This window comes from Achromobacter spanius, assembly GCF_003994415.1.
In the GTDB taxonomy this organism is placed as follows: domain Bacteria; phylum Pseudomonadota; class Gammaproteobacteria; order Burkholderiales; family Burkholderiaceae_B; genus Achromobacter; species Achromobacter spanius_C.
The window spans coordinates 4,148,346-4,600,011 of the sequence record NZ_CP034689.1; the positions used below are offsets into that span (position 1 = coordinate 4,148,346).

Annotated in this window: 420 protein-coding genes, 4 tRNA genes, 7 pseudogenes and 1 riboswitch (2 of these 432 only partly in view); of the genes and pseudogenes, 191 read left to right on the forward strand and 240 right to left on the reverse strand. The window is 64.5% G+C overall.

The window, feature by feature from the left end:
• The 5 genes from garL to ELS24_RS18895 form a co-directional block, all read right to left on the reverse strand.
• A protein-coding gene (gene garL / locus ELS24_RS18875; protein ID WP_127185020.1) for a 2-dehydro-3-deoxyglucarate aldolase crosses the window boundary here: on the reverse strand, window positions 1-123 show its 5' end (the start). Its footprint begins 645 nt before the window's first position; 123 of the gene's 768 nt are visible here — the first part of the coding sequence; its start codon is at window positions 121-123; its stop codon lies beyond the left edge, outside the window.
• A gap of 76 nt (window positions 124-199) precedes the next feature.
• Window positions 200-1,201: a Bug family tripartite tricarboxylate transporter substrate binding protein gene (locus ELS24_RS18880; protein WP_164741272.1), complete on the reverse strand. Its 1,002-nt coding sequence runs from the start codon at window positions 1,199-1,201 to the stop codon at window positions 200-202.
• A 109-nt stretch (window positions 1,202-1,310) separates the two neighbouring features.
• Window positions 1,311-2,339 (reverse strand): Ldh family oxidoreductase, encoded by a 1,029-nt coding sequence (locus ELS24_RS18885; protein ID WP_230695251.1) that lies wholly within the window; start codon window positions 2,337-2,339, stop codon window positions 1,311-1,313.
• Between the two features lie 139 nt (window positions 2,340-2,478).
• Complete coding sequence (locus ELS24_RS18890; RefSeq protein WP_050445183.1) at window positions 2,479-3,180, reverse strand: FadR/GntR family transcriptional regulator; 702 nt, start codon at window positions 3,178-3,180, stop codon at window positions 2,479-2,481.
• 176 nt (window positions 3,181-3,356) lie between these two features.
• Window positions 3,357-4,286 carry a dihydrodipicolinate synthase family protein gene (locus ELS24_RS18895; protein WP_127185021.1) on the reverse strand — a complete coding sequence of 310 codons (930 nt, stop codon included), beginning with the start codon at window positions 4,284-4,286 and terminating at the stop codon, window positions 3,357-3,359.
• A gap of 189 nt (window positions 4,287-4,475) precedes the next feature.
• Between ELS24_RS18895 and ELS24_RS18900 the strand changes: the two genes are divergently transcribed.
• From ELS24_RS18900 to ELS24_RS18910, 3 genes are all read left to right on the forward strand, one after another.
• Window positions 4,476-5,477, forward strand: coding sequence for a Bug family tripartite tricarboxylate transporter substrate binding protein (locus ELS24_RS18900; protein ID WP_127185022.1), 1,002 nt, complete (start codon window positions 4,476-4,478; stop codon window positions 5,475-5,477).
• 73 nt (window positions 5,478-5,550) lie between these two features.
• Entirely contained in the window at window positions 5,551-6,522 is a 972-nt protein-coding gene (locus tag ELS24_RS18905) for a Bug family tripartite tricarboxylate transporter substrate binding protein (protein ID WP_127185023.1), read from the forward strand.
• A gap of 130 nt (window positions 6,523-6,652) precedes the next feature.
• Window positions 6,653-7,609: a 2-hydroxyacid dehydrogenase gene (locus ELS24_RS18910; protein WP_127186394.1), complete on the forward strand. Its 957-nt coding sequence runs from the start codon at window positions 6,653-6,655 to the stop codon at window positions 7,607-7,609.
• Between the two features lie 146 nt (window positions 7,610-7,755).
• On the opposite strand, the gene ELS24_RS18915 is transcribed toward ELS24_RS18910, so the two are convergent.
• The 3 genes from ELS24_RS18915 to radA form a co-directional block, all read right to left on the reverse strand.
• The gene (locus tag ELS24_RS18915) at window positions 7,756-7,992 is read right to left on the reverse strand and encodes a hypothetical protein (RefSeq protein WP_050445177.1); all 237 of its coding nucleotides are present in this window, start codon (window positions 7,990-7,992) and stop codon (window positions 7,756-7,758) included.
• A 241-nt stretch (window positions 7,993-8,233) separates the two neighbouring features.
• Window positions 8,234-9,073, reverse strand: a complete 840-nt coding sequence (locus tag ELS24_RS18920) for a sulfite exporter TauE/SafE family protein (RefSeq protein WP_127185024.1) — start codon at window positions 9,071-9,073, stop codon at window positions 8,234-8,236.
• Between the two features lie 51 nt (window positions 9,074-9,124).
• Window positions 9,125-10,486 carry a DNA repair protein RadA gene (gene radA / locus ELS24_RS18925; protein ID WP_127185025.1) on the reverse strand — a complete coding sequence of 454 codons (1,362 nt, stop codon included), beginning with the start codon at window positions 10,484-10,486 and terminating at the stop codon, window positions 9,125-9,127.
• 182 nt (window positions 10,487-10,668) lie between these two features.
• On the opposite strand from radA, the gene ELS24_RS18930 reads away from it, so the two are divergent.
• Both ELS24_RS18930 and hpaR read left to right on the forward strand, forming a co-directional pair.
• Window positions 10,669-11,301, forward strand: a complete 633-nt coding sequence (locus ELS24_RS18930) for a hypothetical protein (protein WP_127185026.1) — start codon at window positions 10,669-10,671, stop codon at window positions 11,299-11,301.
• A 121-nt stretch (window positions 11,302-11,422) separates the two neighbouring features.
• A complete protein-coding gene (gene hpaR, locus ELS24_RS18935; protein WP_050445172.1) occupies window positions 11,423-11,899 on the forward strand; it encodes a homoprotocatechuate degradation operon regulator HpaR in 477 nt (158 codons plus the stop codon).
• A gap of 7 nt (window positions 11,900-11,906) precedes the next feature.
• Here the strand turns inward: hpaR and hpaD are convergent, their stop codons facing one another.
• On the reverse strand, window positions 11,907-12,758 hold the full coding sequence (gene hpaD / locus ELS24_RS18940) for a 3,4-dihydroxyphenylacetate 2,3-dioxygenase (protein ID WP_050445171.1): 852 nt from the start codon (window positions 12,756-12,758) through the stop codon (window positions 11,907-11,909).
• Between the two features lie 22 nt (window positions 12,759-12,780).
• Entirely contained in the window at window positions 12,781-14,247 is a 1,467-nt protein-coding gene (gene hpaE, locus ELS24_RS18945) for a 5-carboxymethyl-2-hydroxymuconate semialdehyde dehydrogenase (RefSeq protein WP_127185027.1), read from the reverse strand.
• Between the two features lie 194 nt (window positions 14,248-14,441).
• Here hpaE and ELS24_RS18950 point away from each other — a divergent pair, with 194 nt between their 5' ends.
• The 4 genes from ELS24_RS18950 to hpaI are packed head-to-tail and all read left to right on the forward strand — an operon-like array spanning window position 14,442 to window position 17,915.
• A complete protein-coding gene (locus ELS24_RS18950) occupies window positions 14,442-15,494 on the forward strand; it encodes a fumarylacetoacetate hydrolase family protein (RefSeq protein WP_050445169.1) in 1,053 nt (350 codons plus the stop codon).
• Between the two features lie 25 nt (window positions 15,495-15,519).
• The gene (locus tag ELS24_RS18955; RefSeq protein WP_050445382.1) at window positions 15,520-16,275 is read left to right on the forward strand and encodes a fumarylacetoacetate hydrolase family protein; all 756 of its coding nucleotides are present in this window, start codon (window positions 15,520-15,522) and stop codon (window positions 16,273-16,275) included.
• A gap of 20 nt (window positions 16,276-16,295) precedes the next feature.
• Window positions 16,296-17,099, forward strand: a complete 804-nt coding sequence (gene hpaH / locus ELS24_RS18960) for a 2-oxo-hept-4-ene-1,7-dioate hydratase (protein ID WP_127185028.1) — start codon at window positions 16,296-16,298, stop codon at window positions 17,097-17,099.
• A 15-nt stretch (window positions 17,100-17,114) separates the two neighbouring features.
• A complete protein-coding gene (gene hpaI, locus ELS24_RS18965) occupies window positions 17,115-17,915 on the forward strand; it encodes a 4-hydroxy-2-oxoheptanedioate aldolase (RefSeq protein WP_050445166.1) in 801 nt (266 codons plus the stop codon).
• A gap of 96 nt (window positions 17,916-18,011) precedes the next feature.
• On the opposite strand, the gene ELS24_RS18970 is transcribed toward hpaI, so the two are convergent.
• Complete coding sequence (locus ELS24_RS18970) at window positions 18,012-18,731, reverse strand: SDR family oxidoreductase (RefSeq protein ID WP_050445164.1); 720 nt, start codon at window positions 18,729-18,731, stop codon at window positions 18,012-18,014.
• 175 nt (window positions 18,732-18,906) lie between these two features.
• Entirely contained in the window at window positions 18,907-20,034 is a 1,128-nt protein-coding gene (alr, locus tag ELS24_RS18975; RefSeq protein WP_050445162.1) for an alanine racemase, read from the reverse strand.
• A 128-nt stretch (window positions 20,035-20,162) separates the two neighbouring features.
• Here alr and hpnC point away from each other — a divergent pair, with 128 nt between their 5' ends.
• Genes hpnC through hpnE form a run of 3 tightly spaced genes read left to right on the forward strand, consistent with a single transcriptional unit; the run spans window position 20,163 to window position 23,192 of the window.
• Window positions 20,163-20,993, forward strand: a complete 831-nt coding sequence (gene hpnC / locus ELS24_RS18980; RefSeq protein WP_127185029.1) for a squalene synthase HpnC — start codon at window positions 20,163-20,165, stop codon at window positions 20,991-20,993.
• A gap of 16 nt (window positions 20,994-21,009) precedes the next feature.
• Window positions 21,010-21,873 (forward strand): presqualene diphosphate synthase HpnD, encoded by an 864-nt coding sequence (gene hpnD, locus ELS24_RS18985; RefSeq protein WP_050445159.1) that lies wholly within the window; start codon window positions 21,010-21,012, stop codon window positions 21,871-21,873.
• On the forward strand, window positions 21,870-23,192 hold the full coding sequence (hpnE, locus tag ELS24_RS18990) for a hydroxysqualene dehydroxylase HpnE (protein WP_050445158.1): 1,323 nt from the start codon (window positions 21,870-21,872) through the stop codon (window positions 23,190-23,192). The genes hpnD and hpnE overlap by 4 nt, the downstream gene beginning before the upstream one ends.
• 87 nt (window positions 23,193-23,279) lie before the next feature.
• On the opposite strand, the gene crcB is transcribed toward hpnE, so the two are convergent.
• Entirely contained in the window at window positions 23,280-23,672 is a 393-nt protein-coding gene (crcB, locus tag ELS24_RS18995; protein WP_050445157.1) for a fluoride efflux transporter CrcB, read from the reverse strand.
• A gap of 245 nt (window positions 23,673-23,917) precedes the next feature.
• Between crcB and ELS24_RS19000 the strand changes: the two genes are divergently transcribed.
• Genes ELS24_RS19000 through ELS24_RS19020 form a run of 5 tightly spaced genes read left to right on the forward strand, consistent with a single transcriptional unit; the run spans window position 23,918 to window position 28,380 of the window.
• Window positions 23,918-24,544 carry a PepSY-associated TM helix domain-containing protein gene (locus tag ELS24_RS19000; protein WP_050445155.1) on the forward strand — a complete coding sequence of 209 codons (627 nt, stop codon included), beginning with the start codon at window positions 23,918-23,920 and terminating at the stop codon, window positions 24,542-24,544.
• A gap of 28 nt (window positions 24,545-24,572) precedes the next feature.
• Window positions 24,573-25,088: a DUF2271 domain-containing protein gene (locus tag ELS24_RS19005; protein WP_050445154.1), complete on the forward strand. Its 516-nt coding sequence runs from the start codon at window positions 24,573-24,575 to the stop codon at window positions 25,086-25,088.
• A gap of 31 nt (window positions 25,089-25,119) precedes the next feature.
• Window positions 25,120-25,920 (forward strand): DUF4198 domain-containing protein, encoded by an 801-nt coding sequence (locus ELS24_RS19010; protein ID WP_050445153.1) that lies wholly within the window; start codon window positions 25,120-25,122, stop codon window positions 25,918-25,920.
• A gap of 47 nt (window positions 25,921-25,967) precedes the next feature.
• The gene (locus tag ELS24_RS19015) at window positions 25,968-27,002 is read left to right on the forward strand and encodes an FAD:protein FMN transferase (RefSeq protein ID WP_083447220.1); all 1,035 of its coding nucleotides are present in this window, start codon (window positions 25,968-25,970) and stop codon (window positions 27,000-27,002) included.
• Between the two features lie 4 nt (window positions 27,003-27,006).
• Window positions 27,007-28,380, forward strand: a complete 1,374-nt coding sequence (locus ELS24_RS19020; RefSeq protein WP_127185030.1) for a sulfite reductase subunit alpha — start codon at window positions 27,007-27,009, stop codon at window positions 28,378-28,380.
• Between the two features lie 34 nt (window positions 28,381-28,414).
• On the opposite strand, the pseudogene ELS24_RS19025 reads toward ELS24_RS19020, so the two are convergent.
• Together ELS24_RS19025 and ELS24_RS19030 are read right to left on the reverse strand one after the other, a co-directional pair.
• A pseudogene (locus tag ELS24_RS19025) lies at window positions 28,415-29,373 on the reverse strand (tripartite tricarboxylate transporter substrate binding protein BugE).
• A complete protein-coding gene (locus ELS24_RS19030; RefSeq protein ID WP_050445149.1) occupies window positions 29,370-30,845 on the reverse strand; it encodes an N-acyl-D-amino-acid deacylase family protein in 1,476 nt (491 codons plus the stop codon). Before ELS24_RS19030 ends, ELS24_RS19025 begins: the two are co-directional and overlap by 4 nt.
• Before the next feature lie 89 nt (window positions 30,846-30,934).
• Here ELS24_RS19030 and ELS24_RS19035 point away from each other — a divergent pair, with 89 nt between their 5' ends.
• Window positions 30,935-31,906, forward strand: a complete 972-nt coding sequence (locus ELS24_RS19035; RefSeq protein WP_127185032.1) for a LysR family transcriptional regulator — start codon at window positions 30,935-30,937, stop codon at window positions 31,904-31,906.
• A gap of 13 nt (window positions 31,907-31,919) precedes the next feature.
• Here the strand turns inward: ELS24_RS19035 and ELS24_RS19040 are convergent, their stop codons facing one another.
• Window positions 31,920-32,750: a phosphoenolpyruvate hydrolase family protein gene (locus tag ELS24_RS19040; protein WP_050445147.1), complete on the reverse strand. Its 831-nt coding sequence runs from the start codon at window positions 32,748-32,750 to the stop codon at window positions 31,920-31,922.
• Window positions 32,751-32,761: 11 nt separating this feature from the next.
• Entirely contained in the window at window positions 32,762-33,982 is a 1,221-nt protein-coding gene (locus tag ELS24_RS19045; RefSeq protein ID WP_050445146.1) for a Tm-1-like ATP-binding domain-containing protein, read from the reverse strand.
• A 165-nt stretch (window positions 33,983-34,147) separates the two neighbouring features.
• Here ELS24_RS19045 and ELS24_RS19050 point away from each other — a divergent pair, with 165 nt between their 5' ends.
• Together ELS24_RS19050 and ELS24_RS19055 are read left to right on the forward strand one after the other, a co-directional pair.
• Window positions 34,148-34,795, forward strand: a complete 648-nt coding sequence (locus ELS24_RS19050; RefSeq protein ID WP_050445379.1) for a TetR/AcrR family transcriptional regulator — start codon at window positions 34,148-34,150, stop codon at window positions 34,793-34,795.
• A 104-nt stretch (window positions 34,796-34,899) separates the two neighbouring features.
• Window positions 34,900-36,543, forward strand: a complete 1,644-nt coding sequence (locus ELS24_RS19055) for an S-layer protein (protein WP_127185033.1) — start codon at window positions 34,900-34,902, stop codon at window positions 36,541-36,543.
• A gap of 96 nt (window positions 36,544-36,639) precedes the next feature.
• On the opposite strand, the gene clpB is transcribed toward ELS24_RS19055, so the two are convergent.
• Window positions 36,640-39,246 carry an ATP-dependent chaperone ClpB gene (clpB, locus tag ELS24_RS19060; RefSeq protein WP_050445141.1) on the reverse strand — a complete coding sequence of 869 codons (2,607 nt, stop codon included), beginning with the start codon at window positions 39,244-39,246 and terminating at the stop codon, window positions 36,640-36,642.
• A gap of 149 nt (window positions 39,247-39,395) precedes the next feature.
• On the opposite strand from clpB, the gene ELS24_RS19065 reads away from it, so the two are divergent.
• The 7 genes from ELS24_RS19065 (at window position 39,396) to ELS24_RS19095 (ending at window position 43,990) form a co-directional block, all read left to right on the forward strand.
• Window positions 39,396-39,845 (forward strand): gamma-glutamylcyclotransferase family protein, encoded by a 450-nt coding sequence (locus ELS24_RS19065; protein WP_050445378.1) that lies wholly within the window; start codon window positions 39,396-39,398, stop codon window positions 39,843-39,845.
• A 98-nt stretch (window positions 39,846-39,943) separates the two neighbouring features.
• Window positions 39,944-40,672 carry a helix-turn-helix domain-containing protein gene (locus tag ELS24_RS19070; RefSeq protein WP_050445140.1) on the forward strand — a complete coding sequence of 243 codons (729 nt, stop codon included), beginning with the start codon at window positions 39,944-39,946 and terminating at the stop codon, window positions 40,670-40,672.
• 14 nt (window positions 40,673-40,686) lie between these two features.
• A complete protein-coding gene (locus ELS24_RS19075; RefSeq protein WP_127185034.1) occupies window positions 40,687-41,889 on the forward strand; it encodes a hypothetical protein in 1,203 nt (400 codons plus the stop codon).
• 65 nt (window positions 41,890-41,954) lie between these two features.
• Window positions 41,955-42,428: an ArsR/SmtB family transcription factor gene (locus tag ELS24_RS19080; protein ID WP_127185035.1), complete on the forward strand. Its 474-nt coding sequence runs from the start codon at window positions 41,955-41,957 to the stop codon at window positions 42,426-42,428.
• The gene (locus tag ELS24_RS19085) at window positions 42,350-42,778 is read left to right on the forward strand and encodes an SRPBCC family protein (protein WP_127186395.1); all 429 of its coding nucleotides are present in this window, start codon (window positions 42,350-42,352) and stop codon (window positions 42,776-42,778) included. Before ELS24_RS19080 ends, ELS24_RS19085 begins: the two co-directional genes overlap by 79 nt.
• A 77-nt stretch (window positions 42,779-42,855) precedes the next feature.
• Complete coding sequence (locus ELS24_RS19090; RefSeq protein WP_127185036.1) at window positions 42,856-43,557, forward strand: DUF899 domain-containing protein; 702 nt, start codon at window positions 42,856-42,858, stop codon at window positions 43,555-43,557.
• 46 nt (window positions 43,558-43,603) lie between these two features.
• Entirely contained in the window at window positions 43,604-43,990 is a 387-nt protein-coding gene (locus ELS24_RS19095; RefSeq protein ID WP_127186396.1) for a hypothetical protein, read from the forward strand.
• 68 nt (window positions 43,991-44,058) lie between these two features.
• On the opposite strand, the gene ELS24_RS19100 is transcribed toward ELS24_RS19095, so the two are convergent.
• The 13 genes from ELS24_RS19100 to tssB form a co-directional block, all read right to left on the reverse strand.
• Window positions 44,059-44,391: a 2Fe-2S iron-sulfur cluster-binding protein gene (locus ELS24_RS19100; protein WP_127185037.1), complete on the reverse strand. Its 333-nt coding sequence runs from the start codon at window positions 44,389-44,391 to the stop codon at window positions 44,059-44,061.
• A gap of 25 nt (window positions 44,392-44,416) precedes the next feature.
• On the reverse strand, window positions 44,417-45,013 hold the full coding sequence (locus ELS24_RS19105; protein WP_127185038.1) for an NUDIX domain-containing protein: 597 nt from the start codon (window positions 45,011-45,013) through the stop codon (window positions 44,417-44,419).
• 163 nt (window positions 45,014-45,176) lie between these two features.
• On the reverse strand, window positions 45,177-46,430 hold the full coding sequence (locus ELS24_RS19110; protein WP_127185039.1) for an Hsp70 family protein: 1,254 nt from the start codon (window positions 46,428-46,430) through the stop codon (window positions 45,177-45,179).
• Window positions 46,431-46,612: 182 nt separating this feature from the next.
• Entirely contained in the window at window positions 46,613-46,870 is a 258-nt protein-coding gene (locus ELS24_RS19115; protein WP_127185040.1) for a PAAR domain-containing protein, read from the reverse strand.
• A gap of 47 nt (window positions 46,871-46,917) precedes the next feature.
• Window positions 46,918-47,745: a type IVB secretion system protein IcmH/DotU gene (gene icmH / locus ELS24_RS19120; RefSeq protein WP_083447218.1), complete on the reverse strand. Its 828-nt coding sequence runs from the start codon at window positions 47,743-47,745 to the stop codon at window positions 46,918-46,920.
• A 1-nt stretch (window position 47,746) separates the two neighbouring features.
• The gene (gene tssK / locus ELS24_RS19125; RefSeq protein WP_127185041.1) at window positions 47,747-49,084 is read right to left on the reverse strand and encodes a type VI secretion system baseplate subunit TssK; all 1,338 of its coding nucleotides are present in this window, start codon (window positions 49,082-49,084) and stop codon (window positions 47,747-47,749) included.
• Window positions 49,081-50,151 carry a type VI secretion system lipoprotein TssJ gene (gene tssJ / locus ELS24_RS19130; protein ID WP_127185042.1) on the reverse strand — a complete coding sequence of 357 codons (1,071 nt, stop codon included), beginning with the start codon at window positions 50,149-50,151 and terminating at the stop codon, window positions 49,081-49,083. Before tssJ ends, tssK begins: the two co-directional genes overlap by 4 nt.
• The gene (gene tagH, locus ELS24_RS19135; RefSeq protein WP_127185043.1) at window positions 50,148-51,560 is read right to left on the reverse strand and encodes a type VI secretion system-associated FHA domain protein TagH; all 1,413 of its coding nucleotides are present in this window, start codon (window positions 51,558-51,560) and stop codon (window positions 50,148-50,150) included. Before tagH ends, tssJ begins: the two co-directional genes overlap by 4 nt.
• Window positions 51,557-52,576 carry a type VI secretion system baseplate subunit TssG gene (gene tssG, locus ELS24_RS19140; RefSeq protein ID WP_127185044.1) on the reverse strand — a complete coding sequence of 340 codons (1,020 nt, stop codon included), beginning with the start codon at window positions 52,574-52,576 and terminating at the stop codon, window positions 51,557-51,559. The genes tagH and tssG overlap by 4 nt, the downstream gene beginning before the upstream one ends.
• Window positions 52,540-54,306, reverse strand: coding sequence for a type VI secretion system baseplate subunit TssF (tssF, locus tag ELS24_RS19145; RefSeq protein ID WP_127185045.1), 1,767 nt, complete (start codon window positions 54,304-54,306; stop codon window positions 52,540-52,542). Before tssF ends, tssG begins: the two co-directional genes overlap by 37 nt.
• Window positions 54,307-54,332: 26 nt before the next feature.
• Window positions 54,333-54,761 carry a type VI secretion system baseplate subunit TssE gene (tssE, locus tag ELS24_RS19150; protein ID WP_050445120.1) on the reverse strand — a complete coding sequence of 143 codons (429 nt, stop codon included), beginning with the start codon at window positions 54,759-54,761 and terminating at the stop codon, window positions 54,333-54,335.
• 12 nt (window positions 54,762-54,773) lie between these two features.
• Window positions 54,774-56,246, reverse strand: coding sequence for a type VI secretion system contractile sheath large subunit (tssC, locus tag ELS24_RS19155; protein WP_127185046.1), 1,473 nt, complete (start codon window positions 56,244-56,246; stop codon window positions 54,774-54,776).
• 47 nt (window positions 56,247-56,293) lie between these two features.
• A complete protein-coding gene (gene tssB, locus ELS24_RS19160) occupies window positions 56,294-56,803 on the reverse strand; it encodes a type VI secretion system contractile sheath small subunit (RefSeq protein ID WP_127185047.1) in 510 nt (169 codons plus the stop codon).
• A 247-nt stretch (window positions 56,804-57,050) separates the two neighbouring features.
• On the opposite strand from tssB, the gene tssH reads away from it, so the two are divergent.
• The 5 genes from tssH to tssM are packed head-to-tail and all read left to right on the forward strand — an operon-like array spanning window position 57,051 to window position 67,369.
• Window positions 57,051-59,702 (forward strand): type VI secretion system ATPase TssH, encoded by a 2,652-nt coding sequence (tssH, locus tag ELS24_RS19165; protein WP_127185048.1) that lies wholly within the window; start codon window positions 57,051-57,053, stop codon window positions 59,700-59,702.
• Between the two features lie 8 nt (window positions 59,703-59,710).
• Entirely contained in the window at window positions 59,711-61,288 is a 1,578-nt protein-coding gene (locus ELS24_RS19170) for a sigma 54-interacting transcriptional regulator (protein WP_205736919.1), read from the forward strand.
• Window positions 61,285-62,019: a type VI secretion system-associated protein TagO gene (locus tag ELS24_RS19175; RefSeq protein WP_205736920.1), complete on the forward strand. Its 735-nt coding sequence runs from the start codon at window positions 61,285-61,287 to the stop codon at window positions 62,017-62,019. The genes ELS24_RS19170 and ELS24_RS19175 overlap by 4 nt, the downstream gene beginning before the upstream one ends.
• Window positions 62,016-63,500 carry a type VI secretion system protein TssA gene (gene tssA, locus ELS24_RS19180; protein ID WP_205736921.1) on the forward strand — a complete coding sequence of 495 codons (1,485 nt, stop codon included), beginning with the start codon at window positions 62,016-62,018 and terminating at the stop codon, window positions 63,498-63,500. Before ELS24_RS19175 ends, tssA begins: the two co-directional genes overlap by 4 nt.
• Before the next feature lie 11 nt (window positions 63,501-63,511).
• Window positions 63,512-67,369: a type VI secretion system membrane subunit TssM gene (gene tssM, locus ELS24_RS19185; RefSeq protein WP_127185050.1), complete on the forward strand. Its 3,858-nt coding sequence runs from the start codon at window positions 63,512-63,514 to the stop codon at window positions 67,367-67,369.
• A 66-nt stretch (window positions 67,370-67,435) separates the two neighbouring features.
• On the opposite strand, the gene ELS24_RS19190 is transcribed toward tssM, so the two are convergent.
• Together ELS24_RS19190 and ELS24_RS19195 are read right to left on the reverse strand one after the other, a co-directional pair.
• Window positions 67,436-67,774: a hypothetical protein gene (locus tag ELS24_RS19190; RefSeq protein WP_127185051.1), complete on the reverse strand. Its 339-nt coding sequence runs from the start codon at window positions 67,772-67,774 to the stop codon at window positions 67,436-67,438.
• 188 nt (window positions 67,775-67,962) lie between these two features.
• On the reverse strand, window positions 67,963-68,199 hold the full coding sequence (locus ELS24_RS19195) for a DUF3820 family protein (protein ID WP_050445110.1): 237 nt from the start codon (window positions 68,197-68,199) through the stop codon (window positions 67,963-67,965).
• A 134-nt stretch (window positions 68,200-68,333) separates the two neighbouring features.
• Between ELS24_RS19195 and ELS24_RS19200 the strand changes: the two genes are divergently transcribed.
• Entirely contained in the window at window positions 68,334-68,759 is a 426-nt protein-coding gene (locus ELS24_RS19200; protein WP_050445108.1) for a copper resistance protein NlpE, read from the forward strand.
• A 132-nt stretch (window positions 68,760-68,891) separates the two neighbouring features.
• Window positions 68,892-69,629, forward strand: coding sequence for a transporter substrate-binding domain-containing protein (locus ELS24_RS19205; RefSeq protein ID WP_050445107.1), 738 nt, complete (start codon window positions 68,892-68,894; stop codon window positions 69,627-69,629).
• 75 nt (window positions 69,630-69,704) lie between these two features.
• Here the strand turns inward: ELS24_RS19205 and ELS24_RS19210 are convergent, their stop codons facing one another.
• Window positions 69,705-70,037, reverse strand: a complete 333-nt coding sequence (locus ELS24_RS19210) for an FmdB family zinc ribbon protein (RefSeq protein ID WP_127185052.1) — start codon at window positions 70,035-70,037, stop codon at window positions 69,705-69,707.
• Between the two features lie 11 nt (window positions 70,038-70,048).
• Window positions 70,049-71,278, reverse strand: a complete 1,230-nt coding sequence (gene fmdA / locus ELS24_RS19215; RefSeq protein ID WP_050445105.1) for a formamidase — start codon at window positions 71,276-71,278, stop codon at window positions 70,049-70,051.
• A 236-nt stretch (window positions 71,279-71,514) separates the two neighbouring features.
• On the opposite strand from fmdA, the gene ELS24_RS19220 reads away from it, so the two are divergent.
• Window positions 71,515-71,883: a hypothetical protein gene (locus ELS24_RS19220; protein ID WP_127185053.1), complete on the forward strand. Its 369-nt coding sequence runs from the start codon at window positions 71,515-71,517 to the stop codon at window positions 71,881-71,883.
• 69 nt (window positions 71,884-71,952) lie between these two features.
• On the opposite strand, the gene ELS24_RS19225 is transcribed toward ELS24_RS19220, so the two are convergent.
• Complete coding sequence (locus tag ELS24_RS19225; RefSeq protein WP_050445371.1) at window positions 71,953-73,440, reverse strand: aminotransferase class V-fold PLP-dependent enzyme; 1,488 nt, start codon at window positions 73,438-73,440, stop codon at window positions 71,953-71,955.
• A 92-nt stretch (window positions 73,441-73,532) separates the two neighbouring features.
• On the opposite strand from ELS24_RS19225, the gene ELS24_RS19230 reads away from it, so the two are divergent.
• Both ELS24_RS19230 and ELS24_RS19235 read left to right on the forward strand, forming a co-directional pair.
• On the forward strand, window positions 73,533-74,018 hold the full coding sequence (locus ELS24_RS19230) for an Lrp/AsnC family transcriptional regulator (protein ID WP_127185054.1): 486 nt from the start codon (window positions 73,533-73,535) through the stop codon (window positions 74,016-74,018).
• Between the two features lie 247 nt (window positions 74,019-74,265).
• A complete protein-coding gene (locus ELS24_RS19235) occupies window positions 74,266-75,954 on the forward strand; it encodes an ABC-F family ATP-binding cassette domain-containing protein (RefSeq protein WP_127185055.1) in 1,689 nt (562 codons plus the stop codon).
• Here ELS24_RS19235 and ELS24_RS19240 read toward each other — a convergent pair.
• Window positions 75,943-76,611 (reverse strand): methyltransferase domain-containing protein, encoded by a 669-nt coding sequence (locus tag ELS24_RS19240; RefSeq protein WP_230695197.1) that lies wholly within the window; start codon window positions 76,609-76,611, stop codon window positions 75,943-75,945. The two genes, ELS24_RS19235 and ELS24_RS19240, sit on opposite strands and share 12 nt — an antisense overlap.
• Before the next feature lie 227 nt (window positions 76,612-76,838).
• On the opposite strand from ELS24_RS19240, the gene ELS24_RS19245 reads away from it, so the two are divergent.
• The 7 genes from ELS24_RS19245 to ELS24_RS19275 all read left to right on the forward strand — a co-directional run bounded on the left by ELS24_RS19245 (window position 76,839) and on the right by ELS24_RS19275 (window position 85,007).
• Window positions 76,839-77,351: a winged helix DNA-binding protein gene (locus ELS24_RS19245; RefSeq protein ID WP_050445098.1), complete on the forward strand. Its 513-nt coding sequence runs from the start codon at window positions 76,839-76,841 to the stop codon at window positions 77,349-77,351.
• 9 nt (window positions 77,352-77,360) lie between these two features.
• Window positions 77,361-79,214: a dipeptide ABC transporter ATP-binding protein gene (locus tag ELS24_RS19250; protein ID WP_050445096.1), complete on the forward strand. Its 1,854-nt coding sequence runs from the start codon at window positions 77,361-77,363 to the stop codon at window positions 79,212-79,214.
• A 55-nt stretch (window positions 79,215-79,269) separates the two neighbouring features.
• Window positions 79,270-80,802: an ABC transporter substrate-binding protein gene (locus ELS24_RS19255; RefSeq protein ID WP_127185056.1), complete on the forward strand. Its 1,533-nt coding sequence runs from the start codon at window positions 79,270-79,272 to the stop codon at window positions 80,800-80,802.
• A gap of 143 nt (window positions 80,803-80,945) precedes the next feature.
• On the forward strand, window positions 80,946-81,869 hold the full coding sequence (locus ELS24_RS19260; RefSeq protein WP_050445093.1) for an ABC transporter permease: 924 nt from the start codon (window positions 80,946-80,948) through the stop codon (window positions 81,867-81,869).
• On the forward strand, window positions 81,829-82,743 hold the full coding sequence (locus tag ELS24_RS19265) for an ABC transporter permease (RefSeq protein ID WP_127185057.1): 915 nt from the start codon (window positions 81,829-81,831) through the stop codon (window positions 82,741-82,743). Before ELS24_RS19260 ends, ELS24_RS19265 begins: the two co-directional genes overlap by 41 nt.
• A gap of 72 nt (window positions 82,744-82,815) precedes the next feature.
• Window positions 82,816-84,555 (forward strand): peptidase M14, encoded by a 1,740-nt coding sequence (locus ELS24_RS19270; RefSeq protein ID WP_127185058.1) that lies wholly within the window; start codon window positions 82,816-82,818, stop codon window positions 84,553-84,555.
• 14 nt (window positions 84,556-84,569) lie between these two features.
• The gene (locus tag ELS24_RS19275) at window positions 84,570-85,007 is read left to right on the forward strand and encodes an acetyltransferase (protein ID WP_050445090.1); all 438 of its coding nucleotides are present in this window, start codon (window positions 84,570-84,572) and stop codon (window positions 85,005-85,007) included.
• Window positions 85,008-85,684: 677 nt separating this feature from the next.
• Here the strand turns inward: ELS24_RS19275 and ELS24_RS19280 are convergent.
• The 5 genes from ELS24_RS19280 to ELS24_RS19300 all read right to left on the reverse strand — a co-directional run bounded on the left by ELS24_RS19280 (window position 85,685) and on the right by ELS24_RS19300 (window position 89,493).
• Window positions 85,685-85,930 carry an oxidoreductase-like domain-containing protein gene (locus ELS24_RS19280; protein ID WP_164741273.1) on the reverse strand — a complete coding sequence of 82 codons (246 nt, stop codon included), beginning with the start codon at window positions 85,928-85,930 and terminating at the stop codon, window positions 85,685-85,687.
• Window positions 85,876-86,454: a GNAT family N-acetyltransferase gene (locus ELS24_RS19285; RefSeq protein WP_127185059.1), complete on the reverse strand. Its 579-nt coding sequence runs from the start codon at window positions 86,452-86,454 to the stop codon at window positions 85,876-85,878. The genes ELS24_RS19280 and ELS24_RS19285 overlap by 55 nt, the downstream gene beginning before the upstream one ends.
• A gap of 143 nt (window positions 86,455-86,597) precedes the next feature.
• Window positions 86,598-88,067 (reverse strand): lytic murein transglycosylase, encoded by a 1,470-nt coding sequence (locus ELS24_RS19290; protein ID WP_240669336.1) that lies wholly within the window; start codon window positions 88,065-88,067, stop codon window positions 86,598-86,600.
• A 287-nt stretch (window positions 88,068-88,354) separates the two neighbouring features.
• Window positions 88,355-88,717 carry a sel1 repeat family protein gene (locus tag ELS24_RS19295; protein ID WP_050445086.1) on the reverse strand — a complete coding sequence of 121 codons (363 nt, stop codon included), beginning with the start codon at window positions 88,715-88,717 and terminating at the stop codon, window positions 88,355-88,357.
• Between the two features lie 56 nt (window positions 88,718-88,773).
• Window positions 88,774-89,493, reverse strand: coding sequence for a hypothetical protein (locus tag ELS24_RS19300; protein ID WP_232311922.1), 720 nt, complete (start codon window positions 89,491-89,493; stop codon window positions 88,774-88,776).
• A 158-nt stretch (window positions 89,494-89,651) separates the two neighbouring features.
• On the opposite strand from ELS24_RS19300, the gene ELS24_RS19305 reads away from it, so the two are divergent.
• Window positions 89,652-90,587: a LysR family transcriptional regulator gene (locus tag ELS24_RS19305; RefSeq protein ID WP_127185061.1), complete on the forward strand. Its 936-nt coding sequence runs from the start codon at window positions 89,652-89,654 to the stop codon at window positions 90,585-90,587.
• Window positions 90,588-90,663: 76 nt separating this feature from the next.
• Window positions 90,664-91,614: an adenosine deaminase gene (locus ELS24_RS19310; protein WP_127185062.1), complete on the forward strand. Its 951-nt coding sequence runs from the start codon at window positions 90,664-90,666 to the stop codon at window positions 91,612-91,614.
• Window positions 91,615-91,661: 47 nt separating this feature from the next.
• Here the strand turns inward: ELS24_RS19310 and ELS24_RS31345 are convergent, their stop codons facing one another.
• From ELS24_RS31345 to ELS24_RS19335, 5 genes are all read right to left on the reverse strand, one after another.
• The gene (locus ELS24_RS31345; RefSeq protein ID WP_230695189.1) at window positions 91,662-92,387 is read right to left on the reverse strand and encodes a DUF6708 domain-containing protein; all 726 of its coding nucleotides are present in this window, start codon (window positions 92,385-92,387) and stop codon (window positions 91,662-91,664) included.
• Between the two features lie 277 nt (window positions 92,388-92,664).
• Window positions 92,665-93,399: a DUF6708 domain-containing protein gene (locus tag ELS24_RS19320; RefSeq protein WP_240669337.1), complete on the reverse strand. Its 735-nt coding sequence runs from the start codon at window positions 93,397-93,399 to the stop codon at window positions 92,665-92,667.
• A 65-nt stretch (window positions 93,400-93,464) separates the two neighbouring features.
• Entirely contained in the window at window positions 93,465-96,758 is a 3,294-nt protein-coding gene (locus tag ELS24_RS19325; protein WP_127185063.1) for a T6SS effector BTH_I2691 family protein, read from the reverse strand.
• On the reverse strand, window positions 96,755-97,717 hold the full coding sequence (locus ELS24_RS19330) for a hypothetical protein (protein ID WP_127185064.1): 963 nt from the start codon (window positions 97,715-97,717) through the stop codon (window positions 96,755-96,757). The genes ELS24_RS19325 and ELS24_RS19330 overlap by 4 nt, the downstream gene beginning before the upstream one ends.
• Complete coding sequence (locus ELS24_RS19335) at window positions 97,714-99,786, reverse strand: type VI secretion system Vgr family protein (RefSeq protein WP_127185065.1); 2,073 nt, start codon at window positions 99,784-99,786, stop codon at window positions 97,714-97,716. Before ELS24_RS19335 ends, ELS24_RS19330 begins: the two co-directional genes overlap by 4 nt.
• A 461-nt stretch (window positions 99,787-100,247) precedes the next feature.
• On the opposite strand from ELS24_RS19335, the gene ELS24_RS19340 reads away from it, so the two are divergent.
• From ELS24_RS19340 to ELS24_RS19350, 3 genes are all read left to right on the forward strand, one after another.
• Window positions 100,248-101,519 (forward strand): carboxylesterase/lipase family protein, encoded by a 1,272-nt coding sequence (locus ELS24_RS19340; RefSeq protein WP_127185066.1) that lies wholly within the window; start codon window positions 100,248-100,250, stop codon window positions 101,517-101,519.
• Window positions 101,520-101,546: 27 nt separating this feature from the next.
• Complete coding sequence (locus tag ELS24_RS19345; RefSeq protein WP_127185067.1) at window positions 101,547-102,506, forward strand: Bug family tripartite tricarboxylate transporter substrate binding protein; 960 nt, start codon at window positions 101,547-101,549, stop codon at window positions 102,504-102,506.
• Window positions 102,507-102,718: 212 nt separating this feature from the next.
• Window positions 102,719-103,522 carry an aspartate dehydrogenase gene (locus ELS24_RS19350; RefSeq protein WP_127185068.1) on the forward strand — a complete coding sequence of 268 codons (804 nt, stop codon included), beginning with the start codon at window positions 102,719-102,721 and terminating at the stop codon, window positions 103,520-103,522.
• 6 nt (window positions 103,523-103,528) lie between these two features.
• On the opposite strand, the gene ELS24_RS19355 is transcribed toward ELS24_RS19350, so the two are convergent.
• On the reverse strand, window positions 103,529-105,361 hold the full coding sequence (locus ELS24_RS19355) for an ABC transporter ATP-binding protein/permease (RefSeq protein WP_127185069.1): 1,833 nt from the start codon (window positions 105,359-105,361) through the stop codon (window positions 103,529-103,531).
• A 132-nt stretch (window positions 105,362-105,493) separates the two neighbouring features.
• Window positions 105,494-106,381 carry a LysR family transcriptional regulator gene (locus ELS24_RS19360; protein WP_127185070.1) on the reverse strand — a complete coding sequence of 296 codons (888 nt, stop codon included), beginning with the start codon at window positions 106,379-106,381 and terminating at the stop codon, window positions 105,494-105,496.
• Window positions 106,382-106,498: 117 nt separating this feature from the next.
• Here ELS24_RS19360 and ELS24_RS19365 point away from each other — a divergent pair, with 117 nt between their 5' ends.
• The 5 genes from ELS24_RS19365 (at window position 106,499) to ELS24_RS19385 (ending at window position 109,588) form a co-directional block, all read left to right on the forward strand.
• On the forward strand, window positions 106,499-107,335 hold the full coding sequence (locus tag ELS24_RS19365) for an amidohydrolase family protein (RefSeq protein WP_127185071.1): 837 nt from the start codon (window positions 106,499-106,501) through the stop codon (window positions 107,333-107,335).
• Window positions 107,332-108,321: a tripartite tricarboxylate transporter substrate binding protein gene (locus tag ELS24_RS19370; RefSeq protein WP_127185072.1), complete on the forward strand. Its 990-nt coding sequence runs from the start codon at window positions 107,332-107,334 to the stop codon at window positions 108,319-108,321. Before ELS24_RS19365 ends, ELS24_RS19370 begins: the two co-directional genes overlap by 4 nt.
• A 148-nt stretch (window positions 108,322-108,469) precedes the next feature.
• Window positions 108,470-108,850, forward strand: a complete 381-nt coding sequence (locus ELS24_RS19375; protein ID WP_127185073.1) for an RNA-binding S4 domain-containing protein — start codon at window positions 108,470-108,472, stop codon at window positions 108,848-108,850.
• 5 nt (window positions 108,851-108,855) lie between these two features.
• Window positions 108,856-109,218, forward strand: coding sequence for a translation initiation factor Sui1 (locus ELS24_RS19380; protein ID WP_050445072.1), 363 nt, complete (start codon window positions 108,856-108,858; stop codon window positions 109,216-109,218).
• A gap of 16 nt (window positions 109,219-109,234) precedes the next feature.
• Window positions 109,235-109,588 (forward strand): DOPA 4,5-dioxygenase family protein, encoded by a 354-nt coding sequence (locus ELS24_RS19385; protein WP_050445071.1) that lies wholly within the window; start codon window positions 109,235-109,237, stop codon window positions 109,586-109,588.
• Window positions 109,589-109,616: 28 nt separating this feature from the next.
• Here the strand turns inward: ELS24_RS19385 and ppk2 are convergent, their stop codons facing one another.
• Window positions 109,617-110,843 (reverse strand): polyphosphate kinase 2, encoded by a 1,227-nt coding sequence (gene ppk2, locus ELS24_RS19390; RefSeq protein WP_127185074.1) that lies wholly within the window; start codon window positions 110,841-110,843, stop codon window positions 109,617-109,619.
• 188 nt (window positions 110,844-111,031) lie between these two features.
• Between ppk2 and ELS24_RS19395 the strand changes: the two genes are divergently transcribed.
• Window positions 111,032-111,478 carry a hypothetical protein gene (locus ELS24_RS19395; protein WP_127185075.1) on the forward strand — a complete coding sequence of 149 codons (447 nt, stop codon included), beginning with the start codon at window positions 111,032-111,034 and terminating at the stop codon, window positions 111,476-111,478.
• 132 nt (window positions 111,479-111,610) lie between these two features.
• On the forward strand, window positions 111,611-112,426 hold the full coding sequence (locus tag ELS24_RS19400; protein WP_127185076.1) for a hypothetical protein: 816 nt from the start codon (window positions 111,611-111,613) through the stop codon (window positions 112,424-112,426).
• 21 nt (window positions 112,427-112,447) lie between these two features.
• On the opposite strand, the gene ELS24_RS19405 is transcribed toward ELS24_RS19400, so the two are convergent.
• The 9 genes from ELS24_RS19405 to ELS24_RS19445 form a co-directional block, all read right to left on the reverse strand.
• A complete protein-coding gene (locus tag ELS24_RS19405; RefSeq protein WP_050445067.1) occupies window positions 112,448-112,873 on the reverse strand; it encodes a CopD family protein in 426 nt (141 codons plus the stop codon).
• Complete coding sequence (locus tag ELS24_RS19410; RefSeq protein ID WP_230694877.1) at window positions 112,870-113,697, reverse strand: DUF2242 domain-containing protein; 828 nt, start codon at window positions 113,695-113,697, stop codon at window positions 112,870-112,872. The genes ELS24_RS19405 and ELS24_RS19410 overlap by 4 nt, the downstream gene beginning before the upstream one ends.
• 104 nt (window positions 113,698-113,801) lie before the next feature.
• Window positions 113,802-114,779 (reverse strand): ABC transporter ATP-binding protein, encoded by a 978-nt coding sequence (locus ELS24_RS19415; RefSeq protein WP_127185077.1) that lies wholly within the window; start codon window positions 114,777-114,779, stop codon window positions 113,802-113,804.
• Window positions 114,776-115,831: an ABC transporter ATP-binding protein gene (locus ELS24_RS19420; RefSeq protein ID WP_127185078.1), complete on the reverse strand. Its 1,056-nt coding sequence runs from the start codon at window positions 115,829-115,831 to the stop codon at window positions 114,776-114,778. Before ELS24_RS19420 ends, ELS24_RS19415 begins: the two co-directional genes overlap by 4 nt.
• Window positions 115,828-116,724 (reverse strand): ABC transporter permease, encoded by an 897-nt coding sequence (locus ELS24_RS19425; RefSeq protein ID WP_127185079.1) that lies wholly within the window; start codon window positions 116,722-116,724, stop codon window positions 115,828-115,830. The genes ELS24_RS19420 and ELS24_RS19425 overlap by 4 nt, the downstream gene beginning before the upstream one ends.
• Before the next feature lies 1 nt (window position 116,725).
• Window positions 116,726-117,679, reverse strand: a complete 954-nt coding sequence (locus tag ELS24_RS19430; protein ID WP_050445063.1) for an ABC transporter permease — start codon at window positions 117,677-117,679, stop codon at window positions 116,726-116,728.
• Window positions 117,680-117,737: 58 nt separating this feature from the next.
• Window positions 117,738-119,405, reverse strand: a complete 1,668-nt coding sequence (locus ELS24_RS19435; protein ID WP_127185080.1) for an ABC transporter substrate-binding protein — start codon at window positions 119,403-119,405, stop codon at window positions 117,738-117,740.
• Between the two features lie 356 nt (window positions 119,406-119,761).
• On the reverse strand, window positions 119,762-121,051 hold the full coding sequence (locus ELS24_RS19440) for a Zn-dependent hydrolase (protein WP_127185081.1): 1,290 nt from the start codon (window positions 121,049-121,051) through the stop codon (window positions 119,762-119,764).
• A 102-nt stretch (window positions 121,052-121,153) separates the two neighbouring features.
• Window positions 121,154-122,509: a spinster family MFS transporter gene (locus ELS24_RS19445; RefSeq protein WP_127185082.1), complete on the reverse strand. Its 1,356-nt coding sequence runs from the start codon at window positions 122,507-122,509 to the stop codon at window positions 121,154-121,156.
• A gap of 105 nt (window positions 122,510-122,614) precedes the next feature.
• On the opposite strand from ELS24_RS19445, the gene ELS24_RS19450 reads away from it, so the two are divergent.
• The 3 genes from ELS24_RS19450 (at window position 122,615) to ELS24_RS19460 (ending at window position 125,991) form a co-directional block, all read left to right on the forward strand.
• Window positions 122,615-123,649 carry a helix-turn-helix domain-containing protein gene (locus ELS24_RS19450; RefSeq protein ID WP_127185083.1) on the forward strand — a complete coding sequence of 345 codons (1,035 nt, stop codon included), beginning with the start codon at window positions 122,615-122,617 and terminating at the stop codon, window positions 123,647-123,649.
• Window positions 123,650-123,898: 249 nt separating this feature from the next.
• A complete protein-coding gene (locus tag ELS24_RS19455) occupies window positions 123,899-124,996 on the forward strand; it encodes an NAD/NADP-dependent octopine/nopaline dehydrogenase family protein (protein WP_127185084.1) in 1,098 nt (365 codons plus the stop codon).
• Window positions 124,997-124,998: 2 nt separating this feature from the next.
• Complete coding sequence (locus ELS24_RS19460; protein ID WP_127185085.1) at window positions 124,999-125,991, forward strand: 3-hydroxybutyryl-CoA dehydrogenase; 993 nt, start codon at window positions 124,999-125,001, stop codon at window positions 125,989-125,991.
• Between the two features lie 38 nt (window positions 125,992-126,029).
• Here ELS24_RS19460 and ampC read toward each other — a convergent pair whose 3' ends face one another.
• Complete coding sequence (gene ampC, locus ELS24_RS19465) at window positions 126,030-127,250, reverse strand: class C beta-lactamase (RefSeq protein WP_164741367.1); 1,221 nt, start codon at window positions 127,248-127,250, stop codon at window positions 126,030-126,032.
• A gap of 188 nt (window positions 127,251-127,438) precedes the next feature.
• A riboswitch (glycine riboswitch) is annotated at window positions 127,439-127,529 on the forward strand.
• Between the two features lie 138 nt (window positions 127,530-127,667).
• Here ampC and ELS24_RS19470 point away from each other — a divergent pair.
• Window positions 127,668-128,915: a D-amino acid dehydrogenase gene (locus tag ELS24_RS19470; RefSeq protein ID WP_127185086.1), complete on the forward strand. Its 1,248-nt coding sequence runs from the start codon at window positions 127,668-127,670 to the stop codon at window positions 128,913-128,915.
• On the opposite strand, the gene ELS24_RS19475 is transcribed toward ELS24_RS19470, so the two are convergent.
• From ELS24_RS19475 to ELS24_RS19490, 4 genes are all read right to left on the reverse strand, one after another.
• Window positions 128,872-129,426, reverse strand: a complete 555-nt coding sequence (locus tag ELS24_RS19475) for a M23 family metallopeptidase (RefSeq protein ID WP_127185087.1) — start codon at window positions 129,424-129,426, stop codon at window positions 128,872-128,874. The two genes, ELS24_RS19470 and ELS24_RS19475, sit on opposite strands and share 44 nt — an antisense overlap.
• 67 nt (window positions 129,427-129,493) lie before the next feature.
• Complete coding sequence (locus tag ELS24_RS19480; protein ID WP_127185088.1) at window positions 129,494-130,711, reverse strand: lactonase family protein; 1,218 nt, start codon at window positions 130,709-130,711, stop codon at window positions 129,494-129,496.
• A gap of 31 nt (window positions 130,712-130,742) precedes the next feature.
• Complete coding sequence (locus tag ELS24_RS19485) at window positions 130,743-132,269, reverse strand: BBE domain-containing protein (RefSeq protein WP_127185089.1); 1,527 nt, start codon at window positions 132,267-132,269, stop codon at window positions 130,743-130,745.
• A gap of 92 nt (window positions 132,270-132,361) precedes the next feature.
• Window positions 132,362-133,336 (reverse strand): GlxA family transcriptional regulator, encoded by a 975-nt coding sequence (locus ELS24_RS19490; protein WP_050445053.1) that lies wholly within the window; start codon window positions 133,334-133,336, stop codon window positions 132,362-132,364.
• Window positions 133,337-133,502: 166 nt separating this feature from the next.
• On the opposite strand from ELS24_RS19490, the gene ELS24_RS19495 reads away from it, so the two are divergent.
• Window positions 133,503-133,862: a DUF1428 domain-containing protein gene (locus ELS24_RS19495; RefSeq protein ID WP_050445052.1), complete on the forward strand. Its 360-nt coding sequence runs from the start codon at window positions 133,503-133,505 to the stop codon at window positions 133,860-133,862.
• A gap of 124 nt (window positions 133,863-133,986) precedes the next feature.
• Window positions 133,987-134,484, forward strand: a complete 498-nt coding sequence (locus ELS24_RS19500) for a VOC family protein (RefSeq protein ID WP_127185090.1) — start codon at window positions 133,987-133,989, stop codon at window positions 134,482-134,484.
• A gap of 67 nt (window positions 134,485-134,551) precedes the next feature.
• Here ELS24_RS19500 and ELS24_RS19505 read toward each other — a convergent pair whose 3' ends face one another.
• The gene (locus ELS24_RS19505) at window positions 134,552-135,064 is read right to left on the reverse strand and encodes a DUF1993 domain-containing protein (RefSeq protein ID WP_127185091.1); all 513 of its coding nucleotides are present in this window, start codon (window positions 135,062-135,064) and stop codon (window positions 134,552-134,554) included.
• 145 nt (window positions 135,065-135,209) lie between these two features.
• Window positions 135,210-136,301 carry an extracellular catalytic domain type 1 short-chain-length polyhydroxyalkanoate depolymerase gene (locus ELS24_RS19510; RefSeq protein ID WP_127185092.1) on the reverse strand — a complete coding sequence of 364 codons (1,092 nt, stop codon included), beginning with the start codon at window positions 136,299-136,301 and terminating at the stop codon, window positions 135,210-135,212.
• A gap of 376 nt (window positions 136,302-136,677) precedes the next feature.
• Between ELS24_RS19510 and trhA the strand changes: the two genes are divergently transcribed.
• The gene (trhA, locus tag ELS24_RS19515) at window positions 136,678-137,322 is read left to right on the forward strand and encodes a PAQR family membrane homeostasis protein TrhA (protein WP_127185093.1); all 645 of its coding nucleotides are present in this window, start codon (window positions 136,678-136,680) and stop codon (window positions 137,320-137,322) included.
• Between the two features lie 34 nt (window positions 137,323-137,356).
• Here trhA and ELS24_RS19520 read toward each other — a convergent pair whose 3' ends face one another.
• A complete protein-coding gene (locus ELS24_RS19520; RefSeq protein WP_240669338.1) occupies window positions 137,357-137,614 on the reverse strand; it encodes a helix-turn-helix domain-containing protein in 258 nt (85 codons plus the stop codon).
• 424 nt (window positions 137,615-138,038) lie between these two features.
• On the opposite strand from ELS24_RS19520, the gene ELS24_RS19525 reads away from it, so the two are divergent.
• Both ELS24_RS19525 and ELS24_RS19530 read left to right on the forward strand, forming a co-directional pair.
• Entirely contained in the window at window positions 138,039-138,431 is a 393-nt protein-coding gene (locus ELS24_RS19525) for a DUF4168 domain-containing protein (RefSeq protein ID WP_050445044.1), read from the forward strand.
• Between the two features lie 192 nt (window positions 138,432-138,623).
• Window positions 138,624-139,322, forward strand: a complete 699-nt coding sequence (locus tag ELS24_RS19530) for a glutathione S-transferase family protein (protein ID WP_127185094.1) — start codon at window positions 138,624-138,626, stop codon at window positions 139,320-139,322.
• A 79-nt stretch (window positions 139,323-139,401) separates the two neighbouring features.
• Here the strand turns inward: ELS24_RS19530 and ELS24_RS19535 are convergent, their stop codons facing one another.
• The 6 genes from ELS24_RS19535 to ELS24_RS19560 all read right to left on the reverse strand — a co-directional run bounded on the left by ELS24_RS19535 (window position 139,402) and on the right by ELS24_RS19560 (window position 145,347).
• A complete protein-coding gene (locus ELS24_RS19535; protein WP_050445042.1) occupies window positions 139,402-140,163 on the reverse strand; it encodes an ABC transporter permease in 762 nt (253 codons plus the stop codon).
• Window positions 140,160-141,083, reverse strand: a complete 924-nt coding sequence (locus ELS24_RS19540) for an ABC transporter ATP-binding protein (protein WP_127185095.1) — start codon at window positions 141,081-141,083, stop codon at window positions 140,160-140,162. Before ELS24_RS19540 ends, ELS24_RS19535 begins: the two co-directional genes overlap by 4 nt.
• 95 nt (window positions 141,084-141,178) lie before the next feature.
• Window positions 141,179-142,111: a dihydrodipicolinate synthase family protein gene (locus tag ELS24_RS19545; protein WP_127186402.1), complete on the reverse strand. Its 933-nt coding sequence runs from the start codon at window positions 142,109-142,111 to the stop codon at window positions 141,179-141,181.
• A gap of 24 nt (window positions 142,112-142,135) precedes the next feature.
• The gene (locus tag ELS24_RS19550; RefSeq protein ID WP_127185096.1) at window positions 142,136-143,308 is read right to left on the reverse strand and encodes an L-rhamnonate dehydratase; all 1,173 of its coding nucleotides are present in this window, start codon (window positions 143,306-143,308) and stop codon (window positions 142,136-142,138) included.
• A gap of 14 nt (window positions 143,309-143,322) precedes the next feature.
• Window positions 143,323-144,348: a 4-hydroxythreonine-4-phosphate dehydrogenase PdxA gene (locus ELS24_RS19555; protein ID WP_127185097.1), complete on the reverse strand. Its 1,026-nt coding sequence runs from the start codon at window positions 144,346-144,348 to the stop codon at window positions 143,323-143,325.
• Window positions 144,349-144,354: 6 nt separating this feature from the next.
• The gene (locus tag ELS24_RS19560) at window positions 144,355-145,347 is read right to left on the reverse strand and encodes a Bug family tripartite tricarboxylate transporter substrate binding protein (protein ID WP_127185098.1); all 993 of its coding nucleotides are present in this window, start codon (window positions 145,345-145,347) and stop codon (window positions 144,355-144,357) included.
• Between the two features lie 120 nt (window positions 145,348-145,467).
• Here ELS24_RS19560 and ELS24_RS19565 point away from each other — a divergent pair, with 120 nt between their 5' ends.
• A complete protein-coding gene (locus tag ELS24_RS19565; RefSeq protein ID WP_050445037.1) occupies window positions 145,468-146,409 on the forward strand; it encodes a LysR family transcriptional regulator in 942 nt (313 codons plus the stop codon).
• Between the two features lie 84 nt (window positions 146,410-146,493).
• Window positions 146,494-146,835, forward strand: a complete 342-nt coding sequence (locus ELS24_RS19570; RefSeq protein WP_050445036.1) for a zinc ribbon domain-containing protein YjdM — start codon at window positions 146,494-146,496, stop codon at window positions 146,833-146,835.
• Between the two features lie 129 nt (window positions 146,836-146,964).
• Here ELS24_RS19570 and ELS24_RS19575 read toward each other — a convergent pair whose 3' ends face one another.
• The 10 genes from ELS24_RS19575 to ELS24_RS19620 form a co-directional block, all read right to left on the reverse strand.
• Entirely contained in the window at window positions 146,965-147,201 is a 237-nt protein-coding gene (locus tag ELS24_RS19575) for a hypothetical protein (RefSeq protein WP_050445035.1), read from the reverse strand.
• A 15-nt stretch (window positions 147,202-147,216) separates the two neighbouring features.
• Window positions 147,217-147,453, reverse strand: a complete 237-nt coding sequence (locus ELS24_RS19580; protein WP_127185099.1) for a FixH family protein — start codon at window positions 147,451-147,453, stop codon at window positions 147,217-147,219.
• A gap of 18 nt (window positions 147,454-147,471) precedes the next feature.
• Window positions 147,472-148,962 carry a cytochrome c oxidase accessory protein CcoG gene (gene ccoG / locus ELS24_RS19585; RefSeq protein WP_127185100.1) on the reverse strand — a complete coding sequence of 497 codons (1,491 nt, stop codon included), beginning with the start codon at window positions 148,960-148,962 and terminating at the stop codon, window positions 147,472-147,474.
• A 78-nt stretch (window positions 148,963-149,040) separates the two neighbouring features.
• The gene (gene ccoP, locus ELS24_RS19590; protein WP_127185101.1) at window positions 149,041-150,030 is read right to left on the reverse strand and encodes a cytochrome-c oxidase, cbb3-type subunit III; all 990 of its coding nucleotides are present in this window, start codon (window positions 150,028-150,030) and stop codon (window positions 149,041-149,043) included.
• Window positions 150,027-150,203, reverse strand: coding sequence for a cbb3-type cytochrome oxidase subunit 3 (locus ELS24_RS19595; RefSeq protein ID WP_050445031.1), 177 nt, complete (start codon window positions 150,201-150,203; stop codon window positions 150,027-150,029). Before ELS24_RS19595 ends, ccoP begins: the two co-directional genes overlap by 4 nt.
• A 2-nt stretch (window positions 150,204-150,205) precedes the next feature.
• Window positions 150,206-150,970, reverse strand: coding sequence for a cytochrome-c oxidase, cbb3-type subunit II (gene ccoO, locus ELS24_RS19600; protein ID WP_127185102.1), 765 nt, complete (start codon window positions 150,968-150,970; stop codon window positions 150,206-150,208).
• A 10-nt stretch (window positions 150,971-150,980) separates the two neighbouring features.
• The gene (gene ccoN, locus ELS24_RS19605; RefSeq protein ID WP_127185103.1) at window positions 150,981-152,486 is read right to left on the reverse strand and encodes a cytochrome-c oxidase, cbb3-type subunit I; all 1,506 of its coding nucleotides are present in this window, start codon (window positions 152,484-152,486) and stop codon (window positions 150,981-150,983) included.
• A 137-nt stretch (window positions 152,487-152,623) separates the two neighbouring features.
• Entirely contained in the window at window positions 152,624-152,794 is a 171-nt protein-coding gene (ccoS, locus tag ELS24_RS19610) for a cbb3-type cytochrome oxidase assembly protein CcoS (protein ID WP_083447214.1), read from the reverse strand.
• Window positions 152,791-153,780, reverse strand: a complete 990-nt coding sequence (locus ELS24_RS19615; RefSeq protein WP_127185104.1) for a hypothetical protein — start codon at window positions 153,778-153,780, stop codon at window positions 152,791-152,793. Before ELS24_RS19615 ends, ccoS begins: the two co-directional genes overlap by 4 nt.
• Window positions 153,781-153,880: 100 nt before the next feature.
• A complete protein-coding gene (locus ELS24_RS19620; protein ID WP_127185105.1) occupies window positions 153,881-155,149 on the reverse strand; it encodes an adenosylmethionine--8-amino-7-oxononanoate transaminase in 1,269 nt (422 codons plus the stop codon).
• A 149-nt stretch (window positions 155,150-155,298) separates the two neighbouring features.
• Here ELS24_RS19620 and ELS24_RS19625 point away from each other — a divergent pair, with 149 nt between their 5' ends.
• Genes ELS24_RS19625 through ELS24_RS19640 form a run of 4 tightly spaced genes read left to right on the forward strand, consistent with a single transcriptional unit; the run spans window position 155,299 to window position 158,877 of the window.
• The gene (locus tag ELS24_RS19625) at window positions 155,299-156,486 is read left to right on the forward strand and encodes an aminotransferase class I/II-fold pyridoxal phosphate-dependent enzyme (protein WP_127185106.1); all 1,188 of its coding nucleotides are present in this window, start codon (window positions 155,299-155,301) and stop codon (window positions 156,484-156,486) included.
• A complete protein-coding gene (locus ELS24_RS19630; RefSeq protein WP_127185107.1) occupies window positions 156,483-157,148 on the forward strand; it encodes an alpha/beta fold hydrolase in 666 nt (221 codons plus the stop codon). The genes ELS24_RS19625 and ELS24_RS19630 overlap by 4 nt, the downstream gene beginning before the upstream one ends.
• On the forward strand, window positions 157,148-158,584 hold the full coding sequence (gene bioD / locus ELS24_RS19635; RefSeq protein WP_127185108.1) for a dethiobiotin synthase: 1,437 nt from the start codon (window positions 157,148-157,150) through the stop codon (window positions 158,582-158,584). The genes ELS24_RS19630 and bioD overlap by 1 nt, the downstream gene beginning before the upstream one ends.
• A gap of 53 nt (window positions 158,585-158,637) precedes the next feature.
• Window positions 158,638-158,877 carry a ribbon-helix-helix domain-containing protein gene (locus tag ELS24_RS19640; RefSeq protein WP_127185109.1) on the forward strand — a complete coding sequence of 80 codons (240 nt, stop codon included), beginning with the start codon at window positions 158,638-158,640 and terminating at the stop codon, window positions 158,875-158,877.
• Window positions 158,878-159,135: 258 nt separating this feature from the next.
• On the opposite strand, the gene aceA is transcribed toward ELS24_RS19640, so the two are convergent.
• The gene (gene aceA, locus ELS24_RS19645; protein WP_050448443.1) at window positions 159,136-160,455 is read right to left on the reverse strand and encodes an isocitrate lyase; all 1,320 of its coding nucleotides are present in this window, start codon (window positions 160,453-160,455) and stop codon (window positions 159,136-159,138) included.
• Between the two features lie 321 nt (window positions 160,456-160,776).
• Between aceA and queF the strand changes: the two genes are divergently transcribed.
• The 3 genes from queF (at window position 160,777) to ELS24_RS19660 (ending at window position 164,391) form a co-directional block, all read left to right on the forward strand.
• Entirely contained in the window at window positions 160,777-161,601 is an 825-nt protein-coding gene (queF, locus tag ELS24_RS19650) for an NADPH-dependent 7-cyano-7-deazaguanine reductase QueF (protein ID WP_127185110.1), read from the forward strand.
• Window positions 161,602-161,752: 151 nt separating this feature from the next.
• Window positions 161,753-162,907, forward strand: a complete 1,155-nt coding sequence (locus ELS24_RS19655; RefSeq protein ID WP_127185111.1) for a M20 aminoacylase family protein — start codon at window positions 161,753-161,755, stop codon at window positions 162,905-162,907.
• A 95-nt stretch (window positions 162,908-163,002) separates the two neighbouring features.
• Window positions 163,003-164,391 (forward strand): MFS transporter, encoded by a 1,389-nt coding sequence (locus tag ELS24_RS19660; protein WP_205736922.1) that lies wholly within the window; start codon window positions 163,003-163,005, stop codon window positions 164,389-164,391.
• Here the strand turns inward: ELS24_RS19660 and ELS24_RS19665 are convergent.
• From ELS24_RS19665 to ELS24_RS19720, 12 genes are all read right to left on the reverse strand, one after another.
• On the reverse strand, window positions 164,317-165,627 hold the full coding sequence (locus ELS24_RS19665) for an MFS transporter (RefSeq protein WP_050448446.1): 1,311 nt from the start codon (window positions 165,625-165,627) through the stop codon (window positions 164,317-164,319). The two genes, ELS24_RS19660 and ELS24_RS19665, sit on opposite strands and share 75 nt — an antisense overlap.
• 64 nt (window positions 165,628-165,691) lie before the next feature.
• Entirely contained in the window at window positions 165,692-166,264 is a 573-nt protein-coding gene (gene pgsA / locus ELS24_RS19670; RefSeq protein ID WP_006225674.1) for a CDP-diacylglycerol--glycerol-3-phosphate 3-phosphatidyltransferase, read from the reverse strand.
• Between the two features lie 80 nt (window positions 166,265-166,344).
• Window positions 166,345-168,174, reverse strand: a complete 1,830-nt coding sequence (gene uvrC / locus ELS24_RS19675; RefSeq protein WP_050448447.1) for an excinuclease ABC subunit UvrC — start codon at window positions 168,172-168,174, stop codon at window positions 166,345-166,347.
• Window positions 168,137-169,195: a beta-N-acetylhexosaminidase gene (nagZ, locus tag ELS24_RS19680; protein ID WP_127185112.1), complete on the reverse strand. Its 1,059-nt coding sequence runs from the start codon at window positions 169,193-169,195 to the stop codon at window positions 168,137-168,139. Before nagZ ends, uvrC begins: the two co-directional genes overlap by 38 nt.
• Before the next feature lie 14 nt (window positions 169,196-169,209).
• A complete protein-coding gene (gene acpS / locus ELS24_RS19685) occupies window positions 169,210-169,587 on the reverse strand; it encodes a holo-ACP synthase (protein ID WP_230694956.1) in 378 nt (125 codons plus the stop codon).
• A 175-nt stretch (window positions 169,588-169,762) separates the two neighbouring features.
• The gene (locus tag ELS24_RS19690) at window positions 169,763-170,503 is read right to left on the reverse strand and encodes a pyridoxine 5'-phosphate synthase (protein ID WP_050448450.1); all 741 of its coding nucleotides are present in this window, start codon (window positions 170,501-170,503) and stop codon (window positions 169,763-169,765) included.
• Complete coding sequence (locus tag ELS24_RS19695) at window positions 170,500-172,017, reverse strand: efflux transporter outer membrane subunit (RefSeq protein WP_050448451.1); 1,518 nt, start codon at window positions 172,015-172,017, stop codon at window positions 170,500-170,502. Before ELS24_RS19695 ends, ELS24_RS19690 begins: the two co-directional genes overlap by 4 nt.
• Window positions 172,014-175,244, reverse strand: coding sequence for an efflux RND transporter permease subunit (locus ELS24_RS19700; protein ID WP_050448452.1), 3,231 nt, complete (start codon window positions 175,242-175,244; stop codon window positions 172,014-172,016). The genes ELS24_RS19695 and ELS24_RS19700 overlap by 4 nt, the downstream gene beginning before the upstream one ends.
• A gap of 65 nt (window positions 175,245-175,309) precedes the next feature.
• Entirely contained in the window at window positions 175,310-176,596 is a 1,287-nt protein-coding gene (locus ELS24_RS19705; RefSeq protein ID WP_050448453.1) for an efflux RND transporter periplasmic adaptor subunit, read from the reverse strand.
• Window positions 176,597-176,901: 305 nt separating this feature from the next.
• Window positions 176,902-177,303, reverse strand: a complete 402-nt coding sequence (locus tag ELS24_RS19710; protein WP_050448454.1) for a helix-turn-helix domain-containing protein — start codon at window positions 177,301-177,303, stop codon at window positions 176,902-176,904.
• 159 nt (window positions 177,304-177,462) lie between these two features.
• Window positions 177,463-178,656 carry a patatin-like phospholipase family protein gene (locus ELS24_RS19715; RefSeq protein WP_050448455.1) on the reverse strand — a complete coding sequence of 398 codons (1,194 nt, stop codon included), beginning with the start codon at window positions 178,654-178,656 and terminating at the stop codon, window positions 177,463-177,465.
• Between the two features lie 14 nt (window positions 178,657-178,670).
• Complete coding sequence (locus tag ELS24_RS19720; RefSeq protein WP_050448502.1) at window positions 178,671-179,267, reverse strand: DUF4136 domain-containing protein; 597 nt, start codon at window positions 179,265-179,267, stop codon at window positions 178,671-178,673.
• A gap of 175 nt (window positions 179,268-179,442) precedes the next feature.
• Here ELS24_RS19720 and ELS24_RS19725 point away from each other — a divergent pair.
• Window positions 179,443-180,236, forward strand: a pseudogene (locus ELS24_RS19725) (TOBE domain-containing protein).
• Between the two features lie 27 nt (window positions 180,237-180,263).
• Here the strand turns inward: ELS24_RS19725 and ELS24_RS19730 are convergent.
• The 8 genes from ELS24_RS19730 to ELS24_RS19760 form a co-directional block, all read right to left on the reverse strand.
• A complete protein-coding gene (locus ELS24_RS19730) occupies window positions 180,264-180,950 on the reverse strand; it encodes an ATP-binding cassette domain-containing protein (RefSeq protein ID WP_127185113.1) in 687 nt (228 codons plus the stop codon).
• A complete protein-coding gene (modB, locus tag ELS24_RS19735; protein WP_127185114.1) occupies window positions 180,947-181,633 on the reverse strand; it encodes a molybdate ABC transporter permease subunit in 687 nt (228 codons plus the stop codon). The genes ELS24_RS19730 and modB overlap by 4 nt, the downstream gene beginning before the upstream one ends.
• A gap of 24 nt (window positions 181,634-181,657) precedes the next feature.
• Window positions 181,658-182,416, reverse strand: coding sequence for a molybdate ABC transporter substrate-binding protein (gene modA / locus ELS24_RS19740; RefSeq protein WP_127185115.1), 759 nt, complete (start codon window positions 182,414-182,416; stop codon window positions 181,658-181,660).
• 115 nt (window positions 182,417-182,531) lie between these two features.
• Window positions 182,532-182,882: an adenosylmethionine decarboxylase gene (gene speD, locus ELS24_RS19745; protein WP_127185116.1), complete on the reverse strand. Its 351-nt coding sequence runs from the start codon at window positions 182,880-182,882 to the stop codon at window positions 182,532-182,534.
• Window positions 182,879-183,052, reverse strand: coding sequence for a hypothetical protein (locus ELS24_RS30960; RefSeq protein WP_164741274.1), 174 nt, complete (start codon window positions 183,050-183,052; stop codon window positions 182,879-182,881). The genes speD and ELS24_RS30960 overlap by 4 nt, the downstream gene beginning before the upstream one ends.
• Window positions 183,053-183,056: 4 nt before the next feature.
• On the reverse strand, window positions 183,057-184,526 hold the full coding sequence (locus ELS24_RS19750) for a DUF4178 domain-containing protein (protein ID WP_050448460.1): 1,470 nt from the start codon (window positions 184,524-184,526) through the stop codon (window positions 183,057-183,059).
• Window positions 184,527-184,532: 6 nt separating this feature from the next.
• Window positions 184,533-185,558, reverse strand: a complete 1,026-nt coding sequence (locus ELS24_RS19755) for an SPFH domain-containing protein (protein ID WP_127185117.1) — start codon at window positions 185,556-185,558, stop codon at window positions 184,533-184,535.
• A gap of 43 nt (window positions 185,559-185,601) precedes the next feature.
• Window positions 185,602-185,988, reverse strand: a complete 387-nt coding sequence (locus ELS24_RS19760) for a DUF350 domain-containing protein (RefSeq protein WP_127186405.1) — start codon at window positions 185,986-185,988, stop codon at window positions 185,602-185,604.
• Window positions 185,989-186,077: 89 nt separating this feature from the next.
• On the opposite strand from ELS24_RS19760, the gene ELS24_RS19765 reads away from it, so the two are divergent.
• The 3 genes from ELS24_RS19765 to ELS24_RS19775 are packed head-to-tail and all read left to right on the forward strand — an operon-like array spanning window position 186,078 to window position 190,493.
• A complete protein-coding gene (locus ELS24_RS19765) occupies window positions 186,078-187,589 on the forward strand; it encodes a polyamine aminopropyltransferase (protein WP_127185118.1) in 1,512 nt (503 codons plus the stop codon).
• Window positions 187,589-189,253: an NAD(P)/FAD-dependent oxidoreductase gene (locus tag ELS24_RS19770; protein WP_127185119.1), complete on the forward strand. Its 1,665-nt coding sequence runs from the start codon at window positions 187,589-187,591 to the stop codon at window positions 189,251-189,253. The genes ELS24_RS19765 and ELS24_RS19770 overlap by 1 nt, the downstream gene beginning before the upstream one ends.
• Window positions 189,246-190,493 carry an NAD(P)/FAD-dependent oxidoreductase gene (locus ELS24_RS19775; RefSeq protein WP_127185120.1) on the forward strand — a complete coding sequence of 416 codons (1,248 nt, stop codon included), beginning with the start codon at window positions 189,246-189,248 and terminating at the stop codon, window positions 190,491-190,493. The genes ELS24_RS19770 and ELS24_RS19775 overlap by 8 nt, the downstream gene beginning before the upstream one ends.
• A 172-nt stretch (window positions 190,494-190,665) precedes the next feature.
• On the opposite strand, the gene ELS24_RS19780 is transcribed toward ELS24_RS19775, so the two are convergent.
• From ELS24_RS19780 to ELS24_RS19790, 3 genes are all read right to left on the reverse strand, one after another.
• Window positions 190,666-191,460 carry an ABC transporter ATP-binding protein gene (locus tag ELS24_RS19780; RefSeq protein WP_127185121.1) on the reverse strand — a complete coding sequence of 265 codons (795 nt, stop codon included), beginning with the start codon at window positions 191,458-191,460 and terminating at the stop codon, window positions 190,666-190,668.
• 1 nt (window position 191,461) lies between these two features.
• Window positions 191,462-192,352, reverse strand: a complete 891-nt coding sequence (locus tag ELS24_RS19785) for an ABC transporter permease (protein ID WP_127185122.1) — start codon at window positions 192,350-192,352, stop codon at window positions 191,462-191,464.
• Between the two features lie 295 nt (window positions 192,353-192,647).
• The gene (locus tag ELS24_RS19790; protein ID WP_050448467.1) at window positions 192,648-193,619 is read right to left on the reverse strand and encodes an ABC transporter substrate-binding protein; all 972 of its coding nucleotides are present in this window, start codon (window positions 193,617-193,619) and stop codon (window positions 192,648-192,650) included.
• Window positions 193,620-193,888: 269 nt separating this feature from the next.
• On the opposite strand from ELS24_RS19790, the gene ELS24_RS19795 reads away from it, so the two are divergent.
• Complete coding sequence (locus tag ELS24_RS19795; protein WP_050448468.1) at window positions 193,889-194,845, forward strand: aldo/keto reductase; 957 nt, start codon at window positions 193,889-193,891, stop codon at window positions 194,843-194,845.
• Between the two features lie 43 nt (window positions 194,846-194,888).
• Here ELS24_RS19795 and ELS24_RS19800 read toward each other — a convergent pair whose 3' ends face one another.
• From ELS24_RS19800 to ELS24_RS19850, 11 genes are all read right to left on the reverse strand, one after another.
• Window positions 194,889-195,860, reverse strand: a complete 972-nt coding sequence (locus ELS24_RS19800) for a Bug family tripartite tricarboxylate transporter substrate binding protein (RefSeq protein WP_127185123.1) — start codon at window positions 195,858-195,860, stop codon at window positions 194,889-194,891.
• 167 nt (window positions 195,861-196,027) lie between these two features.
• A complete protein-coding gene (locus ELS24_RS19805; RefSeq protein ID WP_127185124.1) occupies window positions 196,028-197,569 on the reverse strand; it encodes a malonate--CoA ligase in 1,542 nt (513 codons plus the stop codon).
• Window positions 197,570-197,574: 5 nt separating this feature from the next.
• A complete protein-coding gene (locus tag ELS24_RS19810) occupies window positions 197,575-198,366 on the reverse strand; it encodes an enoyl-CoA hydratase/isomerase family protein (RefSeq protein ID WP_127185125.1) in 792 nt (263 codons plus the stop codon).
• A gap of 54 nt (window positions 198,367-198,420) precedes the next feature.
• Window positions 198,421-199,737: a malonyl-CoA decarboxylase domain-containing protein gene (locus ELS24_RS19815; protein ID WP_164741275.1), complete on the reverse strand. Its 1,317-nt coding sequence runs from the start codon at window positions 199,735-199,737 to the stop codon at window positions 198,421-198,423.
• Window positions 199,688-200,440, reverse strand: a complete 753-nt coding sequence (locus ELS24_RS19820) for a GntR family transcriptional regulator (RefSeq protein WP_050448473.1) — start codon at window positions 200,438-200,440, stop codon at window positions 199,688-199,690. The genes ELS24_RS19815 and ELS24_RS19820 overlap by 50 nt, the downstream gene beginning before the upstream one ends.
• Window positions 200,441-200,630: 190 nt before the next feature.
• Window positions 200,631-201,401, reverse strand: a complete 771-nt coding sequence (locus ELS24_RS19825; RefSeq protein ID WP_127185126.1) for a spermidine synthase — start codon at window positions 201,399-201,401, stop codon at window positions 200,631-200,633.
• A gap of 66 nt (window positions 201,402-201,467) precedes the next feature.
• Window positions 201,468-202,571: an acyl-CoA dehydrogenase family protein gene (locus tag ELS24_RS19830; RefSeq protein WP_240669339.1), complete on the reverse strand. Its 1,104-nt coding sequence runs from the start codon at window positions 202,569-202,571 to the stop codon at window positions 201,468-201,470.
• A gap of 35 nt (window positions 202,572-202,606) precedes the next feature.
• Complete coding sequence (locus ELS24_RS19835; protein WP_205736923.1) at window positions 202,607-203,893, reverse strand: acyl-CoA dehydrogenase family protein; 1,287 nt, start codon at window positions 203,891-203,893, stop codon at window positions 202,607-202,609.
• Between the two features lie 5 nt (window positions 203,894-203,898).
• Window positions 203,899-204,867: a Bug family tripartite tricarboxylate transporter substrate binding protein gene (locus ELS24_RS19840; protein ID WP_050448476.1), complete on the reverse strand. Its 969-nt coding sequence runs from the start codon at window positions 204,865-204,867 to the stop codon at window positions 203,899-203,901.
• Window positions 204,868-204,914: 47 nt separating this feature from the next.
• The gene (locus ELS24_RS19845) at window positions 204,915-206,999 is read right to left on the reverse strand and encodes an acetate--CoA ligase family protein (protein ID WP_127185127.1); all 2,085 of its coding nucleotides are present in this window, start codon (window positions 206,997-206,999) and stop codon (window positions 204,915-204,917) included.
• Window positions 206,996-207,799: an enoyl-CoA hydratase gene (locus tag ELS24_RS19850; RefSeq protein ID WP_050448478.1), complete on the reverse strand. Its 804-nt coding sequence runs from the start codon at window positions 207,797-207,799 to the stop codon at window positions 206,996-206,998. The genes ELS24_RS19845 and ELS24_RS19850 overlap by 4 nt, the downstream gene beginning before the upstream one ends.
• A gap of 139 nt (window positions 207,800-207,938) precedes the next feature.
• On the opposite strand from ELS24_RS19850, the gene ELS24_RS19855 reads away from it, so the two are divergent.
• Window positions 207,939-208,712 carry an IclR family transcriptional regulator gene (locus ELS24_RS19855; protein WP_050448479.1) on the forward strand — a complete coding sequence of 258 codons (774 nt, stop codon included), beginning with the start codon at window positions 207,939-207,941 and terminating at the stop codon, window positions 208,710-208,712.
• A gap of 45 nt (window positions 208,713-208,757) precedes the next feature.
• On the opposite strand, the gene bktB is transcribed toward ELS24_RS19855, so the two are convergent.
• Both bktB and ELS24_RS19865 read right to left on the reverse strand, forming a co-directional pair.
• A complete protein-coding gene (gene bktB / locus ELS24_RS19860) occupies window positions 208,758-209,939 on the reverse strand; it encodes a beta-ketothiolase BktB (RefSeq protein ID WP_050448480.1) in 1,182 nt (393 codons plus the stop codon).
• A 53-nt stretch (window positions 209,940-209,992) separates the two neighbouring features.
• Window positions 209,993-210,778 (reverse strand): crotonase/enoyl-CoA hydratase family protein, encoded by a 786-nt coding sequence (locus tag ELS24_RS19865; protein ID WP_050448506.1) that lies wholly within the window; start codon window positions 210,776-210,778, stop codon window positions 209,993-209,995.
• Window positions 210,779-211,001: 223 nt separating this feature from the next.
• Between ELS24_RS19865 and ELS24_RS19870 the strand changes: the two genes are divergently transcribed.
• The 4 genes from ELS24_RS19870 to ELS24_RS19885 all read left to right on the forward strand — a co-directional run bounded on the left by ELS24_RS19870 (window position 211,002) and on the right by ELS24_RS19885 (window position 214,753).
• Window positions 211,002-212,159: an acyl-CoA dehydrogenase family protein gene (locus ELS24_RS19870; RefSeq protein ID WP_127185128.1), complete on the forward strand. Its 1,158-nt coding sequence runs from the start codon at window positions 211,002-211,004 to the stop codon at window positions 212,157-212,159.
• Window positions 212,160-212,176: 17 nt separating this feature from the next.
• On the forward strand, window positions 212,177-213,184 hold the full coding sequence (locus ELS24_RS19875; protein WP_127185129.1) for an acyl-CoA dehydrogenase family protein: 1,008 nt from the start codon (window positions 212,177-212,179) through the stop codon (window positions 213,182-213,184).
• Window positions 213,185-213,273: 89 nt separating this feature from the next.
• On the forward strand, window positions 213,274-214,179 hold the full coding sequence (locus ELS24_RS19880) for a LysR family transcriptional regulator (protein WP_050448483.1): 906 nt from the start codon (window positions 213,274-213,276) through the stop codon (window positions 214,177-214,179).
• 133 nt (window positions 214,180-214,312) lie between these two features.
• On the forward strand, window positions 214,313-214,753 hold the full coding sequence (locus tag ELS24_RS19885; RefSeq protein ID WP_050448484.1) for a CBS domain-containing protein: 441 nt from the start codon (window positions 214,313-214,315) through the stop codon (window positions 214,751-214,753).
• 31 nt (window positions 214,754-214,784) lie between these two features.
• Here ELS24_RS19885 and ELS24_RS19890 read toward each other — a convergent pair whose 3' ends face one another.
• Window positions 214,785-215,549 carry a sulfite exporter TauE/SafE family protein gene (locus ELS24_RS19890; RefSeq protein ID WP_050448485.1) on the reverse strand — a complete coding sequence of 255 codons (765 nt, stop codon included), beginning with the start codon at window positions 215,547-215,549 and terminating at the stop codon, window positions 214,785-214,787.
• A gap of 221 nt (window positions 215,550-215,770) precedes the next feature.
• On the opposite strand from ELS24_RS19890, the gene ELS24_RS19895 reads away from it, so the two are divergent.
• The 5 genes from ELS24_RS19895 (at window position 215,771) to ELS24_RS19915 (ending at window position 221,430) form a co-directional block, all read left to right on the forward strand.
• Window positions 215,771-216,658 carry an FxLYD domain-containing protein gene (locus ELS24_RS19895; RefSeq protein ID WP_127185130.1) on the forward strand — a complete coding sequence of 296 codons (888 nt, stop codon included), beginning with the start codon at window positions 215,771-215,773 and terminating at the stop codon, window positions 216,656-216,658.
• Window positions 216,648-217,484 (forward strand): FxLYD domain-containing protein, encoded by an 837-nt coding sequence (locus ELS24_RS19900; protein WP_127185131.1) that lies wholly within the window; start codon window positions 216,648-216,650, stop codon window positions 217,482-217,484. The genes ELS24_RS19895 and ELS24_RS19900 overlap by 11 nt, the downstream gene beginning before the upstream one ends.
• A gap of 190 nt (window positions 217,485-217,674) precedes the next feature.
• Window positions 217,675-220,266, forward strand: coding sequence for a bifunctional aconitate hydratase 2/2-methylisocitrate dehydratase (acnB, locus tag ELS24_RS19905; protein WP_050448488.1), 2,592 nt, complete (start codon window positions 217,675-217,677; stop codon window positions 220,264-220,266).
• Window positions 220,267-220,498: 232 nt separating this feature from the next.
• Window positions 220,499-221,098: a hypothetical protein gene (locus ELS24_RS19910; RefSeq protein ID WP_050448489.1), complete on the forward strand. Its 600-nt coding sequence runs from the start codon at window positions 220,499-220,501 to the stop codon at window positions 221,096-221,098.
• Between the two features lie 50 nt (window positions 221,099-221,148).
• Entirely contained in the window at window positions 221,149-221,430 is a 282-nt protein-coding gene (locus ELS24_RS19915) for a helix-turn-helix domain-containing protein (RefSeq protein ID WP_127185132.1), read from the forward strand.
• Between the two features lie 90 nt (window positions 221,431-221,520).
• Here ELS24_RS19915 and ELS24_RS19920 read toward each other — a convergent pair.
• Both ELS24_RS19920 and ELS24_RS19925 read right to left on the reverse strand, forming a co-directional pair.
• Window positions 221,521-223,745: pseudogene (locus tag ELS24_RS19920) on the reverse strand (TonB-dependent receptor).
• A 262-nt stretch (window positions 223,746-224,007) separates the two neighbouring features.
• A complete protein-coding gene (locus ELS24_RS19925) occupies window positions 224,008-224,844 on the reverse strand; it encodes a pirin family protein (protein ID WP_127185133.1) in 837 nt (278 codons plus the stop codon).
• Here ELS24_RS19925 and ELS24_RS30965 point away from each other — a divergent pair.
• Together ELS24_RS30965 and ELS24_RS19930 are read left to right on the forward strand one after the other, a co-directional pair.
• Window positions 224,843-224,980: a hypothetical protein gene (locus ELS24_RS30965; RefSeq protein ID WP_157055454.1), complete on the forward strand. Its 138-nt coding sequence runs from the start codon at window positions 224,843-224,845 to the stop codon at window positions 224,978-224,980. The genes ELS24_RS19925 and ELS24_RS30965 overlap by 2 nt on opposite strands.
• A 151-nt stretch (window positions 224,981-225,131) precedes the next feature.
• Window positions 225,132-226,046 (forward strand): LysR substrate-binding domain-containing protein, encoded by a 915-nt coding sequence (locus ELS24_RS19930; RefSeq protein ID WP_050448493.1) that lies wholly within the window; start codon window positions 225,132-225,134, stop codon window positions 226,044-226,046.
• A gap of 31 nt (window positions 226,047-226,077) precedes the next feature.
• Here ELS24_RS19930 and ELS24_RS19935 read toward each other — a convergent pair whose 3' ends face one another.
• The 3 genes from ELS24_RS19935 to ELS24_RS19945 form a co-directional block, all read right to left on the reverse strand.
• The gene (locus ELS24_RS19935) at window positions 226,078-227,061 is read right to left on the reverse strand and encodes a Bug family tripartite tricarboxylate transporter substrate binding protein (RefSeq protein ID WP_127185134.1); all 984 of its coding nucleotides are present in this window, start codon (window positions 227,059-227,061) and stop codon (window positions 226,078-226,080) included.
• Between the two features lie 91 nt (window positions 227,062-227,152).
• Complete coding sequence (locus tag ELS24_RS19940) at window positions 227,153-228,703, reverse strand: AMP-binding protein (RefSeq protein WP_127185135.1); 1,551 nt, start codon at window positions 228,701-228,703, stop codon at window positions 227,153-227,155.
• Window positions 228,700-229,587 carry an SDR family oxidoreductase gene (locus ELS24_RS19945; RefSeq protein WP_050448507.1) on the reverse strand — a complete coding sequence of 296 codons (888 nt, stop codon included), beginning with the start codon at window positions 229,585-229,587 and terminating at the stop codon, window positions 228,700-228,702. Before ELS24_RS19945 ends, ELS24_RS19940 begins: the two co-directional genes overlap by 4 nt.
• A gap of 136 nt (window positions 229,588-229,723) precedes the next feature.
• Between ELS24_RS19945 and ELS24_RS19950 the strand changes: the two genes are divergently transcribed.
• On the forward strand, window positions 229,724-230,653 hold the full coding sequence (locus ELS24_RS19950) for a LysR family transcriptional regulator (protein ID WP_127185136.1): 930 nt from the start codon (window positions 229,724-229,726) through the stop codon (window positions 230,651-230,653).
• A 299-nt stretch (window positions 230,654-230,952) separates the two neighbouring features.
• Window positions 230,953-233,658, forward strand: a complete 2,706-nt coding sequence (gene acnA, locus ELS24_RS19955) for an aconitate hydratase AcnA (RefSeq protein WP_127185137.1) — start codon at window positions 230,953-230,955, stop codon at window positions 233,656-233,658.
• A gap of 97 nt (window positions 233,659-233,755) precedes the next feature.
• Here acnA and ELS24_RS19960 read toward each other — a convergent pair whose 3' ends face one another.
• A complete protein-coding gene (locus ELS24_RS19960; protein WP_127185138.1) occupies window positions 233,756-234,532 on the reverse strand; it encodes a DODA-type extradiol aromatic ring-opening family dioxygenase in 777 nt (258 codons plus the stop codon).
• 229 nt (window positions 234,533-234,761) lie between these two features.
• Between ELS24_RS19960 and ELS24_RS19965 the strand changes: the two genes are divergently transcribed.
• The 3 genes from ELS24_RS19965 (at window position 234,762) to efp (ending at window position 237,817) form a co-directional block, all read left to right on the forward strand.
• Window positions 234,762-235,964 (forward strand): DUF2863 family protein, encoded by a 1,203-nt coding sequence (locus ELS24_RS19965; protein WP_127185139.1) that lies wholly within the window; start codon window positions 234,762-234,764, stop codon window positions 235,962-235,964.
• A gap of 6 nt (window positions 235,965-235,970) precedes the next feature.
• Entirely contained in the window at window positions 235,971-237,083 is a 1,113-nt protein-coding gene (gene earP, locus ELS24_RS19970) for an elongation factor P maturation arginine rhamnosyltransferase EarP (RefSeq protein WP_127185140.1), read from the forward strand.
• A 173-nt stretch (window positions 237,084-237,256) separates the two neighbouring features.
• On the forward strand, window positions 237,257-237,817 hold the full coding sequence (gene efp / locus ELS24_RS19975; protein WP_006220534.1) for an elongation factor P: 561 nt from the start codon (window positions 237,257-237,259) through the stop codon (window positions 237,815-237,817).
• A gap of 100 nt (window positions 237,818-237,917) precedes the next feature.
• Here efp and ELS24_RS19980 read toward each other — a convergent pair whose 3' ends face one another.
• From ELS24_RS19980 to ELS24_RS20060, 17 genes are all read right to left on the reverse strand, one after another.
• Entirely contained in the window at window positions 237,918-238,376 is a 459-nt protein-coding gene (locus tag ELS24_RS19980; protein ID WP_050448509.1) for a DUF1178 family protein, read from the reverse strand.
• A gap of 139 nt (window positions 238,377-238,515) precedes the next feature.
• Window positions 238,516-239,223 carry a DUF2968 domain-containing protein gene (locus ELS24_RS19985; protein WP_050448500.1) on the reverse strand — a complete coding sequence of 236 codons (708 nt, stop codon included), beginning with the start codon at window positions 239,221-239,223 and terminating at the stop codon, window positions 238,516-238,518.
• A gap of 116 nt (window positions 239,224-239,339) precedes the next feature.
• Window positions 239,340-240,740 carry a sigma 54-interacting transcriptional regulator gene (locus tag ELS24_RS19990; protein WP_127185141.1) on the reverse strand — a complete coding sequence of 467 codons (1,401 nt, stop codon included), beginning with the start codon at window positions 240,738-240,740 and terminating at the stop codon, window positions 239,340-239,342.
• Window positions 240,741-240,789: 49 nt separating this feature from the next.
• Window positions 240,790-242,886: a TadG family pilus assembly protein gene (locus ELS24_RS19995; protein ID WP_127185142.1), complete on the reverse strand. Its 2,097-nt coding sequence runs from the start codon at window positions 242,884-242,886 to the stop codon at window positions 240,790-240,792.
• A 45-nt stretch (window positions 242,887-242,931) separates the two neighbouring features.
• Window positions 242,932-243,411 carry a DUF3613 domain-containing protein gene (locus tag ELS24_RS20000; protein ID WP_127185143.1) on the reverse strand — a complete coding sequence of 160 codons (480 nt, stop codon included), beginning with the start codon at window positions 243,409-243,411 and terminating at the stop codon, window positions 242,932-242,934.
• A 21-nt stretch (window positions 243,412-243,432) separates the two neighbouring features.
• Window positions 243,433-244,308, reverse strand: coding sequence for a tetratricopeptide repeat protein (locus ELS24_RS20005; protein WP_083447592.1), 876 nt, complete (start codon window positions 244,306-244,308; stop codon window positions 243,433-243,435).
• A complete protein-coding gene (locus ELS24_RS20010; protein ID WP_127185144.1) occupies window positions 244,308-245,306 on the reverse strand; it encodes a type II secretion system F family protein in 999 nt (332 codons plus the stop codon). The genes ELS24_RS20005 and ELS24_RS20010 overlap by 1 nt, the downstream gene beginning before the upstream one ends.
• A gap of 12 nt (window positions 245,307-245,318) precedes the next feature.
• Window positions 245,319-246,242: a type II secretion system F family protein gene (locus ELS24_RS20015; RefSeq protein ID WP_127185145.1), complete on the reverse strand. Its 924-nt coding sequence runs from the start codon at window positions 246,240-246,242 to the stop codon at window positions 245,319-245,321.
• Window positions 246,242-247,603 (reverse strand): CpaF family protein, encoded by a 1,362-nt coding sequence (locus tag ELS24_RS20020; RefSeq protein ID WP_127185146.1) that lies wholly within the window; start codon window positions 247,601-247,603, stop codon window positions 246,242-246,244. Before ELS24_RS20020 ends, ELS24_RS20015 begins: the two co-directional genes overlap by 1 nt.
• Before the next feature lie 34 nt (window positions 247,604-247,637).
• Window positions 247,638-248,978 (reverse strand): MinD/ParA family protein, encoded by a 1,341-nt coding sequence (locus tag ELS24_RS20025; protein ID WP_050450331.1) that lies wholly within the window; start codon window positions 248,976-248,978, stop codon window positions 247,638-247,640.
• Window positions 248,975-250,357 (reverse strand): type II and III secretion system protein family protein, encoded by a 1,383-nt coding sequence (locus ELS24_RS20030; protein WP_127185148.1) that lies wholly within the window; start codon window positions 250,355-250,357, stop codon window positions 248,975-248,977. Before ELS24_RS20030 ends, ELS24_RS20025 begins: the two co-directional genes overlap by 4 nt.
• Window positions 250,358-250,422: 65 nt before the next feature.
• Entirely contained in the window at window positions 250,423-251,379 is a 957-nt protein-coding gene (gene cpaB, locus ELS24_RS20035) for a Flp pilus assembly protein CpaB (protein ID WP_127185149.1), read from the reverse strand.
• Window positions 251,376-251,888 carry a TadE/TadG family type IV pilus assembly protein gene (locus ELS24_RS20040; RefSeq protein ID WP_050450329.1) on the reverse strand — a complete coding sequence of 171 codons (513 nt, stop codon included), beginning with the start codon at window positions 251,886-251,888 and terminating at the stop codon, window positions 251,376-251,378. The genes cpaB and ELS24_RS20040 overlap by 4 nt, the downstream gene beginning before the upstream one ends.
• Window position 251,889: 1 nt before the next feature.
• Window positions 251,890-252,327 (reverse strand): TadE/TadG family type IV pilus assembly protein, encoded by a 438-nt coding sequence (locus ELS24_RS20045; RefSeq protein WP_370641248.1) that lies wholly within the window; start codon window positions 252,325-252,327, stop codon window positions 251,890-251,892.
• A complete protein-coding gene (locus ELS24_RS20050) occupies window positions 252,297-252,818 on the reverse strand; it encodes a prepilin peptidase (RefSeq protein ID WP_230694937.1) in 522 nt (173 codons plus the stop codon). The genes ELS24_RS20045 and ELS24_RS20050 overlap by 31 nt, the downstream gene beginning before the upstream one ends.
• A gap of 144 nt (window positions 252,819-252,962) precedes the next feature.
• On the reverse strand, window positions 252,963-253,151 hold the full coding sequence (locus ELS24_RS20055) for a Flp family type IVb pilin (RefSeq protein WP_127185151.1): 189 nt from the start codon (window positions 253,149-253,151) through the stop codon (window positions 252,963-252,965).
• A 116-nt stretch (window positions 253,152-253,267) separates the two neighbouring features.
• Window positions 253,268-254,098, reverse strand: coding sequence for an MHYT domain-containing protein (locus tag ELS24_RS20060; protein ID WP_050450324.1), 831 nt, complete (start codon window positions 254,096-254,098; stop codon window positions 253,268-253,270).
• A 488-nt stretch (window positions 254,099-254,586) separates the two neighbouring features.
• On the opposite strand from ELS24_RS20060, the gene ELS24_RS20065 reads away from it, so the two are divergent.
• The 3 genes from ELS24_RS20065 (at window position 254,587) to ELS24_RS20075 (ending at window position 258,895) form a co-directional block, all read left to right on the forward strand.
• Window positions 254,587-256,296 carry a ShlB/FhaC/HecB family hemolysin secretion/activation protein gene (locus ELS24_RS20065; RefSeq protein WP_050450323.1) on the forward strand — a complete coding sequence of 570 codons (1,710 nt, stop codon included), beginning with the start codon at window positions 254,587-254,589 and terminating at the stop codon, window positions 256,294-256,296.
• 385 nt (window positions 256,297-256,681) lie between these two features.
• On the forward strand, window positions 256,682-258,319 hold the full coding sequence (locus ELS24_RS20070) for a collagen-like triple helix repeat-containing protein (RefSeq protein WP_127185152.1): 1,638 nt from the start codon (window positions 256,682-256,684) through the stop codon (window positions 258,317-258,319).
• 27 nt (window positions 258,320-258,346) lie between these two features.
• Window positions 258,347-258,895, forward strand: a complete 549-nt coding sequence (locus tag ELS24_RS20075; RefSeq protein ID WP_050449982.1) for a MarR family winged helix-turn-helix transcriptional regulator — start codon at window positions 258,347-258,349, stop codon at window positions 258,893-258,895.
• Window positions 258,896-259,011: 116 nt separating this feature from the next.
• Here ELS24_RS20075 and ELS24_RS20080 read toward each other — a convergent pair whose 3' ends face one another.
• The 7 genes from ELS24_RS20080 to ELS24_RS20110 form a co-directional block, all read right to left on the reverse strand.
• On the reverse strand, window positions 259,012-260,727 hold the full coding sequence (locus ELS24_RS20080) for an ABC transporter ATP-binding protein (RefSeq protein ID WP_127185153.1): 1,716 nt from the start codon (window positions 260,725-260,727) through the stop codon (window positions 259,012-259,014).
• Between the two features lie 8 nt (window positions 260,728-260,735).
• Window positions 260,736-262,244 (reverse strand): ABC transporter permease, encoded by a 1,509-nt coding sequence (locus ELS24_RS20085; protein WP_127185154.1) that lies wholly within the window; start codon window positions 262,242-262,244, stop codon window positions 260,736-260,738.
• Between the two features lie 5 nt (window positions 262,245-262,249).
• Complete coding sequence (locus tag ELS24_RS20090; protein WP_050449985.1) at window positions 262,250-263,227, reverse strand: ABC transporter permease; 978 nt, start codon at window positions 263,225-263,227, stop codon at window positions 262,250-262,252.
• Complete coding sequence (locus ELS24_RS20095; protein ID WP_127185155.1) at window positions 263,224-265,458, reverse strand: ABC transporter substrate-binding protein; 2,235 nt, start codon at window positions 265,456-265,458, stop codon at window positions 263,224-263,226. Before ELS24_RS20095 ends, ELS24_RS20090 begins: the two co-directional genes overlap by 4 nt.
• 123 nt (window positions 265,459-265,581) lie before the next feature.
• Window positions 265,582-266,268 carry a thermonuclease family protein gene (locus tag ELS24_RS20100; protein WP_127185156.1) on the reverse strand — a complete coding sequence of 229 codons (687 nt, stop codon included), beginning with the start codon at window positions 266,266-266,268 and terminating at the stop codon, window positions 265,582-265,584.
• A 181-nt stretch (window positions 266,269-266,449) separates the two neighbouring features.
• Window positions 266,450-267,502 carry a magnesium and cobalt transport protein CorA gene (locus tag ELS24_RS20105; protein WP_127185157.1) on the reverse strand — a complete coding sequence of 351 codons (1,053 nt, stop codon included), beginning with the start codon at window positions 267,500-267,502 and terminating at the stop codon, window positions 266,450-266,452.
• 64 nt (window positions 267,503-267,566) lie between these two features.
• Entirely contained in the window at window positions 267,567-269,684 is a 2,118-nt protein-coding gene (locus tag ELS24_RS20110; protein ID WP_050450002.1) for an ATP-dependent helicase, read from the reverse strand.
• Between the two features lie 92 nt (window positions 269,685-269,776).
• Between ELS24_RS20110 and ELS24_RS20115 the strand changes: the two genes are divergently transcribed.
• Window positions 269,777-270,673, forward strand: coding sequence for a DUF72 domain-containing protein (locus ELS24_RS20115; RefSeq protein ID WP_127185158.1), 897 nt, complete (start codon window positions 269,777-269,779; stop codon window positions 270,671-270,673).
• 57 nt (window positions 270,674-270,730) lie between these two features.
• On the opposite strand, the gene ELS24_RS20120 is transcribed toward ELS24_RS20115, so the two are convergent.
• Entirely contained in the window at window positions 270,731-272,224 is a 1,494-nt protein-coding gene (locus ELS24_RS20120) for a PLP-dependent aminotransferase family protein (protein WP_428839652.1), read from the reverse strand.
• 96 nt (window positions 272,225-272,320) lie between these two features.
• On the opposite strand from ELS24_RS20120, the gene ELS24_RS20125 reads away from it, so the two are divergent.
• The 3 genes from ELS24_RS20125 to ELS24_RS20135 all read left to right on the forward strand — a co-directional run bounded on the left by ELS24_RS20125 (window position 272,321) and on the right by ELS24_RS20135 (window position 276,243).
• Entirely contained in the window at window positions 272,321-273,583 is a 1,263-nt protein-coding gene (locus tag ELS24_RS20125) for a 4-aminobutyrate--2-oxoglutarate transaminase (RefSeq protein ID WP_127185159.1), read from the forward strand.
• Between the two features lie 126 nt (window positions 273,584-273,709).
• Window positions 273,710-275,179 carry an NAD-dependent succinate-semialdehyde dehydrogenase gene (locus ELS24_RS20130; RefSeq protein WP_050449991.1) on the forward strand — a complete coding sequence of 490 codons (1,470 nt, stop codon included), beginning with the start codon at window positions 273,710-273,712 and terminating at the stop codon, window positions 275,177-275,179.
• 209 nt (window positions 275,180-275,388) lie between these two features.
• Entirely contained in the window at window positions 275,389-276,243 is an 855-nt protein-coding gene (locus ELS24_RS20135; RefSeq protein ID WP_127185160.1) for an inositol monophosphatase family protein, read from the forward strand.
• A gap of 138 nt (window positions 276,244-276,381) precedes the next feature.
• On the opposite strand, the gene ELS24_RS20140 is transcribed toward ELS24_RS20135, so the two are convergent.
• The 7 genes from ELS24_RS20140 to ELS24_RS20170 all read right to left on the reverse strand — a co-directional run bounded on the left by ELS24_RS20140 (window position 276,382) and on the right by ELS24_RS20170 (window position 286,066).
• Window positions 276,382-277,200 (reverse strand): NAD-dependent protein deacetylase, encoded by an 819-nt coding sequence (locus ELS24_RS20140; RefSeq protein WP_127185161.1) that lies wholly within the window; start codon window positions 277,198-277,200, stop codon window positions 276,382-276,384.
• A 73-nt stretch (window positions 277,201-277,273) separates the two neighbouring features.
• Window positions 277,274-278,221, reverse strand: a complete 948-nt coding sequence (gene epsC / locus ELS24_RS20145) for a serine O-acetyltransferase EpsC (RefSeq protein ID WP_050449994.1) — start codon at window positions 278,219-278,221, stop codon at window positions 277,274-277,276.
• Window positions 278,222-278,369: 148 nt separating this feature from the next.
• Window positions 278,370-279,467 (reverse strand): UDP-glucose 4-epimerase GalE, encoded by a 1,098-nt coding sequence (gene galE, locus ELS24_RS20150; RefSeq protein WP_127185162.1) that lies wholly within the window; start codon window positions 279,465-279,467, stop codon window positions 278,370-278,372.
• 11 nt (window positions 279,468-279,478) lie between these two features.
• A complete protein-coding gene (gene pgi, locus ELS24_RS20155; RefSeq protein WP_050449995.1) occupies window positions 279,479-281,146 on the reverse strand; it encodes a glucose-6-phosphate isomerase in 1,668 nt (555 codons plus the stop codon).
• A 13-nt stretch (window positions 281,147-281,159) separates the two neighbouring features.
• Window positions 281,160-282,563, reverse strand: coding sequence for a phosphomannomutase/phosphoglucomutase (locus ELS24_RS20160; protein WP_050449996.1), 1,404 nt, complete (start codon window positions 282,561-282,563; stop codon window positions 281,160-281,162).
• Window positions 282,564-282,584: 21 nt separating this feature from the next.
• On the reverse strand, window positions 282,585-284,846 hold the full coding sequence (locus ELS24_RS20165) for a GNVR domain-containing protein (protein ID WP_050449997.1): 2,262 nt from the start codon (window positions 284,844-284,846) through the stop codon (window positions 282,585-282,587).
• Window positions 284,847-284,929: 83 nt separating this feature from the next.
• Window positions 284,930-286,066, reverse strand: coding sequence for a polysaccharide biosynthesis/export family protein (locus ELS24_RS20170; RefSeq protein ID WP_050449998.1), 1,137 nt, complete (start codon window positions 286,064-286,066; stop codon window positions 284,930-284,932).
• Window positions 286,067-286,310: 244 nt separating this feature from the next.
• On the opposite strand from ELS24_RS20170, the gene ELS24_RS20175 reads away from it, so the two are divergent.
• The 13 genes from ELS24_RS20175 (at window position 286,311) to ELS24_RS20235 (ending at window position 299,578) form a co-directional block, all read left to right on the forward strand.
• Window positions 286,311-287,720 (forward strand): undecaprenyl-phosphate glucose phosphotransferase, encoded by a 1,410-nt coding sequence (locus ELS24_RS20175; protein ID WP_127185163.1) that lies wholly within the window; start codon window positions 286,311-286,313, stop codon window positions 287,718-287,720.
• 100 nt (window positions 287,721-287,820) lie between these two features.
• Entirely contained in the window at window positions 287,821-288,237 is a 417-nt protein-coding gene (locus ELS24_RS20180; RefSeq protein ID WP_050450000.1) for a GDP-mannose mannosyl hydrolase, read from the forward strand.
• Between the two features lie 5 nt (window positions 288,238-288,242).
• Complete coding sequence (locus tag ELS24_RS20185; RefSeq protein ID WP_127185164.1) at window positions 288,243-289,673, forward strand: mannose-1-phosphate guanylyltransferase/mannose-6-phosphate isomerase; 1,431 nt, start codon at window positions 288,243-288,245, stop codon at window positions 289,671-289,673.
• A complete protein-coding gene (locus tag ELS24_RS20190) occupies window positions 289,660-290,070 on the forward strand; it encodes a VanZ family protein (RefSeq protein WP_127185165.1) in 411 nt (136 codons plus the stop codon). Before ELS24_RS20185 ends, ELS24_RS20190 begins: the two co-directional genes overlap by 14 nt.
• Window positions 290,071-290,080: 10 nt before the next feature.
• Complete coding sequence (gene gmd, locus ELS24_RS20195) at window positions 290,081-291,190, forward strand: GDP-mannose 4,6-dehydratase (RefSeq protein ID WP_046804114.1); 1,110 nt, start codon at window positions 290,081-290,083, stop codon at window positions 291,188-291,190.
• A gap of 6 nt (window positions 291,191-291,196) precedes the next feature.
• Window positions 291,197-292,159 carry a GDP-L-fucose synthase family protein gene (locus tag ELS24_RS20200; protein ID WP_127185166.1) on the forward strand — a complete coding sequence of 321 codons (963 nt, stop codon included), beginning with the start codon at window positions 291,197-291,199 and terminating at the stop codon, window positions 292,157-292,159.
• Between the two features lie 32 nt (window positions 292,160-292,191).
• Window positions 292,192-293,508, forward strand: a complete 1,317-nt coding sequence (locus ELS24_RS20205) for an oligosaccharide flippase family protein (protein ID WP_127185167.1) — start codon at window positions 292,192-292,194, stop codon at window positions 293,506-293,508.
• A 22-nt stretch (window positions 293,509-293,530) separates the two neighbouring features.
• On the forward strand, window positions 293,531-294,433 hold the full coding sequence (locus ELS24_RS20210) for a glycosyltransferase family 2 protein (protein WP_050450385.1): 903 nt from the start codon (window positions 293,531-293,533) through the stop codon (window positions 294,431-294,433).
• Between the two features lie 12 nt (window positions 294,434-294,445).
• Window positions 294,446-295,750: an O-antigen ligase family protein gene (locus ELS24_RS20215; RefSeq protein ID WP_050450386.1), complete on the forward strand. Its 1,305-nt coding sequence runs from the start codon at window positions 294,446-294,448 to the stop codon at window positions 295,748-295,750.
• Entirely contained in the window at window positions 295,743-296,870 is a 1,128-nt protein-coding gene (locus ELS24_RS20220) for a glycosyltransferase (protein WP_050450387.1), read from the forward strand. Before ELS24_RS20215 ends, ELS24_RS20220 begins: the two co-directional genes overlap by 8 nt.
• Before the next feature lie 13 nt (window positions 296,871-296,883).
• Window positions 296,884-297,777, forward strand: coding sequence for a glycosyltransferase family 2 protein (locus tag ELS24_RS20225; RefSeq protein ID WP_050450388.1), 894 nt, complete (start codon window positions 296,884-296,886; stop codon window positions 297,775-297,777).
• The gene (locus tag ELS24_RS20230) at window positions 297,774-298,334 is read left to right on the forward strand and encodes a putative colanic acid biosynthesis acetyltransferase (RefSeq protein ID WP_050450389.1); all 561 of its coding nucleotides are present in this window, start codon (window positions 297,774-297,776) and stop codon (window positions 298,332-298,334) included. The genes ELS24_RS20225 and ELS24_RS20230 overlap by 4 nt, the downstream gene beginning before the upstream one ends.
• The gene (locus ELS24_RS20235; protein WP_127185168.1) at window positions 298,331-299,578 is read left to right on the forward strand and encodes a glycosyltransferase WbuB; all 1,248 of its coding nucleotides are present in this window, start codon (window positions 298,331-298,333) and stop codon (window positions 299,576-299,578) included. The genes ELS24_RS20230 and ELS24_RS20235 overlap by 4 nt, the downstream gene beginning before the upstream one ends.
• 148 nt (window positions 299,579-299,726) lie before the next feature.
• Here ELS24_RS20235 and ELS24_RS20240 read toward each other — a convergent pair whose 3' ends face one another.
• The 4 genes from ELS24_RS20240 to ELS24_RS20255 form a co-directional block, all read right to left on the reverse strand.
• The gene (locus ELS24_RS20240) at window positions 299,727-301,010 is read right to left on the reverse strand and encodes an IS256 family transposase (protein ID WP_050448696.1); all 1,284 of its coding nucleotides are present in this window, start codon (window positions 301,008-301,010) and stop codon (window positions 299,727-299,729) included.
• Window positions 301,011-301,255: 245 nt separating this feature from the next.
• Window positions 301,256-301,921, reverse strand: coding sequence for a response regulator transcription factor (locus ELS24_RS20245; protein ID WP_050448695.1), 666 nt, complete (start codon window positions 301,919-301,921; stop codon window positions 301,256-301,258).
• 353 nt (window positions 301,922-302,274) lie between these two features.
• Entirely contained in the window at window positions 302,275-303,027 is a 753-nt protein-coding gene (locus ELS24_RS20250) for a response regulator transcription factor (protein WP_050448694.1), read from the reverse strand.
• 561 nt (window positions 303,028-303,588) lie between these two features.
• Entirely contained in the window at window positions 303,589-305,193 is a 1,605-nt protein-coding gene (locus tag ELS24_RS20255; RefSeq protein ID WP_127185169.1) for a glucosamine inositolphosphorylceramide transferase family protein, read from the reverse strand.
• A 388-nt stretch (window positions 305,194-305,581) separates the two neighbouring features.
• Here ELS24_RS20255 and ELS24_RS20260 point away from each other — a divergent pair, with 388 nt between their 5' ends.
• From ELS24_RS20260 to ELS24_RS20305, 10 genes are all read left to right on the forward strand, one after another.
• The gene (locus tag ELS24_RS20260; protein WP_050448705.1) at window positions 305,582-306,253 is read left to right on the forward strand and encodes a TetR/AcrR family transcriptional regulator; all 672 of its coding nucleotides are present in this window, start codon (window positions 305,582-305,584) and stop codon (window positions 306,251-306,253) included.
• 93 nt (window positions 306,254-306,346) lie between these two features.
• Complete coding sequence (locus ELS24_RS20265; protein ID WP_127185170.1) at window positions 306,347-308,695, forward strand: acyl-CoA dehydrogenase; 2,349 nt, start codon at window positions 306,347-306,349, stop codon at window positions 308,693-308,695.
• 12 nt (window positions 308,696-308,707) lie between these two features.
• Entirely contained in the window at window positions 308,708-310,003 is a 1,296-nt protein-coding gene (locus tag ELS24_RS20270; protein WP_127185171.1) for an acetyl-CoA C-acetyltransferase, read from the forward strand.
• Window positions 310,000-312,000 (forward strand): 3-hydroxyacyl-CoA dehydrogenase NAD-binding domain-containing protein, encoded by a 2,001-nt coding sequence (locus ELS24_RS20275; RefSeq protein WP_127185172.1) that lies wholly within the window; start codon window positions 310,000-310,002, stop codon window positions 311,998-312,000. The genes ELS24_RS20270 and ELS24_RS20275 overlap by 4 nt, the downstream gene beginning before the upstream one ends.
• A 64-nt stretch (window positions 312,001-312,064) precedes the next feature.
• Window positions 312,065-313,387, forward strand: coding sequence for an OmpP1/FadL family transporter (locus tag ELS24_RS20280; protein ID WP_050448689.1), 1,323 nt, complete (start codon window positions 312,065-312,067; stop codon window positions 313,385-313,387).
• A 55-nt stretch (window positions 313,388-313,442) separates the two neighbouring features.
• Entirely contained in the window at window positions 313,443-315,833 is a 2,391-nt protein-coding gene (locus ELS24_RS20285) for a 3-hydroxyacyl-CoA dehydrogenase/enoyl-CoA hydratase family protein (RefSeq protein ID WP_127185173.1), read from the forward strand.
• Window positions 315,834-315,843: 10 nt separating this feature from the next.
• A complete protein-coding gene (locus ELS24_RS20290) occupies window positions 315,844-317,043 on the forward strand; it encodes an acetyl-CoA C-acyltransferase (protein WP_127185174.1) in 1,200 nt (399 codons plus the stop codon).
• 53 nt (window positions 317,044-317,096) lie between these two features.
• Window positions 317,097-317,642 (forward strand): DUF4442 domain-containing protein, encoded by a 546-nt coding sequence (locus ELS24_RS20295; RefSeq protein WP_050448704.1) that lies wholly within the window; start codon window positions 317,097-317,099, stop codon window positions 317,640-317,642.
• The gene (locus ELS24_RS20300) at window positions 317,606-318,196 is read left to right on the forward strand and encodes a chalcone isomerase family protein (protein WP_127185175.1); all 591 of its coding nucleotides are present in this window, start codon (window positions 317,606-317,608) and stop codon (window positions 318,194-318,196) included. Before ELS24_RS20295 ends, ELS24_RS20300 begins: the two co-directional genes overlap by 37 nt.
• A gap of 15 nt (window positions 318,197-318,211) precedes the next feature.
• Window positions 318,212-319,921: an AMP-binding protein gene (locus ELS24_RS20305; RefSeq protein WP_127185176.1), complete on the forward strand. Its 1,710-nt coding sequence runs from the start codon at window positions 318,212-318,214 to the stop codon at window positions 319,919-319,921.
• Window positions 319,922-320,584: 663 nt separating this feature from the next.
• Here the strand turns inward: ELS24_RS20305 and ELS24_RS20310 are convergent.
• Together ELS24_RS20310 and ELS24_RS20315 are read right to left on the reverse strand one after the other, a co-directional pair.
• Complete coding sequence (locus tag ELS24_RS20310) at window positions 320,585-322,165, reverse strand: sulfatase-like hydrolase/transferase (RefSeq protein WP_050448680.1); 1,581 nt, start codon at window positions 322,163-322,165, stop codon at window positions 320,585-320,587.
• Between the two features lie 8 nt (window positions 322,166-322,173).
• The gene (locus tag ELS24_RS20315; protein WP_050448679.1) at window positions 322,174-323,136 is read right to left on the reverse strand and encodes a Bug family tripartite tricarboxylate transporter substrate binding protein; all 963 of its coding nucleotides are present in this window, start codon (window positions 323,134-323,136) and stop codon (window positions 322,174-322,176) included.
• Between the two features lie 310 nt (window positions 323,137-323,446).
• Between ELS24_RS20315 and ELS24_RS20320 the strand changes: the two genes are divergently transcribed.
• From ELS24_RS20320 to ELS24_RS20345, 6 genes are all read left to right on the forward strand, one after another.
• The gene (locus ELS24_RS20320) at window positions 323,447-323,929 is read left to right on the forward strand and encodes a MarR family winged helix-turn-helix transcriptional regulator (protein ID WP_164741371.1); all 483 of its coding nucleotides are present in this window, start codon (window positions 323,447-323,449) and stop codon (window positions 323,927-323,929) included.
• A 241-nt stretch (window positions 323,930-324,170) separates the two neighbouring features.
• The gene (locus ELS24_RS20325; protein WP_428839653.1) at window positions 324,171-326,300 is read left to right on the forward strand and encodes a TonB-dependent siderophore receptor; all 2,130 of its coding nucleotides are present in this window, start codon (window positions 324,171-324,173) and stop codon (window positions 326,298-326,300) included.
• A gap of 219 nt (window positions 326,301-326,519) precedes the next feature.
• Entirely contained in the window at window positions 326,520-327,488 is a 969-nt protein-coding gene (locus ELS24_RS20330) for a 2-keto-3-deoxygluconate permease (RefSeq protein ID WP_240669341.1), read from the forward strand.
• Window positions 327,485-328,702, forward strand: coding sequence for a D-threonate kinase (gene dtnK / locus ELS24_RS20335; RefSeq protein WP_127185179.1), 1,218 nt, complete (start codon window positions 327,485-327,487; stop codon window positions 328,700-328,702). Before ELS24_RS20330 ends, dtnK begins: the two co-directional genes overlap by 4 nt.
• On the forward strand, window positions 328,699-329,751 hold the full coding sequence (gene pdxA, locus ELS24_RS20340; protein WP_127185180.1) for a 4-hydroxythreonine-4-phosphate dehydrogenase PdxA: 1,053 nt from the start codon (window positions 328,699-328,701) through the stop codon (window positions 329,749-329,751). The genes dtnK and pdxA overlap by 4 nt, the downstream gene beginning before the upstream one ends.
• 5 nt (window positions 329,752-329,756) lie before the next feature.
• Complete coding sequence (locus ELS24_RS20345; protein ID WP_127185181.1) at window positions 329,757-330,662, forward strand: GntR family transcriptional regulator; 906 nt, start codon at window positions 329,757-329,759, stop codon at window positions 330,660-330,662.
• A 9-nt stretch (window positions 330,663-330,671) separates the two neighbouring features.
• Here ELS24_RS20345 and ELS24_RS20350 read toward each other — a convergent pair whose 3' ends face one another.
• Window positions 330,672-331,274 (reverse strand): TetR/AcrR family transcriptional regulator, encoded by a 603-nt coding sequence (locus ELS24_RS20350; protein WP_050448672.1) that lies wholly within the window; start codon window positions 331,272-331,274, stop codon window positions 330,672-330,674.
• A gap of 199 nt (window positions 331,275-331,473) precedes the next feature.
• On the opposite strand from ELS24_RS20350, the gene adeC reads away from it, so the two are divergent.
• The 4 genes from adeC to ELS24_RS20370 are packed head-to-tail and all read left to right on the forward strand — an operon-like array spanning window position 331,474 to window position 337,988.
• Window positions 331,474-332,955 carry an AdeC/AdeK/OprM family multidrug efflux complex outer membrane factor gene (gene adeC / locus ELS24_RS20355; protein ID WP_127185182.1) on the forward strand — a complete coding sequence of 494 codons (1,482 nt, stop codon included), beginning with the start codon at window positions 331,474-331,476 and terminating at the stop codon, window positions 332,953-332,955.
• Window positions 332,956-332,971: 16 nt separating this feature from the next.
• The gene (locus ELS24_RS20360) at window positions 332,972-334,039 is read left to right on the forward strand and encodes an HlyD family secretion protein (RefSeq protein ID WP_050448670.1); all 1,068 of its coding nucleotides are present in this window, start codon (window positions 332,972-332,974) and stop codon (window positions 334,037-334,039) included.
• Window positions 334,039-336,855 (forward strand): ribosome-associated ATPase/putative transporter RbbA, encoded by a 2,817-nt coding sequence (gene rbbA / locus ELS24_RS20365; protein WP_127185183.1) that lies wholly within the window; start codon window positions 334,039-334,041, stop codon window positions 336,853-336,855. The genes ELS24_RS20360 and rbbA overlap by 1 nt, the downstream gene beginning before the upstream one ends.
• 5 nt (window positions 336,856-336,860) lie before the next feature.
• Window positions 336,861-337,988, forward strand: a complete 1,128-nt coding sequence (locus ELS24_RS20370) for an ABC transporter permease (protein ID WP_127186412.1) — start codon at window positions 336,861-336,863, stop codon at window positions 337,986-337,988.
• A gap of 77 nt (window positions 337,989-338,065) precedes the next feature.
• Here the strand turns inward: ELS24_RS20370 and ELS24_RS20375 are convergent, their stop codons facing one another.
• From ELS24_RS20375 to ELS24_RS20395, 5 genes are read right to left on the reverse strand one after another with little or no spacing between them, the layout of a single operon-like run.
• Entirely contained in the window at window positions 338,066-339,613 is a 1,548-nt protein-coding gene (locus ELS24_RS20375; protein ID WP_127185184.1) for a class I adenylate-forming enzyme family protein, read from the reverse strand.
• Between the two features lie 10 nt (window positions 339,614-339,623).
• Window positions 339,624-340,358, reverse strand: coding sequence for a CoA-transferase subunit beta (locus ELS24_RS20380; RefSeq protein ID WP_127185185.1), 735 nt, complete (start codon window positions 340,356-340,358; stop codon window positions 339,624-339,626).
• Window positions 340,351-341,184: a CoA transferase subunit A gene (locus ELS24_RS20385; protein WP_127185186.1), complete on the reverse strand. Its 834-nt coding sequence runs from the start codon at window positions 341,182-341,184 to the stop codon at window positions 340,351-340,353. Before ELS24_RS20385 ends, ELS24_RS20380 begins: the two co-directional genes overlap by 8 nt.
• Window positions 341,185-341,209: 25 nt before the next feature.
• Window positions 341,210-341,929, reverse strand: coding sequence for an enoyl-CoA hydratase/isomerase family protein (locus ELS24_RS20390; RefSeq protein WP_127185187.1), 720 nt, complete (start codon window positions 341,927-341,929; stop codon window positions 341,210-341,212).
• On the reverse strand, window positions 341,926-343,095 hold the full coding sequence (locus tag ELS24_RS20395; protein ID WP_127185188.1) for a CaiB/BaiF CoA transferase family protein: 1,170 nt from the start codon (window positions 343,093-343,095) through the stop codon (window positions 341,926-341,928). The genes ELS24_RS20390 and ELS24_RS20395 overlap by 4 nt, the downstream gene beginning before the upstream one ends.
• A 276-nt stretch (window positions 343,096-343,371) precedes the next feature.
• Here ELS24_RS20395 and ELS24_RS20400 point away from each other — a divergent pair, with 276 nt between their 5' ends.
• Window positions 343,372-344,337 (forward strand): Bug family tripartite tricarboxylate transporter substrate binding protein, encoded by a 966-nt coding sequence (locus tag ELS24_RS20400; protein WP_050448664.1) that lies wholly within the window; start codon window positions 343,372-343,374, stop codon window positions 344,335-344,337.
• Window positions 344,334-346,001: an FAD/NAD(P)-binding protein gene (locus tag ELS24_RS20405; RefSeq protein ID WP_127185189.1), complete on the forward strand. Its 1,668-nt coding sequence runs from the start codon at window positions 344,334-344,336 to the stop codon at window positions 345,999-346,001. Before ELS24_RS20400 ends, ELS24_RS20405 begins: the two co-directional genes overlap by 4 nt.
• On the opposite strand, the gene ELS24_RS20410 is transcribed toward ELS24_RS20405, so the two are convergent.
• Window positions 345,910-346,674: an IclR family transcriptional regulator gene (locus ELS24_RS20410; RefSeq protein WP_050448662.1), complete on the reverse strand. Its 765-nt coding sequence runs from the start codon at window positions 346,672-346,674 to the stop codon at window positions 345,910-345,912. The genes ELS24_RS20405 and ELS24_RS20410 overlap by 92 nt on opposite strands.
• 71 nt (window positions 346,675-346,745) lie before the next feature.
• The gene (locus ELS24_RS20415; protein WP_050448661.1) at window positions 346,746-347,372 is read right to left on the reverse strand and encodes a cysteine dioxygenase; all 627 of its coding nucleotides are present in this window, start codon (window positions 347,370-347,372) and stop codon (window positions 346,746-346,748) included.
• 177 nt (window positions 347,373-347,549) lie between these two features.
• Between ELS24_RS20415 and ELS24_RS20420 the strand changes: the two genes are divergently transcribed.
• The 3 genes from ELS24_RS20420 (at window position 347,550) to ELS24_RS20430 (ending at window position 349,409) form a co-directional block, all read left to right on the forward strand.
• Window positions 347,550-348,323, forward strand: a complete 774-nt coding sequence (locus ELS24_RS20420; RefSeq protein ID WP_050448660.1) for an SIR2 family NAD-dependent protein deacylase — start codon at window positions 347,550-347,552, stop codon at window positions 348,321-348,323.
• Between the two features lie 146 nt (window positions 348,324-348,469).
• Window positions 348,470-349,069 carry a helix-turn-helix domain-containing protein gene (locus ELS24_RS20425; RefSeq protein WP_050448701.1) on the forward strand — a complete coding sequence of 200 codons (600 nt, stop codon included), beginning with the start codon at window positions 348,470-348,472 and terminating at the stop codon, window positions 349,067-349,069.
• A gap of 88 nt (window positions 349,070-349,157) precedes the next feature.
• Window positions 349,158-349,409 (forward strand): hypothetical protein, encoded by a 252-nt coding sequence (locus ELS24_RS20430; RefSeq protein WP_198158201.1) that lies wholly within the window; start codon window positions 349,158-349,160, stop codon window positions 349,407-349,409.
• A gap of 159 nt (window positions 349,410-349,568) precedes the next feature.
• On the opposite strand, the gene ELS24_RS20435 is transcribed toward ELS24_RS20430, so the two are convergent.
• The 3 genes from ELS24_RS20435 to ELS24_RS20445 form a co-directional block, all read right to left on the reverse strand.
• Window positions 349,569-349,645: transfer RNA gene (locus tag ELS24_RS20435), tRNA-Arg, on the reverse strand.
• Window positions 349,646-349,808: 163 nt separating this feature from the next.
• Window positions 349,809-349,885 (reverse strand) — tRNA-Arg (locus ELS24_RS20440).
• Between the two features lie 160 nt (window positions 349,886-350,045).
• Window positions 350,046-350,122 (reverse strand) — tRNA-Arg (locus ELS24_RS20445).
• 107 nt (window positions 350,123-350,229) lie between these two features.
• On the opposite strand from ELS24_RS20445, the gene mnmH reads away from it, so the two are divergent.
• A complete protein-coding gene (mnmH, locus tag ELS24_RS20450; RefSeq protein WP_127185190.1) occupies window positions 350,230-351,279 on the forward strand; it encodes a tRNA 2-selenouridine(34) synthase MnmH in 1,050 nt (349 codons plus the stop codon).
• 116 nt (window positions 351,280-351,395) lie between these two features.
• Here the strand turns inward: mnmH and ELS24_RS20455 are convergent.
• The 6 genes from ELS24_RS20455 to cysS form a co-directional block, all read right to left on the reverse strand.
• Window positions 351,396-351,488 (reverse strand) — tRNA-Ser (locus tag ELS24_RS20455).
• Between the two features lie 89 nt (window positions 351,489-351,577).
• Window positions 351,578-352,843, reverse strand: a complete 1,266-nt coding sequence (locus ELS24_RS20460) for an aspartate kinase (protein ID WP_050448658.1) — start codon at window positions 352,841-352,843, stop codon at window positions 351,578-351,580.
• A gap of 156 nt (window positions 352,844-352,999) precedes the next feature.
• Window positions 353,000-353,974 (reverse strand): tRNA lysidine(34) synthetase TilS, encoded by a 975-nt coding sequence (tilS, locus tag ELS24_RS20465; RefSeq protein WP_342672815.1) that lies wholly within the window; start codon window positions 353,972-353,974, stop codon window positions 353,000-353,002.
• Between the two features lie 163 nt (window positions 353,975-354,137).
• The gene (locus ELS24_RS20470) at window positions 354,138-355,103 is read right to left on the reverse strand and encodes an acetyl-CoA carboxylase carboxyltransferase subunit alpha (RefSeq protein WP_050448656.1); all 966 of its coding nucleotides are present in this window, start codon (window positions 355,101-355,103) and stop codon (window positions 354,138-354,140) included.
• Window positions 355,104-355,139: 36 nt separating this feature from the next.
• Window positions 355,140-355,784, reverse strand: a complete 645-nt coding sequence (locus ELS24_RS20475; RefSeq protein WP_127185192.1) for a DNA-3-methyladenine glycosylase family protein — start codon at window positions 355,782-355,784, stop codon at window positions 355,140-355,142.
• A 20-nt stretch (window positions 355,785-355,804) separates the two neighbouring features.
• Window positions 355,805-357,259, reverse strand: a complete 1,455-nt coding sequence (gene cysS, locus ELS24_RS20480; RefSeq protein ID WP_050448655.1) for a cysteine--tRNA ligase — start codon at window positions 357,257-357,259, stop codon at window positions 355,805-355,807.
• A 223-nt stretch (window positions 357,260-357,482) separates the two neighbouring features.
• Here cysS and ELS24_RS20485 point away from each other — a divergent pair, with 223 nt between their 5' ends.
• From ELS24_RS20485 to ELS24_RS20495, 3 genes are all read left to right on the forward strand, one after another.
• Window positions 357,483-358,166, forward strand: a complete 684-nt coding sequence (locus ELS24_RS20485) for a tetratricopeptide repeat protein (protein ID WP_050448654.1) — start codon at window positions 357,483-357,485, stop codon at window positions 358,164-358,166.
• A gap of 134 nt (window positions 358,167-358,300) precedes the next feature.
• Entirely contained in the window at window positions 358,301-358,810 is a 510-nt protein-coding gene (locus ELS24_RS20490; protein WP_006225507.1) for a peptidylprolyl isomerase, read from the forward strand.
• The gene (locus tag ELS24_RS20495) at window positions 358,803-359,570 is read left to right on the forward strand and encodes a UDP-2,3-diacylglucosamine diphosphatase (protein WP_127185193.1); all 768 of its coding nucleotides are present in this window, start codon (window positions 358,803-358,805) and stop codon (window positions 359,568-359,570) included. The genes ELS24_RS20490 and ELS24_RS20495 overlap by 8 nt, the downstream gene beginning before the upstream one ends.
• Window positions 359,571-359,975: 405 nt before the next feature.
• Here ELS24_RS20495 and ELS24_RS20500 read toward each other — a convergent pair whose 3' ends face one another.
• The 4 genes and pseudogenes from ELS24_RS20500 to ELS24_RS20510 form a co-directional block, all read right to left on the reverse strand.
• Entirely contained in the window at window positions 359,976-360,839 is an 864-nt protein-coding gene (locus tag ELS24_RS20500; protein ID WP_050448652.1) for an undecaprenyl-diphosphate phosphatase, read from the reverse strand.
• Between the two features lie 17 nt (window positions 360,840-360,856).
• Window positions 360,857-361,858 carry a transporter associated domain-containing protein gene (locus ELS24_RS31745; RefSeq protein WP_428839705.1) on the reverse strand — a complete coding sequence of 334 codons (1,002 nt, stop codon included), beginning with the start codon at window positions 361,856-361,858 and terminating at the stop codon, window positions 360,857-360,859.
• Window positions 361,859-361,891: 33 nt separating this feature from the next.
• Window positions 361,892-362,442 (reverse strand): annotated as a pseudogene (locus ELS24_RS31750) (TerC family protein); the annotation flags it as partial.
• Window positions 362,443-362,630: 188 nt separating this feature from the next.
• Window positions 362,631-363,416: an inositol monophosphatase family protein gene (locus ELS24_RS20510; RefSeq protein WP_050448650.1), complete on the reverse strand. Its 786-nt coding sequence runs from the start codon at window positions 363,414-363,416 to the stop codon at window positions 362,631-362,633.
• Between the two features lie 130 nt (window positions 363,417-363,546).
• On the opposite strand from ELS24_RS20510, the gene ELS24_RS20515 reads away from it, so the two are divergent.
• The gene (locus ELS24_RS20515; protein WP_127185194.1) at window positions 363,547-364,335 is read left to right on the forward strand and encodes an RNA methyltransferase; all 789 of its coding nucleotides are present in this window, start codon (window positions 363,547-363,549) and stop codon (window positions 364,333-364,335) included.
• A gap of 69 nt (window positions 364,336-364,404) precedes the next feature.
• On the opposite strand, the gene ELS24_RS20520 is transcribed toward ELS24_RS20515, so the two are convergent.
• Window positions 364,405-365,394: a Bug family tripartite tricarboxylate transporter substrate binding protein gene (locus tag ELS24_RS20520; RefSeq protein ID WP_050448648.1), complete on the reverse strand. Its 990-nt coding sequence runs from the start codon at window positions 365,392-365,394 to the stop codon at window positions 364,405-364,407.
• 160 nt (window positions 365,395-365,554) lie between these two features.
• On the opposite strand from ELS24_RS20520, the gene ELS24_RS20525 reads away from it, so the two are divergent.
• Window positions 365,555-366,316 (forward strand): IclR family transcriptional regulator, encoded by a 762-nt coding sequence (locus tag ELS24_RS20525; protein WP_050448647.1) that lies wholly within the window; start codon window positions 365,555-365,557, stop codon window positions 366,314-366,316.
• Between the two features lie 108 nt (window positions 366,317-366,424).
• Here ELS24_RS20525 and ELS24_RS20530 read toward each other — a convergent pair whose 3' ends face one another.
• The 5 genes from ELS24_RS20530 to ELS24_RS20550 form a co-directional block, all read right to left on the reverse strand.
• The gene (locus tag ELS24_RS20530) at window positions 366,425-367,270 is read right to left on the reverse strand and encodes a mechanosensitive ion channel family protein (RefSeq protein WP_050448646.1); all 846 of its coding nucleotides are present in this window, start codon (window positions 367,268-367,270) and stop codon (window positions 366,425-366,427) included.
• A gap of 158 nt (window positions 367,271-367,428) precedes the next feature.
• Window positions 367,429-368,541 carry a DUF1513 domain-containing protein gene (locus ELS24_RS20535; protein WP_050448698.1) on the reverse strand — a complete coding sequence of 371 codons (1,113 nt, stop codon included), beginning with the start codon at window positions 368,539-368,541 and terminating at the stop codon, window positions 367,429-367,431.
• On the reverse strand, window positions 368,531-369,544 hold the full coding sequence (locus ELS24_RS20540) for an imelysin family protein (protein ID WP_420042492.1): 1,014 nt from the start codon (window positions 369,542-369,544) through the stop codon (window positions 368,531-368,533). The genes ELS24_RS20535 and ELS24_RS20540 overlap by 11 nt, the downstream gene beginning before the upstream one ends.
• Before the next feature lie 171 nt (window positions 369,545-369,715).
• Entirely contained in the window at window positions 369,716-371,230 is a 1,515-nt protein-coding gene (locus ELS24_RS20545; RefSeq protein ID WP_127185195.1) for a di-heme oxidoredictase family protein, read from the reverse strand.
• Window positions 371,227-372,525, reverse strand: coding sequence for an imelysin family protein (locus tag ELS24_RS20550; protein ID WP_127185196.1), 1,299 nt, complete (start codon window positions 372,523-372,525; stop codon window positions 371,227-371,229). Before ELS24_RS20550 ends, ELS24_RS20545 begins: the two co-directional genes overlap by 4 nt.
• A gap of 127 nt (window positions 372,526-372,652) precedes the next feature.
• Between ELS24_RS20550 and ELS24_RS31755 the strand changes: the two genes are divergently transcribed.
• The 7 genes from ELS24_RS31755 (at window position 372,653) to ELS24_RS20585 (ending at window position 378,347) form a co-directional block, all read left to right on the forward strand.
• Complete coding sequence (locus ELS24_RS31755; RefSeq protein WP_428839654.1) at window positions 372,653-372,982, forward strand: NAD(P)-dependent oxidoreductase; 330 nt, start codon at window positions 372,653-372,655, stop codon at window positions 372,980-372,982.
• Window positions 372,983-373,275: 293 nt separating this feature from the next.
• Complete coding sequence (locus ELS24_RS20560; RefSeq protein ID WP_054426592.1) at window positions 373,276-374,283, forward strand: ABC transporter substrate-binding protein; 1,008 nt, start codon at window positions 373,276-373,278, stop codon at window positions 374,281-374,283.
• Window positions 374,284-374,286: 3 nt separating this feature from the next.
• Entirely contained in the window at window positions 374,287-375,120 is an 834-nt protein-coding gene (locus ELS24_RS20565) for an ABC transporter permease (protein WP_205736924.1), read from the forward strand.
• A complete protein-coding gene (locus ELS24_RS20570) occupies window positions 375,121-375,942 on the forward strand; it encodes an ABC transporter ATP-binding protein (RefSeq protein ID WP_127185197.1) in 822 nt (273 codons plus the stop codon).
• Window positions 375,943-375,973: 31 nt separating this feature from the next.
• Window positions 375,974-376,156 (forward strand): DUF4089 domain-containing protein, encoded by a 183-nt coding sequence (locus ELS24_RS20575; protein ID WP_050448639.1) that lies wholly within the window; start codon window positions 375,974-375,976, stop codon window positions 376,154-376,156.
• On the forward strand, window positions 376,153-377,541 hold the full coding sequence (locus tag ELS24_RS20580; RefSeq protein ID WP_127185198.1) for an AtzE family amidohydrolase: 1,389 nt from the start codon (window positions 376,153-376,155) through the stop codon (window positions 377,539-377,541). Before ELS24_RS20575 ends, ELS24_RS20580 begins: the two co-directional genes overlap by 4 nt.
• Before the next feature lie 98 nt (window positions 377,542-377,639).
• Window positions 377,640-378,347 carry a GntR family transcriptional regulator gene (locus ELS24_RS20585; RefSeq protein ID WP_127185199.1) on the forward strand — a complete coding sequence of 236 codons (708 nt, stop codon included), beginning with the start codon at window positions 377,640-377,642 and terminating at the stop codon, window positions 378,345-378,347.
• 79 nt (window positions 378,348-378,426) lie between these two features.
• Here the strand turns inward: ELS24_RS20585 and ELS24_RS20590 are convergent, their stop codons facing one another.
• Window positions 378,427-378,969, reverse strand: a complete 543-nt coding sequence (locus ELS24_RS20590; protein WP_050449261.1) for an antibiotic biosynthesis monooxygenase — start codon at window positions 378,967-378,969, stop codon at window positions 378,427-378,429.
• 198 nt (window positions 378,970-379,167) lie between these two features.
• On the opposite strand from ELS24_RS20590, the gene hpxZ reads away from it, so the two are divergent.
• The 4 genes from hpxZ (at window position 379,168) to ELS24_RS20610 (ending at window position 384,697) form a co-directional block, all read left to right on the forward strand.
• Window positions 379,168-379,542, forward strand: a complete 375-nt coding sequence (gene hpxZ, locus ELS24_RS20595) for an oxalurate catabolism protein HpxZ (protein ID WP_127185200.1) — start codon at window positions 379,168-379,170, stop codon at window positions 379,540-379,542.
• 110 nt (window positions 379,543-379,652) lie between these two features.
• Window positions 379,653-380,207 (forward strand): NADPH-dependent FMN reductase, encoded by a 555-nt coding sequence (locus ELS24_RS20600; RefSeq protein ID WP_050449268.1) that lies wholly within the window; start codon window positions 379,653-379,655, stop codon window positions 380,205-380,207.
• Between the two features lie 503 nt (window positions 380,208-380,710).
• The gene (locus ELS24_RS20605; protein ID WP_127185201.1) at window positions 380,711-383,893 is read left to right on the forward strand and encodes a T6SS effector BTH_I2691 family protein; all 3,183 of its coding nucleotides are present in this window, start codon (window positions 380,711-380,713) and stop codon (window positions 383,891-383,893) included.
• Window positions 383,894-383,905: 12 nt separating this feature from the next.
• Window positions 383,906-384,697, forward strand: a complete 792-nt coding sequence (locus ELS24_RS20610; protein WP_240669343.1) for a DUF6708 domain-containing protein — start codon at window positions 383,906-383,908, stop codon at window positions 384,695-384,697.
• Window positions 384,698-385,341: 644 nt separating this feature from the next.
• Here the strand turns inward: ELS24_RS20610 and ELS24_RS20615 are convergent.
• Window positions 385,342-385,557 (reverse strand): dodecin, encoded by a 216-nt coding sequence (locus ELS24_RS20615; protein WP_050449258.1) that lies wholly within the window; start codon window positions 385,555-385,557, stop codon window positions 385,342-385,344.
• A 186-nt stretch (window positions 385,558-385,743) separates the two neighbouring features.
• Here ELS24_RS20615 and ELS24_RS20620 point away from each other — a divergent pair, with 186 nt between their 5' ends.
• Window positions 385,744-386,262 carry a DUF6496 domain-containing protein gene (locus tag ELS24_RS20620; RefSeq protein WP_127185202.1) on the forward strand — a complete coding sequence of 173 codons (519 nt, stop codon included), beginning with the start codon at window positions 385,744-385,746 and terminating at the stop codon, window positions 386,260-386,262.
• 15 nt (window positions 386,263-386,277) lie between these two features.
• Here the strand turns inward: ELS24_RS20620 and ELS24_RS20625 are convergent, their stop codons facing one another.
• Window positions 386,278-387,180, reverse strand: coding sequence for a LysR family transcriptional regulator (locus ELS24_RS20625; RefSeq protein WP_050449256.1), 903 nt, complete (start codon window positions 387,178-387,180; stop codon window positions 386,278-386,280).
• 122 nt (window positions 387,181-387,302) lie between these two features.
• Here ELS24_RS20625 and ELS24_RS20630 point away from each other — a divergent pair, with 122 nt between their 5' ends.
• The 3 genes from ELS24_RS20630 to ELS24_RS20640 all read left to right on the forward strand — a co-directional run bounded on the left by ELS24_RS20630 (window position 387,303) and on the right by ELS24_RS20640 (window position 390,293).
• On the forward strand, window positions 387,303-388,097 hold the full coding sequence (locus tag ELS24_RS20630) for an SDR family NAD(P)-dependent oxidoreductase (RefSeq protein ID WP_127185203.1): 795 nt from the start codon (window positions 387,303-387,305) through the stop codon (window positions 388,095-388,097).
• 27 nt (window positions 388,098-388,124) lie between these two features.
• The gene (locus ELS24_RS20635) at window positions 388,125-389,138 is read left to right on the forward strand and encodes a zinc-binding alcohol dehydrogenase family protein (protein WP_127185204.1); all 1,014 of its coding nucleotides are present in this window, start codon (window positions 388,125-388,127) and stop codon (window positions 389,136-389,138) included.
• A gap of 192 nt (window positions 389,139-389,330) precedes the next feature.
• Complete coding sequence (locus tag ELS24_RS20640) at window positions 389,331-390,293, forward strand: tripartite tricarboxylate transporter substrate binding protein (protein ID WP_050449254.1); 963 nt, start codon at window positions 389,331-389,333, stop codon at window positions 390,291-390,293.
• 53 nt (window positions 390,294-390,346) lie between these two features.
• Here the strand turns inward: ELS24_RS20640 and ELS24_RS20645 are convergent, their stop codons facing one another.
• Both ELS24_RS20645 and ELS24_RS20650 read right to left on the reverse strand, forming a co-directional pair.
• A complete protein-coding gene (locus ELS24_RS20645) occupies window positions 390,347-391,144 on the reverse strand; it encodes a flavin reductase family protein (protein WP_127185205.1) in 798 nt (265 codons plus the stop codon).
• A 12-nt stretch (window positions 391,145-391,156) separates the two neighbouring features.
• Window positions 391,157-392,221 carry an LLM class flavin-dependent oxidoreductase gene (locus tag ELS24_RS20650; protein ID WP_050449252.1) on the reverse strand — a complete coding sequence of 355 codons (1,065 nt, stop codon included), beginning with the start codon at window positions 392,219-392,221 and terminating at the stop codon, window positions 391,157-391,159.
• 108 nt (window positions 392,222-392,329) lie between these two features.
• Here ELS24_RS20650 and ELS24_RS20655 point away from each other — a divergent pair, with 108 nt between their 5' ends.
• The gene (locus tag ELS24_RS20655) at window positions 392,330-393,277 is read left to right on the forward strand and encodes a LysR family transcriptional regulator (RefSeq protein WP_127186416.1); all 948 of its coding nucleotides are present in this window, start codon (window positions 392,330-392,332) and stop codon (window positions 393,275-393,277) included.
• 13 nt (window positions 393,278-393,290) lie between these two features.
• Here ELS24_RS20655 and ELS24_RS20660 read toward each other — a convergent pair whose 3' ends face one another.
• Entirely contained in the window at window positions 393,291-394,169 is an 879-nt protein-coding gene (locus ELS24_RS20660; protein ID WP_127185206.1) for an SMP-30/gluconolactonase/LRE family protein, read from the reverse strand.
• Between the two features lie 277 nt (window positions 394,170-394,446).
• On the opposite strand from ELS24_RS20660, the gene ELS24_RS20665 reads away from it, so the two are divergent.
• From ELS24_RS20665 to ELS24_RS20695, 8 genes are read left to right on the forward strand one after another with little or no spacing between them, the layout of a single operon-like run.
• Window positions 394,447-395,217: an enoyl-CoA hydratase/isomerase family protein gene (locus ELS24_RS20665; RefSeq protein ID WP_050449249.1), complete on the forward strand. Its 771-nt coding sequence runs from the start codon at window positions 394,447-394,449 to the stop codon at window positions 395,215-395,217.
• A gap of 2 nt (window positions 395,218-395,219) precedes the next feature.
• On the forward strand, window positions 395,220-397,385 hold the full coding sequence (locus ELS24_RS20670; protein WP_127185207.1) for an acetate--CoA ligase family protein: 2,166 nt from the start codon (window positions 395,220-395,222) through the stop codon (window positions 397,383-397,385).
• Window positions 397,382-398,587: an acyl-CoA dehydrogenase family protein gene (locus ELS24_RS20675; RefSeq protein WP_127185208.1), complete on the forward strand. Its 1,206-nt coding sequence runs from the start codon at window positions 397,382-397,384 to the stop codon at window positions 398,585-398,587. The genes ELS24_RS20670 and ELS24_RS20675 overlap by 4 nt, the downstream gene beginning before the upstream one ends.
• Window positions 398,584-399,528 carry an acyl-CoA dehydrogenase family protein gene (locus ELS24_RS20680; protein WP_127185209.1) on the forward strand — a complete coding sequence of 315 codons (945 nt, stop codon included), beginning with the start codon at window positions 398,584-398,586 and terminating at the stop codon, window positions 399,526-399,528. Before ELS24_RS20675 ends, ELS24_RS20680 begins: the two co-directional genes overlap by 4 nt.
• Before the next feature lie 9 nt (window positions 399,529-399,537).
• A complete protein-coding gene (locus ELS24_RS20685; protein ID WP_050449245.1) occupies window positions 399,538-400,296 on the forward strand; it encodes an SDR family NAD(P)-dependent oxidoreductase in 759 nt (252 codons plus the stop codon).
• Complete coding sequence (locus tag ELS24_RS20690) at window positions 400,296-401,087, forward strand: SDR family NAD(P)-dependent oxidoreductase (RefSeq protein ID WP_240669345.1); 792 nt, start codon at window positions 400,296-400,298, stop codon at window positions 401,085-401,087. Before ELS24_RS20685 ends, ELS24_RS20690 begins: the two co-directional genes overlap by 1 nt.
• Window positions 401,078-401,479 carry a hypothetical protein gene (locus ELS24_RS31350; RefSeq protein ID WP_240669346.1) on the forward strand — a complete coding sequence of 134 codons (402 nt, stop codon included), beginning with the start codon at window positions 401,078-401,080 and terminating at the stop codon, window positions 401,477-401,479. The genes ELS24_RS20690 and ELS24_RS31350 overlap by 10 nt, the downstream gene beginning before the upstream one ends.
• Window positions 401,467-402,219 (forward strand): carboxymuconolactone decarboxylase family protein, encoded by a 753-nt coding sequence (locus ELS24_RS20695; protein ID WP_050449242.1) that lies wholly within the window; start codon window positions 401,467-401,469, stop codon window positions 402,217-402,219. The genes ELS24_RS31350 and ELS24_RS20695 overlap by 13 nt, the downstream gene beginning before the upstream one ends.
• Before the next feature lie 22 nt (window positions 402,220-402,241).
• Here the strand turns inward: ELS24_RS20695 and ELS24_RS20700 are convergent, their stop codons facing one another.
• Together ELS24_RS20700 and ELS24_RS20705 are read right to left on the reverse strand one after the other, a co-directional pair.
• Complete coding sequence (locus ELS24_RS20700; protein ID WP_050449241.1) at window positions 402,242-402,598, reverse strand: hypothetical protein; 357 nt, start codon at window positions 402,596-402,598, stop codon at window positions 402,242-402,244.
• 66 nt (window positions 402,599-402,664) lie between these two features.
• Window positions 402,665-403,570, reverse strand: coding sequence for an aldose epimerase (locus ELS24_RS20705; protein WP_050449240.1), 906 nt, complete (start codon window positions 403,568-403,570; stop codon window positions 402,665-402,667).
• Window positions 403,571-404,053: 483 nt separating this feature from the next.
• On the opposite strand from ELS24_RS20705, the gene ELS24_RS20710 reads away from it, so the two are divergent.
• The 5 genes from ELS24_RS20710 (at window position 404,054) to ELS24_RS20730 (ending at window position 406,908) form a co-directional block, all read left to right on the forward strand.
• Entirely contained in the window at window positions 404,054-405,214 is a 1,161-nt protein-coding gene (locus ELS24_RS20710) for a hypothetical protein (RefSeq protein WP_127185210.1), read from the forward strand.
• A 324-nt stretch (window positions 405,215-405,538) separates the two neighbouring features.
• On the forward strand, window positions 405,539-405,658 hold the full coding sequence (locus ELS24_RS31355; RefSeq protein WP_234818302.1) for an SOS response-associated peptidase: 120 nt from the start codon (window positions 405,539-405,541) through the stop codon (window positions 405,656-405,658).
• Window positions 405,659-405,706: 48 nt separating this feature from the next.
• On the forward strand, window positions 405,707-406,000 hold the full coding sequence (locus ELS24_RS20720; RefSeq protein ID WP_127186417.1) for a hypothetical protein: 294 nt from the start codon (window positions 405,707-405,709) through the stop codon (window positions 405,998-406,000).
• An 88-nt stretch (window positions 406,001-406,088) separates the two neighbouring features.
• Window positions 406,089-406,496, forward strand: a complete 408-nt coding sequence (locus ELS24_RS20725) for a hypothetical protein (RefSeq protein ID WP_127185211.1) — start codon at window positions 406,089-406,091, stop codon at window positions 406,494-406,496.
• On the forward strand, window positions 406,477-406,908 hold the full coding sequence (locus ELS24_RS20730) for a helix-turn-helix domain-containing protein (RefSeq protein WP_164741276.1): 432 nt from the start codon (window positions 406,477-406,479) through the stop codon (window positions 406,906-406,908). Before ELS24_RS20725 ends, ELS24_RS20730 begins: the two co-directional genes overlap by 20 nt.
• Before the next feature lie 149 nt (window positions 406,909-407,057).
• Here ELS24_RS20730 and ELS24_RS20740 read toward each other — a convergent pair whose 3' ends face one another.
• The 23 genes from ELS24_RS20740 to ELS24_RS20845 all read right to left on the reverse strand — a co-directional run bounded on the left by ELS24_RS20740 (window position 407,058) and on the right by ELS24_RS20845 (window position 426,852).
• Window positions 407,058-407,324, reverse strand: a complete 267-nt coding sequence (locus tag ELS24_RS20740) for a hypothetical protein (protein WP_127185213.1) — start codon at window positions 407,322-407,324, stop codon at window positions 407,058-407,060.
• Complete coding sequence (locus tag ELS24_RS20745) at window positions 407,308-407,802, reverse strand: hypothetical protein (RefSeq protein ID WP_127185214.1); 495 nt, start codon at window positions 407,800-407,802, stop codon at window positions 407,308-407,310. The genes ELS24_RS20740 and ELS24_RS20745 overlap by 17 nt, the downstream gene beginning before the upstream one ends.
• 2 nt (window positions 407,803-407,804) lie before the next feature.
• On the reverse strand, window positions 407,805-408,248 hold the full coding sequence (locus tag ELS24_RS20750) for a hypothetical protein (protein ID WP_127186419.1): 444 nt from the start codon (window positions 408,246-408,248) through the stop codon (window positions 407,805-407,807).
• Between the two features lie 157 nt (window positions 408,249-408,405).
• The gene (locus tag ELS24_RS20755) at window positions 408,406-408,732 is read right to left on the reverse strand and encodes a hypothetical protein (RefSeq protein WP_240669347.1); all 327 of its coding nucleotides are present in this window, start codon (window positions 408,730-408,732) and stop codon (window positions 408,406-408,408) included.
• A 68-nt stretch (window positions 408,733-408,800) separates the two neighbouring features.
• A complete protein-coding gene (locus ELS24_RS20760) occupies window positions 408,801-410,321 on the reverse strand; it encodes a phage tail protein (protein ID WP_127183913.1) in 1,521 nt (506 codons plus the stop codon).
• Window position 410,322: 1 nt separating this feature from the next.
• Entirely contained in the window at window positions 410,323-411,213 is an 891-nt protein-coding gene (locus tag ELS24_RS20765) for a hypothetical protein (protein WP_050449232.1), read from the reverse strand.
• Complete coding sequence (locus ELS24_RS20770) at window positions 411,210-416,813, reverse strand: phage tail length tape measure family protein (protein ID WP_127185215.1); 5,604 nt, start codon at window positions 416,811-416,813, stop codon at window positions 411,210-411,212. Before ELS24_RS20770 ends, ELS24_RS20765 begins: the two co-directional genes overlap by 4 nt.
• 36 nt (window positions 416,814-416,849) lie before the next feature.
• The gene (locus ELS24_RS31615) at window positions 416,850-417,266 is read right to left on the reverse strand and encodes a DUF1799 domain-containing protein (RefSeq protein ID WP_342672816.1); all 417 of its coding nucleotides are present in this window, start codon (window positions 417,264-417,266) and stop codon (window positions 416,850-416,852) included.
• Window positions 417,158-417,475, reverse strand: coding sequence for a phage tail assembly chaperone (locus ELS24_RS20780; RefSeq protein ID WP_127185217.1), 318 nt, complete (start codon window positions 417,473-417,475; stop codon window positions 417,158-417,160). Before ELS24_RS20780 ends, ELS24_RS31615 begins: the two co-directional genes overlap by 109 nt.
• Window positions 417,476-417,548: 73 nt before the next feature.
• A complete protein-coding gene (locus tag ELS24_RS20785) occupies window positions 417,549-418,199 on the reverse strand; it encodes a phage tail protein (RefSeq protein WP_050449229.1) in 651 nt (216 codons plus the stop codon).
• A 104-nt stretch (window positions 418,200-418,303) separates the two neighbouring features.
• Window positions 418,304-418,744, reverse strand: coding sequence for a hypothetical protein (locus tag ELS24_RS20790; RefSeq protein ID WP_127185218.1), 441 nt, complete (start codon window positions 418,742-418,744; stop codon window positions 418,304-418,306).
• Window positions 418,741-419,094, reverse strand: coding sequence for a DUF3168 domain-containing protein (locus ELS24_RS20795; protein ID WP_127185219.1), 354 nt, complete (start codon window positions 419,092-419,094; stop codon window positions 418,741-418,743). The genes ELS24_RS20790 and ELS24_RS20795 overlap by 4 nt, the downstream gene beginning before the upstream one ends.
• The gene (locus tag ELS24_RS20800) at window positions 419,087-419,581 is read right to left on the reverse strand and encodes an HK97 gp10 family phage protein (RefSeq protein WP_127185220.1); all 495 of its coding nucleotides are present in this window, start codon (window positions 419,579-419,581) and stop codon (window positions 419,087-419,089) included. Before ELS24_RS20800 ends, ELS24_RS20795 begins: the two co-directional genes overlap by 8 nt.
• Window positions 419,578-419,916, reverse strand: a complete 339-nt coding sequence (locus tag ELS24_RS20805) for a phage head closure protein (RefSeq protein WP_127185221.1) — start codon at window positions 419,914-419,916, stop codon at window positions 419,578-419,580. The genes ELS24_RS20800 and ELS24_RS20805 overlap by 4 nt, the downstream gene beginning before the upstream one ends.
• Window positions 419,913-420,332, reverse strand: coding sequence for a head-tail connector protein (locus ELS24_RS20810; protein WP_127185222.1), 420 nt, complete (start codon window positions 420,330-420,332; stop codon window positions 419,913-419,915). Before ELS24_RS20810 ends, ELS24_RS20805 begins: the two co-directional genes overlap by 4 nt.
• Before the next feature lie 2 nt (window positions 420,333-420,334).
• Window positions 420,335-420,682, reverse strand: coding sequence for a hypothetical protein (locus tag ELS24_RS20815; protein ID WP_127185223.1), 348 nt, complete (start codon window positions 420,680-420,682; stop codon window positions 420,335-420,337).
• 63 nt (window positions 420,683-420,745) lie between these two features.
• A complete protein-coding gene (locus ELS24_RS20820; protein ID WP_127185224.1) occupies window positions 420,746-421,984 on the reverse strand; it encodes a phage major capsid protein in 1,239 nt (412 codons plus the stop codon).
• Window positions 421,985-422,052: 68 nt separating this feature from the next.
• Window positions 422,053-422,793, reverse strand: a complete 741-nt coding sequence (locus ELS24_RS20825; RefSeq protein ID WP_127185225.1) for a head maturation protease, ClpP-related — start codon at window positions 422,791-422,793, stop codon at window positions 422,053-422,055.
• On the reverse strand, window positions 422,759-424,099 hold the full coding sequence (locus ELS24_RS20830) for a phage portal protein (RefSeq protein WP_127185226.1): 1,341 nt from the start codon (window positions 424,097-424,099) through the stop codon (window positions 422,759-422,761). The genes ELS24_RS20825 and ELS24_RS20830 overlap by 35 nt, the downstream gene beginning before the upstream one ends.
• A complete protein-coding gene (locus ELS24_RS20835) occupies window positions 424,099-425,799 on the reverse strand; it encodes a terminase large subunit (RefSeq protein ID WP_127185227.1) in 1,701 nt (566 codons plus the stop codon). Before ELS24_RS20835 ends, ELS24_RS20830 begins: the two co-directional genes overlap by 1 nt.
• Before the next feature lie 46 nt (window positions 425,800-425,845).
• Window positions 425,846-426,166: a hypothetical protein gene (locus ELS24_RS20840; protein WP_127185228.1), complete on the reverse strand. Its 321-nt coding sequence runs from the start codon at window positions 426,164-426,166 to the stop codon at window positions 425,846-425,848.
• 186 nt (window positions 426,167-426,352) lie between these two features.
• Window positions 426,353-426,520 (reverse strand): hypothetical protein, encoded by a 168-nt coding sequence (locus tag ELS24_RS30970; RefSeq protein WP_164741277.1) that lies wholly within the window; start codon window positions 426,518-426,520, stop codon window positions 426,353-426,355.
• A complete protein-coding gene (locus tag ELS24_RS20845) occupies window positions 426,520-426,852 on the reverse strand; it encodes an HNH endonuclease (RefSeq protein ID WP_127185229.1) in 333 nt (110 codons plus the stop codon). Before ELS24_RS20845 ends, ELS24_RS30970 begins: the two co-directional genes overlap by 1 nt.
• A gap of 193 nt (window positions 426,853-427,045) precedes the next feature.
• Between ELS24_RS20845 and ELS24_RS20850 the strand changes: the two genes are divergently transcribed.
• The 3 genes from ELS24_RS20850 to ELS24_RS20860 all read left to right on the forward strand — a co-directional run bounded on the left by ELS24_RS20850 (window position 427,046) and on the right by ELS24_RS20860 (window position 428,090).
• Entirely contained in the window at window positions 427,046-427,231 is a 186-nt protein-coding gene (locus tag ELS24_RS20850) for a type II toxin-antitoxin system HicA family toxin (RefSeq protein WP_127185230.1), read from the forward strand.
• Window positions 427,232-427,300: 69 nt separating this feature from the next.
• A complete protein-coding gene (locus ELS24_RS20855; RefSeq protein WP_127185231.1) occupies window positions 427,301-427,714 on the forward strand; it encodes a type II toxin-antitoxin system HicB family antitoxin in 414 nt (137 codons plus the stop codon).
• 13 nt (window positions 427,715-427,727) lie between these two features.
• A complete protein-coding gene (locus ELS24_RS20860; protein WP_127185232.1) occupies window positions 427,728-428,090 on the forward strand; it encodes a response regulator in 363 nt (120 codons plus the stop codon).
• A gap of 33 nt (window positions 428,091-428,123) precedes the next feature.
• On the opposite strand, the gene ELS24_RS20865 is transcribed toward ELS24_RS20860, so the two are convergent.
• From ELS24_RS20865 to ELS24_RS20910, 11 genes are all read right to left on the reverse strand, one after another.
• Window positions 428,124-428,894 carry a DNA adenine methylase gene (locus ELS24_RS20865; protein ID WP_127185233.1) on the reverse strand — a complete coding sequence of 257 codons (771 nt, stop codon included), beginning with the start codon at window positions 428,892-428,894 and terminating at the stop codon, window positions 428,124-428,126.
• A gap of 234 nt (window positions 428,895-429,128) precedes the next feature.
• Window positions 429,129-430,220, reverse strand: coding sequence for a RelA/SpoT domain-containing protein (locus ELS24_RS20870; protein ID WP_127185234.1), 1,092 nt, complete (start codon window positions 430,218-430,220; stop codon window positions 429,129-429,131).
• A 138-nt stretch (window positions 430,221-430,358) separates the two neighbouring features.
• On the reverse strand, window positions 430,359-430,952 hold the full coding sequence (locus tag ELS24_RS20875; RefSeq protein ID WP_127185235.1) for a hypothetical protein: 594 nt from the start codon (window positions 430,950-430,952) through the stop codon (window positions 430,359-430,361).
• Window positions 430,949-431,320 (reverse strand): hypothetical protein, encoded by a 372-nt coding sequence (locus ELS24_RS20880; protein WP_127185236.1) that lies wholly within the window; start codon window positions 431,318-431,320, stop codon window positions 430,949-430,951. Before ELS24_RS20880 ends, ELS24_RS20875 begins: the two co-directional genes overlap by 4 nt.
• A gap of 10 nt (window positions 431,321-431,330) precedes the next feature.
• Window positions 431,331-431,693 (reverse strand): hypothetical protein, encoded by a 363-nt coding sequence (locus tag ELS24_RS20885; protein ID WP_127185237.1) that lies wholly within the window; start codon window positions 431,691-431,693, stop codon window positions 431,331-431,333.
• Between the two features lie 35 nt (window positions 431,694-431,728).
• Entirely contained in the window at window positions 431,729-431,923 is a 195-nt protein-coding gene (locus ELS24_RS20890) for a hypothetical protein (protein WP_127185238.1), read from the reverse strand.
• 238 nt (window positions 431,924-432,161) lie between these two features.
• On the reverse strand, window positions 432,162-432,623 hold the full coding sequence (locus tag ELS24_RS31760) for a toprim domain-containing protein (RefSeq protein WP_428839655.1): 462 nt from the start codon (window positions 432,621-432,623) through the stop codon (window positions 432,162-432,164).
• A gap of 388 nt (window positions 432,624-433,011) precedes the next feature.
• Window positions 433,012-433,584, reverse strand: coding sequence for a hypothetical protein (locus ELS24_RS31360; RefSeq protein WP_240669348.1), 573 nt, complete (start codon window positions 433,582-433,584; stop codon window positions 433,012-433,014).
• Window positions 433,494-434,561: a DEAD/DEAH box helicase gene (locus tag ELS24_RS31365; protein WP_240669349.1), complete on the reverse strand. Its 1,068-nt coding sequence runs from the start codon at window positions 434,559-434,561 to the stop codon at window positions 433,494-433,496. The genes ELS24_RS31360 and ELS24_RS31365 overlap by 91 nt, the downstream gene beginning before the upstream one ends.
• Window positions 434,558-435,478 (reverse strand): ParB N-terminal domain-containing protein, encoded by a 921-nt coding sequence (locus ELS24_RS20905; protein ID WP_127185240.1) that lies wholly within the window; start codon window positions 435,476-435,478, stop codon window positions 434,558-434,560. The genes ELS24_RS31365 and ELS24_RS20905 overlap by 4 nt, the downstream gene beginning before the upstream one ends.
• 210 nt (window positions 435,479-435,688) lie before the next feature.
• Window positions 435,689-435,895: a helix-turn-helix domain-containing protein gene (locus ELS24_RS20910; protein WP_127185241.1), complete on the reverse strand. Its 207-nt coding sequence runs from the start codon at window positions 435,893-435,895 to the stop codon at window positions 435,689-435,691.
• A gap of 73 nt (window positions 435,896-435,968) precedes the next feature.
• Here ELS24_RS20910 and ELS24_RS20915 point away from each other — a divergent pair, with 73 nt between their 5' ends.
• From ELS24_RS20915 to ELS24_RS20925, 3 genes are all read left to right on the forward strand, one after another.
• Window positions 435,969-437,030, forward strand: a complete 1,062-nt coding sequence (locus tag ELS24_RS20915) for an XRE family transcriptional regulator (RefSeq protein WP_127185242.1) — start codon at window positions 435,969-435,971, stop codon at window positions 437,028-437,030.
• A 216-nt stretch (window positions 437,031-437,246) separates the two neighbouring features.
• Window positions 437,247-437,588, forward strand: coding sequence for a hypothetical protein (locus ELS24_RS20920; protein ID WP_127185243.1), 342 nt, complete (start codon window positions 437,247-437,249; stop codon window positions 437,586-437,588).
• Window positions 437,585-438,361, forward strand: coding sequence for a hypothetical protein (locus tag ELS24_RS20925; protein WP_127185244.1), 777 nt, complete (start codon window positions 437,585-437,587; stop codon window positions 438,359-438,361). Before ELS24_RS20920 ends, ELS24_RS20925 begins: the two co-directional genes overlap by 4 nt.
• Before the next feature lie 47 nt (window positions 438,362-438,408).
• Here ELS24_RS20925 and ELS24_RS20930 read toward each other — a convergent pair whose 3' ends face one another.
• Window positions 438,409-438,615 carry a hypothetical protein gene (locus ELS24_RS20930; protein WP_127185245.1) on the reverse strand — a complete coding sequence of 69 codons (207 nt, stop codon included), beginning with the start codon at window positions 438,613-438,615 and terminating at the stop codon, window positions 438,409-438,411.
• On the opposite strand from ELS24_RS20930, the gene ELS24_RS20935 reads away from it, so the two are divergent.
• The 5 genes and pseudogenes from ELS24_RS20935 to ELS24_RS30975 all read left to right on the forward strand — a co-directional run bounded on the left by ELS24_RS20935 (window position 438,614) and on the right by ELS24_RS30975 (window position 441,187).
• On the forward strand, window positions 438,614-438,892 hold the full coding sequence (locus tag ELS24_RS20935) for a hypothetical protein (RefSeq protein ID WP_127185246.1): 279 nt from the start codon (window positions 438,614-438,616) through the stop codon (window positions 438,890-438,892). The genes ELS24_RS20930 and ELS24_RS20935 overlap by 2 nt on opposite strands.
• Entirely contained in the window at window positions 438,889-439,383 is a 495-nt protein-coding gene (locus ELS24_RS20940; protein ID WP_127185247.1) for a hypothetical protein, read from the forward strand. The genes ELS24_RS20935 and ELS24_RS20940 overlap by 4 nt, the downstream gene beginning before the upstream one ends.
• Window positions 439,380-440,543 (forward strand): hypothetical protein, encoded by a 1,164-nt coding sequence (locus ELS24_RS20945; RefSeq protein WP_127185248.1) that lies wholly within the window; start codon window positions 439,380-439,382, stop codon window positions 440,541-440,543. The genes ELS24_RS20940 and ELS24_RS20945 overlap by 4 nt, the downstream gene beginning before the upstream one ends.
• A 57-nt stretch (window positions 440,544-440,600) precedes the next feature.
• Window positions 440,601-440,765: pseudogene (locus ELS24_RS31370) on the forward strand (ClpX C4-type zinc finger protein); the annotation flags it as partial.
• A 194-nt stretch (window positions 440,766-440,959) separates the two neighbouring features.
• Window positions 440,960-441,187: a DUF4884 domain-containing protein gene (locus ELS24_RS30975; protein ID WP_164741278.1), complete on the forward strand. Its 228-nt coding sequence runs from the start codon at window positions 440,960-440,962 to the stop codon at window positions 441,185-441,187.
• Between the two features lie 251 nt (window positions 441,188-441,438).
• Here ELS24_RS30975 and ELS24_RS20965 read toward each other — a convergent pair.
• Window positions 441,439-442,729: pseudogene (locus ELS24_RS20965) on the reverse strand (tyrosine-type recombinase/integrase).
• Window positions 442,730-442,898: 169 nt separating this feature from the next.
• Between ELS24_RS20965 and mutS the strand changes: the two are divergent.
• The 3 genes from mutS (at window position 442,899) to ELS24_RS20980 (ending at window position 447,192) form a co-directional block, all read left to right on the forward strand.
• Window positions 442,899-445,571, forward strand: a complete 2,673-nt coding sequence (gene mutS, locus ELS24_RS20970; RefSeq protein WP_428839656.1) for a DNA mismatch repair protein MutS — start codon at window positions 442,899-442,901, stop codon at window positions 445,569-445,571.
• Entirely contained in the window at window positions 445,568-446,761 is a 1,194-nt protein-coding gene (locus ELS24_RS20975; RefSeq protein ID WP_127185251.1) for a cupin domain-containing protein, read from the forward strand. The genes mutS and ELS24_RS20975 overlap by 4 nt, the downstream gene beginning before the upstream one ends.
• 218 nt (window positions 446,762-446,979) lie before the next feature.
• Window positions 446,980-447,192: an endopeptidase gene (locus ELS24_RS20980; RefSeq protein ID WP_083447553.1), complete on the forward strand. Its 213-nt coding sequence runs from the start codon at window positions 446,980-446,982 to the stop codon at window positions 447,190-447,192.
• Between the two features lie 171 nt (window positions 447,193-447,363).
• Here ELS24_RS20980 and bamC read toward each other — a convergent pair whose 3' ends face one another.
• The 4 genes and pseudogenes from bamC to ELS24_RS21000 all read right to left on the reverse strand — a co-directional run bounded on the left by bamC (window position 447,364) and on the right by ELS24_RS21000 (window position 450,843).
• Entirely contained in the window at window positions 447,364-448,488 is a 1,125-nt protein-coding gene (bamC, locus tag ELS24_RS20985) for an outer membrane protein assembly factor BamC (RefSeq protein WP_050449862.1), read from the reverse strand.
• Window positions 448,489-448,505: 17 nt separating this feature from the next.
• Window positions 448,506-449,409, reverse strand: a pseudogene (dapA, locus tag ELS24_RS20990) (4-hydroxy-tetrahydrodipicolinate synthase).
• Window positions 449,410-449,496: 87 nt separating this feature from the next.
• A complete protein-coding gene (locus tag ELS24_RS20995) occupies window positions 449,497-450,144 on the reverse strand; it encodes a site-2 protease family protein (protein ID WP_050449860.1) in 648 nt (215 codons plus the stop codon).
• Between the two features lie 72 nt (window positions 450,145-450,216).
• The gene (locus ELS24_RS21000; protein ID WP_050449859.1) at window positions 450,217-450,843 is read right to left on the reverse strand and encodes an L-threonylcarbamoyladenylate synthase; all 627 of its coding nucleotides are present in this window, start codon (window positions 450,841-450,843) and stop codon (window positions 450,217-450,219) included.
• A gap of 86 nt (window positions 450,844-450,929) precedes the next feature.
• On the opposite strand from ELS24_RS21000, the gene ypfJ reads away from it, so the two are divergent.
• Window positions 450,930-451,666: the 5' portion of a KPN_02809 family neutral zinc metallopeptidase gene (gene ypfJ / locus ELS24_RS21005; RefSeq protein WP_127185252.1), read on the forward strand. Its footprint extends 115 nt past the window's final position; 737 of the gene's 852 nt are visible here — the first part of the coding sequence; the start codon lies at window positions 450,930-450,932; its stop codon lies off the right edge, out of view.

The following is a 451,666-nucleotide window of genomic DNA, read 5'->3' on the forward strand; positions in this document are numbered from 1 at the left end:
GTCGAAGTCCGCCAGCCCGACCAGCTCGGCCGTGATGTGGCTGGACATGCACATCCAGAATCCGATGAGCCTTTCTCGGGCAAGGATGCGCTGCCGGAAGCGGTTGGGTAAGGGAGAGTTCATTGCCACCTTCGTCTATGCAAGATAAAAATCCGAAAACGGGAAAGCACAAACCGAGCCAACGCCCGGCCGCCCCGCGTCAATCCATGCGCGCGCCCGATGCCTTGGCCGCCTTGCCCCACTTGCTGATCTCGTTATCGACGAACGCCGAGAACGACTTCGGGTCGTCGCCCACCACGACAAAGCCCACGCTTTCCAGTTTTTTCCGGATGTCGGGCGCCGACAGCGCCTTGACCGTGGCCTGGTTCAGGCGCTGGATCACGGCTGGCGGCGTCTTGGCGGGCGCCGACAAGCCAAACCAGGATTCCGCCGAGAAGCCCGGATAGCCCGATTCCGCCACCGTGGGCGTATCGGGATAGGCCGGGTTGCGTTTGGCGCTGGCCACGGCCAAGGCGCGCAATTTGCCGGATGTCACCTGCGGCAGCAGCGTGTCCTGATTCAGAAACATGACCGAGACGCGCCCGCCGATCATGTCGGTAATGGCGGCGGCGCCACCCTTGTACGGCACGTGCACCAGGTCGATCTTGGCGTCCTGCTTCAGCATTTCCATGGCCAGATGGCCTGACGAGCCGCTGCCCGAGCTGGCGTGCGTGTACTTGCCCGGGTTCTCGCGCGCCAGTTTGATGAAATCGGCGAAGGTCTTGCCGGGAAACTCCATGTTGGCGACCAGCACATTCGGGCCGGTGGCCAGTAGCGAGATATGCGCGAAGTCGCTGTTGCGATACGGCATGTTCTGGTAGATGGCATAGCTGATGGCGTTGGAGCCCACCCCGGACAGCAGCAAGGTGTAGCCGTCCGGCTCGGCCTTGGCCACCACATCGGACCCGATGTTGCCGTTGGCCCCACCCTTGTTTTCGACGACGACGCTCTGGCCCAACTCCTTGGACAATTCGGCCGCCAACAGGCGGCCCACGGAGTCGGTGCTGCCGCCGGCCGGGAACGGCACGACGAGCTTGATCGGCTTGCTTGGCCAGGCGTCAGACTGCGCCATCGCCGCCGTGGGCAGCAGCGCCACGGCGCCAATCGTGGCCGCGGCCAGCATGGCAAGGCGTCTGCGCGCCGAAGGTTTGGGTTGTTGCATGGTTGTCTCTTCCGTATGGTTTTTTAGGAGGTAAGCCCGGTGACCGGGTCTGGTGTTATGGGTAAAACAATTCGGGCAAAACAAAGTCAGCGCAACCAAGCGCTTGCGATCAGATATCGTCCAGCAGATAGGGCGTGCCCGCGCGTTCGCAGATGCCGCGCAGGCGCTCGGCCAATGCAGCCGAAATGGGAATCCCGGCACGCAACCGCCGCGCGCGCTCGGCCGCTTCAGGTTCACCCGCCACCAGCACGGGCTCATCGGGGTTGGCGGGCGGCGTGTCGTGCAGCGAATCGATCATGTCGTCCATATCGGATTCGAACGAGCCTGCCGCGCGGAACGCATCGGGGTTCAGGGCCAGGAAGAAATGGCCCACGTCGTCGGGTTCGCCCGGCTTGCGCGTCGGTGCGCGGCGCGCCGCGAACGCGCTGCCGCTAAGCGTGCCGCCAAGAATCTGCGCCATCATCGCCAGGCCGTAGCCCTTGTGGCTGCTCATGGCGGGCGTGCCGCCCAAGGGCGTCAGCCCGCCTTCGGGATGCTTGAAAATGAATTGCATCGCGGCATCCGCGTCGGTCACGGCCCCGCCCTGCCCATCCACCGCCCAGCCCGGCGGCAGCGGTTTACCCAGGAAGTCATACACCTTGACCTTGTTCGCGGCGACGGTGGTGGTGGCCATGTCCAGCACAAACGGTTCGTTGTGCGCGGCCGGTGCGCCGAACGCGATGGGGTTGGTGCCCAGCATGGGCATCGCGCCGCGCGTGGGCACCATGATGATGCCGTTGGCGCTGCTCGTGACCAGCCCCACCACGCCCCGCTGCACGGCGATACGCGCATAGACCCCGGCCGCGCCAAAGTGATGCGAGTTGCACACCGACACCGCGCCCACCCCGTGTTCCAAGGCCTTGTCCACGGCCAGGTGCATGGCTTGCGCCGCCACCGGATAACCCAGCCCGCCCATGCCGTCGATCAGCGCGCTGGCGCCGCCGTCGCGCACCACCTTCGCACGCGCGTCCAGCCGCAACGAGCCGGCGCGCCATTTTTCCTCGTACGAAGGCAGCATCGAAATGCCATGGGAATCAATGCCCAGCAAATCCGTCTGCGCCATCAGGCTGGCCGTGGTGTGCGCCAGATCTTCTTCCATGCCCCATGCTTGCAGCACCTGCAAGATTTGTTCAAGAACCTGCTCCACCGGCACGTCCCTGGCTGTTGCTCCGTTGCCTTGCACTGGTTTGTCTCCGTTTGATGTTGTGGGGGGCTGGCCCACCCCGGCGGGCAAGCGATCAATCTCGGTCGCGGTCCACCAGCCGGTGGCGCGCCTGCCCCAGATGAAACTGCATGGCCACGCGGGCGCGCTCGCTGTCCTGTTCGCGGATGGCGTCCAGGATGGTGGCGTGTTCGTCCACCACACGCTGCGCGCGCTGGCGCGAACCGGTGCGCGTCAGGCTCAAGGTCAGCCGCATGAAACCGTTGATGGATTCGTGGATGCTTTCCAGCACGCCCAGATAAAAGTCGTTGCCGCTGGCCTCGGCGATGCTGGCATGAAAAGCCAGGTCGGCTTCGGGCGACACCTGGCCCTGCGCCAGGCTGTCGGCAAAGGCGGCGTGCGCATCGGTGATTTTCTTGAGCTGCTCGTCGGTGCGGCGCAGTGCCGCCAGCCGCGCGGCATCGCCTTCCAATGCCACGCGCACCTCTTGCGCCCGCAGATAGGCACTGACGTTTTGCACGTCGTTGAACGTCTTCAGGCGCGGCGCGGGTTGATGGCTGACAAAGGTGCCCAGGCCCTGATGCGCGGTGATGAGGCCATCTGCCCGCAAGCGCAGCAGCGCTTCACGCACCACCGGCCGCGACACCCCGAAGCGCTCCGAGATCTCGTTCTCGGACGGCAGCTTGTCGCCCACGTTCAATCCGCCCGACACGATCTGTTCAAAGATCTGCCCGTAAACCTGGTCCGCCAGCCGCACCCGATGGCCGCGTTCCAGCACATGGGAGCCGGGCGCGTCGGCCGGCTCTGGTGCTTGCGGTTCGGCTGACGTTGTTGTTTTGGATCGGGCCACGAAACCTCCTGAATGCGTAAGGCCTGTCCGCCTTTACGCGGACAGCGCCCATCGTACCGCCAACACGCGAAACGATGAGCGAAGCGCGGCCATGCCGTTCACGCTCAGGCCGCCACGGCTTCCTTGTCCCAGGCCGCCAGGGCGCGCGCCACCGGCGCCACGCGCTCGCGCTCGGCGCTGGAAATGCCGGTCAGCAGCGGCAGCATGGGGCCCATATCGGCCACGCCGGACAAGGTCACTGCGTCGTGCAGCACGCGAATGGGGCTGATGCCATCGCGGCAGTCTTCCAGGCCCAGATAGTGTTGGCGCACGGCCTCGGCCTCGTCGTAGCGGCCTTCGCGCAGCAACTGCAACAGACGCATTGACCCGCGCGGCGCCACGCAAACGGAGCCAGACGTGAAGCTCTTCAAGCCGAAGTCGCGATAGTGCACGATGGCCGGACGTTCGCCGATGCCGCTGACGATCCAGCGCGCATCCACCGATTTCAGCAGCGACGACAGATACGCATCCTTTGCCGGGTTGTCGCGCACGACGGCGTACTTGAACGCCACGATGCGGCCTTCCTCGATCAGGCGGGCAGCGGTTTCCGGCGCCAGGTAGTCGGCCGACTTGATGTACATGACGGCGGGCTTGCCCAGCGCGTCGGTGAAATGGCGCACCCCATCGGCCAGGCCCGCGTCCGTATACGGGAACGACATCGGCAGCAGCATCGCGGTGGGAAACGCACGCGATCGCAGGATTGCCGCCTGGTCCATCATCTTGCCGTAGTCGGGCCCCACGGACGGCAGGATCCAGGTGTCCGAACCGGCCAGGCCCGCCAGCATGTCCACGATGCGCGCGTATTCGCTGACCCCCACGTTGTAGAAATTGGCGTTGCCGCCGTACATCACGTTGCGCACGCCGCCCGCTTCCAGATGGCCCAGCAGCGCCTTGTTGGCGGCCTCGTTCAAGGAAAGATCGGCATGGCGGGCCAAGGGCGGCACGGCAATGACCGAACGCTGCAAATCCTGCGCGGTGACCGGGGAAGTTTTCATGGGCGGGGCTCCTGGCTGATCCACTTGTCAGATAAGTAAGGTGAAAAAAGTATACTTGGTTGACAAGCATATTCTCAATACCTATATTTGTTTGACAAGTGAAACGGCATCACAAAGCGGGGTGCGTTGCGGCACCTTGCGGTTGAAAAAAGAAAGCGCGGTCACGCGCACAACCAAGGAGACAAGACCATGCACGCCCCCCTCGCGCGACGTCGGCTGCTCGCGGCCGCCACCTTGACGGCCATCGCCTTGACGCTACCCGCCGCCCAGGCCCAGGCCGACTACCCCGAACGCGACGTGAAGATCATCGTGCCCTTTCCCGCCGGCGGCACAACAGACATCGCCGCGCGCGTCGTGGCCGCCGAGCTGGGCAAGACGTGGAACAAGCCGGTGGTGGTGGATAACAAGGCGGGCGCGGGAGGCAACGTCGGCACGGCGGAAGCCGCGCGCGCCACCGCCGACGGCTATACCTTGTTGATGGGCACTGTCAGCACGCATGCCATCAACCAATCCGTGTACAGCAAGCTGCCCTATGACCCGGTGAAGGACTTCGTGCCCGTGACGCTGGTGATACCCGTGCCGAACATTCTTGAAGTGAATCCCAAGTTCGCGGACAAGCACGGCATCCGCACGGTGGCCGACCTGATCAAATACCTGAAGGCGAACCCGGACAGCGTCAACATGGCCTCAACCGGCAACGGCACGTCCACGCACCTGTCGGGTGAACTGTTCCAGACCATGACGGGCACGCGCATGACGCATGTGCCGTACAAGGGCAGCAGCCCCGCGCTGACCGACGTGATGGGGGGCTCTGCCGACCTGATCTTCGACAACCTGCCCTCGTCCATGGGCTATATCAAGGGCGGCAAGCTGCGTCCGCTGGCCGTGACCACCGCCGCGCGCTCGCCCGCCCTGCCCGACGTGCCGACCATGGCCGAAGCCGGCGTGAAGGGCTACGAGGCATCCAGCTGGTTTGGTTTGCTGGCGCCGGCGGGCACGCCGCCCGCCATCGTCGAAAAGATCCAGCGCGATGTGGCCGCCGCCTTGCAGCAAGCGCCGGTGCGCGCGCAATTGCAGGCGCAGGGCGCCACGCCGTCGGGCAACACGCCCGCGCAGTTCAAACAATTCATGGCGCAAGAAACCGCCAAGTGGGCCAAGGTAGTGCAAGCCTCGGGCGCCAAAGTCGACTGACCCCACGTAGATTCGGCCCGTGCGCAACGCGTGAGCGCCGGGCTTTTCATCACCACGCGAACCAGGAGACAACATGAATAAACTGTTCTGCGCGGCCGCTGCGGCGGGCGCTGTGCTACTGGCCGGGCCGCTGGCCCAGGCCGCCGGTTACCCCGAAAAGCCGGTCACCATGATTGTGCCGTTCGTGCCGGGCGGCTCGTCCGACATCACGGCGCGCTCGGTCACGCCGATGCTGTCCCAGACCCTGGGCCAGACCTTCGTGGTCGAGAACAAACCCGGCGCCAACAGCGCCATCGGCGCGCAGGCCTTGGCCCGCAGCACGCCGGATGGCTACACGATGATGGTCGGCTCCATCGGCACCTTCGCCATCAACGAGGCGCTTTACAAGAACCTGGCCTACAACCCCAGTAAGGACTTCACTTACCTGACGCAGGCGGTGCGCAACCCGAACGTGCTGGTAGCAGCTACCAAATTTCCCGCCAGCACCGTTGCCGAACTGGTGGCCTATGCGAAGAAAAATCCGGGCAGCGTGTCTTACGCCTCGTCCGGCACGGGATCGTCGGACCACCTGTCCGCCGTGCTGTTTCGCCAGCGCACCGGCAGCACCGGCGTAGACGTGCCCTACAAGGGCGGCGGCGCCGCCATTGCCGACCTGCTTGGCGGACAGGTCAACGTGTCGTTCCAGAATCTGGGCGCGGTGCAAAACCACATCAAGGCCGGCAAGCTCAAGGCCCTGGCCATCACCGGGGATACGCGCGCAACCGATCTGCCCAACGTGCCGACGCTGGCCGAAGCCGGTATCAAGGACATGGTGGTGTATTCGTGGCAGGGGTTCGCCGTGCCCAAGGCCACGCCGCCCGACGTCGTGGAAAAACTGTCCAAGGCCTTGCAGGACGCGCTGCGCGACCCGAAGACCAAGCAGACGCTGCAAGGGCTGGGCTTTGAAGTCGTGGCCAACACGCCGCAGCAGTTCGCCGCGTTCCAGCAGGCCGAAGTGAAGCGGTGGAAGGACGTCATCCAGAAGGCCAACATCCAACTGGAGTAAGCGCCGGGCCGCCGGTCCGCCGAGCTCTCGGGCCGTCACGCGAGGGGGGTGCCTTGGGGCATCCCCTTAAGCGGCGTTCAAGCCTGAATCAAGTAGCATGACCGTTTTCGCCACCCACACGTACGACAACATGACCACCAAGCATCGCATCATCCAGGTCGGCTCGCTGGCCGGCTCCCCCTCCGCCAACCAGAACCTTGCCGACGGCTATGACGTCGTCGAACTGTGGAAATTTCCCGACCGCAAGGCGGCGTTGGCCGAACACGGCAAGGGCATCACCGCCGTCGTTACGTCGGCCAATTTCGGCGCCGATGCCGAACTGATCAATGCGCTGCCTGACCTCAAAGCCATTTGCAGTTGGGGCGTGGGCTACGAAACGATTGATGTAGAGGCCGCCAAGAAGCGCGGCGTACAGGTCAGCAACACGCCCGACGTGCTGACGGATTGCGTGGCTGATCTGGCTTGGGGCCTGCTGATCGCGGGCGCGCGCCGCATGGGCCAGGGCGAACGCTTCGTGCGCGCCGGCCAATGGGGCCAGGTGCATGGCAGCATTCCGCTGGGCCAGCGTGTCAGCGGCAAGAAGCTGGGCATTGTGGGCCTGGGTCGCATCGGCGAAGCCATCGCCAAGCGCGGCGCGGGTTTCGACATGGACGTGCGCTATCACAACCGCAGAAAGCGCGACGACATCGCTTATGGCTACGAGGCATCGCTGGTAGACCTGGCCGCCTGGGCCGACTTCCTGGTGGTTGCGACCGTGGGCGGACCCACCACGCGCCATCTGGTGAATCAGCCCGTGCTGGAAGCGTTGGGCCCCAAGGGCATCATCGTCAACATCGCGCGCGGCCCGGTGATTGACGAAGCCGCGCTGGTGGCGGCGCTGGAAGCCGGCAAGCTGGGCTGCGCCGCACTGGACGTGTTCGAACACGAACCCAAGGTGCCGCAAGCGCTGATCGATACCGACAACGCCGTGCTGCTGCCGCACATCGGCAGCGCCACGCTGGAGACACGCCTGGACATGGAAAACCTGATGCTGGACAACCTGAAGTCCTACTTCGACACCGGGCGCGTGATCACGCCGGTGGAGTAAGCATCACGCGGATTGCGCGCATAGACCGCTTATCGCGCGCAAATGAAAAAGCCTCTCGGCGCCCATACCGAGAGGCTTTCGACTTTCCGGCCCAAGGGTCGGCAGTCTTCCTGCAAAGGAACCAGCAGGGCTTTACCTTCCCTGCCTTACTTCGCCGGCGTGGTGCCGGATTGGCCCATACTTGAAGCCGCGCCTGATTTCGCGCCCGCGTGTTTGGCGGATGCCTTGTCAGACTTGTGATGCTTGTGCTGCGCGTGGGTCTTGGAATCACCCGTCTTGGCTTGCGCATCAGCGCCCGCCGCGAACGCAGAAGGCGCAGCAGCAAGACCGAGGCACAAGGCCGAAGTGGATAAGAACGCAGCGATACGGGAGTGTGTCGTCATTGCATGAACTCCTGGATAAACAAGGCCGAAGCCCGTGCGGCAGTGGGCGGCAACATCGCCGCTTATGCCGTACTCCGTTTGAAGAGCGCGCATGCGGAAGGTTCAATGCGGAACCAGAAAATTTCGGCTGCTAACGCCTGGAAATATCGCTGTCGATACGCTGTCAGCGCACTATCAGGGGGCTGTCGATGCGTTGGCAATGCGTTGTCGACGCGTTGTCGACGTCCGATCGACATCAGCGCTACGACTCGAATACCAACAAAGCGACAGTGGCGAACAGCAGCAGCGCGAAGCAGACTCTAAGTTTGCGTTCGGGCAGCTTGTACGCCAAGCGCACGCCCACAGGCACGAACAGCAAACTGCCGATGGCCATTGGCAGGCCCACCATCCAATTCGCCTGCCCGGCCCAGGCGTAGGTGATCAGCGCAATGGTTGAACCAGGAATCACCATGCACAGCGCCAAGGCCTGCGCCGTGGTCTGCGACAAGCGAAACACCGTCGTGATGATAGGCACGGCCAGCACCGCGCCGCCCACGCCAAAGAAGCCGCCCAAGGTGCCGCACAGCATGCCCAGCACGCTGGCGCGCCGTGGCGTAAGGATCGGGACCGGGCGCGGCGGCGCGTGCTTGTTCGAAGGATGTTCCGACCGCGCTTCCGACCGCGCTTCCGACGCCTGCTCCGGCCGCTGACGGCGCGCTGCCAAACGGCCGGCGCGCCAGGTCTGCCAGACGTAGAACAACGCAACAAAGAACAGGAACACGGCGAAGCTTTGGCGCAGCACGCTGGAATCAATGCCCAGCGCCAAGCGCGCCCCCACCCAGGTGAACACCACCGCACCCGCGGCGCCCGCCGCGGCCACGCGCCTGTCGATGCGCGCTTGCTGGTTGTACTTGCGCACCGCCACGGTGATGGCGGGCAGCACCATGATCAGCGCGGTGCCCTGCGCCAACTGCTGCGACATGCCCATCAACAACACCAGCGCGGGAATGGCGATGAGCCCGCCACCGATGCCCAGCGCGCCGCCCATGAAACCGATCAAACTACCCGCGGCCAGGCAGACGGCAATAATCAACAGACTCACGTCTTGCTTGCTCCAGCAGTCCTTGTCTTCACGACCAGGAGAATCAGCGCGTCAGCGCAACTTGTCCAACGCGGCGTCCAGGCGGTCCACCGCCCAGATCTCCAGCCCTTCGATGGGCTGGCGCGGGGCGTTAGCCTTCGGGATGAGCGCAATGGAGAAGCCCAGCTTGGCCGCTTCACGCAAGCGCTCCTGGCCGCGCGGCGCGGGGCGGATCTCGCCAGCCAGGCCGACTTCGCCAAAGGCGATCAGGCCGCGCGGCAGCGGCTTGTCGCGCAGCGATGACATGATGGCCAGCAGCACCGGCAAGTCCGCCGCGGGCTCGGTGATGCGCACGCCGCCCACCGCGTTGACGAACACGTCCTGGTCAAACGTGGTGACCCCGGCGTGCCGGTGCAACACCGCCAGCAGCATGGCCAGCCGGTTGCCTTCCAGCCCCACCGTCAGCCGGCGCGGGTTGGGCGCGTGCGAGCTGTCGACCAGCGCCTGGATCTCGACCAGCAGCGGGCGCGTGCCTTCCTGCGTAGCCATCACGCAGGAACCCGCCACCTGTTGTTCGTGCTGCGAAAGGAACAGCGCGGACGGGTTGGCCACGCCGCGCAGGCCGCGGTCGGTCATGGCGAAGACGCCCAATTCGTTGACCGCGCCAAAGCGGTTCTTGAACGCGCGCACCAAGCGGAACGAGGAATGCGTATCGCCCTCGAAATACAGCACGGTGTCAACGATGTGTTCCAGCACGCGAGGGCCGGCCAACGCGCCGTCTTTCGTGACGTGGCCGATCATGACGATAGCGATGCCGGTCTGCTTGGCCAGGCGCGTGAGTTGCGCCGCGCATTCGCGCACCTGCGATACCGATCCCGGGGCGGCGCTCAGTTCGCCGCTGTACAGGGTCTGGATGGAGTCGATGACGGCCACGGTGGGCTTCTGTTCCGACACCGCCGCCTGGATGGCTTCCAGCCGAATTTCGGCCAGCAAGTTGACGTTGCCGGTTTGCAAGTCCAGCCGGCGGGCGCGCAAGGCCACCTGTTCGGCGGATTCCTCGCCGGTGACATACAGCACACTGGTGGTCTCCGACAAGGAAGCAAGCGCTTGCAGCAGCAGCGTGGACTTGCCGATACCCGGATCACCGCCAATCAGCACGACCGCGCCAGCCACCAGGCCACCGCCCAGCACCCGGTCAAATTCATCCAGCCCGGTGGGCTGGCGCGGCGTTTCGCGGGCTTCGATTTCGGACAGGCTGCGAACCGGGCTGGCCGAGGCCAGCGGCGCGTAGCGGTGCGCGGCAGCGGCGGGGGTGGATGATTCCACCGTCTCTTCCAGCGTGTTCCAGGCATTGCAGTGGGGACACTTGCCCTGCCACTTGGGGGTGGTGCCGCCGCAGTCGGCGCACACATATACGGTTCGGGATTTAGCCATGCGCGAAAGTGTACTGGCAACCCACTTTTCCCGGGGCCGGGGCCGAACGTTACATCATGGCAATCGGCGAAATTTACCTGCCGGAAATGCCGCGAATCGCGCATAATCGTCGAGTACAGCGCCCGCCAAAGGTCAAACGCGTAGGCGTCTTGCCCCCGGACGCCACCGTTAGGAGCACGCGCATGAGCATTACCTATCGCCCCCCTTTCGACGAAGACGATGCACGGGAACTGCGCGCCCTGTACCGCAAGCACGGGCCCGGCAGCAGCCCTGAACTGGACGCCGCGGTGCGTCGCAGTTGGCACCCCGGACATAGTTGGCACCCTGGCTGGGCCGCCGCCGCCTGCGCCACGCTGGTGGCCGGCCTGTTCGTCTGGACCAACATGCGCGAAGCCGTCCCCCAGAACGAGGCCGAACCGCAGACGATGACGCAGGCCATGACCCATCCTGCCTCCCAGACTGCCGGTAAGGCGATGACGCAGGCAATGACTCAGGCACTGAGCCAGGCAATGGCCCCGGCTGCGCTGCCCGCTACAACCCCGGCTTCGGCTCTGGCTACGGCCCCGCTGACTCCGCTGACCCCAGCCGTGGAAGCCGTCCCCACCGTGGCCGCTCAGGAAGGCGAGCCCGCGGCCGTGGAAGTGGCGGCGTTCAGCGAACAGGACATCGAGGCCCGCGTGGCGCATATCCGGCAACTGGTGCAGGACGACCAGCAAGACGCCGCTGTGCTTGCGCTGCGCGAACTGCAACAGGGTGCCTCGGACCTGGTCTTGCCGGATGATCTACAGGAACTGGCTCAGCAAAATCCCGCCTGACGGTGCTTACCCAGCCCAGCGCTATGGCCGCCTGCATGGCAGTGCCCAGCGTGCTGTTGCGCGCATGACGCACTGAAATTTGTGGTCAAAAAATGGGCGGCTTCTTGCTAACATAGCCGCCATGAGTCCCAGCTTCCACCACCGCAATCTTCCCCACCTGCTGCTATACGCGCGCGAAACCCTGATGGCGCATTTCCGTCCCGTTTTGCACGCGGCCGGCGTCACCGAACAACAATGGCGGGTATTGCGCACCCTGAGCGAAACGGGCGCGATGGAACCCAACCAGATCGCGCGCAGTTGCCAGATCCTCAGCCCCAGCCTGACCCGCATGCTGGCCGGCATGGAAGAACAAGGGCTGATCAAGCGCGTGCGCTCCAGCGCCGACCAGCGCCGCCAGGAAATATCCCTGACCCCCAAAAGCCACAAGCTGATCGACCGCATGCGCCCGCATGTGGATGCGAAATACCAGGAAATCGAAGCGAAGATCGGCAAGGAATTGCTGGACCGCCTGTACCACGACGTCGACACCATGGTGGCGCTGATCAAGCGCGATGCACCGGCGTCGGCGGAAGCCGCCGATTCCGGCGACCCCGCCTGAAGCTGGCTCAGTCAGGCACCGGGAAGATCGCGTTGATCTGGCCCGTGCCGGAACTGGTGAAGTAGTCGGTCACCACCTCCACCGGCTTGTCGTAGCCGTCCCACCCCAGCAGGCCCAGCAACATGGCCGTGTCGTGCATGCCGCCCTCGCCTACGCAAAGCTCGGCGTAGTCGGGCAGCATGGCGCAGAAGGTTTTCCAGTCACCCTGGCGCCAGAGGTCCACCACGCGCAAATCCACCTGCCGGAAAAATTCGCGGCTGATCTGGTGCATGGCGGCTTCGGGGCTGTTGTTGTCGTTGAAGCGGTGCGACAAGGACCCGCTGGCCAGCACCGCCACGCGGCTGTCGCCAGCGTCGATGGCCTGGCGCAAGGCCGCGCCGAAGCGCCGGCTGTCGTCCAGCGCGTGCCAGGCGCACCACGCGGCCACCGACACCACCTTGAAGCGGCCGTCGCCATTCATGTAGCGCATGGGCACCAGTGTGCCGTATTCAAGTTCCAGGCTATCGATTTCATGGCTGCGCGTGCCCACGCCCGCCGCATTGGCGCATTCGGCGATGCGACGGCCCAGCTCGGGATTGCCGCCATAGGCGTAGTCCATGTCCTTGATGAAATGCGGTAGCTCGTTACTGGTGTAGCGGCCCTTGAAGGCGTGGTTGGCGTTCACGTGATAGCCGCCGTTCACCAGCCAATGCACGTCCAGCACCACGATCGTGTCCACGTCCAGGTCCCGGCAACGCTGGCCGATCACGCGGTGGCCCTCGATGGCGGCCTCGCGGCAGCCATGGTGCCTGCCGGGAAGCTCCGACAGATACATCGACGGCACATGCGTCACCTTGGCCGCCAGTGCAAGCTTACCCATGATGCTTGTCTCCTTTACGCATTCACACACCCCACTTGGGGATGTGGTGGCTGCCCATCGACACGCACACGTTTTTGATTTCGGCGAATACCTCGTAGCTGTATTCCCCGCCCTCGCGTCCGGTGCCCGATTCCTTGGTGCCGCCAAACGGCTGGCGCAGGTCGCGCACGTTCTGGCTGTTGATGAACACCATGCCTGCCTCGATGCCGCGCGCCAAGCGGTGCGCGCGGCCAATGTCGCTGGTCCAGATGTAGGACGCCAGCCCGTACTTGACGTCGTTGGCCAGCGCCAGGCCTTCGGCTTCGTCCTTGAACGGGATCAGGCAGGCCACCGGCCCGAAGATTTCTTCCTGCGCGCAACGCATGCGGTTATCCACGTCGGCCAGCACCGTGGGCCGCACGAAATTGCCGCCCACCAGGTGGGCCGGCAAGCCCGCCGGCTTGCCTGCGCCGCCGGCAAGGATACGCGCCCCTTCCTGTTCGGCAAGCTGGATGTAGCCGGTGACTTTTTCCCAATGCTGGCGCGTGATCATCGCGCCCACGTGCGTGGCCTCGTCGGTGGGGTCGCCCACCACCAGGCGCTGCGCGCGTTCGGCGAATTTGCGCACGAAACCATCGTAGATGCTTTGTTGGACAAAAATGCGCGAACCCGCCGTGCAGCGCTCGCCGTTCAGCGAAAAAATCGTGAACAAGGCGGAGTCCAGCGCGCGCTCGACATCGGCGTCGTCAAAAATCAGCACGGGCGATTTGCCGCCCAGTTCCATCGAATATTTCTTGATGCCGCCCGCGCTGGCCAGAATCTTCTTGCCGGTGACGGTGCCGCCCGTGAACGAGATGGCGCGCACGCCCGGGTGACGCACCAACGCATCGCCCGCCTGGGCGCCATAGCCCTGCACCACGTTCAGAACACCCGCGGGGATGCCGGCTTCCAGCGCCAGGCGGCCCAACTGGTCGGCCGTCAGCGGTGACAGTTCCGACATCTTCAACACGGCGGTGTTACCCAAGGCCAGGCACGGCGCCGTTTTCCAGGTGGCCGTCATGAACGGCACGTTCCAGGGCGACACCAAGGCGCACACGCCCACCGGCTGGTACAGGGTGTAGTTCAGCATCTGATCGTCCACAGGATAGGTGTGGCCGTTCATGCGGGTGCAGACTTCGGCGAAGAAATTGAAGTTCTCGGACGCGCGCGGAATCAGTTGCTTGCGGGTTTGCGAGATAGGCAGGCCGGTATCCCGCGTTTCAAGTTCGGCCAATTGGGGGACGTTGGCGTCAATCAGTTCACCCAGGCGGCGCATGAGGCGGGCGCGTTCTTTCGCGGGTGTGTTGGCCCATTTGGGAAAAGCCTGGGCGGCGGCGGACACGGCGGCGTCGATCTCTGCCTGGCCACCCGCGGCAACCTCGTCGATGGCTTCGCCCGTGGCCGGGTTATAGGTGACGAAGCGGTCGGCGCTGTCGACCTCTTTGCCGTTGATCCAATGCTTGATGCTCACGTGCGGCTCCTCGTTTTGGTCGTGGGCCGCGCGGTTTGGGTCGCGGCTTTTTAATTAACACGTTAACTTTATGCCGGCATTCTGACGCTGTCAACGGCCGGTTATCTCGTTCGCACTGCCCTACACATTCGTTGCCGCCGATCCGCTTTCCCGCTATTCTAATTAACATGCTAACAATTTTGTTGGATGACTCCATGCCCCATATCTGGATTGAGTATTCGGGCAATCTGGCCCTGGATACGCACGCACTGATGCGCACGGTGCAGGACGCCGCCGTTGGCGACGGCAGCCTGTTTCCCCTGGCCGGCGCGCGCACCCGCGCCCTGCGCGTGGACGACTGCCTGATCGTCGACGGCCACCCCGACAACGCCTTCGTCCATGTCGTGCTGCGCATCGGCCACGGGCGCAGCGACGCGCAAAAAGCGGCCTTGGGCGAACGCGTATTCAATGCGCTAAGCGCCGCGCTGGCGCCGCACATGGCCATGCGGCCGCTGGGTATTTCGATGCAGATCGAAGAGGCGGATCCAATACTGAACTATAAGCAGAACAACTACCGCGACTACCTGGCCGCGCGCACCGCGCAAGCCCACGCCGCCTTGGCCGCCCTGCCCCGCACCGTGGTCGGCGCCGCGCTCAATACGCGCCAGTCGCTGGACGCGCTGGGCGACAGCGTCAACGCGCCGCCCTACAAGGCGGCGCCCCGCGCGCCCGTGCTCTACATCAAACCGGCCAACACCTATGCACGCGACGGCGACACCATCGCCCTGCCCGTCGACGTGGATGACATCGAGGTGGGCGCCTGCCTGGGCGTGGTGTTCTCGCGCCGCGCCACGCGCTTAAGCGAAGCCCGTGCGCTGGATCATGTGGCGGGCTACCGCGTCGTGGCGGACTTGTCCGTGCCGCACGCCAGCTACTTCCGCCCCGCGCTCAAACAGAAATGCCGCGACGGTTTTTGCCCCATGAGCGACGCGCTGACGCCGGTCTCGGCCGTTTCGAACCCCGACGCGCTGGACATCGAAGTGTGCGTGAACGACGAGGTGGTGCAGCGCGCCAACACGGCTGATCTTATCCGCCCCGTGGCGCGGCTGATTGCCGACGTGACGCAGTTCATGAGCTTCGAAGCGGGCGACATGCTGCTGGTGGGCGCGCCCCACGACGCGCCGCGCGTGCGCGCCGGGCAACGCTACAACATCCGCATCGCGCAGGTGGGCACGCTGGGCAACACCCTGGCCGCGGCCGCACTCTGAGGAATCAGCCATGAAACACGCCGCCATGAAACACGCACGCATCGCCTATGAAGGCGCCATCCACCGCGTCACCGAAGCGGACAGCGCGCCGAACCACGTCCTGCTGCCGGATGGACGCGTTCTGGCCGAAGACGCCGTCACCTGGCTGCCCCCCATCGAGCCGCGCACAACCTTCACGCTGGCCATCAACTACGCGGACCACGCCAAGGAACTCGCGTTCAAGGCGCCCGACGAACCGCTGGGTTTCTTGAAAGCCGCCAACACCTTCGTCGGCCATCGCGCGCGCACGCTGCGCCCAGCCGACGTCGCGTTCATGCACTACGAATGCGAGTTGGCGGTGGTTATCGGCAAGACGGCGCAGCGGGTCCCGCGCGCTCACGCCTATGACTATGTGGCGGGCTACACCGTCGCCAACGACTACGCGTTGCGTGACTACCTGGAAAACTGGTATCGGCCAAACCTGCGCGTGAAAAGCCGCGACACCTGCACGCCGCTGGGGCCTTGGCTGGTGGATCGCGACGACGTGCCCGACCCCATGAACCTGAACCTGCGCACCACCGTCAACGGCGTTGAAACGCAGCGCGGCAACACGCGCGACATGGTGTTCGACGTGCCGGCGCTAATCGAATATTTCAGCAGCTTCATGACCTTGTCGCCCGGCGACCTGATCCTGACCGGCACGCCGGACGGCATCGTCAACGTCATGCCCGGCGACGAGGTCGTGACTGAAATCGAAGGAATCGGAAGGCTGGTCAATACCTTGGCCGCCTGCCCGACATAACACTCACTTCCGGACTCTCCATGCTAGACACCCAAACCGTACGCGCCATTGCCGCGCGCCTGCACGAGGCCGAGCGCACGCGCACGCAAATCCGCCAGATATCGCTAGACCACCCCGACATCGACATCGCCGACGCCTACGCCATCCAGCGCGCCTGGATGGACATCAAGCTGGCGGCGGGCCGCGTCAAGCGCGGCCACAAGATCGGCCTGACCTCGCGCGCCATGCAGCAGTCATCGCAGATCGACGAGCCCGATTTCGGCATGCTGCTGGACGACATGTTCTTTGAAGACGGCGGCGCCATTCCGGCCGGCCGCTTCATCCTGCCGCGCCTGGAAGTCGAGCTGGCCTTCGTGCTGGGCAAGCGGCTGCAAGGCCCGAACGTGACGCTGTTCCAGGTGTATGACGCCGTTGACTACGTGATCCCCGCGCTGGAAATCATCGATGCGCGCTCGCACGGCATCGACCCCGACACCCAGCGGCCGCGCAAGGTGTTCGACACCATTGCCGACAACGCCGCGAACGCCGGCGTGGTGCTGGGCGGGCGCCCGGTGAAGATGGGCGATATCGACCTGCGCTGGGCCGGCGCGATCCTGTCGCGCAACGCCGTCATCGAAGAAACCGGCGTGGCCGCGGGCGTCTTGAATCACCCGGCCAATGGCGTAGTATGGCTGGCTAACAAGCTGGCCGCCCACGACGTGGCGCTTGAGGCGGGCGAGATCATTCTGTCGGGCTCGTTCACCCGCCCCGTGGCCGCCCGGCCGGGCGACACCTTCCACGTCGATTACGGCGTGCTGGGTTCCGTCAACTGTCATTTCAACTAACACGGCACGCCGTCCATGGACATCCTGACCAATACCTTCAAGCAAGCCTTGCGCAACCGCGAGCCCCAGATCGGACTGTGGGCCGGACTGGCCAGCGCCTATACCTCTGAAATCATTGCGGGCGCCGGCTTCGACTGGCTGCTGATCGACGGCGAACATGCGCCGAACACCTTGCAGACCACGCTGTCGCAACTGCAATCGGTGGCGGCCTACCCGGTGGCGCCCGTGGTGCGGCCGGCCTGGAATGACCCGGTGCAGATCAAGCAGATTCTCGACACGGGCGCGCAAACCTTGCTGGTGCCCATGATCCAGTCGGCCGAGGAAGCCGCCGCCGCCGTGGCCGCGGTGCGCTACCCGCCCGCCGGCATCCGTGGCGTGGGCAGCGCGCTGGCGCGGTCATCACGCTGGAACCGCATCCCCAACTACCTGGAACGCGCCAACGACCAGATGTGCGTGCTGGTGCAGATTGAAACGCCGGCCGGCATCGACGCACTGGACGACATCCTGGCCGTGGACGGCGTGGACGGCGCGTTCATCGGCCCGGCCGACCTGTCGGCGGGCATGGGTTATCTGGGGCAACCGGACCACCCCGAAGTGCTGGCCACCATCGACCAGGCCGTCGCCCGCATCGTGCGTTCGGGCAAGGCCGCCGGCATCTTGCATAGCGGCGTGGCGCAGGCCAAGCACTACCTGTCGCTGGGCGCAACGTTCGTGGCGGTCGGCGTGGACGCCGTGCTGCTGGCGCGCGCGGCAGAAAAGCTGGCGGGAGAATTCAAGGACGTGAAGAGCGTCGCGGCAGGCACGGGGCCGTACTAAGGAAAATAACTAAGGAAAACAACCAAGGAAAATAACCAAGGCAAAAAAATGGCGCACCGTCAAAACGTGCGCCATTTTGTTTTCGTCCCCCTGCAATCAGGAACGTCCGCCCAGGCTGCCGCCGCCGTCCACGCCCAGCACTTGGCCGGTGATGAAGCCGGCATCGTCCGACAACAGGAAGGCAATGGCGGCCGCCACCTCGGCCGGCGTGCCCAAGCGCTTCATGGGCACCGAAGCCAGCGCGCGCTTTTCACCTTCGCTGCCGGCCGGGCGGGTGGCGCGGAACATTTCCGTTTCGATGGGACCCGGGGCCACCGCGTTGGCGGTGACGCCGTATTCCGCCAGCTCAAGCGCCCAGGTGCGGGTACAGCCCACCAGCGCATTCTTGGCTGCCGAATAGGCCGTGCGGTCCAGGCCGCCGTAGATGGCGCGGCTGACCACGTTCACGATGCGGCCGGCGCGGCGCACCTTCATCGATTCGATAAAGGCCTGCGTCACCTGCACAGCCACGCGCACATTCAGGTCCAGCACGTTGTACAACGTGGCCAGGTCGATTTCGCCTAGCGGCTGGGGCGATGCGATGCCCACATTGTTGACCACCGCGTCCACGGGAAACTTGTCGCGGATTTCTCGCAAGACCTCTTCGGTGCGGCCGGCATCGGCCAGGTCACAGGGGTAGAGGTAGCCGGGAAAATCCACGTCGCTGGTATTGCGCGCAATGCCAACCACATGACAGCCCATGTCGGACAGCCGCTGCGTGAGCGCCCAGCCGATGCCCTTGGTGGCGCCCGTTATGAGCACGCATTTATCCTTCATGGATTGAAACCTCGTAGTCAGATTGCTCGGTCAAAAACGGGCGCGTGGGCGCCCGGTGTTCCAAGTAGACACCATCCTGAGATGGCTGTCTTGTAAATTGCGTAGCAATTCTTGCGCACCGGACACCCGCCGAAAAAGGCTCGCGAGTGGCTCGCACAAGGCACAAAGGCGGTCTTCAGGCGTCGCGGCTGACCGGCACGCGCGGCGCCAGCGCGCACAGCAATTCATAGCCGATGGTGCCCGCGGCCTGGGCCACTTCGTCCACCGAGGGGCCGTCTTCGCCCCACAGCACGACCGGCGCGCCGACACCGGCGGCGGGAATCGGGTCCAGGTCAACGATCAGCATGTCCATCGACACGCGGCCAACCAGTTGGGTGCGAATGCCGGCCACGACGACAGGCGTGCCGGTGGTGGCGTGGCGCGGGTAGCCGTCGGCGTAGCCGCAGGCCACGACGCCCACGCGCATGGCGCGTTCAGCGCGGAAGATGGCGCCATAGCCCACCGAATCACCCGCCTTGAGTTCTTGCACGGCGATGATTTCGGAACTGAGCGTCATGGCGGGACGCAGGCCGAACGAGGTAGCTTCGGCGTCAGCAAAAGGCGAGGCGCCGTACAGGCAAATGCCGGGGCGCACCCAATGCGTTTGCGTGGGCGAGCCCACCGCGACGTCGGCAAAACGCAGCGTGGCGGCCGAGTTGCAGACGCTGATCGCGCCCGGCATCTTATGCGTCACCGAATTAAACAGCGCCAATTGCTCGCTAACGCCCTGGGGGCCGTCCGCGCAGGCGAAGTGGGTCATCTTGCCCACCGACCCCAGCGTGCCTTGCTGTTGCAGCATCAACGCGCGTTCAAACGCGGCGGGGTAGGAAGCCGGGCTGAAGCCCAACCGGTTCATGCCGCTGTTGAGCTTGACCATGACGTCCACGCGCCGCGTGAAGCGGGCACGCGCCAGCATGTCCAGCTGTTCACGGTTATGCACCGTGGTGCTCAGGTGGTAGCGGTCGATCAGGTCCAGGTCGGCGGGTTTGAAAAACCCTTCCAGCAGCAGGATCGGACCGCCCCAGCCCGCCTCGCGGCAACGCACGGCTTCGTCCAGGTCCAGCATGGCCAGCCCCTGCGCCTTGGAAAATCCGGTCACGGCCTGCTCGATGCCGTGGCCGTAGGCGTTAGCCTTGATGACGGCCCAGATGGAAGGCGCCAGCCCGGAGGCGGCCTGGGCCGTCTGTTCAAGGTGGTGGTGCACGGTGGCAAGATTGTGCGCAAGCGCGGAAACGGAAACGGTGGCGGATATGGGGCGCGGCATGGTGTGAGATCCTGTGGCGCTTAAGTCTAACTGATCACCGCTGGCATCGGCGCGGCATCCTGCGCCAAAAGCCGACTACTCTAAAATGGTGCGAACCCGCTCCGGGGCCGCCCTCTGCACCACGACCCATGTCCATCGATCACTACGAGAACTTTCCCGTCGCCTCGCTGCTGTTGCCGCGCCGGATGCGCGGCGCCGTGACCGATATCTACCGCTTCGCCCGCGCCGCGGACGATATCGCCGACGAAGGCAGCGCCACCGACGACGAACGCCTGGCGCAGTTGGCGGCCTATCGCACCGAGCTGCACCGCATTGGCGCCGAACCCAACCACACCCCCCCGCCCGGGCTGCCGCCGCTGGCCGACATTTTCACGCCGCTGGCCCGCACCATCGCCCGGCATCAACTGCCCATCACCCCGTTCTACGACCTGCTGTCCGCCTTCGAGCAGGACATCACCGTCAAGCGCTACGAAGACTACGCCACGCTGGCCGACTACTGCACCCGTTCGGCCAACCCGGTCGGCCGCCTGATGCTGCACCTGTTCGACGCTTCCAGCCCGCAAGACGTGGCCGAAAGCGACGCCATCTGCACCGGTTTGCAACTGGTGAATTTCTGGCAGGATGTGCGGGTGGACTGGCACAAGCAGCGCGTCTACCTGCCCCAGGAAGACCTGCGCCGCCACGGCGTCACCGAAGAAGACCTGGCCGCCTGCCGCCTGACCCCGCAATGGCGCGAACTGATGGCCTTCCAGGTGGAACGCACGCGAGCACTGCTACACTTCGGCGCTCCGCTGGCGCGCCGCCTGCCCGGCCGCATTGGCCTGGAACTGCGCCTGGTGGTGCAAGGCGGGCTGCGCGTGCTGGAGCGTATCGAGGCAAGCAGCTACGATGTATTCATGAACCGCCCCGAATTGGGCGCCAAAGACTGGGCCATCATGCTGTGGCGCTCTATCAAGTAACAGGCCCTGCCTATCTATGACCCCTGACGAATACTGCCAGGAGAAAGCCGCCAAAAGCGGTTCCAGCTTCTACTACTCATTCCTGTTTTTGCCGCCCGAACGCCGCCGCGCGATCACGGCGCTTTACGCCTACTGCCGCGAGGTGGACGACGTGGTCGATGAATGCACCGACCCGTCGCTGGCCCGCATCAAGCTGGCCTGGTGGCGCACGCAGGTCGACCAGATGTACGACGGCAAGCCCGACCATCCGGTAACGCGCGCGCTGCAACCGCACCTGGAAAGCTGTTCGATCACCCGCGAGCGCCTGCTGGCCGTGGTGGACGGCATGGAAATGGACCTGGACCAGACGCGTTACCTGGACTGGCCCGGCCTGCGCAAATACTGCTGGCATGCGGCCGGCGTGGTGGGCGAACTATCCGCCGGCGTGTTCGGCTATAGCGATCCCAAGACGCTGGTCTATGCCGAAAAGCTGGGACTGGCATTCCAGATGACCAACATCATCCGCGACGTTGGCGACGATGCGCGCCGTGGCCGCATCTATATTCCGGTCAACGACATGCAGCAGTTCGAGGTCAAGGCGTCGGACATCCTGAATGGCGAATACTCCGACCGTTTCAGCGCCTTGATGAAATTCCAGGCCGACCGCGCCCGCGAACTGTATCGCGAAGCCATGAGCAATCTGCCCGAGGTGGATCGCCGTTCGCAACGCCCAGGCCTGATGATGGCGGCCATCTACCACGCGCTGCTCGATGAAATTGAACAAGACAACTGGCAGGTGCTGCACCAGCGCATCTCGCTGACGCCACTGCGCAAGCTGTGGCTGGCCTGGAAAACGTGGGTGGGCGGCGGACGCGGACTGGTCCGCCGGTTGGCGCGGTGAAGGCGGCGGTTATCGGTGCGGGCTGGGCCGGCTTGGCGGCCAGCATCGCGCTGCGTGAGGCCGGCGCCAAGGTCACCGTGTTCGAAGCCGGCCACACGCCCGGCGGCCGCGCTCGCCGCGTATTCCATGAATCGTTCGACGCGCCGCTGGACAACGGCCAACACCTGCTGGCAGGCGCCTACCGGCAAACGCTGGCGCTGATGCGCCGCGTGGGACGCAACCCCGACGCCCTGCTGATGCGCCGGCCGCTGCGGCTGGCCAGCCTGGACGGCCGCTTCCGTTTGTCCGCCCCCCGGCTGCCCGCGCCCTTGCACATGGCGGTGGCCATTCTGCGCGCACGCGGCCTGACCTGGGCCGACCGCTATGCCGCGCTGCGCCTGATGCGCGGCCTGAAAGCCATGTCATGGTCGCCCCCGCGCGACTGGACCGTGCTGCAACTGCTGCACTATCACGCGCAATCCGATGTGCTGATCCGCCAGCTCTGGGAACCGCTATGCCTGGCCGCGCTGAACACACCGTGCGCCACCGCCAGCGCCGCGCTGTTTGCGCGCGTGCTGCGCGATAGCCTGGCCGGCGCCCGCGAAGACAGCGACCTGCTGCTGCCCTGCACCGACCTGTCGGCGCTCTGGCCCGACGCCGCCGCGCGCCAGGTCACCATGCGCTACGGCAACACGGTGCGCCAACTGCACCCCTCGGATGACGGCATTGTGGTCAACCAGGAACGCTTTGATGCCGCCGTGCTGGCCGTGCCGCCCACCTATGCCGCCCGGCTGCTGGACGCGCCCTTGCGCGAAGCCGGCGCCATGGGCTTGCTGGAAGCGCTGAAGGCGTTCGACTACCTGCCGATCGCCACGCTGAACGTGCGTCTGGCCGACCCCTGGCGCTTGCCGGAACCCATGATGATGCTGCGCGAGGAAGCCGCGCGCGGGCACGTCGGGCAGTGGGTGTTCGACCGCGCGCAATTGGCGGGTGACACCAAGGCCGGCGAACTTGCCGTGGTGGCCAGCGCCGCCACCCGCATCGCGGAACGCAACCGCCGCCAGGTCATCGAAGCGTTGATCGACCAGGTTGCCGAACAGGCGGCGCGCCACCCCGCGCGCCTGCCTGCCCTGCCCGAAGTGACGGCAGCCGAACTGTTGATTGAAAAGCGCGCCACCTTCGCCGCGGTGCCAGGTTTGACGCGCCCGCTGAACACCACGCCGTGGCCCACCTTGGCGCTGGCGGGAGACTGGACCGACACGGGCTACCCCGGGGTGTTGGAAGGCGCGGTGCAAAGCGGCCTGATGGCGGCTCGCGTGTTGAATCCCCGCGCGCATTGATGCGCGGGTGCGAAGGCGCAGGACCGCGCGGGAACGCTTCCGCCGCGTTTTGCCCCTCGCGTTTTGCCCCCCGCGTACCCGGTTCTTTCAGCGCAATACATGCACGGTGGCGATGCCCGCCGCCGTCAACGCCAGCGACCCCACCAGGCTGATTCCCGCATAGCCCAACGCGGTGCCATAGGCGCCGCGTTCCAGCATCGATACCGTTTCGGCCGAGAACGTGGAAAACGTGGTCAAGGCGCCCATGAAGCCGGTGATGACACCCAATCTGATCCACGCGGGCCATTCCGGATGGCCGGCTAGCAGCGCGATCGCCACGCCCACCAAATAGCCGCCCGCCAGATTGACGGTGAACGTGCCCCAAGGCCAGGACTCGACGTTCAACCACATGCTGAGCAACCAGCGTGTCCACGCGCCCAGTACGGCACCCAGGCCCACGGCCAGGAAGTTCAAGGGGATCAAGGTTTGATAAACGGACATGGGCGTCGGGGCGTCCGGCAAAGGCCAAGGCGCAAGAAAAAGACCTGGAGCAGCATAACCTGCCCACGCGCGGACCTGGCTAAAACGCGGACGCCGCTTGGGTCGAATCCCGTCAACAAGCGCTACGGTCTTCGCCTCGCCCGCACGTCGAAATCAATTGAAATCACCTTGCGCGCGCGGGCTGTCCTTTTATAAGAGTAATTCTCATTAAGTGTTAGAATCCGCCGCTTCAAACCGAATCCCGCATGGACAGTCCACCCACTCCGAAGCGCCGGGCCTACTGGCTCAAGACCTTGCATCAATGGCACTGGATCAGTTCGGCGCTATGCCTGCTGGGGATGCTGCTGTTTGCCATTACCGGCCTCACGCTGAACAACGCCTCGCACATTGAATCGAAGGCCGTGGTGACCAGCCGCCAGGCGCACTTGCCCGAAGCCGTGCTCAAGCAGTTGACGGCGCCGCCCAAGCAGAAGAAGGCGCCCTTGCCGGCCCCCGTGGCGCAATGGCTGGACGACACGTTCGATGCCGGCGCGGCAGGCAAAACCGCTGAATGGTCGGCCGACGAAATCTATCTGTCCTTGCCCCGCGCGGGCGGCGACGCCTGGTTGTCCATCGATCTGGGCAGCGGCGACGTGGAATACGAACGCACCGACCGCGGCTGGGTTTCCTACCTGAACGATTTGCACAAGGGCCGCAACACCGGCCTTGCCTGGAGCTGGTTCCTGGACATCTTCGCCGTTGCCTGTCTGGTCTTTTCGCTGACCGGGCTGGTGCTGTTGAAGATGCACGCCGGCAACCGCGGCGCGACCTGGCCCATGGTGGGGCTGGGCGTCGTGATCCCCGTCGTCCTGGCGCTGCTCTTCATCCACTGATTCCTTCGATCCGCCCCTGGAGATGTCCATGCGCAAACTATTGTTGTCGGCCCTGCTGGCCGGCGCGATCGCCCGAACGGCCAATGCGGCCGACATCGGCCTGTCCATCGAGGTGCCGCGCCTGGATGTGGCCGAATACCACCGCCCCTACGTGGCGATCTGGATCGAGAACCCCGACCAGAGCGTGGCCACCGATCTGGCCGTCTGGTACGACGTGGCCAAGAAGAACAACGAAGGCACCGAGTGGCTCAAGGACATGCGCCAGTGGTGGCGCCGCAGCGGCCGCAACCAGCAGTTTCCCGTTGACGGCGTCAGCGGCGCGACCAAGCCGGTGGGCAAGCATGCGCTGAACTTCGACGCAGGTTCCAAGCCGCTGGCCTCGCTCAAGCCCGGCCAATACGCCGTAGTGGTGGAAGCGGCGCGCGAAGTAGGCGGCCGCGAATTGCTGCGCATTCCCTTCCAGTGGCCGCCGCAAAAGGCCGAACAACTGACTGCGCAAGGCGAACACGAACTGGGCGCCATCGCGCTCAACCTCAAACCCTGATGCCCACCCCTTGCCTTCAAGGAGCACGACCATGAAATCCGCCGCCAAACTGGCCGCCGCCCTGGCACTGTGCCTGCCCTTCGCCGTCCACGCGCATGATGTGTGGATGGTGCCGTCGTCCACCGTGCTGTCGGGCACTGATAGCTGGATCACCGTTGACGCCGCCGTCAGCAACGACAAGTTCTATTTCAACCACGCGCCGCTGCGGCTGGACGGCCTGGCTATCGTCGCCCCTGACGGCAGCAGCGCCGACGCCGAGAACATCAACCGCGGCAAGCTGCGCAGCACTTTCGATTTGCAGCTCAAGCAAAGCGGCACCTACCGCGTGGCGGTCGTCAACGACGGCGTGTTCGCGCGCTGGAAGGAAGACGGCAAGAACAAGCGCTACTTCGGCAAGGTGGAAGGCATGGCGCAAGCCGTGCCCGCCAAGGCGCAAGACCTGGAGGTGTCGCAAAGCCTGGGCCGCGTGGAAACCTTCGTCACGGCGGGCAAGCCCAGCACCATCAAGCCCGTGGGCCGTGGCCTGGAACTGGCGCCGGTGACGCACCCCAACGACTTGTTCACCGACGAAGCCGCCACCTTCCAGATGCTTCTGGACGGCCAGCCCGCCGCCAACCTGGAAGTGAACGTGGTGCCGGGTGGCAGCCGCTATCGCGACAAGGTCGGCGAGATCAAGCTCAACACCGACAAGGATGGCAAGTTTTCGGTCAAGTGGCCGCAGCCCGGCCTGTACTGGATTGAAGCCGGCATGGAAGACGCCAAGGTCAGCGTGCCGCAAGCGCAGAAGCGCCGCCTGTCCTATGCCGGCACCGTCGAAGTGCTGCAACCTTAAAGCAGGACAATCGCGTGCCGCTTGCTCCGTCCTACGCGCCTCGCGGCATGGCAGCCCCTACCGTGCGCGTGGCCTATGGCGCCATGCCCTTGCCGTCACTAACCCTGGCAGCGCTGGCTGGGGCGACCATGGGCACCACCTGGTCCGCGCGCATGGCCTTGCCCGCCGGGTGCCGCGACGATGCAGCGCGGCACGCCATCCAGGCCGCGCTGGACGAGGTGGTGGCGCAGATGAGCACCTGGGAATCGGTGTCCGACATCACGCGCTTCAACCAGTCCGCCACCGGTTGGCTGGCACTGCCGGATGGATTCTTCCATGTCCTGCGGCATGCGCTGGCGCTGGCCAAGGACAGTAGCGGCGCCTACGACCCCACGGTTGGCCCGCTGGTCAATGCCTGGGGTTTCGGCCCGCATCAGCGCGCCTTTGAACCGCCCTCGCCCACTGCCATCGACGCCGCCCGCGCGCGCTGTGGCTGGCAACGTGTGCAGTTGGATACCGCGCGGCAGGCGGCGTATCAGCCGGGTGGCGCGTATCTGGACCTGTCGTCCATTGCCAAGGGCTATGGCGTGGACCGCGCGGCGCTGGCGCTGGACGCGCTGGGCATCACGCAGTATCTGGTGGAAGTGGGCGGCGAACTGCGTGCGCGCGGCATGCGGCCCGACGGCCAGCCCTGGCGCGTGGCCATTGAAGTACCCGATGCCAGCGACAACCACGCGCTGGCCTTGCCCTTGCAAGACCACAGCATCGCCACGTCGGGCGACTATCGGCGCCACGCGGGTAGCGGCGACGCGCGCTATGCCCACACCATCGACCCGCGTACCGGCCAGCCGGTACGCAACAACGTCGCGTCGGTATCGGTGCTGCACCGCGAATGCATGCAGGCCGACGCGCTGGCTACCGTGCTGACGGTACTGGGCGAAGCGGACGGCCTGGCGTATGCCCGCCGCCATGGCCTGGCAGCCCTGTTCATCCTGCGCGACGCCCACGACTACCGCGTCGTTGCGACGCCGGCATTCCAGACGCTGACCCAAACACAGGCCCAAACACAAACCCCGCGCCAGGCCCAGACCCTGGCACGCTGAACCCATGAGTCCAACCCGCTTGATTGCCGCGGCATGCGTGATAACGCTATGGCTGCTGCTGTGCCTGTGGGCATGGCGCCGTACACAGCAGCACATGGCGCGGCAGGCGCAGGCCCTGCAAACCCTGAACGCGCCCGCCGCCGACGATGCGCTGCTGGTCGCGTACGCCAGCCAGACGGGCTACGCCGAAACCCTCGCGGCGCAAACCGCTGAATCCCTGCGTTCGGGCGGCTTGACGGTGCGCGTAGCCGCGCTGGGCCAGTTGGACCTGACCCGCCTGTCGGGCTACCGCCGCATGCTGTTCGTGGTCAGCACCTATGGCGAAGGCGATCCCCCCGACTCGGCCGCCCCCTTCGCCAGCCAGATGCAGGCGCCGCCCACGCGCGCGCTGGCCGGCGCGCAAACCGCCGTGCTGGCGCTCGGTGACAGTGAATACGCGCACTTCTGCGGCTTTGGCCATCAGCTCAATGACTGGCTGCATGCGCAAGGCGCCACGCCGCTGTTCGACCTGGTGGAGGTGGACAACGACGACCCTGCCGCGCTGCGCCACTGGCAGCATCATCTGGGTCTGCTGACGGGCCGAAGCGACCTGCCCGATTGGCAAGCCCCGGTCTACGAGCCCTGGCGGCTGGCGACCCGCACGCTGCTGAACCCCGGCAGCCAGGGCAACCCGTGCTACCTGCTGACGCTGACGCCGCCGCCAGGCCAACCCGCGCACTGGCAGGCCGGCGATATCGCTGAAATTGGTCCACGCCTGAAGCGCAGCGGGCCGCTGCAAACGCACCGCGAATATTCCATCGCGTCGCTGCCGCAAGACGGCGCCATCCACCTGCTGGTGCGCCAGATGCGCAGCGCGGACGGCGGCCTGGGCGTGGGTAGCGGCTGGTTGACCCATGTGGCGGAGGTCGGCGAGCAGATCGACCTGCGCGTGCGAAGCAATCGCAACTTCCATGCGCCCGCCGATGCGCGCCCGATGATCCTGGTGGGCAATGGCACTGGCCTGGCCGGGCTGCGCGCGCTGATCAAGGCGCGGCGCGCGGCGGGCCATCGGCGCAACTGGTTGATATTCGGAGAGCGCAACGCCGCGCATGACGCCTTCTGCCACGACGACATCACCGCCTGGCGCGCAGACGGCACGCTGGAACGGGTGGACACGGTCTATTCGCGCGACCAGCCCCAACGGCGCTACGTGCAGCACGTGCTGCGCGAGCAGGCCGACGCCTTGCGGCAATGGGTAGCGGCAGGCGCCGCGATCTATGTCTGCGGCAGCCTGCAAGGCATGGCGGCCGGCGTGGAGGCCGCACTGGAAGACATCCTGGGAGACGAGTCCCTGCAGGCGCTGCTACACGCCGGCCGTTACCGGCGCGACGTGTACTAGGCCTGCTTATCCAAGCGTTCCAGGCCTGCCTGGCTTATTGCAGCTTGATCTGCGCCTGGTCAATCACCGTCTTCCAACGGTCGCGCTCGGTGCGGATCTGCTCACCGAATTCAGCCGGGGTATTGCCCAGCGGAAATGCGCCCGTCTCTTCCATCTTGGCGGCGGTGGCCGGGTCCCGCATGGCTTGTGCGAAGGCTTGCGCCAACTTGTCGCGCACGTCGGCCGGCATGCCCGCCGGACCCACCACGCCATACCAGGCGGTCACGTCGTAATCCTTGTAGCCTTGCTCGGCAAACGTCGGCACATCGGGCAGGCGCGGGTTGCGCTTTGCGCCGGTGATGGCCAGCGCGTGCAGATGCTTGCTCTTGATGTAGGGCAGCGACGATGGGAAGTTGTCGAAGATCACCGGCACCACACCGCCCACCGCGTCGGTCAGCGCGGGCGCCGAACCCCGGTAAGAAATGCTGTTCATCTTGCCGCCGATCAGTTGCAGGAACCAGATCATGCCCAGATCATTCACACCGCCCGCGCCAGCGTTGGCGTAGCCGTCCTTGTTTGGATTGGCGCGCACGTGCTCGACGAATTCGGCCAGGGTTTTGGCCGGATAGCTCGGATTGACGCTCAGGATGTTGGGGCTGGTGACCAGGTTGCTGATGGGGTGAAGTCCTTGACCGGGTCATACCCCAGCTTGGGGAACAGGTGCGGCGCGGTGCCATGAGTGCTGACGGTGGCCAGCCCCACGGTGTAGCCGTCCGGCTTGGCGCGCGCGGTAGCCATCATGCCGATGGTGCCGGATGCGCCCGTGCGGTTTTCCACCACGATCTGCTGGCCCAGGATCTCGCCCGCTTTCGCCGCCGCCACGCGTCCGACGATGTCGGTGGGGCCGCCGGCCGAGAACGGCACGATCAAGGTGATGGGATGGTCGGGAAACGCGGCGTGGGCGGCGGGTAGCACGGTAGCCAACGCGACAGTGATGAGGGTTTTGCGCATCATGATGGGTGTATCTCCTTGGGGGTGTTGTTGTAAGCAGCTTCGCGCCGCAATATCTTGCCGGGCCGTGTCATGCCCGGCGTGGCGGGAAACACCGGCTGGCCATTGACCAGCACGTGTTCCACGCCAACGGATGGCAGCGTGGGCGCGTCCCAGGTGGCGCGGTCGGCCACGGTGTCCGCATCGAACACCACGATGTCGGCCCAGGCGCCTACGCTGAGCTGGCCGCGTCCGGCCAGGCCGAACACGCGCGCGGGCAAGGCCGTCATCTTGGCCACGGCCGCTTCCAGCGTCAGCAGTTGGGCTTCGCGCACATAGCGGCCCAGCACGCGCGTGAAGCTGCCCCACAGGCGGGGATGCGGATGCGCGTCATTGGGCAGGCCATCAGAACCGACCATGCAGCATTCGTGTTTGAAGATGCGCTGTACCTCGGCGTCGTCCATCGCGAAATAGATGGCGCCGGCAGGGCAAAGGCGTTGCGCGGCGTCGGTCTTGTCGCAGCCCCAGCGCGCCGCGATATCGGCCAGCGTTTCGCCGCTGCATTCCGGATGCGGAACCGACCATGTGATGCGGATGTCGTCGATGCTGTCGGCGCGCTCGGGGATCAGGATGGTGGAGCTGCCAGGATACGGGTAGATGTCCAGCGCCACGTCGATACCCTCGGCGCGAGCCCGATCGATGTTGGCCAGCGTGGCGCGGCTTTTGCCCCAGTTGCGCGGCATCATGCATTTGTGGTGCGACAGCACCGTGGCGCACCCCGTGTTGCGGCCCACGGACAGCACTTCGTCCACCGCGGCTTCCACCTCGTCGCCCTCGTTGCGGATGTGGCTGGTGTGCAGCGCGCCTTGGGCCGCGGCCACACGCGCCAGGCCGTCCAGTTCCGCTTGCTCGGCCACGCCGCCCGGCTGGTAGGCCAGCCCCGTGCTGAAGCCCACCGCGCCGGCCGCCAATGCATCGGCCAGCATGCGCTGCATGGCGTCCTGCTCGGCGGGCGTGGGCGCGGCGGCGGGGTCGCGCATGGCGGCCAGACGCAGGTTGGCGTGCCCGACCAGCGCCGCCACGTTGATCATGGGCTGCTGCGCGCGCAGGGTGTCGAAGTAGGCATGCATGTCGGCGAACAAGGGCGTTTCGCCCAGCAGCGCAAGCGCCGCCGCCGTATTGCCCGGCAAGGGCGCGGGCGCGCCGCTGACGCCACAATTACCGACCACCACCGACGTGATGCCCTGGCTGGTCTTCCATTCCAGGCCGGGCTTTTCCACGAACATCAGGTCATCGTGGCCGTGCGTATCAATGAAGCCCGGCGCCACGATCTTGCTGTGCGCTGCCACCCGGCGCGCGGCGGTGGCGCCCGACAGGTCGCCGATGGCCGCGATGCGTTCGCCCGCCACACCCACGTCCGCGCGCCGCCTGGCGCCGCCCAGTCCGTCAATGACCCAGCCGCCTTCAATGATCAGATCCAATTGTTCCTGCCGCATGATCGTCCTGCCTGGATGAAGGCCCTAGTATCGTCGGCCCGATCAATCTGGAAAAATTGTTTTTATTGATCCATCTATCGTCGTTTGAAATGAATCGTCTGCCCAAGCACGTCACCCTGAAGCACCTGACCGCCTTCGTCGCCGTAGCGCAGGAGTCCAGTTTCACGCACGCGGCCAAGCGTCTTTTCCAGACCCAGTCTTCCGTGACCAGTCTGGTGCGGCAACTGGAAGACGCGCTCAACACCCAGCTCTTTGCGCGTACCAGCCGGCGCGTACTGCTGACCGCGGCGGGCGAGGAATTTCTGCCCCGGGTGATGCGGCTGCTTGCCGATTTTGATGGCGTGATCGAAGACGTGGTGCGTTTTGGCGCACTGGAGCGCGGGCGCGTGGGCGTGGCGGCGGCGCCATCGGCCATCACGCAGATCATTGCCCCGGCGGCGAAGGCTTTCGCGGCGCAATATCCCGCCGTGCGCCTTTACCTCAGCGACGATAATTCCGGCCGAATTCAACGCAAGGTGGCCGCCCGCGAGGTGGACTTCGGCCTGACCAGCCGCTGGGCCGATGCGCCGGGACTACGCTTTGACCCCTTGCTGGAAGACCGCTTCGGCGTGCTCTACCGCGCCGATGACGACAGCATGCGTTCAGGCCGCGACGGCACCATGCGCTGGTCGGACCTGGCGGCGCGCAAGCTGGTGGGGGTGGTGGACGAAACCGGCATCATGGCGCTGCTGCGCGCCCGCGCCGACTTGCCGATTGAGGCGGGCGCCCCCTTCTATGAAGCGTCCAGCACCACCTCGCAGGCCGCGTTGGTCAAGGCCGGGCTGGGGGTGGCGCTACTGCCCGCGCTGGCCGCCGAACGGGTGCTGGAACCGGGCTTGGCCTATGCGCTGCTGGCGCGCCCGACCGTGGTGCGCACCGTGTGCATCATCCGGCACAAGGAATATCCACTAAGCCCGGCAAGCCAGGCGCTGATCCGCGCCATCCACGAATACTTACGCGATGCGGTGCTGCCCGCGGGCTGCAAACAGGTGTCAGCCAGCCGCGGCCCCAAGCAAGGCTGAAGCCAGGCCCGGATCAAAAGCTCAGGTTCTTGAATTCGCGCGTGGCGGCGGTCAGCGCCTGTTCGGTGGGCAGGCGTTCCATGGAACTGGCGCCGTAGAAGCCGTGGCAATGCTTGCAGGCGCGCAACACGTGGGCGGCGTCGTCGGGTGTCGCGATGGGGCCGCCATGGCACAGCACGATGATGTCGGGCCGCACGGCCAGCGCGGCGGCGGCGATGCGGTCGATGGCAGCCACGCAGCCGTCCAGTGTTTGTGCGGTTTCCGCGCCGATCGAACCGCCCGTGGTCAGGCCCATATGCGCCACGATGATGTCCGCGCCCGCCTGCGCCATGGCCACCGCGTCGTCCTCGTTGAACACATAGGGCGTGGTCAGCATGCCCTTCTGGTGGGCCAGGCGGATCATGTCGACTTCCAGCGCGTAGCCCATGCCGGTTTCTTCGAGATTGGCGCGGAAGGTGCCGTCGATAAGCCCCACGGTGGGAAAGTTCTGCACGCCCGAAAAGCCCTGGCGTTTCAGATCGTCCAGGAACACGTCGAAGTCGCAGAAAGGATCGGTGCCGTTCACGCCCGCCAGCACGGGCGTCTGCTTCACCACGGGCAGCACTTCGCGGCCCATGTCGACCACGATCTCGTTGGCGTTGCCATACGCCAGCAGCCCGGCCAGCGAACCCCGGCCCGCCATGCGGTAGCGGCCCGAGTTATAGATGACGATCAGGTCAATGCCGCCCGCTTCCTCGCATTTGGCCGATAGCCCCGTGCCCGCGCCGCCGCCCACGATGGGCGTGCGCGCGCGCACCATGGCGTGAAACTTGTCCAGCAGTTCGTTACGATCAAAACGCGGCATGACGGCGGTCCTTAATGGCTAGTGGCGATTTCAAGAAATTGTTCGACCGCCGTCTTGGCGAACAGCGGATCGTTGATATGGCAGGGCACCCGCAGCAGGCGGCGGTCCGGCGTCTGCACAACGTGGCGTTCCAATGCGGCGAACAGCGCGGCATCCGCCTCGGGGTCCCAGAACGCCTGGCCCGGCGCATCCAGCGCCGACACGCCACCTTCCGGGATCAGGAAACGCACGGGTCCATTGCATTGATTCAGCTTCGCGGCGATCCACTCGCCCTGCTGCGTGTTTTCCTCAACCGTGGTGCGCATCAACGTCACCTGCGGGTTGTGGGGATAGAACATGCGGCCCTGGTAGCGTTCGGGCACGCTGTCCATGCCGCCGAAATTCACCATGTCCAGCGCCCCGCACGAGCCGACATACGGCGCGCCCGTGCGGGCCACGGCGCCAAAGCGATCTTCGGTGCAGGCCAGCACGCCGCCGAAAAGAAAGTCGCAGACTTCGGTGGTCGTCAGGTCCAGCACGCCGGCAAGCAAGCCGCTGTCCAACAGCTTTTCCATCGACTGCCCGCCCGTGCCGGTGGCGTGGAACACCAGGCAGTCATACCGGGAATCCAGCAGGGGGGTCACTTGTTGCACGCAGGCGGTCGTGACGCCGAACATGGTGATGCCGACGGCGGGGCGGCTGTCGTCGTCGCCGGCGGCGTTGGCGGCAGCCATGCGATGCGCCCCTGCGATAGCGCCCGCCGCGTTGGCCAGGACGCGGCGCGAAATGCGGTTCAGGCCCGCCACGTCGGTCACGGAATACATCATGGCGATATCGGACGGGCCGACATAGGGCGCGACGTTGCCCGACGCCATCGTAGACACCATCACCTTGGGCGTGCCGATGGGCAGCGCGCGCATGGCGGGGGTGATCAGCGCGGTGCCGCCCGAGCCGCCCAGGCCCAGCATGGCGCCGATGCCGGCATGGCCGGCCACGTAGCGTTCGAAGGCCAGCGCCATGGCCGCGATGGCCGTGCCCCGGTCGCCGGTGAACACGGCGTCCACGCCTCCGGGATGGCTGCGGGCCACTTCCTGCGCCTGCACCTGCGCCGTGCTGGCAGCGCCTGAGGTGGACACATCCACCGACACCACCTCCAGCCCTTCGCGCTTGAGCAGGTTCACGACGTACTCGGCTTCCTGCCCCTTGGTGTCGAACGTCGCCGCAACAAAGACCTGCTGATTTGCATGCATCATGGCTCCTCCGCGGGCGGCTACACTCGGTGCGCGCCTCGATATGTGAGGCCTCAACCAGGCCTGTAGAATCTAGAAATGAGACGAAAGAATCATACTGAGACACAAGTCTCACGTCAAACTTCCCGCCCCGCTCGGCGTCCGTCGCCGCCGGACGCCGAGGCCCGCCTGATCGCGCCTGCCAGCCGACAGGCCGCGGCCAGCGGCGAGCCACCGCACGGCCCGCGCGCGCGCATGCGAAAAATCTTGCTGGATGCCGCCCAGCAGTTGATGGCGCAGGGCATCACGCCGTCTGTCGCGGAACTGGCGGAACATGCCGGCGTTTCGCGGGCAACCGCGTATCGCTACTTCCCCAGCCAAAGCGCATTGATCGCGGCGGTGGTCGACGAAAGTCTGGGCCCCATCCTGGCTTGGAACTCCGACGCACCCGACGCCGCCACCCGCGTCGATGAGTTGCTGCGGTTCGCCTACCCCAGGCTGGCCTCGCACGAGGCCCCGTTGCGCGCCGCCATCATGGTGTCGCTACAGCAACATGCCGAGGCCAGCGCTGGCAAGGCCGGCGCCGAACCCAGGCTGGTGCGCGGCCATCGGGTCGACATCCTGCGGCGCGCCATCGCGCCGTTGGCCTCAGAGCTGTCGGCGGCGCAGCAGGACCGCGTGGCGCAAGCCCTGTCCTTGGTTTACGGCACCGAAGTGTTCCTCGTCTTGAAGGACATCTGGAACCTGGACCTGCCTGCCGTGACCGACGTGGTGCGCTGGACCGCCCGGGCCATCGTCCAGCAGGCCCTGAGCGAGGCGCGAACGCCCAAACCGTAGCGGCCCGGCTGACGCGGCGCTGTCATGGCTGCGTCACCCGCCACCGGCATAGTTCGGCGTTTTGCGGCCTGCCTTCGTAGGCCGCCCGACGTTGGAGTGTGTCCATGCAGTTCGAAGTATCCCGCTTGCGCCGGGCCATCATGCCCCTGTCGCTGGCTTGCGTCACCCTGTTGAGCGCATGCGGTAGCGATGACGATGATGACGCCGTCGCCCAGCCCTCGCCCCCGATCGTCACGGAGCCTGCCCCCACGCCGGTCGAAACCGGAGCCTGGAGCGCGGGTGACCTGCACGTGCATACCTACCAATCGGACGACGCGCAAGTCAGCCTGGAAAGCGCGCTGGATCAGGCTTTCGACCGCTACAAGCTGGATTGGGCCGCGCTATCGAACCATTTGCGCCTCTCTGCGCGCGACCATACCGGCACGACGCTGGCCGGCGGCCCCATTGCGTTTTCCACCGGCATGGCCCTGTATGAAGTGCCCTTCATCAAGACCGCGCAGGCCGCCGGCCGCTACGCCGGCAAGATCATTTTCTCGTCGTTCGAATGGGACATGCCGACGCATGACCACGTCAACATCGGCATCGGCACGGATGACCCGCTGTCAGCCAAGTCATTGGAGGCCGTCGCCGAATTCGAATACCTGTTCACCAACCGCGCCCCCGCGCTGTTCGACCCCCTGCTGGTGTCGCGCCTGTCTGGCGAAACCCGCGCCTACACCACGCATGCGGATTCGCTGGCGGCCTTGAAGTGGCTGCGCGACAAGCATCCCGACAGCTACATGCTGCTGAACCACCCGTCGCGCTATGCGGGCAAGTACACCGTGGGGCAGTTGCGTGAAATGAATGACCTGGCGCCCAACGTCTTCTTCGCCATCGAAGGCATGGTCGGCAATCAGATGGAACCGGATCGCGGCGGCTACGCCGAGGCCTACACCGCCGGTTTCCTGCCCAACCGCACTTATGGCGGCGTGGACTATCTGGTGGCAAATCTGGGCGGAACCTGGGACGCGCTGCTCGGCGAAGGTCGGCGCATCTGGACGGTAGCGGATTCCGACTTCCATTTCCGCACGGCCTCGGGTCTGTATAGCTCGGGCTACGCGCCCGGCGAATACGCCAAGACGCACGTATGGAAAGACGGCGACAACATGGCGGCGGTGATGGCCGGCCTGAAAAGCGGTCGCGTGTTCGGCGTGTTCGGCGACCTGATCGATGCCTTGGACTTCCAGGCGCAAGGCGCGGCCGGCACCGTGCACATGGGCGGCGAGTTGCAAGCAGCGAAGGGCGAAAAGGTGGAAGTCACCATCCGCTTTCGCAGCCCGGACAGCAACAACTACGAATACCCCATCGAAAGCGGCAACCCCACCTACGTCAAGCCCACCGTCAACCACGTGGACTTGATCGTGGGCGACATCGGCCCGCGCGCCGCCGCCGGCACGCCCGATTACGACGTCGACACCAACCCGTCCACGCGCGTGCTGGCCCGCTTTACGCGCGCCGACTGGACGGTGGACGCCGACGGCTACAACGTCATCAAGACCACGGTGACGGCGGACAAGAGCCAGTACCTGCGCCTGCGCGGCACCAATCTGGGCGTGGACGTGGCCGGGGAAACCGCGGCCGGCGAACCGCTGCCTGACGCCAAGGTGGACCTGGCCGATAACGTTGCGCGCTTCAACGCCATCAATGCGCGCAACTACAACGACCTGTGGTTCTATTCGAATCCGGTGTTCGTGACCGTCGCGCAGTGATGTAAACCCCGTCGGTAAACCCGCCGCCCAGAACGCGGCACAAAAAAAAGCCTGGCATTGAAAAATGCCAGGCTTTTTGCTTACCGCGGGTTCTGCTTACTGCAAGGTTCGGGTGAAGATGAATTCGCCGTTTTGCCAATCCACCGGCACCACATCGCGAGGCCCGAACTTGCCTTCCAGAATCAGGCGCGCCACCGGGTTTTCGATCTGCTGCTGGATCGCACGCTTCAAGGGGCGTGCGCCAAACACCGGATCGAAGCCGGAGCGGGCCAGTTCGGCCAGCGCCGGTTCGGTGACCTCCAGCCGCATTTCCTGCTTTTCCAGCCGCGCGGCCAGCCGGCGCAACTGGATGCGGGCGATGGACTCGATGTGCTGCGCTTCCAGCCCGTGGAACACCACCACTTCGTCGATGCGGTTCAGGAATTCGGGGCGCAGGGTTTCCTTGAGTTCGCCCCACACCACTTCCTTGACCACGTCATACGGCTGGCCCGCCAGGCTCTGGATGTGATGCGAGCCCAGGTTGGACGTCATCACGATCACCGTATTGCGGAAGTCCACCGTGCGGCCCTGGCCATCGGTCAGGCGGCCATCGTCCAGCACCTGCAGCAGCACGTTGAACACGTCCGGGTGCGCCTTTTCAACTTCATCCAGCAGCACCACGCTGTACGGCTTGCGGCGCACGGCTTCGGTCAGGTAGCCGCCCTCTTCGTAGCCCACGTATCCCGGGGGCGCGCCGATCAGCCGCGCCACCGAATGCTTCTCCATGAATTCGCTCATGTCGATGCGGATCATGTGGTCTTCCGAGTCGAACATGAATTCAGCCAGCGCGCGCGTCAGCTCGGTCTTGCCCACGCCGGTGGGGCCCAGGAACAGGAACGAACCATAGGGCCGCGACGGGTCCGCCAGACCGGCGCGTGAACGCCGGATGGCGTCGGACACCAGGCGCACGGCCTCGTCCTGACCCACCACGCGCTTGTGCAGGAAGTCCTCCATCTGCAGCAGCTTCTCGCGTTCGCCCTGCATCATCTTGGACACCGGAATACCGGTGGCGCGCGACACCACTTCGGCGATCTCTTCCGCGCCCACGCGGGTGCGCAACAGACGCGGACGGCTACCGTCGCCCTCGGCATTTTCAGCGGCCTGCTCGGCGCCCACTTCGGCGGCCTTCAGGCGCGATTCCAGGTCAGGCAGCTTGCCGTATTGCAGTTCGGCCAGCTTGTCGAACTGGCCCTTGCGTTGCAGTTCGGCCATTTCGGCGCGCACGCTGTCAATCTCTTCCTTGATGGCCTGGGTGCCTTGCACGGCGGCTTTCTCGGCCTTCCAGATTTCCTCGAAGTCGTTGTATTCGCGTTGCAGCTTTTCCAGCTCGTCTTCGATGACGCCCAGGCGACGCTTGGAGGCGTCATCGGTTTCCTTCTTGACGGCCTCGCGCTCGATCTTCAACTGGATGATGCGACGGTCCAGCTTGTCCATCACTTCCGGCTTGGAATCGATTTCCATGCGGATGCGCGCACCGGCTTCGTCGATCAGGTCGATGGCCTTGTCGGGCAGGAAGCGGTCGGTGATGTAGCGGTGCGACAGCTCTGCCGCCGCCACGATGGCCGGGTCGGTGATTTCAACGCCGTGGTGGATTTCATAGCGTTCCTGCAAGCCGCGCAGGATGGCGATGGTGGATTCCACATCGGGTTCGTCGACCAGCACCTTCTGGAAGCGGCGTTCAAGAGCTGCGTCTTTTTCGATGTACTTGCGGTATTCGTCCAGCGTGGTCGCGCCGATGCAGTGCAGTTCGCCGCGCGCAAGCGCCGGCTTGAGCATGTTGCCCGCGTCCATCGCGCCTTCGGCCTTGCCCGCGCCGACCATGGTGTGCAGCTCGTCGATGAAGACGATGTTGCTGCCGTCGTCCTGGCCGAGTTCTTTCAGCACGGCCTTCAGGCGTTCTTCGAATTCGCCACGGAACTTGGCGCCGGCCAAGAGCGCGGCCAGGTCCAGGGACAGCACGCGCTTGCCGCGCAGGGTCTCGGGCACTTCGTCGTTGACGATGCGCTGCGCCAGGCCTTCGACGATGGCGGTCTTGCCCACGCCCGGCTCACCGATCAGGACCGGATTGTTTTTGGTGCGGCGTTGCAGGATCTGGATGGTGCGGCGGATTTCGTCGTCGCGGCCGATCACCGGGTCCAGCTTGCCCTGGCGAGCGCGCTCGGTCAGGTCCAGGGTGTACTTGGACAAGGCCTCGCGGTTGGACTCGCCTTCGGCGCCCGACACGTTTTCGCCGCCGCGCACGGCGTCGATGGCGGCTTCCAAGGCCTTTTTCTGCAGGCCCGCTTCACGCAGGATGCGGCCGGCCTCGCCTTTGTCGTCGGCCAGCGCCAGCAGGAACAGTTCACTGGCGATGTAGGTGTCACCCCGGCGCGCGGCTTCCTTGTCGGTGCGGGTCAGCACCGCGTTCAAGTCGCGGCCCACCTGCACGTTGTCGTCGCCCTGCACTTGCGGCAAGGACTTCATGGCGGCTTCCAGCGCGGGCTGCAGGCGGTTCACCGCCACGCCGGCGCGCGCCAGCAGGCTGCCTGCGCCGCTGTCCGGATCGGACAGCAATGCCGACAGCACGTGCACGGGCTCGATATAGGGATGATCGTTACGGGCGGCCAGACTTTGAGCGTCGGCCAGGGCTTGCTGGAACTTGGTGGTTAGTTTGTCGAATCGCATAATGGTCGTTTGGCTTGTTGAAGAGCCTGACCGATACGTGCCGGCTGGCTCGATATCCTGAATATGCGGCCGGATGAGAAAATTTCAACACCTGCCGCCCCATGGTTTGCTTCGACGTGCTGGGCTTTTACGGCTTGAAGAACCGATTTATGAGCATATACGTTTTTGTATACGGCACCCTACGCGCAGGCGAAATCAATGATCTGGCGCAAGCCGCCGCCCGGCGCGGGCTGCCCGCGGCCCAATGGCTGGGCCGGGCCACGGTGCCGGGCATGCTGGTGGATTTCGGCCAATGGCCGGGACTGATCCCCGTGGCCGACGGGCGGCGGGTGCGCGGCGACGTCTATCGCGTGGACCCGGCCCTGATCGCCCTGATGGACGACATCGAGGAATACGTCCCCGGACAGCCGTGCTGCTTCGTGCGCCGCGAAATCACCGCGCGGCTGGAAACGCCCCTTGAGGGTACCCGCGAGGATGCCCGCGAGCTCCGTTGCCAGTACTATCCGATTGATCCAGCGCATCGGGCGTCGGCCGTGGACATTTCGGAAGACGACTGGATCGCCTACCGGCAAGCGCGTCCGGCGCCCCCCGGCACGTAAGACACCCGTAGTAACAACCGACTACAATGGATTTTGTCTTCACGCTTGTACACCCGTGCGCGCCTTCCCGGCGCGCCGGGCACTATAAAGGTCATCGTATGCAAAAACGGGTTCCTGTCGCCCCGGATGCCGCCCACTGTTCCACGTGTATGTTGGGCCACGTGTGCGTGCCCGTGGGCATGGCTGCCGCCGAAGTGGAAAAGCTGGACGAACTGGTGCAAGAGCGCGTGCGCCTGGAAAAAGGCAAGATGCTGTATTCGCTGGACCATCCGCTTGACGCCGTCTATGGCGTGCGCTTTGGCAGCATCAAGACGCAGTTGGAAGATGCCACTGGTCAGATCCAGATCACCGGTTTTCACCTGCCCGGCGAAATCGTCGGCATGGACGGCATGCTGGAAGGCAAACACGTGTCGGCCGCCGTGGCGCTGGAAGACTCCGAGGTGTGCGTCATCCGCCTGAACGAGGTGGACCGCGTCGCCTCGCACCTGCCGTCGTTGCAACAACAGTTCCGCCGCCTGATGAGCCGCGAAATCACGCGCTCGCATCAAATGCTGGCGTCGCTGGGTTCGATGCGCTCTGAACAGCGCCTGGCGGCTTTCCTGCTGAACCTGTCGCAGCGCTATGCCTCGCTGGGCTATTCGTCCACCGAGTTCGTGCTGCGCATGAGCCGCGAAGAAATCGGCAACTTCCTGGGCCTCACCCTTGAAACCGTCAGCCGATTGTTCTCTCGTTTTGCGCGCGAGGGCCTGATCAAGATCAATCAGCGCGAAGTCCGCATCCTGGACCTGCCCGCCTTGAAGCAACTGCTGGGCCAAGAGAGCTGCTGAACGCCCGACGCGCCATGCACCGCGCGCCCGCTTCTTTCTTGTCCCACACTGCGGCAGGGGCCACGCGCCCGGCCCCTGCGCGGCGTCTTCGCGCCGCCTTGGTGCTGGCCGCCATGCTGGCCCCCTGGGCCGCGCATGCCCAGACCCCCCTGCCCCCGCCCTACGACTACGACGAGCCCGTGCCCACCCCGCAACGAGCCGCGCCCTTGCGTTGGCAAACGGTGGAACTGGGCAAGCCGGGCCGTCGCTACAAGATCCCGGTCTACGCCAATCGCAACCTGGCGAAAGACGAGCTGCGCGACATCAAGCAGGTCGTGATCGTCGTGCACGGGGTGAAGCGGGATGCCGACCGCTACTACGAAACCGTCGCGCAATTACTCGTGCACAACCCGGACCGGGCGCGCAACACACTGATTTTGGCGCCGCGCTTCTCTGGCTCGATCGACTCCGGGTTTGGCGGCATGGTGGCATGGCGCAAAGCCGGCTGGGAAGACGGGGGCGAAAGCGTCAAAGCCAGCGGGCGGCCCGCCCCGGTTACGTCCTTTCAGGTGCTGGATGATCTGCTGGGCAGTCTGGACGACCGCAAGCGCCTGCCCACACTGGCCGGCATCGTGCTGGCCGGCCATTCGGCAGGCGCCCAATTGGTGCACCGCTACGCCATCCTGAACAATATCGACGGCACGCTGCGGCGCGACGGCCTGTCGCTGCGCTACGTGGTCGCCAACCCATCGTCCTACCTGTACCTGACCAACGAGCGGCCGCGTGCCGACGGCAAGGGCTACGCCCGCTACGAACGCGGCATCTGCCCCACCTACAACCAATACAAGTACGGCACCGACAAGCTGCCCGCCTACGCGGGCGATGCCGACGACAGCCGGCTGTTCGTGCGCTATGCGGCGCGCGAGGTCACCTACCTGTTGGGCGGCGCGGACAACAACCCCGAACACCGCCTGCTGGACAAGACCTGCGGCGCCGAGGCGCAGGGCGCCACCCGCCTGGCCCGTGGCACCGGCTACGTGCAATACGAACATGTGCTGGCCGCCCGCGGCGCCAAGCCCGTGCCGCTACATCACAGCAGCTTCGAAGTAGGCGGCGTGGGGCACGACAGCAAGCGCATGTTCGGCTCGGTCTGCGGGGCGCAGGCGCTGCTGGGCTTCGGCGCCCAGACGAGCGAACGCGCAGCCGCCTGCGACATCATCAAGCCGCGCGGCAAATAGACCTAGGGAAATTCCTGACGTCACCGTCTTGACGCCCGCTTTGTCGCGGGCCGATACTTAACCTTATGGTTAACTTAAATGACGACACGCTGGATAGCGTCTTCTCTGCCCTGGCCGACGGCACTCGCCGCCGCGTGCTGGCGGACCTGGAACAGGGCACCGCGACGGTAAGCGAATTGGCTCGCCCCCACGCGATGTCCCTGCCGGCCTTTCTGAAGCACCTGCGCGTGTTGGAAGACGCGGGCCTGATCGCACGCGCCAAGGACGGCCGCGTGGTCAGTTGCACCTTGTCGCCCCAACCCATGCAGGCGGCATCCGACTGGCTGGCGCGTTACGAAAAGTTCTGGACCGGCCAACTGGATTCACTGGCCCGCTACCTGTATCACGACGAGGAGATCCACCCATGTCCACCGCCCCCGGCCACAACCCAAGCCCCAACGCCGCCCACGGCAAAACCCCCATCGAGCTCCGGCTCACCCGACGCTTCACCGCCACCGCCGACCGGCTCTGGCGTGCGTGGACCGACCCGCAAGCGCTGATGAAATGGTTTGGCCCCGCCGGCACCCAGCGCGTGCTGCAGGCTGACACCGATGTACGCGTGGGCGGCGCCTATCAGGTGGGTTTTGTGACCGAGGACGGCCAGGCGCATTACGCCAGCGGCAAGTACCGGGAGGTCGAACCGCTGCGCCGCCTGGTGTTCACCTGGGCATGGCGCGATACGCCGGATGAAACGTCGTTGATCACGCTTGAATTCACCCCCGTGCAGGGCGGCACCGAGCTGGCCTTCCTGCAAACTCCGTTTGTCGATCAAGCCACCCGCGACGGCCACGAAACCGGTTGGGCGGGCGCCATGGATCGGCTGGCAGGCCACCTGGCAAGCTCGGCCTGACTGGCCGCTTGCCCCACAGACGGGTCGCAAGGCCCGCCCCTTGGCGGGACTCAGGGCCCGTCCCTTGGAGACGCACCATGCACACTGATCACGCCGTTGTATCCCGCCCCGAATGGGAAGCCGCCCGCGAAGCCCTGCTGGCCCGCGAAAAAGCCTTGACCCACAGCCAGGACGCGCTGATGCGCGACCGCCTCGCCCTGCCCTGGATGCGGGTCGAAAAGCGCTACCAGTTTCAAGGTGAACAGGGGCCGCTGGGCCTGGCCGACCTGTTCGGCGGCAATAGCCAGTTGATCATCTATCACTTCATGTATGCGCCCGACTGGGACGAAGGTTGCGTGGGGTGCTCATTCCTGGCCGACCACCTGGACGCCGCGCTGGTGCATCTGCGCCATCATGACGTGAGCGTGGTGGCCGTATCGCGCGCGCCGCTGGCCAAACTGAACGCCTTCAAGCGGCGCATGGGCTGGCGCTTTACCTGGCTGTCTTCCGAAGGTTGCGACTTCAATGGCGACATGCACGCATCCGTGCCCCAAGCCAACGGCAGCATTGAAGACCGGCCTGGCGCCAGCGCCTTTTTCCGCGATCCAGGCGGCGACATCTTCCTGACGTATTCCGCCTTTGAACGTGGCGTGGAAAAGTTGGTGGGGGCCTATAACTATCTGGACTTCGCCCCGATGGGCCGCAACGAAAACGGTCCGAACTTCAACTTGGGCGATTGGGTGCGTCATCATGACCAGTACGATCACGCCTCCTCCGCGAACTGCCACGCCTGCGGCTAGGCGGCTGCGGGCGATAGCCGGCCCATGGCTTGCCTGCGTGGCGGCCATGCTGATCGGCCTGCTGATCGACACCCGTCACACCCCCGCCGCCTTGCTGGCCAGCGAATGCGGCGCGCCGGGCGGCTTGCTGGACATGGCGTGGCGGCATGCCGTGCTCATGCCCGTCACCAGCGCCGCCATGGCGCTGGCCGCCCTGGCGCCCTGGCCCGGCGCGCCGCCGTTGACCGAGCGGGTGCTCTGCGCCGGGTTCATGGTCATCGGCATGATTCTGGGCGCGAGGCTGGGCGTGGTGATGGCGATGGCCCAAGGCGCGGGCGCGACGATATTTGCCGGCCTGGTGCTGGGTATGACGGTGGGTATGGCGATAGGGATGGCGGCCGCGCTCTTGCCCCTGGCCGCGCTTGGCCCGGGCCGTGCTCAGCGACGCGCTTAGTGGCGAATCTAGTGGAGAATCTTGTGGCGCATCCATCCGCGCATCTGGTGGCCAACCCCGCGCAACGTTTAGCGGCGTGCCCCGGTCAGCGGGCGCACAACCGGCGCGGTGGGTGCTATCGGTGCGGCTAGCGGCGCCTGGATCGTCAGCGCGGACGTGGCCTGCGCCACGCAGGGCAAGATCCAGCCCTCTTCCTTTTCATCCCGCGACAGCCCCGGCCATTCAACGGAATACGTCACGGAACCTTCCAGCATCAAGCACATACAGGCACGGCAGGTACCGTTGCGGCAAGAACTGGGCAGCTTGATGCCGGCCGCCTGCGCCGCAAGCAGCACCGAACTGCCGGCTTCCGCGTCAATGCGCAGGCCCGCCGGTTCGATCAGAATGGAAAACACGGCCATGATGACGACGGGTCCGGACGACGCCCTAGGCGGCGTTGTCCTGCCAGTCCAGCTTCCAGGCGCCTGACAGCACGTTCTGCATCCACAGCACGCAGGTCAGCGTCTTGGCGTCGGTGACCTCGCCCTTGCTGCATGCCGCCAGCAGCTCGGCGGGGTCTGCGCTGATCACGTCCAGGAACTCGTCCTGATCCAACTGCCGCGGTCCGGCACGCAAGCCGCGCGCGAAAAAGATGTGGATGATTTCAGTGGAATAGGCGATGGCCAAGTGCAGGGCGCCGGCATGCGCCCATTGGTCGGCGGTATAGCCGGTTTCTTCAAGCAATTCGCGCTTGCCGCACACCAGCGGATCTTCGCCCGGATCCAGCTTGCCGGCCGGAAACTCCGTCATGACGCGCCCGATGGGATAACGGAATTGGCGTTCAAGCAGCACCCTGCCATCGTCCAGCAAGGGGATCACCACGACGGCGCCTGGATGCACGATGTATTCGCGCGTGGCGGTGTTGCCGTTGGGCAGGCTGACGATGTCGCGGCGAACCTTCAGGAAACTGCCTTCAAACGGCGCTTCGCGGGTCACCAGCGTTTCAACAAGATGCGTATCGCTTTCAGCGGATGGGCGGGTCATGACGGCGTCTTAGTCTATTGAAAGAGGCAAGCGGCAGGCCGCCTCGGGCAAGCCTTGCAGCTTACCATCGCCGACCGACAGCGGCAGTCCGACAGCGGCAGTCCGCCACCGGCCGTCCGCCACCGGCCCTCCGCCACTACACGTCTTGCGCCCTGCCGATGGCTCAATCGAACTTGCGCTTGGCGTCCAGCGCCAGGCCGGCGCCAATGCTGCCGAACAGGTCGCCTTCCACGCTACGCGCGCCCGGCACCAGCGCCGATACGGTCTCGCGCAAGCGCGGCACGCGGCTGGAGCCGCCCGTAAAGAACACCGTATCCACATCCGCGGTGGACACGCCCGCATCGCGCAACAATGCGCCCACCGTGGTCTCGACCTTTTCGATCAAGCGGCCCACGCAGGCATCGAATGACGGGCGCGTCACGTCCACCGCCAATTCCGGCGCGATCCGCGACAGATCGATGCGCGCCGACGGGCTTTCCGACAGCGCGATCTTGGCCTCTTCCACCTGCACCGCCACCCAGTGGCCGGCGCGCTGCTTCACCAGGTTCAGCAACAGGTCGATCTTGTCGCGGTCGCCGGCTTCGGCACGAATATACGCAAAATGCTCCGCGGCCTTGCGCGTGTACGCCTGGTTGATGGTGTGCCAGCAGGCCAGGTTGCCGTATTGGGTTGACGGCACATCCTTGCCGCTGCGCAACTGGCTGCCCAAGCCCAGCAGCGGCATGACGTGCGCCAGGCTCAATTGCTTGTCGAAATCCACCCCGCCGATGTGCACCCCACCGTAAGCCAGGATGTCGTCTCGCCGATCGGCCTTGGCGGCGCGGCCCGGCCCCAGGCGGATCAAGGAAAAGTCCGACGTGCCGCCGCCGATGTCGATAACCAACACCAATTCCTCGCGGTCAATCTGCGATTCATAGTCAAACGCGGCTGCCAAGGGTTCAAACTGAAACTCGATGTCGGTGAACCCTACATCGCGCGCGATTTCGCCCAGCGTGTCCTGCGCGGTCTGGTCGGCGGCCTTGTTGTCATCAACGAAAAACACCGGCCGGCCCAACACCGCCCGCGTGAAATCGCGACCGGCGGCTGTTTCGGCGCGCCGCTTCAATTCGGCGATGAAGCGGGTCAAGAGCACGCGAAACGGAATCGAACGCCCCTGGACTTCCGTGGACCCATCGATCAAGGAGCTGCCCAGCAGGCTCTTCATCGACCGCATCAAGCGCCCGTCATAACCCGCCAGATAGTCGGAAATCGCGGCGCGGCCATAACTGACCTCCGCGTCTTCATCGTGGAAAAAAATGGCCGACGGCAAAGTGGTCTTGCCGTCTTCCAGGGCGAGAAGCGCGCGCTGGTCGGGGCGGCTCCAGCCTACGGTGGAGTTGGACGTGCCGAAGTCGACGCCGCATGCAGTGGAGATCATGGAGAATTCTGGGGCTGAAAGCAAAACGGCGGACAAGTGTACTCGCTTCGCCGAGGCGGGGGCGTCATGCGCGGTCCAAGGGCATCCGGCCCCTCATTCGGATGCCTTCTTTCAGAGGCACCTCATATAGGTGCCTTGATATAGGCGCCTTCATTCGGGTCACTTCGTGTAGAGGTCATGGGTCACTGCACATTGCCCTTGGGCCCCGTCGCGATCAAACTCGCGCCGCAGGCCGTCTTCATGCCATTCAATGCGACCGGCTTGCCGTTCAGGTTCGTGTTTTCAAACGCCTCCAACACGACGCCTCCAACACGACGCCGCCATGCGAGGTGGGGTCCCCCGGCCGTGCGGCACGCCACGGACTGCTGCTGGAAAATGCGCCTATCGGAAAACAGGGCCGCGCGCGCCAAAGCGGGCTCGACCACGGTTCGATAGCCCACGCGCCGAAACCCGGAGGTGCCTTGGTCGAACGCAGGCAGCGTTTCATTCAGTTCTTCAAGATGCCGTCCAGCGAATGCAGGACGATTTCCGTTGTACTGCCCAGGCTCAACGCAAAGGCCGCATAAACGCCCGCCAGCAACAGCGCGGCACCGGCCCACGGAGTCCACCATGGCCATTGGCGACCCACCCGATAGCGGCGCGACGCGACGTTGGTACTGGCGTCTGTCAGGGTTTCCGGCGTTTCGCCGCGCAACTCGCGCAACATGCGGTGCAGCTTCACGATGATGACCTGCAAGGCCTCGTTCTGGTTGTGCTGTAGCCCGTACTTGCCCTTGAAGCCCAGGCACAGGCACAAATACTTGAACTCAAGCACGTCGCGGTACCGGGCTGCGTCCATCATCATGCGCGACAGCACGGTGAAGAACTTCTCGCCGCCCCAGGTTTCGCTATGGTTGATGCTCAGCAACGAGCGCTCAGCCCATGGCGAATGCGCCCCCCAAGCCGTTCCCATCACAGCTTCGTCGATAAACGTGCACAGTGCGTAGCGGTAGGCCAGTTGTGTGGCGCCGTCATAGCCGTACTGCCGGATCTCCTCGGCAAGCGTCGATATCTGGTCGCGCACGGTGGCATACAGGTGTTGAATGTCGCGGTACTCAGCCAGCCCGCGCAGCCGGATCACCAATCCGAACAAAGGCAGTGCCCCATCCACCAGCGGGTTGTAGCCATGCCCGCGCAGCTGAAAACCCAGGTCTTCGTCCCGGTCGATATGGCCGATGGAGTCAAAGCCGATGCGCGCCTTGTCGATCACCTCGGCGGTGGCGCCGGTTCGGAGGAATTGGGCCTCAACGCGCTCGGCGGTGGCGGGAGTATTCATCTCATTGGCTCCTGATGGCCCACAGTTGCAATTCCATCTCGGGGTAGTCACCGGCGATGTGCATGCCGAAGCCCGCGGTGTCCCGCAGCATTTGCCAGGAAGGATGGCTGCGGTCGAACTGGAAATAGGTGAACCCCGCGTGGAACGGCAGATGGCGCGGCGCCACGGGCAGCGGTTGCAAGGGAATGCCGGGCAACTGCAGGCTGACGAGTTCGCCCAGCTTTTCCATCGATGCCACCTTGGTTTGCTGCATGAACTGCTGGCGCAGCCTGTCCAGCGGCATGCGCGCGCGCACGGCCAAAACGAAGTCCGCGTCGGCGTACAGGCTGCGGTCGTGCACGGCGGCGGTCAGCACGCCATATTGCTGACGTTCGATAGATAGCGACACCGCCCGCGGTTGCAGCACCGTACTGAGCGCTCGCCGCAGCGTGTCTTCCAGCATCCGGAATGACTGCCTGGGGTCATCGTGCTGGTAGGCCGGAAATTCCTGCGGCAAGCGCCCCTCGTCAGTAAACGTCACCAACTCGCCGCAAGCCTGGCTGAAGGCGACGTAAAGCAGTTCGGGGTGTACGTGTCGCAACCGCGACAGGTGCGAGAACCACGGATGTAGCCGGTTAAGCACCAACAGCAAGTTGAAGTCGGTTACGTCCGCCACGCCTGCCTGGCCGGGCGAGCCAATGCGTTCCGCGATGTTCTTCGCACGCTCGCGCATCAGGCCGGCGATCTCGCCCAGGTAGCGCTTGAGCGGCGGGATGGCGTTGAGCGACATGCCGGTGGGGTAGAAGGCGTCGTCCAGCAGCAGGCTGCCATCGGGCCGGCGGTCCATCAGCCGGCACAGCGCCACGCCCGTAAACGCGCTGCGGTCTTCGCGTTCAAGCGTCAGTTGCAGGTTGGGCGCGGCCAGGTCCATGGACACGTAGTCGCCTTCCTGGCTGTGCGTATCGCGCACCTCTTCGCTGCGCGTCACGTAGCGGGCCTTGGCGTAGGTGTCCGGCCATTGCACTTCCAGCACCCCGTCCGAACGCAGCGGCAGCGTCAGGTAGACGGTCTGGTTGACGGACGAGGTGTCGGTGACGGCCAGCGGCACGGGCGGCGGCTGATCATTGGGAATGTCGAACACCGTGCCGTCCGGCATCACGCCGCGAGCGCGCACAATGGCGATCTTGCCAAAGCTCAGGTATTCCTGATTAAGCTCCAGTTCGCTCAACCCATAGAGATGTTCGCTAACGCCGCCAATGCGCTGATTGGCATGGTGTTCGAGGGCGCGGGCTTGCTGCTGGAAATGCTGAGGCTTGACGAACAGCCCCTCGTTCCAGATGACGGGATTGCGTGTAGTCATGGTTGGGGTCTCGGTTGCGGCGGGCGGTAGCTTTCGTCGACGATGGCGACGCGGTTGCCGTGCAGCGTCATCAGCAGCGCGTAACGGCGGCCGTTGGGTTCCAGCCTGAATGCCTGCTTCCACACCGCGCCGTTCTGGTCGTGAAAATCAGCCACGATCGCGACATAGCGCGTGGCCTGGTCGATGCGGGCGAAGTCGATGAATTTGAACTGGCCAGGCTGAAGCACGTAGTCCTCCTCGGTGATATAGGTGCTGCCCAGCGCCTTCTTCAGGTCCTTGGCAAGTTGCACCGGATCAACGTTGAGCAGCAGCGAATCATCTTTAAGCTGCAATACCTTGAAGGCGATGGGCGTGGCGGCGCCGCGCGGCGGCGGCGCGGGCTCGTCGGGCGGCAGGTTGTGAGCCCGGCTGTATTGGCCCAGGCCCAGGCCCGACCCCGGATCCGATCCCGATTGTTCCTCGGCGGAAACGTCATGCGCGCCTTGCGCCGCCGGCGCCGCCCGCCCGCCAAGCACCGGCAAGGGCACCCCCGAGTATCCTTGTTCGATCACTTGCCGGCCCGAACCGAACTGGCGACCGGGCAGGTAATCCTTGGACACGCCCAGCTTCAGCGTCAAGTCCCGCGTGACGATGGCTTCCTCGGCGGGCGGCGCCGGCTCTGCCTCGGACGGATCTCGCAAGATCGTCGACGGCCCCGTGTCCACCCGCCGCAATGGATGCAGGGACGGGCGCCCTTCTTCAAGTTCCTCCAACAGCCCGCGCAGGCTCTCGATCAGATCCTGACGATCATCGCCTTTGAGCTTGACCTCGTAAGGACCGGCTTCACGGTTGGACGGCGCGGCGGCGCTGGTGGCGGCTTCGTCATCGTCGGGCATGCTGGCGGGGTTGGGGTTCACGTCCGGCGCGGCGTACAGACTCAAACCCACCAGCGATGGGTGCTCGTCCGGCGGCCCGATAGGGATGGAAGGATCCATCAGGATCTGGCCGGTCTTGGTCAGCACATCGCCCACCGAGCCGCAAGCCGCCAGCAGCGACGTCAACACCAGCAGGGGAAGAAGCCGCTTCATTCGGCCTCCGCCCGCAACACGCGGTCATAGGCCTGTTCAAAGACATCCCAGAACAGTTTTTCGAAGCCGCGCTGGCGTGTCGAGGCCAATTCTTCGTAGTAGTGCGTGTACATCTGCCAGGCCCTGTCGTTGGCGTTGGCGTTGGCCAGCGGTTCGTGCTCGGGGCGGTAGCGTTCAAAGCGTTGCAGCAGCAAAGCGGGCGACAAGCTGCGCAACACCGCTTGCAGGCCGGCTTCGATGGCTTGCGTCATCGCGCCATGGTGCGCCCGCAGTTGCGCCAGGCTTTCGTCCATTGCGGCCTTGGGCGATAAATGCACCACGCTGCGGTCGCTGGCGAACATCGCCCGCACCGTTTCGGGGTAAGCCAAACCCAGCCGCAGAGGATTATCTTCAATGGGCTGCAGGTTTCTGCCCAACAACCGGCGAGGTTGCGCGTCGCCAGCCTGCGCCGCGTAGACCTCGGCGATGCCCTTGATCGCCGCGCTCAGCGCCTGCCCGGCTTCGCGCAACAGCGCCTGCCCCGCCTGCCCGTCCAAGGGGCCCAAGGGCACCTCAAGGCCCTGCATCAGCAGCTCGGTCGCCTCGCTTGGGTCACCGACCATGGCTTGCCTGTTGTTCAGGCGATAGGCGGGGGTCGACGGCTTTCCAGCTGACTTCGGCATGGGAGATACTCCGGAAAATGGCAAGGGCGAACCCGTAAAGGCTTCGAATCGGGTCGTGGCAAGATCGGCTTGGATGGGCGCTGTGGCGCCACCACGCCGCACGTCCCAGGGTTCCATCAGTACCGGGGCATGCGCGGCCGCGCGGTCCGCCTCATCCAGCGCACGCAGGGGGTCGTTGTCGGTACGCACATCGAACGGCGCGCTTAGCGCCACGAACGCGCGATCCGAGACAAGGGGCTCGGGATCGGCGTCAAGGGCATAGGACCCGGCGGGCAAGCCATCATGGCCGCCCGACGTGCCTTCCAACAATTCATCCAGCTCGTACTGCGCCAGATGGCGCGAGGCCTCAAGCTGTTCCTGATGCGGGCTGTCCAGGTGCACGGTCACGCGGTAGGGGCCAATGTGCAGGACATCCCCTTCCCGCAGCCGGGCGCCGACCATTAGTCCCAGCGGGGCGTTGGCGTCGTTCACGCGGGTCATGCCACTACGGTCCACCACGCAGAAGGCGGCATCCTCGTAGACGATTTCACTGTGAATGGCATCAACTCGGCCCGCTTTGTCCGTCAGTGTCCAGTCGGCGCCCTGGTCGCCGATGGTGCCACCCGCGGCACTGAAGCTATGGCGCGGCGTACTGCCGTGCTCGAGCGCGCCGGGGTTCGCGACGACCAGCGCCAGTCGCGGTTGCGGCGCCTGCGGCGACGACGAATGGTTTGGATCATGAGACGGCGAAGCTGCGTGATAGGTCATAGACGGGCCTTGATTCGGACAGTGAACGGCCGGCGCACCGCCGTGTGCTGGACGAAGCTGGTCCAGCCCAGGTGGGCGCCGGTATCGCGCCCCAGATTGAAGGGCGGCACCTGGTCATGCCGCAGACCCAGTTCCAGGTCGTAGGCAGCGGGGTCGCGCAACAGGAAGTCGATCAGCTTGCGCAGTCTGTCGAAGTTCTCGCCGCTGGGCAGGAATTCGCGGAACCGGGATTGATCCAGGTTGCCGATGACGATGGAGAATTTGCTGTAGCGCGTGCGCACCCGCGCGCCCACCACGAAACTGTCACCCAAGACACCATTACGCCGCCCCAGACGCAGCTGCTGGCCGGTCGCCACATGCATGTAGCGCAGTTCGAACTCACGTACCCGCACCTGCCTCAGGTCAAAGCAATGCGCAACGATGCCTGCCACGACTTGCGGTGAACGACTACGGCTGGCGATCACGCCGGCGTAGCTCAGCAGACGGCTCCAGGGAATGGGGGTTGCGCCGCGCAACTCGACATCCCCCAGGCCCACCATCGAGAACACATAGCGCGAGAAACGGTCGTGCGCCTCGCGGCGAAAGCGCACGTAGTAGCGGTATTTGCGCCACGCCTGATGCAGCAGCGTCAGCAAGCGGTGGTTGAAGAAGTCCAGGAACGCCGGGCGTATGCCCACGCCCTGGCCGTACTCATAGGCCAGGCGGTCCAGGTAGTGGCCAGGCAGTGGGGAATCGGGGCCGTGCAGGCCGAAGAACGTCGCCTGTACGTGGTAGTCGGTGCGGGCGCCAGCCGGCATGCGCTCGGCCACCGCCACGTCGGACGCGGGAAAGCCCAAGCCTGCGTAGCTGCTCAGGCGCACACGCTGGCGCTCGGGCTCGTGGCTGTCCCGGGATTCCAGGTCGTCGTCGTGCAGGCCGTGCAGTTGCTCCAGCAACCGGAAGAAGTCGTAGTTCTTCGCATCGGCCAGCAAGCGATCCGCTAGATCAGCGGTTGTTTTCCGGTCTGCAATGGCCATTCGTAGTGCTCGTTGTTACCGGTATTGGTGGCTTCCAGCAAGTGGAAGGAATTGATGCTGGCGTACAGGGCAAAAAAATGGCTCAACACCGTGCCGAACAGGTACAGGTCGCCTTCGCAAAGAAAGGCGGACGGGTCCAGCTTCAGTTGCGTCTTCAGCCCGCGGATGGGCAGGCCCTTCATCAACAGATCGGTGGGTTGCGTGACGGCGTCGCCGATGCCGTCCAGCCGCTTGCTGCCGGCGCGCGCATGCTGGATGTCGTGCAGCGCCGCGAAATCGTAGGCGCGCAACACCGCCTTCAAGGGCTCGGTCGACAGCAAGGACAAATAGTTCAGCGACAGGTTCGAGATCAAGGTCCACTGCAGCGCGCCATCCAGCACCGGCCGGTACGGCGGGGTTGGACGCACGATGTTGCTATAGGTGGCGAAGGTGGGAGTGGTCTGCGTTTGCACGCAGATGTCGCCAACGCCCAGCGCCAGGGGCAGGTCACGGTTGGTGCAGGTCAGCGCCAGCGATACCGTTTCGTCCTCGTCGATGTAGTCGGTCTCGTCGCCACGAATGAACGCAATCCGATGCGCCACGCCATCTTCGCCGATGGCGTTTTCGATCCGGCTTCGGTAATACAGCACGTTACGGCCGCGTGCATGTTCGATCTCGTGTTGCAGCGACTCAAACGGATGGAAGGTCCGCAGAAATCGGCCGCGCTGCCCCTGTGCGATGCGCTGCCACCCGGTGACCTCGTCGATGCTGAATATCTCGCAAGCGTCGCCACGATGCCCACCCGGCATGAGCCGTTGGTCCACGGCGCGCCCGTTCAAATTGATGGGTTCGGCATCCTGCTCGAACAAGTTGACCGCTGGTGCGCAGTACAAGGCAAGATCACCAATACGCAGACGAATGTCCGCGGGCATGGGGCGAGTGAAATGGAATTCGAAGCGCACATCCTGGGTGGTTCCTTCGGGCCACAACGAGCGCAGACCGCTCAGGCTGAAGAACAGGAAACGGCGCGGAAAAATAAAGTATTCCTGAAGGATGCGATAGCCGTCGAACACATTCTTCGGATAAGGCAGCAGTGATTCTTCAGGAGAAAATCCGGGAAATGTCACCTGGCGTGGCGCGATCAGGCGTGTCTGGCCCTGAGCCTCAAGCCGGACCTCGCCCAGATAGCGTGACAGCCACAGATACAGCGTCATGGCGGTGGTGTCGTCGCCGCTCAAGTGAAAATCCAGCCTGTCGCAATCGAACGAGTCGATAGCGTTGCCGGCCAACGGCGCCAGGTCGATGCGCATGATGGACTTTTCGCGCGTGTGCGCGTCGCTCACGTCCGTGATCTCCAGCGGATAGATCACCACGTCCGCGCTGGTGCGGAATTCGCACCGTGTTCCGTCGACCGGCAAGGAATGCACGCGCGTTCCCTTGGGTATCACTTGCCTCGTCGTGATGGCCCGTTCAACCGGATCGAAGCGCATGATGGTTACGCTGGGCAAGGGCCTCAAATAATTTGGCCACAGCAGTTGCAGCAACGAATGCGTCAGTTCGGGAAGATCGTCTTCAATCTTCAGACGCAACTTGGCCGTCAGGAACGCAAAGCCCTCAAGCAGCCTCTCCACGTCAGGGTCGGCCGCCTCGTCGCCAAGAAACTGCGACAACTGCGGATTGTCGCGCGCAAACTCGCGCCCAAGCCGCCGAAGATAGTCGATCTCTTCGCGAAACTTTCCTCGCAGCGGCATGTTTTCCCGTCTCCGTGGCACCGCGGTCAAACGACCCGCGTATACCGGTCTTGATGGTGAATCACCAGGTCTATCTCTACCTGTTCTTCCTGATTGAAGACAGGCACCAGACACTCAAGCCTGAAGTTCAGGCTAAGCGGCTGGGCTGGGTCAGGCCGTGAATGCACACTCAGCACCTTGACCCTGGGTTCGTAAGCGGCCACCGATGCGCGGATGTCCTGGCTGACGTGCAACAGCAGGTCGGCACTGCCCATTGCCGCATCGTTGAAATCGTGCAAACCCAGGCCAGGGCTGCTCATTGAGCAACCCCGCCTGCTGTTCAAGATGCGTTCCAGGTGGCGCTTGATGGCGTGGATACGCTCGGCCGCAAGCTCGTGCCGGCTGCGGGTGCGCCTGGGCGCGGCGTGCGGCACCAGCCGTTCGAACAAACTGCCTTGTCCCCGCGACCTGGGCATGTTGTGGGCTCCTTATTCCTTGTCGAGTCGACCAACAAGCGACAGTTCGAAGTTGGCGCCCATGTACTTGAAGTGCGGACGCACGGCCAGCGACACCTGATACCAGCCGGGATTGCCCTCAACGTCCTGCACCATCACTTTGGCCGCGCGCAGCGGACGGCGGCTGCGCACGTCGGCAGACGGGCTTTCCTGGTCAGCGATGTACTGCCTGAGCCACGTATTCAGCTCGCGCTCAAGATCCTGGCGCTCTTTCCAGCTTCCGATCTGCTCGCGCTGCAGCACTTTCAGGTAGTGCGCCAGGCGGTTGACGATGAACATGTAGGGCAACTGCGTGCCCAGCTTGAAGTTGGTCTGCGCGGCCTGGCCTTCAGGGGTCTTCTGGAACAACTTGGGCTTTTGTACCGAGTTGGCCGAGAAGAACGCGGCGTTGTCACTGTCCTTGCGCATGGTCAGCGCGATGAACCCCTCTTCGGCCAGTTCGAATTCCTTGCGGTCGGACACCAGCACTTCGGTCGGGATCTTGGCCTGCAGTTGGCCCAGCGATTCGTACAGGTGCACGGGCAGATCGTCGACCGCGCCGCCCGACTGCGGCCCGATGATGTTGGGGCACCAGCGATACTTGGCGAAGCTGTCGGTGATGCGGCTGGCCAGCAGATACGACGTGTTGCCCCACAGGTAGTTTTCGTGGGCGCCGTCGATCGTCTCGCGGTAGTTGAAACTGGTGACGGGGTTTTCCAGGGGATCGTAAGGCTGGCGCAGCAGGAAGCGCGGCATCGTCAGCCCCAGATAGCGCGCGTCTTCGGATTCGCGCAGCCCGCGCCACTTGGTAAAGCGCGGGCCTTCGAAGATGTCGCGCACTTCCTTCAGGTTGGGCAGTTCCTGGAAGCTCTTGATGTTCAGGAATTCGGCGCCCGCGGCGGCCAGGAACGGCGCATGCGCCATGGCGCCAACCGACGCCACATAGGCCAGCAGCTTGATATCCGGAGAAGAGGGGCCGAACGTGTAGTTGCTGACGATGGTGGCAACCGGTTCGCCACCAAACTGGCCATAGCCCGCCGTATATACCTGCTTGTAGAGGCCGCTGCGCGTGATGTCGCCCGAGCTCTCGAAGTCTTCCAGCATCTCTTGCTTGGTGACGTGAAGAATCTCGATCTTGATGTTCTCGCGGAAGTCCGTGCGGTCCACCAGCAGCTTCAGGCCACGCCACGCGGACTCAAGCTCTTGCAAGGGCGCCTGGTGCAGAATGGCGTCCATCTGCAAACCCAGCTTGCGGTCGATCTGCGCGATCATCTGGTCCACCAACTGCTTGTTGACCTGTTGCTGCGGTTCTTGCGTGCGGAGTATTTCCGAAATGAACGCCGCGACGCCGCGTTCGGCCACCGCGTAACCTTCGTGGTTGGGTTCGATGCGGGTCTGGGCCATGATCTGCTCCAGCAACCCGATCGTCTGTTTGTCTTCCAATTTGGCGGCGGCTTGGGCCTTCATGCTCGTATCCTTTTATTGCGGGTTGGCATTGCGGATGGAATGACGGCTCAGGCGGCCGGTTTGTCCAACACGAGGTTCAATTCCTTGGCCAGCGCGATGCGCGCCTTGTCATCGGCCAACAGCGTTTGCAGTTGCTTGCGAAACGCCGGCACGTTGCCCAGTGGCCCCTTCAGCGCCACAAGCGCTTCACGCAATTCCAGCAGCTTGTTCAATTCCGGCACCTGTCGCGCAATGGCATCGGGCGCGAAGTCGTTCATGCGCTTGAAATTCAACGACACGTTGAGCGTGTCGTCTTCCTGGCCTGCTTCGCCCAGGCGCGACGGCACCTGCATCGTCAAGGCCAGGCCGGCTTCGGCGATCACGTCATCGAAGCTGTCCTTGTCGATGCGCACGGTCTGCCGCTCTTCCAGGGCGGTTTCCTCGGCATGGCCCTTGAAGTCCCCCGTGACCAACATTTTCAAAGGCAGTTCGATCTCTGCCTGCTGGTCGCCAGTTGCGGGCACGTACTTGATGTTGATGCGTTCCGGCGGGGCGACGGAGACCATTTTCTTCGACATGAAAGCTCCTGTTGTGACTCAGGGGAAGCCGCGCTGGGCTGCCGCGACAAGTGGAGCAAGGATGCTAAGAGGGCTGGCTGAGTGGTCGCAATAGGACGACTTCGAAAACGGCAAAACATTTGTCAACGCACGCAAAGGAACTCAGTATTCGCCGCAATTCAAGCGGCTTTCTGATTCCTCCTATGGATAAAAACGACGAGGCATGGTGTCGTTGCGGATTACCGCTTTGTTCGAAAGTGTGCGCATCATGATCAGAATTGATCTCTCTTCCCTGATAGATCGTTTGAACCCAATTTGCCGTCAGGCCGTAGAGGAAGCCGCCAGCCTGTGCATCAGCCAGCACTGCGCGGAGATCACCGTTGCACATGTGCTGTACAAGCTGGTCGACGCGCCCTTGTCAGACATGCGCGTGCTGATCTCGCATGCCGGTCTGGACACCGACACAGTGCGACAGGCGCTGTCTGCCGCCAAGCCGTATCGCGACCACGACGCCGCGCCTGATCAGTACCCGACGTTCTCGCCGCTATTGATTGAATGGTTGCAAGAAGCCTGGCTGCTCGGCTCGCTGGAGCTAGCGCAGCCGCGATTGCGCGGTGGCAGCCTGGCGCTGGCGGCGCTGCTGAATGCGGGCCGCTACCTGCCCCTGCCCGCGATCACCCTGTTCGAAAACGTCAACCGCGAGGGGCTGCGAAAGTCGTTCCAATCGCTGTTTGCACAAACCGCGGAATCACCTGACACCGAGCCCCACGCGTCCGCGGCATCGGCGGACCCGGTGGATACGGCGCTTGCGAAATACGGGCACGACTTCACTGCCCAGGCACGCGCCGGCAAGATCGATCCGGTGTTGTGCCGCGACGCGGAAATCGACCTGATGATCGACATCCTTTCCCGGCGGCGAAAAAACAACCCTATCGTCGTGGGCGACGCGGGCGTGGGCAAGAGCGCCGTCGTTGAAGGGCTGGCGTTGCGCATCGTGCAAGAGCGCGTTCCCGAGCCGCTACGCCACGTTGCGCTCTGGGGGCTGGACCTGGGGGCACTCCAGGCGGGTGCGTCGGTCAAGGGAGAATTCGAAAAGCGCCTCAAGGGCGTCATCGATGAGGTCAAAGCGTCGGCGCAGCGCATCATTTTGTTCATCGACGAAGCGCACACGCTCATCGGCGCCGGCAACGCGGCGGGCGGCAGCGACGCCGCCAACCTGCTCAAGCCGGCCCTCGCCCGCGGCGAACTGCGCACCATCGCCGCCACCACCTGGTCTGAATACAAAAGGTACTTTGAAAAAGACCCCGCCCTGACACGCCGATTCCAATTGGTGAAGCTGGACGAGCCCACGCAGGAGCAGGCCATCCACATCCTGCGCGGCCTGCGCAAGCTCTACGAACAGGCGCATCGCGTTTACATCGGCGACGATGCCTTGCAGGCCGCCGTCACCCTGTCGGCGCGCTACTTGTCCGGCAGGCAACTGCCCGACAAGGCGATTGATGTGCTGGACACCGCCAGCGCCCGCGTCGCCACCGCCTTGGCCGAACCGCCACGCCGCCTGACGGCGCTGGAACACGAGCACATGCAGATCGCCGCCGAACTGACGCAACTGCGCCGCGACGCGCGCGCGGGCCGCGAGCCGAATCCACGCCGGATGACCGCGCTTCAAGCCGACGGCCAGGCCGTCTCCGAACGAATTGCGCAACTGCGGCAGGCGTGGGAACACCAGAAGGCGCTGGTTGACCAGATCCTCAGCTTGCGGGCCGCATTGCCGGATGACGCTGAGGACGAAGCTTGCACACACGGCGCCCAGGCTGGAGCCCACGAACCTGCCCACGAACCTGCCCACGAACCTGCTGACGAAGGCGTCCACGAACTTGCCCGCAAGGTGGCCGAACTGTCGGACTTGCAACGCGACGGCGCCTTGCTGCACGCTGATGTTGGCCACGAACAGATTGCGCAGGTCATTGCCGACTGGACCGGCATTCCCGCCACCACCATCAACCGCGGCCAGATGGACCGCCTGACGCAATTGCCCATCGTGCTGCGCCAGCGCATCAAAGGCCAGGACATGGCCATTGACCGCATTCACAAGCACCTGCTGACGGCCACCGCCGACCTGCGCCGCCCTGGCACACCGCTCGGCGCCTTCCTGCTGGTAGGCCCCAGCGGCGTCGGCAAGACCGAGACCGCGCTGGCCTTGGCCGACGCGTTGTTCGGCGGTCGGCAGTTCCTGACCACGATCAACATGTCCGAATTCCAGGAACGGCACACAGTGTCGCGCCTGCTGGGCGCGCCGCCGGGTTATGTGGGCTACGGCGAGGGCGGAGTCCTGACGGAAGCGATCCGGCGGCAGCCTTACTCCATCGTGCTGCTCGACGAGGTCGAGAAGGCACACCCCGAAGTCATGAGCCTGTTCTACCAGGCCTTCGATAAAGGCGAGCTTGCCGACGGCGAAGGACGCCCGATCGACTGCAAGAACGTCCTGTTTTTCCTGACCTCCAACCTGGGCTTCGACGACCAGGACGGCCACCTTGCCGATCTGACCGAAGACGCGCTGCGCGCCCGCTTGGCCACCTTCTTCAAACCGGCGTTGCTGGCGCGGATGCAACTGGTTCCCTACCGGTATCTTGACGAAGACGTGCTGGACCAGATCATCCACGGCCGCCTGGAACTCCTGCGCGCGCAATTCGCCACGCGTTTCGACGCCCCCCTGATCATTGACGCCAGCGCCCGCGACGAACTGCGCAGCCGTTGCACTCGTCATGAAAACGGTGCGCGCCTGCTTGACGCCTGCATTGATGGCGAACTGCTGCCGCCCTTGTCACTGGCGGTGCTGCAGCAACTGGCCGCTGGCATGGCGTTGGAAAGTGCCCGGCTGCATTGGGTCCAGGGCGCATTCGTCGCCCATCTGGGTTGAGGTGCGGCATGGACGCGCTAACCGTGGCGGATACTGCCCGCAGCATGGCGATTGCCACCCGCCCAGATGCCTTGGCAAGCACCTTCGCGGCCGCTTGCGCCGCCTGGCTTGGGGCAGGCTCGGCCTGCCTGTATGTCCGCAACGCCACGGGTGACAAGCTGGTGGCGTTGGCCGTGGCGGGCGCGGCCAACGCCGCTGACGATCCTTTACCGGAAATCAGCATGGACGCGCTGGACGACCCGCTGGTGTATGCGCTGACCAGCGGCAAGCCCTGCCAGGTTGAACAGATGTCCGCGCTGGTTGGCGTGGGCGTGGGCTTTGAACGACTGCGCGACCACCTGGGCGCGCAGCACGCGCTACTGGCCATCCCCATGCTGGACGCGCGGCGGCTGCCCTTGGCGGTACTGGCCTTGGCTGGGCAGGCCGCCACCTTGTCACGCTGGCGCGCCGACCCTGTCTGGCGCGCCCTGCAAGTTGCGCATGAATCCTTGTTCGCCGGCCTGCATGCCCGGAGCCATGCCGCCGACGACGCACGCTACCAACGTAGCCTGCGGCAAACGCCCACGGCTGACGCTGGCAGGCAGCGCGCGTCGCGTCTCTTGGCGGCCGAATTCATTGGCGTCAGCGCGGCGGCCAGAACCATCCGGGAAGACATGCTGCGCTTTGCCGATTCGACGCTGGCCGTTCTACTGACCGGCGAGACAGGCACCGGCAAGGACCATGCCGCGTGGCTGATTCATCAGGCCTCGCCGCGCAATGGAAAGTTCGTGCCGCTCAACTGCGCGGCCATTCCGCAAGAGCTCATCGAGGCCGAGCTGTTCGGCAACGTTCGAGGCGCTTTTACCGGCGCCGTGCAGGCCCGCACGGGGCTGGTTGCCGAGGCGGACGGCGGCACCCTGTTCCTGGACGAGATCGGCGACATGCCCATGGCGCTGCAGGGCACGCTGCTGCGCCTGCTCAATGAAAAAAAATACCGACCGCTGGGCGCCACGCGCGAGCACGGGTCGGACTTCCGACTGATCTGCGCGACTCATCGCCCTCTGCCCCAATTGATACGCGACGGACGCTTTCGCGAAGACCTGTACTTCCGCATCCGGCAATTGACACTGGCGTTGCCGCCGCTGCGCGAGCGTCCGGAGGACATTCCCGCATTGAGCTACCACACTGTGCTGCAGCACAATCGCGAGCGCCAAACGCGTGTCGCCGGCCTTGCACCCGACGCGCTGGCGCTGCTCGTGGCCCATGCCCTGCCCGGCAATGTGCGCCAGCTTCGCAGCCTGGTGCTGGTGGCCGCTGAAAGAACGCCGCAAGGCCAGCCCATCCGCGCAGACCTGCTTGACCTGTCGCAGGCTGACATGCCCCCCCTGCCCCAACGCAGCGCTGGCGCCGATCTGCTGCATGGCCTGCTGCACACCGACAACCTGCCCCAAGCGCTGGACACCTTTCAAAGCCTGGTCATCCGGGCGCGCCTGAGACAGGTCAACGGATCTCGCAGCCGCGCCGCACAAAGCCTGGGCATCCCCAAACGTACGTTGGCGCGCCGCTGCCAGGCGTGGAATCTGGACCGGGAGGACCACACTACATGAAACCCGCTACTACCCTGCTTGTGCTGCTGATGACTGCACCGGCCTGCCTTGCAGCGCTGGCCGCCGATACCCCTGCTCACCATTGCACCCAGATCATCTCCGGCGTCGAACGGCTGGCCTGCTTTGACGCGGCCGCGGGTACACCGCCCGCCCTGGACAGCGGTCCAACGCGCGCCACCGCGCGGGATGCCGCTTTGGCCAGGCCTGCCACCACCGGCAACGCCGCTTCCGATCCCATCGAGGCGGCCAAGCTGCTGCCGCCATCGGCGCGCGCGTCGGACATCATCCGGCACAACGAATCGTCTCGACCCGATGGCGACTCGACTTTCCTGCTGACGGATTCCAACGAGCCGCCTGCCGGCCAACAACGTGTGGTGATTTCAGCACCCGCGTTGAACACGCGGCCACCCGTCTACTTGGCCATCACATGCCTGTCCAACATCTCGCGCTTGCAGCTATTGGCCGAGAAGCCCTTTGAACGCCACCAGATGACCGTTCAGCTTTACATGGATGATCGGCCCTTGTCGTCGGCGCGACCGTGGCGCGTGCTCGACGAAGGCAACGTTGCCGACGCCGGACGAGGGCTGGTCGCCATTGACCAATTGCGGCCCTTCGTCGCGGGCCAGCGCCTGCGCATTGAGAGCGACTACGCACAGCTCAACGGGCTGACCTTTGACGCCAGCGGCTTGCAAACGCTGTTGTCGCGCCAACGCGAGGCTTGTCACTGGTGACCCACTACGCCACGCTCGACATCGAGGCCTTGCTGGCGCCGCTGGACGCGCGCCAGCCGGCCGGCCATTTCGATGAAGAAGACGAGACCTTTCAAGCCATCGACCACGAAATGATCAAGCTCGGTGGCCTGCAAGAGGCCCGCCTGGACTGGCTTTACGTCGACGAAGCCGCGCGTCAATACCTGGGCGGGCAGTGCAAGCATTTCCGCGTGGCGGGGCACTTGATCACCGCCCGGCTGAAAGCAGGATCGTGGCAGCGTTGGTCGGAGGCGGTCGATGTGCTGGCCGGCATGGTCGACCACTACTGGGAGACCGGCCACCCCAAGCCCGGCCCCACCGGATACCTGGGCAAGCGTCGGCTGGTGGCGTTATTGGCCGATCGCCTGCGCGACGCCTTGGACGCGTTGCCGCCGGACAGCTACACCAAGGCGAACCAGGCACGTGCGCAACAGGCGCTGGACCGCCTCCAGGGCCGCGTGCAAGACACCAAGCTTGATCCGGCGCTGCTGACTCGGCTGGAGGCGCAGTTTTCGCGCTGCGTCGAACAGGCCCGCTTTCCCGACCCGAGCGCACAGGGCCACTCCGCCGCCGGGCAACGCAGCAAGACCCAAGGCCAATCAGGCAAGCAATCCGCCACGCAGACCATCGATGAGGCCTTCTTCAACGCCCCCAACACGACGTTGAAGCCCGGTGATGAACGGGAGAACCGGCGCTCCCTGCTGAGCGTGGCCGAATTTATCAATCAACAAGACGCCTATGACCCAACCGGCTATCAGCTACGGCGCTTCGCGCTGTGGGCACACCTGCATGCCGCGCCCACCACCCGCAACGGCATGCGCACCGAATTGATGGCGGTGCCCCCAGACATTGTTGAAGGCTACGGTGAAGCGCTGGCCGGCAATGCGGTCAGCCCCGCCCTGTTGCAGCGTGTGGAGAAAAGCGTGGTCGCGTCGCCTTACTGGATACGGGGCAGCTTCCTGGCCGCGGGCATCGCCGCCCGCCTGGAGATGAAGGACGCCGCCGCCGCCATCCGCCTGGCCACGGAACGCTTCGTGCGCCGCATTCCGGCCTTGCGGGATCTGTGCTTCAGCGATGGGCGCGCCTTTGTCGACAGTGAAACCTTGGCGTGGCTGAGCGGCGCCGATGGCAACACGGCAGGCGCCGCCCCCCAGCAGGCCTTTGCCGAATTGCGTGAGGAACTGATTGCGCAACTGGACGGTGACGGTGTCGAAACCGTGTTGCATCGCCTGCAGGACAAGCAAGGCAATTCGGAATCGCCGCGCCAGCGCGCGTACGCCACGGTCATCGCGGCGGACCTGCTGGCGTCACGCGGGCTGTCCTGGTTGGCCGAAAACCTTTATTCGAACGTCGCCATCACGCTGCGCGCGCTGCCCGCCCATGAATGGGAACCAGAGCTTGCCGAACAATTGAACAAGTACATGCCCATGCGCCCCGCCGTGGACGCGGACCGCAAGGGTTAAGGAGTCATGCGATGAAAAATATCTGGCCCATCATCAAGCGCTACGGATTGCCCGTGGCGGGTCACTTCAAGAGCGCGATGCCCATCCTGGCGCTGTTGGCCATTGTGTTCCTGCTGATCGGCGTCTGGTGGCTGGGACCGCACTGGACCTGGCATGAGCAGCAGCCCCTGGCAGACCTGACCCTGCGCATTCTGTGCACCTTGGCCATTTTGATGGTGCCCGTGCTGGCCTGGCTCTGGACGCTGCGACGCCGCAACCTCCGCCTGGAAGCGGAACGCGGCGCGGTGGCGCAGCGCCTGGACGATCCGTTGTTGCGCTTCGTCCAGGCGCAGGAACGCGCGCTGGATCAAAGCCTGGCCTTGCTGCGCGGCAATCTGAAAGGGCGCAACGCGCTCTATGAGCTGCCCTGGTACTTGGTGCTGGGCCAGGAGAACACCGGCAAGACCAGCTTCATCAACCGGTCCAGCCAGAGCTTTTCGCTAAGCAACGAAAGCAAGGCGGGAGTGCGCCGCGGCTTCGCCGACCCTGATTTAGCGTATGACATTGATTGGTGGATGGGCGACGAGGCGGTGCTGATCGATCCGCCCGGAGAACTGGTCAGCCAGGCCGATTCCTTGCCCGCGCCAGAGGCACAGACCGACGCCACCCCCGACCGGGACGCAACCGTCCAAGCTGGCGCCGCCGCCCCCTCCGCGGTCTCCGCCACTGCGGCCGTTCCCGAGGTCACGCGCACGGCGGCGCGCATGCCATTGCCACCGGGCGCGCACGCGCGCTTGTGGGCCGGCCTGGTGGACTGGCTGGGACGCAACCGCAGCCGACGCCCGCTGAATGGCGTGGTGCTGATGGTGGACCTGGTCACCCTGTTGAACCAGAAGGCCAGCGATCGCAAGGCGCTGGCCATTCTGCTTCGCACCCGCCTGGCTGAACTGAGCCGACATCTGGGCACCCGGCCTCCGCTGTATGTGGTGTTGAGCAAGTTCGACTTGCTCAACGGCTTTGAGCCATTCTTTGCTCGCCTGCCCCGCGCCGTGCGCGAGGACATCTTCGGCTTCACTTTCACGCTGGACTCCGTCCATGACTACGACGCCTGGCTCGAGGAATTGGCCGAGCGCTACGACGGCTTCATCCAGCGCCTGAATGAGCAGATTTTCGACGCCATGGGCGAGGCCACCACGATGCAGGCGCGCGAGGCGCTGTTCTCTTTGGTGCGCCAACTGGCCGGCATGCGCCCCGTTCTGCTTGGTTTCCTGGAAGAGGTGCTGGGCAGCGACCGCTACATCACGCCCGCCCTGCCGCGTGGCGTGTACTTTTCATCGGTCTATCAGCAGGGGCTGCTGTGCGACGCCTTCATCAACGCCGCGTCGAAAACTTATGGCCTGACCGAGCCGTCCGCGCACGCCAAGCCCAGCGGCCGTTCCGTCGTCTATTTCGCGCAACAGGTGTTCCAGCGAATCATCTATCCCGAGGCGGGCCTGGCGGGTGACAACCTGAAGGTGCTGGCCGACAAGCGGCGCACGCTGATGGTGGGGTTTGGCGTTGCCGCGCTGGGCGGCCTGTTGCTGGCCGGAGGCTGGTATCACTACCACGGCGTGAACCGAGAGATGGCGATGTCAGTGCTGGAAAAGAGCCGCGAATTCAGCGCGCACAAGATCGACGGCAGCAGCGACCCCACCGGCCGCAACCTCCTGCAGCCGCTGGACCAGATCCGCAGCGCCGTCGCCGTGGTTGGCGACTATCGCAAGGCTTGGCCCGTGGTGTCGGAACTGGGCCTGTACCAGGGCCGCAAGATCGGCCCCAAGGTGGACGAAGCCTACCTGCAACTTTTGTCCAGGCGCTTTCTGCCGGAGTTGGCGAACGGCGTCATGAACGCCATCAACGGCGCGCCGTCCGGCAGCAACCAGCAACTGGCGGCGCTGCGTGTCTACCGCATGCTTGAAGATCGCGCCAACCGCCGTTCGCCCATTGTGGAAGACTGGATGACGCAACAATGGCAGGCGGCCTTTCCCGGCCAGGGATCGGTGCAGAACGGGCTGATGCGCCATCTGGACTACGCCATGAAGTATGCCGATGCCGAACTTCCCGAAAACCGGGCGCGCATCGCCGAAGTGCAGCAACGCCTGCGCCAGATTCCCATGCCGCAGCGCGTCTATATGACGATGCGCGAGCAGGCCGGCAAAATCCTGCACTCGCCGCTGGACCTGCGCAATGAAGTGGGCCCGGCGTTCGACATCGTCTACAAGGATCCCACTGCGCCGGCCGGCCAGAACGGCGTGTCCACCCGCATCGACCCCTTGCTGACGGCGGCCGGGTATCACGGCTATTTCGCGGCGCATGGCAAAGACTTCACCGACCTTGCCATGATCGACCGCTGGACATTGGGCGAACGCCAGCGGATTGATTATTCGGAAGCCGACAAACAGGTATTGGCCGAACGGGTGCGTGCGCTCTACAGCAGCGATTACATCGACACCTGGCAACGCAGCCTGAACCAATTGGAGATCGTGGACTTCAACGACCTGAGCCAGGCCGTGACCGTGCTGGGCAATGTGATCAGCCCCGCCGCGCCGCTGCGCCGGCTGGTTGAGACCGTGCGCGACAACACCGTGTTGAGCCCGCCGTCGCCCGGCGTCGCCGTGGCCGGCCAGCCGCGCGACAACGCCGAGCCCTTGACCGCCAACGCCATCACCGGCGCCAACGTGCCGCAAGTGGCGGCCATTGCGCGGCCATTTGCGTCACTGTCCGAACTGCTGGTGGCCAAGGGCGACAAGCCGTCCTACCTGGACGAAAGCATGACCGCCATCAGCCGTGTCCACGACACCCTGAAAACCGTGCATGACAGCCCCGAACCCGGCAAAGCGGCGCTTGCGGTGGTGATGGACCGGTTTGCGCTCAAGGGCGCCGACCCGATCGGCAACCTGCAGCGCGTGGCCGCCGGCTTGCCCGAACCCTTGAACCGGCAAGTAAAGAAGCTGGCCGACGAATCGTCGCAAGTGCTGCTGATCGAAGCGCTGAAAGAGCTTGAGCGGCGCTGGGAGACCGACGTGTACCGCTACTACCAGGAACGCCTGGCCAGCCGCTACCCGTTCAACCCGAAGAGCCGCATCGACGCCTCGCTTGAGGATTTCACCGCGCTGTTCGGCCCGCAAGGCAGGTTGGCGCAGTTCAAGGATCAATACCTGAAGCTGTTCTTCGACGACAACCTCGAGGCCCTGTATTCGGAACGCCGGGGCGGCTATCTGGTGCGGATGGACGTGCTGGAGCAACTTGAAGCCGCCGACCGCATCCGCGACGCCTTCTTCAACAGCCGAGGCGCGCTGGGCGTGCAGTTCAGTATCGAGCCGCTGGGGCTGACCTCCAGCCGTCGCAGCAGCGTTCTCAGCGTCGAAGGCCAGTTGATCAGCTACAGCCATGGCGCCAGCAACAGCGTTGGGCTGATCTGGCCGAACAACCTGGGGGACTCCACGGAAAGCCGCATCACCCTGGTCAGCGCGGCCGGCACCAGCAGCGGGCTGGCGTATCGCGGGTCTTGGTCGATGTTCCGCTTGCTGAGCCAGGCGCGGCTGGACAGCGCAACGGCCAACAGCGTTGATTTGAGCTTCTCGGCGAACGACGGCGCCATGCGCTACCGGATCACAGCCGAAAAAGCCAACAACCCGTTCACACAAGCCAGCTTCGACGGCTTTGCGCTGCCCGAGACCTTGCTGGCCGAGGCATCCAAACCCCCACCCTCGCCACCCAAATCGGTTGTGGCGCCCCCGATTCGCCCCAAGGCGCCGGCCTTGAAGGGCCCGCCGCGATCACCGCCGAAGGCAGCCGCAGCGCTACCCAAGCTGGCTTATGGGCCCGCGGCGGGGGCAGCACTGCAGTGATCTGGAACCGGGTTTGGAACCGGACCTGCAACCGTGTCTGGAACCCGGCGGCGTTTGGCGTGCGCCCTATTGCTGGCGGCGTTGCTCCAACTCTTTCAGGCATTGCGCCACGCCGGCTTGCATCTGTGCGTTCGACACGGCGGCGCGATCGGACACCTCGCGGCAGCGGACATACTCGGCCTGGCTGGCCGCTGAATCCCGGATCACCGCGGGGCCGGTGCCGGGCGCGGGCGTGACCGTCATGCGCAGGGTCGAGGGTGGCGATTGGCTACCATCCTTGGACGGCATGCTGGGAAACTGCATTTCCTGCGTGGCCGGAGCGGCATTCTGTGCCTGCGCGACGCTGGCGGCTCCCAGGGTGCATACGGCCGCAAGCAGGCAAGCAGGAACGGAATATTTTTTCATAAAGACCTCTCTCTGGAATGGGCGGGCGCCCCGTCGGGCCAGCATACTGGCAGGCCAGCTTGACGGGGGCCGGCTTATCGTAGCGCCGCCCGCGCCAGCCCGGCGTGCCAAGACGCTACCGGCCGGGCCGCAGATGTTTCTCGTGGTTTCTCAAGGTGACTCGCGCCATTGGGCGCAGGCCACCAGCGCTATCGCTTGGGCGCCGCGCCTGGCCGCGAGGCGCGCAGCGGCGCCAACAAGGACGACAGGCCGTTATGGTCCAGTTCATGCATCAACGCCAGCAAGCGGCCCAGTTCGCCGGGTGGAAACCCCTTGCGCGCAAACCACGCCAGGTACGGGCCAGGCAAATCGGCGATCAGCCGTCCCTTGTACTTGCCGAACGGCATGTCGCGGGTCACCAACAGATTAAGCAGTTCGGGATCCATGGCGCGCAGTCTACCTCAGCGCAATACCAGAACCCGGCTGGCGTGCCAGAACCACGCGGCACACCTTACATCCCGTTTCAGCAGCCCCCCATTACTGTCCGTATCGTGAACCCGTTTACCCACAGGAGCTCGCCATGATGAAAACCACCCTGACCTGCACCCTGAGCCTTGCCCTGCTTGCCGGCTGCGCCCCCTTTGCGTCGCATGATGCGCGCGATACGCCCGCCGACGGCCACACGGCGCGCAATGCGCTGGACTGGCCGGGCAGCTACGAAGGCACCCTGCCCTGCGCCGATTGCCCTGGCATCAAGACTCGGCTGACATTGATGAAGGGCGACCGCTACGAACGCCAGACCCAGTATCTGGACCGCGAGCCGCAACCCGAAATCGTCACCGGTACGTTCAGTTGGGAGTCCGACGGCAGCACCATCCGGCTGGATGCCTCGGGAGATAGCCAGCGCTACTTCGTCGCCGAAAACCAGGTGATCATGCTGTACCGCGACGGCACCCGCCCTACCGGTCCGCTGGCCTCTTACTACGTGCTGCGTCGCGCCCAATAGGGCGTGCCAGGCCGCGCGCGGGGCCGCGCCGGCGTCGCGGTTGCGACTGTTCCGGCCATTGCGTTCCGGCTATTCTTGAGGAAAACCGCGCCGCCCGTGCCCCCGCCCCGGCGCTTCATCCTCAAGGAAACCATGAAGACCGACCACGAGCTGCTTTCCGCCTTCGCCCCCACCGGCACCCTTCGCGCGTCCATCAATCTGGGCAACCCCATCCTGGCAAACGCCGACCCAAGCACCGGCCAGCCCGGCGGCGTGTCCGTGGACCTGGCCACGGAGCTGGCACGGCGCCTGGACGTGAAGCTGGATCTGGTGGTGTTCAAGTCAGCCGGCGAATCCGTCAACGCGGTGGCCACGGAGCAGGCCGACGTGGGATTTTTTGCCATCGACCCGCTGCGCGGCGAGCAGATCGCGTTCACCGCCCCCTATGTCGTCATCGAAGGCGCGTACCTGGTGCGCCAGGACTCCCCCGTCACCGCCATGGACCAGGTTGACCGCGATGGCGTGCGCGTGGTGGTTGGCAAAGGCAGCGCCTACGACCTTTACCTGACGCGCGAACTCAAGCAGGCCGAGATCTTCCGCGCGCCCACGTCGCCGGCCGTCGTCGACACTTTCCTGCAGGAAAACCTGGAAGTGGCGGCGGGCGTGAAGCAACAACTTGAAGCCGACGCCGCGCGCCTGGGTGGGTTAAGGCTCCTGGATGGCCACTTCATGCTGATCCGCCAGGCCATGGGCGTGCCCAAGAGCCGTGGCGACAAGGCCAGCGCCTACCTGGCCGCCTTCGTCGAAGCCATGAAGAAATCCGGTTTTGTGGCCGAGGCCCTGGCGCGCCACAAGATCCAGGGTGCAGCCGTGGCGCCGGCTCAGGCCTGAAGCCGGCCACGCGCAAACAAAAAGTGCCGACCGATGACGACATCGGCCGGCACTTTGCCTTTCACGCAAACGTCATCAGTGACTGATCATCCAGGGCCTCGCGCCCGCGAATGATTTCGCGCCGTCGGCGCTGGTGCGCGTCTTTCCCGACGTTCGCCCGCCTCCACAACAACCACAATTAATGCCATGGCCCGACCGCGAACTGCGCGGCTCGTTCGCGCTGCGCTCATTCACGGCACGCGCGCGGTTCAGGGCGGACGACAGTGCGGAGATTGCCGGCGCCCCGCCGATGATGCGGCCAGATGCGGCGCCGCATTGCGGGCACGCCGCCGGATCACGCCATTGCGCCAGCGGCCGCAAGGCGGCAAAGTCGCCGCACGCGCCGCAGGAATAGTCATACATGGGCATTGCAGCGCTCCTTAGCGATCGCGCGAGAGCGGCATGTCCACCCCGCCCTTGATGTGCTTGACCGGCCCCGACGCCGACGGCTGGATGTCAAAGTCGAAGATCTCGGTGGGCAGCCACAGCGTGGCGCAGGAATTGGGTATGTCCACCACCCCGCTGATATGGCCCTGCACTGGCGCGCAGCCCAACAAGGAATACGCCTGCGCGCCCGAATAGCCGAACTTCTTCAGGTATTCGATGGCGTTCAGGCACGCCTGCCGGTAGGCCACGTTCACGTCCAGGTAGTGCTGCTTGCCTTCTTCGTCCACCGAGATGCCTTCGAAGATCAGGTAGTCCTTGTAGGCGGGCGTGATGGGGCTGGGCTTGAAGATGGGATTCTTGATGGCGTATTTTTCCATGCCGCCCTTGATGAGCGACACGCGCATATGCACCCAGCCCGCCATTTCGATGGCGCCGCAAAAGGTGATTTCACCATCGCCCTGCGAGAAGTGCAGATCGCCGACCGACAGGCCGCCACCCTGCACATACACCGGAAAGAACACGCGGGCCCCGCGCGACAGGTCCTTGATGTCGCAGTTGCCGCCGTGCTCGCGGGGCGGCACCGTACGTGCGCCTTCGGCCGCTGCTCGATCGCGGTCTGCACCTTGCAAGGCGCCCATGTGAGCCGTCTTGGGCGCGGGCGGATTGGCCAGCGGCGGCACCCGGTTGGGGTTGGTGTCGATCAGGGCCTGTTCGCGCCGGTTCCAGGTGTCCAGCAGTTTTTTGTCTGGCAGGCAGCCTATCAGGCCGGGGTGGATCAGCCCCGCGAAGTTCACGCCGGGAATATGGCGTGACGACGTGAACATGCCGTGGAAATCCCAGATGGATTTTTGCGCGTGCGGGAAATGTTCGGTCAGGAAGCCGCCGCCGTTGTTGCGGCTGAAGAAGCCATTGAACCCCCACAGGCTGTCGGGCTTGGCGCCGATGTCCAGCAGGTCAACCACCAGCAAGTCGCCGGGTTCCGCGCCTTCCACGCCCACTGGGCCGGAAAGAAAGTGCACGGTGGAAAGATCTACGTCGCGCACATCATCGGCGCTGTCGTCGTTCTTGATCGCGCCGCCCGTCCAGTCATAGGTTTCCAGCACGAAGTCATCGCCGGGCTTGACCCAGACGGCCATCGGAATATCCGGATGCCAGCGATTATGGATGTGCTTGTTCTCGTAGGGGGACTGGTCCAGATCGACCTTGATGAGGGGTGTGGTCATTCTCTTTCATCTCCAACGTGACGTGTTGATAAAACAGAACTTCAGCCGGATAGGCAGGCGCCCGAATCCATTGCGGTTCGGGTCTTTTGAATCAGGGAACCGTGGTCGATGGTAGACCCGTTGGCGGGAATCGCCATACTGGTTTTCCATGCAGTGGCAGACGCGCGGCGCGCTTTTCCCGTGGCCGCCTTTCGCACCAGTTATGATGCATCCCACGCCACACCTGGGTTTTTCGCATGGCAGCAAAGCATCGTCGGCCGCTGGCCGCTTTTTTGATTTTGGCGGCCTGCACCGCCGCGCCGGCGCGCGCTGCTGGCGACTGCGTTGCGCGCGTCGACGCGGCAGAGGCCAGTTTGAAGCGCAAGCAAGACGTGCAGCGCACGCACGAAGCCGCCAACAACCTGGAGCTGAACCGCGCGCTGTGCCAAGGCCGGCTGGACCTGCTGGATGCGCGTTACGCGCTTAGCGATGATTTCGAGGCGTGCCGCCGCAAGGGAACGGCGTTTCCCGACGCCGTGGTGCGTCGGCTGACCCAGGCATCCGATGAACTTGCCGACATGAAGGCCGCCTGGATCCGAACCTGCGCCAGGCAGATGCAAGATTGAAACCCGATGTCTGATGCGCATGCCTGGCGCCGCCACGCCATGGACAGGCGCGGCGGCACCCTGGCCTGATCAGATGGACATTTCCATCTCGGTGTGTTGCGGAAAGAAGATGGCGCGGCTGGGATCGAAACCGTAACGGGCTTCGAACTGGCTGGCATCGGCCGCCAGCGCCAAAACCGATTCAAGAATGAAGTCGGCCTTCGCATCCGACAGCAACACGCTGAAATTCAGCCTGACAAAACCCGGCTTTTCAATCTCGCGGCCATCCAGAATGGCTTGACGCATTTGCCGCGACTGGGCTGGGTCAATGTCCAGCAACCGATGCACGTACGGCCCCGCACACGCGCAGCCGCCCCGCGCCTGAATGCCGAAACGGTCGCTCAGCAGGCGGGTCACCAATTGCTGATGCACGAATCCGCCCTTGCCATTGCGCACGCGGAACGAAAAAATGGGCAGCCGCTTGGCGCTAAGCGAACCCAGCAATTCCAACTGATCTGAGCCCTGCCACGCGGCCAGCGCGCGCTGCACGAAATGGTCGTTGCGCTGGCGCATGAAATCCGCGCCCAGGGCATCCTTCACCAACAAGACCAGCGCGGCGCGAATATCGCCCACCACGTTCGGCGTGCCGGCTTCTTCGCGCGCTTCCAGGCTAGCGCTGTAATCGTGGCTTTCGGGCGACACGAACTTTACGGTGCCACCGCCCGGCCAGGTCGGCGTGGTGTCGAGCACCGCGTCGCGCCGTACGATCAGCACGCCCGATGCGCCCGGCCCACCTATGAACTTGTGCGGTGAAAAAACAAGCGCGTCGATGTGCGCGTCCGCAGCGGGCGACATCTGGATGGGCAGGTAAGGCGCACCGCCCGCGTAGTCCCACAGCATTTTCGCGCCCGCCGCCTTGACCTGCCGGGTAATGCCGGCCACGTCCGCCACGATGCCGGTCACGTTGGACGCGGCCGATAAGGCGCAGATCACCAGCGTGCCAGCGGGCGCGGTCAGCGCCGCGTCCAATGCAGCCAGGTCGGGGCCGCCTTGCGCGCTTTCAGGCACTTCGACGATGTCCGCGCCGCATTCACGCCACGGCAAGATATTCGAGTGATGTTCGTAGGGGCCGATGATGACGCGGACCGGCTTGCCCGCCGCCACCGCCGCATCCACGCCGAACAGGTGCACCAGGCGGTTGATGCCCGCCGTTGCGCCCGAACCGGCAAAGATCACCGCGTGCGCATCGTTGGCGCCGCAACACCGGGCGATCGCGGCGCGGGCCTCGCGGCGCAAGCGCGTAATGAAGCCGCCGCAGTAAGACGCTTCGGTGTGCGAATTGGCGTAGTACGGAAGCACCTGTTCCAGGACGAAGCGCTCGACCTGCATCAGGGCGCGGCCCGATGCAACGTAGTCGGCGTAGACCAGGGGCTTGCGGCCAAAGGGGCCGTCGATAAAGGCGTCTTTGCCGATCAGACCATCGGCAAGCGCGGCGGCAACATCGCCGGTGTTCAGGCTGTCTTGAAACTGCTGCAACGGTCCTGCGGTGCCGGAGGCCGTGGCGGTAAGCGTAGTCATGATGGTCTTCCAATTGATCCGAAATATCATACGATGGAAGCCGACAACAAACATCACCGTAATTTTGCGTAAATCTGCTGAAAGTGAGTCATATGAACGATAGGCTTGAAAAAATAGACAAACTTGATCTAAGCATCATCTCTTGTCTGCAAAAAGACGGCTCGCTGTCGCAGCGCGAGCTGGCCGATCGGGTGGGCCTTTCCCAGAATGCGTGCTGGCGTCGGCTTCAGCGCCTGAATGCCTGTGGCATCATTCGCGGCACCCGTGCCGAAGTCAGCCTGGTGGCGTTGGGGCTGGACCTGACCGTGTTCGTGATGATCCGCACCAGCCACCACGCCAAAGCCTGGGCCGACGGTTTCCGCCAGCACGTTGAGCGCCTGCCTGAAGTGACGGAGTTCTATCGCATCGGCGGCGACTGGGATTACCTGATCAAGGTGGTCTGCCGAGGCATGGCCGGCTACGACCGCTTCTATCAAAAGCTGATCACCGATTTTGAACTGTCGACCGTGACGGGTTTCTTCAGCATGGAAGCTATTATCGAAAATCGTCCGCCAGATCTTCGCCTGCTGGAAAGCTGAGGCGGGAACTTTCACGTACGATGCGGTTCGAACGCCCATGCTGCGCCTCGATGGCGGCCCTTGTATCGACAGCCCTCATGTCTGCAGCCCTCGTGTCTGTGGCCCTTAACGCGGCACCCTTAGAGCGTTGCCCCCCCTGGAGACCCCCAAGACCATGATTCTTTAAGCCCTCCTGCTGATTCCCCTTTGCCCCGCAGCCCCCTGGCGTCCGGCGCGCAAAGCGTTTCATTATTTCGGAGAGCTATTCATGGCCCGGTCATCCAGCGCGCCGCCCCCGGCGCATTCTTCTACACAATCCGCGCCCCTCTTTCTTGCTTTGCAGCATGTCAGCCTGGCCCTGCCCGACGGCCGCATGCTGTTTGATGACCTCAGCCACGACTTCACCACCGCGCGCCATGGCGTCATCGGCCGAAATGGCGCGGGCAAGTCGCTGCTATTGCAGGTCATGTTGGGCGCGCAGCCCGCACAGTCGGGCCATGTCGTGCGCCATGGCCACCTGGCTTACGTGGCGCAGACGCTCGCCTACCCCGTCCGCGCCACCCTGGCCGACGTCGCGGGCTTAGGCCCCGTGTTCCGGGCCTTGTCCCATATCGAAGCCGGCAGTACCGATCGAGCGGACTTTGATTTGGCCGAAGGCCATTGGCGAATCCATCAGGACTGGGCGCGCATGCTTGCCGATGCCAGGCTGCCGGACTGGCCGCCCATGCATCCCGCCCGCGCGGCCAGCGGCGGCGAATTGACTCGCTTGGCGCTGGCGGGCGCCTTCCAGCAACACGCCGACGGCCTGTTGCTGGACGAGCCCACCAACCATCTGGACGCCCGTGCGCGCGATTGGCTGACCCAGAAAATCCACGCATGGCGCGGCGCGTTGATCGTCGTCAGCCACGACCGCCACCTGCTGGAAGCTATGGACAACATTGTCGAACTGGCGCGCGGCACGCTGAGCGGCCATGCTGGCAACTACAGCGCCTGGCGCGCCCAACGCGACAGGCAGAACGCAGCCGCCGACGCCGTCCTGGCGCATGCCCGTCACGAGCGCGCCGCCGGCCTGCGGGTGCTGCGACAACAGCACGATGCGCAGCAGCACCGCAGCGCGCGCAACAGCCGCAACGCCCGCGGGGCCAATCAGGCACCCGTTTTGCTTGGCGGCAAGAAGGCCAGCGCACAAGCCCACGCGGGACGTGATCGCTTGCGCCGTGAGCAAGCTGCCGCCACCTTGGAAGAGGCTGTCAGGCTGGCCGCGTCGCAAGCGCCCGCCACGGCAGGCACGGTATTGGCCTTGCCAGACACCACCGTGCCCGGTGGGCGGCGCGTCCTGCATCTGGAAGCCGCCCGGCCCCCTTGGCCGCCCCACGCGCAACCGCTGACCTTGACCCTGGACGGCCCATTCCGGCTGGCGGTCCAAGGGCCTAACGGCTGTGGAAAAAGTACCTTGCTGGCGATGCTGGCGGGCGATCTTTCCCCGCGCTCAGGCCGCTGCGATGTGCGCGTGCCCACCGCGATGCTGGGCCAAGGCGCGGACGCGTTGGCGACGAAGGCGTCGATCTTGGAAACCTTGGAAACGTGCGGCTCGACACTGTCCCAGGGCGAACTGCGCAGCCGGCTGGCGCTGCTGGGTCTGGGTCCCGCCCAGGTCCAGGCGCCCGCCACCACCCTGAGCGGCGGCGAACGCGTCAAGGGCGCGCTTGCTTGCGCGCTATGGCGCAGGCAACCCGCGCAATTGCTGCTGTTAGACGAGCCCACCAACCATCTGGACATGGCATCGGCGCAAGCGTTGGAAGATGCGCTGGCGCAATATCCCGGCGCCCTGGTGGTGGTCTCTCACGATGCGACATTCCTGGAGCGGATCAGTCCCACGCATTGCTTGGCCTGCACCGACGACGGCGCCTGGTCACTGTGGGAAGGCGGACCCACGGCGCGGCGCTTAATGCACTGAGGCGGCGTCCGCCAGTTCGGTGCGGAACGCCGGGCGATCTGAAGCCTTTGCCTTTCTGAGAAACACGAATACGTGCTGAAAGCCGTCATCAACCCGATGAACGTGGCCGTCCACACCGGCAATCGGCGGCTCGAACAATTCGAAGAACTCGCGCAACACGGGCAAGACAGGGAATGGGGCGCGATCGGGGCGGTCGTTGTACCCAATCACGAACAGCCCCCCTGGCTTCAATACCTTTTTGCATTGTTCCAGCAGGCGCCTGAAATCAGGCTCGGTGTTTACGCCGAAACCCAACAGCCCGTTCGCCACCACCACGTCAAAGACATCATCACCATAGTGATCCGCCATTTCCGTGGCGCTGCCGGTCCAATGCCTGCCAGGCTGACCATAAACCGCCTTGCGTTCCTCGATGTCAAGGGAATGGAATTCGGAATTCAAAAGGCGCGGGTAATGCCAATTGTGCTTGTCGATACCCACAAACAAGGTCTTGCTGTCGTCGGACGAGGCAGCGGCCGAATCATTCAGATAACCAAACACTGATTCTTCGAGAAAGACGCGGTTCGGCGCATGCAGCCTGAAATCGATATTGAGACGTTCCGCAAACCTTGGTGACAACTTGAACAGAGCCCGCTTTAACAAATAACCCGGATTACGCACGCCTTGTTCCCTCTCATTTCGAAGCATTCAGGGGGCTTTAGCACCGACTGACCGCGTGTTCAGCCTGAATTAAAGCAGGGCACAAATAATACCATTTGTGACATAAATATCGTAATAATTCGAATTTTCGCAAATCTGACCAGGGTTATCCCGAATGCCTGCTTATCGACAAATCGTCAATAATTCGCCAACGTTTTGTCATTGAACTGTCTTCACTCCAGCCGTACATGCCTGCCTCCCCCCGGGACGCCATCGTTTCTTCCGCGCATCTGGCCACGTCCGCCCCGCAGTTATCCGAGGTGGAGTTCGGCCTGATCATCGCGTCGCACGCCTTCAATCGCTGGATGGTGCGCTGCATGGCGTGCGCCGGCCTGCCAGATCTGACCTCGCTGGACATCCTGGTGCTGAACCATGTGTTTCATCGGGGACGTGGCAAGAAACTGGCGGACATCTGCTTCACGCTGAACGTTGAAGACACCCACCTGGTGAACTATTCGCTGAAGAAACTTGAGCGGCTGGGCGTCGTGCAAAGCGCCAAGACGGGCAAGGAAGTGATCTACACCACCACCGACGCCGGCGCCGCCGCCATTGCGCGCTACGCCGAAGTGCGCGAGCAGTGCCTGGTCCAATCGTTCATCGACTCCCCTGCCGCGGACGAGGCCAGCCACCAGTTGGCCAACACCCTGCGCGCCCTCTCGGGCCTGTACGACCAAGCTGCCCGCGCCGCCACCTCGCTGTGAGAATTCACGTTGTCTAGCACTACCGCTTCTACACCCGCCCCGCTGTTGTCCGTGCGCGGCGTATCGGTTGACTTCAATACCGACAACGGCGTGTTCCGCGCTGTCGACAGCCTGGACTTCGACGTCAAGCCCGGCAGGACGCTGGCCATCGTGGGTGAGTCCGGGTCGGGCAAGTCGGTGACGTCCATGGCCATCATGCGGCTGACGGACTACTCCAACGGCCGCATCGCCACCGGCCAGATCCTGTTTCGCGACAACGATGGCCGCGAAACCGATCTGACCCAGGCCAGCGACGAGCAGATGCGCGCCATACGCGGCAACGACATCGCCATGATCTTCCAGGAACCGATGACGTCGCTGAACCCGGTGTTCACCATCGGCGACCAGATCGTGGAAGCCATCATGCTGCACCAGCAACTGTCGCGCTCTGCCGCGCGCCAGTCGGCCCGCAAGCTACTTGAAAAAGTGCGACTGCCGGACGCCGAACAATTGCTGGACCGCTATCCGCACCAGTTGTCGGGCGGCATGCGCCAGCGCGTGATGATCGCGATGGCGCTGTCATGCCAGCCGCGCCTGTTGATCGCCGACGAGCCCACCACCGCGCTGGACGTCACCATCCAGGCGCAAATCCTGAACACCATCCGCGAATTGCAGCGCGACCTGGGTACCGCCGTCATCTTCATCACGCACGACATGGGCGTGGTGGCCGAGATGGCCGACGACGTGGTCGTGATGCTGCGCGGCAAGAAGGTCGAGCAAGGCAGCGTCGACGAGATCTTCAATGCGCCCAAGCACCCGTACACGCGCGCCCTGCTGGCCGCCGTGCCACGCCTGGGCAGCCTGACCGGCCGCGACCTGCCGCTGCGCACGCCGCAAACCGTGCTGGACGGCGACACGCTGCGCGAAGTGGGCGAGACCCGCGAACAAGACACCGCCCGCTACGACGAACCCGTGCTGCGCGTGGAAAAGCTGACCACCCGTTTTGACGTCGGCCACAACCTGTTTGGCCGCGTCACGCATCGCGTGCATGCGGTGGAAGAAGTCAGCTTTGATGTCTACCCCGGTGAAACGCTGGCGCTGGTGGGCGAATCGGGCAGCGGCAAATCCACCATCGGCAAGACCTTGCAGCAACTGGTGGCGCCGACCTCGGGCGCGGTGCGCTACAACGGCCAGGACATTTTTTCGATGGATGCCGCGGGCCGCCAGCGCCTGCGCCAGGAAATCCAGTACATCTTCCAAGACCCCTACGCATCGCTGGACCCGCGCAAGACGGTGGCCTTCAGCATCGCCGAGCCCATCCGCACGCACGGCCTGTTGCATGGCGAGGACGCCATCGCCCGCCGCGTGGGTGAACTGCTTGAACAAGTGGGCCTGAAGCCCGAACACGCCAAGCGCTATCCGCATGAGTTCTCGGGCGGCCAGCGCCAGCGTGTGTGCATTGCGCGCGCTTTGGCCAGCAACCCCAAGCTGATCATTGCCGACGAATCCGTCTCCGCGCTGGACGTATCCATTCAGGCGCAGATCCTGAACCTGCTGATGGATCTGCAAAAAGACCGTGGCCTGTCGTACCTGTTCATCACGCACGACATGGCGGTGGTGGAAAAGGTGAGCCATCGCGTGGCGGTGCTGTACCTGGGCCAGATCGTGGAACTGGGCACGCGCCGGCAGATCTTCGAATCACCGCAGCATGCCTACACGCGCAAGCTGCTGGCCGCCGTGCCCGTGGCCGAACCCGGCCGCCATATCGATACGTCGCTGATCGAAGGTGAAATCCCCAGCCCGGTCCGCCGCGTCGGCGACGAACCCGCCATCATCCCGCTGATTGAATTCGCGCCCGGCCATCAAGTGGCCCGCGCGGCCTGAAGACAGCCTTTCCTTTTTCCTCGGTGTGACCCGAGTTCCCGTTCATGGAGCGACCATGCAATTCTTCCGCACCACCTTCACCGCCACCGCCCTGACCCTGGCGTTGGGCGGCGCGCTGCCCGCCGTCTTGTCGACCGCGCATGCCGCGGGCACGCTCAGCGTGGCCATCAACCAGGACCCGGGTAGCTGGGACCCCATCGACACCTTCGTGACCTTCTGGGGTTCGGTGGGCGGCAACCTGTACGACGGCCTGACGATGCGCGGCGCCGACCTGAAGCTGCAGCCGGGCCTGGCCACCAGTTGGGAATACCTGGACGAGAACAAGCGCCTGCGCTTCAAGCTGCGTGAAGGCGTCAAGTTCCACAACGGCGAGCCCTTCAACGCCGAAGCCGTGAAGTTCACGTTTGAACGCCTGCTGGGCGCGGAAGGCGCCAAGGGCCCGCAAAAGTCCAACTACGACTCCATTGGCGAGATCAAGGTGGTGGACGAATACACCGTCGACTTCATCCTGAAGCAGCCTGACCCCGTGCTGCTGACCAAGCTGGCCGGCTACGGCGCCATGATCGTGCCGCCCAAGTACATCAAGGAAAAGGGCGAGGACTACTTCAACACGAACCCGGTCGGCACCGGCCCGTTCAAGTTTGAAAGCTACCAGCCCAAGGTCAACGTGACCCTGGCGCGCAACGACGACTACTGGGGCGGCAAGCCCAAGCTGGACAAGGTCGTGTACCGCTTCATCAGCGAACCCGGCACGCAAGTGGCCGAGCTGCAAGCCGGCCGCATCGACATCGCCACGCTGATCCCGCTGGGCCTGATCGACACCGTGAAGAAGTCCGGCAACGCCGACGTCATCTCGACCGGCGGCCCGGTCGCTTTCGCGCTGCGCTACAACACCAAGGGCGGCATCACGCAGAACCGCGACGTGCGCCGCGCGCTGATCATGGCGGTCGACCGTGAAGCCATCGTCAAGCAGTTGCTGCTGGGCCAGGCGAAAGTCATCGCCAGCTTCCAGGGCCCGCAATCGTTCGGCTTCAACCCCGAGCAAAAGCCCCTGCCCTTCAACCCCGCCGAAGCCAAGAAGCTGCTGGCCGCCGCCGGCGTGAAGCCGGGCGCCACCGTGCAGATCGACGTGCGCGGCAGCGATTCGAACTTCCGCGAAGTGGCCCAGGCCGTGTCGGGCTACCTGCAAGGCGTAGGCGTGCGCGCCACCATCAAGCCGTATGAAACCGGCGTGCTGTTGAACGACATCATCCCGGGCGGCAAGACGGGCGAAATGTGGCAGAACCAGTGGGGTGGCTGGACGTATGACTACGACAACACCGCGTACCTGATGTATCACACGGGCCAGAAGTGGAACCCGTATGACAACGACGCCAAGCTGAACGCCATGCTGGAAGCGCAACGCACCGTCTATGACGTGAAGAAGCGCGAAGCCATGCTGCAAGAAATTGCCACCTACGTTGCCGACCAGGCGCTGGAAATGCCGCTGTACAGCCTGAACACGATCGTGGGCGTGAACAAGCGCGTGAAGAACCTGGAAGTTCCGGGCGACATTCGCTTCCGTTTCCTCAACGCGACCGTCGAGTAAATCCCCCCGAAGCGCTACCGCGCTTCCTCCTCAAGGGGGCATGCCCGCGGACCGGCAAAGCCGACTCCGCGGCATCCCGCCAGCGGGGCACTTGCAGCATTAACATTACTGATCCGCCCCGGTGCAAACCGGGGCGGCGCCTCATGACCGGATTTCTCATCAAACGCGTGTTGCAGGCGGTCTTCGTGATCGTTGCCGTGACACTGCTGGTTTCCTATGCCGTGCGCCTGACCGGCGACCCCGCGCTGATGCTCAGCCAGGGTTCGGGCAGCGTCACCGAACAAGATCTGGCCAACATCCGCCAGGCGCTGGGGCTGAACCGCCCCTTCCACGAGCAATACCTGTCGTACATGCAGGGCCTGTTGCACGGCGATTTCGGCCGCAGCTTCATGGGTGGCACGTCGGTGTCCAAGCTGATCGGCGACGCCCTGCCCGCCACGCTGATGCTGGCGTTCACGTCGTTGATCGTATCCATCCTGATCTCGCTGCCGCTGGGCATCCAGGCCGCCATCAAGCGCGGCAAGCCCACGGACCAGGCCATCCGCATCCTGTCGCTGGTGGGGCTGTCGTTTCCCAACTTCTGGCTGGCGCTGATGCTGGTGCTGCTGCTGTCGATCACCTTCCCGCTGCTGCCGCCTTCGGGCTGGAGCGGCCCGGCCAGCCTGGTGCTGCCGTCCCTGACGATGGCCATCATTCTTAGCGCCACCAACATCCGCCTGGTGCGCACCACCATGCTGGAAACGCTGTCGGCGCAATACATCATGGTGGCGCGCAGCAAGGGCCTGAAAGAGCGCGTGGTGCTGTACAAGCACGCGCTGCGCAACTGCGCGATTCCGCTCATCACGTATCTGGGCTTGCAGTTCGGCGGCCTGATCGGCGGCATCGTCGTGATTGAAATGGTCTTCAACTGGCCTGGACTGGGCACGCTGGCGTTCGACGCCATTTCGGGCCGCGACTACCCGGTGCTGCAAGGCACGGTCACCGTGCTGGCCGCCGTCATCGTCCTGGTCAACCTGATCGTCGACATTGCCTACGGCATCGTCGACCCCCGTATCCGCACGCGTTGAGCCTTATGCAGACCACTTCCCCACCGCCGCCGCGCCCAAACCCGTCAAGCCGCGCAGCCGCTACCGTTCGCTGGAATTCGTGCTGGGCGCGATCCTGACCGGCGTCATGATCCTGTTGGTGCTGACATCCGGCTGGCTGTTCCCCGATGGCGGCGAATCCATGGACCTGGCCTCGCGCCTGATGGCGCCGTTCGCGTCGCCCGCGCACCCCTTCGGCACCGACCCCTTGGGCCGCGACGTGCTGGCCCGCGTGATCGTGGGCGGCAAGATCTCGCTGATGGTGGGCTTTGCGTCCGTCATCGGCGGCGCGCTGCTGGGCATCGTCATGGGTCTGATCGCGGGCTACTACCGTGGCTTCTGGGACATGGTCGTCATGCGCTTTGCCGATGTGCAACTGGCGCTGCCGTTCATCCTGGTGGCCATCACGTTCATCGCCATCCTGGGTGGTGGCCTGTTCAACGTGATCTTCTTCATGATCGTGTCGCAGTGGGTGCAGTACGCCCGCTTGGTACGCGCCCAGGTGCTGGCGCTGCGTGAGCGCGAATTCGTGCTGGCCGCACGCGCCTTTGGCGTGCGCGACCTGGCCATGATCCGCCATCACATCGTGCCCAACCTGCTGGGTCCGCTGGTGATCCTGATGACCTTGAACGTGGCCAACAACATTCTGCTGGAAAGCAGCCTGACCTTCCTGGGCCTGGGCGTGGACCCGATGATTCCCAGTTGGGGCGGCATGCTGGCCGATGGCCGCACCTACATGCAAACCGCGTGGTGGGTCAGCGTCTTCCCCGGTCTGGCGATCATGCTGACCGTGCTGGGCCTTAATCTGCTGGGAGATTGGTTGCGAGACCGCCTCGACCCCACTGGAAAGGTGTAAAAGATCAGATGCCCCGAAAGGGGCATTTGTCTCTTTGCCGGATGCCGCAAGAACCCCGAAGGAAACCAAAGCATGTCTTTGCTTGAAAAATCATTTGACCGCACGCTGGACGCCTGGACCCATTCTTACCTGGCGCCCGTGTGGCGCGGCGCGGTGGTGGAAGGCTGGCTGTTTGAAGGTGTTGACGCCCGCCGCGCGGCAGAGGCGCGATTGGCGCAGGCCGGCGTCACCGCGCGCTTTCGCAGCGCTTACAAGCCGTTGCTGCACTACTTCCTGGAAGACGTCGATCGCCAAGGCCTGGTGTCGGTGCTGGTGCGCTATCCGCTGCACGAACACGCGCTGGCCAAGCGCTTCACGCTGGAAGCCTACCCGCTGGTCGCGTTGCTGGAAGGCGTGCGCGTGGTGATGCAGGAAGGCGCGTCCGACCTGCACTATGACGTCACCTTGAACTACGCCGATGGCCGCAAGGTCGAGTCCCGCGTGTTCGCGCCCAACGTGCTGGGCGCGGCACAGGATGGCACGCCCGAACTGTCGCCCACCGGCTGGCTGCGCGTGCGCGATGCCGATGGGGTGGTGCAGACCGACGGCGCCCAAGCCACCGAATACCAGCAAGTGTTCCGCAGCATCGTAGACACCGTGCGCAATCACGCCTGGGGCGCGCACGAACCGTATTTCGACCGTCTGGAAATTCGGGTGGACCTGCCCGGCATGGACTTCGCGCTACCGGTGGACGAGGAAATCGTCAGCACCTTCGAAGCCCTGCACGAAGACGTGTACTTCACGCTGCTGGAGCATTTTCAGCATCACTCCGGCCGGCCGTCGGGCGACCGCGGCTTGCAGCCCGGCCAGATCATTCCCGACATCCGCCGCCATGACGGCGCAGCGCGCGTGCAGATATCGCTTGAACCGTTTGCGCCGGTCGCGCCGGTTACCCCGGCGTCACCCGATGGGCCGCTGGCGCAACGCCGCGAGCCGCTGACGGCCGCCCAGATTGCGGGTTGTGTGGCGGCGTTTGGCGGCGACACCTTCCAGGCGGTGTCGCGTCAGGGGCGTCCGGTACTGGGCACGTATGTGCGCGGCCCCGGGCCGGCCGTCTTCATCTCGGGCGCGCAGCACGCCAATGAAACGTCCGGCATTGTCGGCGCGCTGCGCGCCGCGCAGACGCTGGCGGAACGCGGCAGCGCGCACTTTGCACTGATCGCCGCCGAAAACCCCGACGGCTACGCGCTGTTCAACCGCCTGCGCGAACATCACCCCCGCCACATGCTGCACGCCTCGCGCTACAGCGCGCTGGGTGACGACATCGCCTACCGCGAACATGCGCCGTTCTTTGAACGCGACGCGCGTCATCAAGCCCATGCGATCAGCGGCGCGCAATTGCACATCAACCTGCACGGCTACCCCGCGCACGAGTGGACGCGGCCCCTGTCTGGTTATCTGCCACGCCATTTCGAACTATGGACCATACCGAAGGGATTCTTCCTGGTGTTGCGCCATCATCCGGGCTGGCGTGAACGCGCCCGTCGGCTGATTGAAGGCGTCACCGCGCGCCTGGCCGCCAAGGTGGCCGGGCTGGTGGAATTCAATGCCCGCCAGTTGGAGCTGTTTCACGCACATGCGCTCGAAACCGGCTTTGATGTCATGAATGGCATTCCGGTACAGATCACGGAGACGGATCGCGAAGATTTGCCACTGGCCTTGATTTCGGAGTTTCCGGATGAAACCGTCTACGGCGACCGCTTTGTCTTCGCGCATACTGTGCAAATGGAAACCGTCCTGGCCGCGACAGAGCTGTATCGATCCGGGCTGTAAACATCAACAAGAACATGAATATCCGAGAACGCAACCACGGCGACGACCTGGCTTTGGCGGACATCTGGCTCCGCTCGGTGCGCGCCACACATTCCTTCCTGACGGAAAAGGAAATACAGGCCATGTACCCGCAGGTCCTCAACACCTATCTGCCATCGGTGCGGGTGTGGGTGTGCGAGGACGTAGACGGCGAGATCGCCGGCTTCATGGGGCTGTCCGGCAACAAGGTAGAGATGCTGTTCGTGGACGCCAGCAAGCGTGGCAAAGGCGCGGGCCGCCGCCTGCTGAATTTTGCGCGCTCGCTGCACGGCACCCTGCTGGTCGACGTGAATGAACAGAATCCGCAAGCGCACGGGTTCTACAAGCACTACGGTTTCGTCGACACCGGCCGCTCGGCCCACGACGACGCCGGCCGCCCGTTTCCGATCGTGCATATGAAGCTGGCAGGTTGAGGGGCGAGTATTGGGGGAGGCTGCTTGATGGGTTTGCGCGTTGAGCGTCTGCTTTCTTTTATTTAGCCGTGCGCGCGGCACCCATCCTACGTTTCGCTGCCTGCCCATTCGTAGGATGGGTGCAGCGCGAACGACTGGCCAACAGAACACGCCCGGACAACGCGCGTAACCCATCAGCCGGCGTTGAATGCTATTCAAATGCGGCCATCTCGGGAGGCTGCTTGATGGGTTTGCGCGTTGAGCGTCTGCTTTCTTTTATTTAGCCCTGCGCGCTACACCCATCCTACGTTTCGCTGCATGTCCATTCGTAGGATGGGTGGAGCGCGAACGACTGGCTAACAGAACACGCCCGGACAACGCGCGTAACCCATCCGCCGGCGTTGAATGCTATTCAAATGCGACCATCGCGGGAGGCTGCTTGATGGGTTTGCGCGTTGCGCGCCTGCTTTCTTTTATTTAGCCGTGCGCGCTACACCCATCCTACGTTTCGCTGCATGCCCATTCGTAGGATGGGTGGAGCGCGAACGACTGGCCAACAGAACACGCCCGGACAACGCGCGTAACCCATCAGCCGGCGTTGAATGCTATTCAAATGCGACCATCGCCGGAGGCTGCTTGATGGGTTTGCGCGTTGAGCGTCTGTTTTCTTTTATTTAGCCGTGCGCGCTACACCCATCCTACGAACCTTCCATTTCATGCCGTATCCGCCACGCTTTCAAGGCTTGGCGGTAATTTTCCATGGCTTCGTCGTACATGTCGTACACGCAGGGAATGCAGCCGCTGTTGCAGCATTCTTCCGGCGCGGGGCGTTCGGGGGGACGGGCTGAGGGTCGTCGTCGGGAATCGTGGGGGTGCTCATAGCCGAATGTTAACGCCGCGGCTGCCACGCGTGGTCGTCGGCCTGCCCCTGTTGCACCCGCCATTCCGTGCGGCGGATCTCGTAGCGCACTTTCACATCGGCGCCCTTGCCCGCCGCTTCTCCCACATAGCGCATACCGATCTTTTCCAGCACGCGGCGCGACGCCGTGTTGGATTGAATCGCCACGGCGCACAACACATCGACCGGCAGCAACTTGAATCCCAGCGAGATCAGCGCCACTGAAATCTCCACGGCATAACCACGGCCCCAGCATTCCGGTTCAAACGCATAGGCAAGCTCAATGGCGCCTTGCTCATCAGACACCGTGTACTTCAAACCGGCGCGTCCAACCACCGCGCCCATTTCCCGATCTTCCAGCACGTACATGCCGTAGCCGTGATCCATCCAATGGGCTTCGTTCTGCGCCAGGTACAGCCGGCTGGCCGCCGCGTCGCGCGTGCCGCCCATCGTGGCCATGACATCGGGGTTGGCGTGCATTCGCTCGATGAACGGCAGATGCGCTTGCCCCATGCGCTGCGCGCGCAGCCGAGGCGTCAGGAATACGTCAGGAAAACCAGCGGACGACATGACATTCTTAATATTGATGGGACGGCTCCATCATAGCGGCGCTTGGCCGCGCATGACATCCGCCGTCCCATCGTTGGTGAGTGCCTTGAACACCGCGCCGGTCAGGCGCGGATGTTGGCTCCGCCTGGGGGCACGCCGCCGCCTTACTGGGCCGGGCGCGCGCGTAACGCGTCGGGCTTGTCGGCTCGCAACGCGTCCAGAATGCGCTTGCCCACGCGCCCATCTTGCGGCAGGCCACGGCGCTCTTGTTCCGCGCGCACGGCATCGCGGGTCTTGGCGCCGGGAATGCCGTCCGCCTCGCCCACGTCGTAGCCACGTCCGTAAAGCGCCTCTTGCAATTCTTTGATCTCGGCACGCGACAGCCCCGGGTCATCCGTCGGCCAGGCCGCGATGATGCCCGGACGGCCCTGCAAGCGGTTCAGCAACAACGACACCGCCAAGCCGTAACGGCGCGACTGGTTGTAGTGCAGGATGGCGTCGAAGTTGCCCGTGGCCAGGAAGACCGGCCCCTTGGCGCCGGTGGGGGCAAACAGATAGGCTTTTTCATCGTTGCCCGACGGCAGCTTCAAGACCGAACCGTCACCCTGCTTCAACCCGGCCTGCGCCCACTGCGCAATAGTTCGGCGGTCTTGCGAGCCCACGTATTCCGCGTCGGGCTCCGGCGGAATCGCGGCAGCCACGTCAGCGGGCACGCGCACTTCCACCACGGCGGGCAGGCCGTGCGTCCACTTGGCTCGGCGCTTGCGCAGGTGGTTGGCGGTGGAGGCCAGCGCATCGGGCAGCGAGTTGTAGAGGTCGATGCGGCCATCGCCATCGCCGTCTGCCGCCAGTTCATAGAAAGACGTCGGAATGAACTGCGTCATGCCGAACGCGCCGCTCCAGGAACCCACGAAGCTATCAGCCGGCACGGTCCCGTCGCGCAACAGGCGCACCGATGCATAGGCGTTCTTTTCCCACAAGGTCTTGTTCTCGGTGCAGGCGCGCGTCAGCCAGGCGTTCAGCACGTCGGTCTTGCCGATCTGGCGACCGTAGTTGGTTTCGATGCCGAAGATGGCGACCAGCGTCGCGGGGTCTACCTGGTATTGCTGGCTGATGGCGGACAACTGCGGCCCCACCTTCTTCATCACGGCCAGGCCGTCGTTGACGCGCTCATCGTCAACGGTCTTGGCAATGTAGTCCCACCAGCTTTCACGCCCTTCCGGTTGGCCCTTGGCAGACGCCACCGTCGTGGGCAACAGCTTGGCATTGGCGGTGTACTTGTCCCAATCCGCCACGGTCAGGCCATTGGCGGTGGCGCCGTTGCGCAACTTGGCGATACACGCCTTGGTGTCCAGCTCGGTCGGGATGATGACGGTCGGGGCTGCGGGGGGTGCGGGGGGTGCGGCGGGTGCGGCGGTGGCAGCGGGTGCGGCAGCGGCGGCTGAGCCCGAAGGTGCGGTGGCGGGCGTTGCAGACCCCGCGGAAGGCGCAGTTGCCGTTGCCGGCGCGGCAACGGCGGGGGTAGCTGCCGGCGCACCGGATTTTGCCGCTTCCTGCGCGGCAACCACATCGTCAAAGCTGCGCTTAGGCGTCAAGGCCGGTTGCGGCTGTACCGGCGCGGGCGTTGTCTGCACGCGCGATCCCGTGGCGGACGCGGGCGATTGCGCCTGGGCTGCGGTTGCGGTCGCAGCCGCAATGCAAGCCGCAAGCACAACACGGGAAAGGGAATCGATTCGAGGGCGTGATGAACGCTGACGCATGGTATTCCTGAATAATCGAAGTCAGCCAGGATCGTACCGCGACCGGCTGCCGAAATCGAACTCGCGGGCTCGAACCTGCAGCCGGTCGTAACGTTGCGCTACCGCTTCCTACCTAAGCAGGCGGGTCTGGTGGAAGACTCCGCCAGCGCGCTATGCCACGCCTATCGAACCGCCGCCTGCCCGCGCAGTTGCGCCAGGCGCTCGATGGAAGCCTCATGCCCCTGGGCGGCCGCCGTCTCGTACCAGCGCAACGCTTCTTTCATATCCACCTGTTCCAGCATCAGGCCCTGCATGAACTGCGCCTCGGGGTTGCCGCGTTGCGCGTCGGCCAGCAAGGCTCGCAGGGCCTGGGCGTCTTCGCGTGGCGACTCGCCATAGACGTGCGCGTTGCTGCCCACCGGGTCTTCGATCAGCCCGCGCAGCGAAGGCGGTGTGTTGGCGAACTGATGGCGCCAGAACAATGCCACAAGCAGCGTGAAAACAATCAGGAGCAAGGTCGAGATAAACAGGCTTTTACGTGTCATGAGTCAGAAGCTAATCGGCAAGCCGCCGCCGCGGCGTCACCTGGTAAAAAAAAATATCAGCGGCCAACCGGTGCGAACCAGTACTGCGACACGCTGCTCTCGTTGGAATACCACGGCAACATTCCGATGCTGTCCGACTCGCGTTGCACGGTTACGAGCAAGCCGCCGGCTTGCGGACGGAATATTGCCACGTGGCGCCTGACGCCCATCGATTCATGCTGACGCCAGTCGTGCCGCACGCTGACCCACAGCCGGCCTTGCGTGCAGCCCGTATAGCGGCGAATGTCGTCGGGCAGATAGAAGCCGCCCTCGCCGGACTTGGCCGCCGGATCCTCGCCGCCATCCAGCATGGGCAAACGCGCCGCTGAGCGTGCGCCCTGCCCGTCCAGGGCCAACACGTTCCACCCCTTGCCGTCGGGCGACAACGACACCGTCGCGGCGGGCGTCGAGCGCCATTCCGGCAGGAGCGTGTCACGCATGCCGGGCAGCGCCAAGGGATACAGGAAAAAAGTACGCAGGTCTTTCAGGGAGTGGGATGGCTCGCCCGACCGCAGTTCACCCTGGGCGCGGTAGGTACCGCCCAAGTCCGGGCATTGCGCCGGGTCCGAATGCAGGACCACCGGCGTCACGCTCTTGAAAGACGGCCACTTCACCGACACCTCATCCACGCGGGAAACGCCGCAGCCGCTTAGTGCAAGCGCCATCAGCCCGGCCCCCGCATACTGGGCAAGCCGCCGCGCGCGGGGTGTGGAAATAGTCGATAGGGATGGATGCATGTTGTGCCTTTCTTGCCGCCGCACACGCGGTCAACGCAGGGAGCGGCGCGATGGGTTCGAGGCCTCGCTTGGCGACGAACTATATCTGAATCCCACACCGCCGTTGCCAAGCGTTGCGCGGCAGAGAATAATCGGCACATCGCCATTGGCCGCTTCCCATGACACCGTTCCGAGGCAAACTCCGCATCCGGCACCTGGAAATCGTGCTGACCGTCTCTGAATTGGGCAACCTGTCCAAAGCGGCGGCGCAGTTGCACAGCACGCAATCGGGCTTGTCGCGCGCCATCGCCGAGATTGAAGAACTGGTGGGTGCGCGCCTGTTCGAGCGCACCGCCAAGGGCACGACCTGCACGCCGCTGGGCGACGCCATGTGCCGCCATGCCCGCCTGCTGCTAACCGACTTCCGCAAGGCCGAGATCGATCTGGCCGCCGTGTCGCGCGGCGACGAAGGCAGCCTGACGGTCGGCTGCTTTTCCATGTTCGCGGGCTGGCCGGTGGCTGAAGCCGCGCGTTCGTTCCGCCTGGCCTATCCCCGCATCACGCTTACCATCGAGATCGGCACACACGAGCGCTTGATCGAAGACCTGGACGCCGGTGCGGTAGACGTGCTGATCAGCCGTTTTTCGTCCACGGTCAACCCGCAGGTGTACCGGTCCACCACGTTGCTGGAAGACCCCGTCGTGCTGGGCTGCGCCCTGGATCACCCTTTGGCGAGGCTACCGAACACCACGCTGGCCGACTATGTGGCTTACCCCTGGATTACCGCGTTGCCCGGCAGCCGCATCCGTGGCGAACTGGAAATGTCGCTGCGCCAGGCCGGTTTGGCAATTCCGGATATGATCGGCGCCCTGTCCCTGGAGTTCGGCCGCGAGATGTTGCTGGACGGGCACTACCTGTGGATGCTGCCCGGCAGCGTGGCCGCCGTCCGCCAAGCGCGCGGCGAACTCATCGTGCTGCCCGCGCGCCCCGCCATCAAAAAATCGCCCTTGGCCGCGATATGGCGGCGCGACCGCCCCAGCACCCGCCAGGCGCGCGCCTTTGCGGCGCACCTGGAGCAAGCCATCCAGGCGGATCAGACCGCGCTGGCCGCGTAAAGCACACGCTTAACCTCCGCGCTGAAGCCCCAGCGCTTAATCCTCATTGATCACGCCCCTTTTTATCGGAGCACCCATGTACGACTGGCTCAACGCATTGCCCAAGGCCGAACTGCACCTGCATCTGGAGGGCTCGTTGGAACCCGAGCTGCTGTTCAAACTGGCGCAACGCAACGACGTTGCGCTGCCCTGGCCCGACATCGATGCCCTGCGCGGCGCCTACAACTACGGCAACCTTCAGGAATTCCTGGACCTGTACTACATGGGCGCCAACGTCTTGCGCACCGAACAGGACTTCTACGACCTGACCTGGGCCTATCTTTTGAAGTGCCGCGAACAGAACGTGGTGCACACCGAACCCTTCTTCGACCCGCAGACGCATACCGATCGCGGCATCCCCTTCGCCGTCGTGCTGGAGGGCATCAGCCGGGCACTGGAAGACGGGCGCAAGCAACTGGGCGTATCCAGCGGGTTGATCCTGAGCTTTCTGCGTCACCTGCCCGAAGAACAGGCGATGCGCACCCTGGACGAAGCCCTGCCCTATCGCGACGCCTTTGTCGCCGTCGGCCTGGACAGCAGCGAAATGGGCTTTCCGCCGCGTCTGTTCCAGCGCGTCTTCGACCGCGCCCGCGCCGAAGGCCTGCCCGCCGTGGCGCACGCGGGCGAGGAAGGCCCGCCCGAATACATCTGGGAAGCACTGGACCTGCTGAAGGTGCTGCGCGTGGACCACGGCGTGCGCGCCGCCGAAGACCCGAACCTGATCGCGCGCCTGATCGACGAACAGATCCCCCTGACCGTCTGTCCGCTATCCAACACGCGGCTGCGCGTGTTCGAACACATGCGCGATCACAACATCCTGAAGCTGTTGGACGCGGGCGTGAAAGTCACCGTGAATTCCGACGACCCGGCCTACTTTGGCGGCTATGTAAACGAGAACTTCCATGCGTTGTATGAGCATCTGGGCATGACGCAGGAACAGGCCAAGGCGCTGGCGGACAATAGCTTGGACGCGCGGATCGTGAAGTAAGGAGGTGGGGGTGCGGTGGAGGTCAGGTTGACGCCTTACACCACCCATCACGGCGCACTCCGAGATTCGGCATCCATCGCCTCTGGCCATTCAACCCTTGGCGCCCAACGCAGCGCCAGGTTGTATGCCGGCACGTCATTCGCGTCACGCGGTTCGATGTCGCACGTTGGCAAGGCTTCCGGGCCTTGCTGCATGTAGGTGCAGACGTAGGCCCAGAGATTGTCCAGGTCTTGGTTGTAGGTGCTGAGGTGGAAACGTTCGATGACGTCGTTGGTGCCGGGTTTGACGATGGCGAGTGATACGCCCCACTTGATGATCAGGCTTCCACTGGATGAGGCGCCCCATTGTTCCCAGACTTCGGCTCGAACGTCGTCCCAGTCGTAGCTGGCGGTAGTGACGTACCAGCGTGAGAAGGGTTTCCACCAAACCATGTGGAAACCGTAGACGTAGATTTTTCGGCGGGCGCGGTTGAAGCGGATGGGGAGGTCTCGGGGTTGCGCGACGTCTGTCCGGTACATAAGCGCGCTGGTCCAGGCGCATAGCGCCATCATGAACAGCCCAGAAAACACCAAAAAAAAATGAGATGAACTAAAACTCGCACGGTCGGCGAACAGCACACTCAAAACGATGCCAGGAGCTTCAATGACGGCGCAATAGCCGATGAAGGCGGCAACAAAGAGCAAAATTCCGCGTATGGAGGAAGAGCGTCTGGACAGTTCCAAGTAGATGTCGTCAATGTGATTCGGCCCATCCTCTTTTACGTTTGGCGTCACAAGGGGAGTTTCATTCGGCCCCGGCAAGTCGCGCTGCCATCCTGGACACGAAGGAACGAGTTTGGACCGCGCCATCACGCCACCTCCGTCATTGTGACGCTGGCATATCCGGCAAGATCGTCCTTGTCACACCAATAGATGTCGGTCACCACAAGCGAACCGACGACGTCCATAGGCCCTGGCACAAGCGTTGGACGGTGATCAATCCACGCGCGTCCCGAAATACGCCTGCGGCGAGAATCTATCAGCACTGTTGGAACACGCTCGATACATCCCATCACGGCGCACTCCGAGATTCGGCATCCATCGCCTCTGGCCATTCAACCCTTGGCGCCCAACGCAGCGCCAGGTTGTATGCCGGCACGTCGTTCGCGTCACGCGGTTCGATGTCGCACGCTGGCAAGGCTTCCGGGCCTTGCTGCATGTAGGTGCAGACGTAGGCCCAGAGATTGTCCAGGTCTTGGTTGTAGGTGCTGAGGTGGAAACGTTCGAGGACTTCGTTCGTGCCGGGTTTGACGATGGCGAGTGATACGCCCCACTTGATGATCAGGCTGCCACTAGATGACGCGCCCCATTGTTCCCAGACTTCGGCTCGAACGTCGTCCCAGTCGTAGCTGGCGGTAGTGACGTACCAGCGTGAGAAGGGCTTCCACCAGACCATATGGAATCCGTAGACGTAGATTTTTCGGCGGGCGCGGTTGAAGCGGATGGGGAGGTCGCGGGGTTGAGTTATATCGGTCCGATATATAAGTACGGTGATCCATGTGCATAAGGCCATGGCCAAGAGCGCAGACGCCAGGATAAAAAGATCAATAGATTTGAAACTCGATAGTCCATCGAACAACTCGCTGAAAATCATGCGGGGCATTTCAATAAAGGCCCCGTAGCCGGTGAACGGGATAGCAAATAACAAGGCTCCGCGAATGCTAGACGAGCGCCTGGAGAGTTCCAAGTATGTGTTATCAACGTGGTTCGGCGCACTCTCTTTCAGACTTGGCATCACAGTGTGCATTTCATTAGGACCTGGCAAATCGCGCTGCCATCCAGCGCACTGCGGAGTGAGGTGAGATCGCGCCATTACGCCTCTTCCGTCATGGTGACACTGGCAAAAGCCGCGAGGTCGTCCTTGTCGCACCAATAGATGATGCCAACCGTAGCGCTCTTGATTCTGTGCAATGGCTCGAGCCAAAATTTGCAAGCGAGCACTGGCGCTTCTTTCGTAGGCAACACATAGCCTTTAGGGGTCAACCCGCTAAAGCCGCGCTGAGCGGGTGCAAATACTTCGCTGTTGTGGTGGACGGCCTCAAGGACACTCTCCACCAGAACTGGAGTATGTCGTCCGACTTTATCTACCGCGAAGCACTCTACAAGAAGCCTAAATTCGTAGCGAGACACTTCCGGGTCAAAGCCGGGCAGTACGATTCGATAGCCGAGTTCCAGTCCCGCTTCCACCCCGCCCGTTGCCTGAATCTGCAATATGTCGGCCGCCAAGAGCGAATCGAAGTCCATAGTTCGCTGGGCAGAGCGAAAGCCAACGACCACTTCCATACCGATAAGCGCGGCATTCAGTTCCGAAATTGCTGCACCCATTTGATCCGCCGTTGCCCAGCGGGAGCTTTTTCCCGCCCGACCGAAATAGGAGCGACGGGCCCACATCTCCAAGGCATCCGATTCTCGTTCTTTGGCGACCTGTGCGAGCGCAAATCCTATAAGTCCAGCCAAAATGCCAATACCCAGCGGCCCCATCAATACTGCGCCGGTTGCAGTGCCATATAAACTAAACGGTGCCCCTGCTAGAGAGACGAATCCGCCAATTGCGTATGCCTTGCTTGCACCAGCATCTCCCACCGCATCCGCACGTCTCGCCGCCGCAAACCCTCCCACCCCATCCGCCACTCCCCCCAAAGCCGCAATCGCGCCACCCGCTTTTACCAACCCCTTCCCCAGCCCAATCGCCTTCGCAACCATCCCGGCCTCAGCACTCGCCACCCGGCGCATGAACGGCTGCACAGCCTCTCCCGCCACGCTAAGCGCCAAACCACCCGCCTCCACGCCCGCGCCCAGCATGCCGATGCCTGCCCCATACAGCGCAGCCATCGCCTCCGCGTGCTCCGCGCCTACCGCCTGGCGTGCGGAATCCAGGCTGGACCGCACAGTGTCATGCAGAAAATAAAGGCTGACCAGCGATAACCCGCCATATCCCGCACCAACAGATAAGCGCTTCAAGCTGGTGAAGCCGTTCTTGGCGAACTCCCGTGCATGCTCCGCGCTGAGTTCCAGACCGATGAGCAGTTGCGACGCTGGCGATTCCAGGTGTTTGATGCCCACTGACAGCTTGCGCATCGCGCTACCAGATATGCCGCGCGCGCTGTGTGTCACGCCGCCGATTGCCTCCTGCACGTCTTGCATCACGTTGCCAGCCACGCTCGCCGCGCCGGTCTTCAGTTCTTTTATTCGCTTGGCGATCTGTTCCGCGCTGCCTTCCATCCAGATCGTCACGTTGATCAGTATCTTGTGCAACGCGGGGTCCGGGATGCTGATCAGGCCGGAAAAGATGAAGGCGCGTACTCGGCGGCCGGTGTCTTGGTTCAGGGACGCGCCGACACGTTGAAGTTCGTCGGCGTAGATTCCTAGCAGCTCGCTGACGGTCAGCTGGATCACGACCTGCGTCATCTGCGCGCCACGGTACAACCATGCGCCGCCGACGTGCACGGCATCGATCGCCGCGCGGGTGCCTTCGTTCAGAAGATCGTGCAGCCGGCTGCTGGCGCCGTGCATGGCGGCCAACAGTTGATCTGCCGCGTCCGCCGCCAAGCCTTCACGCCACACGCCGATCTCTTTGCTGCTGACCACGCCTTTTACCGCGTCGAAGTATTTCTTGGCGGCGTCGTTGGCCGCGGCCCCCGCGCCCGCGCTGAACAAGGGCAGAAAGCTGGATTGCAGATCGCTGCGCTGGCCGTTCAACGCCACATAGACCGCGCTGTGCGGATCGGACAACAGCTCCTGCCATGCCTGCGACGTGGGACCCAGATTGGGGGCAACCGTCGGTGCGCCCATTCTGCTGACAACAGGCGCTTGGACCGCGTCGGTAATACCGCCGTCCAGGCACGCGCTGACCATCAGCAGGCGCAAACGGCGTGATCGTTCGTCAAGGTCGCTGTAATCCAGATCGACTATCCGCTGCCAAGCGGCGCCGCGCACAACTTGCGCCCAGTCTTCGCCATAGGCATCGATGTTGTCCTCCAGGCGTTTGCACTCCTTGTCATAGCTCGCTTGAAAGCTGGCGCGGCCCTGGCGGCTTCGCTCGGACGGCGGGTCGGTTTCCCAATAGCGTTCCTTCAGTCGACCCATCCGCCGTGCCACCTCGTGCGCCACGCGTTCGCGGCGCTCCTGCGCGGGGTCCCAGAAACTCGGCGCCATGCCGGACGCGCTGGGTATCAAGTCCCGGATGTAGGCGGGGCTCTGCGGCATCTCGGCATCGGCCTGGGCGGCGTAAAGCTGCTCAATGCCCAGCAAACATTGCGACGTCAGATAGGCATAGCGCCTCTGCGGCTCTTCGGCCCACATCCGCTTCTGCGTGTACGCGGCCAATCGAAAGTTATTCAGTTCCTGCGCCATGCCCACCGGGTCTGGCAATATCAACCCCGGCACGCCTTGCGGCAGGCGATGCTGGCTTTCCATCATCTTCAGATAGTTACGCATGCCCGTGGCTTGCAGGGCGCGCGAATGCCAGCCATGCACGCTGCCGAAGTCGCGCACATCCGAGCTGTACTCCGCCACGTGCGTATGTAGTGGATGCGCGTGCTCCAGTGCCAGTGCGACGCCGCCCGCCGTGGGATCTTGCCGCAGGGTAATCAGGTCCACGATCACGAAGCGCAACGGGTGGGCGGTTTTCCGCGCCTGAGCCGCTGCCGTGGCGCCAGACTTGTACGCATCCAGCACGGCGGTGGACCACGGGTCTTGCGCATACGCGATCCAGGCGGTCTTGTACTTATCCACGTCAATGCCGATGAAGGACGCCGGCAGGTCATGGGCATGCTGCACGCACCGCTCGGACAAGGGTTTGGGTGCATCCCTGCCCATCTCGTAGGGGTCGAACAGGCGTAGGTGGCCGGCGTCGGTGACCTGATAGGCCTGCCAGACATTGCCGTCCAGCAGCACGTAGACATAGCCGCTACGCAGCACGCGCAGCGTCTGTTGCAGGCCGGGATGGGTCAACGCGCCGTGCTTGTTCAGGGCCGGCGTCCAGGGAATGGCGGCCTCGCGCAGCAGCAAGATGGGGATGCCAGTGCGCGCGCAGGCTTTGCAACTGCCCAGCGGCAAGGGCAGCATCTCCTGGACGGTGATGCCGAGTTGGGAGCTGAGTGTCATGAGGGGGTTTCCGCCAGGTTCAGATGATGGGCGATGCGCTGCCACGCAAGGTCGCTGTAAGCCGCCAGCGCGGTGGCGGCGCCGCCGGGGGACGCGTGGATCAAGGCCTGGCGCAATGGCTCATAGCGCAACAGCCGCGGATGTATCGCCTCTTGATGCAGCGCCAAGACGATGATGTCGCGGTTATCCGTCAAGCCAATCTCTCGCGCCTGCCGGATCATGCGAAAGGCTTGCGCGGCGGCCTGGGGTGGCAGTGGCGTCTTGCCTTGCCAGCGCCTTGGCGCGTAGGCCAAAGGCTGTTGCAACGACCGCCGCCATGCGGCCAACAGCGTTGCGATCAGCGGCGCGTCATGTTGCGTCTGGCGGGCTAGCGTCGGCAGAAGATCGGCCTGAGCGCTTGAGGCGTCCGCCGGTCCACCCGGTGCGCCATTCACGATGGCAAACGAGCCCCAACTGGTGGGCAGCATCCACGTGCGTATTGGCCAGAGCTGACGGCCCAGCGACTCCCGGGACATCGAGGCGGCCAGCAGTTCCAGCCGCAACGGCTCGAACCATGGCGACATGCCGCCCACGGCGCTGCCTGAAAATTCCATGCAGCGTGCGGCGACATGGTCGGCCAGGGCATCGGCGTGGAAGGGGCTGAGCAGCAGGCCGCAGATATAGCGTTTGCGGTGCACGACGTCGGCCAGTGCGTGTTGCGATATCTGACGGATAAATGCCGCGGCAGGCTCCTGGCCGGGATCCGCCAGGCGAATCAACACCGGGCAGGCGCTTGGCGTGTGCGCAAGATCAGGTCGTGCCACCGTGGTCAAGGCGTCAGCGCCGAATGCCGCCGTCAGCGACGCCAGGCTAAGGGGCTGCTCTGGCGCGCAGTCGGCCAGCGGGTCCACCAGCAGATAAATGGCATCTGCCGCATGACGGCGTTCGGTGATCAGGCTGGGCATGACGGCAGCGGTCATCGCGTGCGTTCCATGCAGTCTTCTATCAGCCCCTCGACCACGTCGCCTGCCATCGACAGCGAATTGCCGCTCCCGTTCGCCTGCGCGACGGGGCCTTTGAGGTTGATGGCAAGCGCTTCCAGCGTGATGCCATCCCCATCAATCGTGATCGTGCCGCCCGGCCCTTGGATCACCACGCGTTGCGCCGCCTGTAATTCCAGCGTGACCGTCTTGCCGTCGATCCGCTCGCCGGCATGCACCTGGAAGTGGCCTTGCACCTTGTGTTCAACATGGCCGCCGGTTTCTATCCAGTGATTGGCGGCCGTCTTGTCGCGGCGGTTGTTGCCCACGTCTTCCGTGCGGTCGCGCCCGGTGGCTATGGTGTGGTTGCGGTCGATGGTCAGGAAGTCGTCTTGCCCGATGGCGTGACGCCGGTCTTGCCCGATGTTGACCTGTTCGTCGTTGCCCACCGTTTCGCTGCGGTCGTGGCCGATGGTGATGGTTTCATCGTGCTCAACCTGTTCGCTACGGTCGTTGCCAACGAAGGTGGTTTCGTTGTGGTTGACGTGGATGTTCTGGTCTTTCTGCGCGTGGATGTAGATCTCTTCCTGATCGCGTTCGTCCTCGAAGCGCAGCTCGTTATAGCCCTCGCCCTTGTGCGTCTGGCTCTTGATGGTCATGCGCGTTTTGTGGCGCGGCAGTGCGTAGGGCGGCGGGTTGATCGACCGGTGGGTTCGGCCCGTGACGATCGGCTGCGAACTATCACCGTCCAGAAAGCTGACGATGACTTCCTGCCCGATGCGCGGAATGGCCATGTGGCCCCAGCCCGCGCCCGCCCAGTTCTGCGACACGCGGATCCAGCACGAGCTGTGTTCGTTGTTCCTGCCCAGCCTGTCCCACGGAAACTGCACCTTGATGCGGCCGTATTCGTCGCAGTAGATTTCTTCGTTGGGCGGGCCCACCACGCTGGCGATCTGCGGGCCGTCGACCACCGGCTTGCGGCTGGGCGCGGGCTTCCAGTCGACCTTGTCGGGCACGATGTCGGCGGTGTAGCCGTAGCGTGTGCCCTGTTCCGCGCCCGCGCTGTCTTCTTCCTGGCTGCTGTGCTGCACGCCATGATGGCGCATGCGTACCGGACGCCAACCCTGGTTCCAGTCTTCGCGTGGGTGGCCGGTCAAGTCGAAGGCCACGCCGGGAATCAGGCGGGCGTCGTCGCCCTGCACCTGCGCCATGCGCGCGTCGCGGCGCAGGCCCAGCAAGCGGCTTTGTGTGAAGGGCTTGCCGGCCTCGTCGCGCTTGTAGCGGCCGGGATAGTCGTAGCGTTCGTAGCGGCGGTCTTGGTGTTGCAAGTCGCTGGCGACGTGCGTGTGTTCCTGGTCGTACTGCGGGTGGGTGTAGGTGTAGTCGCGCTGGGTTTGGCGCGCGGTGCACAGCTGTTCGGTGTAGGTGAAGCGGCGCAGCGCGGGCTGGGCCGGGTCGCCGCCCGCCAGCGCTTGATAAACGACGGGGCCGCCAGCGATTTCACCATGGATGTAGATGCGGTCGCCGTGGATCAGGCGGTGGCTTTGTTCGGTATGTTCGTAGCGATGAAAATAGCCTTCTTCGGCGGCCAGCCGGGCCGCGAAGTCCAGATCGGTTTCACCGGCCTGCACGCAGTATTCGCGTGGCAGATGATTGTTCGTGGTGACCTGTTCGTAGTCGGTGATGTGGTGGCGCTTGAAGACATTGGCCAGGATCTCCGGCACGGACAGTTGCTGATAGATGCGCCAGTCCGAACTCAGCGCCAGGCGCGCCAGCGACGGTTCCACCACGGCACGGTAGCGTGTGCGCCGAAAGCCGGTGTCGCCTTGCTCGAAGGCGGTGACGATGCCGTGCACATGGCGCACGGGCGTGTCGCCGCGCCACAGCGTGAAGAGCGCCGTCTGATCCAGCATGGCGCCGAAGTCGATGGCGGGGTTGAAGCTGGACAAGTCCAGCTCCAGCCGATAGGTCTCGGACAGGGCTTCGTCCAGCGTGAATTCAATAACGTCGAATTCCACACCGCGAGCGGACGGCACGAAGGTAAAGCGCAGATCGGATGAGGGGGGCATGGAGGGTTCCTGGGCAGGCGCACCGCAATACTCGCGGCCCATACCTCAATGCAACTTCCGTGCCAGCTTTCCGTTTCCCGGATTAAACGCAATGGATTCAGCGACTTACGATTCAGAGCCAGCGCGTCCCTCCAGGAATTGGCCGCCAAACCGCTGAAAACACGCGTTTTTCAGGGGAAATCAGGCCACATTTGACCCGCTTTTTGCTAAGCCATTGATTCATAAGGAAGTACATCGAGTCAGATTTGGCCCGATCGAGTCAAATCTGGCCCACACGGCAGACGTACCGCCATTTCGCTCGCGGCCAACCCGATAGCGCCCTCCCCCCCCCAGCCATGCGTGTTCCGCATGGCCTTGATCAAATCCGGCATGCCCTCGCTGCCCTGATCGTCCCTACCATTAAGCCTTCCGACGACGGCGCCCTAGGCGCCAGCCACATCACAACAAGGCAAGGGGCATATATGGATCAACCCGTCCAGGCGGCGCTGCGAGCCGGCACGCTGACCGGTATGCGTGCAGCAAACGGCATGTGCCGCTACAGCGCCATTCCCTATGCGCAGGCGCCCGTGGGCAGCCTGCGCTTTGCGCCGCCGCAAGCGCCCACGTGGCGCGGTGAGCGCGACGCCACCCAGCCGGGGCCGGTATCACCTCAACTGCCCTCGCGGCTGCGCGAGGCCATGGGCGATTTCGATACCCCGCAATCCGAAGACTGCCTGCACCTGACGGTGTGGACGCCCGCCGCGGACCAACAGCGCCGGCCGGTGGTCGTGTGGTTGCATGGCGGCGCCTGGCAAAGCGGTGGCGGCGCGCTGGACTGGTACGACGGCTCCGGCCTGGCAGCGCGCGGTGACCTGGTGGTGGTGGCCGTGAACTATCGGCTGGCCGCATTGGGCTGGCTGTACGTGCCGGGGCAGACAGCGAACGTGGGCCTGCTGGACCAGGAGGCCGCCATTGATTGGGTGCTGGACAACATCCAGGATCTGGGCGGCGATCCCGAACGCATCACGGTCATGGGTCAATCGGCCGGCGCATCTTCCATTTGCGCGATGCTGGCGCGCCGTCCGCGCTTCTCGCGCGCCATCCTGCAAAGCGCCGCGCTGGGTCGGGGGTTCCGCACCGCGTCCCAAGCCGACGCGCTGGGCCGTGCCTTTCTACAGGCCGCCGGCGTCGACACCCTGGACGCCGCGCGCGCGCTTCCCGTGTCGGCCTTGCTAGCCGCGCAACGGGCGCCCGCCGTGGCCGAAGCGCTGCGCGCCGAGGGCAGCAGCCGCAGCCAGTTCGGCCCCGTCCTGGACGGACAGGTGTTGCCGGAAGACATTGCGCCGGCACTGCGCCAGGCCGCGTCGCGCGCGGACGTGCTGGTGGCGTATACCCGCGACGAAATGGCCGCGTTTCCCGACCACGCCCTGGATGCGGCCAGCCACCAGATGGGTGACGAGGTCTTCGGCGCGCCTTCCCGCCTGTGGGCGCAAGAGGCCTTGGCCCAAGGCCGTCAAGCCTGGTTGGCGCGCTTTGACGTGGCGCCTTCCACGCGCTTCGGCGCCTGCCATTGCATCGAACTGCCCTTCGTGTTCGGCACGCTACCGGCCTTTGCCGATGCACCCATGCTTGCAGGGCTGAGCCAAGATCACGCAGAACAGCTGGTGACGCAGACCCAGCAGGCATGGATAGCGTTCATACGCGGCGACGCGCCCGACTGGCCGATGGCGCCGCATCAACAACTGCTGGCCTGAACCAGCAACAAATACAAGGGGAATTCCATGTTCAAGCAAACCGTGCTGGCGCTTGCGCTGCTGACGCCGTTGGCCGCGCAGACCACGCAGGCCGCCTATCCCGAAAAGGCGGTGAAGATCATCGTGTCGAACCCACCGGGCGGGCCGGTGGACGTGATGCTGCGCGTCCTGGCCAGCAAGCTTGGCGCCGCCTGGGGCCAGCCCGTGGTGGTGGAGAACCGGCCCGGCGCGTCCGGCATCATCAGCACCGGCGCGCTGGTCAAGTCCGCGCCTGACGGCTACACGCTGGGCATGGTGGTGGCCTCGTCGGTCACCATCGTGCCCTTCGCGGTCGACAGCCTGCCCTTCGATACCGAGAAAGACCTGCAACCCATTTCGCTGGTGGCGCGCACGCCTTTCATATTCATCGTGCCCAAGGACAGCCCCATCAAAACCTGGGACGATTTTGTGCGCGAGAGCAAAGCGCGCAGCCTGAGCGTGGGCTCGTTTTCAATCGGCACCGCGTTTCACCTGGTGTGGGAACAGACCGCGCGGCGCGCGGGAATCCAGGCCTTGTACGTGCCGTCGTCTTCATCGGGAAAAACGCAGAACGACCTGATCGGCGGCCAGCTGGATGTGGGTCTGGACGCGCCTTCCAGTTCCAAGGGCTTGATCGACAGCGGCCGGCTGCGTGCGTTGGCCATCACCAGCCCGGAGCGTTTCGGCGGGCTGCCCGACACGCCGACGCTGAAGGAATCCGGCTTGAAAGACTACGCACCGCAACCATGGATTGGTCTGATGGCGCCTGCCGGCGTGCCGAAGGATCGCGTGGCGCTGATTCAGAAAACCGTGTCGGACATCCTGAAGCAGCCCGAGATGCGCGCACAAATGGAAACGCTGGGGATGATACCGATCGGCAGTACGCCGGACGAACTCGCGGCCACGATCAAGGCGGATCGCGCCACCATGGCGCCCCTGATCAAGGAATTGGGGATCAAATTGCAGTAGCGCTTTCCTTGCGGCATCACCTTGCGGCCATTCCGCATTGACGGCCGGGCAGGCCCTGGATACATTGGCCGGCAACCCTGCGCCATCGGCATCGATGGCGTTGCCCTTTTTACCCCGTGTGCGTTTGCATGTGCATTTGCATGTGCATTTGCATGTGCATTTGCATTTGCATTTGCGCCGCGGGGCCAATCCGCACGATCCCAGGAATTTTCATGAACAGCTACCGCGTCGGCATCGCCGGCTTCGGCGCCATCGGCCAGGCCGTGGCGCAATCCCTGGATGCCGGGCTACCCGGCCTGACCCTTGCCGCCATCGCGGTGCGCGACCCCAAGGCCGCACCCGAGGTGGCGTGGACCCAGGCGGCGCCGGCCTTCACCACCCTCGACGCGCTGCACGAGCATTGCGACGTGGTGGTGGAATGCGCGCCTGCCTCGGTGTTCCGCAACATTGCCGAACCCGTGCTGCGCGCCGGCAAGAAGATGGTGGTGCTGAGTTCCGGCGCGCTGCTGCAAAACGATGACCTGATTGAACTCGCCCGCCGGCACCACGGGCAGATCCTGGTGCCGTCGGGCGCCATCCTGGGGCTGGACGCGATTACCGCTGCCGCCGAAGGCGTCATCCACTCCGTCACGATGATGACGCGCAAGCCGCCGCGCGGCCTGATGGGCGCCCCCTACCTGACCGACAACAACATCAATCTTGATGGCCTGACCGAACCGCGCCTGATCTTCCGTGGATCGCCGCGCGAAGCCGCAACGGGCTTTCCGGCGAACTTGAACGTGGCGGTCAGCGTGTCCCTGGCGGGCATCGGACCCGACCGGACCACACTGGAAATCTGGGCCGACCCGTCCTTGGAACGCAATGTGCACCGCGTGGAAGTCGTGTCGGATTCCGCCATGTTCTCGATGGAAATCCAGAACATCCCGTCGGCCAATCCCAAGACCGGCCGCATCACCGCGCAAAGCGTCATTGCGGTCTTGCGCAAGCTGACCGGGCCGTTGCGCGTGGGGACCTGAGCCGAATCACGCCGCCTCGCGCAGCGCGGCCTTGTCTTGCGGCGGCGCCATCGGGCCCGTCGTCCACCCGCCTGCGCCATCCAGATGCAGCCGATGCGTATGGAACGGGTCCAGCGTGCTGCGGTGCCCCACGCTGACCAGCATGCAGTCAGGCAAGGCGCTGCGCAGCAGGCCGTACAGCATGTGTTCCAGCCCTTCGTCCGTGGCGGAGGTGGCTTCATCCAGGAACACGATGGCCGGGCGGTTGAACAGCACGCGCGCGAACGCCACGCGCTGCTGTTCACCAATGGACAGGATGCGCGACCAATCCGCCACCTCGTCCAGCCGATGGCTCAGATGCCCCAGGTTGACCAGACGCAACGCATCCACCAGCCGCGCGTCGTCTTGCGGCAGCGCTTGCCCGGGATAGGCCACCGCGCTGCGCAGATCACCCAGCGGCAGGTATGGCCGCTGCGACAGGAACAAGGCCGCCGTGCCCTCCGGCCGCCGCACATGGCCTTGCGCATAGGGCCACAAGCCCGCCAGCGCGCGCAACAACGTGGTCTTGCCACTACCGGACGGCCCCTTGATCAGCAAGGTCTGCCCGGGGTGCAAGCGCAGATTCAAGCCTTGCAGCAAGGCGTGGCCATCGGGCCGCCTGACCGTCACGCCATTGATCTCCAAGCCATCGGGCAAGGGTTCCGTATCCACCGAAGGCAGCGCACGCGCGGCTTCGTTGGCGTCCAGAAAACCATTCAGCCGGTCCAGCGTGGCGCGATACTGCGCAAAGCTGTCGTAAGACGTGCGAAAGAACGACAGCGCATCTTGCACCTGCCCGAACGCCTGCGAGGTTTGGATGACGTCGCCGAGCTTGATCGCGCCGCTGAAAAAACGCGGCGCTTGCAGGATGAAGGGAAACACCACCGCCACCTGGCTTACCGACAGGTTGAAGCCGTCGAACTTCAGGCCCCGATACACGCGCGCCCACAGGTTGGCGATGTAGGCGCTAAAGCGCGTCCACAGCGTGCCGCGCTCGACCGCTTCGCCTTGATAAAACGCCACGTTTTCAGCGTTCTCGCGCAGCCGGACCAGCGCATAGCGAAAGTTGGCGGTCAGCCGTTCAGACAGGAAATTCAGCTTGATCAGCGGCCGGCCGATCTTGAAGGCGAACCAGGTGGCGACGATGACGTACAGGAACACCACGAACACCATGGCGCGCGGAATTTCCACGCCCGCCACCATCAAGGGGCCGGACAAGCCCCACAAGATGCCGGTGAACGCCACCAAGGACACAATCGCGCTTAACGCGCCGATGGCAAGCGTGCGCGACCCCGTCACGAACATCGAGATGTCTTGTTCGATGCGTTGGTCGGGGTTGTCCACGGGCTCATCCACGAAATGGCCCCGGTAGTACGCGCCCGCGCCCAGCCAGTCGCGTGTCAGGCGGTCGTTGAGCCACACGCGCCAGTGGATGTCGAAGGCCTGGCCCACGTAGCTGTCGGCCAGCGCGCGCACCACATGCACACAGGCCAACACTGAAAAAATGCCCAGAAAGCGCCAGAACGCGCTCTGGTCCAGCGCTTGCAGCGCACTATAAAAGCCGTTGTACCAAAACGAGAACAGCACTGTCATGCGCACGGCGGCCATGGCCAACAGCAGCAGCACGGCCAACGTCAACAAGGGCCGCCAACTACGCCGGGGCGTCAGATACGGCCACGCCAGGCGCCAGAACTTGCGCCCCCAATCGGTCGTGCGCGCCAGCACGACGGACACGACGGCCAGCGCAAGCGCCGTGATGCCAAACGCGCTCGCCAACCAGATGGCGCTGTCCACCAATTGCTGCTGCCAGTTCAGATCCATCGACACGCCCCTATCAACACCGATCCTGGTTAGACGGGGACTTTGTGCCGGGTTCCACGAAAAATGCGGTCTTAAGCGTCGCTTAAGCGTTTCGGCTGGGTAGGTGAAGGCGGTTTGAAAGGATGGGCCGCATCAGCGCGTGCCCAGGTCCAGATTGGCGAACACATCGGCCAAGGTAGGCACCGAGCGCGCGGGCCAGATGGCGCTCAGGTCGAAGCTGGGTAGCGCTTGGCCGTCGCGCACTTCGCAAAAGCGCACGCCGCCAAAATTCATCGTGCGGATCCAACTGGGCAGCAAGGCCACCCCGCATCCACCCGCTACGCAAGACAGCACCGTCAGCGTGCGGTTGGCCTCTTGCGCGACGTGCGCGTCGTGGCCGCCCTTGCGCATGGCGTCCAGGATGCCCGCATAGAACGCCGGCAATTGCGCCTGCGGGTACATCACCAGCCCGGCGTGCGCGATCTGCGCCATGGATACCGTGCCGTCGTCAGCTACGTCAAACTCATCCGGCACGGCGGCCACCAAGCGGTCGCGCAGCAGTTGCCGTTCGCGCATGCGTCCGCCCACCGCTACCGGCGTGTGCATCAGGCCGATATCGATCTCGCCGGTTTGCAGCGCATCGGCCTGCTCGGCATTGCTCATCTCACGCAAGATCACGCGCACCCCGGGCGCCTGCCGCCGCATCTCGCGCAGCGCGCGCGGCAAGGTGTCAAACAAGGCCGACGACACCAGGCCCACCGTCAGTTGCCCCGCGCTGCCGCGCCCGATCTCTTGCGCGCGATGCGCCGCCGCGTCGATCCGGGCCACGCTGATACGCACGTCTTCCAGAATGGCCAGCGCGGCCGGCGTGGGCGCGGCCCCCAGCCGCGACCGCTCAAAGAGACGCACGCCCAGATCTTTTTCCATGCGGCTTAGCGCCTGGCTCAAAGCGGGTTGCGCAATGCCCAGCCAGTCAGACGCGCGGCTCACGCTGCCGTGATCCACCACCGCCAGGAAATACCGCAGGTGCCTGGTTTCCATCTTGATCCGATATATAAATCGCAGTTTCAAACAATAGAAAACTATACCTCGACTCCCTAGAATCCGGCCATATAGAAGAGCGCGCGGCCATGCCCGCGCCACGGACAGGAGACTGCTTTGCCCCCGCTTTCGAACGGCGTTGCCGTCGACACCCATGCACACGTATTCCGGCAAGGCCTGGCGTTGGCAGGCACCCGCCGCCATACCCCGGATTACGACGCCACGCTGGCCGACTACCTGGCGCTGCTGGATGCGCACGGCTTGAGCCATGGCGTGCTGGTGCAACCCAGCTTCCTGGGCACCGACAACAGTCACATGCTGCAAGCGCTGCGCGCGGCGCCCGAGCGCTTGCGCGGGGTGGCCGTAGTGGCACCGGAAATCACGGACGCGCAGCTACAAGCGCTGGCCGACGGCGGCGTGGTGGGTATCCGCTTGAATCTGATTGGCCTGCCCACCCCCGCGCTGCATGACTCGCCCTGGCGCGCCTTGCTGGAACGCGTCAATGCGCTGGGCTGGCACGTAGAAGTCCACCTACAGGCCGCGCGCCTGCATGAAGTCTTGCCTGCATTGCTGGCGGCGGGCTGCCGCGTGGTGGTGGACCACTTCGGCCGGCCCGACCCGGCGCTGGGCGTGTCCGACCCCGGCTTTGAATACCTGCTGCAACAAGGCCGAAGCGGCCAGGTGTGGGTGAAGTTGTCCGCGCCCTACCGCAATTGGACGGGTACGGACTGCGCCGCGTCTGGTCGGCAGGCCGCGCAGCTTTTGCTTCAGGCCTACACGGCCGAACGCCTGATGTGGGGCAGTGACTGGCCGCACACCGAACATCGCGACGTGGCGTCCTACCCTGCGGCAACGCAATGGCTGGACGCCTGGATCGACGATCCCACGCAACGGCGCGGCGTGCTTGCCGATACGCCGTTGCAATTATTCCAATTCCAAGGAGACAAACCATGAACCCCTTCTTCAAACGACTGGCCCACCGTGGCAGCGTGTTGATCGCGGCAGGCCTGTTGGCAAGCGCCGCGGGCGCCGCATCGGCCGCTTATCCCGAACGCCCCGTCACGCTGGTGGTGACGTATCCGCCGGGCGGCACCGTGGACGTCGTTGCCCGCCTCATCGGCCCGAAGCTGGCCGCCGAACTGGGCCAGCCCGTAGTGATTGAAAACCGGGGCGGCGCGGGCGGCATGATCGGCGGCGCGGTCGTGGCCAAGGCGCAGCCTGACGGCTATACCTTGATGCTGGACGCGTCCAACCACGCGCAGAATCCCGCGCTGCATTCCAAGATGCAGTTCGACACGCTGACCGCCTTCGCGCCGGTATCGCTGCTGCTGCGCGTGCCCAACGTGCTGGTGGTCACGCCGTCGTATGAAGTGAAGTCGGTGGCCGACCTGATCCGCCTGGGGCAGCCCGACGCCAAGGAACCGGTGTACTTCGCGTCGGCCGGCCCCGGCTCGGCGCAGCACCTGGCCGGCGAACTGTTCAACCTGCTGGCCAAGACAAATCTGCAGCACGTGGCCTACAAGGGCGGCGGCCCGGCCATGATCGACGTCATGTCGGGCCAGGTGCCCGTCATGTTCGCCAGCATGGGTTCGTCGTGGCAGCACGTGAAGAACGGCAAGCTGCGCGCGGTAGCCGTCGGCGGTTCGGAGCGCTCCAAGGCCGCCCCCGATCTGCCCACCATCGCAGAGTCCGGCGTGCCGGGCTACGAAACCTATGAATGGAATGCCGTGTTCGCGCCGGCCGGCACGCCGCCCGCCATCGTGGAGCAGGTGTCGCAAGCGTTGGCCAAGGTGCTGAAAGACCCCGCCATTGCCGCGCAGTTGGCGGGTATTGGCGCGGAGCCCATCGGCTCGACCCCGGCCGAACTCGACATCTTCCGCCGCGCCGAGATCGCCAAATGGCAGCGCGTCGTCAAGGAAGCCAATCTGAAACTGGATTAAGACCTGCCCGGCCCGCCGGCACATTGCCGGGCGGGCCGGGTTGGCGGAAAGCCGGACTTGCGGCGTCCCTCAGGGCGCCGTTTTTTTTGAATGCGCGCTCGGGGCTATCATTGCGGCTTGGGCAAAACACATCGCAAAGCGCTTCAAAATGGACAAAATTCGACTCGACAAATGGCTGTGGGCCGCGCGCTTCTACAAGACGCGCAGCCTTGCCGTGCAAGAGATCGGCAAGGGCCGCGTCTTCGTGAACGACCAGGCCGCCAAACCGTCGCGCGAAGTCTCGGCCGGCGACCGCGTCACCATCCGCAAGGAAGACCCCGCGCTACAGGTGCAAGTCGTTGCGGTCAGCGGCGTGCGTGGCCCCGCGCCGGTTGCGCGGCTGTTGTATGAAGAAACTCCCGACAGCATTGCCGCGCGCGAACGCGCGGCGGAAATGCGGCGGCTGGCGCCGGAACCCGCGTTGGGTATTGAAACCGGCCGCCCCACCAAGCGCGACCGCCGACTGATCGACCAGATGCGAGGCAAGTAAGCATCATGAAACGCAGCTCAAGCGGCGGCCTGGTCTATTCCACCGAATCCGGCCGCATGTGCCCGACATGCCGCCAGGCACTTGCGCAATGCCAATGCAAAACCGCCGCGCGCGCCCTGCCTGCGGGCGACGGCGTAGCGCGTGTATCGCGCGAAACCAAGGGCCGCGGCGGCAAAAGCGTAACGGTCGTACGCGGACTGGCATTGGACCCGTTAGCACTTGCGGCCCTGGGCAAGCAACTGCGCACGGCATGCGGCTCGGGCGGCACCACCAAGGATGGCGTGATCGAGGTGCAGGGTGACCACTGCGAACGCATCATCAACGCCCTGACAAGCAGCGGCCATCGCGCCAAGCGCGCGGGTGGCTGAACCGGACAAGACACTCATGAATGATCTGGCAATAAGCAGCGTGGTCAGTTGGCACGCGCATGTGTACTTCGACGCGGCCAGCCGCGACGCCGCGTTTGCATTGCGTGAACGCGTGCTGGCGCAGTGGGACGGCAAGATGGAAATGGGGCGCTTCCATGAGCGCCCCGTCGGCCCGCATCCGCTATGGAGCTACCAGATTGCGTTCGCCCCTGAGCACTTCGCCGACATCGCTACCTGGCTCACGCTGAATCACGGGGCGCTTGACGTGTTCATGCATCCGAACACGGGCGATTCACTACGCGACCACCGCGATTGCGCCGTGTGGATCGGACGCAGCCATGTACTGAACCTGCAAGCGCTGGGCGGCTGACCCCGACAGGCGCGGGGCCACTGACTTCTTACAGCGCACGGCCCACGATCAGCGGGTCCAGCGCCAGGCCGGGTTCACCGCTCTTGCCCTCGTAGGGCAGGCGGTTAAGCACATAGCGCATGGCGTTCAGGCGCGCGCGCTTCTTGCAGTCCGACTTCACCACGATCCACGGCGCGTCGGCAGTATCCGTATGCGCGAACATCGCTTCTTTGGCGCGCGTGTAATCGTCCCATTTATCCAAGGACGCCAGGTCCACCGGGCTCAGCTTCCATTGCTTCAGCGGATGCACCTTGCGTTGCAGGAAGCGCCGGCGCTGCTCTTCGCGGCTGACCGAAAACCAGAACTTCACCAGGTGGATGCCGCTGGATACCAGGTGGCGTTCGAAGTCCGGCACCTGGCGCAGGAAGTCCAGGTATTCCTGCTGTGAACAAAAGCCCATCACACGCTCAACCCCGGCGCGGTTGTACCAGGACCGGTCAAACATCACGATCTCGCCGGCAGTTGGCAGATGCTGCACATAGCGCTGGAAGTACCACTGGCCCTTCTCGGTATCCGAGGGCTTTTCCAGCGCCACCACGCGTGCGCCGCGCGGATTCAGGTGTTCCATCATGCGCTTGATGGTGCCGCCCTTGCCCGCCGCGTCGCGCCCTTCGAACAGAATCACCACGCGCTGCCCGGTGGCCTTGACCCAGGCTTGAAGCTTCAGCAACTCCACTTGCAACTGGTACTTCTGCTTTTCGTAATTGCGGCGCAGCATGCGGTGGCGATAGGGGTAGATACCTTCGCGCCAGTCCATCGCCAGCTCTTCGTCGGGATTGCGCCGCGTGCCGGGCGCCTGCGTGTTGGCCTCCAACAGCGCGCGATGCACGGCGCGTGCGTCGTCGGGCGACAGTTCTTCGATGACGGAACGCAGCGCCTCGTGGGCTTGCGCGTCGGGGCCGACGGTATAGCGGCGGGCAATGTCCGCCAGCACCGACACCGTTTCCTGCCGCGCGGCGTCTTCACGTGCCCTGACCTGCGCGGCCATCACCTGCTTGCGCGCCAGCACGCCATTGTTGGCGGACGGCGCCGGGCGCGAGGCCGCGGCGCTGCCGGTTTCGGCGCTACGTTTGGCACTGTTTTTTGCGCTGTTTTTTGCGCTGCTGTCAGCGCTGCTGTCAGCACTACGCTTGGCGGCGCCTGGCGAAGCTGCGCGGCGCTTGCGCGGCGCGGCGGCTACATTGTCCGGAATGGCTTGCGGTGTCTTGTCTGTCATCGATCCTGTCCTTGCTGCGCTTGTCGTCCAGCCCACGCTGGCCAACCCAGAGCGAGCAGCCCGTCAGGGCAAGGCGCAACCCTACCTGCTTGCATGCGGCGTGGAATTGACGAGAATCAAAGGTTGTAACATTCTTTACAACAACAGGCGCCGCTACACTGCCGAATCCTCATCGCTCCCTACCTCTCATGTGGTCACGCATCAAGCGCTTTCTGTCCGGCCCGCCCGCGCCCGAAGATCCTTTCCGGCAATCGGTGAGCTTCGACGATGCCGGGTTCACGCGGCACTGCGAATTGGCGCGCGCGATGGGCCTGCAAGCGTTCTGGCCTTGGGCGGACGTGCATGAGTTCGGCTTTTCATTCCAGCGCGCACTCTATCCCGACCCCTGGTATGGCGACTACATGGAAAGCCTGTGGTACCTGTGGCTACGCTGCGAAGACGGCGACATGATGCGGGTGTTCATTGATGAACGGCTGCTGGACGCCAACCATTTGCCGCCCGCGCTGTTGCGCAACCTGCCCGGGCTGGACATAAGCGTGCTGCACGCCGGGCTGGCGACCGCGCGCCGGGGGCTGCGCCATTTCAAAGGCGAAGGCGAGTGGCCCGCCTGGCGCCGCGATAGCGCCGCGCCATAGCCCCCGCTATAGCCCCGAGTCATTGCCGGACACTGGATGCCAGGCACGGCACTTGCTGACGCCCTGGCCCGATTGACGCCGTCAAACTCGCTTACTACAGTCAAGACCGATGACCCCATTTGTTGGTGCGCCATGAATTCCCAGGAAAACACGCTGTCGCCATGGAAGCGCTTGCGCGCGCACCGTGGCGGGCGCGTCGCGTTAAGTGCAGGGCTGATTGTGCTGGCGGCCATCGCGGCCACGCAGGCATGGGACCACCTGGGCGAACGCGCTCAGGAAAAGGTCGCCACCGCTGAAATCCGCAAGGTCGCGGATACGCTCAGCCAGATGGTGGCGGGCGCCGAGGGCGAGCCGGACGCCCTGCCATCCATCGACCCCACCCCCAAGGCCAAGGGTTTCTATGGCGAACTGGAACGGGCGGTCAAGACGGTGGCCAGTGAACGGGTGGCGCAGCACAAGGCCTATCTGACCGAGCTGAAAGACATCGGCATGCCCCGGCTGCTGGACGCGCACCGGCTGGCGCTGGACACCGGCCTGGTGGAAAGCCGAATGATTCTTGAGCAGGCCGAGCGCCTGGTGCCCAAGTACCGCGACCAAAGCATCCGGGTGCTGCAAGACATGCCGGAACTGATCCGGTCGCTGGCCATACGCGAACCCGAAAAGCAGAAGATGATGAACACGCTGACCGCAACCCTGGCGCGCCGCAGCGACAGCCTGGGCCAGGTCTGGCTGCTGGAAACGCGCATCCTGCACGAGTTCGGCCAGATGATTTCACTGCTGGATGACAACCGCCAGTTTTGGTACGCCGACCATGACGAGCTGATGTTTGAACGCGACGGCGACTTGAAGCGCTTTAACCAACACATGGTGGCGATCAACAAGATGGCGTTTGAACAGGAACGGCTGGGCAAGCAGCAGTTGGCCAACCTGTTCGCGGTACTTCCTTGACACCCTGCCCCGCGCCGTCCGTCAGAACGGCTTGACCACCACCAGCGTCACGATGACCGCGCACGCGATCACGGTGAATGGCGCGTAAAGGTCCACCAGCGGCGGACGCTTGAGCGAGCCGTTGACCATCCGGCGCAACGACGCGCTTTGCAGGCCCAACAAGGCCGACAGCGCCAGCGCACAGCCCACCTTGATCCAGATCCAGTTCATGGCGAACCAGCCGAAGGTCATGGCCAGATGCAGGCCAATCAGCCACGACACGAGCATGGCCGGCGTGGTCACCCACAGCGTCCAGCGCCGCAGCGCGCCAAGCATCTTGCGTTCCTTGGGCGCTTCATCGCCGTCTTGCGGCTGCGACGACAACAGAAACAAGGACACGAACAGCGAGCCGACAATCCACGTCACCACGGCCGCCACATGGGCCATCTTCAAGAGTTGATACGTCATGGCGCGGGCTTGTCCGCGCCGGCGTCGGACGCCGATTCGGCTTTCTCGTTGAGCGTGGCCGAACCGGAGGGACCATTCGCGGTGGCCGGGTTCAGCGTGTCGGCTGGCGCGTCCGGCGACACCACGGGGTCAGCCGGCGGCTCGGCAGGCTTGGAGGCGGCGGGCGGCGGGGACGTGGTGCTGGGCATGGAGGGCTGAGCGGCGCTGGCCGGGCCGGACGGAGCGGCTGGTGGCGCCACCTGGGGCACAAGCTTGGGCGCAACCCGTGGCGCAACATGCGGCGCCACGGCGGCCTCGGCATCCGGCAGGAAACGCTGCAAAAGCTGGAAAAACCCTTCGTAGAACTTCGGCCGCGACACCGTCTGGCTGGCCGTCTTCACCAGCGAATCGTCGCTGGAACCGAACGGCATCGATACCTGCCCCAGCACGCTCACGCCCACGCTGGCCGAGCTGGTGGTGCGCTTGATGGAATAGCGGTCTTGCACCGCGTTGGCGAACACCGTGGCGCGCTGGTTGGCGCTGCCGTCCGAGGCGCAATCAATATTGAAATTGATCTGCGTGTGCTGGCCGTCTTCGCCCTGGAAATTCTTGTGGCCGGACACTCGCGCCGGGTCAAAGCGATCGATGTTGTAGCCCTGGCTCAGCAAGGCGCGGCGGCCCGCGTCGCAGGCCGTGGTGCTGGCAGTGGGAAAGGTGCGCGAGAACACGTCGTTCTGCGTGAAGTCTTCGCGTTCGTAGGCCGGTTTGGGGGAGGTACATCCCGCCAGGATCGCCGTCAGGCAGACAAACAGGGCAACAGGCAGACGACGGGTAACGCAGGGCATGAGGGGTCCGGCTTTGGGCGTAAAGCGGGCATTATCGACCAGAAAGAAACGGCTGGCGAATGGCTGCCAACCGGATCCCCCCGGCCCGTGATGCGTTGAAACAGTTAATTCACCCGAATACACCTCACCTCGTGCCCCGACGCCACGGGCACGATGTCCGGCACCGCCGCCTGGCAGCGCGGCTCGGCCAATCCGCAACGCGGCGCGAACGCGCATCCGGGCGGCAAGGCGGCCAGGTCGGGCGGCGACCCCGGTATGGTTTCCAGCCGTTGACCTTTCTGCATGGCGCCATGCGCGCGGCCCTTCAGCAAAGCCAGCGTGTAGGGATGACGCGGTGCGCGCAGCAGGTCCGCCACGCTGCCCTGCTCCACGATGCGCCCGCCATACATCACCGCCACCCGGTCGGCAATTTCCGCGGCCGCACCGATGTCATGGGTCACAAACACGATGGACAAGCCCAGTTCGCGTTGCAGCTCGCGCAGCAACAGCAGAATCTGAATCTGCACCGTGGCGTCCAGGGCGGTGGTGGGCTCATCCGCCAGCAGCACCTTGGGGTTGCACGACAGGGCCAGCGCGATCATGGCGCGCTGGCGCATGCCGCCGGACATTTCATGCGGATAGGCTTGCAGCCGCCGCTCGGGGCTGGGAATACGCACGCGCTCGAACAGCGACAAGGCGCGCGCACGCGCCTCGGCGGCGCTCTTGCCGGTGTGCCGGCGCACCATTTCTTCAATCTGACGGCCCACGGTGTAGACGGGGTCCAGCGCCAGCAACGGCTCCTGGAACACCATCGACACCACCGGGCCGCGCAGGGCGGCAAGCTCGCGGGCGTTCATTGCCAGCACGTCGCGGCCATCCACGCTCATTTCGCCGCTGATGCGCGTGCGGCGCGGCGGGTGCAGCCGCATCAGGGCGCGCAGGGTCACGCTCTTGCCGGAACCAGATTCGCCGATCAGCGCCACGGCTTCTCCGCGCCCCACGTCCAGGTTCACGCCATTCAAGGCATGCACGGTCTTGGCGCCCGCCTGAAAGGCGACTTCCAGGTTGCGGATGCGGACCAAGGGGGAGGTCGGCGCGGTCATGTCAGCGCTCCAGAAGCGGCATAGCCCGAATCAGGTTGATGGATCAGGCAGCGCACGGCATGGCCGCCCTGCTGCGTCACGGCTGGCGCTTCGGCCGCACAGGCCGCGCGCGCAAACGCGCAGCGGGTGTGGAAGCGGCACCCCGAAGGCGGGTCGATGGGGTTGGGCGGGTCGCCAGACAAGGGCGCCGATTCCGTGCGCTGCCCAGGTTCCATCGACGGCATGGACCGCAGCAGCGCTTGCGTGTAGGGATGGCGCGGCGCGTCGAACACCTGATCCACCGGCCCCAGCTCCACGACCTCGCCCAGGTACATCACCATGACGCGGTCCGAGATGTAGCGCACCACGTTCAAGTCGTGGCTGATGAACATATAGGTCAGCCCGAAATCGTCTTTCAGGTCCAGCAGCAGGTTCAGCACCTGCGCTTCCACCGACTTGTCCAGGGCGGACACCGCTTCGTCCAGAATCACCAGGCGCGGATGCAAGGCCAGCGCGCGCGCGATGTTCACGCGTTGGCGCTGACCGCCCGACAATTCATGCGGGTAACGGCCGGCAAAGCGCTGCGCCTCCAGGCCCACGCGGCCCAGCAGCCCACGCGCCACCGAGATGGCGTCGCGCTTGGGGCTGCCGTGCACCAGCGGGCCGAAGGCCACGGAATCTTCGATCGTCATGCGGGGGTTCAGCGACGAATAACTGTCCTGGAACACCATCTGTGTCTGGCGGCGAAATTCGCGCAGCGCCAGCGCGCGCGAGCCTACCGCCATGCCATCGAACACCAACTCGCCCCGGTCCTGTTTGATCAGTTGCATCACCAGCCGCGCGGTGGTGGACTTGCCGCAACCCGATTCCCCCACCACGCCCAGCGTCTCGCCCTTCTTCACGTCGAAGTCCACGCCGTCCACCGCGCGTACCGCGTTGCCGCCCCGGCCACGCGAGAGCGGATCGCGCTTCAGCGGGAAGTGCTTGACCAGGCCGCGCACGCTCAACAAGGGCTGGGCCGGGCCGCCCACGTCTTCATGAGCCAAGCGCACTGCATCGTTGACCGCATTCATTCCTTGACCTCCATGGCCGAGCGCAGTCCGTCGGACAGCAGGTTGAAGGACATCGACGTGATGAAAATCATCACGCCCGGCAGTGCCGCCACCCAAGGTTGGGTGTAGATGGCGGTGCGCAAGGTGTTCAGCATCAAGCCCCATTCCGGCTCGGGCGGGCGCACGCCCAGCCCCAGGAACGACAGGCCCGAGGCCAGGATCATGGACACCGAGATCAGGCTGGTGGAATACACGAAGATGGGACCCAGCACGTTCGACAGCACATGCGCGCGCACGATGGTCAGCGGCGATGCGCCCGAGGCCCGCGCCGCGTCCACGTAGTCGCTGCGCCGCACCTGCGTGGTGACGCTTTCGGCCACGCGCACGATCTGCGGAATGAAGACGATGGTGAGCGACAGCAGCGCGTTGAAGATGCCCGCGCCCAAGGTGCCCGACAGCGCAATGGCCAGCAGCACCGACGGAAACGCATAGAACACGTCCACCACCCGCATGATCAGCGTGCTGGTCCAGCCGCCCGCGTAGCCCGCCAGGATGCCGATGGCGCTGCCCACCACGAACGCCGCAATCACCGGCACGATGCCCATGAACAGCGACAGGCGCGCGCCCAGCATCAAGCGCGACAACATGTCGCGGCCCAGCTCGTCGGCCCCCAGCGGATAGCCTTCGGTACCGATGGGCCGCAGGCGCTTGAGCATGGACGCATGGAACGGGTCCGCCGGCGTGATCCATGGCGCCAGGATGGCGATGAGGATCAGCGCCAGGATGACGCCGCCGGCGGCCAGCGCCACGGGGTCGCGGCGCAAGCGGCGCAGCACGTTCGACCAATAGCCCGGCGATCGCGCCACGGGCGCCACGACCGCCGTGGCGGTCAGGCTGGCAACGGAATCGCTCATGTCAGCTCCTTTCGATGCGTGGGTCGAACAGGCCTTGCAGGATGTCCACGGCCAGGTTCAAGACCACGAAGAACAAGGCCAGCACCAGGATCGTGCCCTGCAACAGCGGCAGGTCGCGCTGGAAGATGGCGGCGTTGAGCAGGAAGCCCGTGCCCGGCCACGAGAACACCGTTTCGATCAGGATGGAGCCGCCCAGCAGATAGCCCAGTTGCAGGCCCATCACCGCCAAGGCGGTGGGCGCGCAGTTCTTGACGACGTGCAGGAATACGCCCAGGTCGGTCAGGCCGCGCGCGCGCAGACCCACCACGAATTCCTGCGACAGCGTCTCGGCCACCAGCGCGCGCACGGTGCGCGCGATGATGCCCATCGGTATCACCGACATCGTCACGGCGGGCAGGATCATGTGGCGGATGTGCGCCCAGTCCGCCGCCCATTCGCCCGACCCGCCCGGCCCCGCCCCCGTGGGCGGCAGCCACATCAGCTGCGTTGAAAAGATGATGACCAGCACCATGCCCAGCCAGTAATGCGGCACGCTGACGCCGAAGACCGACACGAAGGACGCAATGCGGTCCAGCGGCGAATTGCGGAAGTACCCGCCGACAAAGCCCAGGAACGCGCCCACGACAAAGCCCAGCAGCGTGGCCAGACAGGCCAGCCGCAAGGTGTTGCCCACCGCCTTGAAGACCTCGGCCGACACGGGGCGGCCGGTGGCGATGGACGTACCCAGGTCCCCATGCAGCGCGCGCCACAGCCAGCCGGCGAATTGCTCGATCAAGGGGCGGTCAAAGCCGTAGAGCTGCATCAATTGCCGTTGCAGGTCGGCGGACGCATCGGGAGGAAGAATGGACACCAGCGGATCGCCGGGCGCCAGGTGGATCAGCAGAAAACAGAGCAGCGCGACCCCCACCATGATGGGCAAGGCGTACACGATGCGCCGCAGGATGTAAGACAGCATAGGCGTCACCGGCTAGGGCGCCGAAGGCCGCACGGGGCAGCCTTCGGCGCGTTCAGGATCAATCCATCGACATGGTGGCGATATCGATGAACCAGCTCTTGGGCTGCACCACGCCCTTGACCTTCGGCGAAATCGCGCGCGGGCCGACGTCATGCGCAATCCAGACAAACGGCGCCTCTTCGACCACGCGCGCATGCAGCTTGGCCAGGGCGGCGTCGCGTTCGGCGGGGGTGAAGGTGGTGCGCGCATCCTTGATCAAGTCGTCGATTTCGGCGTTGCCGAAATAGCCCCAGTTGTTGGAGGCCGGCGGAAAGGTCTTGGTGCTGGCAAAGCGCACGATGGCGAAGAACGGGTCCATGGCCGCGAAGCTGACGTTGATGGCGTCGCTGCCGTTGGCCGACGGGTCCTTGGCGCCCTTGCGCCAGTTGGTGAACAAGGTGTTCCACTCCACCACGTCAAAGCTCACGTCGAAGTAGCAGTCCTTCAGGTTCTGCTGCACGAACTCGTTCATGGGCAGAGGCTGCATCTGGCCGGAGCCCGATGCCGAGGTCTGCACCTTCACCTTGATGGGCTTGGCCTGGGAATAACCCGCTTCGGTCATCAGCTTGCGCGCGGCGTCCGGGTCGTACTTGATGTCGAACTTGGGGTTGCCCCACCACGGATGGCCCGGCGGCACCGTGCCCTTGGGCTCGCCCATCATGCCGCCCAGCAACTGCTTGAGCTCGCCCCGGTTCACGCACAGGTTGGCGGCCTTGCGCACGCGCGCATCGAGCCACGGCGAGCCTTCCTTGAACGACAACTGCCACGGCCACACGTGCGGCTGTTCATTGGAATAGATGATGAAGCCACGGCTCTTGATGGCGTCGAAGGCGTCCGGCGCTGGCGCTTCAATCCAATCCACCTGGCCGGACATCAACGCAGCCGTGCGCGAGTTGGCTTCGGGCAGCGGCAGCATCACCACGCGGTCGATCTTCGGGCGGCGCTTTTCGTCCCAGTACTGGTCGTACTTCACCACTTCGAGCCGTTCGCGCGGCACGAACTTGGCCATCTTGAACGGGCCGGTGCCCGAGGCATCGGCGGCAAAGGCGGCCCAGGCCTTTTGCGAACGCTCGGCCGGATCCGTGACGGACGCCGGCACCTCGGCCAGCTTCTTCTTCCACTGCGCGGGCGACGCCATGTACAGATTGGTCAGGTTGATCGGCAGAAAGGAATCCGGCTCGGACGTCGTCAGTTCCACCGTCAGGTCATCGATCTTTTTCGCGGACCTAAGGGTCGGCATGCGCGAGGCCGTCACGCCTACCTGGCTGGCGTCGAACTGCGGCGCGCTCTTGTCCAAGACCTTGCCCACGTTCCAGACCACGGCGTCGGCATTGAAGTCGGACCCATCGTGGAACTTCACGCCGGGGCGCAGCTTGAATACCCACTTGGTCTTGTCCGAAGCGTCCACATCCCACGACACGGCAAGGTCGGGGATCAGCACGCTGGGCCCGTCCTTCTTGGACAGGTCCCATTGCGTCAGGCCGTCGTACATCGGAATGCCGGTGAAGCGGTTTCCCTCAAAGCCTTGGTCGGGCTGGCCCAGCGTGCGAGGGATGTCGCCGGCGGTCATGCCGATGCGCAACACCTTTTCGGCTTGCGCCGCGCCAGGGGCGATCACTGCAACGCCGGCGGCCGTCAGCGCAAGCGCGGCGGCATAGGACTTGAGGCGGAAACTCCGTGTCTGCATGTGGTTCTCCAATGTCTTGCAAGATGCCTTCCCCGCGAGGGTGAGGCGCGCGTGAACAGGGTTGGTACACAGATTTTGTATAAGCAATATCCGTGCCATTTTTGGAACCGGGAAGCAGAGTCAGGGATAGTCCCGAGGCGGGCGCGGGGGTGCCGGGCGCAGCGTCGGACGCCCCCGCCGCGCGAACGTGTCCGAGCGCGTGCGGGGAGTCAATGCAAAGGGATTACCAGCAGGTGCTGGGGTGGGTGACGGGTAGGAGCCAGACGGGCGACAGGCACCACGGCGGCGCGAAGTGCGCTCCCCGTGCGCCGCCTTGGTGCAGCATGCACACGTCCGCGCACCTGCGCGTCAACACATCAGTTGGCAACGCCCGCTTGCGCCAGCATGGCGCGCAGCAGGACGTTGCATCCTGCCTCCAGATGGTCGGGGCGCGCGTCTTCGATTTCGTTGTGGCTGATGCCGTCCTTGCAGGGCACGAAGATCATGGCCGCGGGCGCCACACGGGCCACGTAGACGGCATCGTGCCCCGCCCCGCTGACCACGTTCATCGCCGACAAGCCCAGGTCGCGCGCGCCTTCGCGCACCGACTGCACCAAGGCAGGCGCGAACGGTTGCGGCGCAAAGTACACCACCTGCTCGATCTGCGCCGTGACGCCACGGCTGTCGGCCGCCGCATCCACCGCCGCGCGCAAGGCCGCGTCCATGGCCGAGAGCGTGGCGTCGTCGGCCGCGCGCAGGTCCACGGTCAGGCGCACGCGGCCGGGAATCACATTGCGCGAATTGGGGAACACATCCATCCAGCCCACCGTGGCACGCGCATCCGGCGCGTGCGCCAGGGCAATCTGGTTCACCGCCAGCACCAGCTCGGACGCCGCCAGCAAGGCATCGCGGCGCAGCGGCATGGGCGTGGGGCCAGCATGCGCCTCGACGCCCGTCAGCACCACGTCGTACCAGCGCTGGCCCAAGGCGGCGGTGACCACGCCGATGACCGTGTCGGCGGCTTCCAGCACGGGGCCTTGCTCAATGTGCGCCTCGAAGTAGGCGCCTACGTCATAGGCAGGGACGCCGTCCTGCCGCGCTGGCGGCACGGCAACCTGGCCCGCATAGCCGATGGCCTCCAGGGCCTGGCTGACGCTCACGCCCTCGCGGTCCTGCTGCGCCAGCGCATGCTGCAAGGTAAAGGCCCCGGCATACACGCCCGAGCCCATCATCACCGGCACAAAGCGCGAGCCCTCTTCATTGGTCCAGACAGCCAGTTCCAGCGGCGCCTCGGTCTGCACGCCATGGTCATTCAGCGTGCGCAGCACCTCCAGCCCGGCCAGCACGCCGTAGTTGCCATCGAACTTGCCGCCCGTGGGCTGGGTGTCGATGTGGCTGCCCGTCATGACGGCGGGCAAGTCGTTGTTGCGGCCCGGGCGGCGCGCGAAGATATTGCCGATGGCGTCCACGCGGACATCACAGCCGGCCTCTTGTACCCAACGCACGAACAGGTCGCGTCCCTGGCGGTCCAGGTCGGTCAGGGCCAGGCGGCACACGCCGCCTTTTTCCGTACCGCCAATCTGCGCCAGATCCATCAATGACTGCCATAGGCGCGCGCCATCCACGCGCAGGTCGGCCAGCGTTTCGGTAGCGGGGGCAAGGCTCATGGGGACTCCTGTTCAACAAGCAGCCGCGCAAGCTCGCGGCACGGGTTCTGGTTCGGACTCGCCCGATTCTGCTCTGTGTACCAGCGCCCTGCCAAGCCCCATTTACAAGACGTAGCCCTGGCCGTGTTCTTGCGTGAGGCTCTGCCGGTAGCTGGCGCAGCCCACCGCCAGCAGCAGCACGCACAGCACGGTGGCCCCGGCGATCAGCAGCGACAGCGATTGCCCTACCGCGCCGGGGTTGCCGAACAGCCGGTCGGTCAGCAAGGCGACAGCCGTGGTGCCCACGCCTAGACCGATCAAATTTGAGATCAGCAGGAACAGCGCCGAAACCTGCGCGCGAATCTGGTTGGGCGGCAGGATCTGCATCGCGGCGGTAGACGTCGGCATCGGAAACGAGGCGAAGAACATGGCGGGCAGCAGCAAGCCCACCGACAGCCACAAGCTGTCCACCTGCGTGAACGCCACCGCCGGCAGCGCCATGCCCACCGCGCCGATCACGCCCGCGCGCAACGGCGCGTCGCGATAGCCGCGCTTGGCCAGCCCGTCCATCAACCAGCCACCGCAGAAGACGCCGGCCGTGTTGGCCACCAGCACCACCACACCCAGCATGTAGCCGGCTTCCACGGGCGACATGCCGAAGCGGCGCATGTAGAACGCGGGCGTCCAGCTCAGCAGTGCGAACAGCACCATGGCGTAGAAAGAAAAGCCCAGGTAGTGGCAGAAGAACGTGCGCCGGTGCCGGCCCAGAAAGCGGAAGGTGTCGCGGATGCTGGGCTTTTGCGCCTGGCCGTCGGCGGCGCGGCGCAGGCCCAGGCGCTGCGGATCGCGCACGGTCAACACAATCAGCAGCGCCACCAGCAAGCCGGGCAAGCCCACGATAAAAAACGTGACCTGCCAGGGCCGCATCGCGCCCACCCAAGGAACCACCACGCTGTCCACGCTTTTCAGCAGGTTGATGACATAGCCGCCGATCAGGAAGGCCATGCCGCCGCCGATGAACGAACCTATCGAATAGACGCCCACCGCGCGGCCGAGCTTGTCGCGCGGGAACATGTCGCTAAGCATGGAATAGGTGGCGGGCGACAAGGCGGCCTCGCCCACGCCCACGCCGATGCGCGCCAGGAACATGTGGGCAAAACTGCGCGACAGGCCACAGGCGGCCGTCGCCAGGCTCCAGAACGCCACGCCGATCGCGATGATCTTGGGGCGCGAATAGCGGTCGGCCAGCAAGGCGATGGGAATGCCCATGACGGCGTAGAACAAGGAAAACGCCAGGCCGTGCAGCAGGCTGAACTGCGTGTCTGACAGTTGCAGATCGCGCTTGATGGGTTCGATCATCAGCGCCAGGATCTGCCGGTCGACGAAGGAAAATATGTACGCTAGCATGCATATCACCACGACGTACCACTCGTAGGCGTAGCGTCTTTTGGCCAGTGGCGGCAGGGTGGCGTCGGTCATGTTTTTTCCCTTGTCTTGTCCTTGTTCTGTCCATCGTTTGTAGGCCTTTGCGCCGCCGGACTCTATACGCCGCGCGCAACGGCTGTTCCCACCGCGCAGGAAAGCATGTTCAACGACACCTATCCGCTGAACCGACATTGCTTGCTGAACTCGGGCAACGCCGCCGAGGTCAAGGATCAGGTCAGCCAACACCTGTGGTCGCACCGCATGTGCGTCGCCCAGGGAAAACCCTTGCAGTCGCGGCTGTACGGCGTGTTCTTCGGCAACGCCGCGCTGTTCGATCTGCACTACGGCGCCGAAGTCGAGATCGATGCGGGCGACATCGCCAGCTATTACCTGATCCGTATCACGTTGCAAGGCTCGGGCCTGGTCACGCTGGGCAAGCGCAGCGCGGCCATGCAGGCGGGCAGCCTGACGATTTCGTCACCGTCCGAGCCCAGCATCATCAGCATCGGCCGCGACTGCCGCAACCTGATCCTGCGCGTGGAACGGCAGGCGCTTGAACATCAGTTGCAACGCCTGCTGGACCGGCCCATCAAGCACGCGCTGGTCTTCGACCTGGAAGTCGGCCCCAATTCCCCCGGCCTGGCCGCCGTGCGCGAAACGCTGGACTATCTTTGCCGGCTGTACCAGCACCCCGCCATTGATGGCGTGACGCAGACGCTGGCGGCGGGCTTTTCCGACTACCTGCTGGCCTTGCTGCTGACGCAACTGCCGCACAACTATTCCGACGCACTGCGCACCGACCACCGCCAGCCCTTGCCGCAGCACGTACGCCGCGCGCGCGACTACATCGAGACCCATGTCGATGAAGCGATTTCATTGGCTGACCTGGCGGCGCACTGTGGCGTATCCGTGCGCACGCTGCAAAACGGCTTCACGCAGTTTCTCAAGCAAAGCCCCAGCGACTACGTGCGCCACCAGCGCCTGACGCTGGTGCATGCCGCGCTGGAACAGGCCCGCGCGGGCGACAGCGTGACCGACATCCTGCTACGCCACGGCGTAACCAGCTTCGGCCATTTCGCCACGCACTACCGCAAGCGCTACGGATGTCTTCCATCAGACACCTTGCGCCAAAATCGTAGGATGGGTGAAGCGCGAGACGCCATCCAAAAAAATGGAAATGGAGATCGCGCGTAACCCATCGCGCGGAGGTGATGCTGTGGCTGAGGGGGTTAAGAATTCCATCGCTGCTTGATGGGTTGCGCGCGTTGCGCAGCATTGTTCTTTTTTAAGGATTCTCGCGCTTCACCCATCCTACGGCCATCCTTTTTCGCTGTTAGCCGCGCGCCGCATTTCCTTGCCGGATCTGAACGGCGCTTGCGCGTTTGGCGCAGCCCGCGCTCCGCGCCACCGCTAGGATCAAGCCTTCATCGAAGGAGCTTGATCATGCGAATCAGCGTCATAGGCGGCGGACATGGCTGCTACGCGGCAGCCGCCGAACTGGCCGAAAAAGGACACGAGGTGCGCTGGTGGCGCCGCGACGGCGCCGCCTTCCAGGGCTTGCGCGATGCCGGCGCGTTGACGGTCACCGACTATCGCGGCACGCGCCAGGTGCCGCTGGGTTCCGGCCCCGGCCATCTGGCGCTGACAGATGCCTTGCCTGACGCCGTGGCCGACGCGCAGGTGCTGGTCATCCCCCTGCCCTGCACCACCCACGACGCGCTCGCCGCCGCCTTGGCGCCGCTGCTGCAAGACGGCCAGGTGGTGTTCCTGCCGCCCGGCACGTTCGGCAGCTACCTTTTTGCGCGCGCGCAGAAAGACGCCGGCAACCCCGCCCGCGTCGCGTATGCGGAAACCGGCACCCTGCCCTACCTGGCGCGCAAACACGGCAACACGGTGGTGATCAGCGGGTACGCCACGCGCCTGCCCACCGGCGTGTTTCCCAGCCGCCTGACCGACAACGCGCTGGCGCTGCTGGGCCAGGCCTACCCCAGCATCGAACCCATCGAAGACGGACTGGCGGGCGCGCTGATGAACGCCGGCCCCATCATCCACCCGCCGCTCATCCTGATGAATGCCGGCCCCTTGGAACACTTCGACAAGTGGGACATCCATAACGAAGGCACGCAGCCCGCCATCCGCCGCGTGACCGACACGCTGGACGCCGAACGCGTGGCCATCCGCGAGGCGCTGGGCTACGGGGCGCCGCACTTTCCGCTGGCCGATCACTACGCCAGCCAAGGCGACGAATGGATGTACGGACGCGGCGCGCACGGCAAGCTGACCGACAGCGGCGACTGGCGCGAAACCATCGACCTGCACACGCACCGCTACATGCTGGAAGACACGCGGCTGGGGCTGTCGTTCCTGGTGTCCACCGGCCGCTGGGCAGACGTACCGACGCCGGTCGCGCAGGGCCTGCTGAATATCGCCAGCGCCATCACCGGCCGCGATCTTTACGCCGAAGGCCGCACACTGGAACGCCTGGGGCTGGACCGCTTGTCGCGTGCCGGCATGGCGGAATTGCTGGAACAGGGGTGCTGATCATGGAAGACAGAATCTGCGTGATCGGCGCCGGCCGCATGGGCGAAGGCATCACCTTGTCGTACGTGCATGCCGGCCGCGACGTGACGCTTATCGACATCAAGCCCAGAACGCCCGCCGAACAAGCCGAGCACCACGCGCGCGTGCTGGCCAACCTGCGGCGCGAACTGGGCACGCTAAGCCGCCTGGGTTTGCTGGATGCCGAGCAGGCCGACACCGCCATGCAGCGCGTGCGCCTGTGCGGGCGCGATGACGCCATTGCCGATCTTCAACACGCGCGCGTCGTCTTCGAAGCCGTGCCCGAACGCCTGGACGCCAAGCGCGACGCCTTCGCCTGGTTGGGGCAAGTCTGCGCGAAGGACGCCATCATCGCATCAACCACTTCCACGTTTCTGGTGACCGAGCTGGCGCAACTGGTGCACGGCCCCGAGCGCTTTCTGAACGCGCATTGGCTCAACCCGGCCTATCTGATTCCGCTGGTTGAAGTCAGCCGTGGACCGCGTACGGATGATGCCGCCTTGCAAGCCTTGCTGGACGTGCTACGCCAGGCCGGAAAGGTGCCCGTGCAGTGCGCGCCCTCGGCGGGCTACATCGTGCCGCGCATCCAGGCGCTGGCGATGAACGAAGCCGCCCGCATGGTCGAGGAAGGCGTGGCCAGCGCCGAGGACATCGACACGGCCGTGCGCCTGGGATTTGGATTGCGCTTTTCGGTGCTGGGCTTGCTGGAATTCATCGACTGGGGCGGCGGCGACATCCTGTACTACGCGTCGCGCTACCTTGAAGGCGAGATCGGCCCACGCTTCGCGTCGCCGGATGTCATCGCCCGCAACATGGAACAAGGCCGCAACGGGCTGCGCGATGGCAAAGGCTTTTACGACTATGCCGGCGTGGACGTGGACGCCTACAAGATGGAGCGCCTGGGGCAGCTGTGCAAGCGGCTGGAAGTGATGGGGCTATTGCCGCGCGCGGGTGGTGCGCGCCAGCCACCCCCTTAGCGCGCGTCCGCTTCAACTCAGCGCGCGTCCGCTTCAACTCAGCGCGCGTCCGCCTCAAGAATGCGATACGCCAGGCGCACGCGCGCCTCGTTCGGAATATTTCGATTGGCCAGGATCACCACGCCGACCTTCCTGGCAGGCACGAACGCCACGTAGGCGCCGAAGCCGTTGGTGGAACCGGTCTTGTTGATCCACACATCGGCGCGCGGCGACTGCGGCGGCGTCAAGGCCTTGGCCGGCTGGCTCTGGCTGTTCATCGTGCCCGCGTTGGCGGCCAACAGCGCGTCCAGCGTGACGGGGTACGCCAGTTGTTCCCACGCCAGGTCCTGCGTCATCGCGCCCACGTCGTAGTAAGCCACGTGCGTGTCCGCCAGCGCCTTGGCAATCACGGCATCACCAACAACGTCCTGGGCAATCTTCGCTTCGCGCGCGGCCTTCGCGCTGAATTCGCGCGGGGCAGACGCGACGCCCATGTTCGCATCCACAAAGCGGATCAGGTCGCTGGCGCTGGTCTTCACGCCGTACGCTTCGTCGGCCAGCACGCCCGGGTTCACGCGCACGGGCGCGTTCTGTTTGTTGTAGCCCTGCGCGTAGTCACCCATCTTGGCGGCCGGCACGTGGATGTATGTGTTGGACAAGCCCAGCCGGGGCAACAGCGTCTTCTCGATGGCTTGTGCATACGGCTCACCCAGGCTCTTGGCCGCCACCACGCCCAGCATGCCGATGCTGGGGTTGGCATAGGTGCGGTACGTGCCCGGCGCGTAGCGCGGCGTCCAGGCAGCCAGGTAGGCCATCAATTGTGCGTCGTCCGTCACCGCGTCCGGCACTTGCAGGGGAAAGCCGCCGCCCGTGTGCGTGCCCAGGTGTATCAGGTTCAGTTTGCCGAATGCCGTGCCCTGCAAGGCCGGCACGAAGCGCGCCGGGCTGTCGGACAGCGACAGCTTGCCCAGCGCCTGGGCATAGGTGGCCAAGGTGGCGGTAAAGGTCTTGCTGATGGAGCCCAGCTCGAACAATGTGTCGCGGCTGACGGGGGTGTGCGTTTGCAGCGAGGCCACGCCATAGTTGCGGAATTCATGCTGCCCTTCGCGGGTGACGGCGATGGCCAGGCCGGCCACGTCGTACTCCTGCATCAGCGCATGCACGGCGTCGTCGATATCGGCGCCAGCAGGCACCGGCTCGGCACGCGCGGGCTGGCCGGAGGTGGCGGATTGATCCGCCTTCGCAGGAGGCGAGCCCGCCTGCGCGCCGGACACGGCCATCAACGAAAACAGGGAGCAGCCGGCCACGGTGGCCAGGGCGTGCAAGACGGCGCGTCGCGCGGCGTGAAACATCATTCCTATCGTCCTCTCGGTTTGCGCCGCCCCATCAACGTGCGCGGCGCACGCGACATAGTACTAACCCTGAATCAATTACGACAGGAACTTGGCTATTCTCTACCCCGTCGATTCAAAACCGCGCAGAAGAGATTGGCCCTTGCGGCCAACGCCGACGGAGCAACCGCCCCGGAAACTCTCAGGCAACAGGACTGCGCGCGTCTAGACAATCTGGAGAGAGGCGCCGTGTGCGCCCACCGAAGGGGAACCCGCCGCAAAGCCGGCCGGGTGAAGCTCTCAGGTATCAAAGACAGATGGGGTGCCGCGTCCACATTGGGTGCGGCCACCCCCTCTGGAGCCACCATGCCCCGCATCGCCATCATTGGCGCCGGTATCACCGGCGTCACGTCCGCCTATGCCTTGTGCAAACTGGGATACCAGGTCACCGTCTACGACCGCCAGCGCTATCCCGCCATGGAAACGTCCTACGCCAACGGTGGCCAATTGTCCGCCAGCAACGCCGAAGTCTGGAACAGCACCGCGACCATTCTCAAAGGGCTGCGCTGGATGCTGCGCAAAAACGCGCCGCTGTTGCTGAACCCCCGGTTCAGTTGGCACAAGTATTCGTGGCTGGCGCAGTTCATGGGGCAAATTCCCAACTACCGCGACAACACCATCGCCACCACGCGCCTGGCCATCCAGGCGCGGCAACACCTGTTCGATATGGCCGAGGCCGAAGGCATTGACTTCGACCTGGAACGCCGAGGCATCTTGCACATCTACCACGATGCCGACAGCTTCAAGGCGGCACATCGCGCCAACGCGCTATTGCAAGCCGGCGGGCTGGACCGCTATGCGGTCACCGCCGACGAAGCCCGCGCCATCGAACCCACCCTGCAAAGCCAGTGCCACGGTGGCTTCTACACGCCGTCGGACGCCACCGGCGACATCCACAAGTTCACCCGAGGCCTGGCCCGCGCGTGCGAACGCCGTGGCGTGGCCTTCGTGCAAGACGCCGACATCGGCGCCATTCGCCCGCACAACGGCGGATACCGGCTGGAGGTACGGCGCAACGGCGGCGCCGAACGCGAACCGCACGAGGCCGACGCCATCGTGGTGTGCGCGGGATCCGCCAGCCGACAATTCGCCAAGCTGCTGGGCGACACGCTGAACATCTACCCGGTCAAGGGCTATTCGATCAGCGTGCACCTGGACGACGTCGACAGCCGCGCCGCCGCGCCCCGCGTCAGCTTGCTGGACGAAGCGGCAAAGATCGTCACCAGCCGCCTGGGCGACCGCTTCCGCGTGGCGGGCACGGCCGAGTTCAACGGCTTCAACCTGGACATCCGCGCCGAGCGCGTGCAACCCCTGATCGACTGGACCCGCCAGCATTTCCCCAACGTGATGACATCGCGCGTGGTGCCCTGGTGCGGCCTGCGCCCGATGACGCCCAACATGCTGCCGCGCGTCGGGCCGGGCAAGCGCCCGGGCGTGTTCTACAACACCGGGCATGGGCACCTGGGCTGGACCCTGTCGGCGGCCACCGCGCAAGTGCTGGCGGAAAGCGTCAGGACGGCGTTTTCTTCGTCACCAACAGCGCATACGGGTTGATGGCCCCGCCGTCATAAATTCCATAATGCAAATGCGGCGGCGTTCCTTGGGCATTCCCCGTATTGCCGACATAACCCAGCACGTCGCCCGGCGCCACCAATTGCCCGCGTTCAATGTCGGCGTAGCCGTCCAGATGCGCGTAGTAATGCCGTTGGCGGCCGGGGCCCAGCACCCACACCACCTGGCCGCCCAGGTTGTTGGTGCCCACCTGCATCACCACGCCTTCGGTGGTGGACAGCACGGGCGTGCCACGGGGCGCAAAGATGTCGATGCCCTCGTGGCGCCGGCCACCCGACCTGGCTGCGCCCCAGGTGTCGGCAAGGCGCGCGGCGGACACGCCCTGTACCGGCACAGGCAATGACGCCGGGGCTTGCTGCCAGGCAAGCCGCGCCATATGCCAGGGCGCGCGCGCCGCGTCGGGCAGGCGCGGCCAGGCCCAGACCGCCAGCGCGGCCAACAAGGAAAGTACGACGATGCGCTTGATGAAGCGCAAGACAGGGTTGGCGTTCATGAACCGTTCGACGCCGAGCGGGCGGAGGGGTTCCCCGGTGTGCGAAATGAACAGGGCGCTCGGCCCCCTACGCGAACACCAGGCACACAGGCGTGGGGGCCTGAGCCACCACCTGGGGGCTGCCCAGGCGGCCCGTCTTGGCATCGATGCCAAGACGCAGTATCGAATCGCCCTTCTGGTTCAGCGCGTACAAGGCTCCGCCATCCGGCGCCAGGGCCAACGCGCGCGGAAAACGCAGCCCCTCGGTCCAGAACTGCAGGGGCGTCAACGCGCCGTCCGCGCCGATGTCGAACACGGCAATGCTGTCGGCCTGCGGATGATCGTTCTGCACCCGGCGGGTTGAGACATACAAAAAGCGGCCGGACGGGTGGATAAGCAGCGCCGCCGCGTCGCCCGTGCCGGTAAAGCCCGAGGGCGTGGCCGGCACCGTGTGGCGCGGTTCAAGCACACGGCCCGCGATGACGTCATAACCATGGCACGACACGCTGGCATCAAGCTCGTTGACCACATACAGCAACGCGCCGTCGGGATGCAGCGCCAGGTGGCGCGGCCCGCTGCCTGGCGGCAGCTCGGTGCGTCCGGCAAGCGACAAGTCGCCGTCTTCAAACGTGAAAAGATTGATGCGGTCGCTGCCCAAATCAGTCGCCAGCACGCGCAGGCCGGTGGGGTCGAACAACACCATGTGCGGGTGCGCGGACTGCTGTTCGGGGCGAGGGCCCGAGCCGGTTTCCTTGACAATGCCCGACACCGCGCCCAGCGAGCCATCGCGGTGGATGGGCAGCACGTTGTAGGTGCCGCCCAGATACTGCGCGGTGACCAGATGCTTGCCATCCGGCGACACCGCCAGGTGGGCAGGCGCGGTGCTGGACAAGGACAGCGGCTGCCGGTTCAGCAAGCGCAGGCGGCCATCATCGGGATCAATGGCGTAGGCTTCCGCCGTGCCCCGGGGCAGCCCTTGCCAGAGTTCGATCTCGTTGATGGCGTACAGAAAACGCCGCGTCGGATGCATGGCGAGGTAGGACGGGTTGTCGCTTTCCATGACCTGGATCAGCCGCCAGCCCGCCTCGCGCACCGCAAACACCTGTATGCCCGCCGACGGCGGCCCGCCCGCCGTGCCGCCCGGCGCATCGTGCGTGTAGGTGCCCACATAGGCGAAGGCGGCGGCATCGCCACGGGATGCCGTGGCGCCCATCGCAGACAACCACGGCCCCGCCGCGCTCGCGGCCGACAAGCCGCCCGCAAGCTGGATAAAGGATCTGCGCGGCGCGCTGGCAAGGGTATTCATGGCAGGTTCCGGCTGGGCGTAGCGGGCGTCATCACGGGCGCACCGACATCGCATGGTGGAAGACATTGTTCGGATCGTAGCGGCGCTTGACCTGTTGCAGGAAAGGATAAAGCTCGCCCTTGCCGTAATACAACCGCGGCCACACGGCATACGCAAGCATGTCGCGGTCGGGGTAGTTGATGTAGCAGCCTTGATAGCGGTCCCCGGGATACGGCGTGCCCGCTACATCGCGTTCGGACGGCTCCGCCGGGTCGGCATACACGTCACGGTAGAAGTCCGTCATCCAGCGCAAATGAATGGCGTCCTGGTCAGCGTGGGTCCAGTAGCTTTGGTATTGCAGCTTCATGACCGATTCGCGCTGATGCACGGCGGTGTCGCGCAGGCGTTCGGGGCGGTTGATGGCGCCGCCATAGGAGTCCACTTGCAACAGCGACTGGCGCAGGTCGGCGCCGGGCATATCGCGAGTCAGGTGCACGTAAATGCGGGCGGCTTCATGCGCGCTGAAGTTGCGTTTCATATAGGCGGACTTGTATTTGCCACGTTGGTTTGGCCCAGAACCATTCAGCGTTTGCGTGGCCGTCAGCCAGTCGTAGCGAATGACGGTGTGAGGTTCGCTGCAGAGCAGGTCGCCGCCGATGCGCGGGCGCGGCAGGCCCGGCGTGGTGGGGCGCGCGGCCACCGGCGCGCAGGCGCGAAAGCGGTCCAGAAAGTCTTGCAGCACCGTCAGGTCTTGGCAGGTGCCGTCGGGGTTGCAGAACTGCACGATCATCACGATCTGCCCCGCCGCCTGATGCGTAAGCTTCAGCAAAGAGAACATGCCCCAGGTATCGGACTGCCTGCCCCGCGTTTCCCAATAGCTGCCGTAGATGTCCAGCAATTGCGCGAAGCGTCGGGGCGTCATGCCGGCCCAGTCGAACGCGACCGTGGCGATGGCCACTTCGCGCGGGGCCTGTGGCAGCGTGGCGAAACCATAGCTGGTGATCACGCCGAAGTTGCCGCCGCCCCCGCCGCGGCAGGCACGGAACAGGTCAGGGTCGCGCGTGGCGTTGACGGTGCGCGGCACGACGTTGCCGCCCGCGTCCACCGTCAGGATGTCGACCGCGCTCAGCCAGTCGCACGCCAGCCCTTGCAAGCGCGACAGCAGGCCGTAGCCGCCGCCTGTGATGTGGCCGCCCGCCCCCACCGAATAGCATGAACCGCCGGGCAAGGACACGCCATGGCGCTTGTACAGGTCTTGGTCGCCGTTCCAGTTTTGCGAACCAGCCGCAATGCGCAGCAGCCCGTCGGATGCGGGCGGCACGCGGTCCAGCAGGCTGAGGTCCAGGATGACGCCGTCGGGATTGTTCGAGACGAAGTCCTCGTAGCAATGGCCCCCGCTGCGTATCGTGGGGCGCTTGCCGTCGGCGACGATGCGGGTCAGGGCGCGGGCCGCATCCTCGGGCGTTTCACAGAGTTCGATGCGTGCGACGGCATCAGCAGGTTGAGCGGGCCACCGCAGGTTGAAGCCCTTTTTCAGGGTCTTGTAGCGGGGATCATCTTGCGTGACGCTGATGCTCATGTCGGCTTGCCTCCCGGGCCTGGGAGTCAGGCCGCGACGCATCAAGAATAGGCCGAGAGCGCCCCGAACATCTGTAAGAGAAGTCCGATTTTCTACTGATACCGTTCGCGATAGCCCACGGGCGACATGCCGCAATATTTATTGAAGATGTCGCGAAACGCCTTGGTGTCGTTGTAGCCCACTTCGTACATGACTTCGGCCACGCTCTTGCGCGAACTTTCCAGCCGCTTCTTGGCCGCTTCCACGCGCACGCGCTGCAGGTATTCCACGATGCTGTTGCCCGTGGCCTGGCGAAACCGCCGCTCCAGCGTGCGACGGCCCATGGCGTGGTGGCCGGCCAGCTCTTCCACGGTGATCTTTTCCGTGTAGCGGCCTTCGATGTAAGTCTGCACGGCGCGCACCACCTCGTCTGCGTGGGCCTTCTGGCCCATGAACACCGAAAACGGCAACTGGCTCTGGCGGCTCCAGTCCAGTTGGAAATACTTGGCGCACCAGATGGCGGTGTCGCGGTCGGTGTATTTTTCGATCAGGTGCAGCACCAGATGCGCCGCCGAAAACGCGCCGCCGCTGGTGTAGACGCCGTTCTCGGCCATGACCACGCGGTCGCTGATCCAGCGGACATTCGGAAACAGGCTGGCATACAGGTTCTGCGCCACCCAATGCACCACCGCCTGCTGTCCGTCCAGCACGCCGCCCGCGGCCAACAGCGCGGCGCCCACGCACAAACTGGCCACTTCGCCGCCATTGCGGTGATGCGTCGACAACCAATCGATCAACTCCCGGTTCGACAGCACCACGTCGGACACCGTGCCCAACAGGGGTGGAGCAATGCAGATGTCGATTTGCGGCGCGTCGGCCAGCACCAGGTCGGCCTGCACCTTGATGCGCCCCTCATCCAGGCTGACCTCGCGCGTGAGCGCCAGGGTGCGCACATGGAATTGGGGTTCGCGCCCTTGCGCGGCCAGGTAGTTATTGGCCACCAGGAAGCCGTGGCGCGCGGTTTCCAGGGACGCAATGTTGGTGCCCGTGGGCAGAAGAAACGCGACATTTTTCATGACGCTAAGCATACGCCCGGGCGTTGACGCAATCCACCCGCAAGAATGTCGCAATCCCCTATCTGAAAGCGGCGCCGATGCCGATAAAGTGGCGTCTACGGCTGTATGGCCGGACGGCGGCAGGCGCGACCAGCGGGCGCGCTCGCCGAACCAACCACAGCAACCAAAGGAGTGTGCGATGGAAGAATACGTAGACGGTTTCTTGCTGCCGGTGCCCAAGGCCAACCTGGCCGACTACAAGAAGATGGCGGAACAGGCCAAGGTGGTCTGGCTGGACCATGGCGCGCTGGATTACCGCGAATGCGTGGCCGATGGACCGGGTGGCGAAAACATGCGGTCGTTTGCCGAAGCGGCCGGCGTCAAGGACGGCGAAACGGTGGTCTTCGCCTGGATCCTGTATGCCAGCAAGGCCGACCGCGACCGCATCAACCCGTTGGTCATGGCCGACCCCCGCCTGGCCAATATGAGCGGTTGCGAAAACGTGTTCGATTTCAAGCGGATGTGCTGGGGCGGATTCAGCACCTTGGTAAGCAAATAAAAAAAATGGCGCGGCGTGTCGATATCGACACCGCCCGTTCGTCGTATAGACAGGACAAGCCGGCACGCCACGCGCGGCGGTGCTCCGTCCCCAACCCATCACCTCACCTATCTGGAGACTGACCATGGCCACGCCCGCCACCACACCCATTCCCGCCGGCATGCACACGCTGACCGCCCACATCATCTGCGAGGGCGCCGCCGACGCCATCGCCTTCTACAAGAAAGCCTTCAACGCCGAAGAGCTGGCGCGCTTGCCCGGCCCGGGCGGCAAGATCATGCACGCGGCTGTGCGCATCGGCGATTCCGTGCTGATGCTGATGGATGATTTTGCCGAATGGGGCAGCCTGGGGCCGAAGGCGCTGAAAGGCACGCCCGTCACGCTGCACCTGTACGTGAAGGACGTGGACGCCGCGATGAAGCAAGCGGTGGACGCCGGCGCCACCCTGGCGATGCCCGCCGAAGATATGTTCTGGGGCGACCGGTACGGCCAGGTGGTGGACCCGTTTGGCCACCGCTGGTCCATCGCCACGCACCAGTTCGACTACACGCCCGAAGAAATCCAGCAAAACATGGCCAAGATGGGCGAGATGTCGGGTTGCGGCGACGCCAACAAAAAGTAAACCTACGCGGCGGGCGGCGGGCCCGCCGGTCTGCATGGCCTGCGTTTGCCCTGCGCCTGGCCGCCGCTTATTGCGAGTACGGCCCCAGGAAATCCAGCTTGCCGATCTTTACGCCCGCATGGCGCAGAATCGCGTAGGCGGTCGTCACGTGGAAATAGAAGTTCGGCAGCGCGAAGCTCAGCAGATAGGTGTCGCCCTTGAACTCGGGTTTGAAGTCGCCGAAGTTGATGACGATCTGTCGGTCTTCGGCGCCGTCGAACTGCTCGGGCGTCACGCATTGCAGGTAGGCGATCGTGTCCTGGATGCGTTGCTGCAATTGCGCAAACGTGGTTTCTTCATCGGGAAACTTGGGTGCTTGACCCTGCGACAAGCGCTGCACGGCGAACTTGGCCGCATCGCTGGCGCGCTGGATCTGGCCCGACAAGGGGTACATGTCGGGCGCCAGGCGCGCGTTGACGAGGTCGGCGGGGTCGGTGCCCGCTGCTTCGGCATGGGCAAGGCCTTTTTCCAGCAGGCTGGCCAGCACGGTCAGGCCTCGGATGAGCACGGGCACGGAGGCCTGATAAACAGAAAGCGTCATGGCGGGAAGTTCCAAAGGGGTTCGTCTGGTGGGCGCGCGCGGAATGCAGCCAGCGCCAGGGATGCGGCGATGTTACTGCCACCGGGTGCCATTTCCCTGGCGCCCGGCCTCGACATATCCGTTCCCAAAATCGGAACAATCCTGCCTAGGGTTTGGAGCGACCCGCCCCCACGCGGCGCAAGCCCTGGAAGAAGCGCCACACCAGCGCCGACGCATCCGGCCCACCCCGGGCATGGTACTTCACTGAGGCATCTCCTCCGCTCCAGGCATGCTCCAGGCGCGTGATCTCACATAGGCGCAGCACGGTTTTTCGGCCGCGCAGCAAATCCACACGGCGATACGCCTTGTCAGTGCCCAAGCCCAGCACACGTTCAATTGGCACGTCTTCCGGGCGTGGGGCGTTCAGCGCGCGGAACTGCTCGAACAGTTGCTTGGCGTTGCGCGGCGCCACCGCCGGGTCCAGTTGGCCCTGAAGAATCAGCGCGGGCATGCCCAGTTGAAACACGGCGGGGTCTGACACGCTTGCCAGCAGCGGCAGCAAGGGCTTGACCGAACCGCGGCGCATGGTGCTGATGCCGGCCGTGGCACTGTGGGCGTCGCCCACCACCGGCCCCGAGTGCATTGCCACCGCCGCGATCATCGACGGATGGCGCAAGGCCACCAAGGCCGCCATGCCCGCGCCCGCGGACAGGCCAGCCACATAGACCCGCTCGGGGTCCAGGCCGTGCCGCGCAACTTCAGACTGGATCAGCGCCGCGATCAAATCGGCCTCGGCACCGCCGTGCGCGTCGTCGGGCTGGAACCAGCGCCAACAGCGCTGCACCTGGCGCGTCATGGACTGCTGCGGGTACAGCACCATGAAGCCCCCCGCGTCCGCCCATTGGTTCATGCGCGTGCCCCGCGCGAAGGCCAGCGCGGTCTGGCGGCAGCCATGCAGCATCACCACCAAGGGCATGCCCGTGGGCGGCGCGGAAGCCGGGGTATAGCGCGCAAAGCTAAGTTGACGCCCCTGGCCATCGGAAAATCGCCGGGAGCCTTCCCAGCGCCCGCTACCCAGCGACGGGGTTACGGGTTGACGTGGGGTGGCCGTGGCCGGCGCTGCCTTGGCCGCCGCCTTGCGCGCCGACGTGGCCCGCTTGCGGGCGGGCTTGGGCGTCGCCATGCGCATCGCCGTGCGTTGCAGCTTGCTCAGCTTCTTTGCCGCTTTGAAAAACAGATTGGTAAAACTGCGCGCCATTGGTAGGCCTCGGCCAGTAAACCTGCTAGAACCTCCCGGCCAGGCCGGGGCCGCCCGTCAGCCATTGCAAACGGGACACCAACGCGACCGCGATGGTCAGAACGCTAAGAGTATCTGTTGCGCTGACGCCGATGCGCCAACGCGGGTGCGAGCCCAGGAAAAAGAACAAGGCGTTCGCCTCTGCGGGCGGTTGGAACAGCCGCATGAAATGTATCACAGGGTTACTGCGGAGTAAGTCGCTTCCGGTTGATCACGTGCGCTGGGCTTGCACAATATCAAGCGCGACCCGCATCCCCCGTGCCCACCACCCCGACAACCATTGAGCCCGCCGCCCAAAGCGCTTATGGTTGTAGCCTTGCATCAATAAGACGTATTCATGTTTCCCAACGACCGCCCCCAAACCTTCGGCGAAGAAATCGCCAACACCATCAGCCACGGCATTGGCGCCGTGGGCGCTGTGGCCGCCGCGCCCATCCTGATCGTGGCCGCCGTGCGTCAGGGGGATGCCGCCTTCATCGCGGCGGCGGCGGTGTTCGCCGCGTCGATGTGTTTGCTGTATCTGGCATCCACGATTTATCACGCCTTGCCGCTGTGCCGGGCCAAGCAGATCTTCAACGTGCTGGACCACTCGGCCATCTACCTGCTGATTGCCGGCACCTATACGCCGTTTGCCTTGGGCGCCCTGCGTGGGCCTTGGGGCTGGACCTTGTTCGGGCTGGTGTGGGCGATGGCGTTGCTGGGTGTGGGGTTGAAGGCCAGCAAGCGGCTGAATCGCCCTGCCCTGTCCACCGGACTGTACCTGGCCATGGGGTGGTTGGTGATCATCGCGGTCAAACCGCTGATCGAAAGCGTGCCCTCGGGCGGGCTGGCCTGGCTGGTGGCGGGCGGGCTGGCGTATACGGGCGGCGTGGTGTTCTTCGTTTTCGACAACCGCTGGCGCTACAGCCATTTCATCTGGCATCTGTTTGTGCTGGCGGGCACGGTCTGCCACTTTTTCGCGGTGCTCTGGTACGCGGCCTGAGCTTTACGCAACGCCGCCACGAGGCGTCCCGGCCCTAGCGATGCCGCAGGTAGTCAGTGGGCGCGCGCCCCAGCACGCGGCGGAACATCGTTGAGAAAGCGGCGGGGCTTTGGTAGCCGAAGTCCAGCGCAATCGCGGTGACCGAGCCGCCAGCCGCCAGGCGGGCCAGCGCCAAGACCACGCAAGCGCGTTGGCGCCATTGCGCAAACGCCATTCCCGTCTGCTGACGGAAATATCGGCTAAACGTGCGCGGGCTCATGTGCAGCCGGTCAGCCCAGGTTTGCGGCGGCATGCGCGCATCCGGGCCAAATTCGTAGGATGGGTGTAGCGCGAGGTGTCGGGGGCAAGATCGCCGGGGGGCCATCGCGCGTAACCCATCTAGCGGCGGTCCGATTTATCTTCACCGGCGGCTGATGGGTTGCGCGCGTTCGGCGCTTGGGTTTTTCTGAACGTCTCCTCGCGCTCCACCCATCCTACGATCGCCCCGCACATTCGTGGGTCGCAACGTCCCACACGCGCACACCTGCCGACACATCGCGGCCAGCAGCCACTACGAAACCGCGCAAAACGTTTCCGTGGCCGCCCCAGGGGCCTCCCTCCTACAGGGCGGCGCCCGCTCGTGGCCTGCCGACACAGGAAAACACATCGCGAAACTTGCCCCTGGGCGCTTGCGGTCTTCATCATGGTCGGACACTTAACCGGAACACGGAGGTTTCATGCAGCGTTCCACTTACGCATTCCTATCCGCCGCCATCCTGACGACGGCGCTGTCCGGTGCTCCCGCGATGGCGCAGAACGCCAGCCAGCCGGCCGCTCAGCCGCAGATGGCCCCCGCCATCACCCAACCCACCGATCAGCAACTACAGCGCTTCGCTTCGGCATCGCAAAAGGTGTCGGGCGTGGTTGACGAATACCGTCCCAAGGTCGACGCCGCGAAGACCAACGACGACAAGCAGAAGGTCGTGCAGGAAGCCGACGCGAAGATGGTGCAGTTGGTGCGCGCCGACGGCCTGACGGTTGAAGAATTCAATGGCATTGGCCAGGCCGTTCAAAAAGATCCGCAGTTGAAGCAGCGGGTCATGAACCTGAGCCAGGGCAAGTCGAAGTAGGACATACAGGCATGACCGGCCGGACCGGGGATTGTCCGGCCCGCGCCACGCGTTCTTTGAGCGCGTGGCGCTTTTCATTTGTGCTCTCGGATTTGCGCTTTCCACTCGCGCGCCACGTTTTCCGCGCCACCGGAAAGCAGTATCCTGGCTGCCGGTTCCGCTATCGACCCCACTTCGAAGGAGCACGGCATCTTGACCCCGGATCTCACCCTGTATGACCTGGCTGGCGCCGACGAGACGCTGCGCTTCAGCCCGCACTGCTGGAAAACGCACATGGCGCTGGCCCACAAGGGGCTGTCGGCCAAGACCGTGCCGTGGCGCTTCACTGAGAAAGAAGCTATTGAATTTTCTGGCCAGAAGCTGGTGCCCGTGCTGGTGCACGACGAGCATGTGGTCAATGATTCCTGGCGCATCGCCTGCTATCTGGAAGACACCTTCCCCGAGCGGCCCTCGCTGTTCAATGGCGAGGGCGGCCGCGCGCTCAGCCTGTTCGCGAACTCCTGGGCCGACACCACCTTGGTGCCGGTGTTGGCGCGCTTGCTGCTGCCCGCCATCCACGAACTGATCCACGAGAAGGACAAGGATTATTTCCGGGCCTCGCGCGAAAAGCGTTTTGGCAGGCTTGAAGACTTGCCGGCGGCTTACGCCGAACAGATCGACGCGCTGCGGGCGGCGCTGCTGCCTTTGCGCCACACGCTGGGCAAGCAGCCGTTTTTGTCGGGCGCCCAGCACGGCTACGCCGACTATGCGGTCTTTGGCATGTTCATGTGGGCGCGCTGCACCAGCTCCTTGGAACTGCTGGCGGAAGACGATCCCGTTCACGCCTGGCGCGAACGGTTGCTGGACGCCTTTGGCGGCCTGGCGCGCAAGGCGCCGACCGCAGCCTGCTAAGAGGGGCCACCAAGCGGGCTAGCCAAGAGGGCCCGCTGAAAGGCCGCGCTAAGAGGCCGCGCTAAGAGGCCCTCGCTGATCAGGTCTTCAGGCGGTAACCCGTCTTGAAGATCCAGCGCACGCCGATCAGGCAGGCCAGCAGGAACACCAGCGTCATGCCCACGCTGACGCCCAGGCTGACGTCCGACACGCCATAGAATGCCCAGCGAAAGCCGCTGACCAGGTAGACCACCGGATTGAACAAGGTGGCGGTCTGCCAGAACGGCGGCAGCATCTTGATGGAATAGAAGGTACCGCCCAGGAAGGTCAGCGGCGTGACGATCATCAGTGGAATGATCTGCAGCTTTTCAAAGCCGTCGGCCCACACACCGATGATGAAGCCGAACAGGCTGAAGGTCACGGCGGTCAGCACCAGGAAGCCCAGCATCCAGAACGGGTGGGCAACCTCGAACGACACGAACAGCCGCGCCGTGGCCAGCATGATCAGCCCCAGGATGATGGACTTGCTGGCGGCCGCCCCCACATAGCCCATGACGATCTCAACATACGAGATGGGCGCGGAATGGATCTCATAGATGGTGCCGGAAAACCGTGGCATGTAGATGCCGAACGAGGCGTTGGCAATGCTTTGAGTCAACAGCGACAGCATGATCATGCCGGGCACGATGAAGGCGCCGTAGCTGACGCCGTCGATCTCGACCATGTGCGAGCCGATGGCCGACCCGAACACCACGAAATACAGCGACGTGGAAATGACGGGCGACAACACGCTTTGCATCAGCGTGCGCCAGGCGCGGGCCATTTCAAACAGGTAGATAGCGCGTATGGCGTAGAAGTTCATGATTGACCGTGTACCAGGCTGACGAAGATGTCCTCAAGCGAGCTTTCCGATGAACTCAGGTCGGTGAATTCAATCTGGAGCCGGCTCAGGTCCTGCAGCAACTGTGAAATTTGCCCGCCGCCCTGGTTGTCATAGGTGTAGACCAGCTTGTAGCCGTCGGCGGACAGGTCCAGTTGATAGGCGTCCAGCGCGGTGGGAATGCCCGGCAGCGGCGCCTTCAGCGTCAGGCTCAGTTGGCGCTTGCCCAGCTTGGCCATCAGCGCGTTCTTCTCTTCCACCAGGATGATCTCGCCCTTGCGGATCACCCCGATGCGGTCGGCCATTTCCTGCGCTTCTTCGATGTAGTGCGTGGTCAGGATGATGGTGACGCCGCTTTCGCGCAGCCGCCGCACCATTTCCCACATGCCGCGCCGCAATTCCACGTCCACACCCGCGGTGGGCTCGTCCAGGAACAGAATGGCCGGCTCATGCGACAGCGCCTTGGCGATCATCACGCGGCGCTTCATGCCGCCCGACAAGGCCATGATGCGGCTGTCCTTCTTGTCCCACAGCGACAAATCGCGCAGCACTTTTTCGATGTAGGCCGGGTTGGCCGGCTTGCCGAACAGGCCCCGGCTGAATGTGACCGTGTTCCACACGCTTTCGAAGGCGTCGGTGGAAATTTCCTGGGGTACGAGTCCGATCTTGGAACGCGCGGCGCGAAAGTCCGACACGATGTCATGGCCATCGGCCAGCACCCGGCCGTCGGACGGGTTGACGATGCCACAGATGATGCTGATCAGCGTCGTCTTGCCCGCGCCGTTCGGCCCGAGCAAGGCGAAGATTTCACCGCGCTGAATGTCCAGGTTGACGCCCTTGAGCGCCTGGAATCCCGAGGCGTATCGCTTGGATAAACCTTGAATTGAAATAACCGGCTGCACACAAGCCCCCAACGTAATCGATAGCCGGGGATTTTACTCGTTACACCAGGACCGCTTGGTCGGCCTGGTGGAACGCTGTGTTTGACATCTGGCGCTTACCGCCCCCAGCGCAGCACCAGGGGGTCCAGCCGGCGGGCGGTTTCCAGTAGGCCCTGGCGGACCTCGTCGCGCATCGGCGGGAACGGATGCCGGGGCGCGTCGCAATCAATCACGCCGCCCGCCTTCATCAAGGCCTTGGCCGTGAGGATGCCGCCCTGGCGGTTTTCATAATTGATCAGCGGCAGCCAGCGTTCATACAGACGGTACGCCTCGTCGCGCTGCCCTTGGCGATGCGCCTGGATGATGGGGCGGATGCCGTCGGCAAAGCCCCCGCCCGTCATCGAGCCCGTGGCGCCGGCATCCAGGTCGGGCAGCAGCGTGATGGCCTCTTCGCCATCCCACGGGCCTTCAATGGCCGCCCCGCCCAGCGCAATCAGGTCACGCAGCTTCGAGGCCGCGCCCGCGGTCTCGATCTTGAAATACGACACCTGCTCGATCTCGCGCGCCATCTTCGCCAGCAGCGCGGGCGACAGCGGCGTGCCCGCCACCGGCGCGTCCTGGATCATGATGGGAATATCCACCGCGTCCGACACCTGCTGGAAGAAGGCTTCGATCTGCGCCTCGGGCACCCGGATGGTGGCGCCGTGATACGGCGGCATGATCATCAGCATGGCGGCGCCCTGGTCTTGCGCGCGCCGGCTGCGCGCCGCGCAAACGCGCGTGCCGAAGTGCGTGGTTGTGACGATGACCGGCACGCGGCCGCTGACGTGTTCCAGTATGGTCCGCGTCAGTACCTCGCGCTCGTCGTCCGACAGCACGAACTGCTCCGAGAAATTGGCCAGGATGCACAGGCCGTCCACGCCAGAATCAATCATGAAATCCACCGCGCGCTTCTGGCTGGGCAGGTCCAGCTCACCCGATTCGGTGAACGTGGTGGGCACCACCGGGAAAATGCCGCGATAGCGCGGCGCCTGGGATGTCGGCGTCATGGTTGTGGTCAGGGTCATGGCGGCTTACTCGATGATGTTGAAATCGTTCAGGTATTCGGTCTTCAGCGTCAGCCCCAGGCCCGGCGTGTTGTCGTCCAGGTCGATAAACCCTTCCTTGGCCACGGGCTCGCCCTCGAAGATGTAGTAGAACAGCTCGTTGCCGACTTCCACATCAAACATCGGAAAGTACTCGCTCATGGGGGAAGCCAGCGTGCTCATCGTCAGGTGGTAGTTGTGCATCTGGCCGGCATGCGGAATGACCGGCACGCTGTAGGCTTCGCACAGCGCGTTGATCTTGTGCGCCGCCGTGATGCCGCCCACGCGGTTGGTGTCGTACTGCACCACCGACACGGCCTTCCTGTCCAGCAGTTGCTTGAAGCCATACAGCGAAAATTCGTGCTCGCCGCCCGAGATCGGAATCGAGGTCAGTTGGTTCAGCTCGGCGTAGCCGTCGATGTCATCCGCAATGACGGGCTCTTCGAGCCAGCGCGGCTCAAACTTTTCAAGCTTGGGCAGGATGCGCTTGGCATATTCCAGGTTCCAGCCCATATAGCATTCCAGCATCAGATCGGTGTCGTAGCCGATGACTTCGCGTATGGCCTCCACCGATTTCAGGTTCTCGACGACGCCCTTCTGAAGATGCGCGGGCCCATAGCCAAAGCGCATCTTGAACGCGGTAAAGCCCTGGTCCAGATAGGTTTGCGCTTCTTCCTGCATGGCTTTCAGGTCGGTGCGGTACAGCTTGGAGTAATAGACGGGAATCTTCTCCTTGGTGCGCCCGCCCAGCAGCTTGAAAACGGGCTTGCCCACCGACTTGCCCAGAATGTCCCAGATAGCCAGATCCACGCCTGAAATCGCCGCCATCGTCACGCCCTTGCGGCCCCAGGCATGCGTGGCGCGGTACATGCGCTGCCACAGGTATTCGTAGTCCCAGGGGTCTTGCCCCACCACCAGGGGCGCCAGGTATTGGTCGATGATGGCCTTGGCCACGCGCGGGGCCAGCGCCACATTGCCCAGCCCGACGATGCCGTCGTCGGTTTCCACTTCCACCACCGTCCAGCCATGAAAGCGGAACGTGCTCATGGTTTCCTCGCGTGAGTACAGCAGGTCCATGGCGTTGGAGCAGAAGTTGCCTTGCGGCGGCACGGTCTTGCCGGTCCATTCAAAGACACGGGCGCGGACGGATTTGATCTTCATGGTGTGGTCCCTGTTCAAACAAGAGAGGTTCGGTGCGATGCGCCCATGCGGCAGGCAATCAGGAACGCCTGCCAGGTGGCGTCCACATTGGCGCGGCCCTGGCCCGCGATGTCGTAAGCGGTGCCGTGCGCGGGCGTGGTGATGGGAATGGGCAGGCCGCCCTGCACCGTCACGCCGCGCGAGAAGCCCAGCAGCTTGATCGCGATCTGCCCCTGGTCGTGATACATGGTGACAATCGCCTGGAACTCGCCGGCCTGCGCCTTCAGGAAGATCGTGTCGGCGGGAAAGGGCCCGGCAATGGGCAGCCCTTCCTGATTCATCTGCCGCACGGCGGGTTCGATGATGTCGACCTCTTCGCGCCCGCAGGTGCCGCCGTCGCCGCCGTGCGGGTTGAACGCCGCCACCGCCACGCGCGGCTGGGCGATGCCATTGGCCTGCAATGACCGATAGATCAGGCGCGTGGCGGCCTTGATGCCGTCAACGCTAAGCGCGGCGGCGGCGTTCTTGAGCGGAATGTGCGACGACACGCGCGACGTCCACAGATCGCCCAGCGTATTGAATTCACAGAAGTAGCCCGTCACGCCCAGGTACTGCGCAAAGTGATGCAGCTCGTCGTCGTGCTTCAAGCCGCCCTGCTTCATGGCGAATTTGTTCAGGGGCGCAAAACAGATGGCGTCGATATGCCCGTCGCGCGCCGCGTCCATGCAAGCGTCAAGCACTTGCAGCACCGACGCGCCGCCGGGCGCCTGGGCTTGGCCCACCGTCACCTGCTCGGGCCGGACGGTGTCCATGGCCAGCCAGGCGGGCTGGCGGGTATCGGCGCGGCTCCGCACGGCGGCCATGCTGTCCACGGTTTGGGTCGGCACCTGCACGCCGGCTACGCGCTGGCCCTCGCGCCAGAGCCAGGCGTCGCCCACCAGCACAATGTTGGCGCGCTCGCACGCTTCAGGCCGGGCCAACAGGCGGGCGATGAGTTCGGCGCCGATGCCGGCCGGGTCGCCCAGGGTCAGGGCGATGACGGGTTTTTGCTGCGTGTCCATGTCAGGTCATTCCACGGAAATGTTGTTCTTCTTGATGATGTCGGCGTAGCGCTGGTTCTCAGCGGTATGGAACTGCGCGAACTGCGCCTGGCTCATCGGGGTGATGTCCGCGCCGATCGCCAGCAGCCGGGCCTGCGTTTCAGGCAGGGCCAGAATCTGGTTCACATCGTCATGGATGCGCGTCTGGATGGCGGCGGGCGTGTTGGCCGGCATGTAGATGCCGTACCAGGCGCTCATCTCCACACCCGACACGCCGGCCTCGGCCATGGTGGGCACATCGGGAAGCTGGGGATTGCGGCGGGCGCTCAGCACCGCCAGCGCGCGCACCTTGCCGCTCTTGATGTGCGGAATGACGGACGACGCGGTTTCAAACGCAATCTGCACCTGTCCGCCCATCAGGTCGACCATGGCGGGGCCACTGCCGCGATACGGGATGTGCGTCATCTGCACGCCGGTTGCGTCCTTGAACAGTTCAGCGGCAATGTGCTGCGTGCTGCCCGAGCCGCTGCTGGCGAAATTGAACTCGCCGGGACGGCGCTTGATCAGCGCAATCAGCGCCTGGACGGAATCAGCCGGCACCTGGTTATTGACCACCAGAATGTTCGGCACCGCCCCCACGAACACCACCGGCGTCAGGTCGCGGTCATTGTCGTAACCCAGCTTGAGCAGATGCGGGGCAATGGCGTGGGCGGTGGATACCCCCATGACCATGGTGTGCTTGTCGGCCGACTTCGCCGCCTGGTCCGCCGCCAGCGTGTTGGAAGCGCCCGGCTTGTTCTCCACGACGACGGTCTGGTTGAGCATCGGCCCCAGGCGGTCGGCCACGGCGCGCGCCATGGCGTCGGTGCCGCCGCCAGGCGCGGAGCCCACCAGCAGGCGCAACGGTTTGTTGGGCCAGTCGGCGTTTTGCGCCTGGGCGGGCGCCAGGGTTGCGAGGCACAGCGCGGCGGCCGCCAGGGCGAGCACAGCGCGGATGTCGCGGATATCACGAATCTTCATGGTTTGTCTCCTTGATGTTTCTTCGCCGCTTACGGCTTTGTTGTGAAGCCATCTTAGAAACATCGGCTGTTTCCGTAAAATGAAACTTTTGCACCAACCGTTCACTACAGGCGATCAATCATGGACCGCAATTTGAATGTTCCCGCCCTGCTCTCGCGGCTGCGCATGCGCCAGATCGTGCTGTTGCTGGCCATTGATGAACGCGGCACGCTGCGGGCGGCAGCGTCGCAACTGAACATGACCCAATCGGCGGCCAGCAAAATGCTGCACGAACTGGAATTGGCGCTGGGGCAGCCGCTGTTTGAACGGGTGGGCCGCGGGCTGGCGCTGACACCGGCCGGCGCTTGCGTGATGGGGTATTTCCGGGGCATGCGCGGCACCATGTCGTCGCTGGCGCGCGAGCTCGATGAACTTAGGCTGGGCAGCGCCGGCAAGCTGTTCATCGGCAGCATCATGGCGGCGTCGCCGGGGCATTTGACTGATGCCCTGCTGCGCTTGAAGCAGACGTATCCGCTGCTTGCCGTGGAGATCGCCACCGGCACCAGCGACCTGCTCATCGCGCAATTGAACGAAGGCAAGCTGGACGTGGTGATCGGGCGCATGCTGACCCTGTCGGATCGCAACTACGTGTTCCGGCCAATCGGCGACGAGGCGTTGTCAGTGATCGCGGCGGTGGACCACCCGCTGGCTTCGCCGCAGGCCGTGCATAAGCGCCTGGACTTCGAGGCGATGCTGGCGTATCCGTGGATTTTGCAACCCCACGGCAGCCCGATGCGCGAGGTGATAGAACAGGAATTCCGGTCGCATAACGTGGCGACGCCGCCAGGGTTGATCGAATCGGCGTCCATTCTGACGACCACCAACCTGGCCATGAAGTCGCACATGCTGGGCGTGATTCCGGAATCGGTAGCCAGCCGCTACGCGGCGCATGGCTTGTTGGCGATCCTGCCCTACCAGATCCGGCAATCGCTGACCGCCTTCGGCAGCATCGTGTCGCGCGACCGCCCGTTAAGCGCGGCCGGACAACATTTTGTCGACCTGCTGCACGATATTCAACGATGATGGGCGCGTTTTAGGCGAAATTTTGCCGCTGCGGGACGTACAATCGCCGATTGCGCAACGCGCGTGATTTATCCGAGGTCTTCCGTGAGTGCATTACCCGCCTGTCCCGCCTGCCAATCCGAATACACCTACGAAGACGGCGGCGTCTATATCTGCCCGGAGTGCGCGCATGAGTGGTCGGCCCAGGACACCGCCGCTGTCGTCGAAGAAGCGCGCGTCTACCGGGATTCCGCCGGCAACGTGCTTCAAGACGGCGACACCATCACCGTCATCAAGGACCTGAAGCTCAAGGGTTCCAGCGGCGTGGTGAAGATGGGCACGAAGGTCAAGGGCATCCGCCTGGTCGACAGCGACCACGACATCGATTGCAAGATCGACGGCTTTGGTCAGATGAGCCTGAAGTCGGAGTTCGTGAAGAAAATCTGACGCCACGTGCGCACCCCGGGCGGCACTGCGCCGCGCGGGGGGCCGTTCATGACGGCGATTCATAGCGGCCAGCTCAAGGCTGGCGTGTCACGGCTGTCCCATCAAGCCCCCCTCATCAAGACCGCCCCATCAAAGGTCTTCGTCTTCCGCCGCCTTGGGCATCAGGTAGGCCGTGAGCGTGCTGGACATACCCGCCATCACCCACAGCACGAAGAACGACACCGTATAAAAGCCCATGCGTCCCGTGGGCACGTACCCGAAGATCGCCACATCCAAGGGGTCAATCAGCGCGAATATCAGCGCGCTGCCTATCCCGGCCGCCATGAACGACGGCCACAGAATCCACATCAATGCACGCAGGCCCATCTGTGCTCTCCCTGCTCAAGGCTTGGCTTGCGCGGCGCCCGCGCCCTCGCTTGCCTGGGGTACGGCCTGCTCAATGACCAGGCCGCGCTTGACCACGCCGTCCTGGATAGGCTCGTGGATGAAGTTGCTGTAGGCGAAGTAGATCGTGATGAAGCATCCGACCATGGCTGCGAACGGGCCAGCCATCAGGATCCAGGGCCAGGGTTCCCGATACCAGGGCTTGGGGGTCGGGGCATGTTGAGCAAGTGTCATGAGCAGTCCTTGGCAGGCTTAGTCGGGTACGTAGAAACTGGCGGCCTCATCGGTATGGATGGAGCGGTTTTCGCCGTCGTGGCCGCGCGCGCGCAGCGTGATGGGGTGGGCGCCGGGTTCAGCGCCCGCGGGCGCGCGGATCACCATGGGCACCAGCTTGTTGGCGGCGGCCGGCACCTCGACCGTGTCCGACCCCTGACGCCCGGCCATCACTTGCAGCCCGGGCATGCCGTCGGCCGACAGACGCAACTGCATGGCGCTGTCCGACGTGTTGATGATCTGCAGGCGGTAGACGTTTTCGATCTGGCCGCCCGCCACTTCGCGCCCCAGCGCGCCCCGGTCGCGGATGACGTCCACCCGCAAGGGGTTGCGCATCGCCAACGAGGCAACAAACGCCACGACCAGAATCAGGATCAGCGTGCCGTAGATCAGCACACGCGGGCGCAGCAGATGCGACCGCGCGCTCTGGCTGCTCAGGCCGTCCTGCATGGCGCGGTCCGACGTGTAGCGGATCAGGCCGGGTTCGTACTGCATCTTGTCCATGACTTGTTCGCAGGCGTCGATACAGGCGCCGCAGCCAATGCACATGTATTGCAGGCCGTCGCGGATGTCGATACCCGTGGGGCAGACTTGCACGCACAGGCTGCAATCCACGCAATCGCCCAGGCCAGCCGCCTTGTGATCGACTTTGCGCGAACGCCCGCCGCGCGGGTCGCCCCGGCGCTTGTCATAGGTGACGACGAAGGTGTCCGGGTCCACCATGACGCTCTGGAAGCGGGCATAGGGGCACATGTACTTGCACACCGATTCGCGCATGAAGCCGGCGTTGCCCCAAGTGGCGAAGCCGTAGAACAGCATCCAGAACCATTGCCACGGGCCCAGTTGCAGCGTGAACAGTTCATGGCCCAGTTCGCGAATGGGCGCGAAGTAGCCGATGAAGGTGGACCCCGTCCACCAGGCCAGCGCGATCCATAAGAAGTGCTTGGTGATTTTCAGGCGCGCCTTGCGCAGGCTCCACGGCGACTCGTCCAGGCGGATGCGCGCAATGCGGTCGCCTTCGACCTTGCGCTCGATCCACATGAAGATTTCGGTGTAGACGGTTTGCGGACAGGCGTAGCCGCAGAACAAGCGGCCGGCCACGGCAGTGAAGAGGAACAGCGCCAGCGCCGAGATCACCAGCAGCACGGCCAGGTACACGACGTCTTGCGGCCACAGCACCAGGCCGAACAGATAGAACTTGCGCGCGCCCAGATCGAACAGCACGGCTTGGCGGCCGTTCCATTGCAGCCAGGGCAAACCGTAGAAGATGAGCTGGGTGATGAATACGAACGCGATGCGCCAGCGGGCGAAGATGCCACTGACAGAGCGCGGATAGATCTTGCTGCGCACGCCTGCCAACGTCTGCTCCAGGGTTTCAGCCCCCGGGCGTGGCGGCCGGGTGTGCGGGCGCCAGGGCGGCGGCTCGCCGCCAGGCGGCGTGCCCACGCTTGCGGTTGACCCATCATCCATATGCTGCTCCGTACGGTAAATCCGATGATGTGGGGTTGGCCGTGCGTGGCCCGCCCCACCTAAGCGCCACTGGCCGGCTTACTTGGCCAGGGGCGCGGTGCCAACAGCCGCGGTGTTGATCGCCGCGGTGTCGACCGCTTGCGCTGCTCCCGCACCTTCCGGCTTGTTCGACAGGCCCCACACCCAGGCCGTCAACACCTTGATCTGTTCAGGGTTCAGGATGTGTTCGTGCGCGGGCATGCGGTTGTCGCGGCCGTCCAGGATGGTCTTCACGATAGAGGCTTCCGAAGACCCGTACAGCCACACGTCGTCCGTCAGGTTGGGCGCGCCCATCAACTGATTGCCCTTACCGTCCACGCCGTGGCACGCCACACAGAAGTTGCCAAACTCGCGCTTGCCGCGAAACACGCGGATGGGGTCCGCCGTCAGCCCCGACAGCGAACGCACGTACTGCGCGATGTCGCCCGCCGCCTTCGCATCGATGGCGGACTTCCAGGGCGGCATCACGCCGTGGCGGCCTTCCTTGATGGTCTTCATGATGACTTCCGGCGAACCGCCATGCAGCCAGTCGCCATCGGTCAGGTTGGGAAAGCTGGGGCCGCCCTTGGCGTCCGAGCCATGGCATTGCGCGCAGTTGTTCAGGAACAGGCGCTGGCCGATTTCGCGGGCGCCCGCGTCCTGTGCGATCTGCGGCACGGTCATGGTTTCAAAACGCGCGTAGATGGGGCGCACGGCATCGGCCATCTTGGCCTGGTGCCGCGCCACCTCTTCCGTGCTGCTGTAGCCCAGTTGGCCCTTGTACGAGCCCAGGCCCGGCATGAAGAACAGATAGCCCAGCGCGAACAGGCAGGCCAGCAGGTACATCCACGTCCACCAGGTGGGAACGGGATTGTTCAGTTCGGTCAGGTCGCCGTCCCAGACGTGGCCGGTGTCTTCCACCTGCCCGGCGGCCGGCTTGGCGCCCAGCCAGCGGCGCTGCGTGTACAGCAGCCACACGCACCAGAGCACGCCGCCCACGGCGACCACCGAAATGAAAATCCCCCAGAAGCCATTGACGAAATCGCTCATGATCGATTCGCTCCATCTTGTTGTGCCTGGCCGAATTCATCGGGCAGGGCGAACGGCAACATGGCCGCGTCGCGGTTGGCGCCCTGGCGGCCGCGCGAGCAGGCCCACCAGACGATGCCGAAAAAGGTCGCCATGGAAATGGCGGTAACGATTGCGCTCAGATAAGCCACCATGGTCAGCCTCCGGTGGCGGGTTGCGCCGCGGACTGCGCGGTCGGCTCGGCCGATTCAGCGCCCTTCTTGGCCTGTTCCGCCTTCGTTGCCTCTTCCGCCTTCTTGGCCTCTTCTGCCTTCTTGGCTTCAGCCGCCTGCTTGGCGAGGCGCACACCCACGCCCAGGCTTTGCAGGTAATCCACCAGCGCGTCCTCTTCCGTCTTGCCTTCGATTGCCTTCGGCGCGGCGGCGATCTGCTCGTCGGTGTAGGGCACACCCAGCGTGCGCAAGGCGCGCATGCGCTCGGCCACGTTCTGCCCGGTGATTACCGTCTTTTGCAGCCAGGGATAGGCGGGCATGTTCGATTCCGGCACCACCTTGCGCGGGTCGCGCAGGTGAATGCGGTGCCAATCGTCGGAATAGCGTTCGCCCACGCGCGCCAGGTCTGGCCCGGTGCGCTTGGAGCCCCACAGGAACGGATGGTCGAAGACCGATTCCGCCGCCGTCGAATACGAGCCGTAGCGTTGCACTTCGGCGGCCAGCACGCGCACCTGCTGCGAGTGGCAGCCCACGCAGCCTTCGCGGATGTACACGTCGCGCCCCATCAGCCGCAGCGGGCTGTAGGGTTCGACGCCCGCCACGGGCTGGGTGGTGCTGTGCTGGAAGAACAGCGGAATGATCTGAACCAGGCCCGCGAAGGACACCACCAGGATGCTGGCGATGATCATCCAGCCGATGTTCTTCTCAAGCGTCTGGTGAGAAAAGAAGCCAGTTTTATTGTTGGCCATGATGTCCTCGTCAAGCAGTGGCCGGCACGGCGGGCGCGGCGGGCACGTCGGTCGCTGCGACCGGCGGGCGGGCGGCATGGGGGTCGTCTTCGGGAATGGCGGGGTTGACCGGCAGCGCACCGCGCACCGTCATCCACACGTTCCAGGCCATGACGAACACGCCCGACAGGAACAGCGCGCCGCCCAGCAAACGGATCAGGTAGTACGGCACGCGCGTCTTCAGTTCTTCAACGAAGCTGTAGACCAGGGTGCCGTCGCCGGCGGTGTCGCGCCACATCAGACCCTGCTGCACGCCGGCAATCCACATGGCGGCGATGTACAGCACCACGCCGATGGTGGCGATCCAGAAGTGCAGTTCGATGGCCTTCACGCTGTACATCTTTTCGCGGCCATACAGGCGCGGGATCAGGTAGTAGAGCGAGCCGAAGGAAATCATCGCCACCCAACCCAGCGCGCCGGAATGCACGTGGCCGATGGTCCAGTCCGTGTAGTGCGACAGCGAATTGACCGTGCGGATCGACATCATCGACCCTTCAAACGTGGACATGCCGTAGAACGACAGCGCGGTGACCATGAACTTCAGGATCGGGTCGGTGCGCAGCTTGTACCAGGCGCCTTGCAGCGTCATGATGCCGTTGATCATCCCGCCCCAGGACGGCGCCAGCAGAATCAGCGAAAACGTCATGCCCAGCGATTGCGTCCAGTCAGGCAGCGACGTGTACAGCAGGTGGTGCGGACCCGCCCACATGTACGTGAAGGCCAGTGCCCAGAAGTGCACGATGGACAGACGGTACGAATAGATCGGGCGGCCGGCCTGCTTAGGCACGAAGTAATACATCATGCCCAGGAAGCTGGTGGTCAGGAAAAAGCCCACCGCGTTATGGCCGTACCACCACTGCACCATGGCGTCCTGCACGCCGGCGTAAGCCGAGTACGACTTCCACATCGACACCGGCATTTCAATGTTGTTGAAGATGTGCAGGATGGCGATGGTGAGGATGTACGAGCCGAAGAACCAGTTGGCCACGTAGATGTGCTTGGACCGGCGCTTGACGATGGTGCCGAAGAACACGATGGCGTAGGCCACCCAGACCAAGGTGATCAGGATGTCGATGGGCCATTCGAGTTCAGCGTATTCCTTGCTGCTGGTGAAGCCCATCGGCAAGGTGATGGCGGCGGCCACGATGACGATCTGCCAGCCCCAGAACGTGAAGGCGGCAAGCTTGTCGCAGAACAGCCGCGCCTGACAGGTGCGCTGGACGACGTAGTACGACGTCGTGAACAACGCGCTACCGCCAAAGGCGAAAATCACCGCGTTGGTGTGCAGCGGGCGCAGACGGCCGTAGCTGAGCCATGCGGTATCGAAATTCAACTGTGGCCAAATCAGCTGCGCGGCGATAAAAACGCCCACAGCCATGCCGACAATGGCCCAAACCACCGTCATGAGCGCGAACTGCCTCACGATCTTGTAGTTGAAGGTGTCGGCCTTGCTTGCGATTGCGGCGCAATCGTTCATCACCCTTCCCCCAAAGTAACAAATAGCTCCAGGCTTGAATGATGGGACCGGGTTCAGAAGTCGGCGTTGATATGGATCAAGCGCGCGTGGGGCAGCAAGGGAACGCGGCAACGCCGCAACGCATCAGCAAGGGTTTGTTATGAATTAGCGCCGCGGCCAGCGCGGCCGCTGTCGTCATCGCGCAGGATCGCCGTGCCGGCGCTGTCGGTATCGTCGTACTGGCCGTTGAACACGGCCCACCAGAGCGATACGCCGATGGCCAGCACGAACAGCAGCGACAGGGGCAGCAACAAGTACAGGATGGTCATTGCGCAGTTTCCATCCTGGCTGCTTCCAACGCGCCCACGGGGGCAGCACCGCCGGACCAGTCGCGGCGGCACAGGCGCCACGAGTTATAGGCCACCGCCAACGACGACACCAGCATCGTGATGGCGGCCAGCCAGGGCTGCACCCAACCCATCAACGCCAGCGGCGTCATCAGCAGATGCCAGACAAGCGAACCGTACAGGTTCTGCCGCGCCTTGTGACGCGCCTGGCTCAACAGCGCATCCAGCGCGGCGTCGGGCATGGTGGGATGCGCTGCCAGCGCCGAGTGCGCGGACGCCATCGCCGTGGGCACCGCCATCGACATGGCGCAAGGGCAGCTCATCACCAGCAGCGCCACCATCACGGGCAGGCTGTGGGCGGGGTCGATATAGGCCCAGCCAATTGCAGCGGCCAGCGCCAACGCCACCTGCGCCAGAACAAAACGCGACGCCAGGCGATCGGCGCGCGCACCCAGGTCCAGCCGCTGCGCCTCAACGCGCTGATGACGCAACCCGCCCGCCGCGCCGCCAAACGATTGCCGGGCGCACAGTTCCAGGTAGCGCGCGGTCAGCAGAAACGCCACGAACATCGTGACGGAATCAAAATAGACTTCGCCGCGCCCCGTCCAGGTGGCGTGCACGCTGGGTATGAACGCGGCCACGATGCCCAGCGCCACCGGCACGTCCATGCCGGCGCGGCCTTGGCGCAGGTTGTCGCCGGCATGGCGCCAGATGGGCCAGGCGGAATACAGCACCACGGGAATGGTCAGCGCGAAGCTGGCCCAGTTCATCAGCACGATGGCCCAGTCCAGCGTTTCCAGGGCGTCGGCGGGCATGCTGTCGTGGCGCAGGTAGCCGGGCCAGGCAAACATCATCACCTGCATCATCGCCAGCCAGGCCAGCGACAGGCGCACCAAGGCATGGCGACGCTGCTGGCGGTCGGTATCCGACAGGCAGGACGGGACGGCGAAGATCGATTTTGCTCGCATGCGCCGATGGTAACGAGCGCCCCCGCCCACCGCCTTGATCTGGATCAAGCCGCTTTTTGTTGCGGCTTGCCAGGCGTGTCCAGCATGTCCAGAGATCGCATCAAGGGCGTTGCAGCCGCAGCACGGCCACCACCGCGCGAATCAACTCGGCCAGATCGTCGCCATCAATCGTCAGCGCCGGCGTCAGGTACACGACGTTGCCGAAGGGGCGCACCCACACGCCCGCGTCAACCAGCCGGCGCTTCAAGGCTTCGCGGTCGGTGATGCCGTCCAGCTCCACCACGCCGATGGCGCCTAGCACGCGCACGTCGCGCACCCAGGGCAAGTCGCGGCAGGGTTCCAGGCCGGTTGCCAAGGCCAGCGACAGCGCTTGGGCCTGCGCCAGCCGGGGTTCGGACTCGAACAGATCCAGCGAGGCATTGGCCGCCGCGCAGGCCAGCGCATTGCCCATGAACGTGGGGCCGTGCATCAGCGCGTGCGCCGGGTTGTCGGACCAGAAGGCGTCGAACACCCGGTTGCTGGCCACCGTGGCGGCCAGCGGCAGCGTGCCGCCCGTCAGCGCCTTGGACAAGGTGATGATGTCGGGCTTGATGCCGGCCTGCTCGAAGGCGAACATGGTGCCGGTGCGCCCGAAGCCGGTGAAGATTTCGTCAAAGATCAGCAAGAGGCCGTGGCGGTCCGCCAGGCGGCGCAAGCGGCGCAGCACTTCCGGGTCATGCAGCAGCATGCCGCCCGCGCCCTGCACCAGCGGCTCGACAAGAATGCCCGCCAGTTGCGGCGCGCGCGCTTGCAGGAACTGATCCAGCGCGGCGTAGGCGGCGTCGTCGCGCGGCAGGTCCACGATGTCGTGCTCGGCCAGCATGCCCCGGTACAGGCTGTGCATGCCCTCGTCGGGGTCGCACACGGCCATGGTGCCGAACGTATCGCCGTGATAGCCGCCGCGAAACGCTACAAAGCGGCTGCGACCGCGCTCGCCCTGGTTCAGCCAGAACTGCACCGCCATCTTCATGGCGACCTCGACCGCCACCGACCCGGAGTCGGTGTAGAAGACGCGGTCCAGCCCCGGCCCCAGCAAGCCGGCCAGGCGGCGCGCCAGCGTGAGTGCGGGCTCGTGAGTCAGGCCGCCAAACATCACATGCGGCATGGCATCCAATTGCGCGCGCACGGCCTGGGCGATGTGCGGGTGGTTGTAACCGTGACAGGCCGTCCACCAGGACGCCACGCCATCGATCAGGCTGCGCCCGTCCGCCAGTTCCAGCCGGCTGCCTTGGCTGCGCACCACGGGCAGCGGCGGCGTCACCGTTTTCATTTGGGCATAGGGCAGCCAGATATGGGCTTGGCCCTGGGCCACCCAGTCGGGCGTGTGCATGGTTGAGCTCCGAAAAAACAGGCGCGGTCGCAGGGGCATTCCTGGCGTCCCGGACCCCGGAAAACGCCGTGCGCGCCTCCACTACAATGGCCCGCATTCTACGGCTTGGCGCAGGCGTTCCCCTTGCCCGGCCGCTGCCGGAACGATTGATGTCAAAGCTGGATTCCCTGTTTCTCTCCGAGTTGGCCACCGCCGACACCCGCCGCGTACGCCGCCGCCTGCGCACCGTCACGGCCGCGCCGCCCGGGCGCATCGTGCTCAATGGCGCGCCTGTGCTGAACTTTTCCAGCAACGATTACCTGGGCCTGTCCAAGCACCCGCTGCTGATCGAACGCGCCCGGGAATGGACCGCGCGCCATGGCGCTGGCGCGCAAGCGTCGCGGCTGGTCTGCGGCAACCTGGACTTGCATGAACAGGTCGAGGCCAAGCTGGCTCGTCTGAAAGGCACCGAGGCCGCGCTGCTGCTGGCCTCGGGCTGGCAGGCCAATGCCGCGGTGCTGCCCGCCCTGCTGCGCGCCGCCGCCAGCCTGGGCGACATCGAGCTGTACGCCGACAAGCTCAATCACGCCAGCCTGCACCAGGGTTGCCAGGCCGCTGGGGTCAGGCAGATCCGGTTCCGGCATAACGACCTGGATCATCTGGAAAGCCTGCTCGCCGCTCGCGTGCAGACCGGCGCGGGCAAGCCCGTGGCCCGCTTCATCGTTACGGAAAGCGTGTTCAGCATGGACGGCGACCGAACCGACGTTGTCCGGCTGGCGGACCTGGCCGACCGCTATCAAGCCTTTGTCTACCTGGACGAAGCGCATGCCACCGGCGTGCTGGGTCCGGGCGGCATGGGCTTGGCGGGCTTGGCGCCGGGGCGTATCGACCTGGCGATGGGTACGTTCAGCAAGGCGCTGGGCGGATTCGGCGCCTATGTGGCTGGGTCGCGCGCGCTGTGCGACTTCCTGGTCAACACCTGCTCTGGCTTCATCTACACAACGGCGCTGCCGCCCGCCGTGCTGGGCGCCATGGACGCGGCGCTGGACCTGGTGCCCACGCTGGACGCCGAGCGCGCCCGGCTGGCTGCCGCCGGTGACGGGCTGCGCGCCGCGCTGCAAGACATGGGCCTGGACACGGGCGATTCCTCCACGCAGATCGTGCCCGCCATCGTGGGCGACGAAGCGCGCGCGCTGAGCATGGCGGCCGCCCTGGAACGCCGGGGCCTGCTGGCCGTGGCCATCCGCCCGCCCACCGTGCCGGCCGGCACCAGCCGCCTGCGCCTGACGCTCAGCGCCGCGCACCGCGACGCCGACGTCGCGCAACTGATTGATGGCATCAAGGCAGTGTTGGCATGAGCCCCACACGCCCCACCCTGCTCTTCGTACACGGCTGGGCGTTCGACGCGTCTGTCTGGACGCCGCTGCGCGCCGAGCTTGAAGACTGGCCACAAGCCGTTACCGATGCCGGTTACTTCGGCGCCGCGCAAACGCCGGCTGAAGCCATCGCCCCCGTCATCGCCATCGGCCATTCGCTGGGCGTGCTGCGCTTGTTGCGGAATCTGCCGTCCCACTGCGTGGGCTTGGTGTCGATCAACGGGTTTCCGCGCTTTGGCGCCGCGCCGGATTTTGACGCCGGGGTGCCGCGCCGTATGCTGGACCGCATGATGAAGCGGCTGTCGGCTGACCCCGTCGCCGTCGTGCAAGACTTCCGCGAACGCTGCGGCGATGCTTCCGCCTTCGGTTCGCCGCGCCTGGAACCGCTGGCCCGCGATCTTGAAGCCTTGCGCGACGATGACCAGCGCAACGCCCTGGCCGCGCTGCCGGTTCCCTTGCTGATCTTGGCCGGACTGGACGACCCCATCGTCCCCCCCACCATGACGCAAGCCGCGTTCGGCGGCCGCGTGGGCGACGAACGGCACGATCTGGAACACGGCGGCCATCTTTTACCGGTGTCGGCCGCGCCCTGGTGCGCGCGCCACATCGCCGCGTTCATCGACCGCGTGGCGCCTGCCGACTGATGCAAGCCACGCCCCGCAACACCCGGGTCGGCGCCCGCTTTGGCGCGGCTGCCCACCGCTATGAAGACCACGCGCCCATCCAGCGCATAACCGCCGAACGGCTGGCCAGCGATATCGCCTGCCTGCGCTTGCCCGCGCGCCCTCGCATCCTGGAGATCGGTTGCGGCACCGGCTTGCTGACCCAGGCCCTGGCGCGCCGGCTGGGTAAGGCGGACTGGACCATCACCGACATCTCGCCCGCCATGCTCGCCGCCGCCCAGCGCGGCCCGGCACTACCCGGCACGGCGCGCTTTCAGTTGCTGGATGGCGAACACCCGCAGGGGTTGGATGGCGAGTACGACCTGATCTGCTCCAGCCTGGCCGTGCAGTGGTTCACCGACCTGAACGCCGGCCTGGGCCGCTTGGCTGCGCTGCTGGCGCCCGGCGGCCATCTGGCCGTGGCCACGCTGGCCGCCGGCACCTTCGCTGAATGGCAGCACGCGCATCAGGCGGCGGGCTTCGTCGCCGCCACGCCGCCCTACCCGCCGTGCCCGGTCATCAGGCCCGCCATGAGCAATATGACCGGTGGCGTGCGCGGCGAACGGCTGATACAAAATCATCCTGATGGCCTGACTTTCCTGAAGGGCCTGAAAGGCATCGGCGCCACCACGCCCGCGCCCGGACGCCCACCGCTATCCGCGGCGGCGTTGCGCCGCGTGCTGGCCGCGTTTGACGAACAAGGAGCCACGGTGACGTATCACCTGGCCTACGGTATGTGGAAAAAATCAACGCAACGCCCCGCCGGGGTTTTCGTGACCGGCACTGACACCGGCATCGGCAAGACGCTGGTGTCCGCCATCCTCGCGCGCGCCTGGAATGCTGATTATTGGAAGCCGGTGCAGACCGGCGTATCCGAAGAACGGGGCGACACCGACACCGTGGCCGAACTGGCGCAACTACCGCCCGAACGCCTGCACCTGCCCGCCTACGTGTTGCAAGCGCCGCTGTCGCCCTGGGCCGCCGCCACACTGGAAGACACGGTGGTCGACGCCACCACCATCGTGCCCCCCGCCACCACCGCGCCCTTGATCGTGGAAGGCGCGGGCGGCCTGTACGTGCCCATCGACGACACGCACATGATGATCGACCTGATCGCGCGCCTGGACATGCCCGTGGTGCTGGCGGCGCACAGCGGCCTGGGCACCATCAACCACACACTGCTCAGCCTGGAAGCCCTGAAGCGCCGTGGCATCCCGATTCTGGGCGTGGTCATGAGCGGCCCGCTGTCGCCCGGCAACAAGGAAGCCATCGAACGCTTCGGCAACGTCCGGGTGCTGGCCGAAATCCCGCCGCTGTCGCACGTCGACGCGGCAACGGTCGCGAGGCTGGCGCAGGGCATTCCGCCTTTGAAGGAATGCCTGGCGGCGCTGGGCGAGGCACCGACGGTGGCGGATTAGGGGTCGGGAAGTACGGCTTTGCCATATTTCGCCAAGGCCCCTAATCTAGGGCGATGGGCACCATAAACATTTCCCTTCCGGACGCGCTGAAATCCTTTGTTGACGAACAAGTCACCGAAAGAGGCTACGGCACCAGCAGCGAGTATGTACGCGAACTCATCCGCAAAGATCAGGATCGGCTTCAGTTGCGAAGCTTGATGCTTGTCGGCGCATCTTCCGCCCCAGCGGCTCCCGCCGACGCCGCCTATTTTTCTGACCTGCGTGCCCGAATCCGCAAAGGCTCCAGGCCGTGAACGACGCCTACGAGCGCCTGGCCAAGAACGATGTGAAGTACCGCTTCGTGATCGACATGGCCTCGCTTGAGCAAGAGGCCGCCGCCGCCTGACGCGCAAGCGTGCTGGCATAGGGAAAAAAAAGGGTGCCCGCAGGCACCCCGAATCCACCCTACAACAGCACCTACAACTGCAACTGCAAAGCAATCAATCTCGTCACCCGGTCAACGGCTTACCGGGCGACGTGTCATGCGGTAGTGCGATAGCGCGATAACGCGATCAAGCCACCTTCTGTTCCTGGCCGTGTTCAAACTGGGCCTCTTCCGTGGAACCGGTCAACGCGGTGGTTGACGACTGGCCGTTCTCGATCGTCTGTGTCACGGCGTCGAAGTAGCCGGTGCCCACTTCGCGCTGGTGCTTCACGGCGGTGAAACCCAAGTCGGCGGCGGCGAATTCCTTCTGCTGCAATTCCACGAAGGCGCTCATCTGGCGGCGGGCATAGCCGTGGGCCAGTTCGAACATGCCGTAGTTCAGCGCATGGAAGCCGGCCAGCGTGATGAACTGGAACTTGTAGCCCATGGCGCCCAGCTCGCGCTGGAACTTGGCGATGGTGCCGTCGTCCAGGTTCTTCTTCCAGTTGAACGAGGGCGAGCAGTTGTACGCCAGCAGCTTGCCCGGGAATTGGCGATGGATGGCGTCCGCGAACTTGCGGGCGTATTCCAGGTTGGGCGTGGACGTTTCGCACCAGATCAAGTCAGCGTAAGGCGCATAGGCCAGGCCGCGCGAGATGGCCTGGTCGATGCCGGCCTTGGTGCGGAAGAAGCCTTCCACGGTGCGCTCGCCGGTGATGAACGGGCGGTCGTTTTCGTCGACGTCGCTGGTCACCAGGTCAGCCGCGTCGGCATCGGTGCGGGCCAGCAGCACGGTGGGCGTGCCCATCGTGTCGGCGGCCAGGCGGGCCGACACCAGCTTGGCAACGGCCTCGCGGGTGGGCACCAGCACCTTGCCGCCCATGTGGCCGCACTTCTTCACCGACGCCAATTGGTCTTCAAAGTGCACGCCGGCGGCGCCCGCGTCGATCATGGCCTTCATCAGTTCAAAGGCGTTCAGCACGCCGCCGAAACCGGCTTCGGCATCGGCCACGATGGGCGCGAAATAATCGATATAGCCCTCGTCGCCCGGGTTCTTGCCTTCCATCCACTGGATCTGGTCGCAGCGCGCCAGTGAATTGTTGATGCGGCGAACCACTTGCGGCACCGAGTTGGCGGGGTACAGCGATTGGTCGGGGTACATCTCGCCGGCCAGGTTGGCGTCACCGGCCACTTGCCAGCCCGACAGGTAGATGGCCTTCAAGCCGGCCTTGACCTGCTGCATGGCCTGGTTGCCGGTCAGGGCGCCCAGCGAATTCACGAAGGGTTCGCTATGCAGGGATTCCCACAGGCGGGTCGCGCCACGTTCGGCCAGCGTGTGCTGCACGCTGATCGAGCCGCGCAGGCGGATGACATCTTCAGCGCTGTAGTCGCGCTTGATGCCTTGCCAGCGGCTGTTCTCGGCCCAGTCTTTCTGCAAATTGCGGATTTCGGTTTCGCGAGTGCTCATGGTGTTGCTCCTGGTCAGTGATGGGAAGACTTCAAAAGATTCGCGTCTTGCATTGCGTGAATCGTTGGAGAAAGTCTATGCCTGTGCTGCAGGGCAATGTGGGCTTATGTCTTATAGAAGATGAAAAATGTTTTTCTTTAAAATCAATGAATTAAAACTTCCATTTCGTATTGCGGAATGAATTTGCCATCTGTGAAATGCGCTTTGGTTGCGCAGCAGCAGGAACTTTCACATGACGAGACTTACATTTCATAATGCGGAAATTCGGCGCTTTTTGCAGCGCCTACAATGCCGTCATTCCCCCGAATTTCTTGATTTGCCATGACCCTGTCTCACGGCCCCCTGGGCCAAAGCGTGGCCTATGCCTCGCAATACGATCCCTCGCTGCTTTTTCCCATCGCCCGTTCGCATAACCGTGCGGCGCTGAACCTGGAAGCCGGCAAGCTGCCCTTTAGGGGCGTGGATATCTGGAACGCCTACGAGCTGTCCTGGCTGGACGCCAAGGGCAAGCCGCGCGTGGCCATGGCCACGTTCTCGGTGCCGGCCGACAGCCCCAACATCATTGAATCCAAGTCATTCAAGCTCTATCTGAATTCGTTCAACCAGACGCGCCTGGTGAATTCGGCGGCCCTGCGCGGGCGCCTGGAACGCGACCTGAGCGCCGCCGCGGGCGCTACCGTTGGCCTGGACTTCTTCCTGCCGCAACGTTTTTCCGAACTGCGCATGGGAGAGTTGGACGGCATCTATATCGACAAGCTGGACGTTGAGATCGACACCTACGAGCCCGCGCCCGAAGTGCTGCGCACCCGGCCCGGTGACGTGGTCGAAGAAACGCTGGCCTCGCGCCTGTTGAAGTCCAACTGCCCGGTGACCGGCCAGCCCGATTGGGCCAGCGTGCAGATCCGCTACCGGGGCGCCCCCATCGACCGCGAATCGCTGCTGCGCTACGTGGTGTCGTTCCGCCAGCACGCTGAATTCCACGAACACTGCGTGGAACGCATCTTCAGCGACATCATGCAGGCCTGCGCCCCCGAACACCTGACCGTGTACGCACGCTACACGCGCCGCGGCGGACTGGACATCAACCCCTGGCGCAGCAACGTGGAAACCGCGCCCCCAGCCGACGTGCGCACGGTTCGGCAATAAATGCATTGGTGCACCGCGGCACCTATTAACAATTAGTTGCACACGCACTGCCCGCTATCGATTTCGTTTATGGTTCGCACGGCATCAGGCGGGCCGCCCGGCTCGCCGCCACATCCGAACCTTAGACATTCACTCCCCCAAGGAGGCGGCAATGCAAGTGCGAGATTGGTTTGTCGAGCGTCAACCCGAGTTCGCGCAATGGAGGCAAGACCTTCACGCGCACCCGGAGCTGAGTTTCCAGGAACACCGCACCGCCGACTTGGTGGCGTCCAAGCTGCGGCAATGGGGCCTGGACGTGCATGGCGGCATCGGCGGCACGGGGGTGGTGGCCGTGTTGCAGGGCGAGCGCCCGGGCAAGCGCCGCATCGGCTTGCGGGCCGACATGGACGCGCTGCCCATGCAGGAAAAAACCACGCTGCCCTACCGCTCTACCCATGAAGGCACTTTCCATGGCTGCGGACACGACGGGCACACGGCCACGCTGCTGGCCGTGGCGCAGCACCTGTCGCAAAACCGGGACTTTGCCGGCACGCTGAACTTCATCTTCCAGCCCGCCGAGGAAACCCTGGCCGGCGGCGTCGCCATGATTCAGGACGGGCTGTTCACCCGCTTTCCCTGCGACGAAATCTACGGTCTGCACAACAACCCCATGCTGGGCAAGGGGCGCGTGGCGGTGCGTGAAGGCGCGTTGCTGGCCGCCTGTGACGGTTTCGTCATCCGCGTGCATGGCGTGGGCTGCCACGGCGGCATGCCGCAGCAGGGCAATGACCCGGTCGTCATCGCCAGCCAGTTGGTCGGCATGCTGCAAACCGTGGTCAGCCGCTCTCTGGACCCACTGGTGGCGGGCGTGGTCAGTGTGGGCATGATGAACGGCGGCACCGCGCCCAACGTCATCCCCGACATGATCGAACTGCGTGGCACGGTTCGCACCATGAGCATCCCCGCACGAGAAACGGCGCTGCGCCGGGTTCGCGAAATATGCGAGGGGCTGGGGGTGGCCAATGCCACCCGCATCGACCTTGAATTCGGCATGGGCTGCCCGCCCACCATCAATGCGCCCGGCCCGGCGGCCACCGTCGCGGCCGCTGCGGTGCGCGTGGTCGGGGCCGATCTGGTGGATGACCGCATCACGCCGCTGATGGCCTCGGAAGATTTCTCCTATCTGCTGCAGGAATGCCCGGGCGCCTACTTCTTCGTCGGCCAGGACGGCCACTTCTGCCATCACCCTGAATACGACTTCGATGACGACATCCTGCCCACCGGGGCAGCCGTCTTCGTCGAGATCGTGCGCGACCGCCTGGGCTGATCCTTCCCTTTTCTTGCTGTCGAGTCCTCGGGCCGCGTTGCCAGGCAACGCGCCCGTGTCCCCTTGCGCCTCTACGGCGTTCGCAGGAGTCCAAGATGACGTCTTCGTCTTCCCCCGCTTATCAAGTGTCGGCCGCCATGCGGCGCCGCGTGGTCATTGCCTCGGTACTGGGCAACGCCTTCGAATGGTTCGATTTCGCCATCTACGGCATGTTCGCCGCCGTGATTTCGCGCCTGTACTTTCCCACCGGCGACAGCGCGACGTCGCTGCTGCTGGGGCTGGCCACCTTTGGCGTGGCCTTCGCGGTGCGCCCCATCGGCGGCCTGGTGCTGGGCATGTACGCCGACCGCCACGGACGCCGCCGTGCGTTGTCGCTGATGATTCTGATGATGGCGGGCGGCACCGCCCTGATCGGCCTGCTGCCCACCTATGCGTCCATCGGCGTGGCGGCCAGCTTGTTGATGCTGGTGGCGCGGCTGATCCAGGGGTTTTCGGTGGGCGGCGAATACGCCAGCGCCAGCGCCATGCTGGTGGAATTCGCCCCCACCGGGCGGCGCGGCCTGTACGGCAGCTTTCAGATGTGCTCGCAGTCGCTGGCGTTTTCAGCCGGGGCAGGCGTGGTGTATCTGCTGTCGTCGAATTTATCGACGGCGGACCTGGAAAGCTGGGGTTGGCGCGTGCCGTTCCTGTTCGGCATCCTGATCGGACCCATCGGCTATTACCTGCGCACGCAGGTAGATGAAACGCCCGAATTCCGCCGCTTTCAGGACCAGCTCGTCAAACCCGAACGCACCACGCTGCGCACGCTGTTTTCGCGTTATCCGCGCGAACTGATCGGGTCGTTCTGCATTGTGGTGACGGGCACGGCGTCCAACTACGTCATGCTGCTGTACCTGCCCATTTTCGCCGTCACGGAATTGGGGCTGACGATGGGCGACGCGCAACTGAGCAGCGCCTTGGCCGCCGTGCTGCTGCTGGTGCTGTGCCCCTTGTCGGGCGCGCTGTCGGACCGCCTGACGCGCCGCGCCCTCATGCTGCCGGCCACGTTCGCCTTTGGCGTAGTCACGTGGTTCATGATGGCGCGCGTGCTGCAGGCGCCGTCTTTCGCCACCCTGCTGCAGGCGCAGTTGCTGGCGGCGGCCTGCATGGGTTTCATGTGGGGGCCCACCCCTGCGTTGATGACCGAGATCCTGCCCGTGAATCTGCGTTCCACGGGGGTGTCGCTGTCGTACAACCTGGCGGTGATGCTGTTTGGCGGCTTGGCGCCCTTCATCAACACCGCGCTGATCCAGCAAACCGGCAACCTGATGGTGCCGGCCTATTACGTGGCGCTATGCGTGCTGATCGGTTTGATTGGGCTGATGCTGTTGGGGCCGGGCAAGCCGGGAGGAGACCGCACCCAGGAGCCGTCAGGACCGGGCGACCGCTCCCCCCGCCAGCACGGGATCGGCACGCCGCGCCTGCACGGCGATCCACTGCGCTAGCAACGCCGCCGCCGCGAACGCCACGCCCGCGCCCACCCAGGGCCCCTGTCGGAATCCTGCGTCCAGCAGCAGGCCGAACGCCAGCGGGCCCACGGCCGAGCCCACGTCCATGCCCGAATACACCAGGCCATAGACAGAACCGGTGGACCCCTTGGGCGTGACGCGTCGGATCAGCATGTCGCGCGAGGGCGCGGCCACGCCCGAGCAGAAGCCGGCCAGGCCCACCACCGGCGCGGCCAGCGCGGCGGGCACCAGGCCCAGGGCCAGCACCACCAACGTCAGGCCGGCCAATAGCAGCGCCACCATGACGGTGCGCTCGGTGCGCGGGTTGGCCGACACCAGGAAGCCGCCCGCCGCCATGCCCACTGCCGACGCCACCATATAGCCCGACAAGGCCGAGCTGGCCACCACTTCAGACAGACCGTACAGTTGGTCCAACAGCGGAATCGTGTAGTTCTGCACCGACGACAGTGCAATCGACGTGCACGCAAAGAACAGGAACGCGCCCCACAAGGCTGGCTTGGACAACAGCGTTGCCAGGGTGGTCAGCACGCCCTCTTGCGGCTTGGGCGCGGCCTTGGACGCTGCTGTGGCGGCCGGGGTTTCATCCGTGGCGTCAGCGTCCAGCGGCAAGGGCCCGCCAAGCAGCTTGCCGCCCAACACCGTCAACACCAGCACCACCGCCACCAGCCCCGCGGCGCTGTAAGCGGCCACGCGCCAGTCGGCCAGCAAGGTGATGGTGGTCATGAATATCGGCGTCAACGCCCAGCCCAGGTTGCCGGTCAGCCCGTGCGCCGAAAACGCATGCCCCAGGCGGGACGGCGTAATGCGGTGGTTGATGATGGAATAGTCGGCCGGATGGAACACCGAATTGCCGATGCCCCCGACGATGGCGGCCGCCATCAGCATCGTGTAGCCGTTGGCCGAGCCGATCAACACACCCGACAACACAAAGCACGCCAGCCCGAACCACAGCACCGGTCGCGCGCCGATGCGATCCACGACGAAACCCGAAGATGCCTGGCCGATGCCCGACACCACGTAGAACGTGGCGACCAGCGCCCCCACGCGCGCGAAGTCCAGGCCGAATGCCGTGGCCAGGGACACGTTGAGCAGGGGTAGCACCAGTTGGAAAAAGTGCGATGCAGCATGCGCCACACCGATCAGCAGGATGGTTTTCCAGTCGCGCCGACGAACTTCGGCGTCCGAGGGCAAGGCTTGCGCGGCGGTGTTCATTGCAAAAGGCCGCGAAAGCGGCAGGTGGCGCACGCAAGCAATGCGGTGCGCGGGTTGTCTCCGGCTACAGCGCTTTTTCGCGAATGGCGGGCCAGGCGCGCTGCAGGTAATACAGCATCGACCAGACCGTCAGCACCGCGGCAACGATGATCAGCACGTCGCCCAGCAGCTTGGTGCTGATGCCGTAGACGGGCTGGTTGTACAGCAGGCAGGGAATCGCCACCATCTGCGCGGCGGTCTTGAACTTGCCCAGGCGGTGCACGGCGACACTTGCGCTGGCGCCGATCTTGGCCATCCATTCGCGCAAGGCGGAAATGGTGATCTCACGGCCAATGATGATCAGCGAGATAAAGGCGTCGACGCGGCTCAGGTCCAGCAGCACGATCAGTGCGGCGCAGACCATCAGCTTGTCGGCAACAGGATCCAGGAAGGCGCCAAAGGCCGAGGTCTGGTTCCAGCGGCGGGCCAGCCAGCCGTCGAACCAGTCGGTCAGCGCCGCAATGATGAACGCCCACGCCGCGAAGGTGTCGCGCGTGGGGACCGACATCCAGCTCTCGGGCAGGTAGAACAGCCCGACCACCAGCGGAATCATGGCGATGCGCAGCCACGTCAGGATAATGGGTACGTTAATTGGCATAGTGTTCGTATGCTACATCAGCCGGATGACGCTGGCTGTATCGGTGCGGCATGGCGGCCGCGCCCTGGCCGGCTTTGGGGCTAGCCACGCAGCGCCTCGTAGATGCGTTCGGCCAGGTCCTGGGAAATGCCGTCCACCGATGCCAGGTCTTCGATGCTGGCGGACGCCACCCCCGAAAACCCGCCGAATCGGGCCAACAGGCGCTGACGGCGGCGGGCGCCCACCCCTTCAATTTCTTCCAGCCGCGACACATTGCGTGTCTTGGCGCGGCGCGCCCGCATGCCGGTGATGGCAAAACGGTGCGCCTCGTCGCGCACCTGGGCAATCAGCATCAGCGCGGCGGACTCCCCGCCCAACGCCACGGGCGGCCGTTCATCGGCGAACACCAGGGTTTCCAGGCCGACCTTGCGCCCTTCTCCCTTGGCCACGCCCACCAGCGTCTGGATGTCCAGCCCCAATTCCGCAAAGACCTTGCGCGCGACTTCGACCTGACCCTTGCCGCCGTCGATCAGCACCAGGCCGGGCATCTGGGCATCGCCGTCCGCCACCTTGGCGAAACGGCGCGTCAACACCTGACGCATGGCGGCGTAATCGTCACCCGGGGTGATGCCAGCTATGTTGTAACGGCGGTACAGCGAGGGCTGCATGTCGTGGTGTTCAAACACCACGCACGATGCTTGCGTGGCTTCGCCGGCCGTGTGGCTGATGTCGAAGCATTCAATGCGCAGCGCATCCAGCGCGGCTTCATCGGTGTCCAGGTCCAGCGCCTCGGCCAGCGCCAGGGTGCGGCCGGCGCGGGCCCCGGATTCGGTCAAGGCGCGGGCCAGCGCCATCTCGGCGTTCTTGCCCGCCTGTTCCAGCCACGACCGGCGCGCGCCCTGCGGACGGGTCAGCAGGCGTGACGGACGCCCACCCGCCTGTTCGACCAGCAGGTTGATCAGATCCGGGTCGGGCAAGGCATGCGAACAGACCAGCACGGGCGGCATCGCGTTGTCGGTGTAGTGCTGGGCGATGAAGGCCTCAAGCACCTGCGGCGCGGCCTCGCCTTCGGCATGCGTCGGAAAGAAGGGTTTGTCGCCCAGATGGCGGCCGCCACGCACCATCGCCAGGTTCACGCAGACCTTGCCGCCCGCCACGGCCACCGCAATGATGTCGGTGTCTTCGCCGCTGGTGTTTTCCATGGTCTGCTGATGCAGCACTCGCGCCAGCGAACCCATCTGATCGCGCAGCGCGGCGGCTTCCTCAAAACGCAACTCACCTGCCGCCTGCTGCATGCGCGCTTCGATTTCGCCCATGACATCGCGGGCTTCGCCATTCAGAAAGCGCACCGCGCGCTGCACGTCGCGCTCGTATTCCTGGGCCTCGATGGCGCCCACGCACGGCGCCGAGCAGCGCCCGATCTGATGCAGCAGACAGGGGCGCGAGCGGTTGGCGAAGACGGTGTCTTCACAGGTGCGCAGGCGGAAGACTTTTTGCAGGATCTGGATCGTTTCGCGTACTGCCCAGGCGTTGGGGAACGGGCCGAAGTACTGGCCGCGCTTGTTGGTGGCGCCACGGTAGTAGGCAATGCGCGGCCATTCGTGGCCGGTGATCAGCAGATAGGGGTAGGACTTATCGTCGCGAAACAGGATGTTGTAGCGCGGCTTCAGGCTCTTGATGAGGTTATTTTCCAGGATCAGCGCTTCGGCTTCCGAGCGCGTCACGGTGACCTCCAGCCGTGCCACTTTCGACACCATCTGGGCGATGCGGGGGCTGGCCAGGTTCTTCTGGAAATACGACGAGACGCGCTTCTTCAGGTCGCGCGCCTTGCCGACATACATGACTTCGCCTGCTGCATCCAGGTGCCGGTAGACACCTGGAAGATGCGGCAGGTCAGACAGGAACGATTTGAGATTGAAGTCGTCGGGCATTCTGGTAACGGTGTTCGGCCTGCAAGGTATCCCAGTCGGGCGCATCGAAACGCGGCATCAGGCGGCGGATGCGTTCAACCGATTCGGGCGCGTGGTCGAACTTCAGGCGCGACAGCAAATCGTCGGCCAGGTCCGGCCGGTTGCACACCAGCACCATGTCGCAACCTGCGTTCAACGCCGCCTTGGCACGAGCCAGGATATCACCCGCCACCGACGCACCTTCCATCGTCAGGTCGTCGGAAAACACCACGCCGTCATAGCCCAGGCGCTTGCGCAAGATGTCTTGCACCCACTTCTTGGAAAAGCCGGCCGGGTGCTTGTCCACCTTCGGGTAGATCACATGCGCGGGCATCACCGACGGCAGCACGGCGTCGCCCAGCCAGGCGTAGGGCGCGGCGTCGTCGTTCAGGATGTCGTCCAGCTTGCGCGGGTCGACAGGAATTTCGTGGTGCGAATCCGCACCCACGTAACCGTGGCCCGGAAAGTGCTTGCCGCAGGCCGCCATGCCGGCCAGCGCCAGGCCCTGGATCAGGGCGCGCGACAGCATCGTGACCACGCGCGGGTCCGAATGGAAGGCGCGGTTGCCAATCACCTGGCTGGCGCCGTAGTCCAGGTCCAGCACCGGCGTGAAGCTCATGTCCACGCCGCAGGCGCGCAGTTCGGCGGCCAGCACGTAGCCGGCCTCGGTGGCCAGGCGCATGGCCTGCAAGGGGTCGCGGTCCCACAGGGTGCCCAGGTCGCGCATGGCGGGCAAGGCGGTGAAACCGTCTTCGCGGAAGCGCTGCACGCGGCCACCCTCGTGGTCCACCAGGATCAGCAGCGGCTCCTTGCGGGCCTTGTGGATCTGGCGAGTCAGCTTGGTCAGCTGTTTGCGATTTTCAAAATTGCGGGCGAAAAGAATCACGCCGCCCACCAAGGGGTGGCGCAGACGGGTCTTCTCTTCTTTGGTCAGCGAGGTTCCCGCCACGTCGACCATCACGGGGCCGGGGGGCAGGACTACCTTGGATTTTTTCTTGGCCATGAGGCGGTCCTAATTCAGGGCTTGCGTTCGACCACCACGTAGGCGGCGGCCATATCGGATTCGTCGGTGATGGACACATGCGCCGCACCGAAACGTTGACCATACCAGTCCAGCAGCTCCGGCGCGATGACCAGCACCGGGCGCCCGCCCGGCGCGTTCAGCGTCTGCACGCGCCGCCACGTCATGGGCATGCGCATGCCCAGGCCGATGGCCTTGGAAAAAGCTTCCTTGGCGGCAAAGCGGGTCGCCAGGAAGCGCACGCCGCGCACCGGGTCTCGGGCGCGGCGCGCATGGAATTTTTGCAGTTCTTCGGTGCCCAGGATCTTTTCCGCGAACCGGTCGCCGTGCCGCGCAAGCGCACGTTCAACGCGGTCGATGCGCAGCAAGTCCATGCCGATGCCGGCGATGGCGCCGGCCGGGGCTGGCGCTGCCGCGCTTGGAGTTGCGGAGGGACCCGCGCCGGGAGTTGCGCCGGGAACCTTGGAGGAGTCAGACATAAACGTCACCCAAAAACAGCGGCACGGAAGCTGCGGCAAGCGACAGTGACATCCGTCATCCGGCCAGCGGTCACAAACCGCGCAGCGCTTGCAGGCGTGCCTGCACCATCACCGCTTTCATGTCGCGGACCGCTTTTTCCCAGCCGTCAAACACCGCTTGCGCCACGATGGCGTGGCCGATGTTCAGTTCAGAGATGCCGTCAATGGCGGCCACCGGGGCCACGTTGCCCAAGTGCAGGCCATGGCCGGCGTTCACGCGCAAGCCATGGCGCAGCCCTTCGGTCACGGCCAGGCGGATGCGTTGCAGTTCGGCTTTGGCCGCGTCGCCCTGGGCTTCCGCGTAGGCGCCGGTATGCAGTTCGATGACCGTGGCGCCGGTCTTGGCCGCCGCGGCAATCTGCACGGGGTCCGGGTCGATGAACAGGGACACGCGTATGCCCGCTTCAACCAGCAGGCCCACGGCGTCGGTAACGGAATCCAAGGCGCCCGCCACTTCCAGGCCGCCTTCGGTGGTGAGCTCGGTGCGCTTTTCGGGCACCAGGCAAACGTCGTGGGGTTTGACGGCGCAGGCAATTTCCAGCATTTCGGCCGTGATCGCGCATTCCAGGTTCATGCGCGTGCGCAGTTGCGGACGAATCGCGTAGACGTCCGCGTCCTGGATATGACGTCGGTCTTCACGCAGATGCAGCGTGATGAGGTCGGCGCCGGCATCCTCCGCGCGCAGCGCGGCGGCCACCGGGTCCGGGTACGCCGTATGGCGTTGTTGCCGCAAGGTGGCAACGTGATCAATATTTACACCAAGTTCTATCATTGCGTGGTCGTCGACACTTTGGTCGGTTCTTTCGTGGTTTCTTCCCAGCCGCCGCCCAAGGCCTTGTAGAGCTCCACGCGGTTGATCAGCGCGGCCAAACCGGTCTGCACCAGCGACAACTGGGCATTGAAGAAGTCTACCTGCGCGGTCTGCACCTGCAAGAAGCTGTCGATGCCATTGGTATAGCGCAGGTTCGACAGTTCCAGCGTGCGCGACGACGATTCCTGCAAGGCGCGTTGCGCATCCAGTTGCGCGCCGTAGGTAGCTTCGCCCGCCAGCGCGTCGGACACTTCCCGGAACGCCTGCTGGATGGTCTGCTCGTATTGCGCCACGGCGATGTTGTCGCGCGCCTTGGCCAGGTTCAAGCCTTCACGGATCGAACCGCCGGCGAACAGCGGCGTCGTGATCGACGGCGAAAAACTCCAGTAGCCCTGGCCGCCCTTGAACAGGTCACCCAGGGACGGGCTGGCCACGCCCAACAGCCCGGTCAGGGAAATGGTGGGGAAGAACGCCGCGCGGGCCGCGCCGATGTTGGCGTTGGCCGAGCGCAACTGGTTTTCCGCCGCCAGAATGTCGGGGCGCCGTTCAAGCAGGTCGGACGGCAGGCCCGACGGCACGGTGGCCAGCAATTGGTCGCGGCCAAACGTGGCGGGCGGCGGCAGGTCTTCGGGCAAAGGCGCGCCCACCAGCAGCACCAGCGCGTTCAGCGCCTGGGCGCGGGCCCGGGCCAATTGCGCCAGGTCGGATGACGCCGTGTCCAGCAACGTCTTGGACTGGTTCAGATCCAGTTCGGACGCCACGCCGCCGTCGAAACGGCGCTTGACCAGGTCATAGGATTCCTGGCGCGACGCGAGCGTGCGTTGGGTCAGGTCCAGTTGGACTTCGGCCGCGCGGAAGTTGAAGTACGCCTGCGCGACGGAACCGACCAGCGTGATCTGCACGGTCTTTTGCGCCTGCTCGGTCGACAGGTACTGTTGGTACGCCGCTTCCGACAGGTTGCGCAGTCGGCCGAACAAATCGATTTCGAACGTCGTCAGGCCAATGCCGGCCTGGTACGAGCTGGAAATCGAGCTGGAATCCGGCCCGCCCGCGCGCATGTTGGCCGGCAGATGCTGGCGCTGGCCCTGGATGCCGGCGCCAATGCTGGGCCACTGCTCACCGCGCTGAACGCCATACTGGGCGCGCGCTTCTTCCACGCGCTGCACCGCCACGCGCAGGTCGCGGTTGTTGACGAGCGACAGCGCAATCAGGCTTTGCAGGCGCGGGTCGCGGAAGAATTCGCGCCAGCCCAAATCGGCGGCGGGTATGCCCGCTTCGGGCACGACCGCCGACGCCGGCTGCGAGCCCAGCGACGTGGGCTTGTTGTAGCCGCCGTACTGCACCTTGGGCTGGTCGGGCCAAGTGCCCGTGATCGGTGCGTCGGGACGCTTGTAGTCGGGCGCCAGCGAGCAGCCGGCCAACGCCACCGCCACGAAGGCGGACAGGGCGGATTGCTTGATCATCAGGGCTTTCATGCCTTGCCCTCCGGGCCACCATTGGGTTGTACGGGGGTGTATCCCGCTTCTGCGTCGGGCTGGTCGCCGGCCGCCTTCTTGGCCGCCTGCTCTTCTTCCCAGGCCTTCAGTTCGGCGCCCAGCAGGCGCGGGCGGGTCTTGAACAGGCCCAGCACCACCACGAAGAAGGTCGGCACGAAGATCACGGCGAACGGCGTGGCGGCGAGCATGCCGCCCAACACGCCCAGGCCCACCGCGCGCTGGCTGGCGGCGCCGGCGCCCGTGGCCATGGCCAGCGGCACCACGCCCAGGATGAACGCCAGCGACGTCATCAGGATTGGCCGGAACCGCAACCTGGCCGCTTCCACCGCGGACTCGTACAGCCCCATGCCGCGGGCGTACTGATCCTTGGCGAACTCCACGATAAGAATGGCGTTCTTGGCCGCCAGGCCAATCACGGTCACCATGCCCACCTGGAAGTACACGTCGTTGGACATGCCCAGCGCGCTGACCAGCGCCACGGCGCCCAGCATGCCCAGCGGCACCACCAGCATGACCGACAGCGGAATGGCCCAGCTTTCATACAGCGCGGCCAACACCAGGAACACAATCAGCAGCGACAGGCCCATCAGGATGGGCGCCTGGTTGCCGGCTTGCCGTTCCTGGTAGGACAGGCCCGTCCATTCGTAGCCGAAGCCCTGCGGCAACTGCGCCACCAGGTTCTGCATTTCTTCCATGGCCTGGCCGGTGGTGTAGCCCGCGGCGGCAGCGCCGCCGATACGCATGGACTCGTAGCTGTTGTAGCGAACCACCTGCACCGGGCCCTGGACCCACTCGGCCGACACGAAGGTCGACAAGGGCACCATGCCGCCTTGGGCGTTACGCGCGTTCAGCTTCAAGACGTCGGACAACTGCATGCGATACGGCGCATCCGCCTGCACCCAGATGTTCTGCATCCGGCCCATGTTGGGGAACTTGCTCAGGTAGGCCGAGCCCACCGCCGTCGAGATCAGCGATGCCGCTTCATTGAAATCCACGCCCAAGGCGGCGGCCTTGTCGCGGTCAATGTTCAGCGTCAGCTGCGTGCCGGCCGCCAGGCCGGTGATACGCACCTGCGACAGCACCGGGCTCTTCATGGCCATGCCCATGAGTTGGCCCGTCGCGGCGGCAAGCGCCTCGGAACCGGCCGCGCCCCGGTCTTGCAGGCGCAAGTCGAAACCGGTGGCGTTACCCAGCGACGAAATGGCCGGCGGCACCAAGGTGAACACCTGCGCATCGTGAATGCCCATCAACTGCTTCTGGAAGGCATTGAAGGCGATGGCGCCCGCGGAATCCTGCTTTTCCTTGCGGTCCTTGAAGTCTTTCAAGGTGGTGAACGCGATGGCGGCGTTCAGGCCGTTACCGTTGAAGCTGAAGCCCTGCACGGCGATGATGTTCTCAACGGCCGGCACGTTGCGGAAATATTCCTCAACCTGTTCGATCACTTCAACCGTACGGTTGGCGCTGGCGCCCGTGGGCAGTTCGATGTTGCTGATGACGTAGCCCTGGTCTTCCTCGGGCAGGAACGACGACGGCAGGCGCAGGTACAGCCAGCCCAGCAGCAACACCAGCACCAGGAAGGCCAGCATCATGCGGCCGCCCTTGTGCAGAATGCGCGACACCCAGTTCTGGTAACCGTGGGTGGTGGCGTCGAACTTGCGGTTGAACCAGCCGAAAAAGCCTTTCTTCTCGTTGTGGTGCCCCTTGGGAATCGGCTTCAGGATGGTGGCGCACAAGGCCGGCGTGAAGGTCAGCGCCAGCAGGGCCGAGAAGAAGATCGACACGGCCATGGCCACCGAGAACTGGCGGTAGATCACGCCCACGGACCCGCTCATGAAGGCCAACGGCAGGAACACCGTGACCAGCACCAGCGTGATACCGATAATGGCGCCGCTGATCTGCGGCATGGCTTTCTTGGTGGCCTCTTTGGGCGGCAAGCCTTCGGTGGCCATGATGCGCTCAACGTTTTCGACCACCACGATGGCGTCGTCCACCAGAATCCCGATGGCGAGCACCATCGCGAACATGGTCAATACGTTGATCGAGAACCCCAGCCCCAGCATCACCGCGAACGACCCCAGCATGGCCACCGGAACGACCAGTGCGGGAATCAGCGTGTAGCGTACGTTCTGCAGGAACAGGTACATCACCAGGAACACCAGCACCATGGCTTCGGCCAGGGTGTGGAGCACCTGCTCGATCGACACCTTCACGTAGGGCGCGGTGTCGTAGGGAATGGCGTACTGGATGTTGCCGGGGAAGAACTTGGACAGTTCTTCCATCTGCTGGCGCACGCCCTGGGCGGTGGCCAGCGCGTTGGCGTCCGGCGACAGCACGATGGCGAACGCCGCCGTGGGCTTGCCGTTCAGGCGGGCGCCGAACTGGTAGTTGTCGGCGCCGACTTCAATGCGGGCCACGTCGCGCAGCAGCACCTTGGAGCCATCGGTGTTGGCGCGCAGCACGATCTTGCCGAAGCCGTCCACGGTGCTCAACTGACCGTTGGCGGTAACGGTAGCGGTGATGCGTTGCGATTCCGGGTTGGGCGGCGCGCCGATGCTGCCGCCCGAGATCAGCACGTTCTGCGCGGAAATCGCCTGGTTGACCTCGTTCATGCTCAGGTTGAAGCCCACCAGCTTGGCGGGGTCTACCCAGACACGCATGGCGCGCGGCGCCGCGAACAACTGGAACTGGCCCACGCCGGCCACCCGCGAAACCGGGTTCTGCACGTTGCGCGTGATGTAGTCGGCCAGCGCCGTCTGGTCCAGCGAGCCATCCGCGGACGACAGCGTCACGATCATCAGGAAGCCGGTACTGGTCTGCTCGTATTGCAGGCCCTGCTGCTGCACGGCCGTGGGCAACTGCGCAATCACGTTCGACACGCGGTTCTGCACGTCAACCTGCGCCAGGTCAGGGTTGGTGCCCGGCGCGAAGGTGGCGGTGATGGTGGCCGTGCCGTAGGAATCGCTGACCGACTCGTAGTAGATCAGGCCCTTGGCGCCGTTGAGCTTGTCTTCGATGATGCTGGTGACCGATTCCGCCACTTCCTTGGCCGATGCGCCCGGGTAGGTGGCGGTAATCGTGATGGCCGGCGGGGCCACGTCTGGATACTGCGCCACCGGCATGTTCGGGATGGCCAACACCCCGGCCAGCAGAATGAACAGGGCGACTACCCAGGCGAAAATTGGTCGATCAATAAAAAATTGCGGCATGTGGGCTGACTCTGAAAGCGATGCTCACCAAAGGGGAACGCGGCGCTTGTGACGCCGCGTGCCGCTTACGATTTCTGGCCTGCGGCCTTGTCCTGCTGAGCGGGCTCGGCAGGTTTGGACGGCGCGGCGGGCTGGCCACCCGGTTGGGGGTCGGGTTTCGCGGCGGGCTGTGCGCCGGGTTGTGCCCCAGGCTGTGCGCCCGGTTGGGCCGCGCCGTTCTTGGTCCATTGGCTGACCTGCACGGGCGCGCCCGGACGGATCTTCTGGAAGCCTTCAACCACGACCACGTCGCCCGCCTTCAGGCCGCTGGTGATCAACCAATTGGTGCCCAGCGCGCCGCCAGTGGTCACGGGCAACTGTTGAATCTTGTTGTCCTTGACCAGCATCAGGCTTTGCGAACCATCGGCGGTGCGTTGCAGCGCCTGCTGCGGCACCATCAGCGCCTTGTCGTCCACGCCCTGCTCCAGACGCACCCGCACATACATGCCGGGCAGCAAGATGCCGTCGGGGTTGGGCACTTCGGCGCGCAGGTTCACCTGGCCCGTGGACGGATCCACGGTAATGCCCGTGAACAGCAGCTTGCCGGGGTGGTCGTATTCCGTGCCGTCTTCCAGCACGACCGTGGCGCGGGCGGTGTCCTTGCCCACCTGCTGCAGCTTGCCGCTGGCGAACGCGCGGCGCAGCGCGGCCAGTTCCGCGGTGGACTGGGTGAAGTCCACGTAGATCGGGTCCAGTTGCTGCACGGTGGCCATCTGCGTGGCCGAGGTGGATTCCACCAGCGCGCCTTCAGTGACCAGCGGCTTGCCGATGCGGCCCGTGATGGGCGAGGTGACGTCGGTATAGCCCAGGTTGATGGCGGCGTTGTCTTGCGCGGCCTTCGCGGCGGCGACGGTGGCGTCGGCCTGCCGGAACGAGGCCACGGCATTGTCGTATTCCTGCTTGCTGACCGCGTTGGCCTTCACCAACGGGGCGTAGCGGTCGGCCAGGAGCTTGGCGCTGAACAAGTTCGCTTGCGCCTGCTTCAGCTGCGCCGTGGCCTGATCGTACGCGGCCTTGTACGGCGCCGGGTCGATCTTGAACAGCAGTTGGTTTTCCTTGACGTCGCCACCTTGCTCAAAGGTGATCTTCTGCACGATGCCGGTCACGCGAGCGCGGATTTGCGCATCGCGCACGGCATCCACGCGTCCAGGCAGCTCAGAGACGATGGGCGCGCGCTCAGGCTGAACGGTGATGACGCTGACCTGAGGCATGCCCGGGTTCATCTGCGGCTCTTCTCCGCATCCCGCCAACATCAGCGCGAGGATGCCACCGGAAACAGCCAGACCTGAAACACGTTTAGGCAAAAACCGCATTGAAACCCCCGCGTAAGCGTAATGAACCGCTTCAGTTAATCGCATCAATCCGCATCGATCTGAATCGATCCGCATCTTCGTCAAATGCATCAATATCAATCGCATCAATTGACCTGATCAGGCTATCGAATCATCAAGCGCGCGCGCTTGAACCATGACGGCCAAACGCGATCATGCGTGATCAAACCAAGCCTTTACGTCAGGCACGATACGTAAACAGCCCAATAATGTAACTCAGTTACTAGGGAAATTACGGTTTTTCAGCTGTTCACAGGATGCATGGGGGAGACAATCCGGTTACAGGCTCACAGATTGGAAAGCTCTCTGAGATTGCCCAGGAACACATAGCCCACGCCGTGGACAGTATGCAGCGGCAAGCGAATGCCTGTCTGCAAAACTTTGCCGCGCAGTCGGCAGATCGCCACATTCAGGGTGCGCAGGTTGGTGCTTGCGCGCAACGTCATCAGTTCTTCACGCAACAGTTCACGGTTTGGGTTACGCAGCAGGCAGATGAAGCAAGCGCGTTCGATTTCGGTCAGGTCGATACGCACGCCGCTGGGCGCCAAGAGCGTCCAGCCCCGGTATAGCAGGCTCCACCAGCCATCAAGACGGTCGTTCGCCAACGGCAGGGGCGCGGCGGTCTGGGGCAAGGCGGAGGCGTCTGGCGACCGGGATGTCAGGCGGTTAAAAACGTCGAGCGCGTTCATGGCGAGTCTCCACCAGGACGGCCTGCGCCAACAGTGGCGGCGGCCCGGTCCCGGAACAAGGTTGCGGTTTGTCCTTGAAGACTACCGGCCTTGCGGCCTTGTGACGCGGGTTTGACGAGCTATGGGTCCGAATATCAGACCAGTCCTACGAAACCCTGGTTAATTGCGCATGCCGTTGCGATGGATGTCGTGCGTGACGAAGCAGCTGTCCTGCGTCGGGCGGGCCAAAATGCCGGGCTTGGCCAGCGTCTTGCGGATGTCGGACAAGCCCGACTCCCAGTGTTCACGCATGGCCTCGGTGCCGAACTCATAGTCCTTGGAATAGCGTTCCCGATGCTTGGCTTCGTAGATCAGGTTGATGATGTTGGTGGCTGGCGTATGCGACAGCATGCGGATATCGGCCAGCTCGGGCGCGTCGCGCTCGGCCTCGGGCAGGCGCTCAAGCAGGCGCTGCAAACCGTGGCGCAGCTTCAGCACGCGGCGCAACTGGTCGGTGACCAGGCGCGTGCGACTCGAATACTGGATGTCTTTCTGGCGTTCGGCCACTTCTTCCAAGGTGGTGGGCAGGCCGCCGCGCGCGGGCCAGAGATCAACCTGGAAGGCCAGCGTGTCGCGCATGTTCTCGGTGGTCAGCACTTGCGCCAGCGGCGTGTTGGACACCACGCCGCCATCCCAATAGTGTTCGCCACCGATCTCAACGGAAGGAAAGCCCGGCGGCAAGGCGCCGGACGCCATCACGTGTTCGGGTCCCAGTGTGTCTTTCAGGCTGTCGAAATACGCGAAGTTGCCCGAGCGTACATTCACCACGCCGAAGCTGGCGCGTATGACGCCGCTGTTGAGCAGGTCAAAATCCACAAACTGGCGCAGCGTCGCGGCAAGCGGCGTGGTGTCGTAGAAACTGGTGGAGGCCGCGCCCCGCCCTTTCACCATGTAAGGCGGCGGAAAGCGCGGCTTGAAGAAACCCGGCTGCCCCGAAAACAAGGCCTGGAACGCGGACAGCTGGCCGTTCATGGTCGGCGAACCAAAGCCGAACGGAATGCCTTCGAACATGCCCGCCAGCGTATCGCCCCAAGGCACCGACGCGAAGCCCGAGGGGCGGCAGATGCTTTCCCAGAAACCACGCAAGCGATCAACGCGCTCATCCTCGCGGGACCCCGCGATGATGGCCGCATTGATCGACCCAATCGAAATGCCCGACACCCAGTTTGGCCGGATGCCGGCCTCGTGCAAGCCCTGGTAGACCCCTGCCTGATAGGACCCCAGCGCGCCTCCGCCTTGCAGCACAAGGGCAACGGTATCGTAGGACGGCGTATTGCCGGTGTCTTGGGACGGAGCCTTGCGGGGAGTGGTCATGCGGCTACCTCGGGTCAGGGTTTGCTTTTGTCCGGCAGTTGCGGCGCGGCCACGCCGGCGCGGAACGGATACTTGGCGAAGATCTGCGCCACGGCCTTGTCCACGTTCTGCGGCGTGTTGGCGCTATCGGGGTTCTGCACTTCGCCCACGGCCACGCCTTCCCACACCAGTTGCTTGCGGCGCGCGTCGACCAGGTCGATGTTCAAGGTGCCCTCGGTGTATTGGTAGACGTCGTCGCCCCAGCCGTAGCCGGGCCAGCCGCCGTAAAAGCCCGAGCGGTAGCCGTAGTACGGCCCCATGGGCGGCGCGGCGGGCGTGACCTGCGTTTTCTGCTGGAGCTTGGCGCCGAAGTTCACCAGCAGGTCGGGGTTGGATGCGTTGTAGGTATAGCCGCGCATTTCCATCTGGCCGCGCGTGGCGTCCTTCAGACGCTCGGTCAGCAAGGTGCTGTAGCCGGCCTTGTCGGTGCCCAGGGGATTCATGAAGCCGAAGGTCTGGTACTGCGCAAAATCGGCTTGGTGGTCGTAATCGCCTTTGATCGTGGGCCCCGAGGCGCACGCTGCAAGCAAGGCCGTCATGGAACCCGCCGTCAACCATTTCACCGCTTTCATCGCTTTCATGGGGATGTCTCCAAGAGCACTGGGCCACGACATAGTGCCGCGAAGCCCGCAAAGTTTCAACAGAATCTCATTCGCATCCCGTGCCTGCACCCGCCGATGACGCCTGGGCGTACCCTGCCCGTCCATTACACTCGGGGCTGGCTTTTTGACCCTGACACTGACCACCATGTTGGAACTCGACGGCTCGATCTGGTTCCGTTCCGGCGCCCAGACCTGGGGCGGAAAAAATCGCATAGACCTGCTGGCGCAGATCGACGCCACCGGCTCCATCACGGCCGCCGCGCGCGCCGTGGGCATGAGCTACAAGGGGCATGGGACGCCATCGACGCCATGAACAACCTGGCCGGCGAACCGCTGGTGCTGCGGGCGGCGGGCGGCAAGGGCGGCGGCGGCACGCAGCTGACCGACCGCGCGCGTGGCCTGATCGTGACCTTCCGAGCGCTGGAATCCGAGCACCGGAAATTCATGGAAAACCTGGTGCGCGCGGGGCTGGACGCCAGCGGCGACATCGATCTGATGAGGCGCTTCATGCTGAAAACCAGCGCACGCAATAAATTCCTGGGCACCGTGACCGAGATCCGCACCGGCGCGGTCAACGATGAAATCCAGCTTCGCATCGCGGGCGGGCACCTCGTCACCGCCACCATCACGCGCGACAGCACGGCCGAACTGGGCCTGGCGCCCGGCAAAGAAGCCATTGCACTGGTCAAGGCGTCGGCCGTCATCATCGGCGCGCCGGGGCCGGGCTTGCGGCTGTCGGCGCGCAACCAGTTGCTGGGCCACATCAGCGCCATCCGGCCCGGGGCGGTCAACAGCGAGATACTGATCGACATGGAAGGCGGCGCCACGCTTGCGGCCATCGTCACCAACGACAGCGCACAGGAACTGGGGCTGGAAGTGGGCGCGCCGGCCGTGGCCATTTTCAAGGCATCCAGCGTGATCCTGGGCGTGCTGGACTAGGCGCAGGCGCGGGGTCAACGCCTGGAATCAAACTCCCACATCATCGCGGCGGCGGCCGACCTTGCCGTCGCGTACTTCAAAGACCTCGTCGGCCAGGGCGTCCACGTCCGCCGGATCATGCGTGATCAGTAGCATCGGCACGTCCAACTGCCGCTGCAACGTGTTCAATTCCTGGCGCATCCGACCGCGCAGGTGCGAGTCCAGCGCCGAGAACGGCTCGTCCAGCAAGAGGATGTCGGGTTGCAGCATCAAGGCTCGCGCCAGCGCCACGCGCTGCTTCTGGCCGCCGGAAATTTCACCGGGATAGCTGCCCACGATGGCGCCCAGTTCAAAGGCATCGACCCAGCGTTTGGCCTCGGGCCCCACCTCGCGCCGGGGCGGATTGCGCCAGCCCCGGCGCAATCCAAAGGCGATGTTCTGCGCCACCGTCAGATGCGGAAACAGCGCATAGTCCTGAAACAGATACGCCACGCGCCGCGCCTGCGCGGGCAGGCAGATGCCGGCTTGGGAATCGAACAGCACCCGGCCGTTGATCTCGATGCGTCCGGCGTCCGGCCGCAGCAGCCCCGCCACGGCGCGCAAAGTCAGGCTTTTGCCCGCGCCGGAAGGCCCGAACAGGGCGATGCGTTTTGAGGACGAGGTAAACGCCGCGTCCAGCTGAAAGTGCCGGTCGCCCGACACCATGCGTCGGGAGATCTGGATGCTGATGCTCATCGCCCGCCCCCATCGCGCTGCCGGGCGGCCACGGGCAGCAGCTTGCCCGCCACCACCAAGACCAGCACGCAGGTCATCGACGTGACCAGCACCAGCAGGTTGGCGGTGCGGTCGTCGCCCGCCTGCACGGCTTCGTAGATGGCGACCGACAGCGTCTGTGTGCGGCCCGGCAGGCTGCCGGCGATCATCAGCGTGGCGCCGAATTCGCCCAACGCGCGGGCAAAGGCCAGCAACACGCCCGCCACGATGCCACGGGCGGCCAAGGGCAGCGTCACGCGGAAGAACACCCCGGCTTCGCTCACACCCAGCACACGCGCCGCGTTTTCCAACTGGACGTCCACGTTTTCAAACGCGGCGCGCGCTGACTTGAACACCAGCGGAAACGCCACGATGGCGGCGGCGATCACCGCGCCCTGCCACGTAAACACCAGTTCAATGTCCCACTTCGCCAGCGTTTCACCGATGATGCCGCGCCGGCCCAGCAACACCAACAGGTAGTAGCCCAGAACGGTGGGCGGCAAGACCAGCGGCAGGGTCAGAATGGCGTCCAGCACATCGCGGCCCGGCCAGCGCCAACGCGACAGGCCATAGGCCGCGGCGGTGCCGGCCACGGTGGCCAACAGCGTTGCCCAGCCCGCCACTTTCAGTGACAGCAGCAACGGCACCCAGACCGACTCCGTCATCGATAACCGCCCATCAACCCGGGTTCAAGGATGCAGGAAGCCATAACGCGCCAAGATCTTCTGACCCGCCGGCGACAGCACATAGGCCACGAAACGTTCGGCTTCCGCGGCGGCCTCCTCGCGCGCGGTGACGGCAATCGGATAGGTCACGGGCGTTTGCGACGGCACGCGCACCGCCACCTTGACCTTGTCGGGCATGATGGCGGCGTCGGTGGCGAACACGAACCCGGCATCGACCTCGCCGCGCGATACATAGGCCAGGCTTTGGCGCACGTTCTGCGCCAGCACGCCCTTGGCCTGCACGGCGTTCCACAAGCCCGCCGCTTCCAGCGCGCCCTGCGTGTAGCGGCCCACCGGCACCGATGCGGGGTTGCCGTAGGCCACGCGCTTGATGTCATCGCGGGTCAGGTCTTTCAGTGTCGTGATGTTGGCCTGGCTGTCGGCCGGCACGATCAACACGACCTGGTTCGCCGCGAAGTCCACGCGCGATGCCGGCTTCACGGCCTTTTCTTCCACGGCCTTGTCCATCGCCTTCTGGTCGGCCGAGGCGTACACATCGGCCGGCGCGCCCTTCAAGATCTGCTGCAGCAAGACGTCGGACGCGCCGAAGTTCAGCACAACCTTGGTGTCCGGGTGTTCCTTTTCGTAGGCCTGCGCCACGTCCTTGAAGGCGTTGGTCAGGCTGGCCGCGGCGGATACCACCAGGTCGGCGGCCTGGGCGCCAGGCATCCACAGGGCGGAAAGCGCCAGGGCCAGCGCTGGCAGCGCACGTTTGCAAGACATGATCTTCCTTGGAAATTGCGGGATCGGTAGCGAAATATATAGCGGTATATAACGACCGTCAATTTGGCGCCTGGGCAGGGTCTGCGCCCGATCAAGGTTTAGGGAAGAAGCGGGTTCAGCCGCGCTCGACGGTCGTGACGCGCAGCGATTCCGGCGCCAGCGCCGCCTGCAGGCTGGCCAGCGCCAGCTCGGGCTGGGCCGCGCCGCACATGAAGATGTCCAGGGCCGCGAAGCGATGTTCGGGCCAGGAATGAATGCTGATATGGGATTCGCTCAGCATGACCACGCCAGTCACCCCGGCGCCCTCGCCGAAGTGATGGAAATGCGCGCTCAGCACATTGGCGCCCGCGGCCTGCGCCGCCGCGACCAGTTGCGCTTCAAGCGCCTTGGCGTCGCGCAGCAGGTCGGCACGCACCCCGCGAAAATCGGCCAGCACATGGCGGCCGGGCGTGGCGTGCACCGTCACTTGTGCGATCCGCCCGACGACCAGCCCGAGCCACCCGACGAGCTGCCCCAACTGCTGCTGCTACTGCTGCGGCTGCCGCTGCCGCCGCTCATGCTGACGCCCGGCGAATTGGCGCCCGTGGCCGCCATCACCACCACCAAGGCATAGATGCCATACAGGAACTTGCCCATCGTTCTACTCGTCCTTTCCGGAAAGCTTGTCCGCCAGCTTGGCGGGGAACCACAGGAACGCCAGCCCGATCAGGATCGGCACGAAACGACCGTTCAGGATGTTGCCGAAATTCAGAAACACCATGCCGATCGTGGCGATCCAGGCCCATTTGCTGTATCCGCCCTGCTTGCCGCCCAGCGGCAGGGACTTCTGCTTGGCCAGCTCGGGGTTGCCGAACCATTCCGCCAATTGCGCCGGCGCCACCGGCGCCGATGCCGACCAGCCCAGTTCGGACTCGCTCAGTTCGCGCGTCAGCTTCAGCGTGCCGGCCTTGTAGTCGGTGATCTTGGTGGTGTCGCCCGCCTTCACGCGCCAGTTGAACGCGCCCAGCGGCATCTCTACCCGCGAGGTGTAGTCGTATAGCTTCTGGTACAGCTTTGAGCGCCAGCGCACGCTGGTGGCGTTGTTCTGGCTGGGCCAGGTGTCGCAGACTTGCACGCGTTCCCAGCCTTCGTCGGTTTCCACCAGCCAGATAAAGCCCTTGGCCGGATTGAACAGCAGGTATTCAATCCAGTCGGACGGCTCTTCGGGGTCGGGGTCGGCGCATTTCATCAAGCCGATCAGTGTGTAGCTGACGCCGCTGATCTTGGCCACCGCGCCCAGCGACAAAGTGGTGCTAATGGACTTGAGCTTGCGCGCCTTCGCGATGACTTCTGCGGTGGGGCCGGAACAATCGACCGCGGCCGCGCAGGACGGGCACACCACATGGGTGGCCATGGCCGCCACGAAACTGATGGGCGCGCCGCAGTTGGGGCAGTCCAGCGCCTTGATCTGGCCGCGAAAACGGCCGGCTGTTTCTTCCACCTGCTCGTTGCTGCGCAACGAGGCCGCCTGCATGGCGGACAGGTCGAAGGCCTTGCCGATATAGAGCTCGGGTTCGGGGCCGTCGGAAAAATCCAGTGTGAGAAAGGCGTCCACACTGCGGAAATCAGCCACCTTGGCTTCCCAGCCATCGCCCGGCACAAAAGGCAGTTCGCCTTGCGCGCCGCCGGCCTGCGCGCGGCGCATGTCCGACGCCACGAAACGCTGCCCGTCCAGCTTGAGCTCGTCGCCTGGCGCGATGTCGGCAAAGGCCGGCAGGCCTTGCGTGGACTTGACCTTGCGCCGCCGCGTAAGCGCGTACTGGCCCGAGGCGTCCGACAGCCAGCCGTCGGCGCCGTCTTCAAACCAGACGTACCACTCGTTCCAGAAGCCGTCGTCATAGCGCAGTTGAATGCGGCCGATCACGTCGAAGCGCTTGCCATCGACGCTGCCCGCCGCGCCCAGGCACAGCGGCGAATAGTCTTCCAGCACGTCGGCCATTTCGCCGATGCGCTTGACCGACTCGGCATCTTTCAACAAGGTGCTGCGGCATGCGCCGCAGACCGCCATGACCGAGGCGGTAGAGGTGAACTTGACCGGGGCGCCGCACTGCGGACACAGAACCTGCTGCATGGGGCCTTAGCTGGTCAGTTTCTTCAGCACTTCCGCCTTGGCCGTGTCGTAATCGGCGGCGGTGATCAGGTCTTTATCCAGCAGGTCTTTCAACTGCTGCAAGCGCGCGACGGGGTCGGGTTGCGACGGCGCCGCGGGTTGCTGGGGTTGCGCCGGTTGCTGGGGCTGGGGTTGCCCCACGCCCAAGCCCGCCGCCATGGTCTGCCCCAACGCCGCGCCCGCCGCCAGGCCCGCACCCACGCCGGCGATACCGCCTTCGTTCTGCGCGGCCAGCGGTATCGCGGTGGCCGTCTGGTATTGGGTGAACTTGCCCAGGTCGCCCGCCATGCCCATCGAAATCCGCGTGTCCAGCGCCTTTTGCAGCTCTTCGGGCAAGGACACATTTTCAACCGTGAAGTTGTCCAGCTTGACGCCATAGCGGTCGAACACGGGCGCCAGTTGCTCGCTGATGCTTTGCGACATCAGCCCCTGGTTGCCCGCGATGTCCAGGAACGGCACCTTGGACCCGCCCAGCGCCGTGGTCATGGCGGCCACCACCATGTTGCGCAATTGCGCTTCCAGGTCGTCCACCGTGTATTCGTCGCGCGTGCCGCTGATTTCGCGATAGAACTTGGCCGGGTCGGCAATCTGGTACGAATACACGCCAAACGCGCGCAAGCGCACCATGCCGAATTCGCTGTCGCGCAAGGTCACGGGTTGTGCCGTGCCCCAGCGCCGGCCCAGTTGCAGGCGCGTGCTGAAGAAGATCACATCCGACTTGAAGGGCGACTCGAACAGCTTGTCCCAGTTCTTCAGGTAGGTCAGGATCGGCAGCGTCTGCGTGGTCAGCTTGTACATGCCGGGGCCGAACACGTCGGCCACCTTGCCTTCGTTCACGAACACCGCCATCTGCGATTCGCGCACGGTCAGGCTGGCGCCGTACTGGATTTCAAAGTCCTGCATCGGATGGCGCCAGGCGAGCACGCCGTCGCGATCCTCGTTCCATTGCAGGATGTCGATGAACTGCTTGCGAATAAAGGAACCGAGACTCATGAATAGCTCTCCCGTGTCAGATCGGATTCGACGGCGCCCGCCCTCAGGTCAGGCAGGCCGCGTTCACGATGCCGGCGGCCAGCGAGATCGAACCGATCAGGCCGCCCATGGCGATGTTGTTTTGTTCGATGGCCTCGTTCATGCCCTGGATGGCCTTGTTGACCACCACGTACACAACGATCTGCACCAGCATGGCGGCCAGGCCCCACACCAGGAACATCACGAAGCTGGCATGCACGGCAATGCTTGAGCACAAGGTGAAGCTGAAGCCCACCAGCGCGCCGCCATACGACAGCACGGCGGCGATGTTGCCTTCGCGGATCAGGTCGAATTCCTTGTAGCGGGTCACGGCGGTATAGACCGCCGTGAAGACGCCCAGCATGACAAGCGCCGAGACGATATAGATCAGATAGGTCACCGCCGGATGCATCGCTTCTCCCATTGCCAGCCTCCTAATTGCGCGCAGTATATACGCGGCGTTCGATATACTGCGAACGCATTTTTCGCCCCGGACACCTCATGCGCGACCGCGTTCTCATCCTATCGGTATTGATCGTTGCTTCCTGCGGTTTGGGCTATGAGCTCATCAGCAGCGCGCTGGCCAGCTATTTACTGGGCGATTCCATCCTTCAGTTCTCTTCCGTCATCGGCTGCTATTTGTTCGCCATGGGCATCGGTTCATGGTTGTCAAAATATGTAAAAGACGAAGACGTTTTGAATCGGTTTATCGACGTCGAGCTGCTGGTGGCCTTGTTGGGCGGCGTGTCGGCGGCGGTTCTGTTCCTGGTGTTTGCCTGGCTGTCCGCGCCCTTTCGCGCGGCGCTGTATGTGGGCGTTTTCGTCATCGGCTTGATGGTGGGCATGGAGATTCCGCTGGTGATGCGGGTGTTCAACCAGCGCAAGGCCGAATTCCGCGAAATCGTCAGCCGCGTGCTGACCTTCGACTATCTGGGCGCGCTGGCCGTGTCGCTGATCTTCCCGCTGCTGCTCGCGCCCAAGCTGGGGCTGCTGCGCACCAGTTTCCTGTTCGGTATCCTGAACGCCAGCGTGGCCCTGTGGACTACGTGGCTGTTTCGCGCCGAAGTGCGCCGCCCCGGTGAAAAGGCCTTGCGCGCCTGCGTGGTGATCGGGTTCCTGGGCTTGGGCTTCTTCTATTCCACCGCCATGACGACCTGGGCCGAAAAAGGCCTGTACGGCGACGACGTGGTGCATGCGGAAACCACGCCCTACCAGCGCCTGGTGGTAACGCGCTGGCACGACGACCTGCGCCTGTACATCAACAACAACCTGCAATTCTCGTCACGCGATGAACATCGTTACCACGAATCGTTGGTGCATCCGGGCTTGCAGACGCTGCCCTGGGCGCGCAACGTGCTGGTGCTGGGCGGCGGCGACGGGCTGGCGGTGCGCGAAATCCTCAAATACAAGAATGTCGAGCACATCACGCTGGTGGATCTGGACCCGGCCATGACGGGGCTGTTTTCGCGTTCCGAGCCCTTGGTTGAACTGAACCAGGGTTCGCTCAAGGACCCGCGCGTCACCGTCATCAACGACGACGCCGGCCGCTGGCTGGAAACGCATGCCGAGGTCTACGACTTCATCGTGGTGGATTTCCCGGACCCGTCCAATTTCGGCCTGGGCCGTTTGTACTCGGTGCCCGTCTATCACCTGATGGCGCGCCATCTGGCGGAAAACGGCTATATGGTGATCCAGTCCACGTCGCCCTACTTCGCGCCGCGCTCGTTCTGGAGCGTGGACGCCACGCTGAAGGAAGCCGGGCTGAACACCTGGCCGTATCACACCTATGTGCCGTCGTTCGGCGACTGGGGCTTCATCCTGGCCAGCAAGCGGCGCGATTACACGCCGCCTGAAAAGATCACCGTGCCCACGCGCTACCTGGATGCCGTCACCACGCGCGAACTCTTCCACTTCCCCGCCGACATGCCGGCGCTGGCGATGCCGCCCAACCGCTTGAATGAGCAGTCGCTCGTGCGCTATTTCGACGAGGACTGGCGCAAGGTCATTCGCTGATGCGACGCCGCAGCTTTCTTCTGGGCGCGGCCACGGCAGCGGTGGCGGGCGCGGCAGGGTACGCCCGGTCGCGCATCGTCGAGACCCCGGCCGACGTGTCCTATCCCGGCATGCAGGCCGGGCACGCGCTGCGCGACGGCGCCGCGCTGCCCGCGCCCACGGCCAACTATCGGCATCAGGTGGTTATCTTGGGCGCGGGGGTGGCGGGCCTGTCCTGCGCCTGGAAGCTGGCGCGCGAAGGGTTCACCGATTTCGTCGTGGTGCAAGGGCCGGAATTCGCCGGCAACGCGGCGGGCGGGCTGCGCGATGAACTGCACTATCCGCTGGGCGCGCATTACCTGCCGCTGCCCTCGATGGCGTCCACCCACGTGCGCGAGATGCTGGCCGACTTCGGCATCATCGAACGCGGCGCGGGCGATATCCGTCCGTACTACGACGAGACCATCCTGGTGCATTCTCCGCAAGAACGCCTGCTGCGCAACGGAACTTGGGAAGACGGCCTGCTGCCCATGACGGGCTTGCCGAATGCGGACGTGGCGCAACACCATCGCTTCCTGGCGCTGATCGAGCGCCTGCATACCCAGCTTGGCAACGATGGGCGCAAGGTCTTTTGCATTCCGCTTGTGCTGTCGTCGGAAGACCCCGCGTGGCGGGCATTGGACGCGATCACCTTCAAGCAATGGCTGGACCGCGAAGGCTACACGTCGCCCGCCCTGCACTGGTATCTGAACTACTGCTGCCGCGACGACTACGGCGCGAACTACGACGTGGTCTCGGCCTGGGCGGGGCTGCACTATTTCGCCAGCCGCGACGGCCATGCCGCCAATGCCGGCGAAGGCGCCGTACTGACCTGGCCGGGCGGCCTGTCGGTGCTGGCCGAGAGCATGCGCCAATCCATTGATGAAAAGCTGGGGCACACCCACTGGCTGATGGCCGGCACGGCAGTGCGCGTGGCCGAGACGCCCGCCGGCCCCTTGACGACCTGTTTGAGGCTGGACGCCGAGCCGCTCGCCTACACGCTGCAAAGCCGGCGCACAGTGTGCGCCATGCCGCTGTTCGTGGCCCAACGCATCCTGCCCGACATCCGCGCCTATGGGTATGACCCGGCCGTGCATGCCTCGTCGCATGCGCCCTGGCTGGTGTCCAATTTCTTGCTGGAAGGCTATCCCATCGAGGCCCCCGGCGAACCGCTGTCCTGGGACAACGTGGTCTACCAGGGGCGCGGGCTGGGCTATGTGGTGTCCACGCACCAATTGCTGCGCGTGACGCGCTCGCCGCGCACTGCCTTCACGGCCTATCACGCGCTAAGCGGGCAGACACCCAGCGCCGCGCGGCAATGGTTGACCACGGCCAGCCCGCAAGACCTGCGCGACGAAGCCGCCGCCGATTTGATTGCCGCCTATGGCCGCGAATTCTGGCGCAACGCGCGTCGGTTGGACATCACCGTGCGCGGTCATGCCATGGCTTCGCCGCTGTGCGGGTATCTATCCAACGCCGGGCTTGCCGCCTTGCGTGACGTGGACGGCCCGGTGCTGTTCGCGCATGCGGACTTGTCGGGCTATTCCGTCTTTGAGGAAGCGTCGTGGTGGGGCGTGGTGGCGGCGGGCCGGATTTTGGGGCAAGCCGCGCCAGGTGAAGGAACAGGAATAGGAACACATGGATAAGCACGTCATCGTCTTGGGCGCGGGCATTGTGGGCGTGTGTTGCGCGCTGGAGCTATTGCGCCGGGGTGTGCGCGTGACTCTCGTCGACCGCCAGGCGCCCGGCATGGAAACGTCATTGGGCAACGCGGGCGTGCTGGCGCGCAGTTCACTGATGCCGTTCAACCATCCCGGTTTGTGGGGGCAACTGCCCCGCTTGATGAAGAACGACAGCGTGCAGTTCCGATATCGCGCGTCGTATCTGGCCAGGAACCTGGGCTGGGCGACGCGGTTCTTGTTGAACGCGCGGCCGTCGGTGTTCAAGGAAACCGTGAAGGCGCTGGACGGCCTGATCCGGCAGTCCGCGCCCGAACATTTGAAGCTGTTGGACGAAGCTGGTGCGCGACATCGCTTGCGGGACACCGGCTGGGTGTTTTTGTACCGCAGCGAGGCGGCATGGCACGGCAGCGCGTTGGCGCGCAACACCTTTGCGCAGTATCAGGTGCCGACGCAAACCTTGAACGCCGCCGAATTGGCGGAGCTGGAACCGGCGTTGTCGCCGATCTTTCACCGCGCGCTGTGGATCCAGGGCTCGTATTCGGTTGACGACCCGCATGCGGTGGTAGCGGCCTACGCCGACCTGTTCCGCGCCAAGGGCGGCACGTTCAAACGCTTGCAGGCCGCAAGCATCCGACGCGATAACCAGGGATGGACGGTGCAAGGCGCACAAGGCTCGGAATCAGTGTCGGCGGAGCAATTGGTGGTGGCGCTGGGGCCGTGGTCGAAGGCGATGTTGAAGAGCACGGGCATCGATTTGCCGATGGCGTTCGAACGCGGTTATCACATGCATTACCGTGGTGAAGACGGGGCCAGCGTCACGCGCCCGGTGTACGACACGGGCGGCGGGTATGTGTTGTCGCCCATGGCGCGCGGGCTGCGCTTGTCCACGGGTGTGGAACTGGACGCCTGCGAAGCCGCCCCGCGCAGCACGCAGTTGGACATGGCGGAAGCGCGGGCGCGTGAAGCGTTTCCGTTGGGTGAGCGGTTGGACGCGGCAGCTTGGTTGGGTCGTCGCCCTACCCTGCCCGATAGCCGGCCGATGATCGGGCAGGCGCCGAAGCACCCTGGGTTATGGCTGGCGCTGGGCCATCAGCATATAGGTTTCAGCACCGCGCCGGGCACGGCGAAGATATTGGGCGAGTTGATGTTCGACGAGGGTGAGGCATCGCGCCACCAGGCGTTTCGGCCGGGGCGGTTTATTTAGGGTGTGTCGCGGGCGGTGATTTAGGGCGTCTCACGGGCGGTGATTGATGGGTTGCGCGCGATCCAGGATGGGGTTCTTGCGACGGGAATCGCGCGCTTCACCCATCCTACGGTGGGTCGTTTGACGATCGGGTATGGGCAAATGGCGATCGCCATAAAGGATAGCCGCCGTCCTACCCCAACAACAACGCATCATCCGACAGCTTTTCCCCGCGCACGCGCTCGAACATCGCCAGCAGATCCGGCACGTCCATGCCGCGGCGCTCGTCGCCGGATACGTCCAGCACCACTTGCCCCTGATGCAGCATCACCGTGCGGTCACCCACGTCCAGCGCCTGGCGCATGCTGTGGGTCACCATCATGGTCGTCAACTGGTTTTCGGCCACGATGCGCGCCGTCAGTTGCAGCACGAAATCCGCGGTGCGCGGGTCCAACGCCGCGGTGTGCTCGTCCAGCAGCAAAATGCGTGACGACTGCAAGGCCGCCATCAGCAGGCTGACCGCCTGGCGCTGGCCACCCGACAACAACCCGATGCGGTCGGTCAGCCGGTTTTCCAGCCCCAAGCCCAACGTGGCCAGCCGTTCGCGAAACCCTTCCTTCATCGACGCCTTGACCGCGCGGCTATACCCTCTGCGCACGCCGCGCATCTGCGCCAGCGCCATGTTTTCCTCAATGGTCAGGTCTTCGCAGGTGCCTGCCATGGGGTCCTGGAATACCCGGGCCACCTGGCCGGCGCGTGCCCAGACGGGCTGGCGCGTCACATCCACGCCATTGATGTCGATCGTGCCCGAATCAACGGGTAGGTCGCCCGACACCGCGTTCAGGAACGTCGACTTGCCGGCGCCGTTGGACCCGATGACGGTCACGAACTGGCCTGACGGAATCTCCAGCGACAACCCACGCAGCGCGCGCGTTTCGATGGGCGTTCCCGCGTTGAAGGTAATTTTCAGATCTTTTGCGGACAACATATCAGCGCCCCTTCTTGCCGACGAGACGGCGCTTGAGCATGGGGATGACCAGGGCAATCGTGACCAGCACCGCGGTGACGAGGTTCAGGTCTTGCGCCTTCAGGCCGATGAAATCGCTATTCAACGCCAGCGCGATGAAGAAGCGGTAGACGATGGCGCCGATGATCACGGCCAGCGTCGCCAGCACCAGCCTGCGCGACGGCAGGATGCTTTCGCCGACGATCACCGCGGCCAGGCCGATCACGATGGTGCCGATGCCCATCGAAATATCCGAGCCGCCCTGCGTCTGTGCGAACAGCGCGCCGGCCAGCGCCACCAGCGCGTTGGACAACGCCATGCCGCCCAGGATCATGCGGCCGGTGTTGACACCCTGCGCGCGGGCCATGCGGCCGTTGGAGCCGGTGGCGCGCAGCGCCAGGCCGCTTTGCGTGGCGAAGAACCAGTCCAGCGCCAGCTTCACCAGGATCACAATCACGATCAGGATCAACGGACGCGCGACATAGTCGGAAATCCACTCCGGCTGCAAGATGGTGAACACGGTGGGTTCGGTGATCAGCGGAACGTTGGGCTTGCCCATGATGCGCAGGTTGATCGAGTACAGCGCGATCATCATCAGGATGCTGGCCAGCAGATCCATGATCTTCAGCTTCACGTTCAACCAGCCCGTCACCAGCCCCGCCGCCGCGCCGGCGATGGTGGCGATGACGGTAGCGGAAAACGGGTCGGTGCCCGACGCGATCAGCGTGGCACAGACGGCGCCGCCCAGCGGAAAGCTGCCGTCAACGGTCAGGTCGGGGAAGCGCAGCAGGCGAAAGGAGATAAACACGCCCAAGGCCACCAGGCTGAAGATCAGCCCGATCTCCAACGCGCCTAACAACGAGAACAATGACATGGGTTAAATCCAATCAGGGTAAGGATGGTGCATATTAAAGACTTGAAACGTCGGATTTCTTGCGTTCCGGCATCAGTTTTACCCGAGCTTTCGCAATAAACGTTTCCCGGTTCGTCATTTTCTCGCGTTTCGCGCCCAAGCCTGCGCGCGCTTGCCGGCCGGGCCGAAAGCGATGTCGGTCAAAGCAAGGAAAGGGAGCAAAACAACAGGGGCCGGACCGCCGCGCGCCCCAAAAAAACCTAACAAAAACCCCGCGCACACCGCTCGGGCGTGGCGGGGTCTGGCCGGTGGCGCTTTACTTCACAACCACCGCGGCCGACTTGATGACGTCGTCCGACAGCGTCACGCCCTGCTTGGCGGCGGCGCCCGGGTTCACGTAGAGTTCCAGCTTGGAGATCGTTTCCGACGGAATCGCGCCGGGCTTTTCGCCCTTCAGAATGCGTACGACCACCCTGCCCGTCTGCATGCCCAGGTCGTGGTAGTTGATGCCCAGCGCCGCGATACCGCCGCGCTTGACGCTGTCGGTGTCGGAGGCGATCAGCGGGATCTTGGCGTCGTTCCCCACCTTGACCAGGGATTCATACGCCGACACGACGTTGTTGTCGGTGTTGGTGTAGATGACATCGACCTTGCCGATCAGGCTGCGCGCAGCGGATGCCACGTCCACCGAACGCGGGGCGGCGGCTTCCACCAGGCTCATGCCCGACTTGGGCAAAATTTCCTGAAGCTTCTTCACCACCACGACCGAGTTGGCCTCGCCCGGGTTGTAGACGATGCCCACGCGCTTGGCGTTGGGCACGATTTTCTTGATCAGTTCAACCTGCTTTTCCAGCGCCAGCATGTCCGACACGCCGGTCACGTTGGTGCCCGTGGCGTCCATGCTCTTGACCAGTTGGGCGGCCACGGGATCGGTCACGGCGGAATACACCACGGGCACGTCCTTGGTGGCGGCTACGACGGCCTGGGCCGACGGCGTGGCGATGGCCACGATGGCGTCCGGGCGGTCACCCACGAACTTGCGGGCGATCTGCGCGGCGGTGCCGTTGTTGCCCTGCGCGCTTTGGTACTGCCACTTCAGGTTCTTGCCGGATTCAAAACCGGCTTGCTTGAGGGCGTCTTGCACCCCGTCACGCACGGCATCCAGCGCCGGGTGCTCGACGATGGCCGTCACCGCCACCGATTTTTGCTGCGCGGACACCGGCGCGGCGATAGCCATTGCCAGCGCCATGGCGCCAACCGTCAGAAAATGTTTTTTTCCGATCAGCATACTAAGCTCCTTGAACCCTTGGTTTTGTTCATTACTACAACTGCGCCGGCGGCTTCCCGCCGGTCGGTCAGCCGTAAAGCCGTATAGTCTAACTTGCCGCCAGACAAAAGAATTTGCGGGGAATCCCTGAAATGGTGCATGCCAATCAGGCATGCTCCAAGCCGGGACGCGCGGCGCCAATATACTAAATATCGCCACCCGGGCTCTTGCTGCCCCGCGCTTCATTCAGCAGCCCGGGCAACCCGTCAGACGCAACCAAAGGCCTCACCATGATCAAACGCGCGCTGGGCCGTTCCGGCCTGCAAGTTCCCCCGCTGACCTTCGGCGGCAACGTCTTCGGCTGGACCGTTGACGAAGCCGGCGCCTTTTCCCTGCTGGACGCCATGGTGGACGCGGGCCTGAATTTCATCGACACGGCCGACGTGTATTCGCGCTGGGCTCCCGGCAACCAGGGCGGCGAATCTGAAACCCTGATCGGCAAATGGCTCAAGCGCTCGGGCAAGCGCGACCGCGTGATGATCGCCACCAAGGTCGGCATGGAAATGGGCCCTGACGCGGTGGGCTTGTCGCCCGCGTACATCCGGCGCGCGCTGGAGGCCTCGCTGGCCCGGTTGCAGACCGACTACGTGGATTTGTACCAGTCGCACAAGGACGACCAGGACACGCCGCTGACCGACACGCTGGCCGAATACGCCAAGCACATGGAAGCGGGCAAGGTGCGCGCCATTGGCGCGTCGAACTACACGGCGGTGCGCCTGTCCGAAGCGCTGATCGCGGCCGAACGCCACGACCTGCCGCGCTACGAAAGCATTCAGCCCGAATACAACCTGTACAACCGCGCGTCCTTTGAATCCGGCTTGCAAAGCCTGGTGAAGACGCAGCAGATGGGCACGATCAACTACTACGCGCTGGCCAGCGGCTTTCTTAGCGGCAAGTACCGCAGCGCGGCCGATGCCGGCAAAAGCGCGCGTGGCCAGAAGATTGTGGACACGTATCTGAACGAACGCGGCATGCGCATTCTGAAGGCGCTGGACGAAGTCTCGGAAGACGCCGGCTGCACGCCCGCGCAGGCCGCGCTGGCCTGGCAGATCGCGCAGCCGGGGATCACCTCGCCCATCGTCAGCGCCACGTCCCTGGCGCAGTTGGACGAACTGGTCAAGGCCGCCAGCCTGACGCTGACGCATGACCAGTTGACCAAGCTGACCCAGGCCAGCGAGTGGCGCTGACGAGGGCCAAGCGCCGCTAGTGGGAACTAGCGGCGCCCCCGCATCAATCCAGCGTCACGCCGGAATCCTTCACCACTTTCGCCCAGCGAGCCACTTCGCTGTCAACGAATTTGCCGAAGGCGGGGCCCGTCATGTTGGGCACCGCCGAGCCATTGCCGGCCCAGGTTTCCTTCAACTTCGGCGTGTTCAATGCCTTGGTGATTTCAGACGCCATCTTGTCGACGGCCTCTTGCGGCGTGCCGGCCGGCGCCCAGATGGCGTACCACGTGGAGACCACGTAATTCGGCACGCCCGCCTGGGCAGCGGTGGGCACGTCGGGCAAGGAAGCCGACCGTTCGGTGGCGGCCACGGCCAAGGGCTTGATTGCCCCCGCGCGGATGTGGCCGGCCGACGAACCCAGGCCGTCGAACGCCATGTCCACCTGTCCGCCGATCAGCGCCGACAGCATAGGCCCCGCCCCCTGGTAGGGCACGTCGACTAACTTGATGCCAGTCTGCATGGCGAACAGCTCGCCCGCCAGATGGTGCGTACTGCCCTTGCCGGCCGTGCCGTAGTTGATTTCGCCGGGATGCTTCTTGGCATAGTCGATGAATTCCTGCAGCGTCTTGACCGGCAGCTTGCCGGCGTTGATCACCACTACCTGGGGCGGCTGCGCCACCAGTGCCACGGGCACGAAGTCCTTCTGGATGTTGTAGCTGAGGTTTTTGTAGAGCGAGGGAGCCAGCGCATGGTGCGCGCCGCCCATGAAGAAGGTGTAGCCGTCGGGCTTGGCCTTGGCCGCCACACCGGCGCCCACCGTGCCGCCCGCGCCACCCTTGTTGTCGATGACGACCGTCTGGCCCAGTTGCATGGTCAGTTGCTGGGCCAGCGGACGGGCGAAGGTATCCGTGCCGCCGCCAGCGGGGAACGGAACAATCAAGGTGATGGCGCGCTCTGGCCATTGCGCGGCGGCCGTGCCGCCGAAACCCAGGGCTGCCACGGCGAATACGGCCGTGGCGATCGTGCGAACTTTCATAATGTCTCCTCTTGCTGCATCACGGGGACGGCGCGGTTGTCTGCGTCTCGTCTCTTGAATTTTTTATTGAATGAAGCTGCCAGGACTGCGTAGCGGGAATCGGGTCGGCGCTGCCTCCTTTGAAGAAAAAAATGCCGGCCCCTGAAGGCCGGCACTGATGGTTGGCGTCAAAGCGCCTGATAGGTTTCGCGCAGCACGTTCTTTTGCACCTTGCCCATGGTGTTGCGCGGCAGTTGGTCAACGATGTGCACGCGCTTGGGCACCTTGAAGTTCGCAATGCGCGACTTCAGTTCGCGCTGCATGGCATCCGCGTCCAGCGACACGCCGTCCTTGGGCACCACCACAGCGACGACGGCTTCGCCGAAGTCCGGATGCGGCACGCCGATGACGGCCGATTCGGCCACGCCGGGCATGTCGTCGATCAGGGTTTCGATTTCCTTGGGATAGACGTTGAAGCCGCCCGAGATGATCAGGTCCTTGCTGCGGCCCACGATGGACAGCGTATCGGCGGGCACGTCGCGACCGGCGGATTCACCGCCCCAGCGGCCGACGTCGCCCGTCTTGAACCAGCCGTCTACGGTGAATTCCTCGCGCGTTTTTTCGGGCATGCGCCAGTAGCCTGAAAACACGTTGGGGCCGCGCACCTGCACATTGCCGATCTCGCCCGGCGCGAGCGCCACGCCCGCGTCATCCACCACTCGCACCTGCACGCCCGGCAGCGCGCGGCCGACGGTGCCGGCCAGGCGTTCGCCCAGTTTCGGATCGTAGGGGTTGGACGTCAGCATGACGGTCTCGCTCATGCCGTAGCGTTCCAGAATGGCGTGGCCGCTGCGGGTCTTGAAGTCCGAGAAGGTCTCGGCCAGGAGCGGCGCCGAACCCGAGATGAACAAGCGCATGTTGGCGCACACGGCGCGGTCAAAGCGCGGGTCGGCCAGCAGGCGCACGTAGTAGGTGGGCACGCCCATCATCACCGTACATTGCGGCAGGTAATGCAGCGCCTGGTCGGCGTCCAGCTTGGGCAGCCAGATCATTTTGGCGCCCGCCAGCAAGGCCCCGTGCGAAGCCACGAACAAGCCGTGCACGTGGAAGATGGGCAGCATGTGCAGCAGCACGTCGTCTTCGCGCCAGCCCCAGTATTCGTGCAGCACCTGCGCGTTGGCGGCCAGGTTGCCGTGCGACAGCATCGCGCCCTTGCTGCGGCCGGTGGTGCCGGACGTGTACAGAATGGCGGCCAGGTCGTCCGGCTTGCGCTCCACGGTCTTGAACGTTTGCGGCAGGCTGCCCGCGGCGTCCAGCAGCGTGCCCGTGCGGTCTTCGTCCAGCGTGTAGACGTGCGCGCAGCCGGCCTTGTCGGCGGCGCGCTGCACCCAGTCGCGGTTCTTGCTGGCGCAGACCACGACGGCCGGCTCGGCATTGCCCAGGAAATATTCGATCTCGGCTTCGCGGTAGGCCGTGTTCAGCGGCAAATACACCAGGCCGGCGCGCAAGGTGGCCAGGTACAGCAGCAGCGCTTCCGGCGACTTCTCCACTTGCACCGCCACACGCGACCCGTCGGGCAGGTCCAGCGAGGTCAGCAGGTTGGCCAGGCACGCGGAGGCGCGATCGATGTCATCCCAGGTGTATTCAAGGTCGGGCGTTTCCAGCGCGACTTTGCTGCGGTCTGTGGGAAAGCCGCCTTGCAGGACAGCATATAGATTGGCGTTGCTCACCTTGGTCAGTCTCCGGAAAAGGATGGATCTACGCCGGCCAGGAATGCGCGCACGCCTTCCTGGTGGTCCCGGCTTTCGGCATAGGAGAAATAATCTTGATATTCGTCTTCGGTCAAGGCGCCGCCTTGGGCAAGCCTGGCCGACAGGCGTTTATTGATGCGGGCGGCCAAGGGCGCGCCCTGGCAGATGCGTTCAGCGCTGCGGCGCGCGGCGTCGGCAACCTGGTCATCTGGCACGATGCGCGTCAGCAAGCCCAGGCCATGGGCCTCGTCGGCGCCGAACACGCGGCCTTCCAGCAGGATGGCCAGCGTGGCCGCGCGCCCGACCAGCGCCAGCAGGCCGCGCATTTCATCGGGCGCCATGGGAAAACCCAGGCGGTTGATCGGCACGCCGAAACGGGCGGATGCGCCCGCGATGCGCAGGTCGCACTGGCTGGCAATTTCCAGCCCGCCGCCCACGCACACGCCTTCAATCTGCGCCACCACCGGATGCGGGCAACTGGCCACGGCTTGCAGGGCCGGCGCCAGGATGTCGCGGTGATAGCGCTGCACGCCCGCCATGTCGGCGCGTTGGGCGGGGAATTCGCGGATGTCGGCGCCTGCCGCGAAATTGCCGCCTTCACCGCGCACGATCACGCAGCCCAGGGCGTCGTCGGCCGACACGCGCGTGAACACGTCGCGCAGTTCGCCCCACATGCCCACCGTTATCGCGTTCAGGCGCCCCGGGTGCGATAGCGTCACCCAGGCCAAGGCCCCTTCGCGTTCCAGCCGCACGCGGCCGGTCACGTCTTGCGTCATGTCCCCTACCCTTTTTTATTGATATGTCTTGCTGTCGTCGCCGGGCAATGGCAATCAGGCCACGCGCCCCACCCCTCGGCTGACCTGGGGCTTGCCCTCGCCCAGGCGCGCCAGGTTGGTGTCCAGCTCGTCAAGGTCGTACAGGTAATTGACCATCAGCGCGCAGGATTGCTTGAGCCCCTTGGTGGACGTATCAGCCGCCCAGTTCAAGCGTTCAATGCGGGCGCCGTTGCCCAGGTGAAAGCGCGCCACCGGGTCCAGCGGCAAGCCGTTTTTCATGGATTGCAGATAGGTCGCCGCCAGGCGGAAGCCCGCGCGCTTGACCACGTCGGACGCTGGGCCCTGCGCGGCCTTGGCCAGACGAGACACCCAACGCTGCCCGTCGGGCACGCCTTCGCGCTTGCGGTCCTTGGCGCGCGTTTTGTCTTCGCGCACGATGGCCTCCACGGCGTTGGCGTCCAGCTTGCCCAGCCAGTCCGAAAACCCGGGGATGGGCGACAGGGTGGCAAAGTTCTTCAGCTTGGGCAGTTCTTCCAGCAGTTGCTCGACCACGCGCTTAAGCAGGAAGTTGCCGAAGCTGATGCCCTTCAGGCCGGGCTGCGTGTTGGAAATGGAATAGAAGATGGCCCAGCGCGCCTTGTCCAGATCCTGCGGCGGCAAGCTGCTGTCCAGCAGCACCTGCACGTTGTCGGCCATATTGCTGGCAAACGCCACTTCCACGAAGATCAGCGGCACGCCCGGCATCTGCGGATGGAAATAGGCATAGCAACGGCGGTCGGGCGACACGCGGCGGCGCAGGTCATCCCATGATGTGATCTCGTGCACGGCTTCGTACAGAATCAGCTTTTCCAGCAGCGAGGCGGGCGAATCCCAGGTCAGCGGGCGCAGCTCCAGCAAGCCCACGTCAAACCATGCCGACAGCAGGCCTTCCAGTTCCTTGTCCAGCCCCTGGATGCCGGACACCTGCTTGCGCCAGCGCAGCATGTCCGCGCGCAGATCCACCAGGAAGCGCAGGCCCTGCGGCAAGGCGTTGAAGCGTTTGAACAGGCGCGTGCCCTCGCCGCCATCGCCGGGGAACGTGGCGCGCACTTGCGCCAGGGCGGCCAGCATCAGCCGGCGGTCCTTGCCGTCGGCCGCGCTGTATTGCTCGCACCAGCGGCGCGCCAGCTTGTTGGCGGCCACGTCGGTCAGGCGCGCTTCGAACAGGCGGCGCACTTCGGATTCGCTGGGCAAACGGCCGCGCTCCCAGAGCTTGCCCAGGCGAGTCATCAGGCTGGCGCCTTCGGCCGCGGCGGCGGCATCGATCAGTTCGGGGTCGGGTTCAGGCGTGCGAGCGCCCCGCGCGGGCGCGAGATTGGCGGGTACGGACATGGGCGGGCTCCTGGATAACGATGGGATCGGTCAAAGCCGGGTCGGCGGCGTCTTCATTGGCCAATGCGCGCAGGGCTTCCAATTGGCGCATCAGATGGGTGTGGGCCAGCGTCTGGGCGGCGTCGCTGTCGTGCGCTTTGAGCGCTTCGAAAATGGCCAGGTGTTCGGCGCAGGACTGCTGGATGCGCCCGGGCCGCGCCAGGCTGCGGTGGCGCGACAGGCTCAGCACCTTGCGCAGGTTGCCCACCATGTCCGACAGCCATTGGTTGCCGGCCAGCGCCTGCACGGCTTCGTGGATCAGGTAATTGGTTTGGTAGTAGGCGTCGATACGGCCAGCGCGCGCATGGCCGGCCAGTTCGGCGTGCAGCGGCTCAAGCGCGGCCAGTTCTACGTCCGAGGCCTTGCGCGCGGCTTCGAAGGCGCAGCGTCCTTCCAGCATGGCCATCAGCGGGAAGATGTCTTCCAGGTCTTGCGTGGACAGTTCGTTGACGAAGCAGCCGCGCCGAGGTTCCAGCCGCACCAGCCCTTCGGTGGCCAGCACCTTCAGCGCTTCGCGCAAGGGCGTGCGGGAAATGCCCATTTCGCCGGCCAAGCGCAGTTCGTCGATCCACTCGCCATTGCACAGCGCACGCGCGTGAATCATGGCGCGCAGGCGATCCGCGACTTCCAGGTAGAGGGCTTGACGGACGATGGGTTGGCTCATGGGGCGGGGCTGGAATGGACGCCGTATGTGACGCTGTATGTGACGCTGTACGTGACGCCGTAATTCATAATTATGAACAGGCCCATGTTAAATCCCGACGCGGAAAAAGGTAAAGCCCCGGGAAAACCCCTTCCGCCCCCGAACACGATCCTAAAGACGAAAACGCCCCCGGCAGAACGCCGGGGACCGATCAGAAGTGCAGCACGCCGTCCACGGCGTGGCGGGTCAGCGCCCGCGCCCAGCGGCGCGCCGGCAGCCCGTATCGGGATTCGACCACTTCCGCGCGTTCCAGCAATTCGGCGGGCGTGACCGACAGGCGCGGCCCCGAGAAAGCCAGCACGATCTGGTTGCCCGCGTCCACTTCCGGCAGCAATACCACGCGGTCGTCAAAGGCCTTGGAAAGGTTTTCGATGTTCTTGCCGAAGCTTTCGTGGCGGCCGAACAGGTTCACCGCCACCACGCCGACCTCGCCCAGCACGCGCCGGCAATCGCGGTAGAACTTCACGCTGTCGCGCACCGGGCCTTCGGCGGCGGCGTCATACAGGTCCACCATCAGCACGGGGCAACGTCCGGCGTTGGCGGGGTCGGCCACCCACAGGCCGGCGTCCATGTGTTCGACTTGCAGCCGGTTCGATCCGGGCAGGCGGAAGAACATGTGGCAGGCGGCGGTTACGCGGGGGTTCCATTCCACGGCCAGCAGCGGGCTGCGCGTGTGCTTCACGCAAAAGCGCGCCAGCGAACCCGCGCCCAGGCCCAGCATGCCGATGGCCTCTTCCTTGGGCGGCTCCAGGAACAGCAGCCAGGCCATCATCTGGCCGGTGTATTCCAGCACCAGCTCGGCCGGGGTCTTGACACGCATGGCGCCCTGGACCCACTGGGTGTTGAAGTGCAGATAGCGCACGCCGTCCAGTTCGGACAGGGTCGGCTGGTCAAGTTCGGAAGGGAAGTTCGATTTATTCATGGCGGCGATTGTAGGGCGGACGCCGCGCGGGCGTCTCACAAGCGAGCGCCACGCCGGGATGCCCTATCAGGCCGCAACCCGTTCAGCGTCGGCCCCTTCCCAGATCCGCTCCAGCCATTCGGTGCAAGACGCCTCTGCGTGCAGGCTCGCCGCCAGCCGCAGCACCCGCTTCAGGTACAGGTGCGCGTCGCATTCCCAGGTGATGCCCAGGGCGCCATGCACCTGAATCGCGTTCTGCACGGCGCGCCGGCCGCCTTCCACCGCCAGCAACGGTACGTACAGGCTGTCGCGGTCTGCCGACGGTGCGTCGGCGTCGTGCGACGCCGCTGCGGCCATGCCGGCCAGCCGCGCGTCGTCCAGCGCCATCCAGTCGTCGGCCAGGCGATGCTTGATCGCCTGGTTGGCGCCGATGGCGCGGTCGAACTGGCGGCGTTCACGCGCGTACGCCGCCGCCATGTCCAAGGCCGCCGACGCCGCGCCCAGCAATTCCGCCGAGCGCAGCAGCGTCATGCGGGTCTTCAAGCGTCGCCACATGCGCGCGTCGACTGTTAACTCGATAGCCTCCTGCAGCTCGGGGCGCGCCACCCGCGCCACCGGCATCGTCGGATCCAGGCCGGCGGTGGCCGACATGCCCGACGTGCTGGAAATACCCGAAGCGCCCTCGGTGCCCACCGTGCCGGACAGGGGCGCATGGCGTTCCAGCCGCAAGCTGCCTGGCCCCAGGCATCGCAGCGCCAAGGCCGGCACGCCTGCCCCCGCGCCCTCGATGAACGCCGAGCCGTCCGGCCGCATCGCCGCATCCGCGAAATACATCTCGCCTTGCATCATGGCTTGCGCCCACTGCGCCACGGGCCCTGCCGCGCCGGCCTCGCACAGGGTGGGAAGCACCACCATGTTCGACACCAACGGCAGGCTCAGCAAATGGCGCCCCGCCGCTTCCGCCACGATCCAGGCTTCTCGCATACCCAGGCCCAAGCCCAGCCCATCGTGCCCTGCTGGCGCCAGCAGCGCGGGCCAGCCTTGCTCGGCAATCTCGCGCCACAGCGCCAGGCGGGCGTCCCCCGTACGCGTTGTCGCCGCGCGGGCGACGCTTGGAGGGTGGCGGTCGGCCAAAAAGCGCCCGGCCGCCTCTTGCAGCATGCGCTGGTCTTCGTTCAAGGAAAAAGTCATGGTGCTTGTCGTGGCAAAGTTCAGGCTCGTGGCATTCAAGCTTTCGGCAGGCCCAGCATCTGCTCGGCAATGATGTTGCGCTGGATCTCGGACGTGCCCGCCAGGATGGTTTCGGCGCGCGACCACAGGTAGGCGTGGGTCAGCTCCGCCGCTTGTGCGTCGGTGCTGTCCGCCAAGCACGCCTCATCGCCCAGCATCTGCATGGACAGTTCCAGCAGCCGCTGATGCGCCTCGCTCCAGTGGATTTTGGTGGACGAGCCTTCCGGGCCGGGCGGGTCACCGCGCATGGCGCCTTCCAGCGCGCGTTGCGACTTCAGTGCCAGCACATGACTGTCGGCCGCCAGCCGCGCCCACTTGTGGCGCACCGCCGCCGACGAGGCCGGCACATGCCCATAGGCATCGGGGCGCAACGCCAGCCGCCGCACCGCATCCAGCTCTTGCCCAAAGCGAACCAGGCGCGGAATGAAATAGGTGCCGCGTTCAAAGCTGGCGGCGGCCATCGCCACCTTCCAGCCCTGGTTCTCCTGCCCCAGCAGCAGGTCTTGCGGCACGAAGACATCGTCGAAGAACACTTCGCAGAATTCGGCCTCGCCCGTCATCTGGCGAATGGGTTCCACGCGCACACCGGGGCTGCGCATGTCCACCAACAGGAAACTCAAGCCCTTGTGCTTGGGCGCGCTGGTGTCCGTGCGCGCCAGCACGAAGCACCACTGCGCGCGGTCGGCAAACGACGTCCATATCTTGTGGCCGTTCACGCGGTAGCCGCCCGCCACGGCTTCGGCGCGCGTGCGCACCGAGGCCAGGTCGGAGCCAGCGCCGGGTTCCGAATAGCCCTGGCACCAGACCTCGCGGTTGGACAGAATGCCGGGCAGGAAGCGGCGCTTCTGCGCCTCGCTGCCAAAGTGCAGCAGCGTGGGCGCCAGAATGCCGTGGCCGATCAGGTTCACGCCCAAGGGCGCGCCGCAACGCGCATGCTCTTCATGGAACACGGCCTGGCGCGACAGCGGCAAGCCCCGCCCGCCATAATCTGGTGGCCAACCCAGGCCCGACCAGCCGGCGGCGCACAGCGCATCTTCCCAGGCTCGCCTGAAGTCCAGGTTGCGCGGGGCCGCGCCGCCAGGCCAGCCACGCACGAAGCCGGCGTAGGCGTCGTTCAGCCACGCGCGCAGTTGCTGGCGGAAGGCGGTGTCGTCAGTGGCCGCGATGGCCCGCGCGGCGCTTTCCTGCCACGCGGGCGCCGGCTGTGCGACTTCCCGCACCGCGCCTTTCTGCCATGCGCCCCGCCCCGCGCCATCGTGCGAGGCGTGTTCCTGTCGAGCCATTCCTGCTACTCCAGTCGAATGTTGGATTCGCGCGCCACCTTGGCCCAGGTGCTTACGTCTTGCCGGATGAAGGCGGAGAAGGCCTTGGGGTCGCTGCCGATGATGTCCAGCCCCAGGCCCGTGAACTTCGCCTTCACCTCGGGCTGCGCCAGAATCTGCGCCAGGCTCTGGTAGAGCTTGTCGATTGCGGCTTGCGGCGTGCCCGCCGGCGCCACCAGACCCAGCCACGGCATGGCCGAATAGCCGGGCAGCCCGGACGCCGCCACCGTCGGCAGGTCCGGCACTGACGCCGATGGCTTCGTGGTCGTCACCGCCAGCGCGCGCAGCTTGCCGTCCTTCACGAAGGGGCCGGACGAGGCCCAGGCGTCGAACATCACCTGGATGCGCCCGGCCACCAGATCGTTCAGCGCGGGCGCGCTGCCCTTGTACGGGATATGCGCCATCTGCACGCCGGCCATGCTGTTGAAGAGTTCGGCCTCAAGATGCGTGGAGCTGCCGGCGCCCACCGAGCCATAGCTGACCTTGCCCGGGTTGGCTTTCAGATAGGCGATGAGTTCGCCCACGTTCTTGGCCGGAACCGACGGATGCACCTCCAGCACATGCACCACCGAGGCCACCTGGCTGACCGGCGCGAAGTCCTTGATGGGGTCGTAATTGACCTTGGCGTAGATGCTGGGCGCGATGCCCAGCGACGACGCCGCCATCAGCAGCGTGTAGCCATCGGGCGCGGCGCGCGACACGTAGTCGGACGCAATCATCGTGCCCCCGCCCGGCTTGTTTTCCACGATGACGGTCTGGCCCAGCTTGGCCGTCAACTGTTCAGCCAGCAGGCGGCTCATGATGTCCGTCGCGCCACCAGGCGAAAACGGCACCACGATACGCACGGGGCGGTTGGGATACGGATCCTGGGCGTGCGACGGGCCTGTCACGCCGATGCAGGCCAGCGCTACGCCGGCCAATAGTCTTTTCATCATGCTTGTCTCCTCCTGGGGGATGCGCTTGCGCGGTTTGCGCGGTTGCACTACGGGGTTGCGGGCAGGATCAGCGCGTCCAGTACCGCAACGCCTTGTCCCGCCTCTTTGATCAGCAAGGGATTGACTTCAATTTCCGCCACAGTCGCCGGCGCGGCAAGCATGGCGTTGCCCACGGCGACGATGCTTCGGCAGGCCGCCGCCAGATCGGCGCGCGGTTTACCGCGATAGCCGTCCAGCAGCGCAAAGGCCTTCAGCTCGCGCAGCATCTGCATAGCCATGTCTTCGTCCACGGGCAGCAGCCGGTGGCTGGTGTCTTGATAGATTTCCGTCAGCACGCCGCCCAGGCCCACTGTCAGCACGGGACCAAAGACCGGATCGCGCGTGGCGCCCACAATCAGTTCAGCCACGCCGCGTTCCATCTTCTGCACCATCACGCCGTCGATACGCGCATCGGGTTGCGCGGCGGCCGCCGAATGCAGAATCTGTTCGCGGGCCGCTATGACGGCGTCGTCATCCGCCAGCCCCAGCGCCACGCCGCCCACTTCCGTCTTGTGCGCGATGTCGGCGCTAAGAATCTTCAAGGCCACGGGATAGCCCGCCGCGCGTGCATCGGCCACGGCTTCGTCGGCGTTGCGCGCGGCATGGACCGTGGCCTGTGGCAGACCGAAGGCGGCCAGGTAGGCGCGCGCATCGGCTTCGTTGCAGGGCAGCGCCGGCACCGCCGTCGCATCCAGGCGCGGCACGGGCGCAATGCGATGACTGCCGCGCGCCTCGCACCACAGCAGGTAAGGCGCCAGCGCGGACACCGCCTGCCCCAGGTCTTCAAACACGGCCACCTCGGCCTCGCGCAAGGTGGCGCGGCTTTGCGCCAGGCCGGTATCGATGGCGATGAACAGGCGCGCATGCTGGCGCGACGCCTCGGCCAAGGCATCGGCCATGCGGTCCAGCATGTAGCCGGGCGCGTACACAACCACCGCGTCAATGGCGTCGGTGGTGGCCAGGGCTTGCAGCACGGTACGCACGAAGTCGGGGTCGTTGACCACGTTGCCGGTCACGTCCACCGGGTTGCCGACCATGCCGTAGTCGGGAATGCCGCCGCGCAGAACGGCTTGCAAATCGTCGGGCAGATCGGGCAGGTCGAGCCCCGCGCCGATGAACTTGTCGGCCAGAATCGCGCCCAGCGCCCCGGACATCGTCAACACCGCCACGCGCTTGCCGGCGCTGCGATGGCGCAGCGTGGCCAGGCTGGCCAGATGCGCCATCTGCGCAAAGTCGGTGGCTTCGATCACGTTCAGTTGGCGAAACGCCGCCGCGTACACGCGTCGGTCGCCCGCCAGCGCCGACGTGTGCGAACGCACGGCCTGCGCACCCTTGTCGGTGTTGCCGGCCTTCAGGGCAATCAGCAGTTTGCCCTGGCGTTCCAGTTCACGACAGGCACGTACGAAGCGTTCACCGTCGCGCAGTTGTTCGATATAGCCCAGCACGATTTCGGTGCGCGAGTCCCCCGCCAGATACTCCAGGTACTGCGAGAAATCCAGGCAGGCCTCATTGCCGGTATTGATGAAATGCGAGAACGGCAGATCAAGCCGGCGCGCAATGGCGTACACCGCCGCGCACACATTGCCGCTTTGCGTCAGCAGGCTGACCACGCCCGGCCCGGACTGCGCCGGCGCGGTCTTGAAGACCGACGCAAACGCCGTGTGCGCCTGCGTGTTCAAGTTGGCGAAACCCATGCAGTTGGGCCCGGCCACGGCCATGCCGCTTTGCGCCACGAAGGCTTCCAGCTCGTCTTGCAGGCGCACGCCTTCGCCACCCGCTTCCGCAAAACCCGCCGCATAGACGATGGCCGCGCGCACGCCCTTGGCGCGGCAGCGGCGCAGCATGGGCGTGACGTCCGCCGCGGCAATCGCCAGCACCGCCAGGTCCACGGGTTCGGGCACGGATTCGATGTCGGGCCAGCAGCGCTTGCCGAACACTTCCTGGTACTTCGGGTTGACCGGATAGATACCGCCCGCGTAGCCAAAGCGCGTCAGTAATTCCAAGGGCATGCCGCCGATGCGGCCCCCGTTGGCGCTGGCGCCGATCATCGCGATGGAATGCGGATCCAGCAGGCAATCCAGCGCGGGCCTCATGCCGTTTCGCCCTTCTTGTTGCGCTGAATCGCTTGCGCCAGCCCGCGCTCGCGCACCGCCTGGAATTCTTCGCTCAGGTGCGACAGTTGATGCGTGTCGAAGTGGGCCGACAGCGCAGTGCGAAAGCCTTGCGCATCGGCGGTGCGGTTCAGCGACCGCTTGATCAGCCGCAGCCCGAACGGCGGCGCCTGCGCAATGCGCCGCGCCAAAGCCAGGGTGGCGTCGTCGAGCTCTGCCTCGGGCACGACGCGGTTCACCATGCCGATGCGCAGCGCTTCCTGTGCGTCGACCTTTTCGCCGGTGTAGAGCATTTCCTTGGCTTTGCGCAGGCCCATCACCCAGGGGTGGATCAGCACTTCGGTGGCGGCGGCCGCCAGTGTGTGGCCGACCGGGTCGGAGAAGTACGCGGTGTCGGCGCACACGACCAGGTCGCACATATTGGCGATCATGAAGCCGCCGGCCACGCAGGCGCCCTGCACCTGGGCCACCGTGGGCTTGGGAAAGTCCCAAATGCGCAGGCAGTAGCCGTAATAGCGGCGCGATTCGTATTCCCAGCGTTCTTCCACGGTGAAGTCCGCGCGCTTGGCCTGCGCTTCTTTCAAATCGTGACCCGCCGAGAAATGCGCGCCGCGCCCGGCCAGCACCACCACCCGGACGGCGTCGTCCTGCTCTGCGCGGGTCAAGGCGTCGTCCAGTTCATCCAGCATCTGCTGGCTTTGGGCGTTGCGCGCGGATTCGCGCGCCAGGCTGATGCGGCAGACCGAGTCGTGGTGCTCGACGGCCAGGGTGGCGTATTCCATAGTCTCCTCGTCTCTTGCGAAGCCCGGGCTCGCGTGGCCCGGGTCGGTGGGATCGCAGCGCTTGCGCTGCATTGATTTGATTGAATTAACGCACCTTGAATCCTAGAATACAAAATATTCAATCAACTTTTCCCACAATATGAACAAGACAATGGCCACCGGCGGGACTCAAAGCATGCGTCGGGCCTTGGGGTTGCTGCGGGTGCTGGCGCAACACCAGGAAGACGGCATTGACCTGCAAGGCGTCATGGCGGCTACCGGGCTGGAACGCTCCACTGCCCATCGCCTGTTGAGCTGCCTGCTGGAAGAGCAGTTCGCCGAGCGCGATGGCCGCACGCGGCGCTACCGCCTGGGTGTGGATTCCATGCAATTGGGCTTTGCCGCGCTGCGCCGCACGCCGCTGCTGGACGCGCTGCGGCCGTTCGCGCAGAAACTGGCGCGGCTGTCGGGCGACACGGTGTTCCTGGTGATCCGCCAGGGCGACTACGCGCTGTGCCTGCTGCGCGAGGCGGGTTCGTTTCCGGTGAAGGTATTCACCATCGACCAGGGCGAACGCCGACTGCTGGGTGTGGGCGCGGGCGGCCTGGCGCTGATGGCCAGCCTGGCGGATGAAGAGATTGCGTCGCTGTATGCGCGGCACGCGGCCAGCTATGCGCAGATCGGCGTATCAAGCACTGCCTTGATGAAGGCCGTGAAGCAGACGCGCACGGCGGGGTATTCAGAGATCGTGGACACGATCACGCCGGGCGTGTCGGGGGTGGGAGTGGCGTTTCCGGTGTCGGAACTGACGTGGGTGGCGTTCAGCTTCGGCGCCATCAGCAGCCGGCTGGATGCGCCGCGCCGCGCCAAGATGGGCGCACTGCTGCACGCTGAATGCCTGGCCTGGGCGCAGGACTATCTGGGCCATGAATGATGGACACGCGCCCCGCGTGATGGCGGGGCGCGTGCAGTCAGCAACTTAAATGCGCTCGAAAATGGCCGCGATGCCCTGCCCGCCGCCGATGCACATCGTCACCAGCGCGTAGCGTCCGCCCACGCGCTGCAGTTCGTGCAGGGCCTTGACGGTGATGATCGCGCCGGTGGCGCCAATGGGGTGGCCCAGGCCGATGCCGCTACCGTTGGGGTTGACCTTAGCCGGGTCCAGCTTCAGTTCGCGCGACACGGCGCAGGCTTGCGCGGCAAAGGCTTCGTTGGCTTCGATGACGTCCAGTTGGTCCACCGTCAGCCCGGCGCGCTTGAGCGCGGCCTGCGTGGCCGGCACCGGCCCGATGCCCATGATGTCCGGGTCCACGCCCGAATGCGCGTACGCCACCAGGCGCGCCAGCGGCTTGACGCCACGCTTGGCGGCCACCGAGGCGTTCATCAGCACCACGGCGCCCGCGCCGTCGTTCAGGCCCGACGCATTGCCTGCCGTGACGGTGCCGTTTTCTTTCTTGAACACGGGCTTGAGCGCGGCCATGGTGTCGGCCGAGACGTCGCGGCGCACGTGCTCGTCGGTGTCGAACACGACTTCGCCCTTGCGTGTCTTCAACACCACCGGCACGATCTGGTCGCGGAAATAGCCGGCGTCAATGGCGGCAGCCGCGCGGCGATGCGATTCCACGGCCAACATGTCCTGATCTTGCCGGCTGATGCCGAACTTGGCCGCCACGTTTTCGGCGGTAACGCCCATGTGCATGCGGCCAAAGGGGTCGGACAAGGCGCCGGTCATCATGTCCAGCATGGTGCTGTCACCCATGCGGGCGCCCCAGCGTTGCGAGGGCACGATGTACGGGGCGCGGCTCATGCTTTCGGCGCCCGCGCCGATGGCGATGTCGGCATCGCCCAACATGATGGTTTGCGCGGCGGACACAATGGCCTGCAGGCCCGAGCCGCACAGGCGGTTGACGTTGAAGGCTGGCGTTTCCTTGGCGATGCCGGCATTCATGGCCGCCACGCGCGACAAATACATGTCGCGCGGTTCAGTGTTGATGACGTGGCCCACCGCAACGTGGCCGACCTCGTCGCCCTTGACGGCGGCGCGTTCCAGCGCGGCCCGGATGACGGTGGCGCCCAGGTCGCAGGGCGGCACGTCTTTCAGCGCGCCGCCGAAGTCGCCAATGGCGCTGCGGACTGCCGATGCGACGATGACTTCATTCATGGTGTTTCCTCCTTGTGGTGTTTTCCATGCGATGTTTCCATCATACTGCCGGCCTAGCGCCGCCGCGCCGCGAGGAATTGGGCGACGGCATCGGCGTGCGCGTCGGTCTTGTGGGCCAGCGCCTGATAAGCCGCCGACAGTTCCAGCAAGGCGTCCAGCCGAGCATGCTGGCTTTCACGCAAAAGCCGCTTGGTCAGGCGCACGGCCTGGGGCGAATTGGCCGCCATGCGTCCCGCCAGCGCGCGCGCCGCGGGCAACAGTTCCACGGCCGGCACCACGCGCGACACCAGGCCCCATTCCAGCGCGGTGGCCGCGCTGATGGCGTCACCGGTGAACGACATTTCGGCGGCGCGCGCCATGCCGATCAGGCGCGGCAGAAACCAGGCGCCGCCGTCCCCCGGAATGATGCCCAGCTTGACGAAGCTTTCGGCAAACGTGGCGGCCTCCGATGCAATACGCACGTCACACATGCAGGCCAGGTCGCAGCCCGCGCCGATGGCTGGCCCGTTCACGGCCGCAATCGTCGGCACCTCCAGCGCATGCAGCGCCAGCGGCAGGCGTTGTATGCCGTGCCGGTATTCCTGGCGCAATTCCACGCTGCCCACCTCGGGGCCGATCTGCCGCTGCATCTCGTTGATGTTGCCGCCTGAGGAAAACGCCTTGCCCGCCGCCGTCAGGATCAGCACGCGCACGGCCGGGTCGCGTTCGATGCGCGCGAACACGGCCAGCATCTGGTCCACGATGTCGCTACCGGTAAGTGCGTTGCGCGTGGCCGGGTCGTCCAGCGTCAGCGTGGCCACGCCGTCGGCGTCCAGCTCGAAATGCACGAGTTCCGTCATGTTGTGCTCCTGAAATGAAAGTTCATGAATCGCCTGCGCGCGCAGCGGCGAAAGCACCAGCGTAGGCCCCGCGCCTGGGCATCGTCCAATATTAGTTTTGGGCGTGGTGATACATAGCCAGTATCAAAAACCCTGAAAATAATATTGGACGCCTGTCTGCACGCTCAGTGATAGTGGTTCGATACGCCCGCCTTGGGCATGCCTACCCTTTCGGTTCACCGCCATGATCGATACGCTGGAACTGAGCACCATCCCTTGCGCCGACGAAGCCTTGCGCGCTGAGGTTCGCGGGTTTCTGGCGGACACGCTGGACGGCCTGGAGCCGGACGAACGCGCGCGTTCCTGGATGGGGTTCGACGCCGGCTTCAGCCGCCAGCTGGCCGCGCGCGGGTGGCTCGGCCTGACGTTGCCGCGCGAATACGGCGGCGCCGAGCGCGGCCACTTCGCGCGCTTCGTGCTGTCGGAAGAGCTTTTGGGCGCGGGGGCACCGGTGTCGGCGCACTGGATCGCCGACCGCCAAAGCGCACCCTTGATCCTGAAATACGGCTCGGCCGAGCAACGGGCGTTCTACCTGCCGCGCATCTGCCGCGCCGACGCCTTTTTCTGCATCGGCATGAGCGAACCCGGCGCGGGTTCCGACCTGGCGGGCATCCGCACACGGGCGGACCCTATCAACACGGAACGCGGCGGCTGGCGCTTGAACGGTGGCAAGATCTGGACCACCAACGCGCACCGCTCGCACTACATGATTGCGCTGGTTCGCACGTCGGGCACCGCCGAAGACCGGCATCAGGGCTTGTCGCAACTAATTGTGGACTTGTCGTTGCCCGGCGTGACCGTGCGCCCCATTCAAGACCTGACGGGCGACGCGCATTTTTCGGAAGTGTTCTTCGACAACGTCGAACTCCCCGCCGACGCGCTCATCGGCGCGGAAGGCGCGGGCTGGGCGCAGGTGAACGCGGAACTGGCTTTCGAGCGCAGCGGCCCCGAGCGCCTGTATTCCAGCATTGCGCTGCTGGAATGCTGGTTGACGCATTGCCGCGGCCTGTCGGACAACGCCGCCAACCGCGCCACGCTGGGCGCCATCCTGTCGCAGATGGCGGTGCTGCGCGCGATGTCGCTGGCGGTGGCGGGCAAGCTGGCGGCCGGCGAAAGCCCGGCCACCGAGGCCGCGTTGGTGAAAGACCTGGGCACGGAACTGGAACAGCAGATTCCACGGCTGATCGGCGATGCGCTGGGCCGCCAGCCTGATGTGCCGCCGCCCTTGCCGCTGCTGCACACGCTGACCTACCTGGAACAGATTGCCCCCACCTTTTCCTTGCGCGGCGGCACGCGCGAAATTCTGCGCGGCATCATCGCGCGCGGCCTTGGCCTTCGATAAGCAACCGGACGACTCACATGGACAACCTGCTTGGCGACGCCGCCGAACGCCTGTTCGCCCAAACCTGCACGCCTGCGCTGGTGCGCGCCGCCGAACAAGGCTTGCCTGTTGATTCGGCATGGCAGGCCTGCGAGGACGCGGGCTACGCGGACGCGCTGGTGCCGGAATCGCAAGGCGGCGCCGGGCTGACGCTGGCCGACGCCCTGCCCGTGGCGCTGGCGGCGGGCCGCCACCTGTGCCCTTACCCCATCGCGCAGACGATGCTGGCGCGCGCCTGGCTGGCGGCTATGGGGCAGACAGAGCAGGCGCGGCCGGCGGGCGCCATCGCCATCGCGCCTTTTGGCCTGGCTATTGATGGCAAACGCATCACGGGCATGAACGTGCCCTGGGTACGCGTGGCCGCCCACGTGCTGGCGCAGATCAACGGGCAGGCATGGCTGCTGCCCGTGGCGGCGGGCTGCATCCACCACAACGGCGTGCATGGATCGCTGGACGGCGAGGCGTCATGGGCGCTGGCGGATGCGCGATGCCTGGGCAGCGGACCCGCGTTGGACGCCCTGGCAGCCGTGGCCTATGCCGGTTTGATGGCCGGTGCGATGGAACGGGTGCTGGACATGACGCTTGCGCACGCCAACACCCGCACGCAGTTCGGACGCGCCATCGGCCGCTTTCAAGCCGTGCAACAGCAAATCAGCGTGATGGCTGAACAGGTGTGGGCGGCTCGCATGGCCGCCCAGTTGGCATTCCAAGGCCGCGACGGGCTGCCGCAATCCATGCTGGCGGCCGTGGGCAAGGCGCGCGCCAGCCAGGCGGCGCCGCTGGTGGCCGACATCGCGCATGCCGTGCATGGCGCCATGGGGATCACGGCGGAATTCGACTTGCAGTTGGCCACGCGCCGCCTGCGCGACTGGCGTCTGGCCGCGGGATCGGAATCCTTCTGGCACGAGCGCATCGGCGCGCATGCGCTGGCAGGCAACGCCAGCGCGCTGGACACGGTGCGCACCACGCTGCAAGGCATGACCTAGGTACCGTTGATACCGAAAGGCTTGTACGGATGGCGACGACGATAGCGTCCACGTATCATCGAAGGCCACCGCCGCCTTGGACCGCCCTCATGGATTTCCGTCACCTGCAGCAATTCCTCGTGCTTGCCGACACGCTGAATTTTCACCGCGCGGCGGAAAAGCTGCATATGTCGCAGCCGCCGCTGTCGGTGTCGATCCGCAAGCTGGAAGAGAGCGTGGGCGTGCCGCTGTTCGTGCGCGGCCGCCAAGGCGTGCAACTGACCGAGGCCGGCCTGGCGGCGCTGGACGAAGCGCGCCGCGCCTTGTTCCATGCCGAGCAATTCCGGCTGGCTGCGCGGGCTGGCGCGGCGGGCGAAGGCGGCACGGTGCGCGTGGGCTTCGTGGGGTCCGCCACGCACGCCATCCTGCCGCGCGTGCTGCCGTTATTCCGCCAACGCTATCCGGGTGTGACGGTGGTGCTGCGCGAAGCCACGTCCATCCGCATCATGCAGGACCTGGCTGACGACGCCCTGGAAGTCGGCATCGTGCGCGTGCCGGTGGCCATGGGCTCGAACGTGCGGCTTTCGCCCCTGACCACCGAACACTTTGTGCTGGCCGTGCCCAGGGGTCATGCCTTGGCGCGCCGAGGCCGCCTGCGGCTGGCTGACCTGGCCGACGAGGCCTTCATCATGTACACCGCAACCGAAGCCGCGGGCTTGCGCATGGCGGCCATCAATGCTTGCCAGTTGCGCGGCTTCACCCCTCGCATCACGCAAGAGGCGGTGCAGGTGCAAACCCTGTTGAGCCTGGTGGAAAGCGGCTTGGGAGTCGCCTTGGTTCCGGCCGGCGCCCGCCGCCATCCCAGCCCAAATGTGGTCACCAAGACACTGTCCGATTTTCCGGCCGATGCCTCGATCGGCATTTCCCTGGCCTGGAACCCAGCCACCGAGCGCAGCGCCGCGCGCAACCTGCGCGAATTGGCCGGCCACGCCTTCCGCCCCCGGCCAGTCAAATAAGCGCGCCGCGCTTGCGGCAAGGTGGCCGGCAGGCTTAGGATGGAGCATGACCGCGCCGCGGCGCCCTGACCGTTATCCCAGGGCGCAACGCGCGGTTCGCGGTTGAACCTTGTCAGCGATCCGGGAGCACATCGTGAAAACAGTGGCTGAGATTCTCAGGGAAAAGTCAGACCCTTCAGTGGTGACGGTTTCACCGGATTCCTCGGTGTTCGACGCCATCAAGACCATGGCCGAACGCGGCATCGGCGCCGTGGTGGTCGTGGAAGGGGAAACGGTGTTGGGCATGCTCTCCGAGCGCGACTATGCCCGCAAAGTCGTTCTACAGGATCGTTCATCGCGCAGCACCAAAGTGCGCGACATCATGACCGACTCGGTCTATTACGTGGGCCCCGCCGACACGCGGGAACACTGTATGGCCATGATGACCGAACGGCATTTTCGCCATCTGCCTGTCATCGAAAATCAAAAGCTCATCGGCCTGCTGTCCATCGGCGACTTGGTCAAGGACATCATGAGCGAACAGAAATTCATCATCCACGAACTGGAACGCTACATCAGCGGCGGCCACGCCTAGGGCAGGCGCTTGGCCGACACGACGCTGGCGGCTAGCCCGCCGCCAGTATCCGCGCCGCCGGCACGATCAGGCCCATGCCGGCCGCCAGCAACAGCACGAACACCATGCGCTTGACGGTCTTCATTGAACCGGCCGTGCTGAAGCGCCGTGCCGCCCAGGTCACGGCGATCACGACGGGCAAGGCATACACGCTGAGCCAGAATGACGAGGCCTCGAATTCGCCCTGCCCCGTCACCAGCGTCAGGCGCACCACGGCATTCAGCGAAAACAGCACCAGCAGGCTGTTGCGGATGGACGCCAAGGGCAGGGGCTGGCGGTACAGGTGATACACCATCGGCGGCCCGGCGCTGGAGAACAAGCCGCCCAATACCCCGGATATGCCACCAAAGAACCAGAAGGACGCTTTGGACGACAGGCGTTCCAACGGCTTGGCGCGCGCCACCAGCAGCACCGCGCAGGCCAGGATCGTGACGCCCAGCAGCAACTGCAACACTACCGTCATTGACCCGCTGATCCAGGTCAACGCGGCAACACCCACGCCCACGCCAACGAAGCTGGCGATCATGGCGGGCCGCATCAGCGCCCAGTTCACTTGCGGCTTGACGCGCGCCAGCGTGACGGCGGCATTCACCAGCGACAACACGCTGACCACATTGGCCACTTCGGCCACCGAAGCCAATTGGAATACGCCGGACAGGCCCAAGAGCACGAGTCCGAAGGCAAAGCCGGTCATGGTCTGGGCATAAGTGGCAAGCGCCACGCAGGCCAGGAACAGCAAGTGATGGGAAATGCTCATGCAAAGGGGCTGGGGTTAGTCGCGGCGATGATATCACCCGGGAATCAGTCTCTTGGGGTGAGGGCCGCGGGCCAAAGGGGCTGCGACCTGGGGCGTGATCGTCAACGGCGGGCACATATTGTCACAACCGGAAGCGCACCCGCACCCCGCGAGCGATGCCCTGCCGCTATCCTTCCCGCCCTGTCCCCCTGTCCGCCTTGCCCCGGCCAACCCCGCACAGAATGACGCCCCACCACACCACGATCAACACGGTCACGCTGACCTGCTCGACTTGCGGCAGCGCGCAATTCACCAAGCTTGCCCCCAACGAATATCGCTGCAACCACTGCCACGCGCTGACGCTGGTGGCGGACGATGTCGCCCAGCGGCTGGAGAAAATCCTGGCGGGCATGCAGCGGCCGGCCCACACAGCCGCGATCAAGCCCCGCGCGTTGGCGGCCATCGCACTGGTGGTGGCGGCGGCGGTGGCCATCCCGCTGGTGGCGTCGCTGCTGACCTCAAACCGCCCATCGGCGCCCTACCGCGCGCAACCCGCCACGCCACCTATCAACGCCACCAAGGTCAAGCTGACGGACGTGCGCGAAGTGCAGACGCGCGGGCGCAAGCAGTTGGTGATGGTCATGCGCAACGAAACCGGCCGGAAGATCGACCCGCCCCGCGTCACGGCGACCTTCTACCAGGGCGAGCTGACGCTGTCGTCCGCGTCGGCCTCGCCGTCGGCGCGCTCGTTGCAGCCAGGCGAATACGTGCCCGTGCTGATCTCGGTGCCAGACAAGGCCTACACGCGTTACACGCTTGAGGTCGCCACGCCATCGGCCGCGCGCGGCAAGAACAACAAGGTGGCGCCCAGCAGGGTGCAACTGGTGAAAAACGACGGCGCCTACCGTCTGGTGGGCCTGGTGAAAAACGAGGGCGACGCGCAGGCCGGCAGCACGCAGATCACCGTCATGCTTTACGGCGAAGACGGCACGATGATCGGCACCGGCAACGGCTACGCCACGGCCAACCCGCTGGCGCCCGGCGCGCTGACGGCGTTCGACGTGCGCTGTGAAATGCTTGCCGACGGCAAGGTCGCGTCCTACGACTACATGGTGCAAAGTGAAAGCTGATCGTTGCGGCGCGTTGCCGCTGTCCTGGCCGGCCAGGGCCATATGGGTGCTGATGATGGGGACGGCCGCCCAGGCTTGCGCCAACGCGGAGCCCCCCGATGAGGCCGCTTCCGCCTCCCGCATCGTGCGGGTCAGTCCGGCCGATGTGCGGGTGATCGACCATGTGCGCCTGACCACCGAAGAACTGTTGGACCCCAGCTTTGCGCTGTTCGATAACAACGCGCTGACCCTGTCCACGCCACGCCGCCTGCTCGATGAAATCGACCGCCCGCTGCTGTATGCGGAAGTCGTCAACACCAGCCCGGACTACGTGGCCCTGTCGCCCAAGGCGCAGATCACCGTGTTCGATGGCTCGACTCCGCTGAAGGTACGGCAGGACTGGACGCTACCCGCCTATCTGTATCCCGGAGAGCGCGTGCCGGTGGCGCTGGTGGGCGGCAATTACGAACGCTATACCGAGGTCAAGACCGACTGGCTACCCGCCAAGCGCGCCGCCCTGCCCGGCCCCCGGCCCAAGCTGGACATCAGCGTGGACAACACCGAGGCCGGCGTCGGCACCGGCACGCTGAATTTCAGCTACCGCTACCGTTACAAGTACGTCACCGTGACGGGCCGCGTGCGCAATGACGACCAGGCGGAAGTGAACAGCGTGCGAGTCTGGGTCAGCCTGTATGACGCCCAGGACAGGCTCAGCGGCGCCACCTTCAAGGAACTGCGCCTGCCCAAGCTGCAACCGGGCGAGAGCGCCCCGTTCGAGGTCGTCGTCAAGCAGCACGGCGGGAATTTTGCACGGGTGGGCGTGGTGTACGACGTCGCGACGCGCTAGCCGGCGTCTGTGCCGGCCTCTGTGCCCGACCTGCCCGGGCCCAGCGTGGCCCCACCCCCGCGTCTCCGCAACGCAACAGCTATCGGCTCAGGTCTTATATAAGATATAAGACATTTGCTAGTGCCTTCTGTTGCCTCTACAATTCCGCCCGACAACCCTTCTTCCAACCCGACTTTTGAGCAGGCCTCACATGCTGGATAACTACCGCCAACACGTTGCCGAACGCGCGGCTCTGGGGATTCCCCCGCTGCCCCTGACGGCTAAACAAACCGCCGAACTGATCGAACTGCTGAAGAACCCGCCCGCTGGCGAGGAGCAGAACCTGGTCGAACTGTTGACCCACCGTGTGCCCGCTGGCGTGGACGATGCCGCCAAGGTGAAGGCGTCCTACCTGGCCGCCGTGGCGCTGGGCAAGGAAGCTTGTGCGCTGATCAGCCGTGCCAAGGCGACGGAACTGCTGGGCACGATGCTCGGCGGCTACAACATTGGCCCGCTGGTCGAACTGCTGGACGATGCGGAAATCGGCACCATCGCCGCCGATGCGCTGAAAAAGACCCTGTTGATGTTCGACGCCTTCCATGACGTGAAGGAAAAGGCCGACAAGGGCAACGCCAACGCCAAGTCCGTGATGCAAAGCTGGGCTGACGCCGAATGGTTCACCAGCCGTCCGGAACTGCCGGAAAGCCTGACCATCACCGTCTTCAAGGTGCCTGGCGAAACCAACACCGACGACCTGTCGCCCGCGCCCGACGCCACCACCCGCCCCGACATCCCGATGCACGCCCTGGCGATGCTGAAGAACAAGCGCGACGGCGCGGCGTTCGAACCGGAAGAAGACGGCAAGCGCGGCCCGGTCAAGTTCATTGAATCGCTGAAAGAAAAGGGCCACCTGGTTGCCTACGTGGGCGACGTGGTCGGTACGGGTTCGTCGCGCAAGTCGGCCACCAACTCGGTGCTGTGGTTCACGGGCGAAGACATTCCCTTCGTGCCGAACAAGCGCTTTGGTGGCGTGTGCCTGGGCAACAAGATTGCCCCGATCTTCTACAACACGATGGAAGACGCCGGCGCGCTGCCGATCGAGCTCGACGTTTCCAAGATGGAAATGGGCGACGTCGTTGAGCTGCGCCCCTACGAGGGCAAGGCCATCAAGAACGGCGAAGTCATCGCTGAATTCGAAGTGAAGTCCGACGTGCTGTTCGACGAAGTGCGCGCCGGTGGCCGCATTCCGCTGATCATCGGCCGTGGCTTGACCAGCAAGGCGCGCGAAGCACTGGGCCTGGCCCCGTCGACGCTGTTCCGCCTGCCCAAAGACCCGGTCGACACCGGCAAGGGTTACACTCTGGCCCAGAAGATGGTTGGCCGCGCCTGCGGCCTGCCGGATGGCAAGGGCATCCGCCCGGGCACCTACTGCGAACCGAAGATGACCTCGGTCGGCAGCCAGGACACCACCGGCCCGATGACCCGCGACGAACTGAAAGACCTGGCTTGCCTGGGCTTCTCGGCTGACCTCGTGATGCAGTCGTTCTGCCACACCGCCGCCTACCCCAAGCCCGTGGACGTCAAGACGCACCACACGCTGCCGGAATTCATCAGCACCCGTGGCGGCGTGTCGCTGCGTCCGGGTGACGGCGTGATCCACTCGTGGCTGAACCGCATGCTGTTGCCCGACACCGTCGGCACCGGCGGCGATTCGCACACGCGCTTCCCGATCGGCATTTCGTTCCCGGCCGGTTCGGGCCTGGTCGCCTTTGCCGCCGCCACCGGCGTGATGCCGCTGGACATGCCGGAATCGGTGCTGGTCCGCTTCAAGGGCAAGCTGCAACCTGGCGTCACCCTGCGTGACCTGGTCAACGCCATCCCGCTGTACGCCATCAAGCAAGGCCTGCTGACGGTTGCTAAGCAAGGCAAGAAGAACATCTTCTCGGGCCGCATCCTGGAAATCGAAGGCCTGCCGGACCTGAAGGTCGAGCAAGCTTTCGAACTGTCGGACGCGTCCGCTGAACGTTCGGCCGCCGGCTGCTCGGTGTTCCTGAACAAGGAACCGATCATCGAATACATCAACAGCAACATCGTGATGTTGAAGTGGATGATCGCCAACGGCTACGAAGACGAACGCACGCTGGGCCGCCGCATCAAGGCCATGGAAGCCTGGCTGGCTGACCCCAAGCTGCTGGAGCCGGACGCCGACGCCGAATACGCCGCCGTCATCGAAATCGACCTGGCCGACGTGCACGAGCCCATCGTGGCCTGCCCGAACGACCCGGACGACGTCAAGACGCTGTCGGAAGTTGCCGGCGCCAAGATCGACGAAGTGTTCATCGGCAGCTGCATGACCAACATCGGCCACTTCCGCGCGGCGTCCAAGCTGCTGGAAGGCAAGCGCGACATCCCGGTCAAGCTGTGGGTGGCCCCGCCCACCAAGATGGACGCCACGCAACTGACCGAAGAAGGCCACTACGGCGTCTTCGGCACCGCCGGCGCCCGCACGGAAATGCCGGGCTGCTCGCTGTGCATGGGTAACCAGGCACAAGTGCGCGAAGGCGCGACCGTCATGTCGACCAGCACCCGCAACTTCCCGAATCGCCTGGGCAAGAACACGAACGTGTACCTGGGTTCGGCAGAACTTGCCGCCATCTGCTCGAAGCTGGGCCGCATCCCGACCAAGGACGAGTACATGGCCGACATGGGCGTCATCAACAAGAGCGGCGACCAGATCTATCAGTACCTGAACTTCGACAAGATCGCCGACTACAAAGACGTGGCGGACGTGATCGAGGTGTAAGCCTTGCACGCTGGCCAGGCGTCTTAGCCTGCTTGCAGTAGGAACGACGGCCCCGGAGCAATCCGGGGCCGTTTGCTTTTGGGGCGGGTTTCAGCAGCCGCTCTTAACGCCCGAGCAAGCATCCGAACAGGAAACTTTTCCCACGATACGTTTTCATACAATCGCGGTACTTTGTGACCCTTGCCCCGGCGCAGCAATCCGCGCGCCATGACCCGAAAGAGGAAGCCCGCCAATGACCCGGCTTTTGCTGCCGCCGCTGCTACTGCTGGCGCTTGCCGGTTGCGCCACGGCGCCGCCATCCAACCCCGAGAACATTTGTGCGATCTTCCGTGAAAAGCCGGACTGGCACGACGCCGCCCTGAAGGTGCAGAAGAAATGGGGCGCCCCCGTGCCGGTGCCGATGGCCATGATGTATCAGGAGTCCTCCTACAAACAGGACGCCCTGCCGCCCCGCTATTACTTCCTGGGCATCATCCCCTGGGGCCGCGTCAGTTCCGCCTATGGCTACGCGCAAGCCAAGGACGAAACCTGGGCCGACTACAAGCGCGAAGCCGGAAGCTGGGGCGCCAGCCGCGACGACTTCGCCGACGCGCTGGACTTCATGGGCTGGTACATGAGCAAAAGCCAGCGCATCAACGGCGTATCCAAATGGGACGCCTACGGCCAATACCTGAACTACCACGAAGGCTGGACGGGCTACCGCAACCGCAGCTACGACCGCAAGGCATGGCTGAAAACGGTTTCGCTGAAGGTCAAGGCACGCGCGGAGAAATTCACGTCGCAGTACAAAAGCTGCGAAGCGGATTTGACGCGCGGGGGGTGGTTTTGGTGAGCGTGTAAGGCGTTAAGCTGGCGTTGATATCTGTTAGAGGAGGCAGGCCCATGAGCAGCCAACCATTCACCAGCGCGTGGGATGCCATTGAAGACACTCCCGCCGAAGCTGAAAACATGAAACTGCGCTCCGAACTGATGGTAGCGCTGAAGAACCACATCGCTCGTTCTGAAATGAGCCAACAGCAAGCGGCGCAACTGCTTGGTGTTACGCAGCCGCGCGTGTCGGATCTCATGCGCGGCAAGATCAACCTGTTTGCGTTGGACGCGCTGGTCAATATGGCAACCGCCGCGGGCCTGCACGTGCAGATGACGATTCAGGAAGCAGCGTGATCCGCTGTTGATCTTTCTATCCCAAAGCAAAAATCCCGGCACAAAGCCGGGATTTGCTTTTGGTATGCCGGCCGAAGCCGGCCGCCTCGATCAGAAGTCCATGCTTGCCGACAGCAGGAAGGTGCGCGGGCCGCCGAGCACCAGGTAGCCGCTGTTAGGGTAGCCACCCACTGAGGACCAGTAGTTGCGGTTGGCGATGTTCTCCACGCGGGCGCGCAGGGTCAAGACGTGGTTATTCACATCGGTCATGTAACGCAAGCCAGCATCAAAGCGAGTCCAGCCGGGGACCTTAAGCGTGTTCTCCGCATCAGCGTAGGACGAACCGGTGTAGACGACGCGGCCATCTACCGCTAGGCCCTGCACCCCCGGAATATCCCATTCCACGCCCATGTTGGCTTGGAAACGCGGCACACCGATTACGCGGTTGCCATCGGTCGCGCTATCTCCGGTGGATCGCTGCTTGGCATCCAGGAACGTCATGCCGCCAAGCAGTCGAACACTTCGCGTCACTTCACCATATACCGTGAACTCAGCGCCTTGATGGCGGTCTTTGCCCGCAGACTTAAACGTGTAGTTATCGTTCACGTCAACGAAACTCCGCGGCTTGTCGGTGGAGAACAAGGCCAGCCCGGCGCCGAGCCCGTCCGCTTCATATTTGACGCCAATTTCCTTTTGCTTCGATACATAAGGAGCGAGGCTTTGGCCCGCGTTGCTCACGTCTTGATTATTGCTCTGCGCAGGGGCAGTCTCACCCGCCACCAACGCCTCGATATAGTTCGCATACAAAGAGACGCTGGGCGACACTTTGAAGACGATGCCCGCAGCGGGCGAATTATGGCTGGCGTCATATGCACCAGTTTCCTCTCCCGTCGTGTATGAATAGTCGCGCTGGGAAAGACGCTGATGGCGAACGCCCAAGGTCAGAAGTACCTTTTCATCCAGGAAAGACATGGTGTCGCCAAAGGCGAAACTGCTCAGTTGCACCCTGCCTTGCAACAGCGGATTATCCAGATCCCCCCCGGGTTACCCGTAGGATCAAGGTACGGCTTGTCATATGAGATCGGATTGTAGATATTCGTCGGGGTGCCCGAAGCACCAAACAGGTATGCGTTCTTTTTCTTCAGTTGGAAGAAGGACGCCGACGTTACAAGTTCGTGGCCAACCGGCCCGGTGCGCAGTTTCGCGCGCAAGCCGAACTCACCGGTATCCACAGCGTCTTCGCGCGTATTATCAAAGCGCGCAAACGTGCCATCGCCCGTGCTGCCGTTCGTCAACGTCACGTTGCCCAGCGAGTTAGCTTCGTCGCTGCGACGGAAGCCATACGCGGCCCAGCCGGTCAGCTTGTCGCTGAAGTCATGTTCCGCGCGCACGGTGCCGAACACATCGCGTTCGTTCGAATACGACCACGGTTGCGCGTAGTTCGAACTGGCGTCCGGCGCGTCCGGCACGGTGGTCACGCTGGAGCTCAAGCTCACATTCGGACGCGCGCGCTTCAGCTTGTTTTCCTGCCAGCCGATATCCGCCGACAGGCGCGTATCCGCAGACCGCCAATCCAGGCCCAGCGACACCAGGCTGGTGCGCGAATGTTCGTCATCAATGCCCGTGTCGCCACTGCGTTGCGCGGCGTTCAGACGGATGCCGGTGCTGTCGTCCGGGCCGAAGCGGCGGGCGATGTCGGTGGAAAGCTGGAACTGGCCGCCGCTGGAAACGCCGGTGGTGATGCGGGTCAGCGGCTCGTTGGGCGCGCGCTTGGGCACAAGATTGATCACGCCGCCGATGCCGCCGCCGCCGGGCGTGGCGCCTGTCAGGAAAGCGGTTGCGCCGCGCAGCACTTCCACGCGCTCGAACAGTTCAGTGGCGATGTACTGGCGCGGCAGCAGGCTGTACAGGCCGTTGTAGGCCACGTCGTCCGAACTGAGGATGAAGCCGCGAATGAAGTAAGACTCTTGGAAATTGCCGAAGCCGCGCGCCACGCGCACGCCCGCGTCGTTCTGCAAGACGTCACCCACGCTGCGCGCCTGCTTGTCCTGGATCAGTTCGTTCGTGTAGCTGGTGATGCTGAACGGCGTGCTCAGGTTGTCCAGCGTGCCCAGCACGCCCACCCGGCCGCCCGTGGCCACCTGCCCGCCCGCGAACGCCGGAGCCAGGCCGCCGGCCGATGCGTCGGCGCTGGCCTCTACCTTGATGGCTTGCATCGACACCACCGAGCTGCTGTCCGTGGCGGGTTGCGCTTGGACGGGGGTGGTGGTTTGCGCATGGACGACGCCCATGCATGGCAGCGTCGCGGCCACGCAAGCGAGAGTTCGAATTTTCATATCGGGATCAAGAGAGGAAGGTGAGGCGCGTTGCCACGCAAAAAAACACACAATCCCGATTGGGTCACGCACGGAAAACGGCTTATCAGTGGGCACTACCGCGAAAGCCTGGCATCAGGCCCTGACCGAGCCCGTTCACCAAGGGGTCTTGAGGTCTTGAGTCGCAAATGTTATCAAACCGATAATCATTCTCAATACTTCCCTGTTATTTGCTTAGCTTGACGTTGCCGTCGCGCAACAAACGCCCCTGTTGCCGAAAGGGTCAAGCGGCAAGCGATTTGGCGCCGCCACGCCGACGTGTTCGCGACACCAGCGCGCCAGCGCTGCACGCATGCCCCATCAACACGAAGTGCGCAGGCGCCTTGCCCGCCATCAAGACCAGCACGCCTTCATCTTCACCGGCCAAGGCGGATGCGATCAGGGCCGACCCCGCTTCCAGCACCGCAAAGTCCGGATCGCCGCCTGCTTGCCTGGGCAGTGGCGGCGCGCCGATCCGGCGATGCCTGGCGCGCACGCCCAGCGCGCCGGACACGGCATAGACCCAGGCATTCCAGCCCGGCGCCAGCGGCACCAACTGCGTAGCGCCCGGGCGCAGCCAAGCGTCCAGAATGGCTATGGGCGCAGGGGTAAGCAAGGGCGACTGCCGGCCAGCATGGCTGCCCGCGACTACCCGGATGCGGCCGGCATCCGTCTGTATCACCGGCATTTCCCAGGCACGCAGCAGCGACGGCGTGGCGGGCAAAGACGGTTCCGGCTGGGGATCAGAGACGGAGTCAGCGATGCGCTCAGGCACCTGGTCAGCCAGGAAGCCGGACAGGTCTAGCACCATGCGCAGGCCATTCAGCCGGGCCCCTTCGCTGTGGACCCCTTCGCTGCGGCCCGCCTCCTGATGCGCCGCCTCACGCGCGGCCGGCCAGGCCCGCATGATGCCCGCATCCGCCTGCCCCCAATGCAGGTCGCCCGCGCACAATTCATGGTCATCTCCGTTGCCCCCCAGGCTTTGCATGCCGCCTCGGCTGTCCTCCAGCATCAGCGTCGCCACACACATGCCGGGACGCGGATCGGGCACCGACGGCAGCACGGCTGTCGACGCGGTCATGGCGAAATGGTCCACCCTGATCAACGGGGAAGACACCCGCGACGCGCAGCAGGAAAAATCGGCATGGAAAAACGGACGGGTCGTGCACGAATCTCCGGCCGCTTGCGGCTGGCTGGCAACGACTTGGCTGAGATGAATAGTCAAAAAAACGGCTGCCTGATTGGAATGACGCTTGCGATGCCGAAGCTTATGCGTTCCACCTGGCGGACAGTAGAGACCAATTTCAGGAATATTTGTCCTGGTGTGCAGGACAATCCGCCCCCGCCTCAACCGTTTGCGCACCACCCATGTACCCGCACCTGCATCACCTTGACGATCTGCTGCTGTTCAGCGAAGTGGTGGCAAAAGGTGGTTTCTCGGCCGCCGCGCGCGTGTTGAACATGCAGCGTTCCAAGCTCAGCCGACGCGTGGCCGAGCTGGAGGCGCGCCTGGGCGTCCGGCTGCTTCATCGCAACACCCGGCGTGTGTCGCTGACCCCGATGGGCGAACAGATTTACGTGCATGCCCAGGCCGTGGCCCGCGAAGCCCGTACCGCGTTTGACCTGGCGGCCTCGATGGGCGACACGCCCAGCGGCCTGTTGCGCATCACCGCCCCGGCGCCGCTGGCGGTCACGCTGCTGGGTGATATGGTGGCCCGGTTCTGCCTGGCCCACCCCGGCGTGCGCGTGCTGCTGGACACGCGTGACGAAATCATCGACTTGGTGGGTGAAGGGTATGACCTGGCGTTTCGCGCCATGAGTTCGCCCTTGACCGATTCGCAGCTGATCGGCCGCGAACTGGCGTTGGCGCCTTTGACGCTGGTCGGCGCGCCGGCCCTGGCCCAGGCGGCGCCGCCGCCGCGCCATCCGCGCGACCTGGCCGCGCTACCGCTTCTGGCGCATGCCACGCAAGACAACCTGCACACCTGGCGCTTTACCGGCCCGGCGGGGGAAACGGCGTCACTTGCGTTTCAGCCGCGTTGCCTGAGCAGCAACATGGCAACGCTGCGTTCCATGGCGCGCACGGGGCTGGGCTTGGCGTTGATACCGCACTACCTGTGCGTCAACATGCTGGCCAAGGGCGAACTGGTCGAGATACTGCCGGGCTGGCGGGCCGCGCCGTCACGCATCTACGCCCTTATGCCCGCCCGCCGAGGCGAACCCCTGGCCCTGCGCCGCTTTCTGGAAGTGGCGGCGGCCGAGCTGCCGGCCCTGCTGGCGTGACGCGGCCTGCTGGCTGGCATGACGCGGCCGCTCAGTCCAGCTTGATGTGGTTCGCCCGGATCACCTCGCCCCAGCGCTTGCGGTCTTCCTCCACATAGCGTTCGGTCTCGGCCTGATCACGCGGCGCCTGGATCACCAGCCCCAAGGCCTGAAAGCGTTCGCGGAAATCCGGCTGGCGCATCACCTTGGCCACCGCGTCGCGCAGGGCGTTGGCCTCGGCCGCCGGAGTTTCCGCCGGCACCGCAACCCCAAACCACGTTGCCGCGCGAAAACCGGGGAAGCCGCTTTCGGCCACCGTGGGCACGTCGGGCAGCACCGGCAGGCGTTCGGACGTGGTCACCGCCAGGGCCTTGATCTTGCCCTCTTTGATCAGCGGCAGCGACGTGCTGATCACATCCACCATCAACTGCGTATCGTTGGCCATCAGCGAACTGAGCGCGGGCGCGCTGCCGTTGTAGGGAATGTGCGCCACGTCCATGCCGGTGCGCGACTTCAACAGCTCTGTCGCCAGTTGCAGCGGGTTGCCGATGCCGACCGAGGCGTAGTTCAACTTGCCGGGGCGCGCTTTGGCCACGCTGACGAATTGCGCCAGCGTGGTGGCCGGCACCTCGTTGTTGGCCACCACCACCAGCGGCAGCTCGGCCACCACGGACAGCACGCGGAAGTCGCGCGCCGCGTCGTAGGCGATCTTTTGATAGAGCATGGGGTTCAACACCATGCTGGCGTTGCTGGCCAGGAACAGCGTGTAGCCGTCGGGCTGCGCGCGCGCCACCTGCGTGGCGGCGATCATGGTGTTGGCGCCGGGCTTGTTTTCTACCACGACAGGCTGCGCCAGTTCCCGCGACAGGCGCTCGGCCAGCACGCGCGACAACTGATCGGCCGCGCCGCCCGGCGTATAGGGCACGACCAGCTTCAACGGCCGGTCGGGAAACGCCGCCACCGCGGGCGGGGCGAAGGCGGCGCAAACCCACATCGCGGCCGCGACGCGGCCGATCCAACGATTCATCTTCAACATGCTTGTCTCCCGAGTCTTTGGCGACTCTGATTTTTTGACGTCTATCGTGGTGTGCCCGGCATTCGGGCGGTGCTGCGTGGCGGCCAGGCGCTTACACCTTGCGCGCCTGGCCCTCCCAAAACTCGGCGCGCAAGCGGCGCTTGGCGATCTTGCCGTTGTCGTCGCGCGGCAGCGCCGGGCGCAGCAACAATTCGCGCGGCACTTTGTAGCGGGCGATGCGGGTGGACAGCCATTGCGTCAGGTCCTGCACATTGATGTCGGTGTCGGGCGCGGGCTGGATCAGCCCCAGCAAGCGTTCGCCGAATTCCGCGTCCGGCACGCCGAAGACGGCGCAATCGGCCACGCCCGGGTACTGGGTCAGGTGGTGTTCGATTTCGGCGGGATAGATGTTCACGCCGCCCGAGATCACCAGGTCTGATTCCCGGTCGCACACGAACAGATAGCCGTCTTCGTCCACGTAGCCCAGGTCGCCCAGGCCGATCAGCCCGTCGCGTTCCACCGCCAGGCGGGCGTCGGGATGGTTGCGGTAGGTGAAGTCGGCGTAGGCGGGCTGCCGCACGTAGATGCGACCGACTTCGCCCGGCGCACAGACGCGGCCGTCGTCGGCGTAGACCCGCACTTGCGCCGGCCCGATGGGCCGCCCCGCGCTGCCGGGCTTGGTCAGCGCTTCGTGCGAGTCGATCACCGTCACCATGCCCGCTTCGCTGGACGCATAGGTTTCATGGATGACCGGCCCCAGCCAGTCGATCATCGCGCGCTTGAGTTCGGGCGCGCAGGGAGCGCCGGTCGACGCCACGAAGCGCAACGATGACAGGTCGAACGATGCGCGCGTGGGCGCATCCAGCTTCAACAGGCGCACATACATGATGGGCACGAGATACACGGTGTCGATACGGTGCTGCTGGATCAGGCGCAAGACCTCAAGCGGGTCGAAGCGCGCCGTCAGCACCAGTGTGTCGCACACACGCAAGGCCACTTGCGCGAAGACGCTGGGCGCGCTGTGGTAGATGGGTGCGGGCAACAAGGCGCGGCAGCCCGGCCGCAGGCCGTAGGCTTGTTCCACCACGGACTCCACCGCCGCCAGATGCTCGGCCAGACGGTCCACCGGAAACGGCTGGCGCACCACACCCTTGGGCCGGCCGGTCGTGCCCGAGGTGTACGCCATGTGGCCGCGCGGGGCGACCAGGGGGCCGTCGTAGCGGGGCTGCGCGTCACGCCAGGCGTGGTAGTCGGCGCCATGGCCGCTGCCATCGCCATCGCCATCGCCATCATCTTCGCTGAGCGGCGCGGCCCTGGCATCGCCCTTTGCCGCGACCCGCAGCGCGGGCAGGCCGGCGGGCAATGCGGCGTGCACCTGGCGCCACAAATCGTCTTCCGCGATCAACACCTTGGCGCCGCTGTCGGCCACCAGGAACGCCACCTCGTCAGCCGTGTAATGCCAGTTGATGGGGCAGTAATAACAACCCAGCCGTTTGCAGGCCTGGATGATTTCCAGATATGGCATGCCGTTGCGCAGCAGCACCGCGATGACGTCGCCTTCGCGCACGCCCATCGCCGCCAGACCCGCCGCGACCTGCTCACCCCGGGCCACCAGCGCATCGCGCGTCAGGCTCAGGTCACCGGCAATGATGCGTGCCGTCATGCCGGCTTCCCCGCGCGTTGCGCCTTGTCCTGCGCGGTGCGCGCTTCGATGGCGGCGCGGGCGGCGGCCCAGTCTTCGTCGGACCAATCGAAGTACTGCTTGAAATAGGCGCCATTGGCCAGGTAATCGCCCCCGTCCAGCGCAATCGTCTGGCCGTTGATCCAATCATTGCCGGGTCCCAACAAAAAGGCAGCCAGTTCGCCGATGTCGTGCCCCGTGCCCAGGCGCCGCATGGGGTTCTGCTGGGTCAGGGCATCCTGGCCGTCGCCATTGGGACGCAGGCGCGCCGTCGCGCCTTCGGTGGGAATAACGCCCGGCGCAATGGCGTTCAGGCGGATGCCATGCCTGCCCCACTCCACCGCCAGCGATTTCGTCATGGCGTCGATGCCCGCCTTGGACATGGCCGAGGGCACCACGAACGGCGACCCCGTCCACACCCAGGTCACCACGATGGACACCACCGCGCCGTGCGTGCCGGACGCAATCCAGCGCTTGCCTACCGCCTGCGTCATGTAGAAGGTGCCGCGAAACACGGTGTCGGCGATGGCGTTGAAACCGCGCGCCGACAATTTTTCGGTGGGGCTGATGAAGTTGCCCGCCGCGTTATTGATCAGGCCGTCCAACCCGCCGTGCGTGGCCCAGATGCCCTCAACCATGGCATCCACCGCATCGGCGTCGCGGATGTCGACGGCATGCGCGTAGGCCTGGCCGCCGTACTTGGCGCGCAGCCCGGCGGCGGCTTCTTCCACCACGGCCTGGCGGCGGCCACACAAATGCACGGTGGCGCCCAGCGAGGCCAGTTGTTCGGCCATGGCCAGGCCCAGCCCCGTGCCGCCTCCCGTGACGAGAATGCGCTGGCCGCGGAACAGGTTCGCGCGGAACATGCTTTGCACCATGATTTGTCTCCTTTGTCTGATCGCAATGCCGGTGTGGGAAGCAGATTATCAACGCACCGATATCGCGACAATCCTTCAGTCTGAGTAAACTCTGTTTCCTCAGAGTCAACAATCCAAAACAGCCATGTCCGCCCTGCCCGCGTTGGACCTGAACCTGATCCAGCTCTTCGTGACCATCGTCGAGGCCGGCACGCTAAGCGAAGCGGCCTTGCGCCAGGGGGTGACGCGGTCGCACGTCAGCCGCAACCTGCAAAAGCTGGAACGCGCGTTCGGCGCCCAGTTGATCCGGCGCACCACCCGCCGCCTGGAACTGACCCAGCAGGGCACGGTGCTGTACGAACATGGGGCGCGCATGGCGCGCGAGGTGGAATCGGCGCGCCATGCCTTGCAGAAGCTGGGCGCGGAACCCACCGGCCACGTCCGCCTGTCCCTGCCCACTGGCCTGGGCGAACTGGACGCGCTGCGCCCCCTGCTGGTGCGCTTTGCGCTGGAGCACCCCAGCCTGAGCCTGCGGGTCCTGTTTTCCAACCGCGTCAGCGACCTGATTTCGTCAGAGATCGACGTGGCGCTGCGGGTGATTTCGCAGCCACCGCAAGACTACGTGGCCCGCGAGCTGGGCGACGTGAAATGGCATTTGTGCGCCGCCCCCGGCTATTTGCAGCGCGTGGGCATGCCCGCCCACCCGCGCGATCTGAGCCGGTTCGACTTACTATGCCCGCCTGGCCCCAAGGCGCAGGCAACGCTGCGTTTGACCCGCAAAGGGCAAACCTATGAAACCAAGCTGGCGCCCCGGCTGCAATCCGAGTACTTCCCGTTTCTGGCCCAGGCCGCGCGCGACGGCGCGGGCATCGCCTTGCTGCCCGCCTACATCGTGCAACCCGACCTGGAATCGCAGCGCCTGCGCGACGTGCTGCCCGCGTATCGCCCGGAAGGGCCGGGCGACAAGCTGTTCATCCTGACCTCGCCCACCCCCTATCCGTCCACCGCCCAACGCGCCCTGGTCGACTTCCTGAAACGCGAACTGGAACCGTTGCTGCGCGCCTATCTGGACTGAGCCGGCGCCCCTGTTTTTTGACCGCGCCCGCCGCCACGCCGCTGTAGGACAAGCCTGGTAAAACGACGGGGTCTTGCGGGCTTGGTCCATGTCCGCCAAAGTAGGGGTTTCGCAGTCGCTGAACGGGACCTGACTGGACTTGGGCTTGAACTTTGACGCGCGCCCCAAGTCTTATATAAGATATAAGACATGCGCCCTCGCGCGGGCTTGTGTCCCCTACAATGACAAACGCGCAAAAACGCCAGAAAATGCCGCCTGCGCCTGGGCGATCACAGCCGGGCAAAACCACGGAGTCCATCATGCCGCACAACACCCTAGACACTCTCAAGAATTTCAAGATCGGCAATAAATCCTGTCAGTACTATTCGCTGCCGGCGCTGGGCAAGTCCCTCGGCATCGATGTGCAGCGGCTCCCGGTATCGATCCGCGTCGTGCTGGAATCCGTACTGCGCAACTGTGATGGCAAGAAGGTCACGGAAGAACACGTCAAGCAGCTTGCCAACTGGCAGGCCAATGCCCGCCGCGAAGACGAAATCCCCTTCGTCGTGGCGCGCGTCGTGCTGCAGGACTTCACCGGCGTGCCGCTGTTGGCCGACATCGCGGCCATGCGTTCGGTGGCCGACAAGATGGGCAAGAGCCCCAAGAGCATTGAACCGCTGGTGCCGGTTGACCTGGTCGTTGACCACTCGGTCATGATCGACTACTTCGGCACCAAGAATGCGCTGGACCTGAACATGAAGCTGGAATTCAAGCGCAACCAAGAGCGCTACCAGTTCATGAAGTGGGGCATGCAGGCCTTTGACACCTTCGGCGTGGTGCCTCCGGGCTTTGGCATCGTCCACCAGGTCAACCTGGAATACCTGGCGCGCGGCGTGCATCAGGACAAGAAAAACAATGTCTATTACCCCGATTCGCTGGTGGGCACCGACAGCCACACCACGATGATCAACGGCATCGGCGTGGTGGGCTGGGGCGTGGGCGGCATCGAAGCCGAAGCCGGCATGCTGGGCCAGCCCGTGTACTTCCTGACGCCCGACGTGGTGGGCGTTGAACTCAAGGGCCAGTTGCGCGGCGGCGTCACCGCCACCGACCTGGTGCTGACCATTACCGAAATGCTGCGCCGTGAAAAAGTGGTGGCCAAATTCGTTGAGTTCTGCGGCGAAGGCACCGCCAGCCTGACCGTGGCCGAACGCGCCACCATCGGCAACATGGCGCCGGAATACGGCGCCACCATGGGCTTCTTCCCGGTTGACGAACGCACCATCGACTACTTCCGTGGCACCGGTCGCACCGAAGACGAAATCGCCGCCTTCGAAGCCTATTTCAAGGCGCAGAAGATGTTCGGCATCCCCGCCGCCCAAGACATCAACTTCACCAAGCTGCTGACGCTGGACCTGTCCACCGTGGCGCCGTCGCTGGCCGGCCCCAAGCGCCCGCAAGACCGCATCGAAATCGGCAACGTCAAGAACACGTTCATCGACCTGTTCTCCAAACCGGTCGCCGAAAACGGCTTCAACCAGCCGGCCGAAAAGCTGAACCAGACCTTCACCACCAGCACCGGCACCAAGATCAAGAACGGCGACATCCTGATTGCCGCCATCACGTCCTGCACCAACACGTCCAACCCCAACGTGTTGCTGGCTGCCGGCCTGTTGGCCAAGAAGGCCGTGGAGGCCGGCTTGAAGGTGCCCAAGCACATCAAGACGTCGCTGGCCCCCGGGTCGCGCGTGGTCACCGACTACCTGACCAAGACGGGCCTCTTGCCCTACCTGGAAAAGCTGGGCTTTGACGTGGCCGCCTACGGCTGCACCACCTGCATCGGCAACGCCGGCGACCTCACGCCCGACCTGAACGAAGCCATCATCGGCAACGACCTGGTCTGCTCGGCAGTCTTGTCCGGCAACCGCAACTTCGAAGCGCGCATCCACCCGAACATCAAGGCCAACTTCCTGGCCTCGCCCCCGCTGGTGGTGGCCTACGCGCTGGCCGGCACCGTCACCCGCGACCTGATGACCGAACCGGTTGGCAAGGGCAAGAACGGCGACGTCTGGCTGGGCGACATCTGGCCCACGTCCGAAGAAGTCGAAGCGCTGATGAAGCACGCGCTGGACCCGAAGGTGTTCGAAGCCAACTACGGCCAGGTCAAGAGCAACCCCGGCAAGCTGTGGGAAAACATCAAGGGCGTGGCCGGCGACACCTACAACTGGCCCGACTCCACCTACATTGCCGAACCGCCCTTCTTCGAAGGCTTCGACATGACGCCGGCCGCGATGCCCACCGTCAAGGGCGCGCGCGCGCTGGGCGTGTTTGGTGATTCGGTCACCACCGACCACATCTCGCCCGCGGGCTCCATCAAGGAAACCTCGCCGGCCGGCAAGTGGCTGAAGGAAAACGGCGTCATGAAGGCCGATTTCAACAGCTACGGCTCGCGTCGCGGCAACCACGAAATCATGATGCGCGGCACCTTCGCCAATGTGCGCATCAAGAATCTGATGATTCCGTCGCTGCCGGATGGCAGCCGTTTTGAAGGCGGCGAGACCCTGTTCCAGCCCACCGGCGAACAGATGTCCATCTACGACGCGGCCATGAAGTACGTGGCGCAGGGCACCCCCACCGTCGTCTTCGGCGGCGAAGAATACGGCACCGGCTCGTCGCGCGACTGGGCGGCCAAGGGCACGCAACTGCTGGGCGTGAAAGCCGTGATCACCCGCAGCTTTGAACGCATCCACCGCAGCAACCTGGTGGGCATGGGCGTGTTGCCGCTGCAGTTCAAGGGCACGGACAGCGTGGAGTCGCTGGGCATCACCGGCGAAGAAACCTACGACATCTCGGGCCTGGAAAATGGCATCAAGCCGATGCAGGACGTGACGCTGACGATCACCCGCAAGGACGGTTCGAAGCAGGACGTGACGGTGCTGCTGCGCATCGATACGCCGATCGAGGTCGACTACTACCAGCACGGCGGCATCCTGCCCTTCGTGCTGCGCCAACTGCTGGCGGCCTGACCCCGCCACTCGCTTGCGCCGCCCTCGCGGTGGCGCAATGCACAAGCCCCGAAGCCTTGCGGCTTCGGGGCTTTTTACTATGCAGGCCGGCTGCGACTCAGTCGTCGAACTGATAGGCGTCCATGGCCAGCGCGGCGTACGAGATCTCGTCGTTCAAGCGCTTGGCCGACGCACCGCCCGCGCCCAGCGCCACATACAGCGGCATCAGGTGATCATCATGCGGATGGGCCTGCGATGCGCCCGGCGCCTGCGCCTGCCAGTCCAACAGCGCCGGCAGGTTGTGATCGGCCAGATGGCGCGCATACCAGTCCTGAAACTCGGGCACATACGGCGCCGCCGGCGCGTTTTGCGGCATGCGCACATGGCGCAGATTGTGCGTCAACGACCCAGAGCCGATGATCAGGATGCCCTCGTCGCGCAGCGGCGCCAGCGCGCGGCCCAGCGCCAGTTGGCCCGCCGCGTCGCGGCCCATGTCCAGCGACAGTTGCACCACCGGCACGTCGACATCGGGATACAGGTAACGCAACGGCACCCAGGCGCCATGGTCCAGCGGACGGCGCGGGTCGCGGTCGGCGGCGATGCCCGATTCGGCCAGCAGCGTTTGCACGCGCGCGGCCAGTTCGGGCGACCCGGGCGCGGCGTATTGCAGCGTATAGAGCTCAGGCGGAAAGCCGCCGAAATCGTGCCAGGCCACTTGCTGGTCGCGGGTGGACAGGGCTAGGCCCTCACCCATCCAATGCGGCGACACCACCAGGATGCCGCGGGGCTTGCGGCCCTGGGCCTGGCTCCATGCCGCCAGCACGGGGCCGGTCAGCCCGGGTTCAACGGCCAGCATGGGCGAGCCATGGGAAACGAATAACGTAGGCCAACGCATGGTGCATGCCTCCAGCAATAAAATCGATGCCCAGATTTTCGGATGATTCCGATCAGCAATAAACCCCTGCGGCAGGCATGCTCTGTTGCCAATCCAGCATCAATAATGAATGCGTGTACAACTGCCACGCCCGACCGCCCCTGCCCTTGCAAACCATCCCGGCCACGCCGACGCGCGCGGCGGGCGTTAAACTACGTCGTTACACACTTACTGGACGTCCCTCGAAGTTATGGCCCGATCCCGCAGCCAATCCGCTCCCCGCATGACCCGCGACGCCACCCGCCTGGTGGCGCTGTCCCAGGCGCTTAACCGCTCGGGCAGCCGCGTTGAAGACGTGTTCTGGGAGAACCAGCTTGGCGAAGCGATTCCCAAGCTGCTCAAGGCTGGGCAGGACGCCCCGCTGGAAGCGGCCCTGGACCACCTCGCGCAAAGCGACATAGGCGCCTACGAAGTCTTGATCGAACAGGCGGAAACGCTGTCCGAATCCATGAAGATCGAGAAAGACGGCGTCGTGCACGACGTGTTGCTGATCGTCGCGCCGATTGTCGCCTGGACCCGTTACACCATCCCCACCGGCCCCGTTTCCGCCAGCGCCCAGCAGGCGCTGCTGGCGCAACTGCACGGCCATGTGCTGTCCAGCCAGGCCCGCACGGCATTGATGCCCATGCTGGTCAGCGTGGACCAGATGCCGCGCACCTTCGGCGAAACCTGGCAGTGGCTGCAACGCCTGGGCTCGCAGGCCCTGGGCGGCGAAGCCACCAAGCCCACGCTGAACACCGAAGTTGAAACGGCCAACATGCTGGCTGACACGCGCTACATCATCGGCGCCGTCGCGGTGCCCGAAAACGCACCCATCTTCCGCTGGCAGGAAAGCCTGGGCGACGCCGACGCCACGCGCGACGCCTGCCAGGAACAATGGGCCGCCCAGGCGCAACCCACGCTGGCCACGCTTTTGCCGGGTTGCGGTTTCGAAGCCCTGCTGCCCGACGCCTACTACGTCAGCAACCGCGAGGCCGACCGCCGTGTGCGCCCCCTGTCGCTGCGCGCCGCCGTCAGTTGGCTGGAAGGCGCGGTCAACCTGGATGCCTCGCAACTGCGCGCGGTGATCGCGGGCTGCGGCGAAAGCCGCATCGACGAATACCGCATCAGCTTCACGGCGCGCAACAGCAACGACGTGTACTACGGCTGCGTCTGGCCCTTGTATGGTCGCGAGGAAGAACTGCCGTCCGACGAAGGCCAGCCTGACGTAGTCGATGAAATCGCGGCCTTGCTGAAGGAATACGGCGTCACCGAAATGCGCCGCATCCCGGGCGTGCTGCCGGCGGAATATTGCGAAGACTGTGGCGCGCCCTACTTCCCCAACCCGCTGGGCGAACTGGTACACGCCGAATTGCCCGAGGACGCCGAAGCCGCGCCGGCCAAGTTCCACTAAACGCCCATGCAAGCGGATATCTTCTGCCGGGTCGTCGATAACTATGGCGACATCGGCGTGTGCTGGCGGCTGGCCCGCCGGCTATCTCAGGGCTGCGGCTGGGATATCCGCTTGTGGGTGGACGACCTGGCCAGCTTCGCCCGCATCCAACCGGGTATAGCCGAACACGCCGTGCGGCAACGCTGCGCAGGCGTGGATATCGTGCACTGGACCGACACGCCGGACCCGGCCCTGGGCGCACGCGATGTCGTCATCGAAGCCTTTGCCTGTGATCCCCCCGACGCTTTTCTGCACAGCATGCGCCGCGTGCACCCGGTCTGGATAAATCTGGAATACCTGAGCGCCGAAGCCTGGGTGGAAAGCTGTCACGGCCTGCCCTCGCAGCGGCCTGATGGCTTGGTAAAGCACTTTTTCTTTCCCGGCTTTACCACCGCCACAGGCGGCCTGCTGCGCGAACCAGGCTTGAGTGCGGAACGCGATGCGCTGCAAGCCTCGATGGATCTGCAAAACGACTTTTTGCGCGCGCTGGGAGTGGGCGACGCCGTGCTCTCGCGCCGCCGCGACGGCGCGCGCACGGTCAGCCTGTTCTGCTATCCCACGGCGCCGGTGCAGGCGTTGGTCAGCGCGCTGGCGGCCGACTCGCGGCCCAGCGTGTTGCTGGCGCCCGTGGGCATCGCGCCGGGGCTGGAAGCGGCTTGCGAGGCGCCCGGCGCCCCGCTGCTGGCCCGCCTGCCCTTTGTGGCCCAGCCGGATTTCGACCGCGTGCTGTGGTTGTCGGACCTGAACTTCGTGCGCGGTGAAGACTCGTTCATCCGCGCCGCCTGGGCGGCGCGCCCGCTGGTCTGGCAGATCTACCCGCAAGACCAGAACGTGCATCTGGAAAAGTTGGAGGCATGGCTGGCCCGCTATCCGGCCCCGGAATCCGCACAAGCGCTGATCCGGGCCTGGAACATGCCACAAGACGCGCAAACCCATGCGACGGTCTCCTCGGCGCTGGCGCCGGATGCCTGGCAACACTGGGCCGCCGCCGCGCGCGACTGGGACGCCAAGCAGGCGGCCCAACCCGATCTGGCCGAAAATCTGGCCGACTTTTGCGCAGACTTGGCCAAGAAACGTTAGAATAGAGAGTTTTCTGAGTCGCCCTGAATTTTGTCGGGCCTCAACCTGACGCCTCCCGGGGTGTGCAAAAAGCCGCAAGTACGCAATGCAAATACGCATAGCAAGTACGCAAGTACAGTACGGCGGCTTTTTGCAAGCACGGCGAGTGCACCCTATCCCCCGGAGTTTTATCGATGAAAACCGCTCAGGAATTGCGAGTCGGCAACGTGGTCATGGTCGGCAAGGATCCCCTCGTGGTCCAGAAAGCCGAATACAACAAGTCTGGCCGTAACGCTGCTGTTGTGAAGCTGAAGTTCAAGAACCTGCTGACCGCCTCGGCCAGCGAATCGGTTTACAAGGCCGACGAAAAGTTCGAAGTCGTTCAACTGGATCGCAAGGAGTGCACCTACTCCTACTTCGGCGACCCGATGTACGTCTTCATGGACGAAGAGTACAACCAGTACGAAATCGAAGCGGAAAGCATGGGCGACGCCCTGAACTACCTGGAAGAAGCGATGCCCGTGGAAGTGGTCTTCTACGACGGCCGCGCCATTTCGGTGGAACTGCCCACGACGATCGTCCGCGAAATCACCTATACCGAACCCGCCGTGCGTGGCGATACGTCGGGCAAGGTGACCAAGCCGGCCAAGATCAACACCGGCTACGAACTGAACGTGCCGCTGTTCTGCGCCATCGGCGACAAGATCGAAATCGACACCCGCACGAACGAATACCGCAGCCGCGTCAACAACTGATCCGGCAGCAGGTACGAAAAAGCCAGGTCCCTGACAACAGGGCCTGGCTTTTTTTATGGTTGCGCTGTCTGGAAATGGGCGCGCATGGCGTGCCACCTACCTACTGCAAGCGTTCGTCATCCAGGAAGTCAGGCACCGCCATGACTTCAATGCCGTCCTCGGCCAAGGCCTCGCGCTCTTCGGGCGTAGCGGTGCCGCGGATGGGGCGTTCGTCGGCGTCGCCGTCGTGGATGCGGCGGGCTTCTTCCGCAAAGCGGGGGCCGACGTTTTCGGTGTTGCGCAACAGCGCCCGCACCTGCTTCATGACCACGGCCTGCACGGCCGCCATTTTCTCGGCGTCGGACGCGCCTGCCGGCACGGCGGGCGGCTGAGCCGGTGCATGCAGGTGCGACACGTTCAAGCGCGGCGCCGACAGACGCTTGGTGATGCTGGCCGAGCCGCAAACGGGGCACGTGACCAGGCCACGCGCCTGTTGCGCGTCATAGTCGTCGTGCGATCCGAACCAGCCTTCAAAAATGTGGTTGTGCTCGCACTGAAGGTCAAAAACTTTGAGAGCCATGGTCGTCATATGGGGGCCAGCGGACAGAATACAAGAATCCGCTCGCGGCAAACGCTATCGTCTTGACGGCGTAGGGGCAAGGCGCCGACATCCCAAGAAAAAACGGGCCCGCAGGCCCGTCCTGGCGCGGCCCAGGCAATTACTTGCCGCGCTTGGCGCCGGGGCCGGCGTCGATCTTGGCTTGCTGGGCCTGCAGCGAATCAATCTGGCGCTGCAAGTCACGCAGTTGCTGGCGCACGTCCTTTTGCTGGTCGGCCAGCGCGGTGGTTTCCTGACGCGATTGTTCCTGGCGCGCCGCCACCTGCTGTTCCTGCTGCATGCGCAAGGCACGGTCGGCCTGCAGCGTGCTGAGCTGCGCGCTGCGGCTGGCCAGCAGCTTTTCGGCATGCGCGTATTCGGCTTGCAGCTTGATGCGCTTGATGTCGACTTCGGCCAGCTCGGCCGACTGCGCGGCAAACGCGCGGTAGGTGGATTCGGCCTGCTTTTCGGACACCGTCTTCAGCACGCGCCAAAAATCCTTTTGCTGGAACAAGGCCACGTAATAAGTCAGGTCTTCGGGCTTGAACAGCAGGCTGGCGCCATACGTGCCGTTATAGGCCGTGCGCAGTTCCGAAACCTGGCGGCTTTGGATGAGATCTTGCAATTCGGCCACCGTGGAAGCCGGTCGCGCGGGCGCGGCCGGGGCGGCGGGCGGGGTTACCGGCTTGGCAGCGGCTTGCGGATCTTCGACCTGCTTGACCGTGGGCCTCGGCGCTTCGGGCTGAGCGCTGGCGCACGCCGCCAAGCCGGACAATGCCGTGCCTAACAGCGCCATGCGTGTGGCGGCACGGATAAATTGGACGTTCATGCCTTCCCCAAAAAAATCGTTGCGGAACTATAGCAATTTATTTCGCTCGCGGCTGATCCGCTTACATTAGCCGCCAGCGGATTGTCGCCCCCTAGGGCCTTCCCCAATTGCGGCAATCAAGATGCCTCGACGACCCCTTCCGCCGTTTCACCCTGGCCACCGCCCAAATGCAGTTTTCGCATCTTTTCCCATAGCACCTTGCGGCTGATGCCCAGCGTGTTGGCGGTGTCCTGGCGGCGCCAGCCGTTGACGTCCAAGGCCGCCAGGATGCGGGCGCGCTCGGCTCGTTCCGCGTCCGTGAACACCGGCGGTTCGCACAGCGTGCTGGGGCCTCCCAAGGCGCCCGCGGCGCGCAGCGGTTCGGCGATCTGGTCAAAAATACGTTCGATGCGGGCCTGGTCCCAGGCCTGGAATTGCCGGCGCATGATGGCCACGCGTTCAGCCACGTTGGACAGCTCGCGCACGTTGCCCGCGTATCGGGTGCGCGCCACACGGTCCAGCAGCCAATCCGGCGGCTCGCCCTCGCCGCCCATGCGTTCGAGCAGCGCGCGAAAAATAGCGATCTTTTCTTCGCCGCCGCGCTGCTCCAGGTTGGGAATGCGCAGTTCGATCACCGCCAGGCGGTAATAGAGGTCCGCGCGGAATTCGTCCTGGCCCACCAGCACGCGCAGGTCTTTGTTGGTGGCCGCGACCAGGCGGAAATCCACTGGTATCTCGACCGTCGAGCCCAGCCGCGTCACCGCGCTTTGCTCCAGCACGCGCAGCAGCTTGACCTGCTGATACAGCGGCAGATCGCCGATTTCGTCCAGGAACAGCGTGCCGCCGTTGGCCTGTTCGAAGTAGCCCTTGTGCGCGCCGACCGCGCCGGTGAAGGCGCCCTTGGCGTGGCCAAAGAAATGCGCTTCAAACAGTCCTTCCGGAATGGCGCCGCAGTTGACAGCCACGAAGGGGCCATCGGACCAGGCGGCGCGGTCGTGCAGCAGCCGCGCAATGCGTTCCTTGCCCACGCCGGTTTCACCGTGAATCAACGCGTTGCTGCGGCAATCGGCAAACAGCTCGGCTTCGGCCAGCAGCGCCCGCATGGGCTCGGAAACGGCAATCAGCGGCTGTTCGCGCTTGGGCGCGGATCGGTTGAACTGGTCCAGCGTGCCCAACAGCTCATACAGCAGCTTGCGCAAATCCGCCGAGGTGAAGGACAGCGGCAGCGTATAGGAATATTCAGGCGGGTAATAACGCGGATCGCGTCCGCGCGCCTCGGCCGACACCCAGATCACCGGCATGGCTTGGGCCGACAACCAGTCGTAGCCGCTGAAGCGGTTGTCGCCCATGACCGACACCGATACCAGGGCCACCGCCGGGCGCGTCGGGTCGCGTGGCGGCGGGAAGGCCGTGCCGGCGTCCGCGCGCACCAGCGTCACGTCCATGCCGGCCAGACAGCGTTCCGCGCGGCCGGCAATGTCCGAGGTGCCTTCCCAGACGTACACATCGAACTCATCGCGGGTAAATTTCTGTGTCATCGCAGACACCATGCCGGCAAGGAAGGGGCGAAGTTCAAAAGCATCCTCATCAGTACACCAAGCGGGGTTGGCCGCAATCGACGGACAGCAGCGATACGTCGGTCTGGCCGACGCTGACGCCCAGCATGTCCAGCAACTGTTGCAGCAGCGCCGACAGGGGCGACAGCACCGGCTGCAACAGATTCACTACGATGGACAACACCCCGCCCACCTGCGAACTGCCGTCCAGCGCCAGCGCCGCCACCGAATTGATGCGGCACTGCCGGATCGCGCTGGGCGTGATCGCCAGCGTGCAGACCAGGTCATTCACGGGCGCCACCAGCAGCGACGTCAGGATATTGCCCACCAGTTGCAGCGTGCCGCCCAATACGCCCGTCAAGCCGCCCGTGGACAGCCGGTTGCCCAACTGATCCAACGCGGCCGAGGACCACTGCATGTCATTGAATACCTGCGTGATGGACTTGCCGGCATTGCTGCCGCCGCCGCCAACCAGGTTGGTGGCAAGCGCCGCGCGCTCCGCCGCGGTCAGCGGCGTTCCGGAACTGAAAAGGTCGCCCAGGATGCCGCCCACCACGGCATCCGCCAGGTTCGAGGCCAAGCCGCCCAGATCGATGGACGTGGCGTTCACCGTCTGCTTGGACGGCGCGCCCGGTGGTTCCGTCAGCGTGACCGACACCGGCGCCGCGGAATTGAAAACCGGCAAGGTGACCTTGGCGGTCAGGGGCAGAATGCCCAGCACGTTCAACACCTGATGGCGCTGGATGGCGCCAAACGAACCGGGTTCGCAGCTATTGGTCAGCGACACGAAATTCGCGGCGTTCTGATCCGTGTTTGACGTCATGCCCGGAAAGCGTCCCAGGCAGATGTTGGCCGCCGACGCGGTCACCGCGATGGTGGCCTGGTGCTCCGTCAAGGGCGCCTGGCACAGGTTGGTCAGCGTGCCGGTGGATTGCGCCACATCGATGATGATGGGCAGGTCGACCCGCGTGCCCAACGTATTCGCCAGCAAGGGCCCCACCAGCGGAATGTTGCTGGTGTTCACGCGCAGGTAGACGCGTATGCCCGCGCTGGTGGCCTGGGCGCCAATACCGCCGATGGCCAGCGTGGGCGGTTCCACCACGCGCACCCGGGCATCCACGCCCAGCAGCGGCACGCTCAAGCCCAGGTTGATCAGGTTCTCCCCGTTGGCCACGACCAATGCGGTTTCCAACAGGTTCAGCGCGTTCACGTTCGCCGCCAGCGCGCCCGTGGCGTCTCCCCCCACCACCGACAGACCCAGCACACCGCCATCGCCAAACAGCTTCACGGGCAGGTTCAGCGGCATCACCGCCAGCACCGTGTTGATGGCGTCGCTGATCAGGCCGATGTCGGCCGCCGCCGTGCCGCTTTGGTTGACGACCGTCAGCGTGGCTTGCAGCAACTGGCCCAGGGTCAGATTGTCGAGCGCCGCCAATTCCGCTGGCGTGCCCACGCCGGTAGCCACCGACAGCGGCAAGCCCAGCGCCTGCAGCAGGCCTGACGGCGTGATATTGACGCTGGCCAGGCCCGCCGCGTCCAGCACGTCCAACTGCGCGGGCGAGGCGCCCACGGTCGACAGCAATTGCGACAGCAGCCCGCCGCGTTCCAGGCGCAGCAAGCGCGAACCCACCGTGAATGCCGCCACGGGTTGCGTATTGGTGGCGACGGCGCTGACCGATACGGTCGTGCTCAGCCCCAGGGTGCCGAACAGGCTGGCGAGTTGCTTGCGAATGGTCAGGCGCACGGCGTTGAGCGTCTCCGCGCCGGCAGGGTCGAACACATGCATGCCGCTCGCGTCGGCGCGGGTGGAGTCCCACCGCTTGCACTCCACCGTGATGTCGTCAGCGGCGAAGGTGTCAAAAATGTTGGGCAGGTTCGCCAAGGCGGACGTCTTGCCGGCGGCAGCGGCCCGGGTGCAATCCGCTGGCGACCCCATGCCCAGCACCTGTACCGCCGACAGTGCCGCCAGGTCCGCGGCCTTTTGCACTTCGCGTTTCATGTAGTAGCCGTAGCCCAACTGCGCCACGCCCAGCATCGCCACGCCCACCAGCACCGCGAACACGACGGCCACGGCCATGCTGCCGCGCTGGCGGAGCAAGGACACACCACGATGAGGTCTGGCGGGCATGGGTGGGCAATCCTGGATTGCAATGCAATGAAGGCGGATCGGGGTTCAGTTGGTGCTTTTGGTCTCTACGCGCTTTTGCAGATACTCCGGAATCGGGTGCGAAAAACTTTCCAGATAGCGGTTCCAGGCGGCGGTCGAGACCGGCCCCAGCACGGGCAACATGGCGCCGGCGCGGCGGCCGTCCGCCTGCGCGGCCAACAAGCCTCGCGTGACGTCACCGAACGCTTCCTCGGCCGGCGCGGCGGCCTGGGTACTGGTTGATGCGGGCTGCGCGACTTGCGTAGACGTGGCGGCGGTCGCTGCCGGCTGCGGCATTGGCGTCTGCACCTGCTGCACAACGGGCCGCGAGGGCAGTGGCGCCCGCGGCAAGGCCTGAGCTGGCGCCGCAGCGGTCGCGCCGCCAGTCATGCCGCCAGTCAGCGGCGCGTTCGACTGCGCCTGGCTGGCCAACGGCGCCAGGGCCGTCAGCGCAGCGGCCAAGGCGGCGGCCAATGCGATGGATGCGGAATAACGGGAGTCAGACATGGATCTCTTCCTGAATACGGGTTAGCGCACGATGGGCCCATTGCCCAGGCCTTCCATCAACGGACTCATCACTGGCATCACGATGCCGCCGCCACTGGACACGCGGGTTGCCGACGCATCAGCCGCCACGGGCACCGGCATCGGCGCACGCTGGGTGCGGATGTCAGACGCCATGCGCAGCACCTGGTTGCGCGCCTCGTCGCTGAGCCTGGCCTGATCCATCAGCCGTTGCGCCCGCACCGGCTCGCCTTCCACCAGCAGCAGCACGGCCAGATTGGCCAGCACCTTGCCGTTGTCGGGCGCCAGTTCGGCCGCCTGCCCCAAGGGCACGCGCGCACCGGCCGGGTCCCCCGCGCGCAGCCGCGCATAACCCAGGTCGCCCAGAATGCGCGGATCCATCGGCGACAGCTTGGCCGCGCGCGCGAAGTCATCGGCGGCCTGCTCGAACTGGCCGCGAGAGCCGGCGATCAAGCCCAGGCCATGCCAGCCGTCGGCCGCCTGATCGGTGCCCAGCAGCGCGCGATACGCCTGTTCGCTCATCGCCGTCTGGCCGGTCTGGCGCAAGGCTTCCGCACGCAACACCGCCACCCGCGCGTCGTTGCCGAACTTCTGCCGATAGGCGTCGATATACGCCAGGGACGCAAAATACCGCTCTTGGCGCTGCGCCTCGGCAATCAGCGACAACATCATCTCGGGCTCTTTGGGGCGCCCCTTGGCATCGGCCTCTTCTTCCTTCTGCCGCGCCAGCGCCTGTTCCTGCTGTTGCTGCTGGATCAACTGCCAGGCCGACTCCGCGCTATTGGTCTTGCATCCGGCAAGGCCCGCGCCGGCAGCCACCGTCGTCGCCATCAGCGTCCACCGCAACACACGCGCCTTGCTCTTGATTCCGTCAGCCATTACATCCCCCCCATGCGCGACATGCCGCGCAATACCGCGATGAACCCCGCCCCGCCCGTCACGATCAACAGCGCGGGCAGCAAGGTCACGATCATGACCCCCGTCATCTTCACGGTGGTCTTGCCGACCTTTTCCTTCAGTTCCAACCTGCGCTTGTCGCGCAAGCGCTCACCAAAGCGGTTCAAGGGCTCTTGCACGGCGCCGCCATGCTGATCCACTTGCGCAATCAGCCGGCAGATGGCCGACAGGTCGTCGTTGTCGAAGCCCGAGGCCAGCCGCGCCAGCGATTGCTCGCGGCTGCGGCCACGCACATGCAGTTCAGACGCCAGCCGCAGTTCGTGCGACAGCACCGGCAGCACCTGCGCGAATTCCTTTATCAGCACCTGCATGCTTTGGTCGATGGACAGGCCCACTCCTTGCAGCAAGCGCAGCAGGTCGATCAGCAGCGGCAATTCGTCGCCGGCCATGCGCTTGCGGCGCGCCAGACGCCGGCTGACCACCCATTTGGGCAGCATGTAGCCGATAGCGAAGCCGAAGAACGCGGCGATCAAGCCGCCCATCGGAGAGTCGATCAACTGCTTCTGCTGGTTGAGCAGCACCGCCGCGATGGGCAGCAAGATGGCCAGGCCGAAGCGCGCCACCACAAAGCGCGACCGCGCGGTGCCAGAGTTGGCATAGCCCGCCATGTCGACCATCTTGCGGTCCTCGGCGGCCAGCAGCGTGTCGGCAAGACGGCCTTCGCTCAAGCGCTTGCCGAACGCATCGGCAGCACGGGTGGCCGATGAAAACCGCCCTTCTCCCGTGTCGGCGGGCATCGTGCCCGCCGCCGCGCCAGGGTTCTGGCGCGTCGCCAGCGCCTGATCGATCACCTGGCGGCTGCGGCTCTGCCCGCGCAGGCGCCGCACCATGCCGATGCCCAGCACCAGCAGCGCCGCGGCCACCAGCAACAAGCCTGCCGCCAGCACGGTTGAGGCCTTCCAGGATTGCAGCATCTCCATCGTCGCCATCCCTTAAATTGACTTGGCCATGCGATACAGCCAATAGCAGCCGCCAATCTGCAACACCACGGCGGTGAGCAGCATCTTGAAGCCCAGCGGGTCTTCCCACAGCCCCATGAAAAGCTTGTTGTTGGCCACGATGATGAAGCCGGCGATGCCCACTGGCAGCAAGGCCAGGATCCAGGCGGACAAGCGCACCTCGGCGGAACTGGCCGTCAATTCGTTGCGGGCCTGGGCCACGTCGCGCATGAACGCGGCCATGCGTTCCAGCACCTGGTCGCTACGGCCGCCGAAGCGCATGGCCAGCGACACCACCGCGGCCACCATGTACAGCTCTTTCAAGCCGTACATGCGCGACACCTGCACCAGCGCCGCGTCCAGTTCCTTGGCCGACCGGCTCAGGCTGGCCGCCGTTTCCACCACTTCCAGCAAGGGCTGGTCGGTGGAGGCCGCCGCCGTCTGGAATGCCGCGCCCATGCTGTTGCCGATGGTGATCAGGCGCACGATGTTGTCCAGGAAGGCGGGCAGTTGGGAGATCATCCGACGCCTGCGTTTGTCGGCGCGCAGCCAGAGCAGAAAGTACGTCAGCACGGCCAGCATGATGAAAGAGACCACGCCGGACAGGGGGCCCAAAAACACCCAGGCCAGCACCGTGCCCGCCGCCACGGGAATGGCGATCCGCAGATAGAAGCCCACGCTTTGACGCACGCCCGCCAGCAGCAGCAGGCGGTCCCAACTGGAAAAGCCGCTGCGCAGCGCGCGCCCGCCTTCGGCGAACGGTGCAGCTTCGACCGCTTCACGACCCCGCTTGAGCTGGTTGTCCAGGAACGCCGAGCTGGCGGCGCGCCGCGCGCCGCTATTGGCGTGGCGCCACAGCAGCACCGCGCCAGAAGCCAGCACCAATGCCAACGCAGCCAGGATCAAAGCGTCTTGCATCAGCGCCTCCGGCTCCAGAATCCACCGCCGCCCCCGTCGTTGTCTCCCGGGGGAGCGTCATGGGTGCGTGCGTCGTTGCGCAGTTTCGCCAGCTTGGGCGTGTGCGGGTGTATGCCCAGCCAGTTCCAACGGTCTTTTTCCTCGCCCTCGGGCGTGGTGAAGGTTTCGTGGCGGTACAGTTCCTGCGTCGAAATGACGTTATCGCCCATGCCGGTGACTTCGGTTACCGACAGCACGCGCCGCTTGCCGTTGGACAGGCGGCCGATCTGCACAATGAAGTCCAGCGCGCTGGCGATCTGCCGGCGCAAGCTGTCTTCGCTACCTTGAAAGCCCGCGAAGCCCGCCAGCATTTCGATGCGGTACAGGCATTCGCGCGCGGAGTTGGCGTGGATGGTGGCCATGGAGCCTTCGTGGCCGGTGTTCATGGCCTGCAGCATGTCCATGACTTCGGCGCCGCGCACTTCGCCCACCACCACCCGATCGGGCCGCATCCGCAGGCTGTTGCGGATCAGTTCGCGGATGCTGACCGCGCCGCTGCCATCAAACCCGCCCTGACGCGATTCCAGCCGCACCACGTGCGGATGGTTCAACGACAGTTCGGCGGTGTCTTCCACCGTCACCACGCGCTCCGTTTCCGGAATGAAAAACGCCAGCGCGTTCAAGAGCGAGGTCTTGCCCGAGCTGGTGCCGCCCGACACCAGCACGTTGCAGCGGTTCTTCACCGCTTCGTGCAGCAGCCGATAGATGTCTTCGTCGAAGGTGCCCAGCGTCAGCAGGTCGGCGGGCTTGAGCGGATCTTGGCGAAACTTGCGGATGGACACCATCGGGCCGTCCACGGCCAGCGGTTCAATCACCACATTCAAGCGGCCGCCGTCGGGCAGGCGCGCGTCCACCATGGGGCTGGACTCGTCCAGCCGCCGGCCGATGGGCGCCAGGATGCGGCGCACGATGCGCAGCACATGCTGGTTGTCGGTGAAGCGCAGGGTCTCGCGCGCCAGCACCCCGCGCCGCGACACGAAGACGTTGTCGTAGCCGTTGATCAGAATATCTTCAACGGCCGGGTCGGCCAGCAGGTCTTCCAGCGGCCCTAGGCCCGCCAATTCCTTGGTGAGCGCCTCGGCAATCTGGCGCATCTCGCCTTCGTTGATCGGCACGCGGCGCAAGCGCACGAAGCTGGCGACTTCGATGTCGACGAATTCCTGGATCGCCGAATGGGCCCAACGGCCGAACTCGGCGCCCAGTTCCTCGATACGGGACAGCAGGTGTTCGTATGCCGCCGTCTTGACTTCCTGAAAGCGGTTCGACGAAGCAAAGCCCTTGTCGCCGTCACCGCCGAATTCTATGGTTGCTGTCATGATCATGTCGGATTCCGCCGCCGCCCCGTGAATCTTGCCGTTAACCGACGATCATGCGGCGGTGCACGCCCGGTAGCCAGGTGGCCAACCAGCTTGCCCGCCCGCCGGGAGAGTTCTCTTCCGCGCAGAGTTTTTCCGCCAGGGTCTGCACCGCGCGCACATACACGTCGCGTTCGGCTTCTTCGTGCAGCAGGTGGCCCTGGTTCGTGCAGACCATCAACGCCAGCGTGCGGTCGGGCAAGGTGCCCACCAGTTCCAACTGAAAGCGGTCGGCGATCTGCTGCGCGGTCATGCCATAGCGTTCGTCGTAACGGTTGACGATCAGGCCCAGGCTGCGGCGGTCCACATGCAGTTGCTCAAGCTCTTGCAGCAGGCCGGCCAGCGACACCAGCGCCCCGACGCTTTGGTCGGTCACTATCCAGTTCTGTTGAGACGAACGCGCCAGCCCCGCCACGAACTCCGGGTTCGTGAAGCCGCCCGCATCCGCAACGACCACGCCGAAGTGCTGGCGCATGCGCTCAAACACCAACAGGGAGTCGGACTGCGACACGTCGCGCATCTGGGCAAGGTCGCGCGGCAACGCCAGCACGCTCAGGCCGTTGGCGGTGTGCGCCATCGCCGAACCCAGCAAGGTGGAGTCCAGGCGGCGCAGGTTGCGCGCGGCTTCGGCAAAATCAAAGTCACTGCCGATATTCAGGTAGAGCTGGCAATCGCCCACGGGCCAGCCCAGGTCCATCAAGGCCACGCGGCTGGCCAGCGGCAGCATGGCGCCGCTTTGCTCGGCCGGCTTGGCGGGCTTGGCGCCGTTGGCCGCGCTGCGCGCGGCATGCATCTGCTTCAAGCGGTCTTGCACCATGCCGGCCAGATGCACGGCCAGCGTGCTGGTGCCCACGCCGGGACGCGCGCCCAACAGCAGCACGCTGCGCCGCGACCCATCCATGCGGCCGCCGCCCGACGGCACATCCAACAGACGCAACACCACGTCTTTCACTTCCTCGGGGGCAACGGTGGGGTCGACAAAATCGCTGACGCCGGCCCGCAACGCGGCGATGGCGCCTTCGGGCTGGCTCAGCAAACCCACCGCCACGCGCGGCACGGTGGGCGCAATGCGCGCCAACACGCGCGCCAGCTCCGCCGACTTGAACAACTTGCCCGGTTCGTCTTCGCTTAGCGTGAAGTCCAGAAACACCACCTGCGGTGCAATCTCGGCCAAGCGCCGCGCCAGCTCTTCGATGCCCGGGGTTTCCTGGGTCAACATGCCCATATCCCCCAGCGCCTGTCCAAGCTGCGCGGCTACACCATCACCTTTGGAGCAAAACAGGAACCGCTTGCCGTTTTGCAGGCCAACCCACTCGCTGGCATGTGTCTTCATATTACTCACCGTGAAAAGCCCGGCATTTGCTGCCCGCTTGCCGGGCCCATCAGGTAATAGCCCCAGGCATTGAAAGTTGAATCCGCCGCCTCTTGCCGCCCGCCCGGCAGCGGCAGCGTCACGCCGCGCGCAATCGGGCGCACCAGGCGCGGGGTTACGATGATCACCAGTTCGGTGTCTTCTTGCGAGTAGTCGACGCTGCGGAAGAACGCACCGATGATCGGCAGGTCGCCCAGCATCGGCACTTTGTTGACCATGGCCTTGGTCTGCCGCGACACCAGCCCGCTGATCACGAAGCTTTCGCCGTCGCCCAGTTCAACGGTGGTGTCCGCGCGGCGTGTGCGCAGTGCCGGAATGATCGTGCTGCTGTCCGAACTGGTGTTGATGGCGATGCCGTTGCTGTAGTCCAGTTCACTGGCCTCGGGCGCGACCTTCAACGAAATGCGATCGCGCGACAGCACGGTGGGCGTCACGGTCAGGCCGATACCAAATGGCTTGAAGGTGACCGTGGTGGTGCCCAGGCCGCCCGCTTCCGGAATTGGCAATTCGCCGCCCGCCAGGAAGCTGGCGCTTTGGCCCGTCAGCGCCACCAGCGTGGGCTCGGCCAGCACGCGCGCCATGCCGTTGCTTTGCAACAGGCGCAGGCGCGCCGCAAAATTGTTCGAGTCGTAGAACAGCGAAAATCCAGAGGCGATGGCGCCGCCGGGTGTAAAGCCCAGAGGGGAACCCAGACCGGCCGGCGACTGGGCGCTGGTGCCTGCCCACGGGCCATTGCTGGCGGCGAAGTTGATGCCGGCCTGCTTCATCACCGACCGCGATACTTCCACCACCTTGACCTCGACCTGGACCACGCCCCCCGTGCCGGCAGTGGACACGTCCACCACGTTCTTGTCGCCCACGGCCGCGGCCGCGGCTTTCGCGGCGGCGATCTGTGCCAGGGGCGTTTCGGCGTAGCCGGAAACCACCGCCCGGTCACCGGCGATGTCGACGTTGACGCCGCCGTCGATGCCCCGGCTGGCCAGCGCGGCCTGCACCGACGAGGCCACGCGCACATTCCAGATCTGCGGCGCGGCGTTGTTGCCGGTCCATATCTGAAGCTGCGTGGTGCCTGCCTTCTTGCCGTACAGCAGCAGCGAGCCCGCGCGCTTGCCCGAGGCCGGCAGGATTTTCACGTCGGCCACCTCGGGGTCCCCGATGGCGATGCGGCGCGGCGTGGCGCCGTCAAGCATGAGCGATTGCTGGCCCTTGACGGCCACCGCGATATCACGGACAGGCGCATTCGCGCCTGTCGCGGGCGCGCCGGTTTGCGCCAGGCCGACGACACCGTATGTCATCGCCGCCGCGGCCGACAGGACGCAAGTCATGGTGGTGCGCTGATATCTCTTCATTGTGCCGGATCTAGTTATTTTGAAAGGTCCAGCCGCGGGCGGCACCTGGCCACGCGCAGCGATGGTCAATAGCGAACGCGCTCGGATTTATCTCCCCGCAGGATTTCGATGGTTCTGCCGCCGCCTTTGCCGCCTGTCGCCGCCACGCGGTTGACGGGGGCTTGGGCCGCGGGCGTGGTGCCTTCAAGCTGCAGCAGGCTGTCGCCCGCGTACGCACGATTGGGACCGTCCTGCAAGGCCTCGCGCTGCGCCGGGGTCAGGTCGGCGCGGGTCGCCAACACCGTGCCGCGCTTGGCGAACAGCGTCTCGTCGGGCACCGCGTCGTCGCCCACCGGGCGCAAAGCCAATTGCAGGCGGCCGGCGCGGCTGGCCAGGATCAGCTCGTTGATGTGTTCGACGGGCACCGCCAGCACCGCGGTGCGCGCCGGCTGGCTGGGGCCTTGTTGCAGCACCGACTTTTCTTCCGGGCCATCCACCGAGGCCTTGCCGTAGGCCAGCACGCGCAATTGCGCCTGAAGCAGCCGGGCCTGGCCTCCCGAAATTTCCTGGTTCTTTTCCACCATGAAGAACACGTCCACCATGTCGCCGGGCGCGATGCGGTTGCCGCCACCGATTACTTCGTCAACCGCGATCGCCACGGCGCGCTCGCCGGGCTTGAGCTGCCTGGCCAGGCCTTGCGCCAAAAGGCTGGGCACGATGGGGTCACCCGGCGCAACGTCCACGCGCGTCACCGAGCCTTCCAAGGGCGCCAGGGTGTCGAAGCTGTTGGACAACGCCACCTGCCATTGCGCCAACGTCAGCATTTTTTCGGCGTCTATGCGGGTGCCGGCGGGAATGGCCTCTTTGGCCACCACCACGGGATAAAACTTGACGGGCGGCGCGACCGGCGCGGGCGCCGTGGCCACCGGAACCGGGCTGGCTGGCGGTGCGCTGGGTTGGGACGCCAGGCGCCAAGCCAGGAAGGCCAGCACCAGACCCGCCACCAACAACACGCCCGCGATGATCTTGCTAAGACTGCTCATGGTGTCCCTTGCGATATCTGTACGATGGCTTTCGACGACAACCTGCTTGGAACCCAGTCCTTGTTGGTGCCGGGCAACAGGACGATGAACGACTGCAAGGTGGCCAGCAAGGGCCAGGATTGCGTGTTGTAGGTCATGGCGACGGTGGCGCAGTTGGCGACTTGGCCACCGGATCCGGTCCATGTGCACGGGGCACTGGTGGTCGCGCAGGCCACGGCCGAACCCGAGGAAAAGACGCTCATGGCAGCGGTGCAGGCATCGCCCTGCACGTTCGGGCTGCCCGTGATCTGGGCGTGTACGGCGGCGCGCGCGCCTTCGCCGGCGGCGGCCGCCAGTTGTTGCTGCATCCAGAACAGCACACCGTAGCCGACCACCGCGCAGATGAAGATCAGCAGCATGGTCAAGGTCAACGACAGCTCAAGCGCGGCAATGCCGCGTTGACGGATCAATGGCGCGCAAAAGCGTCGTGGATGGCGAGGAGCACGGCGGGCGGGCTTGGGCAGGCTCATGTCAGCCCCCTACGCCCAGAGTGTTGCCCAGGTGGACCGTGGCGCGCGCGCTCAACACGCTGGAAGCCGGCATCATGGCCAACTGCAACAGCGGGAACGACGGAATCAAGGGGTTCGCGCCATAGGCGTAGGACACCGTCACTTCAATCTGGTCGGGCGCCAGGGGCTGGCCGCTGCAGGTGCCGCCAGCGCTGCTGCTCAAGGCGCCCCCGCTGCCGCACACCGCCACTTTGATGGGCGCGGACGACATAGACGACATCCATTGCGCGATATCCAGCGCCGTGTCGCGTCCGGCGTTGGCCCGCGCCGCCAGCGAAGCCGTGCCGGCTTGCCATTGCAGAACCTTGCGCGCGCCATCCTGCGCCGCCAACGTCACTGAATTCTGAGCAAGAAACACCAGCCCGTAGGTCAGGATGCCGTAGAACACCAGGAAGAACACCACGAATACCAGGGCGAACTCAAGGGCATAAGCACCACGCTGAGCGCGGCGATGCCCAGATACATTGCATAGGGAACCTGGCGCCAACGTTGCGACAGCGCCCAATAGCGCGACACGACCAAGACCCCGAGGCTGTGCAGGCCCGCCAGCAGGTTCGACAACAACAGCACCAGCACCAACGGCGCCAGGCCCAGCCACAGGCCCAGAACGGCGACGGCCTTGATGTCGCCCGCGCTCATCAGGCGCCGGCCCCACAGCGGCAGCAACAGAAAGGCGGCTAGAAACCCCGCCACGGTCATCAGCCAACCCGTCCAACGCGGGGGAAACATCCATCCGGGCACGAACGCGGCGGCGGCCAGCCATAGCAGCTGAGCCGCGAAGCCCGCCACGATCAACGTGTTGGGTACGCGGCGATAGCGAAGATCGTTGTAGATCAGCACCCCATTCCAGCATGCGAACACCAGCAGCCACAGCACTTCCCCTGGATACAAGGCGGGACCTTCTTATCAATCAGATTCAACGGCAGGCGCGTTCGTCCAGACGGACATGCCCGGTCAAGCCACTGATACAGCGCGCGTACCGCGATGGCTCGCCACATTGAGCCGGCACGGTACGCGTGGCACACCAAGGCGCGATTAACCGCCGGCAGTGCCGCCAGCCGTATCGAGCTTGCCGCCGAGCCCCGTGAACATATTGCCGAGGGCATCAGTGAAAGTGCCCACGGCAGCGATCAGGGCCACTGCCACCAGACCCGCGATCAGCCCGTATTCCAGGGCGGTGATGCCGTCTTCGTCGTTCCAGAACTGCGCAAGTTTCGCTTTCATTTCGAACTCCTGACACTCGCTTGATAATTGAGCCGATCCGCGATGCGGCTACGACCCCCTATTCCCGGTATTTCTGCTTTGCGAATGCCCTGCATTCGTTCGCAGACCGGGCCCTGCTAACCCGGCCCCAGCGTGGAGCCGGGCGCCTTGCCTGGTTCAGCCACAGGCGCCGATTCAATGAAAGAGTCGATCCGCTGCGCCATGCGCGCACGGAAACGGTTTGATGCCCGCTGCAATTGCCAACGCATGATCAGCAACATGAGCGCGGACAGCACGAAAGCGATATACGGCAACATGACCCCACCGATTTGCAGGCTGGAACTGTCGCGAGGGGCTGTGCAGATAACGGTGCCGGCCGCCGCGCCGGTGTAATGCATGCCGCACACGGCCACCGCCATCAAAATGGCCGCGCCGCCGCGCTGAAACTCGTTCTGAGTATTGAATGCCAGCCACAGTGCGGCTGACGCGGCAATTACGGCGATAAGCACCGATAAAACGACAATCGGCAAATTCCACAGCAACACGGCCGGCATGCGCATGGCGCCCATACCCAGATAATGCATGGCGGCCACCCCTAAGCCAGCGGCCAAACCGCCCATCACGCAACGGCCGAACGTGAAGTTGGCGCGGCCGACATACCAGAACGCCCAACCGGAAAAACCGGCCGCCACGACGAAGCTCAGTGTGGTCAGGCCAAGCTGATAACCCACGTCGAATGGCAGGTTTTGAGCCTGCATGCCAATGAAGTGCATGCTCCAGATACCGACGCCGCCCATCGCCACGGCGCCGATGATGATGTAACCGATACGGATGTCACCGTCCTGAGTTTCAGTGCGTATGCCCGCCGCCGCCAGCAAGGCGACGTATGAACCCAGCACCGCCGTGAGAAAAGACAAGGCAACCAGACCACCATTGAATGAAAGCGGAACGATATCGCCCGGGTTCATGAACGGCTCCGATGAAAACGCCGGCATCCAAGGAGCGGGATCGGTTGATCGCGCCGTGCATTACTGGGGTGATGCGCGCCCATTTTGGGAACTCCCGGTGGCTCATAACCGATATGTTTTTGATACGTTTATATAGTCTTATCTATTAACATTTAATACACATCAGGGTTATTACCTATATTCACGATAATGCGGGCACAGACATGTAACAGATATACCAAAATTCGAACTTATTTGATGAAAATGCCCTAGTTAACCCTTATAAATCGTGAACATTTTCGTTCCTGAGAATTTCCATATGTTGTAATGCTGCCGTGCCCGTCCGGTCACAATGAAATAAATTGTTATTATTACTCGCCGCTGACTGCATACTATCCGCGGCGCACTGAAAGCCCCTTACCCATGTTATGTCCCTTTAATTATTCAATATATTGGCAATATCGAATATTCATCGGGACGGCGGCGGCGCAAACCGAGACATATAGGCAATGAGACGTACGTACCCGGCAAGTTCGCTTACCCTCGCCCTTGTTTGTATCTTTGCCCTTGGCGCACAGGCGCGGGCGGATGGCCCGCTCCGAGGCAACCCTGTTGACGCCCTGCCGCAGCTTGAAAGACCGCCCGGCGCCACGCAACCGCCTCCCGTCGTGCAAACCACCACGCCCGAGCAGTTGGCGTTGCAGGCCAGGCTGGCGCAACGCATCGTCCCCTTGAACTTCGACGTCAGCGGCGTTCACGCCATTCCCTTCGACGAGGTTTCCGCGATACTCAGCCCGCTGTCGGGCAAGGAAATCAGCTTGGGCGAGCTGGTTCAGCAAGTCGACAAGATCACACAGCTATACCGCGACAAGGGTTATCCGCTGTCTTTCGCGCTGGTACAGAATCAGACGTTTGCCAATGGCCTGGTCGTGGTGACCGTGGTCGAAGGCTTTATTGCCAACGTGCGGATTGAAGGCGATATCGGCAACGCGCAGGGGCGTTTGGACACCCTGGCCGGCCCGCTAACGCAAGAGCGTCCGCTCAAACAGGCCACGCTTGAGCGCCAGTTGAATTTGATGCGCACGGTGCCCGGCGTGAAATTCACCCCCAGCCTGGATTTGCCGCGCCGCGCGGACGGCGCCACTGAACTGGTATTGACCGCCACCCGGCACCCGTTCAGTTTGACGGGCGGGATAGCCGACCTGGGTACCGGCATGCAACCCTTGGTCAATATGGGCGCCAACAGCCTCACGCCGCTGGGCGAACAGGTCAAACTCACCGCTGCGGTGCCGTTCAATACCGACGACGTGAAATACGTCATGGGCGAAATCAGCGTGCCCATCGGCCCCGACGGTTTGGCGGTCAAGGTGGATGGCTATCACTACGACGCCAAACCCAAGGATGACGCAATCGAATATCTGGGTTTTGAACGGCGCGTCAAGAACGACCGTATCGGCATCGGCGTCAGCTATCCGATTTTGCTGAACAACACGCGTTCGCTCACCGGCACGGTGGGGATGTACGCGGCCAATTCCAAAGACCGCTATGAAGCGCGTAATTCCGACCGCTGGCTGCAGCAAGACGCGCGTGTGCGCGCCGCTAATGTCGAACTACGATATATTCAGATTTCCGAAAGCCGCACCACCGACGTCAGCGGCGGCATATCCAAGGGGTTTGACACTGCCGGCGCCAAAAAAGACATATCGACCAATTATGGTTATTCGGCGACCCCTATTCTGGATCTGGATTTCACCCGCTATAACCTGAACGCCAAACAAACGTTTGCACTACCCGCCCAGTTTGGCCTGATACTCTCGGGCGCGGCTCAATATTCGAGCAATATACTGCCGTCCTCGGAGCAGGTCTCGTTCGGTAGTTGGCGCTATGCGATGGGATACCCCCAGGGCGAGCAAAGCGGCGACAAAGGCGTGGGTGTGTCGGCTGAAGTCAACCGCCGCTTCGGAACCGGCTGGGAATACCTGTCCAGTGTGCAGCCGTATGCGCTGATCGACTATGCGCGCACCTGGTACAACAACAAAGACCTGCAGGCGTTGAACCAGCGCCATCTGTCATCGGTGGCCTTGGGTTTGCGCTTCACGGACGATAAATACTATCTGTTTGACTTCAACGTGGCCAAGCCCATCGGGTCCGCCACGATCAACAACGACCACGACGTGCGCTTCAACGCGAACTACTCCTTGTTTTACGACGCGTTCTGACGGCCGCCACGCCCACCCCCCGCTTGTTTCCTGAAGCGCCTGTTACGACAGGCGCTTTTTCATGGCCGCACTGCCCGCGCCGACAACGCTTATACAGGCGACGTTTCATACACGACGTTACGTAACGTCGCCCGTAACGTAACGGCGGATAACCGACCATTCGTAACATTCGCAGGCTTCTCGTCGTCGCAACATTGCGATTTTCAAGAATTAGTAAAAACCCTTTATAGGCCACTCAAGGCATTGATAAACAAAGGATTTTTTTGTTTGAAAATTCCACCCCAATGCATTTTCACAGGCATTGAAAAATATTGGCACGGTTTATGCATGTAGTGGCGTATCGGGCAGTTTCTTTGCCTTGACCATCCAACCCGAGGAGCTCGTCATGCAATCGAAGATTGAAGCAAACCGCATTCAACGTATTCTGACCGCCACCGTCATGGCAGCTGCCTTGGCTGGCGCATTGTCTGCTTGCGGCGGTGGTGGTGGCAGCAACCGGTCCGCCGGCCTGCCTGGCACGGATGTTCCGACCAACCCCGGCGGCACGGACCCCACCAACCCCGGCGGTACCGATCCCAACAACCCGGTCAATCCCGTCACCGCCGGCTTGCTGCAAACCACCCTGGGCAACACCGGCAACGCCGTCGACAATACCCTGCCCCTGAATTTGGGCGAGACGCTGGGCGGCGTGGGCAAGGCGCTGGATCCCACCATAGCGCCCGTGGCCAATACCGTGGTCGGCCTGACGCAGCAAATCGGCGCCACGACCGGCCTGGCCGCCCCCGTGGATGGCATCACCACGCAAGCAGGCGGCTTGGTCAGCGACCTGGGCACGACCCTGAAGAGCGCCGGCCTGCCGGGTGGCCTGGGCACAGGCGCAGGCGGCTTGGTGGACGGCCTGGGCAAGACCGTGTCCAGCGCGGGAGATCTGCTGAATGCGGATCCCGCCAACCCCATGCCTTTGACGACCGTGCTGGGCAACGCCACGAACGCCGTGGGCGCGCTGACCGCTGGCCTGTCGGACCAGGGCGGCTTGCTGAACCCCGTCACCCAAGCACTGGGCGGTGTCACGGGCGGCGTGTTGGATGGCACGGGCAGCCCCCTACTGCAACCCGCGTTGTCCAATACCGGCAAAGCCGTGGACAACGTGCTGCCGCTGGGCCTGCAACCGGCCTTGGGCGGCGTCGGCGCGGCGCTGGACGTCAACGTGGCGCCGGTCGCCGGCGTGGTCACGAACCTGACGCAACAAGTGGGCGCAACCACCAATCTGGGCGCACCGGTGGCCGGGCTGCTCTCCAGCCTGGGCGGCACGGTGGCCGGCGCCGGCGGCACGCTGCCTGGCAACACGGCAGGCATGAACGGAGTTCTGCAAGGCCTGGGCGGCGCGGTCGCAAGCGCTGGCGGCCTGCTGAACGCCACGCCGGGCAATACGAATCCGCTGGGTGCCACGCTGACCAACGCCACCGGCGCGGTCGCCTCGTTGACCAGCGGCCTGGGCCTGGGTGGCGCCACGGGTGGTCTGACCGGCGGCGGCACGGGCGGCTTGCTCAGCCCCATCACCGGCATCCTGGGTGGCGTCGGCGGCATCGGAGGCACCCCGGCCGCGGGCGGTGTGGGTGGCCTGCTGGCGCCGGTGACCGGCCTGCTTGGCGGCGTGACGGGCGCAGTGGGTGGCGCAACGGGTGGCGCAGCCGGTGGCGCCAATAGCGGCCTGCTGGGCGGTCTGCTGAGCGGCGTGACAGGCGGCATCGGCGGAAGCACCGCGGGTGGCGCGGGTGGTGTCGGTGGCGGTTTGCTGGGCGGCGTGCTGGGTGGAGTGGTTGGCGGTGTGACCACAGGCGCCACGACCGGCACGGGCGCCAATGCGGGCGCCGGTGGCGCGGGCACGGCTGCCAATGGCGGCTTGCTGGGAGGGTTGCTGGGCGGGGTCACAAGCGGCTTGACGGGCGGTACGACGGCGGGCGGCACCACTAACGGCGGCTTGCTGGGCGGCCTGCTCGGCGGCTTGTCGGCGCAGAAGTAAACGATCTATCCGTTACGGAGCGACATCATGCTGCAACAACAAACGATCCTTCACCATGAGCATGTGACCGTGATGCCTGAATCCCGCACGAGTGACCTGCGACCAGGCATGCTTGACGATATCGCCCTGATGCTGGGCCGGCAGATTTCGGTGTACAACGCCGCGTGCCAGTCGGCCCTGGCGGAAAAGCTGGGTATTGCCCTGGCTGATCTGAAAGCGCTGGAACTGGTGATGGAATTCGACGCCTTGCCCACCGGGCAGCTTGCCCAACTGATGGGCATCAGCTCGGGCGGCGCCACCGCCTTGATCAACCGGCTGGAGGCGGCGGGCTACGTGCAGCGCGGCCGCCATCCGCTGGACCGCAGGATGATCGTGATCCGGCCGGTAGAGGAACAGTGCCAGCAGTTGGCGCAGGAGCGCCAATGGGTGGCGGACGCGGTGACGCTGATGGCGCGGCGCTACGACACGGCCGAGCTGGAAAGCGTGCATGCCTTCCTGGCGCAATGCGTGCGCGCCTTGCGGCACGACACGCTGGTGTGGCTGGAAACGCCCAGCGCGCATCGCGACGAGCAGTAAGCCGGCTGGCGTCAGCCGCGACGCCAGTTCGCCACGCGCCCTGATTTCAAGGAATCAGGGCGCATTCTTTTCATGGAAGCACAAGCTGCCTGATTCGCACGCCGTTGAGCGGCGGTTCAGTCCACGCTTGACGTACCGAACTCCAGACGCGGCACCGCCGCCAGTAGCCGGCGCGTCAATTCCTGGCGCGGCGCGTGCAGAACGGTATCGGCATCGCCCAGTTCAACGATGCGCCCGCCATCCATGACGGCGATGCGATCCGCCAGGTATTCGACCACGCCGAAGTTGTGCGTGATGAACAGATACGCAATGCCCAGTTCGCTCTGAAGCTCGCGCAGCAGATCCAGGATCTGCGCCTGCACCGACACGTCCAGGGCGGACGTGGGTTCGTCGCAGATCAGGACCTTGGGTTCAACGGCCAACGCGCGCGCAATGGCGATGCGCTGGCGCTGGCCGCCCGAGAATTCATGGGGATAGCGCGTCAGCGTGTTGGCTGGCAAGCCCACGCGCTCAATCAGTTGCGCGGCGTGCGCGGCGCGTGCTTGCTGGCTCATGCCCCGCCGCAACGACGCCAGGCCTTCATCCAGGATGTCGCCCACGCGCATGCGCGGGTCGAGCGAGGCATAGGGGTCTTGAAACACAATCTGGATGTCTTGCCGCAGATCGCGCAGCGTGCGGCGGTCGGCCGCCAGCAAGTCCTTGCCTTGCAGCATGGCGCGGCCCGAGATGCGGGCACCGTCGATCAGCCGCAGCAGCGCCTTGCCCGTAGTGGTCTTGCCGCAGCCGGACTCGCCCAGCAGGGCCAGCGTTTCGCCCGCGCGCAGGGTAAACGTCACGCCGTCCACGGCTTTGACCCAGGACACGGTGCGCCGCAAGGGCCCTTTGCGCACCGGGTAATGCACCTTCAGGTCCTGCACATCCAGCACCAGGCCGCCCGCGCCAAGCGCGGCGCGCGGCGTAGCGCGCTTGCCACCGTCTTGCGCGATGGCCTCGCGCGCCTGCGCCGTCAGCGGCGCGCCACGCTTGCCAAAGGTGGGAATGGCTTCGAACAGTTGCCGCGCATAGGGATGCTTGGGCGCGCGGAAAAATTCATCGGCACTGGCGCTTTCAACGATCTCGCCGCCGCGCATCAGCGCCACGTGATGCGCCACGTTCTTCACCACCGCCAGATCATGGGTGATCAGCAGCACCGCCATGCCCATTTCACGCTGGATGTCGGCCAGCAGGTCCAGCACCTGCGCTTGCACCGTGACGTCCAGCGCCGTGGTCGGTTCGTCGGCGATCAGCAGCAGCGGTTCCGCCGCCAGCGCAATGGCGATCATGACACGCTGCTTCTGTCCGCCCGAAAACTGGAATGGGTAGTCGTCCACGCGCCGCTCGGGCTCGGGAATGCCCACTCGGCGCAGCCAATCAATGGCCCGCGCGCGCGCCGCCGCGCCGCGCAAGGGCGTATGCGCCGTCAGGGTTTCGATGATCTGGTCACCCACGCGCATGACGGGGTTCAAGCTGGTGGACGGTTCCTGGAAGATGATGCCGATACGGCCGCCGCGCACACCGCGCATGGCGCTTTCGGGCAGCTTGTTCAGGTCTTGTCCGTCCAGGTCGATCTGCCCGCCCACGATACGGCCCGCGTCTGGCAGCAAGCGCAACAAGGCCAGCGCCGTAATGCTTTTTCCGCAGCCCGATTCGCCGACCAGCGCAAAAGTCTCGCGCCGCGAAATGGCCAACTCCAGCCGCTTGACGGCATGCGTCATGCCGGCCTCGCCCGCAATGTCCACTTCCAGGCCGCGCACCGCCAGCAAGGGCGGGTTTTGGCTCGGGCTTTTGCTCATCCCAGTATTCATGGCGTCTCTCCCGATTTGCTGGGACGCGCTTCGGCGGCCAAGCCTTGGCCGCGGCCGAACACGCTGCCCAGACGCGCCATGCGGCTGGGCTTGTAGCGGCGGGTGCGCGGATCGAAGGCATCGCGCACGGCGTCGGCAAACAGGTTGGCCGCCAGCACCAGCGCCAGCATGAAGAGAAACGCGGTCATCAGGCTCCACCAGATCATGGGATCGCGAGACATTTCCAGGCGCGCCCCGTCGATCATCGAGCCAAAGGAATTCATGCTGGGGTCCACCCCGATGCCCAGGTAGGACAGCACGGCTTCATAGAGCACGAGGCCCGAGAATTCCAGCACCACCGTGATCAGCACCAGGTGCGCCACATTGGGCAACAGGTGCCGCGCCATGATACGCCAGTGCGACACGCCGAACGCGCGCGCCGCCTGCACGTATTCAAGTTCGCGCAGTTTCAAGGTTTCGGCGCGCAGCAGGCGGCACAGGCCCGCCCAGCCGGTCAGCCCAAGAATCATGCAGAGCAGGAACAGCCGCAGGTCCGCACGCGCAACCGAGGTGTCGAACAGGTCGGCATGGTTGTCGATGTACACCTGCATCATCAGCGCGCAGGCCGCCACCAGCAGCACACCAGGAATCGACGTGATGGTGGTGTAAAGGTATTGGATGGCGTCGTCGACCTTGCCTTTGAAGTAGCCGGCGGCAATGCCAAAAATAATGGCCGGCGGCAACATGGCGATGGTGGTCAGGCTGCCGATGACAAGCGCCGTGCGGATGCTTTTCAGCGCTTGCCACAAGACGTCGTTGCCGATGCGGTCGGTGCCCAGCGCGTGGTAGCCGGTGGACAGGCCCGCCAGCGCGCCGACTGTCATGCACAACAGGGCGAAAGTGATGGCCATGGCCCGCCAGGGCACATCCGATTCGCCGCGCAGCAATACCTGCCCCGCATGCGACGCCGACCCCAGGCGGCGCGCCAGGCAGGCGTAGAACACGGCCGCCGCCAACAGCGCCACGCCCAGGCCACCCGCCACGCCCCAGCCCAGGCGTTTCAAGACATCGCCCACGTGTTGCGTATCGGGATCCGTCAGATGCGTGGCGGCGCCGCGCAGGCGCGGAAAATCGCGCACCGGCTTGTCATCCACCAACATGGTTTCCTTCAGGAACAGCTTCGTGGCCAAGGGCTGCGAATAGTTTCTTTCCGGTTGCGTCAGCACCGTGCCGGCCAACAGGCCGTCCAGCACGGACTTCACGACTGGCGCATAAATAGGCGCGGCATTGGCGGCGGCCCCTGGCGCGGGCGGCAATTGCGGTCGGTAATGCACCGAGTCCAGCAAGCCCACCACGGTAAACGCGGCCAGGATGACGGCCGAGCACATGGCGGGCGTGTCGCGCGCCACGCGCCCCCAGGTCGCGCGCAGGTTCGGGCTACGGCGCACATGCCACAGGTAGGCCAGCGCGCTCAGCACCATCAGCCACAGCGCAATGTCGGTCCACAGGAAGACGATCTTGGGCATGGCGGCTACTCGAATCGAACGCGGGGGTCAGCCAGCGTGTAGGAAATGTCGGCCAGGATCAGCCCCACGATGTACAGCGCCGCGCCCAGGAACACCATGGCGCGCACCACGGAAAAGTCTTGCGCGTTGATGGCGTCGATGGTGTAACTGCCCAGCCCGGGAATGCCGAAGAACGATTCGGCGATCAGGCTGCCCATGAAGAGCAAGGGCAAGGCGGCGACGGTGCTGGTCAGGATGGGCAGCATGGCGTTGCGCAGCACATGGCGAAACAGCACCACGCGCTCGGCCAGGCCCTTGGCGCGCGCGGTGCGCACGTAGTCCTTGCCGATTTCTTCCAGGAACAGCGTGCGGTAGAAACGCGCTTCGGGACCCAGGCGGGAAATGATGGCGATCAGCACCGGCAGCGCCAGGAACTTGACCACGTCCAGCCCGCCCGAAAACCCCGAAAACGGCACCAGCCGCAACAGCTTGGCGAACACCCACTGGCCCGCGATGATGTAGAACAGGCTGGAAATCGACAGCAGCAGCACGCACACCACCACGCCCCAGAAGTCCAACCGCGTGGCGCGGAAATACACCAGCGTCAGCGAAAACACAATACTGACGAACAGCCCCAGCACGAAGGTGGGCACGGCCAGCGCCAGGCTGGGGCCCATCCGCGTCTGAATCTCGCGGCCGATGTCGCGCCCGCTATCCGACGCGCCAAAATCCATGACCAACAGTGGCACCGAGCGCTGATAGAAGATGGTGTCGGTCAGTTGCGCCACGCCTTGCGCCTGAGCATTGAAGAACAAGGGCTTGTCGTAGCCGCGCTCGACCTTCCATTTTTCCACCGCGTCCTGGCTGGCGCGCTGCCCGCCGATGGCCAGGCGCGCCATGTCGTCGGGCGTGTTGACCGCGAAGAACAGGATGAACGTTAACAGGTTCACGCCGATCAGGATCAGCACGCCATACAGCAGCCGGCGGATGACGTAGCCGATCATGATTGATGCTCCTTGCGCCCGACCGGGCCGAAGGCGGTCTGGCGCTCACGGCGCTTGAGCGCGACGTAGGACGGCCAGATTGCCAGCGCCAGCAGCAGCACGAACAGACCGATCGGCCACCACCTTGGGACGTTCCATTCGTTGATCTTCTGCTGCCGGAGTTGCGGATCGATCTTCATGTACTGAAGCGTGTTGCGCACCATCTGCGTAGGCTTGGCGTTGCCGACCCACTGCTGGTAGGCGCCGCCCGACATCGGAAAATAGCCGAACATCCAGGGCGCGTCGCGCTGCACCACCGCCACCATCTTGGCGATCAGTTGTTCTTTCTCGGGGCCATCGTCCAGGAATTTCATCTGTTCGAAAAGCTTGTTGAATTCGGGGCTGTCGTAGTTGGCCGCGTTCTCACCGCCCCCGCGGGCCTTGGCGTTGGGGCCGTAAAGCAGGAACAGGAAGTTTTCGGCATCGGGATAATCGGCGTTCCAGCCCCACAGGAAAATCTGCGCCGCGCCGCGCTTCATCTTGTCCTGGAAGCGGTTGTAGTCGGTGGATCGCACGTCCAGTTGCACGCCGATCTTGGCCATTTGCCGGCGCATCCAGTCAAAGCGCGGGTTCGAGCCGCCGCCTTGCATGGCGTCGTAATACAGCACCAGCGGCGCGCCGGTCTCGGCGCTGCGTCCGTTCGGGTAGCCCGCTTCGGCCAGCAGGCGCTTGGCCACGTCCACGGATTTGCGCACCGGCTTGCCGTCCACCAGGTTGTAGACAACCGGGTTCACCCCTTCGGGCGGCTCGCGGTAACCCAGCACACCCGGCGGCACCGGGCCTTGCGCCACCGAGGCCTGGTCGTTTTCGAACACGGTGACGAATTCTTCCCAATCGAACACGATGCTGATGGCCTGGCGCAGCTTGCGGTTCTTTTCCGCCTGCTCGGGCGTGTCGCCCTTGCCCACCACCGGGTCCAGCCAGTTGAAGCCCATGTACCAGTTGGCGGTTTCCACCGTGGTGGGCAGGCGGATGCCGTGCTCGCGGTACTGCTTGGCCTTGTCCTGGCTGTCGCCCGCGGCCACCAGCATGGCCACGCCGTATTCGCCGCGTTCGATCTGCGGCACGTCGTAGTAGCCCTGCATGAATTTTCCGATCAGCGGGATGGCCTCTTTTTCCAGGCTGAACACCGCGCGGTCGATGAAGGGCGTGGGCTTGCCGCAGTCGGCCAACAGGCCGGCTTCCTTGTCGCCGGGCTCGCCCTCGCAGGGGTAGGCTTCGCCGTGGTAGTTGGGGTTGCGCACCAGCACGTGGCGGCGGTTCTGCAATGATTCCGCCATCATGTAAGGGCCCGTGCCGACCGGCCAGGTGTTCAAGGACAGGTCGTGCTCGGCCATGCCGGGCTGGTTGTAGAAGCGGTCGGCCTCCCAGGGAATGGGCGCCGTGAACGTCATGGCCAGCCAGTATTTGAACTGCGGATACTTGCCTTTGACGCGGATGCGCAGCGTGTGCGGATCCAGCGCCTGCACGCCGGTAAAGCCGTCGGCCTCGCGCAGGTCCAGCCACGTGGCGGCGCCCCCGCCGGGAAGATCGCGGCGCGCGGCCTGGTCGCGTTGGCGCAGCCGGTCGCCATATTCCTGCATGCCCACCACGTGGTCGGCCATTACCGAATAGATGGGCGACACGACGCGCGGGCTGGCCAGGCGGCGAAAGGCATAGACGTAGTCGTCCGCCGTCAGCTCGCGCGTGCCGGTGCGCGGAAAGTCGGGAATGTAGTACTTGTCCTTGAGTTCGCCGTCGGCAAGCGGGTAGTAGTCGTAGCTGCCATCCGCGTTGCGGGCAAAGGCCGGGTGCGGCTGGTAGCGCACGCCCGGCCGGATCTTGATGTCGTAAACGCTTTCGGCGATGGTTTCGCCCGGCGCATCGGCTGGCAGCGGCTGGCCCTGGGCGTCCAGATACTGCGGCGGATCGATGGACTGCGCGGCGCGCGGCACCAGTTCATAGGGCCGCTTCAGATAGTGATAGCCGTACAAGGGCTCGTAGATGTTGTACGTATAGGGCGTTTCGTCGCCGGAATAAGAGCTTGCCGGGTCCAGGTACTTGGGCGAACGCTGAACGAACGCAGAGTAGAACGTGTTCTGACTTTCGGCGCCGGACGGATACGGGCTGTTGATGGGCCCTTCTTTCGAGCAGCCCGCCAGCGCCAGCAACATCAGCATGGCTGTTGCCCCGAGCCGCTTCATAGCAAGCATGGAAACCTTCCCTTCAAATCGTTGCGACAGAGAATAGCAAACGCCGGACGGGGCCAGTACCCTGGCATCCCCCTAGCGGGTAGCGGGGCGCCGTCGAGGGCGCCAGACGCCCGCTGGCCCGCATCAGCCGCACTGGCGCTGACGCCAGCAGTCATAGCGCCACTTCCAGGGCTGCATGGCGGCGGGCTGCGCCCACAGGCCGCGCTTGGCGTCTTTGGCCTGGCGTTGCAGGCCAGGCAGGGCCTTGTCGCGCAGGTATGCGCCCTTTCTGGCGGTGTAGGCCCAGGCGTAGCCCGCTTCCACCTGCAAGCGGTTGGCAGAGCGCCCGTCTTCCAGGATCAGCGCGCATACGTCGCGGCCGTATTGGTCTTGTTCGTAGCACTGGGCGGTCAGGGTCTTGCCCGCCACCAGGTCGGCCAGATGCTTGCGCGAGGCTTCGGCATAGGGTTGGCCGGGCTGGTCGGCGCCGTGGCCCTCTTCGGGCGCATCAATGCTGTCCATGCGGATGCGGCGCTGGCCGCCGCTGGCGCGCAGCGTGACGGTGTCGCCGTCAGCCACGTTGACGATCGCGCCGGTCAGCGTGTAGCTGCCCGCCGGTATGCCGCCCGACAGCGCGGCGCCAGGCCGCGAGGAAGGCGCGGACGGCTGCGCGGGTGTGCTTTGGGATTGGGGTTGGCGCGAGGCCGGAGGGGAATCGCCGCGCCCCGAGGGCTGCAGCCAATTGACGATGGCGCCCGCCGCCGCAAGGATCAGGGCGACGATCAGGGCGGTCAGCTTGCCGCCGCCGCGAAATGGGGGTTTGCCACGCACCGGCCGGGCTCCAGATGAGAAACGCGGCAAGTGTGCCACAGGCCGGGCGCGTATTTGCAAAAAACCGTGGGCGAAAAAGCACGCCGGCACCAGCCCGCTATTGCAAGCCCGCTATTGCCAGCCCGCTACGCCCATCCGCGTTGGCCTGCCCTTTATTGCAAGCCGGCCATGGCCTGCCGCCCTACAGCCAGCCCGATTTCCGGAAGCGCCAGTAAAGAAGCGAGCAGATCGACGCAATGACGCCCAGCGTCACGGGATAGCCCCAGGGTGATTTCAGCTCGGGCATGAATTCGAAGTTCATGCCGTAAATACCTGCGATAGCGGTGGGCACCGCCAGGATGGCGGCCCAGGACGCCAGCTTGCGCGTGGTGTCGTTCTGCGCGGCCTGGCCGATCATCAGGCTGGCTTCGAACGCGAAGGCCAGCGATTCGCGCAGCGCATTGAAAAGTTCATCCACCCGCAACACCCGGTCGGCGACCTCGCCGAAGTACGGTCGGGCGTGTTCATCCACGGCGGACATTTCCACCCGCGCCAGGCGTCGGCAGATTTCGGCCATGGGCGACACCACGGTGTGAATGCGCAGCAGGTCGCGGCGCTGGCGGTACAGGCGGCGGATGTCGGAATCCTTGGCGCCACGGATCAGCAGCTTTTGTTCAGCGCCTTCCACCACGGTTTCGATCTTGCCGGCCGCCGCCACGTAGCGGTCAACCAGCCAGTCCAGCACTTCGGAAGCCACGTAGTCGCTGCCGCGCTTGAGCAGGTCGGGCGAGGCTTCCAGCCGTTCGCGCAGCGGGCTGTGTGCCGCCGTGGCGCCGCGCCGCACCGTGACCAGGAAGCCGTCGCCGATCAGTAATTGGGTTTCTCCAAAGACCGGGCGTTCAGCTTCGACCTCGACCGTGATGGTCACGATAAGCACCATGTTGCCGTAGTCGATGATCTTGGGCCGCCGATGCGGTTCCAGCATCTCTTCCTGGTTCTTGTCGCAGGCGCCCAGTTCTCCGGCGACGCGGGCCAGCAGTTCGGGCGTAGGGTTGCGCAGGCCGATCCACAGCATGCCGGGCAGTTGAGCCGGCGTTTTGCTGTCGCTTTGCTGGTCGCTTTGGCTACTGAATTGGGCGATGTACTGGCCCACCTCGTCGATGGGCACTTCGCGGTCGCGGCGGCCGTTCACATAGGCAATCGACGCAACCACCTCGCCCTTGTGGAGGTCGGCAAAATTCTCTTCAGCGGACATGGACACCCTCTGGCAATGCGATCCGTGCCGAACAACTCATGGCATCGGGCGATGATAGCCCAGGCTATGAGAACAGGCTGCGCACCCGCTTGGTCACGTCAATGGTGGGGGCCTGCGGTTCCTTGGCCGCGCCGCCGCCAGGCAGGTCGGCCAGCGCGGGCGGCTTGGGCAGGTGGTCGAACAGCGGCAGCATGGCATTGGTGATGTAGCGCGTGCGCGAACCGTAAACGTGGCGGTCGCCCATGCCGGTTTGCTGATGCACGTAGAAGCGCTGCGGCACGATCAATTGCAGGCGTTCCTTGGCGCGCGTCATGGCCACATACAGCAGGCGGCGTTCTTCCTCGATCTCTTCGGCGGTGCCGGTGCTCATGTCGGAAGGGATGCAGCCGTCAACCACGTTCAGCACATAGACCGCCTTCCATTCCTGGCCCTTGGCCGAGTGGATGGTGGACAGAATCATGTAGTCCTCGTCGCGCGAGGGCGCGCCGGATTCGTCGCTGGTGGCGTCGGGCGGGTCCAGCGTGAGTTCGGTCAGGAAGCGTTCGCGCGAGGGGTAGCCCGCCGCCAGCCGCACCAACTGGTCCAGGTCGGTCTTGCGCACGCGGGCGTCGTCATACAGGCGTTCAAGCTGGCCTGCGTACCAGCGCAAGGCCAGGTCCACGTCGGCGGGCCAGCGCAGGCCGGGGTCGCACAGCGCCGCATAGGTATCGGCGAACGCGCCCCACTCTTGCTGCGCCGCCGCGCCCGGTTTGAATTCACGCAGCGCGCGCAACGGTTCGGCGCTGGCGGACATGGCGTCCATCAGCTTGCCGGCGGTGGCCGGGCCTATGCCGGGCATCAACTGCGCCACGCGAAAGCCCGCCATGCGGCCGCGCGGGTTCTCGGCCCAGCGCAACAGCGACAACAAATCCTTCACGTGCGCGGCTTCCAGAAAGCGCAGGCCGCCGAATTTCACGAAGGGAATGTTGCGCCGGGTCAGTTCCAATTCCAGTGCGGCGCTGTGGCTGGCCGTGCGGAACAGCGCGGCTTGCGACTTCAGCGTGGCGCCGCCTTCGCGCTGCGCCAGCACCTGGTCGGCCACCCAGCGCGCCTGCCCGGCTTCGTCGCTGACGGTGACCAGTTCCGGCAATTGCGACGACGCACGGTCGGTCCAGAGGTCTTTGGCGAAGCGTTCCGTGGCCAGCCCGATCACCGCATTGGAAGCATTCAGGATGGGCTGGGTCGAACGGTAGTTGCGGTCCAGCGTGATGACGCGGGCGGGCTTGGGAAACTGCGTTGGAAAATCCAGGATGTTGCGCACGGTGGCCGCGCGAAACGAATAAATGGATTGCGCATCGTCGCCCACCACCGTCAGGCCGCGCCCGTCGGGCTTCATGGCCAGAAGAATGGCGGATTGCAGGCGGTTGGTGTCCTGGTATTCGTCCACCAGCACATGGTCGAAGCGCGCGCCGACATCCGCCGCGATGCCGGGGTCAGACATCATTTCGGCCCAGTACAGCAGCAGGTCGTCGTAGTCCAGCACCTGCTGGTCCTGCTTGGCCGCCACATAGCCGCGAAACAGCGTCTTCAGTTCGTCTTCCCATTGCGCGCACCAGGGGAACGAGGTCTTCAGCACATCGGCCACCGGGCTCTGGCTGTTGACCACGCGCGAATAGATGGCCAGGCAAGTGCCCTTCAGGGGAAAGCGCGACTTGGTCGACGACAGGCCCTGTTCGTGGCGGACCATGCCCATCAAGTCTTCGGCGTCGCCCCGGTCGTGGATGGTGAAGGCTTCCGACAGCCCGATGCGCAGCGCGCAATCACGCAGCAGCCGCGCGCCGATGGCGTGGAAGGTGCCCGCCCACGGCAGCGACGGCGCCTGCTGCGAGCCGCGCAGGTTCATGACCCGTTGCAGCACGCTGCCCACGCGACGATCCATTTCCTGGGCCGCGCGGCGCGAAAACGTCAGCAGCAGCATGCGCTGCGGGTCGGCGCCGTTCAGGATCAGGTGGGCAACGCGGTGCGCCAGCGTGTTGGTCTTGCCCGAGCCCGCCCCGGCGATCACCAGCAAGGGGCCGTCGTCGCCCGCCGCCGCCCCGCCCCCAGGCGCGCTGACGCCGAATTCGGCGGCTTCACGTTGGGCGGGGTTCAGGTCGGCTAGGGGGTCGGGGCGGGAATTCAAAGGGGGATTGTGGTCGGACATGACGGCAAAGTAGGCCAAATGACTGGCTATTTATCCAGCTATCATAGCAGCGTAGCCGCCACGCCCCCCGCCTCATCCGTCGACCTTTCGCCATGCGTATCCTGACCGGCACCGCCTCCTGGACCGACCCTACCCTGCTCGCCTGCGGGCGCTTTTACCCGCCTGACGTGCGTGGCGCCGAGGCGCGGCTGCGCTTCTACGCCACCCGATTTTCCATGGCGGAAATCGATTCCAGCTACTACGCCCTGCCCTCGGCCAACAATGCTTATCTTTGGGCGCAGCGCACGCCCGACAGTTTCGTGTTCAACATCAAGGCGTTCCGCCTGTTCACCGGCCACCAGACGCCGCTTGCCGCGCTGCCCAAAGACATTGCGCGCGAGCTGGAAGACTGGCCGGAACCCATGATCTACCACCACCACATGCCCGAAGACCTGCGCGACGAACTCTGGCGCCGATATCAACTGGCGCTGGAACCGCTGCGCATGCCGGGCAAGCTGGGCGCGGTGCATTTTCAGTTCCCCCCGTGGATCCGCCGTGACGCCCGAGGCCGCGCGCATGTGGCGGACTGCGCGCAGCGCATGCAAGAGCACCTGATATCCGTGGAATTCCGCCATCGCAGTTGGTTCGACAGCCCGGCGGCCATCGCGGACACGCTGGCGTTTGAACGCGATCTGGGCGTGGTGCATACCGTGGTCGATGCGCCGCAGGGCTTCGACAACACGGTGCCCGCGGTGTGGGAAAGCACGCATCCCGACCTGACGCTGCTGCGCCTGCATGGGCGCAATGCGGCTGCGTGGAATGCGTCCGGCCCCGCTTCGTCCAGCCGTTTTCAATACGAATACACGGAACAGGAACTGGCGGAACTGGCCGAACGCTACACGCGCCTGGCCGCGCAAAGCGCTCAGGCGCATGCGGTGTTCAATACCAACTTTGAAGACCAGGGCATGCGCAACGCCGCCGCGTTTGCCGCCGCGCTATTGCCTTTCTGATTGCCAACCGACCGCCTGCCTGATGGCCTTTCTGATAGGCCTGCCTGACCCGGCGCGTCAGGCGGCGACAGGCTTGCGCGCCACTTCGGCCAGGCTTTCCAGCAGCACTTCAAACTTGCGCGCGATGTCGTTCTCGGGCACACAGGCGTAGCCCAACAGCAGCCCCGGCCGCCGCCCCTCGGCGTTGACGTAATAGCGCGACAGCGCGCGCGTCAGCACGCCCTTGCCGCGCGCCACGTCCACCACGCGCAGGTCGTCCATGTCCGGGGGCAAGGTCAGCACCAGATGCAGGCCCGCCATGCTGGCGTCGCGATGCAGCCAGTTGGGGCCCAGGCGGCGTTCGATCAGGTTGACCAGCATGGCGCGGCGCCTGCCATACAGCATGCGCATGCGGCGGATGTGCGCGGCGTAGTGCCCTTCCGAGATGAACGTGGCCAGCGCCGCATGCGTCATCAGGTGGCCTTCACGGTAGAGCTCGGCATGCGCCGCCTGGAATGCGGCGGTCAAGGGCTTGGGCAAGACCAGATAGCCCACGCGCAGGCCCGGGTACAGCGTCTTGCTGAACGTGCCCATGTAGATGACCGGCGCGTCGGGCTCCAGCCCCAGCAGCGATGCAATGGGCCGGCCCGAGAATCGGAATTCGCTGTCGTAATCGTCTTCGATGATCCAGCTGCCGCTTTGCCGCGCCACCGCCAGCAATTGGCGGCGGCGCGCCAGGGACATCACCGGCCCCAGCGGATACTGGTGCGAGGGCGTAACGAAAATGAAACGGGGCGGCGTGCCGCCTGGTTCGGGCAGGCGCATGCCCTCTTCGTCCACCGGCAGGTGCACCGTGTGCAGGCCGTTGGCTTGCAAGATGGTGCGGGCGCCCCAGTAGCCCGGGTCTTCGACCCAGGCCGTTTCGCCCGCTTCGCCCAGGATGCGGGTGGTCAGGTCGATGGCCTGGTGCGAACCTTCGGTGATGATGATCTGGTCGGGGTCGCAATCGATGGACCGCGTCAGCGCCAGATGCTGGGCCAGCGCTTCACGCAGCGCCGGCAGGCCACCGCCGTAGGCGTAGGTCAGCAGATCGGGCGACGGGTTGCGCCACAGGCTGCTGAATATGCGGCCAAACTTCTTGTGCGGGAATTCCGTCAGGTCGGGCACGCCGGGCATGAAGGCGCCCCATTGATAGGGCGAGGCCGACACGCCGTCCACGATGGCCGCGCCGCGCGCCGACAGCGCGGCGCCCGCCTGGGTCTGGCCCTGATGGCGCAAGCGGCGGCCGCTGGCCAGATAGGAGTCGGGCACCGAAGCGTTGACGAAGGTGCCGTTGCCCTGCCGGCTGCGCGTGTAGCCTTCGGCCAGCAGTTGGCTATAGACGTGAACCACGGTATTGCGGGCGATGCCGAGCTCGGTAGCCAGGTCGCGCGAAGCGGGCAAACGCGAGTCCGCCGCGATGGCGCCATCCAGGATCGCTTCGCGTATGCCCCGGTACAGCCGCTTGTTCATCGGCTCGCTGGATCCGTCGGCCAGGCGCAGCAGCAGCAAGTCACCTACAATGGACCGCAATTGGTTCTACCTGTTTTATAAAAGTGGTTCCCACAAATGGGGCCATCGTAGCATTAAATAAGGTTTTTCCCGCCCACCCTGTTCATCGAGGCTGAGATGAAGAATCAAGACCTGAATACCCGCCGTTCCCTGGCCACCCCGCGCGGTGTTGGCGTCATGTGCGACTTCTACGCGGTGCGCGCCGAGAACGCCACCCTGTGGGACGCCAACGGCAAGGAATACATCGATTTCGCGGGCGGCATCGCCGTGTTGAACACGGGCCACCTGCACCCCAAGGTCAAGGCCGCCGTCGCTGCGCAGTTGGACAACTTCACGCACACGGCCTACCAGATCGTTCCGTACGAAAGCTACATCTCGCTGGCCGAACGCATCAACCGCCTGGCCCCCATCGACGGCCTGAAGAAAACCGCCTTTTTCACCACCGGCGTCGAAGCCGTTGAAAACGCCATCAAGATCGCGCGCTCGGCCACCGGCCGTTCGGGCGTCATCGCATTTTCGGGTTCGTTCCACGGCCGCACCATGCTGGGCATGGCGCTGACCGGCAAGGTCGCCCCGTACAAGCTGTCGTTCGGCCCGATGCCCGGCGACATCTATCACGTGCCGTTCCCCAACGGCACCCAATCCATCAGCGTGGCCGATTCGCTCAAGGCGCTGGACCTGCTGTTCAAGTGCGACATCGACCCCAAGCGTGTCGCCGCCATCATCATTGAACCAGTGCAAGGCGAAGGCGGTTTCAACATCACCCCGCCCGAACTGATGAGCGCGCTGCGCAAGATCTGCGACGAGCATGGCATCCTGCTGATCGCCGACGAAGTGCAAACGGGCTTTGGCCGTACCGGCAAGCTGTACGCCATGGAACACCACTCGGTGCAGGCCGACCTGATCACCATGGCCAAGAGCCTGGGCGGCGGCTTCCCGATCTCGGGCGTGGTCGGCCGTGCCGACGTCATGGACGGCCCGGCCGCTGGCGGCCTGGGCGGCACCTACGCCGGCAACCCGCTGGCCGTTGCCGCGGCCCACGCCGTGCTGGACGTGATTGCCGAAGAAAAGCTGTGCGACCGCGCCAACGTGCTGGGCGAGAAGCTGCGCGCCCACCTGGAAGGCCTGCGCGCCAAGGTGCCGGGCATTGCCGATGTGCGCGGCCTGGGTTCGATGGTGGCGCTGGAACTGAACGACGCCAGCGGCAAGCCGGACGCCGAAGCCGTCAAGCGCGTGCAAGCGCGCGCGCTGGAACAAGGGCTTATCCTGTTGAGCTGCGGCGTGTATGGCAACGTGCTGCGTTTCCTGTACCCGCTGACCATCCCCGACGCGCAGTTCGACCGCGCGCTGGCGATTCTGTCCGACGCACTGGCAGCGTAAGGTTCACGGCCTGAACCCTTTTTTCAGGGGACCACAGGCACGGTAATTGCGGGCGTCGCGGATCTTTCCGCCGCGCCCGCTAGTGCTTGTTGGCCCCGCTGAATCCCAATCAAGGAGACTTCAATAATGACCGCATTGACTCACCCCCTGTCGCGCCCTGATCTGCTGCGCGACGCCTGCTACATCGACGGCAAGTGGGTTGGCGCCGGCAACGGCGCGTCGATCCCGGTGGACAACCCCTCCACCGGCAAGACCATCGTGTCCGTGCCCAAGCTGGGCCGCAAGGAAACCGAAGACGCCATCGCCAGCGCGCAGGCCGCGTTGCCCGCCTGGAGCGCCAAGACCGGCAAGGAACGCGCCGCGATCCTGCTGAAGTGGTCGCAACTGATGATGCAGAACCAGCAAGACCTGGCCGCCATCATGACGTCTGAACAGGGCAAGCCGGTCACCGAAGCCGCGGGCGAAATCGCCTACGCAGCCTCGTTCCTGGAATGGTTTGCCGAAGAAGCCAAGCGCATCGACGGCGACGTGCTGCAAAGCCCCAAGGCCGGTCAGCGCCTCCTGGCGTTGAAACAGCCCATCGGCGTTACCGCCGCCATCACGCCGTGGAACTTCCCGGCCGCGATGATCACCCGCAAGGTTGGCCCGGCACTCGCCGCCGGCTGCACCATGGTGGTCAAGCCCGCTCAACAAACCCCGCTGACCGCGCTGGCGCTGGCTGTGCTGGCTGAAGAAGCCGGCGTGCCCGCGGGCGTGTTCCACGTCATCACGGGCAGCTCGCGCGATATCGGCGCCGCCCTGTGCGAAAGCGACGTGGTGCGCAAGCTGAGCTTCACCGGTTCCACCGAAGTGGGCCGCACGCTGATGGAGCAATGCGCCCCCACCATCAAGAAGCTGTCGCTGGAATTGGGCGGCAACGCGCCGTTCATCGTGTTCGACGACGCCGACCTGGACCGCGCCGTTGACGGCATCCTGGCCTCCAAGTACCGCAACGCCGGCCAGACCTGCGTGTGCGCCAACCGCATCTACGTGCAAGCCGGCGTGTACGAGGAAATCGCCAAGCGCCTGGTGGCCAAGGTCGAAGCCATGAAGGTGGGCGACGGCTTTGCCGACGGCGTGACGCAAGGTCCGCTGATCGACAAGAACGCCATTGAAAAGGTGCAGGAGCACATTGCCGACGCCACCTCGCATGGCGCCAAGGTCATTGCCGGCGGCAAGCCGCATGCGCTGGGCGGCACGTTCTTTGAACCGACCGTGGTGCGCGACGTGACGCAGTCGATGCGCTTTGCCACCGAAGAAACCTTCGGCCCGGTGGCCCCGCTGTTCCGCTTTGAAACGGAAGACGAAGTCATCGGCATGGCCAACGACACCATCTTCGGCCTGGCCGCCTACTTCTTCACCCGCGACTACGCCCGCATCTGGCGCGTGTCCGAAGCACTGGAGTACGGCATTGTCGGCATCAACACCGGCCTGATCTCCAACGAAGTCGGCCCGTTTGGCGGCGTCAAACAGTCGGGCCTGGGCCGTGAAGGCTCGAAGTACGGCATCGAGGAATACCTCGAAATCAAGTATCTGTGCGTGGACCTGGGCGCCTAAGCCCGAAGCGGTGCGCGGCGCTCGCCGCGCACCTGGGATAAGCGGTGTTCAACGGCGGTGTTCAACGCCGCTTATCCCCAACAACTGTGGACAAGCCGGCAGATAAGTCCTGCACAGCGCAAAAAAGTCCTTTCAATCCAGTCACTTGCGAATCGCGATCAAATGCCGCTCAGGCGTGATAGATTTGCGCGTTCCCTGGATGGATCCGTATGAGCAAACCCTTCTCCTTTGAGGACACCCGCAAGCTGGCCGCCGTGCTGGCCGAAACGGCCCTGGCCGAGGTCATGCCGCGCTTTCGCAGCCTGCCTGAAGGCGCGGTGCGAGCCAAGAGCTCGCCGCGTGATCTGGTCACCGACGCAGATGAAGCGGCCGAACGCATGATCGCCGCGCGCCTGGCCAAGCTGCATCCGGGCGCCGTCCTCATCGGCGAAGAAGCATCCACGCGCAACCCCGCGCTGCTGAACATGCTGGTCGACGCCGACCTGGCGTTTCTGATCGACCCCATCGACGGCACCCGCAACTACGTGGCGGGCCTGCCCTTGTTCGGCATGATGATCGCGGCCTGTCACCGTGGCGACGTGATCGCCGGCGTGATCTACGACCCCGTCAGCCGCGACAGCGCGCTGGCTTTGCGCGGCGAAGGCGCCTGGATGGAATACGAGAACGGCCAGCGCGTGCCGCTGACCGTGGCCGCCCCCGCGCCGCTGGAAGACATGGACGGCTTCATTTCCACGGGCGCCCTGCCCGAGCCGGCACGCACCACCGTCAACAGCCACCTGTCGCGCCTGGCCAGCACCGCGTCACTACGCTGCGCCGCGCACGAATACCGCATGCTGGCGGCGGGCCATTGCCACATTGCGCTGTACAACCAACTGACCGCCTGGGACCACGCCGCCGGCTGGCTGCTGCACCGCGAAGCGGGCGGCTACGCAGCGCGCTTTGATGGCTCGCCCTACAAGCCCACGCACCGCACGGGCGGGTTGTTGTATGCGCCGGATGCGGGCAGTTGGCATGCCGCGCGCAAGGCATTGTTGGGCGAAGGGCTGGAAGGATCGGAGGGCTGAAAAACCCGGGTATTCCCTAGGGAATTATCCACAGTTCCTGTGGACAACCCTATGGAAAGGTCTGTAACAGCGCGAAAAATCCCTGACAGGGCAAGCACTTGCTTAAACCGGTCAAAAACCGGCCGTTGAAAAGCGGGCTTATAGCGCGTCCAAGGCCAGGGCGCAAGGCTGTTCCACCTTCAGGGTCAACAGGCTGTCGGCCCGCGTGCGGCCCAGGTTGATGGCGGCGATGGGCATGCCGTTGCGCGAGGCCGCCGTCACGAAGCGGTAGCCCGAATACACCATCAGCGACGAACCCACCACCAGCACGGCGTCGGCGTTCATCAGGCCGGCGTTGGCGCGGTCGACGCGATCACGCGGGACCGTTTCGCCAAAGAAGACCACATCGGGTTTGACGATGCCGCCGCAGCGCGGGCACGGCGGCACGGTGAATTGCGAGAAATCCTGGCCGTCCAGGTCGGCGTCGCCGTCCGGCGCATCGGTGGCGTCCAGCAGGGCCCACGCAGGGTTGTTGTGGTGCAGCCGGTCTTGCCAGTCGTGGCGGTCGCCGCGCCAGTCACATTGCATGCAGCGCACTTCGTCCAGCCGGCCGTGCAGGTCCACCACATCGCGGCTGCCGGCGGCGGCATGCAGGCCGTCTACGTTCTGCGTCACCAGCACGCTGAGGCGGCCGCGCGATTCCAGCCGGGCCAGTGCCCGGTGCGAATCGTTGGGCTTGACCTGGCCAAAGCGGCGCCAGCCCACCATGCTGCGGGCCCAGTAGCGGGCGCGCGCCAGCTCCGTACCCATGAAGGTTTGCAGGGTCATGGGCGGCGAACGTTTCCATTCGCCTTCGGTGTCGCGATAGTCGGGGATGCCGGAATCGGTGCTGACGCCCGCCCCCGTCAACACGAACAGCCGCGGGTGGCGGTCGACAAAGCCGCGCAACGCGGCCAGATCCGAGACTTGCGTGTCCATCCTGGCTCCTATCCCTGGCTGCCCTTGGGCATCCTCACTGGCGATGCTGGCCACTTGCCCTGGCCGCTTGCCATCAACCGCCCAAGCCGCAGTCCGGCATGTCGCTGACCAGGCTGGCCTGCGTGACGTTGCTGCCCGGGGGCACGCTGCGCGTCAGCCAGACGTTGCCGCCAATGGTGGACCCCTTGCCGATCGTGACGCGGCCCAAAATCGTGGCGCCCGCGTAGATGACGACGTCGTCTTCGATCAACGGATGGCGCGGCAAGCCCTTCTTAAGCTCGCCGTTTTCTCCGGGCGGAAAGCGCTTGGCGCCCAGGGTCACCATTTGATAAAGGCGCACGCGGTCGCCGATGATGGCCGTTTCACCAATGACGACACCGGTGCCGTGGTCGATGAAAAAGCTGCGGCCGATGGTGGCGCCAGGATGGATGTCGATGCCGGTGTCGGCATGCGCGATCTCGGCCACGATGCGGGCCAGCATCGGCACGTTAAGCCGGTACAGCACGTTGGCCAGGCGGTGGTGGATCATTGCCGCCAGGCCGGGATAGCACAGCAGCACTTCGTCCACGCTGTGCGCGGCCGGGTCGCCCTGGTAGGCGGCCGTCACGTCCAGGTCCAGCGCGGCGCGCACGCGCGGCAGTTCGGCGCCAAACTGGCGCACGATCTCGATGGCGCGCCGCTGGGTCTCGGCCGGGTCGACGTGTTCATTGCGGCCCACGTATTGCAGTTCAAGACAGACCTGATGCAACAGGGCATCCAGCGCCGCGCCGATGGTGTGGCCCACATAGAAGTCTTCGACCTCTTCGCGCAGATCGATGGGGCCTAGCCGCATGGGGAACAAGGCGCCACAGAGGTTCTTGATGATCTGGCGCAGGCTTTCCTGGGATGGGAATTCACGCAGGTCCGCGTCTTCGCGCAGGCGGCCACGCGGGCCGCGCCAGGCGACGCGCGCTTCGCGCAAGCCGGACACGATGCTGTCCAGGTTCCAGTGGGCGGGCGGAAGGTGGGTGGGCCCGTTCATTGGGACTGCCCCTGGTGGTTGCGGGGGAGCCCGGGCTGGGAATGGGTTTCAAACATGGAAGTGCCTCGCTGACGGTGCTACGCAATAGTCCCGTCAACTGTAACCGCTAGCCCCCCCATTCCGTAAAGCGGCCGATATGGCATCGGGGTTATGCGGCGGCCTGGCTGGGCTCGTCCGGCGCGTAGCCCTGCGGGTTGCCTTGCTGCCAGCGCCAGCCGTCGGCGCACATGGCGGCCACGTCGTAGGTGCTGCGCCAGCCCAGCAAGGACTCGGCAAGCGTAGGGTCGGCCCAGGTGCGGGCCACGTCTCCGGGCCGTCGCGCCAGGGTCCGCAGCGGAATCCGGCAGCCGCTGGCCAGCTCGAATGCGCGCACCAGCTCCAGCACGCTGGTGCCGCGGCCCGTGCCAAGATTGACCGCGATGAACCCGGGGTGGTCCACACAGTACGACAGCGCCCGCACATGGCCTTGCGCCAGGTCCATGACGTGCAGATAGTCGCGCACGCCCGTGCCGTCGGCGGTGTCGTAATCGTCGCCGAACACCCGCAGGAATGGCTGACGGCCCACTGCGACCTGGGTGATGAAGGGGAACAGGTTGTTGGGCAGATCGCGCGGGCTTTCGCCGATCTGGCCGCTGGGGTGTGCGCCGATAGGGTTGAAGTAGCGCAGCGTAACGGCGCTGAAGGCGGAGTCGGCCGTGCAGACGTCGCGCAGCATCTCTTCCACCATCAGCTTGGTGCGCCCGTAAGGGTTGGCCGGCGCCAGCGGATGCGCCTCGGTGAAGGGCAGGGTTTGCGGCTCGCCATACACGGTGGCCGACGAGCTGAACACCAGCCGCGTGACGCCCGCCTGGCGCATGGCCTGCAGCAGCACCAGCGAACCCGCGACATTGTTGTCGTAATACTTGAGCGGGTCCGCCACCGACTCCCCTACCGCCTTGCAGCCGGCCAGATGCAGCACGGCCCGCACCGGCTGAGCGCGTGCCGCCGCGTCCGACAGCACGCGTTCGATCAGGCCTGGTGTGCGGATATCCCCTTCGATCAACGCTATCGGTACGCCGCACAAGCGCTCGACGCGGCGCACGGCCTCGCGGCTGCCGTTGCTGAAGTTGTCCAGCACCAGCGGGCGCTGACCGGCCGCCAACATCGCAATCAAGGTATGCGTGCCGATGTAGCCTGCCCCGCCGGTAACCAGGACGTGCATGGACGGATCTTGCACGCCTGGGCGTTGCAGGTCTGCGTCTGGCATCCGCGCCCCCGTCACAGGTGCGCCGCCACGCCCGGCACCCACGCATGCCGCGGACGCGGCGCCTGCGCATGGCCACGGTAGCGGTCGATCCAGTACGAGGTGGACGCATCGTGCCCCCAGTCGACCACGCCGGCCGACACCGGCACCGCCAATTCGCGCTCGATGCCCGTGGCCAGACGCTTGCCCAGTTCCACTCCCCATTGATCGAAGGGGTTGATGCCCCACACCACGCTCTGCACGAACACCTTGTGCTCATACAGCGCCAGCAGCGCGCCCAGGCCGCGAGGATCCAGTTGGCGCAGCACGATCAGGGTGGACGGCCGCCCGCCCGGATGCACCATATGCTGGGCCAGGCTCAGCGCGCGTTCCTGATCGTCGATGTGCGCCACGTCCCGCAGCGCTTCTTCCAGGCATTTGCCGCGCAGCAGCGCCTGGCGCTGCGCCAGGCAGTTGGCCAGCAGCAGGCGGTGCGCGTCCGGACTGTCGGCGTGGCCTTGCAGGCTGGCAATGAAGTCGACCGGCGCCCCGTCCTCGCTTTGGTGCAGCCATTGGAAGAACGTGTGCTGGCCATCGGTGCCCGGCATGCCCCAGATGATGGGTGCGGTGGGCACACCGACCGCCGTGCCGTCGCCCGCCACGCGCTTGCCCAGCGACTCCATTTCCAACTGCTGAAGATAGGTCACCAGGTGCAGCAGACGCGCGCTATAGGCGGCAATGTTCAAGGAGTTATGGCCCAGCACGCTGCAATTGACCAGGCCGGCCAAGGCCAGTTGGATCGGTGCGTTCGCGGCGAACGGCGCCTGCTGGAAATGCTGGTCCATGGCTTCGGCGCCCGCCCGCATGCCGATCAGCACCTCGGCGCCCACGGTCAGCGCGATGGACAGGCCGGCCACCGACCAGACGGAATAGCGTCCGCCCACCCAGTCGCACATCTTGAAGGTGTGGCTGGCCGGCACGCCCAGGGCGCGCGCGGCCGACACGTTGGCGGTGACCGCCGCCAGGTGCTCGGACACATCGGCCACCCCGCCCTGTTTGAGCCAGGCCATGGCCGCGCGCGCGTTGTGCAGGGTTTCGGAGGTGGTGAAGGACTTGGACGAAATCACCACCAGGCAGCGGCGCGGGTCCAGTCCGGCCACCGCGTCATGGAAGGCGTGGCCATCGATGTTGGACACGAAGCGGATCTGGCGGCGCTGCGAGGGGCCGCCGAACGCCTGGACCGCCAGGCGCGGGCCCCAGTCGCTGCCGCCGATACCGATGTGCAATACCGTTGAAAAATCCGCCGTCTGGTCCAGCTTGCGCACGAAGTCGGTCATGCGCGAATACTCGCAGACCGAATCGGCATCCAGGCCGTCCGGCTGCTCGCGGGTACGCCCCGCCCGCAACGCGGTATGCCAGGCGGGCCGGCCTTCCGTCCAGTTGACGGGCTCGCCCGCGAACAGCGCGTGGCGGGCGTCCGCCAGCCCGCGCGCCTGCAGCAGATTCAAGGCCGCCGCTTCCAGCGCGGGTGACTGGCGCTGCATGGTCAGGTCCACGCACAAGCCTGCGGCCTCAATTACTTTGAGCGTATTGGCGTCAAGTTCGGCGGCCTCGGCGGCCTGCGCGAACGCCTGCCATTCAGGGCTCTGCGCCAGGCCGGAATTCGCCCTTAACGCCTCAATCGCATAGTTGGCCTTTCCCATCGCGTGATGCTCCTTAGAACGGTAAACGAACATGAGGTGCAATGCGCCGGAACGCGTTGCGGAAATCCTCCTCGATACGGGCCAATGCGGCCACGGTGTCTCCTTCAAAACGCATCACCACCGTCGGCGTGGTGTTTGATGGACGCGCCAGGCCGAAGCCATCCACGTAGTCCACCCGCACGCCATCCAGTTCGTTGATGGACACCGCGCCGGGAAACTCCCCTTGTTGGCGCAGCATTTCCACCAGCTCGAACTGTTCGCCTTCGGCGGTGTCCAGCTTGATTTCGGGGGTAGCGCAAGACTGCGGCAGGCTTTCCAACAGGCCCGACGGGTCCGGCGCCGCCGACAGGATCTCCAGCAGCCGGGCAGCGGCGTAGATGCCATCGTCAAAGCCGTACCAGCGCTCTTTGAAAAACATGTGGCCGCTCATCTCTCCAGCAAGTAGCGCTCCCGACTCGCGCATCTTGGCCTTGATCAGGGAATGCCCGGTCTTGCACATGGTGGGTTTGCCGCCGGCTTCGAAGATGGCGCGAGCCACGTGGCGGCTGCATTTCACGTCGTAGAGCACTTCGGCGCCGGGGTTGCGAGACAGCACGTCGCGGGCGAACAAAATCAGTTGCCGGTCGGGCCAGATGATCTGTCCCGATTTCGTCACCACGCCCAGGCGATCACCATCGCCGTCGAACGCCAGGCCGACCTCGCAGTCCGAATAGCGCAGGCAATAGATCAGGTCCTGCAGGTTCTGGGGGTCGGCCGGATCGGGGTGGTGGCCGGGGAAAGACCCGTCCACCTCGCAGAACAGTTCCGTCACGTCGCAGCCCAGCGCGCGGAACAAGGCCGGCGCCACCGCGCCCGCCACGCCGTTGCCGCAGTCGATGGCGATCTTCATGGGGCGCGCCATGCGGATGTCGCCCACCAGGCGCGCGGCGTAGCAGGGCTGGATCTGCATCTGCGTGCGTCCGCCCGACACGCTGGCCGACTCGATCGGCAAACGCATCGCGTCGCGCAAGGCGGTAATGCCCTCGCCGTACAGCGACGCGCCATCCAGCACGATCTTGAAGCCGTTGTGCGACGGCGGGTTGTGGCTGCCCGTGACCGCGATGCCCGCACCCGTGTCCATCAGCCGCGTGGCGAAATACACCATCGGCGTGGTCGCCATGCCGATGTCGATCACATGCATGCCCGCCGAACGCAGCCCGGCCTGCAACGCCGCCGCCAGTTCCACGCTGCTCAGGCGGCCGTCGCGCCCCACCACCATCGAACGCGCCCCCTGCGCATGCGCCTGGGTGCCCGCTGCCATGCCCAGGCTGTGGGCAAAGCGCGCGTCGATCTCGTCCGGTACCGTTCCTCTTATGTCGTAAGCCTTGAAAACCGCATCCAGAATTTGCGGGGTGTCCCAGCCAAAAGTTCCGTGCATGCCAGTTTCTCCGGGTGGCGTTTACTTGGGACCGTTCTGTTTGAAATCGCCGTAATACGCCGCACGGGAGTATCGATAATTCCCATACTTGGACCGGAAGCCGAAGCGTTCCGGCATGAGCTTGAGGCCGTTGAACAGCACGCCATCAACAGGCGCGCCGGCCTGGATCAGCCTCTTGGCCGTTTCGCGGATTTCGCCGACCGTGTTCATGCCCGAACGCACCACCACCATGACGGCGGCGGCATGCGTGCCCACCACCGCCGCGTCGGGCGAGGACAGCACGGGCGCGGTGTCCAGGATCACCATGTCGTACTGCGAGGACAGTTCGCGCAGGGTCGCGCCGAACACCGGCGAGGCCAGCAGTTCGGACGGGTCGAAGGTGACCGCGCCGGTGGCGATGAAGTCCACGCCTTCGGACACACTGTGCTTTCTGACGCGCGTCAGCGGAATCGTGCCCGACAGCACTTCGAACAGGCCGTCTTCCTTGGGCACGCCGAAATAGCGGTTCAACTGACCCTTGCGGAAATCGGCGTCGATCAGCAGCACGCGCTTGCCCACGCCGCCCTGAATGAAAGCGAAGTTGGCCGACAGGAACGACTTGCCCACGCCCGCCACCGGGCCGGTGAACATCACCATGTTGTTGGCCGACTGGCGCAGCGACGCTTGCAGCACGTTGCGAAACGATCGCAGGCTTTCGATGGGTGGCGAACTGCCCTGGCTTTGCGCCAGCAGCGCGGGCACCGTGGCGTTCTTGCGCCGACTGCGGCGCCACAGCTTGTCCTGTATGTCGCTGTACGGAATAGCCGCCAGCACCGGCAGGCCCGTGTAGCGTTCCACATCGTCCGGTTCCGACAGGCCGCCGAACAACGCGTTGCGCACAAAGGCGCACAGCATGCCGAAGATCAGGCCGATGACCGTGGCCACGCCGATGATGATCGCGGCCTTGGGGCGCACGGGGCGGTCGGGCTGCACCGCGGCATCCAGGATGCGCACGTTGCCCACCTTGCCGGCGCGGATCAGGCGCAGTTGCTGCGCGTTGTTCAACAGGCCCGTGTACAGCTCGGTGTTGACCCGCACATCGCGCACCAGGCGCACCACGTCCTGCTCCAGGTCCGGCAACTGCTTGATGTTGTTGCCGATGCGGTTGACGTCGCTGGACAGCGATGCGATCTGGCGATCGATGGACACGATGCTGGGATGGTTGGGCGCAAAGCGTGTGATCAGTTCCTGGCGCTTGGCGCGCAGGTCCATCACGCGGGTTTGCGCTTCCACCGATTGACCCAGGATCAGCTTGGCCTCTTCGCTCAGGTCGATGGTGCCGCGCTTGTTGCGCAAGGCGTTGTACTTGCTCTCGGCCGCGTCCAGCTCGCCCTTGAGCAGCGGCAGTTGCTGTTCAAGAAAGCTCAACGACTTCTCGGCCTGCGCCGCCTTGCGGTTCACGTTCTGCTGCACGTATTCCTGGCCGATCTGGTTCAGCACGGCGGTGGTCAGCGCCGGATCATTGCCTTCCAGCGTGACGCCGATCACGCCCGACGCGCGGCCACGTTCGAAGATGCCCATGCGCGCTTGCACGTTTTCAATCGCCGCCAGGCGCGAGCTGCGCGAGATGGTGAACTGCGTGCCCGGCCGGCCCGACAACGCGTCGATATGCACGTCCATCACACCGCCGCCGGGCAAGCGGAACTGTTCGGGCTTGCCCACGGCGCCGCTGAACGTGGCGCCCGTGAACTTGTCGGTCACCGTGTAGCGGCCTTCTCCTTGCGTGGTCACGATGAATGGTTTGCCCAGCCATTCATTCGGCACGTCCAGATGCGAGATCGCGATGGTCTCGCCGCCCCAGGCGTAGCCGCCGCGCGGCAGGCTGGCGGGATACGGCAAGGTTTCGTAGCGCTGCGCCAGCCATTCGCCCACCACGGGGAAATAACGCGGCTTGGCGTGGATGTACAGCAGGAATTTATCAACCGCCGGCCCCACCACCATGCGCGAACGCAGCACTTCCATTTCGCCCGAGGTCTCCGCCTTGGTGTCGAACATGGATGACACATCGCCCAACAGGCTGCGCGCCTGCCCATTGGGCGCCTCTTCTTCAACCTGCACGATGATGTCGGCGGAATACACCGACGGCGTCACCATCACATACGCCAGCGCGCCCAGCAAGGCGAGCAACGTGATCCCGATGATCATCCACCGGTTGCTGATGATGGCGTCCACATGCGAGGACAACGGGGTTTCCTGCTGACGAGCCGGGACGCTCGGCTCGAATGATTCGATGGGCAACGACATGCAGCTCTCCAGACGTGGGCGCCGCGGCGGATGCGGCGCCCCCAAAAGGCGTTGTTTAGGGCCCGTTGGCCCTGAAAGGCGGATTAATCGATCGACTTCACGGTCTGCACCGTTTGCGCGCTCGGGAACAGGTTGCTGATGAAGCGGTTCCACCGCACCAGCGAGGCCGTATCCACGAACACGACATCTTTGGGGTCCAGCTCAAACTTCGCTCCCACTGCCAAAGCCTGCGGCGATTTGGCGTTCAGGTGGAACACCTCGGGCGTCGCCTGCTCGGTACTGCGCACCACAAAAATCTGCGAAGCGTCGGCCGTCAATTGATTGGGGCCTCCCGCCATGCCCAGCGCCTCGGTCAACGTCATGCGTCCATCGCGCATCACGACCGTGGTGGGCAAAAACACTTCACCCATCACAAACACCTTGCTGTCGTCGCGCGGCGTCACACGCACGATGTCGCCCGACTTCAGCATCACCTGATTCAAGTCCTGGCCACGTTCAACCAACGCGGGCAGGTTCACACGGGTACGGCGGCCATCGCGGATGACATAGACGGCGCTGCGGTCGGCGGTGGGCAGCAAGCCACCCGCGCGGTTGACCGCTTCGAGCAGAGTCATCGGAATGTCGTTGATGGCAACCGTGCCGGGGAACTTGACCTCGCCTTCCACGTAGACACGCTTGCTTCGATAGCCCAGCACGCGTACCGTGATCTGCGGATCCTGGATGTACTTGCCGGAACTATTCACTATGAGATTGCGCGCCTGAAGTTCCGTCAACCCCGCCACTTTCAGCAGTCCCGTATAGGGAAATTGGATATATCCAGTGGATGAGACGGTATACCCCGGTATGCCCGAGGCGGTATCCCCCATGACTAGTTCGGTCACCCCAGTCCCGATGGCATAGGTTTGCGTCGGAAGGACGAGTTCGGGGTGATCCCACACCACGATGGAAAGAATGTCACCCGGCCCGATGCGGTAGGGCTCGGCGCTTCCCACCAGCTTTTCGACGCCATCGTTGTTGATGACCGCCTCGCGGTTGCGCAGGTCGTCAACGACCAGCGAGGGGGTGATTTCCTTGACCGTCGCCACCGAATTCGGATCCAGGGGATCAACGAGATGGTCGGCGTTAAAGGTCATACCAGGGGACAAGGCGCAAGCGCCCAGCGAGGACACGAGCGCGATAGCGGCGATGGCTCGGCTCAACGTTCCGATAAATGTCGTCATGGCGAATCCACAGTGAATGACTTCGTTGCTTGGAATGGAGCCCGATGCGTAACGGGTTGCGACATTCCACTCTCTTTTCGAAGCCCCGCACATTCGACGGATGCCCTAAGCCTTCTCCTACATCGTTTGGAGGTTTCGGCTAAGCCACGCACTCAATAAGATTTCGTCGGTAGCCACATGTTTTGCGGCAGTGCATCGTTTTTGCTTTCGCCGCAAGAAGACGCCCCACGAACAGGAGTGCGCGATGGACCCGTCCCAATCGGACACATCGGCAAGATTCAGCGGAGCAAGCTATCTGTATCGCCTGCTCGACGCCGCGATCGTCATCACCTGCGGCCTGACTGCCACCGGCTTGAAATTCTCGGACGATGCAATGGCGGAGCCTCCGCAGATTCATCTGTTCCTGATCTATCTGTGCGGGTTGGGGGTGATAGCCCTGTTCCCGGCCTTTCGCCTGTACGTGTCGTGGCGCGGCCGGATGCTGACGGATCTGGTGGTGCGCAGCCTGGTCGCGTGGGCCACCGTGTTCGCGCTGGGCATCCTTATCAGTTTTCTCATGCATCAGACCGCCGCGATATCGCGCATGTGGGCGGGTACCTGGTTCGGCATGACCGCCCTGACGCTGGCGGGCGTACGCATCGCGGTCTACGCCGCGCTGGGCGCCGCGCGCGATCGCGGCCTGAACAAGAAGCATGTGCTGCTGGTGGGCTTCGGTGCGCTGGGCCATGACCTGTGGCGCCGCGTGGAACGCTATCGGGGCGCGGGCTATGAAGTGGCCGGCATCTACGCCGAACCGCACGAAATCCTGCCGCCGCAGGTACGCCGCCTGCACGAGCTGGACAACCTGCACACCTTCGTGCGCGAACACAATGTGCGCGAAATCTGGATCGTCCTTCCGATGGAGGCCGGGCAGGAACTGCGCGAAGTGCTGTATCACCTGCGCAACGACCTGGTGGATATCCGCTGGATTCCGGATGTGATGTCGATCCAGTTGCTGGGCCATCGCATCGGCGAATTCCTGGGCCTGCCCGCCATCCAGCTCAACAGCCTGCCCGCTGCCGGCGTGCGCGGCTGGGCCAAGGAAGTGTTCGACCGCGGCTTTGCGTTCTTCGCCTTGGTCGGCCTGGCGCCCCTGATGCTGTCCATTGCGCTGGCCATCAAGCTGACCTCGCGCGGGCCGGTGTTCTTTACGCAACCTCGCCTGGGCGTGGATGGCAAGGTGTTCCACGTCTACAAATTCCGCACCATGACCGTGCACCAGGAACACGGCACGGTCACGCAGGCCACGCGCAATGATTCCCGCATCACCCGCATCGGCGGCTTCCTGCGCCGCACCAGCCTGGATGAGCTGCCGCAGTTCCTGAATGTGCTGATGGGCGATATGTCCGTCGTCGGCCCGCGTCCGCACGCGCTGGAGCACAACGAAATGTACAAGGACCTGGTGCAGCGCTACATGATGCGCCACCGCGTCAAGCCGGGCATTACCGGCTGGGCGCAGGTCAACGGCTTTCGTGGGCAGACGGACACGCTGCGCAAGATGAGCGACCGCGTCGAGCACGACATCTACTACATCCAGCATTGGACGTTTCGGATGGATCTCTTGATCATCGCCCGCACGGCCGTGTCGGGATGGACGGGCCGCAATGTCTACTAGCCCCTTGGGATGGCCCGCCACCCGCACGGCGCCAAGCGGAGGCCCGGCCTTTTCGCCCGACGGCCTACTGCCACGAGCCGACTTCCGCCAGGCGGTGGAGATGCTGCCGCTGGTCTCCATCGACCTGTTGCTGCGCGACGCCAGCGGCCGCTACCTGACCGGGCGGCGCACCAACCCGCCGGCGCGCGGCGCCTGGTTCGTGCCGGGTGGCCGCATCCGCAAGAACGAGCCTTTACGCGCCGCGCTGGACCGCATTGCCCGTGAAGAACTGGGCCTGGCCATCGCGCCTGACACCTGGACGCCACGCGGCGTGTACGAACACTTCTACGGCACCAATTTCGCGGGTGAAGCGGGACGCTCCACCCATTACGTCGTCCTCGCCTACGAGGCCGAGCTTTCGTTGGACACCGCAAGCCTTCCGCGCGGCCAGCACCACGGCTACCGCTGGCTGCAAGCGGAAGAGATCGCCGCCGATCCCGGCGTGCATCCGTACACCCAGGCCTACTTCAAGGAGTGAGCGCCATGACGAATCCCCCTCCCGCCTACCGGGCTGTCATCCTTTGCGGCGGTTCCGGCTCGCGCCTGTGGCCGCTGTCGCGCGAACTGCTGCCCAAGCAGTTCATCCGTTTGACCGATTCGCGCAGCCTGTTGCAAAACACGCTGCTGCGCCTCTCGTCGGCGGGCGCGCAAGCCAAGCCGATTCTGGTCTGCAACGACGCCCACCAGTACATTGCCGCCGAACAGGCGCAGGAGCTGGGCATCAAGGACGCGGAAGTGATTCTGGAGCCGTTTGCGCGCAACACCGCGCCGGCCATTGCCGCCGCCACGCTGCGCGCCATGCGTGACGGCGAAGACCCCATCATGCTGATCATGCCGTCCGACCATGTGCTGGAAGATGGCGAGGTGCTTCGCGCCGCCTTCGCCCAGGCCTACGAGGCGGCACGCCAGGGCGCGCTGGTCACCTTCGGCATTACGCCCACCGCGCCGCTCAGCGGCTATGGCTACATTCAGTCGGACGAACCCGGCGTGATGGCCCCCGCGCGCCGCGTGCTGCGCTTTGTGGAAAAGCCTTCGCCCGAAGTCGCGCAACGCCTGATCGAAGACGGTGGTTACTACTGGAACAGCGGCATGTTCGCCTTCCAGGCGTCGGTGTTCCTGTCCGAGATGGGCCGGCTGGCGCCGAAGATGCTGGCGCAGGTGGAAGCGGCGGTGGCCGACGGCTTGGGGGAAGACGCGTTGTTCCATCTGGATGGCCCCGCGTTCGAGGCCTGCCCCAGCGACTCGATGGACTACGCCATCATGGAACGCACCGACAGCGCCGTGGTCATTCCGCTGGCGGCGTCGTGGAGCGACGTAGGGGCCTGGGACGCGGTCTGGGGCATCGCCCAGAAAACCGAGGAAGGCAACTCCACCACGGGCGACGTGATGGTGGAGGATTCGCGCAACTGCCTGATCCATTCCACCAGCCGGCTGGTCGCGTCCGTGGGCCTGGACGACATTGTGGTGATCGAAACGGCCGACGCCGTGCTGGTGGCGCACAAGTCGCGCTCGCAAGACGTCAAGCGGCTGGTGGAGACGTTCAAGACGCAGCACCGCTCCGAGCTGAACCACCACCGCGAGGTGCAGCGCCCGTGGGGCTCGTACGACTCGGTGGGCCACGGCCCGCGTTACCAGGTCAAGCGGATCACGGTAAAGCCTGGGGCGCGCCTGTCGTCGCAGATGCATCACCACCGCGCGGAGCACTGGATCGTGGTGTCGGGCACGGCCCGCATCTACAACGGCGACAAGCAGTACCTGCTGACGGAGAACCAGTCGACCTACATCCCGTTGGGTGAAACCCACAGCCTGGAAAACCCGGGGAAGATCCCGCTGGAGATCATCGAGGTTCAATCCGGCGCGTATCTCGGCGAAGACGACATCGTGCGCTTCCAGGACATGTATGGCCGAGTCTGAAGGGGTGTCTTCCGTCCCTTTTTGGCGGCCGGGCGTCGCCAGGCTTTGCCTGCCCGCCGCCGGCCTGTTCTTCCTGGTGCTGGTCACCGTGGGCAACCTGCCCGGCCTGGCCGCCGACATGTCCGACGCCTTTGGCGACAAGCGCCTGCACCTTGTGGCCTACGCCGTGCTGACCGGCTTGATCTACCTGTCCGTCAACCGACGCCCGGCGCTGGTGGCCTTGGTGGCCGTGACGGCGCTGGGCGTGGTGGACGAGACCATCCAATCCTTTATTCCCTACCGACAGGCTGAACTCTTAGACCTTTTGGCCGATATCTTGGCGGCGGGTGCAACAGTAATCTCATTGCACATTGGTTCCGCAGCCTTCGGCTCCTTTCGTGCAGTCACTAAGTCTTAAGGACACAACCATGCCAAAACGGGCACTGATTACCGGCGTTACCGGCCAAGATGGGGCCTACCTGGCGGAGTTCCTGCTGGCCAAGGGCTATGAGGTCCACGGCATCAAGCGACGCGCTTCGCTGTTCAATACCGCCCGCATCGATCATCTGTACCAAGACCCCCATGACAAGCCGCGCAACTTCGTGCTGCACCATGGCGACATGACGGACTCCTGCAGCCTGATCCGCATCGTGCAATCGGTGCAACCGGACGAAATCTATAACCTGGCCGCCCAAAGCCATGTGGGGGTCTCGTTCGAAGAGCCGGAGTACACCGCCAATGCCGACGGCCTGGGCACCCTGCGCCTGCTGGAAGCCATCCGCATCCTGAAGCTGGAAAACAAGGCGCGCTTCTATCAAGCGTCCACGTCCGAGCTATACGGCCTGGTGCAAGAAACGCCGCAGAAGGAAACCACCCCCTTCTACCCGCGCAGCCCCTACGCCGCCGCCAAGCTCTACGCCTATTGGATCAGCGTGAACTACCGCGAAGCGTATGGCATGTACGCCTGCAACGGCATTCTGTTCAACCACGAATCACCCAAGCGCGGTGAAACCTTCGTCACGCGCAAGATCACCCGCGGGCTGGCGCGCATTGTGCTGGGCCTGCAGGAATGCCTGTACCTGGGCAACCTGTCCGCCCTGCGTGACTGGGGCCATGCCCGCGACTACGTCGAAATGCAGTGGCTGATGCTGCAACAGGACACGCCCGAGGACTACGTCATCGCTACCGGCCTGCAATACAGCGTGCGCGAATTCATCAATACGGCGGCGCGCGAGCTGGGCATTCTGCTGGCCTGGGAAGGCGAAGGGCTGGAAGAAACGGCCACCGTGCTGTTCTCGCCGGTGCATGACGTGAAGCCCGGCCAGGTGATCGTGCGCGTGGACCCGCGCTACTTCCGTCCGACCGAAGTGGAGACCCTGCTGGGCGATCCCACCAAGGCGCGCGAAAAGCTGGGCTGGTCGCCGCGCACCACGTTCGCGGAGCTGGTCAAGGAAATGGTGGAGGCCGACCTGAAGGACGCCCGCCGCGACGCGCTGGTCGAACAGAACGGCTACGAAATCTACGCCTACAAGGAGTAGCGCGCCATGACGAACCTGGACCAACGCGTGTTTGTCGCGGGCCATCGCGGCATGGTCGGCGCCGCGATCACCCGCGAGCTGAACCGCCGTGGCTATCAGCACGTGCTGACCCGCAATCGAACCGAGCTGGACCTGGAAAACCAGAACCAGGTGCATCGCTTTTTCTCGACCACGCCGGTCGACGTGGTGTATCTGGCGGCCGCCAAGGTCGGCGGCATCCTGGCCAACCAGAACCATCCCGTCGACTTTCTCTATAAGAACCTGATGATCCAGTGCAACGTGATCCGCGCCGCGTATGCGGCCGGGGTGCGCAAGCTGCTGTTCCTGGGTTCGTCCTGCATCTATCCGCGCGAAGCCCCCCAGCCCCTGCGCGAAGACGCCTTGCTGACCGGCCCGCTGGAAGCCACCAACGAGCCCTACGCCATCGCCAAGATCGCGGGCCTGAAGCTGTGCGAAGCCTATCAACGGGAATACGGGGCGCGTTTTATCTGCGCCATGCCCACCAACCTGTACGGCCCGCACGACAACTACGACCTGCACAGCAGCCATGTGCTGCCGGCGTTGATCCGCAAATTCCATGAAGGCCGCGAAGCCGGTCGGGAAAGCGTGACGATCTGGGGCACGGGCACGCCGCTGCGGGAATTCCTGTATGTGGATGACCTGGCAAAGGCCTGCGTGATGCTGATGGAGCACCCCGACGCCGAAGGCATCTACAACATCGGCGCGGGCAAGGACATCAGCATCGCCGACCTGGCGGCGCTGGTGGCGCGCGTGGTCGGCTACCAGGGCCGCATCGTGTATGACACCAGCAAACCCGACGGCACGCCTCGCAAGCTGATGGATTCGTCAAGGGTCGGCGCGCTGGGCTGGCAACCCGCCGTGTCGCTCAGCGACGGCATCGCGCTGGCCTACCAGCACTTCCTGCGCGAACGCGCCGATCAATCCCAACCGGCGCTGCCCGTGGCCTGAGGGCCGCGCCCGCCTCACCCACAGGTTCCCCGATGTTTGGATTCGTCAGGAAACACATCGCCGGCAATGCCTCGTTCTGGGGGCTGGTGGAATACGGCATCGGCCCGGTCGCGGCGCTGGTGGCCCTGCCCATCCTGTTCCGCCAGTTGGGCACGGTGGGCTTTGGCCAGTATTCGATGATCATCGCGCTGGCCGGCTTCGGCAATGCCGCCAACCTGGGCGCGGCGGTCACCGCCACCAAGCTGGTGTCCGAACGCCTGCACGAACCGGGCGGCGCTTACCGCGCGGCGGGGGTCAGCCTGTCGCTGATCGGCTGCGCGCTGGGCGTGGTCACGCTGGCCGCCGTGCTGCTGTGGGCCGTGGTGGGTCTGGCCTGGCCCACCGCCACCTTCGGCGGCGTAGCCGTCACGCTCCTGGCCATGCCCGCGCTGGCCATCTACCTGACCCAGCAATACGACCAATTGTTTTCCGGCTGCCTGAAAGGCCGCGAGGATTTCCGCGCCACCGCGCTGTGCGAAGTGTTCAGCCGCAGCGGCACCATGGCGCTGGCCTGCGCGACCGCCTGGTACACCGCCTCGCCCACCTACACCGGGCTGGCGCAGGCCGCCGGCCTGTTGATCGCGGGCAGCGTGAAGATGCGCGTGTTCTCGCGCGCCTATGGCCGGGTCGTGGTGCGGCCGGTGCGCGACCGGGGCGCCATGATGGACGCCTTCAAATTTTCACGCTGGTCCTGGCTGAACAGCCTGAGCGCGCTGGCCTTTGGGTCAGTCGACCGGGTGCTGGTGGGCAGCATGATGGGGCCGGCCGCGTTGGCAATCTATACGGTAGGCGTGCAGGTGGGCCAGATCATCCACACCGCCGCCGTTGCGATCTTCCAGAAGGCGATGCCGCGCGTGACGCGCCTGTCAGTGTCGCCCCCCTATGCGGGCGCCGCCGAACGCGAGATCCGCCGCATGATGCTGTGGAACCTGGCGCTGTCGGCGACCGCCACGCTGGCGGTGCTGGCGGTCAGCCACCCGCTCTTGAATCTGCTGTTGGGAGACAACGTGGCGGCGGGCCACTTGGGCACCTTCCAGTTGCTGATCGTGGCCTCCGGGCTGCTGTCGTTGAATGCCGCGGCTCACTTCTCGCTGTTGGGGCTGGGCAATTCCCGCGCCGTCGCCATCCTGAACGGGCTGGGCGGACTGGCGATGTTGTGCGTCATGGCGGGGTTGGTGCACGCCGCGGGCGAACATGCGGCGGCGTGGGGCCGCATGGCTTATGCGGCGATCACGCTGGCCGGCGTGGCACTAGCTATCCGTCAATCGCGCCCCGAGTATCCGGGCGCCTTACCCGCGGCCACCCGATAACACCAACATGCTGAGGTCTTACATGCGCAAGCGTCATAACGAGTATTCACGTCAGCTCATCGACTTCGTGCGCGAGCTGCGTCCGCCCGCGCCGATCGCCGGCGGCCTGTTGCCCAAAGTGACCATCGTGACCCCGTCGTTCAACCAGGCCAAGTTCCTGGAACGCACCATTCTGTCGGTGCTGAACCAGGGGTATCCGCGTCTGGAATACATCATCATGGACGGCGGATCGACCGACGGCAGCGTGGACATCATCCGCAAGTACGAGCGCTACCTGAGCTACTGGGAAAGCACGCCCGACCGCGGGCAATCGCACGCCATCAACAAGGGCTTCGAGCGCGCCACGGGCGATTACGTGGGCTGGCAGAATTCAGACGACCTGTACTTTCCGGGCGCACTGCGCAAGCTGGGCGTGGCCGCTTCGCGCGGGCGCGCGCCGATCGTCAGCGGCAACCTGTTCGTGGCAGACGCCAACAACCACATCTTCCGCAAGATCCACTACACGCCGGTCAATCGCGGCACGCTGACGGTGGTGAAGGCGTCCATTCCGAACCAGTCGGCCATCTTCCGGCGCGACCTGCTGCGCAAGTACGGGCTGCTGCAGGAAAGCATGCGCTACTGCATGGACCTGGAACTCTGGAGCCGCCTGCTGCGCGAGGGCAAGAACCTGATCGTGCCCGATGCGCTGGGCGTCTACACCGCCCACGACGAGACCAAGACGGCGCTGATGCAGGACGTGCTGCTGGAAGAGCGCGAGCAGATCGTCACACGCATCCGGCGCACCGAGCCCGGGCTGGGCCGCCTGTTCGAGCTGTCGTGCCGCGCGTCCAAGGTGGCCGCGCACGCTCGCCAGGGCGACCTGACGTACCTGTTCGAAAAGCTGACCACGAAGATCTTCGGACGCGACGACTGGGCCGCGCACTAGGACGATGCCGACATGAGCCCGCACCGCCGCTTCTCCACCTTGCATCTGCTGGGGCTGTTCGCCTTCACGGCGCTTGCCCTGAACGATGACCGCTTCATCCTGGGCGTCGGTAGCTTCAAGCTGTCGCCCTTCGATGTGCTGTTCGTGATGATCCTGGCGGTCAAGGCGCTGCGGCTGGCCGAGCCCAGCGCCTACGCCTTGCCGCGCGGCATGCTGGGCGCGTTGTTGGGCTTGCAGACCTTATCGGTGATCTATCTGCTGCTGGTGTCGATGGACCACCCCGGCATTGAAACGGGCGACGTGGCGCGCGACCTGCGCATTGTGTTCTATTTTTTGAGTACGCCATTCCTTTGCTACAAGGACATCGACAGCCCTGCCGCCTACGCGGTGCTGCAGAAGTACATCGTGGCGGCCTGCCTGTTGGTGGCCGTGCAGATGCTGCTGGAGCAGGCCACGGGCTTCAGCGTGTCGGACCCGCTGCGCAACGTGCGCCTGGGCGTCTGGGCCATTCCGTTCGGCGTGGTGTCGCTGTTGACCTTCCGACGCACCTTGAATGTGTCTGGGCCCAAGGCCTATGCGCTGACGCTCTTCATGCTGTTGGCGCTGGTGTTTTCGCTGAACCGCAGCCAGTACCTGCAATTGGCGGTGTCCGTCTTCATCGCGGTGCTGCTGGGCACGGGCCCGGAGATCCGCCGGCGCGCGGTGCTGATCTTCGTGCCGGCCGCCGTCGCGGGCGTGCTGGTGTTCGCCAGCATCGGCTACCTGGACGTCTTGGCCAACCGCATCTTCAGCGTCGAAAAACTGGACGAGGACTCCAGCTACGGTGCGCGCATCCAGGAAATGGAAGGCCAGATGGACTTCTTCGCCGAAAGCCCGGTGTTTGGCAAAGGCGCGGGCTTTCGCAGTTGGGTCATGGGCGAAAACGGCTTCGAACTCAGCACCTTCGCGCACAACTCCTGGGCCTTCTACCTGATGAAGTTCGGCGTGGTGGGCACCACCATGATCATGCTGCCGCCCTTGCTGATCCTGCTCTTGACCTTGTTCCGACGATACGCGCACCCCGGCCTGGAAATGCACCGCCGCTACCTGCTGGCCACCGCGCCCATCTACATCTTCATTGATTCGTTGTCCGGCGGGCTGGCCTACGCGCCCAAGACCGCCTTCACCGGATTCCTGCTGTGTTACTGCCTGTCGTTGATGCGAAATGCCCAGATCATGCCCGTGCCCAGGGCGGATGCGCCCGTGGCCCGGCGCCCCACCAGCCACCGTCCGGATGCCGCGCACCGGACGCCACCTCGAGTGATACCCCATGCCTGATGTCTTGTTTGTCGCGCCAGACTTGCACGGCGGCGTCGGAAGATGCGTTGCCTTCATCGTGGATGCCTTACCGGAACAGGGCGTTGATTCCGCCCTGTTCCTGCTGCGTTCGCGCAACCGGGAATACCCCGTCTCCAACCCGAAGGTGACGCGCGCCCTGCCCATCATTGAATCGTCCACCAAGCTGCGGCTGATGCTGCCCTTTGCCTTCATGCGCTTGCTGGCGCAGATCCGCCGCGACAGGCCCGCCATCGTGTGTTCGCATGGCTTGCTGTGCAACATGCTGGTGGTGCTGGCCAGAAAGCTGATGCGCGGCAAGTTCCGCACCGTGGCCTTTGAGCACAGCAGCCCCGCCATCCACTACGGCGCGTCGAAGATGCGGCGGCTGAAGTGCTGGCTGGTCAGCCAGACGTATCGCCGGCATGACGCGGTGGTGGGCGTGTCGCGCGGCGTCAAGGAAGACCTGGTCAGCATGTTTCCGCCGCTACGCGGCAAGGTGCATACGATCTACAACGGCGTGCCCCTGGACAATGTGCGCCGACAAGGCGCGCAGCGCACCAGCGGCGACGGCGCGGCGCCCTATCACGTCGTGGCGGTGGGTCGGCTGGAAGCCGTGAAGGACTACGCTACCTTGGTCGATGCCGCCGCCTTGCTGGACGACCCCGGCATCGCCTTCACCATCCTGGGCGAAGGCTCTGAGCATGCCGCGCTGCAAAAACGCATTGACGAACGCGCCTCGCGCAGCCCCGTCACACTGGCAGGGCACATCGACAACCCCTTTCCCGTCATCGCCAGCGCCGGCGCGTTTGTCTTGACCTCCATTCGCGAAAGCTTCGGCAACGTGCTGGTCGAAGCCTTGTGCCTGGGCGTGCCGGTGATTTCCACCGACTGTCCCCACGGCCCCGCCGAAATTCTTGATGCCGGCCGTTACGGCCTTTTGGTGCCCGTAGGCGACGCCGCGGCCCTGGCCGACGCCGTGCGCCGCCTGGCCTACGACGCCAAGATGCGCGAGCAACTGGCCGCGCAAGGCCCCGAGCGCGCCGACGCCTTTTCCCTAGAACGGCACTGCCGCAACGTCATCGCGCTATTCCAGCCGCTGATGCAACGCGGCACGCCTTGAACAGGAAGGAATCATGCAGAAAATACCGGTATCCGTGGTGGTCATGACGAAGAACGAAGAGCGCAACATCACCAAGTGCCTGAAGGCGCTGGTGGATTTTGACGAAGTCTTCGTGGTGGATTCCAACAGCACCGACGCCACCTGCGCGATGGCGACGGCGCTCGGCGCCCGCGTGTCCAACTTCCAATGGAACGGCAAGTATCCGAAGAAAAAGCAATGGTGCCTGGAACAACTGCCTTTCTCGCATCCCGTGGTGCTGTACGTGGATGCCGATGAAGAAATGACCCCCGCCCTGGCCGAGGAAATCCGTGATGTGTTGCCACGCTTTGCCGCGGGCGCGGGCGGCGCCTTCGTGCCGTTCGACTACGTGTTCTGCGGCAAGAAACTGGAACACGGCCACCGCGTCTACAAGCTGGCGCTGCTGGCGCGCAAGCAATCGCGCTTCCTCGATTACGACGACCTGGACGTGGCGCATATGTGGGAAGTGGAAGGCCACTACCAGCCGCAGGTCCAGGGCGAAACCTTTGCCTTGCGCCAGCGCATGGTGCACAACGACCACGATTCGCTTTTCCACTATTTCGACAAGCACAACCGCTATTCGGATTGGGAAGCCAACCTGCGCACCAAGGGCCTGATGAACGATCCGCGCGAAGCCAACGTGGGTGCGCGGGCCCTGCTCAAGCGCATTTTCCAGGCCATGCCCTTCAAGGCGCCGATTTCGTTCCTGCATTCCTACGTGTTCCGGCTGGGCTTCCTGGATGGCAAGGCGGGCTATGACTACGCGGTGGCGCGCGCCATGTATTACTGGCAGATCCGCATCAAGACCGAAGAGCTGCAGAAGGCGCGGCTGGCGCGCGCTGGCGAAGCCGAGGCCGAGGCCGACCCCGTGACCGGAGCCGCCAAATGAGCACGCTGCAGCAACTGGATCGCTTTGCGCTGGCGCCCGGCCAGCGCGGCCGCTCCGCGTTGACGGTGCAGCTGTGGTGGACGGTGCAGAGCACGCTGTTCCGCTGGTCGCCACAAGTGGCCTACGGGTTTCGGCGTTGGCTGCTGCGTTGCTTTGGCGCGCAAGTGGGCAAAAAGGTGCTGATCCGGCCGAGCGCCACGGTGACCTATCCGTGGAAAGTGCAGATTGGGGACTATGCCTGGATCGGCGACGACGCCGTCCTCTACAGCCTGGGTCCCATCCAGATCGGCGCGCACGCCGTCGTGTCGCAGCGCAGTTATCTATGCGCGGCGGATCACGACGCAGGCCAGCCGGACTTTCCCCTGCGCGAACGCGCCGTCCGCGTCGAGGACGGCGCCTGGGTGGCGACCGACGTCTTCGTCGGCCCTGGCGTGACCATCGGCCGCGAGGCCGTGGTGGGCGCGCGCAGTTCCGTCTTTCGCAACATGCCGCCCGCGATGATCTGCCACGGCAATCCCTGCCGTCCGGTGCGTCCGCGCATGGCGACGGCGCCATGAAAATCCTGATCTACGGGATCAACTACGCCCCCGAATTGACCGGCATCGGCAAGTACAGCGCCGAGCTGGCGGAATGGCTGGCGGCGCACGGCCACGAGGTCAGTGTGGTGACCGCCCCGCCCTACTATCCGCAGTGGCAGGTACACGACGGCTACCGCGCCGGACGCTACCAAAAGGAAGTGCGGCGCGGTGTCACCGTGCGCCGCGCACCGCTGTGGGTGCCCGCGCGTCCCGGGGGGCTTAAACGCTTGATCCACCTGGCCAGCTTCGCGCTGTCCAGCCTGCCCTCGCTGCTGCGCGCGGCGGCAGGGCGGCCGGATTTGATCCTGGTGGTGGAACCTGCGTTGTTCTGCGCGCCGGCCGCCTGGATCACGGCGCGCCTGTGCGGCGCGCGCGCGTGGCTGCACATCCAGGATTACGAAGTGGACGCCGCGTTTGAATTGGGCCTGCTCAAGGGCGCCGGTCTGCGCGCGTTGGTCAAGCGGGCCGAACGCTGGTTGATGCGCCGCTTTGATCGGGTGTCGACGATTTCCCAGCGCATGCTGGACCTGGCGCTGGCCAAGGGCGTGGAACCTGACCGCGCGGTGCTGCTGCCCAACTGGATCGACGTCAACGCAATCACCCCACGCGGGGACGGCGGCGACTATCGCCCCGAGCTCGGCATTCCGGATAACGCCATCGTGGCGCTTTATTCCGGCAACATGGGCGGCAAGCAAGGCTTGCAGACGCTGGCGGATGTGGCGCGCCGCTTAAGCCGCGAGAGCCGGCTGTGGTTCGTGTTTTGCGGGCAAGGCCCGGAACGCGAGCCATTGGAAGCGGCGTGCCAGGGACTGGCTCGCGTGGTGTTTCTGGATTTGCAGCCGGCCGATCGGCTGGGCGCGTTGCTGAACACCGCCGACATTCATTTGCTGCCGCAACGCGCCGGCGCGGCCGACCTGGTGATGCCGTCGAAGCTGACAGGGATGCTGGCCAGCGGACGGCCCGTGGTGTGCGGCGCGGCGCGAGGAACGGAGCTTGCCGCAGTGGTGGCGCGATGTGGATTGGTGACGCCGCCCGAGGATGGCGAGGCCATGGCCGAAGCGGTGCGCAAGCTGAGCTACAACGCAGCGATCCGCGAGACGCTGGGCGCGGCGGCGCGGCTGTATGCGTTGAATAATCTGCATGTGGATGCGGTGCTGGCAGCGGCGGAAAGGGAGTTTGGGAAGGTGGTGGGAGGGAAGGAAGCGGCGGCGGTGGGGAGGTAGCGGGTATTTGAGTTGTGCGGGAGAAAGGACGGGATTTCTTTAGGAAAGAAAGGACGGGGATTTTTCTGCCGTCCTTTTTTAATTCCGGCGCTGCTTGAGGGACTGTCAGAAATTTTGTGTTCTAGGCGTTGTTCTGACGTTGCATCATTTACTCGCTGGCCCACTGGGCGTTGGTACGGATGCGGGTAAATCGCTCCTCGTAGAGGATGGCGAACTGGTGCATCGCGTCGGTCCAATGGTGTGTGGCCGTGCCCCATTTGACGGTAATGTTTCGCAGCGCCAACCAGAGCAGCTTAATCGCCGCGTCGTCGGTAGGGAAGTGGCCGCGCGTTTTGATGATCTTGCGTAGCTGCGCATTCACGCTCTCTATCGCGTTCGTCGTGTAGATCACACGTCGGATCGCGGGTGGAAACACGAAGAAGGGGATGACCTGTTCCCAGGCGTCTTTCCAGGCTTTGACGATCATTGGGTACTTCAAGCCCCAAGCGCCTTTGGCAAACTCATCAAGGGCCTGTTGCGCGGCCTGGGCGTTAACGGCAGCGTAGATCGGGCGCAGCGCCGTGGCGATCGCGCGGCGATCCTTCCAGCCGGCGTAGGCCAGGCTATTGCGGATCAGATGCACGATGCACGTTTGTAGCGTGGTGGCTGGGAACACGACCTCTAGCGCCTGGGGCATCCCTTTCAGACCATCGGTCACTGCGATCAGGATGTCCTGCACCCCTCGGGTCTTGAGGTCGTTGAACACCCGCATCCAGAACTTCGCGCCCTCGGTGGTCTCGACCCACAGGCCCAGAATCTCACGCGTGCCATCGGGCAGCACACCCAAGGCCAGATAAACCGCCTTGTTCTGCACCAAGCCTTCGTCGCGGATCTTGACCCGCAACGCGTCGAAGAACACCACGGGGAACATGGGTTCCAGAGGGCGGTTCTGCCACGCCTGCACTTCATCCATGACCTCATCGGTCACCGAGCTGATGAACTCCGGCGACACGTCAGTGCCATATTGCTCGTCCAGGAACGCTCGGATCTCGCGCACGCTCATGCCACGGGCGTACATCGCGATGATCTTGTCATCAAAACCGGTAAACCGACGTGCGTGCTTGGGAATCAGGATTGGGGCAAAACTGCCATCCCGATCCCGCGGGATATCCAGCTTGAGCGGGCCGTCGTCGGTCAGCACGGTCTTGCTGCTCTTGCCGTTGCGCTGGTTGGTGGTGTCTTCCGGGCGCTCGCCGCCTGCGGGATAGCCCAGGTGTCGGCCCAGTTCAGCGCCCAGAGCACGCTCGATCAGCGCCTTCTTCAGCAACATGAACGTGTCCTGGACCGCCTCGGCTGTCATCGGCCCCGTTACAAGTTCATCGAGCAACTGCTCGGCACTGGCCGGTAGCGCAGACGTGCTGGACTGCCTCGTGGACTTCGGGTTGCGTGCCATGGTCGGTCTCCTTGAAAACCATCATAGGCCTGCACACAAAAATCCTGACAGTCCCCTGCTTGATGGGTTTCGCGCGATCGGCGTTGTGGGTTCTGGGCATGACCGTGCCGCGCTGCACCCATCCTACGGGCGCTGCGCCGTGGTATGTAGGATGGGTGCAGCGCGGCACGGCAACAAAAAGAACAAAATTGCCGATCGCGCGGAACCCATCTTGCAACGGTTGGCATGCGGCGAGGCTGCGGGCTTTAGCTGGGCACGTCATTCTTTGCGGGAGGCAACGTGCCGCCGCTTCTTACCAGGCCCATTTGCACGGCAATGTAGGCGGCTTCGGCCTGGTTGCGGGCGTTGAGTTTCCAGTAGAGCGTACGCGCGTGGCTCTTTACGGTGGCGACCGAGATGCCGACATGTTGGCCGATTTCCCGCATGGTTTTGCCTTGCACCAGCAGTTGCAGTATTTCTTCCTGCCGCTGCGTCAGCTCGCGTAATTCATGCAGGGGTCCTTGCGACACGCCTTGCGGCCGGCCTGCCGGCTGCGGATAGCATTCGCCGCCCGCCACCACCAGGCTGACGGCCGCGGCCAGCGCGTCGGGGCTGGAGGCCTTGGGCAGATAGCCCGCTACGCCGGCGCGCGCGCAGGTGCCCATCACCGCCGGGTCCAGCGTGGAATACAGCACCAACACCAGCCGCGGCATGAAGAACGCCATGGACTGCGAGATAAGCCCGATGTCCTGATCGGCAACGCCGCTGCAACCGATCACCAGCAGTTCCACGGGACGGTTGATCGAACTGGACATATTGAGCAGATGCGCTGGCGAAATGGCCAGGATGTCGTCGGCGTTGCGCACCCGTTCCAGCACATGCTGGATGGCGACGCGTAGCAGTGCGTAGTCTTCTATCAGTACGGTTGTCATCCCGGAGAGAACCTTGTGACACATGGCCCATGCACGGTTCCCATGACGTCGGCGCATCACGCTGCGAATAGCAGGTTATGTGCGGCGCCAGCCCCAAGGGAATCTTGCCCGCGCTATTGGATCGGCGTCGCGAGGCGTTGTAGTTCGCGCTCTCGATCCATGCTTGCGGACACAACCCATGCTATCAGCGGCACCGTTCGCTGAATCTCGTTCAGGAGGATGATTGGAGGAGGAAAACCGCACCCGGGCGGGCGCGGATACTGCGATGTATGACTTAGGCGTGTTGGTGGGGCGCACCCGGCAGCAGCGGAACAAATGGATTCCTGGCCGCCGGGCAGGCGGCGCGCCTGTCATTACCCAAGCTTGCGCCCATAGATCTGCCCGGTGTCCGACTCTCTGCCATTGTTCGGTTCATGCCATTCCAAGGTCGCACCGCGTTGCAGCGCCGCGTACACGGCTTCGCCCTTGTTCTTGACATGCAAACGCTGGTAGAGCGTGCAAGCGTGCGTCTTTGCCGTGGCGACCGAAATGTTGAGCATCCGGCTGACGGTCTTGATCGGATACCCCCTGGCCAACAGCACCAGCACCTCGTATTGACGCGGCGTGATCTGAAGCAGTTGCGCGCCAGCGCTGACCGGCATCGTGGCCTTGGCGGATGCATCATCGCCATCACGGGTGGGCAACGCGCAGACGGTAGAGGCCGGGGCCTGCAACGCCTGTTCGCTGGGAAAACACTGCCCGCCCGCCATGACCAGGCGAATCGCCGCTTCAAGGATTTCGACCGAGGCCGTCTTCATCAAGCAGCCATACACGCTGGCTCCGGGCAACCCCTGCACCGGCATCGGCAGGGGCATCACGTCCGTCAACAGCAGAATCCGCTTGGGCGTGAGGACGCGCTGAATTTCGTGCAGCGCGCTCCATGCTTCATCAGTTTCCACCGGCAATCCGTAGATCAAGAGATCGGCGCCCGCGTGCGCGCCGTCGGCCTTGGACAAGTCCGCCAAGCCCATACCCTCGATTTCCCACACATCATCCAACTTGCTGAGTATCTGCCACAACCCCAACCGCAGTAGCGGATGGGCTTCAATCAGGACCATCTTGGCCATGGTGTCCTCCCGGTTTTTCGACGGGCCTAGAAGGGATCTTCGCTGTGCTGAAGACTATTTTTTTCCAACCCTGCGGGGGTGGTCCGCAATATCCCGGAATATCTAATGAAGCCGGACCGGGACACTTGGGCTGGGCAACTTTGGTAGCCAACATAACGGATGGCATGGACCCATCTTATGGTTCGAAACCTTCAAAATCAAGACGTTTCAGGGCGATATAATCCGATAAAAACAGAAATCATTCGTTAGCCTTAATCACTCTCGTAAATACGGATGAGGCGCCCTCCTCCGCCTTTTTGCCGTTGGGGTTTCCACCAACTTCTCTGCGCCGCACGCGCTCTTCTCTCTATGACAGGCTCCGCCAGGAGGCTTGATTCGTCATGGCTTGCGCCTGATCGCGGCCAAAAAAAAGCCGCGGCGAGGCAGATGCTCTCCACGGCACGAAACCCAAGATTTGCACGGAAAAGTTCTCGATATGTTTCCGTGGACACACCGCGCCCCGGCGCGGATCGGTCACTCGCAATATAGGTAACATTTTTATTTTTGTGCCGGATGCATCATTTACTCCATATAGGCGAAGTCAAATACCGTATGCCCCCCCTGGTGGTGCCAATGGTGCATTGAAGCATGGCGTTTGCTTAAAAAGTTTGCATAGTGGATTTCGCCGTCGGTTTCGACGTAGGTCGACGGGGTCAGCTCTTCAATGCGGTTCAACGAGACCCCCTTGCCGTAGTGGCAGAAGCCTTGGTACTGGGCGCAGCGGATCACGTCTCCGCTAGGAGAGACAACGATTCCGGCGTTTCTGGCCCGCATGGGGTTACGCACGATGGGGTTGCAGGCATGCGGCGTCCACTCAGTTGAACGTGGTGAGTCCGAGAAAAATGCAAAAAGCTCGTCACAGTGGCTTTGGCCGTCAGTTCGGTCAATATTGGTTAATAACCACCAATATTCTCCGTGTTTAAAAATAATGGTATCCACGGCCGATATATTGGTCATTAACGTGACATCAAGTTCCCATTTAAGCGGAAATTCAGTGCATTTCCATAATTCTATACTGCGATTTCCACACGTTTCCGGAACCATGTACGTGACGCCATCGTATTCAAAAATATATGGAAACGACAGGTGATAGGGTAGGTTCAAGGCGGTGCCCAACAGCCGGAAAGCCCCGTCAGAGTAGGTCGCGACCGAGATCGTGCCCTTGCGGGAAGTAAAATCGTAATCTTCAAAAAATATATACGGTTTTTTATCGTGCGTATAAACAAACGGATCTGCGAAGAACCTACCTTTTGGAGGTTGCAGCACCATGGCCTCTGATACCACCGCCTGCTGCCTTGATGACGGAAACATACCAATCCGCCATCGAATATTGCGCTTCATGATGCGCCGCACAATCAAATCACTGATTAACCACGCCTGACGCGCGATATAAGCGGCGCTGTCCCATTCGACCGGGTCGGCACGCCGCGGCCCGCTCATGATCTGCATGTCGGGGGCCGGCTCGCTCTGCCTGGCGCGGGCCAGCGCCTGCAGGGCGTCGTAGACCATGAAATTGCCCAGGCTGAATGCGCGCGCCTGATTTTTCAGCCAGAACACTTCGGTATTGAAACTGCGCTGGTCCAGCAGCTCGTCCTGCTCCGGTTCCGGCCCCACCCGCCAGAGTTTCACGGTGGTGTGGTCCTGGCGCTGGAACACTTCCCAAAAGCCCGCGTACCGGCTGGTCGACACGGCAATGTCGGAATAGCTCAGTTGCCAAACGCCCAACCGCGCCCAGCCCCTCATCTGCGTGCGCGTGGCGCAAGAGGCGCCCAGCGTGATGACCAGGTCCAGGCCCAGCGCCGCCACCGCGTCCTGCGCACCGGGCTCGGCATCGCGCGCTTCAAGCGGCAGCACCGGCACCGAGGCGGACGGCATGCGCTGGCGCATATCGCCGCAAGACAACATCTGACGCTGCTTGGCGGGCAGCATGCGGGCCTCGAAGCGCGACAGCGTGCCGAACAGCGCCTTGACGCCCAGGCGCGGCGCTTTCTCGGCGCCAACGCCGTCCATCACCAACAAGGCGGAGATGTCGAAGTCCTGGCTATGGATGAGCCAGTCCACCATCTCATGCATCCAGCCGGGTTGCTCATACCCGTCAACCAACAGTCCCACTCGGTAGGTTTTCATTTGTCCCGCTCCTGTGTCAGGGCGTCTTGGGCACCCGCACCGGCCTGGCGCGCGGGGTCGCCGACGGCAGCGCCGACGCAACGCAATTAAGTCCTCGCGCTGATACTGCGGGGTTTTTCCCCTGTCTTCCAGACCACATTCATCCTAGGTCGGGCGTCCGAGGACGAACGGTTCAGCATCGTGCGCTCGCGCGAGCGGCGGCTCGTCCGACGGCGCGCGTCTTCATCCTTCCGGTCTAGTTGATCTGGTGCAGCGACACCGTGCACTAGTACGGCGGCCATGGTCACGCCGCACTTTAGGGGTAAACCCTATTGGGGATAGCCGAGTCTCGCTTCTCCTCCTTCTCTCCCGCATAATGGCTTTTAAACAAACGTTTGAATTCAACTTTATGCAAGAAATAAGAACGCCCAATACCCGCGATTCCATCCTCGACACGGCCGAAGCGCTGTTCGCGCAGCAAGGCCACGACGGCACATCGATGCGCCAGATCACTGGCGCGGCGGGCGTCAACCTGGCGTCGGTGAACTATCACTTCGGGTCAAAAGAATCGCTGGTGCAGGCGGTGTTGAAACGCCGCCTTGAAGTGCTGAACCGCGAGCGCATGCGGTTGCTGGACGAGCTTGAGGCTCAGTCCGAGGGCAAACCCTTGAAGCCCTCGCAGATCGTGGACGCCTTCTTCGGCACGCTGCTGCGCCTGGCCGCCGACCCGGCCCAGGCGGGCAGCACCTTCCTGCCGCTGCTGGAACGCACCATGACCCACCCCTCCGACTTCATCCGCGCGCTGTTCGCCGAGGAATACGCCGACGTGCTCGAGCGCTACCGCAACGCGCTGTTCGCCGCGCTGCCGGATGTGCCCAAAGCCGAAATTGTGTGGCGCTTCCAGTTCATGCTGGGCGCCACGTCCTACGCCATCATCGGCACCGACCTGCTGCGCTCCGTTACAGGCTGGCAGATCGATGAATCCGAACAACCCGACAACCCCGACATGCTGCTGCCCCGGCTGATGAGCTTTTTGCTGGGCGGCCTGCGCGCGCCCTTGCCGCCCGTGGCCGGCAGCTAGCAGCGGCCAGGGCAGGCACAGACCAGGCGCAGAAACCCGCGCAAACCCCGGCACCCGATCAGGCAAAAAACTGATCTCCACGGAGACAAAGAAATGAACGCAGTGATCCTCACGCTTCTCGTTATCGCGGCCCTTGCCGCCATCGTGCTGACCGTGCGGCCGCTGCGCCGGGCGCTGCTGTCCGCGCCCATCTTCAACCTGTACCGCAAGGTGCTGCCGCAGATGTCCGACACCGAGCGCGACGCCCTGGAGGCCGGCACGGTGTGGTGGGAAGGCGAACTGTTTCGCGGCCGCCCCGACTGGAGCCGTCTGCTGGCCTACCCGCGCCCGCGCCTGACCGACGAAGAACAGCACTTTCTGGATAACCAGGCCGAAACCGCCTGCCGCATGGTCAATGACTGGAGCGTCACGCACGAACATCATGACCTGCCCGCCGAGGTCTGGACCTATCTGAAGACCCAGGGCTTCCTGGGCATGATCATCCCCAAGGAATATGGTGGCCTGGCGTTCTCGGCCTACGCGCATTCCGAAATCGTGACCAAGCTGTCGACGCGCTCGTCCGCGCTGGCCGTGTCGGTGATGGTGCCGAACTCTCTCGGCCCCGCCGAGTTGCTGCTGCACTACGGCACCGATGAACAGAAGAACCACTATCTGCCGCGCCTGGCGCGCGGCGAAGACGTGCCGGCCTTTGCGCTGACCAGCCCCTGGGCCGGCTCCGACGCCGCCGCCATCCCCGACAGCGGCATCGTCTGCAAGGGCGAATGGCAGGGCCGCGAAGTGATCGGCATGCGCGTCACCTGGGACAAGCGCTACATCACGCTGGCCCCGGTCTGCACGCTGCTGGGCCTGGCGTTCCGCCTGTACGACCCCGACGGGCTGTTGGGCGGCAAGAAAGACCTGGGCATCACTTGCGCGCTGGTGCCGCACGACCACCCCGGCGTGGACACCGGCCGCCGCCACTTCCCGCTGAACGCCATGTTCATGAACGGCCCCACGCGCGGCACGGACGTCTTCATGCCGCTGGACTTCATCATCGGTGGCCCCGCCATGGCCGGCCAGGGCTGGCGCATGCTGATGGAATGCCTGGCCGCGGGCCGTTCGATTTCGCTGCCCTCTTCCAACACCGGCATGTCCAAGCTGACGGCGCGCGCCGTGGGCGGGTATGCGCGCGTGCGCAGCCAGTTCCGCATGCCCGTCGGCAAGTTCGAAGGCGTGGAAGAAGCGCTGGCCCGCATCGGCGGCCACACCTACATGATGGACGCCGCGCGCAGCATGACGGCGGGCGCGGTGGACCTGGGCGAAAAGCCCTCGGTGGTATCGGCCATCGTCAAATACCACGTGACCGAACGCGCGCGCCAGGTCGTCAACGACGGCATGGACGTGATAGGCGGCAAGGGCATCTGCCTGGGCCCCAACAACTTCCTGGGCCGGGCGTACCAGCAGATTCCCATCGGCATCACGGTCGAAGGCGCCAACATCCTGACGCGCAGCCTGATCATCTTCGGCCAGGGCGCCATCCGCTGCCATCCCTACGTGCTGGCTGAAATGCAGGCCGCGCAAGCGTCGGACGCCAAGCAGGGGCTGACCGACTTCGACGCCGCCTTCTGGGGCCACGTGGGCTTTGTGGCCAAGAACAAGCTGCGCACCCTGGGCACCGCCTTGACCGGCGCGCGCTGGGTCAAGGTGAACGCCGACGTGGCGCCCGACATGAAGCGCTACTACCAGTTGCTCAGCCGCTATTCGGCCGCCTTCGCGCTGTTGGCCGATACGTCGATGCTGGTGCTGGGCGGCAGCCTGAAGCGCCGCGAGCGCCTGTCGGCGCGCTTGGGCGACGTGCTCTCGCAGATGTACCTGATCAGCGCCACGCTCAAGCGTTTCGAGGACGAAGGCCGCCAGGCCGCCGATGCGCCGCTTGCGCATTGGTCGATCCAGGACGCGCTGTTCAGATTGCAGGACGCGTTCGACGGCGTGCTTGAAAATTTCCCGAACCGGTTTGTGGCCTGGAGCATGACGCGTTTGATCTTCCCCTGGGGCCACACGCAAGTGCAGCCATCTGACGCGCTGGGCCAGGACGTGGCGCGGCTGTTGATCAACCCCGGCGCCACGCGCGACCGCCTGACGTCGGGCTGCCACCTGCCCGCCACCGCCGACGAACCCGTGGGCGCGATCGAACAGGCGCTGGCCGCCACGCTGGAAGCCGAGCCCATCGACGCCAAGATCCGCGAACTCGAAAAGCGCGGCACGCTGGAAGGCAAGCCGCAAGCCAACGTGCGCGACATCGCCGATGCCGCCTACGCCGTCGGCGGCATCACCGCGGAAGAATATGCCGTGGTGAAACGCCGCAACGTCTTGCGAGATACGGTGGTGAAAGTGGATGATTTCCCCTTTGACCTTGGCGCGTCGCAGGCCAGCCGGCCGAATGCCGAACGCAAGGTCGCCTGACGGAGGAAACCGATGGCATTCAAACCGGTTTACGTCGTTGACGGCGCCCGCACACCCTTCCTGAAAGCCCGCACCGGGCCAGGTCCCTTTTCAGCGGGCGACCTGGCGGTGCAGGCCGGCCGCGCCCTGTTGCTGCGCCAGCCCTATGCCCCCACCGATCTGGACGAAGTCATCGTGGGCTGCGCCGCGCCCTCGCCCGATGAAGTCAACATCGGCCGCGTGATTGCATTGCGCCTGGGCTGCGGCAACCAAGTGCCCGGCTGGACGGTCATGCGCAATTGCGCATCCGGCATGCAGGCGCTGGATTCCGCCATTGCCAACATCCAGAGCGGCCGTTCGCAACTGGTGCTGGCGGGCGGCACGGATGCGTTGTCGCGCGCACCGCTGTTGTTTTCGGACGATATGGTGCGCTGGCTGTCCGGCTGGTATGCGGCGCGCGGCGTGGGCGCCAAGCTGGCGGCCTTGCGCGGCTTCAAACTGAAAAACCTGGCGCCGGTCATCGGCCTGCTCAAGGGCCTGACGGACCCGGTGGTGGGCCTGTCAATGGGCCAGACCGCGGAAAACGTGGCCACCCGTTTCGGCATCGACCGCGCCGCCATGGACGCTTACGCGGCCAGCAGCCACCAGCGCGTGCTGGCCGCGCGTGCCGCGGGCGCGCTGGACGAAATCACCCCGCTGATCGATGCACAAGGCAAGCTGTATCCCGACGACGACGGCGTGCGCGAAGACTCCACGCCCGACAGGCTGGCCAGGCTCAAACCCGTGTTCGACAAGCCCTGGGGCAACATCACGGCGGGCAACAGTTCGCAGGTGACCGACGGCGCGGCCATGCTGGTGCTGGCTTCCGAAGAGGCCGTGGCCAAATGGAACCTGCGCCCCATCGGCCGCATTGTCGACAGCCAATGGGCCGGCCTGGACCCCGCGCAAATGGGGCTGGGCCCCGTGCATGCCGCCACCCCCATCCTGCAACGCCACGGCCTGGGCTTGAACGACCTGGACTTGTGGGAAATCAACGAAGCGTTTGCCGCGCAGGTGCTGGGCTGCCTGGCCGCGTGGCGCGACGAGGCCTATTGCCAGGAACATTTCGGGACGCCGGCATGGGGCTCGCTGGACCCCGCCAGGCTCAACGTGGACGGCGGCGCCATCGCCATCGGGCACCCGGTGGGCGCATCCGGTGCGCGCATCGTGCTGCACCTGCTTGACGCGCTGAAGCGCCGAGGCGCCAAGCGCGGCATGGCGGCCATCTGCATCGGTGGCGGCCAAGGCGGCGCGATGCTGGTTGAAACCCTGGACGAGGACCGCCCATGACGACCCTGGACACGCTTTCCCACTGGCGCCTGGACCGCGACACCGACGGCCTGGCATGGCTGACCTTCGACCGCGCCGGCAGCGCCGTGAATGCGTTGTCGGCCGACACCATGGCCGAACTGGCCGTGGTGCTGGACGCGTTGGATGCCGCCCCGCCCAAGGGGCTGATCATCCAGTCCGGCAAGGCCACGGGCTTTATCGTGGGCGCCGACGTCAACGAATTCGCCGATCTGAACACACCGGAACAAGCGCGCGGGCTGGTGGCGCGAGGCTGGAACCTGTTCAACCGCCTGGCCGCTGTGCGCTATCCCACGCTGGCCCTGATCCAGGGGCATTGCCTGGGCGGCGGCCTGGAGCTGGCGCTGGCTTGCCGCTACCGGCTGGTGGCCGACCAGCCCGGCACCTCGCTGGCGCTGCCGGAAGTCATGCTGGGCATCTTCCCGGGCTGGGGCGGCATGCTGCGCCTGCCGCAAGTCATCGGCGCGCCCGCCGCGTTGGACATGATGTTGACCGGACGTGGCGCGGATGCCCGTCGCGCCGCCGCGCTGGGCCTGGCCGACGCGCGCGTGCCGAAGCGCTTGCTGCAGGCCGCCGCGCGCCAGACCGTGCTGTCGAAAAAGCCGCCACGCCGTGCGCGCGGCTTGGGCGGCTGGCTGAACCACTGGCCGTTCAAATCCCTGGTCGCCAACCGCGCGCGCAAGCAGATCGCTGACAAGGACCCGCTGGGGCACTACCCCGCCGCGCCCGCCATCGTCACACTATGGGAAAAGCATGGCGGCAACGCCTTGCAGGCCCCAGAGCTGATCGACCGCATCATTTCGTCAGACACCGCGCGCAACCTGCTGCGTGTGTTCCGCCTTCAAGAACGGCTGAAGGCCAACGGCAAGCAGCCCGGCGTGGCGCCCGCGCGCCATGTGCACGTGGTGGGCGCGGGCACGATGGGCGGCGACATCGCGGCGTGGTGCGCGCTCAAGGGCATGACGGTGACCCTGCAAGACCAGGACATGGCGCGCATCGCGCCCGCCATCAAGCGCGCTGCCGCGCTGTACACGCGCCGCTTGAAAGACACCCGCCTGGCGCGCGCCGCGCTGGATCGCCTGATTCCCGACCCCGCGGGCGGTGGCGTGCCGCGCGCCGACATCATCATCGAAGCCATCAGCGAACAGGCCGACGCCAAACGCGCGCTGTATGCCTCGCTGGAACCTCACATGAAGGCCGATGCGCTGCTGGCCACCAACACGTCCAGCCTGTCGTTGGAAACCTTGCGCACCGGGCTGGAGCGTCCCGAGCGGCTGGTGGGCATCCACTTCTTCAACCCGGTGGCAAAGATGCCGCTGGTGGAAGTGGTGCACGCAGACGACGACAAGCATGCAATGAGCGACGCCACCGCGCGCGCCTGCGCCTTCGTAGGCCAGATCGACAAGTTGGCGCTTCCTGTCAAGAGCGCGCCGGGATTCCTCGTGAACGCCGTGCTGGCGCCCTATATGCTGCAAGCCATGCGCAGCGTGGATGAAGGCCTGGCGCCGGAAACCGTCGACGCCGCCATGGTGGCCTTCGGCATGCCGATGGGGCCGCTGGAACTGGCCGACACCGTGGGGCTGGATATCGCCCGCGCGACGGGCGAAACCCTGGCGGACGGCGCCGAGCCGCCCCGCTGCCTGGCAGATCGATTGGCGCGCGGCGACCTTGGCAAGAAAAGCGGCCAGGGCTTCTACACCTGGCGCGACGGCAAGCCGGTTAAAGCAGCGAAGGGAAAGACCGCCCGGGGCAAGGCCAACGACGAGCCCGCCGCCGCCCCCGATGGCCTGGCGCAGCGCCTGATCCAACCCTTGGTGGACGCCACCCGGCAGCGCGTGGAAGACGGCGTGGTTGCCGATGCCGACCTGGCCGATGCCGGCGTCATTTTTGGAACGGGGTTCGCGCCATTCACGGGCGGACCCTTGCATTACCAGGGCAGCAATGCCTGGCACCGCAGTAGAACGGCTCATGCCGATTAGACCGGCCCAACAGACAGACCGGCAGTGCAATAGAGGCAATTATCCAACTCGAGGAGGCAGTACCATGCGCAGACGTTCATTGTCCCTGAGCACCTTGTCGGCCATCGTGGTCGGCCTGGGCGCGTCCGCAACGTCCTACGCCGCCGGTTTTCAGCTCTTGGAGCAGAATGCCAGCGGCCTGGGCAACGCTTACGCAGGCTCGGCGGCAAATCCGGAAAACGCGAGCATCATCTACTACAACCCGGCGGGCATGACGTATCTGCCGGGCGTCAACGTATCGGGCGGTGTCAATTTCATCAAGCCGTCGTTCAAGTTCAAGGACAACGGCGACAGCCGCAACCCCACCGCTCCCGGCTTGCCGGGTTCGGGGCTGAACGGCTCGGTGCCCACAGGCGGCAACGGTGGCGACGCGGGCAACCTGGGCGTGGTACCCAACCTTTACGCCTCTTGGCAGTTGAATGAGCAGTGGTACATCGGCCTGGGCATCGGCGCCCCCTTCGGCCTGATGACCGAATACGACGACGGCTGGGTGGGCCAGTACCACTCCAACAAGTTCGAGATCAAGACCATCAACGTGAACCCCTCGATTGCCTACAAGGTGAACGAGAAATTCTCGATGGGCTTCGGCCTGAACTGGCAGCACATCGACGCCAACTACAAGAAGAAAACGGTGGTGCCGATTGCCGGCCTGCCAGTCGCCACCAACGGCGACGCCGACCTGAACCTGAAGGGCGACGCCTGGGGCTGGAACGTCGGCTTCATGCTGCAACCCACGGAAGACACCCGCATCGGCCTGTCGTACCGTTCAAAGATCAAGCACACCGCCAAGGGCGATACCGACATCACCAACATCGGCCCCACCGGGCAATCGGTGTCGTTCGACGCCAAGGCCTCGGTGGACCTGCCCGATACGCTGATCCTGAGCGCCGCGCATCAATTGAACGAACGCTGGGAACTGCTGGGCGACGTGTCGTGGACGGGTTGGAGCAGCATTCCCGAGCTGAAGATCCGTAACTCCGGCCCGGGCGCGCGCGACGATGAACTGCCCCTGAACTTCCGCGACACCTGGCGCATCGCCGTGGGCGCGAACTACAAGTTCGCCCCAGCCTGGAAGTGGAAATTCGGCTTGGCCTATGACCAGTCGCCAGTCCACAACGAGGCCGACCGCCCGACGTCCCTGCCCGACAACAATCGCTACTGGTTCTCGACCGGCGTACAGTGGGAAGCCACCAAGAGCACCACACTGGACCTGGGCTACACCTATCTGTACCTGCGCGACACGGACATCGACACCACGTCCGGCAGCGCGGCGACCAAGGGCCGCGTAGCAGGCACCTATAACAGCAACGCCCACATCGTCGGCCTGCAACTGACGTCCCGCTTCTAGGCTTGCACGGGCGGGCGGCCGCGCGCCGCCCCCCGTTTTTTGAAGGAGATTCCCCTTGAGCAAGTTCGTCGTCAAACACGTTGCCGTCCTGGGCGCCGGCGTCATGGGCGCGCAGATCGCCGCCCACCTGGCCAATGCCGGCGTGCCCGTCACGCTGTTCGACCTGGCCGCGTCCGAAGGCGACCGCAACGGCATCGTCAACAAGGCCCTGGCCGGCCTGAAAAAGCTGGAACCCGCACCGCTGGCCGGCGCGGCCCGCATCGCCCTGATCACCCCCGCGAACTACGACGACCACCTGGACGCGCTGCGCGGCTGCGACCTGGTCATCGAAGCCATCGCCGAACGCATGGACTGGAAGACGGCGCTTTACGAGCGCATTGCCCCGCATGTGTCGCCCGACGCCATCGTTGCGTCCAACACGTCCGGCCTGTCGATCGACGCGCTGGCCAACGCCCTGCCCGCCAGCCTGCGTGAGCGCTTCTGCGGCATCCACTTCTTCAATCCGCCCCGCTACATGCGGCTGGTGGAAATCATCGCCACATCGCATACGCAACCGGTCGTGCTGGACCAGTTGGAAACCTGGCTCACGTCCACGCTGGGCAAGGGCGTGATCCGCGCGCTGGACACGCCCAACTTCGTGGCCAACCGCATCGGCGTATTCTCCATCCTGGCCGCCATGCACCACACCGCGCGCCTGGGGTTGGGCTTTGACGAAGTCGACGCGCTGACCGGTCCGAAGATCGGCCGCCCCAAGAGCGCCACCTATCGCACGGCCGACGTGGTCGGCCTGGACACCTTGGCCCACGTGGTGGGCACCATGGAAAAGAACCTGCCCGACGACCCCTGGCACCGCTACTTCGCGCTGCCGGCATGGCTGTCGGCCCTAATCCAGAAAGGCGCGCTGGGCCAGAAGACCGGTGCGGGCGTCTACCGCAAGCAAGGCCGCGACATCCTGGTGCTGGACCTGAAGGCGCAAGACTACGTGCCCAGCGCCGGCAAGCTGGCCGATGAGGTCGCCGCTCTCTTGAAGGAACGCAACCCCGCCAAGCGCTTTGCCGCGCTGCGCGCAAGCGAGCACCCGCAGGCGCAGTTCCTGTGGAGCCTGTTCCGCGACATCTTCCACTACAGCGCCGTGCAGCTTGAACACGTGGCCGACAACGCGCGCGACCTGGACCTGGCCATGCGCTGGGGCTTCGGCTGGGCGCAAGGCCCGTTTGAAACCTGGCAGGCGGCCGGCTGGCAGGACATTGCCGCCGCCGTGGCCGAAGACATCGCCGCCGGCCGCGCCATGAGCAACGCGCCCCTGCCGGCCTGGGTGCAAGAACCCGACCGCCAGGGCGTGCATGCGCCGCAGGGCTCGTATTCCGCACGTACCGGCAACTTGCATCCGCGTTCTTCATTGCCGGTGTATCACCGCCAGTTGTTCCCCGAGCGTGTCTTTGGTGAAGGCCCGGATGACCGTGGCGTCACCGTGTGGGAAAACGAAGGCGTGCGCTTGTGGAACCTGCCGGACGTGGATGCGGGCATCGCCATCCTGTCCGTCACGTCGAAGAACCACACGCTGGGCGGCGAAGTATTGGAAGGCGTGCTGCAAGCCGTGGCGCGCGCCGAACGTGATTTCGACGGCCTGGTCATCTGGCATGAACCGCCCTTTGCCGTGGGGGCCAACTTGCAGCAGGTGGTTCAGGCTTGCGCGGAAGGCCAGTTCGACATGCTGGAAGCCATGGTCGAAAAATTCCAGCGCGCGTCGCAGTCGTTCAAGTATGCGCAGATTCCCACCGTGGCCGCCGTGCAGGGCATGGCGCTGGGCGGGGGCTGCGAATTCCTGATGCACGCGTCGCACCGCGTGCTGGCATTGGAAAGCTATATCGGCCTGGTGGAAGCGGGCGTCGGACTGATTCCCGCAGGTGGCGGCAGCAAGGAATTCGCTGGCCGCGCGGCCGCGCTGGCGGCCAAGACCGCCACACCGGGCGAAGTCTTCCCCTACCTGCAACCCGTCTTCCAGACCATCGCCATGGCGCAGGTGGCCAAGAGCGCGCTGGAAGCGATCGACGCGGGCTTCGCGCGCGAACACGACATCGTGCTGTTCCACCCGGACGAGCTGCTGTATGTGGCCATCGGCCAGGCTCGGGCCGCGGCCCAGGCCGGCTACACGCCACCGCCGCGCCTGTCGAACATTCCGGTAGCGGGCAGGAACGGCATCGCCAACTTCGAGATGGTGCTGGTCAACATGCGCGAAGGCGGCATGATCAGCGCGCACGATTACCGCGTGGCGCGCAGCGCCGCCGTGGCCCTGTGCGGCGGCGAGGTCGAAACCGGCACGAAGGTGGACGAAGAATGGCTGTTGGCGGTTGAGCGCCGCGAATTCGTTGCGCTCTTGCGCACGCCTGAAACCCAGGCCCGCATCCGCCACACGCTGGAAACCGGCAAGCCGTTGCGCAACTGAGGAAAGCATCATGACCAAGCAGATACAAGACGCCTACATCGTCGCCGCCACGCGCCTGCCGGTGGGCAAGCGCAACGGCGCCTACATCACCACGCGCCCCGACGACATGCTGGCCGCCGCGCTGAACGGCGCGCTGGCGCAAGTGCCGGCGCTGGACACCGCGCGCATCGAAGACGTGATTGCCGGCTGCGCCATGCCGGAAGCCGAACAAGGCATGAACGTGGCGCGCATCGGCCTGCTGCTGGCGGGCCTGCCGCAAAGCGTGGCGGGCGTGACCGTCAACCGCTTCTGCGCATCGGGCTTGCAGGCGGTGGCGGACGCCGCCGCGCGCATCCGCATGGGCGAGGCCGACATCATGATCGGCGCGGGCACCGAATCCATGAGCGCCATGCCGCAGATCATGGGCAACAAGGTGTCGATGAACCCCGAGATCTTCGCCCACGACGAAAACATCGGCATGGCCTTCGGCATGGGGCTGACCGGTGAAAAAGTGGCTGAACGCTGGAAGGTCTCGCGAGAAGACCAGGACGCCTTCGCGCTGGCTTCGCACCAGAAGGCCTGCGCCGCGATCGCGGCCGGCCATTTCCGCGCTGAGACCACGCCGTATGAAGTGGTGTCGCACTTGCCGGACGGCGCCAGCGGCGCGGTGCGCGTGGTGCGCCGCCTGGTGGAAGTGGACGAAGGCCCGCGCCCGGACAGCAGCGCCGAAGCCTTGGCGCGGCTACGCCCCGTGTTCTCGACGCGCGGCAGCGTCACGGCCGGCAATAGCTCGCAGATGTCCGACGGCGCGGCCGCCGTGGTGCTGGTGTCCGACCGCATTCTGCGCGAATTCAACCTGAGCCCGCTGGCGCGCTTCGTCAGCTTCGCGGTGGCCGGCGTGCCGCCCGAGGTGATGGGCATCGGCCCCGTGGCGGCCATCCCCAAGGTGCTGGAACGCGCCGGCATCACGCAAGACGCGCTGGACTGGATCGAGCTGAACGAGGCCTTCGCGGCCCAATCGCTGGCGGTGATCCGCGAACTGAAGCTGGACCCCACCAAGGTCAACCCGCTGGGCGGCGCCATCGCACTGGGCCACCCGCTGGGCGCTACCGGCGCGATCCGCACGGCCACCATCACGCACGGCCTGCGCCGCACGGGCGGCAAGTACGGGTTGGTCACCATGTGCATTGGCACCGGCATGGGCGCGGCCGGGCTGTTCGAAGCGATGTGATGTCTGGCGCAATCCTGCAAACCCTTCCCGCGACATAAGCCGGCATGCCCAGCATGAAGCCCTATTGGTTCAAGAACCTGTCGCCAGCATGGCGCGCGCGCCTGATGCGGGTGGGCTTCAACCTGCATCCGGCGTTTCGCGCCACCGGCGGCCGCGTGATGCATGTGTCGCCGGACTTCCTGCACATCCGCATCAAGCTGCCGCTGTTGCGGCGCACGCGCAATATCGTGGGCTCTATGTACGGCGGGTCGCTGTTCGCGGTGACGGACGGCGCCCACCCCACCATGCTGATGTCGGCGCTCGGCCCGGACCACATCGTGTGGGACAAGGCGGCGTCCATCCGCTTTCGCAAACCCGCCTACACGACCTTGTATGCCGACTTCCGGCTGCCGCCCGGAGAAATCGCCGACATACGCGATGTGCTCGCGCGCGACCACGAAACCACCCGCTCCTACACGGTGGAATTGAAGGACAAGGACGGCGTGGTCTACGCCGTGGTGGAACGCACCATCTATATCGCGGACAAGAAGTTCTACAAGCGAAAGAACACAGGAGGAGACTCATGCAACGCATCTCTGGAGGGCGATACACCGCCCTGAGCCTTATCCTTGCCGCCAGCCTGGCGCTGGGCCCCGCGTTCGCCGCCGACATGGAGGTTGGCGGCCAGCGCGTGCCCGAACACCTGAGCGAGGGCGGCCGCACGCTGGTGCTCAACGGCGCGGGCCTGCGCACGAGATTCGTCGTGAAGGTCTACGTGGCCGCGCTGTACGTCACCACGAAAAGCCACGATGCGTCGGTGCTGATCAACAGCACGGAACCCCGTCGCATCCGCCTGCAATTGTTGCGAGACGTGGACAGCGAGAGCCTTGACGACGCCCTGCAGGAAGGCCTGCGCGACAATACGCCGCCGCCGGAACTGGCAAGGCTTAAGGCATCCACCGAACGCCTCAAGAGCCTGGTGGCCGATCTGGGCATTGCCCGCGAGGGCGATGTGGTCGACCTGGACTTTGACGCCCGTGGCGTTGCCGTGACCCACAACGGCAAGCCACGCGGCCGCGTCGACGGCCCCGATTTCGCCCGCGCCTTGCTCCGCGTCTGGCTGGGCGACAAGCCCGCGCAGACTTCCCTGAAGACGGCCCTGTTGGGCAACTAGGCGGAACCGCACACAATGGAACGAATCTGGCACAAGAGCTATCCCGCGGGCGTACCCGCGGAAATCGAGATAGACGGGGTGACCACACTGGTCTCGGTCGTGCGGGAAAGTTGCCGCCGCTATGCGGACAAGACCGCGTACCTGAGCATGGGCAAAGCGATCAGCTACGCCGAACTGGACGAATTGACGCGCGACTTCGCCGCCTGGCTGCACGCCCAGGGCCTGGGTAAAGGCGACCGCGTTGCGCTCATGATGCCCAACCTGCTGCAATACCCCGTTTGCCTGTTCGGCGCCTTGCGCGCTGGCTGCGTCGTGGTCAACTGCAACCCGCTTTACACCCCGCACGAGCTTGAACACCAGTTGGTGGACTCGGGCGCACGCGCCATCGTGGTGGCGGACAACTTCGCGGCCACCGTGGAAAAGGCACTGACCGCTGCCGGGCAAGGCAGCGCGGTCAAACATGTACTGGTGACGTCCATCGGCGAAATGCTGGGTCCACTTAAAGGCCGGCTGGTGGATTTCGTCATCCGCCGCGTCAAGCGCATGGTGCCGGCGTGGTCCTTGCCGCACCATGTGCGCCTGGGCGATGCGTTGCGCGCGGGCCGGCAGGCGCCGTTTGCCGAAGTGCCGCTGAACCAACGCGATCTGGCCTGCCTGCAATACACGGGCGGGACCACCGGCGTGGCAAAGGCCGCGATGCTGACGCACGGCAATCTGGTGACAAACGTGAACCAGGCTCATGCCTGGATCAGGCCGCTGGTCACAGACGGCGAAGAGTGCATCGTGACGGCCTTGCCGCTGTATCACATCTTTGCGCTGACGGCGAACTGCCTGACGTTCATGAAGATCGGCGCCAGCAACCTGCTGATCATCAACCCGCGTGACATTGCCGGGCTGATCAAGGAAATGAGCCAGGTGCCATTTTCGGCATTCACCGGCGTCAATACCTTGTTCAACGCGCTGCTGAATCATCCCGATTTCGCCAAGCTGGATTTTTCGCGCCTGCGCCTGACAATGGGCGGGGGCATGGCGGTGCAGCGTGCCGTGGCCGAGCGTTGGCGCGCGGTCACGGGCAAGCCGCTGGCGCAGGCCTACGGGCTGACCGAGACGTCACCCGCCGTCACCGTCAACCCGCTGGACGTCAAGGTATTCACCGGGTCCATCGGCTTGCCGGTGCCATCCACCGACATTTCCATCCGCGACGATGACGGCGTGGAACTGGGTGTAGGGGAAACGGGGGAAATCTGCGTGCGCGGTCCCCAGGTCACCCAGGGCTACTGGAACCGCCCCGACGAAACCGCGCTGGTGATGACCCCTGACGGCTATCTGCGCACGGGCGACGTCGGCTACGTGGACCAGGACGGCTACGTGTTCCTGATCGACCGCAAGAAAGACATGATCCTGGTGTCGGGCTTCAACGTGTATCCCAACGAAGTCGAGGACGTCGCCGCGCTGCACGCCGGCGTGCGCGAAGTGGCCGCGGTGGGGGTGCCGGACGAACGCTCGGGCGAAGTGGTCAAGCTATATGTGATCCGCAAGGACCCCGAGCTGGATGCCGAAACGCTGATCGCCCATTGCCGCACGCACCTGACGGGCTACAAGGTGCCGCGCCAGGTGGAATTCCGCGATGATTTGCCGCGCACCAACGTGGGCAAGATCCTGCGGCGGGAATTGAAACCCGACGCTGCCCCGCAAGTGGAAAAGCAAAGCGCCGGCCAGGGTTGAACCCCCCCACGGCTTTTGCGCCAGCCGTATCAGTAGGATGGGTGCAGCGCGGCAAGGCAGCAAAAAGAACGAAGCCGTCAATCGCGCGAAACCCATCAAGCAGCGCCCCAATTCTTCCGCAGCCTTGCCACACAGCAACCGTTGCAAGATGGGTTCCGCGCGATCGGCGTTGTGGGTTCTGAGCATGACCGTGCCGCGCTGCACCCATCCTACGGGCGCCGCGCCATGCCATGTAGGATGGGTGCAGCGCGGCAAGGCAGCAAAAAGAACGATACCGCCGACCGCGCGAAACCCATCAAGCAGCGCCCCAATTCTTCCGCAGCCTTCCCACACAGCAACCATTGCAAGATGGGTTCCGCGCGATCGGCGTTGTGGGTTCTAAGCATGACCGTGCCGCGCTGCACCCATCCTACGGGCGCCGCGCCATGGCATGTAGGATGGGTGCAGCGCGGCAAGGCAACAAAAAGAACGACACCACCGATCGCGCGAAACCCATCAAGCAGCACCCCAATTCTTCCGCAGCCTTCCTACACAGCAACCATTGCAAGATGGGTTCCGCGCGATCGGCGTTGTGGGTTCTGGGTATGACCGTGCCGCGCTGCACCCATCCTACGAGTTGCGCCAGCCGTGGCATATTGACCTCCCTTCCTTTCCCTTCCCCCACTACCACTGCCCGAAGAACACCCCCGCCCGCTTGTGCGCGTTGGTGGCTTTTTCCACGGCTTCGTCGCTGATGGTGGTGCGCCGCTTGCCGCGCAGCATCCAGTCCAAGAGGCGCTGGCGCAGTTCCAGACGTGTGGCCGCGTGCGTGGCGCTGGTGCCCAGGTCCTGGAACTCATCCGGGTCGGCGTGCAGGTCAAACAGCTGCTCGGGCTCGTCCAGCCAGTACACATAGCGCCAGCGGTCGGTGCGCACCGACCAGGCGCGCGCATTCTGCGGCGTCTTGCCGCGCAGGATGCGGGCCTGGCGGAAGCTGTAGTCCAGTTCCGAGAACACACAATCGCGCCATTCCGTGCTGGATGCAGTGCCGTCCCCTCGGCCATGCAGCAGCGTTTGCAGTTCCCTGCCTTCCAGCCGATGCGACGGTCCGGGCGTGCCCAATGCGCGCAGCACCGTGGGCACCACGTCCACGCTTTCCACCATGTCGTTCAAGGCCTGCCCGCGCGTGGCATCAGCCGCCGCCGACGGGTCCATCACGATGAACGGCACGCGCTGCACGGTGTCGTAGAACAGTTCTTTTTCGCCCAGCCAGTGGTCGCCCAGGAAATCGCCATGGTCGGCCGTGAACACGATCAGCGTGTTCTTCATCAGGCCCGCGCCTTCCATGTAGTCGAACAATCTGCCCAGGTGATCGTCCAGTTGCCGGATCAAGCCCTGGTAAGCCGGCCGCACCACGCGCACGCATTCGTCGCTGGAAAAGCTGACGCTCTCTTCCTGCTGACGGTAGGCGGCAACCACGGGATGCGCGTTCGCCAGCTCTTCCTGGTTGCGCCGCACGGGCAGGCATTGGTCAGCGGTATAGCGCTGGTGGTACGGGGCCGGCGCCATGTAAGGCCAGTGCGGTTTGACGTAGCTCAGGTGCAGCACCCAGGGCTGGCTGCCACGGCGTTGCATGAAGTCCAGCGCCTGATCCGTCATGTAGGCGGTTTCGGAATGCGCTTCGGCCACGCGCGACGGCAGATGCACGTTGCGCATGTTCCAGCCGCTGGCGATCTGGCCGTTGGCGTCCACGCCGGCAATCACGTAGTCGGTCCAGGGGTCGGCGCTGTCGTAGCCGTGGCGGCGCAGGAAAGCGGGATAGCCGCTTTCCTGACCGGGCGTGTGGTGGCCGTCGTAGCGGTCCAGCTCCGTGAAGCCGCCCCGGCTGAGCAGCACGCCCAGCTCGGATGCGCCGTCGATGGCCAAGCGTTCCATGCCGGCCTTGTCGGGAATGATGTGGGTCTTGCCGGCCAGGGCTAGCTCGCGCCCCTGCCCCGCCAGGTACTCGCCCAGCGTGATTTCGTTGACCGACAGCGGCACGCGGTTCCACGTAGCCCCGTGGCGCGAGGGGTAGCGGCCCGTGTAGTAGCTCATGCGCGACGGGCCGCACACGCCGGAATTCACGAAGGCGCGGTCAAAGCGCACGCCGCGCGCCGCCAGCGCATCCAGGCTGGGGGTTTGCAAATAAGGATGGCCATAGCAGCTAAGGTGATCCGCCCGCAACTGGTCGGCCATGATGAACAACACATTCTGCACCGTGCTCATTGCCGCCCCTATTGCGTGGCCGTGAAGCCGGAGTCGCGCACCACCGGTTCCCATTGCTTGCGATAGGCGTCCAGCGCCTTGGCGGTGCCGGCCGCGTCCTGCGACACCGGTTCCAGGTACACGCTGCGCACGGCTTTTTCCATGCCGGGGTCGCGCATGATGGCCGCAATGTCGGCGCCCAGGCGGTCAGCCTTGGCCTTGGGCATGGCGGCGGGCGCGAAGAAGGCGTTCCAGCCATCGGCAGCCAGGTCCACGCCGCTTTCCTTGAAGGTGGGCACGTCTTGCAGATCCGCATCGCGCGTATCGCCAGAGGTGGCCAGGATGCGGATCTTGCCGGCGCGGTGCTGCGGCAGCAGGGTGTCCAGCGTGTCGATGCCTTGCGGCAGGATGCCGCCGATCAGTTCCGATATCAAAGGCGCGGACCCGCGATAGCCAATCACTTCCGGATCCTGCTTGATCTCGCGGCCCAGCATCAGCGCGAAAAAGTGCGGCAGGCTGCCGGTGGCCGGCACGCCCACCGTGAATTGCTTGGGGTTGGCGCGCAACCACTCGCGCAGGGCGGGCACGTTCTTGATGGGCGAGCTGGCCGGCACGGCCAGCGCAAACTTGTAGCGGCTGACCAGCGACACCGGCGTAAAGTCGCGCTTGGCGTCATACCCGGGTTGGGCGTAGACCAGCGGCGCCACGACCATGACCGCGGGGTTGGCCAGCATCAGCACGTTTTGCTCGGCCGGCGCCGCATGCAGCGTCTGGGCCGCGATGCGCCCGCCCGCGCCGGTCTTGTTTTCAACCACCACGGGCACGCCCACGCGGTCCTTCAGGCGGTCGGCCACCAGCCGCGCAATGCGGTCGGAACTGCCGCCCGGCGGGTAGCCCACCACGATCGTCAAGGTGCCGTCCAGCGGCGCTTGCTGCGCACAGGCCAGCGACGCCCCCGTGGCCACGGCCGTGGCCACAATGGCCTTTGCCATCCATCCCTTCGTCCATTGATGCATCGTCTTCTCCTGGGGACAGTGGCCCGCTGTCGGTTATGGTTCTGTCTGCCTGGCCAAATACAAATAAGCAGAAACAATTTAGCAACGCGGCCGTTGCTTGATCTAATCCAGGACTTTCGATAACGATATGCAGCACGCACCGCGCGGGACGCGGCCCGCACTGCGGCAAGGAGGAGACGCCATGCCAACCCACCCGATACCCGATCGGCCCTCGACAGCGCAGCCCGCCGCACAGCAGACCGCATCAGGGCTGCCTGCTTCCGACCCGCCTCCTCATCTGTCCGACATGCTGATGTACCGGCTGTACCAGGCGTGGTCGCAATCCAACCCGGTGTTCGTGCGGCTGTGCGAAGGCCGTTTCGGCATCACGCGGCGCGAATGGCGCATTCTGGCCTGCGCCATCGAAGGCGGCATCATGAACTCGGCCGAGCTGGCGGCCGCCGCCAAGCTGGACCTGGCCCGCACGTCGCGCACGCTGGGCTCGCTGTGTGCAAAGGGCTGGCTGCGACGCCTGCCCGACAGCAGCGACCGTCGCGTGGTGCGGGTCGAAGCCACCGCCGAGGGCCAGGCGCGTTATCAGGCGCTGCTGCCCGAGGTCTTGCGGCTGAACGCGCTGCTGGTGCAGGACTTGAGCGACAGCGAAGTCGCGCTACTGCGCGACTTTCTGGGCCGCATCGAGCAGCGCGGGCGGCGCATGGCCGAAGACAACATCGTGGCGGAAAAGGCCAGCCGACGCGAAGGCGGGACGCGGCGCGCGCAGTACGCGTAAGCCAAGGGTGTCGCGCCGGGCCAACATTTCGGCAGGGCAAGCGCCGCCTGAGAACCCATTGGCAAACCGCTGAATAAAAAGGCTTTTACCCGCCCGAACGCCGTGGCCTGCCTGGTTTGCAGGCCTTTTTTACATCTGGGACTGCTCGGATGCCTAGCCGTGTGGGCGCAGCGCAATTAATAATAATTATCGTTGCAATTCCTATATGTAATCAGCGACCACCGTGTCGCAGGGGACTCACTTGAAACGCCATCCAACCCGGGCCGCCCGCCGCGCGCGCCCGCAGAGCCTGTTGCCCGCCGCCGCGCTGGCCGCCTGCCTGGGCGCCACCGCCCACGCCCAAACCGCCCCCGCCACCGCCGCCGGCCCCACCACCGTGCTGCCCGCCGTGCAGGTGACCGGCACGGCCGAAACCGCCACCAGCCCGGTCGCGGGCTACGTGGCCACGCGCAGCGCAACCGGCACCAAGACCGACACCCCCCTGTCTGAAACGCCGCAAGCCATCACGGTGATTCCGCGCGATCAGATCGTGGACCAGGGCGCCCAGAACGTGCAGGACACCATGAACTACGCCGCCGGCGTGCGGCCCAATGCGTATGGCGTGGACAACCGCGGCGACTACGTCCGCATCCGTGGCACGGAGCCGGCGCAGTACCTGGACGGCCTGCGCCAGTTCTTCAATTCAAACAACCCACGCACCGAGGTCTATGGCATGGAGCGCGTGGAAGTGCTGCGCGGCCCCTCGTCCATGCTGTACGGACAGGGCAGCACCGGCGGCATCGTCAACCTGGTCAGCAAGCGCCCGCAGGCTGAAGCGCAACGCGAAATCGGCGTGGTGCTGGGCAGCGACAACCGCCGCGAAATCCATACCGACCTGACTGGCCCCGTGACCGAAGACGGGCAATGGCTGTACCGCGTGGTGGCCGTGGGCCGCGACAGCGACACCCAGGTGCAGTACGCGCAGGACGACCGCCTGATGCTGGCGCCGTCGCTCACGTGGCAGCCCAGCGCCGCCACCTCGCTGACCTTGCAGGCGCTGTGGCAAAAGGACAGGGCCGGCACCACACAGTCATTCCTGCCCTGGAGCGGCTCGGTACAAGAAAACCCGAACGGCCGCATCCCCACCCGCCGCTTCGTCAGCGAGCCGGGCTGGGACGCCTACGACACCGAGCAATTCAGCGTGGGCTGGCTGTTTGAGCACCAATTCAACGACACCTGGAAATTCCGCCAGAACTTCCGCAACACGGTCAGCCGGGTCGACTATCAATCGCTGTACCCGAACGTGTACGGCGCGCGCCGTGGCGATTCCTACATCGACGCCGCCCAGACCACCACCGACCGCTACTTCTACGTCAACAAGCCGCGCATGCGCACGCTGCTGGCCGACCAGAACATCGAAGGCAAGCTCAACTGGGGCCGCACCGAGCACACCGTCATCCTGGGCATGGACTATTCGCATTACCGCGAAACCAGCCAGACGGCCTCCGGCCTGGGCGCGCCGCTGAACCTGTACCACCCCGTCTACGGCAACGTGCCGGAATACGAGCTGTCGGACACGCCCAAGCAAAAGCAGCAGCAACTGGGCTTTTACGCGCAAGACCAGATCAAGTTCGACAAGAACTGGATCTTCCTGGCGGGCATCCGCCGCGACCGCGCCGACAACCGCATCGACGGCCAGGACAAGGAAACCGACTACGCCACCACCAAGCGCTTCGGCCTGATGTACGCGGCCGACAACGGCTGGTCGCCCTACCTGAGCTACAGCGAATCGTTCACGCCGATTGCCGGATCGAACTTCTACAACGAACGCTACAAGCCCATGCGCGGCAAACAGGTCGAGGCCGGCATCAAGTACATGCCCCGCGACGCCGACATGGAATTCACGGCCGCCGCCTACGACCTGCGCGAAAAGAACCGCCAGACCAATGACCCCGACAATCCCAACAACCAGCTCCAGGCCGGCAAGACCCGCACGCGCGGCGTTGAATTGGAATTGCGTGGCCGCGTCACCAAGAACGTGGACGTGATCGCCAACTACATCTACACCGATGTCGACCCGCAACTGGAAGGCTTGCCCAAGCACATGGCGTCGTTGTGGAGCAAGTACCGCTTTGCGCTGGCCGGCCAGCCCGGCTTCGCGGTGGGCGCGGGGGTGCGCTACCTGACAGCGTTCCGCGATGGCGGCGCGCCGGAAACGCCCGCCGTCACGCTGTTCGACGCCATGGTCAGCTACGACAATGGTCCGTGGCGCTATGCCTTGAACGTCAACAACATCGCCGACCGCACCTATGAAACGGTCTGCCTGGACCGTGGCGACTGCTTTTACGGCGCGCGCCGCACCGTCATGCTCAGCGGGGCGTACCGCTTCTAAGCCGACGCGGCGCAGGCCGCCTCCCCCCAGGACGAAAAACCTGTACGTACAGGCAGTACGTACAGGTGTACACTAGCGGTTTTTCAACCCCCACTGACAGACGCGTCAACGAACGTCTGCAATCCACCAGAATCGTCCTGGAGACTTACGCAAGTGTCGACCACCGCCTCTTCCCGTTCGCCTTTTTTTGGCACCATGCAGAAAATCCCTGGTGGATTGATGCTCGTACCGCTGATCCTGGGTTCCCTGATCGGCACCTTCGCCCCTGATGCGCTTGCCATCGGCGGCTTTACCACCGCCCTCTTCAAGAACAGCGCCCTGCCGCTGATCGCCCTGCTGATCTTCGCGACCGGCACGCAAGTCAACGCCCGCACCGGCGGCCCCATCCTGGCCACCGCCGGCACCCTGCTGCTGATGAAGACGCTGGTGCCCGCCACGCTGATCATCATCCTGGGCAGCTATGTGGGCCTGGACGGTGTGATGGGCGTGTCGATCCTGGCCTTGCTGGCCGCGTTCGACAACAGCAACGGCGGCCTGTGGCTGGCCTACACCGGCCAGTACGGTGACGCCCGCGACCGCGGCGCCTACGTCGCCAGCGCCGTCAACGACGGCCCCTTCTTCAGCCTGCTGTTCCTGGGCGCCTCGGGCCTGGCCGATATTCCGATGATTGCCCTGGTGGCGGCGCTGGTGCCGTTCCTGCTGGGCGTGGTGGTTGGCAACCTGGACCCGAAGTGGCGCGACGTGCTCAAGCCCGTGCCCAACATCGTGATCCCGTTCTTCGCCTTTGCGCTGGGCACCGGCATCAACCTGGGCGCGGTGGTCAGCGGCGGCATGAGCGGCCTGATCCTGGGCCTGATCATCAGCCCCATCACCGGCGGCCTGGTCTACCTGGGCTATCGCCTGATTCTGCGCCGTGGCGGCAAGAGCGGCCTGGGCTTCGCGGCCGGTACGACCGCCGGCAACGCCATCGCCACGCCCGCCGTGGTCGCGGCCGCCGACCCCAACTTCCAGCAATACGTGTCGACCGCCACCGCGCAGGTTGCGGCCTGCGTGCTGATCAGTTCGATCCTGGCGCCGATGCTGGCTTCGTACTTCCTCAAGCGCGCCGGTGAACTCAAGTCCGAAGACGCCGATGCGGACAGCAGCGCCACGCCCACGTTGGCCAGCGCGCGCGGAGAGGCGCTTTGACGCCCACCATCGCCATCGTCGCCGATGACCTGACCGGTTCCGGCGACACCGCGGTGCAATTTGTACGCGCCGGCTGGAGCACGCACCTGTCCATCGGCGGCGCCGACGAGGCGCTGGCCGGCCCGGCTACCGCCGGCGTCGAAGTGCTGGCGGTCACGACCCACAGCCGCGCGCTGCCCGCCGCCGACGCCGCCCGCGTCATTGAACAGAACGTGCGCCAACTGCGCGCGGCCGGCGTATCGCGCCTGTACAAGAAGGTGGACTCCACCTTGCGCGGCGCCTTCAAGGCCGAGATCGACGCGGCGCGCGATGCCTGGGGCTCGGACACGGTGGCGGTGATCTGCCCCGCGTTCCCCGCCACCGGCCGTACCGTGGAACACGGCGTGCTGTTGGTCAACGGCAAGCCGGTCACCGAGACGTCCGCCGCCACCGACCCGGTGACCCCGGTGACGGAAAGCCATATTCCCACCCTGCTGGGCTGCGCCCATGTGGCGGCGCAAGACGGCGACACGCCCGACACGCTTGCCGCGCGCATCCGGCAGGCCGGCAACACGGTGGTGGTTGACGCCAGCACCGATGCCGACCTGGAACGCCTGGCGCGCGCCATCGGCCTGCTGGGCGTACACGCCCTGCCCGTGGGCGCGGGCGGCCTGGCCGTGCCGTTGGCCCGCGTTTGGGCCGGCGCCGACCAGACCGCGCCCGTCGTGGTCGTGGTGACGTCGCAGCACAGCGCGGCGCGCGCTCAAGCCGCCGCCCTGCAAGCCTCGGGCGCCGACACCTGGACGCCCACGCTCGCTCAACTGGCCGACGACGCCGCATGGCAGGCCTGGAGCCAGCCGCTGCTGCAGGCCCACGCCAAAGCGCCCGCCGAAGCGGGCACGGTGTTGCTGCTGGCGCCCGAAGGCCAACTGGAAGGATTGGATTCGGAAAAAGTTGCCGACCGCCTGGGCAGCCTGGCGGCGCAATTGATCGCCACCTCGCGCGCGGCCGGCGTGGTCGCCACGGGCGGCGACGGGGCGCGCAGCGTGCTGGTGGCGCTGAACGCCAGCGGTATCGCGCTGGTGGATGAAGTGATGGGTGGCGTGCCGCTAGGCACGCTGACCGGGGGTACGGCCGCGGGCCTGCCCGTGGTGACCAAGGCCGGCGGCTTTGGCACCGAAGACGTATTGGTTCGCGCCGTGCGCGCGATCCGCGACAGGAGATTCAAGCGATGACACAACCCCAACCGAACAAGCTGCCTTTGCTGGCCGTCACCCTGGGCGACGTGGCCGGCATCGGGCCGGAAATCACGGCCAAGATGCTGATGGGCCACGACGAACTGCGCCAAAAGGCCCGCCTGCTGGTGGTCGGCGATGTAGACGTCATGGTCAACGCCGTGCGCGGCCTGGGTGGCGACCCCGCCATCGTGAAGAAGCTGGACCGCGCGGCCGACTGTACCAACACGCCCGGCACGATCGAAGTGTTGCAAGCCGGCCCGTCGCTGGCTCACGTCAAGCTGGGTGAAATCAGCGCCGACGCGGGCGATGGCTCCGTGCGCTTCGTCACCACCGCCTGCGCCCTGGCGCGCGCCGGTGAAGTCGACGGCATCGTGACCGCGCCGCTGAACAAGGCTGCCATGCACGCCGCCGGCCACAAGTGGCCCGGCCACACCGAATTGCTGGCGCATGAATTCGGCGTGAAGACCTTCTCGCTGGTGCTGTCGGCCGGCGACCTCTACATCTTCCACGCCACCACCCACGTATCGCTGCGCCAGGCCATTGAAGACCTGACGCCCACGCGCATGCGCGCCGTGCTGCGCCTGGCGGGTTCGTTCGCCAAGGCGCTGGGCCGGGGCGACCAGCCGGTGGCTGTGTCGGGCCTGAACCCGCACGCGGGTGAAAACGGCATCTTCGGCAGCGAAGACGCCGACATCCTGGCCCCCGCCGTGGCCGAAGCCAATGCGGCTGGCATCCTGGCCGCCGGCCCCATCCCGGCCGACGCCCTGTTCCCGCAAGCCGTGCGCGGCAAGTGGCAATTCGTGATCGCCTGCTACCACGACCAGGGCCACGCGCCCTTCAAGGCCGTGTATGGCGATGACGGCGTCAACATCACGGTGGGCCTGCCTGTGGTGCGCGTATCCGTGGACCACGGCACCGCGTTCGACATCGCTGGCAAGGGCATCGCGCGCGAAGACAGCCTGATCCTGGCCGCCGAGCGCGCCGCGCATCTGGCCCCGGGCTGGACGCATGTATGGGAAACTGCGCGGGCACAAACCGGAGGTTGATTTCCATGGCGCCCGCCACGCACGACGCATTGCCCGTTCTTGATCGCTCTGGCGACGTCCCGCTGCACGCCCAGGTGGCGACGCTGCTGCGGGGATTCATCCGGTCGAACAAGCTGGCGACGGGTGCCGTGCTGCCCAGCGAAGCCGCGCTGTGCGTACGCTTTGGCGTGGCGCGCAGCGTGGTGCGTCAGGCGCTGGCCGCGCTGGCTACCGAAGGGCTGATCCAACGCGAAAGCGGACGCCCGGCCACGGTGGCCGCGCCGCAGGAACATCGCCGGCTGGTGCAGCGGTCCACCGGCCTGTACGAGCAGTTCGCGCAGTCTGGCGTGGCCTTGCAGACGCGCGTGCTGGCCTTTGCGCGCGCAGAACCGCCCGCCGATGTGGCGGCGTTTTTCGGCACCACCAAATTGCTGATGTTGGAACGCCTGCGCCACGTGGCCGACGCGCCGCTGGCCTATGTACGCACCTGGTTGCCCGTCGATGTGGTGCCTGGCCTGCGCGCCGAGGACCTGACCGACGCTTCCTTGCACGGCGTGTTGACGCGCCGCTTTGGCCTGCGCCCCGGCGCCGGCCGCAACCAGATCCGCGCGGTGGCCGCCGACGCCAAGCTGGCCGACCTGCTCGACACCACGACCGGTACACCCTTGCTGATGCTGCAGGGCCAGGGCATGGACCAGCACGACCGGCCGCTGGAGTGGTTCACCACCTGGCACCGCGCCGAGCAGTTGGTGTTCGACGTGGACGTCAGCAACGGCCACGAAAGCGTGCATCCGCGCTTGCAGGATGCACCGGCTGAACCGGCCAGCGCGTTGCCATCCCCGCCCCCGGATCCGCAGGATCCCCTGGCGCGCGCCCAGGCGCTGGTGGCCGAGCTATCGGCCGAGCTGGCCCGGCTGCGCGGCCAGGCCTGAGCCTGCGCGCTACAACAATCCGCAAATCAGCGCGATGTGCGCGTCGCGCCGCGCCGACAGGTCGAAGGGTTCGTCCGCGCCTGTCAGGATGGCCATGACGACGGCGTGCACCACCGGCGAGAGCAGCAGCTCGGGATGTCGCGCCGCCACGCCCCCTTCGCACAGACCCCGTTCACGCGCCAAGGCCAGCAAGCTGGCGATATCGGCTTGATGGGCCTCGGCCGTCTCTTGCCGCCAGCGCCGCGCCAGGTGCGGCACGCGCGCGCTTTCGGCCAGCAGCAGCCGCATGGTGACGATCATCGCCGGGTTGGCCAGGCTGGCGTAAAGATGGTCCACCAGGCGTTCCGCCAGATGCCGAACCGACTCGCAGCCATCGACGATGGCGCGCGCGTCCAGGCGGGCTGGCGACAGGTGCCGTTCCAGCAGCGCCCGAAAGACCTCTTCCTTGCTGGAAAAATGGGCGTACAGGCCGCCCTTGGACAGGCCTGCCCGCAGCGCGATGTCTTCCATCCGCGCCCCCTCGTAACCCGCCGCCGAGAATTCCTGTAGCGCGGCATCCAGAATCTGCCCCGTCCGCACCGTGGGTGGCAGACGCTGGCGTTGCGTACTCATTCATGGCTCCTTGCGAAATGACGCGCGGCGTCGACGTCGCACGCCCTTCTACGGCCTCATTAAAAACCGACCGGTCAGTCGCTAACTTGATGTCGATCAAGGAATTGCCGGCACCCCGCGGGCAAAATTGATGCTGCGAAGACGCCACGGTTACCGCTGTTGGACGTAAGACTTCCATTGACACGATGGAGAACGACACATGACTCGCCGCCCGGTTTCGGCATGGAATGCTGCCCGCCTGGCGCCGGCCGTTCTGGCCGTGTTGCTGGCGCAGGGTTGCGTGTCGATGGCCCCGCCTTACCAACGCCCCGCCCTGCCGGTGGCCGCCACCTGGTCCGCCCCGCACTCCAGCGAGAATGCCGGGCTGAACGCCGCACACGTGGGCTGGCGCAGCTATTTTTCGGACCCCGTCCTGCAAGGCCTGATCGACGAAGCGCTGGCCAACAACCGCGACCTGCGCCAGGCCCTGTTGCGCGTGGAAGAAGCGCGCGCGCTGTACGGCATCCAGCGGGCCGACCAGTTTCCGACGCTGGGCGTCCAGGCCACGGGCACCCGTTCGCGCACGCCGGCGGACCTGAATCTGACGGGTCGGCCCGTGGTGGCCAACCAATACCAGGCCGGTGTCGGCATGGCGACCTGGGAGCTGGACTTCTGGGGTCGCGTGCGCAGCCTGAAAGACGCCGCGCTGGAAAACTATTTGGCGTCCGATGCCGCCGCGCGCGCCGTCACCTTGTCCTTGATTGCGCAGGTGGCGGACAGCTACCTGACGCTACGCGAACTGGACGAGCGCCTGGCGCTGACCCGCCGGACGATCGCCTCGCGCGAGGAATCCCTGCGCATCTTCCGCCGCCGCTACGAGGTCGGTGCGATCGCCAAGCTGGACCTGACCCAAGTGGAAACGCTGTGGCAGCAGGCCCGCGCGCTGGGCGCCGAACTGGAGCAGGCGCGCGCCACGCAGGCGCACGCGCTGGAGCTGCTGGTGGGCAAGCCGCTGAACCTGCCGATGCCTAACGCCGGCCTGGATGATGCGGCCGTGATGCGCGACCTGCCCGCCGGTCTGCCGTCCGACCTTTTGACCCAGCGCCCCGACATCGTCGCGGCCGAGCATCAACTGCAGGCGGCCAACGCCAATATCGGCGCGGCGCGCGCCGCGTTCTTTCCCCGCATCACCTTGACCGGCGCCTTTGGCAGCGCCAGCGCCGAACTCAATGACCTGTTCGGAAGCGGCAGCCGCGCGTGGACCTTCACGCCCAGCGTCGACCTGCCGATCTTTGACGCCGGCCGCCGCAGCGCCAACCTGGACCTGGCCGAGATACGCCGCGACCAGGCCGTCGCGGGCTACGAACAAACTATCCAGAGCGCATTCAAGGACGTGTCCGACGCGCTGGCCGCCCGCCACTGGCTGGCCGAACAGGTGCAGGTATTGCGCGCCACCGTGGCCGCGCAAAGCGAACGCGCCAGGCTCGCCAAGCTGCGCTATGACCATGGCGCATCGCCCTACCTGGAAGTGCTGGACGCGCAGCGCGACCTGTTGGCCGCGCAGCAGGCGTTGGTGCAAACGCGCCGCGCGTTGCTATCGGCGCGCGTCGGCCTCTACGCAGCACTGGGAGGCGGCACACAGGCGGGCGAGTCGGCGCCCGGCCCTGACGGCGCGGCAACCCAAGCGCCCGCCCCGCAATAACAACAGGACAAGACCCATGAAGCTGCCCACCCGAAAACTGATACCCGTGCTGCTCGTACTGGCCGTGGCCGCTGCCGCTTACGCCGGCTGGCGCATGCTGGCCGACAACGGCCCGGGAGCTGGCTTCATCAGCGGCAACGGGCGCATCGAAGCCACGGAGATCGATGTCGCCACCAAGCTGGCCGGCCGCGTCCAGGAGGTGCTGGTGGCCGAAGGAGACTTCGTCACCGCCGGCCAGGCGCTGGCGCGCATGCAGATCGATACGCTGAACGCCCAACGCGAAGAAGCGCGTGCCCAGCATCAGCAAGCCATCAACAACGCCGCCAGCGCCAGCGCCCAGATTGCCCAGCGCGAAAGCGACAAGCTGGCCGCCGATGCCGTGGTGGTGCAGCGCGAGAGCGAACTGGACGCGGCCCGCAGGCGCTTGGCCCGATCCGAGACCTTGTCCAAGGAAGGCGCCTCGTCCATCCAGGAACTGGACGACGACCGGGCCCGCGTCCGCAGCGCCCAGGCGGCGGTGAATGCCGCGCGCGCGCAAGTGAATGCCGCGCAAGCCGCCATCCAGGCGGCGCGCGCCGCGCAGGTGGGCGCGCAATCAGCGGTGAATGCGGCGCTGGCCACCATCGCGCGTATCGACGCCGACATCACCGACAGCGAACTGCGCGCGCCACGCGCCGGCCGCGTACAGTACCTGGTCGCCCAGCCGGGCGAAGTGCTTGGCGCGGGCGGCAAGGTGCTGAACATGGTCGATCTGGCCGACGTCTACATGACGTTCTTCCTACCCGAGCAGGCGGCCGGCCGCGTGGCCTTGGGCCAGGACGTGCGCATCATTCTGGATGCCGCGCCGCAATACGTCATACCGGCCAAGGTGTCGTTCGTGGCCAGCACCGCGCAGTTCACGCCGAAAACGGTCGAGACGGCCTCCGAGCGGCAAAAACTGATGTTCCGCGTCAAGGCGCAGATCGATCGCAAGCTGCTGCAACAGCATCTGCGGCAGGTCAAGACCGGCGTGCCCGGCGTGGCCTGGCTAAAGCTGGACGCTGCTGCCGCCTGGCCCGTCGACCTGGAAGTCAGGGTGCCCTGATGGACACAACCGCGACGGCCTGGTCAGCGCCCGCGCCCGCGGCGGTCAAGCTGTCGGACGTGACACTGCGCTACGGCAAGACCCGGGCGCTGGACGCCATCACGCTGGACATTCCCGCCGGCCGCATGGTGGGCATCATCGGCCCGGACGGCGTGGGCAAGTCCAGCCTGCTGGCGTTGATCGCCGGCTCGCGCGCCGTCCAGACCGGCACGGTGGATGTGTTGGGTGGCGACATGGCCTCCAAGCGTCATCGCGACGCCGTCTGCCCCCGCATCGCCTACATGCCGCAGGGCCTGGGCAAGAACCTCTACCCGACCCTGTCGGTAGAAGAGAACCTGCAATTTTTCGCACGCTTGTTCGGCCATGGCGAGGCCGAGCGCCGTCGCCGTATCGACAGCCTGACGCGCCGCACCGGCCTGGCTCCGTTTCTGTCGCGGCCGGCCGGCAAGCTGTCTGGCGGCATGAAGCAAAAGCTGGGCCTGTGCTGCGCGCTGATCCACGACCCCGACCTGCTGATCCTGGACGAGCCGACCACCGGCGTCGATCCGCTGGCGCGCGCGCAGTTCTGGGATCTGATCAACGACATCCGGCGCGAACGCCCCGGCATGAGCGTCATCGTGGCTACCGCCTACATGGACGAGGCGCAGCGCTTTGACTGGCTTATCGCCATGGACGAGGGCCGCGTGCTGGCAACGGGCACACCCGCCGAGCTGCAACAGCGCACCGCCGCCGACACGCTTGAGGCCGCCTTCATCGCCCTGTTGCCGGAGGCCAAGCGGCGCGGCCACCAGCCTGTGCATATCACGCCATTGGCGCTGGACGACAACGCCCCCATCGCCATCGAAGCGCGCGACCTGACCATGCGGTTCGGCGACTTCGTGGCCGTGGACCACGTGAACTTTCGCATCCGCCAAGGCGAGATATTCGGGTTTTTGGGATCGAACGGCTGCGGCAAATCCACCACCATGAAGATGCTGACCGGCCTGTTGCCGGCCAGCGAAGGCCAGGCCTGGCTGTTCGGCGCCGAGGTCGACCCTCGCAACATCGATACGCGGCGTCGGGTGGGCTACATGTCGCAAGCGTTCTCGCTATACGGGGAACTGACCGTGCGCCAGAACCTGGTGCTGCACGCCCGCCTGTTCCATGTGCCCGAGGCCGATATTCCCGCCCGCGTGGACAAAATGGTGGCGCGCTTTGACCTGGCCGACGCGCTGGATGAACTGCCCGAGAAGCTGCCGATGGGTGTGCGCCAGCGCCTGTCGCTGGCGGTGGCCATGGTGCATCAACCCGAGCTGCTGATTCTGGACGAACCGACCTCGGGCGTGGACCCCGTGGCCCGCGACAATTTCTGGCGCCTGCTGATTTCGCTGGCGCGCGAGGACCAGGTAACGATCTTCATTTCCACCCACTTCATGAACGAGGCGCAGCGTTGCGACCGGATGTCGTTGATGCATGCGGGCAAGGTGCTGGTCAGTGCGTCACCCGCCGAAATCATCCGGATGCGCGGCGCCCAGTCGCTGGAAGAGGCCTTCATCGCCTACCTGATCGACGCCGGTGCTGGCACACCGTCCGGCGCGCCATCTGCCACGCCATCTGCCGACACACCCGCGCCCGCCCGTCAGGCGCAAGACACGACTGCATCGCAAGAAAACATCACCACGCAAGCACAAGCGAGCACCGCCAGGCATCGCGGCTTCAACCTGCAACGGATGATCAGCTACCTGTGGCGCGAGACGCTGGAACTGCGCCGTGACCCGGTGCGCGCCACGCTAGCGCTGGCCGGCTCGCTGCTGCTGATGTTCGTCATCGGCTTTGGCATCAGCCTGGACGTGGAAGACCTGCGCTACGCCGTCATGGACCGCGACCAGACCAGCTTGAGCCAGAACTACACCTTGAACCTGTCGGGCTCGCGCTATTTCATCGAGCAGCCGCCCATTTCCGGCTACCAGGACATGGATGCCCGCATGCGCAGCGGTGAACTCTCCCTGGCCATCGAGATCCCGCAGGGATTCGCCCGCGATGTCGAACGCGGGCGCAACGCGCAGATCGGCGTCTGGATCGATGGCGCCATGCCGCAACGCGCCGAGACCATCCGGGGATACGTGCAGGGCATGCACCAGGGCTGGCTGCAACAGCAGGCGCGCGAACGGCTGGGCAACGCCGCCACGCAGCAGATCAGCATCGAAACGCGCTTTCGCTACAACCCCGACGTGCGCAGCCTTCCGGCCATGGTGCCGGCCGTGATCCCGCTTTTGCTGCTGATGATGCCGGCCATGCTGACAGCGCTTGCGGTCGTGCGCGAAAAAGAACTGGGCTCGATCATCAACCTGTACGTCACGCCGGTCACGCGCTTGGAATTCCTGTTGGGCAAGCAGTTGCCTTACGTGGCGCTGGCGATGCTTAACTTTCTGTTGATGACGCTGCTGGCGGTGACCGTGTTCGGCGTGCCCATCACCGGCAGCTTCGCTACCCTGCTGGCCGCCGCGCTGATCTACAACGTGGTGGCGACCGCCATCGGCTTGCTGGCGTCGACCTTCACGCGCAGCCAGATCGCGGCGCTGTTCTTCACCATGATCGGCACGCTGGTGCCGGCGGTGCAGTTTGCCGGGCTGCTCAATCCGGTGTCCTCGCTGGAAGGCATGGGCCGTCTGATCGGACAGGTCTATCCGGCCACGCACATGCTGACCATCAGCCGGGGCGTGTTCAGCAAGGGGCTGGACTTTGCCAGCCTGCAAGGCTCGTTCTGGCCCCTGCTGGTGGCGATACCCGTGATCCTGGGCGCGTCGGTGCTGCTACTGAAAAAGCAGGAGGCCTGATGACCATGCCGCGACATGTCGCCAATATCTACCGGCTGGGCGTGAAAGAGCTTTGGAGCCTGGCGCGCGATCCCATGATGCTGGTGCTGATCGTCATCTCGTTCACCCTGATGATCTACACGGCGGCCACCGCGGTGCCCGAATCGCTGCACAACGCGGCCATCGCCGTGGTGGACGAAGACGTCTCGCCGCTGTCGTCGCGCATCACGTCGGCGTTCTATCCCCCGCATTTCACGCCGCCCCAGATGGCCACGGCGGCCGAAGCCGACGCCGGCATGGACGCCGGGCGCTACACGTTTTCGGTGAACATCCCGCCAAATTTTCAGCGCGACGTACTGGCCGGCAAGCCCGCGCAGATTCAGCTGAACGTGGATGCCACGCGGATGAGCCAGGCGTTCACGGGCAGCAACTACATCCAGCAGATCGTCGGCGACGAGATCAACGAATTTGTCAGGCGCTACCGCAAGCCCACCGAACTGCCGGTAGAGCTGGCCGTGCGCATGCGCTTCAACCCCAACCTGACGCAGGCGTGGTTCGGCAGCCTGATGGAGATCATCAATAACGTCACAATGCTGTCCATCATCCTGACCGGCGCGGCCCTGATCCGCGAGCGCGAACACGGCACCATCGAACACCTGCTGGTCATGCCGGTGACGCCCACGGAAATCATGCTGGCCAAGGTCTGGTCCATGGGGATGGTGGTGCTGGTGGCCGCCGGCCTGTCGCTGACGTTCGTGGTGCGGGGGCTGCTGCACGTGCCCATCGAAGGGTCCGTGGCGCTGTTCCTGGCGGGCGTGGCCCTGCACCTGTTTGCCACCACATCCATGGGAATCTTCATGGCGACGCTGGCACGCAGCATGCCGCAGTTCGGGATGCTGCTGGTGCTGGTGCTATTGCCGTTGCAGATGCTGTCGGGCGGCACGACGCCGCGCGAAAGCATGCCGCAGTTCGTTCAGGACATCATGCTGGCCGCGCCCACCACGCACTTCGTGGAGCTGGGCCAGGCGATCCTATATCGCGGCGCGGGGCTCAGCGTCGTCTGGCAGCCTTTCCTGGCGCTAGCGCTGATCGGCAGCGTGTTGTTCGCCTTCTCGTTGAAGCGCTTTCGCAAGACCCTGAGCCAGATGGCGTGAGGCCCCTGCTTCCGCTGCAAGGTTAGCGGGAGGCCACGCAAGCCATTTTCCATGTCAACGTGCTGTCAACAGAGGGATCATGCGTGCTCGGCCTTGCGTGCAGCCATGCCGGCCAGCGCCTTGCGGTCCACTTTGCCCACCGCGTTTTCCGGCAGCCGCTCGACCCAGAACACGTCGCGCGGCACGTAGATCCGACCTAGCCGGGACAGCACGTCCGCTTGCAGGGCTGCAGCTTCTTCCGCGCCGGTTGTCGCATCGGCCTTGGGCTGCACGAAGATCACCGGCACTTCGCCCAGGTCGTCATCCGGCGCGCCCACCACGCAGCACGCGGCCACGAAAGGCAGCCCCGTCACCACGCCTTCGATCAGGGCGGGCGAAATGTTCTCGCCGCCGCGGATGATCACGTCCTTGATGCGGCCCGTGATGCTGAGGTAGCCCGCTTCGTCAAAGCGCCCCAGGTCTCCGGTGCGCAGCAAGGTTGGCGCGCCATCGTCGCCATTGTCCACGCCCAGGTAGCCCAGCATCAGGCTGTCGCCCGCGATGCAGATTTCACCTTCGCCACCAGGCGCGGCCTCGGACCCATCCGGCAGTCGCAGCGTAACGCGTTGCCCGGCCAGCACCGTGCCGGCCGAGCCGACGCGCCGCGCATTGGGCGGGTTCATTGTGGACGTGCAGGTGGCTTCGGACAGACCGTAGGACACCACCAGCGGGCAACCCAGAAACGCTTCGATGCGCCGATGCAGCGCTTCGGTGATGGGCGCCGATCCGCAGCGCGCAAAGCGCAGGCCCGCCAGGCTGGCCGGGTCGAATTCCAGTTCCAGCATGCGGGCATACATGGTGGGCACGCCGGTAATGATGGTGGGACGGAAGGTGCGCAACAGCCCCGGCATGTCATCCGCGCGGAAACGGCCCGCCAGCGCCACGCTGGCGCCGGCCAGCAGCGGCGCGAAGATCTGGTTGTTCAGCGCGTTGGTGTGATGCAGCGGCATCACGTGCAGCAGCCGGTCGTCGGGCGTCAGACCCGTGTGCGCCAACACGCCGCGCGCGTTGTTGATCAAGCCCCGGTGACTGAGCAACACGCCCTTGGGGTTACCGGTGCTGCCGGAAGTGAACAGCAGCAAGCCGGGCGCATCCGGCGAGATCTCGTCGGCGCAACCGAGCGCCGACGCGTTGTCCGGACGCGCGGAATGTGCCGGACGAGCCACGTCCGCCGCGCTTGCCACGCTTGCCGCCTCCAGCACCCGCGACGACGCCAAACCACTGGCCGCCGCTGTGGCGATATTCGGCTCGTCATGCAGCAGCCACGTCAGGCCCACCGCCGCCACGCGCCGTGCCGTTTCCTCGGCCGACAACCGGGGTTCCAACGGGCAGGGGCACGCCCCCGCCGCCATCACGCCCAGTATCGTCAACACCTGATCCAGCGACCGCTCCATGGCAACCGCCACATAGCTGCCCGGCGCAACCCCCGCCGCGCGCACGCCGTCCGCAATGCGCCCAACCCGGCGATGCAGGTCGGCATACGTCAACGTGGTGTCGGCGGTGACGAAGGCGGGGCGCGCGGCCCAGTCGGGCTGGCTCCAGGCGCGCGCAAACGCCGCTACCAACGTGGGTTCGGAAAGCATCATGGCGGCCTCCCTAGCGCAGCGCGACGGCGGCGTCGCGTTCAAACTGCCCGTCTGCATCAAGTTCTTGCAAGGCGCGTACTTCGCGCTCGGTCGGCGGCGCGGTGGGTTCCGCACCGGTCGCATCGAACTCAAAGCCGGTGCGCTCGCGCACTTCCGACAAGCTGGATTCCGGATGCCACGATTGCAGCGCCAGCCGCCCGTCGCGCTTGATGAATACGGCAATGGGCGTCACCACCCCGTGAAAACCGCCCCACGACGTCATGAAGTCCAGCTTGGGCACGAAGGTGCGGCGTGAATGCTCGGTGCGCCAGGTGCAGGCGCGCTTGGCCGTGGGCAGCATTACCGCGCCGCCGCCCCCGCCCGGCAAGCGCACCTTGGGCTCGTGCCAGTCGCCAATGCAGGAGTTGTTGGCGCAGCCCGCGCCATCGATCTGCGCCGCGCCCAGGAAGGTCAGGTCCATGCGGCCGCGCGTGCACAGGTCGTAGAAATCTTCGTTCGAGAAGATCGACGCGGTGTGTTCGGCCAGCACCGGATCGGAACTGGAAATGGGAATTTGCGAAGGGCGTGGGTTCACGCCGCCCGCCACGTTGATGTAGACGAAGTCCCAGTCGTAGGCGCGCTTGGCCAACAGGCAGGCCAGCATCGGCATGGTGGAATTGACGCCGCTGAAGGTGATTTCATCGGGGCGGATGAAGCGCGCCAGGTTCGTCACGATGTAGGAAAAGCCCGACCATTGTTCAGCCATGATTGCCCCCTTGCACTTCGGGCGCGGCGGCCAGGTGCGCTTGTAGATCGCTGTTCTTGTCCATATAGGCCTCAACGGCCGGGTAGTCGATGGCGTAGTCGGGCCAGCATGAACCGGGCCAGGCGCTGCCTGGCGCCACCGCATAGGCCTGCACCATGAAGTACGGCACCAGCGTGGATTCCGGCTGCGCTTCGAACACCGCGCTGTCGACGACCTTCTCGGCCACCACCAGCACGCTGCCGGCGGCGCGCGACATGATGCGGTCCCAATGCGCCGTGCCATGCACGCGCACATTGCCCAACGCATCCACTTCCGACGCCTGAATCACCGCGAAGTCCGGACGAATGGCGGGCACCACATAGGTTTTCTGGCCGCTGCCGTAAGGGTCGTCCAGGCAGGTCCAGCCGTTCAGTTCCGGCAGGCCGCTGCCATGCAGTCCGCCGCAAGGCTGAAACGGCACGCCGAACGCCGCCGCCCGCAAGCCAGCGGTAAGGCTGGCGCAGGCGTGTTCTTCCAGTTCGATCTCGCGGCGTTCCACCGCACGGCGATACCACGGCGCCAGGCCGAAGTTGCCTTCCATGGCGACGATGCCCGCGCGCACGCGGCGCAGCACGCCGGCGCGGCAAAGTATGTCGACGTCGTATCCCGGCGACTGCTTGACCAGTTCCAGGTCGCGCTTGCCTTGCCGGATCAGTTCGCGCACGAACGCGAACGGCCCACGGTGCAAAAAGCTGCCACCCAGCGCGATGGACGCGCCATTGGACACCAGCGCGGCCAGTTCGGCCACCGTGCATTGCTTGTTGGGTTGATTGAAGCCCGAAGCCATAGTCTTCCTCCTGATTCTTGTGCCGTTAGCGCGCTTGCAGATAGGCGGCTATGCGGTCCTTCAAGCCGGGCGCCGCGGCCGAACGCACCAGGCGCGCCAGATCGGCGTCGGGCGTTTCCTGCGACAGCGCGGCGTAGAGCTGAATGCGGCTGGCGTCCGTCAATGCCAGCGCCGTGTCCCACGCCTGCTGTTCGATGTCGGGCCATTCCTGCGCCACGGCAAGCCGGGTCGCAAAGCCGTCGCGCAGCGCTTCTTCCGCGCTGAACGTGGCGGCCTGCTCCAGCACCACGCGGGCACGCTCGGCGCCCACCAGCGCGGCAAAGCGGCGCGTGCCCAACACCAGACCGAACTTCAGGCCCGGCATGCGGAACGTGGCGTCCGGCGCACTGATGCGCCATTTGCAGGCACCGAATACATCGACACCCGCGCCGAAGTTGCGGCCATGCGCCAGCGCCACGGTCAGGCACGGCGACGCGGCCAGGCGTTGCAGCAGGGTTTCGATACGCACAAAGCGCAGCAACAGGTCGCCCTCGCTTTGCGACTGCCAATCGCCGAAGTCAAAGCCCGCGCTGAAGTTCTTGCCTTCGCCCTTCAGCACGATCAGCTTGGCGCCTTGCGCCTCGGCTTCGTCCAGGGCGGCGATCAGCGCGTCCACCAATTCGGCGGACAGCGCGTTCATCTTGTCGGGGCGCGTCAGCGTCAGCACGTGTCGCGCGCCCTGTTTGTCGATCCGCAGCACGCTCATGCCACCACTCCCTTCTTTGCGGCGCGCAAGGCGCCCAGCACTTCGTCGTTGTGCTCGCCCAGCGCGGGCGGACGCAAGCGCAACGCGGTGGTCTGGCCGTCAAAGCGCACGGGCAGGCCGAAGGTGCGCGTTTGCACGCCGTTGGGCAGTTCAACCGGCTGCACCCAGCCCATGTGTTCCACCTGCGGGTCGGCCAGCACTTCGGAATAGGTGTTGATCGGCGCGCAGGGCACGCCCGCGGCACGGAAGCGCGACAGCCAGGTCTGCGCATCGCCCTCGGCGAAAATGGCTTCCAGGATCTCGCGCAATGCCGTCTGGTTGCGCGCGCGGGCGCTGGTGTCGGTAAAGCGCGGGTCGGCCAGCAGGTCGTCGCGCCCGACCGTGGCGCACACGCTCTTCCACAGGGCCTGGTTGCCGGCGGCCATGCCGAAGTAGCCGCCCTGGCAACGGAACGCCTGATACGGCGCGTTGCGCGGATGGGCCGAGCCCAGCTTCACGGGGTCTTTGCCGCTGCCGAAGAATTCTGACGTCTGCAAGGCGGCAATGCCCAACGTGGCGCCCAGCATCGGCACGTCAATGTGCGTGCCCTGCCCGCTGGCCTGCGCCGCGCGCAAGGCCGATGCGATGGCGAAAGCGCCATACAGGCCGGCCGAAAAGTCCGCCACGGGCACGCCGCATTTCACGGGTTCGCCGCCGGCCTCGCCGGTGACGCTCATGATGCCGCTCATGGCCTGGATGGTCAGGTCGAAACCACCTTCCTGCGAACGCGGACCCGACTGCCCGTAGGCCGAGATCGAACAATAGACAAGCTTGGGATTGGCTTCGCGCAGTTGCGCATAACCCAGCCCCAGCCGGTCCATCACGCCCGGCCGGTTGTTTTCAATCAACACGTCGACGGTCTGCGCCAGTTCGCGCGCCAGGGCCAGGTCTTCGGGGTTTTTCAGGTTCAGCGTCACCGACTTCTTGTTGCGGTTCAAGGACGCGAAATTCTCGCTGTAGCCATCGGTGATGGGCGGCCAGCTACGCAGCGTATCGCCGCCCTCGGGGTTTTCGACCTTGATGACGTCGGCGCCCATATCCGCCAACAACATGCCGCAAAACGGTCCCGCCGCGACGTTGCAAATTTCCAGCACGGTGATGCCGGCCAGTGCCGAACTGGGTGTCATGTCTGACCTCTCATTATGAAAATTCAATATTTGGGATAAGCAAATCAGTATAAGTGCGCCGCTTTCAGGATGGCATCATGCCAGGCAATCCGCGCCGCCTTCCGTGTGGCTCCTAGTGCAATCCCTAGGTCTTGCGCTTAATTGTTGACCAGCATATCACCCTGTGGAATTCTACGTAAACCATTTATTGAAATACGAATCCTATATTTTAGGATTTATAAAAACGGGCTGCGGCGCACCCTGCGCAAGACGGCCCTGTACACCAAGGAGACAGACATGAAGCAAACATGGCGCATTGCCCTGGCGGGCGCGGTCCTGGCGCTTGCCACCGGCCCCGCCCTGGCCCAGACCTGGCCGACCAAGCCCATCCGCATGGTCGTGCCCTTCCCGCCCGGCGGCGCCACCGATGCCGCGGCCCGCATCTATGCGCAGCACCTGGGCGACTTCCTGGGGCAAGGGGTTGTGGTTGAAAACAAGGCGGGCGCGGGCGGCGAGATCGGCGCGGAATACGTGGCCAAGTCCGCCCCCGATGGCTACACCCTGCTGATGGGTGCCGTGGGCAGCCATGCCATCCATGCGGCCATGCCCGACAAGCCCGGCTACGATTTCGCCACCGCCTTCGTCGGCGTGTCGATGGCCACCAGCATGCCCATGGCGGTGGCCGTCAACAGCAAGGTGCCGGCCAAAAACGTGCAGGAATTGATTGCGCTGGCCAAGAGCAAGCCCGGCACCATCACCTTCGGTTCGGCCGGGCCGGGCACCTCACAGCACATGGCAGGCGAACTGTTCCAGGTGGTGACCGGTACCCGGCTCATGCATGTGCCGTATCGCGGCAGCGGTCCGGCCATCACCGATTTGCTGGGCGGCCAGATCGACATGGTCATCGAAACCCTGCCGGCGCTGCTGCCGCAAGTGGCCAGCGGCAAAATCCGCTTGCTGGGCGTGACCACCGCCAAGCGCGCCACGGCCTTGCCCGACCTGCCCACCTTGATGGAACAAGGCGTGAAGGACTATTCCGTCGCGACCGCCTACGCGCTGCTGGCCCCCGCCGGCACACCGCCCGCCGTGGTGGACAAGCTGTCGGCCGGCATGCAGAAGGCCGCGGCCATGGAATCGGTGCAGCAAGCGGCATTGAAGCTGGGCGCCGATGCGGTGGCGACCTCCCCGGCTGACACCAGCCGTGTGCTGAAGCGGGAAGTGGCGCGCTGGGCCGATGTCGTGCGCATGTCGTCCGCAAAATGAAGCCTCTTGATGCTTGCCCTGGCCCCATCGCCACCGACGTGGCGATTGTGGGCGGCGGCTCGGTCGCCATCAGCTTCCTGTACCAACTGCTGCTGTCTTGGCAGGCGGGCAGCGCGGCGCGCCCGCTGACCATCACCGTGTTCGAACCGCAAGCCGCGCCCGGCCCGGGCGGCGCGTATCAGGAAGACCTGCCCAGCAACCTGCTCAACATTCCCGCCGGCAATATGTCGGCACGCGCGGACCAGCGCATGGACTTTGTCGACTGGCTGCGCACGCAGGACCCGGGCTGGTTGCGCGGTTATGGCGTGGACACGATTGAGCCGTCGGACTTTCTTCCACGCCCCTTGTTCGGCGCCTATATGCGGGCCGTGTATGCGCGCTGCCGCGAACTGGCGCTGGCGCAAGGCGTTGCGCTTGCCCATGTGCAAAGCCCCGTGCACCGCGTTTCGCCCTTGCAGGACGGCAATGTGCGAATCGAGTCCGAGGGCAATGCGCCCTGCCTGGCCCGCTACGCCGTGCTGTGCAACGGCAATCTGCCCTCACAGGCCTTCCCTGCCTTGCAAGGTGCACCGGGCTACTTCAACAGCCCCTATCCCGTTGCCGACCTGGCGCGAGGCATATCGTCGGACGCCTCCGTCTGCATCATCGGCACCAGCCTAAGCGCCGTGGACGCGGTGGCGGCCTTGCAGCAATCGGGCCACCGCGGCCCGATTCTTTGCGTGTCGCGCAACGGGCGCCTGCCCTCGGTGCGCAGCCCGCACAACCAGGCGCCGGCCGCGCTGCGCCATTTCAATCACGAAGGGCTCATGCGCCTGGCGGCACGCCAAGGCGGTATGTTGACGCTGGAAGCGATTGCCGGCGCCTTGCAAGACGAGGTGCTGGCGATGCATGGCGCGGTGGACGCGGACGAGGTCTTTGGCCTGGCTGTTGATGCACAACAGGCGCTGGATGAAGAGATACGCCGCTCAGCGCTCGCGGCCCGGCCCTGGCAGGCGGTGGCGGCCGCGACCAATGCGGTGGTCGAGCAGGTGTGGCATCTGATGCCGCCTGCCGAACGCCAGCGATTTCAATCGCGTTGGCGTGCGCTGTGGATGGCGCGGCGCGCCACCTTCCCGATGCGCAATGCGCTGAAGCTGCAAGCGCTGTTCAAGACGGGCCAATTGCAAGTGCGCGCGGGGTATGTGGATACACGCCATGTCGAAGGCCGCCATGACCTGGCCGCAGGCGCGTTCCATACTCGCCTGCGCGACGCCGATGGCGAAGTCACGCATCGCAGCCACTACCTCATCAACGCCACCAGCTTTTCAGTCGACGTCGCACACACCGACGACCCGCTGATCTCAACCCTGCTGCGCGACGGCCATGCGCGCGCCGACCCCTTCGGCGGCGTGGCGCTGGACTTCGATACGGGCTGCCTGAAGACCGCGCAGGACGCCGTGCTGGGCCAGGTGTCGGTGCTGGGCAGCCTGGCGGGCGGCACGTACTTCTGGACCACGTCCATGGACGTCAACGCCCGCTTGGCGCGCGACCAGGCGGTGCGTATAGCAACGGCGCTTGCGCGGCCCACCGGTATCACTGATCCAGATAGCCGCGCCGATACCCCATCCCTTGCGAAATGGACTGCGCACAGGCCGACACATCCGGCGCCAACTGCTTCATCCTAGCGGCGCTCAGGCGGTCCAGCGGGCCGGAGATGCCCACCGCCGCCACGGCTTGGTCCAGGCTGTTGAACAAGGTCACGGCCAGGCCGCCCACGCCTTCGCGCCATTCGCCGCGGTTCACGGCATAGCCCGCGCGCGCGATCTTGCGCAGTTCATCTTTCAGCAAGGGCAAGGACACGATGGTGGACGGCGTGTGGCGCACAAGCTGATCGGCATAGCGCTCGACATAGCCTTCGGGTTGATAGGCCAGCAACGCCTTGCCGGTGGCCACGGCATACGCGGGTGCGCGGCCGCCCACCATCGAATACGCACGAATGGGTTGCGGGCTGTCGATCTTGTCCACATACACGACGTCAAAGCCGTCCAGCACCGACAGGTGCACGGTTTCGCCGGTCTGGTCCGCCAGCGTGCGCATGAACGGCGCGGCCAGCTTGCGCACGTCCAATTGCGCCAACTGGCGCGCGGCCAATTCGAACAGACGCACCGCGCCCCGGTAACCACCGCCGTCATCGTCCTTGATCACATAGCCCGCGTGGATCAAGGTTTGCAGCGTGCGATGCGTATTACTTCGGGTCAGGCCGACCCGGGCGGCCAGGGCGTCGATGGTGCGCGGCGGATTGTCCACATCGGTCACCGCCTCCAACACCATCAGCCCCTTGAGCAGCGTCTTGTCCATCTTGCTTATTTCCTAATATTTAGGACGTGAACATAGCACGGGACCGCGCCGCCGAACAACGCGCGGCGCACTTAAGGGCCGCTGGCCGCGATCGTGGCGCGTACCGCCGCCGACCGGTCCCACAGATTGGGCAGGCGGGGTGACGAATAGCCGGACACAAAGGGTTTGGGCTGCCCCGTATCCGGGTCGTAGACATGGCGCGACACCGCGCCGATATTGCCGCCGTACAGATGCACGCTGATCGACACGCGGTCTACGTAGGCATTGGACACGCGATGGATGTCGCCCTCGACAGGCGACAGGCGTTCCACATCGCCAGCTTGCAAGGTGGTGGGTTCGCCCGCGGCCAGCACGCGGCCATCGGCATGGCGCACGTAGCGCTGGTTGATCTCGGCCCCGCGCAGCATGCCCACGTAGCCCCAGACTTCGTGGTCATGCACGGGTGTGAACTGGCCCGGCCCCCACACAAAGCTGACCAGGGAGAATCGCTCCAAGGGGTCGCAGTGCAACAGATATTGCTGGTAGTACTGCGGATGCGGCACGGTACAGTCTTCGGGCAGCCAGTCGTCGTGGCGCACCAGGTCGGCGAAGGCATCGCGCAGGGCGGGCGTTTGCGCCAGCGCGTCGGGCGTGGCCAGGCGTGTGGCGGTGGCAATAAAGCGGCGAAGCCGGTCCAGGCCGGCGAAAGAGTCGGGCATCGCGTGTCTCCTGTTGTTGGGACAATCGTTGGGGCAATCCCAGATGAGAAAAGCAGTATCCACCATTCGGGACGCTTGCGCACACTGACTTCGGAGCCGTGGCGCCCCGCCCCGAAAACCCCTCTTGACAGGCCCGGGCCACGGCGCGCAGCGTATGCGTTGTCTTCAAGGGTTGAAATGGAAAATACGCAGCACGATATTCCTCATGCATTGTTGGATGCGTTGCGCGGCGCGCAGCGTGTCGTGGTTTTTACCGGCGCCGGCGTGTCGGCGGAAAGCGGCATCGCGACGTTCCGCGACGCCTTGACGGGGCTGTGGTCGCGCTTCGATGCTCAAGCGCTGGCCACCCCCGAAGCCTTTCGCGCGCATCCCGACATCGTCTGGGGCTGGTATGAATGGCGGCGCGCGCAAGTGTTGCGCGCCGCGCCGAACGCCGCGCACCATGCCATCGCGGCACTGGCGCGCCACGTGCCTGAATTAACCGTCATCACGCAGAACGTGGACGACCTGCACGAACGCGCGGGCAGCGCGCAGGTGGTGCACCTGCATGGCAGCCTGCACGCGCCGCGCTGTTCGGCTTGCGCCGCGCCGCAAGCCTTTCCGATCGCTGTACCCGACGAACCCGACGGTGGCCGCCGCATTCCTCCGCCCGCCTGCGCGCGCTGCGGTCAACCCGTGCGGCCCGGTGTGGTGTGGTTTGGCGAGAGCCTGCCGGGCGAAGCATGGAGCATCGCGCTGCGCGCGGCGGAACAATGCGACCTGCTCTTCAGCATTGGCACGTCGGCCCTGGTCTACCCCGCAGCGGAACTACCGCAGCGCGCGCTGGCCACAGGCGCGACGGTGGTTCAGGTGAACCCGAACCTCACGCCCCTGGATGCTCAGGCGCATTGCAATCTGCATGGCGCGGCCGCCGACGTGATGCCGCGCGTGCTGGCGGCGGCCTTTGCATAGACGGCGCCGTCAGGAATATCGGGTGAACATTTGTGAAGATCTTTACGACCCACATCGAGTAGAAACGAGCTAGCGCAGCAGTCGAGGGGAAACCCCAAATCTCGCCGCGTCGCCATCGGGCTAAAGTGGCGAACGTGGCTTCGACCGTGGAGATCATCATCCCTTTTTCCTGGAGACTTCCCGACGTATTCGTACGTGCGTCGGATGGTACGCTGCACCGTGTTGTGCGCCACGCCACGACCACGGAGGCTATCGCCAAACTTGAGAGCATCCCCAGCAATTACCACTTGGATTGCGAATGCATGCTTGATAACGGCGAGGCGCTCGTGTGGGCGGGAAGCAATCGATATCGACAAATCAACGGCGGCGCCATCTATACCGCCGAACCCGATGTCTCCACTCCCATCCGCGAACGCCATGCCAGCGACGCCGCCAAGCGTAGCGAACACGGCCCCGCCTCGGCTGGCCCGCAAACAAGACGGGCCGACGGGCATAACCCCTTACCACTGGCTGTCGTCAATCTTAAAACCGGCAACGATTGGAGTTTGATACGCGCGTGGCGCGAGCACCTCAATATCACTACTGCTGATATGGCTGCCCGGCTTGGCGTGGATCATTCCATTTACATTGAATTGGAACGGCCACGCCCGCGCCCTCGACAGATTGTGCTGGACCGAGTCTCCGAGGCCTTGGGCGTGTCACCCGACCAACTCGATGATTCATTGTTTGGAGGCCGCTTTCTGTAGTGCCGCACGGCATCGCGCACGCGCAGCACCCTGAAACGTCCACACCACTTTTGCGCCGCAACACTGCCGGCCCGTGGAGGTACTGAGTATGCTCGGCACCGCAAGAAGATTGACCGATGTGCTTGTCACATCGCCCGACGGCACCTTGTATCGCATCGAACGCTTCGTTGCGGACCTGGATGCTTATTCCGCGTTGGGCACTTCCCGTTTCGACCCCAAGACGCATTGCATCTGCCGGACCAGCTCTGGCGAAAAAGTCACTTGGCTGGGCGGCCAGGCCTACCAGATGATGAAGAACGGCATCTCGTTGACCGCGGTGGACCGAAGACGGGGCGTCTGATCCGATTCGGATGCCAGACACCAAAACAAAAGCGGCTTGATGAATGACCATCAAGCCGCTTTGGATTTTCTTTTGCCGTGCGCTTTCAGCAGTTCGCTGTTGCGCTTCGGCGGCATCGCGACAAACGTGTTATCGACTATCGCGTGTTCAAAAATAAGGTGGTGCGCCCGGCAGGATTCGAACCTACGACCCCCTGGTTCGTAGCCAGGTACTCTATCCAGCTGAGCTACGGGCGCCCCGAAAGAGGCGTGTTTATAACATGAAAAAATAGGGTCGTGCAAATCGAGGTAAAAATATCGATGCGCATGACGCCACGCCACACAAAACAAAAAGGCCTTCGATCAATGATCAAAGGCCTTTCCATTTTCTTTGACGGTGACTTCAGTGTGACCTGAAATCTGGTGCGCCCGGCAGGATTCGAACCTACGACCCCCTGGTTCGTAGCCAGGTACTCTATCCAGCTGAGCTACGGGCGCTCCGACAAAGAGGCGAAATTATATCAGAACAATTTCACCAATTTACTGCTTTCAGTACTTTTTTTCGTACTGCTTTTTGACACTTACCTTGCTTGATCTGCTCAAGTTTTTTAGCGATTCATTCGGCTCAACATCAGCACAATCAAACCACTACAAAACTTGGTGCGCCCGGCAGGATTCGAACCTACGACCCCCTGGTTCGTAGCCAGGTACTCTATCCAGCTGAGCTACGGGCGCGTGTTCAAGCAAGCCTTGAATAATAGCGTGATTTTTTACGGCGTGCAAGTTTGGGTGCGGTCAGAAAAGCACTACTCTAATGGCCGCTCAACACAACGGCCTTGAACGTGAAACACCTGCTCGCTGATCTGGAACAGCTAAACGACTTCGACGAAATCATCGACGTGCGCTCGCCGCTGGAGTACGCCATCGACCACATCCCCGGCGCCCTCAACGCACCGGTACTGAACGACGAAGAGCGCGTGCAAATCGGCACGTTGTACACCCAGGTCTCACCTTTCGAAGCCTCACGCATTGGCGCCGCCATCGTCGCGCGCAATATTGCGCGGCACCTGGAAACCACCTTCGTCGACCGGCCACAAGGCTGGCGGCCGCTGGTGTATTGCTGGCGCGGCGGCAAGCGTTCGGGTTCGATGACGGTGATGTTCAACATGATCGGGTGGCGCGCCAGGCAATTGAACGGCGGCTACAAACGCTACCGAGGGGCCACGCTGCTTGCCCTGGACACCCTGCCCACCACGCTGCGCTGCGTGGTGCTCGTCGGCCCCACGGGCAGCGGCAAGACGCGCCTGCTGCACGCACTTGAATCGGCCGGCGCGCAGACGCTGGACCTTGAGCACCTGGCATCACATCGCGGCTCGCTGCTGGGCGCCGTGCCTGGCATTGCGCAACCGTCGCAAAAACGTTTCGACACCCTGCTCGCGGCGCGGCTGCGTGCCCTGGACACCACGCGACCCGTGTTCGTTGAAGCGGAAAGCCGCAAGATCGGCGCCGTGGCTTTACCGCCTGCCCTGCTGCAAGCCATGCATCAGGGAGCGTGCATCGAAGTGGTCTGCACCCCCGAAGACCGCGCGGCGTTTCTGCAGCAAGACTACGCGCAACTATTCGACAACGCCGATTGGCTCAAGGAACAGTTGCAACGCCTGCTTGGCCTGCACAGCCGCGACGTCATCAACGGCTGGCTACAGATGGTGGACGAAGGCCGCCGCCTGGATCTGGCAAGCGACCTGATCAAGCGCCACTACGACCCCGCGTATGCCCGCAGCGGCCACGCGCACTACACGCAGTTGCCGCAAGCCACGCAGATGAGGTTCAGGCCGAACGATGCGGATGTGGTGGAACAGGCGCGCGCGCTGTTGGCGGCGATGCAGAAGTAGGCGATGCAGAAGTAGGCGATGCAGATAAGAACGACATGAAAAAACCCCGCAATCACTTACGCGATTGCGGGGTTTTTATCTTCAACGCTGTACTTAAGCCAGCGCCGAAGCTTATCTGGCGGAGACGGTGGGATTCGAACCCACGATGCAGTTTTTAGCCACATACTCCCTTAGCAGGGGAGCCCCTTCAGCCTCTCGGGCACGTCTCCGAAAAGAGAACGAGATTCTAGCACGAAATTTTTGGCCGTTGCCCGCAAACGGGGTCATCATTCAAAAAAACGTGCCGGACTCGCTGCCTTTATTCCTTGGCGCCCGGCGCCTGGTCCAGGCCGAACGCCTTGTGCAGCGCGCGCACGCCCAATTCCATGTACTTGTCGTCGATGATGACCGAGGTCTTGATTTCGCTGGTGCTGATCATCTGGATGTTGATGCCTTCTTGCGAAAGCGTCTGGAACATCAGGCTGGCCACGCCCACGTGCGAACGCATGCCGATGCCCACGATCGAGACCTTGGCGACCTTCTCGTCGGTGGACAGTTCACGCGCGCCCACGGCGGGGATGACTTCGCGCTTGAGCAGTTCGACGGCACGCGCGAATTCGTTGCGATTCACGGTGAACGAGAAGTCGGTAGTGCCAGCCACGGACTGGTTCTGCACGATCATGTCGACGTCGATGTTGGCGGCGGCGACCGGCCCCAGGATGGAGAAAGCGATACCCGGTTTGTCGGGCACCGCCAGCAAGGTGATTTTGGCTTCGTCGCGGCTGAAGGCGATGCCGGAGACTACGGCGGCTTCCATTTTTTCGTCTTCCTCAAAAGTAATCAGCGTGCCCGAGACCATTTCTTCGTCGAGCGGAATGAGCGGGTCGGTCAGCGAGGACAGCACCCGGACCGGTACACGGTATTTGCCGGCGAATTCCACCGAGCGGATCTGCAGCACCTTGGAACCCAGCGACGCCATTTCCAGCATTTCCTCGAAGGAAACGACGGCCATGCGGCGCGCTTCGGGCACCACGCGCGGATCGGTCGTGTAGACGCCGTCCACGTCGGTGTAGATCAGGCATTCGTCGGCCTTGATGGCGGCTGCCACGGCCACGGCCGAGGTGTCCGAACCACCACGGCCCAGCGTCGTGATGTGGCCTTCGGGGTCTATGCCCTGGAAGCCGGTCACGATCACCACCCGGCCCGCGTCGAGATCAGCGCGCACGCGCGCGTCGTCGATGGAGCTGATACGGGCTTTGGTGAACGACGAATCGGTGCGCACGGGCACTTGCCAACCGGCATAGCTGCGCGCGGGCACGCCTTCGGCCTGCAACGCAATGGCCAGCAAACCGCTGCTGGCCTGCTCGCCGGTGGCGGCGATCATATCGAGTTCGCGGCCGTCGGGCTGGGGCGAAATTTCGCGCGCCAGACCCAGCAGGCGATTGGTTTCGCCCGCCATTGCCGACGGCACAACAACAACTTGGTGGCCGGCGGCATGCCACTTCGCGACGCGACGCGCCACGTTTCGGATGCGCTCGACCGAGCCCATCGAAGTACCGCCATATTTGTGAACGATCAGGGACATCTCGTACTCTGGCTGGAAACCCGCCGCAAAGTGGTGACGGGCAAAACCATATATTCTAGCGCGGCGGTAAAAATTTGCTCAATTTGTCGGGATTTTCGTTCATTGGGCGGTTATTTTTGCTCGGATTTCTTGTCAGACCGTGATCGACTTTCGCCGCTATCCGCGCGGTTCGACCCAGACCCGCCCCCGATGGCAGCGCACGACATGGCCGGCCTGCTCCACCCGCAACTGCCTGTCGTGGCCCAGGCTGTGCAGCTCGCGCAATTGGCGCAGCAGGTCGCGCAGGCGTGCATCCGTGGGCATGCGCGCGCCGTTTTGTTGCAGCCAGAAGCGCAGCACCTGCGCCTGGCGCGCCGGCGACAATTCGCGCCAGGCCTTCAATGAAAAACTGGCGCCGTCTTCACTCGGTTCCAGCCGCGCGAAGTCCTCGCGCGCCACCTCGTCCAGGATCTGGGCGGCTTCGGCCATGTGGGCGGCGTGCCGCGCCACGATGGCGCGCCAGCCGGGCCAGCGGCTGTCCAGCACCGGCGCCAGCAATTCGCGCACGGCGGCGCGTGTATAGCGCGGGTCGGCATTGGTGGGGTCTTCTACCGGACGCCAGCCACAAGCGCCTTCGACGGCAGCCGCGGCCTGCAAGATCGTGGCGCGGTCCTGCCCCAACCATGGGCGCAAATAGGTGATGCCATCACGAACGGATGCCTCGGACATGGCCGCCATACCCGTCACCCCCGTGCCGCGCAACAGACGCAGCAATACCGTTTCGGCCTGATCATTGCGGTGATGCGCCAGCAGCACGTGGGTGATGCCCTGCGCCCGCGCAAGCTGCGCCAGCGCCGCATAGCGGGCGTCGCGCGCGGCGGCCTCGATACCTTTGCCTGCGCCCTGCTCCACCTGCACGCGGGCTTCCTGGACGGGTAACCCCAGCACGGCGCCCAAGGCATGGGCCTGCCGCCCCCATTCATCAGCGGCATCCTGCAAGCCATGATGCACATGCAAGAGCACCAGACCAATGCCCAGTTCGCGCGCCACCGCCGCCGCGTGCACGGCCAGCATGGCCGAGTCGGCGCCGCCGCTAAGCGCCACGCCGATGCGTGCCGGTTGCGCTGGCAAGGCGCGCAAGGCCAGTCGCAACGCCGTCAGCAGCGCGGGCGTCAAGGGCAGCACGGCGGCCGCGCAATGCAACACGCCCGACTCGGCCGCAAGGAGCGTGTCGGGCGTGGGTTGCGTATTCATGATGCGAGGCGCGGGCGGCGCGGCCGTGACGCCGGCCCAGCGGCCAGCGCCTTTGCCTGCGTTATGCGCGCACTTCCTGATAGGCGCCGTAGGACAGCAGGCGTTGCACGCGCTGTTCCACCAGTTGCTCGGGCGTCATGCCTTGCAACTGGCGCAGGGCGTCGCCCAGCGCGCGGCGCAACAGGCGGGCCATGACGCGGGGGTCGCGATGGGCGCCGCCCACCGGTTCGTTGACCACGCGGTCAACCAGGCCCAGATCCTTCAAGCGCGGCGCAATGATGGCAAGCGCTTCGGCGGCGTCCGGCGCCTTGTCGGCGCTGCGCCACAAGATGGACGCGCAGCCTTCGGGGGAAATCACGGCATAGGTGGCGTATTGCAGCATCAACACGGCGTTGCCCACGGCAATCGCCAGCGCGCCGCCGGAGCCGCCTTCGCCGATGATCGTGCAGATGATGGGGACTTTGAGTTCGGCCATGGCGTACAGATTGTGGCCAATGGCTTCGGACTGGCCGCGCTCTTCAGCGCCGATGCCGGGGTAGGCGCCCGGGGTGTCCACGAAGGTGAACACGGGAACGCCGAATTTCTCGGCCAGGCGCATCAGGCGCAGGGCCTTGCGATAGCCTTCGGGACGCGGCATGCCGAAATTGCGGGCGGCACGTTCCTTGGTGTCGCGGCCTTTTTGATGGCCGATGACCATGCAGGGCGTGCCGTTGAACCGCGCCAGCCCACCAATGATGGATTGGTCGTCGGCGTACATGCGGTCGCCGTGCAGTTCGTGGAAGTCGGTGAACATTTCGCGCACGTAATCCAGCGTGTAGGGGCGCTGGGGATGGCGGGCGACAAGGGCCGTCTGCCAAGGCGTGAGCTTGGCGTAGATTTCCTTGGCCAAGGTCTGGCTCTTTTGCTGCAGACGTCCGATTTCGTCGGAGATGTCTACCGCCGAATCGGCCTGCACATAGCGCAGCTGTTCGATCTTGTTTTCAAGTTCGGCCAGCGGCTGTTCAAATTCCAGAAATGTATTGCGCATGTAGTGTGGTTCCGTAGATGGGCTGCCTGGTGTGCATCAGTATTGAACCGGTGTCGGTTCCAGACTGCGCCATAGGTACCAGGTTGCCACGGTACGCCAGGGTTGCCACGCCAGCGAGACTTCGCGAGCCTCGAAGCGCGAGACAGGCTCGCCACTGAAATAGTGTAGCGAGATTGCCTTGAGCAACCCTGGATCATCCAGCGGCAGAACGTCAGGCCGCTGTAGATTGAAAATCAAAAACATCTCCGCCGTCCAGCGCCCAATGCCCCGGATGGCGACCAGTTCGGAAATAACGGCTTCGTCGTCCATCGCCGCCCATTTCTCAGGGTGAACGCGGCGTTCGCCAAAGTGCACGGCCAGGTCCAGCACGTATTCGGCCTTGCGCTGGGACAGCCCGGCGCGGCGCAAGCCGTCCACGCCCACGCGCAGCACGGCGACGGGCGTAGGGCGCTTGCCCACGGCTTCGATGAATTTGGTCCAGACGCCGTCTGCCGCCTTGACCGAGACCTGCTGGCCGATGATGGCGCGCGCCAAGGTCACGAACGGCGTGCCGCGCGAGGTCAGCCAGACCTCGGGGTGCTGGGGGATGACCTTTTTCAAGATGCGATCGCGCCGCATCAGATGGGCAACGGCGGCTTCCCAATAGTCAGGCTTGGGAATGTCGAGATCAGGGGTGGACATATCGGGCGTATCCACTGGGCTCACGCCCGTCGCCATTGCGTCAAGCCACCGGGCTTGTCATCAAGTTCGATGCCGGCCTCGCGCAATTCGGCGCGGATACGATCCGCTTCGGCAAAGTCGCGAGCGGCCTTGGCGGCGGCGCGGGCGTCGATCAGGGCCTGGATGGCCGTGGCGTCCAGCGTGGCGCGCTGGCCTTGCTCGATAGCGGCCGCCGAATAGCGGGTGGGCGATTGGAAATACGCAGCCGGGTCTTGCTGCAACAGGCCCAGCAGCGATGCCAGCGCCTTCAACTGGCCAGCGCTGCGGGCGCTTTTGCCACGGTTGGCTTCGGAAGCCAGTTCGAACAGCGCCGCGACGGCGCCCGAGCTGTTGAAGTCGTCGTCCATGGCGGCCTTGAAGGCCTGGGCTTGCGGCTCGTTCCAGTCAATGCCCTGGTCGTCGGCGGGCACGTTCTGCAAGGCCTGGTACAGGCGGTCCAGTGCGTTTTGCGCGTCGATCAGGTTGTCGGGCGTGTAGTTCTGCGAGCTGCGGTAGTGATTGCGCACGATGAAGAAGCGCACCATTTCGGCTTCGCGCGGGTTCACGCTGTAAGTGGCGGCGTCGGTGGCCGGGTCGCCCTGGGCGATGGTCTGGCGGATGGTGCGGAAATTGCCCAGCGACTTGGACATCTTGTCCGAATCGACCATGAGCGGGCCGCAATGCATCCAGACGTTGGCCAGCGTGCCGCCGAACGCGCCTTCGGTCTGCGCGATTTCGTTTTCGTGGTGCGGGAATTTCAGGTCGGGACCACCGCCGTGGATATCCAGCGGCAAGCCCAACAAAGATTTGCTCATGGCCGAGCATTCGATGTGCCAGCCCGGGCGGCCCATGCCGTAGGGCGATTCCCACTTGGTGTCGTCGGGTTCTTCGGCCTTGGCCGACTTCCACAGCACGAAGTCCAGCGGGTCGCGCTTGGCCGAGCCCACCGCCACGCGCTCGCCAGCGCGCAGGTCGTCCAGCGTCTTGCCGGACAGCTTGCCGTAGCCGGGGAACCCCCGCACGGCGTAGTTCACGTCACCGTCATCAGCCTGGTAGGCCAGGCCGTTCTGTTCCAGCTTGCCGATGATGTCGAGCATCTCGCCCACGTACTGCGTGGCGCGCGGCTCGCGGTCGGGCCGTTCAACGCCCAGCGCCTGCTCGTCGGCATGCATAGCGGCAATGTAGAACTCGGTGACGTCGCCGATGCGGCGGCCGGTTTCAACGGCGCGGCGGATGATCTTGTCGTCGATGTCCGTGATGTTGCGCACGTAGTCGACAGCCAGGCCGCTGGCGCGCAGCCAACGCTGCACCACGTCGAACGAGACCAGCATGCGGGCATGGCCCAGATGGCAGAAGTCGTACACGGTCATGCCACACACGTACATGCGCACCTGACCAGCCTGGGCCGGTTTGAACGGTTCTTTGGTACGCGATAACGTGTTGTAGATCTGCAGCATGGCGCTTGTGTCGTGTCTGATTGATTGATTTCCGCGGCGGAATCGGAAAAAGTGGCTTGGGCGGGACGATACCCGCGCAGCGTGCCGGCCCTATATGGCTCAAGCTCGGACCCGTGCCGAACCAAAATCTCAACCGGGGCTAAAATGGCGGTCGTCAAGTATAGCAAGCGGCCCGGTCGCACGCCTAAGTGCTGCCCGGCCACGACTTTTAACGGATACCCACGTGACGATCAAGCCGCGTTTTTTTGTCGCCCTGCTCGCCCTGGCCCTCGCCGGCGCGCCGGCCGGAATCGCCCTTGCCCAGTCGATGGCTGGCGGCAGCGGGGCCAACCCCAACGCCACGCGCACCACGCTGGACCCCATCCCGCCCGAAGGCGGCTGGGACGGCCTGGCCAAATTGCTGGAAGCGGCGAAACCCGGTGTCGATACGCGGCTGCAGCCTTCTGCATCGCAGATCACCACCCGCATCGAAACGCTGCTGAACCGCGGCGACAACGAAGAAGCGCTGGCGATGATTGAAAAGCGTCAGGCTGAAATCAAGGACCAGCGCGGCACCGATGTGCAACTGATGTTCCAGCACGCGCGCGCCTTGGCTGCCCTGAACCGTCCGGGCGAAGCCATCGACATCTATACCGAAATGACCACGCGTTTCCCGGAGCTTCCGGAACCTTGGAATAATCTGGCCGCTCTATATGCCAGTCGGGGAGAACTTGAAAGAGCGCAAGACGCCTTGAAAATGGCGCTGCGCGCTGACCCCGGCTATGCCGCCGCCCGAGCCAATCTGGGTGATCTGCAACTTCTACAGGCCTTGCGCACTTACAAGAAGGCCGCCAGCGATGGCGTGCCGGGCATGCAGGAAAAGGTCCGTGAAGTCGAAACCATGCTGAAGGATAAACAAGGCAAATGATGTCCCGATACTCCCCCTTTCACCTGCTGCGCCTGACGGCGTGCTCGTTCGCGCTGGCCGCATTTGCCCCAGCGCTTGTCAGCGCCGCCCCAGCGGCCTCCTCCACCACCACTACTACTGAAGGCACAAAAGCCATGAGCACCAATCCGCGCGTCAAGCTCGTCACGAACCAAGGCGATATGGTCATCACCCTGGATGCCGCCAAGGCCCCCAAGACCGTCGAGAATTTCCTGACCTACGTCAAGGAAGGCTTCTACAACGGCACGGTGTTCCACCGCGTGATCGACGGTTTCATGATCCAGGGTGGCGGCTTTGAACCCGGCATGAAGCAAAAGCAGACGCATGCCCCCATCGAAAACGAAGCCAACAACGGCTTGAAGAACGACAAGTACACCCTGGCAATGGCTCGCACCAGCGACCCGCATTCGGCCACGGCACAGTTCTTCATCAACGTGTCCAACAACGACTTCCTGAACTTCACGTCGCCCACGCCGAACGGCTGGGGCTATGCCGTGTTCGGCACCATCACCGAAGGCACCGACGTGGTCGAAAAGATCAAGGGCGTGAAGACCGGCAACAAGGGCTTCCACCAGAACGTGCCCAACGAAGACGTGATCATCGAGAAGGCCGAAATTCTTGAATAAGATTGCCCTGCCCGGCCCGATCTGGCTGGCGTCCGACCTGCACCTGGGGCCGGCCACGCCGGCCACGTCCGAGGCATTCCTGGCATTTCTGGAAGCCGCGCAAGAAGACGCCGCTGCCTTGCTGCTGCCGGGCGACATCTTTGACGCCTGGATCGGCGATGACGTGATCCGCGCCGCGCCACCGTGGCTTGCCACGGTGCTGACGGCGCTGCGCGAGACGGCCACGCGCATTCCGGTATGGCTGGGCCGCGGCAACCGCGACTTCCTCATTGGGGAAGAACTGGCCAATGCCGTGGGTGCCAAGCTGTTGCCCGAACCGGCGCTGCTGGAAACGGATTTTGGCCAGGTGCTGCTGACGCACGGCGACGAGTTCTGTACGGACGACGCCGCGTATCAGCAGTTCCGCAAGATGGTCCGCAATCCGCAATGGCAGGCCGAGTTTCTGGCCAAGAACATTCCCGAACGGCTGGCGATGGCGCAGCAGGCCCGTGGCGAAAGCCAGGCGGCCAACCAGACGAAGTCCATGGAAATCATGGACGTCAATGGCGCGGCCATCGACGCAATCTTCCGCGACACCGGCGTGCGCGTACTGGTACACGGGCACACGCACCGCCCGGCGCGCCACGTGCTGGACATCGACGGCAAGAAATGCGAACGCTGGGTCCTGCCCGACTGGGACTGCGACCACGTGTCGCCCCCCCGAGGCGGCTGGCTCACCATCGACCGCGACGGCTTACAGTTCTACGACCTGGAAACGTAGGATGGGTGTAGCGCGGCAAGGCATGCCCACCGCGCAAACCCATCAGGCAGCGTACGATTTCCGTAGCGAATGCCGATTGATGGGTTCGCGCGTTGTACCGCCTTCGCCCTAGCCTGCAGCGTCTCGCGCCACACCCATCCTACGATGGGTATGGCGCGGCAAGGCACGGATAACCCCCCCATCCCGCAGCAGCCGTAGGATGGGTGCAGCGCGGCAAGGCATGGATAAAAACCCCAGCCCCCACCGCGCAAACCCATCAAGCAACGTCCCTCCGTAGGATGGGTGCCGCGCGGCAAGCCATGGACAAGAACCCCAGCCCCCACCGCGCAAACCCATCAACCAGCCCCCACCGTAGAACAGGTGCAGCCCGGCAAAGGCACGTTTACTTACCGCGCCAACACCACCTCAGCGCGTAAATATCCACGCCGCCACAATCCCGCCGAACACAATGCGGTACCACGCGAACACTCTATACGTATGGTTCGCCACAAACCGCAGCACTGCGCGCACCACCACCATCGCGCTCAGGAATGCCGCGATGAAGCCCACGGCGATGCCCGACAGATCATGCTGGGTCAACACGCCGAAGTTCTTGTACATATCAAAAACCGCCGCCCCCAACATCGTGGGCATGGCCAGGAAGAACGAGAACTCCGTCGCCGTCTTGCGCTGAATCCCTGCAATCATCCCGCCGATGATCGTCGCACCCGACCGCGACGTGCCCGGGATCATCGCAAAGCACTGCGCCACCCCCACGCCCAGCGCCTGTTTCCAGGTGATCTGCTCCAGCGTGTGCGCTGACGCCCGCTCATCCGATGCCGTATCGTCCGCCGCGCCCGGCGCATCGCCCGGTGTGTGATGGGTCTTGCGTTCGACATACAGCATGATCAAGCCACCCACCACCAACGTCACCACCACCACGCCCGGGTGATAGAACACCGACTTGATGGTCTTGATGAAAATCGCGCCGATGACCGCCGCCGGCAGAAAGGCGATGATCAGGTTGCGGGTGAACGCGACCTCACTCGCCACGCCCGTGAGCGTGCCGCGAATCAGTTGGAGCAGCCGTGCGCGGAACACCCACATCACCGCCAGGATCGATCCCAACTGGATCACCACCTCGAATACCTTGCCATCGCTGGACTGGAAATTGATCCAGTCGCCCACCAGGATAAGGTGGCCGGTGCTGGACACGGGGATGAACTCGGTCAGGCCTTCAAGAATGCCAAGGATGAATGCCTTGATCAGGTAGAGCGCGTTATCAGTCACGTTGGATAAGGGTCCGGTTAATCGTTAGCCAGCGGGGCTTCGTCCGACAGCATTTCCTGCGGACGCTTTTCAACGCGCACCAGCGCGATGCGGCGGCCGTCCATTTCCAGCACCTCGAAGCGGAAATGCTGATGGTGGATTTCATACTCGCAAACATCGCCCGGCTTGGGCAGGTGGCCGAAGCGCGACAGCAGGTAGCCCGCCAGGGTCGAAAACTCCTGCGCGTCGTCCACCAGGCCCTCGGTTTCCAGCACCTGTTCAACATGGTGCAGGTCGGCTGCGCCATCGATCTTCCAGGTGTTGTCGCCGTCGGCCACGATGTCGGGCAGTTCGTCTTCGTCGGGGAATTCGCCAGCGATGGCCTCGAACACGTCAATCGGCGTGACCAGCCCTTCGATGGCGCCGAACTCGTCGGCCACCAGCACCAATTGGCCGCGCGACCGCTTCAGCGTATCCATCAAGCGCAGGATGCCGATGGACTCATGCACGATGATGGGGTCGCGCAGGCGATTGCGGCGCACGCGGCCTTCGGTGATCAGGTCCGCGACCAGGTCCTTGGCGCGCGCGATGCCCAGCACCTCGTCCAGCGACCCCCGGCACACGGGGAAGAAGCTATGGGGCGCCTCGGTCAATTGGCGGCGGATCAGTTCCGGGTCGTCATCGATATTGATCCAGGACACATCCGTGCGCGGCGTCATGATGGACCGGATGGACCGTTCGGCCAGGGTCAACACCCCGCTGACCATATTGCGTTCCTCAACACCGAAGGCCGGCATGGCCGGGCCATCCATATTGGGCAGGTCGGCCTCGTCGCTGGCGGGCGGGCGCTTGCCCAGCATGCGCAGCACGGCAGACGCTGTGCGCTCACGCATCGGACGGCGGGCATCCAGCTTGAGCAGGTTGCGGCGCGCCACCTGGTTCAACGCTTCAATGGCCACCGAAAAGCCGATGGCGGCATACAGATAGCCCTTGGGCACCTTGAAGCCAAACGCTTCGGCCAGCAGCGAGAAACCGATCATCAGCAAGAAGCCCAGGCACAGCACCACCACGGTGGGATGCGCGTTGACGAAGCGCGTCAGCGGCTTGGAGGCGATCAGCATGATGCCGATGGCGATGACGACGGCGATCATCATGATGGCCAGATGGTCCACCATGCCCACGGCCGTGATGACGGAGTCCAGCGAGAACACCGCGTCCAGCACCACGATCTGCGTCACGATCACCCAGAAGCTGGCGTACACGCGCGGCCCGGACGAGCCACTTTGATGCCCGCCTTCCAGGCGCTCATGCAGTTCCATCGTGCCCTTGAACAGCAGGAACAGGCCGCCCACCATCAGGATCAGATCGCGACCCGACGGGGACAAGGGACCCACCGAAAACAAGGGCGTGGTCAAGGTGACCAGCCACGACATGACGGACAGCAAACCCAGGCGCATGATCAGCGCAAGGCTCAACCCCAGGACGCGAGCGCGGTCGCGTTGCTCGGGGGAAGCTTGTCCGCCAGGATGGCGATGAATATCAGGTTATCAATGCCCAGGACGATCTCAAGGACGACCAGGGTAAGCAAGCCGACCCACGCGGCGGGGTCCAGCAGCCACTCCATCAGGAGCTCCAGAAGTTACACGACCGGTAATCGTACATGGAAAATTCATGACATGCCGGTGACGCGCCCCCCTCCGTTTGCCTGATGGCCATTGGCTTTGCGCCATGCGCAGGGCTTGCACGCAGACGTCGTGCCAAAAAAAAACCGGCCCGAAGGCCAGTCTTTTTGAAGCCGGTTTTACACCGGGATCAGGCCGCCGACGGCGGGTTCAGCGAGCTAAGCATCTGCGTGAAGATCTTGGGCGTGGCGGCCAGCACATTGCCGGTGTCCATCCAGCCTTGCTCACCGTCGAAGTCGGCGATCAGGCCACCGGCTTCCAGCACCATCAAGCTGCCGGCTGCCAGGTCCCAAGGCTTCAGGCCCACACCGCAGAAGCCATCCAGGCGGCCGCTGGCCACGTAGGCCAGGTCCAGCACGGTGGAGCCCATGCGGCGTACGCCGGTAACGTTTTCCGCCATATGGCGGAAACGCTGCGAACCTTGCTCGGGGTCGCCAGCGTTGGGCCAGTGCGCGCCCAGCAGCGCTTCGTGGTAGCGGGTGCGGCCCGAGACGCGCACGCGGCGGTCGTTCAGGAAGGTGCCGCTGCCACGGCTGGCCGTGAACAGTTCGTTGCGCGAGGGGTCATAAATGACCGCTTGCGTCACTTGGCCGCGCTGGGTCAGCGCGATGGACACGGCGTAGTTGGGCAGGCCGTGGATGAAGTTCGTGGTGCCGTCCAGGGGATCGATGATCCATTGGAATTCAGCCTGGTCGGGACCTTGCAGCCCGAATTCCTCGCCCAGCACGGCATGGTCCGGGTAAGCGGCATGCAGTGTCTCGACGATGGACTCCTCGGCGGCGCGATCGACTTCCGTGACATAATCGCGCGGCCCCTTGCGAGCCACGCTGAGTCGTTCCAAATCCATGCTGGCACGGTTGATAATGGTGCCGGCACGCCGGGCCGCCTTGATGGCGATGTTGAGCATCGGGTGCATAAAATTCCGTACGTATGCGGTGGGTTCGCGTGATGATAGGCCACTTGCCGCCCCCCGGATCCATCGTCGCCCCAACGGGGAAATCGACCCAAAAAACCAGGAAGGCGTGAAGCCAAACGCGCCATTTTAAATGACTCAAGCATTTTCACGTGTTCGCTTCATTATGGTGAACCCCAGCCACCCCGGAAACGTGGGTTCGGCGGCCCGTGCCATCAAGACAATGGGCTTCTCCGAACTGGTCTTGGTGGAGCCTAAGTTTCCAGATGTAACTACCCAGCCGGAGGCCGTGGCCTTGGCCAGCGGCGCGCTGGACGTGCTGGAAAACGCACGCATCTACCCCTCATTGGAAGAAGCGCTGGCCCCGGTGACCATGGCCTTCGCGCTGACCGCGCGCGTGCGCGACCTGGGTCCCCCGCCCTGCGATATCCGCCAGGCGGCCGATCTGGCCCGCGCGCATCTGGCCAGCACGGCCGAGGGGGTAGCTGCCGTGGTGCTGGGCACCGAACGTGCCGGGCTGACCAACGCGCAGATCGCGCTGTGCCATCGCATCTGCCACATTCCCGCCAATCCCGAATACAGCTCGCTCAACGTGGCCCAGGCGCTACAGCTGGCTGCCTGGGAATTGCGCTATGCGCTGCTGGTGGAACAGGGCGCCGCCCTGCTGCCCGCCTCGACCGCGCAGGAACCGTCGCGCGGCGCCGAACCGGCATCGGGCGAGGCCGTGCAGGCGTTTCTGGCGCACTGGGAAGAAGCGCTGGTCGGCGTGCAGTTCCTGGACCCCGCCCATCCCAAGAAACTGATGCCGCGCATGCGGCACCTGTTTTCCCGCCCCGCGCTGACCCGCGACGAAGTGGACATGCTGCGCGGCGTCTGCACCGCCATGCTGGCCACGGCACGAAAGGGCCAGGCAAAAAAATAGGGATGGGCGCAATGCCCATCCCTATTTCTGGTCAGCCCCGGCGGCAAGCCTGCCGGGGCAGCCCAAGCATCAGTCCACCTTGGCGCCCGAGGCCTTGACCACCGGGGCCCAGCCTTCGACTTCCGACTTGATGAACGCGCCGAATTCGGCCGGCGTGGTCTTCACGGCCACGGCGCCCAGCTTGTCATAGCTGGTCTGCACGGCGGGGTTGTCCAAGGCTTTCTGCATGGCGGCGTTCAGCTTGGTGATCACTTCCGGCGGCGTGCCGGCCGGGGCCAACAGACCAAACCACGACGACACGTCAAAGCCGGCAAAGCCCGATTCCTGCATCGTGGGCAGGTCCGGCGCGCTCTTGGAGCGTTCGCTGGTGGTCACGGCCAGGGCGCGCAGCTTGCCCGACTGGGCGTGCGGCCAGGCCGACGGCATGTTGTCGAACATGAACTGCACCTGGCCACCGATCAGGTCGGTCATGGCCGGTGCGCTGCCCTTGTACGGCACGTGCAACACGTCGATACCGGCCTTCATCTTGAAGAGCTCGCCCGCCATGTGGATGGACGTGCCGCTACCCGACGAGGCGAACGCCAGCTTGCCCGGGTTCTTCTTTGCGTAGTCGACCAGTTCCTTGACCGACTTCACCGGCACTTGCGGGTTCACGACCAGGATGTTCGGCACTTTGGCGCCGAGCGCCACCGGCGCGAAATCCTTGGTCAGATCAAAGTTGACGTTCTTGTACAGCGTCTGGTTGATGGCGCTGGTCACGGCCACGAACAGCAGCGTGTAGCCATCAGGCGTGGCGCGCTGCACGTAGTCGGTGGCAATGTTGCTGCCGGCGCCCGGCTTGTTTTCAACCACGAACGATTGGCCCAGGGACTCGGTGAGTTCCTTGGCCATGATGCGGGCGATCACGTCGGTAGTACCGCCAGCCGAAAAACCGACCACGATACGGACGGGTTTGTCAGGGTATGCAGCATGGGCGGTACCCATGGCGAGTGCGCTAGCGGCGGTGGCCAGAACGGTGGCGGCGAAACGCCGCAGGCCAGGCTTTTGACCTGTAGTCATAGTGTCTCCGTGCAGGTGCTGTCCATCAGATGGACGATTTGAATTATTGGATGACGCATTTTGATCTATACACGACGGGTGCATCAAGGTAGAGTCCACGCTACGGACAATGGTTTTCCCTTGACTATTCCGGAATAACCCTAACTTTTCAGAGATTTGCATGCCAGACAGTGATGCCGCGGCGGCAGGCCCACGGACTTTGCGGCGCGGACTGGCCGTGCTGGCCGCCCTGCGCGACCAGGGACCCGACGGCCTTAGCGTGACCGATATCGCCCGCTTGACGGGCATACAACGCCCCACCATTTATCGTTTGCTGGCCGCCCTGCTTGACGCCGGCCTGGTGCTGCCCGTAACGGGCACCAAGAAATACCGCGCCCAATTGGCGGTGGACCCGGACACGCGCTCGCGCGATCCGCGCGTGCGCCAACTGCTGCCGGTGCTGCGCCGCCTGGCCGACCGCACCGGCGACGCCGTGTTCCTGGTGGTGCGCGAAGACGACGATTCCATCAGCCTGCATCGCGAGATCGGCAGCTACCCGGTGCAGATCCTGGCCACCTATGCCGGCAAGCGCCAGCCGTTGGGCGTGGGTTCGGGGGGGATGGCCCTGCTGGCCGCGCTGCCGGACGACATTGCGCGCGGCATCGTGGATCGCAACTCGGGCCGGCTGGACGAGTACGGCGGCATGACGCCGCAGGAAATGTACCGGCTGATCGACAACACTCGCGCGCGCGGCTATTCGGTGGTGGGCAACCACGCCGTGCGCGGTGCGCTGGGCGTGGGCTGCGCCTTGTTGGACGCACACGGCGCGCCGCTGCTGGCCGTCAGCGTCACGGCCATCATTGACCGCATGCCGGCCCAGCGCCAGCGTGAAATCGCGGGCTGGATCAAGGCGGAATTGGCGCGGCTGGTCATGCAGGCCTGATCGGCCCACCGCGAGCAAGATAAGAAAAACGGGCGCCCGGATGAACCGAGGCGCCCGCTGGCATTGAAGACACAACGTTGGCGGTCAGGCTGGCGAGCAGGCTGTCGGTCAGGCCGCCGCGTCGGCCTTGCCCGCCGTCTTGGGATTCTGGATTTCGCGCAGCGGAATCGGCGGCTGGAAGCCGGCCGCTTCCAGTGACGTGCGAATCTGCTGGTACAGGCCCCAGCGCAGGTCCCAGTACTTGCTGGTTTCAGCCCACACGCGCACGTTCACGATGACGCCGCTTTCCTTGTACTCAAACACCTTCACCTGCGGCTCGGGATCTTTCAGCGCGTCCGGACGCGCCGCCACGATTTCGTTCAGCTTGGCCAGCACCGCTTCCAGATCATCGCCATAGCGCACCGGCACCGGGATATCCAGACGGCGGGTTTGATTGCGGCTGTAGTTGGTGATGGTGGCGTTCCACACCGTGCTGTTGGGCAAGGTCAGGTGGATACCGTCCGCCTGCACCAGACGGGTCAGGAACAGGCCGACCTCTTCCACCGTGCCATCGGAGCCCGAGCTCAGGGCCACGTATTCGCCCGCGCGGATGGGCCGCAAGATCAGCAGCATGATGCCGGCCGCGATATTTTGCAGCGTGCCTTGCAAGGCCAAGCCAACTGCCAAACCGGCGGCGCCCAGCACCGCGATCAGGCTGGCCGTCTGCACGCCAAAGCGCGCCAGCACCGCGATCACCGTGAAGATACGCACCGCCCAGACGACCGTGCTGTAGAACATCGGCACGATGGTCGGGTCGATCTTGCTGGAGCGCGTGGCGGCGCGTCGAACCCAACTGCCCAGCAATGACGACACCCACCAGCCGATGATCAGGATCAACAGGGCGACCAGCAAATTGATGCCCATCTCCACCAGCCTGGGGGCCCAGGCATTGAATTCGTTCAAGGCGTCTTCCATGGAATCTCCAGCAAAAATGACAACCGAAAACTGTATCAGATGGCGGAGACGCAAAGGGGCGCGCCGCAGCCTGGCTATGTCAAGCTTTGTAAGCGATGCGGCGGGGGTTTGTCAGCCTATTTGTCAGCCTATTTGTCAGCTTGTTTGTCAGCTTGTTTTCAAGCCGGAACGATGCGGAAATGGTTGTCCCAGGACAGCTCGCGCGACGGCGGCAGCACGGGCGTTTCGTGGCCCGCGGCGTCGGTGCGCAGCATGGCGCCCAAGCCACTGCTGACCAGGAAGCCGGCTTGGCGCGCCGGCGCCACGCCGCAGCCGTCGGCCAATTGCGTGGTGCCCAGGCAGCGGCCGCTGGCGGCGTCCCAATAGATCACCTGCCCGCCCACCGGGCTGGACGTGGCGACGATGCCACCGCCCGCGTCCACCGACACCGAGCCCACGTAGTTGCGCATGTTGCGCAGCGTCTCGGCCGGCCCTTCGAACAGTTCCAGCGGGGCGCCTCGGCGATGCCGTCCCACCAGCGCGGGCCGGTCGGCGGCCGGCCCCATGTATTGACAGCCGAACCACACACAACCGTCGCCCGCCAGCGCCAGATGCCGGATCGACAAGCGATGCAGCGCGGGCGCCAGCTCCACCTTTTCCAGCAGTTGGCCACTGGCAGCATCGATGTAGGCCAGCGACGGCCGCATCGTGTCCAGATTGAGTTCCAGCTTGCCGTAGTCGGGATGCGTCAGGATGCCGCCATTGGCCACGCACAACGTCTTGCCATCGGGCATCAGCACCACTTCATGCGGGCCGATGCCGCCGGAATCGAATTCACCAACGCGCCGCCACGCCCCGCCCGGCGAGGCATCGTAGATGCCCAGCACGCCGCGCCCGGCCTCGAAGTCGTTTTCCGTGGAGATGAGCAGCCGTCCGCCCTCCACGAACGCGCCGTGGCCGAAGAAGTGGCGTTCGTCTGGCACCGGCAGCGCCTGGGGTTCACCGCCCTCGCGCAGCGAAAACGCCACGGCAAAAAACCCCGGCTGGCGGCCGAACGCCACGGCGCGCTGGCTCGCGGCATCTATGGCAAAGCTGTGGCCACGCGCGGGCATCGGCACCACCAGGCGGTCGTGCCCGGCCTCGTCCAGCAGCACGGCTTCGTCACGCCCACCGCGCTTGCGCGCGCTCAGGTAAAGCGGGCCGCCGTCGGCCGGCAACGCCGCCCGGGCGGCGGTGGGCGACAAGCCCAGCGCCACGGCCATAGACAGGAAGCGGCGGCGGTCAATCACCATCAAGCGCATTGAATCCAATGGTGACGCCCAGGGCGGGCGCCAGGTTCTGGTCGACGATGTCCTTGGCGTTCTTGATGGTCAGGGAAGCCAACAGCAACAGACGGCGGCCCTCTTCATCTTGCAGCGCCGCATCCAGCGGCGCCGGCACGGCTTGCACGGTTTGCGCGGCGGCCTGCAATTCGCCGCGCACCGAGCCGTCCATCCACTCCTCGCCCGCCGGCAAGGGGTAGGCGCCAGCCTGGTAGAACGCCTTCAGGCCGTCCAGGTTCGCGGCCAACAGGCGTGTAGACAGCCCGCTGCGCCAAAATGCCGCGCGCTTGGGCCGCGCCGCATCGGGCGATTCGCCCAGCACCGGCAAGATCTTCACGTCGCGCGCAAACTGCAAGCCGGTCGACAAGGCCTTCATGGCTTCGGCCGCCACTTCCTGCGGATTGCGGTACAGGTCGTTGGCTGGCTGCGGTTTGGCGAACTGGCGGCCAAAATCGCCCTGCGCGCTCCAGGCCTGTGCCACATCGCGCGATATCGTGGTGACGTTGGCGGCAAGCGCGCGCGCATAGCCGCATGCGTAGGCGAAGGTGGGTGCGGTGCTTTGCTTGCCTTCCTTCAGCAAACCCGGGTCGCCGTACAACACGTATTCCAAGGCGGGCAGGCCCTGCACCGCCACGCTGCGGCCGGCCAGCGCGCCGGGCGCCAGCAAGGCGTCATCCTTGGCAGCAATCAGTTGCTGCACTTGCCGGGGCATCACGCCCCGGGTGTCGGGCCAGAAGGCCAGCCGTTCAAAGCGGTTGGCCTGCACCAACGGCCCGAAGCGCAGAATCTCCACGCCCGACCAGGCCAGCGCCAACTGCGAGAATGCCTCGCCCACACGCGCCGCGCCCGCCGCATCCGGCTTGGCGCACCAGCCACCCAGCGCGCCGTCCAACGCGGCGGCGGCATCCGCCATCTTGCCCACGGCCGGACGCGCGTAATCGCGCGCCAGCCGTTCGCCCAGGTCCGCCGGCAACGTGGCGTGCGACTGGGCTTGCACGGCCGTTGATGCGATCAACGAAGCCGCCGCCACCAGCACGGTAGCCACAGCATGCTTGAACACCCCATGCCTGAACACCGCCCGCTTGAACCCGAAAGGCTTGAACACGGCAGGCTTGAATTCGGTCATCACGGCGTATCGGGCCATTTACAGCGACTCCAGGAAACGGATCAGATCGGCGCGCTCGTCAGGCGTCATCGCCACCACGCGGTCGCGCGAGGCCTTGCCCGCGCCGCCATGCCACAGCACGGCTTCCAGCAAGGTGCGCGCGCGTCCGTCGTGCAGCCAGGTGGCAGACGGGTTCACGGTCTTGGTCAGGCCGATGCCCCACAGCGGCGGCGTGCGCCACTCGCGGCCATTGGCCTGCCCATCGGACACACCATCGGCCAGGTCATCACCCATGTCGTGCACCAGCAGGTCGGTGTAGGGCCAGATCAGCTGAAAGCGATGCTCCGGCTGCTTGGCGTTGCGGCTTGTCACGTACTTGGGCACGTGGCACGCCACACAGTTGGCTTCGTAGAACAGCTTCTTGCCCGCCAGCACGCGCGCGTCGTCCGCGTCGCGGCGCTGCGGCACGGCCAGGTTGGTGGCATAGGTGGTGACGAAGTCCATCAGCTTGGCCGGCACTTCTTCCGGGCCAAAGCGCGGCTGCGCCCCGTGCGGCATGTCCAGGCATTGCTTCTGCGCGGGCGTGCAATCACCCGAATGCTTGGGAAACATCGGCGTGGACAAGCCCATGTCGTTCGAGAACGCCGCGGCGCTCTGCTGTTCCACAGTGGGTTGGCCGGCCTTCAGGTTGAAGCGCCCCAGCGCGCGTTTGCCGGTGCGCGCATCGGTCACCCAGTTGGGCTTGCCGACGATGCCATCGCGCTTGTCCGCCCCCACGTTGGCCAGGATGTCGGCTTCGTGGATGGATTCCAGCAAGCCCAGGCCGATCATCGGCGGCGCCAGGCGGGGCGAGATCTGCGTGTCGGCGCGCATCGGGCCGTAGCCAAGGTTCTCGATACGGTAGGTGGGCTTCATCAGCGTGGCGGTTTCGCCGCCATTCAGCGCCACCGGGATGGGCTCGTATTCGATCTCCATGCGGCCTTCGGCGGGCAGCCCCGCTACGGCGAAGTTCTGCAACTGCACGCCGTAGACGGGTTCGGGCAGTTCGGCGATTTCGCCCGGCGCCAGCTTGGGATGGCCACGGTCGGGGCCGCGCGGTATGGCCAGGCGCAACAGCAGCGCCACGGCGTCCGTGCGTTCCAAGGGATCGAAGCCGGGCACCGTGCCGCGCCCGTCCTTGGTATGACAGGCCTGGCAAGAGCGTGCGTTGAATAGCGGGCCCAGGCCATCGGAGGCCTGCGTCGAGGCAGGCGCCGACACCCAGTCCTTGCGGAACAGGCCATTGCCAACCTGGAATTCCTGGCGGCCCTCGAAGCTCATGTTGGCCGAGGGTTGGGAAAAGATATCGGCGTTGATCAGTTTGTTGGTGGTCGCGGCGCCCGCCTGCATGGTTTCAAAGGATTCGACCTTTGAAAAGTCGCGCGTGGGCGCGGTGATGGCGGTGACGCGCTTTTGGTCTTCGGGCGTAAGGTCATCACGTCCGGCAGTCACTTCAGTGGCGGCGGCGCCGGCATGAGCCGACGCCGCCAGTACGGCGGCTAGTACGAGTTTCACTTGAATACGGCGTCAGGTTTGTCCAGGCTGTCGGAACCTTCGATGGCTACCTTGCCCAGCTCAAGCAGCGTGATCACGCGCTCCAGGCTGCGGGTTTGGTCCACCAGGCGGTCAATGGCGGCCTGCACCACGGCGTTGCCTTCCTTGTTGCCGTCCGCAATCATCTGGTCATAGGTTTCGACCGTTTCAGCGCGGGTCTTCATGGCCTGCATGGCGGCCACGGTGGCGTCCAGCTTGGCGCGCACTTCGGCATCCAGCTTCGGATCGCGAGCCTTGACCAGTTCGGACAAGCTTGCGCCCTTGACCTCTTTGCCGTCGATGCGGGTGTAGGCGCCCAGGTAGACGTTGCGGATGCCGATCTGGTCGTAGTAGTGCGAGTTGTGGGTGTTGTCCGAGAAGCAGTCGTGCTCTTCTTCGGGGTCATGCAGCATCAGGCCCAGCTTCATGCGTTCGCCGGCCAGTTCGCCGTACGACAGGCTGCCCAGACCGGTCAGCATGGCAATCAGCCCTGCCTTGGGATCTTCTTCGACGGCCTTGCGCGCGGCGCCTTCCTTCTTCCAGTTACCCACCATTTCTTCCAGGTCGGTCACCAGCAGATCCGTCACGGCCTTCAGGAATTCAATGCGGCGCTCGCAGTGGCCGCCCGTGCATTGCTTGGTGTCGAAGTCCGTGTGCGGGCGGTTGCCCGAATGGCGCTCTTGCGGCGTGCCCTTGCGGTCGGCCGGCGCGGGGCCGGAGCCGTTCAGGTCCTGGCCCCAAAGCAGGAATTCGATGGCGTGATAGCCCGTGGCCACGTTGGCTTCGTTGCCGTCGGCTTCGTGCAGCACTTCAGACAGCAGTTGCGGCGTGATCTTGCTGACGTCCACCGTCTTGCCGCCCACCGAGATCTTGGAATTGGCGATGACGTTGACGGCGTAGAAAGCGTTTTCGTCGTTTTCGGTGCCGTACGAAGCGTCGACGTAGTCGATCAGGCCCTCGTCCAGCGGCCAGGCATTCACGCGGCCTTCCCAATCGTCAACGATGGGGTTGCCGAAGCGGTAAGCCTCCGTTTGCTGGTAGGGCACGCGGGCCGCCAGCCAGGCTTCGCGCGCGGCCTTCAGCGTGTCGGGGCTGGGCTTGGCGATCAGTGCATTGATGGCCGTGCGCAGCGTCTTGGCGGCGGTCAGCGAGTCTTCATAGCCCGCCAGCGCCAGGTCCGAATAGGTGGCGACCACGGCGCGAGGCTCTGCCGCCGCGTGGGCCGTTCCTCCGAATACCGCCGCGGCCAGCACCGCTCCCAACAACAACTTGCGCATCGACTTTCTCCCGTGACTCGAACGGTGTCCGCCCCCGCGGCGGGCCGTTCCGACTTCAGTTTTGAGGATGCGAGTGTAAACAATTTTCGTTTGATATTCAGCCCTAAGTCAGATACCTGACACTTTTTTGAACGGCTTTCCCGATGGAATCCGCGCAATATCAAGGGCTCGCCGCTACTATCCGGCAAGCTCTCTTCCCTCCCCCGATCCATGGAACTTCGACAACTCCGCTATTTCGTCCGGGTGGCCGAACTGGGCAGGATCGATCGCCCGCACGCCGCGCGATCTGGCGGGCCAGCACGCGGTAGTGGTGGGCTGGGGCGCCATCGGCCAGCGCATTGGCGCCTTGCTGCGCGCGCTGGGCCTGACCCTGACAGTGGTGCGCCATTCCGCCACGCCAGTGGCGGATGCCCGTCACACCGCCACGTATGACGCGCTGGCGGCGGGCCGCTGGTGAACCGGCTGGTCGGCTGATAGGTCGGCTGATAGGTCGGCGAGTGGCTCGCTGCGCGGCCAGCCTACGTCGACCCGCGATACGTCCCCTTAAATGGTGCGCCATGCACCAAATTGGTTCACGCAAGGCACCAGCCCGAAGCTCGAGCGGGCTCCGCCGCACGAAAAGCCCGGGAGAACTCCAAGGAAAAGCCCCACGCGCAAACCTGGCACGGGTTTTGCTTGATGACTGGTATGCAAGCTTGTCTACAAGACAGGCCTCAGACCCAAATCCATGCAAGCCCTCCAGGAGCCCTCATGATCAACCGCAATGCGCCCTTTGCTTTCAACGCCACCCGCCGCCGCCTGATCCAGGGCGCCGCCATGGGCGCCGCGACGCTGGCCGCGCCCGCGCTGGTGCGCGCGCAGTCGGGTCCGGTGATACGCATCGGCTTCTGGCCCGTTGCCGCCGGCCTGCCGTTTTACGCCGCGGTTGAAAAAGGCTATTTCAAGGAAGCCGGCCTGAATGTCGAGCCGCTGAAGTTCGCCGGCGCGCAGCAGGTCATGGAAGCCATGCTGGCCGGTCGCGCGGACGGCAGCGCCAACGGCACGGGCTCGGCCAACCTGGCCATCGGCGAAATCGCCTCGCCCGGCCTGTTCAAGATTTTTGCGTCCAACCCCAGCAACGCCAAGAACGTGCTGGATGAGTTCATCGTCGCGAAAGACAGTCCCATCAAATCCATAGCAGACCTCAAGGGGAAAAAGGTCGGATCTGGACCCGGCATCCAGAACGCCACGCTGGCCAAAGCAGTACTGGAGCGCGCCGGCGCAACCGGGGCAACCGTGGTCGAGTTGGCAATCAGCCAGCACGTAGCCGCGGTTGCCGCCGGCCAGTTGGATGCGTGCTACACGCTGGAACCCACGGGCACGGTGGGCCGCCTGAACGGCACCACGCGCGTGCTGGAAACCGGCGTCATCGCCAAGTACGTATTGGGCGATCCCATGGCGCCGTGGTTCGGCGGCTCGGCCTCGCTGACCACCGCCTTCCTGAAAAAGCATCCGGAAGAAAGCAAGAAATTCATCGCGGCCTATGCGCGCGGCATTGAACTGATCCGCACCAAGCCGGCCGAGGCGCGCCCCTTCATGAAGGGCTACACCGCCATCGAAGGCCCCATGACCGAAGAAGTGCCGCTGGCCGCCTACACGCTCTACAACGAGTTCACGGCAAGCGACATCCAGTACTTCCAGAAATTCTTCGACCTGTTCACCGACAAGGGCATCTTCGCGCAAAAGGTCGACGTGTCGAGCATGCTTTACAAGGGCTGATCCATGACAGCAACGTCTGCAACGCCCGCCGCGGCCACCGCCTCTGCTGGCGCCGCCGCCCCCGCCAAGGCGCCGCCGCGCAAGTTCGATGCGTCGCGCTTCCTGCCGCTGATCGGGCCCCTGGCGCTCTTCGTCATCTGGGACCTGGTTGTGCGGCTGCAACTGGTCAGCCCCGTGCTGTTGCCCACCCCCAGCGCCACTATCGTGGCCTTGGTAAAGGGTCTGGCGGGCGGCCCGCTGCTGTGGGATTTCCTGTCGTCCCTGAACCGCACGCTGCAAGCCTTCGTCATTGCCGGCGTCATCGGCGTGCCGCTGGGCGTGCTCTTGGGCAGCAATGAAAAGGCCTATCGCAGCGTGGAGTTCCTGGTGGACTTCTTCCGCTCCACGCCGTCGTCCGCGCTGATCCCGCTGTTCCTGATGATCTTCGGCGTCACCGACATGAACAAGATCGCCATCGCGGCCTTCGCGGCCGTGCTGGTGATTCTGTTCAACAGCGCCTATGGCGTCATCAACGCGCGCAAGCAGCGCGTGATGGCGGCCCGCGTGATGGGCGCATCGCGCTGGCAGATCTTCAAGGACGTGCTGATCTGGGAAAGCCTGCAACCCACGTTCGTGGGCTTGCGCAGTGGCGTGTCGATGGCGCTGGTGATCGTGATCGTGGCCGAAATGTTCATCGGGTCCGACAGTGGGCTGGGCAATCGCATCATCAATTCGCAGCAGGTGCTGAACGTGCGCGAGATGTATGCGTCCATCCTGGCGGCGGGCGCGCTGGGCTATGTGCTGAACATTCTTTTTCTTGTGCTGGAAAAGCGCGTGGTCCATTGGAGCGGCCGATAAATGTCTACCGTCATCAATCCCATCATCGCCCCCGCCCCCGCCGCCGCGCCATTTGCGCCCGGCCCCTTGGGCACGCACATCACCATTCGCGGCCTGACCAAGTATTTCGCGGGCTGGCCGCTGTATGAAGACTTCAACCTGGACATCCCCAAAGGCAAGATCGTTTCGGTGTTTGGCCCTAACGGCTGCGGCAAGTCCACGCTGATCAACATGATCGCGGGCCTGATTCCCATCGATGCGGGCGAGATCCTGTTCGATGGCAAATCGCTGGCGCAAACGAAGATCGGCTACGTGTTCCAGAACTACCGCGAAGCCATGTTCCCGTGGCTGCGCACCATCGACAACATCGCCTACCCGCTGCGGCTGGAAGGCCGCAGCAAGGCCGAAGTGGATGCGCGCGTGGAAGAGTTGGTGGCCTCGTTCGACGTCAAGTTCGACTTGAAACGCTATCCGTATGAACTGTCGGGCGGGCAGCAGCAGACGGCGTCCATCATGCGCGCGCTTGCACCCGGACCCGAGGTGCTGTTCCTGGACGAACCGTTTTCGGCGCTGGACTTCGAGATGACGCTGTTCATCCGCGAAAAGCTGCAAGAGGTATTTTTGCAGACCGGCACGACGATGCTGCTGGTGTCGCATGACCTGGAAGAAGCCGTGTACCTGGCCGACCAGGTGCTGCTCTTGACCAAGCGGCCCACGCGCGTGGCGGAAATTCTGGACTACACCGACGCCCGCCCGCGCACCGTGGAAACCTTGTCTGAACCCAGCTTCATCCAGATGAAGAAACTGAGCCTGGAAATTTTCCAGCGCGAAGTGCGCAAGTAGGTCAAACCAGCATCTATCGGGAGCCTCCGCCATGACCCAGGAAACCATCGATCAATACGTGCGTAGCGCCTTGGCGCTGTCGGGCTATGCCTTGCGCGAATCCACCACGGTGGAAGTCGTGCAGCAGTTCGCGCGCATCCACGACATTGCGGCAAGCTTTGTCGACGAGCCGTTGCCCGTGGAACTGGAATCCGCATCGGTGTTCCGTCCATGAGCGGCCCCGCCACCGACATCGCCCGCCAGGTTGCCAGCGGCGAGCGCAGCGCCGTCGCGGTGCTGGACGCCACCTTGGCGCGCATCCGCGAACGCGACGCCCGCTACAACTGTTTTACCGCCATCACCGAAGCGCGCGCGCGTCAGGAAGCCGCCGCCATCGACGCGCGCCGCGCCCGTGGCGAAGCGCTGCCGCCGCTGGCCGGCGTGCCCTACGCCGTCAAGAACCTGTTCGACATCGCCGACGAAGTCACCTTGGCGGGGGGCCGCGTCAATGCCGCCAACCCGCCCGCCCGCCACGACGCCCGCCTGGTCACGCGCTTGCGCGAGGCCGGCGCGGTGCTGGTCGGCGCCTTGAACATGGACGAACACGCGTACGGCTTCACCACCGAAAACACGCACTACGGCCCCTGCCGCAACCCGCATGACGTCACCCGGGTCGCGGGCGGCTCGTCCGGCGGTAGCGCGGCCGCCGTCGCGGGCGGACTGGTGCCGCTGACCTTGGGGTCCGACACCAACGGGTCGATCCGGGTGCCGGCGTCCCTGTGCGGCGTCTTTGGCTTGAAGCCGACCTATGGCCGCCTGCCCCGCACCGGTTCCTTTCCGTTCGTGGGCAGCCTGGATCACCTGGGGCCGTTCGCGGCCAGCGCCAGCGACCTGGCCGCCGCCTACGATGCGCTGCAAGGGCCGGACGCCGACGACGCCGCCTGCGCGCAACACGCCGCCGAACCCGTGCTACCCGCGCTTGCGGCCGGCGCGCGCAAGCTGCGCGTGGCGGTCCTGGGCGGCTACTTCAACGATTGGGCCGGCCCCGCCGCGCGCCGTGCCGTCGAGATCGCCGCGCGCGCCCTGGACGCCACCGCCATCGTTGAACTGCCCGGCGCCACACAAGCCCGGGCCGCCGCCTTCATCATCACGGCGGCCGAAGGCGGGGCCTTGCATCGGCGCAAGCTGGTCACCCACTACGACTACTACGAACCCTATTCCCGCGACCGCCTCGTGGCCGGCAGCCTGGTGCCCGCAGCCTGGGTGCAGCAGGCGCAACGCATCCGCCACCGCGTCTACCGCGAGGCCTTGGCGCTGTTCGACCAGTACGACGTGCTGATCGCGCCCGCCACGCCCGTGTCCGCCACGCCCATCGGCACCGACTGGCTGACGCTGGCGGACAAGGAACTGCCGGCGCGCGCCAGCATGGGGCTGTTGACGCAGCCCATTTCATGCATCGGCCTGCCCGTATGCACCGCCCCCACCTGGCCAGACGCCGAGCAGGACGGCCACCTGCCGCTAGGCGTGCAACTGATCGGCGCGCCCTGGCGCGAAGCCGATTGCCTGGCCGCCGCCTACGCGCTGGAACAGGCCGGCGCGGCGCAGGTCCGGACAGTCTGACGCTTACCGACGCATAGCCACCCCAGCCACCCCAGCCACCCCGCCCGCCTTCGACTACGCCCGACCGCCCCATACCTTTTCGCAATCAAGGCCCCGTTATGGAAACTGCTTTCGCTGCCATCGACATGCCGCGCACCCTGGCCGACACGGCCTACGGGGCTTTGAAACGCGACATCCTGGACTTCCGGCTGGCGCCGGGCGACCGCTTCACTGAAACCGAAATCGCGGAACGGCTGCAGGTCAGTCGCACCCCGGTGCGCGAAGCGCTGTTCCGGCTGGAACGCGAAGGCTATCTGGAAGTTCGGCAGCGCAACGGCTGGTTGGTCAAGCCGCTGGACTTCAACACGCTGGACCATTTCTACGAACTGCGCAGCGTGCTGGAAATCGCGTCTGTCCATGCCTTGTGCGCTCCTGGGCAACTGCCCGATCCGCTGCGCGCGCTACAAGCCTTGGCGGACACGTGGCTGGTCAGCCCCAGCGAACGTTCCAACGATGGCGAATGGCTGGCCGACCTGGACGAACGCTTCCATATCGACCTGGTGGCGGCCGCCGGCAACCCGGAAATCTCGCGCGTGCATCGCGCCGCCACCGAACGCATCCGCATCGTGCGCCGGCTGGACTTCACGCTGCAGGACCGCATCGACAATACCTACGAAGAACACGGCGCAATCTTGCGCGCAGTGCTCGCGCGTGACGGCGCCGTTGCCGCGCAACTGCTGCAGGCGCATATCCATGACAGCCAGACCGCGGTGCGTAAGATCACCCTGCACCGCCTGTACTCCACGCGGCATGCCAAGGCGGCATGAAGACGCAGCGGTACGGAAGGCCGGGGTTCATGCCCCGGCGCTCGGTGTCAGGCTCATACCCCGGGTTTCGCGCCCACGCTCACCCCGCCCGCAACCAGCGCTGCAACACGCGCGATATGACCGGGATGCAGATGAACACCATGATGGGTGTCAATATCACACTCGTGATCAGCACGCGCCAGAACACCGGCAGCATGTTCAAGTGTTCGCTGACCAGAATCGAAAACACCAGCAGCACCGGAAAATAGGCCAGCCAGATGCTTACGGCCTGCTTCCAGCGTGGCGGCGCGCTGGCCGCCTTGGGTGCGAACCAGCCCTCCGTTCCGCTGACGCGGTGCTCATGGCTCGCGCGCACCAGATTCGCGCCGCGTTCCAGCCACATGCGGCGCGGCAAGGACTTTTCCCAGCGCAACAAGCTGGCCTCGTCGGTAAAGCGCAGCACGATCTGGTACTCGTCACCCCCTTCAGGCGGTTGCAGCACACCCGACCCCAAGAAGCCGGGGAACCCCGCCGCCAGGATTTCGCCCTGGCGCATCCAGGACAAAAAATCGCTATAGCGTTCGGGCGCAATGTGACGGGTAACCAGCATGGTGACCGGGGCAGAAACAGCGGAACTGGACATGACGGAACTCCTGAGCAACGGTGCAGCTTGTTATGCAGTGTTAACCCTAGCAATCCGCGTGCCAGCCTTGCGGCGCAGCATTTCCCAGGCGTGAATGAAGACAAGGCGCAACGCCCGAGGTTTTGCGCACCGCAGCACACACCATATTGGTGATTACCCCTACTTAACGCACCACATCGGTGCATTCGGAGAAAGCTTATGGACATCAACCTGCCCGACGTCGTCGCCGAGGTCACCACCGCCTTCGAGCGCTACGAAACGGCGTTGGTCACGAATAACGTCGAGGAGCTGGACACGCTGTTCTGGAACAGCCCCCACACGCTGCGCTACGGCGCCAGTGAAAACCTCTACGGCTATGACGCCATCCGCGAATTCCGCGCGGGCCGTTCACCGCAAGGATTGGCCCGCCGCGTCCTGCGCACCGCCATCACCACCTACGGCACCGACTTCGCCACCACCAATATTGAATTCCAGCGCGAAGGCAGCGACCGCATCGGTCGCCAAAGCCAGACCTGGATGCGTACCCCCGCGGGTTGGCGCGTGGTGTCGGCGCACGTCAGCTTGATGGCATGACGGGTGCACAATGACACATCTCGCATCAAGACATCACGCGCTTGATGATTGAGCGCATCGCGCACCAGGTCTACACTGACCCTACCTTTTTTCCGCCGGAGCATTTGCCCATGAGCACATACAAGATTGCGGTTTTTGTCGGCAGCCTGCGCGCCGCCTCGATCAATTTGCGATTGGCCCGAGCGCTTGAAAAGTTGGTTCCCGCGGACTTCAAATTCGAGTATGTGAGCCTGGGCGACATCCCCCTGTACAACCAGGACAACGAAAACAACCTGCCCGCCCCCGCCGCCAAGCTCAAGCAGCAGATCGCCGACGCGCAAGGCATTCTTTTCGTATCCCCTGAGCACAACCGCTCGGTGCCCGCCGCCATCAAGAACGCCATCGATTGGGGCTCGCGCCCGTGGGGCCAGAATTCCTGGCCGGGCAAGGCCGTCGGCATCGTGGGCGCGTCCCCCAGCGCCGCCGGCACCGCGATGATGCAACAGCACCTGCGCAACATCCTGGCCGCCGAAGGCGCCAACGCGCTGACCACGCCTGAAGTCTTCCTGCAGTATTCCGATGGCCTGGTCGACGACCAATACACCATCACCAATGAAGGCACACGCAAGTTCCTGCAAGGCTGGGTCGACCGCTACGTCGACTGGGTCAAGAAGATGAGCACCTGATTGTGCAGCGCTGATTGTGAACTGCTGATCGCCGCCGCCGCCGGCAGGGCCAAAACCCGCCGGCGCCGATCGCCCGATCTACCTCCGGGCGATCAAGCCCCCCGATACGTCGGGGGGCTTTTTTATGGCGATTTCCGGCTTTCATAACGCACTGGGCCAGATTTGACCCGATCGGGCCAAATCTGGCTCGATCTAAGCCATTGATAAATATCGGCTTATTTTCAATCAGGTCAGATCTGGCCCGATTTCTCGTCGAAAACATGTGTTTGCAAGACGCGTTGCGCAATCCACGACTCTTCATCCCTGCCAATTCTCTCGCAAGCCATTGATATGGTTGAACTATTTCTCGACGCCCGTCACATGGCATGGATATTGCATTAGCTCGTATTGGGTAGGCGCGCGCGTTTCTGGCTCAGATGCGCCGCGCGCCTGCCTGGGTACTCAACGGCAACGCCGAGCGGCGCAACCGTCTTCACCTCTCGGCCAATACGGGGAGTTGCTACATGGGTTCGCACGCAGATTCGTTCACCAATCAAATTCGACTGGCGCTTCAGGAAACGTCGGCGGTGCCGATAGATACCTGCCGTGCCTGCGAGCGCGGCGGCATGCCGATCTTGCTGCTACGGGATGCGCCTTTGCCGCCGACGTCGGCGACACCCTTTGATCCTGAACAAGACCGCGTACGCATTGATCTGCAGCCGAGCAAATACCGCGTGCTGCGCGAAGGCTATGTGTATGTGCTGCTGGATCAAGAGATCTGGCATGCGTACCAAGTCACTGCCGACGGGCATATGCGCCAATATGACCCCTACCGAATGCCGAAAGGCAGGCCAAAGCCGCTGTCCCAGGCTTGCACAAGCGAAGGGCATGACGTGCGCGCTTCGTTCATTCATATTGACACCAAGGTCTATAAGGAAGCGTGGATCGCCTTCTCGCAAGACCGGTGGCCCCAGCCGGTGCTGGACGATTACAAAGCACAACGCGCGCCGTCCGCGCGGTTCTTGAAAGTCGATCTGACAACGCTGCGCGAGACGCCGCAGGAAATACTGCATGGCTTGAAGTTCGCGGATGGATTCCTGACTGATCACGTGTGGGAATACCGCTACGACGGGGTGGATTTTGGCAGCCGGCATGCAGTTCGGCTGCGCACTCATCGGTTCGTGCCGCTGAATGACTACGTCGACGACATCGCCAAGACTCAGGGGCTGCCGCAAGGCGTGCCGGTATTGGCGTTGCCAGACCCCGTGGGCGCAGTGCTGGAATTCAACCAGCAGCGGCATATGCTGATTAACGAGCGGCTGGCCTGGGCGGGGAACGCCGAGCGGCAGTATCTGCTGTTCACCTCGGCGGCGCTGTTGCAGATCAGAGAGCTTGAGAAGACCTGGGCGCACACGCAAGCGGTGCAGGAAGTCGACAAAGACATCGAATACCGCCGGCAACATAACGACCATCCGGTGCTGGGCACGCGCTCATACTTGCCGCCTGTTGATGTGCCGCGCGCAACGGAAACTGCTGCCAAGCGCATCGCGGCCGATTATCACGAACGCCTGGAACAACGCTACAGCGAACCACGCCGCAAGCAGTTTCAGGAAGCCCACGACAAGGAATGGCAACGCCGGCAAACCTTGATCGACGTAATGGCCAACCGTTACGTGAGTTGGCTGCAATCGCTAGCCTGGTTGCGCATTGCGCGCTACGACTACTCGGCAAGCGATCCGTATTCCGCCGCGGCGTATACCAAGATGGTGGCGGCTTGCCTGGATGGCGGTCCTAGCGACGCGCCCCCGGTCGACGGCGCGGCACTGGGTCCCACGCAGCAGTTATGGAAAGCCTTGCTGGAGAACCCCGACAGCATTCTGTACCAGGCGCTACTGGCCAAGAATGCCCCCCTGCTTGAAGGCCTGCGTCCCACTTTTACGGAAGGCTTTAAGGCGAATGATTCCGGCAAGCTGTATGCCGCGATCAAAGACGTGATGGCCTCGCAAGAAAGCGAGATGTACCTACGTAGCAGCGTGAGAGACGCGGTCGGCCAACTGCAAGGCGCAATGATCAACGCGATGTTGACGATGGACGCACGGGCGCAAGAACAGCTTCTACCCGTGGCCGCCACGGTGCATCAAGCCGCCCTGCTGCTATGCGAGCGCGTCCAGATGCTGCAAGTTCAGATCGAACTGACGCTGGGCGAGTATCAGGAATTACTCACCCAGCAGATGCGCCAGGAATACGACAAGGCAGCGAAGGAAGCCGGCAAGAAGGCCCGTGCGCTGATATTCAGCGGCATGCTGACCCTGCCGGGGCCGGCGCAGAACCAGATATTCAAAGCCACGTTCTGGGTGGCGGATACCGCTGAAGGGCTGAAAGAAAAGCTGAGGGCAATGTCCAATGCCACAGCGGAGACCCTGGAAGGCGGTTGGCGCAGCGTGGTGGTGGGCATTGGCGGCCTGGAACCCAAGGCACATGCAATAGCCGGGCAACTACGGACCACTGTTGCGGATGCAAAGCTACGGGCGCATACCGCCTTTGTCGGAATACGCGGGATGGCGAACCTGGATTTGGCGCTATCGATGGGCGCGTTGTTCTTTCAGCAGGATGGGCTGGCAAGAAGCCTGCAAGACCTGGAACGCGTGATGGGAGACCGCTACCCGGAAGCCGTCGCGGGCGTGGCGGCAAGCGCGGTGGGGGTGGTGGGTGTGGGTATTGAAGCGACGGGCGTGGGGATACGGGGAGTTGCCAACGCGGCGACCAAGGCCGGCCTCGGCGGAGCAACTGCATTGAACGCGCTGGAACTGGGCAAGGGATTTGTGCGGTTTGGCGGCGTAACAGCGGCCCTCTCCGGCATTGCGGACGGGATGCAAAGCGGATTCGCGGTAAACCGATCGCTCAAAAACGGCGATAGGGAGGCTGCCTTTATCCACGGCATTGCGCACGTCGTTCACCTTGCGACCGCGTACTTTGCAGCCCACGCAGCCGCCGCTGGCGTTACTAGCTTGCTCGGCCCGCTTGGATGGGCCATAGCGCTCGGCATCGTGGCGTACTCGGTATCCCAATATGCCAAAACCCGAGAATCGACAGACCTCGAACTATGGGCCCGCCGTTGCTATTTCGGCAATCACGACGAATCGCCCCCGATATGGTGGAACACTGCCAAGACATCACTCCCTCTTCGGGAGCGCAGGACGATCGAAGAGAACATCATCAAAGCTAAGCAAGCAAACGCGGACAAGGATGTCGCCATTGGAGCGCTAAACGCGGCAATCTTAGGCATGAAGGCTCACCTTAGTTTCGTCAACATTTCCCACCCTGCCGGAATTTCAACGGATGGCGTCAGCGTCATAGCAGGAAAGGCAATTACGTATCGAATCGAACTGCCGTATTGGGATGCGGACCATTCAGCATATTCAATGTATCTGAGCGTCCACAGCTACAAGGGTGAACAGGTGGCGATAAACGGACACCATAACAGCACCCAGCTTCGCGAAATATCGCCAGTTGAAAAACGGCCGAATTACGCCGAAGACGTTAATGCGACCTATAGGCCCACTCAGTCGCGGCCTACTATCGCGGGCACGCTGCTTTTAGAACTATTCGATCAGGACGTTCAGGCCGCGACATTGCGTATTAAGTACTGGCCCGAGAGTTCCGATGCCGCTGACTATGCGGACCTGACAATATATTCCCAGCGCTAGGCAAGAGCACTCGTGAGCAGAAAATCTCCCATTCTTAATCAACCATGCGCCGGATGGCAGGCTGACCTCCCGCCTGCCAACGATCCCATCAGCATAAAAGCACGCCCAAGTGCCAGCACCAATAGCCAAAGCAGCACCTATTTGGAACTTTCGCGCAATGTTTCGACGCGCCGAAACATAACTCTGCTGCTGGGTACCGCTCAGTTGATAACAAGCATAATTTTCTTTACATGGTCAACCAAGATGCTGTTTTCAAATAACTTTTTTGGTTTCGACCCCACGATGATTGGTCTCTACGTCGGTGCCATCATATTCGTCATCATCGCACCAGCCTTTCTTCTAGGTGCCGCCATATTGCCACCCAGAGATTGCCCTATCCGCTTCAATCGTCTTCGCCGAAAAGTCTATATATACGAGTTCAAGCAAAACTGGCTTACCTTCCCGACGCGGTGGCGCGTCACCACGCATTCCTTCGATTGGGACGACCTGCATGCCGAATTTTGGCGTCGACGCGCGTTTACCCCACAAGGGGGCTTAATCATCACCTGGGGCGTGTCCATCGCAGTCGTCAAACCCAAAACCAATGTGGTGATCACCCGCTTTCCCCTGACCGTATGCCAAGACGAAGGCAGCTCATGGGATTACGTCCGCACCTACATGCAGCACGGCCCCGACGCGCTGCCGCCCATCGAAAAACTCAACGATCCCAACGACGTTCCGCCGCACAACCTGGCGCTTCGTCTGGCGCCAAAGGTCAAATGGCCGGCTGCGATGGATATGGAATCACGCAGTGGCCCGACTTGATCCGCGGAGCGAACAGTCGCCCACCTCCGCGGTCCCTTTGAAACTTATCCCCGCCATCTGTGGAGAAGGCTGAGGACAGTCTTGGGGCACAGTCAAAATCTCCTGTCCCGCCAAGCACTTGCGCTTGCTGATCAAACCATGCGCAATCATCCTTTTGGATGAGATTGACCGGACTTATCCCCGAAAAAGCTGGATGTCCAACCAGCCATTGCCGACGCCGCGCAGCGCTTGTTTATTTGTCCCAGCATTCTGTGGAAAAGCATGAGGACAGTTTGAGGGCAGGTACGAAAACGTCATTGATATCAAGCACCTGCAGGGGGTGGTCAACAATGACCCAGCTGTGCGTTCAGGGGCGCCAAGTTGTCCCCGCCAAATGTGGATAAGGCTGAGGACAGTGTGCGGGTAGTCGCTAAAAACCCTTATGGGCCAGGCACTTGGGGACAGCGGGCAATAAACGCCCAATAACGCGCACCCCACCCGCGAGGGCCCACGCCCCCCGACCGAGGCCGCACAAGCTGGGGATAAAGAACAGGCTTGTCCCCATGGAATGTGGACAAGCCTATGAACAGTCGGATAACAAGCCTGAAAACTTCTTATCCGACAAGCACTTGGAAGCGCTGCTCAAAGAAAGACCAGCCGAGGGATTACTCGTCGCCTTCCAGGCGCATGCCGATCTTCAAACCGACCTGCCAATGGGCCACCTTGCCGTCCTTGATATGGCCGCGCACTTCGGTGACTTCAAACCAATCCAGGTTGCGTAGCGTTTCGGATGCTCGCTCGATCGCTTTGGCGATGGCGTCATCGGTTGAGGTGGTGGAAGAGCCCACCAGTTCGATTTGCTTGTAGACATGATTCGACATAGCTCGTCTCCGCTAAGGGGGTGAGTCGTGAACTGTCGGTCTGCACGCGATGTTCCGGCGCTTACGACCGGCAATCCATTCGAACACACAGGATACTGCCGCGGCGCTATTGTGGTGTTACGAGTTCCGTCGCGTGGTCTCGACTGGCGACGGAGCCCGCTCCCGCAACCCAGCAAGGAGATCACCATGCCTGAACGAAAAACCCTGGAGCGTGCCAAGCAAGACAAGCGCGAAGGCAAGTCCGCGTCCACGCAGGCCGGCGAATTCGTGCGCGAGGAAATCGAACACGTGCGCGAAGGCAAGCATGGCGTGCGTTCCACCAAACAAGCCATTGCGATCGGACTGTCCAAGGCCAGGCGCGCGGGCGTGAAGGCCTCGCCGTCGAAAAGCGCCAGTGCGGCCACGAAGCGCCGCGCCAAGAAGGATGTCGAAGCCGCGCATGACGGGCACGCCAAGTCCGCGACGCGCTCGCGTGCCACCACCCAGGCTTTGAAGAAGGAAAGCACCAAGCCCGCCTCGCGCTCGGCGCTCTCGCACCACGCCAGCAAGACGGCCAGCCGGCGCACCGCCGCCGACCGCTCGGCGGCGGCGAAAAAGGCGGCGGCCACCAAGGGTGCGGCCGGGCGTTCCGCCGCCGCGAAGAAGGCGGCGCGCACGCGCGCAAGAAACAAAGCCGCGGCGTCGCGCCACCATGCGGCGCATTAAGCGTGTTGCCGCTGCTTAGCCCGCGTCAAACTGCCGAAAGCGCTCTTGCAGGAATTCGCGCATGCGCTTGACGGCCGGCGACAGCAGCATGCGGTGCACGCACAGCAAGTACAGCGGCGATGGTTCGGTGGCGTAGTCCGGCAGCAACGCCACCAGCCGACCGGCGCGCAGATCACGCAACACGTCGTAGCGCGACTTGTAGGCCACGCCCTTGCCCGCCAGCGCCCAGCGGCGCACCAGATCGCCGTCGTCGCCGACGCGGTCGCCCTTGACCGGAACGGTCATCGCCGCGCCGTCGTGTTCGAACGCCCAGCGGTCGTGCAAGGTTTCGCCCAGCACGAAGGACAGACAGTTGTGGTCGCGCAGGTCATCGGGCTTTTGCGGCACGCCGTGGCGCGCCAGATAGGCGGGCGACGCGCAGACCACGCGGCGGTTGTGTTCGGCCAGCGGCAAAGCCACCAGCGCGGAATCGCTGGGCTTGCCGTAGCGGATGGCGATGTCGACAGGCTGGCGATACAGGTCGGCCAGGCGGTCGCTGATGCGCACCTGGAAGCTCACGCGCGGATATTGATGCTGGAACTCGTCCAGCCACGGCAGCAGCACATGGCGGCCCAGGTCGGACGGAATTGAAACCGACAGCGTGCCGGATATCGCAGTCTTGTCGCGCGCCATGGCGTTCTTGCCGGCCTCCAGCGTGGCAAGGGCCGAGCGGGCGTATTCCAGATAACGCTCGCCGTCGGCGGTCAGCCGCAGGCTGCGCGTGGACCGCACGAACAGGCGCGCGTCCAGGGTCTGTTCCAAGCGCTTGAGCGCGGCGCTGGCCACCGCCGGCGACACCTCAAGTTCGCGCGCGGCGCCCGAAAAACTGCCGTGATTGGCCGACGCCACAAAGATCCGCAAGTCTTCAAACCGCACCATGCCAGGCCCATTTTCAAAAAATTATTGAAACTGAGTGCGATGCTAGCCGGTTTTTCGGCGGCGCGGACTGGGTAATCATGGCGACGTATTCAAGACCCTCTCGACCTTTCTGGAGCTGACACATGAACATCGAACTGAATGGCAAGAAAGCACTGGTGACCGGATCGTCCGGCGGCATCGGCCTGGCGATCGCCTTTGGCCTGGCTGAAGCCGGCGCCCAAGTGGTGCTGCACGGCCGCAGCCCGAACAAGCTTGCCCAGGCCGCCGCGGCCATCACGCAGAAATTCCCCACCGCCAGCGTCACCACCGTCCAGGCTGATCTGGCCACCGCCGATGGCGCGGCCGCGGTCTGCGCTGCCCACCCCGACGTAGACATCCTGGTCAACAACGCCGGCTTCTTCGCCCCGAAGTCGTTCACGGAAATCACCGACGACGACTGGCAGGACATGCTGGACATCAACGTCATGAGCGGCATTCGGCTGTCACGCTATTACCTGCCCCGCATGATCGCCGCCAACTGGGGCCGCATTGTTTTCATATCAAGCGAATCCGGGGTGCAGATTCCCGCCGAGATGATCCACTACGGCGTCAGCAAAACCGCCATGCTGGCGGTGTCGCGCGGCCTGGCCGAGCTGACCGCGGGCACGGGCGTGACCGTCAACGCCGTGCTGCCGGGGCCGACGCGCTCGGAAGGCGTGGCCGACTTTTTCGCCGAAATGGCCAAGGAGCAAGGCGTGTCGCAAGACGAAATGGAGCGCAACTTCATTGCCCAGCATCGCCCCACGTCGCTGCTGCGCCACCTGGCCACCGTGGACGAAGTGGCCAACATGGTCGTCTACACCTGCTCCACGCAGGCCAGCGCCACCAATGGCGCGGCGCTGCGCGTGGACGGCGGCGTGGTCCGCTCCATTCTTTGATTTCCATCCCCCTAACGAGCCATCCCCATGAAAGCTATCGCCTATTTCAAGAACCTGCCGGCCGACCATGCCCACGCGCTGCAAGACATCACCGTCGACGAACCCGTGCCCGGTGACCACGACCTGCTGGTCGACGTACACGCCATCTCGGTGAACCCGGTGGACGTGAAGATCCGCGCCAACCGCGCACCCAAGGACGGCAAGCCCGAGATCATCGGCTGGGACGCGGCGGGCGTCGTGCGCGCCGTGGGCGCCAAGACCAGCCTGTTCCAGCCCGGCGACCGCGTCTGGTACGCGGGCGCGTTGAACCGGCCCGGCGCCAACAGCGAACGGCATGTGGTGGACGAGCGCATCGTCGGCCATATGCCCAAGAGCCTGGACTTTGCCCAGGCCGCCGCGCTGCCCTTGACCACCATCACCGCCTGGGAGTTGCTGTTTGACCGCTTGCGCGTGCTGGACAACGCCGCTCCCAGCCAGGGCACCTTGCTGGTGGTCGGCGCGGCGGGCGGCGTGGGGTCCATTCTGGTGCAACTGGCGCGTCAACTGACCGGCCTGACGGTGATCGGCACCGCCTCGCGTCCGGAAACCCAAGCCTGGGTGCGCGAGCTGGGCGCCCACCACGTCATCGACCACAGCAAGCCGCTGACTGAAGAACTCAAGCGTATCGGCGTGCCGCAAGTGAGCTATATTGCCGGCCTGACGCACACCGACAAGCACTTTGCGCAACTAGCCGAAGCCATCGCCCCGCAAGGCAAGATTGCGCTGATCGACGACCCCGCCGCCATCGACGTGCGCCTGCTCAAGGGCAAGTCAGCATCGCTGCATTGGGAATTCATGTTTGCCCGGCCGCTGCACCAGACGTCCGACATGATTGCCCAGCACGAATTGCTGAACCAGGCCGCGCGCCTGATCGACAACGGCACGCTGCGCACCACGCTGGGCGAGCACTACGGCAAGATCAACGCCGAAAATCTGCGCCGCGCGCACGCCTTCATTGAAAGCGGCAAGGCACAGGGCAAGGTGGTGCTGGAAGGGTTCTGACTGCCTTCGCAGAACTGTTCTGCGTAAAGATGGGGTAATCGTCACGGCCGATAAAAATTATCATCGACTTCTGTGACAACCCCGGGCTGGCGCCCAAGCGCCAGCCTCCCCCAGCCGCCACCATGACAAGACGCAAAGCCGGCCCGCAGAAGGCACGGACACGCAGGGCGGCGGGGAACAAGGAGAGAGACAATGTTCAAGCTCACGCGCCGCGGCTTCATCGCGGCCGGCTCCCTCATGATGCTTGCCCGGCCGCTGCGCGCCGCGCCCAAGCCCGTGACCCTGATCGTGCCCTACGCCGCGGGCGGCCCCAATGACAACTTCGCCCGGGTGCTGGCCGAAGGCATGAGCGCGCAGTTGGGCGTGCCGTTCGTCGTGGAAAACAAGCCGGGCGCCAACGGCATCATCGGCGCCACGCAGGTTGCGCGCGCCCCCGCCGACGGCCACACGCTGCTGATGGGCGGCTCGGGTCCCGTGTCGCTGAACATCCTGCTACGCCCCAGCTTGCAGTACCGGTTCGACAGTTTTGAGTCCGTGGCAATGATGTTCGATGGCCCGTTGACCATCACCGTGCCCGCGACGATGGGCGTGAATTCCATTGCGGACCTGGTCGCTTACGCCAAGAAGGAAAACCGCGCGCTGACCTATGGCTCGCTGGGGCCGGGCAGCGTGACGGATCTTTATGGGCTGATCCTGTCCAAAACGCTGGGTATTCCCTTGATGGCCGTACCGTACAAGAGCACGCCGACCAGTCTTATCGACTTGATCACCGGCCGCAATGACCTGTCCTATATGACGCCCATCGCCCTGGCCGACCATCAAAAGGCGGGCGCGGTGAAGATCCTTGCCCTGACGACCGAGCAGCGCGACCCTGCCCTGCCCGGCGTCCCGTCGGTGACGGAACTGGGTTACCCCCAACTGAAAGCCAGCTATTGGACCGCGCTGCATGCGCCCAAAGGCACGCCCGCCGACGTTATCCAGGCCTATTCCGCCGCCGCCATCAAGACGGTTCAGTCCGAGAGCTTCCGCAAACTGCTGGTCGCGAACGGGCAGACCGAGAAGGCGGGCGGCCCGCAAGCCTTGGACGCCCAGCTGGAAGCCGACCGCAAATATTGGGGCCGCGTCATCCAGGAAAACCACATCGTTCTGGACTGAACCACGCCTAGCCGCCCGTTTGCTGGCAGCGCTAACGGGCAGCCCCCCCCGTCCTACTGCAGCGGCGCCCGGGCGATCCGATGCGTGGCGGATTGGAAATTGATTACGGGCTGCGCCTCGCGGCACGTCGTCTTGCGGATCTTGCCTACGATCAGGTCATGAGTCCCCAGCGCTTCGGTGCACACGATATCGCATTCGATGCTGGCCAGCGCGTCCGGCAATACCGGCGTGCCCTGCCCGTTCATCTCCCAGCCGCCGTGCGCGAACCGGGCCATGCCCTGCGGCTGACTCAGGAACGCCTGCATGACGGCTTCGTGCCCCTCGCCCAGCACATTGGCCACGAAGCGGCCATGACGCAGCAAGGGCTCGCGCGCGGACGAGGTCTGCTGGACGAAGAAACCCACCATCGGCGGGTCGGCGGAGATCGACGTCAGGCTGGACACGATCATTCCCGCCACCTGTTCGCCGTCGCCCGTCGTCACCGCGCTGATACCGGCCGGCAACGAGCGCATCGCCGCCTTGAAGTCGTCAACCGACACCACCTGGTCATGCTCGTTGAACACCATGTGCGCGCGGATGTCGCCGCGCTCATCGACCCACCCGTGCGTGGCCGCGTAGTCGACCATGGCGGAAAAATCCGCCTCCCACTTTGGGTCGCCCGCGTGTTGCGACAAGAAGCGCAGCACGGACGGTGACAGGCGCACATGGCGTTCGTCCTCGCGCCGCCCCACCCGCGCGATGGCGTGTTCCAGCCGTTCACGCGGCTGCGGATCGGCCAGCACGTCCAGCCGCCGAAAGTCCGACGGATGGCGCAACGTGATCGCCCCCGCGTTGCTCAGATAGATCTGCATCTTGCGCTCCTTTCAGGCAACGGCCGTGGCGCTGCCGACTTCCTTGCGGATGGCCGGAATGATCTTGTCGCCCCACAGTTCGATCTGCTTGAGCATCGTCTTCTGGTCGAAGTCGCCCAACTGCGTCTGCAGGGCAATGTGCTTGGGCCGCAGGATGCTGATTTCTTCGAGCATCTTGTCGATGACTTCATTGACCGAGCCCACCGGCAGGTTCTTGCGCAGCTGCTCGAACGTGGGATCATTTTCCGACGGCACTTCCTTGACCATGTAGCCGTCATCGCTTTGCGCGCGACGGAACTTCAGGCTTTCGGAAATGCGGCGCTGAAAGCGCGCGCAGTCCAGGTACGCGTCGATCTCCGCCTTGTTGTCCGACGCGTAGCCACAGCGCAGGAAGCCGAACTTCACATCGCGATCCAGGTCGCGGCCATTGTCTTCGGCCACTTTTTCCAGGCGGCCGCGCAGCTCGGCAATGGCGTCGTTGCCCTTGAGCAGCGCGGTAACGAACAGGTTATGGTTTTCGCGCACGCCACGGCCCAACGTCACCGGGTTGCCCGACGTGATCCATAGCGGCGGCATCGGGTCTTGCAGGCAGCGTACCGCGATCGAGCTGGGCGGAATCTTCAGGAACTGGCCGTCGTGTTCAAAGATCTTCTGCGTGAGGCCCTTGGGAATGACGTCAAGAAACTCATTGAAGATCGCGCCCGAATCCTCGATCCGCACGCCAAAGCGTTCGAACTCGAATTCCTGATAGCCCGAGCCCACGCCCAGGTCCAGACGGCCGTTGGACACGGTGTCCACAAAACCCACTTCGGCCAGGAAGCGCGCGGGGTGGTACAGCGGCAAGATGCACACGGCCGTGCCCAGACGGATGCGGTGCGTTTTGGCCGCCGCATGCGCCACCGTCATCAGCGGCGACGGCGACAAGGAGTAGTTGTTGAAGTGGTGCTCGGCGTACCAGGCGGCGTCGAAACCGGCCTGCTCCGCCACCACGGTTTGTTCGATGGAGTTGTTGATGACTTGCTTTGAGGACTGGTGGTAACCTCGCTGCTGCGCCAGAATGAACACGCCGAATTCCATAATGTCTCCTCATTGAATGCTTGACGTTCTGAGGAAATTCTAGAGGCCGGCAGTCATCGGATGAATACAGAAAATGCGGCGTTCTGTGCTGCGTAAAGTGGAGGAATGATGGACAGGCTGCGCGCGATGGAGCTCTTTCTATCGATCTCCAAGACCGAGAGTTTCTCTGAAACCGCTCGGCAATTCGGGGTGTCGGCAACGTCGGTATCCCGCATGATCACCGAGTTCGAAAACGAGTTGAACGTGAAGCTGCTGCTGCGTTCGACCCGCCAGGTCGTGCTGACTGAAGCCGGCCAGGAATATGCGCAACAGCTTGAATCCATCTTGTGGAACATCAACGAGGCGCATCGCAACATCACCGAAATCCGCGCCGCGCCCAAGGGCATATTGAGGGTGCATTCGCGCATGATGTTCGGCCTGGGCGTGCTGCCGCCGCTGGTAGCCGCCTTCCGCCAACAGTACCCCGACATCCATATTGAACTGGTGCTGACCGAGGCCAAGGCCGACCTGCGCCGCAACAACTTCGACATCGATTTCCGTATATCGCCACCCGTGGAAGCGGGCCTGAAGCGGCGCATCCTGTTCAAGAGCGAACGCTTCCTGGTGGCCTCGCCCGCGTATCTGGCCAAGCGCCCGGCGCCCGCGCTGCCTGCCGATATCGCGCAGCACGATTGCCTGGCCTATCTGCTGCCGGGCGATCAAACCTGCTGGCGCTTCAAGCAGGAAGAGGCCATCGAAGAAGTGCTGATCAAGCCGCGCCACGTCACCAACAACGGCGTTGCGCTGCTGGAACTGGCGCTACTGGGCGAAGGCATTGCGCTTCTGGATGACTACACCGTGCACAACGATATTTCGCGCGGCACGCTGGTGCGTCTATTCCCCGATTACCACGTCACGAATACGACCTTCGAAGAAGGCATGTACGCCACCATTCTGGACACCGCGATGATCCCCGTGAAGATCCGGCTGTTCCTGGATTTCGTGGCCTCGCACGTGTCGGGGTCGGCGCTGCGGTTCACGGCGTATAACAAGATGGCCGCGGCTGAAAGCCCCTGATCAGGGGCAGTGATCAGGGGCGAATGCGGCACCGCCCGCGCGGCGCGCCCACGGCGCCCGCACCCCGAATGCGCAGCAAGGCCCCATCCAACGGGCCCGAGGCCGTCAGGCGGCCGCTGTCGCTGATCGTGGTGACAAAGATATCCGACAGATCGGGGCCGCCAAAACATAGCGACGCCGGATGCGCGACCGGCAGCTCGATGCGGCGATCCAGCTTGCCGTTCGCATCGAAGCGCGCGATGGCTGCCGCATGCACCAGCGCGGTCCACAAGCCGCCATCCCGATCAAAGCAGCAGCCGTCCGGGGCCGACTTCAACGCGTCGGTGTCAACGAAGACTTCCGGGGATGACAAGCAACCCACCTCATCCATGCGATACCGAAACACCTTGCGCTGCGCGCTATCGCACACATGAAAATGCTGCCCGTCCGGATGCATGACCGGGCCGTTCACCACGCCCAAGCCTTGCGCGATGCGGTGGACATTGCCCTGTGTGTCCACGCGATACAAGCCGCCCAGCGGTGCTTCGCCATTTTGCCGGTGTATGTGCATGGTGCCGGCCACGAAACTGCCATCGGGTAGCGGCGCGCCGTCGTTCAAGCGCAGATGCGGATGGCTGTCGTCGATGCGCGCCAGCGTGCGCAGCGTGCCATCGATCAGGCTGACCAGCGCAAAGGTCTCTTTCAGCGCCACGATGACTTCGTCATCGCGATTCAGCGCGAACGAACCCGCCGGCGCGGGTAAGGTCCATTCACGTGTAGCGCCGCTGTCCGGATTCACCCTCAGCAACTGCCCGCTGCGGCAGTCCAGCATCCACAAGGCATTGCCCACCGCGTCCCACACCGGGCACTCGCCCAACGCGGCGCGAACCGTGCCGATACGCTCAATCTGCATAAGCCGACCGCCTCTGTTCTGCTCGTCCGGCGGACGATTTCCCAAGCCATGGTATCGGCTTGAAGCGCACGGGAATATGCCGTTTTCATGCAGAACACAACCAACATTTTTGGCCTGAATCCTGCCCAATACCCGTCCATATAATCCAAAAAAAGCCGGCCGCCCAGCGCGTGAAACGCAGCAGGACCGGTCCATCGGACTCAAGGAGACACGTCATGCAGCATGCCACCGGCGCCCTGCGCGCCCTTGCCATTTTCCCGACCAACAAGGTGACCACATGAGCGAGGCCACCGTCACTCTGGAAGTCAATGAAGGCGTTGCGCTCGTCACGCTGAACAGCCCGCCCGTCAACGCACTGAACCGCGCCATGCGCCGCCGCATCGTCGCCATCTTCGACGAAATATCCGAACGCGACGACATACGCTGCGCGGTGCTGACCGGCCATGGCAAGGTGTTTTGCGCTGGTGCGGACTTGAAAGACCGCCCCAACGCCGACATCGCCGGCGACTTCCTGGAACACAACCGCATCACCCGCGAAACCGGCAACGCCATCAAGGAATGCGCCAAGCCCGTGATCGCCGCCGTGAATGGCGCGGCGCTGGGCGCGGGGCTGGGGCTGATGGCTGCGTGCGACATCATGTACGCATCGGACAACGCCACCTTCGGCATGCCCGAGATCAACGTCGGCCTGGCGGGCGGCGCGTCCATGTTGCGCACGCTGGTGGGCCGCTCCACCCTGCGCCGCATGTTCTTCACCGGCCAGCGTCTCAGCGCGCATGACCTGTTGCGCCGCAACGTACTGGAAGACGTGTTGCCGCCTGACCAGTTGCTGCCGACGGCGCTGGCGCTGGCGCATGAAATCGCATCCAAGGCGCCGCTGGCCGTGCTGTATGCCAAGCGCGCGGCCAACATGGTTGACCTGATGCCGCAACGCGACGCCTACCGCTTCGAGCAGGACTTCACGATGACGCTGGCCAAGACGGAAGATGCCCGCGAGGCGCGCATGGCCTTCCTGGAAAAGCGCCAGCCGCAATTCAAGGGGCGCTGAGCATGGCGCAGACCGCACAAGCGCACAATCCGCAACCCGCGGGCGCCGGGCTGACGCCGTTTTTCAAGGCAAGCAGCATCGCCATCGTGGGTGCGTCGGACGACGTCACCAAGATCGGCGGTCGGCCCGTGCATATGCTGATCAAGCATGGCTATGCCGGCGCCGTGTATCCCATCAACCCCAAGGGCGGCGTCATCCAGGGCTTGCCCGCCTACGTCTCGGTGCGCGACACGCCCACCGCCCCCGAACTGGCGATTCTGGCGGTGCCCGCCAGCGCCACGCCCGCCGCCTTGCGTGACTGCGCGGCGCGCGGCACCAAGGCCGCCATCGTGCTGTCGGCGGGGTTCACGGAAGCAGGCCCTGCCGGCACCGCGCTGCAAGCCGAGCTGGTTGCCATTGCGCGCGAACATGGCATGCGCGTGTTGGGGCCGAACTGCCTGGGCGCGGTCAATGTGGCCGACCGCCTGATCGGCTCGTTCTCGATCGCGCTGGAAGAACACATGCCGCCCGTTGGGCACGCGGGCATCGTGTCGCAGTCGGGCAACGTGGGCAGCCACACCATGCAAAGCGTGGCCCGGCGCGGCATGGGCGTCAGCTGCTTCATCGCGACCGGCAACGAGGCGGACGTGGACGTGGCGGATGGCATCGCGGCGCTGGCCGACGACCCGGACACGCACATCATCCTGTGCTGCATGGAAACCTGCCGCGACGCCACCAAGCTGATCAGCGCGCTGCGCCTGGCGCGCCAGCGCGGCAAGCCGGTCATCGTGTTGAAGATCGGCTCCACTGAAAAAGGCCAGCAGGCGGCCGCCTCGCACACCGGCGCGCTGACCGGATCCGATGCCGTCATCGACGCCGTCTTCCGCCGCCACGGCGTGCTGCGCGTGCGCTCGGTGGAAGCGCTGATCGACATTGGCCACGCGGCGTCGATGCTGATGCCGAACCGGCTGCCGCGCAACGACGCGGTGACGCTGGTGGCGGCGTCGGGTGGCTTTGGCATCATGATGGCCGACGCCATGAGCGAGGCCGGCATGACCCTGCCCGCCTTGGCGCCGCTGACGCAGCAACGCATCCATGAAGCCGTGCCCACCGCCAGCACCGGCAACCCGGTCGACGCGTCGGCGCAGATGTCGAGCCGGCCGGACATCCTGGGAAAGATGCTGACCGCGTTGCTGGAAGACCCGTCGGACAGTTCGCTGCTGCTGTTCATGTCGCTGTCGCTGTACAACACGCGGCTGCGCGGCATCTACCTGGAAGCGCTGGCGCAGGTACGCGCGAGCCACTCCGATCGTCTGCTGATGATCATCAGCCAGGGGCCGGCGGACGCCATCGAACAGATCAACGCGCTGGGTATCCCCGTGTTCGGCAGCATCGACGCCGCGGCGACGGGCCTGGCGGGGTTGGCACGGCTAGGACGGCTGCGTGGGAAGGGCGAGGCGGAGACTGTGGCGGCGCCGCAGGCCGCTCGCGCCGTTGACCCCATCGTCTTCAAGAATGAATTCCACGCCAAGCAGGCGCTGGGTGACGCGGGCATCGACGTGCCGCGCGAAGTGGTCGCCACGGATGCCGACGCGGCCGTGCGCGCCGCTGACGCCATCGGCTACCCCGTCGTGCTGAAGATCGCGTCGGAGGACGTGGCGCACAAGACCGAGGCCGGCGGCGTGGCGCTGGACGTGGCCGATGCGCAAGCCGTGCGCGAGGCCCACGCGCGCATTCTTGCCAACGTGGCGCGCCACGCGCCCAGCGCCCGCATTGACGGCGTGCTGGTGGCGCCCCTGCTGCGCGGCGGCACGGAGATGATCGCGGGCGTATCGCAAGACCCGGTCTTCGGGCCGATCGTCATGGTGGGCATGGGCGGCATCTTTGCCGAAGTGCTGAACGACGTGGCGGTGCAGGCCGCCCCCGTCACTGAAGACGAGGCGCTGGCGATGATCCGGTCGTTGAAAATGTTTCCGATTCTGGACGGCGCGCGCGGACAGGCCAAGGCCGATATCGCGGCGGCGGCACGCAGCGTAGCCCGCCTGTCGGAATTTGCCTTCCGCCATCGCGACGACATTGCCGACATCGACATGAACCCCATTCTGGTAAGGCCCCAGGGCCAGGGCGTGGTGGTGCTGGACGCGTTGATGATTCCACGCGCCGCCCCCGCACCGCAAGGACAAGCATGAACGCTGAACAACAGGTGATCGTTCCCGACCCCGCTTCGGGCGCCGAAGTCTACCGGCAACACGCGCGCACCTGGCTGCGCGCCCATCTACCGGATTTCATGCGCGCGGACAGCCTGAACTGGCGCGCCGCCACACTGGCCGAAAGCAGCGACTGGGAAGCGGCAATGCATCAGGCCGGCCTGGCGGGCATGACCTGGCCCAAGTCCTATGGCGGCCACGGCCTGACGCTGCGTGAGCATCTGGCGGTGAACAAGGAAATCGGCGCGCTGCCGATGCCAGAAAGCGTCAGTTCCATCGGCAAGGAACTGGCCGGCCCCATCATCATGGCCGTTGGCAACGACGTCCAGAAGCAGGCTTTCCTACCGGAAATCCTGGCCATGCGGCAGTTCTGGTGCCAGGGCTTTTCCGAACCGGACGCCGGGTCGGACCTGGCGCGGCTACGCACGAAGGCCGTGCAGGAAGGCGAAACCTGGCGCATCAACGGTCAGAAAATCTGGACCAGCGGCGCGGCCAAGGCGCATTACTGCCTGCTGCTGACGCGCACCGGCACCGTGGCGGACAAGCACCGGGGGCTGCTGATGTTCGCCGTGCCGATGGACACGCCGGGCATCCGCGTGGTGCCGATCAAGTCGATCGACGGCAAGGAGTCATTCGCCGAAGTCTTTTTTGACGATGTGATCGTGCCCGACAGCGCGCGCCTGGGCGCACCGGACGAAGGCTGGAACGCGGCCATCCGCGTGCTGTCGATCGAACGCGCCACCAACCGCATGTACCGCCCCTGGCGCTTCGAATGCGAGCTGCGTCAGTTGCTCGCCGCGTGCAAATCCGACGCCCGCCTTGCGCTGTCATTGGACGATGGCTATGTGCAACGCCGCGTCGGTGACCTAGTTGCCGAGATCGACGGTTTGAAGGGGTTGGTGGAACTGACGGTGGATCGCATGCTGCGCGGTGAATCCATCGGCGCGCGGGGATCATTGACCAAGCTGTATTGGTCTGAATGCCATCAGGCGTTTGCCGGCCTGGCGCTATCGCTGCTGTCACAGGTAGGGCCGCATTCCAGCCCCTTGGCGCGGCGCGCGCAGCAGGCCTTTACCCACGCGTACCTGTTCGCGCGCGCCGAGACCATCTATGCCGGCACCACCGAAGTGCAGCTGGATGTGATTGCGCAGCGCGTCATGCAACTACCCAAGGATTTGACATGAGCAGCGAAGAACTGCGGCCCGAAGAGTTTGCGCAAGCCGCCGACGCGGCCATCACTGATGCGCTGTCGCGCCAGGATCCGCATGAGATGGCCGCCGTGCTGGCGCAGGCCGGCCTGTGCGGCGTGCTGGCGGACGAAGCTGACGGCGGCCTGGGCCTGGACCTGGCATTCGCCTTGCCGATCGCGCACGCGGCGGGCCGGCTGCAACTGCCCCTGCCGCTGGCCGAACAGATGTTGCTGGCCCGCGCGCTGGCCGGTACGCCGCACGCGGCTGCCCTGGTGGCGGGCGAACGGCTGGCCGGCATCGCCTGGCAAGGCAGCTTGCAGGAAGGCTTTGCCCGCTTGGACCACGGCCCCGCGGATTGGGTGTTGGTGGTCGATGGCGACGGCGCGGCGCTGGTGGATGCGCGTGACGTGGCGCGGGAGACACAGCCCATGCTGGACCCCGAGCATCCTCAGATCTGGCTGACCTTGCAGGGCGCGCCGGTGTTGACGCGGCTTGATGCGCGCGCATGGGCCGCGCTGCAACGCGCCGCCCGCTTGCTGCTGGCCGAGTTCGCCAACGGCGCGGCTGAAGGGGCGCTGCAAGCCGCTGCCACCTACCTGGCCGCCCGCGTGCAATTTGGCCGCCCGCTGTCGGCCAAGCAGGCTGTGCGCCACTTGCTGGCCCGCATGCGCTTGGTGCAGGACGTGTCCAGCGCCGCCATCCGCCGCGCCATGCACACCGACGAATTCGGCGCACCGCGCGACACCCGGCCCGCGTTGGCCGGCGCCATCAGCAACGCCGCCTTCGTCATCGAGAAAGCCATCCACCTGCACGGCGGCATGGGCTTTACCTGGGAGCTGCCCTTGCACCCCGCGCTGCGCGCGGTGCGCAAGCTGGATGCGGCGTTCAACGGTTTGTCGCGCGCAGTCGGCCGCGATTTCATTGAATCGGTGTAGGAAAAAACCATGCAACAAGATCTGGCTGGGCGCGTCGCGCTCGTCACCGGCGCAGGCGCCGGCATCGGCCGCGCAACGGCCCGCGTGCTTGCCGCGCGCGGCGCCATCGTCGGCATCAACGATTTAAAACAGGAACTGGTGGACGCGGCCGTCGCCGACATCACCGCCGCGGGCGGCAAGGCGTTTGCGGTGGTGCAGAACGTGGCCTCGCGCGTAGGCATCGGGCAGGCCGTGCGCCAGGCCGCCGAACATGGCTCGCGCTTTGACATCCTGGTCAACAACGCGGCATGGGTGCGCTACCAAAGCGCCGCAGAGATCCAGGCCGACACGATGGACCGCATGCTGGACATCGGCTTCAAAGCCGTCATCTGGGGCATCCAGGCGGCCGCCGAGGCGATGGACCCGGCACGCGGCGGCGCCATCGTCAACGTGGCGTCCACCGCCGCCCTGAAATCCGCGCCCAGTTCGATGGTGTATTCGGGCATCAAGGCGGGCGTGCTGGGCATCACGCGCGCGGCCGCAGCCGAGCTGGGCGGGCGCGGCATCCGCGTCAACGCCGTCTGCCCGTCGGCCGTGCCAACCGAAGGCACCCAGCGCAACCGCAACGCCGAACGTGACGCGCGCCGCATCGCCAGCACGCCGATGGGACGGCTGGGCACGGTGGAAGACGTGGCCAGCGGCATTGCGTTTCTGGCCAGCGACGAAGCGCGTTTCATCACGGCGCAGGCGCTGGTGGTGGACGGCGGCATCACGTTCACCACGCTCTGATGGAAACGGTGCTGTTGACGGGCGCGGCCAGCGGCATCGGCTGCGCCACGGCCTGGCGGCTGGCACGACTGGGACGGCGCTGCGTGCTGGTGGACCGCAATGCGGAAGCGCTTGATGCGCTGCTGACGGCGCTGCGGTCAGAGCACGCGGGCAGTGATCATCTTGCCCGCGTCGCGGACCTGACCGATCCCGAGCAGATCAACGCGCTGGCCGACGACGTGCCGCCGCTGGACGCCATCATCAACAACGCGGGCATGACGGACGCCAGCAATCTGCCCGCCGTCGAACAAGCCGATGACAACTGGCAGCGGCTGCTGGACCTGAACCTGCACGCGCCGGCACGGCTGCTGCGCGCCCTGCACGGACGGCTGACGCGGCATGCGCGCATCGTCAATGTGGCCTCGGGCGCGGGGCTGCGCGCGATTCCGTTGCGCGGCGCATATAGCCCCAGCAAGGCCGGACTGATCGCGCAAACCCAAGCCTTGGCGCAGGCGCACCCGGAACGTCGCGTCAGCGTGCTGTGTCCCGGATTCGTGCAAACAGAGCTGGTCGACGGACTGATCGCATCCGGCCGACTGGACCCCGTGCGCGCGGTCGCCAAGATTCCATTGGGCCGATTGGCCGCCCCCGAGGAAATCGCCTGCGCCCTGGCCTTTCTGGCCAGCGACCACGCGGCACTCGTCTCGGGCGGCCGCTTGTCCGTAGACGGCGGATCGTCGGTGTTTGGCGGCAGCCAAGCCTATGCCCCAGCAGCATCGCGCAAGCGTCCTGTGATACGCCGTTGTCCTTGACCGTGCATGGCCACTGGCCGGCGCTATCCGGCACGGAGGTACGCGACGGCTACCGCGCGGTACTCGACGCCACCGTGTTGGCAAGCCCGCCCGGCGGGCGTCTGGCCGCCACCTTGGCCGCCGCCCGCCGCCATGGCGGGGGCGATGCGCCCGGCAGCCTGACGCTGCTCTTGCCACGCGCCGCTGACACCGATTGGGAACACGCGGGCGACGACGCCGCCGCGCGCATGCTGATCGCCACGCTCGCCTGCGAATGGGGGCCGCGCGCACGCCGCATCAACGCCGTCGAAATCGCCTCGGCGGCGCCGAACCCCACGCTATCGCCGCTGCTGCGCTTCGTGGCCGGCGCCGAATCCCAATACCTGACCGGGCAAACGCTATGCACCCACTAGACGACCTGGACGCCATCAAATCGCGCTTCATCGCCGCACGCGGCTATTGGCGGCCATGGACCGAAGCGCTACTGCGCGCCAACCCCGCATTTCTGTTGCACTACGCGGACTACGCGGGGTATCCGGCGCGAACCGGGCCGTTGACACCCCGCATGGTGGAACTGGTTTATGTGGCGCTGGATGCCTCGGCCACGCATCTGTACGAGCCCGGTCTGGCGACCCATCTGCGCATGGCGCGTGAAGCCGGCGCCAGCGAAGCCGATGTGTTCGACGTGCTGCATCTGGTCACCGTGCAAGGCCTGAGCGCCGTGCTGCAAGCCGCCGACGTGCTGCATCAAGCCGCCCCGGTCGCAACCTTGCCCCCGGATGAACCCCTTTGCGCCCGCATTCATGCGCGATGGCCCGAACAAGCGCCAAGCCTGCTGCGACTGGCGGCGCAAGACCCTGGCTACGTGGCCGTGCTGCTCGATTTTGTTGAAGGCGGCGCGCCGGCCGCTGGCTTGACACCCGCCGAGCGGCTATTGGTGCGCATCGCGCTGCACGCCTGCTTCACGCAGGCAGACCGCCAAACGTTGCAGACGCTGATCCCGCATGCGCTGGCCGAAGGCGTCGCGCGTGCCGAGATCCTGCAAGTGATTCAGTTGGGCGCGCATCTGGCCGTGCATGGCGCGTCATTGGGCGCAACGGCTTACGCAAAGATGACGGGTGGCGTTGCGCCACCAGCGGACGGCCCTGCTTGACCCGTCAGGCCTGCCCTTCCCGTCAGGCCTGCCCTTCCCGTTTGGCGCGAGCACGCGGATCGTTGATCTCCGCTTCCAGTTCAGCGATCAGCCAATCGAACCAGCCCTTCTCGGTACGCGCATAGACCACGGCGGCCGGCGTCTTGCCGTCGCGCCAGCCCGGTTGATGCGTGTCCATCCAGGAGGCCAGACTCTTGTGCGGCGCCAGCAGGCCCGACAGCCATGCCCATAAATAGTCAGGTACGTTGCGGCGAAAACCTTTTGCACTGGCGTACAGCGTGGGCTCAAGCGGCAGGCTGCCCGAGCGGGCCAGCTTCGCCTGCACCCGGCGCAGCGTTTCGGCCGCGGCCTGCAATTGTTCGGTGCTGAGCTTTTTCACGTAGGAACTCCTGGATTGGGTTGACGGATTATCGCCGCAGGAGGCCGGGGTTTCAAAGTCCGGCCTTCAGCGTTGCCCCCGAGGCGGCGTCAGCGCCATCAAGGCCGTTACCGCGAACCGCGCCCCCGGCTCCAGCACCTGCATCCCGGTGCGAGTCTCGCCCGCCGCCGCCAGATTGAACGCATCCGCCACATTGGTGACGGGCTCCACGCACAGAAAATTCGAGCCGGGCGCGGTATAGACGACAAGATGCGCAAACGCCGGATCCGCGTGCAGCGCCAGTTCGTGGCCGTCCGCCCACTGCAGCGTGGCGCGCCCTTCCCATTGCGACAGATAGGTATCGCAGCCCTCGGCCGACCGGCGCAATTCACGCACATGCTTGACCCGGCTGCCTGTCGGCAAGCCGTCTGCATCGGCGGGCCACAAGCGCCGCGCGCTCAGCGCCACGCGCTCGGCGGTGAAATACGGATGGATGCCCAGGCCGCAGGGCATGGGCGAATCGCCCTGATTGATGAGGCTGAGCGACAGGCTCAGGCCGCGCGCGTCCAGCCGGTAGCGCTGCACGCATTCAAACGGCCAGGGCCAACCCAGCACGCCCGCCGGCTGGTTCAGCACCAGGTCAATACCATCCGGCGTGTGGTTGCGCACCAGCCAGGGTTGGAACAGGCCGGCGCCATGGATGGCATGCGGCCGGCCCGGCACGGATTCCAGCGCATGGCGCGCGCCATTGAACGTGAACACGCCGTCGCGAATGCGATTGGCATACGGCGTCAGGGGGTAGGACCCCGCGCGCGGCCACTTGCCGGGCGGCCACTCCGTGGCGTTCAGCGGCACAATCCAGTCATGCGAGCCCGTAGCCAAACGGGTCAAGCGCCCACCGCCCCCAGGCGCGAATTCGGCCAGGTGCGCCCCACTGGAAATCGTCACGCGCTCGACCGCATTGACGGGGTCGGCGAAGGGAAAATCCGGCATCTGCTGCTCCCGCGGCCATCACAGGGCCGCGTCATGCGATTGTGCCGCCGGCGCTTGGTGGCGGCAAATCCGTAGGACCGCGCGGTAGGCGGTCGGAGCCCACCATGGAACCCATTGCGGGGAAATCCGGGAACCTCTTCGGCATGCAGTCGCGCAATCCTCAGCCCGACCCCGATTAAGGCAAACAAGCGCCAAAACCATCCTGCCTGGCGCGGCACATGCCCGCCCGCCCCGATACAATCACGGGCATGAATTCAGCAACACAACCCACCGCCGCCGAGGCCCACGCAGGCCACACCCCCATGATGCATAGGGATGTTTCATAGGGAGCTTCTGGCAATTATGGTATTGGTTACGCCAAAAGTTACGCCAGAAATCCTTAAATCCGACGGTGAGAAAGTCAGCTTGCACCCACCCAATTGGTAACATTTTGCCTCACATCGTTTACTTCCTGCATAATCCTCACGCAAAAGTGAGGACCACATGGATCAACGAGTTGCTGAAGACCTGCCCGTGAACCCTGAAATGGCCGAGCAGCCAGTGAATGAAGCATCACTGCGGACATCCGCAATGAAGTTTCTCGCTTGGGCTCACCAGCGGGGTTTGCTTTCGACCGACGCTTATTATCCAGGCGATGGATACGAGGCACCGGTACTCGCAAATGCGACAGATGCTGCAGTATCTCTCCTACGAGCAAAGCTCATACGCGCCGTTGGAATAAACGTGTCTGTTCCAGAGATAGTGGTATTTCTCCAGCGGGCGGTACCAGGAGTTCGACAAGTACTAACACTGCCGACTGCTTGTGACGGCATTCAGTTGAAGTATCACCAGGGGCAGCCTGACCCGGTCACACCGTCAGCAGTTGGTCAAGCAGCCAACCCGTGCGCAGTCCACCAAGCTCAGGCGGGCGGACAGTTTTATACGTGCGGGAGTTCCATTTCTGTGGGGAACGCGGCCGCCGCCGGAACGCTTGGGTGTCTGGTACGTGATGCCGCAGGCGATCTTTACGGCCTATCGAACAATCATGTCTCGGGAGGTTGCAATTACGCTCCAGGGGGACTTCCCATTCTGGCTCCTGGCGTAATGGACGTCAGCCCGAACATGCCACATCCGTTCACCATTGGCACCCACCAGCGCCAGCTTCCGATGAACATGGGCGATCCAACCACTGTAGATACGCTGATCAATCAAGACGCCAGTATTTTTAAGATTGTGGCGGTGGATCGGATCTCGTCGATGCAACAAAATAGTTACGACACGCCGGCTGCCAGCATGCCTCTGATGGGCGGCATGCATGTCAAAAAGGTCGGCCGAAGCTCCGGCTTTACAGAGGGCGTCGTGTTGGGCGAAATGGTGGGCGCCCACCGTGTAAACTATCAAGCACCGGAGCACGCTTTCAGCGGCCCCGTGTACTTCGACCGCATGTTTGCAGTGGTGGGTAAGGCAGACCGCTTCTCCGAACCGGGCGACTCTGGGTCGCTAGTGGTACATGAAGCTCCTGATGGGATTGACTACGCAGTCGGCATCATAGTTGCGGGGTATACCGACAACCGGGCGCCGGGCAATATCGTTTCGCTGATCATGCCCATCGAGCCTATCTTGGTCAGCTTCAACGTGACTCTTGTTGCTGGCCACAACGTGTGAGAACCAAACCATGGACGCTGCCAGAGAACTTTACGAGAAGCTCGGCGCGCCTCGCGGCCAGTTGACGGTGACGTGGGGCTTAGACCCTTTGGGAAACCGCTTTTTGCAGGTATGGATTCAATCGGGCTTTCCTGTGCGAGGAATACCCTCTTCGTTTCGTGGGTACAAAGTTGAGTATTCGACAGCACCACAAACGAAGGCGTTTCGCGGCTTCGCACTAGGCATATAGACCTGGCTCATTCGCCATGTGCTCGCTTTACCAGGCCGACAAGAAGGCCGAGGACGCTATTCCGCGACTATCACCAGGCCGGCAAGGAAAAGCGCATGGTCGTCATCCTGCCGGAGGGCGCGTACAGCGATTGGCTGACCGCGCCCGCTGACGCCGCCAAAGAATTCCTCGCGCCCTTCCCGGCGGATAAGCTGGTCGCCACCCCGATGAAGTGAAGCGGCGCGAGGCGGACTATACTGGATATATAACCAGTGTTCTCCGCCATGACGTTCAAAGCCCCACTCTCTCACGAAGACCTGCGTACCATCCGCGAGCGCCAGCCATGGAACAGCGATGTAATCGCCCTGCTATGGGAGGTTAAGCGGCTGCGGTCACTTCTGCTTCGGGCGTACCAGCTGTCGGACGATTTCAAACGTCCGGCGGGCATAACGGGCGATCTGTACGACGAGTTTATGGCGGCTCTGCGGCAAGAGCCGTGCGTCATTGAGCGCGACCAGGACGTTCAAGAAATGATGGAAACCCCCGACAAGCTGCGTAAGGGAATGGGGCCGCGCTAACCCCGGGCATGCAGCACCAAATTTCAGACGGTAAACGGTGTAATAATTAGATTCTGAGAGACCCGTTAAAACCGACAACGAGACACAAATGAAAAAAACGGCATTGCTCGCGACCGTGATGGCCCTTTCCGGCTGCGCAAGTTACGACCTGGCGTTAATGGACCAAAAGAGCGGCACTACGGGGCATGGACGCGCCACGGCGAACGACTCTATTGCCCTCATTGAATTGAACGGCAAAACCTACGCGGGAAAATTTAGCTACCGCTCGGACAGCACTTACTCGGTCCCGTCGATTTCCCAATCCGACAATCTTCCCCCTCCGTTGGAGGCGAAGAAAGCAAAGCTGGGGTTTGTCGGAGGCAACGGAAGCGTGTTTGCAAAGTCGGCGGATAACAGCGGTCTGCGCTGCGTGTTCGCCATGAATGCCCGGACGCAAAACGGCTCGGGCGCCTGTCTTGACGATGGGGGCAACGTCTATGACCTCCAAGTCAACTGAGCCGCCGGCGCGCACGACGCCCGCTGCGGCACATAACCTGTCCCGCCTGCTCGCCCAGCTTGACCACATCAACGGCGCATCCCCGGACACGCTGTCGTGGGATGACGGCACATGGAAGGTGGATTTCTGGCGCCAGTGTGTCAGCGGTCCGGGTGGGGTCGTTCGATTGAATTCGGCGGAACTTATCATTTTTGGGCGGCTTCTCGCTGCGTCGGGCGCCGTGGTCGAACGTGACGCCCTGCACGCGGACTTGCTGCGCCTATGGGACTCTGGCGCGGCTGAGAACGTAGGCAGTCGGCTGTCTCTCAGCATATCCCGCATGCGCAACAAGTTCGCCCAGGCCGGGGTGCCGTTCCCGGTGCGTTCGGTCCGAGGGGCCGGCTACCAATTAACGCCCCCGGGGAACGCCTGAGGCCAATCGCCGGCGGTCGTCCTCACGGCCGGCCGCATAGCCTTCGCCATATGGCATTCCCGTCCCGGATCTGGCGTCGGACTGGCGACGGTGTGGCGTCCACCTGTTCCGCCGTATCAAAATAGACGGGCCGTGCGTGCTCGCAGTACTCAACGCCTACGGTCGCCGGAGCCGCGCACCCAGTTACGCTTAAGCTCGTCAGCAATAGCGCCATCATCCATACCAGCCGTTTCCTGCTGCACATCGCGCGCCTCCTGGCGGGCCTTTGCCGCCTGTTCGTTGATTTGGTCTGCCCGCTCTTGGCGCTCCACCTTCCGCCCCGTAGCGCGCCCCTGGTAGAACACGCTGACCAAAGTCGCTGCTGCAACGCCGATCAGCAGCAGGAGGCCTTTAAACCGCTCAAGCCATACCGACATTGCCGCCTCCAACCGTCGCCATTGCCTGCGCGTATAGCGCCGCCCAAGTCTCGGGGTGCGGCTTCCCAGGCCGCCAGGTGCGCAGATAAAGCGCCCAGCCGCCGTTCGCGTCACCAAGCGATGGCAGGCGCAGGGGATCAGTCCACAGCAGCAGGCGGGCGAAAGCTGCCGCCAGGATGTCGTCGTGCGCCAGCGAGTTGTACACGTCCGTCGCGGTCGGCTCGACATCCCGAACCGCGCACACTGAGCGCGCATCCGCCCAACTCGATGCGTGCGCCAGTACGCCGCGCACGCCGCCCCCGCGTTCGAATTGCCAGAAGCCCACGGCCGGACCGTTGATCTGCCGGCGATGCACAAAACGGCTCTCCTGCAAGCCAATGGCAAGCAGCATCACGCGCGCTTCGCGGGTGTCGCGGTCGGCGGGCAAGAGCGCAAGCGCAGGTGCGATTGCGATATCGAGAACAGTCTTCAAATCCACAATCACCCCTCCCCACCAGGCCGCACGCCCAGAATCTTCGCGCGGACCTCGGCCACCCACTCAAGCAGCCCCTTCTGGCGCATGCTTGCCATCCATCGCATGTACGCCCCCAACACCCACCACGCAGGAAGCCCGGCCAGCAACATGCTCGGCCCCAACACATAGAATTTCGCCAGCAGCGCGTCATCGCTGCCGGCCCCGTGTTGCGATAGCCAAATCATGGCGTCCATCAGCCCTGGCTTCCAGGCGATAACGCCTGCGGCAAGCGCCGGCCCGAACATGAACGAGCAAGAAACCGTCGAAATCGTGCGGATAGTGAACTCGCGCACGGATCGTGGCGGCATGATGAGCAGCCCAAGCATGGCCGCCAGCGCCGCCGGCACGCCGTACGCCATTGCGACCTTCAAGGCAGCGAGGCCTCCCAGCCCCGTAGTACCTGGTTCCATAGTTGCACTGCTCCTGTAGACGGTGCGCATGATTGCCTCCCGTTTGGACAAAAAAAAGCCCGCCGAAGCGGGGTTGTGTGATGCCGACGTGCGGCTATAGGCGGTTTAGTTCGATAAGAGCTTCTGCACATCCGCGTTGATTCTCATCCCAGCCCCTTTATGCCTTGATGCTGGCTGCCAAGATGAAAAGCTCGTCCAAGTTGGCGCCAGTCAGGCCGAGTAATGCCGCGATGGCCCGCAGCATTTCGCTATCACGCCGGAACTCCTGCAAGTCGGCCCATGCGCGGCGGTACATGGCCGGCGTGTCCTCGTGATCGATGATGGCCTCGGCCGCTTCGAACAGCGTCGTTTCTCCGTGCGGCGTTTGCCACATGGCCTCACGGCCCTGGAAGCGGCTCACGACTTGCGGGATAGGGGTAGGCGCGGCAGCCCATTGGCCGTCTTCCCGCGCAACGAAGCTATCGGCGGGACGTTGGCTAATCATGGCTACCCAACCTGGAGGGCAGTCACCCCCAATCTGTTGCTGGCTTTCACCGGGATGTGCGTATACGTTCATGCTACTGCCCCTTTAACTTTCCAAACTTTGATCCGGGCGGGCAACCCAGCTACACCTATCCCAGTGGAGCCGGTATAAGTGAACGCCCCGCCGCCCAGCGGGTAGCCGATTCCAAGCGCATTCTTTGCGGTGGAAAGAATGATGGAGTTGTTGCGCATGGTGGCGCGTATGCCGGCCATGTTGGCGTCACCGCTCCACCAACCGGGGTTTCCCCAATTTCCTTCGTACAACACTTCCGGCTCTAAAATAACGTGATGGCCGGGGAACGGATTGGTAAGAACATACTGCGAGTTGATCGCGATGTTCGCAGGCGACGCCTCGCTCCCGCCATTTGGGTAGATGATGGTGAATTCAATCTGGCCGACCAGCGTCTGAAACTCGGCATCCAAAGCCGCCAAATCGCTAGCCAGTTGCGCGGCGTCCACACTGCCGGGGTTCACAACGGCCCCGAACGCATGCACCGTCCAAACACCGGCAACGTTCAGTGGGCGCGTTTCGGCGGCAGTTCGAGCGACCCTGGATGCATCAAACGTGGTTTGGTCGCCCGCACCGTCTCCAGCCGCATAAGCAATGAACCCGATGCCAGAGCCGGTAGCCTTGGTCGCACTTTGAAATGCGCCAGAGCTGCTCACGACCGCACCTACCCCGCCCGCCCCGCTTCGCGTAGTCATGGCCCCAGTAAGGTTTTGCAAAGCGTCGCGCTGAATCAGACCGTTCGTGTCCGCCGACATAGCCCCGTCACCGCGCCGGAAGACCGCGCCAAGCGACCCGGCCGACTTGCCGTTCATATCCGGCACGCGAATGGTGGTCGACCCGTCGCCCACCGTGTACATGCCGCGTTGCGTGGGATCGCTCTGCCAAGCAGCCTCTGCCACAACAGGTAGCGTGCCTGCGATCACCATGGCAGCGAGATCAGGAAAGGTGGCACGGCTTACCACTTGACCGTCCAGGGGGATTTGACCGGCAGGAATGGACACCCGCAACGGCCACCAGGATGGCGTGCCCACTGCGATCTTGGAGCGCACCTCGTAACGCGAAGCGAAGGTATCCCATTCAGCAACACCTTGGCCCTTGATATAGATGGGTCCGATATTTTCAGATGGGACATCCCCGGCCGAATACACGGTCAACCCCGTCCCCGCCTCTGCAAGTTTGGCATAGTGCTTAGCCGAAAACCCGTCTCCCTCGACCGGAGCGCCCATCTTGGTAGCCCACTGCTGAGCTAGTTGCGCGCTTGCTTCGGCATCGTCCGCCTTTTCGGCTGAAATTTGGCGGGAGGCATCAGCGTCCTGCGCCGACTGCGCCGCCTGGTTCTGGCTCGCAGCCGCAGCATTTTTACTGGCCGACGCCACTGAGGCGTCTTCATCTGCCGCAATCGCAGCCTCACTTGCCTGTTCAAGTAGCAAATTAGCCTCCGTCGCGAATCCCGGCAGCGCTGCCATAAAGGCGTCGGCGCGTTCCGGGAAATTCTCCGGATCACTTCGACTGGGCGGCGTCGGAAGATTGGTAATAGCCATATCAGGTAAGTCCTTCAATTTCCAAACTGCAAAAAGAAACCAGTGGGTAGGCGATTTCTAATGAGAAGTCACGGTAAAACCCGAAGATCGTCAGCGGGCCATACCCTTGCGCGTCCGTGCCGATCCAGACGCATGGCGTGGCGCGAAGGCCAGACAGCAGTCGATAGACTGCGTTGAAGCGAGCTGAATCGACCCAAAGCCGATGAGACATGCGACGAGAGAAGCGCCGCCGCCGAAACGTCGTGACGCCAGTCGCTGAAGTCTCTTTGCGGCTGTAGTCGATGATGCCGGCGCTACCGCCATACTCGACTTCACCGACCTCATAGGCAGTGCCACAGATCATGGCGCCGCACGCGGCATCGGCCCCTGGCGCACTAATCGTCACCTCAAGATGCAGGCTTCCGTATGCGGGAATATCCGTTAGGACAACCTCGGACAGCGGAATAAACGGCTCAAAGAAGTATTCAAACCAGTTCGAAACAATCGAACCCTCCAGCAACCGAGAATGCTCGTAGATGATTGGCCCTGCGGGGCCGTCCCTACCCACTACCGACAAATGCGAGCCGCCCAGTTCCAGAAGTGCCAGGCTGTTCGTGATCCCTGGCTTGACCACAACTGCCAGGGGACTGGGCGCGACCGTCTGCGTGCTGACCTCGCTATCGAACATGAGCCATTTGTTGGTCGGCCCCGCCGCCGCCCAATAGAGCGGCGACAGGTCCGGTTGATGACTTTTGTTTGGCGCCTGAACGCACTCGTAGATGATCGATTCGAAGAGGACGTGCGCCCCCAGGGGATAGTCGGTTGCCGGATCGTATGCAGGCAGATCACTGTCCGGCACGCTCGAACTGATGAGCTGTGCCGGACCTATCACCACAGGTTTGATTACTTTCATGTGCTTTCCACCTGAAGAGGCGCGCCCGCCTCGGTACGAACCACCATCCCGTCCATTTCGAGTCGGTCAAGCTGGCGCGCGGTCTTCCCCGTATTGCTGGCCGTCGCTCTCGCCTCGATGCGCAGGCTGGCGACTTCCGCCCGCAACGCCTCATTCGACTGGCGCAGCGCACGCAATTCTGCAAGCAGCAACTCTTGATTGCCGCCCCCGGAAAGGATCGCCTGCGTACGCTCTGCGCTGAAGATCCGAGAAGGGCCGGTTACCTCCAACTCCGGCCCGCGCTCGCCGACAAGGCGCAACCCGCCGGCATGGTCGCCCCCCTTCGCAAACGCCGCCACGGCTTGGCCGGTCAACGCATTGACCACCTGGCGCAATCCGTTCACTGTTGCATCGCGGCTAGCGTTGATCGCATTCGTGATCACCTGTTCGCCGCTAAGCGCGGAAGTCTCAAGAGCGGCAAGGGTCGCATCAATCTGCGCAAGCAGATCCAGGCTTTCCTTCGCGTAGTCCTTCGGCGCGACGGAATCCAGACGGCCGGCGATAGCTTCGGCCCGAGCCAGCGCCGTAGCAACAAACGCCTGATATGCGGCATCGGATGAGAACGAATCCTTAGCCGCCTCAAGCATCGGTTGCAGAAGTGAGTTGAGCTTGTCGGCATAGCCGGCCAGCGATTCCCCGTCCGCCCCCATCGCACTCGCGTACGCTTTCGCATAGTCGCCTTGCAAAGATGCGAACTGATCTTCGGGAGATAGCTGGCTATAACGGTAGTCAGAAACCGACTTTCGAAGCCCGGCAGCGCTTTCCGCCATCAAGCCGGCCAACGCCTTCTGGGCCTCGTAGTAACGCACAGTCTCCGCGCGCAACTCGCCCAACCGAGAAACCGACTTCGTTGCATCAAGCGCAAACTTCTGCAATGCGTCCGCATACGCCGTTTGCTGGCTCTTGGCGTTTATTGCCGCTTCGGTCGCAGCCGCCTGCGCGCTAGCGGCGGCCGTCACCGACGCCGCATACTCGGCCTGCAGGCGGGCCACATCGGCCAGCCCCGGTGCCGCTGCTGCCGCCGCCTGAGCGGCCTGCAACGCCGCTTGCGCCTGCGCCCAGGCTTCTCGCGCAGCCGGCATCTGCGATTGCGCCACGCTACGCGCCGCGTCAAGCTCCGCCCAGTTCTTCTTTTTGTACGTGACCGTTTTGGGCGCGTAAATATCCCAATTCAGTTTATCCAGCAGCGCCTGGGCTTCGGTCGCCCGTTGCTGAGCCGCTGCAAGGCCCATGGTTGCGGTGTCGTAGCGTCCCTTTACGGCGTTGTATGCCCCCTCACGCTGTTTGCGCTCAGCCACCCGCTGCGCCGCCAAAGCATCAGCGGCGCTCAGCCGGCCAGCGGCGGCGACCAGGCCAGCATTGCTCGGTCCCACCGTATTAATCCCGGTGATTTCCTCCGCAATGGCCTGCGGCGTCATGACCTTGGCGTCAATGATCCCGCGCGCCGCATCCCGCACGGCCACCCGCTCGGCGTTGATGCTGCTCATCAACCCAGCGAAGCGGCCTGCTAAGTTCTGCAATGCCAGCGCCATCGTCGCGACAAACGTGTCGGTATCGACCGCCGCCAAAGCCGCGCCCAACCCAGCAAAGTCAATAATCGCGCCTCCGGCTTGCGCCCGCAGATCCGCGATCTGATCGCCCAACATTGCGGACGCCTCCTGCCCGGCAGTCATTTCCGCGGAAGCGCCGCCCAGATTACCGTTGAACTGGATCAGGCCGGAATCCAGAATCAGGAACAGGCGCGAGATATACCCAACTGCCGCCGAAGCCGACGACGCGCTGTCCGACACCTCATCAAACGCGATCGCCGCGCCGGACAACGCAGGCAACGATGCCCCTCGCCCAACAAACGGCTCAAACAACGCCGTAGCTGCTTGCTGCACCGCCCTTTCAGACGCCTCCATTGCAGCCGCAAAGGCCGGCCCGAGAGAAATCAAGGTGGCGTATGCCGCTCGCCCCGAATCCGTTGTCAGGTCCAACGCCAGCGCGACTTTGTTCAACTCCTTTATCGTGTTGGGCATATCGACACCAACCGATTGCAGCGCATCACTGATGGACGCCAAGCTGAATTTGGCGCGTTCCCCTTCGGTATATGCCACCTCATAGAACGCTTGGCTGGCATTGGTCAGGCTCTCCAATCCACCGAATGCCGCCGCAACTTTGGTAGCCGTCTCCGCGCCCAACAGCGACACGTCCAGCAAGCCATGGCGAAGCAGCTTCAGCGAAGAATTGACGGTTGCCAAGCTGTCACTCAATCGCGCGAGCGTCTGACCAGCAGATTCACCTTCGGCGGCCAACCGGTCAATGTCAGGGATCAGCGCCCGAACCATGTTCTCTCCGACGTTCGCCAGCATCGTGTCGATGAGCTTCTGGTTCTCTTCGGCGTTCTTCGTCAGGGTGATCTTGATGCGCTCGCTGTAGGTGTCCAGAGTTTTGGACGACACCCCAATGGAGTCCGCCAGCGCGCCGACGCCATCCTTCATCAACTCAAAGGAGGCCGTCATGGACTCCATAAATTCGTTGTCCAGCGAACGGTATTGGACTCCCTTTTTATTGCTGCGAAACAACCCACCTTTTTGAGTCCAAGGTGTCTCGTTGTGGCCCATAAAGCCAAGGGAGCCGAAGTCACCAACGATGGAGGTGTCACCGTATTTCTTTGGCGCCATGCCAAACAGGCGCGCAATCGTGGACGAACCCGAGAGCATCGAGGCCCACTCGCCCTTGACCCCCACCGCTCGCAATACCTTGTCCGTCCACAGCGACGGCCCGGTGATTGGGTTGTACTTGGCAATCGGTGCCATCGTGCCATTGCCGGCATCCCACCCCTGCTTGTAGAGCGAACGCGAAGCCATCATGCCGGCGGCGATCCAGCCAACCACGGGAATCGCGCCAGCCGCCATCGAACCTGCGCTGGCCGCAGCGCTGCCGGCAGTCGTCGGGCCAGCCAGGCCTGCGGCAAGCGTGGCACCCTGACCTGTCATGCCCAGCGCAAACTGCGTGGCCGCTGTTGATCCGATAGCACTCCCAATGGCAGAAACGCCCGAGGCAAGCGACGCGGTAATCCCGCCCGTCAGGGCACCGTATGCGGTCTTGGCAAGGCTCAGCACATTCATGAGTCCCAGCCCCCCAAACGAGCCGCCTTGGCCCGCTGCGCCTGCCAGGGACGCTGCCGCGCCGCCTGCGGACGAAACACCGCCCATGATCCCCGCCAGATTGGCGACCATGTTCACAACAATGGGCTGTGCAAACATTTTGTACAGCTGGTCCGCAACCGTGGTCTTGAACGTCGTGGTCAGCGATTTGGTGAATGACTTCCAGCCCTCCTTACCGTTGTTCAGCATGTCGGCAAAGCCAATCCGGAACACGTCGCCGTACTTATCCACGCTGCGCTCCCAATCACGCGCTGCGTCGTCCGCGATCTTCTTCTGGGCGTCCTTCACGTCCTTGGCGCTGATCGCGGCAGAAAGCCGTTCCCGGGCCTCGATTTCCTGTTCGATGAGTTCAACTTCGCGCTCCGACCCTTCGAAGCCGGCCAGCGTTGCCTTTCGGTCATACAAGCGCGCGATAGTCAGACGCTCCAGCGCCGCCTTGCTCAGCCCGTAAGTGGCAACCTGATCTTCGACTGCGGCGGCCTCCAGGCTGATCTTTCCGACGCCATCTTCCAGATCCTGCATGTACTTCGCGCGCGACTCCAGAAACGCTGCCGTTTCCTTGTTGGTGCGTGCCAGGGCGCCTGCCTCGGCGGCTAACGCCTGCACGCGCTCCAGGCCGGCGCGCGCGGCTCCCTTCAAATTCCCCTGAAGCAGCTCACCGATCTCAGCGGCGCGCCGTTCATGCTCGTTGAGCTTGCTGGTTTGCAGACCACGCTCGGCCAGTTCCACGGCCAGCGCCTTTTCTTCCACGATGCGCGCCCGCAAGCGGGCGGCTTCGCTATCGGTCGCGCTCGGACCTTTGCCGGCCCCCTTGTCATCAAACCGCTTCTCGATATCAGCCAATGCGGCCTGGTGCGCGGCATACACCTTGCGATACTCGTCAGTCCCTGCGATCAGACCAGCAACCGCTTTCCGATAGGCATTGGCCTCCGCCTCAAGGGCTTTGGCGCGCTGCTGGGGCTTGGTATTGCGGCTGTCATCATCCAAATATGACGCACGAAAACGAGCCTGCTCTAGCTGCTGCTGCGCTTCCTTCTCCGTCCTGGCGGCCGCAGCGGTCGCCGTCGCCTGAGTTTCCAGTTCAGCCAAAGCAGCTTTCGCCGCGCTCAGCCGTCGATCTACGCCCCCCGAAGGCCGACCGCGTTCTTGACGCTCATCCATCAACTTTTGGAGGTTGGCAACTACTGCTTTCTGCTTTTCGACTTGGACTTCAAGCCCGCTTTCGCGGCCAATATTTGCGACGCCGCTTACTGCGCTGCTCATAGCCCGCGCAATTGCGTTCCACCCCCGCTCGATATAGCCCAACTGCTGCACGATCTTCGGCGAGCGGCCGTTGATTGCGTCTGCGTAGGCCGACTGCGCCACCGTAGCGGCTTCCGTCGTCTTCCCTTGGCGTTCTAGCGCGCGAATCTGCTCAAACGTGCTGGACGTGAGGTAGTTCATTCCCTCATTCAGCTTAAGCGAAGCATCAAGGGGCGCTTTCCCCAGATCCTCAAATGCCTTGGCCGTGTCTGAAACCGCCGTGCCCGTCGCCTTCTCCCAGCGTATCGCGGCCGTAGTAAATGCCTCAAGATTCTGGGCGCCAATCTTTGAAGCGCCGGCAAACACGTTTACTGCGGCGGCCGCTTGGCTTTGTGAACCGATCACATTGCTGATGCGGTCGGACATTACCTGCAACTGGCCCCCAGTCACGCCTAAGACGTTGCCCGTCTTGATAAGCGTCTGATCAAACGCCTTCGACTCCTGCGAACCCTTGTAATAAGCCACGCCCAGGGCCGCTACGGCGCCGGCCGCCAGAGTCATGGGACTGATGAGACCTCGGACGTAAGTTCCCATGGCCCGCGCTGCGGGGCCGATCCCGCCAAACATATCCTTCAGTTGTCCGCCTTGCTGCAGCAGCACCGTCATCGGCCGCTGACCGCCCTGAATGGACGTGATGATGTCGGTGAACTGCGCAGGCACACCGCGCATCGCGGCGGCCGTAGCCTTTGCCGACATGCCCAATTGCTGCATGACGGGTTCAGTGGCTGCCAGAGCCGCTTTCGCCTGGGTCTGCTTTGCCGTAACGGCGTTCAATTGGTCCAGATACGGCTTGAGCTGGTTGGCGTCAATTCCTCGCTGCTTGGCGATTTCTTGATAGTAGGCAGCCGTGCCGCGCGCGCCCGCCTCAGTCACAGCAATCTGGCGCTCAATCTGTCCGATAAGACTCTGCGTCGAACGCTCAATCTTCTTGGTCGCCTGACTGCTGCTATCGGCCGCCTTGTTGAGACTGGTCGACGCACCACGCCCCAGACTGTCCAGCGACTTCTTCGCCTTGCCCGTTTCCTGCGCCACGTCCGCCATCGCGGCAGACAAGCCGGACGTATCGCCCGTGACGGCAACGACGCCTTCCGCAATAACTTTCGACATAGTCAACCCAAATGAAAAATGCCCGCTCTAGGCGGGCTACTTCCGGTTTCTCTCATCCAATGCGGCAAACTCAAGGACGCGCACCTGGTCTTCCAGTTCTTCGTATTGCTCGGGAGACAGGCCCATGCGGTCCATCTTGTGGAACAGCGCGACGTAGTTCAACCCAGTCGCACCCGCCATTCCGACTAACCATTGCGAACGCAGCGAAAAGAACAACAGAAACGCGGTTTCGTTCTCCGGCCAGATTTCGACCGGATCGCCGGCAACGTCATCCGGGGTGAGGCCGAATGCCGCGAGCTCGCGCGGATCAGGCGGCCTCTCATAAAGTGCGGCGCCCAGCGCCTTCAGTTTCCCAGGCGGGCTTTGCTCAGCTCGTCGATATACGCGCCGACGACGGCGCGCGCCGATCCGACGTAGCCCTCGACCATGCGTTCGATGTTCCCCGCATCGAATGCGTCATCCAGTTCCCAGCCGCACGCCACGTCGAGCAGGATTTCCACGTCTTCGCGGCCTTCCAGCTTTTCAAGGAACTCCTTGAATTCCTCCTTGGTGCGATGCTTGAACGTAAATTCCACGTCCACGAAGCCATTGCCGGGCACAGGCAGACCCACCTTGCGCTTGAACGTCGGAGCCGGGTTGAGGGTGAATTTGAGTTTCGCCATGATGTAGTGATTTCCTATTGCGTTTCTGATCGTTTGCCACCGCCCGGAATGGACGGTGGAACCGGTGATGGGCTTATGCGGCGGCGTAGCGCACGGGGCGCGACAGCAGCGAGAACGTGGCCCGCACGCCCATCACTTCGCCCTTGGTCATGGTCGGCGTCTCGTTGAACGACACATAGCCGTTGTAGAGAATCATCGAACCGTTCGGGAACGTGATGCGCAGAGCGCGCACTTCACGGGTTTCCGCAGCGGCTTGCAGCGCCTTGTAGCCGGCCAGCGTCGGATCGTCGGCAATGGTCAGATCCAGCGACTGCGCGCTGGCCTGCGTCGGGATCTGCGCTTCGAAATCGTTTTCCAGAAAGCTGTACGTAGCGAACTGCATTTCGCCGCCGGACGTGCTGGTTTCCAGGATCTGCGTGATCTGGGTGAACGCCGTGATTTCACGCACCGAGCCGGCGCCGGTGCCAGCGGGGAACTGCACCAGAGATGATGTATTCATGCCATCCAGCGAGAATGCTCCGGCGGCGGCATCGGCGACACGCACGATGCGCTCATTGATCTTCTGCCAGCCGGACTTCACTTCGACGAGCGCGCCGTTGGCGATGCCGTGAGCCGCGCTTGTCGCAACGGCCGGATTAGCGTTGGTAAGAGCGGTGATGTTCTTCGACGCGCCATATGCGGTCGCCAGCGCGATGATCACGCCATTCGGGAGGGATACTGACATTGTGGGCTTCCTATCTCGGGACGAAAAAAAACCCGCACGAGGCGGGTTGTGTGGTGTTGCCCCAAAAATGGGGCGGTTTCGGCCCAGCGGGCCATCAAAGGGAATTACGGTGGTTCAAAAACCGGGCTGTCGATTTCAAGCGCTACGCTGGAGACAGCGATATCGGTGCCGCCACCGATGCCCAACATCCGGCTAGAGGCGCGAGCGGTGAAATAGTGATGCCCGAAACCCGGAACCGTGACGCGAAAGCTGAAGCTGGATTCCGAATCAAGCGCTGCGCGCAGCAAGACCTGACCCGGGTCGACCAGGCGGTACATCTCCAGCGGTAGGGAAGCGGCGGCCTGGGCAACACGTCGCTGATAAGGAACCGCTGCGCCAATGGGGTGAAAGGGAGCGGTCTGATACGACTTGCCCAGGCTGCTCAGCACCCGGACGCCACGGACAGGCGTATAGGCCAATGCGTCGAACGCCGAACGCGTCAACGTGGACGGAAGGACGGCGCTGACACCGACCGTGGAGCCGGTGGATACATGAGGTGTCGTCATAGGGTGTCGTGCCAGATCATGAAATCCTGCGTGGCGCCCCTGAAGCCGGTGATTGGGTCCGTGACGGACACCGGTCCACCCTCGGGCCGAGCAAACGTCGGCGCCCCGCACAGGATCGCCCTGGTAGCCGCAATCAGTCCGGATGCATTCAGGCGGGTCTTCGCCCAGACATTGATTTGGACGCGAGCGCCCTGCTTGTCCGCCGTTTCCCCGTCGACAAACACGACATCGCGCCCCCCGACCTGTTGGTACGTCATGAACGGCATCGGCGTGTCGCCGGCTGCGGTATCGGGAAATACTCGGCCCTCCACTAGAGGGGAAAGGGCCGCAACGATCATCGGCTCAAGCATTCATAATCTCCCCGATCTTCTCGGCCATTCGCATCCGGCCGGCCTCGACGGCGGCAGAAATTTTTGCGTCCACCGATACTCGTAGATACGGCTGAGCTGGCTCGAATATCGGCGTCTTCAATGGCTTATCTTTGAGGGTGACGTACGATCCGTCCGGGAGCCTCAGCACGGCGTGGCGGCGCCAGTGGCCATGCTCTACCAGCCACCAGTGCGGAGCCTTGCTTTTATTCACACCGACCTGATATGTCTTGCGGTCAGCGTCGGACTCTGCCTCGTCGAACCAGCGGTAAATGGCTCCCTGAAGCTTGCCCATATGAAAAGGAACTCGCGCTCGCATTTCGTCGTAGAGAACCACCGCCATGGCATGCGCCGCGGGCCGGACAGCTTCCTCACGCACTCTCTCCACAAACGCCGCAATTTGGCCGGCTATATCCCCCTCGAATGAGAAAGATACAGATCGACTAGTGTGCTGTTTTCGCAGGCTCATGCGGCAACCTCCATCGGAGATAGGAGTCTACAAACGAGATCGACATGATCCCGCTTCACTTCATCCGTTAAGACCGCCTCGATTTCGTAGAAGTCCTCACGATGGTGAACACGCATTCCCGCGACAACATCCCGCCGAAATCTGAGCCTGATGCTCGCTTTGACAATTTGGCGCTCCGCACCAGCCTTGATTGCCTGAATTCCCGACGTGTGCCGTATCGACGCCCAGTTCGGCGGGCCATAGCGCACCCACTTGTTCGTTAACTCGTTTGCCGCGTCACGTTCCCCCGCATTTATCAGGAGCTCGATGCGGCTATTCAGCGATCCGGCTCTCATGGCAACACCCGGCCATAGGGGAAGACTAGTCGCGCAAATCCAGGATTATCGTGAAGCATCTTTTCACCCGCTGCCTCCGGGTTGTTCAGCATGTCGCCTACCAACATCACAATCGCCAATTTCAGCGGCTCCGGAGCGGGCCCCGGCCTGGACGTGAATACCACTGGATACGCTCCTGGCTCCCCGTCCAGATCGGCCGGCCAGATGGGCAGCGGGGCCGTCCGGCCGCCGACAGGGGTCCATTCGTAAGACGCCGTGGCGAGCGCAAGACCCGTTCTTCTCTCGATCAATTCGCGAGCCGCCGATATCAGCCCCGGAATATCCTCATCTAGAGCATCGTGATCAATACGTAGAAGCCGCTTCACCCGGTCCACGCTGATAGGCTCGCTGACCGCAGGAGTGATCAGGCGCAGCATGGTCAGCCTCCTGCCGATTCAACCGCGTTCGGGTGGGGGTCGATGTAGCCAGCGCCTTTCAGCGCGGAAACATGGTCGGCGTCAAACTCGCGCACTTCGCCGCACTTGCCGTAGATGCTGTCGTGCAGCACCAGAGCTTTCACCCGTTCCCGGGTGTCCGGCTCGGGGGCCGGTGCCGGCGCATCGGGCGGACCCGGCAGTGTCGCCGCCGGTTCGGTGCCTCCGGCCTCACCAGTCCCAGGCGCAGCGGCAGCGGCAGCGGGCGACGTTGCGTCCGCTTGCTCAGACAGAGCGGACGGGGCCGGCGCATCGCCACTCGGCGCGGCCTGGGCTGTCGTTTTTCGTGCCATGGTTTTTTCCTTGAAAGAGAAGGCCGGCAGGATTGCCCGCCGACCTGCGATCACCCGGGCCGCTTAAGCGGCGGCGCCGTGCTGGAACAGCTTCACTGCGCCGCCCACATCGATCAGATTGCCGCCCGAGCGCATCCAGGCCAGGAACCCGACCTGGCCCTTCTTGACGTAGGCCGAGTCGTTGAAGCGGAACAGCGTGATCGCCATCACGTCGCGGATCTTGTACAGGCTGAAGTCGCCAAAGGCGATGGACTTGGCGGCAGCTGCCGGCACCGGCATGTGCTGGTTGATCTGGATGTCACGATTCAGCAAGCGATCCGGCGCACCGCCGGGGTTCCCCTGCTCGTAGCCCGGCACGAAGATCGGGCGGCCTTGATCATCCTTGATCTTGCGAACCATCTTCAGCATGTCGTCATGGAACATCCACTTGGCACCCAGACGGTACGCAGGGTCAACGCTGTGCTCGATGTCCACAAGGTCGTCGTAGGTGATCAGCGGGATTGCCGAGACGGCGCCGATCTTGCCGACCGCAGCGGCGGTGACAACACCTATCGGGCCGGCCGTGCCGGGACCAACGGTGTAGTGGCGATTCGTGACGCGGCCGAGCCGGGTGTTCAGACGTTTGGTGATGAAGCCCTCGATGTTGGAGGAACTGTCCTGCAACAGTTCCCAGGGCACGGTCACAACCTTCGAGCTGAACTTGTAAACCGCCAAGCCCTTCGTGCCAAAGCTCACGTCCTCGTCGCTTGCAGACTGGTTCTCCTCGACGATTTCGCCCTCTTCGTTCGTGCCGTCGCTGGTCGGGTACTGCATGGGTTCGCCGCCGCCGGTCGAGAAGACGTCCGCAACGGCGCGCATGCCGCCAAACGATTTCAGCGTATCGATAATGGAACTGGCGACGGTGGTGGGCACCGTATAGCCACCCTGCTCCGGATTTGCTGCCGGGTTGCCGCTCATGGCGTTGCGGACCTGGGTCCAGTCCTCGGCGGTGAGCGCGTTGTCGCCACCACGGCACCATTTATCGAACAGTGCCACGTCGGCACTGCGGTTGCCCTTGGCGCCAGGGCGGGTTTCATGCTCACGCACGCCCGCGTCGTGCAGACCGCTTTCAGCCGTCAAGTCCATCATCTTTTGATGGCGCTCGATCGAGGCGTCAATGCGTTCGATTTCCGCCGTGTTGTCGTCGTACTTCTTCTGGTGGTCGGCGTTCCAGTTGGCGCCGGGGTTGTTGTCCAGCAGGGCGCGGGTTTCCTTGGCCAGCGCGTTGCGGCGCTCCCGCTCGGCTTGAAGATTGAAAGCCATAACGTAGTTTCCTTCAGTCGAAAAAAAACCGCCCGAAGGCGGAGGGTTGTCCTGCGTGCGGGAGCCGCTTACGCAGGGGTGGCCTCGATCAGCGAAAACCGCCGTTCAAGATCATTTCGTAGGGCTTTGACCTGGGCGTCGTCGACGCCGGGAGATTTCGGCTCGGTCAGCGCTTTAGGCGCATTCTGGTAGGCCGCCAGATTCCATGCGTTGGAGGTGGCCGGCTTCTTAGCAGCAGCGTCAACAACGCGATCGACAAAGCCATGTTCCAGCGCCTCATCTGCGCTGAACCACGTCTCCGCATCCATCCAGGTCTTGACCTGATCCGCAGACTGCCCAGAGCGAGCCACGTAGTCAGCGGTGATCGCGCCGTCCACCTTTTCCAGCAAATCGGCCGTTTCCCGCATGTCGGCCTTGTTGCCGATAGCGACTGTCCAGGCGTTGTGGATCATGAAAAACGCCCCCTGCGAGATCTCTACCTCGTCGCAGGCCATGCAAATGTCCGTCGCCGCAGAAGCGGCCAGGCCGTCCACGTGCGCAATCACTTTCGCCGAATGCTGGCGGATGGCCGTCATCATCGCGCGGGCGTCGAACACGTCGCCCCCTGGCGAGTTAATGCGCAGGTGGATCGTGTCGGCCGTGATGCCGGAGAGGGCCTTGGCGAATTCGGTCGCGTCGATTTCGCCCCACCAGCCGCCGATCACCCCATGCAGGTAGATCGTATGCTCGCCGTTGCTCGCCTCAGCGCGCAGCGGCTTGGACCCAGAGGCGTTATCACGCGCCAGCTGAAGCAGTTTCGGAATTTTCATTCTGGGTTTCCCTGTCTTGATCGTTGTGGTCTTCGGCCGCTGCATCCGCAGCCGCACCAGCCCGTATGGGGCGCTCGAACTCTCCGCCCAGTGGCTGGAGGTTCTTCACACGGCGGACTTCGTCGACGCTCATCCAGCCTTGCGTACCAGGTCCGCCCAGCGCCTTGGAGAAATATTCCGCCTGGGCCTTTGAATCCCCTGCCATGAGCCCGTCCGTGTTGTGCTCGGTGAAATACCGAGCGGTGCGAAACAGCTTGCGGTTCAGCTCGCCCTTGATCCGCTTCAGATGCGGAGCCAGCGTGTACTTCACGAAGCCGATGCCCATCTGCTCAATGCCACTGCCCCAACTGCTGGACTTGGTCATTTCGCCGATCATGTGTGGCGGGACGCCGAAGGCTCGCGCCATGTCGATCACCTGCCATTGCCGAGACTCCAGCAATTGCTGGTCCACCGCCGACATCGTCAGTTCCTTGATATCCAACCCTTCGGTCAGAATCAGCGGTATGCGCCGGTTGCCCTGGACGCCGCCATACTTGGCAACCCAGGCGGCGCGGAAGTCCTCTTGCATGTCGTAAGACATGGCCGCCGGCGCCTTGATCGCGACCTCAGGCTTGCCACCTTCGCTGAAGAACTTCCCGGCATGTTCGTCGCCCTGGATGGCGATGCCAATGCCGTTGCGCGCCCCCCACTGAATCACCGACATCGAGCTGATGCCGTTGAATCCGAAGCCAGGGATGTGGATCACGTCGTCCTGATCGACCGTGAAGAATCCCTTGTCGTCGTAGAACGTGTACTGCAGCCGCCGGACTTCGCGCGGGCTTTCTCGCTCCTGCTCGCGGATTTCCACACGGGAGCGGGGCCAGGGGATCAGGTTCGTCATTGCGCCGGCACGGTTGCGAACGATGTACGCAATTCCATCGCCCCGCAACAACATCTGCGTGATCAGGAACTCCCACGCCGCAGAAGCTACCCAGGTGGGGGAGAACTGTTCGTTCAGCGTCCACCAATACGGGTGGTCCACCTGCTGGCGTGCCCCGTCCACGCGCTCAAAGATAGGGAGCGGCAACTGGGCGATGGACCCCGCGATCAGAGAAACGCAGGCGTAGACCGCCGACACCCGCATAGCGGTCTGCTCATTGACCACCGCACCGGCTGCGGTTCGTTGATCGCCGAAGATCTCGAACACACGGATATCGGAGGAGGAGACCGTCCCGCCCTCGGCGATGTTGCCAATTGCTGGCTCTTGTCGGCTGTCTGGCTGTGTCGCCTGGCCGTCCGAGCCGAAAAATCTGGAAAGTAGTCCCATCACATCACCACGAATCCCTGTTGAATTTTCTTGACCCCGGCCGATGGGTTAAGCGACATCAGTTGCGCCGCGTCGAAGAGGGCCATGAGCGGGTCAATCTTCGCCGTGCCGCTGGCCTGCTTCGTGATCACTATTCCATTTGCTCGCACTTCGATACGGGCATTGCCCACACTCCAGGCCATCAGGGGCTGATCGCCGTGCAGAAACGTCCCTTCGGCCAGCTTGCGCTCTACCGTCTTGATGATCCCGCCCAGGCGCCAGCCCTGCGACACCCCCACGATCAAGTCTTCGGGGATCTCCGCTTCCAGCAGCGCGTCGTTGAAAGTCACGCCGTTCTGATCGGCGCCGATGGCGTTTTTCTCAGGCAGCAGGCCCGCCTCGAACACCTGGCGCACAATGGCGGCCAGTTCGGCTGTGTCTTCGCCGATCTGGTTCACGATGACCAGGTTGCCGGCCTTCTCGAAGTCTTGCAGCCGCGGGGCGATGTCCTTGCGCCGCTCAAGGACGGATGGATGCGCCCAAGCGCGCCCCCAGTGCAGCCAGTTCCCCGTTCCACGCTCTCGACCAATGAGCCCGAAGCCGAGCAAGTCGTCCAGCCCGCCCCCGTCAATGCCGACGGTCACCACCTCGGAACGTTCGAGCAGCGCGGGAAGCGTCAAAACTCTATTGCCGCGCGCCAACCAATGGTCCGCGCCCGCCCACCGGTCCGAACGCAGATTGAGGCCGATCTCGACGTTTCCGTACTTCGCCAGGAAGCCCTTAAGTGACTCTTTCCCTTCGTCAGCCGCCTTTCGGTACTCTCGCGCCAGGAATTCTTCGTCCACCGAATACCCCATATTGGGGTTGACCATCGGTAGGTTCTCCAAGAGCAAGCATTCTTCGGTCTTCACCATTTCTGGCGGATGCTCGAAGAGGATCGGCATGAATTGCGGATCGTGGATCTCCCCGTCTCGTACCTTGCGCGCGTAGTCGAGCTTTTCCTTGAACACCCCCGCCGGTGGATCGTCACTCTGGGTTGTGATGTAGATCACAAACCCCTCAGGCCGGGACGCCAGGCCGCCGGACGCCTCGCGGAGCATGTCTTTGGCGTTTGCCTCTTTGCCAAAGAGCCACAACTCTTCGACCAAAATCCCAACGGACTTTTTCCCCGCAGTCGTACTCGCGTCAGCTGCGATCACCTTGAGCTTGGCGTTCTTCTCGCGGTGCGTGAGGGTCTTCACGTGCTCTTGCACATGGATCAGATCCGCGAGCTCGCTGTACTCCTCGCCGTCCTCATCCTCCTCCAGGAAGTTCACCATGTCCTTGGCTGGGCCGAAACTGTTGTCCGCCACTTCCTTTGTCGGAGCGAGAATCGTGAACTCGGCCGACCGCCGCCAGTTCCGGATCAGGCAAGTCAGCATGATCGACGCCGCCAGGCCAGACTTGAAGTTCTTCTTCGGCAACATCACGAACCATTCTTTGATGAGCCTGCGCCCGCTCTGCGAGTCATAGGCTCCAAAAATGGTTGCGGCCAGGTCAAACACCCATTGACCGCACGCATCCGCCATGTGCGGACTGCCAGGCGCGTCCACGATCCGTAAATCGCGCATCACAGCAAGCCCGGCTTCGGCCTCATCGGGGAAGATGGGCGGCGGGATGATCGACTTGCCGGCGCGCAGCCGTTCCGCCCAGTCAGGGCAAGACGTGGTCCATTTCGGCATTGCGTTCCTCGCGGCAAACACCGCCGCGCTGGCGGATCATTTCGGATTAGGAGTTGTTGACGACAAGCCGGGGTGGTGCTGCGGCCGGGGCGTACTTCCCGGCGCTGGCTTTTCTCGCGGCTGCATCCTTTTCGCCCTTCTTCCCGCCTTCGCCCTTCTTGGCGTGCGTGTACTGAACCGCGGCGATCGCGGCGCGCACCTGCAGCGCGGTCGCCTCCACCTGTCCGAGGGCAACTTTCTGAAGGAGGTCCAACATGTTGTCCGCCTCGATCAGCGGAGGCGGCGCCTTGGGCGTGTCGTCTACCTTTTTCCGTGGCCGGCCGGCGCCAGAACGCGCGCCACCGCTGCGTCCTTTGACTCCAGCCATTTGAATTCCAATTTGAAAAGGGGAAATTTTCTGTGCGTGAGGGAACAGGTGGTTTCCAGTCCGGCAACCCGCCAGACTTTCGACCCGCCCCCCCTCTGCCGTGGCCCCTGCCGCCCGCGTACAGGGCCGCCAGGACGCGACACCGAAGCGGCTGGGCGCGCACCTCCATCATGACCATGCGACGCGCTACGGCCTTCTGGTGACGCGGACAGACAGGCCACGCCCGATCCAGCGCGTCACCTTGGCCGCGTCAGGCGTTGCACCAGTGATCTGCGCGGCCAATGCCACGCCGGACAGATACCAGCGCACCCACCATGCGAGGCGAACCGAGATCGTGACTGTGTGCTGTGCCATTACGTGCGGCCCCTGTATCCCATGTCCTGCCGTGTCTTGGCGTCATGGCATCCGACCTTGCGCCCGTACGCATCGCGGGAGACGCACAGCACCTGCGTGTTTGCGTCGGTGTCCTCGCCGCCATCGAACAGGCTTACCTTGTGGTCCAACTCGAAGCCGTGCGGGTACAGGGTCAACGCTCCACAATGCGCGCAGTGCGGATTAGCGGACCAAATGCGCAGCCGACGAGCTTGCAGCTTACGGCCCGTCATGCGCTTGGCGCTAGGCGTGGGCGCGGGGGCAAGCCTGGCCCCCACTGTCGCGAGTCGTGGCTTAAGTGTCTTGAGCTTCATGCTGTCCCTCTTGTTCTTGCCGGGTGTCACCAACTGCACGCCGCCCGACGCGACGACCCTAACCCCGCTCGCCATGCCCAGCGCGCGGCCCTCGGTGACGAAGGGTGGAGTGTCCGTTCAAACACAACAAATAAATTGCTTCATACATCATTTATGATGTATAATTCCTTATCGATTCAACGAAGGGGAGGTAATGAAATACAGCGAGTTCAGGCGGTGGCTGCTGAAACAGGGCGTGAAGTTGGAACCCCACAAATCAGGTAGCAGCCACTTCAAAGCAACCCTTGGCGATCGGATAGCAAGCTTTCCAGACCACGGCACCAAAGAGATAGGTAAAGGGCTGGTAGAGAAGATCAAAAAGGATCTTGGACTGAAGTAAAGGAGGTGGCCCGAAAGGGCCGCCTCTCACCCGTTGTATGAATGCCTCCCCAATCACAGAGGACACACCATGTTGACCTACTGCTACACCCTGACGCCGGACACGAACGGCACGAACCTGATTCAGTATCCGGACCTGCCGGAAGGCGCATCCGTAAGCGAAGACGAGCACGACCTACCAGCCAACGCATCAGAAGGGCTTGAAGCCGTGCTACAGATGTACATCGACGCGCGCCGCCCTATCCCGCTGCCTGAAGCCGTGGGCGACGGCAGCGTGACGCTAGGCGCACTGCCTACCGCAAAGGTCTTTCTGTCAAACGAGATGGTGCGTCAAGGGGTGCGAAAAACCGAACTCGCGCGGCGACTCGGCATCCACAACCCCCAGGTTGACCGCCTTCTGGATCTGGCGCACAGTTCAAAGCTGGAAGCGATGGAGGCTGCGTTTCAAGAATTGGGTCGTCGCCTGGATATTTCTGTCATCTAAATCGGGGTGGAAAATGCGCGTACTTATCGTTGACGACGACTCAGACACCGCCGAACTGACGGCCGAATGCTTGATGATGGACAATGACATCACCGTCCAGATTGCCAGCAACGCAGACGCCGCGCTACGCGCGGTTGCCGACTTTGCACCGGATACGATTTTGCTAGATGTGGAGCTACGTGACGGTTCCGGGCTTGACTTGGCTATCGACCTAAAAGTATTAAGTCGCGGGCGTGCCCGCATTGTCATCTTCAGCGGTTCCGTGCCTAGATCCGCCGTAGGATCATTGCCACCAGGCGTAGACGCCTGGCTTGCAAAACCTGCGCACCTTGCGGAAATTCAAGCGTGTCTTACAGGAAAACCCGATTCCACCTGAAGGCGCATGGGCAGCCAAAGTCTGCCCCATCAGCTATTGGCCCGACCAACTCTGAATCAGCAGTTCGCGCCTGGGCACACCAGCGCCCCCGGCCACCGTGTATCGGATGTCCAGGACGTGCATGGGAAACCCGGCGAACGCTTGCCGCATTTCGGGATGGTCGTTGACGCTGACCAGCGCGCGGCCTTTCATCGTCCGCATGGCGTCCGCCATCGCGGCATATTGCTCAAGCCCGAACTCGACGCCGTAGCCAGCCGTGGCCCAATAAGGCGGATCCATATAGAAGAGCGTGTGCGGCCGGTCGTAGCGCTTCACGCAATCCAGCCAAGGCAAGTGCTCGATGAAGATGCGCGCGAGGCGCAAATGCGCCGCTGACAGTGTTTCTTCCAAGCGCAGCAGGTTCAGGCCTGGAGGGGAAGTTGTCGCCGTGCCGAAAGTCATGCCCTCCAGCTTGCCGCTGAAGCAGTTCTGCATGAGGGAGTAGAACCGTGCCGCCCGCTGAATGTCGGTCAGCGTTTCGGGCCGGGTCTCTTTCTGCCACTTGAACATCTGGCGGCTGGACAGCGCCCATTTGAACTGGCGCACAAACTCTTCCAGATGATGCTGCACCACCCGGTACAGGTTCACCAGATCGCCGTTGATGTCATTCAGCACCTCCACCTTGGCTGGTTCCGGCCTCGCAAACAGCAGGGCCCCGCCCCCGGCGAAGGGTTCGACGTAGCAGGAATGTTTCGGGAAAAAGGGAAGAATCTTGTCAGCCAGGCGGCGCTTGCCACCCAGCCAGGGAATGATCGGTTTTGCCACTTGTGAACGTCCATGTAAACTGGCCGCCGCCTGTACAGGTGGGACGGCCTTGGGTCGATCACGGCTAACTCCGTGTTTCGGCTGTCAGTCGGGGAACTCGCGATTCTCCGGCTGTCGCCGTCTTCTATAGCTGCAATGCAAAAGCCCCGACCGGACTATCCGTATCGGGGCTTCTGCTTATAGTGGGGTGGATGGAGCTGAAATTCACATTCGCAAGGCATGCCGCCTGCCCAGCTAGCGTACTTCCTGCGGTGACAAGCCCGTTATTGCGGTCAATTCTCGAAGGAACACTGCGGTGTCCAAAAAGTAATTCGGATACGCTCTCTCGAGTGAAGCGATTGAGTCCACAGATACCAGTACCGCTTCCGCCCCAGCCGACCCCGCGACCCGTCTTTCTTCGCGCAGGTATTCCGCAGTCGCTTGATCCAACCGCGCTCGAGGATAGCCGGTCACCGTCATCTTGCCTGATTGTGGCTCTAGCACGAGAAGATAGAAGTAGTTCGACCGACGTTCATCGCCCTCTCGAGCAACCTTAATGGCCTGCTGGTAGGCCCTTAGAACGTAGTGAACATTTAGTGACTGGGCCAGTTCACGAACGTCAGCTACCAGCTGCACCTCTGAGATGGGGGTGTCCGGCACCAAGCTCGTGCAACGCTCTTTGTGAGCGAAGACGCTTCCCATGAGCGCAAAGAAGCGCAACCATCGCTCTTCACCTTGGCTCGACTTCAATGCCTGCTGTAAGAATGTTCCGACAGTCTCGACTGCCGTCGCCCAGGCGTGTTGCAAACGCGTGCGGAATTGCAATTCAATGCACAATCCGTTGTAAACGGCAGGAGCTTGTTTGTCGCTGTTATAGCGATAAACCATATGGACACCGCGATACCCCGACGCCTTTGGACTATCGATATAGTCATCCATTGCATCAAGGCTGTGCTTCAAGTCGCTGTCCAAATAAGTTCGAACTAATTTTCGCACTTGCCCCACATTGCCAACAATCACACGCGCGCCACCGATATCTTGCATTTGCGACATGCGCATCCGTTGAAACCTCGTCAACTTGGCTTCGATGGAAGACATTCGTTTGATTCGTTGCGCGACCAAACGGCCCGGATCAACGGCGAGTGCCTTCCTTCGCAATGTGACCTTAAACGTGTTTAACGGATAGTTGTGGGATGCGCGCCAATTATTAACCACAGCAGCGGCATCCGAAATCGCTTCTGGCGTCGCAGAAGGGTCAACCATAACCCTGCCTGCACGATCAATCTGGCCCTTTGAATACTCAGGTTTGATCCAGTCCATGTTCGCGTAGTGAAATTTGGAATGCATAGAATCGTATCCCAAATTCGCTGACCAACCCGCCAAACTGAAAAAGCCCGCTGCTTTCGCTGGCGGGCTTCTGGAGGCGGACTTCTGAGGAAATCCGATACCTTGGATTTTGACGGTGGATTCCTCCAGTGTCAAGAGTTAGGGGATAAAGCCCCCGTCGCGCAACAACTGCTCGGCCGATGCGTGCGCGGCCTGCTCGATGCCGTATACGGGGTTCTCGCCGGCCCTCTTCTTCCGTGTCCCACGAATCCAATCCGCCGCCTTAACGCTTGCGCGCTCTGCGCTCGACCGGCTGCATTCGTGACGGCGGGCCAGGTCCCCCAGCCGCGGCGACCACGTCTCATCAAAATGGCGGCGCACCAGGTCCACCCGCATTTCGGCGCTCACGCTGCTCATCGAGAGGTACTCCGCCAGAGCGTTCGCCACCGCACGCAGCGCCCCCAGCCATTCCAAGTGATCGCCAACGCTTCCGCAGCACTTGCACTGCGTCTTGCGTTGACCATACTTGGCATACAGCACCGCAAAGTGCAGGCGGTCCAGCCCGTGTTCCAAGAACTTTCGGGCGTCGCCGGTTTCGGCCGCTCCATCCATGCCCGAAAACGCCCCCGGTTCGCCCAGTCGGTCATCAGCAGCACGCGCCATGGCCGGCCGGTTAGCGGTGTGACGTTCCTCACTGAAAGCGTAGGCTAGCGCAACGGCCACGCGCGGGAACGGCGTATTGCGTTCGCTCATGCGTCCTCCGGCATCGAGTAGACGGGATACTCTGGCTCCGCTTCACCGCTTCCACCAGCGATGCGCACCCACGTGTTCAGCTGCTCCCGCGCGTCCGCGTCGTGGCGGGGGTGTCCTGCCCACATGAGCAGCCACTGCCCGCGCTCCGGCGCAGTGAGCGTCATCAGATGTTTAGCCAGGAGCCGATCCAGCGTCGAACGGTCGGCAAGCGCCACGCCCCCCCGGCAGCGCCAGCAGCGGCACGGCGCGTAGGCCATGCCATGTTCGACGGGGGGCGCGTTGCGCGGCACGGCCTGCGCGGGCGCGTCTGCGCCAGTTTCCTGATACGGGATTTCCAGCCAAGTTTCGGGTTTGCTTTGATCGAGCATGATCAGTTCCTTAAACGATTCCAGGGTTGTAGGGAGGGACGCGCAACAGCCGCGCCACAAGCTCAACCGCAGAGCCGTCTCGGACGGAACTCTCGGTAAAGCGCAACACCTTCCAGCCCGCAAGGGTGGCGGCGTTGTACTTCTCGCAATCAGCGACGAATCCGGATCCACGGGTGTGACGCCCGTTTGTCCATACGCCGCCTTCAATCTCGACCGCGACCCTCTGGTCGGGCCAAGCAAAATCAATGCGCCACATGCGCGGGGGCGCAAACCGGTATTCACGCTGTGGCTCCAGCACCTTCAGGGCGCGCAGGTCGCGTGCGAACCGCTCCTCGAGCGCGCTTGCGGCCTTGGGGGCGCGCTTGGCAGTCATCCTCGCCACGGGGGCGCGCGCTACACGGGTCGCCATCACGCCGCCCCCATGCGCGCCAACGCGCGGTTGTGGCAGTTCACCAGGATCGTGTGCCATTCCGCACGGCGGGCCCAATAAGTCCGGCGGCATTCCTCGACTTCTGCCACGTTGAATTCCTTCATCTGCACCAATTCCATTAGCCGGTTCTCGATCTTGGCCGGCAGCGCCTCTGTGTTCTTCTGTACCGTCATCTACTTGCCTATGTCCTGTGCTATTGCCTATCCGGCTTGGTGGACAGACCTCGCCCATCCAGGGGAGGCCTTCACATGCTGTCCGTCTCGGAGCCACATGACCCGTCAGCCTTTTCGATCAAGGGTGCTAACTTCGCCGCCCTCGCCCCTGTCTCAGATCTATCCCACAGTAGGAGCCTCTCCCCCGCGCCGCTGTCGTTAAGCTATGTCCGACCAGCGCGAGTGCCATGCCGCCGCATTACCCGCCCATAGCGGTCCTCCTCGCGGCCATCAGCTTCATGGCGACGGCCAGCACCCCCGCACGCATGTGCAGGTCGTTGGCGTCCTCGCCGATCACGTCGCTCATGCAGTACGCAAGGCCCGCTTCCTTCGCTGCCCGCTCCCCCGCCCCACTCTTGTCGTTGTCGGCGAAGGCGTACTTCTTTCCCTGCAACTGGGCGGCGGCGTAGCGCATGTTGCTGTCGCTGAAGCACACAAGCACGGCAGCATTCAGGCGCAGTTGCTTGATCGCAGCATCAATCGACAGACCAGTGGCATAGCCTTCGCAGAGCACCGTTTCAAGGGCTCTGTCCGACCCGATGCGAAGCACCGCGCCGGTGGCCCGCATACCGGTGGCCATGCGCTTGACCCACGCTCGTTCGGTCGCATCCCATCGCACCGTCTGCACGCCCAGGATGCGGTTGTCCGAAACGTCTCGCATGGGGATCACCAGGGCGTCGTCAGGCGCAACGAGCCCTTTCGCGTCCGGGAAACCCTTGCGATGCAAATACCCGTGGGCCAGCGGAATGCAGCTACGGAGCAGCGTCTCGGCCTGGCGCGCGGCCTGGATCTGGCGGGCGACGCGGCGTTGCCTGTCCGCATCTCGCTTGCGTGCCCACTCCCGCTTTTCCTCGTCCGTCCAGGGCTTGAACTCGCCGCCGTACCAGTGGACTTCGCCGTCACCATCCCATGCCATGACCCAGCCGCGCTGGCCGTCCCAGAAGTAAGCGCCGTTCTTGCTGCGCTCGTGCGCCGTGGTGGCGCAGCGGCGGATGCGGTCGCTCGGGTACAGATCGCCAACCAGGACACCACAAGCCCGCGCGAACTCGCTAAACGTTTGCATTCGCGCCCCCCTTCTCCTTGCCCTTCAGATACGCAAGACGCAGCGAAGTGATCTTGCCGAGCGTATTGCGCGTCGGCGGTGTGTTCGGCATGTCGTGAAACTTCCAGTCCCACGAAGGCCAGTTGCCGGTAATGTCATGGAACAGCGCCCGCGCACGCTTCTCCTGCTTGTCCTCGGCGGACTTTTCGCGGGCGTAGGTGCAAAGCTGCTCAAACAGATGCCTGCGGTCGTCGGCGAGCTTCTTCTTGCCCAGCATGACGGGAAGCATTTCCCCGGCCTCGACCTCTACCAGCGCTTGCTTCTGCACCTCGAAGCCGCAGGCCATGCAGCGGCGCGCAAACGGCGTGTGACCGCAGGAAGGGCAGCCTTCGCGCTCGCTTTCCTTCGTCTCGCGGCGGATCTCCTTGTCCAGCTTCTCGCCCGCGTCCAGGGCGGTCAAGCCGTTGTAGAAGATGTTCTCGAAGTCTTTCAGGAAGCGGATGAAATTGCCGCTGTGATCCAGCAGGATGCAATCCGTCTTGCCCGTCTCCGGAGACGAGCGCAGACCGCGCCCCCACATCTGAATCGCAGTAGAAAGCGACTTTCGCAGGGGCGGCAGTCGATCACGCAGCCAACGTCCTTCACGTCAAAGCCTTTGGCCAGCGCCTCAACGCTGATCAAGATGCGGATGACCGAATCGGGCTTCTCGTACTCCGCCAGGAGCATGTCACGCTCGGTTTGCGTCGTGTTCTGGCTGTAGACGGCGGCCATGACGCCGGCCTCATTGAACTGGCGACAAAGCTCCTCGCAATGAGCGATGGTCGAGCCGAAGCAGATGGTCTTGCGCCCTTCGCCGTGCCGGATCCACTCCGACACCACGTCGCCGACAATGCCCATGCCGCGCTCAGCGGCTGCGGCCTCGGTCCATTCGCCGCCGGCCGTAGCCGCCCCGTCCATGTTGACGCGCTTCGCGCTCAAAACGTGCATCGGGACAAGAATCCCCTGCTGCGTCAGATCATTCATGGTGGCGGCGTTGATCAAGTTCGTGAACAACTTGCCCAGCCCTGGCGAGAACGGAGTGGCCGATAGACCAACGACAGACGCCGAGCATGTCCGAATGTGGTCCGTCCAGACGCTCAGTTGCGTATGCGCCTCGTCGATGATGATCACGTCCGACGCCGGCCAGCCACGGCTAGCCAGCGTCTGAGCGCTGGCGATCTGGAAAGGAAGACTGGGATTCACGCGCCAGTGGCTGGCCTGGATCACGCCGTGATTGTTCAGGCCGTAGCTATCCGCCGCCTTGCTCGTCTGGTTGATCAGCGCCACACGGTCGCAGACGAACGTCGCACGTTTGCCGCGCTGCAAGGCCTCATTCGCGATGCGCAGGCCGAGGTAAGTTTTTCCCGCCCCCGTAGGCGCCATGATGAGCTGATTCTTGTGGCCGGCGCGCCGGCCCGCGCGCAGGTCTTCGTGCGCGGTCTGTTGGAAAGGCCGGGGCGGCGGAAAGGTGGTGGCCGCCATATCGGCCACGTCTTCGGGAAAGAGAGCGTTATTCATGCGGTCCCGGTCCTTTTCTCCAGCGCGTCAAGCTTGCGCTTGTATGTCCTCGCAGCTTTGACGGCAGCGTCCTTTTCGTTGATCAAGCCGTTCACGCGCGTCAGCAGTACGCGGTTCTCTTCCGTAAGCCGGGCGATCTCGGCCATGGCAGCCGCAAGCTGACCGTCTGCCTCAAAGACGCGCGCCATCATCTGGTTGTCATCCAGAAGACGCTGGTAGTCTTCCAACGCGTCCGCCGCGAGGTCTTCATGGCTTGCGCCGTCATTAGCGCAACCCGCTTCTGCCGGGGGCGCAGAGTTCGCCCCCGGCTGGCTCTGCACCGCTGACGCTTCATTCGAAGGCGTCACAGCGCGCGCAGCTTTCTTGATAGCGTGCGGGCCCGCTGCGGCAAGCGCGGCTTGCTCTTCTTTCGGCAGATCCGAAATAGCGTGGGCGTCCTTAAGCGACACCGCGCCCGACTTCACCGCCTCTTTGATTTCCGGCGCGGCCTCGCGTTTCACCTTCCCAGCTTGTTTCATGGTGCGAACGCTGGCGCCGGCCGCTTCTGCCATCTTCGCCACGGTCGGCGGAAATGGTGCACCGGGTGCACCTTTATCAACTGCGGGCCGACCGGCCGCGCGCCAGTCCCACAACTCGGCCTCAATAAGCGCCCAGGCACCGACCGACAGGTGGCGGCGCTCCTTGTTCTGTGCCCTGACGAAATCGACAGGATCTACGTCGCTCAACTGCGATTCGGGGCAAGACATGCCCAGCTCGACGCAGGCGCTGTAGCGGTGCCAGCCGTCGATCACCATTCCTTCGTACAGGATGATCGGGTTTTGGACGCCGATGTTTTCGATGCTGTCTTTGAGGGACAGGAATTCAGTGGCGCTCATGGCCGGGAACGCGGCCGAAAGAGGATGCTGGACGTATGCCATGATCAGGCGTCCCCCGTGCCAATCCACACCGCACCGGGTGCGGGCGGCGTGGTGGTGTCGCCAGGAATGTGGCCGCCCTCGCCGTGCGCTAGCTCATAGAGGAAGAATTTGGGAGCGAATGCCGCGCCGAACTCCTCCAAGCTCCAACGCCGGGGCCGCCAAGTGCTGCCCTCGCCCGCTTGACCGAAATCGGACTGCGCGGGTGTGTCGTCACGCATGGCGCGCACCCGCCTTTTCCTGCTGAACTTGCAGCAGCAGCGCCTGTAGTCGCTGGACAACCTCAAAGGATGTGCGCTTGCCTCGTTTGCCTGTGAGGATGTGCGACACCGTGGACTGCGACACACCGGCGCGCCGCCCCACCTCGGACTGGCTCAATCCAAGGGCGATAAGTTGTTCGGCAATATTTTTTGCGTTCATGCGAGAGATATTATTGCGAATGTACTAATTAAACAAGTACCATCGCACTTGTTTCCACAAATACAATTGCAATATGCAAACCTTCTCAGACCGCGTACGCGCCCGCCGGGTTGAGCTCGGCCTGTCCCAGGTTGAGCTGGCCAAGAAAGCCGGCCTGTCCCAATCAACCGTGGCTCAAATCGAGCGAGGGCGGAATTCGCGCTCCGCGCACATCCTTAACCTAGCGGAAGCTTTGAAGGTGCACCCCCGCTGGTTGGAGGGTGGCGAGGGACCGAAGGACGGTGCCGATGATGGCGTTGCCGATTTGGCAGTCCAACGCCATGAGCCGTGGCCCTTTCCCGAGATTCCAGAAGACGAAGTTCGCGCGCTGGCACCGGCGCAACTCAACGCGTTGCAGGGCGCCATCGCGCTAGCAATTGCGCAACTGAAACTCGGCATTAACGTATCTCCGAAACCAGCACCTTCCAAATTGCCGCCCCCGGCCAGAGGCTCACTGGTGGATATGGACAACGCCGATGACCCATTTCCTATGCGTATCGGAGGATCGGCCGCGGCGCCATGGGAAGGCGGTAAGACCACGTTCCAGTTCGAGCGCGAAGCTCGCGCCGGAACGGGTTTGCTTAGCGGCCTCGTTGCAAACGTTGGCCCGGGCGAGCCTCATGCCGCGAACGACAAGTTCGAGAAAGTGCCTGAGTTAGGGGACGTGCGCCTGGCAGCGGGAGACGGCATTGAGAACCACGCAGAAGATCAGACCGGCGTCGTACATTTCCGCCGTTCGTTCCTACGATCAGTGGGGGCGGACAACGGACGCGGGCGCGTCGTGTACGCCAGAGGCGACAGCATGGATCCCGATATCAAGGACGGCTGGGCCCTCTTGGTTGTCCCGAGCGATAACCTGACACCACGTGACCTCGTGCCGGGCGCGATCTACGCCATCAACTACGACGGCAAGATGCTGGTGAAGATGGTCGCCCGGGATGAGCTCACGGGACGCTGGGTCGCACGGTCCAAGAATAGCCGGTATCAGGACGTGCCCCTCCAGGGCGAAGGCTCCGTCCGGATCCTTGGCCGAGTGGTATGGGCCGGCGGCTTGTTGCCGGTTGCTGATAGCGGGCGATGGGTGCATGTGAAGTAACTCGTTCCCCGCGAACAAAAGAGGCCACCTTTGGGTGGCCTTTTTTTTGAGTACAAAAACACTTGCATTCAATAAGTACATTTGCAATACTGCGAACGTGCTAGTGCATTTGCAGCACAAAAACAAAGACCCCGTCCGATTCGCAGTCGGCGGGGCCTTAGAAGCACAGCGATTCGCAGTCGCTGCACTCAACCTGGACAGCCGTAGGAGGCCAATATGTCCAAGCAAAGTATCCGCCCGCAAGGCGCGGAGGGGATTTCTCATGCTCGCACGTTACAAAACCCAAATACGCTTGTCAAGCACAATCGCTTGATTAGGGGCGCGCCCACCATTGACCTCGGGCTAGCTTCAATCTATTTGGACTGCATGCTCGAGCAGAAGGAGCGCACGCGTGCCCTTCTGAGTGTTATTCAGGATCTGGTTCAGCGTATGGACAATCCCGATCTGTCCACCCTCGTCAGCTTGGCTGCTGACTTGAATGAAGACCACGAGCGTTGGTACGAACTGCGGGAGTGCCTCGGCCTCGCAGAAGCGAAGGAAAGTGGAGGTGTGGCATGAAGACCACTCTCAAACTTTCCCACGAGCAGTATCGGGAATTTGCCGACCTGTGCAAGGTTGAGGCCGGACAGGGGCTAGAAGTCTCCACGTTCGCGGAAATGCATAACAGCTGGGGCCTCAGTGGCGGCATGGCCTGGGAACTGATCTCAGACGTTCGCACGAACGAAGTCTCCTTTGACCACCACGTCGGTCGCATTACCCTGGCCGAAAGCATTGATGTTGCCGATTTCCGACGCGCCGGACGTTCTCGCCCGGAACTGGACTGGTCCGTACTGAGCGATGAGGAGATTTACCCGTTCGTCGTATGGCACGAAATTGGCCACCGCCGCGACAACTTCAACATGCTGGACGCCGCACTCTTTGACCGGGAAGGCTTTGGCGCCCTGTGCTACATAAACGAGGTACTGGCGGACCGCTTCGCCTGGTCTCGGATCCGGCCCGGCGAGTCTCTCCCCATGACGCGTGTGGGGAAGACGGATCAAGCCCACATCGCCGAGCAGCTAGACCGAATCAGCAAGCGTCACGTCCGCGCGCGCTATGCGGTGCGCCCCCTCGCCGCCGGTCAGTACGTGAACATATCCCCACGCATGCTGGAAAGCCGGCACCTAGCCGCGTACCTGGGGCCCGACGTACACCCCGAGCTCCTTGCTCACTACATATGGAAGCGTGCCAACCGGCTGGACTACAGCACACCGGCGCCCGTCCCGAAAGCCGCTGCTCGGGCTCATGCCCGCGCGGTCTTGAATCCTCGTGCGGTGGAAGGTGCAGCATGACGCCGGCCCAAAAGTCTCTCGTCACGGCCGGCGGAATCCTGGCCCTCCTACAGAAAGTCAGCACTGACATAGACCATATGAGCGCCCTGCTGGTCGCTATCCAAGATCGCGCCGCCGACGAACCTGGAACGGATCTTGGTCTGCATTTTGAAACCCTCGCCCGCATTGGCGTAGACATTGCGGAGCGGAACGGAGATCTCTTGTGCGACACCATGTGCATTCTGCGAGACGTGATCGCACTGGGAGAGGGCCATGCATAAGCCCCGCAACCAAACCGAGCAATTGGCCGCTGCGGTGCGCGGCCGCGCGCTGTACGTTCGCCTCTATGACAAGGCCACTGCGGAGCTATCTCAGCTGAAGGCCGAGGCGGCAGCGATGCGCGAGCGTTGTGCCACCCTCGCAAGTGCGTTGGAGATCACCACCAGCATCCTTGAAGCCTCGGCCGACAACCAATTGAAGGCGAGCGCCATGGCAGCGCGCACATTGCTGAACACTGCGGGCCGCGCCCCCAACAAGGAGACCCACCAATGAAGAAGATCAAGATCTACACGCCCGGCGAAGTCTCTGCGCATATCGAGTTTCTACGCGAGCATGACGCGACCGTTCGTCGCGCTCTGGATTCGTGCGCGGCGAACGGTTCGCCTACGTTCGGCTCGTTGCATTCCGCCACGGCGGATATGCTGGAAGGTCTGCTCACTCAACTCCAGCAGGCTTGGTGCGCGATGAAGGGCGTGACCTATGAGCCGATTTGTGACCTTGCGGACGCGCTTGGAATCAGTGCGGACACCCTTGCCCATTTTCTGATCGGTCTTGGACTCGCCACGGGTACTCCGGATCGTCACACCCCCACTCTGCTGGGCGCCCGACTCAGCACGCCGGACGGCCTTTGGGACTCACGGCTGCATGATGTGATTGCAGCCCAATTGGTCGCATGGGGCACCAAGAACCAGGCCGAGAACGAAGCCATCGAGCGCCTGCGCCGGATCGCGGATGCGGAATCCCGTAACGGAGGTGCGGCATGAAGCAGTCCGAAATGAACCACCTGCGCCAACTTCTCGGATGGGTGATTGCAACGTTCGACGATGCCACGCCGCCATCCGCCGCCGCCGCGAAACTTGAGACTTACGCCGCGCGGTTGTCCTTCGCCATGTCGCTAAGGGGTGTAGGTGTTTCGGCACTTTCAAAGACGACCGGCATGTCTTATCAAGGCGTGAAGAGAGCCACAGAAGGCAGGTCGAAGGCGTTCAGCGCCGCAAATAATTCCAGAGCTGCGCTCGTGCTTGGCATATCTCCTGAATGGCTGGCCACCGGTGAAGGCGATGTCTCCTTGCGCGCCAGCACGATGCCGGCGCACATCCGCGAAGCAGTCAAAGCCCTGGAAAAGTTGCTCTCCGCCCCCGGGCGCGAACCTGGTGTCGAAGGGCCCCGCGCCAGCGTCGCAACCCGCACCAGTATTGGGTTTGACCCTGGTGTCGTCGGTGGGCGCGAGCGACCGCTTTCGGACTTCGCCATGGAGCAAGGTCTGGCCGAGGTCGGCATTACGGTGTGGGGCCCACGGGCGCAAGACTGGGCTGCCGGCGCCGAGTATGCGCTTCGGCTGATGCGCCAGAGCATCACGCCTGCGGCAACGGAGCCGCTCCCGAGCCGCCTTAACGCGGCAGGAGACACCGTAGCGTGCCGCGACATGCAGGCGGCGCCCCCCGCCCCTCGACGGGATGATGCGGGCGGCGTTGACGCGACCTTGCGAGGACCGGAAGAGACGGCGAGCAATGTGCTCATCAAGAAGCTGGCGGCGGATCTCGGGAATCGGGACTGGAAGTGGTGGGACTCCAATTCATTCCGGCGCCTGACGTTCGAAGACGGCCAGGATCGGCGGGACGGCAGCGCGCTGCACGGCACGATGCAGGCCAGGGACGGGCATCCCGACGTGAATATGGCTGCTGGAGTACGTGAGTTCATCGAAGCAGCCAGCCCGTTCGCAGTCGGCAAGCTCTGCAACGCACTTGACGAAAAGGAGCATGATTTGCAGGGCATGCGGGCCGTCCTGACAGACCTTATCAATGAGTGCGAGCGCGCCGATGCCCAGGCGGCCGGCGAAGTGCAGCGCCTCTTCATCCACCCGCACGTTGTGGAGTTTGCGCGCCGGGCGGTGGCCGGCCGCACGGAGGCGTCGTCATGCTAATGTCCCGCTTTTCAAATACCGCCCCGGCCACGCCGTTTCGCTGGCCATTCACATCCTATGGAAGAACCGAAAAAACCGCGCCGCCGCAAGAAAGAGCCGGACACCCTGTATTGCTCGTTCTGCAACAAGTCTCAGCACGAGGTCAGCAAGTTGATTGCGGGGCCAAAGGTGCTGATCTGCGACGAATGCATCGAAATCTGCAACGAGATCATCGTGGAAGAGCAGTACCTGCTCGCGGAACGGAAGGGCACCCTGGCGGCGTACATCGTGGAGCAGCAGGAAGAAGTGGCCGAAATCCAGCAGCGCATACTCAAGGCCGCTCGCGCCCTTGGTGCATCGGTCGCACCTGGCGGCGATACGCGGCACTGACCGTATTGACGTTAGCCTTGGCCGGCTGCTCAAAAGATCCCGTCTCCGTGCCCAGCACGGACAACCAGGGTATCCAGGTTGCCGAATTGTTCACGCATAAGGGCGTGACCGTCTTCCGCTTCTATGACGCCGGCCGCTGGGTCTACTTCACCAGCAAGGCTAGCGACGTGACCGCCACGCATACGGAGCATTGCGGCAAGGGATGCGTGCGAAGTGTGAACGTCGAAACTAGAGGGGGCGAATGGCTCGTGCAGGAGGATCACGATGAACACTGACGTGCGAATCGAGCCCGTGTACGTAGATCTGGCAACCGCCTCGGCGATCACAACGCTGGCAGAGTCCACCATCCAGTCGATGGTCACGCGCGACGAGTTTCCCGCGCCCCGGGAACTCTCCGGACGACGTGTAGGTTATCTGTACGCCGAGATCGTGGAGTGGGCGCGCAGCCGGCCGAAGTCTACGATGCTTCCACCCCTAACACTGGGGCGAAAAAGCGGAAGGCCGACCCCACCCAGGCGGAAGGCGGTTAGCGTCCGCGCGCAGCCAGCTTTTCCAAGTAGTCCGACAAGCGCCGCAACCAAACGCGGCGCTCTTTATCGTAGGAATAGCGGTTGTAATCGCCCTCCACGCCCTCCAGCATGTGACCAAGGATCACCTCGGCCACGTCGCGCGGACATTTCAATGACGCAAGAAATGTGCGCGCGGTGCGACGCAGATCATGGGGGCCCAATGCGTTACGGTCAGCCTGAGCCGTTTCCGCTCGGGTGCGGTGTTGCTGTAGGGCTGCTGGTAATACACACGAGTTTGCACCGACTTCTGCTCCCAATGCCCTGACGCGCCATAGGACGGAAAAAGGTAGCCCTTCGGATACGCCTCCAATCGGCGGCGCACGATTCCCTCTGCACGGCCTACTAAGGGCACCCGGAAATCCGTGGCCTCCACTCGCTTGACGTTCTTGGTCTTTGCCTTCGGGACTGTCCACCACAGGCCGTCAGCCTCCTCGGTAATCTCTCCGGCCTCCATAACCGTGATTTCCGCCCCCGCGCGGCCGTCCATAGATAAAGGGTCAGGATGTCATGTATATCTCGGGAAAAATTAGGCAACCAGCGGATGAGCTCCCCGGCTTCCGCAGGGGACAACACTCTCTTCGTGACGCCCGATTTGACGCCGTTGATCGCTTTGCCATTCGACTTCAGCTTGCCCCTCAAGATGACGCGCCACCAGTTCGGCACTGACTCCGGCAGCTTACCGGCATCGTGGCAGTACTCCCAGGCCGCCCCAAGCTCACGCCGTAGGATCTGCGCCTGAACAGGTATATGGGCGTAGGAATCGATCAGCTCGAATGCCTGGGCCCGAGTGACTGCGGCGGCAGGTGCAGATCCTAGTGCGCCCAGCATGGTCGCGAAAGTTCGTTTGATCTCGGCCTGGCCCTTCGCCGCGCGATTACGCTCGACATGACCGGTCAGATAAATGGTGCAGACATCCGCGACGGACAGTGCGCGCGCGTCCTTCTTGCCTCGCTCCGCAGCCAGTGTCTCGCTCGCGATCGCGCGCGCTTCTTTCGCGCGTTTGGCAAGATCTACGCCAGAGGCTCGTTCCTTGCGCAATGCGTCCCACGCCCCCAGCGCTGCCGGGAAGGAAACCTCGGGCCAGCGACCGATTTTTTTCTGCCGCATTTTGCCGTCAATGGGACTCTTGAACCGATACAGCCATGTCCGCGTCGTCGCGGTTGCGGCAAGGCGCAAGCCAGGGCACCCATCAATGGTAAGGTGTTGCCCTGGCTCAAGAAGCTTGGCGGCGCGCGCATCGAATTGCATAGGTCTGAATCCCCTCTGGCGTAAGTTTTCCCGAGGATGCTAAACGATGCGGCGTAAGTTTTCAAAACGACGCCCCGGAAAGTTACGCCAAACAGGCAAGTGATGATGGGTTTAGACGGGCGTCGTTGGGTCATTCGCCGATCAACAAACAAGGCTCATCACTCTGTAAATGCAAGCAGCACAAGGTAAAACCCACAAAACACCGGGCGGAATCGACGAATCGATCACCGGCCACACCCCCATGATGCAGCAGTACCTCCGCCTGAAAGCGGAGGCTGGCCCCTTGCTGCTCTTCTACCGCATGGGCGACTTCTATGAAATGTTCTACGAAGACGCCGAGCGTGGCGCGCGCCTGCTCAACCTCACGCTGACCAAGCGGGGTTCGTCCAACGGCACGCCCATCCCCATGGCCGGCTTGCCCGTGCACGCCATGGAGCAATACCTGGCGCGGCTGGTCGCCATGGGCGAGTCCATCGCCATCTGCGAACAGATTGGTGACCCGGCTGCATCCAAGGGGCCGGTCGAGCGCCGCATCGTGCGCATCGTCACCCCCGGCACCTTGACCGACGACGCGCTGCTGCCCGCCAAGGCCGACCGCGCGCTGGCTGCCGTGTTCGTGTCCGGCAATGCCCGCGCGCCGCGTGCCGGCCTGGCCTGGCTGAACCTGGCCAGCGGCGAATTCCGCGTCACCGAATGCGCGCCGGCCCAACTGGAATCCGAGCTGCATCGCATTGCGCCCGCCGAGATCGTCTGCGCGGACAACGCCGTCTTTGAATTTCCGTTCGACGGCGCGCGCTCGCGCGTGCCGGACTGGCACTTCGAAAGCGATGGCGCGCGCGCGCATCTGCTGGCGCACTTCAAGACCGACACGCTGGCGGGCTTCGATATCGAAGACATGCCGGCCGGCATCTGCGCCGCCGGCGCCTTGCTGCGCTATGCCGCGCGTACGCAATCGCAGGCGCTGGCGCACGTGCAAAGCCTGTCGGCCGAACGCCCCGGCCAGTACGTGCTGCTGGACCCGGTCACCCGCCGCAACCTGGAACTGACGCAAACACTGTCGGGCGAAGATGCGCCCACGCTGTTTTCACTGCTGGACGGCTGCCGCACGCCCATGGGTAGCCGGCTCTTGCGCCGCTGGCTGCATCACCCCTTGCGCGAAAACGAGCAGGCGCTGGCGCGCCAGCAGGCCATTTCGGCGCTGCTGGCTGGCCGCATGGACGTGGAACAAACCTTTGGGTCGGCCGGCCTGCTGGAAGCGCTGCGCGCCGCGCTCAACGCCTTCCCGGACATTGAACGTATCGCGGCTCGCCTGGCGCTGCGCTCGGTGCGCCCGCGTGAACTGGCCAGCCTGCGCGACGCTCTGCAATCACTGCCCGCGCTGCGCGATCTGGTCGAACCCATGGCGGCGTCGCCACGCCTGGGCGAACTTGTGTCGCACCTGTCCGTTGACCCGGCGCTGGCCGCGCTGCTGGTGCGCGCCATTGCGCCGGAACCCGCCGTGGCCATTCGCGACGGCGGTGTGCTGGCCCCGGGCTTTGATGCCGAACTTGACGAGCTGCGCGGCCTGGCCGCGGACGGCGGCGACTTCCTGGTGCAACTGGAAGCCCGCGAACGCGAGCGCACCGGCATCAGCAACCTGCGCGTGGAATTCAACCGCGTGCATGGTTTCTATATTGAAGTCACCAAGGGCCAGACGGCCAAGGTGCCGGAAGACTACCGCCGCCGCCAGACGCTGAAAAACGCCGAACGCTACATCACGCCCGAGCTCAAGACCTGGGAAGACAAAGTCCTGTCCGCGCAAGACCGTTCGCTGGCGCGCGAGAAATGGCTGTTCGAGCAATTACTGGACGTACTGGCCGAACACGTGCGTCCCTTGTCGGACTGCGCCGCCGCGCTGGCCGAGCTGGACACGCTGGCCGCGTTGGGCGAACACGCGCGCCGCCACGACTGGATCGCGCCTGATCTTTCCGAAAACGCCGACATCGATATCGACGCCGGCCGCCACCCCGTGGTGGAACACGCCATTGAACGATTCACGCCCAATGGCTGCCGGCTGGATCCGGCCCGCCGCATGCTGCTGATCACCGGCCCGAACATGGGCGGTAAATCGACTTACATGCGGCAGGTGGCGCTGATTGTGCTGCTGGCGCGCATTGGCAGCTTCGTGCCGGCCGCGCGTGCCCGCATCGGCAAGATCGACCGCATCTTCACCCGCATCGGCGCCGCCGATGACCTGGCGGGCGGGCGTTCGACCTTCATGATGGAAATGACCGAGGCCGCCGCCATCCTGTCGGCCAGCACGCCCAACAGCCTGGTGCTGATGGACGAAATCGGTCGCGGCACGTCCACCTATGACGGCCTGGCGCTGGCCTGGGCCATCGCCTGCCGTCTGCTGGCGCACAACCGCGCGCTGACGCTATTTGCCACCCACTACTTTGAACTGACGCGCCTGCCGGCCGAACAGCCGGCGTCGGCCAACGTGCATCTGGCGGCGGCGGAATCGGCCGCCGGCATCGTGTTCCTGCATGAAGTGCGCGAAGGCCCGGCCAGCCGCAGCTACGGCATTCAGGTGGCCCAACGCGCCGGCGTGCCGGCGGCGGTCATCCGCCAGGCCACGCGCGAGCTTGAACGGCTGGAGGCGCAAGGCGCCCCCACCCCGCAGTTGGGCTTGTTCTCGGCCGCGGCCGACGCCGATGCGCAAGCCTATGCCCAGGCCGACCGCCACGACGCCATCGAAGCGCTGGACGCGCTGCGCGAAGAGCTTGCCACCATCGACCCCGACAGCCTCACCCCGCGCGAAGCGCTGGACGCCCTCTACCGCCTGAAGAAGCATCTTCAATGAACCTCGACCAACCCTTGCCGCTCTTGGGCAACCAAAGCCCCAACGACTTCATGCGCCGCTACTGGCAGCGCAAGCCGCTGCTGATCCGCCAGGCCATCCCTGGCTTCAAACCGCCACTGGCCATTGCCGCCATCAAGAAGCTGGCGAAGCGCGACGACGTGGAATCGCGCCTGATCTGGCGCGAGAACGGCGAATGGCAAATGGAAAACGGCCCCTTCGCACGACTGCCCAAAGACAACGAAGGCGACTGGACGCTGCTGGTGCAAAGCGTAGACCTGCTCAGCGATGCCGCGTCTGAATTGATGGGCCTGTTCCGCTTCATTCCCGACGCCCGGCTTGATGACGTGATGGTCAGCATTGCCAGCCATGGCGGCGGCGTGGGGCCGCACTTCGACAGCTACGACGTCTTCCTGCTGCAAGCCGCGGGCGAACGCGAATGGCGTTATGGCCGCCAGAAAGACCTGTCGCTGGAACCGGGCCTGCCCTTGAAGATCCTCAGCAACTTCCAGCCCGAGGAAAAGGCGGTGCTGGCGCCGGGCGACATGCTGTACCTGCCGCCGCAGGCGGCGCATGACGGCGTTGCGCTCGGCGACGGCTGCATGACCATCTCAATCGGTTTCCGCGCCCCCACCCAGGCCATTCTGGCGCGAGGCCTGCTTGAAGCCGCGGCCGACCAGGTGATGGCGCGCGTCGGCTTGCTGGGCGGCCCTTATGGCGAACCGGCGCTGCCCGGCCCGAAACTGTCGGCGGTCTACCGCGACCCCGGCCAACCCGCCGTCGACACGCCCGCCGCCTTGCCTGACGCGCTGGTGGCCGCCACGCTGGAAACCGTGGAAAAGCTGCGTTTTGACGATGCGCTGGCGTCGCGCTTCTTGGGCTGCTGGCTGACCGAACCGCATAACCAAAGCGTCTTTGATGCCGCGGACGACATCGACGTAGACCTGGAAGACGCCTGGCCCACCTCGGGCCGCCTGGTGTTGGACCGCCGCAGCCGCATGCTCTATCGCGGCAAACAGCTTTTCATCAACGGCGAAACCGCGATGACGCCAGCGGACGCCGCGCTGCGCACGCTGGCGGACGCCCGCCGCCTGGACTGCGCTGATCCGGCTTGCGCCAAGTTGTCGCCCGAGGCGCGCTCGTGCTTGGCGGACTGGTTGGATTCCGGCTGGATTCACTACGTGCCGGCGTAGTATCCCGACACGCCGGCGTATCGGATTCGAACAGAACGCAATCAGATCCATGCCCCGGGACACATAAGGAAAGAGATAACACCAAGCTGAAAGGTTTGTTGCCGTTCGGATGCGACCTTTTTAACTTTCACACGCGCTGCGGCGCCGGACTCCTGTAGCCTGAGTTCTGGTTTCCCCTAATGGGGGTTTCAAGAGTCGTCATCTACAGGAGTCCAAAAATGATGAGCAAAACCTTGATTATTGCCTCGGTGCTGGCCGTTGCGCTCAGCGCTTGCAACAAGAAGGAAGATGCCGCGGCGCCCGCGACCACTCCGGGGGCAAGCACGCCCGCCCCCACGACCACGCCGCCTGCCACCCCGGCTCCCGCGCCCGGCACCACTCCTGGCGGCGGCTCGACCACCCCGGGCGGCTCGACCACGCCCGCGTCTTAATAAAAACAGAGACGAACCCCCGCTCTGAAGACGCAAGAAAACCTCGGCAAGTAAATTGCCGGGGTTTTTTTGCGTCTGAATTCGGCCTACGCAAATGAAAAAGGCCCCCGATCCGAAGATCGGGGGCCTTGGCGTTTCCAAACCGGCACACAGGCGCCGGCTTGACGCGATTTACATCTTGTCCTTCAGAACGCTCAGCAAGCGCTGGGCCGTGGCGCTGTTGTCGCGCGTGCCGTTGGCGTCCAGCACCGTCACCGTGGTCTGTTCACCGGCGCCAGCCAGGTGGATGCGGTACTGCGGTGCTTCGGCCTTCTTGTCGCCCGAGAACAGGCGGCTGAAGAAGCCGGGCTGCTCGTTCTGCTCGCCCGTGTCGGTGTCGACGTAACGCACGAAGTAATCACCGGTCGAGCGATCGCGGTCATCCACCGCAAAACCGCCACCGTCCAGGGCCACGCCAACACGGCGCCAGGCGCGGTCAAACGATTCGGCGACCAGCAAAGAGGTGCCTTGCGTACGAACGTCTTCCTGCACGGCGGGCTTCTGCGGCGAGGCTTCCGCCTGCTGCACCAGCTTGCGGGCGTTGTCTACGTCCGAACCCAGGTAGACCATCATGCGAGCAAGCATGGCGGCGTTCAGGCCCGGGTCTTCCTGACCGTTCTGCCATTGCACTTGGCCGCCATCGGCGCCAACGCGCTTTTCAAGCATCTGGCGATGGCTGACGTACACCTCGGTGTGACCATCGACGCGCTCGACGCGAGTGCGGAATTTCTCGCGCTCGCCGCTGTCCCAAGCGGATTCCAGCACGGCGCCCAAGGCTTGGCGCAGCCAGCTTTCCGGAATCTTGGCGCGGTTTTCCGCCCAGTCGGTTTCAATCAGGCCGGCGGCCGGGTTGTTGCTGGCAACGGTAAAGCCGTTTTCGGTCCAGAAGTCGACCAAGCGCGGAAAGATCTCTTCCGGCGGCCGTTCAACCACCAGCCAGCGCAGATCGCCGTCGCGCTCGACCCGCATGTCTTGCCGGCCCGGCAGCACGTTGCTGGTTTTCGGGGCGGTGGCTTGCGCCTGGCCCTGCTGTTGGAACTGCGAGTACGTCGTCGAGCCCGATGCGGGCGCGCGATAACGCGGGTCGCTATTGGCCTGGGTCAGATCCGGCGGGATGCTCAGAGGCTCTCCACGCTGGGTGACGGCGCTCTTGTAGTCGACAGATTCTTCATTGCCCAGGAATTGATTGACCTCGCTGCAGCCGGCCAACAACACCAGAGACATCAATGCCGACAAACCGGCATGACGTTTGTTCATACGTATCCTCACGATATTTAGAGCAGACCCGTTTCCTGGAGCGCGCGACGCACGACTTCGTGGTTCTGCGTACCCAGTTCAACCAGCGGGAGCCGGTAGCCCAGTGCGCTGCGGCCCATTTCGGCCAACGCCCACTTGACGGGATGGGATTGGCTTCAACGAACAAAGCCTTGTTCAGACGGGCCAGATAGGCATTAAGTTCACGCACCTTCGGCACGTCGCCCGCCAGCGCGGCGGCACAGAGGTCGCGCATGAGCTTGGGGCCACGTTGGCGGTCACGGAGATATTGCCGCGCGCGCCCAGCAGGATCAGGGCGGCGGCGGTGGGGTCATCGCCACTGAAAACCTGAAACTCAGCAGGCGCTTCACGCAACAGCAGGCCGCCGCGGGCGATGTCGCCGGTGGCGTCCTTGATGCCGATGATGCCGGGCACCTGCGCCAGGCGCAGAACCGTTTCATTGGACATGTCGGCCACGGTGCGACCCGGCACGTTGTACAGAATGGTGGGCAGGTCAACGGCTTCCGCGATGGTGCGGAAGTGGCGGTACAGGCCTTCTTGCGACGGCTTGTTGTAATAGGGAACGACCGACAGCCCGGCCTGCGCGCCCACGGCCTTCGCGTGGTTGGCCAGATGGATAGCTTCGTCGGTGGAGTTGGCGCCCACGCCGGCGATGACCGGGATGCGGCCCGCGGCATGTTCCACTGCAACGCGGATCAGTTCCGCGTGTTCTTCCATGGAAACCGTGGGCGATTCCCCGGTGGTGCCCACCACCACGAGCGCGTCGGTTCCTTCCTGGACGTGCCAGTCGATCAATGACCGGTAGGCAGCGAAATCCAAGCTGCCGTCGGGCAGCATGGGAGTGACCAGGGCCACCAAGCTGCCCTGGAAATTAACGCCTGCGGCGGGTGCAGGGGATGCCATAAATGTAGGGCTCCAACGCCCCACGGCAGGATGCCCCGGGGCCAGAATCAGTGAAACCGCTGAGTTTAACGGATATTGGATGAAATCCTACAGAAACCACTGAACGATAGTCGTTCCAAGGTCATACATCGGGCTCATCAAAAGCCAGAGCACATCGGTGACCAGCAACACGATCACGATCACCAGGCCATACGGTTCGATTTTTGAATATTGCCAGGCCAGGCGGTTGGGCAGCAGGCTGAACAGGATGCGTCCCCCGTCCAGCGGCAGAATCGGCAGCAGATTAAGCGCCATCAATATCAGGTTGATGTTCACGCCCGCCACGCCCATCTGGAACCAGAAGGATTCCTGCATGCCGGATTCCAGCATCAGGCGCAGTGAAAACGCCCACATGATCGCCATGACCAGATTCGCGGCCGGTCCCGCCAGAGCCACCCACAGCATGTCGCGCTTGGGCCGGCGCAAACGCCCGAAATCCACCGGCACCGGCTTGGCCCAGCCGAACAGCATGCCCGGGCTTCCCAATAGCTTGGACGCCAGCAGAATGGCCATTGGCACAAGCAGCGTGCCGACCGGGTCGATATGCCGCACCGGATTCAGGCTGATGCGGCCCGCCTCATAAGCCGTGGGATCGCCAAACATGCGCGCCACGTAACCGTGAGCGGCTTCGTGCAGCGTGATGGCGAAAATGACCGGGATCGCGTAGACGGCAATGGTTTGAATGAGGTCGTTCATGGCGAACCGGATAGTAGATGAGCCGCGTGCCGGCGGCAGCCGGCACGCAAAGGCAACGCAGGGAAAGGGAAGTCAGGCAAGACCGAGCGTGGCCGGGTCGCCGCGGCCGACACGGACCACGACGGGATCGTCGCTGGTCAGGTCGATGACGGTGGTGGGTGACTGCGGGCAGGCGCCCGCGTCGATGATGGCGGCCAGATCGTGGTCGTAGCGTTCGCGAATGGCTTCGACGTCGTTCAACGCTTCGCTTTCGTCCTTGGGAATCAGCGTGGTGGAAAGCAGCGGAGCGCCGACTTGTTCCAGCAGGCCCAGCATCACGAGATGATCGGGTACGCGAATGCCGATGGTCTTGCGCGACGGGTGCGATACGCGCCGCGGCACTTCCTTGGTGGCTTCAAGAATGAAGGTCCACGGACCCGGCGTGGCGGCCTTCAGCAAACGGTATTGCTTGTTGTCGACACGCGCGAAATGGCCGATTTCAGCCAGGTCACGGCACAGCAACGTCAGGTGATGTCTTTCGTCCAGACCGCGTAGCCGGCGCAGGCCGTCGGCGGCGTTTTTGTCGTCCAGCCGCGCGACAACGGCGTAGCTGGAATCGGTGGGTACGGCCACGAGGCCCCCATCGTTCAGCCATTGGGCTGCCTGCTTGAGCAGGCGAGGTTGAGGATTCGCAGGATGAATAGATAAATGCAGAGCCATGGGATTATCCTAACACTCTTGAATGCCGCCCAGTGGCGGGCGGCGATGCAAAATGGCGGGGATGCCGCCCCGCCCGGAGAAACAGTATGCGCCTCGATGACTCGCGCGAAAGCAACAACGTTGAAGACCGACGGTCTCGCGGTCCCCGTATCGGCGGACGAGGAACCATCGGCATCGGTACGATAGTACTTGCCTTGGTGGCCATGTACTTCGGCGTTGACCCCAGCGTGGTCCTGCAGATGGCAGAAGGCCCGCCCGCAACGCAGCAAGCCCCCGCGACCCAGCCGCCCGCCAACGACCCGCAAGCGCGCTTCGTGGCCAAGGTGCTGGGTGAAACCGAAGACACCTGGGGCGCCATTTTTCAGAAAGATCTGAACCGCCAATACGTCGCGCCCAAGCTGGTGCTGTTCCGTGGCGCCACACCCACGGCCTGCGGCACGGGCCAGTCCGCGATGGGGCCGTTCTACTGCCCGGGCGACAGCAAGGTGTATATCGATCTGGCGTTCTTCGATGAATTGCAGAACCAGTTCAAGGCGCCGGGCGATTTCGCGCAAGCCTATGTGATCGCACACGAAGTCGGACACCACGTGCAGCATCTGCTGGGCATTTCGGATCAGGTCGATCAACTGCGCCGCCGCAACCCGGCCCAAGCCAATGCGCTGTCGGTACGAATGGAGTTGCAGGCCGACTGCTTTGCCGGCTTGTGGGCGCAGCGCGCCAATGCGGCTCGCAACATCCTGGAAGGCGGCGACGTCGAAGAAGCGCTGGCCGCCGCCACCGCCATCGGCGACGACCGCCTGCAAAAGCAGGCGCAAGGGTATGC

What these genes read in the sequence shown, in the direction of transcription:
- ELS24_RS20110 (WP_050450002.1), bottom strand. Translation starts at nt 269,684, where the DNA reads ATGTCCGACCACAATCCCCCTTTGAATTCCCGCCCCGACCCCCTAGCC.
- ELS24_RS19030 (WP_050445149.1), bottom strand. Translation starts at nt 30,845, where the DNA reads ATGCGGCAGGAACAATTGGATCTGATCATTGAAGGCGGCTGGGTCATT.
- acnB (WP_050448488.1), top strand. Translation starts at nt 217,675, where the DNA reads ATGCTGGATAACTACCGCCAACACGTTGCCGAACGCGCGGCTCTGGGG.
- ELS24_RS20975 (WP_127185251.1), top strand. Translation starts at nt 445,568, where the DNA reads ATGAACCTCGACCAACCCTTGCCGCTCTTGGGCAACCAAAGCCCCAAC.
- ELS24_RS20845 (WP_127185229.1), bottom strand. Translation starts at nt 426,852, where the DNA reads ATGAAGCTCAAGACACTTAAGCCACGACTCGCGACAGTGGGGGCCAGG.
- ELS24_RS20370 (WP_127186412.1), top strand. Translation starts at nt 336,861, where the DNA reads ATGCCGCGACATGTCGCCAATATCTACCGGCTGGGCGTGAAAGAGCTT.
- ELS24_RS19495 (WP_050445052.1), top strand. Translation starts at nt 133,503, where the DNA reads ATGGAAGAATACGTAGACGGTTTCTTGCTGCCGGTGCCCAAGGCCAAC.
- ELS24_RS20430 (WP_198158201.1), top strand. Translation starts at nt 349,158, where the DNA reads ATGCTCGGCACCGCAAGAAGATTGACCGATGTGCTTGTCACATCGCCC.
- ELS24_RS20650 (WP_050449252.1), bottom strand. Translation starts at nt 392,221, where the DNA reads ATGGAATTCGGCGTGTTCATTCTGGCGCAGCAGCGAGGTTACCACCAG.
- ELS24_RS19875 (WP_127185129.1), top strand. Translation starts at nt 212,177, where the DNA reads ATGGACAACCTGCTTGGCGACGCCGCCGAACGCCTGTTCGCCCAAACC.
- ELS24_RS19810 (WP_127185125.1), bottom strand. Translation starts at nt 198,366, where the DNA reads ATGACGCAAGACGTGACCGGCCGCGTGCGGCTGGAACGCGAAGGGGCC.
- ELS24_RS30970 (WP_164741277.1), bottom strand. Translation starts at nt 426,520, where the DNA reads ATGGCACAGCACACAGTCACGATCTCGGTTCGCCTCGCATGGTGGGTG.
- alr (WP_050445162.1), bottom strand. Translation starts at nt 20,034, where the DNA reads ATGCCGCGCCCCATATCCGCCACCGTTTCCGTTTCCGCGCTTGCGCAC.
- bioD (WP_127185108.1), top strand. Translation starts at nt 157,148, where the DNA reads ATGCAAGCCACGCCCCGCAACACCCGGGTCGGCGCCCGCTTTGGCGCG.
- ELS24_RS20090 (WP_050449985.1), bottom strand. Translation starts at nt 263,227, where the DNA reads ATGATCGGCTACGTCATCCGCCGGCTGCTGTATGGCGTGCTGATCCTG.
- ELS24_RS19550 (WP_127185096.1), bottom strand. Translation starts at nt 143,308, where the DNA reads ATGAAGATCAAATCCGTCCGCGCCCGTGTCTTTGAATGGACCGGCAAG.
- ELS24_RS19235 (WP_127185055.1), top strand. Translation starts at nt 74,266, where the DNA reads ATGGCCCGGTCATCCAGCGCGCCGCCCCCGGCGCATTCTTCTACACAA.
- ELS24_RS20255 (WP_127185169.1), bottom strand. Translation starts at nt 305,193, where the DNA reads ATGAAAACCTACCGAGTGGGACTGTTGGTTGACGGGTATGAGCAACCC.
- ELS24_RS19210 (WP_127185052.1), bottom strand. Translation starts at nt 70,037, where the DNA reads ATGCCCATGTATGACTATTCCTGCGGCGCGTGCGGCGACTTTGCCGCC.
- ELS24_RS20580 (WP_127185198.1), top strand. Translation starts at nt 376,153, where the DNA reads ATGAGCGGCCCCGCCACCGACATCGCCCGCCAGGTTGCCAGCGGCGAG.
- ELS24_RS19490 (WP_050445053.1), bottom strand. Translation starts at nt 133,336, where the DNA reads ATGCTTAGCGTCATGAAAAATGTCGCGTTTCTTCTGCCCACGGGCACC.
- ELS24_RS20300 (WP_127185175.1), top strand. Translation starts at nt 317,606, where the DNA reads ATGCAACGCATCTCTGGAGGGCGATACACCGCCCTGAGCCTTATCCTT.
- ELS24_RS19020 (WP_127185030.1), top strand. Translation starts at nt 27,007, where the DNA reads ATGAGTCCAACCCGCTTGATTGCCGCGGCATGCGTGATAACGCTATGG.
- ELS24_RS20395 (WP_127185188.1), bottom strand. Translation starts at nt 343,095, where the DNA reads ATGACACCCAGTTCGGCACTGGCCGGCATCACCGTGCTGGAAATTTGC.
- ELS24_RS19870 (WP_127185128.1), top strand. Translation starts at nt 211,002, where the DNA reads ATGATCGATACGCTGGAACTGAGCACCATCCCTTGCGCCGACGAAGCC.
- ELS24_RS20215 (WP_050450386.1), top strand. Translation starts at nt 294,446, where the DNA reads ATGAGCCCGCACCGCCGCTTCTCCACCTTGCATCTGCTGGGGCTGTTC.
- ELS24_RS19485 (WP_127185089.1), bottom strand. Translation starts at nt 132,269, where the DNA reads ATGAGCATCAGCGTCACGCAAGATGATCCCCGCTACAAGACCCTGAAA.
- ELS24_RS19425 (WP_127185079.1), bottom strand. Translation starts at nt 116,724, where the DNA reads ATGAGCGATTCCGTTGCCAGCCTGACCGCCACGGCGGTCGTGGCGCCC.
- tssH (WP_127185048.1), top strand. Translation starts at nt 57,051, where the DNA reads ATGATCAGAATTGATCTCTCTTCCCTGATAGATCGTTTGAACCCAATT.
- earP (WP_127185140.1), top strand. Translation starts at nt 235,971, where the DNA reads ATGCAAGCGGATATCTTCTGCCGGGTCGTCGATAACTATGGCGACATC.
- gmd (WP_046804114.1), top strand. Translation starts at nt 290,081, where the DNA reads ATGCCAAAACGGGCACTGATTACCGGCGTTACCGGCCAAGATGGGGCC.
- ELS24_RS20330 (WP_240669341.1), top strand. Translation starts at nt 326,520, where the DNA reads ATGCTCGTACCGCTGATCCTGGGTTCCCTGATCGGCACCTTCGCCCCT.
- ccoN (WP_127185103.1), bottom strand. Translation starts at nt 152,486, where the DNA reads ATGAACGATTGCGCCGCAATCGCAAGCAAGGCCGACACCTTCAACTAC.
- ELS24_RS19705 (WP_050448453.1), bottom strand. Translation starts at nt 176,596, where the DNA reads ATGCGGTTTTTGCCTAAACGTGTTTCAGGTCTGGCTGTTTCCGGTGGC.
- ELS24_RS19325 (WP_127185063.1), bottom strand. Translation starts at nt 96,758, where the DNA reads ATGACACTCAGCTCCCAACTCGGCATCACCGTCCAGGAGATGCTGCCC.
- ppk2 (WP_127185074.1), bottom strand. Translation starts at nt 110,843, where the DNA reads ATGACAGACAAGACACCGCAAGCCATTCCGGACAATGTAGCCGCCGCG.
- ELS24_RS20245 (WP_050448695.1), bottom strand. Translation starts at nt 301,921, where the DNA reads ATGACAACCGTACTGATAGAAGACTACGCACTGCTACGCGTCGCCATC.
- ELS24_RS19770 (WP_127185119.1), top strand. Translation starts at nt 187,589, where the DNA reads ATGCGACGCCGCAGCTTTCTTCTGGGCGCGGCCACGGCAGCGGTGGCG.
- adeC (WP_127185182.1), top strand. Translation starts at nt 331,474, where the DNA reads ATGACTCGCCGCCCGGTTTCGGCATGGAATGCTGCCCGCCTGGCGCCG.
- ccoP (WP_127185101.1), bottom strand. Translation starts at nt 150,030, where the DNA reads ATGAGCGATTTCGTCAATGGCTTCTGGGGGATTTTCATTTCGGTGGTC.
- ELS24_RS19775 (WP_127185120.1), top strand. Translation starts at nt 189,246, where the DNA reads ATGGATAAGCACGTCATCGTCTTGGGCGCGGGCATTGTGGGCGTGTGT.
- ELS24_RS20275 (WP_127185172.1), top strand. Translation starts at nt 310,000, where the DNA reads ATGACGACCCTGGACACGCTTTCCCACTGGCGCCTGGACCGCGACACC.
- ELS24_RS20980 (WP_083447553.1), top strand. Translation starts at nt 446,980, where the DNA reads ATGATGAGCAAAACCTTGATTATTGCCTCGGTGCTGGCCGTTGCGCTC.
- ELS24_RS18905 (WP_127185023.1), top strand. Translation starts at nt 5,551, where the DNA reads ATGAATAAACTGTTCTGCGCGGCCGCTGCGGCGGGCGCTGTGCTACTG.
- aceA (WP_050448443.1), bottom strand. Translation starts at nt 160,455, where the DNA reads ATGAGCACTCGCGAAACCGAAATCCGCAATTTGCAGAAAGACTGGGCC.
- ELS24_RS19960 (WP_127185138.1), bottom strand. Translation starts at nt 234,532, where the DNA reads ATGCGTTGGCCTACGTTATTCGTTTCCCATGGCTCGCCCATGCTGGCC.
- ELS24_RS20060 (WP_050450324.1), bottom strand. Translation starts at nt 254,098, where the DNA reads ATGAACCCGGGCGATATCGTTCCGCTTTCATTCAATGGTGGTCTGGTT.
- ELS24_RS20655 (WP_127186416.1), top strand. Translation starts at nt 392,330, where the DNA reads ATGGACAGGCTGCGCGCGATGGAGCTCTTTCTATCGATCTCCAAGACC.
- ELS24_RS20040 (WP_050450329.1), bottom strand. Translation starts at nt 251,888, where the DNA reads ATGAGCCTGCCCAAGCCCGCCCGCCGTGCTCCTCGCCATCCACGACGC.
- hpnD (WP_050445159.1), top strand. Translation starts at nt 21,010, where the DNA reads ATGACCCCTGACGAATACTGCCAGGAGAAAGCCGCCAAAAGCGGTTCC.
- tssK (WP_127185041.1), bottom strand. Translation starts at nt 49,084, where the DNA reads ATGACTACACGCAATCCCGTCATCTGGAACGAGGGGCTGTTCGTCAAG.
- ELS24_RS20800 (WP_127185220.1), bottom strand. Translation starts at nt 419,581, where the DNA reads ATGAGCCTGCGAAAACAGCACACTAGTCGATCTGTATCTTTCTCATTC.
- ELS24_RS20490 (WP_006225507.1), top strand. Translation starts at nt 358,301, where the DNA reads ATGAGCACCAATCCGCGCGTCAAGCTCGTCACGAACCAAGGCGATATG.
- bktB (WP_050448480.1), bottom strand. Translation starts at nt 209,939, where the DNA reads ATGAATGAAGTCATCGTCGCATCGGCAGTCCGCAGCGCCATTGGCGAC.
- ELS24_RS30960 (WP_164741274.1), bottom strand. Translation starts at nt 183,052, where the DNA reads ATGGGCAAGTTCCTGTATGGCATCTATGCCTTGGTGGTGGTGATGGCG.
- ELS24_RS20770 (WP_127185215.1), bottom strand. Translation starts at nt 416,813, where the DNA reads ATGTCGAAAGTTATTGCGGAAGGCGTCGTTGCCGTCACGGGCGATACG.
- ELS24_RS19505 (WP_127185091.1), bottom strand. Translation starts at nt 135,064, where the DNA reads ATGACGCTTTCTGTTTATCAGGCCTCCGTGCCCGTGCTCATCCGAGGC.
- ELS24_RS20180 (WP_050450000.1), top strand. Translation starts at nt 287,821, where the DNA reads ATGCTGCCGCTGGTCTCCATCGACCTGTTGCTGCGCGACGCCAGCGGC.
- ELS24_RS19835 (WP_205736923.1), bottom strand. Translation starts at nt 203,893, where the DNA reads ATGGCTCGACAGGAACACGCCTCGCACGATGGCGCGGGGCGGGGCGCA.
- ELS24_RS19560 (WP_127185098.1), bottom strand. Translation starts at nt 145,347, where the DNA reads ATGAAGATTCGTGATATCCGCGACATCCGCGCTGTGCTCGCCCTGGCG.
- nagZ (WP_127185112.1), bottom strand. Translation starts at nt 169,195, where the DNA reads ATGGCCAAGAAAAAATCCAAGGTAGTCCTGCCCCCCGGCCCCGTGATG.
- ELS24_RS20590 (WP_050449261.1), bottom strand. Translation starts at nt 378,969, where the DNA reads ATGTCCAGTTCCGCTGTTTCTGCCCCGGTCACCATGCTGGTTACCCGT.
- ELS24_RS19170 (WP_205736919.1), top strand. Translation starts at nt 59,711, where the DNA reads ATGGACGCGCTAACCGTGGCGGATACTGCCCGCAGCATGGCGATTGCC.
- modB (WP_127185114.1), bottom strand. Translation starts at nt 181,633, where the DNA reads ATGACGGAGTCGGTCTGGGTGCCGTTGCTGCTGTCACTGAAAGTGGCG.
- ELS24_RS19710 (WP_050448454.1), bottom strand. Translation starts at nt 177,303, where the DNA reads ATGAACGCGCTCGACGTTTTTAACCGCCTGACATCCCGGTCGCCAGAC.
- clpB (WP_050445141.1), bottom strand. Translation starts at nt 39,246, where the DNA reads ATGCGATTCGACAAACTAACCACCAAGTTCCAGCAAGCCCTGGCCGAC.
- ELS24_RS20250 (WP_050448694.1), bottom strand. Translation starts at nt 303,027, where the DNA reads ATGGCCAAGATGGTCCTGATTGAAGCCCATCCGCTACTGCGGTTGGGG.
- ELS24_RS31745 (WP_428839705.1), bottom strand. Translation starts at nt 361,858, where the DNA reads ATGATCGGTTTCTCGCTGCTGGCCGAAGCGTTTGGCTTCAAGGTGCCC.
- ELS24_RS20085 (WP_127185154.1), bottom strand. Translation starts at nt 262,244, where the DNA reads ATGCCCAAGATCGTCTTCCTGTGGACCGACATTGCGCTGTGGCTGATG.
- ELS24_RS19295 (WP_050445086.1), bottom strand. Translation starts at nt 88,717, where the DNA reads ATGACACGTAAAAGCCTGTTTATCTCGACCTTGCTCCTGATTGTTTTC.
- tssE (WP_050445120.1), bottom strand. Translation starts at nt 54,761, where the DNA reads ATGCCCAGGTCGCGGGGACAAGGCAGTTTGTTCGAACGGCTGGTGCCG.
- ELS24_RS20030 (WP_127185148.1), bottom strand. Translation starts at nt 250,357, where the DNA reads ATGAAGAGATATCAGCGCACCACCATGACTTGCGTCCTGTCGGCCGCG.
- ELS24_RS19405 (WP_050445067.1), bottom strand. Translation starts at nt 112,873, where the DNA reads ATGACGTATCAACTCTTGAAGATGGCCCATGTGGCGGCCGTGGTGACG.
- ELS24_RS20415 (WP_050448661.1), bottom strand. Translation starts at nt 347,372, where the DNA reads ATGCCCGACTCTTTCGCCGGCCTGGACCGGCTTCGCCGCTTTATTGCC.
- ccoG (WP_127185100.1), bottom strand. Translation starts at nt 148,962, where the DNA reads ATGGATGATGGGTCAACCGCAAGCGTGGGCACGCCGCCTGGCGGCGAG.
- ELS24_RS20560 (WP_054426592.1), top strand. Translation starts at nt 373,276, where the DNA reads ATGATCAACCGCAATGCGCCCTTTGCTTTCAACGCCACCCGCCGCCGC.
- cpaB (WP_127185149.1), bottom strand. Translation starts at nt 251,379, where the DNA reads ATGAGCAGTCTTAGCAAGATCATCGCGGGCGTGTTGTTGGTGGCGGGT.
- ELS24_RS19285 (WP_127185059.1), bottom strand. Translation starts at nt 86,454, where the DNA reads ATGTCGTCCGCTGGTTTTCCTGACGTATTCCTGACGCCTCGGCTGCGC.
- ELS24_RS20295 (WP_050448704.1), top strand. Translation starts at nt 317,097, where the DNA reads ATGAAGCCCTATTGGTTCAAGAACCTGTCGCCAGCATGGCGCGCGCGC.
- tssM (WP_127185050.1), top strand. Translation starts at nt 63,512, where the DNA reads ATGAAAAATATCTGGCCCATCATCAAGCGCTACGGATTGCCCGTGGCG.
- ELS24_RS20185 (WP_127185164.1), top strand. Translation starts at nt 288,243, where the DNA reads ATGACGAATCCCCCTCCCGCCTACCGGGCTGTCATCCTTTGCGGCGGT.
- ELS24_RS19595 (WP_050445031.1), bottom strand. Translation starts at nt 150,203, where the DNA reads ATGGTGGCTTATCTGAGCGCAATCGTTACCGCCATTTCCATGGCGACC.
- ELS24_RS20080 (WP_127185153.1), bottom strand. Translation starts at nt 260,727, where the DNA reads ATGAGCAAAAGCCCGAGCCAAAACCCGCCCTTGCTGGCGGTGCGCGGC.
- ELS24_RS20665 (WP_050449249.1), top strand. Translation starts at nt 394,447, where the DNA reads ATGAGCGAGGCCACCGTCACTCTGGAAGTCAATGAAGGCGTTGCGCTC.
- ELS24_RS19800 (WP_127185123.1), bottom strand. Translation starts at nt 195,860, where the DNA reads ATGAAAGTTCGCACGATCGCCACGGCCGTATTCGCCGTGGCAGCCCTG.
- ELS24_RS19700 (WP_050448452.1), bottom strand. Translation starts at nt 175,244, where the DNA reads ATGCCGCAATTTTTTATTGATCGACCAATTTTCGCCTGGGTAGTCGCC.
- ELS24_RS20755 (WP_240669347.1), bottom strand. Translation starts at nt 408,732, where the DNA reads ATGATTAGCCAACGTCCCGCCGATAGCTTCGTTGCGCGGGAAGACGGC.
- ELS24_RS20925 (WP_127185244.1), top strand. Translation starts at nt 437,585, where the DNA reads ATGAAGACCACTCTCAAACTTTCCCACGAGCAGTATCGGGAATTTGCC.
- ELS24_RS20190 (WP_127185165.1), top strand. Translation starts at nt 289,660, where the DNA reads ATGGCCGAGTCTGAAGGGGTGTCTTCCGTCCCTTTTTGGCGGCCGGGC.
- ELS24_RS19470 (WP_127185086.1), top strand. Translation starts at nt 127,668, where the DNA reads ATGCCCCGCATCGCCATCATTGGCGCCGGTATCACCGGCGTCACGTCC.
- epsC (WP_050449994.1), bottom strand. Translation starts at nt 278,221, where the DNA reads ATGAACGGGCCCACCCACCTTCCGCCCGCCCACTGGAACCTGGACAGC.
- ELS24_RS19300 (WP_232311922.1), bottom strand. Translation starts at nt 89,493, where the DNA reads ATGCATCCATCCCTATCGACTATTTCCACACCCCGCGCGCGGCGGCTT.
- ELS24_RS19825 (WP_127185126.1), bottom strand. Translation starts at nt 201,401, where the DNA reads ATGAATAAATCGAACTTCCCTTCCGAACTTGACCAGCCGACCCTGTCC.
- queF (WP_127185110.1), top strand. Translation starts at nt 160,777, where the DNA reads ATGACCCTGTCTCACGGCCCCCTGGGCCAAAGCGTGGCCTATGCCTCG.
- ELS24_RS19100 (WP_127185037.1), bottom strand. Translation starts at nt 44,391, where the DNA reads ATGGCCGTGTTTTCCATTCTGATCGAACCGGCGGGCCTGCGCATTGAC.
- ELS24_RS20810 (WP_127185222.1), bottom strand. Translation starts at nt 420,332, where the DNA reads ATGCTGCGCCTGATCACTCCTGCGGTCAGCGAGCCTATCAGCGTGGAC.
- ELS24_RS20205 (WP_127185167.1), top strand. Translation starts at nt 292,192, where the DNA reads ATGTTTGGATTCGTCAGGAAACACATCGCCGGCAATGCCTCGTTCTGG.
- ELS24_RS19275 (WP_050445090.1), top strand. Translation starts at nt 84,570, where the DNA reads ATGAATATCCGAGAACGCAACCACGGCGACGACCTGGCTTTGGCGGAC.
- ELS24_RS20670 (WP_127185207.1), top strand. Translation starts at nt 395,220, where the DNA reads ATGGCGCAGACCGCACAAGCGCACAATCCGCAACCCGCGGGCGCCGGG.
- ELS24_RS20790 (WP_127185218.1), bottom strand. Translation starts at nt 418,744, where the DNA reads ATGACGACACCTCATGTATCCACCGGCTCCACGGTCGGTGTCAGCGCC.
- ELS24_RS19320 (WP_240669337.1), bottom strand. Translation starts at nt 93,399, where the DNA reads ATGCACACTGTGATGCCAAGTCTGAAAGAGAGTGCGCCGAACCACGTT.
- radA (WP_127185025.1), bottom strand. Translation starts at nt 10,486, where the DNA reads ATGGCTAAATCCCGAACCGTATATGTGTGCGCCGACTGCGGCGGCACC.
- ELS24_RS20825 (WP_127185225.1), bottom strand. Translation starts at nt 422,793, where the DNA reads ATGAAAATTCCGAAACTGCTTCAGCTGGCGCGTGATAACGCCTCTGGG.
- ELS24_RS19985 (WP_050448500.1), bottom strand. Translation starts at nt 239,223, where the DNA reads ATGAACGTCCAATTTATCCGTGCCGCCACACGCATGGCGCTGTTAGGC.
- acpS (WP_230694956.1), bottom strand. Translation starts at nt 169,587, where the DNA reads ATGGACTTGCTGCGCATCGACCGCGTTGAACGTGCGCTTGCGCGGCAC.
- ELS24_RS20175 (WP_127185163.1), top strand. Translation starts at nt 286,311, where the DNA reads ATGGACCCGTCCCAATCGGACACATCGGCAAGATTCAGCGGAGCAAGC.
- ELS24_RS18880 (WP_164741272.1), bottom strand. Translation starts at nt 1,201, where the DNA reads ATGCAACAACCCAAACCTTCGGCGCGCAGACGCCTTGCCATGCTGGCC.
- ELS24_RS19910 (WP_050448489.1), top strand. Translation starts at nt 220,499, where the DNA reads ATGACCCGGCTTTTGCTGCCGCCGCTGCTACTGCTGGCGCTTGCCGGT.
- ELS24_RS20880 (WP_127185236.1), bottom strand. Translation starts at nt 431,320, where the DNA reads ATGCTCGATCAAAGCAAACCCGAAACTTGGCTGGAAATCCCGTATCAG.
- ELS24_RS19305 (WP_127185061.1), top strand. Translation starts at nt 89,652, where the DNA reads ATGACACCGTTCCGAGGCAAACTCCGCATCCGGCACCTGGAAATCGTG.
- ELS24_RS18955 (WP_050445382.1), top strand. Translation starts at nt 15,520, where the DNA reads ATGAAACACGCACGCATCGCCTATGAAGGCGCCATCCACCGCGTCACC.
- ELS24_RS20350 (WP_050448672.1), bottom strand. Translation starts at nt 331,274, where the DNA reads ATGAGTACGCAACGCCAGCGTCTGCCACCCACGGTGCGGACGGGGCAG.
- ELS24_RS20750 (WP_127186419.1), bottom strand. Translation starts at nt 408,248, where the DNA reads ATGGAACCAGGTACTACGGGGCTGGGAGGCCTCGCTGCCTTGAAGGTC.
- cysS (WP_050448655.1), bottom strand. Translation starts at nt 357,259, where the DNA reads ATGCTGCAGATCTACAACACGTTATCGCGTACCAAAGAACCGTTCAAA.
- fmdA (WP_050445105.1), bottom strand. Translation starts at nt 71,278, where the DNA reads ATGACCACACCCCTCATCAAGGTCGATCTGGACCAGTCCCCCTACGAG.
- efp (WP_006220534.1), top strand. Translation starts at nt 237,257, where the DNA reads ATGAAAACCGCTCAGGAATTGCGAGTCGGCAACGTGGTCATGGTCGGC.
- ELS24_RS19230 (WP_127185054.1), top strand. Translation starts at nt 73,533, where the DNA reads ATGAACGATAGGCTTGAAAAAATAGACAAACTTGATCTAAGCATCATC.
- ELS24_RS18900 (WP_127185022.1), top strand. Translation starts at nt 4,476, where the DNA reads ATGCACGCCCCCCTCGCGCGACGTCGGCTGCTCGCGGCCGCCACCTTG.
- ELS24_RS19035 (WP_127185032.1), top strand. Translation starts at nt 30,935, where the DNA reads ATGAATCGTCTGCCCAAGCACGTCACCCTGAAGCACCTGACCGCCTTC.
- ELS24_RS20280 (WP_050448689.1), top strand. Translation starts at nt 312,065, where the DNA reads ATGCGCAGACGTTCATTGTCCCTGAGCACCTTGTCGGCCATCGTGGTC.
- ELS24_RS20835 (WP_127185227.1), bottom strand. Translation starts at nt 425,799, where the DNA reads ATGCCGAAATGGACCACGTCTTGCCCTGACTGGGCGGAACGGCTGCGC.
- ELS24_RS19200 (WP_050445108.1), top strand. Translation starts at nt 68,334, where the DNA reads ATGATGAAAACCACCCTGACCTGCACCCTGAGCCTTGCCCTGCTTGCC.
- ELS24_RS20380 (WP_127185185.1), bottom strand. Translation starts at nt 340,358, where the DNA reads ATGGCTGAACAATGGTCGGGCTTTTCCTACATCGTGACGAACCTGGCG.
- ELS24_RS20885 (WP_127185237.1), bottom strand. Translation starts at nt 431,693, where the DNA reads ATGACTGCCAAGCGCGCCCCCAAGGCCGCAAGCGCGCTCGAGGAGCGG.
- ELS24_RS20075 (WP_050449982.1), top strand. Translation starts at nt 258,347, where the DNA reads ATGCTGCAACAACAAACGATCCTTCACCATGAGCATGTGACCGTGATG.
- ELS24_RS19655 (WP_127185111.1), top strand. Translation starts at nt 161,753, where the DNA reads ATGCAAGTGCGAGATTGGTTTGTCGAGCGTCAACCCGAGTTCGCGCAA.
- ELS24_RS19375 (WP_127185073.1), top strand. Translation starts at nt 108,470, where the DNA reads ATGGACAAAATTCGACTCGACAAATGGCTGTGGGCCGCGCGCTTCTAC.
- ELS24_RS20805 (WP_127185221.1), bottom strand. Translation starts at nt 419,916, where the DNA reads ATGAGAGCCGGATCGCTGAATAGCCGCATCGAGCTCCTGATAAATGCG.
- ELS24_RS19385 (WP_050445071.1), top strand. Translation starts at nt 109,235, where the DNA reads ATGAATGATCTGGCAATAAGCAGCGTGGTCAGTTGGCACGCGCATGTG.
- ELS24_RS31365 (WP_240669349.1), bottom strand. Translation starts at nt 434,561, where the DNA reads ATGAATAACGCTCTCTTTCCCGAAGACGTGGCCGATATGGCGGCCACC.
- ELS24_RS20220 (WP_050450387.1), top strand. Translation starts at nt 295,743, where the DNA reads ATGCCTGATGTCTTGTTTGTCGCGCCAGACTTGCACGGCGGCGTCGGA.
- modA (WP_127185115.1), bottom strand. Translation starts at nt 182,416, where the DNA reads ATGTCTTGCAAACGTGCGCTGCCAGCGCTGGCCCTGGCGCTTTCCGCC.
- ELS24_RS19965 (WP_127185139.1), top strand. Translation starts at nt 234,762, where the DNA reads ATGGCCCGATCCCGCAGCCAATCCGCTCCCCGCATGACCCGCGACGCC.
- ELS24_RS19535 (WP_050445042.1), bottom strand. Translation starts at nt 140,163, where the DNA reads ATGAACTTCTACGCCATACGCGCTATCTACCTGTTTGAAATGGCCCGC.
- ELS24_RS20510 (WP_050448650.1), bottom strand. Translation starts at nt 363,416, where the DNA reads ATGCACCCGATGCTCAACATCGCCATCAAGGCGGCCCGGCGTGCCGGC.
- bamC (WP_050449862.1), bottom strand. Translation starts at nt 448,488, where the DNA reads ATGAACAAACGTCATGCCGGTTTGTCGGCATTGATGTCTCTGGTGTTG.
- ELS24_RS19660 (WP_205736922.1), top strand. Translation starts at nt 163,003, where the DNA reads ATGACGTCTTCGTCTTCCCCCGCTTATCAAGTGTCGGCCGCCATGCGG.
- ELS24_RS19575 (WP_050445035.1), bottom strand. Translation starts at nt 147,201, where the DNA reads ATGGGCCTGCGTGCATTGATGTGGATTCTGTGGCCGTCGTTCATGGCG.
- ELS24_RS18950 (WP_050445169.1), top strand. Translation starts at nt 14,442, where the DNA reads ATGCCCCATATCTGGATTGAGTATTCGGGCAATCTGGCCCTGGATACG.
- ELS24_RS20055 (WP_127185151.1), bottom strand. Translation starts at nt 253,151, where the DNA reads ATGAAAGCGAAACTTGCGCAGTTCTGGAACGACGAAGACGGCATCACC.
- ELS24_RS20860 (WP_127185232.1), top strand. Translation starts at nt 427,728, where the DNA reads ATGCGCGTACTTATCGTTGACGACGACTCAGACACCGCCGAACTGACG.
- ELS24_RS20390 (WP_127185187.1), bottom strand. Translation starts at nt 341,929, where the DNA reads ATGAGCGTGCTGCGGATCGACAAACAGGGCGCGCGACACGTGCTGACG.
- ELS24_RS20725 (WP_127185211.1), top strand. Translation starts at nt 406,089, where the DNA reads ATGAAAAAAACGGCATTGCTCGCGACCGTGATGGCCCTTTCCGGCTGC.
- ELS24_RS20910 (WP_127185241.1), bottom strand. Translation starts at nt 435,895, where the DNA reads ATGAACGCAAAAAATATTGCCGAACAACTTATCGCCCTTGGATTGAGC.
- ELS24_RS19370 (WP_127185072.1), top strand. Translation starts at nt 107,332, where the DNA reads ATGAACCCCTTCTTCAAACGACTGGCCCACCGTGGCAGCGTGTTGATC.
- acnA (WP_127185137.1), top strand. Translation starts at nt 230,953, where the DNA reads ATGCCGCACAACACCCTAGACACTCTCAAGAATTTCAAGATCGGCAAT.
- ELS24_RS19360 (WP_127185070.1), bottom strand. Translation starts at nt 106,381, where the DNA reads ATGGAAACCAGGCACCTGCGGTATTTCCTGGCGGTGGTGGATCACGGC.
- ELS24_RS19820 (WP_050448473.1), bottom strand. Translation starts at nt 200,440, where the DNA reads ATGAGCCAACCCATCGTCCGTCAAGCCCTCTACCTGGAAGTCGCGGAT.
- ELS24_RS19690 (WP_050448450.1), bottom strand. Translation starts at nt 170,503, where the DNA reads ATGATAGAACTTGGTGTAAATATTGATCACGTTGCCACCTTGCGGCAA.
- ELS24_RS20535 (WP_050448698.1), bottom strand. Translation starts at nt 368,541, where the DNA reads ATGGTGATTGACCGCCGCCGCTTCCTGTCTATGGCCGTGGCGCTGGGC.
- ELS24_RS20170 (WP_050449998.1), bottom strand. Translation starts at nt 286,066, where the DNA reads ATGACGACATTTATCGGAACGTTGAGCCGAGCCATCGCCGCTATCGCG.
- ELS24_RS19330 (WP_127185064.1), bottom strand. Translation starts at nt 97,717, where the DNA reads ATGACCGCTGCCGTCATGCCCAGCCTGATCACCGAACGCCGTCATGCG.
- ELS24_RS20305 (WP_127185176.1), top strand. Translation starts at nt 318,212, where the DNA reads ATGGAACGAATCTGGCACAAGAGCTATCCCGCGGGCGTACCCGCGGAA.
- ELS24_RS20585 (WP_127185199.1), top strand. Translation starts at nt 377,640, where the DNA reads ATGGAAACTGCTTTCGCTGCCATCGACATGCCGCGCACCCTGGCCGAC.
- ELS24_RS20620 (WP_127185202.1), top strand. Translation starts at nt 385,744, where the DNA reads ATGCCTGAACGAAAAACCCTGGAGCGTGCCAAGCAAGACAAGCGCGAA.
- ELS24_RS20820 (WP_127185224.1), bottom strand. Translation starts at nt 421,984, where the DNA reads ATGGCTTTCAATCTTCAAGCCGAGCGGGAGCGCCGCAACGCGCTGGCC.
- ELS24_RS19555 (WP_127185097.1), bottom strand. Translation starts at nt 144,348, where the DNA reads ATGGACACGCAGCAAAAACCCGTCATCGCCCTGACCCTGGGCGACCCG.
- ELS24_RS20660 (WP_127185206.1), bottom strand. Translation starts at nt 394,169, where the DNA reads ATGCAGATTGAGCGTATCGGCACGGTTCGCGCCGCGTTGGGCGAGTGC.
- ELS24_RS20575 (WP_050448639.1), top strand. Translation starts at nt 375,974, where the DNA reads ATGACCCAGGAAACCATCGATCAATACGTGCGTAGCGCCTTGGCGCTG.
- ELS24_RS20605 (WP_127185201.1), top strand. Translation starts at nt 380,711, where the DNA reads ATGGGTTCGCACGCAGATTCGTTCACCAATCAAATTCGACTGGCGCTT.
- ELS24_RS20270 (WP_127185171.1), top strand. Translation starts at nt 308,708, where the DNA reads ATGGCATTCAAACCGGTTTACGTCGTTGACGGCGCCCGCACACCCTTC.
- ELS24_RS20095 (WP_127185155.1), bottom strand. Translation starts at nt 265,458, where the DNA reads ATGCTTGCTATGAAGCGGCTCGGGGCAACAGCCATGCTGATGTTGCTG.
- ELS24_RS20840 (WP_127185228.1), bottom strand. Translation starts at nt 426,166, where the DNA reads ATGGCTGGAGTCAAAGGACGCAGCGGTGGCGCGCGTTCTGGCGCCGGC.
- ELS24_RS20730 (WP_164741276.1), top strand. Translation starts at nt 406,477, where the DNA reads ATGACCTCCAAGTCAACTGAGCCGCCGGCGCGCACGACGCCCGCTGCG.
- ELS24_RS20360 (WP_050448670.1), top strand. Translation starts at nt 332,972, where the DNA reads ATGAAGCTGCCCACCCGAAAACTGATACCCGTGCTGCTCGTACTGGCC.
- ELS24_RS20140 (WP_127185161.1), bottom strand. Translation starts at nt 277,200, where the DNA reads ATGGACACGCAAGTCTCGGATCTGGCCGCGTTGCGCGGCTTTGTCGAC.
- ELS24_RS19915 (WP_127185132.1), top strand. Translation starts at nt 221,149, where the DNA reads ATGAGCAGCCAACCATTCACCAGCGCGTGGGATGCCATTGAAGACACT.
- ELS24_RS19630 (WP_127185107.1), top strand. Translation starts at nt 156,483, where the DNA reads ATGAGCCCCACACGCCCCACCCTGCTCTTCGTACACGGCTGGGCGTTC.
- ELS24_RS19010 (WP_050445153.1), top strand. Translation starts at nt 25,120, where the DNA reads ATGAAATCCGCCGCCAAACTGGCCGCCGCCCTGGCACTGTGCCTGCCC.
- ELS24_RS20200 (WP_127185166.1), top strand. Translation starts at nt 291,197, where the DNA reads ATGACGAACCTGGACCAACGCGTGTTTGTCGCGGGCCATCGCGGCATG.
- ELS24_RS20675 (WP_127185208.1), top strand. Translation starts at nt 397,382, where the DNA reads ATGAACGCTGAACAACAGGTGATCGTTCCCGACCCCGCTTCGGGCGCC.
- ELS24_RS20680 (WP_127185209.1), top strand. Translation starts at nt 398,584, where the DNA reads ATGAGCAGCGAAGAACTGCGGCCCGAAGAGTTTGCGCAAGCCGCCGAC.
- ELS24_RS19070 (WP_050445140.1), top strand. Translation starts at nt 39,944, where the DNA reads ATGCAAAAACGGGTTCCTGTCGCCCCGGATGCCGCCCACTGTTCCACG.
- tssG (WP_127185044.1), bottom strand. Translation starts at nt 52,576, where the DNA reads ATGGCCATTGCAGACCGGAAAACAACCGCTGATCTAGCGGATCGCTTG.
- ELS24_RS20760 (WP_127183913.1), bottom strand. Translation starts at nt 410,321, where the DNA reads ATGGCTATTACCAATCTTCCGACGCCGCCCAGTCGAAGTGATCCGGAG.
- ELS24_RS19950 (WP_127185136.1), top strand. Translation starts at nt 229,724, where the DNA reads ATGTCCGCCCTGCCCGCGTTGGACCTGAACCTGATCCAGCTCTTCGTG.
- tssF (WP_127185045.1), bottom strand. Translation starts at nt 54,306, where the DNA reads ATGCCGCTGCGAGGAAAGTTTCGCGAAGAGATCGACTATCTTCGGCGG.
- ELS24_RS19940 (WP_127185135.1), bottom strand. Translation starts at nt 228,703, where the DNA reads ATGACGGCACGCATCATTGCCGGTGACCTGAGCCTGACGCGCGATGCG.
- ccoS (WP_083447214.1), bottom strand. Translation starts at nt 152,794, where the DNA reads ATGACCATCCTGTACTTGTTGCTGCCCCTGTCGCTGCTGTTCGTGCTG.
- ELS24_RS19175 (WP_205736920.1), top strand. Translation starts at nt 61,285, where the DNA reads ATGAAACCCGCTACTACCCTGCTTGTGCTGCTGATGACTGCACCGGCC.
- ELS24_RS20260 (WP_050448705.1), top strand. Translation starts at nt 305,582, where the DNA reads ATGCAAGAAATAAGAACGCCCAATACCCGCGATTCCATCCTCGACACG.
- ELS24_RS19280 (WP_164741273.1), bottom strand. Translation starts at nt 85,930, where the DNA reads ATGGCGGGTGCAACAGGGGCAGGCCGACGACCACGCGTGGCAGCCGCG.
- ELS24_RS19845 (WP_127185127.1), bottom strand. Translation starts at nt 206,999, where the DNA reads ATGAGGCCCGCGCTGGATTGCCTGCTGGATCCGCATTCCATCGCGATG.
- ELS24_RS20565 (WP_205736924.1), top strand. Translation starts at nt 374,287, where the DNA reads ATGACAGCAACGTCTGCAACGCCCGCCGCGGCCACCGCCTCTGCTGGC.
- ELS24_RS20420 (WP_050448660.1), top strand. Translation starts at nt 347,550, where the DNA reads ATGGAAAATACGCAGCACGATATTCCTCATGCATTGTTGGATGCGTTG.
- ELS24_RS19245 (WP_050445098.1), top strand. Translation starts at nt 76,839, where the DNA reads ATGCCTGCCTCCCCCCGGGACGCCATCGTTTCTTCCGCGCATCTGGCC.
- ELS24_RS19565 (WP_050445037.1), top strand. Translation starts at nt 145,468, where the DNA reads ATGGACCGCAATTTGAATGTTCCCGCCCTGCTCTCGCGGCTGCGCATG.
- ELS24_RS19255 (WP_127185056.1), top strand. Translation starts at nt 79,270, where the DNA reads ATGCAATTCTTCCGCACCACCTTCACCGCCACCGCCCTGACCCTGGCG.
- ELS24_RS19455 (WP_127185084.1), top strand. Translation starts at nt 123,899, where the DNA reads ATGCGAATCAGCGTCATAGGCGGCGGACATGGCTGCTACGCGGCAGCC.
- ELS24_RS19750 (WP_050448460.1), bottom strand. Translation starts at nt 184,526, where the DNA reads ATGCAGCAGGTTCTGTGTCCGCAGTGCGGCGCCCCGGTCAAGTTCACC.
- ELS24_RS19795 (WP_050448468.1), top strand. Translation starts at nt 193,889, where the DNA reads ATGATCAAACGCGCGCTGGGCCGTTCCGGCCTGCAAGTTCCCCCGCTG.
- ELS24_RS20135 (WP_127185160.1), top strand. Translation starts at nt 275,389, where the DNA reads ATGAGCAAACCCTTCTCCTTTGAGGACACCCGCAAGCTGGCCGCCGTG.
- ELS24_RS19410 (WP_230694877.1), bottom strand. Translation starts at nt 113,697, where the DNA reads ATGCCCTGCGTTACCCGTCGTCTGCCTGTTGCCCTGTTTGTCTGCCTG.
- ELS24_RS19400 (WP_127185076.1), top strand. Translation starts at nt 111,611, where the DNA reads ATGAATTCCCAGGAAAACACGCTGTCGCCATGGAAGCGCTTGCGCGCG.
- ELS24_RS18915 (WP_050445177.1), bottom strand. Translation starts at nt 7,992, where the DNA reads ATGACGACACACTCCCGTATCGCTGCGTTCTTATCCACTTCGGCCTTG.
- ELS24_RS20320 (WP_164741371.1), top strand. Translation starts at nt 323,447, where the DNA reads ATGCTGATGTACCGGCTGTACCAGGCGTGGTCGCAATCCAACCCGGTG.
- ELS24_RS18885 (WP_230695251.1), bottom strand. Translation starts at nt 2,339, where the DNA reads ATGGAAGAAGATCTGGCGCACACCACGGCCAGCCTGATGGCGCAGACG.
- ELS24_RS20000 (WP_127185143.1), bottom strand. Translation starts at nt 243,411, where the DNA reads ATGTCTGACTCCCGTTATTCCGCATCCATCGCATTGGCCGCCGCCTTG.
- hpaI (WP_050445166.1), top strand. Translation starts at nt 17,115, where the DNA reads ATGGACATCCTGACCAATACCTTCAAGCAAGCCTTGCGCAACCGCGAG.
- ELS24_RS19620 (WP_127185105.1), bottom strand. Translation starts at nt 155,149, where the DNA reads ATGCACACGCCCGACTGGGTGGCCCAGGGCCAAGCCCATATCTGGCTG.
- ELS24_RS19880 (WP_050448483.1), top strand. Translation starts at nt 213,274, where the DNA reads ATGGATTTCCGTCACCTGCAGCAATTCCTCGTGCTTGCCGACACGCTG.
- ELS24_RS20780 (WP_127185217.1), bottom strand. Translation starts at nt 417,475, where the DNA reads ATGGCGAAACTCAAATTCACCCTCAACCCGGCTCCGACGTTCAAGCGC.
- mutS (WP_428839656.1), top strand. Translation starts at nt 442,899, where the DNA reads ATGCAAGCAGCACAAGGTAAAACCCACAAAACACCGGGCGGAATCGAC.
- ELS24_RS20615 (WP_050449258.1), bottom strand. Translation starts at nt 385,557, where the DNA reads ATGTCGAATCATGTCTACAAGCAAATCGAACTGGTGGGCTCTTCCACC.
- ELS24_RS19510 (WP_127185092.1), bottom strand. Translation starts at nt 136,301, where the DNA reads ATGGCGCGCAGTTTTACCAATCTGTTTTTCAAAGCGGCAAAGAAGCTG.
- ELS24_RS20230 (WP_050450389.1), top strand. Translation starts at nt 297,774, where the DNA reads ATGAGCACGCTGCAGCAACTGGATCGCTTTGCGCTGGCGCCCGGCCAG.
- ELS24_RS19395 (WP_127185075.1), top strand. Translation starts at nt 111,032, where the DNA reads ATGTGGTCACGCATCAAGCGCTTTCTGTCCGGCCCGCCCGCGCCCGAA.
- ELS24_RS19760 (WP_127186405.1), bottom strand. Translation starts at nt 185,988, where the DNA reads ATGCATCCGGCGGTGACCTATCTGATCTATATCGTCTCGGCGCTTGTC.
- ELS24_RS19780 (WP_127185121.1), bottom strand. Translation starts at nt 191,460, where the DNA reads ATGTTGTCCGCAAAAGATCTGAAAATTACCTTCAACGCGGGAACGCCC.
- ELS24_RS19190 (WP_127185051.1), bottom strand. Translation starts at nt 67,774, where the DNA reads ATGAAAAAATATTCCGTTCCTGCTTGCCTGCTTGCGGCCGTATGCACC.
- ELS24_RS19790 (WP_050448467.1), bottom strand. Translation starts at nt 193,619, where the DNA reads ATGCTGATCGGAAAAAAACATTTTCTGACGGTTGGCGCCATGGCGCTG.
- ELS24_RS19730 (WP_127185113.1), bottom strand. Translation starts at nt 180,950, where the DNA reads ATGAGCATCAGCATCCAGATCTCCCGACGCATGGTGTCGGGCGACCGG.
- ELS24_RS19615 (WP_127185104.1), bottom strand. Translation starts at nt 153,780, where the DNA reads ATGCGAGCAAAATCGATCTTCGCCGTCCCGTCCTGCCTGTCGGATACC.
- ELS24_RS20875 (WP_127185235.1), bottom strand. Translation starts at nt 430,952, where the DNA reads ATGAGCGAACGCAATACGCCGTTCCCGCGCGTGGCCGTTGCGCTAGCC.
- ELS24_RS19420 (WP_127185078.1), bottom strand. Translation starts at nt 115,831, where the DNA reads ATGAATGCGGTCAACGATGCAGTGCGCTTGGCTCATGAAGACGTGGGC.
- ELS24_RS19520 (WP_240669338.1), bottom strand. Translation starts at nt 137,614, where the DNA reads ATGCCGCCGCAAACCTGGGCTGACCGGCTGCACATGAGCCCGCGCACG.
- ELS24_RS20405 (WP_127185189.1), top strand. Translation starts at nt 344,334, where the DNA reads ATGAAGCCTCTTGATGCTTGCCCTGGCCCCATCGCCACCGACGTGGCG.
- tssC (WP_127185046.1), bottom strand. Translation starts at nt 56,246, where the DNA reads ATGAAGGCCCAAGCCGCCGCCAAATTGGAAGACAAACAGACGATCGGG.
- ELS24_RS19075 (WP_127185034.1), top strand. Translation starts at nt 40,687, where the DNA reads ATGCACCGCGCGCCCGCTTCTTTCTTGTCCCACACTGCGGCAGGGGCC.
- ELS24_RS19005 (WP_050445154.1), top strand. Translation starts at nt 24,573, where the DNA reads ATGCGCAAACTATTGTTGTCGGCCCTGCTGGCCGGCGCGATCGCCCGA.
- ELS24_RS19930 (WP_050448493.1), top strand. Translation starts at nt 225,132, where the DNA reads ATGTACCCGCACCTGCATCACCTTGACGATCTGCTGCTGTTCAGCGAA.
- tagH (WP_127185043.1), bottom strand. Translation starts at nt 51,560, where the DNA reads ATGACCTATCACGCAGCTTCGCCGTCTCATGATCCAAACCATTCGTCG.
- ELS24_RS20710 (WP_127185210.1), top strand. Translation starts at nt 404,054, where the DNA reads ATGGATCAACGAGTTGCTGAAGACCTGCCCGTGAACCCTGAAATGGCC.
- ELS24_RS20695 (WP_050449242.1), top strand. Translation starts at nt 401,467, where the DNA reads ATGCACCCACTAGACGACCTGGACGCCATCAAATCGCGCTTCATCGCC.
- ELS24_RS19415 (WP_127185077.1), bottom strand. Translation starts at nt 114,779, where the DNA reads ATGACCGCGCCGACCTCCCCCTTGGTCCGCATCCGCAACCTGGAAGTC.
- ELS24_RS19080 (WP_127185035.1), top strand. Translation starts at nt 41,955, where the DNA reads ATGGTTAACTTAAATGACGACACGCTGGATAGCGTCTTCTCTGCCCTG.
- ELS24_RS20070 (WP_127185152.1), top strand. Translation starts at nt 256,682, where the DNA reads ATGCAATCGAAGATTGAAGCAAACCGCATTCAACGTATTCTGACCGCC.
- ELS24_RS20870 (WP_127185234.1), bottom strand. Translation starts at nt 430,220, where the DNA reads ATGCATTCCAAATTTCACTACGCGAACATGGACTGGATCAAACCTGAG.
- ELS24_RS19045 (WP_050445146.1), bottom strand. Translation starts at nt 33,982, where the DNA reads ATGATGCATGCAAATCAGCAGGTCTTTGTTGCGGCGACGTTCGACACC.
- tssB (WP_127185047.1), bottom strand. Translation starts at nt 56,803, where the DNA reads ATGTCGAAGAAAATGGTCTCCGTCGCCCCGCCGGAACGCATCAACATC.
- ELS24_RS19475 (WP_127185087.1), bottom strand. Translation starts at nt 129,426, where the DNA reads ATGAACGCCAACCCTGTCTTGCGCTTCATCAAGCGCATCGTCGTACTT.
- ELS24_RS19105 (WP_127185038.1), bottom strand. Translation starts at nt 45,013, where the DNA reads ATGACCCGCCCATCCGCTGAAAGCGATACGCATCTTGTTGAAACGCTG.
- hpaD (WP_050445171.1), bottom strand. Translation starts at nt 12,758, where the DNA reads ATGGGTAAGCTTGCACTGGCGGCCAAGGTGACGCATGTGCCGTCGATG.
- ELS24_RS19665 (WP_050448446.1), bottom strand. Translation starts at nt 165,627, where the DNA reads ATGAACACCGCCGCGCAAGCCTTGCCCTCGGACGCCGAAGTTCGTCGG.
- ELS24_RS19040 (WP_050445147.1), bottom strand. Translation starts at nt 32,750, where the DNA reads ATGCCGCGTTTTGATCGTAACGAACTGCTGGACAAGTTTCACGCCATG.
- ELS24_RS20765 (WP_050449232.1), bottom strand. Translation starts at nt 411,213, where the DNA reads ATGAAAGTAATCAAACCTGTGGTGATAGGTCCGGCACAGCTCATCAGT.
- ELS24_RS20265 (WP_127185170.1), top strand. Translation starts at nt 306,347, where the DNA reads ATGAACGCAGTGATCCTCACGCTTCTCGTTATCGCGGCCCTTGCCGCC.
- ELS24_RS20550 (WP_127185196.1), bottom strand. Translation starts at nt 372,525, where the DNA reads ATGCGCAAGTTGTTGTTGGGAGCGGTGCTGGCCGCGGCGGTATTCGGA.
- ELS24_RS20625 (WP_050449256.1), bottom strand. Translation starts at nt 387,180, where the DNA reads ATGGTGCGGTTTGAAGACTTGCGGATCTTTGTGGCGTCGGCCAATCAC.
- ELS24_RS19895 (WP_127185130.1), top strand. Translation starts at nt 215,771, where the DNA reads ATGACGCCCCACCACACCACGATCAACACGGTCACGCTGACCTGCTCG.
- ELS24_RS20525 (WP_050448647.1), top strand. Translation starts at nt 365,555, where the DNA reads ATGCCAGACAGTGATGCCGCGGCGGCAGGCCCACGGACTTTGCGGCGC.
- ELS24_RS19935 (WP_127185134.1), bottom strand. Translation starts at nt 227,061, where the DNA reads ATGTTGAAGATGAATCGTTGGATCGGCCGCGTCGCGGCCGCGATGTGG.
- ELS24_RS19755 (WP_127185117.1), bottom strand. Translation starts at nt 185,558, where the DNA reads ATGAGTCTCGGTTCCTTTATTCGCAAGCAGTTCATCGACATCCTGCAA.
- ELS24_RS19625 (WP_127185106.1), top strand. Translation starts at nt 155,299, where the DNA reads ATGTCAAAGCTGGATTCCCTGTTTCTCTCCGAGTTGGCCACCGCCGAC.
- ELS24_RS20630 (WP_127185203.1), top strand. Translation starts at nt 387,303, where the DNA reads ATGAACATCGAACTGAATGGCAAGAAAGCACTGGTGACCGGATCGTCC.
- ELS24_RS19720 (WP_050448502.1), bottom strand. Translation starts at nt 179,267, where the DNA reads ATGAAAGCGGTGAAATGGTTGACGGCGGGTTCCATGACGGCCTTGCTT.
- ELS24_RS20940 (WP_127185247.1), top strand. Translation starts at nt 438,889, where the DNA reads ATGAAGAAGATCAAGATCTACACGCCCGGCGAAGTCTCTGCGCATATC.
- ELS24_RS19110 (WP_127185039.1), bottom strand. Translation starts at nt 46,430, where the DNA reads ATGATCTCCACTGCATGCGGCGTCGACTTCGGCACGTCCAACTCCACC.
- ampC (WP_164741367.1), bottom strand. Translation starts at nt 127,250, where the DNA reads ATGGCCGTGTCCGGCGCGCAGGCGGGCTCGCCTCCTGCGAAGGCGGAT.
- ELS24_RS20105 (WP_127185157.1), bottom strand. Translation starts at nt 267,502, where the DNA reads ATGTCCGCTGAAGAGAATTTTGCCGACCTCCACAAGGGCGAGGTGGTT.
- ELS24_RS19355 (WP_127185069.1), bottom strand. Translation starts at nt 105,361, where the DNA reads ATGGATCTGAACTGGCAGCAGCAATTGGTGGACAGCGCCATCTGGTTG.
- ELS24_RS19380 (WP_050445072.1), top strand. Translation starts at nt 108,856, where the DNA reads ATGAAACGCAGCTCAAGCGGCGGCCTGGTCTATTCCACCGAATCCGGC.
- ELS24_RS20600 (WP_050449268.1), top strand. Translation starts at nt 379,653, where the DNA reads ATGAGCACATACAAGATTGCGGTTTTTGTCGGCAGCCTGCGCGCCGCC.
- ELS24_RS20225 (WP_050450388.1), top strand. Translation starts at nt 296,884, where the DNA reads ATGCAGAAAATACCGGTATCCGTGGTGGTCATGACGAAGAACGAAGAG.
- ELS24_RS20685 (WP_050449245.1), top strand. Translation starts at nt 399,538, where the DNA reads ATGCAACAAGATCTGGCTGGGCGCGTCGCGCTCGTCACCGGCGCAGGC.
- ELS24_RS20235 (WP_127185168.1), top strand. Translation starts at nt 298,331, where the DNA reads ATGAAAATCCTGATCTACGGGATCAACTACGCCCCCGAATTGACCGGC.
- ELS24_RS19945 (WP_050448507.1), bottom strand. Translation starts at nt 229,587, where the DNA reads ATGTTCCGCGCGAACCTGTTCCGCGGCCAGCGCATTCTCGTCACGGGA.
- ELS24_RS20815 (WP_127185223.1), bottom strand. Translation starts at nt 420,682, where the DNA reads ATGGCACGAAAAACGACAGCCCAGGCCGCGCCGAGTGGCGATGCGCCG.
- ELS24_RS19335 (WP_127185065.1), bottom strand. Translation starts at nt 99,786, where the DNA reads ATGCCCCCCTCATCCGATCTGCGCTTTACCTTCGTGCCGTCCGCTCGC.
- ELS24_RS19450 (WP_127185083.1), top strand. Translation starts at nt 122,615, where the DNA reads ATGTTCAACGACACCTATCCGCTGAACCGACATTGCTTGCTGAACTCG.
- ELS24_RS20635 (WP_127185204.1), top strand. Translation starts at nt 388,125, where the DNA reads ATGAAAGCTATCGCCTATTTCAAGAACCTGCCGGCCGACCATGCCCAC.
- ELS24_RS19220 (WP_127185053.1), top strand. Translation starts at nt 71,515, where the DNA reads ATGGCAGCAAAGCATCGTCGGCCGCTGGCCGCTTTTTTGATTTTGGCG.
- ELS24_RS20240 (WP_050448696.1), bottom strand. Translation starts at nt 301,010, where the DNA reads ATGGCACGCAACCCGAAGTCCACGAGGCAGTCCAGCACGTCTGCGCTA.
- galE (WP_127185162.1), bottom strand. Translation starts at nt 279,467, where the DNA reads ATGCCAGACGCAGACCTGCAACGCCCAGGCGTGCAAGATCCGTCCATG.
- ELS24_RS18910 (WP_127186394.1), top strand. Translation starts at nt 6,653, where the DNA reads ATGACCACCAAGCATCGCATCATCCAGGTCGGCTCGCTGGCCGGCTCC.
- ELS24_RS19980 (WP_050448509.1), bottom strand. Translation starts at nt 238,376, where the DNA reads ATGGCTCTCAAAGTTTTTGACCTTCAGTGCGAGCACAACCACATTTTT.
- ELS24_RS31355 (WP_234818302.1), top strand. Translation starts at nt 405,539, where the DNA reads ATGGTCGTCATCCTGCCGGAGGGCGCGTACAGCGATTGGCTGACCGCG.
- ELS24_RS19995 (WP_127185142.1), bottom strand. Translation starts at nt 242,886, where the DNA reads ATGCCCGCCAGACCTCATCGTGGTGTGTCCTTGCTCCGCCAGCGCGGC.
- ELS24_RS20115 (WP_127185158.1), top strand. Translation starts at nt 269,777, where the DNA reads ATGCGTATCCTGACCGGCACCGCCTCCTGGACCGACCCTACCCTGCTC.
- trhA (WP_127185093.1), top strand. Translation starts at nt 136,678, where the DNA reads ATGTTTCCCAACGACCGCCCCCAAACCTTCGGCGAAGAAATCGCCAAC.
- ELS24_RS20410 (WP_050448662.1), bottom strand. Translation starts at nt 346,674, where the DNA reads ATGGACAAGACGCTGCTCAAGGGGCTGATGGTGTTGGAGGCGGTGACC.
- pdxA (WP_127185180.1), top strand. Translation starts at nt 328,699, where the DNA reads ATGACACAACCCCAACCGAACAAGCTGCCTTTGCTGGCCGTCACCCTG.
- ELS24_RS19695 (WP_050448451.1), bottom strand. Translation starts at nt 172,017, where the DNA reads ATGAAAGCCCTGATGATCAAGCAATCCGCCCTGTCCGCCTTCGTGGCG.
- ELS24_RS19310 (WP_127185062.1), top strand. Translation starts at nt 90,664, where the DNA reads ATGTACGACTGGCTCAACGCATTGCCCAAGGCCGAACTGCACCTGCAT.
- ELS24_RS19095 (WP_127186396.1), top strand. Translation starts at nt 43,604, where the DNA reads ATGCTGATCGGCCTGCTGATCGACACCCGTCACACCCCCGCCGCCTTG.
- ELS24_RS19460 (WP_127185085.1), top strand. Translation starts at nt 124,999, where the DNA reads ATGGAAGACAGAATCTGCGTGATCGGCGCCGGCCGCATGGGCGAAGGC.
- ELS24_RS20515 (WP_127185194.1), top strand. Translation starts at nt 363,547, where the DNA reads ATGACTCAAGCATTTTCACGTGTTCGCTTCATTATGGTGAACCCCAGC.
- ELS24_RS19865 (WP_050448506.1), bottom strand. Translation starts at nt 210,778, where the DNA reads ATGACGGAACTCGTGCATTTCGAGCTGGACGCCGACGGCGTGGCCACG.
- pgsA (WP_006225674.1), bottom strand. Translation starts at nt 166,264, where the DNA reads ATGCCAATTAACGTACCCATTATCCTGACGTGGCTGCGCATCGCCATG.
- ELS24_RS20470 (WP_050448656.1), bottom strand. Translation starts at nt 355,103, where the DNA reads ATGCGCAATACATTTCTGGAATTTGAACAGCCGCTGGCCGAACTTGAA.
- ELS24_RS20855 (WP_127185231.1), top strand. Translation starts at nt 427,301, where the DNA reads ATGTTGACCTACTGCTACACCCTGACGCCGGACACGAACGGCACGAAC.
- uvrC (WP_050448447.1), bottom strand. Translation starts at nt 168,174, where the DNA reads ATGCCCGACGACTTCAATCTCAAATCGTTCCTGTCTGACCTGCCGCAT.
- hpaH (WP_127185028.1), top strand. Translation starts at nt 16,296, where the DNA reads ATGCTAGACACCCAAACCGTACGCGCCATTGCCGCGCGCCTGCACGAG.
- ELS24_RS20385 (WP_127185186.1), bottom strand. Translation starts at nt 341,184, where the DNA reads ATGGCTTCGGGCTTCAATCAACCCAACAAGCAATGCACGGTGGCCGAA.
- ELS24_RS19925 (WP_127185133.1), bottom strand. Translation starts at nt 224,844, where the DNA reads ATGACCGCGTCGACAGCCGTGCTGCCGTCGGTGCCCGATCCGCGTCCC.
- tssJ (WP_127185042.1), bottom strand. Translation starts at nt 50,151, where the DNA reads ATGAAGCGGCTTCTTCCCCTGCTGGTGTTGACGTCGCTGCTGGCGGCT.
- hpaR (WP_050445172.1), top strand. Translation starts at nt 11,423, where the DNA reads ATGAGTCCCAGCTTCCACCACCGCAATCTTCCCCACCTGCTGCTATAC.
- ELS24_RS20520 (WP_050448648.1), bottom strand. Translation starts at nt 365,394, where the DNA reads ATGACTACAGGTCAAAAGCCTGGCCTGCGGCGTTTCGCCGCCACCGTT.
- ELS24_RS20890 (WP_127185238.1), bottom strand. Translation starts at nt 431,923, where the DNA reads ATGACGGTACAGAAGAACACAGAGGCGCTGCCGGCCAAGATCGAGAAC.
- icmH (WP_083447218.1), bottom strand. Translation starts at nt 47,745, where the DNA reads ATGAATACTCCCGCCACCGCCGAGCGCGTTGAGGCCCAATTCCTCCGA.
- ELS24_RS20315 (WP_050448679.1), bottom strand. Translation starts at nt 323,136, where the DNA reads ATGGCAAAGGCCATTGTGGCCACGGCCGTGGCCACGGGGGCGTCGCTG.
- ELS24_RS19435 (WP_127185080.1), bottom strand. Translation starts at nt 119,405, where the DNA reads ATGCAGACACGGAGTTTCCGCCTCAAGTCCTATGCCGCCGCGCTTGCG.
- ELS24_RS19990 (WP_127185141.1), bottom strand. Translation starts at nt 240,740, where the DNA reads ATGACACAGAAATTTACCCGCGATGAGTTCGATGTGTACGTCTGGGAA.
- ELS24_RS19350 (WP_127185068.1), top strand. Translation starts at nt 102,719, where the DNA reads ATGAACAGCTACCGCGTCGGCATCGCCGGCTTCGGCGCCATCGGCCAG.
- ELS24_RS20020 (WP_127185146.1), bottom strand. Translation starts at nt 247,603, where the DNA reads ATGATCATGACAGCAACCATAGAATTCGGCGGTGACGGCGACAAGGGC.
- ELS24_RS19480 (WP_127185088.1), bottom strand. Translation starts at nt 130,711, where the DNA reads ATGAATACCCTTGCCAGCGCGCCGCGCAGATCCTTTATCCAGCTTGCG.
- crcB (WP_050445157.1), bottom strand. Translation starts at nt 23,672, where the DNA reads ATGTCCGTTTATCAAACCTTGATCCCCTTGAACTTCCTGGCCGTGGGC.
- ELS24_RS19850 (WP_050448478.1), bottom strand. Translation starts at nt 207,799, where the DNA reads ATGGAATACGCCACCCTGGCCGTCGAGCACCACGACTCGGTCTGCCGC.
- pgi (WP_050449995.1), bottom strand. Translation starts at nt 281,146, where the DNA reads ATGGGAAAGGCCAACTATGCGATTGAGGCGTTAAGGGCGAATTCCGGC.
- ELS24_RS20705 (WP_050449240.1), bottom strand. Translation starts at nt 403,570, where the DNA reads ATGCCGGATTTTCCCTTCGCCGACCCCGTCAATGCGGTCGAGCGCGTG.
- ELS24_RS20720 (WP_127186417.1), top strand. Translation starts at nt 405,707, where the DNA reads ATGACGTTCAAAGCCCCACTCTCTCACGAAGACCTGCGTACCATCCGC.
- hpxZ (WP_127185200.1), top strand. Translation starts at nt 379,168, where the DNA reads ATGGACATCAACCTGCCCGACGTCGTCGCCGAGGTCACCACCGCCTTC.
- ELS24_RS19640 (WP_127185109.1), top strand. Translation starts at nt 158,638, where the DNA reads ATGGGCACCATAAACATTTCCCTTCCGGACGCGCTGAAATCCTTTGTT.
- ELS24_RS20920 (WP_127185243.1), top strand. Translation starts at nt 437,247, where the DNA reads ATGTCCAAGCAAAGTATCCGCCCGCAAGGCGCGGAGGGGATTTCTCAT.
- ELS24_RS20640 (WP_050449254.1), top strand. Translation starts at nt 389,331, where the DNA reads ATGTTCAAGCTCACGCGCCGCGGCTTCATCGCGGCCGGCTCCCTCATG.
- ELS24_RS20795 (WP_127185219.1), bottom strand. Translation starts at nt 419,094, where the DNA reads ATGCTTGAGCCGATGATCGTTGCGGCCCTTTCCCCTCTAGTGGAGGGC.
- ELS24_RS30965 (WP_157055454.1), top strand. Translation starts at nt 224,843, where the DNA reads ATGGCGAAATGGTCCACCCTGATCAACGGGGAAGACACCCGCGACGCG.
- ELS24_RS20010 (WP_127185144.1), bottom strand. Translation starts at nt 245,306, where the DNA reads ATGGAGATGCTGCAATCCTGGAAGGCCTCAACCGTGCTGGCGGCAGGC.
- ELS24_RS19195 (WP_050445110.1), bottom strand. Translation starts at nt 68,199, where the DNA reads ATGGATCCCGAACTGCTTAATCTGTTGGTGACCCGCGACATGCCGTTC.
- ELS24_RS19545 (WP_127186402.1), bottom strand. Translation starts at nt 142,111, where the DNA reads ATGACGCCGACATCCCAGGCGCCGCGCTATCGCGGCATTTTCCCGGTG.
- ELS24_RS19340 (WP_127185066.1), top strand. Translation starts at nt 100,248, where the DNA reads ATGGATCAACCCGTCCAGGCGGCGCTGCGAGCCGGCACGCTGACCGGT.
- ELS24_RS19840 (WP_050448476.1), bottom strand. Translation starts at nt 204,867, where the DNA reads ATGATGAAAAGACTATTGGCCGGCGTAGCGCTGGCCTGCATCGGCGTG.
- ELS24_RS20165 (WP_050449997.1), bottom strand. Translation starts at nt 284,846, where the DNA reads ATGTCGTTGCCCATCGAATCATTCGAGCCGAGCGTCCCGGCTCGTCAG.
- ELS24_RS19815 (WP_164741275.1), bottom strand. Translation starts at nt 199,737, where the DNA reads ATGTCCGTACCCGCCAATCTCGCGCCCGCGCGGGGCGCTCGCACGCCT.
- ELS24_RS19440 (WP_127185081.1), bottom strand. Translation starts at nt 121,051, where the DNA reads ATGAGCCTTGCCCCCGCTACCGAAACGCTGGCCGACCTGCGCGTGGAT.
- ELS24_RS19715 (WP_050448455.1), bottom strand. Translation starts at nt 178,656, where the DNA reads ATGACCACTCCCCGCAAGGCTCCGTCCCAAGACACCGGCAATACGCCG.
- ELS24_RS20785 (WP_050449229.1), bottom strand. Translation starts at nt 418,199, where the DNA reads ATGTCAGTATCCCTCCCGAATGGCGTGATCATCGCGCTGGCGACCGCA.
- ELS24_RS20930 (WP_127185245.1), bottom strand. Translation starts at nt 438,615, where the DNA reads ATGGCCCTCTCCCAGTGCGATCACGTCTCGCAGAATGCACATGGTGTC.
- ELS24_RS20160 (WP_050449996.1), bottom strand. Translation starts at nt 282,563, where the DNA reads ATGCACGGAACTTTTGGCTGGGACACCCCGCAAATTCTGGATGCGGTT.
- ELS24_RS19090 (WP_127185036.1), top strand. Translation starts at nt 42,856, where the DNA reads ATGCACACTGATCACGCCGTTGTATCCCGCCCCGAATGGGAAGCCGCC.
- ELS24_RS19000 (WP_050445155.1), top strand. Translation starts at nt 23,918, where the DNA reads ATGGACAGTCCACCCACTCCGAAGCGCCGGGCCTACTGGCTCAAGACC.
- ELS24_RS20130 (WP_050449991.1), top strand. Translation starts at nt 273,710, where the DNA reads ATGACCGCATTGACTCACCCCCTGTCGCGCCCTGATCTGCTGCGCGAC.
- ELS24_RS20290 (WP_127185174.1), top strand. Translation starts at nt 315,844, where the DNA reads ATGACCAAGCAGATACAAGACGCCTACATCGTCGCCGCCACGCGCCTG.
- ELS24_RS20570 (WP_127185197.1), top strand. Translation starts at nt 375,121, where the DNA reads ATGTCTACCGTCATCAATCCCATCATCGCCCCCGCCCCCGCCGCCGCG.
- ELS24_RS20915 (WP_127185242.1), top strand. Translation starts at nt 435,969, where the DNA reads ATGCAAACCTTCTCAGACCGCGTACGCGCCCGCCGGGTTGAGCTCGGC.
- ELS24_RS20645 (WP_127185205.1), bottom strand. Translation starts at nt 391,144, where the DNA reads ATGCAGATCTATCTGAGCAACGCGGGGGCGATCACGTTGCGCCATCCG.
- ELS24_RS18970 (WP_050445164.1), bottom strand. Translation starts at nt 18,731, where the DNA reads ATGAAGGATAAATGCGTGCTCATAACGGGCGCCACCAAGGGCATCGGC.
- ELS24_RS21000 (WP_050449859.1), bottom strand. Translation starts at nt 450,843, where the DNA reads ATGGCTCTGCATTTATCTATTCATCCTGCGAATCCTCAACCTCGCCTG.
- ELS24_RS20310 (WP_050448680.1), bottom strand. Translation starts at nt 322,165, where the DNA reads ATGAGCACGGTGCAGAATGTGTTGTTCATCATGGCCGACCAGTTGCGG.
- ELS24_RS20125 (WP_127185159.1), top strand. Translation starts at nt 272,321, where the DNA reads ATGAAGAATCAAGACCTGAATACCCGCCGTTCCCTGGCCACCCCGCGC.
- ELS24_RS31760 (WP_428839655.1), bottom strand. Translation starts at nt 432,623, where the DNA reads ATGCGAGACGTTTCGGACAACCGCATCCTGGGCGTGCAGACGGTGCGA.
- ELS24_RS19785 (WP_127185122.1), bottom strand. Translation starts at nt 192,352, where the DNA reads ATGTCATTGTTCTCGTTGTTAGGCGCGTTGGAGATCGGGCTGATCTTC.
- ELS24_RS20830 (WP_127185226.1), bottom strand. Translation starts at nt 424,099, where the DNA reads ATGGGACTACTTTCCAGATTTTTCGGCTCGGACGGCCAGGCGACACAG.
- ELS24_RS20400 (WP_050448664.1), top strand. Translation starts at nt 343,372, where the DNA reads ATGAAGCAAACATGGCGCATTGCCCTGGCGGGCGCGGTCCTGGCGCTT.
- ELS24_RS20740 (WP_127185213.1), bottom strand. Translation starts at nt 407,324, where the DNA reads ATGTCGGTATGGCTTGAGCGGTTTAAAGGCCTCCTGCTGCTGATCGGC.
- ELS24_RS20945 (WP_127185248.1), top strand. Translation starts at nt 439,380, where the DNA reads ATGAAGCAGTCCGAAATGAACCACCTGCGCCAACTTCTCGGATGGGTG.
- ELS24_RS20210 (WP_050450385.1), top strand. Translation starts at nt 293,531, where the DNA reads ATGCGCAAGCGTCATAACGAGTATTCACGTCAGCTCATCGACTTCGTG.
- ELS24_RS19890 (WP_050448485.1), bottom strand. Translation starts at nt 215,549, where the DNA reads ATGAGCATTTCCCATCACTTGCTGTTCCTGGCCTGCGTGGCGCTTGCC.
- ELS24_RS19205 (WP_050445107.1), top strand. Translation starts at nt 68,892, where the DNA reads ATGAAGACCGACCACGAGCTGCTTTCCGCCTTCGCCCCCACCGGCACC.
- ELS24_RS20850 (WP_127185230.1), top strand. Translation starts at nt 427,046, where the DNA reads ATGAAATACAGCGAGTTCAGGCGGTGGCTGCTGAAACAGGGCGTGAAG.
- ELS24_RS19580 (WP_127185099.1), bottom strand. Translation starts at nt 147,453, where the DNA reads ATGACACTTGCTCAACATGCCCCGACCCCCAAGCCCTGGTATCGGGAA.
- ccoO (WP_127185102.1), bottom strand. Translation starts at nt 150,970, where the DNA reads ATGGCCAACAATAAAACTGGCTTCTTTTCTCACCAGACGCTTGAGAAG.
- ELS24_RS20375 (WP_127185184.1), bottom strand. Translation starts at nt 339,613, where the DNA reads ATGATGCTTTCCGAACCCACGTTGGTAGCGGCGTTTGCGCGCGCCTGG.
- ELS24_RS20005 (WP_083447592.1), bottom strand. Translation starts at nt 244,308, where the DNA reads ATGGCTGACGGAATCAAGAGCAAGGCGCGTGTGTTGCGGTGGACGCTG.
- ELS24_RS19065 (WP_050445378.1), top strand. Translation starts at nt 39,396, where the DNA reads ATGAGCATATACGTTTTTGTATACGGCACCCTACGCGCAGGCGAAATC.
- ELS24_RS20905 (WP_127185240.1), bottom strand. Translation starts at nt 435,478, where the DNA reads ATGGCATACGTCCAGCATCCTCTTTCGGCCGCGTTCCCGGCCATGAGC.
- ELS24_RS20015 (WP_127185145.1), bottom strand. Translation starts at nt 246,242, where the DNA reads ATGCAAGACGCTTTGATCCTGGCTGCGTTGGCATTGGTGCTGGCTTCT.
- ELS24_RS20475 (WP_127185192.1), bottom strand. Translation starts at nt 355,784, where the DNA reads ATGTCCACCCCTGATCTCGACATTCCCAAGCCTGACTATTGGGAAGCC.
- ELS24_RS20345 (WP_127185181.1), top strand. Translation starts at nt 329,757, where the DNA reads ATGGCGCCCGCCACGCACGACGCATTGCCCGTTCTTGATCGCTCTGGC.
- rbbA (WP_127185183.1), top strand. Translation starts at nt 334,039, where the DNA reads ATGGACACAACCGCGACGGCCTGGTCAGCGCCCGCGCCCGCGGCGGTC.
- ELS24_RS19765 (WP_127185118.1), top strand. Translation starts at nt 186,078, where the DNA reads ATGCGCGACCGCGTTCTCATCCTATCGGTATTGATCGTTGCTTCCTGC.
- ELS24_RS20460 (WP_050448658.1), bottom strand. Translation starts at nt 352,843, where the DNA reads ATGTCCCTGATCGTTCACAAATATGGCGGTACTTCGATGGGCTCGGTC.
- ELS24_RS19015 (WP_083447220.1), top strand. Translation starts at nt 25,968, where the DNA reads ATGGCAGCCCCTACCGTGCGCGTGGCCTATGGCGCCATGCCCTTGCCG.
- ELS24_RS19500 (WP_127185090.1), top strand. Translation starts at nt 133,987, where the DNA reads ATGGCCACGCCCGCCACCACACCCATTCCCGCCGGCATGCACACGCTG.
- ELS24_RS19855 (WP_050448479.1), top strand. Translation starts at nt 207,939, where the DNA reads ATGAACAAGACAATGGCCACCGGCGGGACTCAAAGCATGCGTCGGGCC.
- ELS24_RS20065 (WP_050450323.1), top strand. Translation starts at nt 254,587, where the DNA reads ATGAGACGTACGTACCCGGCAAGTTCGCTTACCCTCGCCCTTGTTTGT.
- ELS24_RS20530 (WP_050448646.1), bottom strand. Translation starts at nt 367,270, where the DNA reads ATGGAAGACGCCTTGAACGAATTCAATGCCTGGGCCCCCAGGCTGGTG.
- ELS24_RS19445 (WP_127185082.1), bottom strand. Translation starts at nt 122,509, where the DNA reads ATGACCGACGCCACCCTGCCGCCACTGGCCAAAAGACGCTACGCCTAC.
- ELS24_RS19055 (WP_127185033.1), top strand. Translation starts at nt 34,900, where the DNA reads ATGCAGTTCGAAGTATCCCGCTTGCGCCGGGCCATCATGCCCCTGTCG.
- ELS24_RS19225 (WP_050445371.1), bottom strand. Translation starts at nt 73,440, where the DNA reads ATGACTACGCTTACCGCCACGGCCTCCGGCACCGCAGGACCGTTGCAG.
- ELS24_RS19430 (WP_050445063.1), bottom strand. Translation starts at nt 117,679, where the DNA reads ATGCTGTCTTACATCCTGCGGCGCATCGTGTACGCCTTGCCCATCATG.
- ELS24_RS18930 (WP_127185026.1), top strand. Translation starts at nt 10,669, where the DNA reads ATGAGCATTACCTATCGCCCCCCTTTCGACGAAGACGATGCACGGGAA.
- ELS24_RS19830 (WP_240669339.1), bottom strand. Translation starts at nt 202,571, where the DNA reads ATGACTTTTTCCTTGAACGAAGACCAGCGCATGCTGCAAGAGGCGGCC.
- ELS24_RS20995 (WP_050449860.1), bottom strand. Translation starts at nt 450,144, where the DNA reads ATGAACGACCTCATTCAAACCATTGCCGTCTACGCGATCCCGGTCATT.
- ELS24_RS19270 (WP_127185058.1), top strand. Translation starts at nt 82,816, where the DNA reads ATGTCTTTGCTTGAAAAATCATTTGACCGCACGCTGGACGCCTGGACC.
- ELS24_RS19260 (WP_050445093.1), top strand. Translation starts at nt 80,946, where the DNA reads ATGACCGGATTTCTCATCAAACGCGTGTTGCAGGCGGTCTTCGTGATC.
- ELS24_RS19525 (WP_050445044.1), top strand. Translation starts at nt 138,039, where the DNA reads ATGCAGCGTTCCACTTACGCATTCCTATCCGCCGCCATCCTGACGACG.
- ELS24_RS18895 (WP_127185021.1), bottom strand. Translation starts at nt 4,286, where the DNA reads ATGAAAACTTCCCCGGTCACCGCGCAGGATTTGCAGCGTTCGGTCATT.
- ELS24_RS31360 (WP_240669348.1), bottom strand. Translation starts at nt 433,584, where the DNA reads ATGTGGGGGCGCGGTCTGCGCTCGTCTCCGGAGACGGGCAAGACGGAT.
- ELS24_RS20690 (WP_240669345.1), top strand. Translation starts at nt 400,296, where the DNA reads ATGGAAACGGTGCTGTTGACGGGCGCGGCCAGCGGCATCGGCTGCGCC.
- hpnC (WP_127185029.1), top strand. Translation starts at nt 20,163, where the DNA reads ATGTCCATCGATCACTACGAGAACTTTCCCGTCGCCTCGCTGCTGTTG.
- ELS24_RS20935 (WP_127185246.1), top strand. Translation starts at nt 438,614, where the DNA reads ATGCATAAGCCCCGCAACCAAACCGAGCAATTGGCCGCTGCGGTGCGC.
- ELS24_RS19345 (WP_127185067.1), top strand. Translation starts at nt 101,547, where the DNA reads ATGTTCAAGCAAACCGTGCTGGCGCTTGCGCTGCTGACGCCGTTGGCC.